The organism is Rhizobium sp. BK049 (genome assembly GCF_014193135.1).
Classification (GTDB): domain Bacteria; phylum Pseudomonadota; class Alphaproteobacteria; order Rhizobiales; family Rhizobiaceae; genus Rhizobium.
On sequence record NZ_JACHYV010000001.1, the window covers coordinates 1 to 428980 of the forward strand.

A 428980-nucleotide genomic window follows, 5' to 3' on the forward strand; every position below is an offset into this window, starting at 1 on the left:
GACACCGACCGAGGTATTTATGGCGCATTTGCGCGAAGATGGGTGATCCCCTATCCTGCAAAACAGGCATGATGCACTTGGGTTAGCTTCTCCATGAGTGGAGGTGTGATAGAGGCTTTGAAAACAAGGATCAGACGTGTGTCGCTGTCGAGGTTCCGGAGAATGCCATCTTCGTCGACGCGCCCCACGGACTGAAATGGAAGTGCGACCGCGGCTTCGAGCCGAGGGGCAATCAATGCCTGCAGCTCAAGCTTCCCCAAAACGCACATCTTAACTCGACGGGCAACGGATGGGACTGTAATCGTCCGTACCAGCTTCGCGGTGGTGCCTGCATGATCGAATGACAATCAGCTGAAGTCTACCTCGGTGCCTCCCTCGCCGTCTAAATAGCTGATGATTTTTCACTCTGCTCGTTTTTTCTATCGGAAAGCAAACGGCTGGGCGCCGAAGACGGAAACTCCAGAAGAGCGACGAGATTACTGTCAGCGCGTAAATGAAAACTTCCAATTCCGACACTATATCGTCATCATAACAGCGGGTATCACGATGAACCGTCTGCAGGAGTTTTCGATCAGACCAAATGGGGATCGATGGTGCGAAACGCGGACGCCGTAGAAAGGTTTCATAACCTGCCCCCGTTCGGCCCGAACGCGATGCTCTCGTCGCAGCCCTCCTCAAGCGCAGACGACAGATTCCAGCCAGCCACGAACTCTCCTCTGACCCTACATTGCAATTCGAGGGCCGCGCCCCATATTTCTTAGGACCGGAGCTGCGAAGGAGCAGCCGTCGTTCCGGGATTCCGGCACCCCGACAGCAGGAAGCCGGACAGGAGGAAGGTCTCCTGCATCTGTAGCACAGCGGCAACCTGACCAGCCCTGCCGCTCCTCAGCGAGCCCGGCGGAAGTTCAATGGCATACTTTGCGACAGTCCAGTTTGACTTGGCACGACCAACCCCTCCGGGAGAGAAATGCGTGACACTGACCTTTCCCAATAGAAGCCGCAGTTTCGACGAGAGCCGCAATGCCGTTCGCTTCTCCGGATATGACGGCATGTTCGAGGTGCGGTTTTTGATTGAAGCCAATGCCTTGCGGACCGCAAGCCAGGCCGCCCGCTCCGAAGACGAGTGCTTGAGAGCCTTTGATATGGCGCGCGAGGCCATTCTGGATGCGGCTACCCATGCCTACGGCCGCGGCTGCAAGGACCGACATACCCTGACGGCGCGGGATATCCGCCGATAGCCTATTACACCCGAAAAGGGCCGCGCAGGAGGCGAAACGATGTCAGTCGACAGAAAACATCTCAGCGTCGCGAGCCGCGTAGCAACCCGCCATCCCGACCAGGACGATCTTGAATCGGCGGTCGACACCGCGCTTGCCGATTCCAGCGATCTCGACTCCAGCTATATCTTCGTCACCGCACGCGGCAGCGATATCACGCTCGCCGGGTGGGTGCATGTGCAAGCGGAGGTGTTGTTGGCGGAGGAGATTACGCTGAGAACGAAGGGTGTGCACAAGGTTCATAATGAGCTGTCGCCGGATTTGTGAGGCGAACCCATGGCACTATTTCCATCGGCGCGCATCCGCGCCGTGTTCCCGCCCTGACTGGGAGCAAGCCCGGCACGCTGCCGGGTTTCCGATAACCGCAGATGGATCTCCCGATCACAGAGGCGGTTGGCGGACGAGGTCCTGCAAGGCGGCGACGCTCAAAGCCTCCATGCGTTCCCGCAAGGCTCGCTCATCGAGATTCTTGCCCGCCGAGCGTAAATCTACCATGATCTTGCCGCGGCGAACGCGATACCGCAGGAATTACAGTTGGCTGCTTCGAAAAGTGGGCTCGCTTCAGTTTCTCAAAGCGAGCCTTCCGAGTTGCTACTATCAGACGTCTATTTGCGTCCACCACCAGGACGGGATTTGGCACCTGTTCCGCCTGCGGTCTTGGCGTCGGGAGCTTGCCCGAAGTTTGTTCCCCCCAGGTGCCCGCCACCGCTCGTGTTTGCGACCTGGCGTTCGGTTCTGCGCCGGATCTCAGCTGCATTGGTTTTGCTCATTTTCAATTCCTTTTCGTCGCATGAGTGATCGCTGCCGGACGGCGCCCGGAAGACAGAAGTTCGATTTTGAGAGAAAAGGGTTGCTTGACGCCAATCGGCGCGAAACGAAGCTCTACTAGCAAACTCGATGTGGCAACCTGAGCCGCCATTGTGTTTAAACGAAGTTCTGGGACAGCGAGCCGGCCAACAAAAAAGGCCGGGGCGAAACCGCACCGACCTTCCTCACATCGCTACTCGTACCAATGCCAGTACATCCGTGGTCAAAAGCAGAAAGCGATTGCGGCAATTGCGAGCGACAGATGCTTTCCAGCGCTCATCAGCAATGCCGATGAGAGGCATATACGCACTCGCTGCATGAAACGCAACCGCAATTATCGGTTTTGTTAAAGATATCTTATAAAAATTCAAATTGCGTGATTCACATTGCATCCGGAGCTGCGCTCAGGCATGGTCACCTCGTCAGCAGCCAATGTTACGGGCGCTGCTGCATCAGGGCTTTCAGCCCTCGCCCCAAATTGAAGGAGGACCGGAAATGTCTTCCGAACACGTCCATATCTTAAATTCCAGTGACCTCACAATGCTGCGAGGCGTCTTGGATGCGGCTGGATACAATTCAGCCAGAAGCGTCGCCCATCCTGAGCGATACAGCGCGGCAGCGAAGTTGCTTATCCAACGTTTCCAATATGGGATGACCTCTGCCGACGACCTTTCCAGGGAGCTGGAAAGGTGTTTTGGCGAGCCAATATCGTCGAAGTCTCCGCCAAGCTTTGAGCGGACACGCGCCTCCATTCAGGGACGGCCTGCCCGATAAACCTCCGACAACCGTAGGACTTCCCGGCCCTCCCAATGTATAGGGCGATAGCATGGAACAATGCGTCAAGGCGGGGGTTGGGAGTGTGGATTGCACGGGTGAGGAACGTTTCTCCCTCATGCCGTACTCCGGCTAACTGTGAGATCCACTATTTCTCAAATGTGGAATCGGAGACTGTGTGTCGACGTCGGCGTGGCTGCTCTTAGTGGTTGAACGCAATCAGGTGCGGCATATTATTGCGTCCGCAGATGAAGCCCTTGACATGCTTTTTAAGAATTGGCCGGTGACGAGCGGTAGCGCTTTCTTTATGGCAATGGAGGCCTGTGCGGGCACGGTAGAGGGCATAGTAACCGAAGGGGAAGCCCAGTCCGCATTCCTTGCAGCAGCTTTTGACGCGCGAGTCGTGGTTCGGATCGCCTAGCTCTTGACTTAAAAGGACTGCCGATTTCCTCGTCTTCGGGTCAGAACCACCTGGAGGCGGCGTCCGAGGCAGGTCAGGAAGGCCGCAATGGTAAGCGCAAATCCCCGCCTCTGCGTGGCTTGGGCGGCCTCGAAAACAGATATTGTCAAACCGGTGCGGAGGTATCTCGCCACTTTCGCCAGGACGGTCCGCAAGTATCAAAATCAACGCATCGCGTTCTGGCCAATGGGCGCCGAACGCCTCGCGCGGCGTCGGTTGCTTAGCGGTAGCATACCGATCGATTTTTGGAGTGCTCATTCGCTCCGCCAGGATTTTGCCCTCTCCACCTGCTCTTTCTGCAAGCGGTGGTCTCTGAAGAGTGCATCGTCAATCTCGCCTCGGGTAAAGGCATCTGCTGTCGTTAGGGGTCTGCGTCTCGATGGAAGGAATTTCAAGACGAGCGGCGTTAGTTTTATAGGCCAGGAACGACACGTCCTCCAGTGCATCTTCCTTCTCGCCGAGCCGGTAAGTGCCCGGCGCGAGAGGAGACACGAGTGAGCCGATGTTGAATGCGTTATCAAATCACATGAACGTCTCAAGTTTCTGCTCATGTGACGCGCCAACAAAACTGCTCTCGTTCTTTTCGCTGTCGTTTAAGGTGGGCGGTCTTAATTATTCGATCGGTGTCGGCCCGGCGAGTGATCGCTTTCGATACCGCGCTTGTTCGCTGATCGTCATCCGGGTCCTTCGCAGCCCAATCCGATTTGAATACCGCGAGGCTGCGACTAGCCAGTTCTGTGGCCGCCTCTAACGGAACATCCGCCAGCTCCGCGGATCCAATGTTAGGGGCGGGATTGGACGCTGCCGGGAGCGGAATGCCTTGAATCGAGAACCGGTTGAACAAGGGGCGAGAGTAACGCGGAGCCGGCATCTGCGGGCGTCCGAAGGCCATTTCCAGGGTTTTTTTCAGTTCTTCAGGATTTCGCGTTCCCGCCCGAAAGAGGGTAATGAGAAGCCTTGCAGAGATGTTGTGGAGCCGCGGCGGTGGTGAGACATTTCCGGAATAGCCCGCTTCGTGCAAGACGTCTTGCAGCAGGCGCAAATCGGCTGATGTAAGATGGGAAGTTTCCTGTTCGGAAGACATCATGCCCTCCTTCTGTTGGGGCGAGGACTATTGAAAGCCCTCAATCGGCAGTGCCCGTTCAGTGGCTACCGAGAAAGAAACCTTGCTCCCTGTCAGGTCATATAGCAAATGGATTCGAGCATCTGGAGGCAACGCAGACACGCAACACCCGATCATCCTGCCGGGAGGCAATTGTCGCGTCGAATGTTCGATCGCTCAGATGAATGAGGAGCGCAATAATTCGCGAAAGTGCGCATGCAACAGTCCCAGCAAGCAGCCCGCCCAACGTTTGACCAGTGATGGTCGAAATCGGCGTTCTTGGGAATAGGTAACGAGCTAGTTCTTGCCGCCGCAGTGGCAGCCTTCCGCGCTGCTCACGTCTCTTCTTAGAGACACCAACATCCAAATCCGCTTCATAGATTTCGCGGAAAGTCGCACCCCAAACCGCGATGCCTTTCTCCGCAAGAGATGGAGCCCGCAAAGCGCGCTTGCCGATTCCAGCGATCTCGACTCCAGCTATATCTTCGTCACCGCACGCGGCAGCGATATCACGCTGGCCGGGTGGGCGCATGTGCAAGCGGAGGTGTTGTGGGCGGAGGAGATTACGCTGAGAACGAAGGGTGTGCACAAGGTTCATAATGAGCTGTCGCCGGATTTGTGAGGCGAACCCATGGCACTATTTCCATCGGCGCGCATCCGCGCCGTGTTCCCGCCCTGACTGGGAGCAAGCCCGGCACGCTGCCGGGTTTCCGTTAACCGCAGATGGATCTCCCGATCACAGAGGCGGTTGGCGGACGAGGTCCTGCATGGCGGCGACGCTCAAAGCCTTCATGCGTTCCCGTAAGGCTCTCTCATCGACATTCTTGCCGGCCGAGCGTAAATCTGCCAAGATCTTGGCAATCACGCCCTCATCGTCAGCGCCTGCCATCCTGACATCGAAGATCTCCCCGGCATAGGCTTCGGCATCGGCAGTGCCCGTCATGCCGCAGATCCAGACCGCCAGCAGGCGGTCGCGGCGCGATCGCACCTTGAAGGCAATTTCCGAATTCAGGAAATAGATCTGCTCCAAGGCTTTCTCACGGTCTTCGATGGCATTCATCGGGACAGCTCCTCAGTCGCATTCGTTGCTGCCAAGAGATCAGCGAGCGCCGTCGGCTCGATCCGGACGATCCTGCGCAAGCGGTTCTCCTGAGCAATCGACGGCAGATGGATGTAGGTTGCGACGCGGCGGTAGGCAAGCCAAGACAGACCTTCGATCGGCTCTTCATCCTGCGCGATCTTGTAATCGCCGGCCGGATGCATCTCGCCAGCCAGATCGGGCAGCGCGAAAGGGGCGGAGAAGTGCACGATGGTGTTCGTCGTGCGTGTAGATGATATGTCCATGGACATGGTGACAGGCTCCAGTTGAATACGGTCAGCCAAGCGCGTGATTACTTCCTACAGGGCATTGGCAGAGCGATCGGAATTCAGGCCGATGATGGCCCGCAAGTTTCTGGCACCTGCGAGAGCCACAGGGCCAAACGACATAGAGATTCCTACGCCCCAATTGCGTCGCAACTGGGATGAAATGCTAAACTGAAGGTTTTGTTCAAGCTCGATTGGCAAGATCTGGAATTATAATATTATTGGTTGATGGAACTAAATTGAACTAATCTTCAGTAAAGACCTATTTGCCTTTTTATTGTGTTATTTTCCTGAAATATAAGATGCTGCAATTCCAAGATCGGATTGCGAAAATATGCGTCACCTTAGCGAGCCCGCTCGACACGCAGGAGGCCCGCCGTAAAAGGGCGTCGCTGCGTGAACGGCAGGCTCGTGGCCTCACAATAAAACGGAGGGCATCTAAATGTCGAAACATAACAACGCCAAGCGCTTTGCTGCCCGTGATCGCGACGACGCCAACGGCAAGCGCCCGGATGGCAATCCCTCGGCCAAGGAATTGATCGCCCATGCCGTCGCCGCACGCACCGACCTCGCCATGCCGTCCGAGGAAGCTCGCGCAGTTGACGAACGCCGTGAAGCAAAGAAGCCGCGGCATCGGTTCACAAAGCGCCAAAGCACTGTGGTCGATGACAAGAGCTTGGGTGTCCGGGACCTTCCCACAATGAGAGAACTCGAGCAGGCCCGGACCGATCACAGCCGGAAGATCGCCAGCCAGGAAGCTGAGAGGCGTGCCGAGGAGCCTGACGAGAAGGCTGCGGAGTGAACAAGCGGGAAGCCCGTCAACCGCCCCGAGTGCGCAGGCTCAGCGTTCCAATCGGATCGACGCCTGAATCAGATCCTGATGGAAGCAATGCTTGCGTAGATCTTCTGTCAATTTGACCAGCCTTTCGTTGGCCAGTCCATCGGGCTCGCCTCGCGTCAGCATTCCGTCGATCAGGCTCTGCTGAGCGCAGATCATCTGCCGGTCGATAGTCACCTGCCGGCGCGCGAGTTCCAGGTCCTTCGGGGAATAGGTCATGAGAGACTATATCATACAGGCAGATGAAAGTAGGATTCAATTCGGAGCCGCCTCGGTACTATAGCGGCCGCCAGGTGAGTTGATATCGCTGAACGAGCCGAGGAGAGCCCGCGCCTCTCGCCCCGTGACCTAGTAGCTCCGCAACGAGAATTATATGGTTGCCTGGCACTGCGTTAGCCGCTTTCGCCTTGGATAAGGCGCAATAGAGGCGCATGTTGGCATATCGGCAGCCAATGAAACGGGCGCTGCCGATCAAGGGGTGGCTCCCTTCGCCCCAATCAAAGGAGGACAAGATGTCTTCCACCTTCAAGCACTCTTCCCATATCGCGGCATATGGCGACTTCTTATTCAGGGCTTCCATCCTGGCGAGCTTCGCCGTCATCATCAGTTTAATTTTGAGAGGCTGGTTATGGTAGTAATCATCACAACCGGAATTCCGACGAAACGCGACGAGAATTGGCGGCTCCGGTCCATCCTCAAGCGCGCGGACTACGCGACGACAGATCTCGTTGCTTCAGAACATGGCGACCATCACGAAGAGGTGATGGTGATAAGGCGCATCAAGGCGGCGACGATTCCCGCGCCCGCCTACCCCTCTTCGAGACGGCGGAAGCTGCATGCCGATCCTGAGGCTTTGGCATCATGGGAAAACGAAGGGGGCGCCACGCGAGATGTGGACGCGCCTGCGGACAAGAAGAATTGATGACCCGCGAGGCAATTGAGCAAGGAATGCCGGATTGGCGATCAGGCTCGGTGGTCGAAAGCCCAGCCCCTCTTAGTCTTTGGTGATGCTGAAATTCTGCCCAGTGGTATGTTGCAAAGACCTGCAGCGATCATGCCGTCGCAGGCGTGATGTCGCATTGCTCCAGCTCGGAAAGAGGTGATCGAGCGATTTCCGGTTCACCGACTTCATTCGGAGTTCGGACGGCATGTGCGTAGGTCCTTCTACGTCCTTCTGGCCCTGATGATTGAACCTGGAAAGAGATGATTGCGAAAAATCACCACATTGGGACGCACAGGTCTGACCGCTTTCTCCTCATCCCACAATATTCAGTTTGCCAGCCGTATCGATTAGGCGCATGGTAGGTCTTCAGTAGCTGTTTCTCAGGGCGCTACTGCGTGGAGGTCGGTTTCTGCCTTCGCCCCAAATTGAAGGAGGACAGCATGTCTTCCAATCTCAACATGTCTGTGCGGACCTCTGACCTGGCTGTATTGCAGGGCGTCCTTGACGACGCAGGATACGATCGCACAAGTAGCCTTGCAGACCCGAAATATTACAACGTTGCCGTCAGACTGCTGTTCAAGCTTTATCACGACGGAATGACCTCGCCCGCCGCCCTCTCTATCGAACTCAGCCGGCACTTCGGAAAAACACCACTGTCCTCGAAATCATCCGCGGAGTTCGAAAACAATCGCAAGCGCATTCAGGGTATCCGTTCAGCCGTTAAAGTTAGGTCGCCTACCGGCGCCTGAGCAGACCGTGTTGGGTAACTTCTCGCAAAGCTCATTCGACGAAGGCCTTACCAACGCGATGGAGGGTTGCATGCCGGCGCCGTTCGAACAGCTAGACGACCTTCTCATCGCCCCCGGCGCAAGCGTCGGAGGCGCAGGAAGTCATTGACTCTCCGTGCCATGAACTACCTGCAACGAAAGTGCACAGCGCCGGATTGCGCCGGCGGTCCAAGCCGTTCACTCAAGACCTTGCTGCTGCGCTTGCGAAACCATAATGCGCAACAGCCCGCCGGGAAGCGGCACAATAATGGGCACCGTCAGAGGAGGCTAGAATGCCAGAAGCACCAAACGAATTTGCGGCCAGTCCAAACGGAGACAAATGGTATCTCGAACATAACGAAACAGCGGACCAGCATACTGTCATCCATCGCGCCAACGATGCCTCCGGCGGCACTGTGACGAGATGGCCGATTTCGAGCTTTCTGGAGCACTTCGGCGATCATCCGCAAGGTCAGGCTCTTCGCGAGGCATTGCACGATGCTGGATCAGCTGAGCAGGAAGTACCGAGTGAACATACGCCCGTTGTGCAGAAACTGGTGACTTCTTTCCCTTGGTCCCGCAAAACGCAACACGTTGAGGATTGAGTACGCTCTCACTTACCTGAAAGGGTAGCCCCACGGGCGGTCTCAGGCTCGGCATATGCAAACGGTCAGCTGGGTCGTCGAAAAAATTCCTGGCGCGGTCCTTGACGGACCTCCGTCCACTCGTCTGTACCCCTTCAAGCAGACTGAAGATTGCCAGACCGACATCTTGCCGGACTTGTCGTCATGCTCCAAGTCGTAGCCGTTCTTCTGGCCTTTGACGATTTCGCGCACGCCAGCGCGTTCCACGGCAGAAATATGGACGAACGCGTCGGGGCCGCCGTTGTCAGGCTGAATGAAACCGAGCTCATTAGTGGAATTGAACAGATCCGGCGTCCGCCTCGCAAGCAAACGGAGCAACCGAAAAGTCGAATTTCGTGACCTAGTTGAGTATATGGATAATACCCGCGCCGGCAGGATCGAAGGCTTCCCCGTTGCCGGCGGGATGTATCAACCTTCATCCTCATTCGCGCGCCGCCACGGCGCGGTTGCGGCCAGCCATTGCCGCGTGCGGGCCTCGGGATCCGCGTTGCGGGTGATATCGGTGACCACGGCAGCACCATCGGCGCCTTTTTCCAGCACCAGCGGCGCGCGTTCGGCAGTGATCCCCCCAATGGCGACGAGCGGTATCGCGCCGACACGCCGGCGCCAGTCCGCAACACGTTCAATGCCTTGCGGCGCCCATTTCATCTGTTTGAGAATCGTCGGCCAGACCGGTCCGAGCGCAACGTAATCCGGCTCTGCCGCCAGCGCCGTCTCCAGCTCCGCTATGTCGTGGGTGGATAGGCCGAGCTTCAGGCCGGCGCGACGAATGGCATTCCTGTCGGCGGCCATAAGGTCCTCCTGGCCGAGATGAACGAAATCGCATCCTTCATCGATCGCAAGTTTCCAGTAGTCGTTGACGACCAATTGGCAAGCCGCTGCCGCGCAGGCAGCCTTCGATCGCCGGATCTGCTCGCGAAGCACGGAGTCGGGGCAAACCTTGATGCGCAGCTGGACGAGTTTGACGCCGAGCGGCACGAGACGCTCGATCCATTCGGCGCTATCGACGATCAGATAGAAGGGGTCGAGCTTCACGAGAACACTGCCTTTCCGATAACGGGAGTGGATGGGACGGCGATATCGCGTGGCTCCAGCGGTACGGCCCCATGCGCCAGGCGGCCGGCATCGATCGCAAGCGCGAAGGCCTCGGCAATGCTGGCGGGATCTCCGGCGCCGGCAACGGCGGTGTTGAGGAGAACGGCATCATAACCGTACTCCATGACGGTGGCGGCGTGAGACGGGCGGCCGATGCCGGCATCGATGATCAGCGGCACATCCGGAAAGTGAGCCCGGAACGATCGCAGCGCCATCGGGTTCAGCGGCCCTTGAGCGGAACCGATCGGCGCGCACCAGGGCATCAGGACGCGGCAGCCGGCATCCAGCAGCCTTTCGGCGACGACAAGGTCGTCGGTCGTATAGGGGAAGACCTGAAAGCCCTCGCCGGTCAGGATGCGGGCCGCTTCGACAAGGCCGAAGACGTCAGGCTGCAACGTATCGTGATGTCCGATGACTTCGAGCTTGATCCAGTCGGTGCGGAAGACGTCGCGCGCCATCTTCGCCGTCAATACGGCCTCCTGCACGCTGTGACATCCGGCCGTATTCGGCAGCACTTGCACGCCAAGCTCGCGGATCAGGTCGAAGAAGGCGCCGCCTGCTTTGCCGCCGGCGGCTTCGCGGCGAAGCGAAACGGTGACGATCTCGGTCTTCGAGCGCTTGACCGCCTCTGCAAGCACAGCTGGAGACGGATAGCGGGCGGTACCGAGCAGCAGTCGGGAGCGGAATTCAACATCATAAAGTTTCAGCATCTCAGCCTCCTTGCATGGGTGAGAGAATTTCGATGCGGTCGCCTTCGCCGAGCCTGAAATCGCCGCGGTCCTCACGGTGCACCAGCTCGCCGTTCACTGCGGTCGCCAGCCATTCGCCTTCGTAGTCGAGAGCGAGAAGAAGATCCGCGAGCGTCGCGGCTGCGACCTCCTGTTCCTCGCCATTGATGATGAAGGTCATGATGCCCTCCTTTCCGAGTGCTTGTCTTTTCCAAGAAGAAGCCGCGCCACCTCCCCTGCCATGGCCGGCGCCAGCAGAAAGCCGTGGCGGTAGAGGCCATTGACATGGAAGATGCGCCCCTCCTGCGTCACCCGCGGCAGATTGTCGGGATAGGCCGGCCGCACGCCCGCGCCGGTCTCGGTAACCCGTGCCTCGCCGAAGGCAGGATTGACGGCATAGGAGGCATTCAGCAACTCCATCAGCGAACGCGCGGTAATCGGGCCGATGTCGTTGCTTTCGATCATCGTCGCCCCGATCATGAAACGATTTCGCTGGCGTGGCACGATATAGATCGGGTGGCGCGGATGCAGCAGGCGAACGGGGCGAGAGAGAGTGACCTCGTTCGTTTCGACGCAGAGCATCTCTCCGCGAACACCGCGCAATCCGGGCAGGCGGCCGATCTGGGCAGCCCCGGTGCAGTCGATCACGCGATCGTAAGGGGCAAGGTCAGCATCGCCCGTGACGCCGAATGTGAGACGCATGCGGGCTTCTTCAAGTCCGGCGGCGAGCCCCGAGAGCGCCTGGCGCGGATCGAGATGCGCTTCCTGCCGGAAGAACAATGCCCTGCGGAAGCGGCCAGCGAGATCCGGTTCAAGCGTCGCGATCGCCGGCTCGTCCAGCCATTCCCATCCGCTTGTCCGGCGGCAAAAGCGGTCGAGTTCGCCGGCATCTCGCCCGGCCGCCACCACAAGCGTCCCCCGGCGATTGACATGGCCGGGCAGCGCTGCCTCCCACCAATCGGCGGCAAGACGGCCGAGCGCCAGGACCGGCTCGTCTGCGCTTTCCCTTTCGCACCATGGAGCCAGCATGCCGCCGGCAAAGCCGGAAGCACCGGCGCCGACCTGGTCGGCTTGCTCAGCCACGCTGACCCGGAAACCGTGCCGATGGAGCTGCCAGGCAACGGTGAGGCCGGCAACGCCGGCCCCCTTGACGAGAACATGCATCGTCATTCTCCGGCAAGCGTTTTCGCAGCGTCGGCGACCGGCATGTAGAGGTCGCCGCCATCGCGATATCTGGCGGCCATGGCTTCCAGTCCTTCTTTCTGCGCCTCGGCGCGAATATCGTGGGAAATGCGCATGGAACAGAATTTCGGGCCGCACATCGAACAGAAATGCGCCACCTTGTGGGCCTCCTTCGGCAGGGTCTCGTCATGGAAGGAACGCGCCGTATCCGGGTCGAGGGAGAGGTTGAACTGGTCTTCCCAGCGGAATTCGAACCGCGCCCGCGACAGCGCATCGTCACGGATGCGGGCGGCCGGATGGCCCTTGGCGAGGTCGGCGGCATGCGCGGCAATCTTGTAGGTGATGACACCGGTCTTGACGTCGCTGCGGTCGGGCAGGCCCAGATGCTCCTTCGGCGTGACGTAGCAGAGCATGGCCGTGCCGAACCAGCCGATCATCGCGGCTCCGATGCCGGAGGTGATGTGATCATAGCCCGGCGCAATGTCGGTGGTCAGCGGTCCGAGCGTATAGAAGGGAGCCTCGCCGCAGACCTTGAGCTGCTTGTCCATATTCTCCTTGATCTTGTGCATCGGCACGTGGCCAGGGCCTTCGATCATCACCTGGCAATCCCTGGCCCAGGCAATCTTGGTCAGTTCGCCGAGGGTTTCGAGCTCGGCAAATTGCGCAGCGTCATTGGCATCGGCGATCGAGCCGGGGCGAAGGCCGTCTCCAAGCGAGAAGGAGACGTCATAGGCACGGCAGATGTCGCAGATTTCCTCGAAATGCTCGTAGAGGAAGCTCTCCTTGTGGTGATGCAGACACCACTTGGCCATTATCGAGCCGCCGCGTGAGACGATCCCGGTGACACGATTGACGGTGAGCGGGATATAGGCAAGCCGCACGCCCGCATGGATGGTGAAATAATCGACGCCCTGCTCGGCCTGTTCGATCAGCGTATCGCGATAGACTTCCCAGGTGAGATCCTCTGCAATGCCGTTCACCTTTTCAAGCGCCTGGTAGAGAGGCACCGTTCCGATCGGAACCGGCGAATTGCGAATGATCCGTTCGCGGATGTTGTGAATGTTGCGGCCGGTGGAAAGGTCCATAACCGTGTCGGCGCCCCAGCGGATCGCCCAGACCATCTTTTCCACCTCTTCCGCCATCGACGAGGTGACCGCCGAGTTGCCGATATTGGCGTTGATCTTCACCAGGAAATTCCGGCCGATGATCATCGGTTCGGATTCCGGGTGGTTGATGTTGGCCGGAATGATTGCCCGGCCGGCTGCGATTTCCTGGCGGACGAATTCGGGCGTCACGAAATCGGGAATATCAGCGCCAAAGCTTTCGCCGTCGCGCGCGAGCGCCTCCTTCGCAGCCTGCCGGCCGAGGTTTTCGCGGATGGCGATGAACTCCATTTCCGGCGTGACGATGCCGGCACGCGCATAGGCGAGCTGGGTTACGGCGCGGCCCGCTTTTGCCTTCAGCGGCGTGTTGCGAAGCGGGAATTCCGGCGTCAGCCGCTCGCCGGTGACAAAACCATTGTCTTCAGGCTTCACCACCCGGCCTTCATAGGCCTCGACATCGCCACGCGCCCTGATCCAGCTCTCGCGCAAACGCGGCAGTCCGGCGTCGATCGAGACCGTATAGGCCGGATCAGTATAGGGACCGGAGGAATCATAGACCGTTACCGGCGGTTCACCGGAGGTCGGGTGAAGGCTGATTTCGCGCATCGGCACGCGCAGATCAGGATATAGCGTTCCGGGCTTGGCGATCTTGGTCGAGGCCGGAAGCGGGCCGGTGGTGACGACCGGAGTAAGCTTGGGTGCGACAATATTCATGGGTGAGGCTCCAAGGTTTGACGTTTGGAGACCCAGTTCCAGTGTTGGAATGATGGAAAGACGCCTCATACGACAAAGCGAAATCCGCCCGACAGCCGCAGCGTCTGCACCGTCCCTACGCCAGTATGAACTGGATCAGGTTCAACGGGTCACTGCGCCACAACCGGCAAGCCGTATTGTTCAGCAGAATCTCAGCCCCTTGCCGGGACACCCCTGGTGAATGCCCTGCATCAAAGACCGCTGCGGCCCTGATGTCAAGCCGACCCTCACGCGTTCCCATCCTTACCTTTTGAGTCGGCGGCCAGTCCGATAGAGCAGCATTGATTGTGGATGGGCCAGCTCCGCCGGCCCATTTCACTCGCCACGACGCTGCCGCCATGCTCTGAATATTCGTGGCATGGTCTCATGTTTTGCTGACGGACGATAACGTTCGTTTATTTGTCAGACGGCGCCTGCTGGATCACTCTATCGCAACACCATTCTTGCATTCATGGCCTATCGTTTCGTCCACACTGCCGATCTCCATTTCGACTCTCCCTTGCGCTCTCTCGCACTTCGCAACGCAGAGCTGGCCGACCTCGTGAGTGACGCCAGCCGACAGACGCTGGTCGCGATCGTCGATCTTTGCCTTGAGGAGCAGGTCGACGCGCTTGTCATCGCCGGCGATCTCTATGACGGGGAGCAGACGTCGATGAAGACGGCGCGCTTCCTGGCGAGTCAGCTGGAGCGGCTGCACCGGGCGGGCATTGTCGTCTTCAAGATCCGCGGCAATCACGATGCCATGTCGAAGATCGCTCGGGAACTGGTGATGCCTGATACGGTGAAGATCTTCGGCGGCCATGCCGAGACCGTCGAGACCACCAAGGGCAGCTTGTCGGTCGCAATCCACGGTCTGAGCTTCGCCAAGCCGCAAGCCCCGGACCCGCTGCTGCCGAAATTCAAGCCGCCGGTAGCGGATGCCGTCAATATCGGCATCATGCATACGAGCCTGGCCGGATCGGCCGGACATGATGTCTATGCGCCCTGCAACGTGCTCGACCTGCATGCCTCGGGTTTCGACTACTGGGCGCTCGGGCACCTCCACCAGCGCAGCCATTATCCCGGCACGGCGACGGTCATCATGCCCGGCATGCCGCAGGGCCGCGACATCAATGAAGCGGGCGTCAAGACCGTGTCGCTGGTGACCGTGGCCGACGACCGGACCGTGACGGTCGAGGAGCGGCGTACCAGCATCGCGCAGTTCGAGCGCGTCAATGTCGACCTCACGGGTGTCGATGATTGGCGTGAGGCAGCCATGATGGTCGAGACGGCCCTGATGGCGCAGCGCGACCGCACGGCTTCGCCGCATCTTGTCGCACGCCTCAGGCTTTCCGGCCGCACGCCGCTCTCCTGGCAGCTGCGGCGCGATGTCGACCTCATGCAGGCCGAAGCCGAGCGGCGCAGCGACGCGATCGGCCGCACCTGGATCGAGAAGCTGGAACTCGCCTTCGAAGCGCCCTCGATCCCCGCAGACGCGTCCGCCGCCGATCCCGTCATCGAACTCGGGGCGCTGATGCGGGACGAGGTCATCACCCGCAGCGGATTTCGCGACGAGGTCAGGGAGATGGTCCGGGACCTGCTTGCCGACCTGCCGCCCGAGAGCCGGGCATTTGCCGGCCAGAACGAGGCGGGTTTTGAACGCTTCATCGACAACCTTCTCGCCGATGGCGCCGAGGACATCGCCGCCCGGATGAAGGCGGTGGATCGGGGAGACAGCTGATGCGTCTGCGCCGCCTCGACCTCACCCGCTATGGCAAGTTCACCGATCACTCCATCGATTTCGGCGCGGCCCGTCAAGGTTCGCCGGACTTGCACATCGTTTATGGCCTTAACGAAGCGGGCAAATCGACCACCTTCGCCGCCTATCTTGATCTGCTCTACGGCATTGGTGAGCGCAGCACCTATAATTTCCTGCATCCCTACAATACGATGAAGGTCGGTGCGCGGCTGGAATTTGGTGGCTGGGAATACGAGCTGGCGCGGCTCAAGCTGCGGACCGGCAGCCTCGTCGATGATCGGGGACAAGCTGTGAACGAGGCGCTCCTGGCCGGCGCGCTTGGAGGCGTCGGTCGCGAGGCCTATCGCACCATGTTCTCGCTCGACGATCAGTCGCTCAAGGAAGGCGGCAACGCCATCATACAAAGCAAGGGCGAACTCGGCGAATTACTGTTCTCGGCCAGCTCAGGCCTGGCAGGCCTGAGCCGTTCGCTGGTGACCGCAGCCGACGAAGCCAACGCGATCTACAAGAAGCGGTCGTCGAGCACCAGGCTCGCGGAACTCAAGCGTTCGCTCGAAGCGCTCAAGGCCGAGCGCAATGCCATCGACACGCTTGCCTCCACCTATTCGGCCCTGAAATCGACTTATGAGCAGGCCGACGCTGCCTATGGCAAAACCACGCGGGAACTGGCCGAGGCCAAGACCCGGCATCAGGAGCTCACGCGCCTTCTCGGCGCCCTACCCGCGGCCCTAGAGCTCCGGCGGCTGGATGCAGATGCAGCCGCCATGAGCGATCTGCCGCGGCCGCCGTCCGAATGGTTCGCGCTCCTGCCCCAGCTTTCGCGCGACGAGACGCGGCTGCAGGCGCTTGTCGAGACCGCCGACCGCACGCTGCGCCAGCTTGCGGATGAGATCGAGGCGATCGCGATCGACGACAAGGCGCTGGCAGTCACCGCGCATATGGACCTGCTGGATCAGGGTCGGGCGCGCTATCTTGCGGCTGAGAGCGATCTGCCGAAGCGCCGGCTGGCGCTGGCCGAACAGGAGGGTGAGTTGGTCCGACTGCTGGCCGATCTCGAACAGCCGGGCCATGCGAAACCCGAGGCGCTGCTGCTGCCCGCTTCGCTGATCGGCATCATCCGCGATCTTATCGAACGGCGTTCCGGCGTCGAGGCGAAACTGGCAGCCGCTGATCGGGAACTGTTGCGAGCGCGGGAGAATCTCGAAAGGCTGAACAGGGAAGGCGGCTCGCGAGATGGATCTGGGCTCCTGGATCCTGCGCGTTTCGGCCGCATCGAGATCGCCCTGAGCCGGCTGGCGGGATCTGATCTCCCCGTGCGGCTTAGCATGGAAGAACGGACACTTGTCCAGGCGAAGCGAACGCAGGAGAACCAGTTTGAACAGCTCGCACCCTGGAGCGGCAACGCCGTCGCTCTGCAGCGGACGGCCGCGGCAGAGCCTCGACAGATCGAAGCCTGGCGTGGCCAAGCGACTGCTATCGACAAGCGGATTGGCGATCACGAGGGAAGGCTGCGCGATCTCGGCACCGAACAGGCGCTGACCAAAGCCCGGATCGCGGCCTTCGTCGCCGGCGGTTCGATCGACGATACCGAGGCCGCGCGGCTGCGCGATGAACGCGATGCCGCCTGGCAGGCGCATCTCACCAGTCTGAATGCCGCCACGGCTCGGATTTTCGAGGAGCGGATGCGGCAGGACGACGTGGTATCCGCCGGCCGGCTGTCGCGGGCGCAGGAACTGGCCGAGCTGCGCCAACTCCGCCAAGCGGAAGCGGCAACGGCAGCAATGATCGAGCGGCAAAGGGAACTGCTTGGCGAAGCGCGCGCCGAACATGATGCGCTTGCCGAGCGCATCGGTGATCTGCTGCCTGAAAACATCGAATATGACGCCGAAGCCGCGGCGCGCGTGGCCGCACTCGACACTTGGAGCACCAAGCGAGCCGCGGCGCTGGCCGCCTGGGACGATCTGCAACACGCAGAAGACACGGTGCACGCGCTTCGCATCGAACTGGATAGGCATGCCGCAACGCTTGCGGAGAGCCTTGCAGAAGCCGGTCTTGATGACGCAGACCAGCGACCGGTCGCCGAGCTGATGCAGGCTGCAAATGATATACTCGCCGCCGGCAGAGCCGAGCGGGCGGCGCGGCAGGCGCACGAAAAAGCGGTCGGTGACCTCAGCCACGATCTCAGGGAACGACAGCGCGACCGGCAGGAGGCGGAAGCCGCCATGGCGGCCTGGGAGCGGGAATGGGCGGGGGCGCTGTCGCGAACCTGGTTTGCCGACAAAGCCGGTTCGATGGCGGCCGTCCGAGCAATGCTGAATGCGCTCGCTGCACTGCCCTCCATCCTGAAGGAAAGAGATGACCTCGCAACTCGTGTTGCCGCGATGGAGCGCGACCAGCAGCAATTTCGCGAGCATATCGCCGGTCTTCTCAGAGACTGCGGTCTCAGCCAGTCGGCCGTGGATACGCTCGCCTCCGCAAACGCGCTTGTGGAACGTCATGAGGCGGCACGGCATGCGGCTCAGCTTCGGGCAGACCGGCAGGCGGATCTCGAAAGACAATTGGAAAAACGGCGTGCGCTGGAGGAGGAACTGGCCGTTCACAATGCCCGCAAGGACGAATTGACCGGCTATTTCGCCGCAGACTCGCTTGCTTCGGTGGAAGTATTGCTGAACCAGTCCCGAGAGCGGGACCGGCTGGAAGAGCGGGTCGCCACCTTACGCCGCCAGATTACCGAGGCATTGCGCGCTGCGAGTTTTTCCGAAGCCGAACGGCGCCTTGACGGTGTCGACGCCGCTGCGGTCGAGCGCGACGCCATCGAGCTTGGCGCCCGGATCGAGGATCTCACCGAGCGTGCGAAGCTTCTCTATTCCGACGTGTCGCTGGCGCGGCAGAAGCTCGAGGCCGTCGGCGGAGACGACGCCGTGGCCCGGATCGAGGCCAAGCGCCGAACCATTTTCCTTGAAATCGAGGAACTGGCCGTGCGGCATCTGGCGCTGCGCGCCGGCATGCTCGCGGCCGAACAGGCACTGCATATCTATCGCGAAAAACATCGCAGCTCGATGATGAACCGCGCATCGGAGGCCTTTCGCCTGATCACCGGCGGCAACTATTCCGGCCTGACGACCCAGCCCGATCGGGATAAGGAGATATTGATCGGCGTGTCGCGCGACGGTGGTTCGAAGCTTGCGGACGCGATGTCGACCGGCACTCAGTTCCAGCTCTACCTCGCGCTGCGGCTGGCGGGTTACGAGGAATTCGCAGCGTTTCGCCGGCCGGTACCCTTCGTCGCTGACGACATCATGGAGAGCTTCGACAATCCCCGCTCCGAAGAGGTTTTCCGCCTGCTCGGCGAAATGGCAAAGGTCGGACAGGTTATCTACCTTACCCACCATTGGCATCTCTGCGAAATCGCGCGAGACGTCGTTCCGAACGTGACCATACATCAACTGCCGTGACAGGGCGCAAAGAAACGGGCGCCACTTCTGCGTTTCGGCAGGGAGATCAATCTTGCCACGGATCCAGCACGATAATGCCCATGCCTTCGAAATCCCGGACATTGCGGGTAACGACGGTCAGGCCGTGAACCAGGGCGGTCGCGGCAACCAAGGCATCGGCTTCATTGCGCCGGTCTGGAACATGCAGATGCGCGCAGCGGGTCGCGACCGCATCGTCGATCGATAGAATACGGTCGGTGAATGCTGGTCGAACCAGATTTTCCAGCCACGCACGCAGACGAGCGCCTTGCGCCGCATCGCGGCGCTGTACGCCGAGTATTCCACGTTCCAGTTCCAGGATCGTCATGGCGGAGATGCATAGGCCTGTTGCATCTTGCGCTCCAGCCCATGCGGCCACATTGGCATCGGCCTTGCCGTCTCCGACCTTGCGAAGTTCGGAAACAACATTGGTGTCCAGCAGATATTTCAAGATAGATCGATTCCTCGGGGGGCGATCTCAACACGAGGCACTTCGAAATCGATATTCGAGAGGCCTGGCATGGAGAGAGCATCGACGAGACTGCGAGGCTTGCCGGTTAGCCGCTCGAATTCGTCATAGGTCATCAACACGTGGGATGGCTTCCCGCGATCCGTGATGATGACCGGACCATTTTGCGCCGCCTTCTTTGCCCTGCTCACGTCGTGATTTAGTTCGCGGCTGGAAAGACGTGTCACGCTCATAATCCACCTCTGATGTAGGCACTTACCTACATATAGCATTCGGACAATGAAAGGCAAAAGATCAGCCGATCGTTTCGCGGCAGGAGACGTCGGGTCACGATCGCGAATCGATGCGGGGTTACACGAGCGATGTCGGGATATTGGCTTCCCACATCATCTCTGATCTAGTCTCGCTTCTCAGCCGGGCAGCCCAGCCGCGAGCTGAGGGTATTCGAAACAAGCGAGAGCCGTATTATCATGACCACTCACCGCTTCATTCCGACGACTTTTCACAATGTCATCGGCTCTCTTCCGCCCGCCTTGCGTGTCGCTGACGGCGATACCGTGGTCACGGAGACGCTCGACGCCATCGGCTATGACAAGGAGGGCATCCGGCGGACATCCGGTCCCAACCCGATGAACGGCCCGATCTTCGTGGAAGGCGCGGAGCCCGGAGATGCGCTGAAGGTCGAGATCATCAGCATGATCCCGACAAGGGACACTGGTTTTACCCGCAGCATCGTCGCAGCCAATGTCATCGATCCCGAGACGGTTCGCGACCTGCCGCCGCGCGATATGGCGATCTGGGCGATCGACCGCGAAGCATTGACGGTCCGATTGGCCGAGCCGGTCTCCGGTCTCGATAATTTCGTTCTGCCTCTTGCGCCGATGATCGGCTGTTTCGGCGTTGCGCCCAGCCTCGGCCAGGCGATCTCGACGGCGACCAGCGGTGAATATGGCGGCAACATGGATTATCGCCTGTTCGGTCCGGGCACGACCGTTCGATTGCCCATATCGGCGCCGGGCGCCCTTTTCTTTTTGGGCGACTGCCATGCCGTGCAGGGAGATGGCGAGATCGTCGGCACCGGCGTCGAGACCACTTTCGAAGTCACGGTGCGGCTGACGGTGGAAAAGAAGGCCGGGCTGGTCTGGCCACGCGGAGAAACCGCTGAAGACATCTTCACCATCGGCAATGCCCGGCCCCTCGATCAGGCGCTTCAGCACGCGACGAGCGAAATGTTGAATTGGCTGGCCTCGGATTACGGCCTGGACCGGACAGCGGCCAGCCATCTGCTGGGTCAGGTGGTGCGTTACGATGTCGGCAACGTCTTCGATCCGGCCTATACGATGGCCTGCCGGGTCGCCAAGAAATGGCTGGTTCGCCAACCGTGACGGACCGGCATATGCGTCAGTCGTGCTGCGAGAGGAAACGGGAAACAGTCGCCAGGCAAAGCTGCTTTTCCTCGACATGCGGCATGTGGCTGGAATTCTCGAAGAGCACCCATTCGCAGCCGGGGACGCGTTCGAGATAAGGCCTCACGACAAGGGGCGTCGCCTCGTCATATTTGCCCGAGATCAGCAGCGTCGGTGCTTCGATGCGATCGAGCCTGTCTTCGATCGTCCAATCCTTCATCGTTCCGATGACGTGGAATTCGGTCGGGCCGTTCATGTTGCGATAGACGGTGTTGTCTTCGTCCATGATGGCGAAGGTCCGCGCCACTTCAGGCGGCCATGGCGCCACGCGGCAGACATGGCGGTCATAGAAGATGCGGGAGGCGGCGATATAGTCCGGATCGGCAAGGCTTCCCGCCCGTTCGTGCTTCAGCAGCGTGTCCTGCACCTCTTTCGGCAGTTCCTGCCGCAGCCGATTGGCTTCGGCAACCCAGGTGTGCATGTTGGCCGGCGAGTTGGCGATGACAAGGGCCTTCAGTCCCTGCGGCCGGCGCACCGCATGTTCGGCGCCGAGCATCCCGCCCCAGGACTGGCCCAGGAAAGCGTAACGATGTTGGATGCCGAGATGGGCAAGCAGCGCATCCAGCTCTTCGAGGAAGAGGCCGACTGTCCAGAAATCCGGCCCCTTGTCCGGAAGGCGGGTGGATTTGCCGTTGCCGAGCTGGTCGTAATGGATGACCGGGCGGCCGTCGAGGGCGCTGATTTCCTTGAAGGAATCGACGTAGTCATGCGTGCAGCCGGGCCCTCCGTGCGCAACGACGAGAGGCAGTTTGTCGCTTTCCAGCGAACCGGTGACGCGGTACCAGGTGCGATAATCGCGAAAGGGCAGATAGGCTTCACTTGTTGCGACTTCGGCCACCGACATCTCCATTCCTCGGAAGTTTGGAAACCATAACGCGGCGGCAGCGGCGAAGGCAGCTATCACAAGTTATAGGATGGCAATGATCGGCCATGCTCGTCGAGCAGGCGGTAATGGGTGGCGCGTACGACGGCCTGCGTACGATTGCGGGCGCCGAGTTTTTTGGCCGCGGCGTTGAGATGCATGACCACGGTCGGGACGGAACGGCCGATGATGCGCGAGATTTCCTTGGCGGAATAGCCTTCCGCCGAATGGCGCAGGCATTCGCGCTCCCGCTCGGTCAGGCGGATGCTGCCGACGCTTCGAGCCTTGGTGTCGAAAAGCGAATAGGCGGTCTCATGGAAGACGTGGGCAAGCAGGTTAAAGTCAGCGATAGCGCGCAACGCATGCCGTTCGAAATCGCGATCCCCGCTGAAGCGGATGCCGGTGACCGTCGCATAATCGCCGCCCGGCATATGGACCGGCACGGTGACACCGGTCGACATGTCGCGCTCGCGCAGATAGCGCGTCACCGGTGCAGTGTCGTCGCTCATGAAGCGGTTGATCGGCGTGTCGGCATTCGTGTCGTAATTCCAGAAGAACGGCGCGCTGCTGCGCAGCGCCACCTGCTGGACCGGGTCGATGCGGAAATAACCGCGATCGAACCAGTAGTCGTGCATGTCGTCGGCGATGTTCCGGAGCTTCAGCAGCGACGGGAACATGATCGCGCCATCGAGATCGTAAGGCACCGGCGTATAATCGTAGATCAGCGCCTCGAAGCCCAGCTGCTTCATCGCCTCGAAGGCCTGGTCGATCCGCCCGTCCAGCGTTTCATGCGCTGTAAACTGCCGTCTGATCGTTCCGATATCATCAAGCATGAGCAGTTCCCCGGTTCGGTGTGCGCCCCACCCTATCACTTCTTATAGCTGGCATAGAACGCGATTTCCGGTAAAAAATTAACCATGCCCAAATATTGAGCAAGGGAAATTTCTGCTGGAGCAATCAATGTGGCGTGAAATACAGCCGGACGCGCGATTTGAGATCGATGTCGGTGGCTATCGCGTGGTTGCCTACAGCTTCGGGACCGGCGACGAGACGGTGTTCTGTCTGAACGGCGGTCCGGGTCTGCCCTGTGATTACCTGCGCGAGGCCCACTCCTGCCTGATCGACAAGGGCTACCGCGTCGTCGCCTTCGACCAGCTCGGCACCGGCGCCTCCGACCGGCCGGACGATCTGTCGCTCTGGACGATCGGCCGCTATGTCGAGGAGACCGAAACGGTGCGCAAGGCGCTCGGGCTCGGAAAGGTCCACATGCTTGGCCATTCCTGGGGCGGGTGGCTGGCGATCGACTATGCGCTGACCTATCCCGAAAACCTCAAGACGCTGATCCTCGAGGATACCGTCGCCGACATGCCGCATCTAATCTCGGAATTGGAACGATTGCGCGCAGCGCTCGGACCCGAAACAGTGTCGATGATGCAGAAGCACGAGGCGCAGGGCACGTACGATCATCCGGAATATCTCGCCGCCATCACTATCCTCAACTACCGCCATGTCTGCCGCCTGACCGAATGGCCGGCGCCGATACGCCGATCGCTCGACGACTGGAACATGGCGCCTTATGCGACGATGCAGGGCCCGAACGAGTTTCTTTACATCGGCAACCTCAAGGATTGGAACCGCATCCCGGATCTGCCGCGGCTGACGCTGCCCGTGCTGATCACCACGGGAGAGCATGATGAGCTGACGCCGGCCTGCGCGCTGAGGATGAAGCTGGCGCTGCCAAATGCCGAGCTCCGGGTGTTCGCCAATGCCAGCCACATGCCCTTCTACGAGAACCCAGGGGACTATTATCCGGCGCTTCTCGATTTCCTCGACCGGCACAAGGCAGCCTGATGCAAATGAAAGCGGCTCAAACCGGACGAAGACAGAGGGGCGAGCGCCGCCATGCATCGCTATAAATTCGTTCTGACCCGACCGCTGCAGTTCCTGCCGGTCATTTTCGGCATCAGCGTCATCACCTTCATTCTGGTTCGGCTGATCCCTGGCGATCCCGCACGCAATATCCTCGGCACGCGGGCGACGCCTGAGGCACTTGCCAATATCCGTGCCCAATACGGCCTCGACCAGCCGATGTGGCTGCAATATGTCTATTTTCTCAAGAACCTTGCCAATGGCGAGATGGGCAAATCGATCCTCTACAAGATCGACGTGCTGAAACTGATCGCGACCCGCATCGAGCCGACGCTCGCGCTCGTGGCCGCCAGCGTCATCCTGTCGGTGCTGATCGCGGTACCGATGGCGGCAATCGCCGCGCGCAATGCCGGTCGTGCGCCGGACCATGTGGTGCGCATCGTCTCGACCTTCGGCATCGGCTTTCCACCCTTCTGGCTGGGGCTGATGCTGATCATCCTGTTCAGCGTCGAGCTCGGCCTGCTGCCGGTCTCGGGCTACGGCGTGGCCATCGGCGACAAACTTGCGCATCTTGTGCTGCCGAGCCTGACGGTCGCGCTGTCGCTCTCGACCGTGCTGACGCGCAGCCTGCGGGCGGCAATGATTGAGGCGCTGAAATCGGATGTCGCGACGGCGGCGCGCGCCCGCGGCATGCCCGAAGGCATCGTCTTCTGGCGGCACGTGCTGCCGAATTCGCTGGTGCCGACGATCAATCTGCTCGCCGTCAACATCGGCTGGCTGATCGGAGGCACGGTTGTGGTCGAGAGCGTCTTTGCGCTGCCCGGCATGGGCCAGCTGCTGGTCAGGGCGATCTTCTCGCGCGATTACATGGTGGTGCAGGGTGTCGCCATGGTCTTTGCCTGCGCCACCGTGCTCATCAACTTCGTCGCCGATATCGTCACCGTTGCCGTCGATCCGAGGGTGAAGCTATGAGCATCGAGGCGACATCACCCGCGTCCCTTGGCTCGCGCCGCCTTCGCGGCCGGCGGCCGATGCTTGCCGTCGGCGCCGGTGTGCTGCTGTTCTTCATCCTGCTGGCGCTTACGGCGCCTCTTATCGCGCCCTATGACCCGATCATGCAGAATGCCGAGGTGCGCCTGCAGGCGCCTTCGCTGCTTCACCCCTTCGGCACCGACAATTTCGGCCGTGACATCCTTTCCCGCGTCATCTGGGGTGCGCGCATCGATCTGCAGATGGCGCTGATCGGCGTCGTCTTCCCCTTCGTCATCGGCACGACGGTCGGCACGATCGCCGGCTTCTTCGGCGGGATCGTGGATGCGCTGTTCATGCGTCTGGTCGATATCATTCTTGCCTTTCCCTTTCTCGTGCTGATGCTCTCGATCATCGCCATCCTTGGCCCCGGGCTCGGCAGCTTCTACATCGCCATGGCGCTGGTTGGCTGGGTCTCCTATGCGAGACTGATCCGGGCGCAGATGCTGGTGCTGAAGGGCAGCGATTACGCCGTTGCCGCCGTCAGCCTCGGCTTCAGCCGCAGGCGCATCATGTTCCGGCACTTGCTGCCGAACGCGATTGCCGGCTCGATCGTCTTTTCGATGTCCGATGCGACGCTGGTGCTGCTGAGCGGCGCGGCCGTCAGCTATCTCGGCCTCGGCGTCCAGCCGCCGATCGCCGAATGGGGTGTCATGGTCGCGGAAGGGCAGAGCTTCATCACCACGGCTTGGTGGATCACCCTGTTTCCCGGCCTCTCCATCGTCTGCCTCGCCTTTGGCTTCAGCATGCTCGGCGATGCGCTCGGCGAATTGCTGGGAGTACACGAATGAGCGGCTCCGTACTGTCCGTCCGCGATCTCACAGTCAGGGCGCATCTCGATTCCGGTCCGCGAACGCTCATCGATGCGGTCTCGCTCGACCTCGGCCGCGGTGAGATTCTCGGCCTCGTCGGCGAGAGCGGCTCGGGCAAGAGCCTGTTCTGCCGCTCGCTGGTGCGCCTGCTGCCCTCCTCGCTGCTGAAGATTGAGAGCGGTTCCGTGCTGCTCGAGGGGCGCGACCTGACGCGGGTCGACGATGGCGAGATGCTGAAGGTGCGTGGCGGCGAGATCGGCATGATCTTCCAGAACCCGACCAGCCATCTCGATCCGGTCATGCGGATCGGCGACCAGATCGCCGAGGGCATCCGCTACCATCAGGGCCTCGGCGCCCGCGAGGCTCGCGCAGAAGCGGTGAAGATTCTCACGCAGGTCGGCTTTCCAGAACCCCGCCGTCAGTACGACAGCTATCCGCATGAATTTTCCGGCGGCATGCGCCAGCGGGCGATGATCGGTGTCGCCCTGTCCTGCAACCCGAAGATCCTGATCGCCGACGAGCCGACGACCGCGCTCGACGTCACCATCCAGGCACAGATCCTGCGGCTGCTGATCGACATTCGCGACCGGCGCGGCCTGTCGATCATTCTCATCACCCACGATCTCGGCATCGTCGCCCAGACCTGCGACCGCATCGCGGTGATGCGCGGCGGCAAGCTTGTCGAAGAGGGACCGAAGCGGACGATCCTTGCGCGGCCGCAGCATCCCTACACGATGAACTTGATCGACAGCCACCCCTCCATGTCAGGCGGGACGGCCGCTCCGCAGGCCGAGGCTCGCCAGCCGAGCAGAGCATTGCTCGAAATCGACGATCTCCAAGTCCGCTTCACAGCGGGGGGCAGTTTGCTCCCCGGCAGTGCCAAGACGATCAGCGCCGTTGCCGGCGTCAGCCTGAGGATCATGCCAGGCGAGACTATCGGCATCGTCGGTGAATCCGGCAGCGGCAAGAGTACGCTTGCTCGCGCCGTCCTCGGGCTGACGCCGCTTTCTGCCGGCCACGTCACTTTCGACGGTATCGACCTGGCGCAGCAGCGCAGCGCGGGCCTGGCAAAGCTCAGGCGCGAAACGGCGATGGTGTTCCAGGACCCCTACAATGCACTGAACCCGCGGCTGACAATCGGCCAGATGCTTGCCGAAGTACTGAAGGTTCAGGAGAAGGTCGCCGCCGCCGATATTGCGCCGCGGATCGGCGAGTTGCTCGATCTTGTCGGCCTCGAGCGCGAATTCGCCGAGCGTAAGCCGCGCAGCATGAGCGGCGGCCAGTGCCAGCGCGCCGGCATTGCCCGCGCGCTCGCCGTCGAGCCGAAGCTGATCATCGCCGACGAATGCGTGGCCGCCCTCGACGTCACCATCCAGTCGCAGATCATCGAGCTTTTCCGCCAACTCACCGCGACGATGAACCTCACGCTGATCTTCATCGCCCACGATCTCGCGATCGTGCGCAATCTCTGCGAACGCGTCGTGGTGATGTATCGCGGCGAGATCGTCGAGGAGGGCCGCACCGAGGAGGTCTTCGCGCGGCCGAAGCATGCCTACACTGCGGCGCTGATCGCCGCCATTCCCGACATCGATCCCGACAAGCCGCTGCTGCAAGGCACCGGCCGCTGGAACGAACCGCAATCCATGTCGATCAAACGAATGTCATAACAAAGAAGGGAACGAACTGATGACAAACAGGTGGAAATCAATCGGGCTTGCCGCCATGCTCGCAGGCCTGACGCTGAGTGCGAGCTATGCCGAGGCCGCCGGTGTGCTCACAATCGGACGCCGCGAGGATTCGACGACATTCGATCCGATCAAGACGGCCCAGAACATCGACAACTGGGTGTTCTCGAATGTCTACGATGTGCTGATCCGCGTCGACCAGACAGGCACCAAGCTGGAGCCGGGCCTTGCCGAAAGCTGGACCGCCTCGGATGACGGGCTGACCTATACGCTCAAGATCCGCGACACGAAATTTTCCGACGGTTCGCCTCTGACGGCGGAAGACGCGGCCTACAGCCTGCTGCGCATCCGTGACGACCCTGCCTCGCTCTGGAGCGATTCCTACAAGGTGATCGACACGGCGGTCGCAACCGACGCGCATACGCTGACGATCAAGCTCAAGAACCCGTCCGCGCCTTTCCTCTCGACGCTCGCGCTGCCCAATGCCTCGGTCATTTCCAAGAAGGGCATGGAATCGCTGGGACCCGATGCTTATGGCGAGAAGCCGATCGCATCCGGTGCCTTCGTGGTCGACGAATGGCGGCGCGGCGACCGCGTCATCCTCAAGAAAAACCCGAATTTCTGGGAAGCCGACCGCGTCAAGCTCGACGGCGTCGAGTGGATTTCGGTGCCCGATGACAACACCCGCATGCTGAACGTTCAGGCCGGCGAGCTCGACGCTGCGATTTTCGTGCCCTTCTCCCGCGTGGAAGAGCTGAAGAAGGATCCGAATCTGAATGTCGCCATCGACGCATCGACACGCGAGGACCATCTGCTGATCAATCACGCGCATGGCGCGCTCGGCAAGAAGGAAGTTCGCCAGGCCTTGGACCTTGCGATCGACAAGAAGGCGATCGTCGACACCGTCACCTTCGGCCAGGGCACCGTCGCCAATTCCTACATTCCGAAGGGTGCGCTTTATTACTACGCCGACAACCTGCAGCGGCCCTATGATCCCGCAAAGGCGAAGGAGCTGCTGGCGGCTGCCGGAGCCTCCGACCTGACGCTGAATTACGTGGTGCGTGCCGGCGACGAAGTCGATGAGCAGACGGCCGTCTTGGTCCAGCAGCAGCTACAGAAGGCCGGCATCACCGCCAATCTACAGAAGGTCGACCCGAGCCAGGAATGGGATATGCTCGTTGCCGGCGACTATGACATCTCGGTTAACTACTGGACCAACGATATTCTCGACCCGGACCAGAAGACCACCTTCGTCCTCGGCCACGATTCCAACAACAACTATTTGACCAATTACAAGAACGAGGCAGTGAAGGAACTGGTCGCCAAGGCGCGTCTCGAGCTCGATCCCGAGAAGCGCGAACAGATGTATGTAAATCTGCAGAAAATGGCCAAGGACGACGTCAACTGGGTTGACCTCTATTATAGCCCTTACATCAACGTCTCGCGCAGGAATATCGAGAACTTCCACCAGAACCCGCTCGGCCGCTTCTTTCTGGAAGACACGGTCAAGAACTGAGTTCGTGCAGCATGCAAAGGCTCCGCCGCCTTTAGGGCCGCGGAGCCTCGTTCATTGCCGCGACAAGTGAATGATCGGCTTGCTTATTCGGCTGCCGCGAGCTTGTCCTGCGTTCTGGTTTCGAAGTCGCTGGCGTCGTGACGCTCGTGCAACTGGCTCGACGGGTCGCCGGAGAGGCGGTTGACCATGCGGCCGCGCTGCACGGCGGGCCGGCTATAGATAGTGTCGGCCCAGCGCAACACGTTCTTATAGTCCTCGACCTGCAGGAATTCGGCCGCCCCGTAGCTCCAGCCCTTCACCAGGCCGCCGTACCATGGCCAGATGGCAATATCGGCGATCGTGTATTGGCTGCCTGCCACATATTCGCTTTCGGCAAGGCGGCGATCGAGCACGTCGAGCTGACGCTTCACTTCCATGGCGAAGCGATCGATCGCATATTCGATCTTGACAGGCGCATAGGCGTAGAAATGGCCGAAGCCGCCGCCGAGATAGGGCGCGCTTCCCATCTGCCAGAACAGCCATGACAGGCATTCGGCGCGCTCACCCGGCTCGGTCGGCAGGAAAGCGCCGAATTTCTCGGCGAGATAGGTGAGGATGGCGCCGGATTCGAAGACGCGGATCGGCTTCGGACCACTGCGGTCCATCAAAGCCGGAATCTTGGAGTTGGGATTGACGGCGACAAAGCCGCTGCCGAACTGGTCTCCCTCGCCGATCTTGATCAGCCAGGCGTCATACTCCGCGCCGCTATGGCCGAGCGCCAACAGCTCCTCGAGCATGATCGTGACCTTCTGGCCGTTCGGCGTGCCGAGCGAATAGAGCTGCAGCGGGTGGCGGCCGATCGGAAGCTCCTTCTCATGTGTCGGTCCCGCTATCGGGCGATTGATATTGGCGAATTGGCCGCCATTCGCCTTGTTCCAGGTCCAGACTTTCGGGGGGATATAGTCGGTACCGCTCATCTTTCAAACTCCTGGCATTGATCGGACAGAGCGCGACGCCTGTTGGGTCGCCGCATTTTTCCTGACATAGCAGAGGTGATGAGGGTTTGTCACAGCTATCGGAATGGTTTCACGCAAACGTCGGAGCTTGGCAAAGTTGCGGAAAACGACCGGTTCAGGCCGCCCCCTCGCCTTCATGGTTGACCGCCGTCCTGGTGCCGGAGGAAAACATGATCAGGGCAAAGAGCGGTTCGCTGCCGAGCGCGCGCGCCCAGTGCCTGACATTGCGGGGAATGCGGATCGCATCGCCGGCTTCGAGCCGATAAAGGGCGTCGCCAAGCTTGTGTTCGCAGCTGCCGGAGACGACGTAGAGAATCTCCTCGCAATCGGGATGCGAGTGCAGCTGGTTGCGCTCGCCGGGATTGATGCGGCAGGTGCCGAAGGTCATCTCGGCCCCGGCTGTGCCGTCGCCGGTGATCTTCCAGTTGAGTTCGCCCCAGGAGGTCGGCATGAATTCGCCGCCGGCTTTCCTGAAAATGATGTCGGTCTCGTTCAAGACTGCGCCTCCGGTCAAAGATAGGAAGTGACGCCGGCATCCGTGCGTCTGTAGAATTCGAAGAGCTTCATGATCTCGCGAGCGATTTCGAGCGTGCCCCTTGATATCTGCGCGCCGGCAAGGATCGCGTCGGTCAGGTGCAGGATTTCGGGCACATAGCCGAGATAGAAGAGGTTGTTATTATAGAGCTGGCCGAGCGAATGTTCGGGCTCATAGAACAGCGCCGCATTCTCGTCAGGCTGGATGAAGCTTGCGGCGCGGCCATAGGACGGCAGGTCCGCCTTGCGGAAATAAGTCAATCGGCTGCCGTTCTCGACAATGGCGTTGGCGCCTTCCCCGACGATCTCGACCCGTTCAAAAATGCTGCCGCCCGATTGGCCGGCGGCAAAATGCAGCGTGCCGATCGCGCCGGAGCGGAAGCGCAGGCTGGTGACGCTCGCGCCCGTCAGCGGCTCCCATTCATAGCCCGCGCGCTCGATCTCGCCGCCGAGGAAATTGAGGATCGCGCCCGGATGGTAGATATGGTCGAGGAAACTCTGCATCCTGACTAGATCGGCGCGGTCTTCCGGTCTCGGCAGGCTCTGGGGATAACGGACGTTGATCGAGGTCAGCCTGCCGAAACCGGGCGAGCCGATCAGGTCCTTGAGCTTCTCGATCGTGGGGAAAAAGGTCTTCTTGAGACCGGTCATCACCATGCGTCCGGCCGCCGCACTTGCCGCATGCAGCCTTTCGATATCCTCGAGACTCGCCGCTGTCGGCTTTTCCATCCAGACGTGGGCGCCCGAGGCAAGTGCGTCGAGCGCAAGGTCGGTCGCCTGCACCCGGCCGTCGGGATGATAGGCGGTGACGAGGAAGACCAGGTCCGGCTTTTCCCGCATGAGCATCTCGCGATGGTCGGTATAGGCTTTGCCGGCGCCGAAGAGTTTGGCGAATTTCTCGGCGCGGCCGATATCGAGATCGCAGATGCCGGCGAGGTCCACGGGCGCATAGCGCAGCGCCGGATAGACATTGCGGTAGGCATGGCCGCCGGCGCCGATGAAGCAGGCCTTGATGCGGTAATCGAATTCGAAATTGTAGCGGATTTCCCGCTGGACATGATGCGACATGGTCAGCCCTTGATTGCTCCCTGCGTCAGCCCCTCGGTGAAACGGCGCTGCATCAGGATGTAGAGAAGAATGATCGGCAGGAACGAAATGACCGTACCCGAAAAGACCAGGCGGTAGTCGGAAGCATAGGTGCTGGCGAAACGCACCAGCCCGAGCGGCAGCGTCTGCACTTCGGGGCTGATCAGCACGATCAGCGGGAGGAAGAAATCGTTCCAGGTGGAGAGAGCGCTGATTATGACGAGCGCTTGGACCGCCGGCGTCGAGATCGGCAGAAAGACCTTGGTGAGGATCTGAAAATGCGAGGCGCCATCGATCTTGGCGGCTTCGATCAGATCGTCCGGCACGCCAATGAAGAAGCTGCGCATCAGGAAAATGCCGAAGGGAATGCCGTTGCTGACCTGCACCAGTACGATACCAGCAAGCGTGTTGACGAGGTTCAGCCCGAAGAGCACCTGGTAGAGCGGGATGACGATCGCCTGGACCGGCACGGTCAGCCCGAGGATGAAGGCGTAGAACAGCCATTCCCGGCGGGGGAATCGGATCTTGGCAAGTGCATAGCCGGCCGGCGCGCAGGTGACGAGCGACAGAAGGACGACGCCGACGACGTTGATAAGGCTGTTGCCGACGAGCTCGCCGAAGCCGCCAATTTGCCAGGCGTCGAGATAATTCCGCCACATCAGGTCGGCGGGCCAGGCAAAGGGATCGGCCTGGCCGATCTCGGCCTCGGTCTTGAAGCTCGATATCAGCAGCCAGACGAAGGGGGCGAGGATCAGGATCAAGACCGGGGTGAGCGCCAGCGCCACCGGCCATTCGCGACTGCGCACACTCATTGGGAAAGCCTCGCGCGCCAGCGGTTGAAGACGAGGGTGATGGCAATCGCAAGCAGGCTGAGCAGGATGCAAAGCACCGCCGCAAGCCCGTGATCCTGGGACTGGAAGGCAAGCCGGTAGATATAGGTCGTGATCAGCTCGCTCTGATAGAATGGCCCGCCATTGGTCATGACGAAGACCGTGGCGAAGCCCTTCAGGCCGTTGATCATTGCCAGCGAGACGACGAAGGTCGTCACCTCGCGAAGCCCCGGCAGCGTCACATAGATCAGCTTCTGGAACGCGTTGGCGCCGTCCACTTCGGCCGCGTCGTAAAGCGAGTGGTCGATATTCTGCAGGCCGGCGATGAAGAGCAGCATGTAAAGGCCAAAACCCTGCCACGAGCTTGCGACATTGACGGAGAACAGCACGAGCGCGGGATCGGAAAGCCAGCCCTGCGTGAAGGCGCCGAGCCCGACCCGTGTCAGGGCTGTGTTCAGCAGGCCGAAAAACGGATCGTAGATATTGGCCCAGATGACGCCGACGACGGCGAGCGAGACCAGATGCGGCAGGAAGAAAGCGGTGCGGAAGAAGACCTGCGTGACCTTGAGCCTGCTGACCGCAAGCGCCAGCAGAAGGCCGAGCCCGCCTGCCATCACCACGTGGTAGGCCAGCCAGATGAAGGTATGGCCGAGGCTCTTCCAGACGATCGGATCCTGCGCCGCCTTGGCGTAGTTGTCGACACCGACGAAGCTCGCGGACGTGTTGAAGCCGGCGGAGCTGTTGAAGCTCAGCCAGAAGGTGGCAGCGATCGGCAGCAGCGTGAAGACGGCATAGAGAGCGAGCGCCGGCGCCATCAGCCAGAATGCGGTGCCGGTATCGCCATCGGGCCAAGCCGAGCCTGCCGTCCGGCGTATGGACATACGGGCGGGATTGCCGCCCGTATGCCCCGCCATGGCAGGTGCAGTGCTGAGAGGAGCCACGGCCTTGCTTCCCGGCGTTTCTGGAATGGCCACTATTTCGCCTCTGTCATCTTCGTCTGGATCTGCTTCATGCCGTCCTCACCGCCGATCTGGCCGGAGATGAGACCCTGGATGACCTGGAAGTAGGTGTCGAGTACGGGGCCGGGCAGATAGACGCTCGGATTGTAGCCGACACCACCGGCGGCAGCCGCGAAGATATCTTTGAGAACAGGGGTCGGTGGTTCTACGCCGGGGATTTCGCGCGGATAGATCATCGTGCTTGCCGGATCCTGCGCCCGTTTCTTCATCACCGCATCCGACAGCATGAAGTCGATCCACTTCATCGCAAGCTCCGGCTGTTTTGAGTTAACAGGCACCAGCCAGCTCCAGCCGACGCCGCCGGTCGGTATCGCCGCCCCCTTGATGTCGGAAGGCATGGGCGCATAACCGGCGTTGGCGAGGTCATAGCCGGCCTTACGGGCATTGGCGGTGAACCAGGGGCCGGCAACGAACATGGCGGCGCGCTTGTTGAACCAGAGGCGCGAGGCGCCGTCGAGGTCGAGACCCGCCATTTCCTTCTTGATGTAGCCCGCCTCGACCAGCTTCTGCAGCCGGACGGCGCCGGCGGCGACCGAAGGATCGTTGAAGGCGATCTCGCGGCGCAGCGCCTTGCCGATCACGTCCTTGCCGCTCGCCGATTGCAGCAGATTGCCGAAGAGATGGCCGGCGCTGCCCGGCGTGCGCGGACCGATGGCGATCGGCTCCAGGCCGCTTTGCTCGATCGACTTCATTAGCGTTTCGAACTCGGCCCAGGTCGCCGGGATCTTCCAGCCCGCCTGCTCGAAAAGATCCTTGTGGTACCAGATGCCGAGAGCGTCGAGCCCATCGGGAACTTCGTAGATTTCGCCGCCGAACTGGCCCTTCAGTTCGGTGTAGAGCCACGGATAGATCTCGTCCTTCCAGCCGCGCTTTTCATATTGTTCGGTGAGCGGCATGACCTGCTTGGCGTTCTTGACGACGCTGATGCGTCCGATGCCCGAATTGGTGAGGATTACATCGGGGCCGGCATCCGACTGGATCGCCGCCTGCACCGCGCCGTTGCTGATCGTGCCGGTCGGCGGCATGAATTCGACGGTTACACCGGGATTGGCCTTTTCGAAATCGGCCTTGATGCCGTTCCACAACTGGGCGACCAGTGGTTCGGTGATCTGTTCCGGACCCCACATCTTCAGGGTCTCGGAATGCGCCGGCGAACTTGCGGCGATCATCGCTGCCAGTGCCGTTCCGCGGGCAAGAAATTTCAGCATTGTTCCCTCCTCCGGGCCGCTCCTCGGCCACGTTTCTCGCTTGTTGAGAGGAGACCTCCCTCTCCTTCATTCATCCGTCAAATCGCCGTTTTTCCTTCTGAAAGCGTGCCATGACGGCCTGCTGGACGTCGCTGATATGCGCGTGCATCAGCGCCTTGGCGCGGGTTATGTCGCGCGACCGGAAAGCCTGCAGGATCTGATCGCGCTCCTCGGCTGCCCGCTCGGCGAGATCGCGGCTCTCATTGGCGATCGAGCGGCAGATCTGGATTTGCAGCGCGAGCCGTGCCAACGTTTCGACCAACGGGGCGCTTCCCGAAAGCTCGGCAATCGTCTCGTGGAATTCCTTGTCGCGGATGCCGTAGGTCGCCATGTCGCCGCGGCGCAGCGCCGCCACTGCCTCATCCAGAATACGTTCGAAACCGGCGATATGCCGGTCGCTCATCTGCGGAACGGCGAGCTCGACGGCGAAACACTCGAGCGTCTTGCGCAGCTCGTAGAGGTCGTCGATCTCCTTGGGCGTGAAGCTGCGTACGAAGAAGCCGCGATAAGGCTTGATCTCGATCAGCCCTTCCTTGGCAAGCGTGCCGATCGCTTCGCGGAATGGCGTGCGGCTGACCTGCAGGCGTTCCGTCAGTTCCTTTTCGTCGATCGAGACGCCGCTCGGCAGTTCGCCGGAAACGATCAGCCGAACGATTTCCTCGTAGATCCGCTCTCGAAGGGTCAGGTGGCGCGGTGCGTTCATGGTCTCCACTTCCGTCTGGCATTCGCGATTTAAGTATGCAATATACGGAAGAATATACAATATGGAAAATACACCACGGGGAATTTTGTTGGAAGATCAGCGGGAGCTGGACCAAAAGGGGAGGAAAACCAATGGGAAAGGTCTATATCGTCGGCACCTCAGACACCAAGGGCGCTGAACTGAACTACGCCAGGGAGGTGGTTCTTTCAGCCGGAACCGAGGCCGTTCTGATTGATGTCGGCACGCTTGGTGAGGGTGCGGGCGCCGATATTCCAGCGCGCGACGTCGCGGCATTTCATCCGGATGGTGCTGCGGCCGTGCTCGGGCAGACTGACCGGGGAACGGCGGTGTCGGCCATGGCCAAGGCGCTGACGGGTTTCCTGAAATCACGCAACGATATCGGCGCTGTGCTCGGCCTCGGCGGTACCGGCAATACTGCGCTGGTGACCGAGGCGATGCGGGCGCTTCCGATCGGCCTGCCGAAACTGATGGTCTCGACGGTGGCCTCAGGCAATGTGGCGCCCTATGTCGGCCCGAATGATCTGACCATGATGTATTCGGTCGTCGACATCGCCGGTCTGAATGCGATTTCACGCAGAGTGATCGGGAATGCGGCCAATGCCGCGGCCGGCATGGCCCACAACCCCGTTCCCGCCTCCACGGATGATCGACCGGGCATCGGCATGACCATGTTCGGCGTCACCACGCCTTGCGTGACCCAGGTCCGCGAGATGCTCGGCAAGACCCATGAAGTCTACGTCTTCCATGCGACCGGCGTCGGTGGCCAGTCAATGGAGAAGCTCGCCGAATCAGGTCTGCTGCAGGGCGTGATCGACGTGACGACGACCGAGGTTGCCGATCTCCTTGTCGGCGGCGTCTTTCCCGCGACCGAGGATCGCTTCGGCGCAATCATCCGCACCGGCCTGCCCTATGTCGGCTCGGTCGGCGCCGTCGACATGGTGAATTTCGGCGCGCGGGAAACGGTGCCGGCGGGTTTCCGCGACCGCAGGCTTCACGTCCATAATGCGCAGGTGACCCTGATGCGCACCACGCCGGAGGAAAACGGCAGGATCGGCGCTTTCATCGTCGAACGGCTCAACCGCATGCAGGGCCCGGTCCGCTTCCTGCTGCCGCTTCAGGGCGTTTCGGCAATCGACGCCGTCGGTCAGCCGTTCCACGATCCGGAAGCCAACGCCGCGCTGTTTTCCGCCATCCGGACCGGCTGGCGCGACGCGCCAAACAGACGCCTCGTCGAGATAGATGCCCATATCAACAGTCCGGAATTTGCCGCGGCACTCGTCGCCAGCTTCCACGACATCCCTGCCTGAGGAGAGAGTTTTGTCCCGTATCGATAGAAACGACATTCTGAACAAGCTTCGCCGCAAGATCGCCGAGGGCCGGCCGATCATCGGCGGCGGCGCCGGCACGGGCCTTTCGGCCAAGAGCGAGGAGGCCGGCGGCATCGACCTGATCGTGATCTATAATTCCGGCCGTTATCGCATGGCCGGGCGTGGCTCGCTGGCCGGCCTGTTGGCCTACGGCAATGCCAACCAAATCGTCAAAGAAATGGGCCGCGAGGTGCTGCCGGTCGTGCGCCACACGCCGGTGCTTGCCGGCGTCAATGGCACCGATCCGTTCATGCTGCCCGATCACTTCCTCGACGAATTGAAGGCTATGGGCTTTGCCGGCATCCAGAATTTTCCGACGGTCGGGCTGATCGACGGAACGTTCCGCGCCAATCTCGAAGAGAGCGGCATGGGCTTTGAGCTGGAAATCGACATCGTCGCCCGTGCGCACGCTAAGGATATGCTGACGACACCCTATGTCTTCAGCAGCGATGACGCCGCCGCCATGACCAAGGCCGGTGCCGATATCGTCGTCTGCCACCTCGGCCTGACCACGGGAGGCGCGATCGGCGCCGAAACGGCGCTGACGCTCGACGGATGCGTGGAGAAAATCAACGCATGGTCTGATGCCGCGAGGTCGGTACGCGACGACGTCATCGTGCTCTGCCATGGCGGCCCGATCGCCATGCCCGCGGATGCGGCCTACGTGCTGGCCCGTTGCAAGGGATGCAACGGTTTCTACGGCGCAAGTTCGATGGAGCGGCTGCCGACCGAGGTCGCCATCCGCGCGCAGGTCGAGGACTTCGCAAAGGTTTAGGCGGCTCGGTACGGGTTGCCGGCAGCGGCGATGAGCTATGGCATGACCATTGCGCCGGATGCTCGGTGGGAGCAAAGGATCTCGTCCAGCTGCGCGATGAGGGCGCGGCTGCCTTCCACATCCTCTGCCAGCCTGGAGAAGACATCCGCCATGGCTTGGAAGATGGCTGCTGCCGGATCGCCCGCACCGAGGAAATCGGCGATCTCCTGCATTTCGGCAACCCAACGATAGGCCTTCGGATACATGTCAGGAATGGATTTCGACAGCTTGCGGTCGAAGTCGGGCAGGCTTTCGGCGAGTTCGACCTTCAGGCTATCGGCAGCGCCCGAGCGGGAAGCGGCGAGAAGCATCGCGGCGCCGAGGCCGATAAATCCCTTGTTGATGCCGGCATAACACATCTTCAGTGCTGAAGCTGCACCAAGCGGTCCATCGAGACGGCGGACCTGCAAGCCGTAATCTTCGAGCAGTCTGCTGTGCTCTGCGCTGTCGCCGCTGACATAGATACTCGGACCTGATTTTCCGGCAACCGGCGGTCCTCCAATGATGGCGCCGTCCAGCACCGCCACGCCGCTGCCATCGAAACGGGCCGCAAGCACCTGCATCGTCTTCGGTGCAATGGCATTGAGGTCGATGAAGGGCGGCACCGGCGTCTTAGCTGATATGTCCGCGATCAGTTCGGCGACCTTGATTGCTTCGGCCGGCGGAACGATCGACAGGATCAGCTCGGCCTTGGCCAGCTCAAGGCGGCCTACCGGCACCATGCCGGCCGCCTTGGCTCGCGCGATCGTCTGCTCGCTCCGCCCTTCGAGACAGGTCAGCACCGTTGCGCCGTGGTCGATCAACCGTTTGGCGACAGCGCTTCCCATCGCGCCCGCTCCGATAATAGCAAAGTTCGGCATGTGGAACCTCGACGGTTTGACGGCGTCGCATGAGAGCTATCGCCGATCCGGTCGCCGTCAACTGCGACAATGCGGCAGAATTCGTGTCCTGAACCGCGATCATCCATTGCCCGCCCTCTTTCGATCGTCCGAGAGCGCGGCTTGACTTTAGTCAACGCAGGCGCTGTCGATAGCGCTATGATGACGGAAATGACTCGCCTCGAGGATATTGATCTCAATGTATCGCACCATCATCTGCGGCATCGGCATGGGCTCCAGACAGACGGCAAACCGCCTGCTGCGCCGGGCTGCGGCGCTGGTGGACGAAGGCGGAACCATTGTCGTCGTGCACGTCATTGAGAATATCCCGCACCGCCACCTGACCGACATTCCCGAAGAGTTCGAGACGGCTGCCATCGTCGATGCCGAGCGGAAACTTGCGTCACTGTGCAAGGATCTGGACATCCCGGCGATGATCGAGGTTCGCATCGGCCTTGCCGCCGCGCTGCTGGTATCGGCCGCTAGGGAGAGAGCTGCCGATCTCATCCTGCTGTCATCCCACGTGCCCGATATCACCGACTATGTCTTCTCCTCGATCGTCGAGAAGGTGGTGCGCCATGCCGGGTGCTCTGTTCTTATCGACCGGCGCCTGGACCATGCCGGTGAGGATGCTGCGGCTCAAGCAGAAAACGTCGCTTTGCTCTGATCCTGGCGAGCTTCCGCCGAACATGACACGGCCGGCTTTCGACGCTTGCGGGCATCCCCTCCCCGGCGGCGGCCTGGCAACCTATATCAATCCCAACCCAACCAGCAGTATTCACTGCCCGACCGGAGATGTACATGAGCCAGGATCCCTATGAGCTTCTGGGCGTGAAGCGGGATGCGACGCAGAAGGATATTCAGAGCGCGTTCCGCAAGCTCGCCAAGAAACTTCACCCCGACCTGAACCCCGGCGACAAACACGCCGAGGACAGGTTCAAGGAAATTTCGACCGCTTACGAGATTTTGAGCGATGAGGAAAAGCGCGGCCGCTTCGACCGCGGCGAGATCGATATGTCGGGCGCCGAGCGGGCCCAGCGCAGCTATTATCGCGACTATGCCTCCTCAAGCGGTCCCGACGATCCCTATCACAACAGTGCCGGCTTCGCCGATTTCGGCGATGCCGACGATATCTTTGCTAACTTCTTTTCGCGCCGCACCGGCGGTGGTCGGTCGCGGAGCCATGGTCAGGACCGGCGGTTCTCCATGGAGGTCGATTTCCTCCAAGCCGTCAACGGCGCCAGAACCGAAGTCAAGCTTCCCGATGGACCCGCACTTGAGGTGCAAATTCCACCGGGAACTCGCGACGGCCAGACCTTGCGGCTGCGCGGTAAGGGTGAGCCGGGCATCGGAGGCGGGCCGGCTGGCGATGCGCTGATCGAAATTCATGTGCGCCCGCATCGCTTCTTCACGCGCGACGGCGACGACATTCGCCTGGAACTGCCGATTTCGCTCAGTGAAGCGGTGCTCGGGGGCAAGGTTCGCGCACCGACGCCTTCCGGAGCTGTCAGCCTGACGCTGCCGCCGCACTCCAACACCGGTAAGGTCCTGCGTCTCAAGGGCAAGGGCGTTCCGAAACGCGGCGGTGGACACGGCGACGTCTATGTTTCGCTGAAGATCGTATTGCCCGATCGCCCTGACGATCGGCTCACGTCTCTTGTGCAGGAATGGGCGGCCGCACATCCATACGATCCGAGAAAGAACATGGAGGCCTGATCATGGATGATCTCGAATTCCGTCTTTACTTGAAAATCGACGTCGTCCAACTCGATTTCTGGATCGAACAGGGCTGGCTGATCCCGGAGACATCGAGCGGTCAGCGACAATTTCGCGACGCTGACGTCGCCCGCGCAAGGCTCATCCTGGACCTGATGGGAAATATGGGCGTCAACGAAGCTGGCGTTGATATCGTCATGGAGCTGGTGGACGAGCTGCATGGGCTGCGGGGAACGATGGCCAGGCTGATGACGGCCATTGGCAGACAGGAGCGGGATGTTCAGCGCCGGCTGTTCGAGATCTTGGAGGATCTCGATCGGTCTTGATTAGACGGCGCCTAGGTCGTGAACCAATAGCGGACGATATGAAAGAACAGCGGCGCTGAGAATGTGATGGAATCCAGGCGGTCGAGCACGCCGCCATGGCCCTCGATCACATAACCCCAGTCCTTGGCGTTGAGATCGCGCTTGATGGCCGAGAGCACGAAGCCGCCGAAGAAGCCAGCGACTACGATGACGGTGCTGACGGCTGCGGCCTGCAGAGGCGAGAACGGCGTCAGGCGATAGAGCAGCGTTCCCACCAGGATGGCCGATGCGCCGCCACCGAAGAGGCCTTCGAGCGTCTTCGATGGGCTGATGTTCGGCGAGAAGCGGTGTTTCCCCAAGAGCTTTCCCCAGACATACTGGAAGACGTCGCTGAGCTGCACCACGATGACGAGATAGACGAGCAGCAGGGCGGGCGGCGTGCCGGTCTCCAGCATCAGGAGCGCGGGGGCATGGCTGATCGAATAGACCGTCAGCATCAATCCCCATTGCACCCTGGCGGTGCGCGCCAGGAATTCGTTCACGTCGCCCGTCAGGGTCGCCACTGCCGGCAGGATTAGGAATGCATAGACCGGGATGAAGATCGAAAAGAGGCCGTACCATAGCGTCCCGAGCAGCACATATTGCACCGGCAGGACGACGAAGAAGGACAGGAACAGCGCCAGGTGATCGCCGCGCCGCGATGGCGTCAGCGTCCAGAATTCGCGCAGCGCCATGAAGGACAGGAATGCGAACAGGACGACCACAGCGGTGTCGCCGAGCAGGATCGCACCGCCGAATATCGCGACCATGATCCACCATGAGCGGATGCGGGCATTGAGGTTATGCACGGTGGCGACGGATCCGGGCTCGGTCGCGCGCCGCTGAAGGATGAAACCAATAGCGGAGGCGACGGCCAGCAGGCCGAGGATTGCGGCAAGCACGATGGAGAAAAAGCTGCTCATGCGATGTGCTTTCCGTCCGCTAACTCGATGACTGCTGCACGGGCGCGGGCCAGGAATGCGTCCTTTCCTTCGCCCGGTTCGACGCGCAGCGGCTTGCCGAACCGGGCCGTGCAGGTGATCGGCACGATCAGCCAGCTTCCCTTCGGCAGGATGCGCTGAAGATTGTCGAGATGGATCGGCACGAGATCGACATCGGGGAACCGGCAGGCAAGGCGATAGATGCCGCTGCGGAAAGGGGCGATCTCATCGTTGGCGCTTCTCGTGCCTTCGGGAAAGATCAGGACCGAGCACCCCTCCTCCAGCAGGCGCTCGACCGGCTCCAGCGGGTTGCTGTCGGGCAGAGGCTTGCGGTCTATCAGGACGGCGCGCAGGCCTTTCTCGGCAATGAAACGCCGAAAGGCGCTCGTTCCCCAGTAATCGCGCGCCGCGACCGGGTGGGTCAGCCGTCGCACCGGCCACGGCAGGGCAGCCATGACGGCAACAGTATCGACATGGCTGTTGTGATTGGCGAAATAGATGCGGCGGCGAAGGTCGGGCGTACAGCCCCGCCACTCGCTTCGGGCGCCGACCATGATCCGCACGAACAGCACGAGAAGGCGACGGACGAGGGCGATCGCCCAGGACGACGACCGGCTCGCGATCGGCCGCCGCGAGGCGTCTTCTTCTTCACCCATTTCAATTTCCCCAACCCAACGGTTCTATGCATAGCCTGCCGGAGTTGTCGCGCCAAGCCCTGCAGATCCGGCCCGAGAAGCGCGGCGGCACCGGGCATGCAGACCTAGGACGTCTCGTTCATTCAGCCAGGCTGCTGCGGCCGATTAGCCTGATTTTTGGGCCGGTTCACTGCTTGACACGTTTTTAGGCGCTACTATGATTTTTGAACCAGCTGGTAAAAAAAGGGGAACAATCAATGACCAAAGACATGTTGATTTCACGCCGGGCAGTGATCGCCTCGGGCATTGCGCTTGGCGTCAGCGGCTTCGCCCCGCTAGCAAGGGCGGCTGCGCCCCTGAAAGTTGCCGGCATCCATGCGTCGCCGGTTGAAAATGCCTGGAACTCATGCCTGCACAAGGCCCTCCAGGACGCGGCCAAGGACGGAGTCATCGAATATGTCTTCTCCGAAGGCGTCTCAGGCACCGATTATCCCCGCGCCATGCGCGAATATGCCGAACAGGGCAACAAGCTGATTATCGGCGAGGCCTATGCCGTGGAGAAGGAGGCCCGTCAGGTCGCGGCCGACTATCCCGATACCGCTTTCGTGCTTGGTTCGAGCGGCGAGCAAGCCGGCGACAATTTCGGTGTTTTCGGAACCTGGAATCACGACGGCGCCTATCTCGCTGGCATGCTTGCGGGCAAGATGACCAAGTCGAACATCGTCGGTTCGGTCGGCGCCATTCCGATTCCCGAGGTCAACATGCTTATCAACGCCTTCGCCGCCGGCGTCAAGGCGGTCAACCCTGATGCAAAACACCTCGTCGCATTCATCGGCACTTTCTTCGATCCGCCGAAGGCCCGTGAAGCTGGCCTTGCCCAGATCGACGCCGGCGCCGACATCCTGTTCGGCGAACGCATCGGCACGGCCGACGCCGCCAAGGAACGCGGCATCAGGTCGGTCGGCTCGCTGATCGATTATACGCCGCGTTATCCGGATACGGTCTTCGCCAACGCCATGTGGTACTTCCGTCCGATCCTGAATGCCGCGATCGCCGATGTCGCCGCCGGCAAACCGGTGGGCCGGAACTACACGTCCTACGGCCTGATGAAGGAAGGCGGCAGCGATATCGTCTTCGTCAAGGGCGTGGCGCCTGCCGAGGCGGAAGCCGCGATGGAAGCCAAGCGCGCGGAGATCAAGGCCGGCACCTTCGAAGTTCCGAAGATGATGGACGAGCCGAAGTAGTTCGGTCCATGCAGGGCGACGCAACGGAGCTGGCGGCAGCGATCAGGCGCGGCAGCCTGAGCGCTGCGGAAGCGATGCATGCCGCCATCGATATGGCTGCCCGGCAGGAACCGCTCGGCGCCATTGCCTATCTCGATCGTGCCATGGGTCTAGCCTCGGCGCATGCGTGCGACCGGGAGCGGCGGAGCGCGCCGGATCATTTCTCTGCCCGGCCCTTTGCCGGCGTGCCGACCTTGGCGAAAGATCTTGGCGGTCCCTTTCGAGGACTGCCGGTCACGGCGGGTTCCCGCCTGTTGGAAAGAAAGGGCGGCGAAACCGATTCCGATCTCGCTTCCCGCTTTCGCGATGCCGGCTTCTGCCTGTTCGGCCTGACGACGAGCCCGGAATTCGGTCTATCGCTCGCCAGCGAACCGGCAATTGGACCGGTCTGCCGCAATCCGCTCGATCCGGCGCGCACCGCCGGCGGTTCGTCCGGCGGCGCGGCGGCAGCGGTTGCGGCCGGCATCGTCGCGATCGCCCATGCCACCGACGCCGGCGGCTCGATCCGCGTGCCGGCCGCCTGTTGCGGCCTCGTCGGACTGAAGCCGACCCGCGGCGCCATTCCCGGCGGTCCATCCTTCGGCAACCACCTCGCCGGTATTGCCAGCGAACTGGCGGTCTGCCGCTCGGTGCGGGATACGGCGCTGATTTTCGACCGGTTGAGCGGCAATTCGCGCGGACCCGTTCCGGATCCCGCCCCCACCGATATCGACAACGGCCGTCTGCGGATCGGCCTGCTGACCGATACCGGGCCGACCTATCCGACCGAGGGTAGCCGGCTTGCCGCCGTCGAAGACGCGGCGCGCATGCTGGAGAGCGACGGACACGTCATCGTTCCTTTGGCGTGGGCCGATTTCGAATGGAGCGTCGCCGCCAGCGGCCGCGCCTTTGCCGATATCGTTTCCGTCAACCTTTCCGCACTGATCGAGGCAGCGGGTCTTGAGGAAAGCAGGGCCGAGCCTCTCACGCAGGCTTTCGCGGCCCGCGGCCGGGCGCTTTCGGCGTCCATGCTCTGGAACACGCTGAACGATGCCGTTCTGGTGAGCCACGCCCTTTGGGCACTGTTCGACAAGGTCGATTGCATCCTGATGCCGATGCTTGCATCCGCGCCTCTTGCGATAGGCTCCTTTCCGTCCGATCATGCCGACACGAATTTGCATCTCGAACGCATGGCGGCATTTGCGCCGCTTGCCTGTCTGGCCAATATCTCAGGTTTCCCTGCTTTGACGCTCCCTTTCGGACAGGATGAGCACGCCATGCCGCTGCCGGTGCAACTCATAGCGTCGATGGGCCAGGAGCCACGCCTCCTGTCGCTGGCGGCACGCCTGGAGGCCGAGGCGCGATGGCAGCACCGTTTTCCGGTCGCAGGATTAGTGACATGACCGGGCCTGTTCTGGAAATTATCGGTGTCAGCAAACGCTTCGGCGACAATCTCGCCAATGACGATATTTCCATGACGCTCGCGAGGGGCGAGATCGTGGCCCTGCTCGGCGAGAATGGTGCCGGCAAGACGACGCTGATGAGCATCCTTTTCGGCCATTACATGCCGGACGCCGGGCGAATTCTGATCGAGGGCGCGGAGGTGCCGCAGGGAAAGCCACGCGCGGCGATCCGCGCCGGTGTCGGCATGGTGCACCAGCATTTTTCGCTCGCCCCCAATCTGACGGTCCTCGAAAATGTCATGACCGGTACTGAAAAACTGTGGTCCTGGCGGTCGGCAACATCGGCGGCGCGCAAGAAGCTCCTGGCGATTTCCGAACGCTTCGGCCTCACCGTCGATCCGGAAGCCCGCCTTGGCGATCTGTCGGTCGGCGAGCAGCAGCGGGTGGAAATCCTCAAGGCGCTCTACAACGACGCCCGCATCCTGATCCTCGACGAGCCGACGGCGGTGCTGACCAACATCGAGGCCGAGCGACTGTTCACGACGCTCAAGGAGATGGCCCGCCAGGGCCTGTCCTTGATCTTCATTTCGCACAAGCTCGATGAGGTCATGGCGGCGGCCGACCGCATCGTCGTCTTGCGCGGAGGCAAGATGGTCGCCGAACGCAGGGCATCGGACACCAGCAAGGTGGAGCTTGCCGAATTGATGGTCGGACGCCGCGTGACACGGCCCGTTCGCGAACCATCGACACCCGGCGCCGTTGTCCTCGAAGCTGCCGGTGTAACGGTGCGCACGGGCGGGGTCGACCGGCTGAAATCGATCAGCTTGCGGCTGCATCAGGGAGAGGTCCTCGGCATTATCGGCGTTTCCGGCAATGGCCAAGCGGCGCTGGCGCATGTTCTGTCGGGAACGCTGGCGCGCAGCGCCGGCGAGCTCAAGCTGTTCGGGGAAACCATCGGCAATCTCGGCGTCGCCGATGTCGTCGAAGCCGGCATCGGCCGCATTCCCGAGGACCGCAACCACGAGGGTGTGATCGGCGAAATGGCGATCTGGGAAAACGCCGTGCTGGAGCGGATCGCCTCGCCGGCCTTTTCGCGCCGTGGTCTCGTCAACCGCAAGGCCGGCATGGCTTTCGCGAGGGAGATCATTGACGGATTCGACGTTCGCGGCGGCAGCCCGGCAATTCGCACCCGGCTGCTTTCCGGTGGCAATATGCAAAAGCTCATTCTCGGGCGCAGCCTGTATCGACGGCCGCGTATCCTGATTGCCGCGCAGCCTGCCCGCGGCCTCGACGAAGGTGCAGTCGCCGCCGTGCACGCACGCCTGCTCGAAGCCCGCCGGCATGGAACCGCCGTGCTGCTGATCTCGGAGGATCTCGACGAGGTGATCGCACTTGCAGACCGCATACAGGCGATCGTCGGCGGCCGGCTGTCGCCGCCCGTCGAGGCTGAAGACGCCGACGCCCGCAGGCTGGGGCTGATGATGGCCGGTGAATGGCAGGAAACTCCAGGGGCCGGCCATGCGATTTGAGCGCCGCGAGCACCGCCCGCTTTCCCTGCTGATATTCACGCCTGTCGTTGCGGTCATCGCAGCGCTGGCTCTGGCGGGCATCCTGATCGCGATTGCCGGCGCGCCCGTTCTCGATGCCTACCGGCGCATCCTGACCGGCGCCTTCGGCTCGCGGCTTTCGGCGACCGAAACACTGACGCGGGCAACGCCGCTGATGTTGACCGGGCTTGCGGCCGCCGTCGCCTTTCGGGCGCGGCTATGGAATATCGGCGCCGAGGGCCAGTTCTACCTCGGCGCCATCGCCGTCGCTGCGGCGAGTTCGAAGCTACTTGGCAATCTCCCCGCGCCCATCCTCATCCCGCTCCTGCTGCTGATCGGCGCCGTCGCCGGCATGGTGCTGATCCTGGTTCCGCTGTGGCTCAGGCTGCGCTTTTCCGTCGATGAGGTCGTCACCAGCCTGCTCCTGAACTTCATCGCCGTGCTTTTCGTCTCGATGTTGATCGACGGCGTTCTCAAGGATCCGCTCGCCTTCGGATGGCCGCAATCGCAATCCGTCAGCGATCACGCCATGCTGCCGAAACTGCTCGCCCGATCGCGCCTGCATATCGGCTTTGCGATCGCGATCGCTCTTGCCGTCGTCGTCCATTTCGTCCAGTCCCGCACCGTCTTCGGCATGCAGTCCCGCGCTGCGGGCCTCAATCCGGCCGGTGCGGTCTTCGCAGGCGTGCCCCTCGGCAAAACGCTGGTGAAGGTCGCCTGTCTCTCCGGCGGGCTTGCGGGGCTCGCCGGCGCAATCGAGGTGATGGGCGTCAAGGGTTACGTGACGACCGATCTGTCGCCCGGTTTCGGTTACGCCGGCATCGTCGTCGCCATGCTTGCCAACCTCAATCCGCTCGGCGTCGTCTTCGCCGCGATTTTTACGGCCACCATGTTCGTCGGCGCCGACGGCATGAGCCGTGGCCTCGGCATTCCGACCTATATCGCCGATGTGACGGTGGCGCTGTCGCTGTTGACGATGCTGATCGCGTTGTTCTTCACCCAGTACAGGATCCGGCGATGACGCAATTGTTCGACATTATCGCCTCCGCCGGCCTCTGGGCGGCGATCCTGCGGATCGCCACGCCGCTGATCTTCGGCACGCTCGGCGCCCTGCTGTGCGAACGGGCGGGCGTGCTCAATCTCGGCATCGAAGGCATCATGACCTTTGGGGCGATGATCGGCTGGCTTTCCGTCTATCATGGCGCCGATCTCTGGACCGGCCTGCTGATTGCCGCGATAGCCGGCGGCGTCTTCGGCCTGCTGCATGCGGGGCTGACAGTGACGCTCGGCCTCTCCCAGCATGTCTCCGGCCTCGGCGTCACGCTCTTTGCGTCAAGTTTCAGCTATTATGTCTTCCGGCTGATCGTGCCGCTTGCCAACACTCCGCCGACCATCGCGCCGTTCCAGCCGATCGCCATTCCCGGCCTCTCGACGCTACCGTTTATCGGCCCCGCCTTCTTCACGCAAACCGCGCCGACCTATCTTGCGATGCTGATCGCCCTCTTGATGGCCTACATCATCTTCCGCACGCCCGTCGGGCTTGCGATCCGCATGACCGGCGAGAACCCGCATGCGGCGGAAGCGCAGGGCGTCAACCCGATGAAGGTGCGTTACGGCGCAGTCATTATCGGCAGCGCGCTGATGGGAATGGGCGGTGCTTTCCTGACCTTGTCGGCGTTCAACAGTTTCTTCCCGACCATGGTGCAGGGACGCGGATGGATCTGCATCGCGCTCGTTGTCTTCGCCTCCTGGCGCCCGGGCCGCGCGCTTTTCGGCGCCCTGCTCTTTGCCTTCTTCGATGCCTTTCAGCTTCGGCTGCAGACCGTGCTGAGCGGGCTCGTGCCTTATCAGCTCTTCCTGATGACGCCCTATATCCTCTCCATTGCCGCGCTTGCCGTGATGGCCCGCCGCGCCCGCGTTCCGCAGGCGCTCATGCAGCCCTATCGCCGCGGCGAGCGCTGAGACCGTCCACATCCAACGAGGCTCCGATGTTCGATCTGATCGTCCGAAACGCAAATCTTCCCGATGGCCGCAGCGGCATCGACATCGGCATTGAGGGCGGCAGGATCGCTGCCGTCGAGGGTAATCTCCAAGCTCAAGCCGGCGAAGAAATCGACGCCACCGGCAGGCTGGTCAGCCCGCCTTTCGTCGATCCTCATTTTCATATGGACGCTACCCTGTCGCTCGGCCTGCCGCGCATGAACGTCTCCGGCACGCTGCTCGAAGGTATCGCGCTGTGGGGCGAGCTGCGCCCGATCGTGACGAGGGAAGAGCTGGTCGATCGTGCGCTGCGCTATTGCGATCTGGCGGTGACGCAAGGCCTGCTCTTCATCCGCAGCCATGTCGATACCAGCGATCCCAGGCTGGTGACCGTCGAGGCGATGATCGAGGTCCGCGAAAGGGTCGCGCCCTATATCGACCTGCAACTGGTCGCCTTTCCGCAGGACGGTTATTACCGTTCGCCGGGTGCAATCGACGCACTCAACCGCGCCCTCGACATGGGCGTCGACATCGTCGGCGGCATTCCGCACTTCGAACGGACGATGGGCGAAGGGACGGCCTCGGTCGAGGCGCTCTGCCGCATCGCTGCCGATCGCGGCCTGCCGGTCGACATGCATTGCGATGAAACCGACGATCCGCTGTCGCGCCATATCGAAACGCTGGCGGCTGAGACCATCCGCTTCGGCCTGCAGGGACGTGTCGCAGGCTCGCATCTGACCTCGATGCACTCGATGGACAATTATTATGTCTCTAAGCTCATCCCGCTGATGGCGGAGGCTGAAATCAACGTCATCCCCAATCCACTGATCAACATCATGCTACAGGGCCGGCACGATACTTACCCCAAGCGCCGCGGCATGACCCGCGTGAGGGAATTGATGGATGCGGGGCTGAATGTCTCCTTCGGGCACGATTGCGTCATGGATCCGTGGTATTCGATGGGATCGGGCGACATGCTGGAGGTCGGCCATATGGCGATCCATGTCGCGCAGATGGCCGGCATCGACGATAAGAAGAAGATCTTCGACGCGCTGACAGTCAACTCGGCGAAGACGATGGGACTTGCAGACTACGGCCTGGATAAGGGATGCAACGCCGACCTCGTCATCCTCCAGGCGCGCGACACGCTGGAGGCGCTGCGGCTGAAGCCGAACCGGCTGGCGGTGATCCGCCGCGGCAAGGTCATCGCCCGCTCGGCGCCGCGCATCGGCGAGCTTTTCCTGGATGGGCGTCCTTCCCGGATCGACGGCGGCCTCGACTACGCACCGCGCTATTGAGACGCAATACGCCTGCATACTATCCCGCCGCGCGGCGAGCTGTGATGATCCAGGCGCGGGAGTCGAAAAACACTCCCTCCGGCGTCCTATGCGCCTCGAGCAACTCGCGCAGACGCTGCAGCGGTTTGCCAGGCGGTTCATCGGTGTGTGCAAGCGCATCCTTCACCAGATAGAGGCCGGCGAGCGCATCAGACGCCGCATCGACGTCCGGTCCATAGAAGACAGGCTCTCGCAGGTCGGCAAAGTCGATCGACGTGAAACCTGCGGCGCTCAAAAGGTCCTTGGCTATGGGAGGATCGCCAAGCGAAAACGGGTCGGGACCACCTGCCGAAACCACAGTTCCCGGTGCCAGGGCCTGCCGGATGGCGCCAGACCACTCGTTACGCTCTTGGCTTTGCCACACCATCCACACAAGACGCGCGCCCGGACGCATTGCCCGGCCGATATTGGCAAAGGCCGCCGCCGGATCGGCAAAAAACATCACGCCGAACCGGCTGATGCAGAGATCGAAGCTGGCAGCCGGAAAGGCGTGAAATTGCGCGTCTGCCTGCTCGAACACCACATTTCGCAAACCCTCGTCAGCACTCCGTCGCCTTGCGATCTGGAGCATCTCTACGGAAATATCCACACCGACCGCTTCTCCTTGGGACGCGGCGCGGGCGGCTTCACGCGTCGTCTGCCCCGCACCGCAGCCGATATCGAGCACCCGGTCATCCGCGCCGACATCGGCAGCATCCCGAAGGTGCCGGTTATGGCGCGCCAATTCTGCATCGTAAAAATCGGCACGATCGAACGCCATGACACTGACTCTGCTTCGCGTGAGCTTCGATCATCGGTTTGATGAGAATGCCGGAGTTCCTCCCGGCATCCATGAGCGGTATCAGGCGATCTTCTGGCGGGTCGGCAGTTTCCAGCCGGGCCGGACGAAGTGGCAGGTATAGCCGTTCGGGATCCGCTCCAGATAATCCTGGTGCTCGGGTTCGGCCTCCCAGAAATCGCCGGCCGGCACGACTTCGGTGACGACCTTGCCGGGCCACAGGCCCGAAGCATCGACATCGGTGATCGTCTCTCTAGCGACGCGCTCCTGCTCCGGGCTAACATAGAAGATCGCCGAGCGATAGCTCGTGCCGACGTCGTTGCCCTGGCGGTTGCGTGTGGTCGGATCGTGGATCTGGAAGAAGAATTCGAGGATTTCGCGGTAGCTGATCCGGGCGGGGTCGAAGATGATCTCGATCGCCTCGGCATGGGTTCCATGGTTGCGGTAGGTGGCATTCGGCACATCGCCGCCAGTATAGCCGACGCGGGTCGAGATCACGCCCTTGTAGCGGCGGATGAGGTCCTGCATGCCCCAGAAGCAACCGCCGGCGAGCACTGCACGTTCTTCGGTCATTGGAGGTCTCCTTGTTTGCCATGAGATAGTGTCTCACGTCGCCGATTTCCATAAAATGGAAATCCGCCGGCCGCGGCGGCTTATGTCCTAATCTGGAAACCCTCCCTGAGCCAGGGATGCAGCGCCCTGCTGGCGGCTAGGATGTCTCCAGCGCCGTCGACTGTCGCGCCGGAAAAACGTGTGACTATCCCGCCGGCCTCTTCGACCATCAGCGCCGAGGCGCCGAAATCATGGATCGAGAGGCCGTCCTCGAAGAAGCCGTCCAGCCGGCCGCAGGCGACATAGGCGATCGACAGCGCTGCCGAGCCCAGGCGACGCACGCCTGCCGTATTCGCCATAAGGCGCTTGATGGCTTCGAAATAGCTGTCTTCCGCCACCGCCTTGACCTGGCCCGGGATGGGCAGGCCGGCGCCGATCAGCACGTTCTCGATGTCGCCGACATCGGCGCAACGGATGCGCTCGCCATTGAGATAGGCGCCGCCGCCGATCTCGGCGCTGAAGAGCTCGTCCTGCATGGCATCATAGACGACGCCGACCACCTGCCTATTGCCTTCGGCGATCGAGATCGTGATACCGAAATGCGGGAGGCCCCAGGCGTAATTGGTCGTGCCGTCGATCGGGTCGATGTAGATGATCGGCGTCTCCGGCCCGGCCGTGCGGTTGCCGACAGCCTCCTCGCCCTGGATGGCATAATCGGGAAAGGCCTTCGTCAACTCCTCGACGATGATACGCTCGACGGCGACATCGATCTCGGTCTGGTAATCGCGGGGCGCCTTGGCCAGCATTTCCCCGGATGCCCGCCGCCGTAGGGAGGCTCGGGCCGTCTCGCCCGCCTTCAACACCGTTTCGGCAAGCACGATGAGGCGGGGCGACGCGTTCGGGGAAAGGCGCGCTGATGTCGGGGAGGATGCCATGAAGAAAATCCGGTTGCTGCAGATATGAACGAAGTGAATCGTGCGGAGCCACTCCCTTCGCAGAGACCGGTGAGGGTTTTTTGAAGCTGTCCGCGCCTGACGGGTCTTATATCAGGCGCTCGGTCGATGCGTCAAAGAGATGGACTTGGGCCGGATCGACCGATAGTCCGATCATCTCTCCTGGTCTGACCTTGTCGCGCCGCGTCTCGACGATCGTCAGTTCCGGCTGCGTCGCTGCGACGATGAAGGTCGAGGAGCCTGTCGACTCGACAAAGGCGATCGGCACGTCGAAGCTGCCCTGCCCGGGCGCGACCACCTCGATATGCTCCGGCCGGATGCCGGCGACGAGCTTACGTCCGGGTTCGACCACGCGTGCTATCGCAAGCCTCTGCTTCACCGCTCCGAAATCCAATACAAGGCTCTTGCCGTCTTCGGCAGCGACGGCGGGAATGAAATTCATCGCCGGCGAGCCGATGAAGCCGGCGACGAAGCGGTTGGCCGGGCGGTCGTACAGGTCAAGCGGCGCGCCCTGCTGTTCGATGATGCCGTCACGCATGACAACCACATGATCGGCCATCGTCATCGCCTCGACCTGGTCGTGCGTGACGTAAACGAAGGTAGCGCCCAGCCGGTCGTGCAGGGCGCGGATTTCCTTGCGCATCGAGACACGTAGCGCAGCATCAAGGTTGGAAAGCGGCTCGTCGAATAGGAAGGCCTGGGGATTGCGGATAATGGCGCGGCCCATGGCGACGCGCTGCCGTTGGCCCCCGGAGAGCTGGCGCGGATAACGGTCGAGCAGCCGGGAAAGACCGGTGATAACAGCGACTTCCTCGGCTTTCTGTTTTGCTTCGGCCTTAGGGACGCCGTGCATTTTCAGTGAATAGGTCAGATTCTGTTCTACCGTCATATGCGGATAGAGGGCGTAACTCTGAAAAACCATGGCTATATCGCGTGCCCGCGGCGGCACGTCGTTCATCACCTTGCCGGCAATCTTCAGCGTACCGCCGGTGATTTTTTCCAGCCCGGCAAGCGAACGGAGCAACGTGGACTTACCGCATCCGGACGGGCCGACCAGCGCCACGAACGTGCCCTTGGGAATTGAAAGGTTGACGTTCTTAAGCGCGTGAAAAGCACCGTAGTGCTTCTCGACGCCCGAGAGTTCGATTTGGATGTCCTGGCTCATACCGAAAACCTTGCTGGCCCCCAAACGGGACCGATGAGATGGTCAAGGGTGAAAAACGTGGTCACTTGACCGCTCCGGCGGCGATGCCGCGTGTTAGGGTACGCTGGAAGATCAAGAAGAAGATCACGGTCGGTATTATACCCAGGAAAGCGGCCGAGGCCTGCAGCACCGGGTCCGACATGTTCTGTCCACGGGTAAGGCCCATGGCAACCGAGACCGTCTGGTTGTTGTTGGACACCAGCATGACGAGCGGGATCAAGAATTCGTTCCAGGTCCAGATGAAAAAGAAGGTTCCGAGGACCATGAGCGTAGGTCTCAGCACCGGGACGACTACGAACCAAAGCGTTTTCCAGTGGGTCGAGCCATCCATCTCCGCCGCTTCAAGGATTTCCTTGGGAAAGGTACTCAGCACGGTCGAGAGCAGGTAAGTCCCAAAAGCGCTTTGCAGGACCGCAAAAATGATGATCACGGAAAGCTGTGTATCGTAGAGGCCGCTCGCTTTCGCCATGTAGTAAAGCGGGTAAATGATAGACTCCTGCGGCACCATAATGCCGAGAAGAAAGACCACCAAAATCACGCGCGACCCCGGCACCTTGCCGACGCCAATCGCATAGGCGTTGAACAGGCTTATCAGTACCCCCAATACCGATACGGAGAGACTGATCACCACACTGTTGAGCAGCTTGCGGCTGAAATCAGACACCGTCCAGAATTTCTCGATCGCCGTGAGATCGATCGACCTGGGAATCGAAAGCGGTCCGCCGACTGCGTATTCGGCGCTCGCCTTGAAGGCGTTGAGCAGAGCAAGGAAAAAGGGAAAGAGCGTAAAGGCGAGGAGTAGAATAAGGATCGCCAGCACCACCCACCGCATGGGGTCGCGTCGCGCGCCATCGGCTGCCGCCGTCGCCTTTGCCTTGGTCTTACCATCGCTGAGAACTGAGTAAGCCATGATCTACCCCTTCGACTCCTGCCGGCTCTGGAAGCGTAGGAAAATCACAGCCAAAGCGATCGTCAGAGTCGTCTGCACGACCGCGATAGCTGCGGCATAGCCGACGCGTTGGGTTGTGAAGAAGTGGTAGTAGGTCAGATAGGATGGCACCAGGGTCGAGTTGTCGGGGCCGCCGGCGGTGATGACAAAGATTGGCGCAAAGACTTTCAGCGCTGCGATAAGCGTGGTCAGCACGACGACGAAAATCTCCGGCGCCAGGAGTGGGATCGTGAGTGTCACCAGCCGGCTCCACCAATTTGCCCCGTCGAGGTCGGCAGCCTCGTAGAGAGACGGGTCGATGCGCGAAAGACCGGCCATGAAAACCACCAAGCAATAACCGACCTGTATCCAGACAATAACGAGCGAGACGGCAGCAAGCGCGTATGTCGCATCGCCGATCCAGTTCTGGGCAAGATTATCAAGGCCGATGGCCTTTAGCGTGATGTTGATGACACCGACGGGGTTGAGAATCCAGCCCCAGAGCACGCCCGCGACCGTTACTGGCAGGATCTGCGGCAAGTAAAAACCGGCCCTGAAGAAGCTTGAGACCCATTCCCCGAATTGGTCCCTGACATAGTCGAACAGCAGAGCGGCCAGGACCAGGCCGATGCACACGGGTATCACGGTCATCGAGACGATGAACAGCAGCGTGTGATACATCGATCCCCAGAATTGATCGTCCGCAAGTAGGCGATGATAATTCTGCAGGCCGACCGGTCGCGGCGTGCCAACGCCTTTCCATGCCGTGAAGCTCAGCCCGATATTAGCAAGCTGCGGTATGAGCACGATCAGAATGAAGCCGATCACCCCCGGGATGAGGTAGAGGCTATAGCTTTGTGACCCGTCGCTCGATCGCTGGCTGGATATGGCCATGTCATTCTTCCTTCAGCCTACCACAATGGGCTGCGCCGGAGCGCAGCCCAGCGTTCAAGGTCGCGCTACTGGTTCTCCTGCGCGTCGTCGTAGACCTGCTTGATCTCTTCGACGAACTGCTCCGCAGTCAGACTGCCCTGGAAGAGGCCGGTGTCTTTCTGATTGAGCACGTCGTAGTAGCCGGGGACCGGCCAGTCAGGATAGAAGCCGAGGCCGTTTTTGTCAGAGATCTGCTTGAAAACCGCTGCGGCGTTCTTGCCGATGGGATTGGTGATGGCGGAAAGATCAGCGGCGATCGGGACGCCCCCCGCATTGCCGAGTTCAGCTTGGTACTTCGGCGACAAGGTCAGGCTGATCCACTCGGCGGCGAGGTCGGGATTCTTGCTGCTCTTGGGAACGACCCAGAGATTGCCTGTCGAGCCGACAGAATATTTCGGCGTCGGAATCACGAACTGACCCCACTTGAAGTCCTTGATCGTCGAGGCAAAGGTGCCGAGATTCCACGTGCCCGAGACGTACATCGGTGCCTTGCCGGAGGTAAACAGCAGAGCAGCGTCCGGGTCCTTCATGCCCGTGGAGTCCTTGCTGATGTAGCCCTTGCCAACCCAGTCGACCAATGTCTGCGCCGCATAGAGGTAAGGCGCGCCGTCGAGAGGGGCCTTTAAACCCTGATAATTCTGGATCCAGGCGTCATCGGCCTTGGTGTAGGCGAGAGAGGCAAGCAAGTGCTGGCCACTGGTGTCGATGGCGCCGAGCGCGAGAGGCGTGATACCTTTCTGCTTGAAGGCTTCCAAGTCAGCGACCCACTCTTCAAGCGTCGTCGGCGGCTTGAGGCCCGCCTTTTCGAACATGTCAATATTGTAGAAGCACGAAACATATTCGCCGAAAACAGAGACGCCCCAAACAGGGCCGGAGCCATAGATGCCCTTTTCGTCATAACGGCTTAGGACAAAATCGCCCTCGTTAAGGATCTTGTCCCAGCCCTCCTTCTTCACGTAGTCATCCAGATTGGTCAGCAATCCCTGGCTTGCAACCAAGCCAGCGGTCGCATTGCCCTTGTTGTACTCGAGCACGTCAGGAGCCTGGTCGGAATTGAGGATCATGCCGCCTGAGGCCTGCAACTGCTGAAAGGTCTTCTGCTCAAAGCTGACGGTAATATCAGGATGTTTCCCCTTGAACTCCTCGAGCGCCTTCTTCCAGACAATGCCCTGAGCCGTGGTCGGCTCCTCGAACCACCAGATCTTGAAGGTCTTCTGTTCGGCATGGCCGATCGATGTCATCAGCATCGCCGTGCCGAGTGCTAGCGCAAGTGTTGCAATTCTTTTCATGCCTTCCTCCCAAAAAAGCGGCTGCGCCGCGAAAAGACAAGTTAGTCAGTCATGGCGCCCCGCCCGGCCTCCCAGCCCGGCGGCGCTCCATTTTAGGCGGTTGATCAGGGATCAACAATGAAATCTCCGCCCCGGCATTTCTTTAGATAGTTGAGCCCGTGAACCTGGCCAGTCATCTCAAGTTCGTCGCGATAGACCGGGTCGTGCCAGCCCTCGATGTCGATCGAGCCGGACCAGCCGGCAAGGCGCAGCTCGGAAATGATGTCGGTCCAGTTGCTGTCGCCAAAGCCCGGCGTGCGCATGTAGACGAACTTCTCCTTGCCGAAGATGCCGTGTTCCTTGATGACCTCCCAGCGGATGGTCGCGTCCTTGCCGTGGACGTGGAAAAACTTGTGCGCCCATTTGCGGATCTGCGGCATGGGATCGATCAGATAGACCATCTGATGGCAGGGCTCCCATTCCAGCCCGATATGATCATCCGGCGTCTCGTTGAAGATCAATTCCCAGGCATCCGGGTTGTGAGCGATGTTCCAGTCGCCACTCGCCCAATTGCCATCCATGGCGCAATTCTCGAAGGCGATCTTGACGCCCTTGTCGGCGGCGCGTTTGGCGAGTTCGCTCCAGATCTCTTTGTAGCGCGGCAGACTGTCGGTCAGCGGCTTGCCGCGAATGCGTCCGGTGAAGCCGGCGACGCAGGTGGCGCCGAAATGATGAGCGTTGTCGATGCAGTCCTTCCAGCCCTGCAACGTCTCCAGGTCGATCGCGTCCTCTTCCAGTGGGTTGCCGAACATGCCGAGCGTCGAAATGGTGATGTCGCGGTCGCCGATCGCGTCGAGGCAGCGCTTGCCGAGCTCGGCAAGGTTCTGTCCCTTCGTCGTCTGCCAGAAGAACGGTTCGAAGCTCTCGAAGCCCAGCTCGGCAATCTGGCCGATGCGTGTGGCGGCGTCGCCCTTGTTGCCGCTGACCATGGTGCCGATGCGAATGGATTTTGCAGGATTGCTCACGTCAGTTGATCCTATGCTGAAATTTCAATGCGCCGGCCTATCCTGGCGCTTTCGATCGCGCCGAAGACCATCGCAAGGCTTCTGATATTGTCGGAATTGACGGTCTCGGGCTGATTGCCCGTGCGGATCGCCGCGATGAAATCGGCAATGACGCTGGCGTGGCCGTGGGTTTCCTCGTCATGTTCTGGACCGGGAACGTTTACGGAAACAAAGCCGCGCAACAGACCCGGCTCCTCGCCGGCGACGGCGGCCTTGAAATTCTCTTCGCCGTCCCAGGTCAACATTCCCTTCGAGCCGACGAGACGCCACTGACTTTCCCAACTGGTGCGCTCACCCTCGGCGCACCATGAGCCGCGATAGGTGAAGACGATATCGTCGGAAAATTCGAAGATGGCGTTTGCCGACGCGCCATGCCGGTACCAGGAACCCTTCGGATTGCGTTCGACGCAATAGACGGCGAGCGGCTTCTTGTCCGCGACGTAGCGGGCGGCATCGAAGGTGTGGATTGCCATGTCGAGAAGCAGCACATTGTCCATCTCCTCGCGGAAGCCGCCAAAATGCGGCGCGAGGAAGAAATCGCAATGAATGCCGGTGAGTTCGCCGATTGCACCGCTGTCGACGAAACGGCGCAGGCGCCTGATCCCCGAAATGAAGCGGCGGTTTTGGATGACCGCGTGGATGCGGCCGGTCTCGGCGGCGAGATCGATCAGGGCGGCCCCCTCGGCGAGCGAGGCGGCCATCGGCTTTTCGCTCAGCACATGGCAGCCGGCCTTCAGCGCCGTCGAAACGACATCGTAACGGGCCGCTGGAATGACGATATCGAAGACGAGATCCGCCTTCGTGGCAGCGATGACCTCGGACAGGTCAGAGCCGATGACGGCACCTTCCAGATCGAACTCGGCGGCGAGCTTTTCTGCCGTCTCCCGATTCAGGTCGACGAGGCCGACGATGGCGATGGACTCTGCGAGTTGAGGCTTGGAAGCGATCGCGCGCAACCAACCTTTGGACATAGCTCCGCACCCGCACAGAATGGCACTGAATTTCACGATTTCCTCCAAGAGAATGGCGCCAACTCTCCTCGTGACACGCATTCCGTAAACGTTTACGACTGTAGGCGAAAACATTTTACGCTGTCAATAGAGGCGAAATGCGAAAATGCGGAGCAGAGGAAAAGCGCCAGCAGCGAGAGGCATCCGCCAGCTTGCCGAACACCTAAATATCTCGATCGGCACGGTCTCCCGCGCGCTGAACAACAAACCTGACGTGAACGAGGAAACCCGCCGGCGCGTGCTGGCGGCGGCCGAAGACCTCGGCTACGTCGCCAATCAGTCGGGACGGAGCCTTCGACAGGGAGAAACGAAGGTTATCGGCTTGATGATTGAATCCAGCCAGGAAGTGGTCGAAAATGCCGACAACTTTTTCCTTGGGGTTACCAGCGGGCTGCAGCATTGCTTTGCCCGCCATAAGCTCGACCTCCTGATGCTCCCCTGCCCGGCCGATGAGGACCCGCGCGAATATCTCAAGCGGATGGTGGCGCGACGTGTCGTCGATGCGATGATCATCTCCAACACGCAGCGAATCGATCGGCGTATCGATCTTCTCTCGCGCGCGAAGATTCCCTTCGTTGCTGTCGGCCGCAGCCTTTCGCCCGGCAAGTTTCCCTGGGTCGATCTCGATTTCGAGGGCGTCGCCGAACGTGCTGTCGAACGGCTGGTTGCGCACGGCCATCGCCGGATCGCCATCACGGCGCCGTCGACCGAGGCCAATCTAGGCTACCTCTTTGTCGACAGCTATCGCCGTGCGCTCGAACGGCACGGCATCCGTTTCGATCCGTCGCTCGTCATTCGCGTCAAGTCGAGTGAACAAGGCGGCTACCACGCAGCACATGAACTGCTGCAGCTTGAAGACCGGCCGACCGCAGTCATCTTGATCTACGAGATTATGGCGATCGGCCTCTACCGGCGGCTGATAGAGTCGGGTGTCCTCCCCGGTCGCGACCTCGCGGTCATAGGTTTCCGCGATGCCCCGCGCGCACGCTTCCTGCAGCCCTCGCTCAGCTGCTTCCGCATGTCGCTCCATGATCTCGGCATCGCGATCGGCCAGACGCTTCTCGCCAGCATGCCGGCCTATCGCGGGCTCTATCCGGATGGCGGCCGCAACATCATCTGGCCGCTCGAACTGTCACCGGGAGAAAGCGACGCGTTTGAGGTCGCAGCCCCCGTCTGAGCGCCTCGAAACTCAGATAGCACAGACAAACGCCCCTCTGCAGACGCGATGATCGCTGCCACTGCGCTGGAACACGGGCTGAAACTGGTTACGCGCAATATCGCCGACTTCATCCCTTTAGGCGTCGAATGCATCGATTCCTGGCGTTTTGAAACGCCGGACTGAGCATCCCGCGGCCGTGCCTCATGCAGGTGCAGCGAAAAAGCGATTTTCCGGCCGCGGCAATCCGAGATGCTCGCGCAGCGTCGTGCCTTCGTATTCGCTGCGGAACAGGCCGCGGCGCTGGAGCTCCGGGATCAGTCTTTCGGTGACATCTATCAGGCCCTGCGGCAGATAGGGGAAAACGACGTTGAAGCCGTCCGAGCCTTCTTCTTCCAGCCAGCGTTCCATCTCGTCGGCAATGCTTGCTGGCGTGCCGACGAAGGCGAGGCCGGCATAACCGCCATAACGCTGCGCCAGCTGGCGAACGGTCAGCTTCTCCCCGGCGGCGAGCTTCAGCACCTGTGCCCGGCCAGTCTTGCTGGCATTGGTGTCGGGAATATCGGCCGGCAGCGGCGCGTCGGGATCGAAGCCGGAAACATCATGGCCGAGCGCGATCGACAGCGAGGCGATGGCGCTGTCGTAATGCACAAGGCTGTCGAGTGTGGCGCGTTTGGCGCGGGCCTCCTCGATGCTGTCACCGACGATGACGAAGGCGGCCGGCAGGATCTTGAGATGGTCGCGATCACGGCCGATTGCTTGCATGCGCCCCTTGATATCGGCATAGAGCGCCTTGCCCGCGGCCAGGTCGCGCGGCGAACAGAAAACCACTTCGGCGGTCTCGGCTGCGAGCTGACGGCCGGGATCGGACTGGCCGGCCTGCACGATGACAGGCCAGCCTTGCGGCGGGCGGGCAATGTTAAGCGGCCCGCGAACGCTCAGTTCCTCGCCCTTGTGGTTAAGCACGTGCATCTTTTCCGGATCGAAGAACAGGCCGCTTTCCCGGTCTCGGATGAAGGCATCATCGGCGAAGCTGTCCCAAAGACCGGTCACGACATCGTAGAACTCGCGCGCACGATGATAACGCTCGCCATGCTCCACGTGCTCGTCTAGGCCGAAATTGAGCGCGGCGTCTGGATTGGACGTGGTGACGATGTTCCAGCCGGCACGGCCACCGCTGATATGGTCGAGCGAGGCAAATCGCCGGGCGATGTGATAGGGCTCGTCGAATGTGGTGGAAGCGGTCGCGACGAGGCCGATGCGCTCCGTCACCGCCGCCAGCGCGGACAGCAGCGTGAACGGCTCGAAGGAGGTCACGGTGTGGCTGCGCCTCAGGGCCTCGACCGGCATATTCAGCACAGCGAGGTGATCAGCCATGAAAAAGGCGTCGAACTTCGCCCGCTCCAACGCCTGCGCGAAGGATTTCAGGTGTGCGAAATTGAAGTTGGCGTCGGGATAGGAGCCGGGATAGCGCCATGCGCCGGTGTGCAGACTGACGGGACGCATGAAGGCGCCGAGGCGCAACTGCCGTGGGGTCATGATGTTCCTCATGGATTGGGCACGGCGGACGCCTGCCCCGGATCTCGGATACGTAGGAATGCGATGAAATCAAATCGAGGCCGCAAGCGGCATTTTCAGCCGCAAACTTTGCCGGCGTTCCAAGTGGCACCGCAGCGCGACCCTTCCTTCCAAACCGTAATGGCGCGGGCGGGAGGCTGATAAGCAAACACTTTTTATTTTCGATCACATCTATAGAATTTGTACTCTTATCTCGGCGCCCGATTTCTTTCACCGATAGCATCGTCAGAATTGGAGGCTTCGATGAACAGCGTGCTGAGGCAAGCAGACCAGATTCGGCCAGTGGCCGCGCGTATCGGCAGCGACGAGGAGGCGATCGCCACCGCTCGGAAGCTGGCGGCGCTCTTTGCGGCGCGTGCCGCCGAACGTGACGCCGACCGGATCCTGCCTTTCGCCGAACTCGACCTCCTCGCCCAGTCCGGACTTCTCGCGATCACCGTGCCCGCGCAATTCGGCGGGCTCGACGTTTCCAACGCCGTGCTTGCCGAGATCACTGCGATCCTGTCGGAGGCCGACGGTTCGATCGGCCAGATCCCGCAAAATCATTTCTACATTCTCGAGTCGTTGCGAACCGATGGCAGCGAGGAGCAGCAGCGCTATTTCTTCGGCCGCGTACTGGCCGGCGACCGCTTCGGCAATGCGCTTTCCGAGCGCGGCACCAAGACCGTCGGCCACTACAATACGCGCATCACCCGCGACGGGCCCGGCTACCGGATCAATGGCCGCAAATTCTATTCGACCGGTGTCCTCTTCGCCGACTGGATCACCGTCTTCGCGCTTGATCCGGAAGACCGGCTGACCATGGCTTTCGTGCCGAAGGGCACCGAAGGCGTGGAAATCGTCGACGACTGGGACGGCTTCGGCCAGCGCACCACCGGCAGCGGCACGACGATCCTCGACAATGTCTATGTCAACGCCGATTCCGTGGTTTTCCATCACAGGGGCTTCGAGCGGCCGACGACAATCGGCTCGGTGGGGCAGATCATCCACGCGGGTGTGGATCTCGGCATCGCGCGCGCGGCCTTCGCCGCAACACTGGATTTCGTCAGGACGAAATCGCGCCCCTGGATGGATAGCGGCCTCGATCGCGCCTCAGACGATCCTCTTACGGTCGCCAAGGTGGGGCAGATCGCCATCCGGCTGGAAGCGGCGACGGCACTGGTGGAACGTGCCGGTCACAAGGTTGACGCCGCGCAGATCGAGACGACGGAGGAAAAGGTGGTCGAGGCGACACTTGCCGTTGCCGCCGCCAAGGTGCTGACAACCGAGGTGGCGCTCGAGGCTTCCAACACGCTCTTCGAACTTGCCGGCACCTCGTCGGTACAGATCGGCCTCAATCTAGACCGTCATTGGCGCAATGCCCGCACCCATACGCTGCACGATCCCGTGCGGTGGAAGTACCATGTCGTCGGCAACTATCACCTGAACGGCGTCAGGCCGCCAAAGAACGGCGCGCTCTGAATTCGAGCCCCCAACAAAAAACCCACCGCCGGCGCGCCGGCGGTGGGCTTGCTTTCTGGCGGGCGTGGTCGCCTCAGCTGTAGAGGCTGACCTCCGGTATCTTATCGTTGAGCACGAATTCGCCGACTTCCTTGGCCTTGTAGAAGACGGGATCGTGCAGCGTATGGGTGCGGACATTCCGCCAGAATCGGTCGAAGCGGTATTTGTCGGCCGTCGAGCGTGCACCGGTCAGCTCGAAAACGCGCGAGGTGATGTCGAGCGAGACATGGGTGGCGTGAACCTTGGCGGCATAGGCTTCGGCCGCCGCTTCGCCGCGCTCGCGTTCAGTCACCTTCAGGCCACGGGCAAGGCCAGCCTGCACCGCAGCGGCCGCGCTGTCGGCAAGCGCTGCCGAGGCCTTGAGCGCCGCGGTGAATTCGCCGACACGTTCGAGGATATAGGGATCGTCGGCCGCCCGCTCTACGCCCGAGGTGATCCACGGCCGGGTGGTGGTGCGCACATAATCCACCGCCGCCTGCAGCGCGCCTTCGGCGGTGCCGAGATAGAAGTTGACGAAAACAAGCTGGATGAAGGGCGTGTTGAAGGTTGAAAGCACCGGCGCGGCGGCATCAGGTGCGGCGGGGGCGCCAACGAAATCCTCCTCGTAGACGGGAAAGTCGCGGAATTCGACACTGCCGCTATCCGACAGGCGCTGGCCAATATTGTCCCAGTCGTCATTGGCGACATAGCCCGGCCGATTGGTCGGCACGGCAAAGCCGGCGATCTTGTCGTCGAGCGCCGCATTGGCGTTGATGTAGTCGGAGACACGCGCCGCCGTGGAGAAGGACTTGCGTCCGTTCAGCACATAGCCGTTGCCGCGGCGGGTAAGCACCAGACCGGGATCGCGCGGGTTGACGGCGGCGCCCCAGTAGAGGTTCCTGGCGACGGTTTCGCTGCCGAGTGCATGGGCACGCGCCGGATCGAGCGCCCAGTAAATGTACTGGCTGTTGACATAATGGTAGCCGAGCAGCTGGCCGATCGAGCTCTCGCCCCGGGCGAGGATGCGCACCAGCTTCAGACCGTCGACCCAGTCGAGGCCGCCGCCACCAATCTCGGTAGGATGCAACGCGTTCAGCAGCCCGGCATTCTTCAGCTTGACGATTTCAGCGAGCGGCGGACGACCGTCGCGATCGAGGTCTGCGGCGCGGCGGGAAAGGTCGGCCGAAATCTCCTCGGCACGGGCAAAGAGGTCTTCTCGCGTCGGGTTGCGGCTCACCGCGAAGACGACATTGGACTGGCTCATGGACGGGGCTCCTATTCTCCAAAAAGATGATCCGGCGGGAGCCGAGTGCTCCCGCCGGAAGGATCGCGCTGAAAAGCCTTAGAACAGCTTGTCCGGGATCCAGCTCGCGGTCGCCGCATCGCTCGTGCTGAAGGCCGGGATCTTGGCCGCCAGATCCTCGATCGTCCTGACGCCAGCGGCGCGCAGGCTTTCCTGCGTCAGAAGGGTCGGCTTGACGGTAATCTGATGGGGAACCGTCTGCCCGGCGATTTCCAGCGCCGCAGCGCGGATGGAGACGGCGCCGACGACGGCAGGATTGGTCGCCACCGTTGCGACCCAGGGGCTGCCCTCCTCGGTGATCTCCTGGATATCGGCTGTGGAAACGTCGGCCGAATAGATCTTGAGTTTCTCGGCGATGCCAAGGTCGTTTGCGGCAAGTTTTACGCCGCGGGCGAATTCGTCATAGGGCGCGAAGACGACAGATATATCCGGATTGGCGGCCAGCGCGGCCTTGGCCTGGTCGGCGGTCGAGGTCGCCGTCGTGTCGCTGACATTGCCGAAGCGGGCCTTTTCTACGACGCCCCTATTCTCCGACTTGAATTTGTCCCAAACCTCGTTGCGGCGGTCGAGGGGCGCAAAGCCGGCGACATAGACATAGCCCGCTTTGAATTCCTTGCCGTTGTCCTTTACCACCTGCTCGAGAGCGAGGGATGCGAGTTCATGGTCGCTCTGCTCGACCTGCGGAATCTTCGGGTTGTTGAGGTTGACGTCGAAGGCCACGACCTTGATGCCCTTGTCGAGCGCCTGCTGGACCACGTCGCCGAGCGATTCCGGCAGGCCGTGGTCGATGACAATGCCGGAGACGCCGAGATTGATCGCCTGCAGGATCTGTTCTCGCTGCTCGGCGGCATCCTGCCGGCCGGGGAAGACGCGCAGGTCGATATCCAGAGCCTTGGCCTGGGCCTCAGCACCGGCCTGATATGCCTGGAAGAAATCGCCCGCCGAGATATAGCTGATCAGCGCCACCTTGACGCCGCCCTTGTCGAAGGGTGCCGGAGCACCGGACAGGCCGTCGGCGTGTGCGCCTTGAATGAGAATAAACGGAATGACGGCGGCGGAGAGTGCGAGCCGTGCGAGGGATTTCATCGTCGCGTTCCTTCTAACAATCGGAGGCGTCGTCTGACAGGTTCCAGCCCTCGCGACGCGTCGATTTATTAGATATAATATCTATACTTTTAGTAGATTAAATGATCCGATTTTGCCGGCTGCGGGAGATTCTTTGTTTCCCGGGCATAGTTCACCAGGGAAATGCGTGCCTGGAATTCGCTCCCACGAACGGGGCACAATTCCGCTTCGAATGCAGTTCCGGATCTTGTCGATGCCGCTTCTTCACATTGGAAACATCACCCGCAGTTTCGGGTCGACGCGGGCGCTGGCTGGCGCGGATCTTTCTATAGAGCGCGGCGAGATCGTGGCGCTAATGGGTGCAAACGGCGCCGGCAAATCGACACTGGTAAAGATCCTTTCCGGGGTGCTCGCGGCTGATGGCGGCACGATCCATCTCGAGGGCCACCCTTTCGCGCCGCGCAGCCCGGCCGAAGCGGCGAAAGCAGGTGTCGTCACCGTGCACCAATCGACAGATATCGTCGGCGCGGCGGGACTGACCGTTGCCGATGCGCTGCTGCTTAATCGTTTCGCCGATTGCAGCACACCCTTCTTCGTGTCACGCGCCGGCATCCGCCGCGCCGCACAGGCGATGCTCGATGCCGCCGGCTTCAGCCTGCCGCTCGACCGTGATTTTGGGGAACTTACCAGCGCTGACCGGCAACTCGTGGCAATCGCCCGCGCACTTGCCAATCGCGCCGATCTCCTCATTCTCGACGAGCCGACGGCAAGCCTTTCCGGCGAGGAAAGCCGACGGCTGTTCGATATTTTGCTGAGGCTGCGCAAGCGGGGCCTAGCGATCCTCTATATCTCGCATCGTACAGCCGATCTCGAAGCGATCGCCGACCGTGCGCTCGTCATGCGCGGCGGCCGGGTCGTCGGAACCTTCTCGCGGCCGATCGATTTTTCGAGCGCCATCGAGACAATGATCGGCCGCAAGCTGGAAGCGGCGCGGCCTGATGCGCGGCCGGCGATCGGCCCGGCGATTTTCGAAATGCGCGATGTCAGCCTGCTGCCGGAAGGCGCGACCTTCGACCTGTCGCTGCATGAGGGCGAGGTGGTGGCGGTCACCGGCGTGCTCGGCGCCGGCAAGAGCAGGTTGCTCCGGGCGATCTTCGGCGTGACGGCGCTTCAGCGTGGCGCGATGTTTCTCGACGGCCGGCCGTACCGGCCGAAGAGTGCGGCCGAAGCAATCGCAGCGGGTGTCGCCATGGCGGCGGAAGACCGGCATCGCTCTTCGCTCATGCCGCCGGCATGGCCAGGTCATTCGCTGTCGGCAACCATCAGCCTGCCGCATCTCGGCAAATGGTACCCGCATGGTTTCCTTCTCGGCGGCCGTGAGCGACGCGAGGCCGAGCAAGCGATCGTCCGTCTCGGAATCAAGGCCGCAGGCCCGCTCGCATCGATCTGGTCGCTTTCCGGCGGCAACCAGCAGAAGGCGGTGATCGCCCGCTGGGAGGCCGAACCGAGCCGGCTGCTGCTGCTCGACGAACCTTTCCAGGGCGTCGATGTCGGCGCCCGCCGCGACATTATCCGGGCCATCCGCGCCCGCACCGACCGGGCGACGCTGATTGCGACCTCCGATCCGGAGGAGGCCTATGAGGTGGCCGACCGCATCCTCGTCATCGACCGCCACGTGTTGAGACCTGCGGCCGACGATGCCGCCCTTCGTCCTGAAATCCAGGGAATATCCGTATGACGACGATCGACGAAGAAACCGTGCCGCAGGCAGGCGCCGTGCCGCGGGCCGACCGCAATCCACTGGCCGCCCTCGGCGCGTTTCTGCGTGCGGGCGCGGTCTTCATCCTGCTTGCGCTCCTCGTCGTCGGCTTCACCATGGCCGAGCCCGCCTTCATCAATATCGCCAATCTGATGAGCATCCTGCAGGCGGTTTCCGTGGTCGCCATTCTTGGCGCCGGCGTCACCGTCACACTCGCCGTCGGCGGCTTCGATCTGTCGATCGGCGCAGTCGCCGCATCGAGCGTCATGGCGGCGAGTTACGCGATGATCGTGTGGGGCTTCGACGCTTATGCGACGGTGCCGCTGGTCCTCGCCTTCGGCGCCCTGGTCGGTCTCGTCAACGCCTTCCTCATCGTCCGCCTGAAGGTGCCGGACCTGCTGGCGACACTGGCGATGATGTTCCTGCTCTCCGGCCTGCAGCTGATCCCGACGGCAGGCCGGTCGATTTCTGCGGGTCTCACCTTGCCCGACGGCTCGAAGGCAACCGGGGCCTACGACCCGGCCTTCCTGCTGATCGGCCGCTACAGCATCCTCGGCACCCTGCCCGTTTCCGTGGTGCTGATGGCCGCAGTCGCTGTTCTCCTTTTCATCCTCACCGAGCGCACCCGCATAGGCCGGCTGCTGTTTGCGACCGGCGGCAATGAGGTCGCCACCCGGCTTGCGGGAGCCTCGACCGTCAAGCTGAAGACCCTTGCCTATGTCCTGTCGGGCACGCTGGCATCGCTCGGCGGCATCGTCATCGCCGCCCGTGTCGGGCGCGGGGACGTCTCTTCCGGCGGCTCGCTGCTGATGGATTCGGTCGCTGCCGCACTGATCGGTTTCGCCGTCCTCAATCTCAGGCGTCCGAACGTGCTCGGTACCATCGCCGGCGCCGTCTTCGTCGGCGTGCTCTTGAACGGTCTCACCATGCTGAACGCCCCCTACTACACCCAGGATTTCGTCAAGGGCGCCGTGCTCGTCGGAGCCTTGGCCCTGACCTACGGCCTCGGCCGTAGCAATCCGTAATTTCAAGGAAGAAAAGACATGACCCGCCAAATCAGGCTGAACGCCTTCGATATGAATTGCGTCGGACATCAGTCGCCGGGGCTCTGGCGCCATCCGCGCGACAAGTCCTGGACGTACAAGGATCTCGACTATTGGGTGCATCTGGCAAAGACGCTAGAGCGCGGCAAGTTCGACGGGCTGTTCATCGCCGACGTGCTCGGCGTCTACGATGTGCTGAACGGCAATGTCGATGCGGCACTGCGCCATTCCGCGCAGGTGCCGGTCAACGATCCGCTGCAGCTCATCCCGACGATGTCTCACGAGACCGAGCATCTCGGCTTCGGCCTGACCGCCTCACTGTCTTTCGAGCATCCCTACACTTTCGCCCGGCGCATCTCGACGCTTGACCACCTGACGAAGGGGCGTGTCGGCTGGAACATCGTCACCTCCTATCTCAACAGCGGCGCGCTGAATATCGGCCAGCCCGCGCAGACGAAGCATGACGATCGTTACGATCTCGCCGAGGAATATCTCGAGGTCTGCTACAAGCTGTGGGAGGGCAGCTGGGAGGACGGTGCCGTCGTTCGCGACCGGGAAAGCGGTATCTTCACCCATCCGGACAAGGTCCATCCGATCAACCATTCCGGCAAGCATTTCAACGTGCCCGGCATCCATTTGAGCGAACCCTCGCCGCAGCGCACGCCGGTGCTCTACCAGGCCGGCGCCTCCAGCCGCGGCAAGGATTTCGCCGGCGCCCACGCCGAATGCATCTTCGTCGCCTCGCCGTCAAAGGCCGTGTTGAAACGCTATGTCGCCAATGTCCGCGAGGCAGCCGAGCGCGTCGGCCGCAACCCACGCGAAATCCTTGCCTTCAACCTGCAGACTGTGGTGCTCGGCGAGACGGATGCCGAGGCGCAGCGCAAGTTCAACGAATACCGCAAATACGCCTCCTTCGAGGGCGCATTGACGTTGATCTCCGGCTGGACGGGCATCGATTTCGGTCAGTTCGCACCCGATGAGGTGCTGCGGCATCGTCATACCAATGCGGTGCAATCGGCCGTCGAGACCTTCACCACGATTGATCCCACAAAGGAATGGACGGTGCGCGAAATGGCCGATTGGGTCGGCGTCGGCGGCTTCGGTCCAGTTTTCGTCGGCTCGCCGCAGACAGTCGCTGATCTGATGCAGGAATGGATCGAGGATACCGATGTCGACGGATTCAACCTCGCCTATGCCGTGACGCCCGAGAGTTTCGAGGATGCCGTCGACCTGCTGGTGCCGGAATTGCAGAAGCGCGGCGTCTACAAGACCGAATATGCCAAGGGAACGCTGCGGGAAAAGCTTGGGGGAGCAGGCCCGCGGCTTGTCGCGCCGCATCCAGGGGCCGCCTACCGCAATCTCTCGGGTGAGCCAGCGCGCCTGGCCGCCAACGGTTGAGCAAATAATGGCTGGGTGACAAGAAATGTCTCGCGAACCCCGATCATTCGAAATTAATCTCGATGACAATCGGCATTTCGACGTGAATATGGCCGCTCGGAATTTGATCGATCAGGAGGGCGCATGACCATTCCAGAAATCTCACGGCGCACGCTGATGAAGGGCACCGCCCTGCTGCTTGCCTCGACGGCGCTTGCCAGGCAGGCCCTGGCGCAGGCCGAGCCAAGCGGCGGTCGGCTGGTCGTCGCGGCTGATTCCGAACCGAAGAACCTCAATCCCGCCATTGTCGCCTCGAACGGCGTCTTCTTCATCGCGAGCAAGGTTATTGAACCGCTCGCCGAAGCCTCGTTCGACGGCAAGGACCGTCTTGCGCCGCGCCTTGCCACCTCCTGGGAAGGCTCCCCCGACGGCCTCTCCGTTACCTTCAAGCTGCGTGATGGTGTGACCTGGCACGATGGCAAGCCCTTCACCTCGGTCGATGTTGCCTTCTCGGCGCTCAACATCTGGAAGCCGCTGCAGAATCTCGGCCGTCTGGTCTTCGCCAATCTGGAAGCTGTCGACACGCCCGACGATTACACCGCCATCTTCCGCTTCTCCAAGCCGACGCCGTTTCAGCTCATCCGCAACGCGCTGCCTGTCGTGACAAGCGTCGTCGCCAAGCACATTTTCGACGGCGCCGATATTGCCACCAATCCTGCCAACAACGCGCTTGTTGGCACCGGCCCGTTCAAATTTGCCGAACACAAGCCCGGGGAATACTACCGGCTGGCGCGCAACGAGAACTACTGGGACAAGGAGCAGCCGAAACTCGACGAAATCGTCTTCCGGGTGCTGCCCGATCGTGCGGCCGCCGGTGCGGCCCTCGAAGCGGACGAAATCCAGCTTGCCGCCTTTTCGGCGGTGCCTCTGGCCGATCTCGACCGTATATCCAAGGTCGACGGCATCAAGGTGATCTCGAAGGGCTACGAGGCTCTAACCTATCAGCTTGTCGTCGAGATCAATCATCGCCGCAAGGAACTGGCCGACCTCAGGGTGCGCCAGGCAATCGCACATGCGATCGACAAGAAATTCGTGGTCGATACCATCTTCCTCGGCTATGCCACCGCCTCTACCGGGCCTGTGCCAAAAAATGCGCCGGAGTTCTACACGTCCGATGTCGCGATCTATGATTTCAACCCCGCTGCAGCCAACGATATTCTAGACAAGGCCGGGTACAAACAAGGGCCGGACGGCAACCGTTTCAAGCTGAAGCTGCGCCCGGCGCCCTATTTCAACGAGACCCGGCAGTTTGGCGATTACCTTCGCCAGGCGCTCGCCGTGATCGGTATCGATGCCGAGATCGTCAATGCCGATGCGGCTGCGCACCAGAAGGCTGTTTATACCGATCATGATTTCGACCTCGCGGTCGGCCCGCCGGTCTTCCGAGGCGATCCGGCGATCTCCACCACCATTCTTGTTCAATCCGGCGCACCTGCTGGCGTGCCCTTCTCGAACCAGGGCGGTTATGTCAATCCGGAACTCGACAAGATCATCAAGCAGGCATCCGAGACAGTCGACACGGCGGCGCGTACCGACCTCTACCGCAAGTTCCAGGAACTCGTTGTCGCCGACTTGCCACTGATCAACGTGGCGGAATGGGGTTTCATCACCGTCGCGCGCGATACCGTGCTCAACGTCTCGAACAACCCACGCTGGGCCGTCTCGAACTGGGGCGATACCGCGCTGCAATCGTGATAGGATCGGCGGCAACTCTCTTCCAGAGGCCCTCTCCGGCGTGAAACGAGCGATCATCCTCCTGAGGCGCAGGGCAATCAGCAGCATTCCGGTGCTGCTGATCGTGGTGATTTTCACTTTTTTCCTGCTCGAGTCCGCCTCCGGAGATGCGGTGGATGCCTATCTTGGTTCGATCGGCGGCGGCGATGCTGCGCTGATCCAGTCGCTGCGCGAAAGCTATGGCCTCGACCGCTCCATGCTCGCACGCCTCTGGCTCTATCTTTCGTCACTGGCGCGCTTCGATCTCGGCTGGTCGGTCGCCTTCGACCGGCCGGTTGGTGAACTGATCGCCGAGCGCCTGCCCAACACGCTGCTCCTGATGGGCAGTGCGACAGCGCTTTCCTTCGGCCTCGGTTCAGCGCTCGGCATCTTTGCCGGCGCGCGGCCGGGCAGCATGCGGGACCGGCTGCTGTCGATTGGTTCTCTTGTTGTTTATGCCATTCCGAGCTTCTGGCTCGGCCTGGTGCTCAGCATTGCGTTTTCGGTGAAGCTGCGCTGGTTTCCGATCGCCGGCATCGAAACGATCGCGTCCGGCAAGACCGGCCTTGCGCGCGCGCTTGACATATCGGACCATCTGGTTCTTCCGGTCGGCGCGCTTGCCCTGATCTATCTCGGCCTGTTCCTGCGGGTCATGCGTGCTGGCATGGCGGATGCATGGAAGCTCGATTTCGTGCTCTTTGCCCGTGCCAAGGGCCTGTCGCGCAGCCGCATCGTGCTGCGCCATGTCGCGCGCAACGCGCTGCTGCCGCTCGTCACCATGCTCGGTCTGCAATCGGCGGCCATGCTTGGCGGCAGCGTTGTGATCGAGAGCGTTTTCGCCATTCCAGGTTTCGGGCGGCTGGCACAGGAGGCGGTCAACGGCCGCGACGCGCCGCTTTTGATGGGCATCGTCGTTACCAGCGCGGTTCTGGTCATCTCGATCAATTTCCTCATTGATCTCGTCTATGCCGTGCTCGACCCCCGCATCGGCGCTTCTGAGGGTGGTGCATGAGCGGTCTCCAGCGATTCCTGCGCCAGCCGGAAGGCATGACAGGGCTCGTGATCCTGATCACCCTGCTTTTAGCGAGCCTGTTCGCACCTATCGTCTCGCCGGGCGATCCGTTGAGGATCGCCGGCCGCGCGCTGATTGCGCCGTTCACCGATCCGGCTTTTCCGCTCGGCACCGATCGGCTCGGCCGCGATGTCCTCGCCGGTCTGCTTTACGGAGCACGCACTTCGTTTGCCGTCGGTCTTGCGGCGGCGCTTTCGGCGATGTGCCTTGGCGTCTGCGTCGGCATGGCGGCCGGTCTTGCCGGCGGGGTCGTCGACGAGGCGCTGATGCGTGTGGTCGATGCCTTCCAGATCGTGCCGGCTTTCCTGCTTGCGCTCGCCTTCGTCAGCACCATCGGCGTCTCGACGCCTGTCGTCGTCCTTGCCATCGCGCTCGGCGCCTGGGCCGATCCGGCGCGGCTGACGCGGGCGCAGGTGCTGGCGATCCGAGAACAGGATTACGTCGCCTCGGCAGGGGTAATCGGCATGCATCCGATTGAGATCGCCGTCCGCGAGATCCTGCCGAACGCATTGCCGCCGGTGCTGGCGCTTTCCGCCACCATCGTGGCCGGCGCGATCCTCACCGAGGCGGCACTTTCGTTTCTTGGGCTTGGCAATCCGAATATTGCCACCTGGGGGTCGATGATTGCCGAGGGACGCAGCGTGCTGCGTTCGGCGTCCTATCTCTCGGTTATTCCCGGCTGCGCCCTCGCGGTGACCGTACTCGGCGTCCATCTCTTCAGCGAGGGCCTCGGCAAGGCGTTGGCCGACAACGGCGTGAGGGCGGCATGAGCGACGCTTTTTGCAGCCTGCAAAAATTTTCGGTCGTCTATGGACGTGGGAGGAACGGCACAACCGCGCTCGACAGTGTTGATCTCGATCTCATCATCGGCGAGAGGCTGGCCATCATAGGCGAAAGCGGCTCCGGCAAGAGCACGCTCGCCCGCGCGCTCGCCGGTCTGCTGCCTGAAGAGGCGAAGGTCGAAGGCGAGATGCTTTGGCCGGGACTTCGCCACCCGCCCCGTCCGGGTCGTGACTTCGGCTTCGTCTTTCAGGATCCAGGCTCCAGCCTCAACCCCGTGCTGAGGATCGGCGAACAGATCGCGGAAGCCGCCAGGCGTCATCTCGGGCTGAGCTGGAAACAGGCTTATGCCAAAGCCGAGGAATTGCTCGAGCGAGTGCGAATGCCTCAGCCTGACAGGGCGATGCGGGCCTTTGCGCACCAGCTTTCAGGAGGTCAACGCCAGCGCGTGGCGATCGCAGCGGCAATTGCCGCAAAACCTGCGCTGTTGATCGCCGACGAGGCGACGAGCGCGCTCGACGTCGTCGTCCAGGCCGAGATCATTCGCCTGCTCGACGGTCTGGTACGCGAGGACGGCATGACGCTTGTCTTCATCACCCATGACATCGCCCTTGCCTCCGGCTTCGTCGACCGCCTCGCCGTCTTCCGCAATGCGAAACTGGTCGAGAAAGGTCTCGCGCGCTCGGTGCTTTCGGCTCCCAAAAGCGATTATACCGCCGACCTCATCGCCAGCCATCGCGACCTGTTGACGCCGCCGCTGATCGCAGGGGCGCCGTCATGAAGCCGACGCTGCTTTCCATAGCAAATATCTCGAAAGACTTTTCCTCTTCAGGCCATCGGCTCGCCGCTCTCGACAATGTCTCGCTGACGATCGCGGCCGGCGAAACGCTCGGCCTCGTCGGCGCTTCCGGCAGCGGAAAATCGACCCTGTCGCGCATTCTGCTGCGGCTTCTCCCTTGTGATGCCGGTTCGATCTGCTTCGAGGGAGAGGATTGGCTTGCCTTGAACGGCGCATCTCTACGCCGCAAACGGGCGCGCATGCAGATGGTATTCCAGGACCCGCTTGCCGCTTTCAATCCGCTGGCGAGTGTTGCTGCGGTTCTCGATGATCCGCTGCGCATTCATGGCATCGTGCCCAGGGATCAGCGGGCCGGCGAGATCGCGGTGCTTCTCGACCGCGTGGGCCTGCCTGCCAGCTATGCCGGCCGGCCGATCCGCACGCTCTCGGGCGGCCAGCGCCAGCGTGTGGCGATTGCCCGGTCTATTGCCACGCGTCCCTCTCTTTTGGTGCTCGATGAGGCAGTCTCAGCGCTCGATGTCACGGTGCGCGGCAAGGTCCTCGAACTTCTGGTGAGCCTGCAGAAAGAACAGGGCATTGCCTGTCTGTTCATTTCGCACGATCTTGCCGTCGTGCGAGCCGTTTCTCACCGCATCGCCGTCATGGATCGCGGGCGGATCGTCGAGACCGGCCACGCGGCGGCTATCGTGGCCGAACCGAAATCGGCTGCCGGCCGCGCGCTTGTGGAAGCTGTTCCCCGTCTCGTGACCAATCCATCTTAAGGAAACGTCCATGTTCGATCCCGGTTGGAATCCCCTGCACGGCGCCCCCTCCTATCCAGCGGAACGCTACGCTGCCCTGGCCGACAGGATCGGCGGCGTCTTGCAGAGCCGAAACGATATATTGCTTGTGCAGGCCGAGGCGGTGGTGGCGCTGGAGGCGGTAGCCGCCAGCCTGGCGCGTCCGGGCCTTTCAGTCGTCAATATCGTCACCAGCCCCTATGGCGGCTGGTTCGGGCAATGGCTGCGGCGGGGCGGTGCCACGCTCCACGATATTATTGCCGAGCCGGGTCTGCCGATCGACATCGAGGTGATCGCAAAGGCGCTCGATCTCGCCCCTCACATCGACGTCCTCGCCATGGTTCACGCGGAATCGGCGAGCGGCATCTTGAATCCGCTGCCCGAGATCTTGGCGCTTGCCCGTGGCCGCGGCATCGTCACCATCGTCGATGCGGTCGCCTCGATCGGCGGCCATCGGCTCGAGATCGATAGTCTCGGGATCGATGTTGCGGTAATCGGGCCACAGAAGGCGCTCGGCGGCCCGGCCGGCGTTTCAGCGCTCTCCGTCAGCAGACGCGCCTGGGATCTCATTCTCAGGAAAGGTGGGCCGCGCGACTCGATCCTGTCGCTGGCCGATCTGAAGAGCTGGGTCGATGATCGCAGGCAGGGTCTGCCGGGAACGCCGGCACCGCTGGAATTCTTTGCGCTTGAAGCTGCGCTCGACCGCATCGAGGCCGAGCGTCTGGAGAATGTCATTGCCCGCCATGTGCTGGCAGGCTCGGCGACGCGGGCTGGACTTGCCGCACTGGGCGTTGCAACCTGGGTACCGGCGGCAAAGGCTTCCAATCTGGTGACGGCGGTGCGGGTGCCGGAAGAGCTGGGACCAGCAGCGCTAATCGCGACCGCCAGACGCCTGGGCGTTGAACTCGCCGCAGGTGTCGGAGCCGCCGCCCATCTCGTGCGCCTCAACCACACGGGGCCGCGCGCCTCATTCCAGACGGTGCTCTCGAATGTCGTTGCCTACGGCGCTGCCCTCAGGCAGGCAGGTCATGCCGCCGATATCGCCGCCGCTTCAGAGGCCATAGCGGTAGCTTATGGTCGCTGAACGCGATGCGGGTCTTGATAATCGCGCGCTAGCAAGGCAGGAGAGTGTCGTCGCGGGGACTGGATGCAGATGATGACATTGGCGGATTCGCAGGGCCTGGAGATTTCGCACGAGGGGCATCACACCCGTCTGAAATGGCATCGGCTGCGAAAGCGGGTTACCGATCCGCTGTTTTCCGCCGAAGTGATGGCGGAAGGTTTTGCAGCGGGTGCCTCGATGGAACTCGATCTGCGCGTGCGCGGCGACGGGGGCTTCGTCGTGCTGCACGACGAGGAGCTCGAAGGTGAAACGACGGGCCGTGGACCGATCGCTGCGAAGACCGCAGCCGACCTACGCAATGTCAGGATGAGGGAAGGCGCCCGGCCGCTGATCCTTAGCGAGGATCTCGCCGACATGATGCAGGCGACACATCCGGCCGCATTGCTGCAATTCGACATGAAGGACGATTACGAAGCTGTCGGCCCCCGCGGCATCGAGCATCTTGCGGTGCATTTCGGTGACATCACCGCCTCGGTGATCGTCAGCGGTGGCAGTCTCGACCTCATCGTGGCAGTCAAGGAAAAGCTTCCGCATCTCATGCGCGGGATCGATCCGACCGACAAGCTTTACGATATCCGACAGGCCAGCGGCTGGAGGGCGGCCGAGATGACACTGCGCGCCGACCTTCGCGGTCCGACCGAACCTGACACCATCTATCTCCACTGGCAGCTGATCCTTGATGCCGCCGAGGATGGCCTAGACCTGATCGGTCTCTGCCGGGACGAAGGCAAACGCGTCGATGCATGGACCTTCACCTTGAAGGATCCGGAGGCTGGATTCAGCGATGCGGAATGGCGGAACTTTTCGGCGCTGATGGCCCTGAAGCCGGACCAGATCACCACCGACGAAGCGCCGGCGACCGAACGCGCATGGCGCCGTCGCATCTCCGGCTAACTGGCGAGCGTCAGTCCCGCGCTCTCAAGGATGAAGGCAAATTCACCTGCGAGCCCCGGCGCATGGGCGACGACAGGGCCGCCATCGGCAAGTAGACGGGCGACCGGCGGCATCACAACCGTGGCGCCGGCCTCTTCGGCGATCAGCGCACCGGCGAGCATATCCCAGGCATTGAGGTGACGTTCGTAACAGAGGTCAGCGGCGCCCTCGGCGACGCGCACAAGATCGATGGCGGCTGCGCCCATGCGCCGATAATCCATGCCGCGCTCATATAGTCGCTTGGAGAGCGCGAGATACTCGTGGAAGCTCGTTTTGCGCGAATGCCCGAGAATGATGAGCGCACTGGCGGGATCGGCAGTCGTCGCCGCATGGATCGGCAGCCCATCCTTGAAGGCGCCGCCGCCGCGAACAGCGTGACAGACTTTATCCTCAGCAGCGTCGTAAACGACGCCGATCTCGACCTTGTCGCCGATGACAAAGGCGATCGAAACGCCCCAATAACGGAACCCCCTGATATAGTTGGTCGTGCCGTCGATCGGATCGACGACCCAGGTGCCGGCTCCTTCCGATTGCCCGCCACTCTCTTCTCCCATGAAGGTATCGTCCGGGAAGCGCGAGATGAGCCCCTGGCGGATCGCCTGCTCCGCTCTCCCGTCGGCGATGGTGACGAAGTCCTGCAATCCCTTGCTTTGAACGGCGAGAGTGCCGGGATCCGACTCGCGCCGAAACCTGGCTGTCTCCCGTCCAACCTCGAGCGCAACAGCAATGGCGGCCTCAGCCCGTGCACGGATGGCAGCGGCGTCGAATGCGGCATTCATCAGGCGGTCCTTCTTCTTATCAATGTCACCGGCGTGGACTCGACACGCGCCGTCAGCTCCGGTTCGGCCATCCGGCTGATCAGCAGGTCGACGGTTTGTTCTGCCTGGATGTCGCATGGCTGGCGGATGGTCGTCAGGTCGTAGGCGGTCCACGCGGCCTGGGGGATGTCGTCATGGCCGATAATGCGGAGCGGCGGCGTCTCGTCGCGGCTCCTACCCTGCATGACGCGGTCGATCACCCCGCAGGCCATGTAGTCATTGGCGCAGAACAGCCCATCGATGCCGGTTGCGGCCAGGCCGGTCGCCGCGTCATAACCGCTCCGATAATCGTTTATTTTGACCTGCAGGAACTGCCCCTCAACGCCAAGCTGCTTGCAGCGGGCGATGAAGGCCTCGCTGCGACGTCGCGCCGTATAGGATCTGGCCGGGGCAGCCATCACGGCGGGCTTACGCACGCCGCTATCGATCAGATGGCTGGCCGCCAGATGACCCGCCATGCTGTCGTCGGAGATGATGCGGTCGACAAAAGGAATGTCGTTGCCCTTGTTGATCAGCACGATCGGCACGCCTTCGGCCGCGCATTGTTCGCAGATTTCGGTCGGCGGTGCGTCCGATGTGACGATGACGCCTGACACGGCGTAATGCAGCAACTGGCCAATGACCGTTGAAGTATCCGCCTCCTGTGAGGTTGGCAGCAGGATCGGGCGGAAGTTACGGGCGAGCAGCGCCCGGGACAGATGCTCGATCTGCAGCGTGCGGAACGGGTTGTCGAAACCCGCGGCGACGAGACCGACGAGATCGGAACGCTTGTTGGTGAGGCTTCGGGCAAGATAATTCACTCGATAGCCGAGGTCCTTGGCGGCCTGATAGACCTTCTCGCGCGTTTTCGGCGAAACGCTGGCATCCGGCGTGAAGGCGCGCGACACGGCGGCGCGCGAGACGCCGGCCACCCGCGCCACGTCGAAAGAGGTTACCTTGCGCGGTCCCTTGTCCTTATCAGCCAAGTGCTTTCTCCTTCGTCGTCGGCGGCCGCATCAGATCGGGCAGATCGGTGCAGATGCCGAGAACCGGGAGTTTCATGAGGTCATCGAGAATGGTCCGCCGCTCTTCGTGCCAGAGCACGATCTCGCGGCCCACCTCGAAGGCACGATGCAGCAGCGACTCGGTCACCAGATCCTGCGGACGCTCCCCTGCCCTTTCCCAGCAGAGATGGAGGATATCTGCGCCGGCCTCATCACCGAGAGCATGCGGATCGTGGCCGACACGGATCAGCACCGAGAGCGGAAGATCGCAGGCAGCGTCCCTGAGTTCGCGAACCTGAGCGGTATCGAAGGAGCCAAGGCAGGCAAAGCGCTGGTTCATTTCGACAAGGTGCTGCCAGCATCGGATGCCGGTCCCCGGCGCCTTGAGCTCGACATAGAGGCCGGTCCCCGTCTCTCGAGCGAGAGCGGCGACCTGCGAAAAGCTCGGCACGTCGACGCCGTCAAGGTCGGCAAGCTCCGCCGCCGTCATTTCCGAGATGCGCCGGTCGATGCCGTAGACCCGGTCCAGATGGTCGTCATGCGAGACGACCACCACGCCGTCGCCGGTCAGCTGCGTGTCGAGCTCCCACATCTCCGCGCCGAGTTCGGCTGCGCGGCGGAACGCGGCGATAGTGTTTTCGCGTTCATGGCCGCTGGCGCCGCGATGGCCGATGCAGAATGGAAGCCGGCCCTTGGCCGTCGGCCAGCCATAACGTTCGAAGAAGGTCGAAAAATCGCGGGTCATCAGAGCCTCGTTCCGTTCTCGTCGAAGACGAACACGCCACGGCTGTCGATCCCCCAGGCGACATCGTCGCCGACGTGAATATCGTTGCGCGCCGGCTGGATCGAGCGTAGCAGCGGACCGCCGGCAAGACGCACGTCGTAAAGATTTTCTCGCCCTTGCGTTTCGGCGAAGGTGATCTTGCCGGAGACGGTAATGTCGCCGGCCGGCGTAAAATGCTCCGGCCGGACGCCAAGCATCAGCTTGCTGCCTTCGGCGGCGCCGATCGCGTCGGGCAACGGCACCCGGATCTCACTTTCCGGAATTGCGAAAGCGCCGTTTTCCATGACGCCGCGCAGGAAGGTGATCGGCGGATTGCCGAGAAAGCCGGCGACGAAGGCGGTCCTCGGATCGTTGTACATCTCGGCCGGCGTGGCGATCTGGACGATCTCGCCCTCTTTCATGATGGCGATACGGTCGCACATGCTCATCGCCTCCACCTGGTCATGGGTGACGAGGATGGCGGTGATGCCGGTCTCGCGCTGCAGGCGTCGGATCTCCGAGCGCATTTCAAGGCGCAGCTTGGCGTCGAGATTGGCGAGGGGTTCGTCGAGCAGCAGCACGTCGGGCTTGCGGATCAGTGCCCGGGCCAGCGCCACACGCTGCTGCTGGCCGCCGGAAAGCTCGGCCGGCCGGCGGCTCATCAGATTGCCGATGTGAACCAGGGCTGCGATACGATCGACCTCTTTGCGGATCTCGGCGGCAGGCGCGCCCTTGACCTTCAGAGGAAATCCAATGTTCTCGGCAACCGTCATATGCGGGTAGAGCGCATAGGACTGGAAGACGACACCGACATTGCGGGCTTGGCTCGGCAGGTCCGTGACATCCCGATCGCCGAAAAGGATGCGTCCGCCGGTCGGCCGGTGGATGCCGCAGACTGCAAAAAGCGTCGTCGACTTGCCGCAGCCGGACGGGCCAAGCAGCGCCAGCATCTCGCCGCCGGCGACCTCGAGCTGCATGTTCTCGATGACCTTGGTGGAGCCGAAGCTCTTCGAGAAATTGTCGAGGAGGATGCGCATCAGCCTTTGCTCCCGCCGCCGTAGATGTTCATGAGGTATTTGTTGAAGAGCGCGTAAGCGATCAGCACCGGAATGAGGTAGAAGAGGCCGACCGCCTTGAACATGTTGAAATCGTAATTGTTGTCGTCGGCAAGGAAGCCAGCGAGATAGACCGACAGCACCTGCACCTGGTTGCCCGGCGCCAGCACCTGCGGCAGGATGAACTCGCCCCAGCCGGACAGGAAGGAGAACAGGCCCAGCGCCATGATGCCGGGCTTGACCTGCGGCAGTACCAGGCTGCGCCAAACCCTGAAACGCGATGCGCCGTCGACGACGCCGGCCATTTCGATTTCCCAGGGTACGGTGTCGTAGAAGCCTTTCATCAGCCAGATGCCGAGCGGCAGGTCGATCGCCGCCTTCACCAGGATGACGCCGATCAGCGAGTTATAGAGGCCTATCATCTGCAGCACGATGAAGATGGCGATGATCAGCGTCACGGACGGGAAGGCATGCAGCACCATGACGCCGGCAAGGAAGAAGCCACGCGCCGGCACGTTCAGGCGCGAGAGCACATAACCGGCCATCGACGAGACGATGAGCACGACGCTGGTGGTGCTGGCTGCAAAGAGCAGCGTATTCACGGTCACCTGCCAGATGTTGGCTTTGCCCGGCGTCGTCTGCCACAGGAAACGCCAGTGATCGAGCGTCAGGCCCGACGGCAGCAAGGCGTCCTGCTGCTTTATCGTCACGGTGTCGAGGAAGAGATAGACATACATCAACAGCAGCGGCAGGCTGACGATGGTAAGCGCCGCCATGACGGGCCAGCTGCTGTAATTTGCCGAGGGCTGGGATCGTTCGGCCATGATCAATCCTCGATCAGGGGCTTGGCGACAAGCGTGCGGTAGTTGAAGACTCGCAGATAGAGGAGCGACAGCATCACGCCAATGACGACGAGCACCAGCGCCATGGCGGCTCCCAGCCCGTATTCGAGATTGCCGGCATAATTCCTGAGCGCGGTGTGATAGGCGGAGAGCGCCCAGACCTCGGTCGCGTTGCCCGGCCCGCCATTGGTGGCGAGCAGGATTTCATTGAAGGAGGCGAGCAGCGACAGCGTCTGATAGCAGGTAACGAAGAGGATCGGCCAGCGCATCTGGGGCAGGATAATGTAGCGGATCTGCTGCCAGCGTGAGGCGCCGTCGACCTCGCTCGCATAGAACTGGCTCTTCGGGATGGCCTTCATCGCCGACGAGAACACCAGCATGCCCATCGAGGCGCCGATGAAGCCGTTGATCAGCACGACGAAAGACCAGGCATTATAGGCGGTATCGAGCAGATAGTTCTTCGGGGGGTAGCCGAATTTGCCCATCAGGATGGAGATGAAGCCGCTGTCCCAGGCGAGCCACTTCCACAACATGACGTAGATGACGACGGGCGTGATGCGCGGCAGGAGCCAGATGCCGCGAAAGATCGAGGCCGGCGTCGCAGGCATGTAATGCGTCCAGATGGCAAGCAGCAGAGCATAACCGACGTTGAAGAGCATCAATACTAGCGCGACATAGAGCACGGTATTGAAAAGCACACGCGCCATGTCGGGCGATCTGGTCATGCGTGAGAAATTGTCGGTCGTCCAGGTCCAGCCGGTATAGGTGGTCTTGGCGACGGTTTCCTTCTGCTCCGGCGTCAGCTTGAACCCCAGTCCGTCCAGCGACGAAAACAGCTGTTCCTTGCTGTCGAAGCGCGTATTGAGGACGGAGCGGTTGAACTGTTCGGAGATCTGTTTGACCTCGCGCGTCGAAGGTCGTTCGGCAAGATCCTTGATCATACGTTCGGCCTCGCGCCGCGTCGCAAAGACCTCGCCGGCGTGCTTGGCGCGCAACTCCGCCGCGATCGCAGGCGCAAGGCCCAGGCTCTCCACGGCCTTGAGGCCGGCTTCGTCGATCGTGTAGCGCGGCTCGGCCATCTCGGCCGCGATCTCCGGCATCACCGATTTCAGCGTGATCAACGAATTGGGTGCGATCTGATAGACGCCTCCTGAAATGCCGGTCGCCGTGGTCATGTTCGTCATAGAAAAGACTGCCGTCAGAACGACCGGCATCAGGAAGAAAAGCACGATCATAATCGCCGCAGGCGCGATCATCACCAGGCCGAGCGCTCTGGACGATTTCATGGAAGCCTCCTCGAAGGGATCGATCGGGCGGCGGGTCGCCGCCGCCCGGAGGGACGCTTCGATCTTAGCGGATGACGATCTTGTCGCCGAGCGTGCTTTTCAGCTCGCTTTCGGCGTCGCCGACTGCGGCGTCGACTGCCTTGGCGCCGGTCCAGGAAGCTTCGAGGTTCTTCCACATGATGTTCCAATAGGTGCCGAAATCGGAATTGTTCGGCATCGCGTTGGCATGCGGCAGCAGGCGTTCGGTGGCTTCGCGGGTCCAGCGGTCGGCGGAATAAAAATCGACCTGGGACTCCGCCTCGGAAATGCCGAGATGGGCTGATTTGACCGCATGCAACGCATTGGTGCGGGGCTCAGAGGCGATCTTGACCAGCTGGGCAGCGATCTCCGTATCATCCTGGCTGTGACCTGCGGTCAGGAGATAGACGAGCGGATGCGTCAGCGTATTGGCCTTGCCACCTTCGCCGGCCGGTATCAGCGTGAAGATCACGTTTCCGAAGAAATCCTTGAGGCCTTCCTGGTTGACGAGACGGGCATAGTGCCAGGTGCCGCCGTCCCAGATGCCGGCCTTGCCGGTGGCGACTTCCTTCCACCACTGGTCGCCCGGCATGCCGATGTGGTTCTTCTTGGTGACGCCTGCTTTAACGGCGTCGGCAAAGAACTGATAAGTGCGGGTCATCGCGGCCTTGTCGAAAACGAGCTTGCCACCTTCTTCCATCGTGCCGCCGAAGCTGGTGTAGAACTGCCAGTAATCCGGACCGTTGCTGGTGCGCGGATAAAAGCCGTAGCCGGGCTGGACGAGGCCTTTGTCCTGCATCTTCTTGGCGTCTTCGAGCAGGTTCTTCATCGTATACTTGCCGTCCTGCACGTTCTGAGGCAGGGCGTCGAGATCGGCGTCGCTGTAGCCGATCGCCTTCATGTAAGGCTTCCAGAAGAACATCGGTCGGGATTCGGCATCCTGCGGGATGCCGTAGACGGTGCCGTTGTAGGAGGCGATCTTCAGAAGATTTTCGTAGATGCCGTTGAGCGGCCAGGAATCGAGGTCGACATAATCCTCGATCGGAACGATCAGGCCGGATTGCGACCAAGGCGCGATGTCCTCATGGCCGCTGACGACGATGTTCGGGGCGGTCTTTGCTTCTGCGGCAAGGGTCAAGGCCTGTTTGAAGTCTTCCCAGGCGCTATAGGGCTTCTTCTCGACGGTGATTTTCAGATCTTCGCCCTTGAGGGCGGCTTCGCGCTGCAACTGCTGAGCCGCGATCTCGATGGCATCGAGACGATAGACGTCGTTCGGGCCGGTGCCGCCGGCCCAGACGCTGATGGTGACGTCCTTGGCAAGTGCGAATACGGAGGTCGAGGCCAGGATGGCAGCCGCGACAGTAAGGGATTTCAACGTCGGCAAAATGGTCATCTTCTTCATCTCCCCAGAAGAGCAGTGTGAGGCCTCTTTGACGGGTCATCACTGGTGTTGACGACCGCTTCGAAAGCCCGCGAAAACGTGACGAGTCCCGCTCTATGGGCTTGTTGTAACGGCCGAATGACAAAATTGAGCACGTGTGCAAAATTATTATGACGATGTCCGCGGCACTTGCAAGCGGCGGTGTTCGGCGAGCATCTTTTATGCTTCAAATTGCGCCTTTCCTGGTCTAGCATCCGATCCATGAGCCTTGAATCCGTCCGCGCCTTCTTCGGCACCCACGCACCCGACATCGAAATCATCGAAACCGCCGAGAGCTCCTCGACGGTGGCGCTTGCCGCCGAAGCCCATGGCGTTGAGCCCGCCCAGATCGCCAAGACGATCTGCCTGCGCGTCGGCGAGCAGATGATGCTGGTCGTTGCCGGCGGTACGGCACGGCTCGATAATCGCAAGTTCAAGGACACTTTCGGGGCCAAGGGGCGCATGCTCGATGCCGAAGAGGTCATGGCGGTCACCAGCCATCCCGTCGGCGGTGTCTGCCCGTTCGGCCTGCCCTCACCGCTGCCTATTTATTGCGATATTTCGCTGAAACGCTTCGATGAAGTGGTGCCGGCGGCCGGCTCGACCAATTCGGCCGTGCGCATCGCCACAGGAAGGCTGGCCGAGCTGACCGGCGCCAGCTGGGTCGACGTCTGTCAATAAAGCGGCCGAAAAACTTCAAACAGAAGAAAGACGACCTATATTCTATCCCGACATGCCGTGATTGTGCATGACAGGAGACCAGGAATGCCGAGTACCGTTTCGCGTTTTGCCAAGATGGCCGCCATTGCCGTACTGACGAGCGCTACCGTTTTTGCCACGATCAGCGATGCCGATGCGCGCCGCGCCGGCGGCTTCGGCGGGTTCGGAAGCCGTGGCACCCGTACTTTCAGCGCGCCTCCGGTTACCCGCACGGCGCCTGCCCCGGCTGCCCCCATTGAACGCTCGATGACGCCGCGCCCGCAAACGACCGCCCCCTATGGCACGCAGCAGCCCGGCTACGCCCAGCAGCGCCCGGGTTTCTTCAATGGCTTCGGCCGTTCGATGATCGGCGGCCTGATCGCCGGCGGCCTTCTCGGCATGCTGCTCGGCCACGGTTTCGGCGGCGGCTTCGGCTTCCTCGGCATGCTGCTGCAGATTGCCTTGATCGGCGGCGCCATCATGTTCGCCATGCGCTATTTCGCCAACCGCCGCCAGCCCTCTTACGGCATCGGCGGCCAGAGCCGGTCCGCCGGCCAGTCCTTCAACATGGCGCCCACGAACAATTCGTCGTTCCAGATTCCGGCGATCGGCTCGGGCGCCGGTTACGGCGGGCAGTCGCGCCGCGATCACCCGAGCGACGAGATCGGGCTGACCCAGTCGGATCTCGACCAGTTCGAGGAGTTGCTGACTAAGGTGCAGACCGCTTACGGCGCCGAAGACTACAGCACGTTGCGCCGGCTGACGACGCCCGAGGCCATGTCCTACCTGGCCGAGGAACTGGGAGAAAACGCCACCAACGGCGTGCGCAATCGTGTCTCCGACGTCAGGCTGCTGCAGGGCGATATTGCCGAGGCCTGGCGGGAGAACGGCCAGGAATATGCGACGCTTGCCATGCGTTATTCCTCCATCGATGCCATGGTCGAACGCGACAGCGGTCGTCTCGTTTCCGGCGACGACCGCCGTCCGAGTGAAAGCATCGAAATATGGACCTTCGTGCGCAAGCCGGGCGCGGATTGGAAGCTCGCTGCGATTCAGGGCACCGGCCAGCGCGCCGCCTAAAAAAACCAGCCACTATGGATGCCGCCAAGCTGACAACCAGCTTGGGCGGCATTTCTAATTCACTGCCACCGGCTTGGAGCGCATGCGGGAGACGGTCTCGCGTTCGGCCCGCTTGCAGCGCATCGGCGGCAGACCGCGATCCATCAGGTCCATGTCTTCCAGTACCATGTCGCCCATCTTCTTGAAGGCGCTGTCGAGCGCTCCGGCCCGGTGCGCCGAGCGGATGAAGCCTTTCAGGCTGCGTACCGGATGATCAGACGGCAGTGGCTCCTCGGGGTAGACGTCGCTCGCCGCAAGGATATGGCCGGACGCCACGGCCGCCATCAGCGCGTCGAAATCGACGACGTCGGCGCGGCTGAGCAGGATGAAGGCGGCGCTCCTGCGCATGCTGGCAAAGGCGTCAGCGCCAAGAAAACCCTTGTTTTCACTGGTGACGGCCGCGACGACGAAGACGAAATCGCTCTTCGTCAGCACATCTTCAAGGCTCGCAGGTTCGACACCGTTTTCCTCGAGGATCGAGCGCGGCAGCCAGGGATCGAACACCCTGATGCGCGCTCTGAAGCCGGAAAGGACCCGGCGCAGCGCCTTCCCGAGATCGCCGAAGCCGACGATGCCGATCTCGGAACCGGCGATCAGCCGCGCACCTGCATTGCCCTCCCCGCCCCAAAGCTCGCTGCCTTCGCGAAAGGCGACGTCCGCATCGATGATCCCGCGCGCCAGGGCGAGCGCAAAGCCGAGCCCGATTTCGGCGACCGGCTCGGCAAAGACCTGGCCTGTCGTCACGACATGGATACCGCGCTCGAAGAGCAGGTCATAGGGCATGTTGTTCAGAAGATTGCTTTCGACGTTGAGGATCGAGCGCAGAGCCGGCATTCTGGCGAGCGTTTCGGCCGAAACCGGCGGCTGACCGATGATGTAGCGGGCCCGGCCGAGGATTTGGTCGCCGAGACCGGCGATATTCTCCGGATCGGCTTCGACGATCTCGTATTTCGCATGCAGTTCGGTGCGCGCCTTGTCGCTGAAGATCAGGTCGAGCGTGCGCGGCTCGGGCGCGCTGATCGCCAGCGGTCGTTCGGCATTCGTCATGGACATCTCCTCCATCGCGGCGGTAGGCGCCGCCTCGGCTCTTCGATTGATAGCTTCTGTGCGAAACGCTTTCCAGTTCGTGATGCTTCGCTACATCGCGTGGAAGCGGCGACGCTGTCGAAAGCGGCATTTGCCTATCAGATAAGCAATTGAATCGCCTTGCTATTTCTTAGAGTTTTCGTTGACGACGTAAATTCCTTGAACTAGCCTGCGCGCACGTCTTTGCTGGCCGCCGCCACATACCGGAAAACTTAAGAGGGGATCGAGCAATGAAATCAGCATTCAAGAGCAGCTTGCTGGCTTTGGCCGCCATCGCGCTTCCTGCCGTCGCCGCCGCCCATCCCGCCATCGGCGAAGCGGCGGGTTTCAGCCATGGCTTTGCCCATCCGATATCCGGCCTCGATCATATCCTCGCCATGGTGATGGTCGGCGTTTTCGCCTTTCAGTTCGGCGGCCGCGCCGTATGGCTTGTGCCGACGACCTTCGTTCTGGTGATGGCTCTCGGCGGTCTCCTTGGCGTCTCCGCTATCAATGTTCCCTTTGTTGAAACCGGTATCGCGCTTTCAGTCGTCGTGCTTGGCGCCGTTGTGGCGTTCAATGTCAAGGCGCCGCTCGCCGCAACGGCCGGTATCATCGGTCTTTTCGCCATTTTCCACGGTCATGCGCACGGCGCTGAAATGCCGGAAAATGCTGCGGGCGGCGCCTATGCCGCCGGTTTCATGGTCGCCACGGCACTGTTGCACGCCGCCGGCCTCGCGCTTGGCTACGCCGTCGGGCACGCCGGCAAACGTCAAGGCGTGTTGGTGACGCGCACGGCCGGCAGCATTGCTGCCCTCGCCGGCGTCGGCCTCCTGTCCGGCTTGATCTGAGCCTGACGCCATCCCAGCCGGCCCCGCAGGGGCGGCCGCACCTGATATCGCAGTCACCAAACGCCCGGTAACACCTTGCCGGGCGTTTTTTCGTCGCCTCGCAAATTGCTGCAGACTTGATTTAAGTCAAATCCATCGGCGCCGGGGCAGGCTATATATGGTGCACGATCAACGAACCGACGGGCTTCCAAATTGACGCAGGGCCGTCTTGCAGATTGTCGGCCGGGTCCGAAAGTCTGTATAGTAGTTTCAGAAATTTCTGAAATCACAGACGCCACGGAAACGACCATGAATCTTCCGCCTCTTGTCCAGTCCTTTGTTCTCCATTTCGGCGAAATGGGCTCGCGCTGGGGGATCAACCGCACAGTCGGCCAGATCTACGCCCTGCTCTTCGTCTCCCCTGCACCGCTTTGCGCGGAAGAGATCGCCGATTCTCTCGGCATCTCGCGGTCCAACGTGTCGATGAGCCTGCGTGAATTGCAGGCCTGGAACCTCGTCCTGCTCAAGCATAAGCCGGATGACCGCCGCGATTTCTTCACCACGCCGGATGATGTCTGGCAGATATTGCGGACGCTCGCCGAGGAGCGAAAGAAGCGGGAAGTCGATCCGACGCTGTCGGTTCTGCGCGAGATCCTGATGCAGCGCCCTGCCAGCGAAGCCGAGCGCTATGCCCAGGAGCGCATGGGCGAGATGCACACGCTGATCGAACAACTGACCCACTGGTACGAAGATGTGAAACAACTTGAAACGGAAAGGCTCGCAACGTTACTCTCGCTTGGCGCGAAAGTGACAAAGCTTCTGGAGGCCAAGGACCGGGTCGTCTCGCTCGGCCGAGCCCGCCGGCCGAATCCTGCGAACAAGAGTTAGCGCCATGGGCACTGCTTTCTTCGACGCGACAAACGAAGTGGAAATCCGGCCGCGCAATTGCGAGCCGCTATCGCCGCACGCCGACGCGGGAAAAGGCCAGTTGCGCAATGCGGCGATGCTGCAGGCGCTGGCCGCCGCCTTCTGGATCCCGCAGGCGGGATTGCTGGCCGTCTCGGTCGATCGTCTTGCCGATGACGGCGGGCTGCACGACGTACTTTGGCTGGCCTTCGGCATCCTCGCCCTTGGATTGATAAAAAGCTGTCTGGAGGCGGCTGGCGGCCGTCTGGCCTTCCGCGCCGCACGCACGGAACTCACTCGCAAGCGCCAACTCGCTGTCGCTGCCCTTTCCCAATCGTCGCCGACCGACCGCGGCCGGCCGGCATCAGGCAAAGCCGCAAGCGTCATCGGCGAACAGGCCGAACTCATCGTGCCCTATCTCTCGCGCTTCCAGCCGGCACGCATCAAGGCGAGCCTTGTGCCGTTCGTCATCCTTGTCTTTATCCTGCCGGTCTCCTGGGTCGCCGCTCTGCTCCTGCTGCTTGCCGCGCCGCTGATCCCCATCTTCATGGCGCTGATCGGTTGGCGCGCCCAAGCGGCAAGCGAAAGACAGCTTGTCGCAACCGGCGGTCTCAACGGCTTCCTGCTCGATCGGCTGCGCGGACTGACGACGATCCGCGCGCTCGACGCAGTCGATGCAACGGCCGGGCGGCTGCGTCACGAGGCGGAATTGCTGCGCGCGCGCACCATGTCCGTGCTGAAAATCGCGTTTCTGTCCTCGGCGGTGCTCGAGCTTTTCGCAGCACTCGGCGTAGCGATGATAGCCGTCTATGTCGGCTTCAGCCTGCTCGGCGAAATCCGCTTCGGAACCTGGTCAGGCCGGCTCGATCTGGAAGAAGGCTTGTTCATCCTGCTGCTCGCGCCCGCCTTCTTCGAGCCGCTGCGTGAACTCTCGGCCGTCTGGCATGACCGGGCGGCCGGTGAATCGGCGCTGAAGGCCCTGGATGCGCTTGCCGCCGATGGCCTGCCGATCCACGGGGCGGCTGAGGCCGCGGCACCCGCTGGCGGCGAGGCTCCTGACATCTACCTCGAAAATCTTGCCTTCCGTTACGGCGCCGACGAGCCGCTTGTCCTCGACGGCTTCAACCTTAAAATCGCTGCCGGTGAACATCTGGCGCTGCTCGGCGCCAGCGGTTGCGGCAAGTCGACGCTTCTTTCGCTGATATCAGGGCTGGCGCCATGTGGCGGCAGCATCGTCATCGGCGGCATCGAGCTTCGGGATGAAACTGCCGCCAGCCTGAGGGGTGCGATGGCATGGATCGGCCAGAAGCCGCATATCTTTGCCGGCACCGTCGCGGCCAATATTGCGCTCGGAAGGGCCGGCATCTCACGCGGCAATGTGGCGGACGCGCTCGATGCCGCCAGCCTCGGAAAGGTGGCCGACGCCTATGGCAGCCGGCCGCTCGGAGAAGGCGGGATCGGGCTTTCCGGCGGCGAGGCGCTGCGGCTTGCGATCGCGCGCGCGGCCTGCAATCCGCATCTGAAGATCATTCTGGCCGATGAGCCGACCGCCCATCTCGACGCCGCCACCGCGGCTGATGTGGCAGAGAGCCTGCTTGCGCTCGCACGAGGCCGTACCCTCGTCGTTGCGACACACGATCCGCAGCTTGCCGCTCGCATGCATCGAACTGTCCGCGTCGACGCCGCTTTCGTCATGAGGGAGGCGGCCGAATGAGTTTCCTAGTTGCAGACATCAGACCGATCCTCATTCTGTTCTTTGCCGAGCGCCGGCGCGCGCTGCTGCTCGGTGCTGCGCTTTCGGCAGCGACGGTGACGGCGGGCATTGCACTGCTGGGCCTGTCCGGTTGGTTTATCACAGCCACCTCGCTTGCCGGCCTTTCGGCCGCGGCTGCCATGACCTTCGACGTCTTTGCGCCGGCTGCCGCCATTCGCCTGCTCGCCATCATCAGGACAGCGGCTCGCTACGGTGAAAGACTTGCCACCCATGAGGCGACGCTCGCTGTGCTCGCCGCGCTCCGCGAGAGGCTATTTCGCGGCTTTGCCGAACCGGGTGCCGCCCGGGCTCTCTTGCGCCGCCCCGCGCGGTTGCTCTTCCGGCTGACGGCCGATATCGATGCGCTCGATTCCCTTTATCTCCGCATTCTCGTGCCGGCCGCCGTCGCAATCGGCGCAGCACTGGCTGCGATCGTGGTGCTGGGGCTGATGCATCCCTTGTTCGGCCTATCCTTCGGCCTCTTTCTCGCCGGCGCCGGCCTCGGCCTGCCATGGATCGGCGGCCGCGCGGCGCGCAAGCATGCCCGCCGGCGCGCCCATGGCATCGAGGCACTGCGCTCGCGGACGATCGATCTCGTCGCCGGCCAGACCGACCTGCTGATGGCCGGCCGGCTTGAGGCCCAGAGGAGCGCGATTGCTGCTGCCGACAGCTATGCCGCTCATGCCGATGACGGGCTGAATCGCGTCGAAACCGGTCTGATCTTCGGCTTCGGCCTCGTCTCGGCCTTGCTGCTGACGGCTTCGTTGCTTGCCGTGGCGGCGCTTGGAGAGACGAAGGCGATCACCGCGCCTGTCGCGGCCCTCGGCCTGCTCGTCGCCTTGGCGGCCGTCGAACCCTTCGCGGCGCTGCGTCGCGGCGCCCTGGAACTCGGCCGGACGCTGCTGGCAGCGAGACGCATCTCGCCAAGGCTTGCCGCCGCGGCGGCAACCGAGCCATTGGCGCTACCGATGCCCGGATATGCCTTTGCACTCGCTGGCGCGTCCGCCTTCCATGAAAATTCCGCGGTGCCTGCTCTTGAGGGCATCAAGCTCGCGCTACGGCAGGGCGAACGGCTGGCAATCATCGGCGCGAGCGGCGCGGGCAAATCAAGCCTGCTGGCTCTGCTTTCCGGCGAATTGCCGGCGAGGTCGGGAAGCGTCGCCGCAGTGACGGCGACCCTGCTGACGCAACGGACGGAACTCTTCGAGGATAGTCTGCGCGGCAATCTGCTTCTTGCCGATCCGGATGCGAGCAATGCCCATCTGCACGATGCGCTCGCCGCCGCCGGCCTGCTGGCCGATGTCGATGCCATGCCGCAAGGGCTTGAGACGCGGCTCGGCGAAGGCGGCCTCGGCCTTTCCGGCGGCCAATCGCGCCGGCTGGCGCTTGCCCGACTTTTCCTGCGCGATACGCCGCTCTGGCTGCTAGACGAGCCGACCGAAAGCCTCGACGGCGCCACCGCCCGCGATGTGCTCCAGCGCCTGTCGGCGATGGCAGCGGGCCGCTCGCTTGTCATCGCGACCCATATCCGCCGCGAGGCCGCGATTGCAGACTGCGTCGCCGTCATCGAAGGCGGCCGCATTTCAGAGATTTCGCGCCGCGGAGAGGCGGCGTTCGAAAAGGCGCTCGACCGGCTTCGGCCGGATTGAGCCAGAGCCGCATGCCCTCAGGCGCCAGCCGGCGCTGAGGAATGCTCCGTACCCCGTGGGACCGTGGGAGAAAGACAATGGAACTAGATATCGTAGCACTTTCGCGCTTCCAATTCGCGCTGACGGCGCTTTACCACTTCCTGTTCGTGCCGCTGACGCTCGGCCTTTCCGTGCTGCTGGCAATCATGGAAACCGTCTATGTCATGACCGGCCGCCAGATCTGGCGGCAGATGACGAAATTCTGGGGCACGCTGTTCGGCATCAATTTCGTGCTCGGCGTGGCCACCGGTATCGTCATGGAATTCCAGTTCGGCATGAACTGGAGCTATTACAGTTACTATGTCGGCGACATCTTCGGCGCGCCGCTGGCGATCGAGGGCCTGATGGCCTTCTTCCTCGAGGCGACCTTCGTCGGACTGTTCTTCTTCGGCTGGGACAAGCTGTCGAAGGTCGGCCACCTCGTCGCCACATGGGCCGTGGCGCTCGGCTCGAACTTTTCCGCACTCTGGATCCTCATCGCCAATGGCTGGATGCAGAACCCGGTGGGATCGGCGCTCAATCCGCAGACGATGCGTATGGAGATAACAAGCTTCTTCGACGTGGTCTTCAATCCCGTCGCCCAGGCGAAATTCGTCCATACGGTGTCGGCGGGTTACGTCTGCGCTTCGATCTTCGTGCTCGGCGTCTCGGCCTGGTATGTGATCAAGGGCCGGCACATCGAACTGGCCAAGCGCTCGATGACGGTGGCGGCATCCTTCGGCCTCGCCTCGGCGATGTCGGTGGTCGTGCTTGGCGACGAGAGCGGGTATCTCGCGACCGAGAACCAGAAGATGAAGCTTGCCGCGATCGAAGGAATGTGGAAGACCGAGCCGGCTCCGGCCGCCTTCACCGCCTTCGGTTTCCCCGACCAGGATGCGCGTGAAACACATTTCGCCGTGCATATCCCGTGGGTCATGGGCCTGATCGGCACGCGGTCGCTGACAACAGAGATTCCCGGTATCGACAAGCTCGAACAGCAGGCCGAAACCCGCATCCGCGACGGCATCAAGGCTTACGATGCGCTGATGCAGATCCGCGCCGCACCCGCCCAGGATCAGGTGGCCCAGGAAGTGCGCAGCTCTTTCGAGGATCTCGGCCATGATCTCGGTTACGCGCTTCTTCTGAAGCGCTATGTCGACGATCCGCGTCAGGCGACCGACGCGCAAATCGCTCAGGCGGCGCGCGATACCATCCCGCACGTGCCGACGCTCTTCTGGTCCTTCCGCATCATGGTCGGCCTCGGCATCTTCTTCATCCTGCTGACATCAACCTTTTTCTGGCTGTCGGCGCGGCGCCACCTCGACAAGTATCCGCTGCTTCTGAGGATTGCCGTTCTAGCGATTCCCCTCCCCTGGGTCGCCATCGAGCTTGGCTGGGTGGTCGCCGAATTTGGCCGCCAGCCCTGGGTGATCGAAGGCGTGCTGCCGACGGCGGCGGCCGTCTCCAGCCTCGGCGCAGGCACCGTGCTTTTGACGATCATCGGTTTTGCCGCGCTTTACACGGTGCTGATCGTCATCGAGATGAGGCTGATGATCAAGGCGATCCGCCTGGGACCGGAGCCGGACGACGAGCCGGAAGCCGTCCTGATTTCCGAAACCCTCGTCCCGGCCGCGGAGTGACCTGCCATGATCCTTCACGAACTCATCGATTATGAAACCCTGCGCGTCATCTGGTGGCTGCTGCTCGGCGTGCTGCTGATCGCCTTTGCGACGACAGGTGGCTTCGACCTTGGCGTCGGCACGCTGCTGCCTTTCGTCGCCAGGACCGATACGGAACGGCGCGTGGCGATCAACACGATCGGCGCCACCTGGGAAGGCAACCAGGTCTGGCTGATCCTCGGCGGCGGCGCCATCTTCGCCGCCTGGCCGCCGCTTTATGCAGTCTCCTTCTCGGGCTTTTATCTCGCGATGTTTGCGATCCTCCTAGCGCTCATTCTTCGTCCGGTGGGTTTCAAATATCGGTCAAAGCGGGACAGTTCGCGCTGGCGCAACGGCTGGGACTGGGCGCTCTTCATCGGCGGCTTCGTGCCGGCGCTGATCTTCGGCGTCGCCGTCGGCAATGTGCTGCAGGGCGTGCCCTTCCGCTTCGCCGACGATATGCGGATTTTCTACGAAGGCTCGTTCTTTGCCTTGCTCAACCCCTATGCGTTGCTCTGCGGCCTGCTCTCCGTCGCCATGCTGACCATGCATGGCGCGGCCTGGCTGGTGCTGAAGGCGCGCGGGCCGGTTGCGGAACGGGCGAGGAGTTATGGCAGCATCGCCGCCCTTGCCGCCATCTTGCTGTTTGCCCTCGGGGGCCTCTTCCTGTGGTTCGGTGTCGGCGGCTACCGTATCACCAGCGATATAAGCCCGATCGGACCTTCCAATCCGCTGCTGAAAACGGTGGTGATCGAAAAGAGCGCCTGGCTTGCCAATTACACCGCCCATTCCTGGATGATCCTGGCACCCGTCCTCGGCTTTGCCGGTGCGGCATTGGCCTTCATCGCCATGCGGGCAAGGCGCGAGGTGATGACGCTGCTCTTCAGCAAAGTCGCGATCTTTGGCATCATCTCGACGGTCGGTCTCTCGATGTTTCCGTTCATCCTGCCCTCCTCACTCGATCCGCGATCGAGCCTGACGGTCTGGGATGCATCCTCCAGCCATATGACGCTGTTCATCATGCTCGTGGTGTCGGTAATTTTCCTGCCGATCATCTTTGCCTACACCGCCTGGGTCTACAAGGTTTTGTGGGGCAAGGTCGACGAGAAGTCCGTCACCGACAAGAACAGTCACGCTTACTGAGGGAGACGAAACGATGTGGTATTTCGCATGGATCCTTGGCCTGCCGCTGGCAGCCGCCTTCGCCGTCCTCAACGCCATGTGGTACGAGCTGATGGACGATGCCGCCAGAAGGAAGGCGTCAGAGGCGCAGAAGTAGACATGGAAAGGGCGCGGTCCGAAGCCGCGCCCCTCCCCTCGTTCATCAGCCTTCCAGCCACTTCACCTGATCGGGCGTCAGCTTGATGTCGAGCGCCGAGAGGCTGTCCTCCAATTCGGCAATCGTGCGCGGACCGATCAATGGAATGACGGGGAAAGGCTGGGCGATGACATAGGCGAGCGCGATATGGATCGGGCTGCGGCCGAGCTTGCCAGCAAGCTCGATGGCGCGGTCGCGGCGTCCAAAATTGCGCTCGGAATACCAGACGCGAACGATCTCCTCATCATCCTTCTTGTCTCGGCCGGCGCGGTCGGTAAAGAAGCCGCGGCCCTGGCTGGACCAGGCGAAGTTCGGGATCTGCTTCTCGTTCAGCCATGTCTTCCAATCGTCGTCGGAGGCGGCGACGCAGCCGGCCCAGATCGGATCCAGCATCTCGGCGAGCGAGAAGTTGTTGGAAAGCGCTGCCGGCGCCGCCTTGCCGGTCTTTTCGGCGTAGGCGATCGCCTCGTCGAAACGCGCCCGCGTCCAGTTCGAACCGCCGAAGATGCCGCGGATACGGCCGCGTTTGACCTCGGCATCCATGGCATCGACGAACTCGCCGACGGGTATATCGGTGTTGTCGCGATGCATGAAATAGATGTCGACATAGTCTGTTTTCAGCCGGGCGAGCGACTGATCGAGCTGCTTTGCGATCATGTCCGGGTAGCAGAGCGGCGAGTGCGCGCCCTTGCCGATCAGCACGATCTCCTCGCGCGGCACCTTGCGGCTGGTGTGCCAGTCGCCGAAGATTGCCTCCGTTTTGCCGGCACCATAGACAAAGGCCGTGTCGAAGGCGTTGCCGCCCGCCTCGTAGAAAGCATCGAGCGTCAGCGAGGCGGCGGCGAAGTTCGGGAAGAACTCGAAGCCGAGGGTCACGACCGAAGCGGGCTTCGAGATGCCTGGAATCTGTCGCTGCGGAATGCTGTTGCCGCGCGTGACCGCGCCGCCTGATATATTGGACGTGCGTTTGATGGCCTTCTCGACGCCATATTCGAGACCGACCGAGGCCCGCCACTGGTCGAGCACGCGCAGGTTTGCGATCGAATCCGCCCAGCTCATGCCGGGAGTGCTGAACTCGGTCCTGCCGGCCCGGATCGCATCGCCCGCGGCATCCGCCTCGAAGGAATAGAGCCAGCGCTCTTCCCGGACTTCGATCGTCTCTCGGCTGCCGCCCTTGAAGACTTCAATCTTGCCGACGCCGCCCTTGTGGCCGGAGGCGAACCAGAAGTCAGCGACCTCGATCCGGCCCTCGGAGCCGATGATGCGCAGCACATTGTCCTGCTGCGCCATGATCGAGCAGGAGACTTCGGCGATGATCTCGTTCGGGAACTTGAGCACGGCCGACGCCCATTCGTCGACGCCGCTCTCTCCAAGATGGGCGACGCCCGACACCTTTTCCGGTTCGAGGAAGGCCTTGCCCTCCGCGGCGCCGGCGATCAATCGTGCCATGGAAACAGGATAACCGCCGACGTCGAGAATGCCGCCGCCGGCAGTATCATTGGCGAAAAGCCGATGCTCCGGCTTATAGCTGCCCATGTTGAAGCCAAAACTCGAGCGGATGATGCGGATTGTGCCGATGACGCCGCTCTTGATAAGCTGAACCAGCTTTTCCGTCTGCGGATGCACCCGGTACATGAAAGCTTCGCCCGCAAAGACGCCGGCTTTCTTGGCTTCGTAGTAAACGGCTTCGGCATCATAGGCCGAAAGCGCGATCGGCTTTTCCACAAGGATGTGCTTGCCGGCGCGCGCCGCCTTGATCGCCCATTCGGCATGGCCGGTATGGGGCACGGAAATATAGACGGCATCGACCTCGGGGTCGCAAAGCAGCGCCTCGTAACCATCGACGATGCGGGCGCCTGGGAAGTTTTCGGCAAGTCCTGGCTTGGAAGGATTGCGGGTGGCAATCGCGACCAGTTTGCCGGTGCGCGAGTGGGCAACGCCATCGGCAAAGGTGCGAGCGATGGTGCCGGGGCCGATGATGCCCCAGCGGATCGGTTGATCGGAAGTCATGGAAATCCTCTTTCGTCTTTCTGCCTTGGGATTGGTTCAGCGGAGCCGTTTGCCGGCGCCGTCGAAAAGGAATGTGCGGTTGGCGGGAAGGCCGACGGTCAGCGTCTCTCGATTGCCTGATGTGCGCGATTCCGGCCGCTCAATGATAAGTTGTTCGTCGCCGACGGCGGCATAGATGTAGCTGGTATTGCCGAGGTGTTCGGCGACATCGATGGCAACGGTAAGATCGGTATCGCCAGCACCCCCATCGACGAAATGTTCGGGCCGGATGCCGAGGGTCACTTTCGCGCCGGTTTCGATGGGATCGGCGACGCACAGCGGCAGGCGCGTCTCCGGATTGCTCACCAGCGCGATAACCGCCCGGCCCGGCTGCGCCTCGACGACCGCGGCTTTCAGGAAATTCATCTTCGGCGAGCCGACGAAGCCAGCGACGAACTGGTTGGCCGGGTCGTCATAGAGGTCGAGCGGTGCGCCGATCTGCTCGATATTGCCAGCGCGCAGCACGACGATGCGGTCGGCAAGCGTCATCGCTTCGGTCTGGTCGTGAGTGACATAGATCATCGTCGTGCCGAGCTGTTTGTGCAGCCTTGAGATCTCGACGCGCATCTGCACGCGCAGCTCGGCATCGAGGTTCGATAGCGGTTCGTCGAACAGGAAGACTTCGGGCTCTCGAACGATGGCACGGCCGATGGCAACGCGCTGGCGTTGGCCGCCGGAAAGCTGCTTCGGCCGCCGTTTCATCAGTTCGGTGATCTGCAGGATATCGGCGACATGGCTCACGCGCCGCTCGGTATCGGCCTTCGGGTTGCCGTTCATGCGCAAGCCGAAACTCAAGTTCTCCTCGACCGTCAGATGCGGATAGAGCGCATAGGACTGGAAGACCATGGCGATGCCGCGATCTGCCGGCTCGACGTCGTTGACGACCTTGCCTCCGATCCGAAGCTCGCCCGATGTAATATCCTCAAGGCCGGCGATCATCCTCAGCAGCGTGGACTTGCCGCAGCCGGAAGGGCCGACAAAGACGACGAATTCGCCGTCCTTCACCTCCAGATTGGCGCCATGGATGATCTCAAAGCCGCCGAAGCGTTTGACGATGTTGGTAAGTGAAAGCTCTGCCATTCGGCTTCCCCGATTACTTGCCCGATTACTTGATTGCGCCGGCCGCGATGCCGGCGATGAAATGGCGCTGGAGCGCCACGAAGACGACGAGGATCGGCGCAGTCAGCAGCACCGCGCCGGCCATGATGCCACCCCAGGACACTTTGGTGAGGCCGATCAACGTTCCCAATGCCACCGGAGCCGTCATCATCCCCGGTCTGGAATTGATGAGCAGCGGCCAGAGGTAATTGTTCCACGAATGCAGGAAGAGAATGATCGCCAATGCCGCCATGGTCGGGCGCGCCAGCGGAAGGGCGATGCGCAGGAAGATCTGCCATTCCTTGACGCCCTCGACGCGGGCCGCATCGAAGAGCTCGCCCGGCATCATCGAGAAGGACTGTCGCATGAATAAGACGCCGAGCGAATTGAAAAGCGGCGGCACGATCAGTGCCACCCAGGTGTTTGCCAGCTTGAACTCGCGCGCCACCATGATGAATTGGGGTATGACCACCACGGAGAAGGGCAGCGTGATCGTGCCGAGGATGATGGCGATGACAACGGACCGGCCGACGAAACGATAACGCGCCAGCGCCCAGCCGGCCATCGAGGTCAGCATCACCGAGAGCACGGTATAGATAAGCGCCACGCCGATAGAAATTACCATTGCGCCGATGAAATCGGTATCTGCCTGCAGATTTTTGAAATTCTCGACGAAATTGGTCGACGGCCACAGCACGATCTCGGGATTGAAGATGCCGTTGTCGGGCATTGTCGAGAAGACGAACATCATCCACAGCGGAAACAGCCAGATCAGCGCCAGCGGCGCTAGTGCGGCGTGCAGCGCGATCTGACGGACGAGAAGGGATTGCGACTTGGATCTCATTTCGGGTCCCTCCCGATCCAGAGATTGAAAAAGGAGATCACCACGGCGAGAGCGGCCATCGTATAGGCGATCGCCGAGGCATAACCGAAGTTCAGCGAGGTGAAACCCTGGCGGTAGAGGAAGAGCCCGAGTGTCTCGGTGCCGCCGCCCGGACCACCACGATTGGTGATGAGGAAGGGTTCGGTAAATAGCTGCATCGTGCCGATCACCGAGAGCACGACGCAGAAGAGGATGATCGGCTTCAAGAGCGGCAGGGTGATGTGGAAGAATTGCTGTGTCTTGCTCACCCGGTCGAGCGTCGCGGCCTCGTAGACATCGTCGGGGATGGCCTGCAGGCCGGCCAGGATGATGATGGCGTTATAGCCGGCCCAGCGCCATGTGACGGCGAGGATGATCACCGCCATCGCGGCATTGGCGTTGTCGAACCAGGAGATCGGGCTGAAGCCGACCGCTGAAATCATCTTGTTGATGATGCCGAAATCAAGGCTGAACATCAGCCGGAACACGGCTGCGTAGGCGACCTCGCCGACGACGACGGGGGCAAAGAAGGCGAAACGGAAAAGCGGGCGCGCTTTCAGAAGCGGCGAATTGAGCAGCACGGCCATGACGGTCGCCAGCGCGATCATCACAGGCACCTGGATCACCAGGATGATCAGCGTGTTGTAGAGAGCGTTATAGAAGGCAGGGTCGTAGAAGAGCCGGCCCCAATTGGCCTGGAAACTGTATTTCCAGGGATTGATGCGCGTGTTCTGAAAGGAAATCAGGAACGAGTCGATGATCGGCCAGACCCAGAAGGTGGCGAAAACAAGCAGATAGGGGGCGAGGAACGCATAGGCGCTCCGGGTTCTGAACGGCATCGAGCCTCCTCCTCACGAACGAATGAATGACGGGCCGCGCTGCAGGCGGGTGAAATGCCGGGCGCGGAAGCGCCCGGCATCGTCATTCATTGCGCGATGGGAAGTCCGGTTGCGGAAGCGATCTGCTTGGCGGCATCGTCGAGAGCCGCCTTCGCATCGGGATAGCCGCCGGCGAAGAATTTCGCCTGCGTTGCCTTGAAGATGCCTTCGGCATCACTTTGGAAGGCAGTGCCGCGGCTCGGCACGATCTTCGGCAGGGTCGCGAGAATGTCGGCCCAGACCTTCTGGCCGCCCCAATAGGGCTGCGGCTCGTTGACGAAAGGATCCTTCTCGGCAGACAGCAGCGACGGGACCAGACCGAATTCCTTCAGCATGGTGACCTGGCCTTCATTCGTCCCGAGGGCGTAGTTGACGAACTTCCAGGCGGCTTCCTTGTTGGCGGAGGTCGCTGAAATGGCGAGCGACGAGCCGCCGAGATTGGCGGCATGCGGGCCGTCGGCCGTCAGGCTCGGCATTCTGTAGACGCCCCACTTGCCCTTGAGATCGGGTGAGGTCGAGCGCACCGTGCCTTCATACCAGCCGCCATAGAGCTGGCTTGCGGCCTTGCCGGCGGTGTTGGCCTGAATCTTCTCGTCCCAGTTGGCTGCGGTCAGCGTGCCTGCATCCTTCATCTCCTTCACCTTCTGCAGCGCGGCGACGCAGGCCGGCTGGTTGATGGTGATGTTCTGGCCGTCGGTCGAGAAATAACCGCAGCCCTGTTCATTGGCGATCATGCGGAACCATTCGCTGTCGCCGTTGAAATCGGCCTGTGCCATGACAACGCCGGGATTGGCGGCAGAAATCTTCTTGCCGGCGGCGATGAAATCGTCCCAGGTGCTGATCGTGCTCGGATCGACGCCGGCCTTTTCGTACATGTCGCGGCGATAGAAGACGGCGACGGGACCGGAATCCCACGGCATGGCATAGGCGACATCGCCGACCTCAAGTTCGGTGCGCTTGAAGTCAGGGAACTTCGCCTGGATATCGGCCGTGTAGCCGAGCTCCTTCAGATTGGCGAAGCAGTCCGGAAAACGGCTCCAGAAGATTTCAGCCTCGAAATTTTCGATGCTGACAATGTCGGGCAAGCCGTCGCCGCCGGCAGCGCAGGCTGCGAGCGTCTTGTCGAAAACCTGGCTGTTGCCAAGATCTTCGACGGTGACCTTGATATCGGGAAATTGTTTGTTGAAGCCGGGAAGCGTGGATTTCAACGCCGATGCGGCGACATTCCAGCTCCAGATTGTGAGATTGGCCGACTCAGCGAAGGCCGAGCCGGAAGCAAGCAGTGCGACAGCTGCGGTCGCAGCGAGAAGTTTGAAGCGCATTGAAAATCCTCCCTTTTCAATTGCCGATCTTTCACGAACGCGGTTAGACTATCCGCAAGGGAGCGGCTGTCTCCTAAAAAGGGAATATGGATTTGGCGGAAAGTAAGGTCGGCACGCGCGCAATCTATCAGCCCGGCGCAAGCAGCATCGAGGGTTCGCCGACGGCACTGCAGATGTTTCACGCGCACCCGCCTGTCATGGCCATGCCGCACTGGCACGCGCAGGTCGAGATCAACTATGTCATGCGCGGAAGTGTGCATTACCGCATGAACGATCACGCGTTTCGGCTGAACGCCGGTGATATGTGCCTGTTTTGGGGTGGGCAGCCGCATCAGATGGACGAATCGTCAGATGATTCGCTCTATGCCGGTGCTCACCTGCCGCTTGTCTATTTCTTCCGGCTGCGCCTGCCGATCAGCATTTCCAGTCGTCTTATGAAAGGTGAGACGTTGCTGACCTCGGCAACGGACGCTGCTGATAACGAAAACTTCGCTCGCTGGTTTCGCTATGCCAATTCCGGTGATTCCGCCAAGGCCCAGCATGCCGTGGACGAATTGCTGCTGCGCATCGAGCGTATCGCATTCGAACCCTATTCGATGACGACATCGAAGACGACCGCCAGCCTGGACGGCGATCAGTTGCATCCCAACTCCTCGCGAAGCGTCGCGCGCATGTGCGATTTCATCGCCGCCAATTTCCTCCAGGACATCGATTCGGTCGATATCGCTCGCGCCGCGGATCTGCATCCGAAATATGCCATGAATCTTTTCAAGCGATCGACAGGCATGACGCTCAGCAAATATGTGACGCTGCTCAGGCTGTCTCGCGCCCAGGCAATGCTGATGAGCGAAGGCGCCAATGTTCTGCAGGTGGCGATGGACAGCGGTTTCGGCTCGATCAGCGCCTTCAACAAATCCTTCCGCCACATCGCCGGCATGTCGCCATCCGATTTCCGTCGCGACATCCGCCTGGTGACGACGATGCCCGCCGGCGCCTTCCGCAACTAACGCATGTTTCGCCTCGGTGACCGTCATCGGCGGCTCCAAACGCTGAGCTACCTCTCGGCGAGCTCTATCTGGATGCCATCGGGATCACGAACGAAGGCGACTTTGTGCAGAACCTCGGTGTTGATTGCCAGACGCGGCCGCTCCTTGATCTCGACGCCGGCCTTTTCCAGACGAGCGAAGGTCACCTCGACATTTTCGAACAGGAAGGTCAGGTGGCGCAGGCCGGCCGCACCGTCCGGCACGTCGACCGCCCTCGCCGCGCCTTCTGCCGGCGCGAAAATTTCCAGCATGCCGCCGCCGGCATCGAGAAAGGCGATCTCGGCGCCATCGGCCATCCTCTTGCGAAGATGCAGGCGCAGGCCGAGCAGACTGCAGTAAAAATCGACGGAGCGGTCCATGTCACTAACCGTCATGCCGACGTGTTCGAAGGATTTCAGCATGGGTGCTTCTCTCGATTCGGATTGCAAAAGGTCTAAGGCTTTCAAGGAGGATCGAAGGGCGTTGACGGCAGTCGACGAGGCAGTCGGTTGTGCTCTGTGGACGTCACCTGTACGGTGGGAGTAAAAACGGGGTCAGAACCATATGCATATTCGAAGGGCGGTATCCGCCGACGCGGAGGAGCTGTGCAGTCTCCTGAACAAACTCATTCTGGCCGGCGGAACAACCGCACTCGAGACGCCGTTGACGGCAGCGGAATTCGCGGATTGGTTCATCGACGGCGAGTTCCCCCTTATCTGTCATGTTGCGGAGCATGATCGGTCGCTTGCCGGCTTCCAGTCGTTAAGTCTCTACGGCGATCCGCCGAGAGGTTATGCCGATATCGCGACATTTGCCCGCATGAACCCCAAAATTTCCGGCGTCGGCAGTGCCCTTTTTCCGGCGACGCTGGCAGCAGCCGACGAACTCGGGCTTGAATTCATCAATGCGACCATTCGTGCCGACAATCTCGCAGGTCTTGCCTATTACACAAAGATGGGCTTTGAGCCTTATGACCGGCTCATTCAGGTCCCGCTTTTGGACGGAACGCCGGTCGATCGGATCAAGAAGCGTTTCAGGGTGGATGCCAAGCGCCGCCCGGCATCCACCTCGTAATCGTTCAGAGGCCGTCGGACCTACGCTGTTCTTCCGGGAGCCAGGAGCGATAGAGCGGATGATCGGCGGCAATCGGCATCGGCGTCGGCCGGCCGGTGCGCTGGGAGAAATAAGCGGCCGTCACCAGCTCCAGCGAATTGCGGGCATCCTGCAACGTCACCGGCGGTTCCGTGTCCTCGACGATCGCCCTGTGGAAAAGCTCGAACTGGCGGGTATAACCATCCTCGCCCGGCACATAGGCGGCGAGGGCCGCATCCACCCGCGCCTGGTGCTCTTCGGTCCCGGCGGTAAAGACCCAGGGATCGCGGCCCATCGTATAGGGTTCGAGGATGCTCTCGGCGACGAGATCGCTGAAGCAGAAACGCAGCCGTGAGATTTCCTTGCGCGAGCCGAGCGTCATCGACAGCGTCGCCAGCGAGCCATTCTGCATTCTCACCGAGAGGGCGGCCGTATCCTCGACCTCGATCGGATTGACCAGCGTCGCCCCATAGGAAAATACTTCGGCGCAGGGACCGTGCACATAATTCAGCATGTCATGGGCATGGATCGCGTGGCCGAGAAGGCCGCCGCCGAGTTCGCTCGCCCATTTGCCGCGCCACGGCACGGCGTAATAATCCGGCCCGCGCCACCAATGGGTCTCGATCGTCGTCAGGAACGGCTTGCCGGCAAGGCCCTGCTCGATCAGCAGTTTCAGCTTCTGCAGGCCGGAGCCGTAGCGATACTGAAAGATCGGCATCAGCTTCCTGCCCGGGAAGCGGGCGAGGATGCGGCCCATCTCATCGACTTCGGCAATCGAGCCGAAGAGCGGCTTCTCGCAAATCACATGCTTGCCGGATTCGATTCCCTTGCGGCAGAGTTCGAAATGCGAGCTCGGTGGCGTCGAAATGTCGATGATGTCGAGATCGTTCCGGGCAAACAGCGAATCCGCATCCTGCGTATATTCCGCAATGGCGAATTCGTCGCACAGCGCCCGGCCGCGATCCTCGTCCAGCGAGCAAAGGACGGGAACCTCGAAGAGATCTTTGTTCCAGCCGAAGCCCGTTAGGTGCCGCGCGGCTATACCAGCGCCGATAACGCCGACGCGTAATTTCCTGGCCATGATATCCTCCTCAGCGAGCGCCGATACGCGCGGCTTTCGTCTGGGCTTCGAGCGAAAGCCGGCAGACTTCGAAAACGTGATCCTGCGTCATCGCCGTTTGCGTGCGGTTAGCGACATCGGCGGTGAACGCGTCGAAATAATCGAGCTTCTCACTGCTGCAATCGATATGGGTCATTTCCTTGCCATTGACGAGGAAGAGGTGATCCTTGCCCGGCCTACCGGCAATATCGATATATTTGCGCAGCTCGATATAACCCTCCGTACCGAGGATGGTGAGGCGGCCGTCGCCCCAGGTCGGCAGCGCCTCCGGGGTGAACCAGTCGACGCGGACATAACCGGCCGCCTTGTCGGAGCGCAGCAGCACCTCGCCGAAATCCTGGAAGGCGGGTTTATCGGGCATGCCGAAATTACCGATCGAGCTGGCGATGACTTCGCCCGAGGTCGAGCCGGTATAGAACAGGAACTGATCGACCTGGTGCGAGGCGATGTCGACGATGATGCCGCCGAAATATTCCGGATCGAAGAACCAATCGGGTCGGGTCGGCAACTGCAGCCGGTGCGGACCGACGCCGAGCGTCTGAATGACCTTGCCGATCGCACCTTCCTTAACCAGCTTGCCGGCCTTGACGGCGGAGCGCACGCAATGGCGCTCGGAAAAGCAGATGGAGAAGATCTTGCCGGTCTCGGCAACGGTGCGCTTAACCTCCTCGAGCTGGGCGAAGGTCGTCACACCCGGCTTGTCGGTCATCACGTCCTTGCCCGCTTTCATCGCGCGGATGGCGAGCCCGGCCCGGTCACGCGGAATGGCGGAAATGCAGATGACATCAATCGAGGGATCGTCGAACAGTTTCTCCCGGCCGATCTGCGGCGCATCGGGATAGGTCTTCTCGAAGGCTTCCCGCAATGCCGGCACGGTGGTCTGCGGGCAATAGCCAACGAACTCGCCGCCTGCGGCGAGCAGTCCCTTCACGTGATCGAACGTATGCCCATGGTCGATTCCGACGACGGCAAATCTCAACATCGCTGCAATATCCTCCCGGGATTTTCGTGCGGCCGGCTGGTGCCAGCATCCTCCATATCGGCCAAAACAGATAACGAAAGCTGGCTCCTGTCAAGGCAAGCTGGGGGGTGAAATCGCCAGTGTTCGTATTCAACCATCTGAAAAATAAAGCTTATTATGTATCTAAATAGTTATTTATAACCTTCATTCGAATTGATGCAGGCAGCAGATCCGCTTTTCAATCCGATCCGGCAAAAGTCTTTTTCCCCCGCCTATCTTGCTCCGCTCTGCCGAATGTGATCGATTTCGGCGGCCGCCGGGCTGGAGGGCGGCAACAATCTCGGAATTCTTTCAAGAGCGCTCGCCGCTGCCTGTAACGGAGGATCACCATGTCTCATCCCCTTCTCGATGCTGCCGCTTCCGGCGGAATTTTTGTCGGGCGCGTCTGGAATCCCGAAGTTGCCGGCCCGAGCATCGTGACGCTTCGTGACGGAATGCTCATCGACATCACCTCGCACGAGGCTCCGACGCTGAGCGCCCTGCTCGAGAGCCAGAATGCCGCGGGCTTCGTCCGAGCCGCAAGTGGCAAGGAGATCGGTCCTCTGGAGGAGATTGCCGCCAACAGCACCGGAAAACCGGATGCCGGACGGCCCTACCTCCTAGCGCCCGCCGACCTGCAGGCGGTCAAGGCCTGCGGCGTCACCTTTGCCCAGTCGATGATCGAACGCGTCATCGAGGAGAAGGCGGCCGGCAATCCCGATCGTGCCGCCTCGATCCGTGAGCGCGTCAGCGCGCTGATCGGCGGCAGTCTCACCAACCTCAAGGCCGGTTCGCCCGAGGCCGCCAAGGTCAAGCAAGCGCTGATCGACGAGGGAATGTGGTCGCAATATCTTGAGGTCGGCATCGGCCCCGATGCCGAGGTCTTCACCAAGGCGCCGGTGCTATCTTCGGTCGGCTGGGGTGCCGATGTCGGCCTGCATCCGATCTCGACATGGAACAATCCGGAGCCGGAAATCGTGCTCGCGGTCAACAGCCGCGGTGAAATCAAGGGAGCGACGCTCGGTAATGACGTCAACCTTCGCGATGTCGAAGGGCGCTCGGCGCTCCTGCTCGGCAAGGCCAAGGACAACAACGCCTCCTGCTCGATTGGTCCGTTCGTCCGGCTGTTCGATGCCGGTTATGGGCTGGATGAGGTGCGCAGGGCCGAACTCGATCTGAAGGTAACGGGGCAGGACGGCTTCGTGATGCATGGGAAAAGCTCGATGTCGCAGATCAGCCGCGACCCGACCGATCTCGTCAAACAGACGCTTGGCCCTCATCATCAATACCCCGATGGTTTCATGCTCTTTCTCGGAACGCTGTTTGCGCCAACGCAGGACCGTGATGCGCCGAAGCAAGGCTTCACGCACAAGATCGGCGATGTCGTCGAGATTTCCTCGGCCGGGCTCGGCACGCTCGTGAATACCGTGCGCCTCTCCACCGAATGCCCGCCGTGGACCTTCGGCATATCGGCACTGATGCGCAACCTTGCGACGCGCGGGTTGCTCTAAGCAAAGTGCGCAGCGGGTTGCCTCCGGCTGCGCAGATTTTATGAACTACTGGTTTCGCCGTTTGCCCTCTAGCAGGTCGAGAACGGAGTTTGCCGCTTCCAGAACGTTCGTGCCCGGGCCGAACACGGCCGCAACGCCGTGTTCATGGAGGAATTCATAGTCCTGTCGTGGGATGACGCCGCCGCAGACGACGATGACATCGTCGCCACCCTTTTCCCTGAGCCTCTCGACCAACTGCGGCAGCAGCGTCCTGTGGCCTGCGGCGAGCGACGAGACGCCGACGACATTGACCTTTCGATCAAGCGCCAACTCGACAGCCTCGTCAGGCGTCTGAAACAGCGGACCGGCGAGCACGTCGAAGCCGATGTCGCCGAAGGCCGAGGCGATCACTTTAGCGCCCCGGTCGTGCCCGTCCTGACCAAGCTTGGCGACCATGATTTTCGGCCGGTATCCCATCGCTTCCGTCACCCCTGCCATACGCTCCCTCAGGACGGCAAGTTCCGGCTCATTGTCATAGGCTTCGCCATAGACTCCCCTGATGACATCAGGTGTCGCGGCATGATCACCAAAGGCAGCGCGCATCGCATCCGATATCTCGCCGACAGTGGCGCGGGCCCGCGCCGCCTCGATGGCGGCCGCCAGCAGATTGCCCTTGCCGCTGCGTGCGGTTTCTGCCAGGGCGGCCAGCGTTTCGCGCACGGCGCTGCTATCGCGCCGCCGCTTCGTCTCCTCGATGCGGCGGATCTGCGCGTTGCGCACTGCGCTGTTGTCGATCTCCAAAATGTCGATCGGCTGTTCGTTGTCGAGCCTGTAGCGGTTAACCCCGACGATGACCTCCTCGCCCTTGTCGACGGCGGCCTGGCGGCGCGCCGCCGCTTCCTCGATCAGCCGCTTCGGCAAACCGTCGTTGACAGCCTTCGTCATGCCGCCAAGCGCTTCCACCTCCTCGATTAGAGCCCAGGCCTTGTCGGCGAGTTCCTTCGTCAGGCTCTCGACATAATAGGAGCCCGCCAGCGGATCGACCACCTTGGTCACTCCGGTTTCATGCTGGAGGATTAGCTGGGTGTTGCGGGCGATGCGGGCGGAGAATTCCGTCGGCAGCGCAATCGCCTCGTCGAAGGAGTTGGTGTGCAGCGACTGCGTGCCGCCGAGCACGGCCGACATCGCCTCGAAGGCAGTGCGGATGATGTTGTTGTAGGGATCCTGCTCCTGCAATGAAACGCCGGAGGTCTGGCAATGGGTGCGAAGCATCAGCGAGGATGCCTTCTTCGGCCGGAACTCCTCCATGATGCGGGTCCAGAGCAGCCGGGCGGCGCGCAGCTTCGCCGCCTCCATGAAGAAGTTCATGCCGATCGCAAAGAAGAAGGAGAGTCTTCCGGCGAAATCATCGACGTTGAGACCCTTGGCAATTGCCGCCCTGACATATTCGCGGCCGTCGGCCAGCGTGAAGGCAAGCTCCTGGACCAGCGTCGCGCCGGCCTCCTGCATGTGATAGCCGGAGATCGAGATCGAGTTGAATTTCGGCATCTCCCTTGCCGTATAGTCGATGATGTCGGCAACGATCCGCATCGAAGGTTCTGGCGGATAGATATAGGTGTTGCGGACCATGAACTCCTTGAGGATGTCGTTCTGAATGGTTCCCGATAGCTCGGCCCTCGGCACGCCCTGCTCTTCGCCGGCGACGATGAAGGAAGCGAGGATCGGAATGACGGCGCCGTTCATGGTCATTGAGACCGACATGTCACCAAGCGGAATGCCGTCGAACAGGATTTTCATGTCCTCTACGCTGTCGATCGCGACGCCCGCCTTGCCGACATCGCCCTCGACGCGAGGGTGGTCGCTGTCATAACCGCGATGGGTGGCAAGATCGAAGGCGACCGACAGGCCCTTCTGGCCGGCAGCGAGATTGCGGCGATAAAAGGCGTTCGATTCCTCTGCTGTGGAGAAGCCGGCATATTGGCGAATGGTCCATGGCCGGCCGGCATACATCGTCGCGCGCGGTCCGCGGGTAAAGGGCGCAAAACCGGGCAGCGAGCCGAGATGCGCGGCGCCTTCGAGGTCCTCAGCGGTATAGAGCGGCTTGACAGCGATGCCTTCCGGCGTGTGCCAGGTCAGGGTTTCGGGTGAGGCGCGCAGCTCCTTCTGCGCAAGCTCCGCCCAATCCGACAGCGTCTTCTTCGTCATGCGTTCCTCCGGCTGCTTCATCGCCACCTTATCACTTCACAGGTGGATCACGCGATACAGCCTTAGGACAATTAACACAGCACGCCATTCACCCGCCGCAAGCCTCCGACTATGACCTATCTGTGGTCGAGCTTGGCGATTAGTCGGTCGCCGAGCCACTGGATGCCGCAGACGAGGATGACGAGGACGGCGACCACTGCGATCATGACATTGGTTTCGAAGCGCTGATAGCCATAGCGAATGGCAAGGTCGCCGAGGCCGCCGGCGCCGATCGCGCCCGCCATGGCCGAGGCGCCGATCAGCGTCACCAGGGTGACGGTGAAGCCGGCGACGATGCCCGGCAGCGCTTCAGGCACCAGCACCTCGCGAATGATGGTCCAGCGATTGCCGCCCATGGCGCGCACGGCATCGATCAGCCCGCGGTCGACCTCTCGCAACGACACCTCTGCGATGCGCGCATAGTAGGGTGTCGCGGCGATGGCGAGCGGCACGATGGCGGCCCCGGTGCCGAGCGCGGTGCCGACGATCAGCCGCGTCAGCGGGATCAGCGCCACCAGCAGGATGATGAATGGCACCGAGCGGAAGCCGTTGATGACGGCACCGAGCATGCGGTTGATCCAGAGATTTTCGGCGATGCCGCCGCGCGCCGTGACGACGAGGGCAAGGCCGAGCGGCAGACCTGCGACGAGCGAAATCACCCCCGAGGCGACAGTCATCAGGACCGTCTCCCAAAGCGAGCGAAGAAGCAGTTCAAGCATGATCGGTGTCATAACCAAGCACCTCCACCCGGGCGGACCGGGCCGTCAGGAATTGTTCGACCTTTCCGGCAAGCGCTGGGTCGCGCGCGGGAACGGCGATGAAGAACCGCGCCACCGGCTGGTTCTGGATATGGTCGATGCCGCCATGGACGAGGCGGAAGGAATGCGGCAGAGCCGCGGAGAGTTCGGCAAACAGCGCCCCCTGCGCTTGCGGCCCGGCAAGATCGACACTGAGGATCACTTCACTGCCCGTCGTCGCCGACAGCCGGCCGAGAATGTGATCGGGAAGTTGCGGGCGGATGCCGCCAAGCAAGCTCCTGGTGATGTCAGTTTGCGGATTGGCGAAGACCGACCAGACCTGGCCCTCCTCGACGATCCGTCCGGCATCGATGACCGCAACGCGATCGGCAATGCCGCGCACCACTTCCATCTCATGCGTGATCAGGAGAATGGTCAGTCCGAGCTTACGATTGATATCCTTGAGCAGGGTCAGGATCGATCGTGTTGTCTCAGGGTCGAGGGCCGATGTCGCCTCGTCCGAGAGAAGTAGCGCCGGGCGCGCCGCCAGCGCCCGGGCGATGCCGACGCGTTGTTTCTGCCCACCGGAGAGCGAAGCGGGATAGGCTTGCGCCTTGTCGGCGAGTCCGACGAGCTCGAGAAGTTCATGGGCGCGCTTCAGGCGCTCGGCCTTGGCAATACCCTCGATCTTCAACGGCAGGGCAACATTGTCCTCCACCGTTTTGGCCGAAAGCAGGTTGAAGTGCTGAAAGATCATGCCGATGCGGCGGCGCAGCGGCTGCAGTTCCTGCTCTTGAAGCCCGGATATATCGCGGCCGTCGATGCGGATTTCGCCGCTGTCGGCGCGTTCCAGCCCGTTCAGGCAGCGGATCAGCGTCGACTTGCCGGCGCCGCTACGGCCGATAATGCCGAGGATCTCGCCCCTCATCACGCTCAGTGAAATACCGTCAAGTGCCGGCGTGGTCCCGAACCGACGCTTCACGTCGATAAGCCTCACCACCTCTTCGGCTGCCGCCTGCGGCCGCGGCTCGATCGTCGCCCTTGAAACAACGGAGTTCATGTACTTATCCCTGCAAATATTGAAGGCGGCCCCGGCAGGAACGCCCGGGCCGCCTTTCGGCCGGCCTTAACCGCGGCCCAGTTTCGGATCAATAGGCGCTGAGACCTGTCCCCTTGTATACCTTGTCGAACTCGGCTTTGACGGTGTCGTTCTGGTACGAAGACACCAGCGTTTTGACCCAGTCCGCATCCTTGTTCTCTTCCTTGACGGCGATGAAGTTGCGGTAGGGGTTGTCGGCGATCGGCTCCTGCGCGATACGCTCGGCCGGAGAAAGTCCGCTCTTCAGCGCCCAGTCGGTGTTGACGACGCCGGCGTCGAGATCGTCGATCGAACGGCCGACGATGCCGGCATCGAGTTCCTTGATCTCGATTTTCTTCGAATTGTCGGTGACGTCGGCGACAGTTGCGAGAATGCCGGTTCCGTCCTTCAGCTTGATCAGGCCTTCATTCTGGAGAACCCGCAGCGCCCGACCTTCGTTCGAGGGATCGTTCGGCACGCCGATGACGGCGCCTTCGGGGATCTCGGCGACGGCCTTGTGTTTCTTGCTATAAAGGCCGATCGGCCAGACGCCGGTATAGCCGACGGGGACGATGTGATAGCCGTGCTGCTGAACCTGGTTGTCCAGATAGGGCTTGTGCTGGAAGGCATTGGCGTCGATCTCGCCGCGCTCCAGCGCTTCGTTCGGCTGAGTGTAGTCGTTGAAGATGACGGTCTCGATCTTGAGGCCCTTTTTGGCGGCTTCGCTGGTCACCACCCGCCATACATCCTCATCCTCGCCGGCCATGATTCCGACCTTGATCGACTTGTCGTCGGCAAAGGAAGGTGCCGGTGCGGCAAAGACTAAAAGGGCAGCTGCGGAAACAGCGGCGGCCGCAAGAGCCGCGCGGCGCGAAAAATTGAGGCCGTGAAGTTTTTTGTTCTTGGTCATTTTATATCCCGTCTGACTGATGAGGCCGAGCGCCCCGAGCCGGCTGATCATGTCAAAAGGCTGGATCGCGGGCGAAGCAAGAATGTCTGATGTCCAGGAAGGGTCGGAAAAACTCTTGCCGTGCCATCAATACTGGCAGCATAAATTTTCCATCAAATTTATGGATTAATTGCGGCTTATGAGCAGATTCTAAAGAAGGAGAACGCGCCTCCGGTCGCCGTTTCCATCCACGGCGGCCAAAGGACGACACACTTCCGGAGCTCGATATGCCAATCGCGACTTCGGGGATGGCCTCAGGCCCGCGTCTGTTTCGGAATGCGCGGCAGGAAGACGGTCAGCAGGCCGAGCAGCGGCAGGTAGGAGCAGATGCGGTAGACGAAGGCGATGCCGTGAGTGTCGGCAAAATCGCCAAGCAGCGCAGCACCTAGCCCCCCTGCCCCGAATGCAAAGCCGAAGAAGACGCCGGCAATCAGCCCGACGCGGCCGGGCACCAGTTCCTGCGCGAAGACGACGATCGCCGAGAAGGCGGACGCGAAGACCAGGCCGATAACGATGCTGAGCACGCACGTCCAGAAAAGATTGGCATAGGGCAGCAGCAACGCGAAGGGAATGACGCCGAGGATCGAAAACCAGATGACGAAACGGGCACCGAAGCGATCGCCGATCGGTCCCCCGAGGAACGTGCCGACGGCGACCGAGCCGAGAAACAGGAAAAGCATCAGCTGCGCCTGCTGCACGCTGAGTTCGAACCTGTCGATGACATAAAAGGTGAAGTAGCTCGAGACGCTCGCCATGTAGACATTTTTCGTCGCCGTCAGCAGCACCAGGATCAGCAGCGCCCAGATGACGCGGTTCTGCGGCAGCGGCAGGGTTCGGCTGACGGCCGCTTTGCTGGCGTTTTGACGCCTGTGGCTCATATACCAGCTGCCAACCCAGCTCAGCACGACCATGCCGATCATGGCGATGGCGGCAAACCAGGAGACGCTGTGTTGCCCGAGCGGCAGCACGATGAAGGCGGCGAGCAGTGGGCCGATCGCCTGGCCGGCATTGCCGCCGACCTGGAAAAAGGACTGCGCGAAACCGTGGCGGCCGCCGGAGGCAAGACGGGCAACACGCGAGGATTCCGGATGGAAGACCGCCGAGCCAAAACCGATCAGGCTCGCCGCGACCAGCAGCAGCGCGAAATTGCCGGCATTGCCGAGCAGAATGAGGCCGCAAAAGGTACTGGCCATGCCGACCGGCAGCGAATAGGGCATCGGCCAGCGATCGGTGACGATGCCGACCGCGGGCTGCAGCAGAGACGCCGTGACCTGGAACGTCATGGTCAGGAGGCCGATCTGGACAAAATCGAGATCGTAATTCGCCTTGAACAATGGATAGAGCGAGGCGAGCAGCGACTGCATGATGTCGTTCAGCATGTGGCAGAAGCTGACAGCCATCAGAATGGACATCGTCGTCTTTTCGAAACGGGGCGCTCGCTCGGCAACGGTTGCCATCAATATCCCTCCTGCACAGGCACGATTAGTGTCGTGTCGTTCTCATGGATTTTGGGCGATCGGGGCTGGCAAGACTGTCGAGCGACGGTCGCTGAAAGACATTTACCGCAGGCCGGGCAACGATCACCAGCCCGGTTTGGCCAGGATCGGTACGGCTTTTGTTTGATTTGCCTATTGCCCGACCGGCGCTTGCGTCGCTGGCCGAGTGTTGGACGGGGGTTTTCATATCACAGTCAGCCGAGATCATCGCATGCATGCTATACTATATGAAAACAACCGTGGAAAACTGCTTACAGGGGTACTACAGCTGCGCCGATTGAAATCCGATCGAGGCTGAAAACACGCGATGAATGTCAAAACACCGAATGCCATAGACAGTTACGTCGGCGCGCGCATCAGAACACGCCGGCAGCTGCTTGGAATGAGCCAGGAGCGGCTTGCCGAGCAGATCGGCGTGACTTTTCAGCAGGTTCAGAAATACGAGAAGGGCATCAACCGCATTGGTGCGAGCCGTTTGCAGCGAATCGCCGAAGTGCTTCACACCTCTCCGAGCTTCTTCTTCGAGCAGAACGAGTCGCAGCCATTGAGCCTGCCGGACAATGCCGACCCCGTCGCAGAATTCCTGCGAACGAAAGAGGGGTTGGTGCTTAACCGCGCCTTTCTGAAGATTGCCAATCCCGATATTCGTGAAACGATCATCGCATTGGTGAAAGCGATGGCTCAGGCGGAAAGCGGTCCGGCTTTGCCTTCGATAGCGGATATCACCCGTCCGCCTCTGGAGTAGCTGGCCAAGTGGCAATTCTCCTGTGAGCTCGGGCTCGGGTGATCTGGCAAGGAACGGCGGATCTCGTCGAGATCGTTGATCTGCTGAAGCGGAAATTCGAACATTCCTTCATCAGCGTTACGGCTGGCGAAATGGCTCCCTGTGGTTCGACGACCCAAGCGGCGACATCCGTCACCTTGAGAGCGATCGACACGCTTGCGACGGGCGACATCTTCCACGGCGCTTTCGTGCTGGCAATCGCAGAAGGCATGCCGATCGAAGAGACGATGCGATTGTCATCCATCGCCGCGGCTCTCAAATGCCAGGTGTTCGGCGGACGCATCGGCGCACCCACGCGGGCCGAGGCGTGCGATGCTCTACGGGATTGGAACGTCCGCGTTTCGAAGCGAGCGATGTCGAGTTCATTAGGTGAGGCCGGACGTCGTGTCCTCGCCAACCGCGACATGCGCCTCCGCTGTACGAAGGCCCGGCCTTGTCAAATTTTGCCATGCTCGCTATCCTGGTCCCGTGAGCACTATGAATATCTCGCTGCCGGACAATTTGAAGCACTTCGTCGACCAGCAGGTCGCCGGTCGAGGATATGGCACGAGCAGCGAGTATGTGCGCGAACTCATCCGTCGCGACAGGGATCGGCAGCAGTTGCGCAATCTTCTGCTAGAGGGTGCGTCGTCCGAGACCACCGAGCCCATCGATGCCAGCTATTTCGATAGCTTGCGCGAGCGCGCAACGAAAAAAAGCTCCAAGTGACCGCAAAACCGGTCGTCCCCGCCAGTCGGCTCGCGGGGATGTCGAGAATGCCGTGGACTATTACGCTCGCATGACAGGAGCGCAGATAGCGGTAGGCTTCATCGATGCACTGGGGTTCACTGCGCTACTCATATGAACTCGGTCTGCCCAATCTGCGCTGTACGGCGCTGAAGGGTTTTCCTTATATGATCTTCTATCTTGAACGAGCCGACCACGTCGACGTGTGGCGGGTACGTCAAGCAGGATATTCCAGCGTGGCTGCAGGATTTAGGAGCATCGGATTAGCTCGGCGTATTTGATTGTTACATGCTGAGCGGGAGTAAAATGCTATTCCATTATAACGTTCGGCACGAAACGGGATAGATTGGCCGTTATGCGCGAGCGGTCTTCGCGAACGGCAAGACCGCAGGCGCGATCACCGGCAACCCAACTGCCGAGCACAGCAAAGCCGTTATCGCTTTCGAAAAGCGGGGTATAAGCCTGATTGACAAAACCTTCGTCGGCGTAATCGCCCGGTGCGGAAAACGCTTCCCGCCCATCTCGAAAAATCGTGACGTTCTCGCGCTCAGTCGGCGATTGCCCATAACCAGTCGGGCATCAATACCCGTCTCGGCAGCGCCGTCCAAAGTCTCGAACGCATCAAAAAGCGCCAGGAAATGACGGCCGGGCGCATTGAGGCCGGCGCGGAACTGGCCGCGCTGGAAAACGGCAGCGATCTCGATCGTCAGCTGCGCGAGGCCGGCATTGGCGGTTCAAGTGAATCGGCCGACGACATCCTTGCACAGCTGATGGCACCAAAGCACTCGGCCGAGCCCGTCTTGCTCCCCCGCCGCCCGGCCACAAGGACCGATAATATCCGGAGCCGCGGCCCTGTCGGCGGATTTATTCCTGAAGACGGAGGCCGCACGCGGAAAGTCACCACGCTGTCCCAGGAACGTCCGGATCTCTGATCCGGGCACTCCCTCTGCCCGATCGAGCTTGTTCACAGCGACCAGCTCGGCCTAGCTGGTCTCAGGCTGGGCCACCGGACTGTTCCTGCGACACTCGATCAGGCCATTCATGCGCCGGCATGTGGCGAAATCCCACTGCGTAAACTTAGCTGACTCCGAGGAACTGCTTTAACTCAGCAGTCTGCGGATTGGCGAAGACGTCCCCCGGCCGGCCTGCTTCATGGACTCGGCCCTGATGCATAAAGACGACGCGGCTGCAGACGTCGCGGGCGAACTTCATCTCGTGCGTGACCATCAGCAGCGTCATTCCCTCGGCGGCAAGTTCGCGCACGACGGCCAGAACTTCGGCGACCAGTTCCGGATCGAGCGCCGAGGTGATCTCATCGCAAAGAAGGGCGGTCGGCTGCATGGCGAGCGCGCGGGCGATGGCAACGCGCTGCTGTTGTCCGCCCGAGAGCTCGTCAGGATAGGCGTCGAACCTGTGACCCAGCCCCACACGCTCCAGCATCTTGCGGGCGGTGGCCTCGGCTTCGGCCTTGGGTGTCTTTTTGACCACAGCCTGCGACAGCACGACGTTGCCGCCGGCAGTCAGATGCGGGAAGAGATTGAATTGCTGAAAGATCATGCCGACCTTCAGGCGCAGCGCCTTTAAATGGACTTCGTCATCGATGAGCTGTGCGCCGGCCACTGAGATGGAACCGCTGGTAATGGTCTCAAGACCATTGATGCAGCGAAGCAGGGTCGATTTGCCCGAACCGCTCTTGCCGATAATGGCAATGACCTCGCCAGGTTCGACATTCAGGTTGATGCCTTTCAGCACCTCGTTGGATCCGTAGCTCTTGCGGACGTCAGTGATTTCGATGAGTGACATTGAGCTTCCTCTCCAGGATCTGGCTGCTTTTCGACAAGGGCCAGCAAAGGGCGAAATAGATGAGCGCGACGAGCCCATAGACGGTGAAGGGCTGGAAGGTGGCGTTGGTTACCACGGTGCCGGCCTTGGACAATTCGACGAAACCGATGATCGAGGTCAGCGCCGTGCCCTTGATGATCTGAACGGAGAAACCGACGGTCGGCGGTATGGCGATCCTCAGCGCCTGCGGAAGGATGACGTAGCGCATCTGCTGCAGACGCCCCATGCCGAGGCTGGCGGAGGCTTCCCATTGCCCCTTCGCAACCGCTTCGACGCAGCCTCGCCAGATCTCGGTGAGAAAGGCGGCGCTCCATAGGATCAGCGCCAGTCCCGCCGCCAGCCAGGCCGGGACGTCTATTCCGAAGAGCCCGAGACCGAAAAAGGCGATGAAGAGTTGCATCAGCAGCGGCGTACCCTGGAAGAGCTCGATATAATATTTCGCAAATGCCCGACCGGCCTTGCGCCTGCTGATGCGTAGGAATAGCAGGCCGAGGCCGACCACGCTGCCGCCGATGAACGAGACGAGCGATAGAAGAATGGTCCAGCGAGTGGCGAGCAGCAGGTTGCGCAGGATGTCCCAAAGCGTGAAGGTGATCATCGCACTGCTCTCCTCGGGAAGATGAACCAGCCAACCAGGCCCAGCACCTGCCGGAGCAGGATTGCCAGCGCGAGATAGATTGATGTCGAGACGATGTAAGCCTCGAAGGCTCGGAAGGTTCGCGATTGGATGAAATTCGCGGCGAAAGTCAGATCCTCGGCGGCGATCTGCGATACGACCGCTGAGCCGAGCATGACGATGACCACTTGCGACGACAGTGCCGGCCAGATGCGCTGCAGCGACGGCACGAGCACGACATGGCGGAAGGTCTCGAAGCGCGTCATGGCGAGGCTCTCGCCCGCCTCGAACTGGCCTTTCGGCGTTGCTTGGATGCCCGCGCGAATGATCTCGCAGCTATAGGCGCCGAGGTTGACGACCATTGCGAGATTAGCGGCCGTCAATTCGGAGAGCTGGAGCCCGAGCGATGGCAGACCGAAAAAGATGAAGAAAAGCTGGATCAGGAATGGGGTGTTGCGGATCAGTTCGACATAGGCCGCAACGACCGGCTTCAGCCAGACCGGGCCGAGCGCCCGCACCCAGGCGCAGACGATGCCGAGCGAAATGCCGAGCACACCGCCAATCGCGATAAGCTCCAGGGTGATCAGTATGCCCTTAATGATCTGGGGGTAATATTCAAGCAGCCAGCCGAATTCGAAATGGTAACTCAAGGAATGTCCCCTCTTGCGGTGACGGAGCGCATGCGCGAGACCCGGATTTCCTTAAAGATCGGACGGCAGATCGGCGCCGAGCCACTTCTGCGAGATGGCATTCAAGCTGCCATCGGCTTTGGCGGCAGCGACGATGCCGTTCACCTTCTCCAGAAGCGCGGACTGTTCCTTGTTGAGGCCGATGTAGCAGGGCGAGTTCTTGATGAGGAACTTCAGCTCGGGGCGCTTGGGAGGATTTTTGGCGAGGATGGCAGCCGCCACGACATTGCCGGTGGCAATGATGTCGACCTGGCCGGAGAGGAAGGCCGAGATGGTGCCGTTATTGTCCTCGTAACGCTTGATCGTTGCGTCGGCCGGCGCGATCTTCGTCAGCTCGAGATCCTCCACGGCGCCGCGCGTGACGCCGATGCTCTTGCCCGCGAGATCTTCTGCCTTGGCGACCGAAAGATCGGCCGGCCCGAAGACGCCGTTGAAGAAGGGCGCGTAGGCGACCGAGAAATCGATCACCTTTTCGCGCTCCGGATTCTTGCCGAGGCTCGATATCACAAGATCGACCTTGTTCGTCTGCAGATAGGGGACGCGGTTGGCGCTCGTAACCGGCACGAGCTCGGCTTTGACACCCAGCTTTTCGGCAATGAGGTTGGCCATGTCGATATCGTAGCCCATCGGCGCCATATCGGTGCCGACGCTGCCGAAAGGTGGGAAATCCTGCGGGACTGCGACGCGCAGCGTACCGCGCGCCGTAATGTCGGCGAGAGCATCGGCGTGAGACGGCGAGGTGAAGCTGAAGGTCGCGGTCAGGGCTGCGATTGCGAAGAAGATCCGTCTTGTCAGCATGTGTTCATTGCTCCTTTGAAGTTGTGGTTTTGGGGTCCGATTGCCGGGCGATGGAGGATGCGGCCTTTAGCGGAAGCGACAGGGAACTGCGCAGATCCGAAAGCGGATCCGGGCGCGCCGTCAGGTCGAGGCCCATTTCCACCTCATCAAGATGTTGGACGGAGAGCTCCGCAGCTCTGACGAAATCACCTGTCTGCATGGCCTCGAAAATGCGGCAGTGACCGCCGTGAGACTGCGCCGCATGAAATTCGGATTGATAGAGCATCGAAATGAGGATCGTCCTCGCGGTCAGGTCGCGCAGGATATCGACGATGATCGTGTTCCCGCTCAATTCCGCGATGCGGATATGGAAATCGCCCATCAGATAAGTCAGCCGCTGGCGGTCGCCCGCCGCCATGGCATTCCTCTCCTCATTCAGATGGGCGTCGAGAGCCTTGCGTCCCTCCTCCGTCAGCACGGCCATGCTGCGCAGCAATCCAGCCTCGACGACACGCCTCGCCTGATAGACGGCGATCGCATCCTCAGCGGAGGGCTCGACGACGAACCAGCCGCGCCGGGGGCTGACATGCACGATGCCGCGCGTCTCCAGACGCATCATCGCTTCACGGACGCGGGTTCGCGACACGCCGAAGAGCGCTGCCAGCTGATTTTCGCCAAGTCGAGTGCCCGGCCGGATCTTGGCAGAAAGGATCCCGGAGACGATCGTTGCCTCAATGGATTTCTGCGTGGTCTCGGATGTGTGGCTCTCTTGCATACAAGGCAGAAAGCAAAGCCCGTGCCAAAACCCCCCCGCTCTGGATCATCAACCTGTCTCGGACTTTTGTCGGGAAATCTGCCTGCCGGGGATGCAGACTGAACGTAATTTGGGCGAGCGCGCCCCCTCCCCCTGCCCTATCGCCGCGCCGTCGTCTAATTGAAGCTCGATGTTTTGAGAAATTCTGCCAATCGTTCGGTCTTCGGACGCAGGAACATTTCCTTCGGATCGCCCTCCTCGCAGATGACGCCCTGGTTCATGAAGATAACGCGGGATGAAACCTCATAGGCGAAACGCATCTCGTGGGTGACGAGCAGCATGGTCATGCCGTCGGCGGCCAGCCCCTTGATCACCTGCAGCACTTCGCCCACCAGTTCCGGGTCGAGGGCTGAGGTGACCTCGTCGAACAACATCAGCCGCGGCGACATGGCGATGGCGCGGGCAATTGCGACACGCTGCTGCTGGCCGCCGGAGAGCTGACCGGGATAATGGTTGGCGCGGGCGGCAAGGCCGACCCGGTCCAGCCATTTTTCAGCAATGATGCGGGCGTCCGGCTTCGTCATCTTCTTCACCTTGACGAGGCCGAGCATGACGTTTTCGGCCGCACTCATATGCGGGAAGAGATTGAACTGCTGAAAAGCCATGCCGGTCAGGGCGCGCTGGCGCGCAATCTCCTTCTCGCTCTTGCGCCGCCGCGACGCGCCGTCGACGTGATAGCCGATTTCCTCGCCGTCGAGTCTGATCGTGCCGCCCTGGAATTCCTCGAGCATGTTGACGCAGCGCAGCAAGGTGGTCTTGCCTGAGCCGGATGAGCCGATAATGGAGATGACTTCGCCTTCCTGCACGGCGCAATCGACCCCCTTGAGAACTTCGTGGATACCGTAAGTCTTACGCAGACCCTTGATGTCGAGAATGGTCTTGGCCATCGGTAGGCTCCTCAGGACGGCAGGGCGGTCTTGCGCTCGACATATTTGCCGAAGTGCTCGATGCCGTAGTTGACGATGAAATAGAGACCGCCGGCCAGAAAATAGAACTGCAGGCTCATGAAATTGCGGGAAATGATCTCCTGCGTGCGCAGGAGAAGCTCGGCGACGCCGATGACGGAGAGCAGAGTCGAGGCTTTCACCATCTCGGCCGCCGTATTCACCCAGGCCGGCAGACATTGGCGCATGGCCTGCGGCCACAGCACCGAGTTGAAGGTCTGGGTAAAGGTCAGACCGATCGCCTTAGCGGCTTCGGTCTGACCCTTCGGGATCGCCTGAAGCGCTCCGCGCACGATTTCGCCGACATGGGAAGAGCAGAAGACGGCAAGGGCGAGGACGCCGGCGGAGAACGGTCCGAGATCAAGACCGACCGCAGCGGAGACGTAATAGCTTGCCAGTACGAGCACGAGCACCGGCGTGCCGCGGATGATATCCGTATAGGCTCGCACGAGTAGACGTAAGACAATGCCGCCGTAAACCAGCGCCAGTCCGACAAAGACCCCGAGAACGGAGCCGGCGAGAATGGCCAGCAGCGAGATCGACACGGTCATGGCGATGCCGTTCATGATGACGTAACGGGCGATCCAGAGTTGTTCGAGAAAGGTGTGAGACATCGGAATTATCTCGGCAGGGCCAGACGGCGCTCGACAAGGCGCATCAAGGCGGCGATGAGGAAACAGGTCGCGACATAGAGGGCTGATGTAACCAGCCATGTTTCGATGACGCGGAAGCTCTCGACATTGATCTTGCGGGCGGCAAAGGTCAGCTCGGGCACGGCGATGGCGGCGGCGAGCGAGGTGTCCTTGAAGAGCGAGATGATGGTCGAGGAGAGCGATGGCAGCACGTTGCGCAACATCAGCGGTGCGATGATCGAGCTTCGGATCTGCATTGCCGTCAGGCCGATTGCGAGGCCGGCTTCCGTCAGTCCTCTTGGGATCGACAGCAGTCCGGCGCGGAACACCTCGGCCAGATAGGCGCCGGAATAGAGCGAGAGAACCAGCACGAAGCTTTTCATCTTGTCGAGGCGCAAGCCCATCTGCGGCAGCGCGAAAAAGGCGAAAAGCACCAGGACGAGAATCGGCAGGTTGCGAATGATAGTGACATAGATGCGCGCCGGCACGAGCGCGAAGCGGCTCCTCGACGTCAGCGCGAAAGCCACGACAAGACCGATTGCGGCCCCGATCAGGATCGAGATCACGGCAAGGCCGAGGCTGAGGGCAAGTCCGCTTAAGAGAAAGTCGAAATTGCGCCAGACGGCAGCGAAATTCAGCGTGTAACCCATGCGGGTCCTTTCAGACCGGAGCATGCCGCCGAACCTGCGAGCGGCCCGGACGGCGTCATACTCCACCACTCGATTCAGAAGCGGATTCGGATCTTGGCCCGACCTGGACCAAGATCTTTCTGTTCCAGCGGAGCGGGAGCGAACTCCCGTCCCGCATCGCGGTCACTTGAATTCGACGGGGAAGCCGATCTGCGGCGGCGTCAGATCCTTGCCGAACCAGGTCTTGTAGGATTTGGCGTAAAAGTCGAAGTCGACACCGGTCATCGCTTCGTGAAGAGCGGTATTGACGAAGTTCAGCCAGTCCTGGTCACCGCGCTTGACGGCGCAGGCATAGGTCTGTGGGTTCCAGCCGTAACCAGCATCCTTGTAGCGTCCGGGGTTCTGCGTCATGTACCAGGCGAGCGACGACTGGTCCGTGGCGGCGGCATCGGCGCGCCCGGACTCCAGCGCCTGATAGATCAGGTCGACGGATTCGTATTGGTCGACGGTCGCTTCCGGCAATGCCGCGTGCACCATAGCCTCGGCATAGACGTTCTGGAGAACCGAGATGGTGACCGACGAGCCGGCAGCCTTCAGGGCGGCATAATCGGCATATTTTCCGTCCGCCTTGAGCATCAGGCCGACCCCCTCACGATAATAGGGAATGGTGAAGGCAACCTGCTGGGCGCGTTCGCCCGTAACAGTCATGAACTGGCAGGTGATGTCGACCTTATCGGTGGTGATGTTCGGAATGCGGGCATCCGAAGACTGGTTGACATATTCGATCTTATCCGGATCGCCGAACAGGGCCTTGGCGACGATGTGGCCCATGTCGACATCAAAGCCCTGAAGCTTATCGTCCGCGCTCTTGAAGTGCCAGGGCGCATTGGTGCTGCCAGTGCCGAGCACGAGATGGCCGCGGGCCAGCACTTCGTCGAGCTTGCTGCCCTCGGCGAGCACAGGCGTCGACACCAGGTAGGCGACGGCCAGCGACATCAGGCCGGTGCGAAAGGAAATGATCATGGCGTTCCCCTTGTAGATGTTTCGATGATCCAATATACCGGACATCTGTCTATTTTATTGGATTTCGATATCAAGTGCTATCGGCGGTGAATTGTCAATGGGGCATGCCGAAAAAACGCGCAGCAGAGTGCTTGGCGATTTTTTCGGCAGCGCAGCATTTTGCGGTTGGTTTTCGGTAGCGCTCGCAGCGTCGCCTTCCAGGCACCGCGTCCGGTAAGCTTGCGTGGTTCCCCTCGCCCTAACCTTCTCCCGGCTTGCGGGGTGGACGCGGCCTACGGGGGGTCAATGGACGGAGAGACGCAGCATTCCCTTCACCCGTTTTACAGGATGAGATGACGGTAGGTGGAAAAGGCGCAAGCCGCAATCACTTGGTCTCTAGGGATTGTGCGAGATAAAGAACGAGGGTTGCTGTGCCGATCTACGCTTCAAGCCGCCCTGACGCCGGCGGCGAAGATCGTGATGCAGCGCCGAAGATGGGCAAGCATCCGGGTCCGGTCAGGCCAGGCTTGCACGCGACCTTCCGGTGGACCCATGCCACCGAAGATCATATCCATCAGCATGCGGGCACCGCTCTCCGGATCGTCCAGCGACAGCCTGCCTTCCGCCCGTCGATCGTTCAGCCAGTCGGCGAGATGCTGCCGGCTGGCGAGTATGCCTTCGCGCTGGAGAATGTCGATAAGCTCGGGAAACTGCGCGGCTTCGCGAAAGACAAGCTGCAGGAAGCCGGCGCGTTCCGCGTCCATATCCTCGTCCATGTCGATCATGAAGATACGCTCGAGACTTTCCGCAATCGGGATATCCTCGGCAGACCTCGGCAAGTTAAGCATCAGGCGCCGATGCGCGCCGACCACGGCGGCAAACAGCTCTTCCTTGCTCTGAAACAGCTTGTAGAGCGTCTGCTTGGAAACTCCTGCCTCCGCAGCGACCACTGCGGTCGTGCTTCCGGCATAGCCGTATTTTACGAAAACGCGGCGAGCGACTTCGACGATATGAGTGCGCTTGTACTCGTCGCTGGAAACTTTCGGACGGCCCCGTTTGCGCGGCTCATTTGAGATCTCGTCGGTAATATCCATGACGATCAGCCCACTATACCGAAACGCATGCCGACGATCCAGAAAAGCAGCCTGCAATCTCTGAGGTACGATTTTTTAGTCCCGGCATCAGTAACTTCGATTTAGAGATCTGTTCAGTTAACGCGTTACATCCCCACCCATCTAGCGATGGAGCGCTCATGACTGTTTCGGCCGATACGTCGGTCTCTTCTTATTCCTGAGCAATAGCTCGAGATCCGCATCCTAAGATTCTATCCTGTAGTACGGTCTCGGTAAAAATCAACCGCGAGCGGGCAGCTAGACGAAGACATGTCCAGCAGCCCGGATAAACTTTGTCGGAGTTGATACCGGTTTGGCGTTAAGCCGTTCTTCCGAGCAATCGGCTCCAGTTCGGAATTGCGTCTTACTGAATAAGGCTGAGGCAGAATGAGGGATGACTGCTCTATGGGGCACTCGCACGTCAAAGAGGTGGAGCGGCTTGGGTCATCGGCGGTGCCTCCATGAAAAGTTGGTACCCTCACCACTTCACATTGAAACTGATTTTGCCGCCGATCGAATAGCTGTCGCCAAAGTCCTGGAGGCTGGTGCGCGCGAATGCTTCGCCGTTGATGGAATAGCGCTCGTCCGACCAGTCGTAGGAGCCACCCAAGCCCACTCCGCCCCACAGCGCCCTGTTTTCGCTGACGAGCCGCGTCCCCGAGACGTCGACATCGGATCCGTCGAGGAAATCATAGTAGAGATTGGCGATTCCGTAGACACTTGCGCGGCTCGCCCGACCGCTAGCATCCTTCCATTCGTTCTCATAATCGGCGGAAAGTCCGAGGCGGCCGATCAGAGTGTCGCTGTCGCCAAGCGATACAGCGGCACCATAGGGATCGGTGAAGTCGTCGAATCGCACGGACGAGTAGGAAAGCTGGGCCTGCGGCGTCAGCGACCATCGGGTGCCAAGACTGATCTTCTGCCCGGCTTCGATGCTCACTGCATAGCCGAAGCCGTCGTTGCCCTTTGTCAGCGTTCTGCTCAGGTCGTCGGAATGAAGATCGCTGTCATACCAGGTCAGCTGCCCCTGAGCGTCGACGTAGAGGCCGCTATTGCCGTACCAGGTAAGCGTGCCGCCGAGGCCATAGCCGGTGGTGTCGATGTCGCCGGTACCGAACAGAGAGGATACATCTGCGGAAGTCGTACCATAGTGAACGCTGAACCCGCCAATCAGGGCGCCGGCCGCGCTTTCGGTCAACGCCCCGTCCGCGCCCGTCTCCAGCTTCCAGATGTTCGCGTCGTAGTCGGCGCCGGTCGTCGATGTTCCTGGCTCCAGATGGCTGTGCGCAGCCTCGATCCGTCCCCAGATGCCCAGCGGATTCTTATTCTCGTCAGCGTTGCCGGTGGAATCACCGCCCGCCCAGGAACGGCCGCCAGTGCGCTGCTGGAGAGTGCCCAGTTGGTTGAATGTCTGCAGGACGCCCGCATAGATCTCGTAAAGCGGCACGCCCGGTGCATAAAGCGGCAATGTATCACCGTCCGTCTCGCTGGTTAGATGCGATCGGAGATACCAGTCGCCGTCGCTGGGCGTGCTGACGCCGTTCTTATAGAGCCGATAGGCATAGGCGCCTGCGACCACCGCTTGGTCGCCCTGGAAGACGTAGTCGCCCAACAGCGAAAACGTGCCGTTGGAGGTCCCGCCGACGTCGACTATCTTGATGCCTTCGACGGTCTGTGCGCCGCCGCCGCCGACATTGACGACCTTGACGTTGGTGCTGCCCGACGTATTGCCGGTAACGACCAGCCGGTCGGTGGCCGAGGCATCGTCTCCCAGCACCGTCTCGATCTCCAGCGTACCGCCGTTGCCGGTATAGTTGCCGCTCACCGTCAGCGTGCCGATCGAATTGCCGGGGGCGATGATGCCGGCGTTGCCGACATCGCCGATGATGGTGCCGAAGCCCTGCAAACGGCCGCCGGCGAGCACGTCGAGTGACCCTGTGAGCGTAGCCGAGGCGTGCGCGGCGTCGCCAACGACGAACGTGCCGCCCGACACGGTGGCGCCGCCCGCGGCCGTACCGACGCCGTTAAGGATGAGACTGCCGCCGTTGACGGCAAGCGTGTTGGTGGCGAGGCTGCCGTCGATCTCGGCCGATCCCGAATTCATGGCGACGCTGCCCATGCCGCTGATTGCATAGGGCGAGTCGTAGGTGAAGCTGCCGATGCCGAGATCAAAGCTCAGCGCCGTATTGCCCCCGCCGCTGATGTTGCCGGCGATGGTGCCGCCCGTGATGGAAAGGGTATTGCCGGCGGCGCTGAGATTAACGTTTCCGTTCACAGTGCCGGCCGTGACGATCGTGGCCGCGCCCCCGGTCTGGCTGAGGGCGATGCCCGAGGCTCCGGCATTGACGACGGCGCTGGAGCCGATGGCAATCGTGCCGCCCGAGGCCGCGGCTGCATGGATGGCTGCCCCCGTGCCCGAACCGCCGATCACCGTGCCACCTGTTATATTGATGTCGTAAGTCCCGGTACCCTTGTTGTTGGCGAATATGCCATCGCCACTGCCGTTGTTCGTGACGGTGCCGGCGCTCATGGCGATGCTGGCCGTGCCTGTGCTGGCGGCGTTGTTGACCACGGCGGTCAGGGCGGGGTTGGCGCCGCTTTGAACCGTGACCGTGCCGGCCGTCATGGTGATGCCGGCACTGCCGCGCTCCGCCTGGCTTAAGACACCCATGCCCGACGCTGTCGTGACCGTTCCGCCGCTGATCGCGACGCTGGCGGCGCCGGAAGAGGCGGCATTACTAATCAGAGCGCGCATGCCGATGCCAGTGTTGGTGCTGATCGAGCCGCCCGTCATCATGATGCCGGCATTGCCAGTGCCCGCATTCAGAGCACTTACGCCATTGCCTCCTGCCCCCGTGTTGATAACCTGTCCGCCATTGAGAGTGAGCATGGAATTGCCGGTACCGGCGCTATTGGAGACGCTTGCAAGGAGTCCGTTGCCAAGGTTGTTTGTGTTTACCGTTACCGTGCCGGTATCCATTCGCACAATGGCGTTGCCAGCGGTTCCCTGATTTACGGCGGCAATCCCGTTCGTCAGAGCTACCGCCGACTGAGACGATTGGAACAGCAGCGCGTTGATGACAATGTCATTGACGTTGGCGACCGAACTGCTTACGAAGACGCCGCCCTGCCCACCACCAGTTCTCACCGCAACCAGATTGGGATTGTTGAGTGTCAGGGTGAGCCCGCTGGAGTTTGTGTAGCCGATGCCGTTCGGCGCTGGATAGCTGCTGCCGGTGCAGATGACCACACCGCCGACCGGCGCCCCACATTCGTTTGCTGCGTAAGCGCTGTGTGGCGCGGACACTAACATTCCGGCCAAGGCGATCAACGATGTGGACGAAATCGCGGCACGAGAAGTTTCGTTCCAGCTCTCGGCTCTTTTCCGGCGGACGACGGCCCTCATCGACAACATATATTTTCCCTCGATCCTAGTGTTCAATTGCATTCGGCACATGCCCGACGGGAAGACGGGCGCGACAGGACTGCGGCCGGTCATCCGCACGGAGCTCTTCTGGAGGTGCTCGTGGATGCGTGCACGTTGAGACGTAAGTATAGCGGCGATCGTCTTCCGAAGCCGCGCCTCGTCCACGACCGGTGAACAATGCCGTCGCGTTGAAGCCCGCTACCGGCTCGCGTTTCACGCGATGTCGCTTGCAGTTGCGATGCGCATCACTGTCCGCGCAAATCGCCACCCGCTCATGTTTAAGGATTTGATAACAAAGACTTTCATTAACACTCAAAAAGGAAGACGAATAACAGCGAGAGTGTAAATCACAGTTCTGCTGTCCGCACTAGACAGGGCGATGACTAAGTTCAAATTCAACGTATTGTTGCACAAAAGTCACTAGGGCAGCGCCACTGCGGCGTTCGTTCCAATCGTGAACAATTCTACGAGAATTTTAACTATATTTCAGTGTTCTCGCGAAATAATGACATACGTAGATCAGGCATCTCAAAGAAGAGAAGCCAAAAGTTATTTGGAGACAGTCTTGGCATTTACCATTGCGCGCAGCCTGGTGGCGTTTGGCATCGCCGTTTCAGCCGGTCTTTTCATGTCGATCGGATTGCAGCAATCGGCGCTTGAAAGGCTGAAAGTCAACGGGCCGGTTTACGAGCAGGTGGTTTACGGCAAGGATCTCATCGCCGACATATTGCCGCCGCCGCTCTTCGTGGTCGAATCCTACATGCTCTCCTTCGAGGCGAGCAAATTTCCCGAACTCACCGAGACCAATCTGGCGAAGATCGCCAATCTGAAGGCCGCTTACGACGTTCGCCGCGCCTATTGGAAGTCCACCCGGCTGCCGCAGGCTTTGAAGGACGAGCTCGAAAACGATGTGCTGACCAAGGGCGATGCATTCTGGGACGTGATGAACCGCGAGATCATTCCAGCGCTGAAAGCAAAGGACGAAGACAAGGCGCACGGCGCGATCGAGCAGTTGCGCGTCGCCTTCCATACGCACCAGGATGCTGTGGAGAAGCTCGTCGCGAGTTCCGACGCTTTCCTGAAGGGCGAGGAAAAGAACGCAGCTTCGGAAATCGTGACCTGGACGATCTATGCGGGAGCTGCAGGCTTCGGCTCCTTCGCTCTGCTGCTGGCGGGACTCTATCTTCTGCGCCGCCGGGCAATCGTGCCGCTCGATGGCATGAAGGCGTATATGGGCAATCTTGCCGAAGGCGATTTTTCGACCGAAGTTCCCTATGCGAACCGTTCCGACGAGATCGGCGCCATGTCCAAGGCGGTTGCGGTGTTCCGCCGTAATGCGCTGGAACGGCAGGACGCGCAGAAGCGGGAAACGGCGCTTCGCGATGCCGAATTCGAGCGCGAGCGCAGCCAGATGGCCGAAAAGGCGGCCGAGGAGCGGACACGCGAAACGGTTATCAATGAGTTGACATATGGCCTGGACCAGCTGTCGCACGGCAATCTTGATTGCCGTATCACGACAACCTTTGCCGCCGCCTATGAGAGCTTGCGCGCCAAGTTCAACGACAGCCTGGATGCTCTTTCCGCCTCAATGGCGGAGGTCGCCCAGACCTCCCGGCAGGTGGGCAGTTCCTCGACCGGCATCACCAATGCCGCCGACAGTCTCGCATCGCGCACGGAGCAGCAGGCGGCTATGCTAGAAGAGGCCACCGCCGCGCTCAAAGAGATGAACGCTAAAACCAATGACGCCTCCCACCATGCCGGCAAGGCGACCGGTATGATGGCCGAGACGCGCAGCAGCGCCGAACATTCGGCAGCCATCGTTCGCGATGCGATCGCCGCCATGCAGAAGATCGAGGGTTCGTCCGCCCAGATCGGCGATATCGTCAACGTCATCGATGAGATCGCGTTCCAGACCAACCTTCTGGCGCTCAACGCCGGTGTGGAAGCTGCCCGAGCAGGCGAAGCGGGCAAAGGCTTCGCCGTTGTAGCGCAGGAAGTACGTGAGCTCGCCCTCCGTTCGGCCAATGCCGCCAAGGAGATCAGATCTCTGATTTCCACGTCATCGTCTCAGGTTTCCACCGGCGTAGAGCTCGTCAACCGCACCGGCAAGGCGCTAATGGAAATCGAAGGCCAGGTCGAGCAGGTCGCCGGCCTGATCGCCCGCATCGTTTCGGTTTCCTCCGAGCAGGCGGTGGCGATCGGGGAAATCAATGCCTCCGTCAATGCGCTCGATGAGGTCACGCAGCGCAATGCCGCGATGGCCGCGGAAACGGTCTCAGCCTGCCGTGCGCTCGGCGGGCAGACGCAGACGCTGGAGGGCGTGGTCGGCCGTTTTCAGATCAATGCACCGGCCGGCGGGTCAAGATCGCAGAGAGCCGCCTGACGCGGCTCAGGCGTAAATCCTCACGCGGCCGGCGAACCTATTAAGACTTTCGGCGTTTCACGGCAATGGAACATCTCGATCGCGACGCCGCACCTTCGTTGGATCAGGATCGCGCTGCGATCCCAATGCCGCAAGGGTTTTGATGCCAGCCTCTGCCCACATGGAACGCCTCACGGCGCTCGAACGCGAAAGAATTCGACGCGCTGCCGCGATCGCTCGGCTCATGGATACCGCAGTCAGATTGCCTTTCGGCGTACGGATCGGCGCAGACTCGGTTCTCGGCCTCATCCCAGCCGTCGGCGACGTTGCCGGATCCCTCATCGGTCTCTTCATCATCGATGAAGCAAGGCGTCTCGGCCTTCCTGCCCATAAGCTCGCCCGCATGGCGGTCAATCTCGGCGTCGACGCCGCCTGCGGCACGGTTCCGCTGGTCGGCGATCTCTTCGACGTTTATTTCAAATCTCACCGCCGGAACGTCGGCATCATCCTCGAGCATTTCGGCATCAGCGAAGACGAGCTGAACCAGCGCATCTGACGATGCTCGGCCCCTCCGAGGAACCTGTCTAAAGCTCAGTCAGGGCGCCGGCCGTCTTGACTGCGTGATCAAGAACAAATTGCAGCTTGGCGGCATGGCCGAAACCCGGCTCATCCGGCTTCCCTTTTTCCACGGCGTTTGCAAATCGCTGGAAATTGGTGATGACCGGTTCGACCTCGATCTTGCGCCAGATCGCCTTGTCGGCATCGGCGCCTTCGCAGGCCCTGAGGGTCGAACCTTCAGGCGTATGCACCACCTCCAGCGCCCCCTTGTCTCCATGCAGGCGCAGGCGCAATTCGTTCAGATGGCCGGTTGCCCAGCGCGTTGCATGGATGACGCCGGCCGCGCCGTTTTCGAGCTCGGCCATCATCAGGAAACTGTCATTCGCATCGAGCTCGTATTCGCCGATCCGGTTCCCGGGGCTCTTGTCGAAAACCTTGAGATGCGATGCCGCCGCCTTGACGTCGCTGCCGGCGGCAAAAACCGCGAAGTCGAGAATGTGGATACCAACATCGCCCAGCACACCGTTGGAGCCGTGCTTTGTCGACAGCCGCCAAAGCCACTGCGACTCTTTGGTCCAGTCGCCCCAAGCCTTGGACACCAACCAACTTTGGAGATAGGACGCTTCGAAGTGGCGGATCGCGCCGAGACGGCCATCCAGCACCATCTTTCGCGCCGCCTGCAGCGGCGCCACATTACGATAGGTAAGGTTTACCATCGTGACCTTTCCGGACGCCGCCGCGGCGTCGGCCATCTCCTTGGCCTCGCGGTAGTTGACCGCCAGGGGCTTCTCGCAGAGCACATGCTTGCCGGCGCCGAGTATCTTCATCGTCGTGGAATAATGCGCTCGATCCGGCGTGACATTGGTCACGGCGTCGAACTCCCCCCAGGCAAGGGCGTCATCGAGCGATGTGAAAGTAAGCGGGATGCCATGCCTGAGCGCGAAGGCCCGCAGCCGGACCTCGTCTGTATCGACGGCAGCAACAATTTTGACGCCGGCGATTTCCGAAAAATTCATAGCATGGGTATTTGCCCATCCTCCGGTTCCGAGAATGATCAAGCGCATTTTTGTCCTCATGGTCCTCTATAGAATTCAGCGATAACCGGCTTCGCCGGCCTGGTGCAGTTTCGGGCCGCGTTCGACGATCGGCTCCAATGCCTTTTCCACCGGCACATTTGGAGCGTCGGTAATGCCAGTCAACGCGCCTTCAGGGTTGTAGGCCCACTTGACGCCGTTGATCAGCACCTTCTGGACGGTGGCGTCGTGATAGGTCGGATAGGTCTCATGGCCGGGGCGGAAATAGAAGATGTTGCCGGCGCCGCGGCGCCAGGTCAGGCCCGAGCGGAACACTTCGCCGCCCTGGAACCAGGAGATGAACACAGTTTCGAGCGGCTCCGGCACCGAGAACTGCTCGCCATACATTTCCTCGTTCTCGAGTTCGAAATGCTCGCCGATGCCGGCGGCGATCGGATGGCGCGGGTTGATCGTCCACAGCCGCTCGCGCTCACCCGCCTCGCGCCATTTCAGCGCGCAGGGTGTTCCCATCAGCCGCTTGAAGATTTTCGAGAAATGGCCGGAATGCAGCACGAGAAGGCCCATGCCTTCCCAGACGCGTTTGGCGACGCGCTCGACGACGACGTCTGACACGGCGCCGTGATCCTTGTGGCCCCACCAGGTCAAGACATCGGTTTCGGCAAGCCGGGCTTCGCTTAGGCCATGTTCCGGCTCCTGCAGCGTCGCCGTCGTCGCCGAGATGCCAGGATCGGTATTCAGCGCATTGGCGATGGTCGTATGCATGCCTTCCGGATAGATGCCCCGGACGATCGAGTTGGTATTCTCATGGATGTTTTCACCCCAGACAACGGTGCGTATGGTCACGTCGTTTTCTCCTTGTAGTTGAAGCGGATCGAGCTTCGGGAAAGACATCGATGCCTGGAAGATCAGGCTGCCCGCATGGATTCACGTTCGAGCGCCCGGCCCGACCGGTCGAAACGGTGGATGTGACCGGCAAGTGGCGCGAGGCCAAGCGTATGGCCCGGCTCGTGACGGCAGACGCCGGCCTCCCGCACGACAAGCGGCTCATCCTCCCCGATATCCAGATAGACAAAGCTGTCGGAACCGAGGATTTCGGAATGGATGACCGTGCCTCTCCAAACAGGAGACTCGGCCGAGATGCGAACATGCTCCGCGCGCACGCCGATCGTATGGCTGTCATAGGGCTGCGCCAGCCCACCCGACAGGAAGTTCATTTTCGGCGAACCGATGAAGCCGGCGACAAAGACCGAGTTCGGGCTTTCGTAAAGTTCCAGCGGCGTGCCGATTTGCTCGACGACGCCGTCCCTCAGCACGCAGATCCGATCAGCCAGAGTCATGGCCTCGACCTGATCATGCGTCACATAGATCATCGTCGTACCGTGCATGCTGCGATGAAGCTTGGCGATCTCAAGCCTCGTCGCGACGCGAAGCGCCGCGTCGAGATTGGACAGCGGCTCGTCGAAGAGAAAGACCTTGGGATCGCGCACGATCGCCCGGCCGATTGCGACGCGCTGACGCTGCCCGCCGGAAAGCTGTCGCGGCAAGCGGTCCAGATAGGATGAGAGCTGCAGCATGCCGGCCGCCTGCTCGACGCGCCGGCGGCATTCGTCTCTGTTGCTCCCGGAAAGCTTCATGCCGAACGCCATGTTGTCGAAGACCGTCATATGCGGGTAGAGCGCGTAGGACTGGAAGACCATGGCGATCCCTCTCTTCGACGGCGCGTGCCGGTTTACCGTCTCATTGTCGAAGGCGAGCGTTCCCGAGGTAATGTCCTCGAGCCCGGAGATAAGCCTGAGCAACGTAGACTTGCCGCATCCGGACGGCCCCACGAACACCATGAACTCGCCCCTGCGGATCTCCATCGTCACGCCCTTGATCACCTCGAAAGCGCCAAAGCTCTTGCGGATGTTCTCCAGTCGGATCTCTGCCATGTCCTACTCCCTCAACCCTTGACGCCGCCGGCAGTCAGCCCCGAAATGATCCGGCGCTGGAATATCAAAACAAGCACGACAACCGGCACGGTGACGATCACCGAAGCCGCCATGATGTTGCCCCAGGGAATTTCGAACGCGCTGTTGCCCGACAGCAGGGCGATGGCGACCGGCACCGTCCGCTGCGTATCGGACGATGTGAACGTCAGCGCGAAAAGAAACTCGTTCCAGGCGGCGATGAAAGCGAGCAGCCCTGTTGTCACCAGCGCCGGCCACATCAGCGGCATGAAGACCTGAGTGACGATGACCCATGGCGAGGCGCCGTCGACGATCGCCGCCTCCTCGATCTCGATCGGCAATTCCCGCATGAAGGTCGTCAGCACCCAGACAGTGAATGGCAGCGTGAAAATCACGTAGGAAAAGATCAGCGCGAAGGGCGTGTTGAAGATGCCGATCCAGCGGATCAGTTCGAAGAGGCCCGCAAGCACGGCAATCTGAGGAAACATCGACACCGACAGGATGGTCAGCATCAAGAGTGCCCGTCCGCGGAAGTGAACCCGGGCCAAAGCGAACGAAGCGGTGATCGAGAGCAGCAGCGATGCTGAAACGACGACGCAGGCGATCATCGCGGAATTCGCAAGGCTGCGAACGAAACTGCCCTGCCCCATGACGGAAGCATAGTTGCCGAAGGAGATCGAGGTCGGCCAATAATCGACTTGGAAAAGGGCCGTGCCGGTCTTCAGGCTGGTGAGGATCGCATAGTAGAACGGGAAAACTGCAATGATGACGATGGTCGTAACGAGCAGGTAGAAAAGCGTGTTCCTGGTGATCGAAAGCAGCATCAGCGTTCCTCCCCGCCGAGCTTAACGCGGCCGAACCAGATATAGAGGACCGTGACAGAGGCGATGATGAGGAAAAGCACCGTCGAGGCGGTGGCGCCATAGGCGAACTTGTCGAAGTCGAACAGGTTCTCGCGCGCCATGACCGACATGGTCTTCGTCTGCGCATTGTTGGGCGTCAGAACATAGATCAGATCGAAGATGCGCATCGCATCCAGCATCCGGAAGATCACGGCAACCATGATGGCCGGCCGGATCAACGGCAGCGTCAGACGCCAGAAAACCTTGACCGGATTGACGCCATCGATCTTCGCCGCTTCATAAATATCTCCCGGAACCATCTGCAAGCCGGCGAGGATCAGAAGCGCCATGAAGGGCGTCGTCTTCCAGACGTCGACGATCAGCACGGCGATCATCGCCGTTTCCGGATTTGCGGTCCAGGCGATCTTCTCGCTGATCAGGCCGAAACCGAGCAAAATATCATTGAGAATGCCGAACTGATCATTGAGCATCCAGGCCCACATCTTGGCCGAGACGATGGTCGGAATCGCCCACGGGATGAGGATTGCGGCCCGAACGATGCCACGCCCGACGAACTGCGCGTTCAGCACCAGTGCGACGATCAAGCCGAGCACAGTCTCGATCGCGACCGAAAGGAGGGTGAATTTGGCAGTGTTCCAGACGGCAGTCCACCAGATCGGATCGGCCAGCAGGCCGCGATAGATGGTCTTTCCGCTCTTCAGCGTCACCCACGACAAATAATTGGCAAAGCCGACAAACTCAGCATTGCCAAGGTCGTTGAGCGACGCATTCGTAAAGCTGAAATAGATGGTTCTGAACAGCGGCCAGCCCGCGACAACTGCCAGGATCAACAGCGTCGGCGCCAGAAAAATCCAGGCGGACCGGACGCGCTCGGATCGCAGCTCGGTAGAGGCTCTGAGCTTGGAAACCTTGGGTTCAATTGCTTGTGGAACTACGATTTCAGTCATGAAACGCCTTTCCGTTTAGCCCTCCGGAGATTGGACCGACGCCCTCTCGGCCGCCGGTCCCGCTACTCACCAGGCGTCGCCCTTAAGGGTCGTCAGGTCGGCTTCCAGGAGCTCGAGGTTCTCGGCGGCCGAGCCGCTGCCGGACAGCGTATTGTGCACTGCCGTCCAGAACTTCGAGGACACTTCGTTGTATTTCACCTTGGCTGTCGCCGAAGGACGCGGCACCGCATCTTGGAAGATGGGTTTCCAGTTGGGCATGAAGGGCTGCGCGGCGGCAATATCCTTGTCGTCATAAAGGTCGGTCAGTGTCGGCAGATTGGACAGCTCGATGGCGCGAGCCTTTTGCACGTCCTTCGACGTCAGGAATTTGACGAGCGCGATGGCTGCTTCCTGCTTTTCCGAATATTTCGACACCGCCAGGTTCCAGCCGCCGAGTGTCGAGGATGGCTTGTCGCCGGCGGCCGCAACCGGCAGCGTCATCACGTCGAACTTGCCCTTCACGGCGCTGTCGGCGCCGTTGCCGAGGGAATAGGCATATGGCCAGTTGCGCATGAAGACAGCATTACCGGTCTGCCAGACACCACGCGATTCCTCTTCCTGATAGGCGAGCACGCCGGGCGGCGAAATCGTGCCGATCCATCCCTTGGCGCGTTCGAGCGCTGCTGCCGCCTTCTCATTGTTGATCGAGATCGTGCCGTCCGGCTCGACGATCTGGCCGCCCCCCGACGACTTCACCCATTCCAGCGCGTTGCAGGTCAGCCCCTCATAGGAATTGCCCTGGAAGACGTAGCCCCAAAGGTCCTTCTGGCCGGCCTGACGCTCTTTATCCTGGACCTCCTTGGCGGTTGCGGCCATCTCCTCCCAGGTCTTCGGCGGCAGCTTGTCATATTTCTCGAGCAGGTCCTTTCGGTAGTACAGCGCCGGAGCATCGGTAAACAACGGCAGCGCCACCAGCCGGCCATTGACGGTCTGCGAAGCGATGATCGACGGGAAGAACTGGCCAGCCACATCTTTGGTGGCCTCCTTCAGATCAATGAACTGGTCGGCAAGCTGCGGCGCCCAGATGACATCGGTCTGATAGACGTCGATGTCCTTGTTCCCCGCGGCAAGCCACAAGCGATATTGCGAGAACTGTTCGCTGCTCGACGATGGCATGGTGACGAGCTTCACCTGATTGCCGGTCTCCTTCTCAAAAATCGCGAGCTGCTTGTTCAGGAATTCGACGTTTTTCCCGGTGGTGTTCGCGGCAAACGAAATTTCTGCGGCGTGGATAGGGCCGGCCGCGAGAGCAAGTCCAATCGCGGATAAGGCTAGAGCAAAGTTTTTCATAATCTCCTCCCAGAAATTGAAATCGATTTGGCCAACGGAACATCGCAGAAGGCTTTGATGGCGTCAAGACACCCAAACAAGCTTCTGCAGGTTGCATTTGTACGATAATAATAGCCATGCTGCGCGGATAAGGGCGTATATTCGGCATCCGAGCCGACGTTTCAACGTCACATCATTGAAACCGTTTTCAATTTGAACTGAATCACCACTTGCCCGTTGCGCATCATCAACGCATCGTCCATTGATTTCCCGGACAAAGAAGACATCGATGAAACTTCGTGAATTTGCAAAGCAGCTTGGGCTTTCTCCGACAACGGTCAGCCGCGCACTTAGCGGCTATCCGGAGGTGAGCGAAGCCACGCGCGCCCGGGTTGCGAGCGAAGCAATGCGGCTTGGCTATCGCCCCGATATCAATGCCGTGCGCCTGAAGACCGGAAGAGCCGGAGCGATCGGCGTCATGATGGGGCGTTCAGGAGAAATTCATTTTGCCGAATTCGTGTCGGGGATGGCGCAGCGCCTGGAAACGACCGATACGGATATTCTCATCACACCTATTACCGCGCATAATGACGAAGACGAGATACAGGCCTACCGGCGCCTGGTCGAAAGCCGCCGGGTAGACGCCGTGATCATTCATTCGCCACGCCCCAGGGACCCACGGATCGAGATGCTGAACAGCCTCGGCGTGCCTTTTCTGGTCCACGGCCGCTCGGAGACCGAGCACGTTCATGCCTGGCTCGATATCGACAATGAAAATGCCGTGCGCAGAGTGACCGAACACCTGCTCGATCTCGGGCACCGGCGCATCGGCATGATCAATGGCCTACGTGGCAAGACCTATTCAATCCATCGCGAACAGGGTTTTCGGATAGCCCATCAGGAGCGTGGGCTCACCGCAGATCCCAGCCTGATGGTCTGCGATAAATTTTCCGACGAGAGCGGCTTTCGCCACGCCCGCTCTTTTCTGGAGAGCGCCAATGCCCCGACCGCCATCGTTGCCGGTTCCACCATGACAGCTCTTGGTGTCTACCGTGCCGTCCGTTCGCTTGGGATGACGGTCGGACAGGATGTTTCCGTCATCGCCCATGACGACGTCTTCCCCTATCTGACGGCCGAGAATATGGTCCCGTCGCTTTCGACCACACGATCTTCCATGCGTGCCGCGGGCACACGCTGCGCAGAGCTGACACTACAGCTCATCGCTGGCCGCCCCGCAGACGAGATCCATGAATTGTGGCCGGTCGAATTGATCCTGCGGGAAAGTACCACGCCGCCGCGCTGACCGAGCAACCGCTCGATGGCCGACTGTGCTGCAGCCGAAGTCCATCAGCCGGCATCGCGCCGCACTCCACCATTTGCCCGCACCAGCGCCATCAGCATCGGACCGATCGCAAACTCGCCTCTCTCGGTCCTACGGGTGAGATCGCGGAGATAACCGCCGGGCGAATTGATGTGTCCGCCCCTTTCCAGAATGCAGGCGATCACCGTCGCGGCGTTCTCCGGCCCCATGCCGGCGCAGGCTTCCTCATAGGCCGAGGGGCTGACGCCGAGCATCGAGCGGACGACGACGGCAGCCGACATCAGGTCGCGCCAATTGCCGATCGTTCCGCCCGGCCCATAGTCGAGAATTTGCGGGCAGGCCTGAAGAACCAGACCAAGCGGGAAGGATTTCAGCGTATGTCCCGCCGCTGGTTCAGCCGCGCCGGATTTCCTGCCGCTTATTGCGCCGGCCGATGCCGGATGTTTCAATCTTCGCTCGTCCTGCGGTCCGGCGACCGGGTCGTTATCGGTCGCCGGCTTCGCGCCCTGCTTCGTGTCGAAGCTTGGTTCAAGTTCAGAAGTGGAGTTGGGGTTTGAATTCTGTTTGTGGCGCTCAGTTTGAGACTCATTGGCGTCTAATTTTTGTAATTTTATATGTCTTTCCAGCAGGTTGACGGCTTCGTCGCGCAGCAGCCCCATCTCGTCGAGCAGTAAAGCCAATTCCTCGGCCCGCGCGACGCGTGGAATCCTGCGTACGAGACCGCGAAACATCAGCGACATCTGCTCCCAGTCGCCAGGGACACCTTCCTCGATCGCTGCTGCGATAAGCTTCGAGATATCCCGCCGGCACACGGTGAGGCGCTCCCTGGTCGCCCGGATGAGTTCTCGATTGGCAACCACCACGGCGGCCAGGTTTTCGATTTCGACCGCGCGTGCCAGCAGTGGCGCGACGCTGAAGCCGAACGCCTCACCGATCTCCCCTTCCCTGTCGCGACGCGCATAGCGCTTTCCGTTCGGGCTGTCCTTGCGCAGGATGAGGCCAGCCTCGACCAGCACGGCAAGATGCCGCCGCAGCGTCGCCGGCGTCATACCCCGGGCGCGAAGCGAAAGCTGCGCATTCGAAGGAAAGACGATCAGGCCCTTCTCCTCGGAAATCTCGTCATCGGGATAGAAAGTCAGCAGCGCATCGAGCACCGTCAGCGCCCGATCGGTCACACCAAGCGCCGGCCGCGCCTCGCAGATCGCCCTGAACAGTTTCCACTTGCTACGTCTTATCCCGGGCTCGATGCTCTCGGCCAGTTGCTGGCTTGCCAGCATGCCAAGCGACATCGGCCGCCGCCCAAAGGGCGTCGTCACATATCCACTCTCCATTTGCCTTCACCTTCGTTCAGGCAAAAGAAAACAGTCCACCACTTTGGTGCCTAAGACGCTTGACTGTGATTCGTGGAAATGCGATTCTCGATGTGCTTAAGATCTGAGAAGGGCTTCCACGACGGCGTCGTTGGGGGCCTTTTTCTTTTGCGCGCTACGCTCCTCTGTGCTTTTTGAACTCCTGGAACAGGCCCTGCAGCCGCTCCTGGACGAATTGATCGAAACCGGGCGCGGTCTTGCCGTCGAAAACAAAGGTGGCGCCGGATGCTGTTTTTTTAACGGTCACCGGCACGCCGCTGACCTCGGATTTGACGACTGCCGGCTTCGACGCCGCGGCCTTTTTCTTTGCCAGAACGAATGCCCGGTGAAACCGCTCGTCGCTCGTCATCTTCCGCGCGTCGTCCGCGGACAACTCCGCGATGATCTTCTCGACATCGGCATTTTCGAGCTGCTCCCCGAGTTCCAGCCATCGCCGCCGGCCAATATCAGGCGCAGCACCTATGGCGTTGATGAGCGCCAACGGCACCTGCCGTATCACGATCAGCATCCTCGACAGCGCCGCCTTGTCGACGCTCAGCGCCGCCATGATGACGTCGCGGGCAAAGCCGCGTTCTTCCAGCCGCGACGCGAAGAGCGCGCGCTCGATATAGGAGAGATTGGTGCGGGCGCTGTTTTCCTGGCCTTGGCTGACGACCAGCTGGCCGTCGGTCAGGTCACGGACGACCGCGCGGACCCTGATGCCGATCTCTCTCGTGGCCGCCAGGCGGCGATGGCCATAGGCAACCTGATAGCGGCCTTTGGCTTCCGGATGCGGACGCACGAGGATCGGGACCTGCTGCCCATGCTCGCGGATCTGTTCGACCAGCTCGGCGAGTTCGCCAGCATCGATCGCCAGGCGATCGCTGACGAAAGACGCGTCGATCAGGCCGGGATCGAGCTCGACGATCATCTGGCCCGCGGCAAGCTGCCGCTCCAGCTCGCTGGCGCGCTCCATCTTCTCGGTGATGTTGCCGAGTGTCTTGGTAATGCCGCCGACCGGCCCCCCACTGCGCTCCTGCGGCACGAAGCCGGCAATCGGACGATTTTCGCGCGGCGCGACCGCTTCCGCCCTTGCCGGGCTCGGTGCGGAAAATTCGATCAGGTTCTTGCGCGCCATCCTATCTCCTTCCCCAGGTGGAGCGAATATGCGCTTCGATCTCACCGTTCACGAGGTTCAGCGACTCCAGCGCCCGATCATAGGTTCCGCGTGTGAACTGCGAGCGCTCGACTTCGTAGAGTGTCTGCTTGGTGACGCCGGCATCGGAAACGGCCGTCGATTTCACCATCGCGTTGTGGAGCATGCGATTGCCGAAGATCGCCCGCATGAAGCCGGTCATCTGGCTTTGCGGCCCGTCATTCGGTTCGAACCGCGTCACAAGATAGCGCATCCAGTCATAGCTGGTGCGCCCGCCGGCCTTCTCGACGACAGACATGAGTTCACTGGTCATCGTCAGGAACTGCGACATCGACATGACGTCGAGCATTTGCGGATGAACCGTGATCAGCACCGAGGTCGCGGCGCAGAGCGCCGACATTGTCAGGAAGCCGAGCTGCGGCGGGCAGTCGACGACGACGATGTCGTAAAGGCTCTCGATATCGGTCAGCACCTCGCCGATGCGGGCAAAGAACATCGTCTCGGCCCTACCCGACGTCATGGCCTTCGGTGTCTCGTGCTCGAATTCCATCAATTCGAGATTGCCGGGAATGAGATGCAGGTTCGGCGTATAGGTGGCGCGCACGATGTCGGCGATCGGGCGCGGATCGTCATAACGGATCGCACCGTAGATCGTTTCGCCCTCACCGACGTCGAATTCCGGCTGATGGCCGAACAAAGCAGACAGGGACGCCTGCGGGTCGAGGTCAACGGCAAGGACGCGGTAGCCCCGGAGCGCCATGAATTGCGCGAAGTGGGCCGCGGTCGTGGTCTTGCCCGAGCCGCCCTTGAAATTCATCACGGAGACGATCTGGAGCTTTTCGCCCGGCCTGCGGGCCGGCACATATTTCGGCGTTCCATTTCGCTCGTCGAGGACGCGGCGGATCCGGTCCATGTCGGTTGCGCTATAGAGCCGCCGACCGTTTGCCAGCGGATCCGGACCATGGCCATCAGCGGCCACCTGCCGGAGATAACCTTCGCCGATGCCGATGAAGGCCGCAGCCTCCGCCGGAGAAAATGTCCTGATCGTCTTTTGCGACAAAGGGGGAAAGATTTTCGCCTGATGCTGTTGAAGTTGATAGGACAACTCCTGCGCATCTGTTGCCAGAAGTGACGGGAGATGCTCTTGATCGTCTTGGAGAGCAAGCCTCGGCTGCATATTGGTTTTCCCAAATAACTGCGCAATTTTGAACGAAAGCGCCTCAGTTGCGCAGTTACTATATGCCGCGATTCGTGGCTGAATTACAAATGCTTAACCAAAACACGCATCAGAGCCAGCAAAACGGTCTCCAAAAACCGGAGGTTTGACGGATTGGACGGCGGTGATTGGCACCGCGCAAGATGCCGACGGGCAAGGCCTCCATTCTCATTAAACAGGTGAAATTCATTGCGTTTTTGCGGCACGGCCGGCGGCATAGACGGGCTCAGGGTAACCATTGCCCGTTCATCCTCCGGTGTTGTTGCCGTTGATCACCACGACCCCGTCAAAGCCTTGTTCGGTTCGAGAATGCTTGGGCTTCCGGCTTGCCGTCGTACGGCAACCTGCAATTTCACCGCGGCGATGCGCGATCGGTTTCGTCCGGATAGTGTTAGCCATTGCGACCTATCGGTGACATGCCGATGGTCATGGCACTATGTCCTTGATGGGCAGCCGACAGGCCGCCTGGCTGCTTCTTAGTCCCGGTTAGCAACCACCGGCAAGGTTCCTTCGTTTGGAAGACGGGATTCAGTCTGCCGTGCGGCGGAGACGAGGCGTCGCTTTGCGCGGATCGAATGCCATTGTTGGTCGATCAGGACGCCGATGAGGATCACGCCACCCATGACGGCGAAGTTCAGCGACGAGGGAATGCCGAGCAGGTTCACAAGGTTTTGCAACTCCTGCAGAAGGACTGTGCCCAGCACGACCCCGACGATCGATCCCTCACCGCCGCGGAGTGAAAAGCCGCCGAGCACGGCGGCGGCAATCGCGTAGAGCTCGTAGAACTGGCCATGACTGGCCGGCGAGATCGAGCGCGTGTACATGGCGAAATAGATCGCCGAAAGCGCCGTAAGCAGTCCGCAGATGACATAGGCCGTCATAACCAAACGGTCAGTCCGGATACCTGAATAGCGAGCAGCCTCTTCGTTCTTTCCAATCGCGTAAAGATAACGTCCGAAGACAGAGCGATGAAGCACCAGCCACATGGCCACGGCAATGACGACCATGGCAATGAAGGTGCTCGGAATGCCATAGAACCGCCCCGCGGTCAGAAACTCAAGCTCCGGGAAATTCTGGCCGAAAGCAAATCCCGCCGTTCCGTCGGCCGTATAGAAGCGCGCCGCCCCGCGATAGATCAGGAGGCCGCAAAGGGTGACGACGAAGGGCTGCAAGTTGAGCCGGGTGATGAGCCAACCGTGGACCGCGCCTACGACTGCGCCGAGCAGGAGAATGAGCGGCAGTGCCAGCGTCCAGGGCATATCTTGTACCGCAATGAAATCGACGAACAGTACGCCAAGAAGTGCTACGAGTGAGCCCACCGAAAGCTCGATACCGCCCGTAATGATGACAAAGGCCTGGCCCATCGACAGGATGCCGAACAGACCGATCAGGTTGGCGGTGTTTGCAAGGTTGATCGGCAGCAAGAATCGCGGGTTGATGATGGCGACGACGACGCCGACAACGACGATCAAAAGCAGAAGTCCAAGATCTTTCTTGATCATTCGAGACCCATCTCCGATACCCGTTCATTCATAATGGCCGCAGCCGCTATTTTACGCTTTTGCCGACAGCAAGCAAAAGGACGCTTTCCTGGCTGAATTCGTCCTCTTCGAGAATGCCGGCGATCTGGCCCTCGTGCATGACGGCGATGCGGTTAGAAACGCCAATCACCTCTTCCATGTCGCTGGAGATCATCAGGATCGCGACTCCGGCATCGGCAAGCGCTCGCATCAGGCCGTAGATTTCGTTCTTAGCGCCGATATCGATGCCGCGTGTCGGCTCATCGAAGATCATTACCCTCGGGCTCATCGACAACCATTTGGCCAGAACCACCTTCTGCTGGTTGCCGCCCGACAGAGTGCCGGTTCGCGTCGAAACGGAGGGCGCTTTGATACCGAGACGAACACGCTGCTTTTCAGCGGCCTCGATCTCCCTTTCAGCGGAGACCATGAAGCGGCTAGAAATCCTGGGAAGATCGGCAAGGGTGATGTTCTGGGCGATCGGAAGATCAAGAAGAATGCCATTGCGCTTGCGATCCTCCGGCACCAGAAAGATGCCGCGGGCAACAGCGTCCCGAGCAGAACCGATCGCAATTTGGCGTCCGTCCTGCAGAATGGCTCCGCCGTAACTCCGGTCGATGCCGAAGAGTACCCTTGCAAGCTCGGTGCGGCCAGATCCGACGAGGCCTGCAAGCCCCAAGATTTCTCCGTACCTGATTTCCAGGTCAACGGGACGGCTGGGATAGGCCTCGGTGCGCACACCATTTACCTTCAATGCGACCGGGCCTGGCGAACGCTGCGGTTTTGCCGTCCGGGCCGCGAGCAACCGGCCGATCATCAGCTTGACCATCTGATCATGGCCAATGTCCATCTTGGCGAGCGTACCGACGAGCGTGCCATCGCGCAATACGACTACCCGGTCCGCTACGCGCTCAACCTCGTGGAGACGGTGCGAGATGAAGATCACACTGATACCATCCGCTTTCAGCGATTTGATGATGTTCAGGAGCCGCTCGGTTTCGGCCAGGGGGAGGCTGGACGTGGGTTCGTCGAAGATGACAAGCCTGGCCTTGATCGACAGTGCCTTGGCGATTTCCACCATCTGCTGTTCGGCAAGGGAAAGCGCAGCAACGGGTGTATCGGCGGAAAAATGTGCCCCTACACGCTTCAAGAGCGGGGTCACCATCTCGCGAAGCCGAGCGCGATCGACAAACTTGAAAGGTCCCGCTTTCAACGGCTCACGGCCCAGGAAGATATTGGCGGCGACGTCGAGATTGTCAAAAAGGTTGAGTTCTTGATGCACAAAAGCGATGCCGGATGCGATGCTCGTCTCCACGGTGAGGTGGCGAAGCTCTGCGCCATCGAGCAGGATCGTGCCCCGATCCGGAGCGATCACGCCGCCAAGAATATTCATCAGCGTCGATTTTCCGGCCCCGTTCTCGCCGACCAAGCCGATGACCTCTCCCGGCACGATGTCGAGCGACAACCCGTCAAGCGCCACGACGCCTGGAAAAGTCTTGCCAACGCCGGAAAGCGAAAGGAACGGCGTTGCAGGCGCGTCCGGTGACGGGATGTCTGAGCTATGATTCATTGCCTGTCCATGACTGCGGGTGCTGCGGCATGAAACGTCTTTCGCGGCGGGGAGTACCCCCGCCGCGAGAGAGAATTACTTTCCAGCCATGGCCTTCAGGTTAGCGGCATATTTATCGACGTCATCCTTGCCGATGATCACTGTCGGAATGATGATCAAGCCGTTGCTGGGAATACCGGACTTGTCGCCCTTGAGGTAGGCGGCCATCAGCTTCATCCCCTGATAAGCCCATTCGAATGGCTGCTGCACGACGGTTGCCGCGACCGTGCCTTCTTTGACGCCGCCGAGCGTGATCGGATCGTCGTCAAAGCCGACGACAGTGATCTGACCAAGCTTTCCGGCGTCGCGCAGCGCCTCATAGATGCGTGGCGTGTTATAAGAGTAGAAGCCGACCATGCAGGTCACGTCCGGGCTGGCCACCAGCGCATCCTCGACATTCTTTTTTGCGCGTGTCTGGTCGATATCGTCGCCGCGCACATCCGTCAGCTCGATCTTCGTGCCCTTAAGTCCGTCCTTCATGCCCTGAATGCGTTCCTTGGCGTTATCGGCGCCGAGGAGCCCGACAAAACCGATGCACTTGCCGCCATCCGGCATTGCCTTCTTCGCGATTTCGGCCGCCTGCAAACCGGCGTCGATATTGGATGAGCCGATATAAGCGACGCGGTTGGTCTGCGGCGCGTCGCTGTCGGTCGTGAAGAGAGCTGTTTGTGAGCCGATCTTGTTCAAGCCCTCGGTCTGAGTCTTGGGATCGACTGCGGAAACCATGATCCCCTTGACGCCAGCACTGACCAGGTCTTCCATCAGGCGCTGCTGGATGGCTACCGATGCCTGCTCAGGGTACTTAAGCTCCAGTTGGTAATCTGGCAATTCGGCCTGAGCCTTCTTCACGCCCGCTTCCGCAGCTTTCCAGAAGTCAGACGCTCCGTTGACGACGAAAGCAAGAGTCGGTTTGTCGGCGGCATTGGATACTGCAATCGGCGCCGCACTCAGCATCAGCCCGGCAAGGAACAAGGCTGCATTCCGTTTCAGCTGTTTCATAATATACCTCCCGAGGGGCCGCAGTCGCATGGGCCCGTTTGCGATTTACGGCCGGCCGAATGCGCGCCCCCTCCTAGGGCCGCCGCAAAAGCGACGAGTGGCATAGGTTCCGATCGCCCTCTGACGGTATACAAGAATCTTAATTAGTAAATAGTATTATCAATGCGCATCAAAACATTTCATCGCGGGCTAGCGAGAATGAAGTTCCAAAGTGAGGATTGCCAATCGTTTGCGGGTACTCGCGCGATTGCCAGCACTTTCGGATAAGTGCTAATATTAATTACCTAAAACGTAACTTCTTCCAAGATCCGGAGATCTTTCCCCCGAATGCGAAAGCCTAAGACCCAAAAGAATCCTGAAATGGATAAGCCCGCCCGCGTGACCATGATGGACATTGCCGCGGCGGCCGGCTGCTCACAGGCTGCTGTTTCCTTCGTGCTCAACGACACGCCCGGCACCCGCATCTCACAGCAGACTCGCGACCGCGTATTGGAGGCAGCGCGCGCCCTCGGCTACATGGGGACAAGCTATACCATGAAAGCCTCTTATTCGGGCCTGGACAACGTGATCGGTTTCGCCGTGGATCAGCTCGCTACCAGCCCGGAAGCGATCGTCGCGATCGAGGGCGCCCGCCAAGCATCATGGAATACGGGCAACGTGCTGTTGGTTACCCAAACGCTCGGTGATCCCGTCATGGAGCCAAAAGCAATCAGGGCGCTGACGAACGGGGGCATATCCGCACTCATATACATGACAATCTATACCAGAGAGGTTCAACTCCCCTCTTATGTCTGTGAACTCAACATCCCGACGGTATTGTTGAACTGCTACACGGCGGATCATGCCTTTCCAGCCGTAGTGCCAAGTGAAATCGCCGGAGGCCAGAGCTCCACCCGGCATCTGATCGCGCACGGCCACCATCGCATAGGGACGATCACCGGTGAAATCTGGATGCAGGCTGCACAAGACCGGCTGACGGGATACCGCCGGGCACTAGCGACCGCCGACATACCCTTCGATCCAGAATTGGTCGTTGAAGGCGACTGGTCGGCCGGTGCCGGCTACGCCGCTACGATGCAATTGCTTGCTTTGCAGGAACCCCCGACCGCGATTTTCTGCCAGAACGACCGCACTGCAGTGGGATGCTATGAAGCGCTCAAAGATGCCGGGCTTCGCATTCCCCAGGACATGTCGGTGGTCGGGTACGACGACGAAGAAATTTCGAGACATCTGGTACCGGCGTTGACCACTTCGGTCCTTCCGCACCTCGCCATGGGTCAGTGGGCGATTGAACATCTCAACCTGCAGACCATGCCCGGCAAGCGCTATCCAATTACGAAGCTCGAATGCTCGCTGGTCAATCGTCATTCCGTCGCTGCGCCGAGGGCCAAGGCGCGGCATATCTTCGATGGGGCGCATGGGCCGCGATAGACTGGAGGTCGAGCCGGCGGGGCACTGCACGGATGGAGCATGATCCCGCGTCTCGGTCTGCATCATTCTCTAGTTATTCAATAGGCTTCATCCTTTGGTACGAAGACCAAACCGGCCGACAGTGTTGGAGCCGTCGCAAAAGCTTGAGCCGCCGCTGCAGGAGATTTGATGAAATCTGCCGTCACGCAGGTCTTCGCCTCACGAACTGGGCGCTATCAATTTCAACGAGGGGAAATAGCTGCGATAGCGGCCGACATCTCGCGTCAGGAGCGGCAGCTGCTGCACGGCGGCATGAGCGCCGATGAACAAATCGGCAAGTACGCCGGTGCGCGTACCGCCTGCTTTGCGATATTGCGTGAAAACCTTGCCGGCGAGAAACAAAGCGGATCTCGGCATCGGCGTCATCTCGAGGGCAGCCTGTTCAACAAAGGCCTCCAGCGCCTCGATCCTGTCGTATCGAACCGCAAGTTCGGCATAGACTACATCGTTAATGAGCAGGGGGCCCTCGATACCCGCGGCTTCCAGCTGCGCAATAGACCAGTCCGACCATTCCGGGTCGTCGGTTACGAGGTCCAGGAGCACATTAGTATCAACAAGGGTCACGTTTCGCCGCGCGTTAAAGCCATGATAGCGTCGGTATCGAGGCCCTTGCCGGCATGGCCGCGCAGCTTCTCGAAGCGGCTCGCCGGCCGTTTCTTGTCGGCACGCGTCAGGACCACACTGCCGTCGGCAGCACGATGAAAATCGACCTGGCTGCCAGGAACGATGCCGAGCATGTCCCGTACAGGCTTCGGAATGGTCACCTGCCCTTTCGCAGTAACGGTGGTGGTCATAGCGAACGCCTTCTGTAATACTCTCCAAGAAGAAGGTATTACTTCATTCGGCAGAATTCAAGATGGCCGCTAAGCCGCCATCGACCGGTAGAGCCACTCTTCCGCACGCCATTCGATGCCCAGGCCTGATCGCGGCCATCGCCGATGCCTTACACAAATCGAGAGATGGAGGGTGACATGAGGTTTGACCAGCCGTTCGTTCGTAGATCGGCGCCTTTGTCAGCGCAGCGTGAACGTGAAGAGGATCAGCCGCTCGTCATGATCGTGGACGACGACGCATCCATTCGCGAGGCGCTGTCGGAGCTGATCCTGTCGGCCGGTTTTCGGCCGGTCAGCTTTGCTTCGACGCGCGAACTGCTCGACGCGGATATATTGAACAGACCCGGCTGCCTGATCCTCGATGTGCGCATGCCGGGGGCAAGCGGTCTCCATCTGCAGAGCCATCTGGCCGAGAACGGCATTGCCAAGCCGATCATCTTTCTGACCGGCCATGGAGATATCCCGATGACCGTCCAGGCGATGAAAGCCGGCACCGTGGATTTCCTCACCAAGCCGGCGCGGGATCAGACGCTGCTTGATGCCGTAACCGCCGCCATTTCAATGGACGGCGAACGACGAGCGCAAGCGGCGATCGCCAATCGCAATATCGAACGGCTGGAGACGCTGACGCAGCGCGAGTGGGAGGTTCTGCACGAAGCGGCACGCGGGCGCCTCAACAAGCAGATCGCCTTCGACCTCGGCATCAGCGAAGTGACGGTCAAGCTGCATCGCAGCAACGTCATGCACAAGATGGAGGCCGCCTCTATCGGCGAACTGATCCGGGCCTGGGAAATATTGCCGGTGCAGATGCGTCAGGCGGGGGCGCATTAGCTTTTAATTAAGGCGCCAAGAACGCCGGCTGTCCATTTGATGCACGCCGTATCCGATTCACGCCAAAAAAGACGATTCGGCGCCATCAATGGGTTTCGGACCCGCACGCTTGCGTTATTTCTAAATTAAAGTTCGGGGATATGACACCGTACCCGGCTTTGGTTCCCAAAGGAGAACTCGCCTTGAACAATCAATCGTCAGTCGCGCCTTCCCCTAAAACCAATGCCTTCGACACCGAAGCAATCTTCCTGTCGGCCATCGGGAATTCCAAACGGCTTCACATTCTGCATCTGTTGAGCGAAGGAGAAATGTCCGTAACCGTCCTGGCTGACGAAGTGGGATTGAGCCAATCTTCGACGTCTCAGCATCTGGCAATTCTTCGAGACCAGGAACTCGTGCAAACACGAAGGGCTGCGCAGACGATCTACTATTCACTTCAATCTGACGGGGTCAGGGCAATGCTCGATACGCTCGCGGACATTTTCGGATCGCATCGCCGTACGGCGGCAGAACGTGCCCGAGCCGTCGGCACCTGACGCCAATGGCGGAACGCTGATCTTGCCGCTCATGATTGGTCTCCAACTCTGCTGACATGCCCTTCGACCGCATCGATCGCTGATGTACGTTTGCTGTACGCCTCCTAGACCACGGTGTGATTACGCCTCATTGCGAATGGAGATAATGAACCACATCGGGAACGGAATGAACTGCCCGGCGCGGAGGCAATCATGGACGTCGTTCATGAAGGACTTCTATGTCTTCATCGCAAGGGTTCGCTCAGTGCTGCCGAAAGACGCCTAGACAAGCGCAGAGAATGAACGAGCGGAGTTGACGTTAATCGAGCCGGCACAATCCCATTGTGTGAAACCCACCGACAGCCTGAGACAGGCGATCCGCAAACCCTTTCCACACGCGTGGGTAGCATTGGTGTATTGACCCCTTCGGCAAGGGCAGGTGGTCTTGTTCACGTCGAGCAAAACCGCTGCGGACTTTAGCCGGAATTGTTCTACAGCCGATTGGCGCGCAACAAGGTGGCTCGCGACAGATATCCCGCAAGCGTCCCATCGGCTGATCTGACATGGAGGCCCGGCATCTCGCCGGAGAGGATGAGCGCCAAGGCCTCGTGAACCGTGGCGTCAGCGGCGATCTCGGCATCGCCGTTGGACGGTTCCGGCGCGGTCATGATCGTCGATACAGCAATCAAACTCAGCCGCTTTATCGCTCGGTCAGGGCCGAGGAAGTTCTCGACGAATTCGTTGACGGGACGCGCAAGAATTTCCTGCGGGCTATCATACTGGAGAAGGCGGCCATCCCGCATGATCGCGATGCGATCGCCCATCTTGATGGCCTCGTCGAGATCATGCGTGACGATGACGACGGTCTTCTTCACCTTCCTCAGAATGTCGCGGAATTCGTCCTGAAGCCTAACGCGGGTGATCGGGTCGATCGCGCCGAACGGTTCGTCCATCAGCATGATTGCGGGGTCTGCTGCGAGCGCACGCGCGAAACCGACGCGCTGACGCTGCCCGCCCGACAATTCGTGCGGCAGGCGCTGCCGCATGACGGCCGGATCAAGGCCGACGAGATCCAGGAGCTCGTCGACGCGGCGATCGCTGCGCGCCTTGTCCCAACCGAGAAGCCGCGGGACGGTCGCGACATTGCGTGCGATCGACATATGCGGAAACAGACCGACCTGCTGGATGACATAGCCGATGCTGCGGCGGAGCTCCTTCTGATCGACCCGGGCTATATCTCTTCCGTCGACCAGCACGCGTCCCGTCGTCGGCGTCTCCAACTGATTGATCATCCGCATGGTCGTGGTCTTGCCGCAGCCGGAAGGACCAATCAGGGCAACCGTCGTGCCGGTCTCGATCAGCAGATCGAGATTGTCGACCGCATGCGGGCCGCTTCCGTCGTATTTCTTGGTAACATGATCGAGATGAATCATCCTGATATCCGCTTTCGGCCGCTCAGCGCCGTTGAGTGAAGAGGCGCTCCAGGGCGCCGAAGGCCAATTCCGCAAAGATTGCGAGCAGGGCTATCGGCACCGCTCCGACGAGAAGGCGCGGCATGTTCATGATCGCAATGCCGGCGTTGATGAAATCGCCAAGCCCGCCGCCGCCGATGAAAGAGGCTAGCGCCGCCCCACCGATGACCTGGATGGCGCTCGTCCTGACGCCCGACAGAATCGCGGGAACGGCCAGGGGAAGTTCGATCTCCCGCAGCATCTGTCCGGCGCTCATGCCCATTCCATCCGCCGCATCGATCACCGAGGCGTCGATCTCGCGGATGCCGATGATCGTGTTCAACAATAGCGGCGGCACGGCCAGGACGATGAGGGCGATCACCGACGGCAGCAATCCGATGCCGAGAAAGGGCATCGTCGCCGAAAGGATCGCAAGGCTTGGGATGGAGCGCAACGCGCCGGCAATATTGACCACCGCAAAGGCGGCGCGCGGCGCCCGTGCGACGACAAATCCGAGCGGCACTGCGATGACGAAGGCGATGCCGAGCGACAGGGCACACATCAGCAGATGGCGATTGAAAGCATTGAGGAAGGTACCGGAATTGTTGAAGATCCAGCTGAATGCATCGATAACGATCATGCTACCTTCCCTCCGCTGCGCCGGCGCAGCAGCTTTTCGAGCGAGGCAAAACAGTAGTCGGCAAAGAGCGCTAGAAATGACGTCAGCAGCCCGCCTGCGATGATCTTTTCAGGAAAGCGCTGGTCGATACCTTCGAAAATTATGACGCCGAGCCCGCCGGCATTGATGTAGGCGGCAACAGTCGCAATGCCGATGACCGTCACCATGGCGATGCGAAGCCCGCCGACGATATAGGGCACTGCCAGCGGCAGTTCGACTTCCCAGATCCGCCGCGCCGTGCCGTAGCCCATGCCATCGGCGGCCTCCAATATGTCACGCGGAATAGCCTGAAATCCCATGCCGATATTGCGGATCAGGATCATCAGCGAATAGGCGGCAAGACCGGTTATGGCGGGTGCCGCGCCGATGCCCATGATGGGAATGAGAAGCGCAAACAGCGCCAGGCTCGGCACCGCGAACAGGATACCAGTGAAGATGACGATCACGGCAAAGCTCCGCGGCCGCCTTGCAGCCCATATCCCGACGATCAGCGAGATCACCAGGGCAATGCCGACCGAGGAAAAAACGAGATAGAGGTGCTCCAACAGTGCTTCGAATAGCCGGTCGAGATGTTTAGGGACCCATTTCATCGTCGAGACCTCCGCATCGGCTCTTTCGCCTGTCTACCATGAGATCCCCAATCTGCGATCGGCGTCGTCGGCTCTCTGCGGCAGAATATCGTAGGCCGAGGGAACGACCGTTGAGAACCGCCTGAGGCCGAGCTGCACCAGAACCGCCGCTCCCTCAGCCGTTTCATGCAATTTCACGAGGCTTTGCTGCAACGCTGCGGCGATGTCCGACGGCAATGTCTGCGCGGCAACCAGCGGCGGCGCCGGAAGCGGATCGGTCGTCGCCAGAATACGCAGACCATCGATCGCATCGGGTTCGTGCATCCGCAACAATTGGAAGGCGTAAGCGTCGATCGCACCCGCATCGATCCTGCCGCCCTTGAGGGCGGCGACGATGCCCGACGGGTTGAGCAGCGGTCCGACCGTCATGCTCTGCTTCATTTTCCCGGCAAACCGGTCGGCAAGGAAAGAACGCGCCGCGTGGTAGCCCGATTGGGAATCGCGCACAGTCCAGCCCCAGCGTGCCGCTGCGAGATCCTCCACAGCGTTTACCGGCCCGGTGGAGGCGACGAGAATGTGGCTGGCATAGAGCGGCTGGTCCAAAGACCATGCCTCGCTCGAGACGGGTGCGGCAAGCACCGTCGGTCGCGCAGCCTCGGACATGTGCGAAAACGGATAGCCGCACATGAAGACCGCTCCCATGTCCGGCCTCGCCCACAGCTCCGACAACGGTGCCGGTGCTGCGTGAGCGATGATCTCGAGTTCGATGCCGGATTGCAGACTGACCTGCGCAAACAGCGCATCCCACAGGCCGCGAATGCGCGGACTGAGATTATACATTCTCGAACAGGCGATCGGCTTGGACATCACCATGGCAATTATGCGAACCGCAGCCGTTGGCCGATGTTCATCTCTCTTGCCTTGTCGACCATGGCGGCGCCGAGCGCCACATCGGTGGTGCTGAGGCCGCGGTGCCAGAACAGGATCGTCTCCTCATCGCTCTCGCGGCCGGGCTTCCTGCCGCAAATGATCTGGCCGATTTCGGCATGCAGGTTCTCGGCCGTCACCTTGCCCTCATCGACGTGGCGGCGAAGCGCCCCGAAAGGCTTGCCGGGGCCGCATTGTCCCCAATCGTCGACGACGACCTTGTCCATGATGTCGGTGAGATCGAACTCGAGTGCGCTCATCGTGCCATAGGGCACAACGAAGGCTCCCTTCTTGACCCATTCGGTCTTGAACAGCGGCGCCGGTTCCGGCAGGCGGCTGGCCTCGACCATGATGTCGGCGTCCTTGAGGCAATCCTCCCAATTGTCGGTAACGACGATCTTCTTGCCGAGATCGGTCTCAAGACGCTTGGCGAAGGCATTGCGGCTTTCCGGGCGGCGCGAATGCACGCGGATTTCCTCGAAGTCGAAGAGGTGGTCGAGAAGACGGACATTCCAGTAAGAGGTTCCGCGCGCACCGATATGGCCGAGCACCTTGCTATCCTTGCGAGCGAGATATTTCGCGCCAAGAGCGGTGACGGCGCCGGTGCGCATGTCGGTGATAGCAGTCGCGTCGATGATGGCCTTCGGCACGCCCGTATTCGGGTCGAACAGGTTGAGGACCGCAAGCTCCGAAGGCAGGTCCACCTTGTAGTTGTCGACGAAGTCGCCGACGACTTTGACGCCGGCATAATTCAGCGCTTTGACATAGCCGCGAAGCACATTGAAATGGCCTTTGTCGGAGCTCTCCGGCACAAGATGAACCCGCGGCTCGATGACGGTTTCACCCCTGCCCTGCGCATCCAGCGCCTTCGATACCGCATCGAGAATCTCGTCATTCGTCAGCGCCAGCGCCTTGGCATCGAGGGCGTTGAGATAATCGATCCAGATTTCCTGCATTTCCCGCTTCTCCACATTCCTGCCCGCTGCCGACCGGACGGATTTTCGAACAAAACCCTTGAAAGGATCGCCGCCCCAGACCGCGGCCGGATGGATATCCGGCCACGGGGGCATGACAATCATTTCGGCAGCAGGCCGTTTTCCTTCAAGAAGTCGACCGCCACGTCCTTGGCTTCCTCGTGATCGGTCTCGACCTTGGCATTGAGGACCCGCATTTTCTCATTGTCGAGATGGGAGCCAACCGCTTCCAGCAGTTCGGCAACCTTCGGGTTGGCCTTGAGCACGTCCTGGCGGACAACGGGCGCCACGTAGTAGGGCGGAAACAGACCTTTGTCGTCTGCCAGTGGCACAAGGTTCTTCGAGCCGATCTGCCAGTCGGTCGCTGCACCGTTGGCAACGTCGATGTCCTTTTGTTCCAGCGCGTCGTAACGAAGACCAAGCTTGGCGAACTGCTTGAACTCCTTGAACTCGGCGTTGTAGACGCGCTTCAGGCCGGGCAGGCCGTCGGCGCGATCCGGAAATTCAGCACCGCCGCCGAAGACCAGTGTCTTGGAGACCTTGGCGAGATCCGACAAACTCTTCAGATTGTTGGCCTGCGCCGTTTCCTGCCGGACGACGATGACATAGCCGTTGTTGATGCCACTAGGCTTCAGCCATGTGAGGTTGAATTGCTTGGCGTAGAAGTCCTTGACCTGGGTGTAGACCTTGTCGGCATCGGTCGACATCTCGCCCTTGACGACAGACGCGAGCGCCGTCCCGGTATATTCCGGGTAGAGATCGATCTCGCCGGCTACCAATGCCTGATGCGCAATCAGCGTGCCGCCGAGATTGATCTTGCGCTCGACCGTGAAGCCGGCGTTTTCCAGAACGGCTGAATACATTTCAGCGAGGATGAACTGCTCGGTGAAATTCTTGCTGCCGACCTTGATGGTCTCTGCGGATGCAGACTGGAACATGGCGGCTGCCATGATGCCGGCTGCAAATATGCCCTTTGTCAAATTTTTCATAATCATTCCCTCTTGTTGACTTTTCAATGAACGAACCGGCGGCATTCCCCAGAATAACCGTCGGCATGACCGGTCGGCGCCCTGCCCTTCTTGGTGGGGCAGTGGCGAACCGGGCTTATTGCGGGCCAAGCCCGATCAATGCGGCGATCGTCGCAAAATCCGGCCCCTGCGCGCGGTCCTCTTCAAGCGCCGGGACATGGCTGCGGACGAATGCATAGGCCTCAGCCGATCCCTTGCCCAATTCGCCTGAGACGCCGCGCAGCTCGAGGGCCTGTGCCGAGGCAATCAGTTCGATGGCTACGAGATAACGCAGGCGCTCGACGATCGCCTGCGTCTTTACCAAAACGCTCGGCGCCATCGACGCCTGATCTTCGACGCCATCGGCAACGGGAAAGGGCGAAAGCGAAACCGGCATGGCGAGATGACGGATTTCGGCTTCCATGGCCGACACGGTCTTTTGCACTGTCGCAAAACCGGTCCGGCTCTGGCCCATCGGGGTCAGGAAGCGTGGAAGGTCGGACATGCCAGGCGACATGATCTTCATGATCCGATAGGCGGTGCCTGCCGCACAATGAGCCATCGCCTGCCCCAGCCGTTCCCAGGCGAGGACAAAAGCGGTCATGTCGAAATTGCCGTGTGCAAGAATGACGCCCTCTGAGGCGATGACGACAGGATTGTCGCTGGAGCTGACGAGATCTATCTCCGTCGCCTGCCTTGCCTCATCGATCGCATGCCTCAACGCACCCCAGACCTGCGGCGTGCAGCGGTAGCTCAATGGATCCTGGAGACGTCTTGCGGCATCGGCGGCGAGCAAGGAGCTTCCCGAAAGCAAGTCCATCAACTGAGCGGCGACGCGGCGCTGCCCGAAGGCCGGTCTCGCAGCCAGAGCGCGGTCGTCGAAGACGCTGACATTGGCCCTGAACGCTTCGAAATTAACGGCAATCGCCTTCAGAGACCAATCGAAAAGCCGCTCGATATCCTCAAGCGCCAGGCAGGCGAGGCCGATGGAAAGGCTGTTGGCCACGACAAGCGCATGCCCGTCCTTCGGCGCCAATTCGAGAGGTTTCAGGCCGGCCCTTTCCAGGGCGATGCCGGCCGGCAGCACTTCGCCGCCAAGCTCGATCTCGCCGAAGCCGAGAAGCGCCCGGCTCATATGGGCAAGCGGAGCCAAATCCGCCGCACCGATCGAGCCCAATGACGGGACGACAGGATGGACACCTGCATTGATGGCGGCGATCAGACCACGGAACACGTTCAGCGAAACGCCGGAACCGCCCGCCGCCATGCCGACAGCCCTGACGGCCATCATCGCCCGCACGGATTCCTGGGCAAGCGGCTTTCCGACGCCGACCGCGCGGGCTTGCGGCACACGCATCTGAAACGCCACCAGATCTTCCGTTGCAAGTCGTGTATCAACCCCCGCTCCCAGTCCCGTCGTCAGGCCGTAAACCGGCAGATCCCTTTCCGTATAGCGATCGACGACGGCGCGCGCCGCCATAATCCGGGCCTCGACCTCGGCGGAGATTTCGATCCTGGCGTGACGACGGGCAATTGCCGCGATGTCCTCGATCGTCGGCGGCGACGCGCTGAAGGTGATCGATGGAGAATGGGTGGCGCTCACTGCTTCTCTCCGAGAATGGCGACGGGCTTCGAAGGACCCTTGGTGGACCGCGCTTCCAGCCGATATTGCGCGCCGGGATAGTATAACAGCGCGCAGGTCACGACGGCCTCGCCCGACCAGGTCCTTCGAAAGACGCGCAGGCAAGGGTGATCATTCTTCAGGCCAAGATATTTGCGGATCGTCGTGTCCGGTTTGACGGCCTGGACGATATGTTCGAACTCCGTTATCGGCGCCACCTTCGTCAGATATTCGTTCGGCGTCATGCTGCTGAAGTCAGTCGACAGATAGTCTGGCGCGACCAGCGGATTGACGTAGCGCTCCTCGACCTGAATGGGCTGGTCGTTTTCCAGGTGCACGATCAGCGAATGCATCACCTCAGCGCCGAGGGTCAGTTCGAGCGCGTCGGCAACGTTGGCATCCGCCTTCATCAAACCGGCCTGGACAACCGCCGCCTTATGCGTGTGACCCCGCTCCAGTATTTCGTCGGCTATGTTCCGAATTTGAAGCAGATCGACGTCAAGGTGCTTTGGCGACACGAAGGTTCCGATGCCGGCGGATCGCTTGAGGACACCCTCGAACATCAACTCCCGCAGCGCCCGGTTCGCCGTCATGCGGCTGACGCCGAATGCCGCCACCAGTTCGCTTTCGGAGGAAACCCGGTCTCCCGGCTGCAGCTTGCCCTCGGCGATCTCGGCCAGGATCTGCTCCTTGATCCTGATATATTGGCGCGCCTCGCTGGCAGCCGGCTTGACCGCTTTTGTCATGACAGCCTCGCAATGCCATTGTCGAGGATGGTCACGCCCCGGGAAGCAACGATCCCCCGGAAGCGAATTTCAGCGTCGTTGCGCCACATCTGCAGGGTGATCGTTTCTCCGGGAAAGATCGGTGCGCTGAACCGCGCCGCGATCGCGCTCAAACCGGTAGCCATCCCTGGATCGATCGCGGCGATGATGGCGTAGCCCGCATAACCGAAGCTGCATAGCCCATGCAGGATCGGCCGATCGAAGCCGCTGCTGCCCGCTGCCCGTGGATCGACATGCAGCGGATTGCGATCGCCGTTCAGGCGATAAAGCAGCGCGGCGTTACCGGGGATGTCGACATTGAATTCGACGTCCGGCTCTCTGTCCGGGACTTTGGACAGAGGTTCAGGCGCCGATCCCGCCGAACCGCAGCCACCGTCGCCGCGGCAGGCGTTCGTCTGCACGATCGTCGCGATCGGCTCGTCACCGTCCACGGTTGCGATCATGCGCTCGAAGCTGACGAACATGCCTTTCTCAACGCCGCGATCGACCACTGACAAGACGCGCGACCGGGAGATCAGCGGCACATCGAGAGGGACCGGCTGGTGGATCGCCAGGCGATGTTCGGAATGCACCAGACGCGCCCAGTCGACACCCGTCTGCTGCATCCACGGGCCCGGATGCGCCACGATATTGGCAAGCGTCGGCGCAGTGACCAGATCGCGTTCGTAGACGTAGTTCAACGCGTTTTCGTCGAGCGGGTTGGTTCCGTAGCCGACCGACAGGGCGTAGAGGATGGCATCCCTTGCGGTGACCACATGCGTCGCTTGCGGCACCGGGAAATCGAGAATGGATTGGGCCGACAGCGTCACGATGCGGCTCCGCTGGATGCGACGGGTTTGCGAATGCCACCGGACAGGCGGATGCCGCCGTCGACGGAAAGCAATTCGCCAGTGACGAAGTCTGCCCCCTGAACAAGCCAGACAATGGCGCCGGCAACGTCTTCCGGTGTTGCGACCCGGCCGAGTGGCGCCGTTTCCGAAAATCGCTTGGCAATGGCGCCATAGGCATCCGGCCCGAGCGTATCGCGCATCCAGCGCGTATCGATGATGCCGGGGCAAACCGCGTTCACCCGGATATCGGGACCGCAGGTGCGCGCTAGCGCCAGGGTCAGCGCATTGAGCGCGCCCTTGGAGGCCGTATAGGCAAGCGAACTGCCGCCGCCGGTAAAGGCAACGTTGGATGAGACATTGACGATCGCACCGCCGCCGCTGTCACGCATCGCAGGCACCGCCGCCCGGCACATCTGGTAGGCGCCGATGACATTGACGCCGAAAACACTCTGAAAATCCTCTGCCGACAATGTCTCGAGATCGAAAGGATCCGATTTGACCGTCGTTGCGGCATTGTTCACCAGGGCGTCGAGCCGCCCCCACCGTTTAACGGCCGTCGCAACCATCCGGCGGCAGGCCGCATCGTCGGCAACATCGGCCTGGACGATCTCGACCTGCGCGCCCAGGCTGCGGCAGATATCGGCCGTTTCATCGGCCTCTTTCTTGCTGCGGCTGTAATTGACCACCACCCGGGCACCGCCCTCGGCAAACTGCTTCACGCATGCGGCCCCGACGCCTGTTGCCGAGCCCGTGACGATGATGACGGCTCCATCGATTTTCATGGGGCAGAGTCCTTCATTGCGTGGGTGGAAAACAGGCGCGCATCCATCTGTTTCAGCTGGTCCGACACCGCGACGCCCTTCGGCAGGCGGTCGAGAACGTGGGCGGCGAGATCGATGCCGGGGGCAAACTCCGTCAGCGTCAGGCATCCGTCGATCACGCGAAAGACCGCCCGCTCGGTGACGACGAGCTGTGTCTGCCCTTCCGGCGCAAAGGCCGGGCTCGAACTGATCTGGTCGACCTGGTCGACGATCTTGCAAACTCTGCCGTCCCGGATGATGTCGAGCCTGCCGTCGGCAACCGCAATTTCCGCGCCGCCAGGCGAAAACGCGCCGAGATAGACAACACGCCTCGCCGTCTGCGAGATGTTGGTGAAGCCACCGACCCCAACGATGGAATTGTTGAAGCGGCTGACATTGACCGCACCGTACCTATCCACCTCGGCCATGCCGAGAAAGGCGATATCGAGGCCGCCGCCGTCGTAAAAGTCGAACTGCGAAGCCTGTGGGACGATCGCGGTCGGATTGACGGCAGCGCCGAAGGATAGTTCCTCGGCCGGCACGCCACCGATGACGCCGGATTCGATCGTCACCGTATAATCGTCAAATCCCTCTTCGCTGGCGATACGGCCGATCCCGGCGGCAATGCCAATGCCGAGGTTGATCGTCGGGCGATGGAGCGGCGCCAGCTCCAGGAAGGCGCGGCGCTGAATAATCTTATCGGCCGACAGCGGCGCCGGCTGCAGACGGCTCGCCGCCATCCGGACGCGCCCGGTATAGGCGATATTGTCCTTCTCGGCGAAATTGACGCCGTGCTGGGCCGGATTTTCGCAGATGACAACATAATCGACCAGCGCCGCCGGGATGCGAACATCGCCCGGCGGCAGCGAGCCACGCTCCGCAATCCGCTTGACCTGCACGATGACGATACCGCCGGAATTTCGGCCTGCTTGTGCCATGGCAAGCACGTCGAGGGGAAAGGCTTCGTCCTCGAGGGTGATGTTGCCGTCTTCGTCGGCCGTCGTACCGCGCAAAAGCACGCAGTCGAGCGGCATCGAGGGATAAAGCAGCCATTCCTTGCCTCGCAACGACACACGCTCGACAAGCGCGCGCGGCGTCGTCGCATTCATGCGGCCGCCGCCATGCAGCGGATCCATGAAAGAACCGAGCCCGATATGGGTGATCACCCCAGGCTGACCGGCGGCAATCGCTCGATAGAGCTGGGCGATAACGCCTTGCGGCCAGCAATGCGCTTCGATCTTTTCCTCGATCGCCAGCCTGCCAAGGCGCGGCGTTCCTCGCCAGCCCCCGGCGATCACGCAGGCGACGAGCCCTTCATAGCCAAAGTGCCCCATGCCGCGCGTCTGACGATCGCCCGTGCTGGCAGCAAACAAGAGCGTGAGATTGCGGGGTTTTCCAGAGGCGACGAAACGCTCCTCCACCGCAGCCGTGATGGCCTCGGGGTGGCAGAATCCTCCAAAACCCGAAGCAGCGACCGTCATCCCGTCTTCGAGGAGATCCGCAGCTTGCTGTGAAGAGATGACCCGCATGACGATCTTTGTTTCCAACCGACCTGTATATACAGGCTAGCCGCCGATCGTTTGGAAGGCAACCGGAATCTTTGCCGGTATTTTGGGCAGATCGCCTCGATCAGCCGATGTCAAGCAGCCCCATCAAGCAAAACCCAAGAGCCGCCAGAGCCAGCAGTGACAGCGCCGCCGCTGCAAGGACCCGGCCGCCGGCACGGGTGATGGATCTCACATCGACGGAGAGACCTAGCGCGGCCATGGCGGTGACGGTGAAGGCAGCGGAGACAGCCGACATCCCGGCCAGCAGCGGCGCCGGGATTGCGTCAAAGGAGCGAAGCGCCGCCATGGCTGCAAAACCGAGGATGAACCATGGCAGAAGATGGCGGAGATTGACTGCGGAGCCACCGGGACGGCGGCGATGAACTGCGCCGAGCACAAGAATGACGGGTCCGAGCATCATCACGCGGATCAGCTTGACGAGCGTGCCTACCTGGGTGCTGACGGCTCCGGCAGAGGCTGTGGCTGCCAACACCTGCGGCACGGCATAGGCTGTCAGCCCTGCGAAAACGCCATATTGTACGGTGCTGAGCCCCAGGACCAGATGCAGAAGCGGCAGCGCCAGCACCGCACCAACGCCGAGCAGCGCGGTAAAGGCTATCGAGGCAGCGATATCCTCCGGTTTCGCGCCGATGACAGGGGCTGCAGCGGCAATCGCTGAATTGCCGCAGATCGAGTTGCCGCAGGCAACCAAGGTCGCTAGGCCGGTCGACAGCCCCAATAGCCGCCCGAGCAGAAAGCTGCTGGCCAGGGACAGAGCAACCAGGATGGCAATTCCGCCGACAAGCGGCAATCCGGCCTGCCAGATGGCAGCCGTGCTGAGCGAGGCGCCCAGCAACACGACGGCAATCTCGAGCAGCGTCTTGGCGGCGAAGTTAATACCTGGAGTGAAAGTCTGCGGAAGACGGATCGAGGAGCGCACGGCAATGCCGATTAGAATGGCCAGCACGAGGCTCTCGATCCAGTGCGCGCCGAACATCATCAGCTGCAACCGCTCGACCAACTGCGCAATGATCGCGAGTGCCGCGCAAAAGAAAAGTCCCGGCAGGACAGCAGGAAGCGACGGGAAACGTGAGACGGAAACGAGCATGGGCAAGACCTTGCGGAATGCTTCACTGTCCCATACTCGATTGTCGCCTTCCATTGAATAGTCTAAGATAGTTCATTCGTTAAAATCGAACGATTGCGTCATGACCTTCGAACAGCTCTCCATTTTCGTCGCGGTTGCGGAACGCGAGCACCTGACCAACGGCGCCTCGGCGATCGGCCTCACGCCATCAGCCGTCAGTTCGGCCATCCGCAATCTCGAGGCCTCCTATGGAGTCCAGCTTTTTCACCGTGTCGGACGGCGCATAGAGCTGACATATGAAGGGCGGGTGTTTTTGGGGGAGGCAAGAGCCACACTCGCGCGCGCAAGAGCCGCAGCGCTCGTCTTGTCCGATCTCGGCGGCCTGCAAAAGGGTGAGCTCGTTGTTTTTGCCAGTCAGACGATCGCAAGTTATTGGCTGCCAGCGATGCTGATGCGTTTCAAGACCCGCTATCCGGGCATCGACCTGAAGCTGGTGATCGGCAATACGACCACGGCGGCAAAAGCGGTTCTCGATGGATTGGCGGAAGTCGGTTTCGTCGAAGGCAGTGTTGATGAGCCGGCACTGAATGTTCAGCCGCTTGCCAAGGACGAACTCCTTGTCGTTGTCGGTCCGCGCCATCCCTGGGCGCGTGGCAAACCAATCGCCCCGGCGGAGCTGGTTTCGGGCACAAAATGGGTCATGCGGGAAAAGGGGTCCGGAACCCGGTCGGCTTTCGAGGCGGCGATTTCCAATCTTGGCATTGGCTCCGGAGATCTGACTGTCGCGCTTGAGCTGCCATCGAACGAAGCCGTCATATCGGCAGCAAGAGAAGGCCTCTGCGCAACGGTTGTTTCCGGAGCAGTGGCCGCGCCGCTCTTGATGCAAGGTCTGTTGGTAAAGGCGCGTTTTCCCTTGCCGTCCCGCCAGTTCGCAATCCTGCGGCACAAACAAAGACACTCCAGCCGCGCCTCGTTGGCGCTGGAAACGATTTGCCGCGAGGACAGAGCTGCCGAAGTCCAAAATCGCGATGACTGGGTCCTCTAACATGCGAGATGTTGGAGAATGCCATCATCAGGCCTAAGGTCGGTCTCGCCTGATAACCAAGGAAAAGGCTGCTGCCATGCGGCAGCAGCCTGTCCCGGTTCTTTCGAGCGGCGTCTCTAAGCGAAGGCGTAAGAGCCATCCGGCCGCTTCGGCACACGCCGCTGCCAGTGGATATAGCCTTCCTCCTCCATTGCCTTCTCGTCCATCTCGACGCCCCAGCCGGGCCGGTCGGGGCGCAGCTCGAGATAGCCGTTCTTCGGCAGATAGGGATCGACCACATAGCGGGTTTCCCCCTGCCGCTTCTCGATATCGACGCCGCCGTAGACATAGGCTTGGCCCTTTGGCAGCCGGTATTCGAGGATGCGGAAGTTCTGGGCCGCGGCCGAAAAATGCACATTGACCGCCGTCGCCAGCGGTCCCATCGGGTTGTGCGGAGCGACACCGACGAAATAGGCTTCGGCAAGCGTGGCGATGCGGCGCATTTCGCTGATGCCGCCGACCACGCAGATGTCAGGCTGGATCAGGTCGGCGCCCTTGACCTGCAGCAGCCGCAGGAATTCGTTCCTGTTATAAAGCGACTCGCCGGTGGCCAGCACGCAGTTGAGCCCCTGTTTCAGATCGCCCCAGGCATCGATATTCTCCGGACGCAGCGGCTCTTCGTAGAACAGCGGATCATAGGGCGCCAGTGCATTGCCGAGCTGCCTTGCGGCGATCGGTTCGAAAATCTTTGCATGAGCATCGAAGGCGATCTCGTATTCGTCATTGACCGTCTCGCGAAGTGAGCGGAAATAATCGGCCGAGGCTTTCACGACATTCCCCCAACGATGGGCATGCATGTCGATACGCCAGGGGCTGAGTTTGAAGGCCGTGAACCCCCATTCCTCTTTCAGGCGATCGAACTCGTCGCGAGCAGCAGGCGCGTCGGGGGCGGTATAGACCCCGGCATAGACCTTGATGCGGTCGCGCACCTCGCCACCCAGCAGTTTGTATACGGGAACATTCGCGGCCTTGGCCGCCAGATCCCACAGGCAATGGTCGAGCGCGGAAATCGCGGCAAGGCCGAGTGCGCCCGGCGGGAAACGGCTTTGCTGGATCAGCAGGTTGACGAGATAATCGACGCGTGTCGGATCCTGGCCGGATAGAAAGCCATAGAGATAGTCGAGCAGCGGCGGCAGCGCCTTATCAGGACCGTGGTTGTAGCATTCGCCCCAGCCCGTCAACCCGTCGTCCGTGTCGAGTGCGACGATTACGCGGGGACGGTCCTTGTCGCGGGTCATGAACACCCGCATCCGGTCGATCTTCATCAGTCTGTCCTTCTAGCGATTGAAATAGCAGTGGCGCGCCACGCGTGTCTGCACGTAGACCTGCTCGTTATAGGTTTCTGGATTGTCGGAACCCGAGGTCTCCGGCACCGGCACGGAGACATTGCCGCCGCTCGGCTGACCGACATGCATGAGAAAAGCTCTGATGCCGGTGATCTTCATCGCTGCGAGCTCCCGTTCCTCAGACTGTCTGGAGCGACATAGCGGAAGCGCCGCGAATGATCGCGGTCCCGTGGATCGGGGCGCGGAATGGCTGATATGAGCGCTTGCGTGTAGGCGTGCTCGGGCGTGCGGCAAACCTTCTCCGCTTCGCCGACTTCGACGAGCTGGCCCTTGTACATGACGCCGACGCGGTCGCACATGTAGCGGATGACGCCGATGTCATGACTAATGAAGATATAGGCAAGCCCGAGCTGATCCTGCAGACGCATCAGCAGATCGAGCACCTGCGAGCGCACGGAGACGTCGAGCGCCGAGGTCGCCTCGTCGGCGACGATGACGCGGGGGTTGAGCGTAATAGCGCGGGCAATGCCGATGCGCTGGCGCTGGCCGCCGGAGAAGGCGTGCGGATACCGCTCGCGCGCCCTCGGATCAAGGCCGACCTGCTCCATCAGGTGGCAGACCCGCTCGTCCAGCGCCCGTCCCTTGGCGATGCCGTTGACCAGCAGCGGTTCGCCGATGATCTGGGAGACGGTCATACGTGGATTGAGGGATCCGAAGGGATCCTGGAACACCATGCGCAACTCGCGGCGCGCGGCGGCAAGCATCTCGCCTTTTGCCGTTGCAAGGTCGATGATGCCGCCATCAGCCCGGCGATAGAGGATTTCCCCGGCGGTTGGATCGAGCAGCCGCATAATCGAGCGACCCATGGTCGTCTTACCGGATCCGCTCTCCCCGACAATGCCAAGGGTTTCGCCCGGCAGCAGCGAAATGGAGACGTCGTCGAGTGCTTTTACCTCGCCGAAATCCATCGAAAGATTACGCAATTGCAGGATCGGCGCCGCCGTCCCATCGAGCGGCGCCCGCGCCAGGCGAATCTCGGCCTTCTGCTCAAGCTTCAGCACGGAGCCGATCAACATGCGGGTATAGTCGTCTTTCGGGGCGTGAAAGATTTGCTCGACCGGTGCATATTCCTTGGCAACGCCATTGTGCATCACAAGCACATCGTCGGCGATCTGCGCCACGACGCCCATATCATGCGTGATGAAGAGAACGGCCATTCCGTTGGCCTTCTGCAGCCGGGCGATCAGGTCGAGAATTTCGGCCTGCGTCGTCACGTCGAGGGCCGTGGTCGGCTCGTCGGCGATCAGCAGCTGCGGCTTGCAAGCGAGCGCCATGGCTATCATCGCACGCTGGCGCATGCCGCCGGAATATTGGAAGGCATATCGATCCAGCGCTTTCTCAGGGGCAGGAATTTCAACCTGTTTGAGCAGCGATATGGCTTCCGCTCGCGCTTCGGCCTTGCTCATCCTGGTGTGAAGGCGAAGCGCCTCGATAATCTGGTTGCCGACAGTATGGATGGGCGACAGCGACGACATCGGCTCCTGGAAGATCATGGCGATATCGCGGCCGCGGATTGCGCGGATTTGGCGCCCGCGCGGATTGAGGCTGGTTAGATTGATCGAGCCGCCCTTCGGATGGTTCAGTGTGATCGAGCCGCCGGCGATGCGACCGGGCGCATCGACGATCTGCAGGATCGAGCGCGCCGTCACCGACTTTCCGGATCCGCTCTCACCGACCACGCAGAGCGTCTTGCCCGGCTCTATTGTAAAGGACAGGTCGTTGACGGCGCGAAAGACGCCGGTGCGCAGCGGGAACTCGACGGTGAGGTTCTTCACTTCGAGCAGCGGCCTGCCGGCAATGGGAACGATGTCGATCATGCCGGCCTCATTTGTTGTAGGGGTCGGCCGCGTCGCGCAGACCGTCGCCGAGGAGATTGAGCGCCATGACGGCGACCACGACGGCGCAGCCCGGCAGGAACAGCCAGGGCGCCGTGGCGATCGAACGAATGTTCTGGGCCTCGCGCAGCAGCACGCCCCAGGAAATGGTCGGCGGCTGCAGCCCGAGCCCCAGGAAGGAAAGAGAGGTTTCGGCCAGAATCATCGCCGGCACTGCGAGGGTGATCGACGCGATAATGTGGCTGGCAAAGCTCGGCAGCATGTGGCGAAAGATGATGCGGCCTTCGCGAACGCCATCCAGTCTGGCGGCAGCGACGAATTCCTCGGTGCGCAACGACAGGAAACGACCACGAACGACGCGGGCAAGCTGGGCCCAGCCGGTCAGCGACAGGATGATCGTGATCATCATATATTGCAGCGTCGCCGGCCAATCCTGCGGCAGGGCCGCAGCCATGGCGAGCCAGATCGGTATCGTCGGCAGCGACAGCACGAAATCGATCACACGCTGCATGAAGAAATCGATGCGGCCACCGTAATATCCGGAGATGCCGCCGATCACGATGCCGAGCATCAACGACAGGAAGACGCCGACGAGGCCGATCGACAGCGACACCTGCGAACCCTGCACCGTCCGGCTGAAGACATCGCGCCCAAGCCGGTCAGCACCGAAGAGAAGCAGCGGCGTCGTCTTGTCGGGCGAGGCGATCAGATGGATGTTGGTGTTGAACAGGCCAAATACGGAATAATCATAGCCACGCCCGAAGAACTGGACATCGATCCGCTTCGTCGTGTCTTCCTTGAAGATGGCGGCGAGCGTTTCCGGATCGCGGGTCAGCTTCATCGGATAGTAATGCAGGCCGAACGAGAACCCGTTCTCGGTATCGATCAGATGCACTTTCTGCGGCGGGTGAAAAGTGGCCCGCGCATTTTGCAGGTTGGGATCGTTGATGGCGAAGAAGCCGGGAACCAGGGCAACGATATACATCAGCACGGTGACGACGAGCGCCACCATGGCGAGCCGATGCCGGCGGAAAGCCCACCAGATCAACTGCCACTGCGATGCGACGGCGGCGCGGTTCGGCTGAATATTTGTAACGGTGATATCGGCCACGTGAGCCTCCTATTCCAGCCGGATGCGGGGATCGACCAGCGCAAGCAGGATGTCGCTGATCAGAGAGCCTATCAGCGTCAGCGCGCAGATCAGCAGAACGAAGGCACCGGCGAGATACATGTCCTGGGCCATCAGCGCCTGTAGCAGCAAGGGGGCGGCCGTCGGCAGATTAAGCACGATGGCAACGACGACAGAGCCGGAGATGAGGTTGGGCAGCAACCAGGCGATCGTCGAGATGAACGGATTGAGCGCGATCATCAACGGATATTTCATCAGCAGCCGAAACTCCGAGAGCCCCTTTGCCCGCGCCGTCGTCACGTAGGGCTTCGGCAGTTCGTCGAGCATGTTGGCGCGCATCACGCGGATGAGGCTTGCCGTCGAGGACACGGCAAGAATGATGACGGGAAGCCAAAGATGCGAGAACAGATCTACCATCTTCTCTAAGCTCCAGGGCGCATTCTCGTATTGCGACGAAAACAGCCCGCCGACATCCTGACCGAATTCGACCGCGGCGACATACATCAGCACCAGGGCCAACAGGAAGGACGGAATAGCCAGGCCGAAGAAGGTGAAGGCGGTGAAGAAGTAGTCGCCGATCGAATATTTGCGGACGGCGGAAAAGACGCCGATCGGCAGGGCGATTGCCCAGGTGGCGATCAATGTCGAAAGAGCGAGAACCAGGGTCAGCGCCATACGCTCCCAGATCAGGTCGGACACCGGCTGCTGCCATTCGAAGGAAATGCCGAAATCGCCGCGCGAGAGGATTCCCCAGATCCATTTGAAATATTGGATGAGCATCGGGTCATCGAGTCCGAAGCGTTCGCGCAATTGTGCCGCGGTGTTCTGATCGACGATTTCGTTGGAAGCCGCCAACGTCGCGATATAGGTCGTGACGTAGTCGCCCGGCGGCAGCTGGATCAGCACGAATGCGAGGAAGCTGACGGCAAAGAGCGATGGAATCATCCACAACAAACGTTTGGCGATAAAGACCAGCATGGGCGCCTCTTGCATTGAGTACCGCCCTCCGGGCCTTACCAGCTCTCATCGCCGGCAAGGCATCTCGGAAGGCGAACCGAAGAAAGCGCCGGACCGTCGGTACGGCGCTCGATCAAAATCAGCTCGTGAAGGTGAACTGCTGCGGCATCGCAGGTCCCGGATTGGGCCAGGACCAGCTATCCGGCTGCTTCTCGGGAACATTGCGCAGATTATTGCGGATGATGCCGAAGCCACCGACGGCGAGGCAAAGTCCGACAGTCTCGAATTCCTCCGCGGCGATGTCGAAGATCTGCTTCATGATCGCGCCGCGCTTGTCGAGATCGGCCGTCGAACGCGCTTCGTCGAACAGCTTCATGCGCATCTTTTGGCTTTCCGGCGGCTCCTCGCCACGCGCACCGTTGGATGTGTACCAGAGCGTCCACGGAATGGCGTAACGCGAACCCTGCGGATGGAAGGCGAAGAAATCACGCGGGTCGAGCATCGGATCGAGACCACCCGGCCCCGGCCACACCTGCGCATCATGGGCATTGTCGTCGCCGCGGGTATAATAGAGCGCCCGCTCGATCGTATTGACCTTCATGTCGATGCCAATCTGCGACCAATGCGTCTTGACCAGCTCCAGGGCATCGACGAGATCGGGATAAAGTGTCGGAATGACGTCGACCGAGAAGAACACCTTTTGACCGTCCGGCCGAAGGCGGAAGCCGTCGGGCCCCTTTTTGTAGCCAGCCTGATCTAGCATCGCGCCGGCTTTATCGACGTCGTATTCGGTGAATTGCCGAGCGTATTTCTCGTGATACCAGGGATGGGTGGGACGCGGCCCCGCCTGATAGGGCTCGCTTTGGCCGAAATAGACGATGTCGATCAGTTCCTGGCGATTGATGCCGATCGAGAGCGCCTGCCGGAAAGATTTGTCGGCAAACATCTTGCGCAGGGCAGGATCTTTATGGGTGATGTTGAAATAGATCTGGCACTGCTGCGAGGCGGAAGGAACGAGCGTCAGCAGTCGATAATCGCCCTTCTGCATGTTCTGGGACAGCGTCGGCTTGTTCGCCAGCACGCTGATGTGACGTTCCTGGATATCGATCTTTCCGGAGATGACGTTCAGCATCAGCGATTCGACATCCTGCGAGATGCCGAAGTTGATCTCATCGATGTAGGGAAGCTGGTTGCCTGCTGTATCGACCTGCCAGAAATAGGGGTTCCGAGCCATGACGACGCGCGTGGCGCCGCCGACATAGGGCTCCTTGACGACCCAGGGATCGAGCGTCGGCTTGTCGACATTGCCCCAGCGCGTCGGGATCTCGATATCGCCGCAGCGGCTGCGGAAGAGCTCCGTCCAGCTGGTAACGCCAGCCTTCTTCGCATCGGCCTCGATGTTGGGATTGTACTTCGGCAAGAACTGGCTGCAGTAATGCTTCGGGAAGAGTGTCGGATGCTGGCCGAGCGGCGTGGCGAGATTTTCGAGATAAAGCGCGTTCGGCGCCGCGAAGGTGAACTTCACCGTATAATCGTCGATCTTCTCGACAGTAACCGGCTTGCCGGCAACGGAGAGCTGCGACGGTGTCGCGCTGTAAAGTTCGGTGTTCTTGACGCAGTCTTCGATCGCAAAAACGATGTCGTCGGCCGTGAACGGTTGGCCGTCGGACCAGCGCACACCTTCGATCAGATGGAAGGTGAATTGCGTCGCGTCGTCGCTGACCTCCCAGCGCTCGGCAAGGTTCGGCTGCACGGCGGTGAACTCCAGATTCCAGCGCACGAGGCTCTGGTTGCCGACCATGCGCAGGATGCCGTTGTGGTCGGATGAGCCGCGCAGGCCGCGGCGCAGCGTGCCGCCATAGGTGCCGACCTTCTCGAACGGCGTGACGACCATCGGCTTCTTCGGCAGGCGCTCGGTAAGAGGCGGCAGTTTGCCGTCTTTGACCAGCTGAGCCAGCGCAGGCGCTTCGCCGCCAGCCGCGAAGGCGCGACCGGCGATGGACAATGCTGCAGCACCAGCCATGCCGCCGAGAACGGCGCGGCGGGTGACACCGCGAGACAGAAATTCATTGGGCATCGATTCCTCCCCTTTATGCCGGTACAGGCTATTCCCGGCTGGTGCGGCGGGCTCCCGACCGCCATTTTGCGCCCTCCTCGGCGCTAGGACGAAACCATAGACACGTTCTCAAATGATTACAAGAGTTGACAGATAATTACAGATTCTATAGCGATGTAATATCGAACCAGGCGCCAAGCCATTGGAACTTCTACCGTGACTGGCAGATGAAGCTCAAGCTGTCAGATGCTGTAAACGGGTTTTATCACGGCCGGCGACGGGGCGACGCCATGCCGTCGCATGGTCTGGAAGGCATATCCGGCTTCTATTCGCCGGAAGAGCCGATGGGGGTGAATTTGCCACTTGGCGGGAGAGAAAAGAGCGATAATGTCGTTTGCAGTCGATGCCGTTTCTAACCGGGGTGCAACACGCTTCAGCGATATCATCTACGAGAAGATCGTGGAAATGATCGCGGACGGCCATTTTCCGGTTAACGAGCGGCTGCCGTCGGAAACAAGGCTAGCCGCCGATTTCGGCGCATCAAGACCCGTCGTGCGTGAAGCGCTCGAACGCCTGAGGGCCGATGGTCTCGTCGTTTCACGCAAGGGCTCCGGTTCCTATGTCCGGCAACGGCCGGATTCGTCGATGCTGAAAATGGTCCCGGTCGGCTCGCTCGCCGATGTCCAGCGGTTCTTCGAATTCCGCGCCGGCCTCGAGGCAGAAGCTGCAGAGCTTGCCGCGCGAAACTGGCAGCCGGCCGACAAGGAGCGGATCACCGAGGCGCTTCTTGCCATCGAGCAATGTCTGAAGAACGGCGAACTCGGCGCCGACGAAGACCAGGCCCTGCACGATGCGATTGCGATGGCGACGGGCAATCAGTTTCACATCACCGTGCGCGAATGGTTCAAGCCGCATTTCGCCATCGGCCATTCCGTAACGCGAAGCCTGAGCCTGAAACGGACCCCGGAGCAGATCCGCAGCGTCCAGGACGAGCATGCGGTGATCGTCGAGGCGATCTTCGCACGGCGGGAAACCGAAGCGCACGACGCGATGAAGAGACACATACTGAATGCGCGCGCCCGCATGTTCCAGGGGGTTTGAGCGACAATGGGAGGAAGGACGATGAGACGGATCGCGATGACGGGCGCCGCCGGACGTGTCGGGACGCTGCTGCGCCCGTTTCTCCGGCAGCATTTCGAGCATCTCAGACTCATCGACATTCATGAGCCCGAGGAACTGGCCGAGAATGAGAGCTTCGTCCGTGCCGACCTGTCGAAGCTCGACGAGGCCACGGCCGCTTTGCGCGGTGTCGACGGGGCCGTTCATCTTGCCGGCATCGCCAGCGGTGTCGACATGAATGCCATTTTGCAGGCCAATGTGCTCGGGACGTACAATCTCTACGAAGCGGCTCGGATCAACAAGGTCGAGAGGATGGTATACGCCTCGAGCAACCATGCCACGGGTTTTTACCCGCGCGGCCAAGTCATCTCGCCGCTCGATCCCATGCGGCCGGACAGCCCCTACGGACTTTCCAAATGCTGGGGCGAACTGGTGGCGGGTCTCTATTACGACACATCGGGCATCCGCTCCCTTTCCATCCGCATCGGCAACGCCGGCACCTACCCGAACAGCGAGCGCTCGATCGCGATCTGGATCAGCGCCCGCGATCTGGCGCAACTGGTGCTGATCGGCCTCACCCACCCGCAGATCGCCGCAACGGTTGTTTACGGCGTTTCCGATACCGACACGAAATGGTGGGACAATGATCTGGCGACGCGGCTTGGTTACCAGCCGCAGGATCGGCCGCGTGATCACGCCCGTATCGAGGACCGAGCGGAGGGGCGGGTCGCCCTTGCATTCCAGGGCGGCGGTTTCTGCGAATTCAATCACGACGGCAACATCCGCATGCGCGATGCCGAGGGCCTCGTCAAAGACCTGGAGAAAATCTCGTGACGGCGCCCCGGCTCATCGAGCCGAAGGCTCGTTCGGTCCTGCAGCAACCGCTAACGGTCGGTGAATCGCCCGTGTGGGACGAGGAGACCGGGGCGCTCTGGCTCGTCGATATCCTCGCGCCGGCGGTGATCCGGTGCTCGGCAGACGGCAAGGTGGAGCGCTTCGACATGCCTTCCGCGGTCGGTAGTCTTGGACTTTGCCGCGACGGCCGGATCGTTGTCGGCCTCCGGACCGGCGTCCATCTCTTCGATCCCGTGTCCCGTGATCTCCAATTTTTGTGCGATCCGGTCGGACGCGAGATGATCGGCCGCCTCAACGACGGCAAGGTCGGGCCGGACGGCCACTTCTGGGTCGGCTCGATCAGCGAGGCCAAGCCGCAGGTGAATGACGCGGCGCTCTTCCGTGTCGGGCCCGATGGCAGCACGCGGACTGCGGCAACGGGGCTGACGAGTTCCAACGGCCTTGCCTGGTCGCCGGACGGCCGGCGGATGTATCACTCCGACAGCCGGCAGTGCTTCCTCCAAGTCTTCGATTTCGATCCCGAGACGGGCGAACTCGGCGAGGCTCGGCAGCTGCGCAGTTTCACCGAAGAGCAAGGCCGTCCCGACGGGGCGACCACCGATCGCGACGGGTTCTATTGGAGTGCCGGCGTCTCTTCCGGCCGTCTCAACCGGACATCGCCCGAAGGCGAAATCGTCGAAATCTACATTCTGCCGGTCGCAGCGCCGACAATGCCGTGTTTCGGAGGGCCTGATTTCAGGACCCTCTACGTCACGAGCCTGTCGACAGACCGAACCGGACGTTTCGAGGCTGGCACGGTCATCGCCTTCGACGTGGATGCGGAGGGCCTGCCGCCTTTCCGCTTCGCCAAACAATCATCCTGATGGAAAGCGACGGGGGAGAAAAATGAGCATCGCGATCATGCGCAAGGCGCTTAGGGGCGTGTCGGGCGTTCCCGTCACGGCTTATGACGCCGGGGGCGAAGTCGAGGCCCGGATTACCGCGAAGGTTTATGAACGGGTAGCCGCGGCCGGCATTCACAACATCGTCGCAGCCGGCAATACCGGGGAATTCTATGCCCTGACGCCGCAGGAGATCCGGATCGTCCACGAGGCGGCGGTTTCGGGCGTCGACGGCCGCGCGCCGGTGACGGCGGCCATCGGACGGTCGCTGCGCGAGGCGATCGGCATGGCCAGGGATGCAGCCGCGATCGGCGCCTCCGCCGTCATGTCGCATCAGCCCGTCGATCCTTTCGCGGCACCATCGGCCCAGATCGATTATTTCTGCAATCTCGCCGATGCATCCGCCCTGCCGCTCGTCGCTTACGTCAGGGCCGAGGGTTTCACCGTCGCCGAGATCGTCCGCCTCGCCAACCACGGCAATATTGCCGGCATCAAGTTCGCCACGACTGATCTGATGCTGCTGTCGCGGGCGATCCCCGCCGCCGATCCGGATGGCGCGCTATTCGTCTGCGGCCTGGCGGAGAGCTGGGCGCCGACATTCACCGCAGCCGGCGCGCGCGGCTTCACCTCAGGCCTCGTCAACGTCGCCCCGAAGCTTTCGCTCGCCGTCCACGAAGCGCTTGAAAAAGGCGATTTCGCCGCGGCGAGAGCGATCGTCAACAAGCTTGAACCCTTCGAGCGGATGCGCACCAAATTCCGCAACGGCGCGAACGTCACCGTCGTCAAAGAGGCCGTCACCTATTCCGGCCTCGATGCTGGCCCGGTGCGCGTGCCGGGATTGACGCGGCTCGACGCGCAGGATCGCGACGAACTGCATCGGCTGCTTCGAGGCTGGGAGGCCGAAGGCGATATCTAAACAGACTGGCGGGACGTCAAGGCAGCGGGCTGAATTCGAACATCATTCCCACACCCCTATACGCATGGGCTGCCGGCTTCCCTGCCGAAGATCGAGTATCCGCCGACCCGGCTGCCGATCCTGAAGCGCGATCCCGATTTCGCAGTGGAGCCGCGTCGCCATCATGGAAACGGGTGAGATCGTCGAACAGGTCTATATTGAAGCCTTGTGAAAGGCGCGGTCGAACATCCCTATTCGCTACGCTTGCTGCGGGCGAGCCCTATGTATGGTCGGGTCTAGCTCTCCTCCTCTTCCAGAGAAAAGCTGGCAGTCCGCTTCAGCCTCAGTGCACAGTCCCCAATGGTGACCGCCCGCGTAGCTCCATAGTGCCCTCAGTTTTTTGTGAAGAGGTGCCGGCCTCGAGAGACAACCAGAGTGACACTTGACCCGCGCACAATGTATCAATGCGATCATTACCGCGAAGCTGTCACCCGCTTCGATTAAAATTCTTATCGGGCGCATTCTCAGCCTCAATATTCGAAAGACGTCATTCTCGTGCCTGCCCTCGTTCTTCCCAGCCGCCCTTTATCGCTTGCACCTGGTGTGATCTCCACGCCGCGGGCTTACTTCTGGGCCACTCCCGTCATCGCGGCACTGGCGGTGTTTATAGTCACCTGGCAAGCGCCCGGCGTCATCAGGGATTTTCAGATCAGCCAAAATCCGTTTGCCCTTGAGAACGGTGACGTCCAAAGCGGGAGATGCACGACACGCAAGCTCTTCTTTACCGACTGTGAGGCGCGCCTCGTCTACAATTACGACGGCCGCAAATACGACACGGAAGTCGAAGTGATGTTCGTCGATTTTCATACCGGCGACTATGAAGCCGGCGTGGTGATCTCGGCCGATCATCCGGAATTGGCGACAATGAGCCTCGGTCTGGACAAGCTCTGGAACCGGATCATAACCCTCACCGTATTTGCCCTGTTTCTTGGCAGCATGAGCCTTGGAACACTATTCCAGGCCCTGCGGATATGGAGGGTCAAACGGCATCTGCGCCAGCCGGCGTTCTTGGATACCATACCGGTGGAAATTGCTGCGTTTCATCGCAAGCGCAACATTCTTTCCGTCACCTACAATGACAAGATCGCCAACGGTCGGACTGGTCGATCAGCCTACACCCAGATGAAGGGAGGTCAGGAGCCTTTGATTGTGGGGGAGGCAAACGGCAAAGCCGTGGGCTTGGCGGTCCGGCATGGCAGGACAGCGCTGCCAGTGCTTCTGGATGATCGTCTGCAGCGTATTGGGCTGACGGATGACGAGCGAAAGGTTGCGCTTGCGCAATTCTCCCAGCACGGCGGTGGCCAGACTGTGCCGGTCTTGATCGGCAAGCGCGGAAAAACGATGTCAGTCGCGGGCCGGCTGCGGCTATTTTTCGGCACCCTCTTTTTGATCCTGGCCGGCTTCATCGGTTTCTGGCTTTGGTATGTGACGAGTGCCAGCACACCTTTCCAGTCGCCGGGGATGGATATCAACAATCTCATGCCGACACCATTGAACAAATGGGGATGCATTCAATTGCGGAAGCGGTTCGGCCAGGATCGAGCTCCGTTCGGATGCGTTGCTGACGATTACACAAGCTGGAAATACTGAAGACAGGCCGGGCCTCCCGCTCGCGCTCAACCTGACGGACACTGGCGCAGTTTGGCCAGCATAGAGCGCCGTGCGTCCTTCGGACGCACGATGGACGCTCTAATACTATAGTAACGCATCGTGTTTTCCGAAAACCGATTCCGCCTTTCGAACCTATGCGCTAATGCAGCGCAGGATGGTTGACATCGGCAGCGTTAGGGTCGAATCCGCACCTGGCCGCGCACGCGCGGCCGTTTTTGCGAGGATGCGAGAGATGAAGACGAAGGCGGCTGTCGCCAATGCCGGAAACCTGATCATGACGGGCGTCGCGCTGATGCTGCTCGGGGATCTGCTGTTTGCGCTGAACGATGCGATGGGCAAATGGCTGGTGGCGAGCTTTGCCGTCGGCCAGGTGCTGGTGATCCGCTCGGTCGGGGCCTTCATCGTGCTCGGGCCGATGATCCTGGGGCAGGGACCGATGGCGCTCATCCGCGTCGAGCAGAAAGGCTTGCAGTTCATGCGGGTGGTCTTGGCGACTGCCGATGTCGCGATGTTCTACGCGGCCGTCGCCTATCTGCCGCTCGCCGACGTCATGACCTTCTACATGGCCGGGCCGATCTACATCGCGGCGCTCTCTCATTTCTTTCTCGGGGAAAAGATCGGCTGGCGCCGTTGGCTCGCTGTTCTGGTTGGCTTCGCCGGCGTCGTTATCGCACTGCGCCCTTCGACTGCGATGCTGTCGCTTCCCTCGCTCTTCGGCCTCGCCGGCAGCTTTTCCTTCGCGCTGTCCCTGGTGATGAGCCGCTACCTTCGCTCGACCAGCGACACGACGCTGGTGACATGGCAGACGGTCGCCGCCCTTGCCACCGGCATCGTGCTCAGCATCGGCAACTGGCAGCCGGCAACATCAATCGATTGGGCCGGCATGCTGCTGCTCGGCATCGTCGCCACCTGTGCGCATCTGCTCATCACCCGCTCGCTCAAGCTCGCGCCGGCGTCGCTGCTGGCGCCGCTGCAATATACGCTGCTGCTCTGGGCGATCGTACTGGGCTACATCTTCTTCAATGATATTCCCGATATGCAGATCATCATCGGCGCCGCAATCATCGTCTTTGCCGGCCTGTTCATCTTCCACCGAAGGAACCTGAAGGAGACAGTGCCGGCTGAAGCCGTCCCCCCGGACGGGCATTGACGAACCGGATCGGCGTCTTGCCGGGAAGGATCATCTCTTGCTGACGCCGCTCCGACGGGCAAGGACCTATTGCCCCGGATATATTCGACTGTCGTCAGCACGTAACACCCTTTTGTTTTGTCCGATACGGACTGGACAAGCGTCCTCGGTTCAAGACAGATTGTTCTGCCCGTCACGACAGCCGCGTCTCCGGATAAATACGCCTTCTCGGCCCTCGTCACATGCCCGGGACATCGAATTCATCGATTGACCTTCAACCAAGGCTAGGAAGGCGTCATGAGTTTCAACAACAGCCAAAGTGCATCAAGATCTGCAGGCCGCGGACGGCGGCAAGCGCCCCTGCTCGTTCGCATAATGTTCTGGGCTGCAAAGGCTGTCTTCTGGTTAGCGTTTCTGCTGGCGACCATATGGGCCTCTCTCGCGCTATTTTATCGTCTGCCTGTTTCCCTGCCGATCCGACAGGTCGCAGCAGGAGTCCTCGCATCGGTCGGTGTAGCCGCGGCAGTTTCCATAATCTGGAAGCCACGCTCCTTGGTTATCCTTCCTTTCGTCCTTTGCTTTGCAGGCATCGCCGTGTGGTGGAACTCAATCAAGCCGCCGGTGGCGGCCGACTGGGCGGGAGACGTCGCCAGGCAGGTGACAGGCACGGTCAACGGCAACATCCTCACGCTGACCAATGTCAGAAATTTCACCTGGAAAACGGATGGCGGTTTTGTGGAGAAATGGGAGTCGCGCACCTACGACCTGAACACGCTCAGGAGCCTCGATTTGTTCATGTCATATTGGGCAGGGCCTGAGATGGCACACATGATCCTGAGTTTCGGGTTCGACGACGACCAATACCTGGCATGGTCGATCGAAGTGCGGAGGACGGCGGGGGGTAAATTCTCTCCGATCGGCGACCTCTTCAAAAGCAATCCCCTCGTCATCATCGCGGCCACCGAAAGCGACGTCATTCTTGTTCGATCCAACATACGCGGCGAGGACGTTCAGCTTTTTCGCATGGGCGTTCCGCCGGCCAATGCCACTCGCCTTCTCCTGCAATATGTGAGCGATGCGAACACGCTCGCCGAACACCCGCGCTTCTACAACTCGCTCACTACCAACTGCACCACGACTGCCGCCAAAATGATGCGGGCAGTCGGCGCTGCATTTCCGTTCGATTGGCGGCTGATCGTGAACGGTTACCTTCCGGAATTCGCCTATGACCGGAAAGCACTCGACATGAAGCTACCTTTTGAGGAGTTGAAAGCGGCGGCGCATATCGCCGCACGGGCAAAAGGTGCCGGCGCCTCCGACGATTTTTCGAAAGTGATCCGTGAGGGTGTGCCTTCACCGGGCGATTGAACAGCGCATCGGCCTGAAAATCCGAATCGATGGCATGATGCCGCCCGAAATCGCTGAGACATTGCCGCCATCGCCTAATCCTCACCCCCGGGAGGCTCCCAGCCGAAGACGCTGCGGCCGCCGAAATCGGCGGATTGGCGGAATTCGCCGGCGATGATCTCTTTGAGATCGGGACCCGTGACATAGCGTTCCATCTGCCGCGATTGCTCGTCCAGGCGCTTCAGCGCCTGCAGCTCCTCTTCACGCCCGAGCCTGCCCTTCAGCACCGCCGATTTCATCACGCCGATCGTTTCGTCATAGACCTTGAGCGGTACCGGGAAGGGATGGCGATCCTTGCCGCCATGGGCGATCGAGAAGCGCGCCGGGTCGGAAAAACGGCAGGGCGCGCCGTGTACCACTTCCGCCACCATCGCCAGCGCCTTTACCGTGCGGGCGCCGACGCCTGGTACGAGGAGCAACTCCTGAAAATCCACCGGCCCGCGGTCGGCCGCTGCCGCCAGATTTCCATGCAGGCGGCGCATGTGGACATCGCTCTCGCGCACGTCGTGATGAGCGGGCATGATGAGATGCGGCAGCATCGGCTGTGCAGCGGGTTGGGGCGCCGGCTCCTCCACACGCATCAGCGCGGCCGCCTCGCGGATGATTCTGTCGGGGCCGAGGGTCGCGAGCAGATCCAGCTGGCCGCGCCGCGAGCGCTCTGCGCGTTTGTCGGCGAGATTGATGATTTCGCCCTGGCTTCTGCCTTCAATTGCCGCATGCGGCGAGTCGACGAAACTTTCGAGCCCTTCGGAGAGCCAGTGATAACGCCGGGCCTGACGCCGGTCACCGTTCATGCCCTGCTGCACCACCACCCAGTGGCCGTCATCGGCGACGATGAAGCCGTGAAGATAAAGGTCGAAGCCGTCCTGAAGCGCGGCGCTGTCGACCTTGGCGATGAGGCGGCTCGTCGTCGCAAGCCCCTCGCCGTCGAGACCGACGCGCCCGCCGATCGAGACGAGCTCCTGCGGGGTTCTGCGCGAATGCGCCCCGCGTCCGCCGCAGACATGCAGGCCGAGCTCGCCGGCGCGCGGCTTCAGCCCGCGCTTCAATGCACCGAGAACGCTTGTCGTAATGCCGGAGGAATGCCAATCCATGCCCATGACCGCGCCGAAGGACTGGAACCAGAAAGGGTGGGCTAGCCGGCGCAGGAATTCATCGCGGCCATAATGATGAACGATCGCTTCTGTGATCAGCGTTCCCAGCCGCGTCATTCGGTCGCCAAGCCAATGCGGCACGCGTCCCCCGTGAAGGGGAAGGTCGGCACTGCCTGCTCGTCGTGACATTTCTTTTCCTACATCTTCTATGCCGGTCCGCCCCGGCAGCAGCGTCCTGATCGGAACCGCGCGAAATTTCAGGCGTTTGCATTCAGTCAAATCGCAGAGGCAAACATGACCGCACTTCAAACCATGTCCGATCAACCGTACCTAACCCGAACAAAAGCGCAACATCCGAGCGGCGAAAAAGAGGGATCTACGGCATTGCGGCTCCAGGGACGTGCGGACAAAGCCGCCTTTCTGATCAATGGCAACACATATTTCACCGAAGTCTCGCAGGCGCTGCGGCAGGCCCGCCGCAATGTGTGGATCATTGGGTGGGATTTCCATCCAAACATTCGGATGGAGCCCGAAAAGTCCGACGAAACCTTGGCCGACCTGCTGCATGCGCTGGCAGCGGAAAATCCCGAGCTCGAAATTCGCATACTTATCTGGACGCTTGGGCCGATCTATTCGGACAAATCGATCGATCTGCTTCGAAAGAAGAATTTCCCCAAAAATGCCAGAATCGATTTGCGTTTTGCTCTTCAAGGGGCGCTGCGCGGCTGTCATCACCAAAAGCTCGTCTGCATCGACGACGCGGTCGCCTTCATCGGCGGGATAGACCTGACGGCGCGGCGATGGGATACGAGGCGTCATCGCGCCAAGGACAGGCTGAGGCGGGACCCCGAGGGTACCCCTTACGATCCGCTGCACGACGTGCAGGCGATGGTCACGGGCTCCGCCGCCCGGTTGATCGGCGATATTGCCAGGCGGCGCTGGGAGGAAGCCACCGGCGAAAAGCACCTGGCGCTCGCCGACAACATGCCGTTCGCCTGGCCGGATACCCTTTCCGTTTCGCTGCGGGACGTCCCTGTGGGTTTCGCCCTGACAGAGCCGGCGACCACCTGGCGTAGCGGCATCAGCGACGGCATCGCCTCGACCTTGGAGATCATCGCCCGAGCCCGGCGCCAGCTCTACATCGAGGCGCAATATCTCGCCTCCTTCCGGGTTGCCGACGCCATCGCCGCTCGATTACAGGAAAGGGACGGGCCGGAGGTGGTCGTCATCTGCACGCGCAGCTCTCACGGACTGATCGAAAAGCTCGTCATGGGCGGCAATCGCGACCGTGTCATCCGCCGCCTCAAACGCGCCGATCGCGCCAACCGCCTGCGGGTCTACTACCCCGTCGTGCCCGGGCCGAAAGTGCCGGGGCCTGAAGCCCCCCGGCAGTCAGCGCAGGCGGACAGCGAAGTTGAGGTGCTCATCCATTCGAAACTGATGATCGCCGACGACGAGCTGGTCCGCATCGGCTCTTCCAATCTCAACAATCGTTCGGAAGGGCTTGATTCGGAATGCGATCTGCTATTCGAGGCTGTAAACGCAGACCATCGTCGCGCCATTTCGGAGCTGCGCGATCGGCTGCTGGCGGAATATCTCGGGACGGCCCCCGAGACTTTTGCCGTCGCCTTCGGGCGAAGCGGCTCGATGATCGGGGCGATTGACGCGCTGAACGGTGGCGCTCGCGGCCTCAGGGAATTTGCCGTCGAATTGTCAGGCAGCATCTCGCCGATCACCGGCACCGCGATCTTCGACCCGGCCCGGCCCTTCCTCCTCTTACACCGACTGGGCCTCGGCGCTCTCGTCCGCCTCTTCACCCGCACCGCTTGAGCGCCGGAAGATGAGTTCGATGCTCAGGAGAAGCGTCGTGCCGAGCGCCAGCGGGATGAAAAAATAGGCGCAGCGGAAGGCGATCAGCGCACCGATCGACGCCTCCTGCGGCACGACATGGGAGACGGTCGCTTCCAGCACGCCGAGACCGCCGGGGACGTGCGTCGCAAGGATCGCCGAATTTGCCAGCACGTAAGCCGTAACCGACCGGAAAAAGGCAACGTCGCCGAAGGTCGAAAGCATCTGGTGCAGGCAAGCGGCCACCAGCATGAAGTTGACTGTCCCGACGCCCACCTGCGCCACGGCGATCGAAAAGCGTGGCAGTTGAAACGACCAGCGCCAAAGCCGCAGCTTGCCGCGGACGAAAAACGCCAGGCCCGCATAGACCACAGGCACGATCAGGGCCAGCACCCCGAAGATGCGGACGCTTCCCGCATCGGCGCGCATGAGGCGTGCCGCGTCGGACGGATTAATGATCAGCGCAAGACCGCCGAGCGTGACGAGCCCAAGTCCGACGGTGACGCCGCAAAACAGGATAATCTTCGCCACGTCCTCCGTCGTCAGCCCCCAGCGCGAATAGTACCGATAACGGAAGGCGCCGCTGCTCAGGCCAGCAAAGCCGATATTATGGCCGAGCGAAAGGCTGATGAAGGATGCGAGCACGATTTTGCGATAGGGCAAGGATTTGCCGAGCGAACGGATCGCCAGGAGATCAAAACAGCTGAGGCAGAGATAGGATGCCGCCGCGAAGACGAGCGCCGTGAGGAAGGTCGAAAGAGGAATGCTTCGAACCGATTGAACGATCTCATCGAGGCTATATTGCTGGAAGATCCGGTAGAGAAGAAAGACCGCAAGACAAAGGGCAGCCACGAGCAGTCCGTTCATGATAATGCTTTTCAAGCTCATCGATCATCCATTTCAAAAGTGCGGGCGACAGGCCCTATCATCCGGAACGATCAAACGAGTTCCGTGTTCCCCCGGGGGAAGAAAACCTCCCGCGCGATTAAGCTTCCAACGGGCCCATGCCGGATAAATCAATCAAATTGCTCACTTATAACGTGCACAGCTGCATCGGCAGCGACCGGAAACTCGATCCCGGCCGCATCGCTTCCGTTATCGCCGAGACGGAGGCAGATATTATCGCGCTTCAGGAAGTCGACGTCGGTAGGCGCAGGACCGGCGGCATCGACCAGGCGCATGTGATCGCTTCGCTCTTGAAGATGCAGGCGCATTTCCATCCGGCGCTGTCGATTGCCGAAGAACAGTACGGCGATGCGATCATCAGCGCCCTTCCGACAGGCGCGATCAAGGCAGGCCCCCTGCCCTCCGTCGGCGAAGCCCGGGGCGCGCTTTCCGTCGAAGTCACGGCGGGCGACAGGAAGCTGCTCGTCGTCAACACCCATCTCGGCCTTCGCGGCCGCGAACGGATCCGGCAGATGACGACGCTGTTGAATTCCGGGTGGCTGCATGGGACGGCGGAAACTCCGTTGCCGACCATCCTCTGCGGCGATTTCAACGCCATCCCCTCGTCCGCAACATATCGGCTCGTCGCGCGCTCCCTTAAGGATGCGCAGATTGCCGCCGGGGGCGCGCCGAAGGCGACCTTCCCCGCCCGCTATCCGCTGATGCGCCTCGACCACATCTTCGTCACTGAAGACCTCGTCGTCCAACGGGCAACAGTTCTCCAAACCCGCCTGACGCGGGTCGCCTCCGACCACCTCCCTCTCCTTGCAGAAATCAGTTTCGCCTGATCGCTCGCCAGTAGCCGAGCGGCCGGACACGGAATCCCCGGAGGACACTCAACGTCACCCAAAGCGACATTGAAGCGAATATTTCATGAACTATGCGTTATGAAATATTCATTCCGCTGATTGGGTGTCGGATGGGGACGGATAGAGTCGATTCGAGCGGATCCTTCACTCGAGATCGCAGCGACGAAGGAACTTGCCGATGAGACCAGAACGCTCCTGCAGCTGATCGACCATTTCCAGCTGGATGAAATAGACGCCCGCCGCGTTGCCGCTGCCTAGAACATGTCGCGCAAAAGACTACAACACGCGGGTGCGTCAGTGGTGGCTGTAGAGCGGCGGCGCCACCTCTTCGTCGGCGAGTTCCGGGTAGAGATGCCTGCGCGTGCGAGCAAGTGTCTCCGCCTCCCTGCGGTTTCGCTCCAAGAGCGCGGCGGTAACATCCTTGTAGGGGCCGCCATCCGATTGGGCGACGCGGACGGTTCCGCCCTGCGAGAGGAAGTCGCAGAACGATCGTACCGAGCGAAGACGCGTCGTAATCTCGACATAGCGAGCGTCGTGTCCAGCCATGTTTGCCTCCGTCAAAATGGTAGATGTCACGAACACTTCGGCGAGATGATGGCGCCCCCTTCATAGTGAAGAATCGATGCGCGATCTCACGCAGAACCACCGGCAGCCATTACCGCCGCGCGAGCTTTCGATTCATCGTAGCGATGGCCAGGGGCAGTGCCGTTGTCGCCACGGTTCCCCAAGGCAGCCGTCTCAACCCCCTGGTGATGAGAAATGCAACGGCCATCGCGCCGGCGAGCTTTAACCAAGGCTGATCACCGAGCTGGGCATGGGCGCTGGAATCAGCCCACCTGACGTTTTCGGTTACGACGGTCGCGGCCTGGCGTCTGATTCCATGAAGGCGAGCCCGCAGAATTTCCAGTTCCCACTTCAATTCCTGCAGTCGGCTTTCCAGGATGTGCTCCCCGGAAGTCGGCACCGGTTCTGCCACGTGATTTTCGGGCGGTGCGGACGCATCTCCGCCCAATGTGGCAAAGTAGGCGCGGTATTCGGCCTCGCTCGCGAACCCCTCACGCCGAACGAGATCCGGATTGATGGTCGATTCTTCTCCATTCGGCATTGAAGCGGCGGCATCGCCGCGATCATTTTCGGCGCCGAAGGCGGCGGCCTCATCCTTGATCATGATGCGTCTCCCGTTGGTTCCTTTCGGCAGAACGTTCGATGGCTCAAATTGATCCGTCCGACGTCAGGCTGGCGACCATCCGCATCGTGGCTGTCACCGGGACGCCGCGCTGAAGCGCTCAGGGCGGAAGTCGGAAAGCAGCGGATGGCGGCGGCCCATGGCGATCTCGTCCGCCAGCAGTTCGCCGGCGATCAGGCCAAGGGTGGCGCCGCTATGGCTGAAGGCGACGAAATAACCCGGAATCGATGACAGCTCGCCGAAAACCGGCTCGCCATCACCCGGAATCGGTTTCGGACCGACCCCATAATCTTCGATCTCAAGGACCGGATTGCCTTCGAGGACTCTCGACGCTTCTCGCAGCAGTCCCTGCAGCGTGGATTGCCTGACATTGTAGCTGCCGTCGGGGTTGGCGCTCACCTCTTCCTCCGACCAGGCGGAATCGAGTGCGAAGCCGCCATTGGGCATCGGTCGAATGGCGATGCGCGGGGTGTTGAGCACGGCCTTCAGCGGGTGGCTGATCGGCTTTGTCCTGACAAGAAGGGCGATGGGTGTCGCATCCTCGATCTGCTGGCCAGCCTCAGCAACAATTGCCGGAACCTTGCTGCCTGCAGCAAGTAGCACGGCGTCGGCGTCGTAACGCGCGCCGTCCGCCGTGATTACGCCGTGGGCGCGCCCGTTGCTGACATCGACCGCCGCGCGTCCGGCATCCGTGATGATCTCGCCGCCAAGCGCACGGAATTCTTCCGCAAGCCTGCCGATCAGAGATGGAAGATCGACCCACCCCTCCCCCGGGTTGAAGATTGCGCCTTGCGGCGTCACAGCGCTCGGGTCGACGCCGGGCGTCACCGCAGCGATCTTCTCCGGGGTGAGCCATTGAGCGTGATAGCCGAGGTCACGTTCATGGTCGAAGATTTCGGCGATCTCATTGCTGGCGTCGTCCGCATCCCAGGTCAGCCCGCCGTCAAAGCGCAGCCATGAGGCATCGGGGTATCGAGCAGCCAGCGTGCGATAGCGGTCAATGCCTGCCAGACGCAGCCGGTGATAGGCATCGGAGCGTTTTCGCGCCGAGTTCAGCCAAGCGAGAGATCGGCCGGAGGCACCATTGGCAAGCGCGCCGTCATTGACAAGCAGTGTATCAACCCCCAGTCGAGCCAAATGGAGCGCAGTCGAGACGCCGAAAATCCCGCCGCCGATGACAACGACCTTCGAAGGTTTGGTGTAAGCATTCATGTCGGGTACCCTATTCCTGCTCTTGTTTGATCGAACCGAATTGCGCGCGTTGCCGGCCTGGCGCCTCAGAGAACTTCCGCAAGGAAGCGCTTCAGCCGCTCGCTTTGCGGATTGTCGAAAATCTGCTGCGGCGAGCCGGCTTCGATGATACGGCCCTCGTCCATGAAGAACACCTGGTCGGCCACGCGGCGGGCAAATCCCATCTCATGCGTCACCACGGCCATGGTCATGCCCTGACGGCCGAGCGTCGCCATCAGGTCGAGCACGCCCTTCACCAATTCGGGATCTAGCGCGCTCGTCACCTCGTCGAACAGGATGACCTCCGGATCCATGGCCAGCGCCCGAGCGATCGCGACGCGCTGCTGCTGCCCGCCGGAAAGGCCCGCCGGCCGGTGATCCCCACGCGCGGCCAGACCGACATCGGCCAGGCGCGCCTCGGCGACGCGTCGCGCCTGCTGCCTCGGCATCTTTTTGATCTTCGTCAGCGCAAGCATGACGTTTTCGAGAGCGGTGTGATCGGGAAACAGGTTGAAGTGCTGGAACACCATGCCGACCCGGCGACGAAGCTTTTCCGGCCTTATGGTCAGGATGCTTTCGCCGTCGAGCCGTATGTCGCCACCCTTCGGCTCGACAAGCCTGTTCATGCAACGCAGCAGCGTTGATTTTCCTGAGCCGGAAGGGCCGATGATGCAAGTGACGGTTCCGGCGGGGATATCAAGATCGACACCCTTGAGTACCTCGAGCTCGCCGTAGGACATGCTCAAATCCCGGATTTGCAGGGTCCCGCCCCTGAAATGCCGGTGACCGCAGCTCGAGGCGTCGACGATGGAGTGGGGACCGGCTGCCGCCGCAAGCTCGCTCACCTCGACCAATCCGCTCGCAGGACTGGGACCGCGCCCCTGCTTACCCAATCGCAGCCTCGCATCGATATAATTGACGAAATGGGTGAGCGGCACGGTGATCACGAGGTAGAAAACGCCTGCCAGCAGCAGCGGCGACAGATTGCCGGTCACCACCGCCTGGTCTTGCCCAACGCGGAAAATCTCCCGCTCGGAGGCGAGCAATCCGAGGAAATAAACGAGGCTCGAATCCTTGACGTTGCCGATGAACTGGTTGACCAGCGCCGGCAGTACGCGCCTGATGCCCTGCGGTATGACGATCAGGCGCATGCCTTGCCCGTAGCTCATGCTGAGCGCCCGGCAGGCCTCCATCTGCCCACGCTCGACGCTTTGGATGCCCGAGCGAAAGATTTCGCCGATATAAGCGCCGGCGATCAGGCTGAGCGCAAGAATTCCCAGCGGGAACGGCGACGGACCGAAGATATCGCGTCCAATCCGGGCAAAGCCCTGGCCGATGATCAGGATCGTGACGATGGCCGGCAGTCCGCGGAAGATATCGGTGTAGATGCGCGCCGGCAGCCGCAGCCACCGAGACTGCGAGATGCCCATGACGGCAAGAACCATGCCGATGATGACGCCGAGCACGGTCGAAGACGCGGCCAGGATCAAAGTATTCTTCAGGCCGACATTGATCATGCTCGGCAGCACGTCCGCCATCGCCTCCCAGTCGAGGAAGCTGCGGCGCAGATTCTCAAGCCAATTCATAAAAATCCCCATCGAAGCCCTTGCCGGGCGTGCCGCCATCGAGGTCAGCCGTCCGTTTTTGACGGACGGCTCGCGGCCTCACTTCTTGGGGAGATATTGGTCCGGCATCGGCGAGCCGGGGAACCACTTCTCATAGAGCGTCTTCCAGGTGCCGTCCTGCATTGCCTCGTGAAGGGCGCCGTTCAGTGCCGTGCGGAAGGCATCGTTTCCCTTCCTGATCACAAAGCCCGCCGGCGCATCGAAGGACGGGATGTTGACGGCGACTTTCAGCGCAGGATAGCGCTCGCCATATTGTTTGGCCGCCTCGTAGTCGAGGAAATGCGCATCGATCGTGCCGTTGTTGAGAGCGGCGACGGCGGAATTGTTGTCGGGAAATTTCACGAGATCGGTTTCGCCAAAATTCTTGGCGGCGTAGACTTCCTGTAAGGTTCCCTGCACGACGCCGAGCCGCTTGCCCTTCAGCCCGGTCGCGTCCTTGATGGCGGAGTCCGACGTCAGCACGGAGAGATAACCGGCGAGATAGCCGTCGGAGAAGTCCACGGTCTTCTTGCGGGCTTCGGTGGTTCCGATCGCGGCGACGGCAACGTCGAACCGCTCGTTTGCCACCGATGGCAGGAGCGCCGAAAATTCCTGGCCGGTGAACGTGACCTTGTCTTTCGCAAAGCCGAGCCGGGACACGACGTTGAGAAACAGTTCGATGTCGAAACCGGTGAACTGGCCATCCGCGGTCGCAAATGTATAGGGCTTGGCATCGCCCATCGTGCCGACGCTGATGACGCCGGGCTCGATCAGATTATAGGGATTGTCGGCCGCCGTTGCCAACCCGACTCCCATCGCCAGAAAGCAAGCCGCGAGGCCGGCTTGCAGAGGCGCAATGACTGCCGGAAGTGATTCAAAAAGCTTCATGTTCGTTCTCCGCTCCAGAAGGAATGCTCTTGTCGGCATTATTTGTTCAGCCGCCTTGCCGCCCTTCTGCGGCAACACGATCTGCACGGATACCGGTCTCCAATAAAAAGAGACCGGTCTCACAACGGATTTGATAACTGTCAATTGACCGGCCGTCAACAACTCTTGTAGTGCTGCGGCATGGAAGATTCCGCTGCTCCAAAACGTTCAGTCACGGTCGCCGACGTCGCGAAGGCGGCAAGGGTGTCGAAAGCGACGGCCGCCCGCGTGCTCGGCGGCTACGGCGTCGTCAGCGGCAAGATCAAGGATCAGGTCATGGCGGCAGCCGCCGCTCTCGAATACCGGCCGAACGAACTTGCGCGCAGCATGAGCACCGGTCGGTCCGGGATCATCGGGATCGTCGTCGGCGATATCGAAAACGCCTTCTTCAGTCTGGCGGTGCGTGGCATCAGCGATGCGGCTCGGCTCGCCGGCTTCGATGTGATCATCTCCAATTCGGGCGAGAAGCTCGAATCGGAGAAATCAGCCGTCGACCTCCTGATCGGCAAGCGTGTCGACGGCCTGATCGTGACGCCCGCGCGCTGTGACAGCTTCGACCATCTCCGACACGTCGGCCGCGCCGGTATGCCGCTGGTCCTCTTCGACCGGAGCATCGCGGAGCTCGATGTCGACGCCGTGACCGGCAATGATCGCGAGGCCGCCATCGCCGCTGCCCGGTTTATGGTCGACGCAGGACATCGACGTCTCGCTTACGTCTCGGCCATGGACGCCGAGGGCGGCGGAGTGACCGATATCAGCCGGATATCGAATTCTGCCGTGCGTGAACGCGTGGAAGGCTTCATGAGCGTGCTGACGGAAGCGGGCTTGTCCGACCCCCTTCACTATGTGCGGCTTGGCGCGACCGATCAACCGCAGACGGACGCCGTGATCAAACGCCTGCTGGCGGACCCATTGCCGCCAACCGCGGTCCTCGCATCGGACAGCCTGGTGGGGCTGCGCGTCTTTAAGTCGCTGCAATCACTCGGTCTCTCAATTCCCGGCGATATCTCGATGATTTCCTTCCTGGATGCCGATTGGACAAGCGTGACCGTGCCGCCGATTACCGTCGTCGACCAGCGCGTCTACGAGATGGGCAAACTCGCCGGCGAGCGGCTCGTCGCCCGCATCGAACAGATTCCCCTTGCCGTTGAACGGCTGCGGGTCAGTACGAGCCTCGTCATCCGCAGTTCGGTCGCAAGGATTGGCGGGTGAGCTTGTTCCAAAGCAGGAATGAAGCGGCGTCTAATCGAAAAGCTCACCGTGGCCGATCTGCTCCCGTTTGCCCGGCACGTCGCTAATCACGGGATCGTCGGCAGGATCTGGATCTTTTTTATTTGCTTCGGTCAAAAATCGCGCCGCCTCGAGGAATGCGACCGAGATTTCCTCGGTTCCCCAACCGGCTTCATTGGCGGCTGCAATCAGCCTCTCCAAAGCGTCGCGCGCAGCAGCACTTGCTTCTTCGAAGCGCTGAGCGGGAGCCTCGGTTTTCGGCGGTGGAAAGGTCATCGGCGTTCCCTCCATAGTCTGACTATCAGAATGAACGCATCTCTTCCGAAATAGATGCACGACGAAGACGATTTAGCGGCGGATGTGCCGGCTTTCTCGGTCAGATGACGGTCCGCAAAAGAAACGGGGAACGCTCCAGTGGACGCTGAGCGAGGATCCTAAGCATCGCCGGACCCTGTATGCCGGTTGTCGTGCGCGAGCGGCCGTCGTGATAGATGACCGTCATGACCTGGTTGAGAAAATCATAGCGTATCTCAGTGATCGTCCGGGTGTGAACCGGAAATACGAATTCGTCGGGCACATATATTTGTCCGGAGGTTTTCAAAGTCATCGCGATGCCCCAACGAAAACAGCGCTCTGTCCCTCGCCCCCTGTTTCAGTGCATCCGGCCGGAAATCATAAGCGCTAAGCGGCCCAATCAAGCATATATTTCGCCCATGGTCGCGTGACATCAGCGTGACATGCAGTTTCGTCTGAGAAAATGCTTAGAAACCAGCAACTTCTGAAAGCGGCAAGAGCCCGAAAAAGTCCCGCAATCAGTGCAATGTCGTCTGTAATGCGTGGACCCGAGCCACCTCCGGCCAGCGTTCGCTCCCGCGCGCGAGCGACCGGACGGCCTCGTCCACCGCAAGAACCGCGTCCCTCAGCCGTTCGATCTCATAACCGAGTTCATATCGCTCGACCTCATCAAGATCATGCCTGTCAAGCAACCCTCTCGCCGCTTCGATCAAGCGCTCCGCGCGCCGGACAATATCGAGAGCGCTTCGTATAAGGACGTCGAGCATGCATTTCCCTCCTTGCCCGACAGAGAGTCGGGCAGAATCGGGATGCTGGCAATCCTAAAATCTTGTCAGATCCGCTCGCGCATCCTTTCGTACAAATCCTTGAGTTCGCGCAAGGCCGACGGCCCACTGGCGCGGTGGGGAGAGCTGACGCGAGGCAAGCGCCAACAAACCCGCGACAGCAGCCATGAGGGCAAAGGATGATAGCGGATAATGTTTCACCAGAGCTCCGGTCTGGCGGGCAGCCTCTTCGGCGCCGGCCTTGGCCGACCGCCCGGCGCTGATCACTTGCTGCTGAAGCCTATCGACCTGTTGCCGCAGAGCGCTCAAATCTGTGCGCAAATCGTCCTCGGCCTGGCGGGGGACCCCGACGGAGGCGGTGTTGATATCGATGATCGCTCTCGGAACCGGCTCGCCGATTTTGGCTCCTTCGGTATCAAGCGTCGTCCCCACAGTGTTCTTGCGGCGCGGCATGATCAGGTCTCCTTCCTAGTCGTCATCGAGCGAAAAAACCGGTCGGTAATGGCGCTGGGAAATCACCAAGCTTCGGTCGGGCTGGATAATATAAATCTCCTCGACTTGCCGCCCCCATTGATCCGTGAAGGTGTGCGGAAAGGATGAACCGACCGGGGATTTCGTCAGCTTTGTGCGCGGTTGCCCCTGATAGGTGATGCTGCCCGGAATGGGCTCAAGTCCCGCCGATGAGTAGCTGCCTGCACTGGTCGTGCAACCAGTCAACCCGATGGCCATAATCAGCCCAAGCCCCATGCTCCGCCTCATCGAATCCTCCGGCTGCTTCGGCATTCGCCTGTCGCACAAATAACAAGTCGCGGCGGACATTGTTCCGGAACCCGGTGGCAGCAGGCAGGAGCTCCTCTTCGAACAGGAACACCCGGGAGGCGGTTATTTCGAAGCGAAGCGCGGCGCTGCGTCGATGCGTATCGCCGACGCGGAAGCGCCGAACTGGCGCGCCAACGTTTCATCCAGGCCGCCCATTGCGGCCGGTGTCCTGGCGTAAAGGCAAGAGAGGCTCCGAAGCGCTCGAATAGCGGCTCCGTGCGCTAACGCACCAAGGAAACAGGCCGCTTGGTATCAAACGGGGCGGCTACTATCTTGATTAGGTGAAGAGCGATGACGTTAACCGGCAATCGTGGCGGACTTTCATGTCGATTTTCTACCGGCCGATACTCCCGCAGGATTTCAGATGCCTGTCAAAGGCTGTCATGAGCTGGTATCGCCATTTCGGCGTCTCGGTAAGCGAACACGACAGCCAGATCCTGTGCAGCGCCGCCATCCAGCTCTTCAATGAAGGCAAGACCGATGTCGACGAACTCGCCGCAGGATTGATCGAGATGTTTCCCGCCCCGGATCTGCTCAAGATCAATGCTGCCACCTCTCACTCGATCCACTAACATCTGCTAACCTTTGCTTCGGCGAGCCGAAGTTGCCGCAAACAAGAGGCGAAGCTCCTCCTTCGCGCGATGCCACCCACTCTCGGAACAGGGTGCGCTTTGCCGCGTTCTCACGGTCTGAAGGAGGTGCGTTATGGCCAAGACAAAGATTCCGAAGAAGATTGCAGGTTACAAGGTGCCGAAAGCCATCCGAAAGAATTCCATACTGAAAACCTTACTGGCGAGCCCCACCGGTCGTGACACGCTGGGAAAGGCGTTGATTGCGGGAGCCGGCGCTGCTGCGGCCGTGCTGGTGGAGGACCGCGAGGACATTGCCGGCGCCGCAAAATCGGGTACGCGCAAGAGCGCGAAGACTCTTGGGCTGGTCGGGCAGGCCTTCCACAGCGCCGCCGATGCGGCCGTCGATGTTGTGCGTGAGGCCGCCAGTTCGGCGCTTCCGAAGAATATCCGGAAGCAGGCGGAAGAAAACCCTCGGAAGGGCGTCGCCGTGCATTAGATGCGACGCCGCCCCGAAAGCATCCGAAGCGAAAGCTGGAATCTCTCTTGCGCAAACGCGCCGATAAAGGCGTCTTGTCTCAGGCCAAAGCGGCCGCGACGGCCAAGGCGCTCGGAAAGCTCGTGCGCAAGCACCCTCTCATCGCGGCCGAGATTGCCCTGGCGGGAACGGCCAGAGGAATCGCGGTCGCGGCCGAGGAAGTAAAGCATCGCATTCTACCTGATCATGATGTCGAGGAAATCGGAGACAAGGATTCCGGGGAAATCGACTGAAAGACCAGGATCTGAAGGAGCCTGGCGAGCCCATTCTGAAGGAAAAGCGGGCCAATATTACACCGAAGCAGCCGATCAAGGCTGTGATGAAATCACATCCGCAGGCCACCAAGAAAGAGATCGTTCGTGCGGCCTTCTACGCTCTTATTGCACATGCCGGCAACGACCCCGAAATGGCCGGCATCCTTCAGGAGTTCGCGATCACCCAGCGTGCCGACGAAATCGAGTGGCGGCCGAAGATATCGGCTTCCCAAGCGTGGATGAAATCCTGGCCCGCCGTCGACCGGACAACTAAAGCTCGTCGCTGCGGCGCTTTACCGCGTGTTTTACAGCCAGCAAATGTCGGCGCCGTTCGATCATGTAGTCAGCATAGCCGACGCAGATGTAAAGCAATGTCGGGCCGGCGTAGATGACGATGAGAGCCAGTGCAACAAGGATGAATGCGGTCGTCATGGTCTGTTTTCCGTCATGTTGATCATGTGAAGCGGTGGACCTCGTGCTTTGGGCTCATAGGGTTCCACCGCCAGGTCTGTCCCTCACTTCTCTCTTGCGTCGTGGGTGTGGTGGCGATCATGCTCGCCGCCGCCGCCCGAAACCTTGCTTCGCGTACGTCTATCCGGCTCGGCTGGCGGCTTCGGTATCTCGAGCGGCGCCTTGGCGTTTTCATGGGATGCGCCTGGGCCGCCCTGGCGGATAGTCGATGGGCTCTTCTTCGACGTAGACATCGATGCCTCCTACCTGTCCTGCTGGTAACCCTGATGGGTGGTGTTGACTTTGGTGTTTCCTAGTTGACCCTTCTTACCAGGGTTTTCGTTGCCGCTTGCCACCGCAGTATCCTCTGACTCGGTCTGCCGGGGCTTGCCGGCTCCCTTGTTACTGACGTTGTCGGCGGGAATGGGAGGTAATCTGCCGCTCATCACCTTGTCCTCATTTAGGATTCCGATTGGAGCTGTGATCCGAGTATTGCTCGGTCTGAATCGTCTTGCCGTCGAGACCGCGCTCTTTGGAGTGCCGGGTCTTGTCACGGTTCGAAAGAACCGTGTTTGCGGGAAGCTTTTCCTCGTCGAGATTGGTCATCGCGCCGCTTCCGTCGCCCTTCCCCTTCGCGCCCGCGCCAATATGTTTCCGGTCGGCATGTGCCATGGTTTTCTCCTTCCATTTGTGGAGTCAAACACGCCAAGCTCATGGAGGTTCCGGGATGCGAAACTCAAATCGCCTGACGCTCGAGCGGACAAGCTGAGACGTCCTAAGGCTTGTCCAGGTGCCGCTGCAGTTCGCCCTTGGGAATGAAATTGTCGGTGCTGCCCGGCTCATGATCGGGATGCGATACCTTCACGTCGAGATCGTCAGGAAGCGACAATGCCTGCTTGGCGTTCATGATGCCCAGCGGCACCCGTCCTTCCTCGGTTTCTACGGCAACTTCGACAAGTGGTCTTCTGGCTTTCATCTCGGCGATCCTTATCCCTGTCTATTCGAAATCCGCCTGCTTCCTGATCGTTCCGTTGCCGCGTGAATCCGTGGCCTTTCTTCCCGCATCGCCGCCGTAATGCGATGCAGCAGAGGGTTCGACGCCAGCTCCGCCAACGACAGCGACAACTTCAGCTTCCAATTGGGGTAACTGTCGCTCGTGCCAGGGATATTGGTGGGCCTTTTCTCGTCGGTCATGTCGGCAAGCCGAACCGCCACGAGAAGCGACGGAGTACGGGCCACGAAGCGGTAGGCGCTGACCGTCAGTTCCCTCAAGGTCTTCCGGCTTGCCCTTGCGCTGAGACGGGCGGGCACATCGATGTCGGCAGCGCGGAGCGCCGCCTTCAGATTTCGTCGCTCGCGCCGGCGGTGCTGGAGATGTTTTGCCGTGAGATCGGGCGGCACGATGCCGTGGTCGCGGCGATCCTGGATGTCGGCGCTGCGCCACCAGCCGGCGAGCGTCTGATGGTCGTGCGTTGAAATGCAGGTCAGGCCAAAGACGGGATAGGCATCCGGCGGCTTGAAGCCTTTTTCGTCCTGTTCATAGGAGAGAATGCGATACGAAAGGATCTGCGCCGCCGCCAGCTCGTCAGGCAAATCCGGCGGGATCATTCCCAACGCTTCACCGATGACGAGGCATCGATGCTCGGCGGAGGTCTCGGCCAGGATTTGCAGAAGCCGACGCTCGGGGTAGCGGACATAGGCGCCGCCATCCGGCCTGCTGCCGAGCGGCACCAGAAACAGGCGCCGGAGCGCCGGGGCGTGATCGATCCGGATCGCACCGGCATAGCGCATGGCGGCGCTCACCATGCGCCGGTAAGGCGAGCTGTCTCCCGAAGCGATCGCGGAAGGCAGATATCCGGCTAGATGCCAGTCCTGTCCCTCCACCGCGAATGGATCGGGAGGGCTGCCGATGGTCGCCTTCGAGATATAGACATCCGGCTCGCTCCATGTGGCCGATCCGTCGACCGCCTCGCCCACGGCGAGATCGAGATAAAGTCCGATCCGCAGGCCGGCTTCCCGCGCCCGGTCCGCTGCCTGAAGCAGTTGCTGATGAGCGAGCCACTGCAGCCACATGTGGAAGCGGACCTCGTCCGCATGCTCGCGCGCGAATTCGGCGACGGCGGCGCTGTCAGAGCGCCGGAAATCTGCCGGCCATCCCTGCCAGCCGGCGCCTGCACCACGCTCCACCATGGAAAGCGAAAGACATTCAAAGAGCGCATGTCGCTGCAAGCTGTTGCCGCCTCGCGTGACGAAGGCATCGAAATCAACGGGATCGTAAGTTTTATCGGCGACGCCTGCTTGGGGCCAGCCGCGCCAGAGATCCCGCAGAGCTCCAAGCTTGACCCTCGCAACTCCGACATAATCGACGAGGTCGCTTCGGCGAAGTCCCTCCAGTTGCCGTTCGAATTCGGCACTACTGACAAAACCTGGCAGTCGGTCGACCGCGATGTAGAGCGGGTTGAGATGCTGACGGCTCGAGGGCTCATAGGGGCTGCAGCGGTCGGGATCGGCGAGAAACGGTGCGTGCAGCGGATTGAGGCCGACGAAGTCAGCGCCGATCTTCCCCGCCAGGTCGGCCACGTCAGACAGATCCTCAAAATCTCCGATGCCCCAGTTTCGCGCCGACCGCAGTTCGTAAAGCTGCAGGCTGATCCCCCAGACCCGCGTCTTGAGCAGGAAGTCCGGCAGAAATGACTTGGGAATTGCGTCATTCGCCGGCGCCGGCTCCTGCTCCCGCCGCGGTGCAACCGTCTGCCGATGGGTGGTTCCTGACAGATCGACTTCCAAAGCCGAGAGTATCTTGCGTTTGGTGTCGGCGGAAATCGCCACCTCGCGATCCTCGGGACTGGGCCTGGTCGGGCTGATCCCGTATCGCCGGGCGAGCTTTTCGAGCTCGACGGATTTCATCGTCCGATCGCCTTCATGCCAGGCCCTCACGCGAGATGCTCCAGATCACCGTCCAGGGCGCCAATTGTCCTCCATCGCTGCCGCCGAGGCGGAAGATCGTTTCGCCTTCTTGGCGCCGCCGCAGAAGCGGCGCCGCCTCGCCGCCGAGATTGGCATCCAGATGAAGGCGCCGGTCGCCGGCCAGGACCCAATCCACCGCGAGCGTTGCACCTGCGGAGCGGTAGACCCCGTTTCCGCCTCTGGCTCCTTTCAGCAGGGGTACGATCCGTCGACGTCGGAGGTCGAGAAGCATCTTGTAGAATTCAAGCATTTCAGACGCGCGTTTCGACCAGTCGAGCTTGGCAGCCGCAAAGGTCGACGGCGCCGTCGGATCGAGATGCTCGTCAACATCGAACCCCGGCAGGCGCGAAAGCTCCTCACGCCTGCCCTTTCTGACCTTTTCGTTCAGATCCTCGTCGAAGTCGCAGAAAAACGGAAAAGGCTCTCGCGCGCCCCATTCCTCACCCATGAACAGCATCGGTATCTCAGGTGCCAGCAAGTAGATCGATGTGACGGCCTTGACAGCGTCGGTCGAGCTCGAAGCCATAATCCGGTCCCCGAGCGCCCGGTTACCGATCTGGTCATGGTTCTGGATAAAGGACACGAAGGCGGTGGACGGCAGATGGCCACTCGGCTTACCCCGGCTTCCGCCGCGATACGGCATGTGCTCGCCCTGGAACACGAAGCCTTCCGCCAGCGCCCGGCCGAGCTTGCCGGCGTCGCCGACATAATCGGCATAGTAGCCGAAGGTTTCACCCGTGGCAGTAATATGCAGCACATGGTGGACATCGTCGTTCCATTGGGCCGTGAACAGCCTCGCCCCGCCATCTGCGTCACGTTTCAGAAGGTCGCTGTCGTTCTCCTCGTTTTCCACGATCAGATGAACATGCCGGTCACCGGCTTCAGCCCTGACGCGGCCGGCCAGTGCGTGAAGAAGGTGCTCAGAGCTGTCGTCCTTGATGGCATGGACGGCGTCGAAGCGAAAACCGTCGAGCCTGAACTCGCTAATCCAATAGATGGCATTCTCGATGATGAATTCGCGGATCATCTCAGAGCCGTCACCGTCATAATTGATGCCGTGGCCCCAGGGTGTCTTATGATGATCGGTAAAGAGCGGTGCGTAGGAGGGAATATAGTTCCCGTCTGGCCCAAAGTGGTTGTAGACCGCGTCGAGAAAGACCGAAATGCCACGTTCGTGCGCCGCATCCACCAGCGCCATGAGATCTTCCGGCCGGCCGTAACTGCTGTCGGGCGCATAGGGAAGCACGCCGTCATAGCCCCAGTTGTAGCGGCCGGGGAAGTCGCTGAGCGGCATGATCTGCAGCGCCGCGACGCCCAGTTCCCGCAGATGGTCGAGACGTTCGATCGCGGCCCTGAAGGTCCCCTGCGGTGTAAAGCAGCCGATATGCAGTTCGTAGATGACCATCTCTTCCCATGGCCGGCCCGTCCAGTCGCCCGTTTTCCAGCGATAGGCGGAAAGGTCGACCACTTCGCTCGGACCATGCACATCCTGCGGCTGGAAGCGCGAAGCAGGATCGGGAATTTGAAGACCGTCCGGCAGGATGAAGCGATACTGCGTACCAGGGCCGGCATCCGCGACCGCGCACTTATGCCAGCCATCTTCAGCCGCTTGCATCGGGCGCGGATCAGAGCCTTCGATTTTCAACGAAACGCTTTCATGCAGTGGAGCCCAAAGGCGAAACAGAACGCCATCTTCGGTGAATGCGGGGCCGAACATCGTTTTGGTCAAGGGGAAGCCTTCGGTGAGTGAGGATGGGTTTGAGTAACTTTTAGCAGAGCGAAAAGTTTCGCCGGGGTAGAGTACGCGCGACGAGATCTCATCAGCGGGCGCGCAAATCCGAATTGGTCGCGGCGTGTTCATGCTGGTTCACGCGGACGAAGAGCAGTTTTCCATGTTAACCGCGCGCCTCATGGGCGGCATCCGCGGGCACGGCAGCCGATTCCTCCGCCACTCAGGCTGGTGACTTAGGGGGGAATGAATAAACGTCGATTATGCGGCATCCCCCAACGGCTGCCGCTTCGATCATCACGCCGCTGCGACCTTGTCTCTCAGCGCCTCGTCCATGGCCGCCTGGAGCTGCTCCTGCGTGAACGGTTTCGCCATCCTGAGCATCCGGCCGAGCCCCTGATCCTCCGCAAGCTCGACATAGCCGGAAGCGAGGATAACGGGCAGGTTGGGGAAGGCTGAACGAAGATGGCGTGCGAGCTCGGCGCCCGTCATGCCCGGCATGGCATGATCAGTGATGACGAGATCACACTCCTGTCCGCCGGCGAGGAATTCCAAAGCTTGGGTAGCGGAAGCCGCTTCCCGCGGCAGGTGCCCGAGGTCCTCCAGCATTGCCACGGTTCCGGTCCTGACGAGTGCATCGTCGTCGACGACGAGGATGGCAAGCGATCGCGAGACTGGTTTCAAGGGTTCGGCGGCCGCAGGCACGCCCGCGGGCTCTGCCTTCGGAACGCTCTGCGCGACGGGCAGCCAGAGGGAGACGGTCGTGCCCTTGCCTCTTGTGCTCGAAATCTGGATGGAACCACCCGACTGCGCTGCCAGGCCGTGCACCATCGACAGGCCGAGCCCGGTGCCCTTGCCGATCCCCTTCGTGGTGAAGAATGGCTCGGCAGCGCGCAGAACCGTCGCTTCGTCCATTCCCTCGCCATCGTCCGACACCGATATCCTGATGTAATTTCCACCTGCAAGACCGGCCGGCCGGGTCTCCTCCGCCGCAGCCGCGACGGTCACCGCACCGCCGCTTTCGAGCGCATCCCGTGCATTGACGAAAAGGTTGAGCAGCGCCAGCTCCAGCTGGTTGCTGTCCACCAGCAGCGGCTCCAGATCCGCAGGGATGTGCTTTCGGATCTCGATTCGCGGTCCGACCGCCTTGGCGAGCAGATCCTCGACGTTTTCGAACAGGCGGAGGAAATCGACCGCCTGCGGCTTCAGCTCCTGTCGGCGAGCGAAGGCAAGCAGGCGCTGGGTGAGCGCCGTACCGCGTTCGGCCGCCTGGATGGCGTTCGTCACCAGACGTTCGCTGCGCTCATCCGCCGGAAGCCGCTTTTTCAGCAGGCTGAGGCTGCCGAGCACCGCCATCAGGAGATTGTTGAAGTCGTGCGCCACGCCGCCTGTCAGATGGCCGATCGTATCGAGCTTCTGTGCTTCGAAGAGCTGGGCCAGCGCCTCCTCGCGCTCGCGCGTCCTTTGGTCGATGCGATGCTCGAGCTCCTCGTTCAGCTGACGCAACTGCGCTGCCGAGGCTTCGAGTTCGGCGGTGCGCTGGTGCACCCTGGCCTCCAGCTCGGCGTTCAGACGTTCGAGTTCCCGCGTCTTCCTGTAGAGATCCGCAAAGACCCTGACCTTGGCCCGCAGCACCTCGGGCACGATCGGGACGGAGACGTAATCGACGGCGCCCACCGCATAGCCGCGCAACCTGTCTGGTTCCGCCAGCATCACGGCGGAGACGAAGATGATCGGTGTGTTCTGATAGCGCGGGTGCTGCCGGATCATGCTGACCAGTTCGAATCCGTCCTGCTCGGGCATGCAGACGTCGACGAGGATCACGGCAATTTCCGTGCGCAGCAGGTGCTCGAAGGCTTCGCGCGCGGATTGCGCCTTGATCAGATTTTCCTCGAGCTCTTCGAGAATGACCTCGTAGCTCAGGAGTTTGGCGGGCTGGTCGTCGACGAGGAGGATGTTGACGGGGTTCATGGCCGGATCCTCAGCGGTGCAGCCACATACGCAGAGCCGACAGGAGTTGCTCGGTGTTGACGGGCTTTGCCAGGTAGTCCGACGCGCCCGCTTCCAGGCATTTCTCCCGGTCACCCTTCATCGCCTTAGCCGTCAGCGCCAGGATCGGCAGCCGTCGGAAGCGGGGCTCCGAGCGGATCACCTGCATCGTCTCGTAACCGTCCATCCCGGGCATCATGATATCCATCAGCACGATCGCCACCGAGGGCTCGGTGTTGATGACCTCGATTGCCTCGCTACCCGTCGTCGCGGTCAGCACCTTCATGCCGCGACGTTCGAGAACGCTGCTCAGCGCAAAGATGTTGCGGGCATCATCGTCGACGAGCAACACGGTCTCGCCGACGAGATCCTCGTCCGAGCTGTGCAGTTCCTGCAGCGTCGCCTGCTTTGCCGCCGGCAGGTCGGCGACCACCCGGTGCAGGAACAAGGCCGTTTCGTCGAGCAGCCGCTCGGGCGACTCCACGCCCTTCACCACGACGCTGCGCGCCATGCTGTGCAGCGTGGCGTCTTCCTCGGGCGAAAGCTCCCGGCCGGTGAACACGACGACCGGGACTTCGGCGATCTCGGCGTCGTCGCGGATCTGCTCGAGCACTTCGAAGCCGGACATGTCAGGCAGCGTGAGGTCGAGCACGACGCAGTCGGCCGAGCCCTGCCGGAGAACCGTGAGCGCCTCCGACCCGGAGCCGACGCTTGTTATGTCGATGTCATCGTGCCCAAGAAGGGCGGTGACGCTCATGCGCTCGGCTTCGTTGTCTTCCACCAGCAGCAGCTGTTTGCGGCGCGGCTCGGCATAAGCCTTCAGCCGCGACAGCGCCTTGCCGAGACCTTCCGGCGTTGTCGGCTTGCTCATGAAGGCGAAGGCGCCGCGAGTCAGCCCGTGCTGGCGGTCCTCGTCGAGGCTGATGATCTGCACCGGAATGTGTCGCGTCTGCGAATTCTGCTTGAGCTGGCTCAGCACCGTCCAGCCGAGCATGTCGGGCAGGAAGATGTCGAGCGAAATCGCCGACGGCCTGTATTCCTGTGCAAGAACAAGCGCATCGCTGCCGCGCATCGCGACCAACACCTTGAAGCCGTTGTCGCGGGCGAGATCGACGAGGACGCGGGCATAATGCGCATCGTCTTCGACGACGAGCAGCACGGAGTCGCCGGGCTCGATCCGGTGGCGGTCGTCCGCGACATGTTCGGCGGGTTTCTCAGCCCGGCGGGCAGCCGCCTCGGCGAATTCAACGACATTCGCCGCTGCCGGAGCCGACTTCGGCGCGACCGCGCCGGCGCCGACATAGGTGAGCGGCAGGTAAAGCACGAAGGTGCTGCCGACACCCGGCGTGCTGCGCAGCTGGATCTCGCCGCCGAGCAGGTTTGCCAGTTCGCGGCTGATGGCGAGCCCCAGGCCGGTGCCGCCATATTTGCGGCTGGTCGAGGCGTCCGCCTGCTGGAACGCCTCGAAGATGATGCGCTGCTTCTCAGGCGGAATGCCGATACCGGTATCGATCACTTCAAAGGCGATGACCGATGGCGCATGCCGGAGCGAAGGATGCTCCGGCGACCAGCCGCTCGCCGCCGAGGCGACGCGAAGTGTGATGCCGCCCTGCGCGGTGAATTTGAAGGCGTTCGACAGCAGGTTCTTGAGGATCTGCTGAAGCCGCTTCGAATCCGTAATGATGCTCTTCGTCACATCGGCGCCGACCTCGATCGCGAAGGACAGGTTGCGGTTTTCCGCCTCGTGCCGGAATGGCCGCGCCATCACTTCGAGCAGATTGCTGACAAAGATCTCCTCGGCATCGACCGAGACCGTACCGGACTCGATCTTCGACAGATCAAGAATATCGCTGATGAGGTTAAGCAGATCGGTGCCGGCGCCGTGGATGGTCTTTGCGAATTCGACCTGCTTTGCCGAGAGGTTGCCGTCGGGGTTCTCGCCAAGCTGCTGGCCGAGGATAAGGATCGAATTCAACGGCGTGCGCAATTCATGCGACATGTTGGCGAGGAATTCGGATTTGTACTTCGAGGTGAGAGCAAGCTCCGTCGCCTTTTCCTCGAGCGCGCGGCGGGCCTGCTCGATTTCCTGGTTCTTCGCCTCGACTTCGACGTTGCGTTCCTCGAGCTGCTGCGCCTTCTGGCCGAGCTGCTCGTTGGTCTGTTGCAACTCGCGCTGCTGCGTCTGCAGTTCGGCCGCGAGCTGCTGCGACTGCTTGAGCAGGCCTTCGGTCTGCATGGTCGCTTCGATCGAGTTGAGAACGATGCCGATCGACGTCGTCAGCTGGTCGAGGAAGGAAAGCTGCAACTCGGTGAATTCACCTGCAGAGGCAAGCTCGATCACCGCCTTCACCTGCCCCTCGAAATGCACCGGCAGGACGATCGCGCTTCGCGGCAGCGTCGTGAACACGCCCGAGCTGATCGGCACGACATTGTCGGGAAGATCGGTGACGAGGATGCGGCGGGCGTCGCTGGCGCATTGGCCGACGAGGCCTTGGCCGAAGTCGAGCCGCAGCGGATGCGCCGCTTCGACGCCCTGCGCATAAACGGAGAGCAGGGACAGGAACGGCTGCTCTTCGTCGGCGTCCACTTGGTAGATGACGCCCTGATGCGCGCCGACCAGCGGCGCCAGCTCCGAAAGCAGCATCTTGCCGACCAGCGTCAGGTCGCGCTGCCCCTGCAGCATGTTGGTGAAGCGCGCCAGATTTGTCTTCAGCCAGTCCTGCTCGGTATTACGCTCCGTCGTCAGGCGCAGGTTGTCGATCATCGTGTTGATGTTGTCCTTGAGCTCGGCCACTTCGCCGCGCGCATCGACCTTGATCGACCGCGTCAGGTCGCCCTTGGTGACGGCGGTGGCGACCTCGGCGATGGCGCGCACCTGCGTCGTCAGATTGGCGGCAAGCAGGTTGACGTTGCCGGTCAGATCCTTCCACGTTCCCGCGGTACCGGGAACATTCGCCTGACCGCCGAGGCGGCCTTCGACGCCGACTTCGCGCGCCACCGTGGTCACCTGATCGGCGAAGGTCGCAAGCGTGTTGGTCATGTTGTTGATCGTCTCGGCAAGGGCTGCCACCTCGCCCTTCGAGGCGACGGTGAGGTTCTGCTTCAGGTCGCCGTTTGCGACCGCCGTCACCACCTTGACGATGCCGCGCACCTGTTCGGTGAGGTTGGCGGCCATGACGTTGACGGTGTCGGTCAGATCTTTCCAGGTGCCGGCCACACCGGGCACCTGCGCCTGACCGCCGAGCTTGCCTTCGGTGCCGACTTCGCGGGCGACACGTGTGACTTCGCCGGCGAAGGCGTTCAGCTGGTCCACCATCGTATTGATCGTGTTCTTCAGTTCGAGGATTTCCCCCTTCACGTCGACGGTGATCTTGCGCGAGAGGTCGCCGCGCGCCACGGCGGTCGTCACTTCGGCGATGTTGCGAACCTGCGTCGTCAGATTGGCGGCGAGCAGGTTGACGTTGTCGGTCAGGTCCTTCCAGGTGCCGGCGACGCCGGGAACGACGGCCTGGCCGCCCAGCCGGCCATCGGTGCCGACTTCGCGGGCGACACGCGTCACTTCGCCGGCGAAGGAGCGAAGCTGGTCGACCATAGTATTCAGCGTGTCCTTCAAGAGCAGGATCTCGCCGCGCACATCGACGGTGATCTTGCGCGACAGGTCGCCATTGGCGATCGCAGTCGCCACCTCGGCGATGTTTCGCACCTGCGCCGTCAGGTTGCCCGCCATGGAGTTGACACTGTCGGTCAGATCCTTCCAGGTGCCGGCAACGCCTGGTACCTGCGCCTGGCCGCCGAGCTTGCCTTCGGTGCCGACTTCGCGGGCAACACGCGTGACTTCGCCGGCGAAAGCGTTCAGCTGGTCCACCATGGTATTGATGGTGTTCTTCAGCTCAAGGATTTCCCCCTTCACGTCGACAGTGATCTTGCGTGAGAGGTCGCCGCGCGCCACGGCGGTCGTGACTTCGGCGATGTTGCGCACCTGACCGGTGAGGTTCGAGGCCATGGAGTTGACGTTTTCGGTCAGATCCTTCCAGGTCCCGGCCACACCAGGCACCTGCGCCTGACCGCCGAGCTTGCCTTCGGTGCCGACCTCTCGGGCCACACGCGTCACCTCGGAGGCGAAGCGGTTCAGCTGATCCACCATGGTGTTCAGCGTTTCCTTGAGCTCGAGGATTTCGCCCGAGACCGACACCGTGATCTTCTTCGACAGGTCGCCATTGGCGATCGCCGTGGAGACTTCGGCGATGTTGCGCACCTGCGCCGTCAGGTTGCCGGCCATGGAATTGACGCTGTCGGTCAGGTCCTTCCAGGTGCCGGCCACGCCAAGCACGTTGGCCTGGCCGCCGAGCCGGCCTTCGGTGCCGACTTCACGTGCGACGCGCGTGACCTCGCCGGCAAAGCCGTTCAACTGGTCGACCATCGTATTGATGGTTTCCTTCAGTTCGAGGATTTCGCCCGACACCGGAACGGTGATCTTCTTCGAAAGGTCGCCCTGGGCGACGGCGGTCGCGACTTCTGCGATATTGCGCACCTGGCCGGTCAGGTTGGAGGCCATGGAATTGACGCTGTCGGTCAGGTCCTTCCAGGTGCCGGCCACGCCGCGCACGTTGGCCTGGCCGCCAAGCCGGCCTTCCGTGCCGACTTCGCGCGCCACGCGCGTCACTTCCGAAGCGAAGGCGTTCAGCTGGTCGACCATCGTGTTGATGGTTTCCTTCAGTTCGAGAATTTCGCCCTTCACGTCGACGGTGATCTTCTTCGACAGGTCGCCATTGGCGATGGCTGTGGAGACTTCCGCGATATTACGCACCTGCGCCGTCAGGTTGCCGCCCATCGAGTTGACGTTTTCGGTCAGGTCCTTCCAGGTGCCGGCGACGCCACGTACGTTCGCCTGACCGCCGAGCCGGCCTTCCGTTCCCACTTCGCGGGCGACACGCGTCACCTCCGAGGCAAAGGCGTTCAGCTGATCGACCATCGTATTAATGGTTTCCTTCAGCTCGAGGATTTCGCCCGAAACCGTCACCGTGATCTTCTTCGACAGGTCGCCATTGGCGATCGCGGTGGAAACTTCGGCGATGTTGCGCACCTGCGCCGTCAGATTCGAGGCCATCGAATTGACGTTGTCCGTCAGGTCCTTCCAGGTGCCGGCCACGCCAGGCACCTGCGCCTGGCCGCCAAGGCGGCCTTCGGTGCCGACTTCACGCGCCACACGCGTCACCTCGCCGGCAAAGCCGTTCAACTGATCCACCATCGTGTTGATGGTTTCCTTGAGCTCCAGAATTTCACCCGAAACGTCGACGGTGATCTTGCGCGAGAGGTCGCCGCGCGCAACCGCCGTCGTCACCTGCGCGATGTTGCGCACCTGGGCGGTGAGGTTGCCGCACATCGCGTTGACCGAGTCGGTCAGGTCCTTCCAGGTGCCGGCGACGCCCGGCACCAGCGCTTGGCCGCCAAGCTTGCCTTCGGTTCCGACCTCACGGGCGACGCGCGTCACTTCGGAAGCGAAGGAGCGCAGCTGATCGACCATGGTGTTGATCGCTTCCTTCAGCTGCAGGATCTCGCCGCGCACGTCGACGGTAATCTTCTTGGAGAGGTCGCCGTTAGCGACCGCGATCGTCACCTCCGCGATGTTGCGCACCTGCGCCGTCAGGTTCGACGCCATCGAGTTGACGCTTTCAGTCAAGTCCTTCCAGACGCCCGTCACCTCGGGCACCTGCGCCTGGCCACCGAGCTTGCCGTCAGTGCCGACTTCGCGGGCAACGCGCGTCACCTCCGAGGTGAAGACGCTGAGCTGCTTGATCATCGTGTTGACGATATCGGCCGAGCGCAGGAATTCGCCCTTCAACGCCCGCCCGTCGACATCGAGCGGCACGGTCTGCAAGAGATCGCCTTTGGCTACCGCGGTGATCGTGCGGGTGACCGCCGTGGTCGGCCACAGGAGATCGTCGATCAGGCCATTGATCGAGCCTTCCATTTCCGACCATGAACCATCCGACAGGCCGAAGCGCACCCTGGTACTTGTCCGCCCGTCGCGGCCGACGACCTGGCCGACATGTTCGAGCTGCCGGGCCATGCGCTGATTGGCGGCGATGATGTCGTTCAGCGCATCGGCGACTTTGCCGGTCACGCCGGTCAGGTCAGAGCGCATCCGCACGGAAAAGTCGCCGCGCCTGACCGCGACCAGCACTTCTAAAAGGGCGCTGGCATCGTCGTACGCCATGCTTTTGTGGTCGTACCCGTTGATGCTCTCAGCAGCAGCGTCGTCGCGCGAAAATTCACCGGTTTGCGTGCTCACGAAATCCCCCCTGTTCGACAGAGGGTAATTAGTGCTCGACTGGAAAAAGGCTATGGGTGTGCCGCAGGGTTGCAGAGGTAGGCCTAACCCAGTGTCGAGGGCCAAACTTTGCCGGCGTGGGAACAGTTTCCCGCTGGCCGTCGTTTCCGTCCTGACAAGGAGAACGACATGTCGAACGTCTCAAGGACAGGGAAAGACGAGATCAACAATGCGACCAGCCCGACGACCTTCGGAAAGTCGGTCGAGAGCCAAGCGCAGATGCAGGATGCCGCGGCGGAGGCATCGTCCGAAACCGGCGGCGAGGTGCTGAACATCTACCGGCTTGAGCCGATCGCCAAACCCGACGATCCCAGATGGGGCAATGCGCCCAATCACGGCGCCATCGTCGTCGCCGCCCGGACGCCGGGCGATGCCAGAATCGTTGCCGCGGCACGCGAGCTCGATTTCATGGAAGTCGATGCGGCGCCTGCCGAAGATGTCACCACGGCCAATGCCAGCGCCTTTCGTGACGACAAACTCTACACCGTGATCGAGATCGATCGGGACAGACGTGATATAAAGCGGGGTATTCTAGACGGCACGGTCTCGGTCGACACAATCCGGCCGGTCGAACAGGACTAGAAATCCTTTCTTCACCCGGGAGTTCTCATGAATCCCGCCAATCTGCAGCTCAAGGGCCTGATCATGGCAATGGCCTCGATATGCGACGCGATCGTCGAAAAGGAATTGCTTACGCGCGCGGAAATCGATGCCGCGCTCTCGAAAGCCAAAAGGGCTATCGAGGAGGACGACGACCATGAGCTCTCCGGCGCCAACCTGGCGGCAATCCTATTTCCAATCCGTGTGCTGCAGCTTGCCGGCGAGGCCGGCAGCAAAGGCGAAGGGGCGACATTTTCGGATTATGCCAAGCTCGTGGGCAAGCTCAGCTGACCATGTTCCAAGGCTTTTCTCTCGATTCCGTCGACGTCGGACCGGGTTCGCTTCGCGTCCGACACGGCGGATCAGGACCAGCCGTTCTTCTCCTCCACGGCCATCCCAGGACGCATATGACCTGGGGGAAGGTGGCGGAGCTGCTGGCGCCCGACTACACGGTCGTCTGCCCCGACCTTCCCGGCTTCGGCCGCTCCTACCAGCCGGCCGATGCTCCCGACAGCAGCAACTCTTCGAAGCGCGCCAAGGCTGAAGCGCTGGTCGCGCTGATGCGGCGACTGGGGCACGAAAACTTCGCGGTGGTCGGCCACGACCGCGGAAGCCTGACTGCCTTCCGCATGGCGATGGACCATCCCGATCGCGTGCAGAAACTCGTCATCGCCGACGGCATCCCCGTTATCGAGCATCTCGAACGCGCCGACTGGAAATTTGCCCGGGACTGGTACCACTGGTTCTTCTTCGCTCAGCCGGAAAAGCCGGAGCGGGCGATCATGGCCGATCCCTTGGCATGGTACGACAAACTCTCGCCTGAACTGATGGGAAGGCCGGCCTATGACGACCTTATCGACATTATCCACGATCCAGCCGTGATCCACGGGATGATCGAGGATTACCGCGCCGGCCTCAGTATCGACCACCGCCACGACCGCGAGGACCGCGATACCGGCCGGAAAGTGATCTGCCCCATGCTGTGCCTCTGGTCGTTGCGCGACGATATGGAACAGATCTACGGCGATCCCGTCGCTATCTGGCGAAACTGGGCCGAGGACGTGCGCGGCTTCGGCATCGACAGCGGCCATCACGTGGCCGAGGAGAACCCACAAGCTCTCTCCCAGGCGATCCGGAAGTTTCTCGAAAACGATAGTGATAGTATCTGGACTTAGGACATGGTCTGGCAGGCGAGCTAACTGGGCGCAGTGTCCAGCACCGTCGATTTTTGCGATAAGTTGATCCATTTGGTCTTGTTTTCCTGCGCCTCCTGTGGCTATACCCCCGCCCATAAACTCACGCACCGGGATTTCTACAGTGATCAGCTTTAAATCACTTCTGGCCGCCTGCGGCCTCTCCGCTCTGATCGGCCTTGCCGCGGCTCCGTCATTCGCCGGCTCGACCACCTACCCGCTGACGCTCGAAAACTGCGGCGCTGAGGTGACCTTCAAGAAGGCGCCCGAGCGGGCGATCGGGCTTGGCCAGAACAGCGCGGAAATCCTTCTGTTGCTCGGCCTTCAAGACAAGATGGTCGGCACCGCCTTCTGGCCGAGCAGGGTTCTGCCGCAGCTCGCCGAGGCAAATGCCAAGGTCAAGCTTCTCACCGTCGAAATGCCGACCTTCGAGTCGATGCTCGCGGAAAATCCCGATTTCGTGGCGGTGGCCTTGCCAAGCCTGGTCGGCCCCAACAGCAAGATCGCCAAGCGCGAGGATTTCGACAAGGTCGGCGTCTCAACCTACCTCTCGCCGAGCACCTGCCTCAGCACCAAGGACGTCAAGGACCAGTACGGCAGCCGCCGCGAGTTGTGGAACATGGATCTTCTCTACAAGGAGATCGACGAACTCTCTCAGATTTTCGATGTCGCCGATCGGGGCCAGGCGCTGATCGCCGATTTCAAGGCGCGTGAAGCCAAGCTTCGCGGGAGCGTTGCCGAGGACGGCCAGAACCTGTCCTACGTCTTCTGGTTTTCCAGCCCCAGCCCGTCGGCCGACGCCTATGTTGGTGGTAAAAACAGCGCCTCCGGCTTCATCGCCGATCTGCTCGGCGGACATAATGCGATCACCGCCGACGCAGAATGGCCGACCGTCGGCTGGGAAGGCATCATCGCCTCCAACCCCGACGTCATCGTCGTCGCCAGCCTCGACCGCAACCGCTGGGAGCTCGACAAGCCCGAAGCCAAGATCAACTTCCTGAACTCCGATCCGGCCGTCAGCCAGATTCCTGCCGTCAAGAATAAGGCGCTCGTCGTGATGGACGGCCAGGCGATGAACCCAACCATCCGCACGATCTACGGGGCCGAACAGGTGGCCGCACAGCTGAAGGCCCTCGGTCTCCTGAAGTGACCGACGCAGGCCGTCTCTTCCGGCAGCTGGGAGCAGTCATCGCACTGCTCCTGGCTTCCCTTTGCCTCATCGCTGTCGCCATCGGCGTCAGCGTCGGGATCGGCGACCTGCCGATCCCGCTCGCGACCACCTTCTCGGCCGTTACCAACCGGCTCGGCTGGACCGCTGTCGAGCTGAACCGCATCCATGAGACTGTCATCTGGGATTATCGCCTGAGCCGCGCGCTCGTCGCCGCCTTCTGCGGCGCGGGACTGGCGCTGTCTGGCGCCATCATGCAGTCGCTGCTGCGCAATCCGCTCGCCGAACCCTATGTGCTCGGCATTTCGGCCGGCGCCTCCACCGGTGCCGTTGCGATCGTCATTTTAGGCGTCGGCGCGGGCGCCGTATCGCTTTCGGCAGGCGCCTTCGCCGGCGCCTTCGCGGCCTTCTTCTTTGTGGCGCTGCTGTCGAACGGCACGCGCGGCGGCGCGGACCGAACCATCCTTGCCGGTGTCGCCGCCTCGCAGCTCTTCAACGCTTCGACCTCCTATATCGTCACCACGTCGGCCAATGCGCAGCAGGCCCGCGACGTGATGTTCTGGCTGCTCGGCAGCTTCAGCGGCGTGCGCTGGCCGGAATTTGCGCTGGTCTCGATCGTCGTCGGCTTCGGCCTCGCCGCCTGCCTGCTCTACGCCCGCGTGCTCGACGCCTTCGCTTTCGGCGATGAGGCGGCATCCTCGCTCGGCGTCAATGTCAGCCGCGCCAGAATGGCGCTCTTCGCACTGACGGCGATGATGACGGCCACGATCGTCAGCATGGTGGGTTCGATCGGCTTCGTCGGCCTCGTCGTGCCGCATGTCGCCCGTTTCGTGGTCGGGCCGCTTCATATCCGTCTTCTGCCGGCCTGCGCCATATCAGGCGCAATCTTCATGGTGCTCGCCGACATCGCCGCGCGTGCCCTCATTCCCAACCAGATCCTGCCGATCGGAGTCGTAACGGCGCTGGTCGGCGTGCCCTTCTTCTCGATCATCCTCTACCGGTTCCAGCGCGCGTCATGAGCATCAAGGCCGACAACCTCACCTGGAAAATTGGCAGCAAGACCATTCTGGACGGCGTCTCCATGGAGGCGCAGCCCGGCCGGATGCTCGGCTTGCTCGGACCGAACGGCTCGGGCAAGACCTCGCTGCTGCGGCTTCTCGCGGGCCTGAAGCGGCCGCATTCCGGCCGCGTCACACTCGACCGGAGCGATATCGGCACGATCAGCCGCCGCTCGATCGCCCGGCGTATCGCCTTCGTCGAGCAGCACGCAACGACGAACGCCAATCTCAAGGTCGTCGACGTCGTCAAGCTCGGCCGTTTCCCGCACCGGTCGATGTTCTCCGGCTGGACGAAGGCCGACGAAGAGGCGGTCGAGGCAGCGCTCGCCCGCGCCGGCATGGCCGAAAAGCGCAACGATCGCTGGCAGAGCCTATCGGGCGGCGAAAAGCAGCGCACCCACATCGCCAGGGCGCTTGCCCAGTCGCCGCAGGAACTCATCCTCGACGAACCGACAAACCATCTCGACATTCAGCACCAGATCGGCCTGATGCGGCTCGTTTCCGGCCTGCCGATCACCAGCATCGTCGCCCTGCACGATCTCAACCATGCCGCCATGTTCTGCGACGAGCTTGCTATCATGCAGCAGGGCCGGATCGTCGCGTCAGGCGCGCCAGAGGATGTGCTTAGCGAGGCGCTGCTGCGCGAGGTCTTTTCGGTCGAAGCCCGCATCGAAGCCTCCCCCCATCATTCGCGCCCGCATATCCACTATCTCAGGTGAGAACGGCCGCTCTCACGTCACGATCTGCAGCGGCAAAGCGGTCGTCTTTTTAATCGTCTTGAGGACGATGCTCGATTTGACCGACGCCAGATTGTCGGTGAGCCGGATCATTCTTTCGAGAAACTGGCTGAGATGGTCGAGGTCACGCGTCATGACCTTCATCAGAAAGTCGGCGTCGCCTGTCTGCGAGTAACATTCCAGGATCTCCGGCGCAGTCTCGATGAAGCGATGGAGCCGCTCGTTTCCGCCTTCGGTATGGGCTCGAAGGCTGACGAGCGTATGTGCGACGACGGTGAAACCCAGTTTCACCGGATTGAGGATAGCGACGACGCTCTGGATATATTGCTCTTTGCGAAGTCTTTCCAAACGGCGCGCGCATTGAGTGGCGGACAGGTTGACCTTCTGGGACAACTCGCCCTGCGTCATCTCGCTGTTTTGCTGGAGGGCGGTGAGCAATTTGATATCGAACGGATCAAGCATGACCATCACTCCAGACGGTGATTTTCTGCACATTATAGGCCGCTTCCGCCGATTGTCTGCACGATCGCGGACTCCAGGGGTGAAAATCGCAGAAATTCGCCGTGACAGTTCAGTTAATCTCCAGCCACAATGCAAAAGCGAGGTGGAACTGTGTTTGACCAACTGAACAGCCGGCCGGCCGATAGCCTGCTCGCCCTCATCAAGGCCTTCCAGGCCGACGATCGTGCCGGAAAGATCGACCTCGGCGTCGGCGTCTATCGCGATGGCATGGGACGCACGCCCGTCATGCGGGCCGTCAAGGCGGCGGAGCAGTTTCTCCTGGAGACCCAGGGCAGCAAGAAATACCTCGGCCCCGAAGGCGATCTGCAATTCGTGCGCCTGCTTGAGCCGATCATCTTCGGCAACGCGCCGAAATTCGCCCAACGGCTCGCCGGTATTCAAACGCCCGGCGGCAGCGGCGCGCTCCGTCTCGGCGCGGAGCTCATTCAAACGGCAAACCCATCAGCAAAGGTTTTTTTGGGAACGCCGAGCTGGCCCAACCATGCACCGATTTTCGCTTCGGCACGCTTGGGCGTGAAGGAATACGCCTTCGTGGACCTGACTTCACAGCAGGTGACATTCGACAGCTTCGTCTCCGCCTTGTCTTCCGCCGGGGAAGGCGACGTCGTGCTGCTTCACGGTTGCTGCCATAACCCAACTGGCATCGATTTCACCATCGAGCAGTGGCGAAAGATTACCGACCTCCTCGTTGCGCACAGGCTGGTGCCCTTCATCGATCTTGCCTATCAGGGGCTCGGCGACGGCCTCGAACAGGATGCCGCCCCGACACGCATGATCCTCGATGCGGTCGACGAGGCGCTGATCGCCTATTCCTGCGACAAGAACTTCGGCCTCTATCGCGAACGCGTCGGCGCACTTTATGTCGCGGCTCGCAATGCCGATGACGTCAGAAAGGCGGAAAGCAACATGGCGGCGCTTGCCCGCGTCAACTGGTCCATGCCGCCGGATCATGGGGCTGCCGTCGTCAGGGCCATTCTCGAAAGCGCAGAAATGACGGCAATGTGGCGCGCCGAACTCGAAGAAATGTGCGAGCGCATCAACGGCAATCGCACGGCGCTGGCTGCTGCCTCGACCGAACTGGCCTTCATCAGCCGGCAGCGCGGCCTGTTTTCCAATCTCTCCATGCGCAAGGAAACGGCGATCGCGCTCAGGGCAAACCATGGCATCTACATGGCGGATTCCGGCCGCATGAATCTTGCCGGCATGCAGCCCGCCGATGCCGGCGCCATCGTCGCCGCGCTCAGGGCCGAAGGCTGCCTGAAGTCATAAATCAACACTCCGTTGGAGCCTCCGAATGAGCAGGAAAGAAACGACCGGCCAGGCGATCACCCGATCGCTTGTCGCCCATGGGATCGACACGGTCTTCGGCATCCCCGGCGCTCATATGTATGATTTCAACGATGCGCTTTATGACGCCGGCGACAAGATCCGGTTCATCCACACCAGGCATGAACAGGGCGCGGCCTATATGGCCTACGGCTATGCCAAATCCACCGGCCGGATCGGCGCCTATACCGTCGTGCCCGGCCCGGGTGTTCTCAATTCGGGCGCGGCCCTCTGCACCGCTTACGGCGCCAACGCGCCGGTGCTCTGCGTCACCGGCAACATCATGTCGCACCTCATCGGCCGAGGCAGAGGACAGCTGCACGAACTGCCGGATCAACTCGTGACAATGCGTGGGATTACCAAGACGGCGGAACGCATCAATCACCAGTCCGAAGCCGGTGTCATCATGGCGGGGGTCGTCGCCAAGATGCTATCCGGCCGCCAGGGCCCGGGAGCGGTTGAAGCCCCTTGGGACGTGTTCGGACAATCCGGCCCTGAAATCGACATTCCCATTGGCGCGAGAGCGCCTCATCCGGCAATCAATCCCGATCAGATCGCCGCCGCGGCGGCGCTGATATCAAGCGCCAGTAATCCGATGATCATGGTTGGCGGTGGCGCGGCGGATGCCGGCGCGGATATCGCCGCGCTTGCGGACCTGCTGCAGGCACCGGTGACATCGCATCGCTCCGGCAAGGGCATCGTCCCCGACGACCATCCGAACTATCTGAATTTCGTCGCCGCCTATGAATATTGGAAGAAGGTCGACGTGCTGATCGGGGTCGGCAGCCGGCTCGAATTGCAGTTCATGCGCTGGAAGTGGCTTCCCAAGGGGCTCAAGATCATCCGCATCGATATCGATCCGACCGAAATGGTCCGCCTCAAGCCGGATGTCGGTATCGTCGCGGACGCCAGGGATGGAACGAAGGCGCTGATCGATGCGCTGGCCGGTTCCGGCCGCGAGGATCGCACACGTGAATTTGCCGAACTCAATGAAGAGGCAAGGTCTCGTTTTTCGGCGGTGCAGCCGCAGCTTGGCTATCTCGAAGCCATTCGCGAGGCCCTGCCGAGAGACGGCTTCTTCGTCGAGGAAGTCAGCCAGATGGGCTTTACCGCCCGCTTTGCCTTCCCGACCTACGGTCCTCGTCAATATGTGACATGCGGCTATCAGGACAATCTCGGTTTCGGCTTCAACACCGCCTTGGGCGTGAAAGTCGCCCATCCCGACAAAGTCGTGATCTCCGTTTCGGGTGATGGCGGCTTCATGTTCGGCGTTCAGGAGCTTGCCACCGCCCTCCAGCACAGGATCGCCGTCGTCGCCATCGTGTTCAACAATTCCGCCTATGGCAATGTGCTGCGCGACCAGAAGCAGACCTATAAGGGCCGCATTCTCGGTTCGGATCTGACCAATCCCGATTTCGTCGCACTCGGCGAAAGCTTCGGCATCCGATCCTTCAAGGCGACGAGCCCCGGCGAATTAAGGGACGTGCTGGAGAAAGCCCTTGCACTCGACGAGCCCGTCCTCATCGAAGTTCCAGTTGAAAAGGGATCGGAGGCAAGCCCCTGGCCCTTCATCCATCCGGCTCCGCACGAATGACCGGAAGGAGGCGAAACCCTATCAAGGCGACTTAAGAAAGATCGTCGCAAGCGGCGGCAGCGTCAGCGAGAGCGAATGCGGCCTCCCGTGGGCAGATACTGGTTCGCTCGACACTGCGCCATTGACGAGGCCCGAGCCGCCATATTCGCCCGCATCCGTCGTGATCTTCTCGATCCAAACGCCATCCTGCGGGACGCCGATCCTATAGCCATAGCGCGGCACCGGCGTGAAATTCGAGACGACGAGCACCGACGAGGAGCGGTCAGGGGCATAACGCAGCATGCCGAGGACGGAATTCACGGCGTCATCAGCCGCCGCCCATTCGAAGCCTTGGTGATGGAAATCGCCAAACTGCAAGGCCGGCTCGTCTTTGTAAAAGCCGTTCAGATCCTTGACCAGCCGCTGGATTCCTGCATGCGCGGGCCGATCCAGCACATCCCAGCTCACCGAAGCGTCATGGTTCCACTCGCCGGGTTGAGCGATCTCGCTTCCCATGAATAACAGCTTCTTGCCGGGATGGCCCCACATGAAGGCGAGGTAACTGCGCAGGTTGGCGAACTTCTGCCACTCGTCGCCGGGCATCTTGCCGAGCAGCGAGCCCTTTCCGTAGACCACCTCGTCGTGCGAAATCGGCAGAATGAAGCGTTCGGAATAGGCATAGATCATGCCGAAGGTCATCGTGCCGTGGTGGTAACTCCGGTAAACCGGATCCTTCTCGATATAGCTCAGGCTGTCATGCATCCAGCCCATGTTCCACTTCATGTCGAAGCCGAGCCCACCCTCTTCCGGCGGTTTGGTGACGCCGGGCCAGGCGGTCGACTCCTCTGCGATTGTCATCGCATGCGGGCAGCGCTCATGGACGATGCTGTTCAGGTGCTTGAAGAATTCCACCGCTTCCAGATTTTCGCGGCCGCCATACCGGTTGGGAATCCATTCCCCCTCGTTGCGGCTGTAGTCGCGGTAGAGCATCGAGGCGACGGCATCGACGCGCAATCCGTCGATATGGTAGCGTTCGAGCCATTCGAGCGCGCTGGCGATCAGGAAGCCTTTCACCTCATTGCGACCGAGATTGTAGATCAGCGTGTTCCAGTCGCGATGAAAGCCCTCACGCGGATCCTCGTGTTCGTAGAGCGCGGTGCCGTCGAAGCGGGCGAGCCCCCAGACGTCGGTGGGAAAATGCGCCGGCACCCAATCGAGGATGACGCCGATCCCGGCGCCATGGCAGCGGTCGATAAAATAGGCGAGATCCTCAGGCGTGCCATAACGGCCGGTCGGGGCGAAGAGGCCTAGCGGCTGATATCCCCAGGAGCCGCCGAAGGGGTGCTCCATGATCGGCAGCAGCTCGATATGGGTGAATCCCATCTCGCGAACATAGGGAACGAGCCGCTGGCTGAGCTCGACCCAGTCGAGCGACCGCCCGCCATTCTCCCGCAGCCAGGACCCGGCATGCACCTCGTAGACGGAGATCGGCCCTTCCAGTCTTTGCTGCCGCGACCGGCCCTTCATCCAATTGTCATCAGTCCATCGAAATCGCGTCGAGGATGCGACGATCGAAGCGGTGGACGGGGCGGCTTCGCTCGCTCTCGCCACCGGATCGGCTTTCTGCGGCAAGCAGTTTCCATGCGGATCGATGATCTCGAACTTGTATCTCTCGCCAGGCGCCAGCCGTGGCACGAACAGCTCCCAGACGCCCGCCGGCTGCCTTAGCCGCATTGGGTTTCGTCGCCCGTCCCAGGCGTTGAAATCGCCGACAACTGAAACGCGGCGGGCATTCGGCGCCCAGACGGCGAAGCGGACGCCCGCGACGTCGTCGACCGACATTTCGACCGCGCCGAGCGTCCGGCTTAGGCTGTAATGGGTGCCCTCGGAGATCAGGTGGAGATCGAGTTCTCCGAGCAGAAGCCCGAAGCTATAGGGGTCCTCGGTTATCTGCTCGCCATCCGGCCACGTGATCCGCAACCGGTAGGGCATCCTCGAACCCATCGCCGCCGCAAACAGGCCGGAGGGGTGAGCGATGCTGAAGGGTGTCACCACCCTGCCGCTAGCCGCTTCGATGAGATCGACGCCTTCGGCACCCGGCAGATAGACGCGCACGATCGTCATGCCGCCGCTTTCATGCGGACCGAGGATCGAGAAGGGATCGCCGTGGCGTCCCTCGATCAGGGCCCAGAGCGCATCATGCCCGATGCCGGCGAGAAGTTCGGAGCGTTCAACATTCATGCCTCGACCCTCGCCAAGCGCGATACGATTTCGGCAAGGCCGGCAAGCGGGATCGGCAGCCACTTCGGCCTGATGCGGGCCTCATAGGCGATTTCATAGGCTGCCTTTTCGAGAAGAAAGGCATCGAGAATCCTCCGTCTTTGTTCGGTCGGCATGGCGAGCGCCCTCGATACGGAGACCGCCTGCCAATAGGCATCGAGAAAAGCCTCTTCGGCATTGCGCCCGAAACGCGCGATCGCGTCCCGGCGCACCTCGTTTTCGTGTTCGGTGACCGCGTCATTGTCGAGCTGGGCAGTGGCGACGAGATAGCTCAGCGATCTCAAAAGCCCGGCGACGTCGCGGAGCGGAACTGTCTTGGCGCGGCGTTCGGCGAGATTTTTGGCGGGCTCGCCTTCGAAGTCAATAATGACGGCGTCACCCTCGCTGACCAGGATTTGGCCAAGATGGAAGTCGCCATGGGTGCGCGTCATCAGCGCGCCGCGGGCGCTCTCCGCCAGACGCGCGCCAAGCTCGATGAGTTCGGAACGGCGCTCCAGAAGCGGGCGGGCGAGTTGATCGATCGCGGGCTCGGCATTTTCCTCGCGTTCTGCCAGTTTCGACATGGCATAAGCGACTTCGCCCGCCACCGCCTTCTTGATCGCCTCGACCTCATCGTTGCCGGCGACGACAGGGCTGAAAGCCTCGTCCGCATTTTCACCGGACAGCACGACGTGCAATTCGCCAAGCCTCATGCCGACCATGGCAACGAAGTTGATCAGCGGCTGAAAGACATCGTCGCCGGGCTCGACCGCCGGATCGTTCAACACGAGCTCGTCGGCCGCGCGGCGCAGATTGTTCAGCATCCAGTTCCAGGCGTCGCCCTGGTTGCGGATCGCACCCTGGACGATGATCAAGGTCGAGCGGCGGCCGCTGGAATCGGTGTGGGCTACTTCGCCAAGCAACGGCGCGGTATGGTCGTAACCCGCGCAGGTCAGAAACCGCGTCATTTCGACCTCCGGATGGACGCCGGGGAAGATGTGCCGGATTAGCTTGATCATGGCGACGTCGCCGACGATCAGCGAACTGTTGGATTGCTCGGCCGAGAGCCAATGAACCGGCATGTCGTCGGTAACCTGCAGGCGGTCGAGTCGCTCGGTGCCGAGAAATTCGAGGGTGCCGGTACGCCCGGTAATGCGCGAGCGGTCGGCCAGCCCGCGCAAGATGCCGCGCGCCATCGGCTCGATCGCGAACCCATCCGTCAGGAAGCCGACCCGCCTGCCCTGACGAACCCGCCCGAGGGCGAGCTGCTGCGTCAGAGCGGAGGGTTGCGCATCATCCCAGGCGACCGCCAGCGGCAACTGATAGGACTCGCTATGATCCGGCAGATCCACCTCCAATTCGCCGAGAACGATCCCCTCGGCATAGGGGATCGGCGTTGCCGAGATCAGCCGAGCCGCCTGAAGCGGCTGGTCCTTCGCCCCGAACCAGCGCCGCTTGGCGAGATAGGCGGGTAGAATTTCGTTGCTGAGGACGCGTCCCAACCGCGGCTCATCGACCAGGTCGAGCAGACCGCGGCGGATCACCATCGTCACGAGATCGGGAAGCTGTTCGGGTGGAGCAGTGCGCCATGCCGGCGGATCGGCATCGGCCTCCAGCTGAAACCAGAAGAAGCCATAGGGCGGCAGTGTCAAGAGATAGGTCAGTTGCCCGATCGGTGGAAAGGGCGACATGCCCGTTAGTTCGATCGGCACGCGGCCCTCAAAAGCCGAGAGGTCGAGCTCGACCGCCTGGGGCAGTCGCGAGAGGTTTGCGACGCACATCAGCGTCTCGCCGTTATATTCCCTGAGATAGGCCAGGATCTTGCGGTTCTCAGGCGACAGGAAACGCAGCGATCCCCGTCCGAAGGCCGGATGCCGGCCACGCAACGCCAGCATCTTTCGCGTCCAGTTGAGCAGCGAATGCGCGTCGGTGCTCTGGGCTTCGACATTGACGGCCTCGAAACCGTAGAGCGGATCGGCGATCAGCGGAAGGACGAGGCGCGCCGGATCCGTCCGGGAGAAGCCGCCGTTGCGGTCGGGCGACCATTGCATCGGCGTCCGCACCCCGTCGCGGTCGCCGAGATAGATGTTGTCGCCCATACCGATCTCATCGCCATAATAGATCACGGGCGTTCCCGGCATTGACAGAAGCAGCGCGTTCATCAGCTCTATGCGCCGGCGGTCCCGCTCCATCAGCGGCGCCAGGCGCCGCCTGATGCCGAGATTGATGCGGGCGCGCTTGTCGGATGCATAGGTCTCCCACAGATAGTCCCGCTCCGCGTCGGTGACCATCTCAAGCGTCAGCTCGTCATGATTGCGCAGGAAGATCGCCCACTGGCAATTCTCCGGGATTTCAGGCGTCTGACGCAGGATGTCGGTGATCGGGAAGCGGTCTTCCTTGGCGATCGCCATATACATGCGCGGCATCAGCGGGAAGTGGAACGCCATGTGGCATTCATCGCCTTCGCCGAAATATTCCCGCGTGTCCTCGGGCCACTGATTGGCCTCCGCAAGCAGCATCACGCCGGGATGAGTGGCGTCGAGAGCGGCACGGATGCGCTTGAGGATCGCATGGGTCTCGGGAAGATTTTCGTTGATCGTCCCCTCGCGCTCGACGAGGTAGGGAATTGCGTCGAGGCGGAAACCGTCGATGCCGGTCTCCAGCCAGAACCGCATCACCTTCAGCAGTTCCTCCATAACCAGCGGGCTGTCGAAATTGAGATCGGGCTGGTGAGAATAGAAGCGGTGCCAATAATAGGCGCCGGCGACCGAATCCCACGTCCAGTTCGATTTCTCCGTATCGAGGAAGATGATGCGCGTTTCCGGGAACTTCTGGTCGCTATCTGACCAGACATAGAAATCCCGCTCCGGCGATCCCGCAGGTGCATGGCGTGCGCGCTGGAACCAGGGATGCTGGTCGGAGGTATGGTTGATGACGAGCTCGATAATGACGCGGATATTTCGCTGATGGGCGGCGTCAACAAAGGCGCGAAAATCCTCCATGGTCCCGTAATCCGGGCTGACATTGCCGTAGTCGGCAATGTCGTATCCGTCGTCGCGGCGCGGTGAGGGAAAGAAAGGCAAAAGCCAGATGGCGTTGACGCCGAGCGCTGCGATGTGATCGAGCTTCTGGTGCAGTCCGGCAAAATCGCCGACACCATCGCCATTGGCGTCGTAGAACGACTTGATGTGCAACTGATAGATGATCGCATCCTTGTACCAGAGCAGCGGGTCGACGCTACCGGGATTCATCGTGTCCATTCATGCCTCCGCTGCGCGAACGCGCCAGATCGCAAAGGGCAGGGTCTGAGGATTGAAACTCACTCTCTGCCATTTGCTGTTCCACCTGAACCGGTGCCCCGTGACCAAATCCTCGGCGTCGAGCGCGCCGCCGTCCCCAAGCCCCCATTTCCACAGAGGCAGCTCGACATTGCTCTCCTGAAAATTGTGGGGATCGAGGCTGATCGCGATCAGCAGGACATTGTCGCGGGCGCGGCTCGCCTTCTCGAAGAACAGGATATTGTCATTCCACGCGTTCAGCAGCGTCAGCCCGAGATGCGAATGCAGCGCGGTGTTTTCGTTCCGGATGCGGTTCAACATCCGGATTTCGGCGATGATGTTGCCCGGCCTGTCGTAATCCCAGGCGCGAATCTCGTATTTCTCACTGTCGGCATATTCCTTGCGCTTGGCATCGGGACGCCCCTCGCAGAGTTCGAAGCCGTTATAGACGCCCCACAGTCCGGAAAGCGTCGCGGCTAATGCCGCGCGGATCAGAAAGGCCGGGCGCGGCGCGTTCTGCAGAAAATCCGGATTGATGTCATGGGTATTGACGAAGAAATGCGGGCGGAAGAATTCCTTCGGCGCCGTCTCGGTGAGCTCCCGCATATATTGCTCGAGCTCCCACTTGGTATTGCGCCAGGTGAAATAGGTATAGGACTGGGAGAAGCCGATCTTCGCCAACCGGTACATGACCTTCGGCTTGGTGAAGGCTTCCGACAGGAAGACGACCTCGGGATGGCGCGCCCTGATATCGCCGATCAGCCATTCCCAGAACGGGAAGGGCTTGGTGTGCGGATTGTCGACCCGAAACAGCTTGACGCCCTGGTCGACCCAAAGCTGGACAATATCCCTAAGTTCCACCCACAGAGAGGGCAGCGCGTCTTTCGTATAGAAATCGACATTGACGATGTCCTCGTATTTTTTCGGCGGGTTCTCCGCATATTTGATCGTGCCATCGGGCCTCCAGTCGAACCAGCCGGGATGTTCCGTCAGCCAGGGATGATCCGGCGAAGCCTGGATTGCAAGATCGAGTGCGATCTCCAGCCCATGCCGGCCCGCCTCCTCGACCAGCCGGCCGAAATCCTCGAAATCGCCAAGCTCTGGATGAATTGCGTCATGGCCGCCCTCCTTGGAGCCGATGGCATAAGGACTTCCCGGATCGCCGGGTGCTGCCTTCAGGCTGTTGTTGCGCCCCTTCCGGTTGGTCGTTCCAATCGGATGAATCGGCGGGAAATAGAGCACGTCGAAGCCCATGCCGCGGATATCCGGCAGTCTCGGGATGACGTCGTCAAAGGTCCCGTGCCGGTTCGGATCGCCGCTTTGCGAACGCGGGAAGATCTGGTACCAGCTGGCGAAGGCCGCCGACTTGCGTTCGGCATCGACGGCGCTTGCCGTGGAGCGAAGCCGGAAAGGCCGCTTATCGGCCCGTTTCATCAACTCGGCTGTCTCGGGGTCGAGCAAGATCGCCGTGCGCTCGGCATCGGAAGCGTTTTCAAGACTGTCGATGAGCGCCTGCAACTCTGCGCCGAGTGCCGCCTGCGCTTCGGCTTTTGCGGCGCGGACGAGGTCCAATCCTTCCTGCAGCTCCAGTTTCAGGTCCAGCCTGGCATCGTTCTTCTTGGTCAGCTCGTAGCGGAAGATCGCGAACGGGTTCTTCCACGCTTCGACCGCGAATTCATAGCGCCCGACGCGTTCCAGCAGGAATTCGGCACGCCAGCGGTCGTTCTCGACCAACTGCATCTCCGTCTCGTTCCACTCCGCCATGGCATCGTGCGGCCGCCAGAGCAGCACGGCGGCGATCGGGTCGTGGCCGTCGGCGAATATATCGGCCTCGACTGTGACGGTTTCGCCGACGACACGCTTTACGGGAAATCGTCCGTCATCGACCCGAGGCATGATGTTTTCGATGGCAAGCCGCGGCGAAGCGATTGCCTGCTCAACGTCGATAGCTGGCCGGGATGCGATCGGCTCGGGCGCTTTGGCTTCGATGATCCGCATTTCCCCTGCCCGCAAGCGCAGGACCGCATCGGCGGCGACGGGAAGATAACCGGAGGCAGCTTCGCGAAGGGCCGTCATTGGTGCGGAAGCGCTTCTCCTGAGGTCCTTGTTAATCAGGACGAACCGCACATTCGATGCGCTGCGAAGATCCTGCTCCTCGGATTGCACAAGCGCCGAAACCGGCCCATTGGCGTTGCGGATCAGGCGAAGCGATGGAGCGCGCGCGTGGCCGGACCTGCCGATCTCGGCATTGGCGACGCGTATTTCGGAGGAGATGTCGAAGGCGAGATCATGGCGCAGCCTCCGCAGCCCGGAACCATCGCCATGGGTCGGATCGAGCGGTGTCGCCGCACCATATTCGAAACCGATCGGAACCATGAGACCACCGCCGAGCGAGGCGGCAAGCCGCAGCGCTCTGACGGCACGCCGCTCGAGGATTTCACGGCTCTCGGACCCATGCGCGATCCGCCTGGCAAAGGGCGGTTCGGGAAAGGCAACCTGCCAGCCGAGCGCCTCCTGGACGCGGTGCTCCTCGACGAACCATCTCTCGTCGAGATCCCACCAGGCCATCGATGAAAAACAGCCTGAAAAGCCTACATCTGCGATCGCTCTTCTTACCGCAAAATCGGTGCCGGGCGTCCAGGCGAGAAATTGAGCGTCAGCCTTCTCGCGCACCGCAGCGATCAGCGATTTGAAAAGCGACGGTGCGGCGCGATCAATCCCGAGCACTCGGTAGCCGGAGAGGCCGAGTCCGGACAGCCGCCATAGCCGTTCGGTCCACACTCCCAACAAACGCAATTGCCGCTCGGACCCGATCGTGTTCATCGGCTCCGCCGGATCGAGCGGCGAGCGTCGAGGATCGACCGGACGAAAGCCGGCTTGCGCATCGCCGACTTTCCCGTCGAGCATCAGGTCCATCATCAGGCCGACGCCGCTCTTCTCCGCGGCCTCCACCAAGCGCGATAGCCCATCATCGACCGCGCTCCCGAGCTGCAGGTCAGGATCGAGGCGATCGAAGTCCCGGGAGGTAAAGACGCTGCAGTCCCCGCCCCGCTCGAAGAGCGGCGCGGTCAGAACATAATCAAAGCCGGTATCCGCCGCATGGCCGAAAACCTCACGCCATGCATCGATACCTTGGAGAAGTAGCGGGTTGACATAATAGATCCGGGGTGGGGTGCTGAAAGCACCCTGCTTCGCAGAGAGTAACATCGGCCGCCGCCTCGAGTTGCTTTTCAGGCAAACTTCCTTTGGCGGAGGTTGTTCCACTCAAACCGTCAATTCACGGCTGCATGGGGCATGCGGGACGGGAGACGACATCATCAGCCAGGTCGTCGCGCTCAACGAGAGAAGGAAGTCCTGGGATTTGCCGGTAGAGATATTGCCGCCATGCGCTAAAAGATCCTCCGACTGTTTCCAATCCGGAAATCATCGAACGATTGAGAGCCCACCCATCAATGCTTCGATCAATAGTCGTCATTACCGCCCTCACGGCTTGCATACCCTTCCTCGCCTCCTGGAGCATCGAGACCGACCGCTCGACACCTGATAAGCACGGCCTGTTCGAAATCCGCGAGGAGGCCAGGCGTTTCATCACGCAGGAGACCGCCAGGGGGCACCAGCGCTGGAACGTGCTGGAACCGAACGCGAAGGTGCTGGTTCCCCGATGCGCCGTCCCGCTCCAGGCGCAATGGACGCCGAAGGACCTCGGCCGCTCGAAGCCCAGCGTAATGGTGATCTGTGCGGTCACTGTGCCGAACGCCGTGATGGAACGGTGGGATGTGCCAGTGCCGGTGGAGCGGACATCTGGGAGCCCTTAGGGGGCGAGCATCCAATCGAGATTTGATGTAGTAGATGACATCACTGCGATTGCAATATGGCGGGCAGACGTGAACCAAGCGGTAGAATTGTGCTCCTATCCCGGACTTGACGAGCGCATCATTATCCTCCGGGCGGGAGACGAGGTCGATGCCGTGTTTGTGCGGACCGAGAGGTTCAATGTCCTGATCGATACGCTCGGCACGCCCGAGCTGTGCCGGATGGCGCTGGATCTGCTTGGCGACAGAGGCGAGGATCGCCCGCTGATCGTCGTCAATTCGCATATGGATTGGGACCATTTCTGGGGAAACTCTGCGGTTTCAGGGCGTGCTCCGATCATTGCGCATGCCGCAGCTCTCGACCGTCTGCGTGATGCTTCCACGCAGCAGATCCTGAAGGACAAGGCGAGCCAGGAAACGCGGTTTGCAAATGTCGAGCTCATCGACCCGGATATCACCTTCTCCGGCTCGATGGTCCTGCACGGCGGCGATCTGACGCTGGAACTCATTCATACGCCGGGACACACGCCTGACCATATCGCCGTCTGGATTCCGGAACTCCGCATCTGCCTGGCCGTCGACGCGGTGGAATATCCCATTCCCGAAGTCTGGAGCAGGAGTGCCGATGATCTTCGCCAGATCCGTTCCTCGCTCAGACGGATCCGTGACCTTGATGCGAAACTGGTCATTCCCGCGCACGGCAGGTCATCTTCACCTTCGGTAGTGGATGAGAACCTTGCTTATTTCGAAGCCCTGGCTGTTCGCATCGGCGGCCTGAGTGAAAGCCAGCTGGCTGACCCTGAACTCGGCAGTACAAGTGGTTTCCGTCTTGACGACTTCGTCGCCATTCCCGACGGGATGCCTTTGGACACGGCGGCGTTCTACCGGAACTGCCATGAGACGAATCTTGCCGCTACAGTTCAGGCCCACATCGAAAAACTGAAATCTGGAAGCCATGCGTGAAATTACTGGAGGGCGGGCGAACCGGACAGATCTGGCGCGACGGCGATACCGTCATCAGACCATCCGGCGCATGGACGCCGACCACGCACCGGTTCTTGCGCCATCTCGGAAGCAAAGGCTTTTCGGCGGCTCCGCAGCCCATTCAAATTACCGGCGACGATCAGGAGGTCGTCAGCTACGTCGCAGGGCGCGTCTGTGAAGACCTCAGTGATCCCCTTGTCGGATCGGAGCGCATGCTGATGTCAGCAGCGAGACTTCTGCGCAATTTTCATACTGCATCTCAAGGCTTTCTGGAATCGGATGACGATGCTCAGATATGGATGCTGCCGCCGCAGGAGCCACGTGAGATCGTCTGTCACGGAGACTATGCGCCCTATAATGTGGCGACCGTCAATGAGGAGGCTGTCGGGATCATCGATTTCGACACTGCCCATCCCGCCCCGCGCCTTTGGGATCTCGCCTATGCGGTCTATCGCTGGGCGCCCCTCTCCGATCCTGCCAACCCCTCGGTGGCATTCGGTCTGGACGACCAGCTGCGGCGGGCGAAAATCTTCTGCAACGCCTATGGCGCGACGACGGAAGAACGGCATGGGCTTCCCGAGATGATCTGCAGGCGGCTTCAAGCCCTCGTCGAGTTCATGCTGGCAAGTGCCGCCGCCGGAGACGAGACCTTTGCGGAAGACGTCGATGCAGGAGACGCCAGGCGTTATCTGAACGACATCGGCTATATCGGCATGCACCGAAATCGGCTGTTGAAAGCGCTGTCCTGACTAAAGCCATTTTCGCCGGCGGAAGAAGCCAAAAAGGCTGAGGCACAGGACAGCGATGACGCCCAATACGACGAAATAGCCATACTGGAATTTCAATTCCGGCATATCGCTGAAATTCATGCCGTAGATGCCGGCGATCGCGGTGGGAACGGCGAGGATCGCCGCCCAGGCCGCGAGCTTGCGGGCGATCGCCGTCTGTTCCGTCTGGCCGATCATGACGCTGGCTTCGAAGGCGAAGGCGAGCACCTCGCGCAATGCATCGATATCTTCCTGAACCCGGCGCACGTGATCGGTGACATCGCGAAACAGCGATTGCAGCGTCGGATCCATGCCGGGAAGATCGATATGCTCGTATCGTCGGCAGACGTCGACGAGCGGCACCACGGCGTTGCGCAGCCGCAGAAGCTTGCGCCGCAGCATGTAAAGCCGCTCGATGTCGGATTTTCCCAGCTGTTCGCGCAGCACGAGATCCTCAAGCATCTCGACCTCTTCCTGCACCACCTCGATGACAGGCATGTAGTTGTCGACGATGAAATCGAGGATGGAATAGAGGATGTAGTTCTCGCCGTGGGCAAGGGCGGCGGGCGTCGCCTCGCACCGCTGCCTGACCGCAAGATAAGACGAGGATTCGCCGTGACGAACGGACACGACGTAACCGCGGCCGACGAAGAGATGCGTTTCGCCGAAGACGATTTCGCCATCCTTCATATGGGCGGTGCGGGCGACGATGAACATCGCCTCGCCGTAAATTTCCAGCTTCGGGCGCTGGTGGGGCTGCGCCGCGTCCTCGATCGCTAGCGGATGCAGATTGAACTCGGCCTGGATCTGGTGCAGCAGCACTTCATCCGGCTCGTGCAGGCCGATCCAGACGATGGCATTCTCCCGGTTTCGCCATTCGCCGGCCTCCTCTATCCTGATGTCGCGAATGCGCTGCCCATGCTCGTAGACTGCGGCCGCCACGACGCCGCGCCGCTCATAGGGAGGCGATGCCGAGCCGCTGCCAACTCGCGCGGAAATACTGTCCAGATCCTTCAGCCGTTCCAATCCTGCCGTCCTCCCCGTCCGACGCATCACGCATCGCCACCAACGCCAGTCAGGCGTTGCGCCGATCATAATGCCATTTCGAAAAACATGCATCCGCTTCGGCATCGGCATAAAAGAGCCAGTGCCAAACAGGCTCTCAACGCATAGGCGCATCATGGGAGGCTGGACTGCCTTCGCGCTTTCGTCAATTCTCCGCCGGCTGGCAAGCCGGAGCGCCGGCATTTCGGCAGAAGTCGTCTCCCATGCGGAGGAAGCGATGGAACGCATCGAGGTCTCGTCGCAGCAGATTTCCAACATTATCAGCGTCATCGACGAGATCGCATTCCAGACCAACCTTCTTTCCCTGAATGCCGGCGTCGAAGCGGCGAGAGCGGGCGAAGCCGGCAAGGGTTTTGCCGTCGTCGCCCAGGAAGTGCGCGAACTCGCACAGCGCTCTGCAGGCGCTGCCAAGGAAATCAGGAGCCTTATCGGGAACTCCTCGAAAGAGGTGGAAAACGGCGTCAGACTAGTGCGCGATACCGGCCAGGCCTTGAAGACCATCGGCAGCTTCATCACCCAGATCAATCACCACATGGATTCGATCGCCACCTCTGCGAAAGAACAGTCGGTCGGATTGAGCGAAGTGAACGTCGCAGTCAATCAGATGGACCAAACCACACAACAGAACGCAGCCATGGTGGAAGAATCGACTGCGGCATCCGATTCACTTGCGCAGGAGGCCCAGAAGCTTCGCGAACTTGTCGCACAGTTCAGGCTCGACGATGTCTCCAGCTATTCGGCAGCGCTCCGCTCGACGGCGAAAACGATGTCCCAACCCGCAGCCCGTGCGGCGATCCATGCAGTGGCGGCACGCCATTAGGCCGAGCGAATGGCAGCTGCCTCCGGCCGGCAGTTTTTCAAAGAGAATCCGAAAGCGCCCGGCGGATGGCCGGGCGCTTTTCATTTGTCATGAGGCGAAGGCCGGATTGCGCCGCGCGCCCATTCTCAGCACGAAATAGATCGCCCCGCCGATAGCGACGCCGAAGAACCAGCCGTAGGTGCCCCACCAATCCGGCAGGATGGAGGTGAAGGTCGGCAGGATCGACGAGAACAGCGCCCCCACCGCAAATGCGATGAAGGCATTGCCGTGCCAGCCGTTCTGGAACCGGAATTCGCCATTCTCCCGGTAGAGCGCCTCGACGTTCAACTGGCTCTTCCGGATGAGATAATAGTCGACCATCATGATGCCGAAGATCGGCCCCATCGTCGAACCGATGAAGTTGACGAAATGCGCAGCACCCGTCTCCCAGGGAGCAAACGGATAGAGCACGAGGGCGATCAAAGCGGCGATATATCCGCCGCGCTTGAAGTTGATCTGGCGCGGGAAGACATTGGCGAAATCGAAGGCCGGCGAGACGAAGTTCGCCACCACGTTGATGCCGAGCGTGGCAACCGCGAATGTCAGCGCCGCAAGCAGCGCCAGGAACCAGCTGTCGAATTTCGCCGAGATCATTTCCGGATGCAGCAGGACTTCACCGTATACGGTGAAGGCGGCCGTGGTCGTGACACCTGCGACGAGGCAGAATGCCAGGAGGTTGATCGGCAGACCCCAGAGATTGCCCTTCCGCAGCGCCTTTTCGCTCGTCGCGTAACGCGAGAAATCGCAGAAGTTCAGATAGAGCGCGGCGAAATAGGTGATCCAGGTCGCAGCCACCGCGGCAAGTGCCGCAATCGAGCCTGGCTCGGCCGGCACGCCGGCGTCCTTGGTCTTTTCGATCAGCACGTCACGCGGGATTTCTGAACCGAAAGAGAAGGTGCCTGACTTGACGATCAGATAGACGGCGAGGATCAGCATCATGATCCAGACGGCAGGGCCCGCCCAATCCTGGAACTTGCGGACGGTTTCCATGCCGCGCTGAATGATCAGCAGCTGCAGCGCCCAGACGATGATGTAGCAGATAAGCTCAAGGGTCGAATGGCCGAGCATGTGGCTGTTCTGATGGAAGGCGAGCAGGCTGTCGTTGCGGATCAACAAGGCAACGATCGCGCCGGATGCGGCGGCGGTCTGCGCCCCGTACCAGAAGCAGGCGACCACCGCCCGGACGAGCGCTGGAACATTGGCGCCGAAGGTGCCGAAGGAGGCGCGCGCCAGAACCGGAAAGGGGACACCGGTGCGCACGCCGGCATTTCCGACCAGGCTCATCAGGAAGAAGATGACGAGAGAGCCGATGCCGATGGCGATGACGAAGTTCACAAAGCTGCCGCAGAGCAAGAACAAGCTTGCCGCCAGATAATAGCCCCAAAGACTATGGACGTCCGACGTCCAGACGTTGAAGATGCTGAATGCGCCCCACTTACGCTCCTCCGCGGGCGCAAGGTCCTCGTTGTACAACGAGGGAGACGGATTTTGAATGCTCATAATGCCCTCCCATGTCCCCAGTGGCCGACTCGGCCACGATGGAAGTCTGCGCTTCATTTAGGCATCTGACAATTTAATAGTCACATTGTACACAATCCTGATCGGCCAGATGAGCAGGCTATCGCTCTATTGCGAGCGAACGACACGTCCTGCCAGGCGAAACGGGCTTGCGACTGCAGCGCCTGCGGCATCGAAGACGAAGGCGCCGACATCGCCGGCGGTCGACCGCCTGCCGCTCTCAAAGGAAGCAAGCTGGGCGCCGAACTTCGCGAGCGATGCGTAGCGGTCGTGGCCCAACCCGTCGGAGGTCTTGATCGCGGTAATGTCGATGACCCGGAGCCTCGCCTGCAAGGCCGCCTCCTGGATAACGGGATCGTCGATATCGAGGCGGCCGACGCGCGCCCGTTCGCCGGCGATGAAGCTTGAGGCCACAAGCGCCCGGTCGTCCTTGGAAACCAGAAGGGAGATCGGGTTCGGCATCGGACCGATGTCCTTCAGCTGCGATCGGAAGACATCGACGTCGATGTCTGGAGCGGCGAGCACCACCGCCAGCTTGCCGATCACGGTGTTGCGATGCTGCAGCTTGAGCTCTCGCACCGTTTCCATCACCAGGAACCCGCCCATGCTGTGCCCGAACAGGATGATGCGCTTCACCTTGCCCGACGCCGAGAGAGATGTAACGAGAGAATCGAGTTCGCTGCGCGAGGAAAGCGCAGCGTCGCGGTCGGCGACATATCCGGCGACGGATGCCGCCGAAGGCCAGGAAAACAGGATCAGAGCGCCCGGCATCTTCGCGTCGGCGGCAATCTGCGCGGTGCGGTAAAGTGCCTCCTGATAACTGTAATTGTAGCCGTGGACGAAGATGCCGACGGTGCCGTCGGGCTGCACGGAGGCGAGCGCCTGCTGCACGAAAGCATCGCTCGGCAGCTGCCTGCGCTTGACGACGGCAAATTGCCGCTCCGGATCCGGCTTCGACTTGGGATAGATGATCACGGTATCCTTCCTGACGGGAGGAACCGAGAACGCGTATTGCTCATAGGTCAGCTTCTCGGCCCATGTGCTGTCGAACCCGCCCCGCACGCGATCCGGGGTCCTGTTGGTCGCGACGAGCACGCTCACCCTGTCCGGCGCCGTTTCCAAACGGGCCGGCACGCTCAGATGAACAGGCGTCAAGACCTCAGCCGATGGCCGCGTGGCGCAGCCGGCGAGCGTCGCCAGGCCGATGGTGACGATGATCGCGAGCATTGGCTTTGGCAAGCCTCGGAAATGTCGCTGCATTATCGATCCGTTTCCCTCAGATCCAGACGCTCTCCGGCGTGTGGTTCTGACCACGTCATCATTCGCCATGCCATCCCCGCTCCGGGGTGGGACGGCATCGCCTGCGCCATCCCACCTATTTCGTCGCGGCCCGTGTTGCAGCGGCCGCCGCGGCGGCCGTAGGCGATGGCCGTCGAAGCCCGGTTTCATGCCTCTGCCAAGGCTTCCGCCCGAACATTTTCATCCCTGGGGATCCTGAACCACGCGACATAGAGTGCCGGCAGGAACAGCAGTGTGAGCGCGGTGCCGATGACGATGCCGCCCATCATGGCGTAGGCCATCGGCCCCCAGAAGATCTCGCGCGAGATCGGGATCAGCGCCAGGGTTGCCGCCGCCGCCGTCAGCATGATCGGCCGCATGCGGTGTTCGGTCGCCTCGATGACAGCCTGCCATGGCGCCAATCCCTCGGCACGCAGTTGCTCGATCTGCACCACCAGGATGACGGAGTTGCGGATCAGGATGCCGATCAGCGCCAGAATCCCCAGGATGGCGACGAAGCCCATGGGGGCGTTGCTCAGCAGGAGGGCTGCGACCACGCCGATCAGCGCCGTCGGCGCGACCGCAAAGACCAGGAAGAGGCGGCTGAAGCTCTGCAGCTGGATCATCAGGATCGTCGCCATCGTAAACAGCATCAGCGGAGCCACCGCCGCAATCGGCCCTTGCGCCTCGGCGCTGGATTCGACGGCGCCGCCGATTTCCACCTTGTATCCGACGGGAAGGTTCTTCTGGAATTCCTCCACCTTCGGCTTCAGCTGATCGACAATCGTAGCCGGCTGTGTCGAACCGATGACGGCCGCCTTGAGCGTGATGGTGGGCTGCCTGTCGCGACGCCAGATCGTTGGCTGCTCAAGTTCGAAGCGGAAATTCGCCACAGCCGAGAGCGGCACGACCTTGCCGTTGGAGGTCGAGAGCTGCAGATTCTCAAGCGTCTGGACGGAATCGCGCTCGGACGCCCTGGCCCGGCCGATGACATTGACCAGGTAGATGTCGTCGCGGATCTGCGTCGCCGTCGAACCTTCGACAATGCCGTTGAGGGCGGTCGCGATGTCCTCGGAAGAGACGCCGAGCTGGCGCGCCTTGTCCTGCAGCACATCGACCTTCACCACCCGCGAAGGCTCGTTCCAGTCCAGCACCATGTTCGACAGCAGCGGATGGGTACCGACAACGCCTGCAAACTGCTGGGAGATATCACGTACCTTTTGGATATCCGGGCCGCTGATCCGGTACTGGACCGGTTTGCCCACCGGCGGGCCGATATCGAGAAGCTTCACGAAGGCGTCTGTGCCGGGGAAGGTCTTCGTCAGATAATCCTGCAGTTCCGCCCGCACCTTGTCGCGCACGTCGAGGCCTTTGGTGACGATGATGGTCTGCCCGAAGGTGACATCGGGCGTCTGCACGTCAAAGGACAGGATGAAGCGCGGCGCGCCCTGGCCGACATAGGTCGTCCAGTGATCGATATCCTTGTTGTCGGCCAGCATCTCCTTTTCGAACTTGGCCATCTGCCTGTTGGTCTCGGCGATCGAGCTGTTGTGCGGCAGGTTCCAGTCGATCACGAGCTCGGTTCTGTCCGAGTTCGGGAAGAACTGCTGCTGCACCAGCCCCATGCCGCCGACCGAAAGCGCAAAGACGCCGACCGTCAGCACGATGGTGATCCAGCGCCAGCGCATAGCGAGCGTCAGCAGCCAGGAGAAGACGGCGGCGAAACGCCCCTTCTTCTCGTGATGCGACTTCATCGTCTTCGGCAGGATAGTGACCCCGAGAAGCGGCGTGAACAGCACGGCGACGATCCAGGAGACCACAAGCGAAACCGCGATGACGACGAAAAGCGTGAAGGTGAATTCGCCCGCCGCACTGCTGTTGAGACCGACCGGGATGAAGCCAGCGACGGTCACCAACGTTCCCGTCAGCATCGGAAAGGCCGTCGATGTGTAGACGTGGGTCGCAGCCTTCCTCAGGTCGTCGCCCGCCTCCAGGCGGGCCACCATCATCTCGACCGCGATCATGGCGTCGTCGACGAGCAGCCCGAGCGCGATGATGAGCGCGCCGAGCGAGATGCGCTGAAGCGAAATGCCGGAATATTCCATTACCACGAAGGTGATGGCGAGCACGAGAGGAATGGAGATCGCTACCACCATGCCGGCGCGCAGGCCGAGGCTGATGAAGCTGATGACGAGCACGATGACGATCGCTTCGAAGAGCGCGCGGGTAAAGCCCGAGACGGCTTCGTCGACGACTTGGGGCTGGTCTGAAACGCGGTGGACATCCACCCCGATCGGAAGATCGGCTATGACCTGTTTCATCCGCGCGTCGAGCGCCTCGCCGAATTCGAGCAGGTTGGCGCCCTGCTTCATGCCGATGGCTAGCCCGATCGCGGGCTCGCCGTTGAAGCGGAACAAAGCCGAGGGTGGATCGACATAACCACGCTTGATCGTGGCGACATCGGTCAGCGGGAAGAAGCGGTCGTTGATGCGAAGATTGATCGACCTGAGACTCTCCTCGGAGGTGAACTGTCCGCTCACCCTCAATGCGATGCGCTCCGGACCGGCGTCGACGAAGCCGGATTGCGTGACGGCATTCTGGGCCTGCAGCGTCTGGATGACCGACTGCTGGTCGATGCCGAGTGCCGCTATCTGGCGTGTGGAGAATTCGAGATAGATTGCCTCGTCCTGGGCGCCGATCACATCGACCTTGCCGACATTCGGGACCGTCAGAACTTCTGAGCGGGCATTTTCCACGAGATCGCGAAGCTGGCGCTGGGTGAGCCCATCGCTGGTGAAGGCGTAGATGTTTCCGAACACGTCGCCGAAGCGGTCGTTGAAGAAGGGACCGACGACCCCGCTCGGGAAATCCCCCTTGATGTCGGCGATCATGTTGCGGATGCGCAGCCAGGTCGGCGCGACGTCCCTAGCCTTGGTCGTCGGCAGCAGCTCGACGAAAACGGTCGTCTGGCCGGCGACGGTCTGGCTCTTGGTGTAGTCGAGCGATTCCAGTTCCTGGAGTTTCTTCTCGATCCTGTCGGTCACCTGCCGCGTCACTTCCTCGGCGGAAGCACCGGGCCACTGGGCGGTGATCACCATTGTCTTGATGGTGAAGTTCGGGTCTTCCTCGCGGCCGAGGTTCAAATAGGAGAAGGCGCCTGCGAGAATGAAGACGATCATGAAGTACCAGACGAGCGAACGGTGCTCGAGCGCCCAGTCGGAAAGATTGAAGGACTTCACTGGCTGATCTCCTGGTCGATCCTGATGGCCTGGCCATCCTCAAGTTTATGCACGCCCGCCACAACCACCCGCTCTCCGGGAGCGAGCCCTTCGGTGACGCGGACGGTGCCGCCGTCGACGACGTCGCCGTCGATCTTGACATGGCGGCGAGAGACCTTCTTGGCCGCTACGTCGACGATCCAGACGCTGGCGCCGTTGGGGCCGGCAAGGATCGCCGAGGAAGGCAGCACGATCTCGGGGTCGGCGGCGATGGTTGCGGAGGCTGTGATGACCGCGCCGAGCCTGAAGGCTTCAGGCGGATCGGCAAGTGCGATCTTGGTCCTGCTCGTGCGGGTGGCGGTTTCCGCCTCCGGCGCGATTTCGCGCACGACGCCCGTCGTGCGGATCGAAGGCTCGAGCTGCAGCGTCACGTCGAAGGGCGCGCCGATCTTCAGTTTCTGGGCAGCGGCCTGAGGCACGTCGACTACCGCATCACGCTTGTCCGGCCGGGCGATGGTGACGACGGTCTGGCCGGCCGACACGACCTGGCCGACCTCGGCCGATGTCGCCGTGACGACCCCATCAAACTCCGCCTGAAGCTGCGCATAGCCGAGCTGCTCCTTGGCCTTGTCGAGATTGGCCTGCGCCTTGGCGACGGCGGCCGCGGCCGTCCGTCTCGCCTGCTCGGCTTCTTCGAGCGAGGCCTCCGTGCCCGAGCGCGATTCCACCAGCGCGCGCTGGCGCTGTTCCGTCGTTACAGCGTTTCGAAGCTGGGCGTCGCTATTCTCGACATCGGACTGGGCGCTGCGCACGGCAAGCTCCAGCGCCAGCGGATCGATGGCAGCAACCACGTCACCCTTCTTGACGACATCGCCGACATTGACATTGCGGGCGATCATCCGCCCGAGGATCCGGAAGCCGAGTTCGGTCTCGATCGTCGGCTCAATCGTGCCGGTCAGGCTGAGGCTTGTGGCGGGCGTCTGCCTGACCGTCATCGACAGCACGGGACGGGGCGCCTCCTGCGTGCTTTCCTCCGGCTTCGTGCAGGAGGAGATCAGGGCCGTACCCATCATCAGGGCCATTATCTTGGGACGAACACTCACTTGGATACTTCCTTCACATAAGACACGGTTTGACCGGGCCTGAGGAATTTGGTCCCGTCGGTCACCACGACATCTCCCGCCGACACACCCGATTTGACGACGAAGCTGCCGGTCTCGTAGCTGGCGACATCGATCGCTCTCATCGAAACCGCTGAGGATGCAGGATCGACGATCCAGACGGCTGGCTTGCCGTCCTTGGAGGTCATTGCCGACCAGGGCAGCTGAATGACGTCCTGAGGGACATAACTGAATTTCCCGACGACGGGAGCGCCGAGCGGAATGGGAGCATCGCTCGTAATGGCGACTTTGACCCTGATGGTGCCCGTGGAAGAATCGATCGTCGGCGAAATCTCGCGGACCTTCGCCGTGATCTTCTGCAAGGGGTTCGACAGCAGGTTCACAGTGCCGTCGCCTTCGATCGGACGCAGGAACGCACTCTCGACGACTTCGAAGACGGCGTCCCGGTCGCCGTCATGGGCAAGGGTGAAGACAACCTGCGCGGCCTGCGCCACCTGGCCAACCTCGGCATTGCGGGCGGTGATCACGCCATCGGCATCGGCTTTCAGCTCCGTATAGGACAGAGTGTCCTGCGCGGTCTCGAAGAGCGCCTGCGCCGACTTCGTCGAGGCCTGCGCCGTCAAGAGCGCCTCCTGCGCCTGGTCGAGTGCGGCCCGCGTCGTCACCTGCGTTCGAAACAGGCTCTGCTGACGGTCGAAGGCGAGCTGTGCCTGGGTCTGCTGGGCTTCAGCCGACTGAAGATTGGCCGCCGCCACATCGAGATCGGCCTTCTGCTCTTCCGGATCGATGCGCGCCAGTACCTGCCCCGCCTTCACTGACTGACCGACGTCCACCAGCCGTTCGATGATCTTGCCGCTGACCCGGAAGGACAGATCGGTCTGGACCCGGGCGCGCACCTCTCCCGTCAGCGCACCGCCATCACTCAGCGGCTCAGACCTCGCAACGACGACGCCGACCTGGCGCGCGGCAGGTTCGCTCGGCCCGCCAGGCTCGCTGCAGGAGACGAGACCGGTCGTGCATACGATCGCTGTAGCGATCAGAATGGTTCTCATAGTTGACCTCTTGCTCTCAACGGCAGCTGCTATATAATTGACTGACGGATTAGTCAATGAAACTTTTGCCACCGGAACGGCAGCACAAAACAAGGGAGCCGAGGCACGAATGGCAGCTCAGAAGAAACTCACACGCGCGGAACAGAAGGCGCTGCGACCCATTCAGATCCTGGATGCCGCATTCGAGGAATTCGTCAGGAACGGGTTCACCGGCGCCCGCGTCGACGACATCGCGGACAGGGTCGGCGTCACAAAGGGCACGGTCTACGTCTACTTCGAGACGAAGGAAAAGCTGTTCGAAGCCATGATCAGTCACTTCTCCGTCCCCTTTCAGGAACTGCTTGAAATCACCGCTGGCCTCAGCGGCACCGCCACCGATAGGCTGACGTCCATTCTCGGTCTACTTTACGACCAAATCGCGGAGGATCGTACAACCCGCGAATTGACGCGGCTGGTCATTTCGGAAGGACAGCGCTTCCCCGACCTGATCGATCGCCACCACGATCAATTCATAGCGCCGATTATCGCCAGGATCGACGCTCTCATCCTGGAAGGTGTGGCGTTGGGGGAATTTCGCGAAATTCCTGTCGAATTCTCAGACCTCGTGGTCGCGCCGATTCTGACGACGACGGTTCTGCGGCTGATATTCGATGATCGCCGCGTGCCGACGCCCGACAAGGACGCCTTTATGCGAGCCTATTTCGACCTGCTGTTCAACGGGCTGCTTGCCGAACGCCGCTGATTGCGAATGACGAAAATATCGACGCAAGCACATAGCTTTTCTAAAGTCTTTATGTGAAAACATCGAGTTAGCTTATGCTTCGAAGGTACGATCTGAATTCCTGGCGGAAAAAGTGGAACGTAAAGTCAATCTCAAGGATGTCGCGCGCGATGCCGACGTGTCGCTGAGCACGGCCTCGCACGCCCTGAACGGAACTGCGCCGCTCACGATCGAGGTGCGGGAAAGAGTGCTGGATTCGGCAAAACGTCTCGGCTATCTCGACCGCCGGAGAAAGAAGGCGACGATCGCCGCCTTGCACGTTCTGCTTCTCGCCATTCCTGACGATGCCGCGCCGGAGAGCGATCTCAACCTGGTGAGCTGGACCATTCTCAACGGTCTTCGCAGGGAATGCGAGCGTCGCGGCATCCGCATCGTACCCTATGTCAGCAGCGGCCGGCGCATCGACGGCGCCGAGGTCAGGAAGATCGCGACAGCAGAACGTGCTGACGGCATCGTGGTGCTGAACGATGATCAGCCCGAACTCATCCGCAGCCTAGCCTCGGCTAACATGCCCGTCGTCATCGTTAACGGCGAGGATCCCGCCATGCTGGTCGATACTGTGACGCCTGAAAACCGCTTCGGCGCACGGCTCGGCATCGAGCACCTCATGGCGCTCGGCCACCGCCGGATCCTGCATCTGACCTGGAAGGGCCGCACGACCATTCAGCGCCGGTACGACGGTTTTTCCGATGCCTATTTGGCCGCACAGCTTCCGGTGCCGGAGGACATGATCATCGAGGCCGAGGGATATGAGCCCCGGCATGGCGAAGCGGCCATCAACGCGCTGCTCCATCGCGACCCCACGCTGAAAGGCGCCACCGCCGTCTTCTGCGCGGCCGACAATCTGGCGCTCGGCTGCCTGAAGGCATTGGCCGATCGCGAGATACGCGTGCCCGACGCGATATCTGTGCTCGGCTTCGACGACATCGTTCCGGGCGAGTTCAGCCGCCCGCCGCTGTCCACCGTGAGCGTGCCTACCGACCGACTCGGGGCGGCAGCGCTCGCGCTCATCGAACAGCGGCTGATCGCCAATGATCCGCAACGGCCGGCTCATCGCCTCGAACTCGGCTGCCATCTCGTCCTGCGGGGCAGCATCGCACCGCCGCGCTGAAGGGCCGGAAGAGCCAGCCTTTCGAAGGTCCGAAGCTCACATCAGCGCAAACGCTCAGCCCGCAACCGCGTATCCCTCGGGCTTTCACCGAAAGTGCTGCGGTAGATGATGGAGAACCTGCCGGCGTGCGCAAAACCCCATATCGCGCAGATTTCGCGGACGGATTGCTGGTTTGTCGGATCCCGAAGCTGCTCGCGGGCCGCCTGCAGCCGGATCATGCGGAGGTAGCTGGCGGGTGAGGTTCCCCTGAACGCCTTGAAGCCCGTTTGCAGCGCCCGAAGCGAAACGCCGACGCCATCGGCAACCATCGTCATGGTGATAGGTTCCGCGATATTGGCATGCATGTAGTCGATAGCGCGTCGGACATGCCAAGGTGCGATCAACGATTCTTTCTTTTTTTCGAGATGATCGGAAAACTGATGCCGGCCAAATCGGATCACGAGGTGAGCAAGGGTTTCGCTCATCGCGGCTGCGGCAAGAGGCGAAGCTAGCAACGGACCGGCGCCGCGCATGCCCTGCACGATCGTCTGGAGCAGATTGCCGATGAGTTGGCCTGACTGCGTCGCGCGATCCAGGATCGGGTCGAGATCGAACGACTCCGACAGGGGCTTTTCCATCAGCGAGGCGAGGACCCTTTTCACAACCTTCCAGTCCAGAAAAAGGACGTCCGAGCGGTGCGGTCCTCCCTGGACCACACGATCGCCGACTTCGTGATTGTTGGCCATGAGAAAGTAATCGGCGCCGCTTTCGACCGTTCTCTTTCCTATCGATAGTCGAAAAGAGCCTGTGTGCGGCATGAAAAACGCGAGATGCTGCGGAGACTCATCAAGCGTCCGGATCGTCCAGGAACTCTGATAGACCGAATGAAGCACCGTGAGCGCCTCGGTCCTTCTCAGATCCGCGGCCCAGGCGAATTTTCGGTCATCCTTCAACGGCTGTGCGCCGAAAACGCCGTAACCAGCCGTAAAGGCCTGAACCATTGATTCGAAGCTGGTGCCTCCATGCGTGGGCTCGAATCCGTAACCCCGATGTTCGGCAATTGCCATTTTCTCCCGTCTTAACGCATCCATGCCGCTCGGTTCTTTTCTTCTGCCGCCTGACATCATCGCGACTGGTCTGGCCAATCTTGATGGGTTAAGCAGGACCGGCAAAACCACGGATGATTTCGTTGCCCCGCAGAAGCAAAGCGTCCCCTCTACCTGCTTCACACTTACAGTGTAAATCAATATGTTTGGAAAATGAAGTACGCTCCGCTGGACCACGTTGCCCCACATTTCCTGCGAGACACAGAGCCCGCGAGAGTAGCGTCCCGTAACGAACGGGACCTTTTGCGGTTGATCTGGAAGTCGCCCGGCATCGAGCGCTCCAGCCTGACCGATCCACTCGAACTCACCCAGCAATCGCTGCACAGGATAGTCGGCCGGCTTCATGATCGGGGAATGGTCGTCTTTTCCCAATCGGAAAACCGGCGCGCCGGTCCACCAAGTCCGGAGCTGACACTGCGAAGGGAGTGGTGCCTGACACTCGGCATCTCCATCAACGTCGGAACGATTGGCCTTTGCCTCATGGGTTTCGGCGAACCATTGGACAATATGGAAATTCCTCAGGCCGGCTCGTCGCTACCCCTGGAAATGGAGCGGATCGAAGCAGCCGTCGAACAGATCCTCGCCCGGCGCGGCGCCAAGCGGCGCGACATCCTCGGCGTCGGCCTCGCAGTCTCCGGCCATCGCATGCTGGATACGGCTTTCAATTGTCCCCTGCCGCTCGCCCATTGGTCGCTGATCGACCTGGCGCCATTGCTTGGGGAGCGGCTTGGCCTGCCGGTCTGGGCGGACAATGTCGCCAGGACTGCGGCCTTGGCGGAAGCAATTTTCGGCGTCGGGCGTGACGTTGCCGATTTTGCCTATATCGCCCACCTTCATGGCTATGGCGGCGGCCTTGTCTCCGGCGGCATGCCGTTTCGCGGCAGTTTCGGAAATGCCGGCGAAATCTCCGTTCTTTTCGGGCGTCACGACTACGATGATCGCCCCGCTCTCAACCAGCTGCTCGAGCATCTTCGCAGCAAGGGGCGCAGCGGTCTGACCCTGAGGGATCTCAAGGACGAAAATTTGGTGGAGTGGGATGGTGTCGAGGAATGGATCGACCGCGTCACTCCGGCCCACAATCGAGCCATCAACGCGATCTGCGCGATCTTCGACCCGGCATTGATCGTGCTTGGCGGCGAGCTTCCACATTCACTTGCGAGAATGCTGATCGAGCGGACCGAGTTCAACAATCTGCCTCGGCATGGTGCCTTGCGCGACATCCCGCAGCTCGCAGTGGCCCAGATCATCGATGCCCCCGGCGCGATCGGCGCAGCATTGATCCCGCTATTCGAGACCGTTTTGTGATGGCCTCTGCCAGTCAATCCGCCACGGCTCCCATCTGAATAGGACCGAAGCGCACACCGCAGGACCAGTTGCGGTGCGCTTCAGCTGGCGCGACGAAATTGGAAAGGCAGTCTTAAATTCTTGGAGGTTTCCTCGCCTCGACTCCAATCGATGCTGTGCGCCAGGATTCGTTCACTTCATTCCCGTACCCGCGATGCCCGTGGTGATGTATTTCTGCAGGAACAGGAACACGATCGTGACGGGCAGTAGGCTGAGGAAGGTCATCGCCAGGATATAGTGCCACTGCACCGAGAACTCACCTTGGAAGGCATTGAGTCCGACCTGCAGGGTGAAATTCTCGCGGCTGTTGAGGACGATGAGCGGCCAGAGGAAATCGTTCCAGCGCCAGAGCACGGAAAAGATCGCCAGCACGGCAAGCGCCGGCGCCGTCAGCGGCAGGATGATCCGCCAGAAGATGCAGAATTCGCTCGCCGCATCGACGCGTGCCGCCTCGATCAATTCGTCCGGTATGGTCAGCATATATTGCCGCAGCAGGAACACGGCCGTCGGCGAGGCGACGGTCGGCAGGATCACACCCCAGAGATTATCAGCGAGTCCGACCCCGACGATGACGAGATAGGCAGGGACCATGACGACGGCGAGCGGGATCATCAGCGTCGAGATGATGATGACGAACACAGTCGTATCGCCCCGAAACTTGTATTTCGACAGCGCAAAGGCAGCCATGGCGTTGACGATAAGCGTCAGCAGCGTGGCAACCACAGTGACGAAGACCGAGTTCTTCAGGAAGGTCAGGAAGTTGAAGCGCGTCAGCGGATCGGTGAAGTTCTCGGTGGCAACGGTCAGATGCTGCACCGGTGTGATGCCCTTCACGTCAACGCTGACCGGTTGTCCCGGATCTGCAGGATCGACCATCTGCGCCTTGAGACCGATGCGCCTGATCATGGCCATTTCACGCTGCTGGCCGTCAATCGTGACGTTCCAAAGGCTGAGCGGCTTGTCGAATCCGGGCACGGTCTGCTCCACGGCGGCCCGCGGAAGAAGCGACGGCGGAAAGCGGGTGATCTCGGCCGCCGGCTTCAGCGAGGAGAGGCCTGCCCAGACGACGGGAATGAGCACGGCGAGCGTTCCGCCGATCAGCCATATCCATGACAAAATATCCGTGATGTCGATGCGTCCGGCCCGGCGTGTGCGTGAGAGAAAACTGATCGGGTTCATCTCAGGACTCCATTCGTTTGCCCAAGCGCAGCTGTATGAGGGTGAGAACCAGAAGCACCAGCCCCATGAGAACCGATGCGGCCGACGCAAGCCCGAAGAGACGGAGATCGCTGCCGAAAGCCATCTGGTAGATATATTGGACGATGAAGCTGTTGGCCGTGCCCGGACCGCCGCCATTGGTCAGAACCCAGGCTTCGTCAAAGATCTGCACCGACTTGATCATCAGAAGGATGAATACGACAAGCAGGTTCGGAGCAAGAAGCGGAAGCGTGATCCTGAACAGTGTGCGGCGCGGCGAAGCGGCATCTATGGACGCGGCCTCGTAAAGATCTTTTGGGATCGCCTGGAGGCCGGCGAGCAGGATCAGGGTGTAAAAGCCCATATGGAACCAGACCGACACGACCACGACGAAAAAGCGCGACCAGCCAACGTCAAGCAGGAATATCTCAGGCGGCACGCCAAGCATCTGAAAGAAGGCGTTCAGCAGGCCGTTGCGATCGAGGAACCACTTCCAGATCAGGCCGATGACGACGGGAGACAGCAGAACGGGATAGAAGAACATCGCCCGGAAGAAGCCACGCGCGAAGATCGCCCTGTTAAGGATCAGCGCCGTGATCAGCGCCACCAGCAGCGTGGCGACGACATTGCAGGCCACGAACCAAACTGTGTTCCACACCGCCGTCCAGAACAGCGATTCCTGACAGGTTCCCGGCTGCAGATAATTGCCGCAGGAAAGCAGGGTGCGGAAGTTGTCAAGACCGACGAACGGCCGCTCCGAAACGAACAAATTGGTGCCGCCGGTGAAGGCGTAGCCGACCGCGATCGCGATGGGAAGGAAGGTGAAGATGGCGAACAGAATGAGGTTCGGCGCCAGGAACAGCCATGGCATCCGCTTGCGGCCGAACAGACGCTCGATCGCATTCATCGGCGCCTCGACCACCCTTATCGCCGTTTCGCCTGTCTGAGACAGCAATGTACCGGCTGTGAGTTCTGCCATTTTAGCGCCTCCCCTGCCCGGACCGCCTGCCAAAGGCCAGGCCGCTTTCGGGATCGAACAGATGAACGCGGGCCGGATCGGCGTCGATCATGATCCGGTCGCCCGAAACCGGCGCGAAATGGCCGGCTTCATGGATGATGATCTGATCGTCTTGCCCGGCGAGGTTGCCATAGACATAGGTCTCGGTCCCGAGCCCCTCATGATACTGCACGACGAATGGCAGGCCCCGCTCGCTGGAGCGGGAGAAATGCGCGGGCCGGATACCGGCAACAACCGACTGACCGACCGCAATGCCGGCGGGATCGACATTGCTGACGATCGTGCCGCCGTTGCCGACATCGACGACGACGCCGCTTTCGCCGACGCCCGAGACCTTGCCCTTGATGATGTTCATGCGCGGCGAACCGAGGAATCCGGCGACGAAGAGATTGCGGGGGTGGTCGAAGAGCTCCAGCGGCGCACCGACCTGCTCGACCCGCCCGGCGCGCAGGACGACGATCTTGTCGGCCATGGTCATCGCCTCGACCTGGTCGTGGGTGACGTAGATCATCGTCGTCTTGATGTCGCGATGGAGCTTGGTGATCTCGGCGCGGGTCTGGACGCGCAGGGCCGCATCGAGGTTCGACAGCGGCTCGTCGAAGAGGAAGATGTCGGGCTCGCGTACGATCGCCCGGCCGATTGCCACGCGCTGGCGCTGGCCGCCGGAAAGCTGCTTCGGACGCCGGTCGAGATAGGGTTCGATTGCCAGCATCCTGGCCGCCTCGGCAATGCGTGCCTCGATTTCAGCACGCTTGAACTTCAGATTTTCCAGCCCGAAAGCAAGATTCTTGCGTACGCTCATATGCGGATAGAGCGCATAGGACTGGAAGACCATCGCGATTTTGCGCTCGGCCGGCGACAACGCGCTGACGTCGCGTCCACCGATCGCGATTGCGCCCGAAGTCACCTCCTCAAGGCCCGCAATGATGCGCAAGAGCGTCGACTTGCCGCACCCCGACGGACCGACGAAGACGACGAACTCGCCGTTCTTGATGTCGAGTTCGACGTCATGCAGGACTTTCACGGAGCCATACGACTTGTTGACGGTCGAAAGTTTCAGTTCTGCCATGCCCCACTCCCATCAGGTGTCGCCGTTTCGAAGACGACGTCGTTTTCGTTCCAGCCTTGCGGCAATGGTGTCGGCCTCGTGATCCGCACCTCTTTCATCAATATCCCGGCGACATCGGCCACATAGAGGGCCGGCATTCCGCCCGGATAGTCCTGCAGGCCGATCACTCGCCCGTCGGAGCCGCGGGTCCAGGCATTGGCGCGACCGCCGCCACCCGCCTTCGGCGCGAGGTCGGCATTCGTCGGGCGCAGGTCGTAGGTCCGCCCCGAGCCGAGCTCTCCGGGCTGCTGATCTACGGCGATGCGGGCCAGCGACACGTTCCGGATGCCTGTCGGCGCGGCCGCAATGATGGTGATCGCCCCTTCCATCCGGCCGGTCACATCTTCGACGATTAGATTTTCGATGGCGCCCGCGGGGCGTTCAGCGATACGGTCGACGACATTGACGGTCAGCGCCTCGCCGGAGCCCCAGAAACCATCCGGCGTTTCCCGGCACTCCACGGAAATTCCGGAAAACCGCACATTCGAAATCCGGCCGCCGTCGCGGGAGAATATGCCGAGCGCCCGGTTGGACGACGAGATGCTGCAATCCTCGAACAGCACATTGGTGACGTCGCCATGCGTTTCCGTGCCGATCTTCAGCGCGCAGCTCAAGCTCTGAACGGAGCAGCGGCGCACGAGAATGTTCTCGCACCGGCCGATGGCTACACCTTCAGGGCCGATGCTGGTCTTCAGGCATATGCCGTCGTCAGCGGTCGATATCCGGCAATCCTCGATGACGGCGCCGCGGCAGGCGTCGAGCACGATGCCATCCGTGTTGGGTAGGCGGCGGTCGTTTTCGATGGTAACGTTTCGGACCGCGACATCGGTGCAATCGACGAAATGCAGCGTCCACATCGGCGAGCGGCTGATGGTGACGGAACTGACCTCGACCTCGTCGCAGCCTTCGAAGACGACGACGCGGGGACGGAATTCGGCAGGAATGAAAGTTCCCACCGTCTCGTCGTCGCCAATGATGAAGTTCTCGCAACCGGCTTCGATGCGTCCTTTTCCCGTCAGGCTGATCCGCCGCGCATCGCTCGCCACGATCATGCCGCGATCCGACTTTTCCGCGATCACCGAAACCGTCGTATGCGCATAAGCGGCATAATCGGGAATGGGACGCAGGATCGCACCGGCGGCCAGGTGCAGATCGACGCCGGATCGCAGCCGGAGCCCCCTGCAGAGGTGGATGCCCGCCAGGAGTTCCAGGCGCCCGCCGCCGGAAGCCGACAGACGGTCGATCGCCGCCTGCAGACGGTCGGTATTGTCGCTGTCGAGCGCCTCAATCGCGACGAGGGAAGGAGCACTCATTGGCGGCGGCCACTCTCGATAAAGACTTCGGTCAGAAGCAGCATGGCCAGCGCCTGGCCGTAAGGCGTCGGCAGGTTCGGGATGCGCCGGTAGAAATCGAGATCGTGGCCCATGGGCGTCCCGTCCGAAACGCCGTGGACGACACCTTCGTCATCGATCTGTGCCAGCACGGCCGTGAGCGCACGCTCTGCATAGACCTTGTCGCTCTTGTCGAGAATGCCGGCATCGATGGCGCGCAATATGCCATAGGCAATACCCGCCGTTGCCGAGGTTTCGAGCGGCGAGGACGGATCGTCCAGAAGCGTCGTGAACATGCCATCAGGCCGCTGATAGGCCTTCAGGGACCGCACCTGGCTGACGAGGACGTTCGAGAGGAAACGCCGATCCTTCTCGCCGAGCGTTGGCACGAGGTCGAAGAGCTCGGGGATCGCAACGGTGATCCAGGCATTGCCCCGCGCCCAGAAGGCGTTGGCGAAATTATGCCGGCCGTTGAAGGTCCAGCCGTGATACCAGAGGCCGCTCACCGGATCGGAGAGATAGCGGGTGTGGATGATGAACTGATAGACGGCCTCGTCGATCCAGTCGTTGCGCTCGCAGAGGACGCCGGCCTGGGCAAGGAAGAGGCAGGCCATGAACAGTGTGTCGTCCCACAATTCGCCGTCGTTGAGACGCTCCTTGACGACGTGCTGGAAGCCGCCATCCTCGGTCTTCGGCAATTCCTTGATCAGCCATGCGGCCCAGTCTTCGACGAGGGCGCGGAAATCCGGACGGTCGACGTGCTGGACGAGGATTGCGAGCGGCAGCATCGGCGCCGTGCTGTTGATCTGGCGTGGCGGAATTCCGCGTTCGATCTGGGCGCTGTACCAAGTGACGAGCTCCTGCAGCGCCTTCTGGTCGTTGGCGGAAATCGCGCGCCGCAGGAATCCATAAAGGCCGACGCCGACTTCCCAGTCCCATTCGTCGAACTGGATGCCGGAGGCGGCATTGTCCGTCACGAGACCTTCCTTGATGCCCTTGAGCCGGCTGAAAGCCGTCGCCACGCGATCGATCGTCGTCTGGAGGGCGGCGATGTCGGCAGATGCTGTGTTCATGCTGGAAACCTATGTTTCAGGAGTAGAAGGGCCCGTCAGTGCCGGCTTGGGACACGGCGCTATCGTGGGTGAGGATCGGATCTGGCTGATCATGCGTGAACGGCCGGGGCTTACCGGCGATCGAAAGACCGTCGGCATAGGAAAGAGCGATCGCCGGTCCGCCCGGCGGCGTCAGGGAAAGACATCGAAGCGTGGAATCGAATGAAACCGTCGTCTGGCACAGACGCTCGATGAAAGCCTTGAAGGCTTCGTCATTGCCGGATGATATGATGGCTGCCCAGCCGCAGAGCGGTCCGTACGAGCGCACCTCACGATCGGCGGTCGGGCCATCGGTGATCAGTTCCAGGCCGTTCGAGGCCCAGAGGGCGGCAAATCCCCTGCCCGATCGGGCGACCAGCCACTTGCCTTCAATGATGAGATCGTCGAGACCGTCGCGGCCGATATAGGCGTGCGTCCAGGCATGCCGCGCGTCACCCGTATCTTCGATCAAAAGGGCGAGGTCGCGATGCTGGGCGACGCGCGGCAGGATGCCATTGCCGGCCCAATAGGACGGTCTTTGATTGCCCCAGGGATCGTCTTCACCGGGATGGTTGACCCAGAGCCTTGCCATCGGGTGGCCGGCCAGCCTGATGTCGAGAACATGCTGCTGATGCCCCTTGCGGCCGGTCTTGTGGTCGACCACCGTCGAAAGCTGCGCGGCCTCGTTCTTGAACAGCACGAGCTTTCCGCTCTCGAGCCCCTGGCTATAGCGCGCCTCGACGCTTCGTCCTCGCGCAAGTGCGGCAAGCTCGGCAAGATCGGCCGGCGGCTCATAATCGCCGGCGCAGAACATGGTCAAAGCAGCCACACCGTTGTTCAGCCAGCCCGTTCCGAAGGCGACCTGGACGAAGGGCGCCAACTCCGTCAGCGGGCCGGCGCGCAGTTCCTTGTCGTAGGCACGGCCCTGCGATCCCGCGGGAACGCCGGCGAGCGTGTGAAGGGCGATCATGCGGAAGATGAGGTCGATCTGGCCGCGGGCGCGGTCGGCAATCCCGCCCTCGGCCCAGCGCTCGAGCGCCAGCAGGCCGATGAAATCGATCGGGTAATAGGCGGCCGAGTTCCACTCCGCGAGACCATGGGCTTCGACGCTGTCGAACCAGCGCCCGAGGCGCTCGACGGCGAGCGCCGCCTGCTGCCGCCCGGTTCGGCCCGAAGCGGAAAAGACCTCGTCGGGCAGAAGGAGCCCGGCCAGAAGCTGGCTGGTGTGGAAGCAGAGCACATGGTTCTCGCTCCAGAACCACATCGCGTCATTGCCCGGCTCGTCGACCCAGTAGCGATAGGTGAGAACGGAATGGCGGATGCGGTCGACCGTCGCCCTGGGCATCCGGTCGCCATAAGCGCCGAGCAGCCAGAGCAGCGGTACCATGATGAAATCCGAACAGTCCTCACGCGCATCGATGGAGGCAAGCGTGGCATCGACGATGCGCTCGAAGCTCTCCAGGACTTCGTAGCCGGTTTCCATCATCGCGATGAGACGACCGGCGCGGTTGGCGCCGAAGCGGGCGCTGTATTCCAGCGCCTGGCGTTTGCGGGCGGAAAGCGATGCCTCGGCCGGCAATGGAGAAATGGCGCTCATGAAGGCAGCGTCGATGACGCGGGTGACCGAGCCCGGTCCGGAGCCGATCGTCATGTGAATGCCGTGATAACCGTCCGCAATGGCGCAGACATCCTCGGCGATCAACCGGTTCTCCTGCGCATGCAGGGTCAAATGCACATGGGCGAGGAGCGGCCGTTCGTGACCATGGCCGACGACCTTGATCTCCACCGGCAGGTCGCGCTCGGGCGCGGTGTCGAAGATGATTTCCAGAGGCTGATTGACGAAGACGTCATGGGCCGGGCGAGCGCCGCGCACAAGGCCCTCCAGCTCGCGAACCTCATCCTGGTCGAGCGCCACCGGCAGCAGCACCGTGAGTGGTTCCTCATCCAGCATTTCAAGTTCGAAGAACCAGGTCGTGTCGCGCTCGGCAAGATCTTCGGTGTGGACGAGAACCTCGTTGTCGCCGGCTTCCAGCTGCAAGCTGATCTCAGTCGCGCTCTCGACATTGCGCTTGAAGGGCTCGAAGCGCACCGCCTCCTGCCCGTTCACCCATATGCGCACCCCGCCGCAGGTCTTCAGCGCCAGATTGAGCGTGCGCGGTGCCTCTGTCCTGAACGTGCCCTTCAGCCATTTCCTGACATGCGTCGGCACATGCCAGAAGCTGGTGAACTCGACGCGGCGGTTTGAGCCGGGGAGATAAAGGCTTGTCGTCGGCCAGGACGTGTCGGGCAGAAGCGGCCGCCCCACCATGGTCGACCAGAAGGCTTTCCGGCAAGGCAGGTCGCCGACATCGACGAAACCGTTGATGAAGCGATAGTTCACGCGATCTTCGGCAGGAGCCGGCTCGCCGGGAAAATAGTCGGCGATGAGGCCAGACACGGCCCATGCCGTTATCGTCTCACCTTTGGCAACGCCATAGGCTGGCGCCATGTCGTCGGGTTGCTTGACGCTTTCCGCCTGCACAGATCGCCTCCTCCGCAATCTTATGAAAATATTTTCATTACTTCATTTGCGTGCGGCGTCTTCAAGAAATGCTCAAAACATCGCAGTAGCGCAAGAAAATAGCTTGACGGGATGAATGTCAAGTATATGAAATTCACTTATCGATGGCTGAGGCCGCGATTGATGAAAATGTTTTCATGGGAGGATGAAAATGAAAACCTATCTGTCAGGGGCTTTCGCACTGGCGCTGGCCACCGTTTCTTTCGCCTGGTCCAGCGTCGCCATGGCGGAAACCCAGACGATCACCTTTCTCTTCACCGACGACGACCAGGCTTACGTCGAGCGGATGGAAGCACTGAGCAAGGAATTCGAGGCGGCGCATCCCGACATCAAGGTGAATTTCGTTTCGTCGGGGTATGATGCCGTCGCCAAGCAGCTGCCGGTGCAGCTGGCCATCGGCGAAGGGCCCGACGTTGCCAAGATCACCGATTGGCAGCTGGCGCCCTATTACCTCGACATGCGCCCGCTGATGAAGGATCCGGACGGCTTCGCCAAGCTGCACGGCGACAGCCTGAACACGCTTCGCTTCCCCGGCGTCAACGACCCGAACTCGATCAATGGCTACGTCGCGTCGCAGACCTTCAACCTGCCTTTCGTCAACAAGACGCTCTTCGAACAGGCGAATGAACCGCTTCCGAAGCCGACCGCAACGCTGAAGGAAATCGTCGAAGCCTCTGCGCGCGTCGCCAAGGCGACCGGCGCCCAGATCCCCTTCACGATGGACCGCTCCGGCCACCGCTTCTCGGGTGCTGCCTTCTCCTACGGCTCGAACTACGTCAAGGACGGCAAGTTCTCATTCCCCGACGATGCCGCCAAGCGCTATATCACCGATCTCTACAACTGGACGAAGGACGGCTCCTTCCCCAAGGAAATGTGGGGTGCGGCCGGCGGAACCCAGTACAAGAACATGGGTGACGAATTCGTCAATGGCAATGTCGTGACCTATCTGGCCGGCAACTGGATGGTCAATCCGTTCCAGAAGAAGATCGGCGACGGCTTCGAGTGGACGGCGATCAGCGCGCCTTGCGGCGATGCCGGCTGCTATGCAATGCCCGGCGGCACGGCAATCGTCGGCTTCAAGCGCACCAAGTATCCGCAGGCCGTCGCCTCGTTCATCGAGTTCCTCGGCTCTGAAAAGGTGCAGCGTGAAATCGCCGAAAATTACGTCATCCTGACCGGCGCCGACATCAAGGATCCGCAGTACAAGCTCGACAGCAAGAACGCCAAGGAAGCCATGGCCGTCTTCCTCGCGGCCCGCGACAGCGCGCCGCAGGCCGCCCGCGATCTGGAACGCCTCAAGGGATCGGGCGCCATCTATCAGCTGATCGTCCAGCGGATGAGCCAGCTGATCGTCGGCGAGCTTTCTCTCGAAGACACTTTCAAGGCGATGAGCGCAGACGTCGACAAGATCAACGTGACGCTCGCCGCCAACAAGTAACCGGCCGCGCCTGTCTCCCACAGATTGCGCGCCGCATCAGCCACGACCTCGCAACGGGCCGTGGCTGATCGTTTTTTGGCCATGCTTCGGCTGATCCTTCCGGCCGATCCGTTGATTGCGAAAGAGATCGGATTGTCGCCGGCATCGCGCCGGACCGCCGTTACCGTACAGTGGAGCAACTTCCAGAGTATTGCCGCCCGATCAAGTATATTCAGGCAGTCTTACACATTCGGCGGAGAACTCGTCGTGACACGTGCCGTGAGAGAGGCTATAGGCCTGGTAGTCAGTTCAAATCGCCGGCAATCCCGGTCACGTCAGCCGTCGATCCGTCTACCATCTAGAGGTGCATTCCCATGCCGATCGGTTCCGAGCATCCGCTGCGCAGGGAGTTGCATGACGAACTGCATGCGCGGCCGTCGCTATACTTCGATGGCGACACCGATGTCTGGCATGTCGCCATCGTCGGCGACAACGGCTCGCCTCCGCTGCCGGTTTCCCTGCCGGGATTGGAGGACGTCTCGACCACTCTCGGAGGCAACCACGGCATCGGCCGCTTCGGCGACGGCCGGCTAAAATGGGAGGCGCATACCGAGTTCCTCACCCTCACCTTCGTCACACCTGCGTGCTCTGCGCCCGGCAGTCATCCGCCCGAGGCTTTCAGGGCCAGCTGCGACAGGATCAATGGAAAGGTGATCGCCGCCGTCCGGGTGCTGGTGCGCGACGAGAAGGACGGACTGGCTCTCGAAAAGCCCATGCTCGACTATGTCGCCTCCAAGGTCGGCGGCGGCGATGCCGAAGTACATTCGAATTTCCGCCTCAGCGACAGCGGTTTCGTCGAATTCCTGTTCTTCAACCGCAATCTCAACGCCTATCGCACCGGCCGCATGGTCCGGCGCGTCCTCGAAATCGAGACATACAGGATGATGGCGATGCTGGCGATGCCGATGGCGCGCGAGACGATCTCCCAGCTCTCGGCCTTCGACCGGCGCCTCGATCTCCTGATCACGCACATGCAAAGCGCCGTCAAAGTTGACAAGGCGCTGCTTTCCGAAGTGACAAGGCTCTCTTCCGACGTCCTCAACTTCTCTGCGCTGGCGCGCCACCGCTTCGGAGCGACGAAAGCCTATGCCGAGATCGTCGCCAGCCGGGTCTCGGAGCTGCGCGAGGAGCGCGTCGAGCAGCGCCAGCGGATCGGCACCTTCATCGGACGGCGCTTTCAGCCGGCTGTTCGCTCCGTGCATGCCGCAGAGCGCCGCCTCGATGAACTCGCCGAACGGGTCAGTCTCGCCGGCGATCTGCTCAGAACCACCGTGCAGGTTCAGCTCGAGGATCAGAATGCTTCTCTGCTCACCTCCATGGAAGAGAGGGCGCGCATCCAGGTGCATATCCAGCAGGCGGTCGAAGGCTTCTCGGTCATTGCCATCACGTATTATACGGTTGGCCTTGCCAAGATCTGTCTCGAAGGCATTTCCGAACTAGGCGTCGATCCGCATATGGCCAAGCTCGCGGTGCTCGCAGCCATCCCTTTGGTACTATTTGCCGTCTGGACCGCCGTTCGCCACGTTCGCCGGAGCATCGCGGGCGCACCGCATAGCGCGGTACCCGGAAGCCACTGACGCCGCGTCGGGCACACAGCCTGCCGCAGACCGACCTTAGGCCTCTTCACCAACCTCTTCGCTTCCTTCCAACTTGTGAAGAAGCGTTTTAATGATGCGGTGCGTCGTCTCGATCTCCAAAACCTCGAGGCCGTCAGCGAGACCACTCGCCCATGGAGCTTGGAGGCGCATAGCCGCCTTCTGCGTGTCTCGTCCCTTTTCCGTCAGCACGACGAGCTGCGCCCGCCGGTGATGGGGGTTGGCTGCAAAGGCGACGAGCCCCTCCTTCTCCAGATCGTTGACGATGCGCTGCACGTTCTGGCGGTTGGCTCCCATGTCGCGCGCAAGCCAGGCGACTGGCTGCGAACGTTCCGAGGCTGCGATGGTGCCGAGAACATGCCAGCGCGCACTCGTCAGCCCGAGACTGGCGACGAGCTTGTCTCCTGATGCCAGCATCCGGTTGTTCAGTCTGAACAAGTCAAGGACGAGAGCGGTCAACGCAGATCCGGCGGCGGTTCTTTCGGCTTCAGCCATTTGGCATCATGCAGTTTAATTGACACCATAGTGTCAATAAATTGTGTTTCCATCATGTCGAATTGACATCATAAAACCATATAGAATGGAACAAGTCATGTCACACATTCGTCCGATGGACTCCGCCTTCCCGATCAACCGGCAAATCGGGCTTGAAGCCTCCCCGGTCGTGCTCATCAATCTTTTCACCCTCGACAAGGCGGACGAGCCCGGATTCCTCGAGGTCTGGCAGGCCGACGCCGCCTTCATGAAACGCCAGCCCGGCTTCATCTCCACGCAGCTGCATCGCGCACTTGGCGAAAACCCGACCTACTTCAATTACGCCGTCTGGGAATCGAACGCGCATTTCCGGGCCGCCTTTATCCATCCCGAGTTCAGAGCCAAGAGCTCAGCCTATCCATCGTCGGCAATCGCGTCACCGCACCTCTTCCAGAAGGTCGCGGTCGCAGACATCTGCGTCGCCTAGCCCGGCGTTCCGGCGGGTGAAACCGTCTTCGCGATCATGACCTTAAGTCAGCTTGAGTTTTCGCGTTTCCATGAACTCACCCTTCCCGCCGGTTCGCTCCGGCCGGAAAGGTCAAGCGTTCGTGCAGACGGACGGTCAGGACGCCATTGCGTAGTGCCGATGCTCTGTCGCCCGGCCGCCGCGCGTCCTGAACCGCCGCAGCAATTCGGCAAGGCTCTCGGTTTCCTGCGTCAGGCTCTGGGCGGCGGCCGTGGTCTCTTCGACCATCGCGGCGTTCTGCTGCGTGACCTTGTCCATCTGGTCGCCGGCGGCCGAAACCTCGCGCAGGCTGGTGGCCTGCTCGCGGGCGGCCACCGCGATCTCAGCGACGGTCGCATTCATCGCGGTCACCTGCTCGACGATCTGTTCGAGCGAGACGCCGGATTCGCCGACGAGATCCACGCCTGTCTTGACCTGCATCGACGAGGTGGAGATCAGTTCCTTGATCTCCCTTGCCGCATTGGCCGAACGCTGCGCGAGCTCGCGCACTTCCTGAGCGACGACGGCAAAGCCTTTGCCCGCTTCACCGGCTCGCGCAGCCTCGACGCCGGCATTCAGCGCCAGCAGGTTGGTCTGGAAGGCGATGTCATCGATGACGCTGATGATGTTGCCGATCTTCGAAGACGAATTCTGGATTTCCGTCATCGCAGCGATGGCGCGGGAGACGATCTCGCCGCCCTTTTCAGCGTTGGTGCGGGCGGTTGCCACCACCGCCTGGGCGCGGCTGGCGCCCTCGGCCGTCCCGTTGACGCCGCGGGTAACGTCGCCGAGGGCTGCAACGGTTTCCTCCAGCGAAGCCGCCTGCTGCTCTGTGCGGCGGGCAAGATCGTTGGAAGCGGTGGAGATTTCGGCAAGGCCGGAGCGGATGGTGGTGACCGCGCGGATGACCGAGTCGACCGCATCTTCAAGGCTCGCGACCGAGCTGTTGAAGTGATCACGGATTCGGACATAGCGATGGTCGACTTCACCGACGCGGACCGAGAGATCACCCTTCGAGAGCGCATCAAGCCCAATCGAAATCTGGTGGAAGGCATGTTCCATCACCTGCGCATCGCTGAGACGCTCGGCTTCCTGGCGCAGCCGCTCTTCTTCGGCCGCCAGACGCGCTCGTTCGGCATTGGCTTCGGCGATCAGCTTGGCGCGGCCGGTCTCCTGGAACACCTTCAGCGAACGCGCCATGGCGCCGAGTTCGTGCCGGTGCTCGACGCCCGTGATCACGATGGCATCGTCGCCGCGGGCAAGCTGTTCCATGGACTGTGCCATGCCGCGCACCGCTGAGGAAATCAGGCGACCGACGAAATAGGAAAGCACGAGGCCGATGACGATCAACAGGCCGCTGATGACAAGCGTCGTGCTGGTGGCCGAGGCAACCGTTGCTTCGACCGAGCCGTCGAGGTTTTTCTGCGCGCCTGTCACGGTCGCCTGCAGGTCCTTGAACTCGCCTGCGATCTTCGGCGCCAAAACGTTCAACTGCGTCTGGCGGATATTGCCGGAGGTCTGCAGCACCTCCTTCATGTCGCCGAGGCGCGCGGTGTAATTCTGCATGAGCTGGCCGGCGCCCATCAAACGCTTCTTCTGCAGCTCGTTCTTGGCAGCCTTGGCGGCGGCGTCATTCAGCGCCACCGCCTGGACAAGCGCTGCCTGCGCCGTGTCATAGGCGGCAAAATCGTCCGAATGCACGAAGCGCTCGGAGAAATAGAGGCTGCGGTTCAGGGCTTCCAGCGTTTCTGCCGTCATGTGCAGCAGGGCGACATCGTTCTGGCGCCAGGCGCTGCGCATGACGTCGCTGAGCGCGATGCTGGTCCAAGGGCCGAATTCGGTGACCTTGGAGATCAGCAGGTCGCGCCGGGCCTGAAGGGTGACGATCTTTTCGAAGGCCTTTCCGTAGGCAGCGATATCCTGGCGGATCATCGCAAGGCCGGACTGCAGCTCCTTATTGCCGACAAAACGCGGATCGTCCGCCTCGAAAGCCTTCACTCCAGCGCGGAAACCATCGACGACGGCCTGCGTCGGCGTCGAGCGGAAGGCTTCGGCCGACATCTGGATCTCGTGCAGCTGGTCGCTGTAGTCCGAGATGGCGAGGCTCTGGCCTGCCGTGGCGCGATAGGAGGCGAAAATGGCGGCCAGCCCGTTCATGCCGGAGATCGCGCTGACCGTGAGCAGGCTCATCAGAAGGATCAACGGCACGAAGCCGGAAGTGATCTGCGCTCGAATGCCGAATTTATTCCAGAAATGCAACATTATAGGCCTCTTATACTCACTGGCTCTTCGGCAGGTATGTGGAGATGTTCTCAGGTGTGACGAGTTCGAAGGGAACGTTGTTTTCGCGCGGCACCTTCTCCTTGTTGACGAGCTTCACGGCGGCGTCGACCGCCGCGGCACCCTGTCCGACAGCGCTCTGGAGAATGGTCACGTCGAGATCGCCGGCCACCATCGCGGCAAGCGCATCGTCGGTCGCGTCGACGCCGGCGACAACGACATCCTTCATCGGCATGCCGGCCTTCTTCATGGCGCGGATCGCGCCGAGCGCCATCTCGTCATTGTTGGCGATCACGGCGTCGAACTTGACGCCCGCCGAAAGCCATTCCTGCATCTGCTGGTCGGCGTAATCGCGCGACCAATAGGCCGCCTGCCGCTCGACGATCTCAAGACCCTTGCACTCAGGCGTGGCGATGACATCCGAGATATCCTGCGTGCGGGCGCGGGCGGCCGCGTGGAAGGGCTCGCCCATCAGCACGACGACGCGGCCCTTGCCCTTGAGCAGCGCGCAGACCTGCTTCGTCTCCAGCGTGCCGGATTCCTTCTCATTGGAGGCGACCACCACCTGATTTTCGGGGAGATCGAGCAGGTTGGAGGGGACGTTGTTGATGTAGATAAGCGGGATACCGGCATCCGCCGCCATCTTGCTCATCTGCGGCCCGAGGTCGCCGTCGGAAACGGCCAGGATGATCGCATCGACCTTGTCGGCAATGAGCTTCTGGACCTGCTTCTTCTGCAGCTCGTTATCGCCCTTGGCGTTTTCGGTGACGAGCTTGAGGCCGGAGATCGTCTCGCCGTGATTGACGACGCCGTTGAGAAGCGCCGTCCTGAATTTGTCGAGATCGGACATCGAAACGCCGATCGTCTGCGCATTCGCAACAGTGACCGACATCGCCAAGGCGATGGATGCAAGCGTAGCCGTTTTCATGAATTCCCCTGCGCAATCCGGATTTGGAATGCGTTATTTCAAATCTTGGTTAAATTTTACTTTTCGCCCCGAAGCGAGAAATTGACGCACGATCTTAAGTCGCCAAGCGGCTGGACTTGGGCGGATCAAGCCGAACTTGATGCGACGGCATCAAGTCAAGCCGAACTTGATGCGACGGCATCAAGTCATTGTTTTCACTTCAGCGACCGCCGAAGCCGGAGCCGACGGTGATGCCCCTGTAGATCACCCTCTGCAGCACGATCGCGAGAACGACGCCCGGAACCATGGATATCGTCGCGCCGGCCATGATGTAGTTCCAGGAGGTGCCCTGCTGCGTCTGGAACAGGGTGAGCCCGAGCGGCAGCGTTGCCTTGTCGAGGCCGCTGGTGGCGATCAGCGGCCAAAGGAAGCTCTTCCACTGCGCGATGAAGGTGAAGAGCGAGAGCAGGCCGATCGCCGGCATGGCGAGCGGCACGATGACCGTGATCAGGATGCGCAGGCGCGACGCCCCGTCCATCATCGCCGCCTCGTCGAGATCCTTGGGAATGCCGAGGATGAACTGCCGCAGCAGGAAGGTGCCGAAAGACGAGAAGGCGACCGGCAGAATCATGCCGTGATAGGTGTTGATCCAGCCGAGCTTGCTGACGACGAGAAAGAGCGGGATGACCAGCATCACCTGCGGGATCATCAGAGTGCTGAGATAGGTGAGCAGCAGCCCTTCCCGTCCGGGGAACCGCAAGCGTGCAAACGCATAGGCGGAAAGGCAGGAAACCACGAGTACGATCGCGGTCACGCCGCAGGCGACGATGAAGGAATTCATCAGGAACGTGCCGAAGGGCAGCGAAACCAGCGCCTCGACGAAATTGCCCCACTGATATTCCTCCGGCAGGATGCGGACCGGCACGGCCAGCACCTCGGTATTGGAGCGCACCGCGTTCGACACCATCCAGAAGAAGGGGAAGAGGAAGAGCAGCGCGATCAGCGAGAGGCCTGCATAGCTGATGAAGGTGCCGATCCGCCGCAGGACGCGATGCTGGTTCTGGGACTGGGAATGCGGATGTCGTGAGGTCGCTTCAGTCGTCATAATGCACCCATTTGCGCTGCATGTGGAACTGCAGGATGGTGAGGCCCATGATCATGATGAACATCACCCAGGCAAGCGCCGAGGCATAACCCATCTGGAAATTGGTGAAGCCCTTCTGGTAGATGGCGAAGCCGAGGGTCGCCGTCGCCGAGCCCGGGCCGCCGCGCGTCATGGCGAAAATCTCGTCGAAGACCTGGAGCGATGTAATGGCCGTCATGACGGTGGCGAAGAACACCGTCGGCGAGATGAGCGGCAGGCGGATGCGCCAGAAGCGCCGCCACGGACCCGCCCCGTCGATCATCGCCGCTTCGAGATAGTGTTTCGGCACCAGGTCGAGCGCAGCGTTGAACATCACCACGTTGTAGCCGACATTGGCCCAGAGCGTGACGAGCACGACCGCCTGCATCGCCCAGCTGGAACTCAGCAGGAAATTCGGCAGGCCGAGGCCGAGCCACCGGATGACGCTATCGGCGAGCCCGTCCGGCGTAAAGATCAGCAGCCACACCACGGAGGCTGCGATCGTCGGGGTAAAGGTCGGCAAGAAGAAGATCACCCGGAAGATCGCCTTGCCGCGCTTGAGGCTCGATATCCAGACCGCCAGCGTCAGCGACACGATGATATTCACGGCCAGATATTCGACGGCGAAGAACAGCGTATTGCCCAATATCGTGTAGAAGGCGGGATCGACGGTGAAGAGCTTGATATAGTTCTGAAAGCCGACGAAGGACGGCGTCGTCAGCAGCCGCCAGTTGGTGAAGGACAGCGCCAGCGACGCCAGGATCGGCAGCGCCATGAAGATCATGAAGCCAAGGAAACTCGGCAGCAGGAACAGCATGGCCGTCTGCGTCTCGGGCTTCAGGAAGCGCCTGGGCTGAGCGGGCCGCAGGCTGATTTCGGCAACGGCGCTTTCCGACATCTTTTCCTCCATGCGCGGCAGCTCCCGCCGCCGAGCTCTAGCGCAACACGCTCTATTGCTGCGCGAGGCTCTGGATGGTTTCCATCGTCTGCGTGGCGTCGGCGCTGCCGCCAAAGGCGGGCGGAAAATACTGGTTGAACAGGTTTTCCACCGCCGCCCAATTGTTGGTAATCGCATAGGGCACCGAATGCGCCAGCGAATAATCGAGCGCCTCGCCGCCATTGGTGATGTCCTTGGCCGCCACCTTATACCAGGAGGATTGCGACGCCGTGCGGGCCGGGAGCGCGCGGCCCTGTTCGGCGAGATATTGCAGCGCCTCTGGACTGGTCAGCACCTGGATCGCCTTCCAAGCCGCATCCTTGTTCTTGCTCGTCGTGGCAATGCCGAAACCGGAGCCGGCCGTGACGGCGGCAAGGTCCTTGTCATTCTCGCGCGGCAGGGTGGTGAGGCCGATCTTGAACTTGGCTTTGTCCTTCATGCCGATGATCGACCAGGGACCATCGATATACATGGCGACATTGCCCGAATTGAACCGGCCCTGGATGACCGTGCCGGCATCGGCGCTCGATGGCACCAGCGGCGCGATCTTGTCCTTTGCGGCAAAGCCGATCACCCTGTCGGCAGCGGCGATGGCGCTCTGATTGGTAAGGTCGAGCTCTCCTGAATCATTGACATACTTATCGCCCCAGGCCGAGGCGAGGACCGAATAGTTCTGGGGCGTGATGCCGAAACCGTATTTGCCGTCCTTGGTGAGTTTCTTGGCGGCGTCGGTGAATTCGGCGAGCGTCCAGCCCGGCTTCGGCAGCGGAATGCCGGCGGTGTCCAGCGCATCCTGGTTATAGTAGATGACCCATGGGCCGACGTCATAGGGCAGGCCGTAGAGCTGCTTGTCGACGGACATGCCGCCGATGATCGAGGGCGTGAATGCGCCGACATCGAACTTGTCGGCCGCGATCCGGTCGTTCAAAGGTTCGAGCAGCGAATAGAAATTCGGCATGCGCAGCGACTGCATGGAAACGATGTCGGCGAGCTGACCGGATGCAGCCAGCACCGGCAGCCTGGTCCAGTAGTCGACCCAGCCGGTCGTCGTCAGCGTTACCTTGATATCGGGATATTTGGCGGTCACCATTTCGGCCAGGTGCTGCCAGCCCTTAGTGTCGGCATCGGAACCGCTCCACATCTGCCAGGTCAGGTTGATCTGCTCGGCCGATGCTGCTGTAGCAAAGAGGCTGCCGCCGATTGCGGCAAGCAAAAGCGTTTTCTTCAGAACCTTCATGAGTTTCTCCTCCCTCCATGACGCAATGAACACGCGAATGCGACCGGGTTCACGCCTTGAGGATGATCTCGATCACCGGGACGGTAACGTCAGGTCGCCGGACCGGCAGTTCGAGTGTGATCATGCCCTCCGGCACCATCACGCCGATATTGGAATCCACTTCCTTCGTCTGGCTGAGCCAGCGCACCTCGCTGGCATCGTGCAGGAATTGCGCATAGGCGATCCTGTCGGCGAGGCCTTCGATATGGATGTGGCGATAAGGCCAGTTATAGACATGCAGGTAGAGGCGGTTGCCGCGCTGAGTGTAGCGGCAGCCTGCCGGCACTGGAAATGTGGACGGACCGGCGCCGTAGATCGAACGTGCGTTGACCTCCATCCAGTTCTGGTAAACCTCGAGCGCGGCGATGGCGCGGGCATCGAAGGTGCCGCGGCCGGTCGGGCCGACATTCATCAGCAGGTTGCCACCGAGCGCAACGGAATCGATCAGCAACTGGATGATCTGTTCCGGGCTCTTCCAGCTGTCCTCGTCGCGATGATAGCCCCAGGAACCGCTGAAGGTGTGGCAGGCTTCCCATAGCACTCCCTGGCTGGCGATGGCAGGCGCAACGCGCGGCGTATATTGTTCCGGCGTTGTGATGTCGGGCAGCTTGCCAGGTGGCAGATCAAGACGGTTGTTGACGATGATTTCCGGCTGCAGCTCGCGCACCAGCTCCAGCAACTTCTCGCTCTCCCAGTCGGCGCGCCCCTTGCCGGGCAAGCCGCGATACCCGCGGCCGGGATAGCTGAAATCGAACCAGATGATGTCGACGCGGCCGAAGTCGGTCAGAAGCTCGCGCACCTGCTCGCGCATATAGGCAGCGTAATTGGCGATGTTGCGGCCGGCATTCAGCGCCTCGGCTTGCGGATGGTTGCGCAAGGGGTGGTGGACGTCGATCGGAAAATCCGGATGGTGCCAGTCGAGCAGCGAATAGTAGAAGCCGATCTTCAATCCTTCTGCGCGGAAGGCCTCGACGAGCGGCGTCAGCAGATCCCTGCCGCAGGGCGTGTTCGGCGCCTTGTAGTCGGTGACCTTGCTGTCCCACAGGCAGAAACCCTCGTGATGCTTGGTCGTCACCACGACATATTTCATCCCAGCGAGACGCGCGCGGCGCGCCCACTCCTTTGGATCGTAAAGATCGGGATCGAAATTGTCGAAATAGCGTTGGTAGTGATCGTCGGTGAGCTCTTCGCGGTTTTTCAACCACTCATGCCGCGCTCCAAGAGCATAAAGCCCCCAATGGATGAACATGCCGAGGCGGTCATGACTGAACCAGGCATGTTTACCCGCTCCCGGCATCGAATTTTCCGGCTGGCGCTCCGAACTCGTCACAGGATTCTCCTCCCTGTTTTTCCGGCTCAACTTCATGTCGAACCGGTTCGGTGAGTGAACATCCTCCTTGATCCAGCCTCTGTCAAGCCAGAATCCGCAACTCGTAAATCCCTAAGCAATTAGCCACTCAGAACGTGCATTTCGCCGTCATCTGTTGCATAGACGAATAAAATCTGACAAAAGAAAGCTGTAGAACCGGTTCGACACACATGACGACCATACGAGATGTCGCGCGCCTGGCGGGGGTTTCGATCTCGACCGTCTCGCTCGCGCTCAACAGCCCGAGGCGGGTCGGAGCCGAGACGCTCGACCGCATACAGCAGGCGATAACCTCGACTGGCTACCGCATCGACCCCGTTGCCCAGACGCTGGCGCGGGGGCGCAGCTCGCTCATTGGTTTCGTCTCGGCCAATCTCAGCAACATGTTCTTCGGCGACATCCGCCGCGAGATCGAACATCAGGCGCTCGACCACGGCTATTTCGTGCTGATCGCCGACTCCTCCGGCCGGGCCGATCTCGAACGGGCGCTTCTGGAGCGGCTGCAGGCGCAGAAGATCGCAGGCATCGCCTTGGCGGCAAACGGACGCGGCGAGGAATACGCAACCTTCCTGCGCGACTTCAAGACGCCGATCGTGATGTTCGACCAGAAGGTGGAGGGCGCCGAGCGCGACTTCGTCGGCTCCGACAATCCGCTGACGACGACGATCCTGACCGAGCACCTGCTGCAACTCGGCCATCGGCGCATCGCCTTCATCTCCGGCCCGAGCGGCCTGCACACCGCCGACGAGCGCCTGAAGGGCTTCGTGGACACGATGGCCGGCGCCGGCGTCGACGTCGATCCGTCGCTCGTGGTCGAGGGCGGCTATACCAGGAGCGGCGGCCATACGCAGGCGATGCGCCTGCTCACCCTCCGCGACCGGCCGACCGCCATTATCGGCGCCAACAACATGACGGGCCTGGCAACCCTGCAGGTGATGCAGGAAATGGGCTTTCGCTGCCCCGACGACGTCTCGCTGGCAATGGTCGACGACGTGCCTTGGAGCAACGTCATCACGCCCCGCATCACCATGGTCGTGCAGGATGCTCAGAAGCTCGGCCAATTGGCGGCACAGCGCCTGCTGGCCAGGATCGCAAGCCCCGAATCCGCCGCCGAGCCGCCGCAGGATTTCATCCTGACGCCGAGATTCGTGCGCGGGGAGTCGACAAGGCGGCTGTAAGGGCTTCTACCGATCCTCACGCGTATGCCAAAGCCGCAATACATAGATCGTCGACTTCTGGATTTCATAGCGTAGCTCATAATGGCCAACGAGAATGCGGCGGACCTCACGAGGATCGAACTCCTCAAGCCGTTCGCCGAGACCCGGCTGTTCGAGCAGCCGTGCGGGGGCTGCCGTCAGTGCCTGTACAGTTCGGGCCGCGGCGCGTCGGTATCGAGGCTATCGGCCCAGGCTTGAACAGACTGGTGATCGACAACGTTGCCGCTATCCACGTCGGCCAAAGCCTCAAGCGTCAAACGCCGGCGCTCCTCTTCCTGGTCAATCCATGAAGTCAGGGCCTGCTTGACGATCCAGCCCCGCGAACGTTCGAGCCGAGATGCGAGCTGATCGACCTTCTGCGCAAGCGGCAATGGAACATTGGCCGTCAGAACTTTGGTCTCCATCGAAGACTCCTCATCATCAATCATCTATAATCATTGCGATTAGTTTTGATTGCATCCAGCACTATAGAGAATGACCTCCGACTGAGGAATTCACGACGCAGGAAGAAATCCGCGAGTCGCGTGATGAAGGCCGACGTTACTGATGACCTTTGTCCTAACGCCTCGATCGCCGCAGCGTGGTTTCTCCCTGATGAGCAGCACGATGCGGCCGAGCGGCTTATGTCCGATTCAACACCGTCTGCCTATCCGGCAACGACACGCAACTGGTCTGGCAGCTCCGCGCCGATCGGAATCCGAAGTGTAAATGTCGTGCCGTTCCCGCGACTGCTTGTCACCTCTATCGATCCGCCGTGAAGTTCGATGATCTGCTTGACGAGATTAAGGCCGATACCAGTGCCGGCAATGCCGGTGGAACTTCTGGCGCGGAAATAACGCTGGAACATTTTCGGGAGGTCATCGGCGTCGATGCCGATGCCTTCGTCGCGGACAGTGATGCAAACGCTGTCCCCTTCCTGCCATCCGGTGACGTGGACGTTTGGAGAGTCCGGCGCATATTTCACGGCGTTCGAGAAGAGATTGCTGAAGACCTGGTCGAGCGCAGGATGATCCCCATAAATGGTCGGAGGAAGCCGATCGAGGTCGAGCAGAAAACGGTGGGTGCGCCGGATGCTCTCCTGGCGGGCGCCGCAGATTTCGATGATTTCCACGATCGAGCACGGCTTGTGCACGATATTGATCCTTCCGTGGTCCAATCGCCCGGCAGCAAGGATACTTTCCATCAGTTCGAGCATGCGCGAAACCGAACCGCGGATCTGATCGGCTTTTTCGCAAAGAAACTCCGGCGTCGCTGCCTCCTTGCGCCGAATGAGCCGTTGCGCCGCGCCGTCGATCACCGCAAGCGGGGTGCGGAATTCATGCGACGCCATCGAGACGAATTGCCGCTGCAATTCGTTGATCTGCTTTTCCTGTTCGAGCATGCGTTCGAGCTCTTCTGTCTGCCGCGCCAGTTCGACCGTGCGGGAGCGCACCATCTCTTCAAGCGTGTCGCGGTGCTGCAGCAATGCCTTTTCGGCGCGCTTGGCCTCGGTGACGTCGACGACAGCCATCAGCGATGCCGCCTGGCCCTTGTAGTTCAGGCAGGTGGAATAGACGGTAACCTCGATGGCCGTGCCATCTCCCTTGAGATGGCGGGAAGAGTGGGACGAGGCAGGATCCTCGACATCGAAAACGACGGCCTGCGGCGGGTTGGATTCCTGCGCCTCGATATCGGATAGCCGCATCGTCAGGAATTGCTCCAGACGATAACCGTAGTGATCGATGGCAGCCTGGTTTACGTGGAGAAATCTCAACGTTTCATGATCGTAAACCCACATCGGCATCGGGTTGCCTTCGAACAGCAGCCTGAACGACGCCTCCTGCAATTTAAGGTCGGTAATATCGACACGTATGCCGACACTGCCGCCTTCTGAGATCTGGCGTTCTTCGATCCGTATCCAGCGGTTTCCGGGTAGGCGCTGCTCGTGTTTGCTGGTGGGCTTTGCATGATGGGCCAGCCTCTCCGCCAGCCATTCCTCCTCGCGCCCGACCGCTTCCGGATATTGGCCGCGTTCGAGGCCAGCACGCAGGCGGTCTTCGAAGCGCAGGCCTTTCACGAGCATATCGCCGCTTTCGGCGTAAAGCTGCTCATATCTCTGGTTCCACAGGACGAAGCGGTCTTCCTCGTCGAACAAGACGAGGCCCTCGGGGACGACTTCGAAAGCCGCCAGAAGACGTGCATGCGCCGCCCGCGCCTCCTGCTCAGCGCGTTCTGCCTGGACATGCGCCTTCGCAAGAGCTTTTTCAGCCTGCCAAGCCTGCGTGATGTCCTCATGGGTCGATACCCAGCCGCCGTCCGACGTGCGCTGATGATAGCCGCGGATGATCTGGCCCGACTTGAGTTCCTTGATCCAGTCTCGGGGCGTATCGCCCCTGTTGGTCGCTTCGGCCCAGGCGAGATATTCCGAGGTCGAGGTGGCGGGAACGGCGCCGACCCCCTGTCTCAGCTCGAGGATGTCTTCGAGTGACTGTCCCGGATGGATGACAGAGGGTTCAAGTCCGTAGACTTCGGCATAACGGTTGTTTGAAAGCAGCAGCCGGCCGGCATCGTCGAACAGGCAGACGCCTTGTCCCATGCTGGCAAGCGCCGTATCGAGTTGCTCGTTGCGCCGCCGCAGGTCCGCCTGGACTGCGCCGAGCTCGATATGTCGGTTAATCCGGGCGACGAGCTCCGCGGTGGAGACAAGGATGGAAACGCAATCGACAGCACCGGCGGCAAGCGCTCCGATCCGGCCCTCCTCATCTTCCGGCGAGACCACGATGATGACCGGAATATCACACGTTATGGGGTTTGATTTGAGACGCCGGCAGTCTTCGAGACCCCGTCTCTCTGGCGACAGGGCGTCCAGCAAAATGAGCGCCGGCAGCGGTCTTTTGGCGGCCAAATCGTGAAACTCAGCTCGGTCGAGGTGAAGGCGCAGCACGATACCACGCCGCTCAAGGGCGTGACCGGCACCATGCAGGCCTGCCAACGTGCTATCCATTGCCAAGATTGTGTGCAATTCGCCGGACACGACCGTTCCCCCTTCGTCCACATGGACGCGACTATAAGTCGTACGGGTTAACACGCCCCTCACCCCAGGTCGGCGCCAGGGTGCTCCACGTTCTATGGTTGAAGAACGGTTGCGGGCGATGCGGAAAATATCAGGTGGAGCAAAGGACGCGCGGCAGGACATTCCTTGAGATTCGGCGTCGCCCAGACCTAGCGTTCGTTCCGGATGTCGTGCAGGAGATCCAGACCGCGCTGGTATTTTTCGGTTTTCTTGCCGGCTTGTTCGGCCTGTCGGAGATTGTCTTCAAGGTCGGCCTGTTTGACTGGCAGGGCCAGCGGATTCGATGCGGCGCGTCTGACGAATTCGTCATCGCTCTCCTCGGGCCGCCGCGTCAAGGCATCCACCGCGGAGATGATTGCCGGCGGGAAGCCTTCCTCCCTCAACCTGTCGAGCGTCCAGCCGCTGCCTTTCTCCGCGACGTCGTGAAGATAGGCGACCGTTCGCGCCTCGTCGCCCGACACGAGAAGCGCGACCCGCTGGCAATGCTCGAAGAATGGCCGGCCGGTCTTGTCGACCTGCCCTTCATGCGCCTCTAAGGCGATTTGCATGGCATGGTCGAGATGCTGCATCGCCGTTACGGTCCTTCGGTCCTTCTGATTTTCCGCCGGGAAGGCTTCTCTCCCGTTGTTATCTCGATATCGGGTGTCGTCGCCCCGGCAACTTGAGCAAGGCCGGCTTGCGGCGGGTCGAGGTCACCGCTTTCCCCGGCTCCTTGAAGCAAGGCCGCATCATCTCTGTCGTCTTGATCAAGCAGGTCTTGCAGCGTCTCATGCTCGTCTTCGCCAGCCAGCTCGTCGCAGGCCTGCATCCAATGACGCAGGTCCGAACCTTCAGGGCGGCCTTCGGCCTCCCAGATTTCATAGGCGCGCCGCCGTATCTGCTCGTGTTTGTCTATGGCCATGATCTTCTCCAGTTTCGACCTGACCTTGCAGCGTATGTCTGGCTCCGGCGCTCCCGACGGCTCTCAGCGCAGCTTCGTCTTTCAAGGCGTGTTGATGGTGGGAAGAAAATCTTCCACTTGCTTGCGCTCATCCTTTGGGAGGGTCTCCACCCGCTCTTTCCAGAAGCGTTCGGCCGCGGGGGGATCCTCCTCCCATTGGCGAACAGTGGTGATGTTGTCATCAATTTTGGACCGGCGGCGCCCGCCGAGGCTGAGATACTCCTTCGCGAGTTTCAGGCTTGGTGTCTCAGTACCGCTATCGCGATCAACCGTCGAACGAGTGTTGCGTCGAGCGGCTTCCAATGCCGCCTGGCGATCGGCCTCGGCTTGCTGCGTGTCGAAGGAGCGCGCATCGTCGGTTCCGTTGTCGGGAGACATGTTGGTTGGGGAAGTGGTCATGAATCACCTTTCGATGCTGTGATCCAATAACCTCCGCCAGCCGCGAGAGTTCCGCATGCTGGCGATTGATTCGGGCGGGCGGTCGAGCCGAACCGCGCTGCCGGCAATCAGTGAACGGCCATGCTCACCATGCGATAAGGGTGCACGGCCTCGAACTGCGAGATCATGGCCGTTGCCTGAAGCAACACGCGCTCGGCATTCTCGGGATCGTCGCGAGCGAGTTCGTCGGCATTGACGCGGATTGCTTCGGCCATGTTGTTGGAGAGTACGGCAAAGTGCGTATTGCCTTCGACAAGCGCCTCGCGCGCCGTATCCTCCAGCGTGCGAGCGATATCGACGAAGATCTCCTCGCGTTCCTCGATAGTGAGGTCTTTGATTATATTGGTCTTCTCTTCCATGTCACTCACTCCTAAAGACGTGGGACGGTGATCGAGCTCTTCGAGCCTCGATCGCCTGAGAGCTAGGAACGCCGACATCCGGATTCAAGCCATGTACAGTTTGAACTCGCCTTCGAGCCGAGGGGACGAGATCGTCATTATGCCGAACGCAGGAGTGGGCCTTCTGTTCCCGGGGAGAGCTGCTAGCAGTCGCCGGTAGAGAGTGCTAATTTTTCTCCTGCTCCTCTTGAAATCGAAAAACGCTCGAACCAGATCATTCGCGCAAGGCGCGACTTTGCACCCGAACCTCGTCAATCCGGTTCGGCCAGAGCCGACAACGTCGTCATTGTTTGTCTATGGAGGAAGACATGTCGTTCCGACCGCTTCATGACCGCATTCTCGTCCGCCGCCTCGATTCCGAAGAAAAGACCAAGGGCGGCATCATCATTCCCGACACCGCCAAGGAAAAGCCGCAGGAAGGCGAGGTCATCGCCGTCGGCCCCGGTGCGCGCAACGATGCCGGCCAAATCCAGGCGCTCGACGTCAAGGTCGGCGATCGCATCCTGTTCGGCAAATGGTCCGGCACGGAGATCAAGATCAATGGCGAGGACCTGCTGATCATGAAGGAAAGCGACGTGATGGGTATCATCGAAGCTCAGAGCGAGCGGAAAGAGGCCGCCTGAGTCCGTCAAGTCGAAAATCAATGCTAAAGCCCAGTGCGATCTCTGAGATTCGCTCCTCGCGCTTTAGATCTTAATTTCTACGCATGTCGTCCTCGCAAAACCGCTGTACACTTGGCGACATGCGCAAGCTGCCGATGAAGGAGTGAGGACATGGCTGCTAAAGAAGTCAAATTCAGCGTCGAAGCCCGCGAAAAAATGTTGCGCGGTGTCGACATCCTGGCCAACGCCGTAAAGGTGACGCTGGGTCCGAAAGGCCGCAACGTCGTGATCGACAAGTCCTTCGGTGCGCCGCGCATCACCAAGGACGGCGTCTCGGTCGCCAAGGAAGTCGAGCTCGAAGACAAGTTCGAGAACATGGGCGCCCAGATGGTCCGCGAAGTCGCTTCGAAGACCAGCGACATCGCCGGCGACGGCACCACGACTGCGACGGTGCTCGCCCAGGCGATCGTCAAGGAGGGCGCCAAGGCCGTGACGTCGGGCATGAACCCGATGGACCTGAAGCGCGGCATCGATCTCGCCGTCAGTGCGATCGTCGAAGAACTGAAGGCCAACGCCCGCAAGATATCCAACAATGCCGAAATTGCCCAGGTCGGCACGATCTCCGCCAATGGTGATGCCGAAATCGGCCGCTTCCTGGCGGAGGCCGTGCAAAAGGTCGGCAATGACGGCGTCATCACCGTTGAAGAAGCCAAGACTGCCGAAACCGAACTCGAAGTCGTCGAAGGCATGCAGTTCGACCGCGGTTATCTCAGCCCCTACTTCGTCACCAATGCCGACAAGATGCGGGTCGAGTTCGAGGACCCCTATATTCTCATTCATGAGAAGAAGCTGTCGAACCTGCAGTCGATGCTGCCGATCCTCGAAGCTGTCGTTCAGTCGGGCAAGCCGCTCCTCATCATCGCTGAAGACGTCGAAGGCGAAGCCCTTGCGACCCTCGTCGTCAACAAGCTGCGCGGCGGCCTGAAGATCGCTGCCGTCAAGGCGCCCGGCTTCGGCGACCGCCGCAAGGCCATGCTGGAGGACATCGCCATCCTGACCGCGGGCACCGTCATCTCCGAAGATCTCGGCATCAAGCTTGAGAATGTGACGCTCAACATGCTCGGCCGGGCAAAAAAGATCACGGTCGAGAAGGAAAACACGACGATCATCGACGGCGTCGGTTCGAAGGAGGAAATTTCAGGCCGCATTGCCCAGCTGAAGGCCCAGATCGAAGAAACCACCTCCGACTATGACCGCGAGAAACTGCAGGAACGCCTCGCCAAGCTCGCCGGCGGTGTTGCCGTCATCCGCGTCGGCGGCTCGACAGAGGTCGAGGTGAAGGAGAAGAAGGATCGCGTCGACGATGCGCTGCATGCCACCCGCGCAGCGGTCGAGGAGGGCATCCTGCCGGGCGGCGGCGTGGCGCTGCTGCGCGCGGTCAAGGCGCTCGGCAATATCAAGACTGCCAATGACGACCAGCGCGTGGGTGTCGACATCGTCCGTCGTGCGCTCGAGGCCCCGGCTCGACAGATTGCCGAAAACGCCGGCGCCGAAGGCTCTATCATCGTCGGCAAGCTGCGCGAGAAGAGCGACTTCTCCTATGGCTGGAATGCTCAGACCGGCGAATTCGGCGATCTCTACGCGCAGGGCGTCATCGATCCGGCAAAGGTCGTTCGCACCGCGCTGCAGGATGCATCCTCCATCGCCGGCCTGCTGGTGACGACGGAAGCGATGATCGCCGAGAAGCCGAAGAAGGATGCTCCTCCGGCAATGCCGCCCGGCGCCGGTATGGACTTTTAAGTCAGGGTCTCAGGCTCGCCCGGACACGCCGGGCGGGCCTTTTCCGAGAGAATGAAGATGGTTCAAACGATCCTAAGCCGATCGCAGGTGCCGTTGGACTCCCGCGATCTCGAAACCTGCCAACGCGTCTTCGACAAGCTCAGCGCCGATTACGCAGTGGCAAGAGACAGCGACGAAGCCGAACGAATGGCGAGCATCATCATCGAGCTCTACCGACAGGGCGTGCGCGATCCCAATCATCTGCAGTCGATGGTTCAGGCGGCCCGCGGCCTGTTTGAGACAAACGGACGCCCGACCACGCCGGTGACTGCGCCGGCACGCAATCGATGACGAGCGCATCCCGCATCCGCTTCAGCTCATAGCCGAGATCATATCGGAAGGGCTGACGCCGAAGGCATGTCGCCTTCGGCGGCCGTGACGGGCCGGCAGCAATCCGAGCCGCTCCGCACGTTTCACGCCACAGCCGCGATCGTATCGCCGTCGTTCGGCAGCAGCCGTGCAACGGCGCTCAAAAGGTCGGTCTGCGATATCAGGCCGAGGATCCGGTGGTCGTCGTCGACGACGATGACGGCATGGGTGCGCCCGTCCGTCAGAACCGGCAGCAGCGACAGGGCGAGATCCGAAGCTCTCGCCACCGCCGGCTTGGAGATCGCGTGGGCAATCGTGTCGCCGCCCCCAAACAATTCGCGCAATCCGACAGTGCCGATCAGACGGCCTTCCCGATCGTTCACCGGCAGGGTGCGGATATTATGCTTCAAAAGAAGATGTCGCGCGGCATCCGGCTCGGACGTTTCGCCGATGGCGATCACGTCCCGTGACATGATATCGGCGCAGCTGATCTTGTCGTTCGATCGGATGGCCGCCTGCAGCTCGACCTGCTGCAGCAATCTGCCGAGGTCCGCACGATCGATATCGAATGTTTCGTCGAGCGCTTCGAGGGCGGCGTCGACATCCTCCTCGCGAAAGCCCACCCGCGCGGCGGATGGCGGATCGATCGTCTGGTGGGTGTTCTCCGCCGGCTTCGGCACGACATGCGGATAGTTCCGCCTTGAAAGCTTGTGGAACAGCAGCCCGAGCCCGACGAGAATGCAGGAGTTCAAAGCGACGGGCACGAAGGGAAAGAGGAATCCCCACCCGGCAACGACGGGGCCGCCGAGCACGGCGGTCAGTGCCGCAGCCCCTCCCGGCGGATGCAGGCATCGCGTGAACGACATTGCGCCGATGGCCAGCGAAACGCCGACGCCCGTCGCGATGATCGGATCACGAATGAAATACGCCGCAATAATCCCCATCAGGGCGGAAATTGTATTGCCGCCGATGATCGCCCATGGCTGCGCCAACGGGCTTGCCGGCACCGCGAAAAGCAGCACCGCCGACGCCCCCATCGGTGCGACGATCAGCGGAAGATGCGGCCCCTGACCGAACAGATAACCGCTGATGACGCCAGTGAGACCGATGCCCAGCAAGGCTCCGAAACAGGCGATCAATCGTTCTCTTAGCGTCGCGCCGGCCAGAATGGGCGAAAACAATCGAAAGCGGCGAAAACGGTTCGGCCTTACCTTCGGTGAAACGGGAAATTGCATGCGAAGACCAATTGAGTGAGGATTTTCTGGAGGTCGAGGACGAGACGCCGGAGCTAGTTTGCCGCCAGCCTGACATCTCTGCCTTTGGTTGCGCCAAGCACTTCATGAAAGGCATTGAAGGCGCTAGGGCAATCGTCCTTGCGGTAAACCAGCAGGGTCTCGACCGACCCGAGCTGATGGGTTTGAACGGCAGTCGGCCAGTGCATGAGATCGAGAACGGACCTTGGCATCACACCCGCGGTATTTCCGGTCGCAACACTCGCCAGGATCGCATGATAGGAACCGTGCTCGATCGTCGGCAGGTCGCTCGATTTGCGCGCCCAATCTTCGGCAATCCGGCGATAGGTGCAGCCGGGTTCCAAAGCCGCGAGCGACCCGACACGCAGGTCGGCCGCGGATTTGATCGCGGGATGCCCGGATGGCAGCACGATCAACAGATCTTCGATGAAGACCGTCTCCATCTCCAGCGCCTCGAGTTCGGCGTCGAAATCCAGATCCTCCTCCCGCATCGCCTTCGGTGGGCGGGCAATAAGCGCGCAATCCAGCGCATCGGCCAGAACATCGCGGGCGAGATCGCGAGACGCGCCCATCGTCAGATGCAGCGACACGTCGGGCCACATCTGGTTGAATTGCGTCAACGCCGCCGGCAGCCGGCTTGCCGCCGTGCTCTCCATCGTGCCAACCCGCAATGTTCCCGATGGGGCAAGAGGCCGCACGGCCTGGCGCGCTTCGAGCGCCAGCGCCATCAGGCGATTCGCATAGGCGAGAAAGGTTTCGCCCTCCCGCGTCAGCGTCATCTTCTTCCCGTCACGGCTGAACAGGCAAACGCCAAGGTCCTCCTCCAATTGCTGGATGCGCGTCGTCACATTCGACGGCACCCGCCCGACGGCCTTTGCAGCCTTCGTAACGCTGCGATCGCTGGCAACGGCGAGGAATATCTCGATTGACGAAAGGTCCAATAAAAATCTCTTTTCCGGAATTAAAGCGAGTCATCGTTCTCTATATAAAAATCATCACCCGAGCTCAAGCGGGTTTAGACACAGGCGCAAAAACCGGAATCGGGGCAGCGTGAGGGCTCCCGGGCGCGACCTTCTCATGATGTCCGCGCCATCGGCAGGCCGGACAGCCAAGTGATTGCCGAAAAAAAGATCGAGACGCCACCGAAATAGCCACGCAAAGTCCGGGATCGTCCCCGCTACCGGGCGTTTTGCGGCTGGCATGGAGATTGCGTCTCGATGCTGATCTGTAGAACGACCGGCGCCGACCATATGCTGCACCTTGTTTTGACCTGCCTTCTTCTAAGCGTCGCTTCAGGCCTGAGCATGCGGCGTTTTCTTCTGCCGTATTTTCCCGGCGGCGACCTCGCTGAGAAATCCGCTCCCGTCACGGTCGTCGCAAGCGCGGTCTTTCTGGCGGCAGTCGCCTTTACCATCTCCGACCAAAATCTCTGGGGCAAATCCGTCGTGCTGATGCTCTGCCTTTTGCTGGCGGCAATGTTCGACGACGCCCGCCCCAGTCTGACCATCGCACTTTCCGCCATTAGCCTGGCGGCCTACCTCGGGCTGCGCCCGATCGGCTGAGCATCTGCTTGACATCCTGTCCTGCCGATCGATGACACGGTGTTCTGGCTCGAGACCGTATACCGGCGCGAAACGGCGCAAGGCCTGTGGCAATATCGTTCCTTCCGACCCGAAGCCGAACGTATCTAGGCTTCGGCCGCCATGCCCATTATCCCGGCGCTTAATTTCCGTCGGCCGCGCCTGGCTGACCAGCGCATAGGTTTTCGGCCGATGCCCCACATGACCTCCCGAAATTGGAAGCCAAGGGTCGCCCAGCGACATGGTTGTCACGAAGTCAAAGACAGCAAGGCCACAGCGGGAGAGAAAATCGGCAAATAATCCGGCTTTCTCGCGCGTATCGAGGCGCAGGAATGACCCCGCATGCTCGAGCGCATGCGGATGAACGACGGCAATTGCGTCTGCGTCACTGACCGCCACCACCGGGCCGACGACATGGCTGCGCCCGAACCTTCGGCAAAGCGCGAAGGCCTCGACCCGGCCGGAGCGAACCAATACGACGCCCTTGGAATGTGCCATGAGTCGTGTCAGAAGCAGCGTGCGGTCCGTGCCGAAGGCAACGCGATCCAGTTCCGCGATCGCCTCCAGATCTTCAGCTTCTACGGGCCGTAGCAAGCTTGAGCTTTCCCGCGCGACGGAAATTGCAATCGATGCCCTCCTCGGTGACGATCGCCTCGATCGTATCGATGGACTCATCGAACGCCCGATAGAGCGCCATAGCCCTCTCCGCGCCGAGCGCGGACAGGAAGCTGTGAGCCAATCCGTTGTTGAGGTGGCCGCCATTGCGCCCCGATGCCCCCCAGCCCACCCGTTCGCCCTCCAGTACGACGACCTTGACGCCGGCTTTCGCAAGCTGGCGCGCCGCTGCAAGCCCGGTAAAGCCCGCGCCGATCACGGCGACATCATAATGTCCTTCGACAGGACCTTGAGCCGCATCGGCAAAAGCACGCGCTGTGTCGTGCCAGTAGGACTGGAACTGCATCCTCTTATCTCCGTCAGAGGCCGACAACGCCATGCAAGCCGGAGATGTCGGGAATCTCGACATAGCCGTAATAGGGATTTGCCGGCTCGTGACCGCGATTGACCCAGACCTTGTTTTTGATGCCGAGATCGTGGGCCGACATCAGATCATAGCGGAAGGATGACGAGCAATGCAGCACGTCCTCTGGCCCGCAGCCGAGCATGTCGAACATGTATTCGAAAGCCTGGAAGCGCGGCTTATAAGCATTGGCCTGCTGAGCGGTATAAACCGCGTGGAAGGGCGCGCCGAGCTTTTCGACATTCGACATGATCTGGGAGTTCATGGCGTTGGACAGGATGACCAAAGGAATTTCCTTGGCAACTCTGGCAAGGGCCTCGGGTACGTCCCGATGCGCCCCCCAGGTGGGAACACGCTCGTAAACCATTTGCGCTGCTTCGTCGCGAAACGTGACGCCGTTGCGCTTGCATGTCCGCTCGAGCGAGTTGTGCACCACCTCGGCGTAGGGCTTCCAGGCGCCCATGATCTCGTCGAGACGATAGGCGGCGAAATTCCTGACGAACTCCGCCATGCGCGGCTCCTCGAGTTGATCGCCGTAGAGGTCGCGCGCCGCTTCCGCCATCTGGAAGTTGGTCAGCGTGCCGTAGCAATCGAAGGTGATGTATTTCGGGCGGAACGTCGTCATCTGCGTATCCTTGAATGACTGGAACCGGGATGTTTCACAATCATAGGCACCGCTTTATCCGTGGCTTACCCGAATTGGCGGCATCCGAAGCAGAATCTATCGTATCGAAAGCGGCGTTTGGCAGAAGGTTGCGCGCGCTCGGGTTCAGTCGTGATCGTGGTCATGATGCGACGGAAGATCGAGGCCGAAGGTATTGACGAGATCGGCGACCTGGGCCGGGCTGAGGAAACGGGGATTGAGGTTGCGCAACAGCAGATAGAGCTTCGCCGTTTCCTCCAGTTCCTCGGTCGCGAAGACCGCCGCCTCCAGGCTGTCACCGGCGACAACAGGTCCATGATTGGCGAGAAGCACCGACGAATATTTGCCTGCCAGTCCGCGGATTGCGTCAGCCACCGCCGGATCCCCAGGACGATAATACGGCACCAAAGCGGTCTCGCCGGCGCGCATGAGATAATATGGCGTCATCGGCGGCAAGGCGGCCCGCGGATCAATCTCCGGCAGCATGGTCAGCGCCACCGCATGGGTGGAGTGAAGATGGACGATGGCGCGGGCGCTGCCGCGTGTCTCGTAGAGGGCGGTGTGAAGCGGGATTTCCTTGGTCGGCTTGTCGCCGGACAGCAAACGGCCTTGCGCATCGAGCCTGGAGATCCGGGCCGGGTCGAGAAAACCGAGCGAGGCGTTGGTCGGCGTCACCAGCCAGCCGCCGTCCTCCAGCCGCAACGATATGTTGCCGGACGAACCGGGCGTCAGCCCGCGCTCGAACAGCGAGCGAGCGTATAGGCAGATTTCCTCACGCAGGCGCGCGTCGGACATGGTGGTTCCTCCAGGTTACGCAGTTGCCCCTTCGATCAGTTCAAAACCGAGATCGATGGCCTGCGGCGGCGCGTTGGCGACGACCAGCTCAGCGGCGATCTGCCCCGTCGCCACACGCGGCGTGCGGATGGTCGATAAGGGTTGCGGTATTGCCCGGCCGATATCGAGGCCGTTATAGCCGAATATAGCGAGCTGCGAGGGGATGGCGATCCCTTGAGCGAGACAATGAAAATAACCACCGAGCGCCATGTCATCGTTGGAAAAGTAGACCGCATCGAGGCCGGTCGCTCGTGCGAGCAGTCGCTCCAGTCCCTGCTTGCCGTTTTCGACCGAGGAAGCGTCCGCGAGGATTTCCTGGGCGATGAGGGGGGTGCCGTTGGCTTCAAGAGTTTCACAAAAGCTCAAGAAGCGTTTGCCGGCGCGGGTGTCGCGGTCCAGGTCGTGACCGACATAACCGATCCGCCGGTAGCCCCGCCTGAGCAGGAAGGCAGCGCTCTCCCGCCCGGCCGCGCGATTCGAGAAGCCGACCGCAATATCGAGGGCGTCGCCATCCAGATCGAGCAGTTCCACGACCCGGCATCCGCTGGCGCGCAACATCTTCGCCGTACCCTCGGTGTGCTCGTAGCCCGCCAGCATCACTGCCGCCGGGCGCCAGGCAAGCATCGCGGTGGCGAGCGCCTCCTCCTTGCCCGGATCATAGTCCGTCACCGAAAAGACTGCCTGATAGCGGTTTTCTTCGAGAACGGCACCCGCTCCACGCAGCACGTCGGAAAATACGATGTTAGACAGCGAGGGAATGACGAAGGCGACAAGGCGCGAACCGGTGGAGGCAAGCGTTCCCGCGATCCGGTTCGGGACATAGCCCAGCCGCTCGACGGCAGCCATTACCCGCTCCCGCGTTCTGCCGGAAAACGATCCGTGGTTGCGCAGCACGCGCGACACCGTGCTCTCGCCGACGCCGGCCGCTTGCGCGACCTCTGCAAGGGTCACCGTCGCCTGATGTTTGAATTCCATGGTCAATCTTGAACCCGGCATCTGAAGCGCGAAGCTATCCTCGGGACACCTCGCTGCGATAGCCATTTTTCATCTCTTCCGACCAGAAGCAAGATATTTTTGGCAGCGCTGCCAATCTGCAGTTGGCAGCGCTGCCAAAAGGGAGTAGGAAAATGGCAGCGCTGCCAAAAGTCGCTTATCGCCGCCCAGGCATGGCTCTTGCAAGACTGGAGAAACTCCCATGACACCGCTTGCCGAACATTCAGGCCCCACCGTCATCGCGGCCGTGATCGGACTTGGCTCCATGGGCCTGGGAATGGCTCGCTCGATGAAGCGCGCCGGTCTCGACGTCATCGGATACGACATAACGCCGGCGGCAGTGGACCGCTTCGTCGCCGAAGGCGGACGTGGCGCGGCGACTCCTGCCGACGCCGCCAGGGAGGCTGACATCGTCGTCTGCGTGGTGGTCAACGGCGCGCAGACCGAGGCCGTGCTGTTCGGGGCAGAGGGTGTCGCGGCTGCAATGAAGGCGGGCGCCGTATTCATCTCCTCGGCAACCATGGATCCGGCCGTCGCACGCGATCTGGCGGGGCGGGCCGAGGCCCTCGGTCTGCACTATCTCGATGCGCCGATATCGGGCGGCGCGGCGAAGGCCGCGCTTGGCGAGCTGACGATCATGGCTTCCGGCTCCATGCAGGCTTTCGATGCGGCGCGGCCGGGCCTTGAGGCCATGGCCGGCAAAGTCTACGAGCTCGGCGAGGCGGCCGGAATCGGCGCCGCTTTCAAGATGATCAACCAGCTTCTCGCCGGGGTGCATATCGCGGCCGCATGCGAGGCCATTAGCTTTGCCGCCAAGCAGGGTCTCGACCTCGACAAGGTCTATGAAGTCATCACCGCCTCGGCTGGCAATTCGTGGATGTTCGAAAACCGCGTGCCGCATGTATTGGCCGGAGACTATACGCCGCTCAGCAGCATCGAGATCTTCGTCAAGGATCTCGGTATCGTTCAGGATATGGCCCGCTCCGAACGATATCCTGCACCGCTCGCGGCAGCCGCTCTGCAAATGTATCTGGCGGCGGCCGGGGCCGGCATGGGCCGCGACGACGATTCCTCACTCGCGCGCCTCTACGCCAAGCTTTCCGGCGCGGAGTTGCCCAGTTCCGTCAAGGAACCGCAGAGCCTGTAAAGGAAGTCAACATGCCTGCTTTCGCCGCCAACCTGACGATGATGTTCAACGAATGGGCCTTCCTCGACCGCTTCGACGCCGCAGCCGATGCAGGCTTTTCCGCCGTCGAATATCTCTTTCCCTATGAAGTCACGCCGGAGGCCATCGCCGAACGGCTCGCCCGCAACAATCTGCAGCAGGCCCTGTTCAACCTGCCGCCGGGCGACTGGGGCGCCGGCGAACGCGGCATCGCTGCCCTTCCCGGACGGTTCGACGAGCTGAAGGCCAATGTCGAGCGGGCGCTGGATTATGCGGCGGCGACGGGCGTCAAACGGTTGCACCTGATGGCAGGCATCGCCGATCCTCATGATCAGGGCGCCTCTTCCTCATACCGGCGCTCCGTGGCCTACACCGCCGGCCGGCTTGGGGAAAAGGGCATCGACCTTCTGCTTGAACCGATCAACGGGCGCAACATGCCGGGATATTTCCTAAACGATTTCGGCAGCGCCGAGCGGCTGATCGCGGAATGCGGCCTGCCGAACCTGAAGCTTCAATTCGACATCTATCACCGTCAGATCATCCATGGCGACGTTGCCATGGCATTGCGGCGCCTGCTGCCGATCACTGGCCACATCCAGATCGCCAGCGTGCCGTCACGCAACGAGCCGGATGGGGAAGAGCTGAACTATCCCTATCTGTTCAGCCAAATCGACGGGCTGGGTTATGATGGCTTCATCGGCTGCGAATACATTCCGCGAGGCCGCACGCTGGACGGTCTAGGCTGGTTCGCCCCTTTTGCACGGAGCTAGACGATGGCTATTTCACTCGGATCGATCGCTGACGACTACACGGGCGCATCGGACCTCGCCAACACGCTGACAAAGAACGGCTTGCGCACGGTCCAGACGGTCGGCATCCCCGATCCCTCGCTCGCACTGCCCGACGTGGATGCCGTTGTCGTCTCACTGAAAATCCGCTCCGTCCCGGCCGCGGAGGCGGTAACGGCAGCCACGGAAGCTGACCGATGGCTGCGCCAGCGGGGCGCCGGGCATGTGCTTTACAAAATCTGCTCGACCTTCGACTCCACTGATGCCGGCAATATCGGTCCCGTCACCGAGGCCTTGCGCGATGCTGCGGGCGGCGGCAGCGTACTGGTTACACCAGCCTTTCCGGAAACAGGGCGTACGGTCTATCTCGGCCATCTCTTCGTCGGCGGCCAACCATTGAACGAAAGCCCGCTCAAGGATCACCCCCTCAACCCGATGCACGACGCCAATCTCGTGCGGGTTCTTACTCGGCAATCGCGAGGCGCCATCGGCTTGATCGATCTGGCAGCCATCGCGGCCGGCCCTGCCGCCGCGAGGGCGAGGCTCGATGCGTTGCGCACGACAGGCGTGACCATGGCTGTCGCCGACGCGATTTTCGAAACGGATCTTGAAACGCTCGGCGAGATTGCGCTCGAAACGCCGGTATCGACCGGTGCCTCCGGCCTTGGCCTCGGCCTTGCCCGGGCGCTCGTCCGTTCCGGCCGCATATCCGGCCGCGCAACAGCTGAAGACGTCATTCGCCCTGTCGGCGGGTTTTCGGCGATCGTTGCCGGCAGCTGTTCGAAGGCAACACTAAGCCAGCTCGAGGTCGCCGAACGGTCGATGCCTGTGCTGCGGCTTGATCCGGAGCGGCTGATGTCAGGCCCCGATGAGCTCGCCGCCGCTATTTCCTGGGCCGGAGACCGCATCTCCGCCGGTCCGGTCATAGTCGCCGCGAGCGGGACGCCGGAAACGGTATCCCGCCTGCAATCGCAATATGGGCGGGAGGCCTCCGGCCACGCGATCGAGACCGCGACCTCGATCATAGCAGCCGAACTGGTTGAGAGAGGCGTGCGGCGCCTGGTGGTCGCCGGCGGTGAAACCTCGGGGGCCGCCGTCGACAGGCTCGCCATCCCGGCATTTCTGATCGGCCCCGAGATTGCTCCCGGCGTGCCGGTGCTGCGCACGGTCGGCAATCGGCAGGGCGACATGCTTCTGGCATTGAAATCCGGAAATTTCGGTGGCGACGACTTCTTTGCGGCAGCGCTGGCAATGATGCACTGACCTGCCCGGAAGAGCCGAGCCATTTTGGCCCCGAGCCGGTTTGGATAGCGTGGATATCGTTCGGCTCTAGCATAAGATGCGGCAGCCCCTCGGCCAATGCTATAAGATACTGCCTGAACCGCGGCCTTCAGACGATCTGCCCGCCGGGGCTCCGGCAGACTTGCGGGCACGACATGAAGGACGGCCCGATGCAAACACGTCAGATCGAAATCGCTGCATTTAGCCCAGATCATCTGGAGGCAGCCGTTGCGCTCTCCAGGCGGGCGGGCTGGCCGCATCGGCCGCAGGACTGGCAGATGGCGCTGACCTTGAGCGAAGGCGTTGTTGCAATCGAAAACGACAGGGTCGTCGGCACCGTCCTCATCACTCGATACAAGCGGGATTGTGCGACCATCAACATGGTGATCGTCGACGAGACCATGCGCGGCCGGAGCCTCGGCCGCAGGCTGATGGAGGTCGCCTTGCAGATCGCAGGCTACCGGCTTTTGCCGGGCGACCCAGAGGAGGCGCGGGCGCTCGCGGGCAGGCTGCGCGCCGGCAGCGTTCGCCTTAACAGTGCCGCCTGGGACAGCGCCGCGCCTTTTGGCGGCTACAAGCAATCCGGCAACGGCCGGGAATATGGCAAGTTCGGACTGCACGAGTTTACCGAGGTCAAGGGCATCGTTGGCTTCTTGAACGACTGAATCTCAAATCTGCGATATCCGGTTTGGGATGCCTGACGTATGACAAGGCCGTGCAGGGTCCAAGCATACTCGCGATGAGGTGCCTCGCCATAGAAGCGGCTGCTCGGCCACACAAACGTAGATCTGGCGCACAGCCTCTGTCGTGCGCCAACACCAACGAACCTGACTTCATGACGAAACCGTCACCTGCGCGAAGGGTCTTAGATCCCCGGTGCCCGCCATTGAAGGCCTTCGCCGCCCTCTCTAGTGCGGAAACAATGTGGTCAGCGGCATGTGGGCTTTGACGATTGGCGATTTCAGGACGACGAAACTGAAATATTTGTCGATGCCGACGTCCATGTCGGTGAGCCTTTCCATGATCGTCTGGTATTCATCGATCCCGGCGGTTACGAATTTCAGCAGATAATCATAGCCGCCCGAAACCAGATGGCATTCGATCACCTGGTCGACCTTCTCGATCGCTGCGAGGAAACGGGCGAAATCGATCTGCCGATGGTTTTTCAGGGTAATCTCGGTAAACACGGTCAGCGTCTGACCGAGTTTGCTGACGTTGATCTGCGCAGAATAGCCTTCGATGTAACCCTCGGACTGCAGCTTCTTCACTCGCATCAGGCAGGGGCTCGGCGACAGATTGACCAGCTCGGCGAGCTCCACATTGGTGACGCGGCCATTCTTCTGCAGTTCGTAGAGGATTTTTATGTCGATCCGGTCAAGTTTCATCATCACACGCGCCTTCGCTTGCTCGAGATCGCCCAACGGCGCAGCAGATTATGCTGCAGCCTTTTCAACGTCGAGCTTAACACATGACAAAGGGGTGTCGATCGGATTGCGGGACATGCCGAAGCACAAATGGCTGCCGGCTGGCCCGCAAGACGGAATCTTCTGCTGTCGCTGGATGAACTCCGGCAAAGGTGCCGCGTCGGATCCGCTAGACTGGCCTGAAACGGAGACCATACCATGCCCGCACCGCTCACGCGCGTCGACACCACACCGCAGCTGCCTGCTGCCGCAGATGCGGTGGTAATCGGCGGCGGCATCGTCGGCGTTTTCACGGCCTATTATCTGGCCAGACGCGGATTGAAGGTCGCCCTCGTCGAGAAAGGGCTTGTCGGGGCGGAACAATCGAGCCGCAACTGGGGCTGGTGCCGCCAGCAGAACCGCGACGCCCGTGAATTGCCGATGTCGACGAAGAGCCTCGATCTGTGGGAGCGCTTCGCCGCCGAGACCGGCGAGGACACCGGCTTCCGCCGCTGCGGCCTCTTCTATCTCAGCAACAGCGATGAGGAACTCTCCGGCTGGGCGCGTTGGCGCGATTTCGCCCGATCCGTCGGCGTCACGACGCATATGCTGAGCGGTGCGGAGGCAACCGAACGCGGGCGGGCCACCGGCACGGCGTGGAAAGGTGGGGTCTTTTCGCCGACCGACGGGACCGCCGATCCTGCAAGTGCCGCGCCTGCAGTCGCGCGTGCGATCCTGAAGCTCGGCGGCACGGTGCATCAGTCCTGTGCGGCCCGCGGCGTCGACATCGAAGGCGGCAGAGTTTCAGGCGTCCTCACGGAGCATGGCACGATCCGGACGAAGGTCGCGATCCTGGCCGGCGGCGCCTGGGCCTCCTCCTTCTGCCGTCAGCTCGGCATTCGATTTCCGCAGGCCTCGATCCGCTCGTCGATCCTGTCGGTTTCGCCGGGTGCACCCGGCCTGCCGGATGCGCTGCATACGTCAGCTGTTTCCGTGACACGTCGCCGCGACGGCGGCTACACGCTTGCGATCAGCGGCCGCGGCCGCGTCGATCCCACCGCGCAGCAGTTTCGTTTCGCGCCGCAGTTCCTGCCCATGTTCGCCCGCCGCTGGCGGAGTCTGGCACCCGGCGGATTGGAGGGGATTCGTTCGGGCCACGAATCTCTGGCGCGCTGGCGGCTCGACAGGCCGACGCCGATGGAGCGCATGCGCATCCTCGATCCGGCAGTCGACCAGGCCACCATTACCCTCACGCATTCACGGGCGCTCGAGCTGCTGCCCGCCTTGAAGAACACCGAAATCAACGCGGCCTGGGCGGGCTATATCGACAGCACGCCGGACGGCGTGCCGGCAATCGGCGAGATCGCCACCCTTCCAGGTTTCATCCTCGCCGCCGGCTTCAGCGGCCACGGCTTCGGCATCGGACCCGGCGCCGGTCATCTGATTGCCGATATCGTCACGGGCAATGAGCCGATCGTCGACCCGCGGCCCTATCACCCCAACCGTTTCGCGGCGTCCTCCTGGGGCAAAGTCGCCGATTTCTAGAGCGCGTCGCAAAGAGACGGCGGAGTCCCTCAGGAGGCCAAGGCCATCCGTGGGCTTACGGCAGGCGGAGCCTTGCGGGCGTCGGCGGTCTGGAAGCGGGAAATCCGCTCGTTCAGCAGTTCCACCTGCTGCCGAAGCCTGTGAATTTCGGCGGTGTTTTCCTCCACCATTGCGGCATTGTGCTGCGTGATATGCTCGATGTCGCGAACGGCGCTGTTGACCTCGTCGATGCCTTTGTACTGCGTGCTGGTGGCAGTCGAGATGACCTGCACCAGCCCGTTGATAGAGGTAAAATGCTCCATGATCGCCGAAAGCGCCTGGCCGGTCTCCTCGACGAGCCTGACGCCCGTGCCCACCTGCGATGCGCTGTTGGAGATGAGATCCTTGATTTCGCGGGCAGCCTTGGCGCAGCGCTGTGCAAGCTCGCGCACTTCCTGTGCGACGACGGCAAAACCCCTGCCGGCCTCCCCTGCCCGCGCCGCCTCCACGCCGGCATTGAGGGCGAGAAGATTTGTCTGAAAGGCAATCTCGTCGATCACACCGATAATGCTGGAGACCTTGTCCGACGAACGGTTGATGGCGTCCATGGCGTCGACGGCCTTGGCGACGACAGCCGCGGAATGCTCCGCCTGCCGATGCGCCTCGGCGACGGAAACCGATGTCTGGCGCGCATTTTCCGCTGTCGTGCGCACGCTGGCGGTGAGTTCGCCAAGCACACGTGAACTGTCTTCGAGGGCGGCCGCCTGCTGTTCCGTGCGCCGCGCCAGATCGTCGGCCGCGCCTGAAAGATTGGTGCTGCCCTCGGCGATCTCGTAGGTGGTGTTGCGAACCTCGGCGAGTGTGCGGCGAAGCGCATCAATCGCCTGGTTATAGGTCCTGGCCATCGCGACATAATCGGCGGCCAGCTCCTCGCTCATCACGGCTGCGAGGTTGCCGTCGGCAAGCTTGCCGAGCATGTCTGAGAGTACGTCCAGGGCCTCGCTCTGCTCGGCTTCGATGCGCGCCTGCTCGGCCGCGCGGCGGGCTTGCTCCTGTTCGTCCCGCGCCCTGTTCGTTTCAGCGACTTCTTCGAGCCTGGTCTTCTCGAGCGCCTGGTCGCGGAAGACGGTCACGGACCGGATCATATCGCCGATTTCGTCGCCACGCTTGCCATCGCCGATCGGCACGTTGAGATCGCCGGCGGCAAGTCTTGTCATCGTCTGGGTGATCCGCTTCAGCGGTGCGCGCAGCGTTTCGATCAGCATGAGGCCGCCAATGATCGCAAGCACCGTGCCGGCAATCATCGCCGCGAGCGACATGGTGGCCGAACGCTGGCTGATGTCCTTGCCGCTCTCCTGCGCGGTGCTGACGAATTGCTCCAGAGTATGGCTTGCGGCGGCCACGAGCTCGGTCGCCGTCCCCCGCTCTGCCCGCCACCGGTCTGCGACCGATATCAGCAGCGACGTATCCTTTTCGATCGTGGCGAGGGAGGGCTCGATCTTCTTCGCAAGTTCCTGCAAGGCGGCGTTTTTCCCGCTCAATGGTACAAGCTGAGCAGCGCTTTCGCGCAGCGCCTTGAGATCGGCGAGAACGGCGTCCCGCGACTCGGCATCGACCCGCCTGTTCAGTTCACTCAGATGCAGGCGCAGATCGTCGATCGATTTGAAAGCGGTACCGACGATCGCCACCATCGAGCGAAGCGTGCCAATGTTCGCATCCATGCCGACAAAACGCTCGATAGCGGTATCCGCATTCCCTGAGGCGAGCTTTACGAACTTCTCCTCAAAGCCCTGCAGATCCTGGTCGACGGGGGCATAGCCGGCGAGCGTAAGGTTAGCGCTGTCCTCGGCCATCGCCGCGAGCTTGTCCAATGCCGGCTTCAGCTCGGCAATTTTGCTTTGGGCCTTGTCGGAGGCGACTGCGGCGCTCCCGCCGACCTCCTTGACGAGCGGCGGCAGCAGGCTGCCGAGAGCGCCGGCGATATCCGTGGGTACCGTCGCCTGAGCGGTCGCCTTGCGCAATTTCGCAATGCGCTGGGCGATGTTCTTGTAAGCGGAGGCATCGAGAAGAAGCGCCCGGACGAAGGCTTCCTTTCCGTTCGCCTGATCCTGAAGGACGTCGAGCTGCTTGCGGGCAGTCTGGCTTTCCTTGAAAAGCTGCGCCACAGCCGTATCGATAGCCTGTTCGGTATTCGTGCGCTCTTGTGCCACGGCCCAAAGCGCGTCGGCGCTACCCTGCATCTTGCCGCCGAGGTCGCGCACCGCCGAGATCTGCTGCTTCTGGGACGGATCGATCAACATGGCATCGAGCGTCGCAGCGCCCTTCTCCTGATCGGAGATGCTGGCGATCAGCCGATCGCGCGTGACCGCAGTCGGAAGGTCGGTAAAGGCCGTCAGCGAGGATCTGAGCTGCTGGAAACTGGAAAGCGTGTCGATCGTCTGCCGCGTCAGAGTCATCTGGCCTTTGAGCGTACCGGCGGTGAAATAGCCGAAAAGCCCTATGCCCGCTATGAGGATGATCAGAGGCACCACGAAAAAGAGAACCTTCGTCACAATCCGCATACGCTGCAACAGTCGATCAATCAACGCCATAAAAGCCCCGCCCCAGGAATGCTCACGCCTGACGGCGCGACGATAGCCGCAACTGCTAAAAAAATGGTCAATGGTGTCGAGTTTGTTCGGAGCATCGGAGGCGTGGCCGAGGCGCCCATTTTCTGACTCATCAGACTGGCTGACAAAGCTCGCTCTTTACCCGGCGTCATCCTTGGCCTTGTGCTGCCTTGTGCCGAGGATCTGTTGCCTTTTCGACCGGTCGCAGATGCTCGGAACAGGCCCGAGCATGACGAAAGGGGAGTTGGAACCTGGGCAGCCGGCCTGGAGGGCGCATTTCTGCCCCCTCGGCCTATCGATCAGCCGATGGCCATCAGGCTCGCATTGCCACCCGCAGCGGCGGTGTTGATCGAGGTCGACACCTCCTCCAGCAGCCAGTTGAGGCAATAGGCTTCCGGATCGCTTGCCAGTTCCTCGCTCGTCGCAGCCTGGACCAAGAGAAGCGGGCCAGGCAGCGCGGCGATCTTCCGGTTGACGGCAAGAACCCTGTCGCGGTCCCCTTCGACGAGCGCGCCGGAGAAAGGCCCGTCCTTTTCCCAATCCGATGTCCAGGAAAGGCGGCTGGCGACAGCCGCCGGAAGATCCGCCAGCACCGACTTCGATATGGAAGCCGCATCGACTACGACGTGGTTGCCTGTGGAAAGGGCCGCAGCGATCTGGCGATGCAGTCCGGTTTCGGTCTGCGGCACGAGCAGGATGCGCCCGCGCGGATGGAGCGCATAGAGATTGCGCTCGCCGACAGGGCCGGTGAGTTCACGTTCGAGCCCGAGCGCCGAGCGGCTCGCATAGCCGCGCGCCGCTTCGCCTTCGCCCGTCAGGCCCTTCTTGTCGAGCCAGCCGATGTAATCGCGAAGGGCAACGTCGGTGTGGACGGAATCCTGCTGCGGCGGCACGGGCGCGCGCTGCACCAGCCGGCCGATATAGAGCGGACCGCCGGCCTTCGGCCCCGTTCCAGACAGGCCGCGGCCGCCGAAAGGCTGGACACCGACAACAGCGCCGATGATGTTGCGATTAACGTAGAGATTGCCGGCCTTGATACGGCTCGTCACATGCGCGATCGTTTCGTCAAGCCGCGTGTGAAGCCCGAAGGTGAGGCCGTAACCCGAGGCGTTGATGTCGTCAATCAGGCGATCGAGGCCGTTTCTCTTGAAGCGGACGACATGCAGGACCGGCCCGAAGACCTCCTTCGTCAGGTCCGAGAGGGATTTGATCTCGATGATCGTCGGCGGAACGAAGGTGCCTTTTGCTGCGCTTTCCGGCAGCGGCAGCTGTTCCACCTTGCGGCCGGCGGCGCGCATCGTTTCGATATGCTGGTCGATCTCCGTCTTCGCGCCGTCGTTGATGACAGGCCCTACGTCGATGCTTAAGCGATCGGTGCGGCCGATGGTCAATTCACGGAAGGCGCCCTTCAGCATGGCGAGCGTCCTGTCGGCAATGTCGTCCTGCAGGCAGAGAACACGCAACGCCGAGCAGCGCTGGCCGGCGCTGTCGAAAGCCGATGTCACGACGTCGGCCACGACCTGCTCAGCCAGGGCGGAAGAATCGACGATCATGCCGTTCTGGCCGCCGGTTTCGGCAATCAGCGGGATCGGCTTGCCGGTTGCCGACAGGCGTTCAGCGAGCTGCGCCTGGATCATACGGGCCACCTCGGTCGAGCCGGTAAACATGACGCCCGCCGTTTGCTGCGCCCCGACCATCCCGGCGCCGAGGCGGCCGCTGCCGGGCACGAATTGCAGGGCGCCGACAGGCACGCCGGCCTCGTGGAGAATTTTGACACTCTCCGAAGCGATGATCGGCGTGACACCGGCAGGTTTCGCCAGCACGGGATTGCCGGCCACGAGGGCAGCGGCAACCTGGCCGGTGAAAATCGCCAGCGGGAAATTCCACGGGCTGATGCAGACGATCGGCCCGAGCGGCAGATGCGACGGACCGAGGGTTTTGCGCGCCTGATCGGCATAATACCGCAGGAAGTCGACCGCCTCGCGCACTTCGCCGACTGCGTTGGCGGCGGACTTGCCGGCTTCGCGCATGACGATGCCCATCAGCACCTTGATGCGGGCTTGCATGATGTCGGCGGCCCGATCGAGGCAGGCGGCGCGCTCGGCCGGCGGTACGGCCGCCCATTGCGGCGCGTATTCCGCCGCCATCGCGACGACACGGGCAGCCTCTTCTACCTTCACTTCGGTTACGGTGCCGACGACATCCCGGTGATCGGCGGGATTGAGGACATCACGCGTTACGCCGTCGGTGGAGCCGTCGGCGAGAATGGGAAACGCATGCCAGGGCGTCGCAGCCGTGGAGGCAAGCGTCTGCGCCAGGTCCGAAAGCGTGGCTTCGTTCGAAAGATCGAGACCGCTCGAATTGGCTCGGGCGCTGCCGTAAAGCGCCTTGGGCGCGGCAATCTGCACATGCGGGGCGCCGATGACAGGCATGGCCGCGACGGTCTCGGCCGGATCGGCAATCAGGGCCTCGACCGAAACGTTCGGATCGGAGATGCGGTGCACGAAGGAGGAGTTGGCACCGTTTTCGAGCAGGCGGCGGACGAGATAGGCAAGCAGCGTCTCATGCGTTCCGACGGGTGCATAGATGCGGCAGGGCCGGTCGAGCTTTTCCTTGCCGACGACCTCGTCATAGAGCGGTTCGCCCATGCCATGCAGGCACTGGAACTCATATTTGCCGACTGCGAAATCAGGCCCTGCCAAATGATAGATCGTGGCGAGCGTCTGGGCATTGTGGGTGGCGAACTGCGGGAAGACGGCATCGGCAGCGGCAAGCAGCTTTCGTGCGCAGGCGATATAGGCGACGTCGGTGTAGATCTTACGGGTATAGACCGGATAATCGTCGAGACCATCCAGCTGGGCGCGCTTGATCTCCGCATCCCAATAAGCGCCCTTGACGAGACGGACCATGATCCGACGCCCGGAGCGGCGGGCGAGATCGATGATGTAATCCAGCACGAAGGGGCAGCGCTTGCCGTAGGCCTGGACGACAAAGCCGAGTCCGTTCCATCCGCCAAGCTCCGGGGCAAAGCACAGCTCTTCGAGAAGATCGAGCGAAAGCTCCAGCCGGTCTGCCTCCTCGGCATCGATGTTGAGGCCGATATCATAGGACTTGGCGAGCACGGCGAGCGCCTTGACCTTCGGCAGCAACTCGCCCATCACCCGGCCGGCCTGCGCTCTCACATAGCGAGGATGCAGGGCCGAGAGCTTGATCGAAATACCGGGGCCGTCATAAATGCCGCGCCCATGCGCCGCCTTGCCGATGGCGTGGATCGCCTTCTCGTAATCCTTGAAATAGCGCTCGGCGTCTGCTGCGGTCGTCGCCGCCTCACCCAGCATGTCGTAGGAATAGCGGAACCCCCGGGCTTCCAGCGGACGGGCACGCTTCAGCGCCTCCTCAATCGTTTCACCGGTGACGAACTGCTCGCCCATCATGCGCATCGCCATATCGACGCCGCGTCGGATAACCGGCTCGCCGGCGCGCGCGATCAGCCGCGTCAGCGCAGCCGACAGGCTGCGGTCGTTGACCGTCGAGGTAAGCTTGCCGGTTACGACGAGACCCCAAGTGGCGGCGTTGACGAACATGGATTTGCCGCCGCCGATATGGGAGGTCCAGTTGCCCTCGGCGATCTTGTCGCGGATCAGCGCGTCGCGGGTGTCCGTGTCGGGAATGCGTAGCAGCGCCTCGGCAAGGCACATGAGCGCCACGCCTTCCTGGCTGGAAAGCGAATATTCCTGCACCAGCCCTTCGACGCCGGTACCCTTGTGCTTGGCGCGCAGCGCCTCGATCAGGGTGCGGGCAGTGCTGCGGATGTCATAACGCTTGGCCTCGGAAACACGTGCGGCCGCGACAAGCGGCGGCAGGCATTCGGTCTCCGGACGGCGATAAGCGGCGGTGATTGCCTGGCGAAGCTCGGATTGCGGCCGGATCGGCGGCGCGAAGGCCGAGAACGGCGCGGGATCATTGGATGGCGTGGTGTCGATCGCTGCGTTGAGCATGGAGGTCCCTATCAATCGATATCTGGTTTAACGGATGAATGAGACGCCGGGTTCATCGTCCCAGTCAGCATCATCCGTGACGACAGGGCCGGAATATTCAGTCTCGAAGAGCGGGCGCGCAGGCTTGTCGCGTTTGAACGTGAGCGCTGCCGCCACGGCCCTTATCGCCACCGGCCGGTAGTGGGCGATGAGGTCCGGCTTCTCGTCGTCGTCCTGCTTTTCCCTGCCCATGCATGACCCCATTTTGCGTGTGGCGCCGATGCGATCCTGACGATGCGTCAAGCGCCTGCGCCTTCCATCCCATTGTCCACGCATAACGTATCACAGATCGCCAATCACGATCTCACTTGATTTTCGCCATTTTCAGCCTGTATGAACTTATTAAATCGCATTTGAGAGCTCAAATGGCTAACGAACCCGACATCTTTAGTGAATTGGACCAATTCGACAGAAAGATCCTCGCAGCACTCGCCGAGGATGGCAGATTGTCGATCACCGATCTCGCCGCGCGCGTCGGGCTATCGAAGACGCCCTGCCAGCTCCGCTTCAAGCGACTGATCAACGAAGGCTATATCGAAGGCTTCAAGGCCGTCCTCAATCCTGCGAAAATGCAGCTCGACCACATCGCTTTCGTCGAGGTGAAGCTCTCCGATACCCGCGAGGCTGCCCTGAAAAGCTTCAACGAGGCCATCAAGAAAATCAGGGAGGTCGAGGAGTGCCACATGATCGCCGGCCGGTTCGACTATCTCCTGAAGATCCGCACCCGCGATATCGGCCGCTACCGCCGCGTCCTCGGTGAACGCATTTCGACACTGCCGCATGTGGCCAACACCTCGACCAACGTTGCGATGGAGACGATCAAGGAAGGTTGGGACAAGTTCGGTTCGAGTCTCTCGTGACTATTGATCCTACCGCTACATTGCCGCATTGAGCTTTCGGCTCGGCAGCATTATCAACGGTTCACGCCGGATGGCGGGGGACCCATGCAAAGTCGTTTGGACATGATCGGGAAATGGCTGGTGCGCATTCTGTGCGCCGTCGCACTCGTGTCAGTCGGATTTGCCCACCAGTCCCCGACGATCGCGGCCGACCCCGTCAACCTTGCCGAATATGTGCTTCCGGACGGGACGCTGCCCACGCTTTGCGTCACGGTTGCCGACGACGAAGGCGAGACGGGCGCTGATCACAAAGCCCACACCCATGGCTGCGAAGCCTGCCGGATCAGTGCTTCCGTCCTCCTGCCGCCGCCTGCAGACATCGCCGGGAAAGCCGTGGCATTTTCCGTTCGGGTGGATCTTCCCATTCGCATGGAAGCCTTCCATCGGCAAATTTACCCACCCAACACTGGTCCCAGAGCCCCTCCTTCCGATCCGATCCTGACCTGAACCAGCGCGTCAGCCACGCTGAGGCGCGCCCTTTGTTCTCGGCCGCGCCTTTGCCAGCGGCCACGGATTCGGAATTTCATCATGTCGACCATCACTTCCACCGCTCCGGCGGAAAGCGCCGTACCCGGTGTCTCGCTATATCGCGCTATCTGGCGCTGGCACTTTTTCGCCGGACTTTTTGTCCTCCCCTTCATGCTGAACCTCGCGATCACCGGCTCGCTCTATCTCTTCAAGAACGAGATCAACGAAAGCGTCTTCGCCTACCGCTATGACGTCGTCGCTTCAGGCCAACCACTGGCGCCGGAAAAGCTGGCGGAGATCGCGACGGCCGCCGTGCCCCGCTCCGCGGTCACCGCCTACAAGGACCCGGCAACGCCTGAGCACTCGGCCATCGTAACGGTGTCAAGCGATGCCGGCTCCACGCTCGTCTTCATCGATCCCTATAACGGCAGGATTCTTGATACGGTCGGCGCAACCGAAGAGTTCAACTACGTCGTCAAGCGCATCCATAGTCTTGCTCTGTTTGGGAGCCTTCCAAACAAGCTGATCGAGATTGCCGGCGGATTCGCCATGGTGCTTGTCGTGACCGGCATCTATCTCTGGTGGCCGCGCCGCCAGTCGGGCGGCGTCGTCACGGTCCGTGGCACTCCGGCCCGACGCGTCTTCTGGCGCGACCTGCATGCCGTAACCGGTGCTTTCGCGGGCATACTGATCTTCTTCCTGGCGATCACCGGCATGCCGTGGTCGGGCTACTGGGGTTCGAACGTGCAGGCCTGGCTCGGAAGCCATGGCCTGGGCTATCCCACGCAACTCTGGGACGATGTGCCGAAATCGCGGAAGGTTACCCATGACATCCTGCCTGTGGTCGGCTGGACAGTCGAACAGGCTCCGGTCCCGCTCTCCGACATTGCCGTCGCCCGGTCGAAGAAGCCGATCGGCCTGAACAAGGCCGTCGACGTCGCAGAGGCTGCCGGTCTGACGCCGGGTTTCGACATTGCCATGCCTTCCGGTGAAGCCGGCGTCTATTCGGCGGCGATCTATCCCGATGATCTCGCCAAGGAGCGGACGATCCACATCGACCAGTATTCGGGCAAACCGCTCGTCGACATCTCCTACCGCCAGTACCCAATTTTCGGAAAGGCCATCGAGTGGGGCATCAATGTTCACCAGGGGCGCGAATTTGGCCGCGCCAATCAATTCCTGATGCTCGCCACCTGCCTGGCGATCATTCTTTCCTGCGTGACCGGCATCGTCATGTGGTGGAAGCGACGCCCGTCCGGACGTGTGGGGGTTCCACCGCTGCCGCCGCGGCGATCGGTTTATGTCTGCCTATGGACCATCACGGCCGTCTTCGCCCTGGCGTTTCCGCTGACCGGTCTCGCCATCCTGCTGATGGTCGCGACCGACCAAGCCATCATTCGCACGATCCCACCGCTTCGGCGTGCGTTCGATTGAGGAGGCGACATGAAGACAATCCGCATTCAGCCCTTCGGCGACGCTTTGACAAACGACCGCGTCAACTGGCAACTTCGAAGGAAACAGATGAGATGACTATGTCAAAACTCCCCCTGATCGCTTCCATCGCACTGATCTTGACGGCCGCGGCCGCCAGCCAGGCCCTGGCTCACGCCCACCTGAAAACGTCGAGCCCGGCGGAGAAGACGTCCGTCGTCTCTCCCAGCGAACTCGACCTGACTTTTACGGAAGAACTCGATCTCAAGTTCAGCGGCGTGAAGGTCACCGACTCCAGCAAGGAGGAAATCAAGCTTGGCGAAGCCGGACTGAAGGACGATCGCAAGGTTCTGACGGTTCCCGTTTCTGCAACATTGGCGCCAGGCGACTACACAGTCAGCTGGCATGTGCTTTCGGCCGACGGTCATAAGACCAACGGCAGCTATACCTTCACCGTCAAGCCGTGATCACGCCCGAGACGGCCTATATCGCTTGCCGCTTTTTCCTAGACGTCGCTGCCCTGTATCTGTGGGGCAGCTCCGCATATCTGTGGCTGCTCGTTCCGGCCTCCCTTTCCGGGAATATCTGGACACGGCAATCTTGGCCGCGAGCCCTTGCGGTCGGCTGCACAGTCGCTGCAACGGTCCTTGCCCTCCCATTCAGGTCCGCGATCCTCGGTGAGGATTGGGCGCAGGCATTTGATTTCAGCGCAATGCTAGATATTCTTTCCGGCACCACGATCGGCACGGCGTGGATGTGGCAGGCGGCAGGAGCCGCCGCGCTTTTGATCGCATACATCGCGACGCCCACGCGATTGCGGGCCGCCGCCATGACGTTCGCGGCGGGATTCCTGCTGGCCGGTCTTGCCGCGAGCGGCCATGCCGCCATGAACACCGGCTGGTTTCGCGCACTGCATCGGGGAGTCGATATCGTCCATGTCCTGGCGGGAGGCACCTGGTTCGGGGCGCTGATCCCGGTCGCGATCATTTTGCCGCTGTTGTCCGATCACCGGGCCGGCCGCGACGCGACCACGGCGCTCGTCCGTTTCTCCACGGCAGGCCACATCGCCGTCGGCATGGTTTTAATCTCCGGCGCCGGCAACATGTTCATGATCATCGGGGGTTTTCCGCTCGACTGGTCCGTTGTCTATCAGCTTCTGCTTTCCCTGAAGATACTGCTCGTCCTGTCGATGATCGGACTGGCGATCCTCCACAGGTATGTGCTCGTGCCAAAACTCTCCTGGTCTCATGGAGCCGTGACGGCACTCAGGATCGGCACCGTTGTCGAAATTGTCTTGGCATTCGCGGTCGTCGGCCTAGTGGCATGGTTCGGCACGCTGGAGCCGGCAGCCATGTAAGTCACGCTGAGGCATCGCGCAACGACCGCTTCGAGGCAACCGGCCAGCGACCGGTCCATCCTCTGCATCTTGCTAGCGAACCGCTTACGGGGTCCGATACCGCCAGGAGATGGATGGCTTGACATAGACGAGTCTTCGGCGACCGACCTGAGAATGAGGAGCAGGATGAATCACGTCAACAGCCCTAAGGCATCGGCGAGCGAGGAGAGGGATCCCAGGGAAGATATTGCAGCCGGCGCGCTTAGCGCATTGCGTCGGACCTCGATCATCCCGCTCACCTCGCCCGCAAGGCAGCGCTCCGGCGATCATGCGCCGCCGAACTAGCCGAGACCTCCTATATCGCCGAGAATGCCGCGATCTTCACCGAAAGCCTGACGATCCTGATCTGCCCATACACCGCCAAGGCGTCGTCAGCCTCGGCATCATAACCCGCGACGGTGTATGGATCGGCGCCAATTGCGTGATCCTCGATGGCGTCACGATCGGAAACGGCGCCCTCATAGCTGCCGGGGCGGTCGCCACCAGGGACATTCCCGCGATGGCGATTGCGCTGAGGGATGATCCGAAGGCGCTCTACACCGTCCTTTCGGTCGGCTATGCGCTTGAACTGCTCGGCTCGAATCCGCGGCACCCTGTCCGCGCGGTCGAGCTCGACGCCGCAGGGCTCGACGCGTGGCTGAGCGCTCTGCCCTGGCAAAGCAGGGCGTGGCATGCCGGCAGCGTGGTCGATGCCATCGGCACCGCCATCTATTTCAACGCCAGCTATTTCGGCATCCGGCAATCACGCCAGGCGCTGTTCGAATGGTTGAACCGCAATGCCAACAGCGTCTCCGGCCTATGGGGCGAGCCAACAGCTGCCGAGGGAATGGCTCCAGCCGGTGAATGGCTTTTATCGCCTGACGCGCGGCACCTATGCCTCAACTACCGCAATCACAAGGGCTTCGTCGGCGCGAAGTATAATGCCTGCAACCTGCTCGATACGATCCATCCGCTGCTGTTGATTACCCGGCAGACCGATTACCGGCGGACAGACGGAGAGGCGATTTCCCGACATCTCATAACAAGAGCCCTGGACAGATGGCGGGACGGCGAAGGATTCCCGTTCGCCGACGGCGCCGAGCCAAGCCTGCGGGGAACAGAGATGTGGCTTTCGGTCATTCACCTTTCAGCCGATTTCCTCGGCCTTGCGGATCACTTCGCCTTCGTCCCCAAGGGCGTGCATCGGACGGCAACGCCGGGGCTCGGTCTGTGATCACCCGTGCAGCGATGCCGTCAGCCAGGCGGCGGCGAGATTGCGGGCATTGCTGCGCTTGGCTTTGACCGGCACGATCACATTGTAGCGATCTTCGGCGGCAAGTTCGCTTGCCTCGGCGCTCACCAGGGTTCCGTCCTCGAGGAACGTGCCGACTAGCATGCGCCATCCGAGCGCGATCCCCTGCCCCGCGCGCGCGGCGGCAATGGTTTCGGTGTAGTGGTTGAAGCGAAGCGATGGCTTGACCTCGATATTGGCGCGGGTGAGCGATACCCATTGCGACCAGCTGTACCAGGAACGGTCGAGAACGTCGGTTTCGATGAATTCGTCGGTCGAGCCCAGCGGGCCATTTCCGCGACGCCTGAGATAATCTGGTGAGCAGACAGGGGTAATGACGTCGCCGCGCGACGCGATAACCGTTCCGTCGCTGAAGGGCGGCATGCCGTAGCGGATGGCCACGTCGATCTCTCCGTCGTCGAGCGCGATCGGGTTGTCCTGGGAGATTACCCGCACGAGAATTCCGGGATTCGCCCGGCGGAACTCGGCCAGCCTCGGCAGCAGCCAGAAGGACGAGAATGCCACTGTCGCCCCGATCGTCACCACATCCTGGCTGCGCGACTGGATCGCCTCTACGTTCTCGGCGATATCGGCGAAACTCTTGGCGAGCGTCGCGCCGAGACTGACGCAGGCCGCCGTCGGTTCGATCGCTCGGTGCTTGCGCACGAACAGCGGCTGCCCCAGTTCCTCCTCCAGCAAGGCGATCTGCCGACTGACCGCCGCCTGGGTGACACCGAGCTCGGTCGCGGCCGTGGTGAAGCTCTTTCTGCGCAGAACCGCTTCCAGCGTCACCAGTGCTGTCAGCGAGGGGAGCCGCCGTCGAAACTGCATCTCGAACACCTTTTCACATGAGAAAATATTATGCGATCGTAATTTTTTATGCCGTTGAAACCCTGTAACTGCAAGGGCAATCTAGGGAACTCTCACATAAGAGGTTCTCATGCTAAACAAGCTTCCGTCTTCGATTTCGGCCCTTCTCGACGCCCGTGCCGACGGTTATTCTCTGCCGGCCGGCCTTTACATCAGGGAAGATGTGTTCGAAGCGGACGTCGATGTCTTCTTCCACAAGCACTGGATCTGCGTCGGCCTCGACTGTGACGTTCCCGAGCCCGGCGACGCCACGGTGATCGATATCGGCAAGACGAGCTTGATCCTCCTGCGTGACGACGATGGCGAAATTCGCGTCCTGCACAATGTCTGCCGCCATCGCGGCTCCCGCCTTCTCAATCCGGGCAAGACAATCGTTTCGAAGCTCGTCTGTCCCTACCACACTTGGACCTATGAACTGACGGGCGAACTCAGCTACGCCCCTCATATGGGCAAGGATTTCGACAAGGACTGTCACGGCCTGAAGCCGGTTACTTTCAAATCGATCGGCGGCCTGGTCTACGTCTGTCTATCCGACAATCCGCCCGAGGACATTGCCGGCCTCGAGCAGGCGATGGCCGAGCGTCTCGCTCCCTATGAAATCCGCAATGCCAAGATCGCCCACCAGACCGACGTCACCGAGGAAGGCAACTGGAAGCTGACGATGGAGAACAATCGCGAGTGCTACCATTGCTCCGCCAACCATCCGGAACTCTGCGTCTCCTTCGTCGATCTCGACTTCGGCTTCGATCCGGAGACGCTGAGCCCCGAGGATCGTGAGTTGGCGGAAGAGCATTTCCGGCTTTACGAGGAGCGCACGCAGGCATGGGAGACAGACGGTTTCCCCTCGGCTGCTATCGAGCAGCTCACCGACTGCGCCACAAACTTCCGCACCCAGCGGCTGATCATAGCAGGCGCCGGCGAATCCCAGACCCCCGACGCCACCGCCGCATCCTCCAAGCTGCTCGGTCAAATGACCCGCAAGGATCTCGGCGACACGCATCTCTGGGGTCATAACAGCTGGAACCACTTCATGGGCGACCATGCGGTGGTTGCGATCGTCATCCCGCTTTCGGCGGGCAAGACGCTGGTGCGTACCAAGTGGTTGGTCCACAAGGATGCCGTCGAGGGGGTCGATTACGATCTCGACAAGCTGACGGACGTCTGGATCGCGACGACGGACCAGGATGCCGATCTCGTCGCCCGCTCGCATGCCGGCACGCTCGATCCCGCCTATCAGCCAGGCCCCTATTCCCGCTTCTCCGAGACGAACCTCGACAAGTTCGCCACCTGGTACATCGATCGGATGCGCGCTCATGGGTATTGATCTCACATCCATGCGTCTAGGTCAGAGCGCGCAGCAGGTCTGGGATCCGGAGACTGACGAGACCCTCGTCTGTCTCGACGTCCATCAGGAGACGCATGACGTGAAAAGCTTCACGTTCGCGTCGCCCGAAGGTAAGCATTTCCACTTCGATGCCGGCCAGTACTTTCTGTTCGACTTCCCGACGGGTTCGGATGGTGAGGCGCGGTGCTACAGCATCTCGTCGTCGCCCCATCGAAGCAATACCTTTACGGTGACGGTCAAGCGCATGCCCGGCGGCAGGATATCGAACTGGCTCCACGACCATATGGCACCAGGCATGACCGTCAAGGGTCAGGGACCGCTTGGTTATTTCATCCGTCCCAAGGGCGAGAAGATCAAGCTTCTGCTCCTCTCCGGAGGTTCGGGCATCACGCCTGTCATGTCGATCACACGTGATCTGGCAGACCGATACGAAGCGTCGGACATCGTCTTTCTGCACGCGGCGAGAACGCCTGCCGATCTGATCTTTCGCCACGACCTTTCGGGGCTCGCAGCGAGGATGAAGGGACTGCGTCTCCAATTTCTTCCCGAAACGGTCGCCGGCGAATTGTCATGGCCAGGGCTGACCGGCCGGATCTCGCCGGAGTTCCTCAAGCTTGCCGTGCCCGACATCGCCGAACGCGTCGTTATGTGCTGCGGTCCCGCGCCGTTCATGGCAGTGGCGCGTTCGATCACGGCTGCTCTCGGCGTCCCGCCAGAAAACTATATCGAAGAGAGCTTCGACGCCGCGGTCATTGACGAGCCAGGCCTCGACGTCGACGCACAGCCGACAACGAGGACTTTCCAGGTCGAATTCTCGAAACAGAAGAAGATGTTGGAGGTCCCGTCAGACCAGACCGTGCTTGCGGCGGCAAAGAAAGGCAACGTCCGCCTGCCCTCCTCGTGCTCGAATGGGGTCTGCGGCACCTGCAAGTCGAAGCTTGTCTCCGGTTCGGTGGAGATGAACCATAATGGTGGCATCCGGCAACGCGAAATCGACGCCGGCTTCTTCCTGCCCTGCTGCTCCAAGCCGCTCGGCGATCTCGTCATCGAGCGCTGAGTAACGCCGCATTACTCACCGACAACAGGGGATCACTCGGATGCAGCGAGACAAAAGCCGTTCCGCCGAGCCGGCCCGTCTTCAAGGACGAGAGAAAACAGGCCTATCTCAATCCCGAGGGGGCTGACCGGCTTTTGACCACGACGAAGGGCGCGGAGCGGCTGGACAGCTTTCCCTGGGAAAATGTGTGAAAGGTCGCATCGTTCAATGCGATCTTAAAGCTGCCGCGCGATGCTGCGACGGCGTCTGCCCGAATGTGCGCTTGAACGTTCTCGTGAATTGCGACGCGTTTTCAAAGCCGACATCGAGCGCAATCTCGATCAGCGGCGCCTTCGATTGGGCCAGGATCGATTTTGCCCGCTCCATGCGGACGCGGTTGTAGGCTTTGGCGGGAGACATTCCCGTCTTCTCGATGAAGATTCTCTCCAACTGCCGCCGGGAGAGCCCGACCATGGCGGCGAGTTTCTCGATCGGCATGCTGCCATCGACGAACTGCTCCATCGTGATCATCGCCGCCTTGACACGGGCATCGTCATAATCGTCGTAAAGCGGACGCCGGGGCTGAATGTCGGCCGGAGCGCGGGCCTTCTCGATCTGCAGCACTTCAAGCGCGTTTCGTTCGGCATCGCGGCTGATATATTTCCTGACCAGCAGCGCCGCCATATCGGCACTGCTGCTGCCGCCGGCGCAGGATCCGCGCTGGCGATCGAGATTGAAGAGCCGGTCGGAGCGAACGCTGAGTTCGGGGAAACGCTCGCGAAACTCCTTATAATGCAGCCAGCTGACGCAGGATTCATGCCGCTTCATCAGGCCCGCAGCGGCAAGGATGAACGTACCGGTGCACACGCCGATCAGCGGCACCTTCTTGGCATCCGCCTGCTTGAGGAAGGTGATGGTCTGCTGATCGACGGGGTTCTCCACGCTCAGAAGGCCGCCGACGACGGCGATGTAGTCGAAGCGCGTGGGATCGACGAAGTCAGACGTCGGAGCGACCTGGACGCCGCAACTCGAAGTGATCAGATGCCGCGTGCTGCCGATCACCTGCCAGTCGGCAAGCACTCTTCCGGAACGGTCCTGCTCGTCGCTGGCCAGCCGCAGCGTATCCACGAACAGCGCAAAGGCGGACAGCGTGAACGACCGCGACAGAACGAATCCGACCTTGAGCCGGGCGGTGGGCTTTGCGGCGCCGTCTGCCTGCCGATGCTGCCCGGGTCGCATATTCATCTCATCACCGTTCCTGAATGCGCTCATCTGATCTGAAAACCGTGCGCCAGCGGATCGCGGTCGTCAACAAAAATGGTGTTGTGGCCGATGACCCGCGCCCAGCCCCCGATGCTCGGGAGGATGCCGCGATAAGGTCCGATGTTTGCCTCGCCTTCCACCCGGCCCTCGAAGACGGTTCCGATCAGGCTTTCATGACGGTAGCTCGACCCGACGGTAAGCCGTCCCTTTCCATGGAGCTGCGCCATGCGCGCCGATGTGCCGGTGCCGCCCGGCGAGCGATCTATCGCCTTCTCGCCGTAGAAGACCGCGCAGCGCCCGTCCGACACGTCGTTCACCGGGCCGTCACACCAGATCGCGTGATGCACGCCCGATATCCTGGCATCGTCGGGATGAACGGGATTGCAGATATCGGCAAGCGCTGTCCTGAGCTTCTGGCTGCAGCCGACGATGTCGGATGCGCTCATGCCGTCGAGTCCGCTCCAGTTCTCCTGCGGCTCGACGACTGCATAATAGTTGCCGCCATAGGAAATATCGACGCGCAGGCGACCCATTCCGGGCACATCCACCGCGACATCGGCCTCATGAAGATAGCTCGCGACATTGTGGAGACGGACGGAATCGACATATCCATTCTTCTCCTCATAGGTGACGTCGACCCTGCCTGCCGGCGTTTCGATCGCGACTCTTCCCGGCTCACGCGGCTTGACCAGCCCTTCCTCGATCGCAGCGGTCACGGTGCCGATGGTGCCGGCGCCGCACATCGGCAGGCAGCCGCTCACCTCGATGAACAGCACGGCGAAATCGCAATCGGGCCGATAGGCGGGATAGATGATCGAACCCGACATGATGTCATGCCCCCTCGGCTCGAACATCAGCGCCTTGCGCACCCAGTCATGGTCGCGGACGAAAATCTCCCGTCGTTCGCCCATGGGCACGTGCGGAAGCAGGGGGCCGCCTCCGGCAACGAGACGAACCGGGTTGCCGCAGGTGTGCGCATCGATGCAGAAAAAGCTGTTTCTCATCTTTTCACATCCCGCTCATCGCGCCTTGGGCAGACCGCCGCGGTCGAGCAGGCCGCGCGACAGCCGGTCGAGCAGAAGAGCGACTGCAACGATTGCCAGACCTGCTCTCAGGCCGAGCCCCATCTCCATGCGCGTCAGGCCGCGCGTCACTTCGGCGCCGAGACCGCCCGCGCCGACGAGGCCGGCGAGCACCGCCATTGCGAGCGACAAAAGAATGCATTGATTGAGACCGACGAGCAGTGTCTGCTTGGCGAGCGGAATTTCGATCTTCCAGAGGATCGAGCGGGGCGGTGCGCCGATGGCGCTGCCGAGCTCGATGAACACCTTCGGCACCTGGTTGAAAGCCAGCGTCGTCAGTCGCAGCATCGGCGGAATGCCATAGACGATGGTGGCGATAATGGCCGGCACGCGTCCAAGGCTGAAGATCATCACCGCCGGGATGAGATAGACCCATGGCGGCACCGTCTGCATCACGTCGAGGATCGGGCGAACCACCGCCTCCAATGTCTTGTAGCGCGAACAAAGCACGCCGATCGGGAAGGCAATGAGGACGGAAATCACAACGGCGACGGTCACAAGAGCAAGCGTCTGCATCGACGCCGTCCACAGCCCGACAAGCAGGCAGAAGCCGAGGCAAAGGCCGGCGAGGATCGCGGCGCGCAGGCTGACTGCGAAGAATGCCAGCAGGACGACGATGACGATCAGCGCATAAGGCGGCACGAAGAGCAGTGCCGTCTCGATTGCCGACAGGACCGTTTCGACCACGGTGCTGATGGCCGCAAACAGCGGATGAAGATTGGTGTTGAGCCAATCGACGGCTGGGGCCAGGAGGGCGCCCGGCGAAAACTGCAGGATCGCAGGATTCATGACTTCCTCCCTGTTCCCAGGCGGGCAGCACTCTGGGTTATCCGGTCAATCACCATGGTCAGTACCACGATTGCGATCGCGGCATTGATCGAGGTCGCGATATCGAGCGTCCTGATCGCGCCATAGATCGTCTCTCCGAGCCCGCCGGAGCCGACGATGCCGGCGATGACGACCATACCAAAAGCCATCATCAGGCTCTGGTTGATACCCGCCATGATGCTCGGCAGCGCAAAGGGAAGACGGATCTTGAAGAACATTTTCGCCGGCGTCATCCCGAGTGCCTCTCCGAGTTCGATGAATTCCTTGGGCGTCATGCGGATGCCGAGAGAGGTCAGGCGGATGGCCGGCGGCACGGCGACGATCACGGTGGCGATCAGCGCCGTCGCCGGCCCGTAGCCGAGCAAGGCGATCGCCGGCAGCAGGTAGATGTAGGGTGGCATGGTCTGGATGAGATCGAGGCCCGGCTCCATGAAGTGATCGAGAGCCGTGAAAAAGCCGGCGGCAATGCCGACCGGAATGCCGATCGCCAGGGCGATCGTGGTGGCGGTCAGGACCAGAGCCAGCGTGCTCATCGTCTCCGGCCACAGCCCCATCGAAAAACAAAGCGCCAGCGCGACGCCGCTGAGCACCGCGAACCAGGCATTGACCAGCCGCCAGCCGATCAGCGCCACAATGACGGCGACCACGTAAAACGGCGGAAGCTCCAGCAGCCAGAGGATCCCGTCATAGAGACCCTCGAGAAGCTGTCTGATGTAGTCAAACAGGAATTCCCCGTTGTCGCTCACCCATTCGAGCGCGGAGTCCGTCCATTCGTCGAAAAGATCGGTGAAGGCTGAACTGTCCATGTCAATCAGCTCCCTGGGTCACGCCGCCGTCAGATCGGGGGCGGAGGTTCCCTTGACACCCATCAAGAGGCTGCGCGGTGTAACGACGCCCACGACTCGATCGTTATCGACGACGGCAATGGCGTCGCGGTCCGATTGCATCGTCAGGGAGATAAGCTCGTCGATATCGGCATTCGGCGTCGTGCGCGCCAGCGACGCGATATCCGAATTCGCAGCGCTCTGCTGGAATTCGGCAACGCTGCGCATGACCGAATGCGCCTTGATCAAATGAAGGCGGGATATGCCGGCGACGAATTCGGCCACATAGGCATCGGCCGGGTTGAGGATGATTTCCTCGGCCGTGCCGGTCTGGATGATGACGCCGTCCTTCATGATGGCGATACGGTCGCCGATGCGGATCGCCTCGTCGAGATCATGGGTGATGAAGACGGCAGATTTGCCGAGGGCTTTGGTCAGCTGGCGGAATTCGTCCTGAAGCTGGCGCCGGATCAGGGGATCGAGCGCGCTGAACGGCTCGTCCATGAGAATGATCTCCGGGTCGGAGGCAAGGGCGCGGGCAAGCCCGACGCGCTGCTGCATGCCGCCGGAAAGCTCATTGGGATAGCGGCTCAACCAGTCGGCGAGGCCGACTTTCTCGAGGGCGGCGGCGGCGGTCTTGTTTCGCTCCGCCTTCGCGATTCCCTGGACCTCGAGGCCGAAGGCCGCATTTTCCAGGACGGTGCGGTGCGGCAGCAGGGCAACGCTCTGAAACACCATGCCGATGTTCTTGGCGCGCATCTGCCTGAGATCGACCGGCGACAAGGAGGCGAGGTCGCGTCCCTTGACGAGCACCTTGCCGGCGCTCGGCGTGATCAGCTTGTTCAAAAGGCGGATCAGCGTCGATTTTCCGCTGCCCGACAGGCCCATGATGCAGAAGATTTCCCCGCGCCGGACCTGGAGGCTCACTTCGGACACGCCGACGACGCAGTTGAATTTCTGCAGGACCTCCTTCTTGTCGAGACCGCGCTCCTTTATCGACTGCATCGCCGCAGCGGATTTGTCACCAAAGACCTTCCAGAGGGATTGGCAGTCGATCAGGACATCCTTGGCATCGATATTGACGGTTTTCATAGCGATACCCTTTTGAGCCAATCGGCGCTGGCTTCTTCTAGGTGAGAGGGTGGCCGCCCATAGGATCGGACGGCCACGACGCACTTATTTCTTCTTGATGTTTTCCCAGCGCTTGATCAGGTCGGCATGGGCGCCGATCCAGTCCTGAACGGCCTGGTCCATGGTCTTGCCGTCCTTGACTTCGCCGTTGATGGCCGTGATGTCGGCGATCGGCACATAGACGCTGGCCATGACTTCGCGGGCATGCGGGTTCTCTTCGGAAAAGCCCTTATGGCCGATCCAGTAGTAGCTCTGCGGCGGCGGGAAGACGCCCTTCGGATCCTTGAGGTACTTGACCTCGTACTTCTGGACCATCCAGGACGGCTCCCAGATCGTCACGGCGATCCACTCCTTACGGTCGTAGGCGGATTTCAGCGCCGCCGTCATCGCGGCCGTGCTGCCTTCGACAAGCTGGAGCTTGAGCCCGTAATCCTTGACCGCATTCGATGTGTCGCGCATCAGGCCGGCGCCCGGCTCGATGCCGATGATCTTGCCGCCGAACTTGTCGGGGTTTTCATTGAGCTGTTCCAGCGAGTCGATCGGCACATATTTGGGAACGGCGACGCCCTGATAGAGGCCGTGCGAAACCGGCGAGATCTTTTCGAGGCGGTTCTTGTTCTTGTCCCAGTAGTCCTGCGCGACATAGTCCGTCTGCGAGGTGAGCACTTGGATGTCGCCCTTGGCGAGGGCGGCATAGGCAATGCCCCACTCGGAGAATTCGGTGACCTTGACGGTATAGCCGGCGTCTTCGAGAACCTTCTTGGTGATGCCGGTGATCGGCGTGAGATCCTCCCACGACATCGTGCCCATGGTGATCGTCTTTTCTTCCGCGCGGGCCGGCAGAACACTGATCCCGATCATCGCAGCGGCGCAGAGCGCCTTCCACAAAATTTTCATTGTTGTTACTCCTGTTTTACGTTCCCATTGAAGTCTGCGAGCGGGCAGCTTCGTATTGCGTGACCCGAGGGATCATCCCTCGCGGCCTGCACGCAATTCCTGTAGGCGGATGACCGAGTTGACGCCGAGCCAGGCGATGGGCTCGGGAGGCAATCTCGTCGGTTCCGGCTGGTTTTTGTACGTGTCGAGCTCCGAACTCGCGGCGCCTGTCGCGAGGTCAGCCGCCATCATGCCGGCAAGTGTGCTCTTGACGGTGCCGAGACCATTCTCGCAACAGGCGGAAAACAGCCCCTCTTCGACCTCGCCGAAAGCCGGCACATGGTTCCGGCTGAGGCAGAGCGCGCCCGCCCAGCTATATTCCATCGGCAGGCTTTTCAGCTCGGGGAACCGAGCGTCGAACGAGCGCCGCTGCTCGGCGGCAATGCCGGCCACACGCTTTTCCGATACTTTGAGGCTGGGATCGTAGGTGAACCTCGTCCTGACGACGATCCTCGACAGGCCGTCCTTGGAGATCTTGCGCACAGTGGCGCCCATCGGGTCGGCCGGCAGCAGCGCCCAGCGATCGACGCCGGTGACATCGCCGCCAAATTCGTTCTGGGAAAAGGCCGATGTCATCGACGCATACGTGAAGATATGCATCAGCCGACCGCGGAAATGGCCGAAGCTTTCGATGTGGCCGTTCACGCCCAGTATGACCTTCGGCGATGAGACCGAGCCGCGCGGCGTCTTCGCCTTCCAGCTGCCCCCCTCCCGGGAAAGTTCCAGCACCGGCGAATTCTCGTGGATGACGACCTTCGAGGAAAGCCCGTGCGCCAAGCCGCGAATGTAACCGGCCGGCTGAATCATCACCGCGCCGGGCGTGTAGAGCCCTCCGAGGTAATAGCGCGAGCCGGTCATTTCCCGCATGTGATCGGCGTCGAAAACGCTATGCTCCTCACCGATCTTCTCGAGCGACTTCCGATAGTTGTCGTTAAGCGCGAGCCCGCGCGCGGAGGCGGCCGCATTCACCTTGCCCGCGGGGTCGAAGACCTCCTTGGACAGGCCGTATTCGGCCGCCACTTCGGATGCGAAGGAAATCGCCAGACGGTTCTGGCGGATCTCGTCCTTGGTTGCCGCCTCGCCCGCCACCGAATACTCGCCGGAGGAGAGGTTGTGCGGCACGTCGATCATGAAGCCGGAATTTCTCCCAGCCGGCCCCTTGGCAAGCTCGCCGGCATCCAGGACGACGATCTTGTCGCCAGGCCGCGCCTGCGAGAGACGGCGGGCCGCCGAGAGTCCGGCAAAGCCGGCGCCCACGATCAGCCAGTCCGCCAGTATGTCACGCTCAAGCGCCGTTGCGGGGAAGGCGCGTCCGCTGATCGCCTCCCATCCCGAAACGCCGGTATCGATCGGCAGGCGCTTGATGACGTGGCGGATCATCGGACCGTCTCGTCGACCGATCGTTCGGATACGTCGATCCAGATGGTCTTCAGCTCGCAGTAATTGTCGTGGGCGAAGACCGACTTGTCGCGGCCGCCGAAGCCGGACTCCTTGTAACCGCCAAACGGGGTGGTGGCGTCCCCTTCTCCAAAGCAGTTGACCGTGACGACACCGGCGCGGATCTCGCGCGAGAGCTTGATCGCATTCCGCAGGCTGCCGGTATAGACGGAGGCCGTCAGGCCGTAATTCGTATCATTGGCAAGGGCGATCGCCTCAGCGAGCGACTTGAAAGTGGTCACGGAGAGCACCGGCCCGAAGATTTCCTCCTGGAAGAGGCGGCTTGCAGGTGTCACACCCTCGACCACCGTCGGCTCGATGAAGATGCCGTTATAGGTTTCGCCGCCATGGGCAACGGAGAGCTTCTCCGTCTTGGCGTCGTCGAGGAAGGACTTCACCTTCTCGAAATGTGTCTTGCTGACGAGCGCGCCGATGCGGTTTTCGGGATCGAGCGGATCGCCCGTCTTCCATTCGCGCATATAGGCGCCGATGCGCTTCATCAATTCGTCCTTGATTCCGGACTGGACGATGAGACGCGAAGTGGCCGAGCAGTTCTCGCCCATGTTCCAGAAGGCGCCGTTGACAACCTGCTCGGCAACGAGGTCCAGGTCTTCGGCATCGTCGAGAACGACCGCGGGATTCTTGCCGCCGCATTCGAGCACGACTTTCTTGAGGTTCGAGTCCGCGGCATAACGCAGGAAGCGGCGGCCGGTGGGCGTCGAGCCGGTGAAGGCCACCATATCGACATCCTTGTGCAGGCCGATCGGTTCGCCGACGTCCTTGCCGTCGCCGGTCACAACGTTGAAGACACCCGCAGGAATACCCGCTTCATGGGCAAGCTCGGCGACACGCAGCGTCGTGAGCGTCGTTTCCTGTGCCGGTTTGACGATGACCGAGCAGCCGGCCGCAAGCGCCGGGCCGATCTTCCAGGCGAGCATCAGCAGCGGGAAATTCCACGGCAACACGCAGCCGACAACGCCGATCGGCTCACGCACAATCATCGTCAACGCGTTGGCGCCGACAGGGGCGGTGTTGTCATAGAGCTTGTCGATCAGTTCGGCATGCCAACGCAGCGTATGAATTGTATCGGGTACGTCGACCGTCTGGCATTCGCGGATCGGCTTGCCGCTGTCGAGACTCTCCATGACGGCGAGCTCGTGCCGGTTGCGCTCCAGGAGCTTGGCGAGCTTCAGCAGCACGTCCTTGCGCTCGCCCGGAGAGCGAAGCCGCCAGCGTCCGTCGTCAAATGCCTGCTTCGCCTTTTCGACGGCGAAATCGACGTCGCTTGAATCACAGGCGGCGATTTCGGCAAGGACCTCGCCCGTCGCAGGGTTTGTGGAGGTGAAGGTATTGCCGGAATTGGCCGGACGGAATGTGCCGTCAATGAAAGCATTCGTCGGAAGTTGAAGACCGGCGGCGATCGCCTTGTATTCGGCTGCGGTCAATGGCTCATGCATGATTGGCTCCCGACGTGATCTGGCCGACCGTGCGCTTCAACGTGGAAACGACGGTCTGAAGGGTTCTTTTCTCTTCGGAGTTCAGTCCGCGCAGCGGCGACCGCACGGGGCCGGCTTTCAGGCCGATGATCTCGCAGCCGTGTTTGATCGACTGGACGAACTTGCCGCATTCGAGGAAATCCATCAGGGGCAGCATCGCGCTCATGATCGCCCGGCCCTTGTCGAAGTTCTTCTCGACGACGCAGGCCTCATAGAGGGCGACATGCTCGCGCGGCAGGAAATTGGAGCCGGCGCAGACCCAGCTTTTCGCGCCCCATGCGAAGAATTCGAGCGCCTGGTCGTCCCAGCCGCACGAGAGCGAGATGTGCGGGAATTTCCGGGCCAGCAGGTGAAGATTGCTCATGTCGCCGGAGCTTTCCTTGATGGCGACGACGTTCTTCGACTTGCCGACGCGGGAAAAATACTCATCGCCCATCACCACACCCATGCGGGCAGGGTAGTTGTAGAGCATGATCGGCAGGTTGGCGGCGCGATCGACGGTCAGCGCATGGACTGCGTTCTCGCGTTCGGTCGGCAATGCGTATGGCGGCGACGACACGAGGATCGCGTCCGCACCAATTTCCTTCGCAGCCTTGGCATATTCGACCGAATCTTCGGTCCGCGTGGCGCCTGTGCCAATGATGAGCGGCAGCCGCGTCCCGATGACTTCCTTCGCATAGGCCGCGAGCTCGTAACGTTCCTGGCTGCTCTGGGCGTAGTATTCGCCCGTCGAACCGCCGACAATAATGCCGTGGACGCCGGCCTCAATCAGCGACTCGAGCACGGCAGCGAATGCCGGCCGGTCGATCTGCCCATCCTGATCGAGCGGCGTCACGGCCGGTGTATAGATCCCCTCAAATTTCACGATGACTTCTCCAAGAATTGCGTGGCCGGACCGCCGAGATGGGCATCCGCCTTAAGGCCTGGCGGGGCGATGAACATCTCCATGTTCTCGCGAGACAGTTCCCAGTGTTCGAAGACGAGGTCGACCACGGCGCTCTCGTCGTGAGCACCGAGAGCCTCGATGAAGCCGTCATGATGGTCGACGGCAATTTGCAGCCGCCGCCGCATGTCATCGTTTCTCGGGCGGAAGAAGGTGTGGCCGATGCGTGCGTGGTCGATGAGCAGCCGGCCGAGGCTCGGCTGCAGATAGTCATTGCCCGACATCTCACCGAAAATTTCATGAAAGCGATTGTTCTCCAGAACCATCGCCAGCGGGTCCCTAGTCTCGCTGGCGGCCCGGAACCGTTCCTGGGTCTGCCTCAGATCGACAAGCTGCGCGGGCTTGAAGTTCTGCACGGCGAGACGGCCGATCGCCGCATAGATCATCGGCGCGACAAGGAAGAAATTGCGCAGCGTGGAGTGGTTCATCGGAATGACCCGCGCACCCCTGTTCTCGCGGATGTCGATATAGCCCTCGCCGGCAAGGCGACGGAATATGTCCCGCACCGGGGTGCGCGACAGCCCGTACTTCTCGCTCAGACTGACCTCGTCGAGATCAGCGTCCGGATCCAGCTCCATCGTCAGAATCTGGCGTTTCAGGTCTTCGTAGAGATTGCTCTTGGGTGTCTTCGCCATCGTCGATCTCCGGTCGCTTGTTGCTCTACGCCGGGGAAGATGACACGCCGCCCGAACAAAGTCAATAATTGTGTACTCTATGTACACAGTAATAATTCCTCGATTACACAATTTGCAAAGAGCGTGTTCTGAGCGCGGGCGATGATCGGTGTCCCACGGCAAAGGAGACTGTTGCCGCCGATAGCGGGAGGCTTGATGCCGCTGCTTATTTTCGGAAGTGACGGGCATGGCAAAAGCTCCGCGGCGGCAGCCTTCGCGGAGTTCTTCTCATGGGTTGTCGTGGCAGGTGGGCTGGACTGGCTCAAGCCGAGGTCGATTACAGGACCTCAAGACGCCGGTCATCGCCGGAGGTTACGACATGCGGATGGCGGCTGCATTCGGGGAGCGCCTGTTCGGCGCCCCCCGAAGAATTAGGCGGCCAGGACGCCGCTCTTTTTGGCGGTCCAGGTGGCGATATAGTCCATCAGGCCAGGCGAAAGGCAATCATAAGGCTCGAGCCCCGACGCCTTCAGCTGCGCCCTGACCGCGTCCATCTTCGAAGGATCGAAGCCGCTTTCGATGATCGACGACACGAAGGCTGCGAAAGTCGGCTTTGCCCAGCCGCCCTCCTGGAAGCGCTCCGGGTGGACGAAGGACAACCCCTGGAAGGGATGTTCGCGCTCGACCGGTCCGTACATATGCACCCCGCACTCCCTGCAGGCGTGCCGCTGAATCAGGGCGGTGGAATCGACAACTGCGAGCTTGTCGCCGTTTTCCAGCACCTCGACGCTTTCGGTCGGCGCCACCGCCACGACCGAGAAGACGGCGCCTTTCGGCTTCCAGCACTTGGTGCAGCCGCAGACGTGGTTGTGGGCGATGTCACCCTTGACCCTCACCTTGACGGGATTGCTCGCGCAATTGCACACAAGCGTTCCGCCTGCGAAAGCAGCGTCAGTCGCTCGAAAGCCTGAATCCACTGCCGGATGTATGGCTATGCTGGTCATTGCTTCTCTCCTTCCCTCCCTGGCCGTTTGCGTTATGCCCGGCCGAGCTATGCAATTATTTTCCCAGCCTCTGCGCGTGCCAGCGCAGATGGTCCTCCATGAATGTCGAAATGAAGAAGTAGGAATGGCCGTAGCCTTCCTGCATGCGAAGCTTGAGGTTGATATCAGCCGCCTCGCAGGCTTGTCTCAGCTCGTCGGGGCGCAATCCATCCTCCAGGAAGCTATCCGCCGTTCCCTGGTCGACGAACAGTTCGGGGAAACGATGACCGTCCTCGATCAGCGAGCAGGCGTCATAGGCCCGCCAGGTCGCCTCGTCGGCCCCGAGATATTTCCGGAAGGCCGGCTTCGACCAGCCGGAAACCGAGGGATGGCTGATCGGTGCGAAGGCCGAACAGCTGCGGAAGCGATCCGGGTTCTTGAGCGCGATCGTGATCGCGCCATGTCCACCCATCGAGTGACCGAATATCCCCTGGCGATCCATGTCGACCGGAAACTCCGCAGCAAGGAGCCGCGGCAGCTCGTCGACGATATAGCTGTACATGCGGTAATTGGCCGAATAGGGCGGCTCGGTGGCGTCGACATAAAAGCCCGCACCCTTGCCGAACTGCCAGTTGTCGGCCTCATCGGGAACGTGGTCCCCGCGGGGGCTGGTATCCGGGCAGACGATGACCAGACCGAGTTCGGCGGCAAGCCGCCGATACTCGCCCTTGTCCATGACGTTGGCATGCGTGCATGTCAGGCCGGACAGATACCATAGAACCGGCAGCTTGCCGGCGGCAGCCTGCGGCGGCACGAACACCGCGAAGGTCATGTCGCAATCGCAGGTCTCGGAGCGTTCCACGTAGACGCCCTGAGTGCCGCCGTAAGACTTATCAGTCGCGATCGTTTTCATTCTTAGTAGACCACCACGCCGCGGATGCTTTCACCCCTGTGCATCAGGTCGAAGCCCTTGTTGATGTCTTCGAGCGGCATGGTGTGGGTGATCATCGGATCGATCTGGATCTTTCCCTGCATGTACCAGTCGACGATCTTCGGCACGTCGGTGCGGCCGCGCGCGCCGCCGAAGGCAGTGCCCATCCAGTTGCGGCCGGTCACCAGCTGGAACGGCCGTGTCGAGATTTCCTGGCCGGCGCCGGCCACGCCGATGATGACCGATTTGCCCCAGCCGCGATGCGAAGCTTCCAGCGCCTGGCGCATGACCTTGGTGTTGCCGGTGCAGTCGAAGGTGTAGTCGGCGCCGCCGATCAGGTCGCCGCCCCGCTTGGTCATGTTGACCAGATAGGGCACGATGTCGTCGCCGACCTCCTTCGGATTGACGAAATGCGTCATGCCGAACTTCTCGCCCCAGGCCTTGCGATCCGGGTTGATATCGACGCCGATGATCATGTCGGCGCCGGCAAGCCGCAGGCCCTGAATGACGTTCAGGCCAATGCCGCCGAGCCCGAAGACGATCGCCGTCGATCCGACCTCGACCTTGGCCGTGTTGATGACGGCGCCGATGCCTGTGGTGACGCCGCAGCCGATGTAGCAGACCTTGTCGAAGGGCGCGTCGGGGTTGATCTTGGCGAGCGCGATCTCCGGCAGCACCGTGTAATTGGCGAAGGTCGAGCAGCCCATATAGTGATGGATCTTGTCCTTGCCGATCGAGAAGCGCGAGGTGCCGTCAGGCATCACGCCCTGGCCCTGGGTGGCGCGGATGGCGGTGCAGAGATTGGTTTTGCGCGATGTGCAGGAATAACACTCGCGGCATTCCGGCGTGTAAAGCGGAATGACATGGTCGCCCTTCTTGACCGAGGTCACGCCCGGGCCGACATCGACGACGATGCCGGCGCCCTCATGGCCGAGGATGGCGGGGAACAGGCCTTCCGGATCGGCGCCCGACAGGGTGAAATCGTCGGTGTGGCAGATGCCCGTCGCCTTGACCTCCACCAGAACTTCGCCGGCCTTCGGCCCCTCCAGCTGCACGGTCATCACTTCAAGCGGTTTTCCAGCCTGAACGGCTACGGCGGCGCGAACGTCCATTTGATAATCCTTTCTATTAAATCAATTTCGATAGCGAGATATGCAGAGCTACGACCTAGACGTCGAAACGATCTGCTTCCGCCTCATCTTCGTTATCCCGGCTCGACCTGACACCAGACCGCGAGAAGCGGCTGGGCCGTACATCTTATCGCAAAAGATTGCCCCGCATCATTCGCGAAAACTGTTCCGGTCGCGGCGGAAAACCATTGGGAATCGTCGAGGCAGATTTCGCCCGGCGAAAGCAGAATGAAAGCACGCGGTTGCGTCTGAACATGATCGGGAAAGCGCGTGTAGCGATCCATATAGATCACGCCCACCCGGAGATCGGCCCGCTCCTCCAGGCCGCCCGGACCGATCAGGACGGCGTGGGAGTGGGTGTTGCCGAAGTTCAGGCTGGCAAAGGGGCCGGTCCGGCCACGTCTCCACAGCAGTTTGTCGGCGAGACTTTTGAACTGGCCGGCGATCGCCTCATATTTTCGTCCGGATTTTGCCAGATGGCCGATGGCGTCGTCCAGCCCTCCTGGCACGCCGGGAAGAGGGTCGCCCTCCGGCCGCACCTTGCCTGTCTTGAGCAGCCTCTGCAGCACCTTGCCGGCAACGAAACTGGCAACGGCGGGAGCCTCAGCCGACAGCATCAGTCCGCCGATATCGTTGAGGAATTCCTGCAGCGGCCGAGGACGCCTTTCCCTGCCGATGTCGTGCAGCCTGATATAGGCCGGCTTTTCCTCATCGTTCAGGAGAAGGTCGGCACCAGGTCTGATTGGACGTCCCACCGCGCGCGCCACGTTCGGTCTCCTCGCTCAGAGCGCCTTTTCCAATTCCGGCAGGGCGTCGAACAGATCGGCGACGAGGCCGTAGTCGGCAACCTGGAAGATCGGCGCCTCCTCGTCCTTGTTGATGGCGACGATCACCTTCGAATCCTTCATGCCGGCCAGATGCTGGATGGCGCCGGAGATGCCGCAGGCGATATAGAGATCGGGCGCCACCACCTTGCCGGTCTGGCCGACCTGCCAGTCGTTCGGGGCATAACCGGCATCGACGGCAGCACGGCTGGCGCCGACGGCAGCACCGAGCTTGTCGGCAACCGGCAGGATGACTTGCCTGAACTTCTCGGACGAGCCGAGCGCGCGGCCGCCCGAGATGATGACCTTGGCCGAGGTCAGTTCCGGACGTTCCGACGCCGACAGGGCATCGGAGACGAAACGCGACAGGCCCGGATCGGAGACGGCCGGGATCGCCTCGACCGTTGCCGAGCCGCCTTCCGCTGCCGAGGCAAAGGAAGCGGTGCGCACGGTGATCACCTTCTTGGCGTCGCTTGATTGCACCGTCTGAATGGCGTTGCCGGCATAGATCGGCCGCTTGAAGGTGTCGGCGGAGACGACTTCGATGATCTCCGAGACCTGGGCGACATCGAGCAGGGCTGCCACCCGCGGCAGCACCGTCTTGCCGACCGAGGTGGCGGCCGAGACGATCGTGTCATAGGAGCCGGCGAGCGAAACGATCAGCTCGGCCAGCGGTTCGGCGAGATTGTTGGCAAGCGCGTCGCTTTCGGCGAGCAGCACCTTGGAGACGCCGGAGAGTTTTGCCGCCTGATCGGCCGCAGCCCTGGCAGCCTTGCCGGCAGCCAGCACATGCACGTCGGAGCCGATCTGGCTTGCCGCCGTCAGCGCCTTGGCGGTCTGGTCGGAAAGGTGATTGCCGTCATGGTCGGCCAGAAGAAGAATGGTCATGATAGTTGCTCCTGTTCCAGCCCGATTACAGCACGCCGGCTTCGTTCTTCAGCTTGTCGACGAGTTCGGCGACCGACTTGACCTTGACGCCGGCCTTGCGGCCGGACGGCTCCTCGGTCTTCAGCACCTTCAGCCGCGGCGTCGTGTCGACGCCGAAGTCGGCAGGGCTCTTCTTGTCGAGCGGCTTCTTCTTCGCCTTCATGATGTTCGGCAGCGAGGCGTAACGCGGCTCGTTCAGTCTGAGGTCGGTGGTGATGACCGCCGGCAGCTTGATCTCGATCGTCTGCAGGCCGCCATCGACCTCGCGGGTGACCTGAGCCTTACCGTCACCGATCTCGATCTTCGAGGCAAAGGTCGCCTGGGCCGAGCCCAGCAATGCCGCCAGCATCTGGCCGGTCTGGTTCGAATCGTCGTCGATCGCCTGTTTGCCGACGATGATAAGGCTAGGCTGCTCGGCATTGGCGACCCCCTTAAGGATCTTGGCGACGGCGAGCGGCTCGACGGCGTCGTCGGTCTCGACTAGGATCGCCCGGTCGGCGCCCATGGCGAGCGCCGTGCGCAGCGTTTCCTCGGCCTTGGCCGGGCCGATCGACACCACCACCACTTCTTCCGCCTTGCCGGCTTCCTTCAATCTCAGCGCCTCTTCCACCGAGATCTCGTCGAACGGGTTCATCGACATCTTCACATTGGCAAGCTCGACACCCGTGCCATCCGGCTTCACCCGGATCTTCACGTTGTAGTCGACAACCCGCTTGACGGGCACGAGAATCTTCATGGCAAACCCCTATATCCAAAGCGCGTCGCTATCTTTCAGATTCGCTTTCTCTGCGCTTTAACTCTTTGTTTTTACGTAAGCCGTTGTCACAATTGCCGCACAGCTTTGCGCGACATGCTGTAGACAGCCGGCCGTCAATGCGACCGCTCGGCAAGCAACGCCCAGAAGGCGAAGAGCGGCGTCTCCACCGACCTCATGGCGTGTTTGATCCCGGGAATATTATAGAACGATCCGCCGATACCAGGCGAAAACCAGTTCCCCTCCCCCTGCTGGAACTCTCCCTTGGACAGCACGAGATAGACCTCCTCCGGCGCATGGTCGTGATCGGGATAGCGCACGTGAGGCGCCATCAATGTCACACCGAACCACAGGTCACTTCGCTCCTCCAATCCACCCGGCCCGACGATCATGGCATTGGCATGCCCATCAACGAAATTGTCGCTGGCCGTGGTGTGGTCATACTTTGTGCGGCGATGCCATTCAAGCATTGGCTCGATGCCTTTGAACCCCTCGATCAATCGCGCCAGCGAAGCATAGGACGTATCGACTGCGAGCGCCATATCGAGATGAGCGCAGACCGGCAACCGGCTTCCCTCTCCCGCGCGGGCAGTCCCCGGGCGCTCCAGCGCCGCGAAGAACTGCCCGATCGAGCGGCGGGCTTCTGGAGCCTCGGCGAACTGGTCGAAAGCGACCGAAGCGGCTTCCAGAAAATGCTGGAGGCTTTCGTTGCGCAAACTCATATCATCCCCTCCGGATCGGCCGGCAGGCGGCCGCTCTGACAATCATATATCCTTCGCGATGCGCAGACCGTCATAGACAGCGGCATGCGTGTTACGGGCAGCGACAGCGTCGCCGATCCGGAACAGCTGGAACTTGCCCTCGGGATTACGGATGACCGATTGCGGTTGCCCCTGGAGAAGCTGATCGTGCGAGACCTCGCCCAGATTTTTCGACTTGGGCTTCAGCTCGAAATAGAGTTCGTCGAGCGGGATGGTCCCGTGATTTACGACGATCTGGTCGTAGCTGTGCTGCCGGGCAATTCCGCCGTAGTCGCTACCGATATGGGCGACGAGCTGATTACCGCTCTTCTCGACGGCCTCCAGCCGATAGGTAACGGTGAAGGTCACGTCGTACTTTTGGAGCGAACGCATATAGGGCACCAGGTTCATGGCCATGACCTCCGGCGCGAAGGACCGGTCCGGCGTCATGATCTCGACCTTGGCACCTGATTTGGCGAGGAACTCCGCCGCCTGGAGACCGGCATGGTCGCCAGCGTCGTCGAAAACAAGCACGTTCGAACCGGGTTTCACATCGCCGGAGATGATGTCCCAAGACGAGACCACCAGTTCGTTGCCGCTGGTGAGCACCTCTGTATGGGGCAGGCCGCCAGTGGCGATGATGACGATATCAGGATTTTCGGCCTCGATCGTGTCGGCTTCCGCCCAGGTGTTGAAGTGGAAGGTGACGCCGTATTTCTCACACTGGCTCATGCGCCAGTCGATAATGCTGATCATTTCCCGGCGGCGTTCGCTTTGGGCGGTGAGGCGGATCTGACCGCCTGGATTGTTCCCCGCTTCGAAAACGGTCACTTGGTGGCCGCGCTCTCCCGCGACGCGCGCCGCCTCGAGCCCGGCCGGGCCGGCGCCGACGATGACGACCTTTTTTCTGACCTCGGCCTTTGCCGCGATATGCGGCATCGTCAGTTCGCGGCCCGTGGCGGCATTGTGGATGCAGTAGGCCGCCCCGCCCTGATAGATGCGATCGAGACAATAATTGGCGCCGACGCAGGGGCGGATATCCTCTTCCCGCTTCTCGATGATCTTGCGGACGATATGCGGGTCGGTCATGTGGGCGCGGGTCATGCCGACCATGTCGACTTTGCCGGCTGCAATCGCATGACGCGCCGTGGCGACGTCGGGAATCTTCGCCGCATGGAAGGTCGGGAAGTTGGTCGCGGCGCGGATTTCACCGGCAAAATCCAGGTGCGGCGAGTTCGCCATGCCCTGGATCGGGATGACGTCGGTCAAACCCGGATCGGTGTCGATGTGGCCGCGAATGACGTTCAGATAGTCGATAAGCCCGCTGTCGCGCAGCCGCTTGGAAATCTCTATGCCTTCGGCCTGCCCGTTGCCGCCGGGCAGACATTCGTCCGCCGTATAGCGCACGCCGAGGATGAATTCGTTCCCGACCCTCTCGCGGATCGCCCTGAACACGTCGAAACAGAAGCGCATGCGGTTCTCGAGCGCACCCCCATAGGGGCCGTCAAGTTCGTTGGTGAGCGGAGACGCGAACTGGTCAATCAGGTGGCCGTAGGCCTCCAGCTCGATTCCATCCATACCCCCGGCTTTCATCCGTTCGGCCGCATCGGCGAAATCCTTGATGATGCGCTCGATGTCCCAATCTTCCAGCTTCTTCGGAAAGGCGCGATGCGAAGCCTCGCGATGATGCGACGGGGCGACGACCGGCAGCCAGTCTCCCTTGTCCCAGCGCGTGCGCCGGCCGAGATGGGTGAGCTGGATCATGATCGCCGCCCCCTCTTCGTGCACGGCGTCAGTCATTTCCCTGATCCAGGGGACGATCTCGTCCTTATAGGCGAGCAAGTTGTTGAAGACGGGCGGACTGTCCCTTGAAACCGCGGCGGAGCCTGCCGTCATCGTCAAGGCCACCCCGCCCTTTGCCCGCTCTACCGTATAGGCCCGATACCTTTCCTTCGGCATGCCGTCCTCGGGATAGGCCGGCTCGTGCGAGGTTACGATGATGCGGTTGCGCAGCGTCAGATGCTTGAGCCGATAGGGTTGAAGTAGGGGATCGTTCGACATGGACCGTGGTTCCGGATTAAAACATCGAAGCAAACGCTAAGGGTAATGTACATATGTGTCAACATTGAAAACATGAAGGTCATTAATTTCGACACTAATGTACATTTTTCTTGTGCCAAGCCCCGGAAGTTGATAGGAGGTAATGCATGGACCAGGCTTTGAACGACACCGGCTGGCGCGGATCGCAGGAGGGATGGCTGGAGGCAGCTTACCAGTCATTGCTGGAATCCGGCGTGGATTCGGTGAAAATTCTCCCGCTCGCAAAGAAACTCAATCTCTCGCGAACGAGCTTCTACTGGTTCTTCAAGGATCGGGAGGAACTCTTGAGCGCGCTCGTGGCGCGGTGGCGCGAGAAAAACACCGGCAATATCGTCAAGCAGTCCGAAGCCTATGCGGAGTCGCTCGCAGAAGCGATGCTCAACGTTTTCGATTGCTGGCTGAACACCGACCTCTTCGACGCCAAATTCGAGTTTGCCGTGCGCAGTTGGGCCTTGCAGTCGGACGAACTTCTGGCCGAGGTCCAGCAGGCGGATCAGATCCGGCTGGAGGCGCTCAAACGCATGTTTATACGGTTCGGGTTACCAGAAACGACATCGGATGTCAGAGCGCGGACAACTTACCTCGTTCAGATCGGGTACATTTCCATGCAGTCGAAGGAGGAACTCGCCGTCCGCATGAAACGGATTCCCGAATATATTGCGATCTACACGGGCGAAGTGCCGCTGCAGAGGGAGCTCGACCGCTTCTTCGCGCGGCATGGCTATAGGCCCGGCTGAGGAAACCGAGATGAGCGTTTCCTTGAGGATTGGTATTGTTGGCGGTGGCGGCTGGCTGGGTGGAGCCATCGCCAGCGCGATCGTCGATTCCGGCCTGGTCGATCCTCGAAATCTCTGCCTCTCCTATCGCAGCCGGCAGCCCGACCGTTTCCCGGATTCTTTCTGGACCACCGACAGTCAGGAACTTGCCGACCGCTCGGATGTGATCCTTCTCTCCATCCGCCCGGACGACTGGCATCCGCTCGCCCTCGATGCTTCCGACAAGCTGGTGATTTCGGTCATGGCCGGCATTCGCCTGGACGCCCTTGCGGAGCGCCACAAGACAGGCCGCGTCGTCCGCGCCCTGCCGAATGCCGCTGCCGAAGTGGGGAAATCCTATACCCCCTGGATCGGCGCGAACGACATCACGAGAGATGATCGGGACGTCGTCCGCGCAATCTTCGAAACCTGCGGATCTGAGGACGAGGTCGCAAGGGAAAGCGACATCGATTATCTCACGGGCCTTTCCGGCTCCGGGCCGGCATTCCCGGCACTGCTCGCCGCCGCCATGATGCGCGACGCCGTCATCCGCGGCCTGCCTGCCGAGGTTGCGCGCCGCGCCGTCAATGCGGTGATATCAGGCGCCGGCCGGCTGCTGGAGCGCCGCAACGAATGTCCCGACGACATCGTCCAAACCTTTCTCGACTATCGCGGCACCACCGCGGCAGCCATAGAAGGCATGCGCGCCGCCGGGTTCGACGCTGCGGTGGGGGAAGGCCTATCGGCAGCATTCAAGAAATCGGTGGGTATGGGAGCTGTTTCCTGACGACCGTTGAGGGCGGGTACTGCGGCACCCCGCCTGGCCAGATCAGCCGCTAAATAGAGGGAACGAGAATGAAGAAACTACTTGCATCGACATGCTTGACGTTCGGCCTGATCGGCGGCGCGTCCTTCGCCGGCGCCGCCGAATGCGGCAGCGTCACCATCGCCAGCATGAACTGGCAGAGCGCCGAAGTTCTCTCCAACCTGGACAAGTTCATCCTGAACGAAGGTTACGGCTGCAGCGCCGACATCACCGTTGGCGACACCGTCCCGACGATCACCTCCATGGCCGAAAAGGGACAGCCCGATATTGCGCCCGAAGCATGGATCGACCTGCTTCCTGACGTCGTCAAGAAGGGCACGGAAGAAGGCCGCATCGTTCAGGTCGGCTCGCCGCTGCCGGACGGCGGCGTACAGGGCTGGTGGATTCCGAAATATCTCGCCGACGCCCATCCCGATATCAAAACGATCGGCGATGCGCTGAAGCATCCGGAACTCTTCCCAGATCCCGAAGATCCGAAGAAGGGCGCCATCGTCAACGGCCCGCAGGGCTGGGGCGGCACGGTCGTCACCTCGCAGCTCTACAAGGCGTTTGATGCCGAAAAGGCGGGCTTCACCCTTGTCGACACCGGCTCTGCCGCCGGTCTCGACGGTTCGATCGCCAAGGCTTACGAGCGCAAGGAAGGCTGGGTCGGCTATTACTGGGCGCCGACCGCGCTGCTCGGCAAGTATCAGATGGTCAAGCTCGAAGCCGGTGTGCCGGAGAATGCTGCCGAGTGGAAGCGCTGCATCACGGTTGCCGACTGCCCCGATCCGAAGCCGGCGGCATGGCCGGTCGATCACGTCGTGACTCTCGTTGCCAAGCCTTTCTCTGAAAAGGTCGGCCCCGAGGTCATGGACTACCTGAAGAAGCGTTCATGGAGCAACGATACGGTCAACAAGCTGATGGCCTGGATGACCGACAACCAGGCAACCGGCGAAGACGGCGCCAAACACTTCCTGGAAGAAAACAAGGACATCTGGACCAAGTGGGTCTCGCCCGAGGCAGCCAAGAAGATCGAAGCTGCTCTCTAAGCAAAAAAAATTGCGGTGCGCGAAAGCGCACCGCTTCTCACGCGCCGACAAAATCAAAAAGACTGCCGCGGCACTTTGACGAAAGGGGAACGAGATGGAATGGTTTTATAAATTCCCACACATGAACGATGACGCGCTTCGCAATCTGAAGAAAGCGATCGATGACGGCTTTCGCGGATTTACCCGCAGCTACGGCGACGGCATCGAAAGCCTCTTCGTCCCGCTGCAGCATTTCCTCATCGCTGCCGAGCGCTTCATGACGCAAACGCCGTGGCCGATCATTACCCTGATCATCCTCGTCATTGCCTGGTTTGCGAGCCGCAGCTTGAAGATCGTCCTCGGCTGTCTGGTGACGCTGATGCTGATCGGCTACTTCGACATGTGGGACGACACGATGCGGACGGTCTCGATGATCTTCGTCTGCACGGTTCTTTCCATCGCCATCGGTATCCCGATCGGCATCCTGATGGCCCGTTCCGACCGGCTGCAGCGCGTCGTCAATCCGATCCTCGACGTCATGCAGACCATGCCGAGCTTCGTCTACCTCATCCCCGTCGTCATGCTCTTGGGTATCGGCAAGGTGCCGGGCCTGATCGCCGTTGTCATCTACGCCATCCCGCCGATGATCCGCCTGACCGATCTCGGCATCCGGCTCGTTGACAAGGACGTGCTCGAGGCCGCAGATGCCTTCGGCACCTCCAGGTCGCAGAAGCTCTTCAAGGTGCAGCTGCCGCTGGCGCTTCCCACCATCATGGCCGGCATCAACCAGACGATCATGATGGCGCTCGCCATGGTGGTCATCGCTTCCATGATCGGCGTTCAGGGCCTCGGCCAGCCGGTGCTGAAGGCGATCGCCAACCAATACTTCACGCTGGGCATTTTCAACGGCCTTGCCATCGTCGGCATCGCAATCATCTTCGACCGGGTCAGCCAGGCATATGGCAAAAGGCTCCAGAAGCATCGGGAGACCGTCCATGGCTGAGCATCGTTTCGGCGGCATCAAAATCCGCAATCTCTACAAGATCTTCGGCCCCAATCCCACGGCTTATGTCGAAGCGGTGCAGAAGGGCCTGACGAAAGCCGAGCTAAACGCAAAACATGGGCACGTGCTGGGGCTCAGGGATATCAATGTCGAGATTCCCTCCGGCCGAATCCAGGTCATCATGGGCCTTTCCGGATCGGGCAAATCGACGCTCATCCGGCACATCAACCGGCTGATCGATCCGACATCGGGCGAAGTGCTGGTCGACGGCATCGATGTCGTGAAGATGAACGAGACCGAATTGCGGACGTTCCGGCGGCAGCAGACCGCCATGGTGTTCCAGAAGTTTGCGCTTCTGCCGCACCGCAACGTCCTCGACAACACCATTTTCGGTCTCGAAGTGCAGGGTATGGAGCGCGCGAAAGCCGTTGATGTCGCTATGCGCTGGATCGAGCGCGTCGGCCTGAAGGGCTTCGAACAAAAATACCCCAACCAGCTTTCCGGCGGCATGCAGCAGCGCGTCGGCCTGGCGCGGGCGCTCTCCAACGATGCCCCGGTTCTCTTGATGGACGAGGCCTATTCGGCTCTCGACCCCTTGATCCGCACGGATATGCAGACGGTCCTTCTCGATATTCAGAAAGAGATCAAGAAGACCATCGTCTTCATCACCCACGATCTCGACGAGGCTTTGCGCCTGGGCGACCAGATCGCGATCCTGCGCGACGGCGAGGTTATCCAGCAGGGCACCAGCCAAGATATCGTGCTGCGCCCTGCGGACGACTACATCGCCAACTTCGTCAAGGAGGTCAACCGAGGCCGGGTCATCCATGTCGAGGCCGTTATGACACCTCTGCACACCGTGGTGGCGCCGGGCGGTTTGACGATCGCATCGGGCACGACGGTGGAAGAGGCCCTCCGAATGCTGGCTTCGACACCGGACGATGATGCCAGGGTGGTTTCGCCTTCGGGGGAAACACTGGGCCTTGTCACCTTCCGCCAGCTCGCTGGCGCAATGGTGAATTCGCAGGAGGTGGCCTCCCGACACGATAACACCCTTTCGGTCGCGCTCTGAACCTCCGCAGGCGGCCTCTCCCGGCTGGCCGGCGAGATTAGCGCTCGGCGGTCGCCCGGCGAGGCCACAGGGTCATCCTAGCGTGAAGCATCGAACCGGCTTGGCGGCAATTTCCTGCTTGCCGGGATGCAGCCTCGCCAGGGGCAGATCCTCGACCTCATCGGCTAGTACGAGCGGCAACTGACAAAGCTCGGAGTCGACGTCAGGTTCAACTCCTATCGAATATCGAGACCGTCGGCGCCGATGCGCGATCCTGGCGACAGGCTCATATTCTCCCGAAACCGGCCTCCAAAGAAAGGCCTGCCATCCGTTGAGACGCTACCCGGCATCGAAAAGGGCAATCACGAGGCCGGTCATGGCGCGACAGGCAAGGCCGGCCGGCAAGTCCTCCTGCTGGACGAAGACGGCGGCTGGTGCGGCTGCGGAACCGCCTGGAAACCTGCCGAAGACGGGCATTCGGCGACAATACTCTCAGCGCACGACCGCCGACGTACCGCTGCGCCAGACCCTGAAGAGGCTGGGCTTCAAATGGCTCAGCATGGAGTGGCACCAAATGGCGTCAGTTTCTGGATCTCAATACCGGCGAACGCACCTTTGAGGAGGGCGACAGCTGGTGCTCGCCACGACCAACGCGGCGGCCAGCGCGCGGGGCGAGGAATTGCGCTCGTTAGGTATCGACGCCGTCGAGATCGGCGGCTGCGCTGCGCTTCGCCAAGGGCCGGCGAGTCGGACCTGGAGATCTGATTCCCGGCCCCGAAAAGCGGCGCGGAAAGCGTCAACCTGTACATATTGCGCAGGACCAGTCCAGACTGCGTCACGAAAAGCCGATTGACCGACAATATCGGCGCGCGCCAATTGCTCCATCGCCAGGGAACACTAAACTAAGCCCGACCGGGGCCATGATGGTCTACGGTCTGAAAGCCACCGCTCCATCGATCACCCCATATGATGGACGGGGATTACATCCATACGCACTCCATCCCGTGCGTATGCCAACTGCCTGTCAGCCTGCCGAAGGCTATCTCGAGCGGTCCACTTCAGAACCTTCGGCAGGCGACTCTTGGATGGCGCCTTGAATGTGCCCTATGCGCACGCTGGCTAATCGTTTCATCACGGGATCACCATCAAAGCAGCAGTTCCAAGGCCTTGCCAAGTGCAGCCGGTTCTGTCAGTTCCTGCCGACTGGCCAGGAAAATCCGACAGATGGGAATTATCGATAAAACATTTAAAAGGTCTGCGTTGCCGACGCCCGCCACGCGCGAGCTCTGCCTGGATCGGCTTGCCCCGGCCAGCAATACCGACACCTGGATCACGTTGAAACTTGCCCGCCTGGCTGCCGCTTACTGCGCTCTGGCTTCTTATCCGCTAATATACAGCCAAACCTCGTCCGTCATGCCCTGGCAAGGGTGAGGAGAAAGATGACGCTCGGCGACGTGCGAACAAAAAGAGGGACGTACTTCATTCTGATCCAAGTGGCCGAGGTGTCGCGTTATGCGCGACGTCAGATGAAATAAGGAGGAGAGCATGACGGAAAACAGCGCCCAGCCATTCTCCTTCCGATTCCACGGTTCGTCTTTCGACAATATGGTGGAAACCCTCGGCGGCGCTTTCGGCGCGTTTGATGCCGAGCCTGTCGGCCGCGCCAAGGACTTTCATTGGGGATTGGATTTTTCAGTGGCCGAGAGCGCCGTCCTGCTGACGGGCTATCATGAGGCGGAGTTCCAATTCAACATCGAGCCGACTGTCAGCACGGCGGAGTATCTGTCGCTCGTCGTGCCGCGCCGTGGCGGCATGGGAGTCACCTATGGGACGCGCAAGGCCGAGGCCGGGCAAGGCAAGCTGCTTCTCTACAATAATTTTGAACCCGACAGCGTTCTCATGCACGGGCAAGGCAATGTCATCGACGAACTGCTGATCAACTGGCCCGTCATCCTCCAGACGATCGGCCAGACGTTCGAAATACCGTTCAGCGGCTCGCTCGACCTTCTGCCCGAACTGGATCTGTCGACGCCGGCCGGACGGACGATCGGCAACCTCACCGAAACGATCATTTCAGGGATGCGCGACGACGGTCCCCTGCTGCAGTCGCCGATCGCTATGGCTCACATGACCCAGGCGCTCGCCGATCTCGTCGTGCGCATGGTGCCACACCGGCTGTCGCATTTCCTTGACAAAGGCGCCGCCCTTATCGCTCCGAGGCATGTGCGCAGAGCGATCGAGTTCATGCAGGCCAATATCGATCAGCCGATCACCATGCCAAAGGTGGCGGAAGCGGCCGGCGTCTCCTGCAGAGCCCTCGAAACCGGTTTTCGCGCATTCAAGGGAACATCCCCCGCCGCTTATCTGCTGACGCTTCGTCTGCGCGCCGCACGGCAGGATCTAATCGATCCCGAGTGCACGGAGACGATGAAGGCCACCTGCCTCAAATGGGGATTCTTTCATTTCGGCCGCTTTTCTGCGGTCTACAAGGCGACCTATGGCGAATACCCGTCCGAAACGAGAAAGCGCATGAGCCGCCGGTAACTTGCAGCTGAAGCGCACCGCAATCTTTCAGCTTCGCTCTTTGCGCTTTCGGTTTTTAGGGCTTAGCCAATCGGTAGTGCACTCGCATTGTCCTCGGATCCCGATTGACGACTTGAAGCATATCATCACGCTCCGCCAGCGCGCTGAGGTCCCGCAACACAAGGGCATGCGCGATCCCCAGCATGCGCGCAAAGGAGCGGCTGTCGGACGCGATCCCGAGCTCGGCAGCGACGAGCAGACCGGCCTGCAAGGAGGTCAGTCGGAGGTCCCTATCCTGCGCCGCAGCGACAAGGGCAAGAAAACGGTCGGCGCCGATAGCCTCGTTGCTCACGCGGCGTCTCGCTTGCGCAAGGAAACCATGATCGATTTCGAGGTCGGCGTATCGCTTTCCTCGCCGGCGCTGCCAAGCGGCACGAGCACGTTCAGTTCAGGGTAATAGCCGGCAATGCTGCCCCGCGGAATATCATAGGGCACGAAGCGGAAATCCCGCGCGATACGCTCGATACCGTCATCGTGCTCGCCGATCACGTCGACACGGTCACCGGCCTCGGCATTCATCGCCTTCAGATCCGCCGGATGAATGAAGATGACCTGCCGCTCTCCGTAGACACCGCGATATCGGTCATCGAGACCGTAGACAGTCGTATTGTATTGGTCGTGCGACCGGAACGTCTGCAGAGCGAAACGCCCCTCGCCTCTTCGCGCACGCTGATGCACGGTCTCCTCTGGAAGCGCCGGGCAAGAAAATGATGCCCTGCCTGCCGGCGTCTGCCACTCCCGATGGGCGGCCGAGTTGCGCAGATGGAAACCGCGCGGCTTGCGCAGGCGGGCATTGTAGTTTTCAAAGCCGGGAATGGTCGCCGCGATATGGTCGCGGATGCGGTCGTAGTCGTTGGCGAGTTCCGCCCAGTCGACCACGGAGGAGCCGACCGTCGCCTGCGCAATACCGGCAATGATGGCGACTTCCGAGAGGAGATGCGGCGAGGCCGGCCGGTTGATGCCGGCGGATCCATGCACCATGCTCATCGAATCTTCGACACTGACGAGCTGGCCACTGCCGGCAGCGTTCAGGTCCATCTCGGTGCGGCCGAGGCAGGGCAGAATGAAGGACGCCTCGCCGGGCATCAGATGCGAATGGTTCGGCTTGGTGGCGATGTGCACCGTCAGTTTCAGCCGCCGCAGCGCCTTTTCGACCAGCGCGCTGTCGGGCGTGGCGCGGGCGAAATTGCCGCCAAGGCCGATGAAAGCTTCGGCCGAGCCATCAAGCATCGCCCCGATTGCGGCAAGGACATTGTGGCCATGGTTGCGGGGGACGGCAAAGCCGAAATGTTTCTCCAGCGCATCGAGGAAATCGTCCGACGGCTTTTCGTTGATGCCGACGGTGCGGTCGCCCTGCACATTGGAATGGCCGCGAACCGGGCAGAGGCCGGCGCCCGGCTTGCCGATATTGCCGCGCAGGAACATGAAGTTGGCGATCTCGCGGATCGTCGCCACCGAATGCAGATGCTGGGTCACACCCATCGCCCAGGTGCAGATGACCCGCTCAGCCCTGATATAGACCTCGGCCGCCCGTTCGATCTCCTCGCGGCTCAGTCCTGACTGGTCCTCGATATCTGCCCAGGCCGTCGCCTCGACCGCGGCCCGGTATTGCGCAAAACCGGCGCAATGGTCGGCCAGGAACGCATGATCGAGAACCGGCGGCAGACCGGCGGCAATCGCAGCGTCTTCCGCGGCCAGCACCGCCTTTGCCATTCCACGCACCGCGGCCATATCGCCACCGAGCTGCGGCTGCAGATAAAGGCTGGCAATGTCGGTCGAGCCGCCGCGCAGCATCTCGATCTTGTCCTGCGGATCGGAGAAACGCTCCAGCCCGCGCTCGCGGACCGGATTGAAGACGACGATCCGCGCGCCGCGCATCGCCGCCCGGCGCAGGTCGCCGAGCATTCGGGGGTGGTTGGTGCCGGGGTTCTGGCCGATCACGAAGATCGCATCCGCCTCCTCGAAGTCCTCCAGAAGCACGGTGCCCTTGCCGACGCCGACCGCCTGGTTCAAGGCGATTCCGCTTGCCTCGTGACACATGTTGGAGCAATCGGGAAAATTGTTGGTGCCGTAGATGCGCACGAACAACTGATAGAGGAAGGCAGCCTCGTTGCTGGCGCGGCCGGACGTATAGAACTCCGCCCTATTAGGATTATCGAGGCCCTTCAGAATGCTGCCGACCTCGGCAAAAGCATCCTCCCACGCCACCGGCAGGTAACGGTCGCTCGCAGCATCGTAACGCATCGGATGCGTGAGGCGGCCGTTGAGTTCCAGTTCGTAATCCGACAGCCGGCGAAGCTCAGAGACCGTGCTCGCCGCGAAGAAGGCGGGTGTCGCCCGCTTTTCCGTGGCCTCCCATGCGACAGCCTTAACGCCGTTCTCACAGAATTCGAACGACGATCCGTGTTCCGGATCGCCCCAGGCGCAGCCCGGGCAATCGAAGCCGTCCGGCTGGTTCGCCTTCAGCATCGTCCGCGCCCCCGAGACCGGCATGCCGCTTTGCAGCAATTGTTTGCCGCAGCTTTTCAGAGCGCCCCAGCCGCCGGCTGCCGCCGATTTCTTCCCAATGAATTTTGTGTCCATGCGCCCTGTATTGATGAAGGGCGCTAAACATCAAGGGCGTACGAATGATGACTCGATAGAAGAAACCTATCGAGAGAGCTGAAGCGCGTGCTTCTAACCGGTTTCCTTCAGTGCATGCCCGTTCTCGCGGGAATGCGCCAGAATACGGTTGCGACCTTGCGTCTTGGCCTCATAGAGCGCGGCGTCGGCCTCTGCCAAAAGCCGGTTCGGGCTGGTCCGCAGGGTCGCGCCTGTGGCGCAGGATATGCCGATGCTGGCGGTGACCCGCCCGAATTCGCTGCCGGAATGAATGATATTCTCCTGGGCTAGGCGACGCGCGAATTGTTCGGCGACGATCATCGCTCCCTTGGCGCTGGTGTCGGGAAGAAACACGGCGAATTCCTCTCCGCCATAGCGCGCGACGATGTCCGCCGGCCGACTGACGGACTGGCGCAGACACTTGCTGACGACGCGCAGGCATTGGTCGCCGGCGGGATGGCCATAGGTATCGTTATAGGCTTTGAAGCGGTCGATATCGACCATCAGCAGGCTGAATGGCGTATTTTTCCTGGCGCTGCCCGCCGTCTCACGTGCGAAGGCCTCGTCGAAAGCGCGGCGATTGACAATACCGGTGAGCCCGTCGGTCTCGGCAAGATTCTTCAATTGCTCCGCCGACAGCCTCAGCGCGATCTCCGCCTGTTTCGTCGCCGTGATGTCCGAGACGACGGCCATCGCCGTGCCATCTCCGGCAATCCTTGTGCGGATGCTGCGCCAATCACCGTTGTGAAGCTGAATTTCCTCATCCTTATTGCTGTGCAGGGAAGCGGCTGCGGTCTTGATCCACTCTTCCGCATTACCCTCTGCGATAGCGGGCCGCTCGCCGGTTTCGACGACGCGGCGCAGGATGTCGCTGATATGCGCGCCAACGACACGGGCAGCCCCGGAGAGCGGAAAGGCGTCACGGTATTGATCGTTGCAAAAGAGGAGAAAGCCTTTGCTGTCATACATGGCGATGCCGTCCGACATGTTCGCCATCGCATGCGACAGCAGCTTCTTGCTTTCGCGCAGCTCCCGCTCCAGCGCTGTGCGCTCCGTTACGTCACGCGTTACGCCCGCAAGACCGATGATCCGTCCCTGCTTGTCCCGCACCGGCACCTTGGAAGCAAGCAGGAAGCGGCCTTCGATCCGCTCGTTGGAGTCGATCAGCGGCGTCCCTGTCTCCATCACCTGCTGCTCGAGATGATACAATTCCTCAGCGAGCGGCTGCGACATCAGATTGAAATCCGACAATCCGGTCATCTCCGCAGTCGTTCTGAAACGGAAGAGGCGCGTCATGTTTTCATTGACGGTAATGAACCGGCTGTTTCGGTCCTTCACGTAGAGATAGTCCGGCGATTGCGAAAATGCCGTGACCAGGATGCTTCGTTCGAGTTCCCATTGCTGCGTCTTCAGGAGCACAAAGCCACCGATCACGGTCGCCAGACAATTCAGGGCCGTCAGGGGAAAGCCCACTCCGGCCAGAACATGGGCGGTCACGAGAGTGGGAAGCAGGGCCATCGCTGCAACCAGTATCGCGCCAAGGGCAAGGCCCAGCAGAACAACATCCGTGAAGCCAGGAGATCTCTTGCGGGTCCAGAAATGGCCGGCCACGCCGATGCCGGTTGCGAATGCAATTGTGATAATCCCGTCGACCATCGCCGTGCCGCCGACAGCAAAGCGAAAGACGATCGCCAGCGACGCAGCAAAAGCCGCCGCAATCGGCCCCCCGAACATACCGGCCAATGCAAGCGGCGAAAAACGCAGGTCGATATAGATGCCAGGATGGAATTCGATCGCAAGCAGTATGGATCCGATGGAGGCGCCGCCAGCTATTATCCCGAAGGCGATCTTCTCCTGCCTGAAGGAACGGCGCTGAAACTGGATCGAAAAGAGCGCCCAGAGCGACATCGCCAGAGACACGAAGGATAGGTTGCCACCAAATTGCGTCCAGATGCCATTCACCGCGTTGGGTCCACCTTCCAAACCATGTAACAACCCTGTCATACGACAATAGTGGTTTGGGCTTCGTTAAATCGGGCAGCTGGATGCCCTATTCACCGGCTGATGCACCAGATATCACGCTCCTCTACGGATCCTTGCTGGGTTGGCGCCCTTGCCCCGGGCCATCGCAGGCCAAGGTTCCTCGTTTTAGCTCCGATTCCACCCGGAAGCGTTATTGGTTAGACTGCAGTGTCGAGCACGAGCGGCAAACGAATATGGGATGCGGATAGCTGACATGAAGACGCGACATTGGGACCGCAGGGGAGACGGCGGGCTTACCTTTACCGAACTCGGGTTCGGCACCGCACCACTCGGCAATCTTTATCGGGCGATAACAGATGAGGAGGCGGCAGCGGTTTTAGATGCGGCCTGGCAACACGGCATCCGCTACTTCGACACCGCGCCGCTCTACGGGCTTGGCCTCGCCGAGAGGCGGGTTGGCCGCTTCCTGGCAACGAAGCAGCGTAAAGACTACGTCGTGTCGACAAAAGTCGGCAGGCTCCTCAAGGTCTGCCAACCCGAACAGCGGACCGGCATCGGCAAATTCTTCGATACGCCCAGTCGCCGAGAGGTTTTTGACTACAGCTACGATGGCGTCATGCGATCTTTCGAAGCGTCCTTCGAGCGCACCGGGCTCAACAGCTTCGATATTCTGTTCGTGCACGACCTGGATGTCTTCAATCACGGCACCAAGGCGGCCTGCGACCATTATCTCGAGCAATTCATGAGCGGTGGCTATCAGGCCATGACCTCACTCCGCGACCAAGGAGTGGTGAAGGCCATCGGCGGCGGAATAAACGAGTGGGAGATGTGTCAGGCGCTTGCCGAGCGTGGCGACTTCGACCTGTTTTTGCTTGCCGGACGCTACACTCTGCTCGAGCAGGAGGCGTTGGAAACCTTTCTTCCCATGTGCGTCGCCCGCAATATCGGCATCGTGCTCGGCGGGCCATATAATTCCGGCATATTGGCGACAGGCCCGGTCGCCGGCGCGCAATATAATTACTCTGACGCCCCGTCACACATCCTCGACAAAGTCCGGCGCATCGAGCACGTCTGCCTGAAATACAATGTCGCTCTCTCAGACGCGGCTCTCAACTTTCCGTTCTTTCATCCGGCTGTCGTTTCCGTCATCCCGGGTGGCCAGTCGATTGACCAGGTGGCGTCAAACGACCGCGCGCGGAACAGACCTATCCCTCGCGAACTGTGGGAGGACTTGAAATCGCTTGGCTTGATGCGAGGTGATGCGCCCATAGATGAAAAATCGAGTAGTAGGGCGTGCTGACATACCTAATGGGAAAGAGCCCGATCACGTCCTCGGCCAAACCCAGTCATGGCGCGCTGCGGTTGCGCATTCGGATCTGTCGGCGACGCGGCCATGCCGAACGTCGATCTTTGCGACTGTACACAACGTTAGGGCCGAGACGGAACCAATCGCTGCGCCTGCGTATTCGATCGGAGTGAGCTTTGAAGCTTAACGGATTGGCCAATGACCTTGCACATCAAACGAATCTACGAGCCGAAAGAAGACCGGGACGGTACGCGTATTCTGGTCGACAGGCTGTGGCCGCGCGGCTTGAAGAAGCAGGAAGCGGCCGTTGACGTCTGGCTGAAGGACATCGCGCCGAGCCCGGCGCTGCGCCGATGGTTCGGCCATGACCCCGCCAAATGGAACGAATTTCAACGCCGCTACCGGGACGAGCTCAAAAAGAACTCATCAGCCGTAGAGGAGCTCGAACGCCGGATCGGGCAATCGGATGCCACGCTTCTCTATGCGGCGAAAGACCAAGCCTACAATCATGCGATCGTGCTTCAGCGTTTCATCGGCGAAGACTGAAGCGGCCGGCAATCACTTCCTGCTTCGAAATTTCTCGGGAACCTTTTCGAGCGATCTGCATCCAATGCTCGCTTCCATCCGACATAAGGAGACAGATCATGTTGAAACGAATTCTCGGCGCAACCTTCATCGCGGCGTCGCTCGGCACCGCCTCGATCGCCGCCGACGCCAAGCCGACCGATCCTCAGATCGCCCACATCGCCTATACGGCGGGGCAGATCGATGTCACCGCCGCCGAGCAAGCGTTGAAGAAGAGCAAGAACGCCGAGGTCATCGAATTCGCCAAAACCATGGAGCGCGACCACAAGGCCGTCAACAACCAGGCGCTCGCCCTCGTCAAGAAGCTGAAAGTGACGCCTGAGGACAACAAGATCAGCCAGTCGCTCTCGGCCCAGGCGAGCAAGGAACTGAAGACGCTTGACGCCCTCGACGGCGCTGCCTTCGACAAGGCCTATGTCGAAAACGAAGTCGCTTATCACAAGTCGGTCAACGATGCCCTTGCCAAGGTGCTGATCCCGTCGGCTCAGAACAAGGAGCTGAAATCGCTGCTGGAAACGGGCCTGACCCTGTTCAAGCAACACCAGACGCATGCCGAGCATCTCGCTTCGATGATCAAGTAGGGTCGCGATGGGATCGCTGATGAAATTGCTGCCGCTGTTGTTGGTGCTGCTCTGGGCAGGCAGCGGGGTCGCTTCAGCGGCGGAATATCAGGTCACCATCGCAGGCATGAAATTCGGCGCGCCGCCTGCCGAGCTGCATGTCGGCGATGTGATCGTCTGGCGAAACAATGATATATTCCGGCATACGGCGACGGCTCGCGACAAGAGCTTCGATGTCGACCTGCCGCCGAAATCGGAGGCGCGGATGACGGTCGGCCGGACGGGAGCGGTCGATTTCTATTGCCGCTTTCATCCCGCCATGACGGGCAAACTGGACGTCCGGCCGTAAGGCCGGGCTCCGAATGCGGAGATTTGCATGACAGCCATTGCGGTTCCGGTCGCGCGACGCCGGCAGAATATATCAGCACTCGCCGATTCCGAGCTCGTGTCCCTTGCAAAGCAGGGTGACGAGCCCGCCATCCGCGCCATTGTCCAACGTCACAACCAGCGCCTGTTCCGCACCGCGCGCGCCATCATCCGCAGCGATTGGGAAGCCGAAGACGTCGTGCAGGCCGCCTATGTCAAGGCCTTCACCAATCTGGCGACATTCCGCGGCGAGGCCGCGCTTTCGACATGGCTGACCCGGATAACGCTAAACGAGGCGCTGGGCCGCGTGCGCGCACGAAAGAACACCACCGGGCTTGAGGAAATCGACATGCAGACGACATCGGGGGGCGGCGAAGTCCTCCCGTTTCCTTCCTCGCTCTCCGCAACCGATCCGGAAAGTGAGCTGTCGCGAAGCCAGGCGCGGCATCTTCTCGAACAGGCCGTCGACGACCTTCCGGACGAATTTCGCGCCATCTTCGTGCTTCGCGAGGTCGAGGGCATGAGCACGGAGGAGGCCGCATCCTTTCTCGGCATCAAACCCGAAACCGCCAAGACCCGGCTGCATCGGGCGCGCAAGCTGATGCGCCAATCGATCGAGAAACAGCTCTCCGGCGCATTCTCGGCGCTGTTCCCCTTCGACGGCGCCCGCTGTGCCTCCATGGGCGACCGCGTCATCGCAACCCTTCGTCAGACAGCGTGATATCGGGCAATAGCACGCGCGTGCTTCGACGCGGCAGGTGAGAGACGGGCTCGCTCACCCGCGAGGCCACATCTCGCTCGCGCTGGAGCCGCCGACCGGAGAGCGCAGTCTGAGAGCGATGATATCCGCTTTCGGCACTGCCTTGCTGTAAAGGAACCCTTGCGCCGAGCCGCATCCGTTTGCGGCGAGAAAGGCAGCCTGCTCGGCGGTCTCGACCCCTTCCGCCACGACATTCTGGCCGAGACAGCGCGCGATCGAGAGGATCGCCTTCACCAGTTCCTCATTGCGCCTGTCGGCGCTGTTGATGAAGGACCGGTCGATCTTCAGTGTGTCGATCGGAAAGCGCGCCAGATAGTTCAGCGCCGAATAGCCGGTGCCGAAATCGTCGATGGCGATCGAAAATCCCATGCTGCGAAGTTCAGAGAGCGTTTGCAGTCTCGTCCTTCTGATCGAGGAGAAGGCTTTCGGTGATTTCGATTTCGATCCATTCGGCGCGGCAACCGGTCTCTCCGAGAATCTCGGCGATCGACTTTACCAATCCGGCGAATTGGAATTGTTTGCCCGACAAGTTGACCGCCACCTTGTGCGGCGCCTGGCTGCCGGCATTCAATTCGACCGCGGTCTGGCAGGCTTCGCCCAGCACCCATCGCCCAAGCTCGACGATCAGGCCTGTATCCTCTGCGACCGGAATGAAACGGTCGGGAGGGATCATCCCCATCTCGGCGTGACGCCATCTTAGCAAGGCTTCGGATCCGACCATCGCGCCGCTGTCCAGAAGCACCTTCGGCTGGTAGTGCAGTTCCAGCTCTTCGCGCTCGATCGCTCGCCGCAATTCCGATTCCAGCCGCATGCGTTCCTCGGCATTCGCCGTCAGGTCCTTGGAATAGAAGCGAAAATTATTTCGCCCCGAACGCTTGGCGAGATACATCGCCGAATCGGCGTATTTCACCAGGTCATTGGCGTCGGCGCTGTCAGCAGGATAGAGCGCGATGCCGACACTGCAGGAAATGAAAACCTCCTTGCCATCCAGCAGGAAGCCATCCTTGAACTTCTCGAGAATGTTGCTGGCGATGCGGCCGAGATCGTCGCCTTGCCTGAGATCGGGCAGCAAGATGGCAAACTCGTCGCCGCCCAGACGGGCGACAGTGTCGTAATCGCGCACGCTCGCATTGAGGCGCGCGGCGGCCTGACAGAGCAGATCGTCGCCGACGGGATGGCCCATCGTGTCGTTGATCACCTTGAAATGATCGATGTCGATCAGTATCACGCCTGCCCGCTGGCCCCGCGATCCGGCCGAGGTGATCATCTGCCGCAGCCGATCGTTGAACAGCGACCGGTTCGGCAGCGAGGTCAGGGGGTCATAGAAGGCCATCTGGTGGATCTTCTGGCGCGAGGCATTCAGCTCCGTCACATCCCGCGCCACCCCAAGAACCCCGACGACCTCTCCCGCCGCATCCATGACCGGCACCTTGCGTGTTTCAAGAAGAATGGATTGGCCATTCTCCTGCGAAACCACCCACTCCTCATCGCTGAAGATGCACTCGCCAGCCTTGATCGCCGCCTTGTCCGATTCCAGAAAAAATCGAGCCCTTTCGATACCGAACAGATCGAAATCCGTCTTTCCGACAACCTCGGCTTCCGTCAATCCGGTCAGCCGCTCGAAGGTGTGGTTGCACAGGATATAGAATCCATCCATGTCCTTGACCCAGATCATGTCGGGCATGGTTTGAAGCACGCTGAGCAGCTGCGTCCGCACGGAATTGATGGCGTCTTCAGCCCGTCTTCGCTCAGTGATATCTCGCGAGAATGCCAGGAGCGTGGTGGCAGTGGTCGGATCGGCGCTCGGTCGTCTCGCCACGGAAAGCTCGAACCACCGCGTTTCGCCGCTCGGCAGGGCGATGCAGATGCATCGGCCGTAGGCAACTCCCTCCTGGCCGGCCGTGCGAAGAGCCTCCATCGCGATAGCTGCCTGCTCCGGCGCAAGAATCTCGTTGACTGTCTTGCCGAGCAGCATCTCCTTCTGCTGGGCCAGCAGTTCCGGGTTTCTTGTCCAGACCTGGAGATAGCGGCCGTCCTCATCCACCTCGAACAGAACATCCGGGATGGCGGTGAGGATACCTTCCGCGAATTCGAGCGCCTTCCTGAGCTCCTGCTCCGCCTGCTTGTGCTCGGTAATATCGACAAGGGCGCCGATCAGGCCGGCCGGAGCACCGTTTTCCCCTGGCAACACGGCCTTGTTGAAAACGACGTCCCGTACCGCACCGTTCGCGGTGAGCATCTTTCGTTCGGAGTGCTGGGCTACGCCTCTCTCGCGGGGCGCCGCGTTATCGACGAAATGGAGTTCAGGCAGATGGTTCGAAGTTAGATCGAAATCGGTTTTCCCGATGATCTCTTCACGTCGGTAGCCGGAAAAATCTTCGAATGCCTTGTTGCAGCCGAGATAGTGGCCTTGCGGGTTCTTGTAAAAAAGCGGAAGCGGAAATGGCCCCAGCAAAGCGTCGAGAAGCGCTTTCCGGTCGATTGCGACGTCCTGATGTTGCATTCCTTTTCCCTCGCCCTCTCCATCTTGCATAAGAAGAGTGGGCTGCCGAGGCGACTGGAACGAGGACTTCGTCATGCGTTTACTCACCATGAGTAACAACCGGATATCTCATCCACCGGCTGAGTTTTCTTCCAAGAAAGCCGCCCAAGTCATTTGAGGGGCGAGGATCCGCTACATCAAGCACGTCGCTCGACCCGGAACACTGCGGTCAGAAAATTAAGAGATCGCTCCGTCTGTGGCGGCGCTGCAATTTTCGGCGCGCGATACGGATCGTCCGCGCGCAAAGTGGATAGTCTCGTCTGCAAAATCCCGTCCGCTCGGTCTTTCATTTTTGTTGCGGGAAGACTTACAGGGTTTCAGCGGGACAGCTTGGGACGCGTAGCCGGCGGGCGACTGGGCAAGGGCGAGCTTGCGGCGCGCGGCTACAGCGTCGGCGAGGATTTCGATTGCAGCCTCGTTCCCGGCAAGTCGATCATCGGGATGGCACTGTCGAAACACAGGAAGCCTCCGCCCGCATGGTGCTCGACCGCGACAATCAGGTCTCGTTCAGCCGGTTCAAGGGATCGCTGCCGTTTCGCACCGACGTCGGCGGGCTCGATCATTGCGGCAAGCTCGGATTGGAGATGATCGAGGCCAAGAACGGTGAAGTCAGCGCCCAGTCGCAGGCCATGCCGACCCAGATGTCGGATGGCTGGATTGCTGTGGTAGGAGGCTTTTTCAACAACAGGACCATGTTTTCGCAAGAGGTTCAAAGACGCCTGCAAGACTGCTGATGCAGCGCTGAGAGAGGCTCCTCCGCATTCGCCGGCAACGTAGCGAATATCCATAATTCGCAACCATGTCCAATAAGCGCAGCAAACGGTGTGCCGACGGTGCATCTTCTACCGGAAATTGGGAAATTAACAAACGCTCAAGTTTTCCAGATACATCTTTCTTTTGCTATTTTTTGTCTTGCGTCATGGTGTGTTTTGAAGTTGGCTCTTTCATACTCGCTTGCTCGAATTACGAGCGCCCTCCGCAGTCTCAAAAGTGACAGAGGCGGCAACGTCGCGATCGTCGTCGCCCTTAGCCTCGTACCGATGCTCGTCGCCGTCGGCGCGAGCTTCGACTATATTCGCAGCTATAATGTTCGACAGAGGATGCAGAGCGATCTCGACGCGGCCCTGATCGCAGCGGTCAAGCAGATCAACAACACCGAGGACACCGACGCTCTCAAGGAGAAGGTTTCCGACTGGTTCCATGCACAGGTGGACAACAGCTACACGCTCAGCGATATCGACATCGATACCGTGAACCACAACATTACGGCCACGGCGAACGGCACCGTTCCGACGACATTCATGAAGATCGCCAACATCGAGACCGTCCCCGTCAGCGTGGCAAGCGCCGTCAAAGGCCCCGCCACGTCCTATCTCAATGTCTATATCGTCATTGACACCTCGCCGTCGATGCTGCTGGCGGCAACGACGTCAGGTCAGTCGACCATGTATACCGGCATCAAATGCCAGTTCGCCTGCCACACGGGTGATTCGCACACCATCGGCAAGACGACATACGCGACCAATTATGACTACAGCAAGGAAAAGAAGATAAAGCTGCGCGCCGATGTCGCCGGCGACGCCGTGCGCGAAGTGCTCGACATGATCGACGAATCCGACGAGAATCATGAACGCATCAAGGTCGGGCTATACAGCCTCGGGGATACGCTTTCAGAAGTTCTCGCCCCAACGCTGAGCACGGATACGGCGCGCGCCCGCCTCGCCGACAGCAGCTACGGCCTCACCAGCGCGACCTCGAAGGCCGCCACTTATTTCGACGTTTCTCTTGCGACGCTCAAAAAGAAAGTCGGCGCCGGAGGGGACGGAACCTCCTCGGGCTCGCCGCTCAAGCTGGTTCTCCTGCTGACGGACGGCGTCCAATCACAGCGCGAATGGGTGACGAATGGCTCAAAATACTGGCCCAAGGTAGCGCCCCTCAATCCCGCTTGGTGCGACTATCTGAAGAACCAGTCGAACACGATGGCCGTGCTCTACACCGAATATCTGCCGATCACCACGGACTGGGGCTATAACGCAACCGTCGGCTCGACCATGGCGAGCGCCAACTGGAAGAGCACCTGGGGCGGCACCATGGACAGCGGCGTGTCGACCAGCATTACGAGACGCGATTATATTCCCTACGCACTTGCCGACTGCGCATCGTCGAAGAGCCTGTTCATATCGGCATCGTCGTCGACGGAAATCACAGCGGGCCTGTCGACGCTCTTCACTCAATATCTCTCTTCCGTCCGGCTGACCCAATGACCGCAAGAAACCGCTTTGCACTGCTTCGCCGCCTGCTCGGCGATCGCACGGGGGTGGCTGCGATCGAATTTGCGATCCTGGCCCTGCCGCTCTTCATCATGATCTTCGGCATCATTGAAGTGTCACTGATGTTCTTCGTCAACTCCTCGCTGGACGCTTCCGTTCATAAGATCTCCCGGATGATCCGCACCGGCGAGGTGGCATCATCGAAGATCACACTGGCCACTTTCAAGAGCAAAATTTGCGACGACATGCTTCTGTCTTTCGGCTGCTCGAGCGGCCTCGTCGTCAAGGTCAGCGTGCTTTCCGACCTGTCGTCCGCTACCAGCGCCGATCCGATCGACGACAGCGGCAATCTAGCCGTCACCGAGACTTATGATATCGGCAAGGGCAGCGATTACATTCTGGTACAGGCGTTTCTGCCATGGGAAGCCTCGGTCAATTTCTTCAGCCTGTCGAGCGCCAAGCTTTCGGACGGCCGCTATCTCCTTGGGTCCTCCGCTCTGTTTCGCAATGAGCCCTTCTGAGATGATCATGAAACGGAACCTCCCCCTTCTCAGCCGCGCCCGATCCTGCATCGGTCGCCTCGCCTGCGACCGCACGGCCGCTTCGGGCGTGGAATTCGCATTGGTGCTGCCGATCCTGGTCGTGCTGCTGTTCGGCACCGTCGATCTTGGCCATGCCCTCACCGTCAGCCGCAAGATAGACGAGATCGCTTCCAGTACAGGCGATATGATCGCGCAGCAGAGCACCTGGGCGAAGACCGACGTCACCAAGCTTCTTTCAGGCGCGAGCTTCATCCTCCAGCCCTATGAGACCACCGGGCTGACGATTACGGTCACGGTCAATGATGTCGACAATAGCGGCAAGGCGACCGTCAATTGGTCCGCCGCGTTCAACACCTCGTCGCTTGCCTCTGGGACGACAAGCGCGATCGACATACCGGCGAAGATCCAGGAGACGGGCGTCCAGGTCGTGCTGACGCGGGTGCAATACACATTGACGACACCGGTGTCGGCGTTTTTCTCGAACTTCACCGGACAGAACGGCTACAGCTTCGACCACCATTTCTTCAATCGCCCGCGCGTGAGCGACACGATCAGTTACAACTAGACTGAATGTTCGTGGTCGGTGGATTATCAGGTCCCCGGCCGCTTGCCGTCACGCCGACGATGATGCATTGCGCACCGCCTCGGCCGGCCTCCTTCGACCGAGAAGAATGCGGGATCAGCGCGCCACTATGGAGAGCTTGCCAAGACATTCGAACAGCAGAACGAGTGAATGACATGCATATGAGCGCGTCGCTGCAACGGCGATCCAGCGCTTCACCCTGTCGCAGGCCGATTACCCCGAGCCGGTTCACCCCGCGAGCTTGACGATGCCGTAGGGATTGAACTTGAACTCATCCACGTCATAGCTGGAATCGAAGGAGAGGCTTGCGCCCCGCGCTTTGAGCGTCGGATCGAGACCCTGCTTGCCGATCTCGTCGGCAACTGCATCCATAATGGCAATGACCTGGCTTTCGCTGCCTGATGTCTCCGGCACATGGACCTCCGGCAGCCCCACCAGATGGAAGCCGACGCTTTCCAGATAACCACGCGCCGAGAGCGGCCGCTTCGCGAAAGCCAGCCGCCCGATGCGCTGCTGGGCGAGCGGATCGCCGGCATTCTGCGCTTCGGCGCCTTGGCCGATCAGCGCTCTCCATCGATCGAGCCCATGTGCGATGCCGGCGCTTTCGCCCTTGACGGCACCCGCTCCCGCCTCGATCAGCCGCTCGACGAGACGCAGCGCCGTCATCGACACCTTGACGGTGTCTGCATGCGTCATGCTCGGCCCGAGGACGTAGAGGACGGATTGATGATCGGCGACGGCTTTCTCGTCCGCCTCGTTCCAGGCATCGGGCTCGACCCGATCCCAGCAGACGTCGAATGACCGGTTCATGCGGTCATCCGGCTCTGCCTGCGAATAATCCTCATCGACGCTGAAGCCGGTGGCGAAATCACCGACCGCTTTGGCCGCCGCTTGGGACAAGCGGCTGAGGTCGCGATCTCTCCCGAGAAAACAGAGAACATGGCGGGGTGTCACCGACGACGCCTCCTCCCGGGTGATTGCTTCCGGGCGGGTGTCGATAGCAAAAGAAGGTTTCCAGCCGATCAGGCCCCATAGAGACCCCAACAGCGCGCGACGCACGATATGCAAGATCAATGCCTCCGTTCGGTCGATTCTTTACACCTTCCGCTTGTAAACATATGGCGTACCAAACGAAAGCGGGATCATCGCCCAGGCGATGCGTCGCGCCCTTAGATTAGCTCAGGCCCAGCTGTCCCCGGCGTAGATGCGGATGCGGCATTGTCGATGACGGCATGAATGCGCCCCGTCGCTGCGAGCGGATCGCGCCACAACTCAAAGGCGCCGTCAGACTGGAAAGATCCGGCCTAACCGGTCAATCCGTTCGGCCGATCTTACGGAGCAGGGCTTCCGCTCCTCACCTGTCGCCGCCATAATGGATGTCGCGCTGGACCGCTTAGAGCTAAGGAGTGATCAGGTGAACATCAAAAGCATCGGATTTGTCGGAACCGGCGTTATCACCGAGGCGATGGTTCGCGGGCTTCTCGCTGATCCGGCCTATGCCTTGGAGATTCACGTCTCTCCACGAAGCGCCCACATCGCGGAAACGCTGGCGGACGCATTCTCAGCCGTGAACATTGCCAAGGACAATCAGGACGTCGTCGATCGCAGCGACATGGTGTTCCTGGCGATACGGCCGCAGGTCGCCGAGGAGGTCGTCCGGGAATTGTCGTTCAGGGCGGGACAGACGGTCGTCAGCGTCGTGGCGGCGACGGAGCGCCATGCCCTCCTCGACTGGATCGGCGCCGACGTGCATCTCGTGCAGGCGATCCCCCTGCCTTTCGTCGCAACGCGCCAGGGCGTCACCGCCATCTATCCGCCCGATGATACGGTCGCAGCGCTGTTCGACACGCTTGGGACAGCCGTCCAATGTCAGTCAAGGAAGGAATACGACCTTCTCGCAGCCGCAAGCGCAACGATGTCCGCCTATTTCGGAATCATGGAAACGGTCGGCGTCTGGCTGGAAACGAGCGGCCTCGAAAGAGCGAAAGCAAATGCTTACATCGCCCCTCTCTTCGCGAGCCTGGCGCAAAGGGCAAGCGGCCCCGGCGCCGAGCCGTTCAGCACGCTGAGCCGCGAATTCGCAACCAGGGGCGGGCTGAACGAGCAGGTTCTGACCGACTTCGAGAAAAAGGGCGGCATCGCGGCGCTGACCGAAGCGCTCGACGGCGTTCTCGCCCGCATCGAGGGCAGGAACTAAAAAGTAGGCGGCGTGCAGGCGCTGATAACCTCGCAGGCCACCGGCCCGATGCAGCGGAACCGGTGCGGGCGCCGGCTTTCGAAATAATAAGCGTCACCTGACCCCAACACGCGTCGTTCGTCGTCGACCGTGACCTCGAGCCTTCCCGAGAGCACGATCCCGCCCTCCTCTCCCTCGTGGACAAGAGGAATTTTTCCAGTGTCGGCACCCGGCTGGTAGCACTCCTTAAGCATCTGCAGGCTGCGCCCGAACAGGGTTTCGCCAATCTGCTTGTAGGAAATGGCACCCTTGCCGATCTCCACCAGTTCCTCAGCCGCGTAGAAAGCCTTTTTCGGGCGTTCGGGTTCGAAGGCGAAGAATTCCGCCAGCCCGATGGGGATGCCGTCGAGAATTCGCTTCAGGGCTCCAACCGACGGATTGGAGGCGTTCGATTCGATCAGCGAGATCGTCGAGTTCGGCACACCGGTGCGTTTGGCGAGCTCGCGCTGGGAAAGCTTGTGGGCGATGCGAAGATGGCGAAGGCGACTGCCGATATCGACTGACATGATGGATCCGTTTGCGTTGTTCAGAATATCTAAAATGTGTCGCATGGGCCAATATATTTCAACAACTTGCGCCGGTAAAGAAAAGGACTTGTTTGCAAAGGAGAAATCATCATTCTCGACCCATCCCAAGGAGGCCAGAATGGATCAGATGAACAAAACGAACGCGCCCGTACTCGAAAATTTCTGGATGCCATTCACGGCCAACCGGCAGTTCAAGGCCACGCCGCGCCTTTTGGCCGCCGCGGAAGGCATGTACTACACCGACGTTGACGGAAACCGGGTTCTTGACGGCACGGCCGGGCTCTGGTGCTGCAACGCCGGCCACGGCCGCAAGAAGATCTCCCAGGCGGTCGAGCGCCAGCTTGCCACCCTCGATTATGCCCCGACCTTCCAGATGGGCCATCCGATCGCCTTCGATTTCGCCGCGAAGCTCGCCGAAACCGCGCCGGGCGGGGCTGACGCCAAGCTCGACCGTGTATTCTTCACCGGCTCCGGTTCGGAATCGGTCGATACAGCTCTGAAGATCGCTATCGCCTATCAGCGCGCGATCGGCCAGGGCACACGCACGCGCATCATCGGCCGCGAGAAGGGATATCACGGAGTCGGCTTCGGCGGCATTTCCGTCGGCGGCCTCGTCAACAACCGCCGCGTCTTCCCGCAAATCCCGGCCGACCATATGCGCCACACGCTCGACATCGAGCGTAATGCCTTTTCCAAGGGTCTTCCAGCCCATGGGGTGGAACTGGCCGACGATCTCGAACGCCTGGTGCAGTTGCACGGCGCCGAAACCATCGCCGCCGTCATCGTCGAGCCGATGTCGGGATCGGCGGGCGTGGTGCTTCCGCCGAAAGGCTATTTGGAGAAGCTGCGCGCCACTGCCGACAAGCACGGCATCCTGCTGATCTTCGACGAGGTCATCACCGGCTTCGGCCGTCTCGGCACAGCTTTCGCGGTGGATTATTTCGGCGTCGTGCCTGACCTCGTCACCACGGCAAAGGGCCTGACCAACGGCGCCATCCCGATGGGCGCAGTCTTTGCCAGCCGTAAGGTCCATGACGGACTCATGGTCGGACCTGACAATGCGATCGAACTCTTCCACGGCTATACCTATTCCGGCCATCCGGTCGCATGCGCCGCCGGCCTTGCCACCCTCGAAATCTACGAGGAGGAAGGCCTGCTGACGCGCGCAGCCGAGCTTGCCGACCACTGGCAGGAAGCCCTTCACTCGTTAAAAGGCCTGCCTCACGTCGTCGACATCCGCAATCTCGGACTGGTCGGCGCAATCGAACTCGCTCCCCGTGACGGGGCACCTGGAACCCGTGCCTACGACGTCTTCGTCGATTGCTTCAAGAGGGGCCTACTGATCCGTGTGACCGGCGACATCATCGCGCTTTCCCCGCCGCTGATCGTCGAGAAGGACCAGATCGACACGATTGTCTCGACGATCGGCGATGCGCTGAAGCGCGCGGCATAATCCCACCCGGCTCTGGGAGCTCTCGCAATGATCGCCGACGGGCTCTTCGAACGGTTCCCCTTCGACGAGATCTGCGGAATCCAACAGATTTTCACATCGGGATCGTATGCCGGCGGCTCCGGCCAAGCTGAAATCCTTGAGCGAGGTTAGCGCTTCACGGTCTGTGACGGCAACAGGCCGAAACGCTTCCGGTAGTCGGCTGCAAATCGCCCGAGATGGGTGAACCCCCATCTCAGCGCGATTTCGGCGATGGCCTGGGTTCCGTCTGAGTCTAGCAGATCGCGATGGGCGGCAGCCATCCTGATTTCATGCAGATAGGCGATGGGAGTGGTGTTCCTGAACTGACGGAAGCCCTGCTGCAAAGTTCGAACGCTTACCTTGGCCGCCATGGCGATTTCGCTGAGCGAGATCGGTTCCGCGATATGTTCCTGCATGAAATCCATGGCCCATTTCACATGACGCGGGGCCGGGAGAGGCGCGGAGCGCGCCAGTTCCTCCGAATAGTGATGGGGACATGTCTCCAGAAGCAGGTACACCGCTGCATCGCAGAGCGATTTGACTGCAAGAGGTGAGCGTTGCAGCAAGCCGTTGCCACTGAGGCCGCTGTGGAGGTTGGAGACGAGTTGCTGCAGGAGAAACCCCGGACCGGCCGTCAGATCGATGTCGGTGCGGAAGCCGACATCGCCGCTGATCGTCCGCTCGCACATATGGGTAAGCTGCGCAGCGATCTTGGCGCGGTCGATGAAAAGGCAGAAATGACGGCGGGGGCCGACGATCCTCGTTCCCCTGACGGCGCCCTGTTCCAGGATTACGCCGCGACCCGGAAGCGAATATATCGGCTCCCGCTTGCCGCCGAACAACATCATCCCCTGTGTCGGCAGGAATATAGAAAGTTTATCGGCGACCCCGTCTCGCCTGCTGGAAATCGAACCTTCGTAAGAGCAATCGGCGACGCTTACATCTTCCATCGAGATGAAATTGCAGCGATATCCAATGGGCGTCGTGCCTTCCGCCGAAACGCTTATCTTGGATGTCGGCGTTGACAATGCTTCTGCGAGCTGATCCGCGTCCGTTCCGTTCTGCACGGTTGCCCGAAAAGACACATTCGCTACTCCCGACGGTTGGACCAGGTTGCCAGGGGCATGCCAATCGGAGCTAGCGGACATTCGTGACCTCGCAAAAGATGACCGCAAGTGACAAGCGTATCATCTCATTCATTCCTCCTGCCGTCTATGCGCGTCAGCTGTATCGGCTAACGGCAAGATCCCTCGCATCGATATCAGGCGTGGCGCCGCCGACGAGGTCGCTGATCAGCCGCGCCGAACCCGTGCTCATGGTCCAGCCGAGCGTGCCGTGACCTGTATTGAGGAACAGGCCTGCGATCTTGGTCGGGCCGATGACCGGCGTGCCGTCCGGCGTCATCGGGCGCAGGCCGGACCAGAAGGAAGCCCTGGAAACGTCGCCCCCGGGGAAAAGATCGGTGACGGAATGTTCGAGCGTGCTGCGGCGGGCGAGACCGAGATCGTTGGTATAGCCTGATATTTCGGCCATGCCGCCGACGCGGATGCGGTCGCCGAGCCGGGTGATCGCGATCTTGTAGGTTTCGTCCATGACGGTCGATTCCGGCGCGCGCGCGGCATCGGTAATCGGGATGGTCAGCGAATAGCCCTTGACCGGATAGACCGGCAGGCGAATGCCGAGCGGCTTCAGCAGCAGCGGCGAATAGCTGCCGAGCGCGACCACGACGGCATCCGCGCTCAACCGCTCGCGCCCGCGATCAAGATCGCGATCGGTGACGATCCCGCGTACGCGGCCGGCCTCGACGTCGAGAGCCTTGATCGTCGTCCCATAGGCGAAACGGACGCCGAGCGCCTCGGCTCTGTCGGCGAGCGCATTGGTGAACTTGAAGCAATCGCCGGTTTCGTCCTTCGGCGTCAGCAGCCCGCCGACGATCTTGTCGCGCACGTGCTTCAGCGCCGGTTCGACGCGAATGCAGCCATCCCGATCCAACACCTCGTAGGGAATTCCGTCGGCGGCGAGCGCCTTGACGTCCTTCGCCGAGGCATCGAGCTGCTGCTGCGTGCGAAACAGCTGCAGAGTTCCCTGCATGCGTTCGTCATAGGTGATACCGGTTTCGGCGCGAAGCTCGGCGAGCGCGATACGGCTGTAATCGGCAAGACGCAGCATGCGGCTCTTGTTGATCGCGTAGCGCTCGGAGGTGCAGTTCGACAGCATGCTCACCATCCAGGAGAGCATGGCCATGTCCAATTTCGGGCGCAGGATGAGCGGCGCATGCTTCATGAACAGCCATTTCATGGCCTTCATTGGGATGCCGGGCGCCGCCCATGGGGAGCAATAGCCGAATGAGACTTCGCCGGCATTGGCAAAGCTCGTCTCCAGCGCTGGCCCCGATTGCCGATCGACGACGGTAACCTCGTGGCCTGCCTTGGCCAATTGATAGGCGGATGTGACACCGACGATGCCGGCGCCCAGAACGATGACTTTCATGATGTCCCCAAGGATGGAGCCAGCCGGCTCTCAGCGATATTGCCTGTGATACCGATCGCCGAGACCGGTCAGGATTTCATAAGATATGGTGTCGGCATCCCGCGCAATATCCTCGAGCGTCTGATGCGGACCGAGCACCTCGACAAGGCTGCCGAGCGTCAGCGCGCCTTCGGGCAGCGCCGACATATCGACCGTGATGCTGTCCATCGAAACGCGGCCGACGATCGGCAGCCGGGTGCCCTTGTAATAGACGGCTCCGCGGTCGCTCAGGCAGCGCGGCAGGCCGTCGGCATAGCCGGCGGCAATGGTGGCGAGACGCATTTCCCGTTGCGCGACATGCGCGCCACCATAACCAACCTTGGTGCCCGGTGATACGGTCCGCGTCTGCACGACGGCAACATCGAGACTGACGACCGGCTCCATCGGGTTCGCCGGGCCGGCGCTCGGAGCGCCGCCGTAAAGCGCGATGCCCGGCCGGGCGAGCACGCCATGATAGGCTTTGCCAAGGAAAACCCCGCCGGAATTGGCGAAGGAGATGTCGAAGCCTGGAAATTCGTCGGCGATGCAGGACATTTCTGCCAGCTGGTCGCTGTTCTGCTGACCCTCGGTCTCATCTGCCGAGGCCAGGTGGCTCATGATGAACAGGACTTCGATGTTGGTGCCGTTGCGAAGGGCTGTCGCCAGTTCCGCCCTTTCCTCCGGGGGAAAGCCCAGCCGGGACATGCCGGTGTCGAATTGCAGGACGGCAGGCAGGCAGCGCTTCAGTGCGCGCGCCGCCGCCGACCATTGCTGCCACTGGGCGAGCGAATTGAGGACCGGTACAATGTCCAGTTCGGCGCAGGCAATTTCATTGCCCGGCTGCAGGCCGTTCAGCACGAAAATCTGGGCGTCCTGCGCGAGCGCCGGCCGCAGCCGCGCTGCCTCGACGAATTGAGCAACGAAAAAGTGCCGGCAACCTTGGGCGTAGAGGGTTTTCGCCACCCTCTCCGCGCCGAGGCCATAGGCATCGGCCTTGACAACGGCGCCTGCGCGCACCGGGACCAGCATCGACACGAGCTTCCGATAATTGCGGCCCAGTGCCGCAAGATCGATCGTCAGAAAGCCCGTGGCTCCCTGCGTGATCGTGGCAGTACGTGCATGGGAGACCAGAATAGCGCTGTCCATGTTCACCCTCTTGTTTCCATGGAGTATATGAAAGAATAAGCGATATTGCCGGTGATTTCGTCTTATAATATTGCACAGCTTGCATTTTGTGCGCATAATCTACGACAATTTGGAACAATCGAGCATGCCTGCCCTCGACACGACAGATCGCAACATCCTGAGGCTGCTGCGCCTTGACGCCAGGATGAGCAATGCCAAGCTTGCTGCCGAAATCGGCCTTTCGCCATCGGCCTGCCTCAGACGTATCAAGATCATGGAAAAGACGGGCGTGATCCGCGGCTACACGGCGCTTCTCGATACGAGCAATGCGGACGCGATGATTGCCGTTATCATCAACATCACCCTCGAACGGCAGACGGAGGATTATCTCGACCGTTTCGAGGCGGCCGTCCGCCGTCATCCGGAAATCCGCGAATGTTTCCTGATGACGGGTGGATCCGACTATCTGCTGCGCGTGGAAGTCGCCAATGCCGGCGAATTCGAACGGATCCACAAGGAAATATTATCGGCCTTGCCAGGCGTCCTCAGGATTCACTCCAGCTTCTCGATCCGCAACGTCCTGGCGACGCGCACCAAAAGTAAGCGGTGAGCAGGCATCGGCCTGAATCGCTCTCCAGTCTTGCAGCCCGCGTCTCCAGACGCGTAGACGACACTGATCCTCGAATTGCTTCCCTGAAGCAGTTGCGGTGTCGGGCCGATCACTCCAACGGAGTCACTGATCACTTCGAGGCTCTGTCAGGCTAACCGGATAGAGTTGGCTTGCCCGAACTCCAATGCTTCCTGCGCCAATCGCCCTGCCAGTTCGGCAAACGACTGCGGCCGTCCAAAAGCATAACCCTGGAGAGTGTGGACGCCAAGATCAGCGAGCACTTTCGCATGCTCGAAGGTTTCCACGCCTTCCGCAATCACCTCCATGTCAAGCGCGCGCGCTATGTCGACCAGCGAACTGACAAGCCGGCGGCTGGGAACGGATTGCAGGATCGGCATCACAAGCTGGCGATCGATCTTGACGCGGTCCGGTCTGAGCTCGAGCAGGCCCAGCAAGGAGGCATGCCCCGATCCGAGATCGTCGATCTCGATGTCGATACCGAAGGACTTGATGGCCTGGATGTTCTGGCGCACCCGATCGCTCAGGCTGTCCAGGAATATCGTCTCTATCAGCTCGAAGCTCAATCGGCCGGGCGGGATGTCATAGCCGCCGAGTTTCGTTGTCAATTCGGGATCATCGAGGCGCTCGGCGGAGAGGTTGATCGACAGCCGAATGCGCTCGAGCAGCGAGGCCGAGGATTTCATATCCAACAGGACGGCCCTCAGGATGACATCGTCAAGCTCTGCGACCAATCCGTTCGAAGAGGCGAGAGGCAGGAAATGCGCCGGAGCGAGAATTCCTCTCGTCGGATGGTGCCATCTCGCCAGAGCTTCGACGCCGTTTACCCGGAAAGACCTGGCGTCGACCTGCACCTGGTAAAATGGACGGATCTGGCCGAGCGCCAATCCGGATCGCAGATCCTGGACGAGCTGCCTTTCGTTCGCCAGCCTCGAAGCCATCTCGTCGGTGAAAATCTCGGCGCGATTCCGGCCATTCCGTTTGGCGTGGTACAAAGCCAGGTCCGACTGCGAGAGCAGCTTGGCAAAATCTGCGCTCATGGCGCTGGCAACGCCAATGGAACACTGCACGCTGACTGCCCGGTCGACACCAGGAAGCGGGCTTTCCAGGCGTCGCTGAATATGATCGAGCACCGCCCTCGTCCTGTCGGGTTCGTCCTCAGTGACGATGACTGCGAACTCATCGCCGCCGAGGCGCGCTGCGACGTCATTCGCCGAAATGGCCTCCAGAAGAATCTCGCTGACATGACACAGAACGAGGTCGCCGACCGCATGCCCGAAGCGATCATTGATCTCCTTGAAATGGTCCACGTCTATATGGAGAAGCGCAACCTTGACGCCCTCCTGCCTGGCAAGCTCGGACAGGGCGAAATCGAAACTACGCCGGTTCAAGAGACCGGTGAGGTGATCGTGATCGGCCGCGAACCGAGCTTCCGCCCGGCTCCTCTCCAGTTCCTTGTTGAGCAGAACGTCGTCGGTCACATCCCATTCAGCGCCGACAAAGCAGGGGTCGCCGGCCGCATCGACGAAATAGCGAGCGCGCGAACGCAGATAGCGGATCGCTCCGTCTGGTCGAACAATGCGAAATTCCGATGCGTAATCCGATCTGGTTTCGATCGCCCGCAGAAATATTTCATTGGTCGCCGCCAGATCATCGGGGTGGACGCTGTCCAGCCAGATAACATCAAGCGGCGCTTTCGGAACGCCATAGATCAGCTTGAGCTGCTCGTCCCAGCGCGTCTGATTTTTTGAGATATTGTGCTGCCAGATGCCAATCCTGGATGCCTCAAGAGCCAAGCCAAGCTGGCGAAGCAGATTTTCAAGTTCGACATTCGTTCTGGATCGTTTGCTGCTCAAGGCAATCTCGCTGTTACGTTCGCCCGAGTGTCGCATTGAATATCTTAAAGAGTGCTAATCGAACGAAGGCCAAAGACCCTGCTGGCAATCAGTCAGCCCATAAACGGCCATTGCGATGCACAAATATAACGCTCTTGCGAATGCCACCGCCCAGGTAACAGCACAAATACTAATCACATATTCAGACTGCCCATGAAATAAGCATGCTGGAACCGACTTATTTTTCCTTTCAGCTCATGAAGTTACTGCCGTCCCTTTGGACTTGGCACACCGATTGCAGGCCTTCAATGTGCATCGGTCAACGGCGACCGCTGCAGATGGGCGCGACATAAGCGCTTACGTCAGACATCGACGTCGCAAGGATTGCCATCCGGGATGCACTCATCCCGTGGACGCATTCCGGCGGCGTTTTTTTGCGTCCGAATTCACCAAGCAGAGGGGAACCTGCAGATGAAGAAGATTTCGACGACTGCGATATCGGCAACCGGCATCACCCGCCGGAGCATGCTCAAGACGACTGCAGCGGCCGCCCTCATCGGCGCCGTCAAGACCGCCTTTCCCTCCGGCGCCTTTGCGGCCGGGGCAGGCCCTGAAGTGAACGGCATCAAGCTCGGCTTCATCGCGCTCACGGATTCCGCGCCGCTGATTATCGCCAAGGAAAAAGGCCTGTTCGAAAAATATGGACTTCCGGAAACGGATGTCGCCAAACAGGCGTCCTGGGGTGCGACGAGAGACAATCTTGTGTTGGGCGGCGCAGCCAACGGTATCGACGGCGCTCACATCCTCTCGCCGCTCCCCTATCTCATGCACACCGGCAAGGTGACGCAGAACAACAAGCCGGTGCCGATGGCAGTCCTTGCCCGGCTCAATCTCGACAGCCAGGGCATCTCCGTCGCCAAGGAATATGCCGAAACCGGCGTCCAGCTCGATGCCTCGAAGCTGAAGGTGGCCTTCGAAAAGAAGAAGACCGAAGGCAAGGAGATCAAGGCCGCCATGACCTTCCCGGGCGGCACCCACGACCTCTGGATCCGCTACTGGCTTGCCGCCGGCGGCATCGACCCGAACAAGGACGTTTCGACCATCGTCGTGCCGCCGCCGCAGATGGTGGCCAACATGAAGGTCGGCAACATGGACGTTTTCTGTGTGGGCGAGCCTTGGAACGAGCAGCTCGTCAACCAGGGCATCGGCTTCACGGCAGCCACCACCGGCGAGCTCTGGAAGGGCCATCCCGAAAAGGCGCTGGGGCTCCGCGCCGAATGGATCGAAAAGAACCCGAATGCCGCCAAGGCCCTGCTGATGGCCGTCATGGAAGCGCAGCAATGGTGCGACAGCATGGACAACAAGGCGGAGATGGCGGAGATTCTCGGCAAGCGTCAATGGTTCAACGTTCCGACCAAGGATGTGCTCGGCCGCCTGAAGGGCGATATCAATTATGGCAATGGCCGCGAGGTCAAGGCGACCGATCTCTACATGAAGTTTTGGAAGGACGGCGCCTCCTACCCGTTCAAGAGCCACGATGCCTGGTTCATGACGGAAAACATCCGTTGGGGGAACCTGCCGGCGACGACCGATGTGAAGGCGCTGGTCAACCAGGTGAACCGCGAGGATATCTGGCGCGAGGCTGCCAAGGATCTCGGCATCGCTGCTGCCGACATTCCCGCATCGTCGTCCCGCGGCAAGGAAACCTTCTTCGACGGCAAGGTCTTCGATCCTGAAAATCCCTCCGCCTACCTGGAGAGCCTTTCGATCAAGGCCGTCTCCTGATCCCGCCTCCGGCGCGCGAACGGCGCGCCGGCCTTCCATTCCCGTGAGGAGCGCGCTGATGTCCGCCCTGGCAAATAAAGAAAATCCCTCGATTGTCGCCTCTGCAAAGCCGGCGGCGAAGGTTCTGTCATTCTCCGGCAAGCAAGCATCGCGGATCGATTTTCGCCGCGCGGCGCTGACCGCACTTCACAATGTCGTTCCGCCGGCCGTCGTGCTGGCTCTCGTCCTCCTCCTCTGGCAGGCGCTCTGTTCATCGGCGGACGCCTCTCTGCCTTCGCCGCACCAGGTCTGGCAGGATAGCTACGACCTCATCGCCTATCCGTTCTTCAACTACGGCTCCCAGGATATCGGGCTCGGCTGGCGGGTGCTGGTCTCGCTGCAGCGCGTGGCTTATGGCTTCGGCCTTGCCGCAGTCACCGGCGTCATCATCGGGGCGATCATCGGTCAATCGGTCTGGGCCATGCGCGGCCTCGATCCGATCTTCCAGGTGCTGCGCACGGTGCCGCCGCTCGCTTGGCTGCCGCTGTCGCTCGCCGCATTCCAGGATTCCAGCCCTTCGGCGATCTTCGTCATCTTCATCACCTCGATCTGGCCTGTCATCATCAACACCGCCGTCGGCGTCCGCAATATTCCGCAGGATTATCGCAACGTCGCCGAGGTGCTGCGGCTCAACCAGCTCGAATTCTTCTGGAAGATCATGCTGCCGTCGGCGGCCCCTTACATCTTCACCGGCCTCAGGATCGGCGTCGGCCTTTCCTGGCTCGCCATCGTCGCGGCCGAAATGCTGACCGGCGGCGTCGGCATCGGCTTCTTCATCTGGGATGCGTGGAACTCCTCGCGCCTTCCCGACATCATCGTCGCGCTCGCCTATATCGGCATCGTCGGTTTTGCTCTCGACAAGCTGGTGGCCGCGCTCGGCAAACTCGTCACCCGCGGCGCCATGGCCAACTGAGGACCATACCGATGAACGCCTATCTCAAGCTCGATCATATCGACAAGCATTTCGATCGCGGCGGCGTGCGCGCCGAAGTCCTGAAGGACATCAACCTGACGATTTCTCAGGGCGAATTCGTCTCGATCATCGGCCATTCCGGTTGCGGCAAGTCCACCCTGCTCAATCTCATTGCCGGCTTGACTCCGGTTTCGGCAGGCGCCGTGCTTCTGGAAAATCAAGAGGTCAACGAGCCGGGCCCGGAACGCGCCGTCGTTTTTCAGAACCATTCGCTCCTACCCTGGCTGACGGTCTATGAGAACGTGAATCTCGCCGTCTCCAAGGTCTTCAGCCGAACGAAGACCAAGGCCGAGCGACATGACTGGGTGATGGCCAATCTCGACCTCGTGCAGATGGCCCATGCCAGGGACAAGCGGCCCGCGGAGATATCCGGCGGCATGAAGCAGCGCGTCGGCATTGCCCGCGCGCTTTCAATGGAGCCGAAGATCCTGCTGCTCGACGAGCCGTTCGGGGCACTCGACGCATTGACCCGCGCCCATCTTCAGGATGCGGTGATGGAGATCCATAGCCGGCTCGGCAACACGATGGTGATGATCACCCATGATGTCGATGAAGCGGTGCTGCTCTCCGACCGCATCGTGATGATGACCAACGGCCCGGCGGCTCGCATCGGCGAAGTGCTCGACGTCACCATGCCACGCCCCCGTAACCGCATCGAGCTCGCCTCCGACCGGACATATCTCAAATGCCGCGAGGCCGTGCTCAAATTCCTTTACGAACGCCACCGCTTCATCGAAGCCGCGGAGTAAATCCCGCGGAGATTGCCAATCGGGCCGCGTTACGCATACTGGCCTGATGCAGCAATCAGAAAATCAACCGGCCGCCATCGATGTCGTGCTCTGGAAATATCCGAAGAACGACAGCGGCGAGAAGCGCTGGATGCAGTGGCTTTCACCGAATGAGCGGGAGCGCGCCGCGACCTATCGCTTCGAGCGCGACCGGACCTCGTTCATCGCCGGCCGCTGTCTGCTGCGGCAAGTGCTGAGCGCGCATACCGAGACGCAGCCTGACAAGCTGCTGTTGCAGGCGGATGCGTACGGCAGGCTGAGGGCCGAGGGTCGCGACGGGCTGCAGTTCAGCCTTTCCAATGCCGACGGGCTGGTGGCCGTCGCCGTCACTTCAGAATGCGAGCGCGTCGGGATCGACTGCGAACGCGCCGACGCCGAAATCGAAGCGGCGGCGTTGGAGAGCTATTGCAGCCTGGACGAACGGCAGTGGCTCGATCAACTGCCTCCGGGCGAACGATCGCGTGTAGCCGTTGCCCTTTGGGCGCTCAAGGAGAGCCATCTCAAGGCACTCGGGGTAGGCTTGCGTGAAGATCCCCGCAGCGTCGCCTTTTCCTGGCAGGACGGCATCCCTGTCATGGTTCAGAGCGGCGCACCGGACCGGCAATGGCATCACCGCCTGATCGAGAGCGGCAGCCAGCACGTCGCCGCGCTGGCCGTCCACTCACAATTTCGCGCCCCCAGCATTCATGTCCTGACGTTTCAGGATGACAGCATGCCGTCCGAATGGCCGGCCCGGAGCTGATGCGACATGGCAGAAGCTGCCTCCGTCGCCCAGACCAGCTGAGCATTGTCAGGCTCGGCATCGAAATGCTGCCGGCCGAGAAGCGTGTTGACGATCTTGGCGCTACGCCACGCCATGAGGCTGAGCTGCGAGTCGGCTATGCCGTGCGAGTATCGGCCGGCGTTCTGCGCAAACAGGCGGTTGGTCCTCGGGCCTGTCCACTGCATCGTGTAGTCGTCGTTCAGGATGGGATAGCCGTTTCTGTCGAGGCTGATCCTTTCGCTTAGCGATCCGAGCGCATCCGGCAAACGGAACCTGTAGCCGGTTGCCAGCACCACCGCATCGGCATGCAGCACCTCGATCCCGCCATCGAAATGGTTGCGGACGATGAGCCGATAGGCATTGCCGTTCCGCTCCATCTGGATCACGTCGCGGTTCGGCGACAAAGATGCATTCAGCGTGCTCTGCTCAAGGTAACGCAGCGCATAGAGGCGGCGGTAGATCGAGTGGATCGTCGAAATCGACAGGCCGTCACTCGTCAGGATCGAGTTCTTCAGGGCCGCCTGCTTCTGCTCGCTGCTGAGCTTCAGATAGGCCTGCACATATTCCGGCGAGAAGACCTGGTTCGAAAACGGCGTGTCGTTGATCGGCTCGAAATTATGGCGCCGGCTGATCCAGGTCAGTTCCGTCATCGAGCCAGGGTCCCCAAGCAGCGCTTCCACCACCTCGCCGCCGCTCTGGCCGCCGCCGACCACGACAATGCGGGAAGCGCCGAGATCGATGAGGCGCGATTTGGCCTCGCTATTGTGGAAGCAATCCGCACCCAAGAAGGGTTTTGCCCAGTCAGGCACGAAGGGCGAAGACCCGGTGCCGATCACCAGGTTGCGCGCTTCTTCCTGGCCGTTGTCGAAGCGCAGGACGAAGCGGTCGTCGCGGTGCTCGACGTCGCGGATCTCGGCGGAGAACCGCAGACCTTCCACGCCCTTGGCGACCCAGGCGAGATAACGCGCGAATTCCTGCCGGGGGACGGCCTCATAATTGGCGTTCAGGAAGGCGTAGAGCCGCTTATGGGCGACCAGATAGGAGATGAAGGACCAGCGGCTGGTCGGCAGGACCGGGATGACGAGGTCCTTGAGGAAGGACGATTGCAGCTCGACGCCGGGCATCATCATGCCGGGATGCCAGTCGAAGGCGCCGCGTCGCTCGAAGAAGCGGCTGCGGACGTCGGGCACGGATTCCAGCAGGCAGGCAAGGCTCAGGTTGGAGGGACCGATGCCGATGCCGGCAAGATCGAGCGACTCGTTCAGGGCATCCCTGCGGGTAAAAGCGACGGTCATGCGTTATCCTTCTCTGTTTCCTTGAGACGCAGGGCAAGCCTTGAGTGGAAGGCGGGTGACCCGATCATGTGCAGGTGGTTGGTGCCGGTGATGATCTCGGCCGCGTGCGCCCGCGGCGACAGGCGGCGCCAATCGATCAGGTTCAGGCCGCGATTGAGGCTGTCGTCGGCTGCCCAGGGATAGATCGGCACGTCATGGGGAATGAGCCGATGCTTGCGGAAGATCAGAGCATTGTCGATCAGCACCCAGAACGTATGTTCGCGGCTACTGATATCAGGCCCATCGGTTGGCAGCGGGTCCTTCTCGTCGCCGACGAAGCGCAGGAACTGCTCGTAGGTATCGACGTCCATGGTCGAAAGCAGCCGGCCCCATTCCGGGCGCATCGCGGTCTTTTGCAGCCATGCCTGCACGTCCCGGTGAAGCGCGTCGCGCTCGTCCGGCCGGAAGCGCGGCTTGGCGCCGATCGCGAATTCCGATCCAAGATCGCAGACATCGACCATCGCCATCATCCGGACGTCGACCTCGTTGGCGAGAGTGCGGGCAGCCTCATAGGCCAGAAGCCCGCCCCAGGACCAGCCGAGAAAGTAGCAGGGCGCACCTTTACTATGCGTTCTGATGTAATCGACATAGCTCTCGATGATCTCTTCAACGGGCGCGCCGACTTCCTTCTTCTCGGACAGCGAGTGGCAAATGAAGCCAGTCGCCGGCTGGTCGGCGCCGAGATAATCGACGAGTTTCACATATTCGCGGGTGCTGACGAGAAGCCCCGGGAAGCAATAGAGCCGCGGCTTCGTGCCGGAGGCGCGTAGTACGATCACCTCGGAGAGATCGCGCTCCTCGCCCTGCTCCATGACGCCGGCAAAGGCGCGGATGGTTGGGTTGTTGAAGATATCTGCAACGGTGAGCGGGATTTTCGGCCGTCGCTGCCGCAGCTGCGTGAGGATGCGGATCGCGCCCAGCGAATTGCCGCCGATCGCGAAGAAATTATCCTCGACACTGATCGCTTCCAGCTTGAGAACCTGGCGCCATACATCCAGCACCTCTTCCTCAAGCGTGGTCGCCGGCTCGATGATGGCGCGCTTGACCGGCTGGGGCGCGGGCAGCGCGAAGCGGTCGAGCTTGCTGTTCGGATTGGTCGGCATCTTTTCGAGTTCAACCACGGCCGCCGGCACCATGTAGGACGGCAGGCTGCGTTCGAGGCCGGCGCGGACCGTCCCGACGTCAAGCCTCTCGTCCTTCTTCGGCACGACATAGGCAACCAGTGCTTTTTCGCCGGCATCGTCATCGCGCAGCACGACCAGGGCTTCGCCGACGCCGGGCTGCTGGAGGAGTGCTGCTTCGATCTCGCCGAGTTCGATGCGATAACCGCGCAGCTTCACCTGATGATCGACACGGCCGACGAACTCGACGGTTCCGTCCTCGCGCCAGCGCGTCAGGTCGCCGGAGCGATAGAGCCGGCCGCCTTCCTTGGAGAAGGGGTCGGGAATGAAGCGGTCGGCCGTCGTATCCGGCTTGCCGAGATAGCCGCGGGCGATGCCCTCGCCGCCGATATAGAGCTCGCCGGTCACGCCGATCGGGCACAGGTTGAGGTCGGGATCGAGCACATAGACGCGCCTCAGACCTACAGCGCGGCCGAGCGGCGCATAGACGCCCTGGAACTTGGTCCCGGCCCTCACCTTCCAGACCATCGGAGTCATGATGGTTTCCGTCGGTCCGTATCCGTTGATCAGCCATTCCGATGTCAGCGCCCGCGACAAGAGGTCGAAGGTCGATTGCGCCAGCCCCTCGCCGCCGAAGGAATAGAGCCGCATCGGCGGCGCGCCGTCGGTAATGTCGGCCCATTCCGCCAGCTGCTGCAGATAGGTTGTCGGAATGCTGGCATTGTTGGCGCCATGCTTGCGCATCGCCGTCAGGGTCTCTTCCGGCGTCCAGAGCGGCTGATCCGGCAGAATGATGCTGCCGCCCTCCATCAGCGGGTTCATCCACCGCTCATGGCCGCCATCCGAACTGAAGGGCAGGAAGGGCAGCTCGCGGGACTCCGAGCTCATGCCATAGACGCGCGAGGTATTCTGCAGATGGTGCGTTAGTGGACCGTGCTCGACCGCCACACCCTTCGGCAATCCCGTCGAACCCGAGGTATACATGACATAGGCGAGCTGATCCTTGTGCGTGGGAACATGGAGCGGCGTATCCGGCTCGCCGTCGAGGTCGAGCTTGTCGAGTTCGAGGATAATCGCATCGAGCTCCTCCGGCAGGCGATGGCGCAGCCAGCTATGGGTGAGGACGATCTTCACGCCGCCGTCTCGCAGGATGTGATGGTTGCGCACCGGCGGATGGTCGGGCTCGACCGGGATATAAGCGCCGCCCGCCTTCAGCGTGGCAAGAATGCCAACGATCGCCTCCGGCGAACGCTTGATGAAGATCGCGACCGTCACCTCGGCGCGAACGCCGAGCTGCCGCAGCCGATGCCCGAGGCGGTTGGTGCTCGCCTCCAACCAGCCATGGCTCCACTCCTCGTCGCCATAGACGATCGCGGTCTTCTCTGGCGTCCGGCGCGAATGGGCCGATATCAGCTCGTGGACCGGCCGGTCATCATTGACGACATCATCCTCGTAGGGCGCCGACAACCATTCGAGCTCGTCGCTGCCGACGAGTTCGATATCCCTAATCCGGAGATTCGGCTGCGCGACGATCTGTTCGAGCACCAGGCGGAAATGCTTGGCGACACGGGCGATCAGCGCGCCGTCGTAGAGATCCTGGGCGTAATCGATCAGCCCAAATGCGCCGCCTTCCAGACGCGCCTCGATCACGAGGGAAAGTTCGCTGTCGGCACGTGCGCCTGACGGTTCCAGATTCGCAGCATCTCTCGGCACCGGATAGGGTTCCCGGAATTCGAACAGCGCCTTGACCACGGCTTCCTGTGCGGCCGCTTCGTCGACCACCAATTCCTGCGTGATGCGCTCCAGCGGCACGAGGCGGGCAAGCCCCTCCTGCGTCACCGACGAGAGTGCCTCAACGACATCATCGAGAGAGTGCCGGGAGGTCAGGGAAAGCACGAGGGGAAGAACCTGTTCGGCGCGGCCGCGGCTGGCGAAATGCTCGGTGCGGGGGCGGGCGATCAGCAGCCCGGTCAGCAAAGCATAGTTGCCGCTGTAGCGCGCCAGCAGCGCGCAGAAGGCGGCGTGAAGTACGCGCTCGATCTGGTAGCTCTTGCTCTGTGCATGCCGTTCGAGCTTGGCCCAGAGGTTGGGCTCGATCGCAAACCGATGCTCAGCACGCGCCACGCCGGCAAGCCCGCCGCTGTTGAAGCGGCTGGGAAAGGTCGAGGCCGCGTAGTCGAGACCGATCGTGTCGCGCCAATAGGCAAGCGCTTCGCGCGCTTCATCCGTCTCCAGCCATTCCTCCTCCCGCGTCCCGGCCGAGATTTCCGCCGGCTGCACGTCGCCGGCCGGCGCGCCGTCGAGAATGCGCGCCAGCGAGGCGGCAAGAACGGATTTTTCCCGGTCGTCCGAGATGATCGGATGCAGCACGATCGTCAGCAGCGACTGCGCATCGGCAAGCTGGATGATCTGGATGCGCGCGCCCGGCCCGTCCAGCAGATCGAAGCGTCTGTCGCGAAAGGCTTTCCGCGCGGCCAATGCCTCAGCCTCGGAAAGAGCCGCTCCTTCCTTGCCGAGGATTTCGATCGGCACGGCGTTCGATGCGCCGCGATATTGCTCGATGCGCCCGCCCGCCAGCCGGCGGAAACGAGTGGCAAGCGACGGGTTCTCAGCCAGGAGCGCGCGGCAGGCGCCGGCGATCGTCTCGACGCCGGTCGTGGCGCCCAAGCGCAGCCCGATGACCTGATCGGGAAAGACCGTGTAATTGCCGATCTGCTCCAGCGACCAGATGCGCTTCTGCGCGATCGTCAGCGGAAAACTCTCGAAGACGGCATCCACAGCGTCGGTCGGGCGGGCATCGGCGAAATTGGTAATCTGCTTGTTCATCTTGCCATCCGGACGTTTTCAGAGACGCGCATCGGCTGCCATGGCCGAGCGCAGGGAAAGCGGACGCGGGTCGGCCCAGATGTCGCGGATATGGGCGAGGCATTCCTGGCGCGAACCTGCAAAACCCGCCGGCTGCCAGGTCACTGGAATCCGCTTGTCCTGCGGCCAGACCGAGTAGTGATGCTCGGTGTCGTGGACGACGATCCAGAGATCGTCGCGGGGCTCAAGATTGTCCATTCGAAGCTCCTGCAGAGATTGACGTCATGCGCAAATGACGGATCCCCACTGCCGGAGTTTAGAAAAATTGCTGAGAATTTTTTTCTTCGTTTACCCCTAAATCCGCACAAGGATGGATCGTCATTCTATCAAATCGCCGCAGGAGCGGGCTTCATGCTCGCCGCATCAAAAGCCCTGCCGATCAAGGAGAACATCATGGATTTCGACGCCGCCAAGCAAAGGCGGGCTCTACAGGCGCGCAGCTATGTCAGGCTCGCCCCCAATATCGTCCATCTCCACACCGTGCACGGGAATCACGAAGTCGCCCTCGAAGTCGAAGCCGGCATCGCCTCGCTGACCTTCTACGAGGGAAATCCCGTGCAATCGGCCGAGCTTCTCATGGCAGCCGCCGAAGCGGTGACGGCGCAAGCTCGGTCGATCAAATCGGTCGCTTTCGAAGGCCATCAGGCCAGCCTTCCCCGGCACATCTCAGGCACCGATGGACGGCTCGATTCCGCGATCCTCTGGCAATGGCCCTCGCTGTGGCTGCCGCAGATGTCCTATCCGCTGCCGCCGGTGCAGCAGATGACCGCGGGGCGCTATCATCCGCGCCGGCCGGCAAAGCCGAAAGGCACGGTCTACCAGCGCTTCATCCCGTGGCTGGAGCGGGACATCAGCTTCAGGGTGGCCGATCCCGAGACCGATCTTGCGGCCTTTAACCGTTGGATGAACGACGAGCAGGTCAACACGATCTGGGAGGATGCGGGCTCGATCGACAAGCACCGGGAGATCCTGGAGGAGAGGATCGCCGATCCGCATGTCCTGCCACTGATCGGCAGTTTCGCCGACATTCCCTTCGGCTATTTCGAGGTCTACTGGGCCAAGGAAAACCGGCTCGGTCCCTACTACGATGCCGACGATTACGATCGCGGATGGCATGTCGCGATCGGCGAGCCCGATTATCGCGGCAAGAAATGGATCAGCGCGTGGCTTCCCTCGCTGATGCATTTCATCTTCCTCGACGATCCCCGCACGAGATGCATCGTCGGCGAACCGCGCGCCAGCCACGAGCAGCAGATCCGCAATCTCGACCGCTCGGGCTTTGCCAAGATCAAGCATTTCGATTTTCCGCACAAGCGCGCGCTTCTCGTCATGCTGACTCGCGAGCGCTTCTTCGGCGATCATCTCTGGGTGCCCGCATCATGAACGACATGAGCGAGATGAGCGGCAGCATGCGGAAACGACGGCTTGCGCCGGAAGATCTTGCCAGCCCGCACCTGTTCAGGCTGCTGCTGCGGCTCGGGCTGCCCGCCATGTTTGGCCTGTCGATCAATGCCGCCCATCACACGATCAACATGGTCTTCGTCGGCACGATCGGGGAGGATCAGATCGCCGCGATCATGATCGTGCTGCCGATCCTGATGCTCGTCGCAGCCTTCGGCGAAGGCATCGGCGTCGGCGTGGCAACCGAGGTCGGGCGGGCACTCGGCGCCGGCAACCGGTCGAGCGCGAGCACGCTGGCCTCGGTCAGCCTGGCCGCCGGCGTCGCCTTCGGCGCGGCCAGTGCGGCCGCAATCGTCGCATTTCCATCTTTCCTGCTGTTCGGCGCCACGCCAGCCATCGAGCCGCTTGCGCAGCATTACCTCCTCATCATCGTGGTCTCGATCCCGCTGACGATGGCGCAGATCATTCTCGATTTCCTGGCGATCGCCGAGGGCAATGCCCGCTTCAGCATGTGGACGCTGGTCGCCTGCTTTGCGCTGAACATCATTCTCGACCCGATCATGATCTTCGGCTTCGGCCTCGGGCTGCAGGGCGTGGCGATCGCGACAATCCTCTCCCAGCTCGTGGCGCTCTCGATCTACGGCGCCTATCATGCGAGACGGCTCGGCACGATCCGGCTGACGTTCTGCTGGCGGCTCGGCGATGTCAGGCATCTGAGGCCGGTCCTTGCCGTGGGCGCGCCGACGACACTGACGAGCCTCGCAACCGCTGGCGCAATCGCCGCGATGCTGTCTGTCGCCGGCACCTATCATGGAGAGGACGGCATTGCCGGAGTCGGCATCGCCCTGCGGCTGCTTGCGGTCGGCGCACTCCCCGTCATCGGCATTTCGCTGGGCGCGCAGTCCATCCTGAGCTTCGCCTGGGGCCGCGGGGATATATCACGGGTGCTCTCGGCAACCCGCATGCTAACCGCCGTCACGAGCGCGGTCGGCGGCGCCTACGGGTTGACGGCGATCATCTTCTCCGGGCACCTTGCCTCGTTCTTCACCGACAATGCATCCGTGATATCGATCGCAGGCCAGGCGATCGTCGCAACCCATCTCCCCTTCCTGCTGTTCGGCCTCCGGCAGACCGTGCTGATCCTCTTCCAAGCACAGGGCAGGCCGAAAGCCGCCCTTGCCGTAGGCTTGGCGCAATATGGATATCTTCTCTTTCCGTTGCTTGCTTTCCTGCCGCCCTTCTTCGGTTTTTCAGGCCTGCTCGCAGCCATGTTTCTGGCCTCGTCGCTCACCGGCCTGCTGTCATGCTTCTGCCTGGCGAGATCACTCAGCGCGCTCCGGCAGAGCTCGGCCGGTGATCTGACCGCACTCCGTCCCTATCCCAGCTTTTGCCCCTGAGAGGATCATCATGAACCTGTCCTTCAGCCCACGCGACCTTGGCGACCAAGCGGCCGACGATCTCTTCACGCCCGTCGATCCCTCGGCCTTCAACGCCGTGTCGCCGCCGATCTTCCAGACCTCGCTCTTCACCTATGACAGTTACGAGGCGATGGAGGATGTCTTCGCCGGCCGGGCGCGCAACTTCATCTATTCGCGCGGCGACAATCCGACTGTCCGTGAATTCGAGCTCTTGGTCGCCCGCCTCGAAGGCGCGGAGGATGGGCGCGCCTTTTCGAGCGGAACGGCCGCCATCACCGCGACCATTCTCAGTCTCGTGGAAGCGGGCGACCGGGTCGTCGCCGTCCGCCACCTCTATAACGATGTCTACCGTCTGCTGGTGAAGCTGCTCGGCAGGCTCGGCGTCACGGTGGATTTCATCGATCCTTCCGACCATGACGAGGTGCGCAAGGCGCTGCCGGGCGCAAGGCTGCTCTATCTCGAAAACCCCTCCTCCTTCGTCTTCGAGCTTCAGGACATCGTGGCGCTGTCGGCCATGGCACAGGAGGCGGGTGTCACAACCGTCATCGACAATTCCTGGGCGACGCCGCTCTTCCAGAAGCCGATCCTGCACGGCGTCGATATCGTCATTCACGCCGCCTCGAAATATCTCGGCGGCCACAGCGATACGGTCGCCGGCGTCGTCGTCGGCACGAAAGAGGCGATCGCCAGGATCAACTCGACCTCCTACCCCTATATCGGCGCCAAGCTCTCGCCCTTCGAGGCCTGGCTCCTGCTGCGCGGCATGCGCACGCTGCGCGTCCGGCTGAAGGAGCATGAGCGCAGCGGACTTCTGCTCGCCGACCGGCTGAAACAGCATCCCGACATCGCCCGCGTTCGCCACCCGGCCTTTCAAGACCATCCCGGCCGGGCGACGCTGTCGGGTTATGCCGGGCTCTTCGCTTTCGACCTCACGCCCGACATAGATGTCGCGCGTTTCGTCAATGCGCTGCACGAGATCCGCCTCGGCGTCAGCTGGGGAGGGCCGGAAACGCTTGTGGTCCCCGCCAAGGTGGCGCTGCAGATTCCCGACCGGATGACCACCTTCATCCGGTTCGGCGTGAGCGAGCAGACGGTTCGCTTCGCCGTTGGACTGGAAGAACCGGAACTGCTTTGGAGCGACCTGCAGCAGGCGCTGCACGCCGCGCGGCGCTAGGATCCTGCCGATGTTCGTGATCGGCACGAGGGGAGTCGGTGATCGCCGAATGGCAATGCTGCTCCGCCGCCTTGATCATGAAATTAACAAGGGTCCTGGAGACGCCGAGTTCGGCCGCGATGTCCTTCTGCGGCACGCCGTTCAGGCGGTGGCGGATGAAGGCGTCGTTGGTGCGCTTCGGCAGCGTCTCGAGCGAAGCCAGCACGTCACGCAGGGTCTCTGCGGCAACGAGCTGGTCAAGCACCGTTGGGACGGGAGCCGTGATCTCCCGGATTTGATCTATCGACCTGTGGTTGTTCGTCTGATGGCGCTGGCGGCGGCTCTCATCCAGTGCAAGATTATAGACCATCCGGAAGGCATAGCCGATGGGGCAGCGAATACCGTCGACATTGACCCCATAAGCTTTGATGACTCCGTCCTGAAATATGTCCTCGGAGTATGACCTTGATTTGATGACGCTTTCGATCGTCTTCAGGAGCTTATCCTTGTTTTCGATCATTGCGTTGACAACCGCATTCCCGTTCACATCACGATGCGATGCTCGCATTGTCCTGTACCTTTTTACGAATGGAAAATCAGGCTCTGTCTTGCTGGTCGGTTCGGCCTTGGCGCTCCTTTTTCAAAGCGGATGTGCACGATGTGATTGCAGTGTCTATTTTAAGGTGATAACAAGAGTCAAGTTTAAATCCACCGGGCTGAAGGCGAGAAAACAATGGGACGAACAGTTGAGATCCTGACCGGCAAGGCGGAACTCTGCCGATCGATCATGAGTGCCTTGCCCGACTGGTTTTCGGAGTCCGAGGTCATCGAAGCGAGCGCCCAGGCGATCGAGAAGTTGCCGGTGTTCGGCTATATCGAAGCGGATGTCGTCACCGCGCTGATGGCCTTGAAGCCGCACCTGCCTGATGCCGTCGAAATTGCGCTGATCGCGACGCGGCCGGAATATCACGGCCAGGGCGCAGGGCGACATCTCCTCGACGCTGCCGAAGGCTTCGCCCAGAAATCGGGCGCCCGGCTGCTGACTGTCAAGACGCTTGCGCCGCGCGGCCGCGACGAGCCGCAATTCGAGGCGACACGCCGCTTCTACGACCGGAACGGCTTCGTCAGGGCGGAGGTGTTTGCCAAACTCTGGCACGAGGACCATCCGTGCCTGTTCATGATCAAGCCGCTCGCCGGAAAACAGCCGAGCGAGGCCGCGCTTTGAGACGACGGGACTTTCTTCTGAGCGCGCTGGCCATGACGAGCGCACCCGTCATGGCCCGCGCCGGTGATAACGGCGTCGTGTCGCTCGATTACGGATTGGCATCGACGATGCTGGCGCTCGGCAGCGTGCCGCGAGCGATCGCCTCGCTCAGGAACTGGTCGGAATGGGTTGTCGAGCCAACCATGCCGCAAGGCGTCGTCGACATCGGCACCACATCCGAGATCAATCTCGAAGTCCTCACCAGCCTCCGGCCATCGCTCATCCTGAGCACGCCTTTCCTGGCGGCGCTTGATGAAAAACTCTCCCCCATCGCGCCGGTCGCGACCTTCAGTGTTTATGCCGAAAACGGCGATGCGCTTGACCGCTCCTACGCCGAAACGCGGCGTCTCGGCGCCATGATCGGGCGACAGAGGCAAGCGGAGGCGTTTCTCGCCCGCGCCGATGCCACGTTCGAGCGGCTGCGCGAGAGGGTGAGGAGCCTGTCCGCGCCTCCTGTCGCCGTTATCAACTTCGTCGATCAGAGGCATGCGCGCATCTACGGCGGCCCGGGGCTTTACGGCGGCACCATGCGGCGCATCGGCCTTGAGAATGGCTGGAAGGGCGAGGCCAGCTACTGGGGATTTCAGACGATCGGACTGGAACAGCTCGCCGAACTCGATGAAGAGGCGCACCTCGTCGTCGTGTCGCCTTTGCTTCCGCCCGATGTCCTGACCCGGCTTTCAGAAAGCCCGCTTTGGGCCAGCCTCCCCTTCGTCCGGCGCCAGCGCATCTCGGTCGTTCCCGGCGTCCTGATGTTTGGAATGGTCCAGGAGGCGCTGCGCTTTTCGACCCTGATGGTCGATGTTCTGGAGACTGCCGCCTGATGAAAGCGCGAACTTCCGGCTTTGGCGCGCCAGCGCTGGCGGCGCTGCTGCTGTTTTCGGGCCTGGGCCTGGCTCTCCTCGACCTGCTCCCGTCGTTGCCCCATCTGGAGACATCAGTCGGATACGATGCGCAGCACCTTCTCCTCCTCTATTCCACTCTGCCGCGCATAGCGACGGCCCTGATCACCGGCGCCGCGCTTGCGCTGTCGGGCACGATCCTGCAACAGGTGCTGCGCAATCCGCTCGCTTCACCAACGACGCTCGGCGTCTCGGCCGGGGCCAATCTGGCGCTGGTCTCCGTCATGCTCGCCTTCCCGTCGCTGGCGGGATGGGGTCGCGACGCGGTCGCACTTGCCGGAAGCGCTGCTGCCGCCTTCGCCATCTTCTCGATCAGCGCCCGGCACGGCTTCTCGCCCTTTTCCCTCATCCTGTCGGGCATGATCATCGGCCTCTGGTGCGGCGCGGCGGCGGCCATTCTCGTTCTGATGAACGATCAATATCTCTCCGGGATCTTCATCTGGGGCGCCGGGTCTCTGTCGCAGCAAAGCTGGGCGATCCCGCTGTCGCTGCTGCCCAAGGTCGCCCTCGTCGCCGGCCTCGCCTTCCTCGCCGCGAGACCGCTGACGCTGAGCCAGCTCGGAGATGCCGGCGCAGCGAGCCTGGGTCTGCCGATCAAATGGGCGCGCGGCTTTATCATAGCGATTGCGATTGCGCTGAGCGCCCTCGTCACCAGTGCCGTCGGCGTCATCGGCTTCATCGGGCTGGTCGCCCCGCAGATCGTCCGGCTGGCCGGCGCACGCCGGGTCGTCAGCCAGTTGATCTGGTCGCCCATAGCAGGCGCCGGCCTTCTTCTTCTGACCGATGAGGCGATCAAGCTCCTCGCTCCTGGCGATTTCGTGCCGACCGGGGCCGTCACCGCATTGCTCGGCGGACCGATCCTGATTGCTCTGCTTCCACGCCTTGCAACAGCCTCACGCACGCTCCCCGGCATGACCTCACCACGGCTCGCGATCGGCAGCAAAGGGTCCTCCCTGGTCCTGCTGTTCGCCTCGGTCGTCGCATTGGCGATCGCCGCGATCTTCTTCGGCCGGGCATCAGATGGCGCGTGGACATGGCTGCCCGCCGCCTCATGGAATGAAATCCTCCCCCTCCGCCTGCCCCGGGTCGCCGCCGCCTTCGGCGCCGGAACCGTGCTCGGCGTGACGGGGCTGATCCTGCAGCGGCTGACCGGAAACGAAATGGCGAGCCCCGAGGTGCTCGGCGTTTCGGCCGGGGCGACGCTTGGCGTCGCGACCGCCATGTTCGCCTTCGCCGCACCGAAGCTCACCGTCCAGCTTGCCTTTGCCGGCGGCGGCGCGCTTGGCGTGCTGCTGCTGATCTTCCTCCTGAGCGCCCGTTCAGGCTTCGGCCCGAACCGCGTGCTGCTCGCCGGCATCGCCTTCGGCGCGATCCTGGATGCCGTGATCGGCGTGCTGGCGGCAAGCGGCGATCCGCGCGGCCTGGCGCTGATCCGCTGGATGTCGGGCTCGACCTATTTCGTCGACAACCGCGTTGCGGCAGGCGCCATGCTGATCGCGCTTGCCTGTCTCATCGCGGCCTTTCTCGCAAGCCGCTGGCTTGCGCTGCTGCAGCTCGGCTCGGAGACGGCGAGCGAACTCGGCCTCAGGATCGCTCCGGCGCGCGGTGCCCTCTTCGGGCTCTCGGCGATCATGACGGCGGCCGCCACGCTTGTCGTCGGCCCCTTGAGCTTCGTCGGGCTGATGGCGCCGCACCTTGCCCATGGCCTTGGCCTCCGCCGTCCCTCGACCCAGCTGCTCGCCGCAGCGCTGATCGGGGCGGCCCTGCTCATCATCGCCGACTGGGCCGGCCGCATGATCGCCTTCCCCTATCAGGTTCCTGCCGGATTGATTTCGGCCCTGGTCGGAGCCCCGATGCTGCTTTTCGTTCTGCGCCGGCGGCCTTGAGACACCGCCTTCATCCCGCCAATGCTTCCGCGTCGGCCCCTGCAGGGATGCGCAATGGAGAGGAAGGATCGGTCGCAGCACGCCATACCGCCTCGACGACGTCGACGGGCTGTGTCAGGGCAGTTCCCGACTGCTGCTCCCAAGACGCGAACACTTCTGCGACGACCGACGAATAGGCTTCCGGGAAGCCGCCCTGTCGTTCAATCCGTGCGCTCGCCGTATCGCCGAACCGCGTTTCCGGCGCGCGCCCCGGAAGCACGATCCTCACACGCACATTGAACGGCTCGAGCTCGAGCGCGACAGATTCGGTGAACGCGTTCACCGCGGCTTTGCTCGCCGTATAGACAGAGAGGAGCGGGAGCGGCTTGAGCGTTACGCTTGACGTAACGTTGACAATAACGCCTTCCTGCCGCTCCCGCATCTGCGGCAGAAGCGCTTGCGTCATCGCGATCGTTCCGAGCGTATTCGTCTCAAAAATTTCGCGCGCGATCTCCATCGGCGTTCCCTCAACCGCGTTGAGCCAGCCGATGCCGGCGTTGTTTACCAGCACGTCCACAGGACCTGCGGCGTCAACCGCAGCGCGGATGCTTTCAGGTCTCGTGACATCCAGAGCAACGATCTTGAGTTGGTCTGAAGGCGGCAGCAGGTCTTGGCTCGGCGTTCGCATGGTGGCGATCACCTTCCAGCCCTGCGCGAGAAAGAATCTGGCAATTTCCAGCCCGAACCCCGACGAGCATCCTGTAACGAGAACGGTCTTCATGTCTGTCTCCTATCCATTCTGACAGCTACAGATGTAGACGGGGATATCGAAACTGAATATCATGCGCGGTCCTTGTTTCATTATCAGGAGTATCGATGAGCGATCCTTTGGCTGATATGGTCACGCTACTGCAGCCAGCGGCGCGCCATTCAAAGCTCGTCAGCGGCGCAGGGATGTGGCGCGTTGAGCGCCAGGAGACCGGACAGCCCTTCTACTGCGTCGTGCTGGAAGGTTCTTCGCGGTTGAGCGCGGAGGACGAGCAAATCACATTGCGCGAAGGCGACTTCGTCCTGATCCCGGCCGTCCATGCCTTCACGATGTCGAGCCTGGGCGACGGATTATCGCCCGGCATCGATCCCCTCACCGTCACGATGCTTCCTGAAGAGACCCGTCATGGCGATCCCGAAGGGACTCCGAATGCACGCCTGCTTGTCGGCCACTTCGCTTTCGGATCGCCTGATGCGGCGTTGTTGGTTTCCCTGCTGCCGCGGATCATTCATATCCGCGGCGACAGCAGACTGGCGGCGATCGTACAGCTCGTCACGGACGAAGCCCGCACCGAGCGGCCGGGAAAGAATATGATCCTGGCGCGGCTATTGGAAGTCTTGCTTGTCGAGGCGCTGCGCTCGAATGCCGGGGAGAAAGCGCCGCTCGGAATCCTGCGGGGTCTGAGCGATACACGTCTTGACCTGGCCATCCGTCGGCTGCACGAAAATCCGGCCAGGGAATGGACGGTGGAGCAGCTTGCCCGAGAGGCGGCCCTGTCGCGGTCGGCGTTTTTCAACCGCTTCCGCCGCACTGTGGGTCTGGCGCCAATGGAGTATCTGATATCATGGCGCATGGCGCTCGCCAAAAATCTGCTGAGGCAACGCGATATCGGAATTCAGGAGATCGCCGAGCGCGTCGGCTATGGCTCCGCAAGCGCGTTCAGCACGGCATTCACGCGCTTTGTCGGATTGCCGCCGTCACGATATGCCGAGCAGGCAAAGACCATGTCAAACGCCGCCGCATAATTCTAATCGGCCTCAATGCCGTCCGTCCGGCAGCGGGCAGGCTTCGCCGCAGCCGCCGACGCCAGGCAGGTTATAACGCAGGCAGCAGACCTTGCGGCGGGCGAATTCCAACCCGCATTGCTGGCGCGCCATGCGGATCATGCCGAACATCGGATTGCGCCCGCCGCCCGGCCACTCAGCATCATTCAGCAGCGCCAGACCGCCTTCGACGAGGGCGGGCTCGTGGCGGTGAGCGATCTCTTTCAGGATCCAGGAGAGGTAGGCCGCCGCATTGTTCCAGAGAAGCTTCGGCGCCACGCCGGAATTGGCGGCAATCGCCGAAATGACGGGGTCGGCATGGCCGAGCATCAGCCGGTGAAGCTCGGCAGCCGGATCGACGGCAATCGCGGGACTGCCGGACATTACGAATGCTTCCGGCTCGCCCGTCTGCTCATTGCAGACCAGCGACAGACCGTGGATTTCCATCGGCAGGGCGATGCGGTTCACGAACATATGGACGCTCGGCGCGATCGTCAGCATGCTGAAATAATAGAGCGTCCACATGGAGACGATCGCGCGGCGATCGCTGCCCGGAAACTTCTGGGCATATCGGGCGATGATCCCGTCAAAGACGTCGCGATCGCCGAGATCCCGGCAGGGAACGACCAAGCCCGCCTGCGAGGGAGTACCGAGCAGTTTGCCGCGGCAATAGGCGAACGGGCCGTCGCCCACCAGGCCGTCAAGATCGACGGCCTGGTGGGCGACGGAATGATCAGCGATCGAAGGACGCTCTGAGGGCCCGTTCATCTCCACAGCCATGCCTACCACCGATACTTCAGGGTGCCGGTCATGTTGCGGCCCTGGCCGAGATAGCAGAAGCCCTCTTCGCAAACCGTTTCGCGCTCGTCGGCGATGTTGCGGATGGCGAAGGCAGCCGTCAGGCCCTCGTATTTCTTGTCGACTGCGCCAAAATCATAGGAGGCGGATGCATCGACGTAGAAAGTTGCTGGATTCTTCGAGGTATTGGCGACATCCGTCCAGGTCTCACTTATGTAGCGCACGCCGGCGCCAACCGACAGACCGTTGAACGGATTGCTTTCCTGGAAAGTGTAGTTCGCCCACAGGCTCGCAACATGGGTCGGGGTGATGGCCGGAGTGTTTCCGACGTTGTTGCCCCCGGTCACTTCGGAGTCGTTGTAGGTGTAGGCAGCAATGATATCGAGACCGTCGGCGATCGCCGCGCGGGCTTCAAGCTCGATACCCTTTCCGGTCACCTCGCCCTGAGAGTCATAGGCGAAGGTCAGCGGGTCGGCGAGCCTCGGCTTATTCTGCTCGACGATGTGATAGGCGACGGCCGAGAGCAGGATATCGGAGCCGGGAGGCTGGTACTTAACGCCGACCTCGTATTGCTCGCCCTTCGTCGGCGGAAGAATCGTGTTGGTTGCCGATCGGTTGGTGACCGGATCGAAGGAGGTCGCGTAGGAAACGAACGGCGCGATGCCGTTGTCGAAGAGGTAAAGCGCGCCTGCCTGTACCGAGAAGGCGTTCTTGTCGACATCCTCCGAACTGACCGAGGGCAAGGTCGAATCTCGCGTCTGGTTCACCCAGGTCTGTCGGCCGCCGAGGTTAAAGCGCCAGTTTCCGACCTCGATCTGGTCCATGACGTATATGCCAAGCTGCCGCATGTCGGCATCGGAAGCCAAGAAATTATAGTCCGGCGTGGTGCCCGAGACTCCATAAGTCGGATTGGCGATATCGAAGTCGAATGCCGGATCGGCGGCTCCGAAGCCATAGCCAAAGCTCGACTTGAGATTGGTGTAGTCGAGCCCAAACAGCATTGTATGCGCAAGCGAACCTGTATCGAACTTCGCCTCGAGCTGATTGTCGACCTGAAAGACGTTCATTTCGTCGCGGATCGCATTCGTGCCGCGATGCGCGACGGTCCCCGTCCAGCTGGTAACGCCGAGGTAACGGGCCTCCAGATCGAGATGCGAATAGCGCAGGTTCTGCCGGAAGGTCAGGCCGTTGTCGAATTCATGCTCGAACTGGTAGCCGACCTGCTGCTGCTTGATTTTCTGGTGGTCATAGTCGGGATCGCTCGCCCTCAGATCCAGAATCCTGCCGTCCACAGTGGTGATCGCGCCGACATTGGCGTCGGTTTCGTCAGACTGCGCCAGGCCGTAGAGCGTGAAGGTCGTGCCCTCGTCAGGCTTCCAGGTAAACGACGGCGCCAGGAAATAGCGGTCGTCGGCAATATCGAAATTGGTGTCGCCGCGGCGGGCGAGGCCGACGATACGATAGAGGAAATCGTCCCTGTCTTCGCTGATCGGCCCGCCGAAATCGAACATCCCCTGCACCCGGTCTTTGGTGCCGTAGGTAATGCCGACTTCACGGATCGGCTCTTCGGTCGGAAGCTTCGAGATCTTGTTGACGAGGCCGCCCGGCGATCCCGAGCCGTAGAGAACGGATACCGGCCCCTTGATCACCTCGACGCGCTGCAGCTGATAGGGATCGGTGCGGAACATGCCGTAATTGATATAGGGCTGGCGCAATCCGTCACGATAATCGCCGACTGTCGTGGCATTGTAGCCGCGAATGTAGATCTGGTCGAAACGCGGATCGAAGCCGTTCGGCCCGGTGGTCACGCCGGCCGTATAACGCACCGCCTCGATGACCGACTGGGCGCCGCGCTGCTCGATTTCCTTCTCCGTCGTCACCGAGATCGAACGCGGCGTCTCGACAAGCGGCGTGTTGATCTTGGTCGCGCCCGCGCTGTTCTTGGCGGTGACCGACGTCCGGTCGGTCTTGCTATCAGAGGCTGCACCTTGAATGACGATCGGCTCCAGTGTCGTCGCGGTGTCACCTGCGGAGGCGCTCTGGGCAGCAGCCGGCGATGCTGCAATGCCGATCAGGACTATCGCGGTCGTCGCACAAAGGCTGTCTCTGTAAATTCGCGATACATTATTAGAAACATTCAAAAAAACACGCGCCATTGCTTGATCCCTACGTCACGGATGCGGGCGGAACCTATGGAGCGAAGTGGAGCTTGTCAACATAAGATGATTATTTTAGTCACCTTTTATTCGATGATCTGCCTATCACGGCCATTCGCGAAGAGGTTGCACGCAGCATCGACACTGGAACGCTGGCACGGAACACCTGCGATGCAGGCTCCGGCCGCGCCTCCTGTCCTTTGCGGACCCGTACGCAGTCGGCATAACATTCTCCCGCCCGGAGTAACGACCGGAGCAATACAGCATCAGGCGACCCTAGATTCTCTATCGATCTTGATAGGGAGAGGAGTTTTCTATTGAGGCAAATAAAAAATCTGGTTTACTGCCACTTCGCTTGTTGGCTTTCAGGGGGGATTTAGCTGATGGTGTGGACGCGCAGGAGTATTATGCTCGGTGGATTGGCGTTGCTTGGGACCGGCGCCGTCAGCAAACCGGCAGCCGCAGCGGCAGCTTCTTATTTCGACGGCACAGCCGTCGACAACGGCGTGACATTCCGCAGCACCAATTTCGCCAAAATCGACAAGCGCTGGCATCGCCAGGTGGTCAAATATTTCAGCAGTGAGCCTATCGGCACCGTTGTCGTCGATACAAGGCACCATTTTCTCTACCTGATCATGGAGAACAAGACCGCCATCCGCTATGGCGTCGGGGTCGGTCGCGAAGGTTTCAAATGGTTTGGCCGCGCCACCATCGACGCCAAATCGCTCTGGCCGCGCTGGACGCCGCCGCCGGAGATGCGCAAGCGCCATCCCGAACTGCCGGAATTCGTCTCGGGTGGCTCACCGAAGAACCCGCTTGGCCCTCGCGCCATGTATCTGCATCGCGACGGCGTCGACACCGGCTATCGGTTCCACGGCACGCTGGAGCCATGGAGCATCGGCAAGGACGCCTCCAGCGGCTGTATCCGCATGTTCAACGAAGACGCCATCGATCTGTACCAGCGCTGCCCCATTGGCACGGCCGTACAGGTTCTGCCGCATATTGCCGACCAGGCTGAGGGCGCCACTCAGGTTAGCGAAACAACTCCGGTCGAATGAGGAATATCACCCCTATGTCTGCTATGATCGGATACACCAAGCGCCTTGCCGGCGCAGCCATGCTCTTGGCGCTCGCCGCCTGCTCCACCACCGAAGTCGCCTCCCTGGAAGAACCGGCCGCGGTGCCGATGACCGGCCAGACCAACGACCCCGCCCCCGGTTTCGAGAACGTTGCGGCTGGTAGCGAGGAGGATTTCATTCTCAATGTCGGCCGACGGATCTACTTCAAGCAGGACTCCGCCGCGCTCGATACCGTCGCCATGGCAACCTTGGACAACCAGGCCGCCTGGCTCAACAGGAACCCAACGTGGCTGCTCAAGCTGCAGGGATTTGCCGACGATTCCGGCTCCGCCTCCAATATGCAGACGCTGTCGCAGAAGCGCGCCGATGCGGCGATGGCCTATCTCGCCTCGAAGGGCGTAGACCCCAAGCGCATGTGGGCCAAGGGCTACGGCAACGACCGCGAAGTCCGCGACTGCACGGAGCGCTCCTGCAAGGTGCAGAACCGGCGCGTCGTCACCAATCTGCGCACCCAGCCGGATGCGGTTTGATCGCAGATGAACTTTCCGGGACGCGCCGAACAAAGGTTGCTTAGTACATGTATTGCACGCCCCCGTCGGGATGGTGGATGAGGCCGCGATGGACGGGCCGTCGATCATGAAGCGTCTAGTTCGAGGCATCGAGGACGAAATCTGCATGGGCGGTCCAGCTTGCCGCCTGCCGCCAGACCTTGCCACGCCATAGACCTGGAAGTTCTCATTGAACACCGGCGTATTTCGATCTTCATCCGCGCCGGAACGACTGTAATTTGACGGTCGTGCGATTAGACTAAGACCGTCAGCGCTTTAAGCTAGCCGTGGAGTAGATTAAAATTAGCCGGGCTTAGACTTTAAATTTGCCGAGAACTGGCGTCTTGGTCAGACCGGCGCTTTTCCTTCTCCCACTACCGGACGAGAGACCAAGATGAAGTCGATGTCATCGTCGAGGATCGGCGCGACCGGGTTGTTGGGATTGAAGTAAAGGCGTCGGCAACGGTGAAGTCTGACGATTTTCGCGGGCTGCGCCAGTTACAAGAGGCGGTCGGCGATCGTTTCGTGCGAGGGCTCGTCTTACACGACCACGACCGAGTGACCCCGTTCGGAGAAAAGCTACAAGCCGCCCCGCTATCACTTCTATGGACAATGTGAACTGCGATCGAAAAGCGCCGGGCGGGTTAGGGGCGGGGCCATTCGTGCCAGTTTGAAGAATGTCGCTCGTCCCAGTTCGATCCGTGATCGCCAGGAGCACCAACACGTCAAGCCCTCACATCGCTAGCGCAACGGCGGCAAAGATGACCTGAAAAGTCATGACATGACCAATCGAAAGCGATGAGGTCGTCACAAATCACTGCAGAGACGGACCTTAGGGAGCGGGCGCGAAACGCAACGATCTCGTCGCGGGTGAGAATTCGAGGAAGAGCAAACTCGGTCCGCATCATTCGTGCACAAGGGCCGGCCACATGGCGCCGGCCCCAGTCGACGCGGAACCCTGTTCAGGATCGCGCTTCAGAAACGGCGTGCGCATTGCGAAGCTTGCCTAACGACTTCAAAAACAGAGGCTTTGCCGCATCTTTCGCGCTGCTTCCGCGACGTTTCCTGATCTCCACGATAAACGGCTTAATTCGGGACTTCATGGAGAGGCTCTCCTTAAGCCACCTGACGCTCGGCTTCGATCTGAAGAGGCGCCTGCTGAAAGGAGCCGTCTCCGATGGCGATCTTGCGCGGCTTCATGGCTTCGGGCACTTCACGCTTCAGCGCAATCGAGAGAATACCGTTCGTCAGCGAGGCGTTCTCGACCCTGACGTGATCGGCGAGCTCGAAGCGGCGTTCAAATGCGCGCCCGGCGATGCCGCGATGCAGATATTCGCCTTCTTTCCCATCGGGCTTTTGCCCCTTCACCAGAAGGACGTTCCGCTCCTGGGTGATGTCGAGGTCACCTTCGGCGAAGCCGGCCACCGCCATCTGAATGCGATAGTCGTCTTCGCCCGTCTTGACGATGTCATAGGGCGGCCAGGTCTCGATCGCCTGCAGGCGCTGCGCATTGTTCAGGAGATTGAAGACACGGTCGAATCCGATGCTGGACCGGTAAAGGGGGGCGAAATCAAGTTCGTTTCTCATAGCCATATCCTCCGTAAAGCAACATGGGTTGGAGACGCGTCGGAAACCTGCGTCTCCCCTCTGATCATCGGCCCGCTTTTGCGCTGCCGACGACGATGATCTGGTTCCGCATGATTTTCCATTCAAGAGGAGAATCTAAAAAATTTCAGGCTGCTTGATCCGGCAGTCCGGATCGCCTCTTGCGCACTGTTTTCATTCAGCTCAACCAATGGCGCCTGGCCGTTCGACATCGGAATCATGAGGTCGGCGGCAGCACGTAGCTGGCCGGTGACGGCAGGTGGAGCACGAATCTTGTATCGGCGGCATTCGCCGCCAGGACCAGGTGATAACCACCCGGTTCGGCCCGGAAGGCGCCGGCCTCGATATCAAAATAGGCCAGATCGCGCGGCAGAACCTTCATAACGGCTGTGCCTGTTTCGCCGGGTTGCAGCGAGAGCTTTGCGAAGGCGCGCAGTTCCTTGTCCGGCCGTTCCACTTTGGCTAACGGCGAGCGTACATAGAGCTGGACCAGTTCCGAGCCTGGCCGGTCGCCTGTGTTGGTGACGTCAATGCTGACGGTTATGCCTTCAGGATCCATTTCTCCTGCGGAGAGTCGCGGTTCGCCCCAACGGAAGCGGCTATAGCTAAGGCCGAAGCCGAAGGGGAAGAGAGGTTCGACGGCGCTGATATCGTGATGGCGATAGCCGACGAAGACGCCTTCGGCATAGTGCACATGCCCATTCTTGCCGGGATAAACGGCAGGATCGCCTGTGATGGCGGAATTGTCGGCAAGCGCCTTCGGGAAGGTCTGCGGCAGGCGGCCGCCCGGCTCGGCTTCGCCGAACAACACGTCGGCAACGGCATTGCCGAGTTCCTGTCCGGGATACCACATCTGCAGCACGGCACGGACCTTGCCGAGCCAGGGCATCTCGATCGGACCGCCGGTCTGCAGCACAACGACGGTGTTGGCGTTGGCGGCGGCGACCTTCTCGATCAGTTCCTCCTGCCGCCCCGGTAGCCGCATGTCGGGCAGATCCAGCCCTTCCGTGTCCCACTCGCCGTCGCGACCGACGAAGAGCAGCGCGACATCGGCATTGCGGGCCGTTTCGACGGCGACTTCGATGTCGGCCGCGCCGAGCGGCTTTTCGACGCCCAAGCGGACGGCGATGAGGTTGATGCCCTCCTCGTTCGCCGTGGATGGCTCATATTCGACGGCAACTTCGTAAGGCCTGCCCGCTTCGAGCGTCACCGCGCCGCGCTGTTCGTCGTTGGCGGTGCCGAAATAATTCTCGCCGCGCACCCAGCCATCATGGCCGTCGACGATCAACCGGCCGTCGACGAAGAGCCGCGCCAGTCCGGCATTGGTCATGCCGAAGACATGTTGGCCGCTCTCCTCAGGCGCATATTGCATCACCATCCGGGCGGAGAAATCGGCGGGGTCGAGTTCGCCCGACGGCAGTTCGAACCAGAAGAATTCGCCCTTGTCGACGGTCTCGACGTGAAGCGGAGTGCCCTTGCAGCCGCGCCCCTTGAAATATTCGACGGTGATCTTTCCCTTGAACACGTCGATCAGGCGGTTATGGCGGGAGCCGACGGCGTGGCTGATGCTGTTGGCATTGGAAAGAGCGGCGCGAATGCCTTCGAGCGGGCTCACCGTATAATGCGCGGCGATCTGCGCGCTGCCCCCACCCATGACGCGGGCGCTCGCCGCATTCGGTCCGATGACGGCGATCCGATCGAGCGAGGTCTTGGCAAGCGGCAGGATGCCGTCATTCTTGAGGAGCACCGCGCCTTCGGCACCGAGGCGCCGGATCAGCGCCCGGTCTTCCGGCAGGTCGACCGCCCGTTCGGTGAGATCGGGCTTGTTCTCGAATGCGCCGACGCGCTCGAGCAGCAGCAGCATGCGCCGCGCCGCCGCCCGCACGGTGGCGGCTTCCACCTTGCCTTCGCGCACGGCCGCGACCAGTTTCTCGCCGCGGTCGCGCGCCGGGCCCGGCATTTCGAGATCGAGGCCGGCATTGATCGTCTCGGCCGTGGAATGCGAGCCGAACCAGTCGGACATGACGATGCCGTCGAAGCCCCATTCCTCGCGCAGCACCTTGGTCAGCAACCATTGATGCTCGCTCGTATAGGTGCCGTTGAGGCGGTTATAGGAGGACATGACCGCCATGACGCCGGCGCGGCGCACCGCCTGCTCGAAGGGCGGGAGATAAATTTCGCGCAGCGTCCGCTCGTCGATATCGGACGACATGGTCTGCCGCTCGATCTCGGATTCATTGCCGGCGAAGTGTTTTATGGTCGCCGCGATCCCCTCGCTCTGCACGCCCTCTATATAGGCGACCGCGAGTTCTGATGTCAGCATCGGATCTTCGGAGTAACATTCGAAATTGCGGCCGTTGAGGCCGGAGCGATGAATATTCACTGTCGGCGCGAGCAGCACGGCCGCTCCCTTGCTCTTTGCCTGGCGCGCAAGGGCAACACCCATCTGCCTGACGAGATCGGGATTCCAGCTGGCGCCGAGCGCAATGGCGACAGGAAAGCAGGTCGCCTTGACGCCGGCGACCAGCGAGCCCGCGCCGCGAGCGCCGTTCGGTCCGTCCGTCACCTTGATCTTCGGCACGCCAAGCCGCTCGACGGGCACGGTCGTCCAGAAATCGGCGCCCGACAGCAAGGAGACCTGTTCTTCGAGCGTCATCTCGTCGAGAATGGAATCGATCATGCAAACCTCCCGTTCAAAGACTGCGAGCACCGTCTGTTAAACCTACCGATTACTCGGTATTTTTAATATGTCAAGCTGACGGAGCTGATGTAAGAAGAAGAGGATATATCGGCCGGAGCATTGCGGATCGGCGCATCGCCGTTAAAAGAGGCCGACGGGAGAAATAATGGCAGAACGGAAGACGGGACAGGACGAGAAAAGACGGCGTCGATCCCCCAAAGGAGAGGAGCGCCGCGCGGAAATCCTGGCCGCGGCGATGCGGCGCTTTGCCGAAGACGGCTATCAGAATGCCGCGATCGGAGATATCGCCCGGGACGTCGGCCTGTCGCTGCCCGGCCTGCTGCACCATTTCCCCACCAAGGTCGATCTGCTGCTCGCGATCCTCGCCAAGCGCGATCTCGATAGCGCCGATTTCATCGGGCACTATCGCTCCGATATCAGCGGCCTGCTCAAGGGCATGGTCGAGATCTTCCGCCGCAATGCCGAAATGATCGAGGTCGTCAGAGCCTTCGCGATTCTGAATGCCGAAAGCCTGATGAAGGATCACCCCGCCAAGGCGTGGTTTCTCGCTCGCACTGCGGAGATGCAGAAGGACATCGCCGCGACTTTCGAGCGGGCGATCGCCGATGGCTCGATCGACAAGAGGATCGACAGCAAGGTGATCGCGGCCGAACTGATCGCCGTGATGGATGGCCTGCAAATGCTCTGGCTGCGCGACCCCGAGCGCTTCGATATGGTCGGCGGTCTGGAAGCCTATGTCGACCGCCTGCTGGCGAGCCTCGCGCCGGAGGGATGAACTCTCTTTTCATCGAAGCGCGTGAGCCAAATCATGATGCGGCTGACGGCTTCGTGGTACCTTTGGCCGACCAGCAAACCCGTATGCGTCATGCCCCGGAGACCGAGATACTCGCCGCCGATGTGCCGTGCCATCGCCTGCCCTCGCCGGTCGGCGGCTGCGTCGTTGACAGCTGAGATGACCAGGCTGGGGCAGGTGATCTTGCTGCCGTCGATGGAAATCCCCTCGGCTCCGAAATGGAAGGAAAAGACACCGAAGGCTCTGGCGGATTCCATCGACAGGTACTTCCGCTGGAAGGCGATATCGTCGGGCGTCTCGTCAGGGCTGGACTGCTCGTCACGCGCCGGCGCGGGAATAACGACGCCAGGTATCTCAGGCGCAAGATCCTGGTAGGGCACCTCGTCATGCACCTGCCTGGAGATGCTGGAATCGATCAATACCAGCCCGGCAATGCCAACGCTTTCCGCCAGCTTCTGGCTGAGGATTCCGCCCATGCTGAAACCGATCACAACAGGAGGAACAGCACATTCCCCAGCGATTGCGGAAATCGCCTCACGAATATCTTCAAGATAGTTCTCGAATTCCACCTTCGTGAAATCCACCGACCTGCTTTTGTAGTGACCTCGCAGATTGATGCAGTGAGAATCCCACCCCGCCGCCATGAAGTGGGGAATGTACTTGCTCCACATCCAGCTGCCGGTGAAGGCGCCATGGACAAAGAGCAGAGGCGGTCGATCGGCCTCATCCGAGCGATCGTTCCCGCGAAAGATTTCCAGGAAAAGGTCGTTCTCGCCAATATATATGCCCGTGTGCTCCGGCAACTCTCTCGCGTAGTCACGCATGCCATCCACTCCCTTTATCTTGGCAGGCCTATCCGTTCCCGCTGACGAACAAAGGATATTTGTTACGCAATATTGATCAACTGCCACGGGCGGCCTTACATAAAGGACAAAATGTCTCTAATCGGATCTTGCCGTGGATAGTCTCGCGAACCTCTTCGCCTTCGTTCATGCAGCCGAACAGCAGAGTTATGTCGCAGCCGCGCGCGTTGCCGGCGTTTCGCCGTCGGCGATCGGCAAGGCCGTGGCGCGTCTTGAAAGCCGGCTCGGTGTGCGGCTCTTCAACCGGACGACGCGCAGCATCAGCCTGACCGACGCAGGGGCGGTCCTTTACGAGCGCTACAAGCGCATCATCGACGACATGCAGGATGCAGAGGCAAGCGTCCTGCATAGCCGGGAACGCCCAAGAGGCCGCCTGCGCGTCAGCGTTCCGCACATCGTCGGACACCATCTGCTGATGCCGATGCTGCCGGCCTTTGCCGAGTGCTTCCCGGAAATCGAACTGGATGTGGATTTCGAAGACAGGGTCATAGACCTGGTTCAAGAGGGTCTGGATGTCGTGGTGCGGAGCGGCGAGCTTGCCGATACGCGGCTGATCGCCCGCCACCTTGGCGATCAGCATTTCGTCGTGTGCGGCAGCCCCGACTATTTCGAGCGCCATGGACAACCGGAGACACCTGCCGATCTCTGCGGGCATGCCTGTATTCATTTCAAATACCCATCCAGCGGCCGTATCGCGTCATGGGCCTTCAAGACGCCGTACGAGCGGCTGCTTCTGCCCAGAAGCCTGACGTTCAACAATACGGACGCGGGGCTGCGGGCAGCGCAGGATGGTCTTGGCCTTGCCCACCTGCCCGTCTATGTCGCGGCATCGCATATGCGAGCGGGAAGCCTGATCCCCGTCCTCACCTCCTTCATGGTGCCCTTCGGCTCGCTCTCGCTGGTCTGGCCGTCCAATCGCCAGCTTTCGCCCAAAGTCCGCGCTTTCGTGGATTTCGTCGTCGAGAATTGCGCCGCCCGAGCCGACGCTTTTCGACCGGCAGCCAGCCTGTCGCGCTGATCCGCTGTCGCGCCATATCCGAGGCGGGTACACTTTCCCTACTCACAACGCTGGGGGCTTTGACGCTCAGCCGCAGTTCCGGCTCGGTTTTGAATCGGAGCCGGCACTTGCTCCGCCATTGAGTGCCATCGGCTGATCTGAACGCGCCATTGCGATCGATGCGGATGATGTCCGCGGGATGCGCGGATCCGTCGTGGCCAGCCAGCGGTCTGCCGAAAAATACGCCCTGGTTCTTGCCTGCGAACCTGGAGCTGCCTTGAGGCCTAGAGCAAAACTAAATCTGTTTTCGCTGCCGGCTTCCCGCGTGAAGCTGAGATAAGAGCCAAATCGTTCGGCCTCGACATCGCGAAGTCTTCGGATCGACGCAAGCGCATCTTCAAAATCTCGCCAGCATGCCTGCTTCACAATGATCTCGAAAATGCGCAGCACTTCAGGGGCGAGAAGTCCCTCAGCATCAATCTTCGGTCCGACGATCTTGGCGCGGATCTCAACAATATTACCCGTCTCATCTCCACGAATCCTGAGGAAGGTTGAGCTCAGCGGCCTCACTTCGTCCCGTTCGTAGATGCGCTGAAAATAACATTCATAATCGCGATTGCGCATCGATGCGGCTTTCCATTCGCTCACCTCTATGCCGGCCTCTCGAAGAGAGCTGCAAATATTGGCGCCCGAGACCAGCCACATCCGCAGAAACTGGCTTGCCAGGTCGAGCTTTGGGACCTCCATCAGATGCCGCGATATGGATATCGTCGGACGAAGAAAAGAAGCAGCCGGATCAGAGTGGACGGTTGGGCGTGGCGAAGGGGCAGCCTTGTTGAGCGCTCCCTTTTCCAAGTCCTCGGTCGGAGATTCGGATTGGCGGATGTCAAGGTAAGAAACCGCAATCGTTGCGACAAGCAGGGCGAGTAGCAACACCGCTGGCCGACGTAACGGGCGGCGGTTGCTCAGCAACGGGAACTTCCAGCGCTTGGATGGGCTGTCGCGAGAAGAACCGGCTGCTGAGAACAATTTATTCACTGCGTTGCCTCGCAAGCTTGCGACCAGCGGTGTCGGTCGGCGGCTGGTCAATCCCCGTGGCCAAACCTTTTGAGGCGAGCGACGATGTGAAAGCGGTACAGCCGGCTCACCTTCGAAACCGCGATTTTGATGTCGAGTGTATCGAGCGTCAAGCGGCAGCCTTGAAACGGCTGCGCCCAAAAGAAAAGCTCGCCTATGTCGCCGATCCTTCGGGAGATTACTTTCCATCAAGCCATTCCTGCAGCTCCGCCTCAGCGCGTTCGAGAGCGCTGTAATTCAGAAGTTTACGCAGGAAAGCAATCGTGACGGCGCGGGCGCGGAGATTGAAGCGGCCGTCCTCGTGGTCGTCGCCAGCCGTCTGATAGACGTCGAGCTTGTCGTAGAGCTGCTGCAGGCGGTTTTGCACGCTGCGCAGCGACAGGCTCCGGCGTTTGGCGATGGCCCGGTCAGTCAGACCGAGGGCTATGTCAACGAGGATCTCGTATTCGGAATCGGTGAAGCCGTTGGTCTGGCCGAGGCTCTTCTGCTGCAGACCACGCACCTCGCGGTCGATGACACACTGGCTCTCGATGAAGATCGAGCGCAACGCAAGCTTCAATCGCTCGTCAGAGGCGGATTTCAGCACATAGCCATAGGCGGCGCCATCCGGCACGATGCGCGAGACGCCGCGCACATAAGCCTCATCCGAATAATTCGACCAGAACAGGATGCGGGTTTCCGGCCGCTCCTTCCAGATCGTGCGCGCCGCCTCGATGCCGTTGCGGCTCGCCATCTGCAGGTCCATGACGATATGCGCCGACTTGTGGTCGCGGGCGAGCTTCTCACCGATGGTTCCGTTCTCCGCCTCGATCACCGTGTCGCATTCCGGCAGGGCGGCGTTAACAGCCTCATGCAGGTAGGACCGGTGCAGCGGGTCGTCCTCGACGATCAGAACCTTCATCTTTTCTTTCTCCTCAGTCCGGCTCGCCCGCCGGGCCGCTCGGCGCCAGCGGCAGCACGACGCGCACCGCGGTCCCGCGATTATTATGGCCGGGGCCGGTCGTGAAGCGCGCCGAGATCAGCCGCGCGCGGGTCTTCATATTGTCGATGCCGCCGCCGATCCGTCCCCGCGTCTTGGCAAGCCCGGTTCCGTCGTCGGAGATTTCGATCGCCAGCTGTTCGTCGTCGGCTTCGAGCCGCACCATGATCGCCAGCGGGGCGGCATGGCGCACGGCATTGTTGATCGCCTCCTGCGCTATGCGAAACAAGGCGACGCTGACGGTCGGCTCCAGCCTTTCGAGCGCCCCATTCGTCTCGTCGACGAGTCCCCATTCGATGCCCGACCCGGTGTCGCGGGTCGATCGGTCGAGATGATGCTCGATCGCCTGAGCGAGGCCGAAGAGCTGGAGCACGGAGGGTTTTGCCTGCTCGATGATCTGCCGCAGATCCTGCATGCAATGCTGCAGCGATCGCGAAACGGGTTCGAGCGCCTCGGGCGTCACCTCGCCGTTGCGCGACAGCCGGTCGATTCGCCGGGCAAGCCGCGTCAGGTCGGCAAGCGTCTGGTCGTGAAGGTCCATGCCGATTCGCTGGCGTTCCTGCTCCAGGGCTTCGGTCAGCTTCAGCGCGCCCTGACGCAGCCCCTCCTCGCGGGCGCGTGCCTCCGCCTCCACGATCGCCGAGCGTTGCGCCTGCTCGGCCGCCTGCAGCGCAAAGAAATAGGGCGTCAGCAGATCGGCGATGATGCGGGCGCGTTCGACGTCCTCCATCGTATAGACGCCCGCCCTGTGAGACGAACAGGAAAGGGCCGCGATGATCGTGCCCTGCACCTTCATCGGCACATGCAACCGGCTCCTCAGCGATTGTTCGACGATCGGCCGCTTGAACGCGCCCTCGAAATGGAAACGCGGGTCTGTCATGGCATCGTCCGTGAGCAGAAAATCGACCTCACCTCGCAGCAGCGAACGGATGGGGCTGTTGACGACAGGCGCGCCGGCGATCTCGCCCCAGGCAGTCTCGATGCCCGTCTCATAGGCCGTGTGATAGTTGCCGCCTTCGAGCACGCAGACGTCGAGATGGTCGTGGGGGATGATGTGGGCGACCTCGGCAGCAACCGACCGGATCGCTGAGCGGAAGTCGAGCTGACCCGCGAGCAGCCGGGAAATGCCGAGATAGTGGTCGAACAGGGCTGCCGGTGCGAGATGCAGCATTGTCAGTTCCTCCCCCGTCACGACGGGCTCCTCAACCCGGCGTGATCGTTTCCCAGTAAGCGCCCGCAAATGGGCCGCCGTCTTGCGTAAACCCGCAGCTTGTTGCGCAAAACCCGCAAACGAGTTGCCGCCTTGCCCCTGTACAGGCAGGCCGATCTCCCGCATCCTGCCCTTACTGAGAGGAGGAAGCTCAGTGCAAGAACAATTTTCACTCGGGTCTGGTTTGGCCGGCAGGAGTGAAGCGATCCGCCGACCGGCGCGATCATCAGGGAGGAAGACATGACAATCCGTAAGATGCTTCTGGCATCGGCCGCTATTGCTTGCGCCGCCATGCCCGTATCCGCCTTTGCCGACACGTCGGCCAAGAAGATCGCTCTTTCCAACAATTATGCCGGGAACTCCTGGCGCCAGGCGATGCTGACGAGCTGGAGCAAGGTGGCGGGCGAAGCCGTAAAATCAGGCGTCGTTGCCGCGGCCGATCCTTTCACCACTGCCGAGAACCAGGCGACGGAACAGGCGGCGCAGATCCAAAACATGATCCTGCAGGGCTATGACGCGATCGTGCTGAACGCCGCCTCGCCGACGGCGCTGAACGGCGCGGTCAAGGAAGCCTGCGACGCAGGCATCACCGTCGTTTCCTTCGACGGCATCGTGACCGAACCTTGCGCCTGGCGCATCGCTGTCAATTTCAAGGAAATGGGCCGCAGCGAGGTGGAATATCTGTCGAAGAAACTCCCACAGGGCGGCAATCTGCTCGAGATCCGCGGCCTTGCCGGCGTCTTCGTCGATGACGAGATCTCGGCGGGCATCCACGAAGGCGTCAATCAGTTCCCGCAGTTCAAGATTGTCGGCTCCGTTCACGGAGACTGGGCCCAGGACGTGGCGCAGAAGGCCGTCGCCGGCATCCTGCCGAGCCTGCCTGACATCGTCGGCGTTGTGACGCAGGGCGGCGACGGTTATGGGGCCGCACAAGCGATCGCCGCGACCGACCGGAAGATGCCGATCATCATCATGGGCAACCGCGAAGACGAGCTGAAGTGGTGGAAGGAACAGAAGGACGCCAAGGGCTACGAGACGATGTCGGTGTCCATCGCGCCCGGCGTCTCCACCCTCGCCTTCTGGGTCGCCCAGCAGATCCTCGACGGCAAGCAGGTCAAGAAGGATCTCGTCGTGCCGTTCCTGCGCATCGACCAGGACAATCTCGAAACGAACCTCGCCAATACCCAGGCCGGCGGCGTCGCCAATGTGGAATACACGCAGGCAGACGCGATCAAGGTCATCGAGTCGGCAAAGTAACTCTCCCGGCGATTGCCGCGCGCGCCGAAAATGGCCGCGCGGCAGTCCTTCCGAGCAGATGTGGCGGGCAGCATGGATGAGGTTTTGAAGGCGGTGATCGCCGTCGATGGCGCCAAGGTGAGTTTCGGCGCGGTCAGGGCGCTTGACGGCGTCACGCTCCGCGTCATGTCAGGCGAGTGCGTCGGGCTGGTCGGGCACAATGGAGCCGGCAAGTCCACCATCGTCAGCGTCATCAATGGCGGCCTCACCCCCCATGAGGGAAGTGTGTCGAGTGATGGCGAGCGGCTGGAGCGTTACGGCATCAACGCGGCACGAGCCCGCGGCGTGCGCTGCGTTTTCCAGGAGCTTTCGCTCTGCCCCAACCTCTCCATCGTCGAGAACACGCGCATCATGCACCGCGATCTAGGCGGCTTCGGCTGGCGCAGGCGCGCCGCAGAAATCATCGAAAAGAGCCTCGATGCGGTCTTCCCCGGCCACGGCATCGACAGCGGTCGGGCAGTGGGAGACCTTTCGATCGCCGAGCGACAGATGGTCGAGATCGCGATGGCCTTTTCCGACGCCGGCACCCCGCCGCGGCTGGTGATCCTCGATGAACCGACCTCCTCGCTCGACGCGAGCCTCGCCCGCCAGATGCTCGACCATGTCCGCCGCTTCGTCGCGGCCGGTGGCTCCGTCATTTTTATCTCGCATATCCTCCACGAGGTCCTCGAAACCTCCGACCGCATCGTTGTCATGAAGGACGGCCGCGTCGTTGCCGAACGCCCCGCCCACGGCTTCGACCATCATGGTCTGGTAGAGGCCATGGGCAGCGTTGCGAAGGAGGAGACGGGGCAGCGCCCGGCGCGCCAGCAATCCGCCGCTCCGCTCGTTCTCTCCCATCAGACGGCGGGCCGTCCCTTTTCGGCCCGCAAGGGCGAGATCATCGGATTGGCAGGTCTTGCCGGCCACGGTCAGACCGAGCTTCTGCTTGCCCTGCACGCCGCCAAGTCCGGCAACTGGCTGCCCGAGCGCGATCCGCTTGTCACCTTCGTCGCCGGCGACCGACGCCTCAACGGCATCTTCGAACTCTGGAGCATCCTGCGCAACTTTTCCGTCGCCTCGCTCAGTGACCTGTCGCGGCGTGGCCTCATTGCCGCTGATAAAGAGGAGGCCAAGGGCGCCGACTGGAGGCGGCGGATCGAAATCCGTACGCCCGACATGGCCAACCGCATTTTGTCGCTTTCCGGCGGCAATCAGCAGAAGGTGCTCTTTGCCCGCGCCCTTGCTACGCGCGCGCCGGTCGTCCTCATGGATGATCCGATGCGTGGCGTCGATGTCGGAACCAAGCAGGAGGTCTACGCCATCATCCGCGACGAAGCTTCGCGCGGCCGCACCTTCATCTGGTATTCGACTGAAATGGACGAAGTGCGTCTCTGCGACCGCGTCTACGTCTTTCGCGAAGGCCGCATCACTGCCGAACTTGCCGGCGACGCCGTCAACGAGACGAACATCATCGCCGCATCCTTCGAGGGGGTCGCCGCATGATGGTCCGGCTGTCATCCGACGCCTTGCGTCTTGCCATTCCCGCCCTTTCGCTGACACTGCTGCTCGCCGCCGTATTCTGGCTGCAGCCGCGCGCCATGAGCTATGTCGGCCTCAACCTGCTGTTCAATCTCGCTGTGCCGATCGCGCTTGCGACGATCGCCCAGATGCTTGTGATGACGGTGAACGATCTCGATCTGTCGATGGGCACCTTCGTCAGCTTCGTCGCCTGTGTGAGCGCGACCTTTCTGCGCGACGACCCGGCGACCGGCATCCTGATCCTTGCGGGAGCGATCGCGGCCTATGCGGCCCTCGGCGTCATCATCTACCTGCGCGACCTGCCGTCCATTGTCGTCACGCTCGGCATGAGCTTCGTCTGGGGTGGACTTGCCGTATTGCTGCTGCCGGCGCCCGGCGGGCAGGCGCCGGATTGGGTGCGCTCTCTGATGACCGTCAAGCCGCCGCTGGCGCCGATGGCGATCGTCGCCAGCATCATCATAGCCGCCGTCGCCCATCTTCTGGTCATGCGGTCTTCGCTCGGCGTGCTGATCCGCGGCATCGGCGGCAACCAGCGCTCGGTCGAGCGGGCCGGTTGGTCGATTGTCGGGGCGCGGGCCATCGCCTATGGGCTTGCCGGCTTCTTCGCGGTGCTGGCCGGCATCGCCCTCGTCGGCCTCACCACCTCGGCCGATGCCAATATCGCGCTGCGTTATACGCTGCTGTCGATCGCCGGCGTGATCCTCGGCGGCGGCGAGTTCATCGGCGGCCGCGTCTCCCCTGTCGGCGCCGTTATCGGCGCGCTGACGCTGACGCTCGCCGGCTCGTTCCTCTCCTTCCTGCGCATCTCGCCCGATTGGCAGATCGGAGCCCAGGGCGCGATCCTGATCATCGTGCTCGCACTTCGCCTCATGCTGAACCGGCTGGAAAAACGGGAGAAACGCCGCCGATGACGCCCTTCCTCAGCCTTTTCGGCAAACCCTGGATCTGGTCATGGCTTGCCGCCTTCATCGTCTGGTTCCTGACAATCATGGTGACCCTTGGCGCCAGTACGCTAGGCCTGTCGCAGGCGGCACTCACCTTCGCCGCCTTCTCGGCGATCGTCGGCATCGGCCAGATGTTCGTCATCACGCTCGGTCCCGGCAATATCGATCTGTCGGTTCCCGCCACCATGACACTTGCCGGTACGGTGGCGCTGAAACTGATGAATGTCGAAAACGGCTTGATCCTGCCTGGGCTTCTTGTCGCCATCCTCATCGGCCTCGTCGTCGGCCTCGGCAACTATGCGCTCATCAAGGCGCTGCGCATTCCGCCGATCATCGCCACGCTTTCCATGAGCTTCATCGTGCAGTCCGCGGCGATCTGGACGAACCGTGGCTTGCGCATCAAGCCGCCCAGCGTGCTTGCCGAATTCACCACCACGAACACGCTTGGCGTACCGAACGTGGCGATCGTCGCGTTCCTCATCTCGCTACTCGCTTGGTTCCTGCTCGAGAAGACGATCTACGGGCGCTGGATCTCGGCGATCGGCCAGAGCATGCCCGCCTCACGCATGGCCGGCATTCCGGTCGACGGCACGCGCTTCGTCACCTACCTCTTCTGCGCCGTGCTCGCATCCGTCGCGGGCTATCTGCTCGCCTGCTTCTCCGGCGGCGCAGCACTCAATATGGGCTCGGAATATCTGCTGACCTCGATCGCCGTCGTTGTGATCGGCGGCACAGCGGTTGCCGGCGGCGATTCCAACGTGCCGGGCATCTGGGGCGCGTCGCTCTTCATGTTCCTGGTCGTCTCCATGCTCAACACCTATGGGCTCGGCGCGGGCATCCGCCTCATCATGACCGGCCTCATCATCATCAGCGTGATCATGCTCGCCGGCGGTCGCCGGGCCGGCATGCGATAATCAGGAAGACCACCATGGCCGAGGCCAGCATCTACGAAATCCACGACCCGCGCTTCCGGCAGTTGATCGTCACCAGCGCCGGTCTCGACGAACTCTATTCAGGCTGCCGCTGGGCAGAGGGTCCTGTCTGGTTCAACGATGCGAACCAGCTTCTGTGGAGCGACATTCCAAACCAGCGCATGCTGCGATGGACGCCCGAGGGCGGCGTCTCCATCTACCGGCAGCCATCCAACTTCACCAACGGCCACACGCGCGACCGCCAGGGCCGGCTCGTCTCCTGCGAACATGGTGGGCGCCGCGTGACGCGCACCGAGATCGACGGCTCGATCACCGTGCTCGCCGACCGTTTCGAGGGCGCGCGGCTCAATTCGCCGAACGACGTTGTGGTGAAATCGGACGGCACGATCTGGTTCACCGATCCGACCTACGGCATCATGTCGAATTATGAAGGCTATCAGGCTGAGCCCGAGCAGGCGACGCGCAACGTCTACCGGCTCGACCCGGCGACCGGCCAGCTAACCGCCGTCATCACGGATTTCATCCAGCCGAACGGCCTTGCTTTCTCCCCTGACGAGACGATCCTCTACGTCGCGGATTCGTCAGCAAGCCACGACGAAAGCCTGCCACGCCACATCCGCGCGTTCGATGTAGTCGACGGCAGCAGCCTTGCGAACGGCCGCGTCTTCTGCCTCATCGACAACGGCATCCCGGACGGAATCCGGACTGACGTGCAGGGGAACCTTTGGTCCAGTGCCGGTGATGGCGTGCACTGCTTCGATCCGGCAGGCAAGCTGATCGGCAAGATCCGCGTCCCTCAGACCGTCGCCAACCTGACCTTCGGCGGCCCCGGACGCAACCGTCTGTTCATAGCCGCAACGCGCTCACTCTATTCCCTCTATGTTGCCACGACCGGCGCCCAAAGACCGTAAGCCGGTGAATGCCAGGTTCGGGGGCGGCGGGTTCATTAACGCCCAATGCGAACTAATTGAGATCCTCGTAGCCGTATTCCGCGGCGGCGCGACGCGTGAAGTCGCCGGCGACCGCTGCCGTGATGATCACATCGACGTTCCTCTGCATTTCAATGACCTTCGCGCGGCGGCGTCGTTCTGCTTGAAGCTTAGACCGCGCGGGCTATCCGGCCGATTTCGTCACGCCGGTTGGCGAATGGGATGTCGGCATCGAGATTGCCTTCTGCTAGACCGCTCATGCTTGCGGTGATCTCGCCGATCGGTTTTGCGATCACGCGGGCGGCAAAAACAGCGGCGCCGATCAACGTGATAATGGTCAACGGACCGACACCGATTGACGTATAGGACGAGGGCAGCGGAGGCATCGGCCTCTTCCTCAGCCTTGGTCGCCATCGCCTTGGCCGAGTCCGCACCTTCGATTGGGATAGCGAGCGCAGGATGTGGATATGACAGCTGACTCGCTCTGTGTCGCATCCGCCGACTGCGGAACGTCTTCTCGACGACCGGGATTATTCCCTTGATATGACGGTGACCTGCAGCGCATCGAGGATGAGGCCGAGCGCCGACAGGCGGGGCAAATCCACTACGGGGCTATCCGCCTCGAGGCCGGCGGTGGCGCGGTCATAAACGACATGTAGAGAATGCCGTCGAAATCGGTGCGATCGTAGATGACTTGGCTGAGCCGGCGTCCGCTCGCCTGCGCCCGTGCCCGAACGGCATCCGTCGAGACACCGAGCAGGTTTGCGCCTTCGTAGCGCAGGTCGAGTAGAAAAAGCGGGCCTGGGTTTCGGACGGCGGCGATCGAATAGCGGTCGAACTCCTCCTGGAATATCACTCGCTCGGCCCTATCTTGAAAGCGGTCGCGAACAATCGTTTCCGCGACCGCGGTCATGGGGTCCTGAGCGAGGTAGAGCAGCCGGAACTTGTCCTTGGGGCTCGAAACCGCGACTTGCCGAACCCATGCCGAGCGGCGTTCCGGCATGGGCGCGCGATGATCCTGACATAGTCGGTGACATCAGCCCGGACGGCGAGGCGCTGACGGATAGTTTTGTCGAGTCTCATTGCACGGCGAAATAGGTCTGAGCCGCGTCGATGACCTCGTCAGCGCGATCCTGTTTCAGGAGGTCGATGGGCCTGCGCCCGCCCAACATGGGATTCGGCTGGCAAAGCCACAGCTATACCACCCGCTGATTGGACACGAGAGCGGCGACCGTTGCTATGCCCCTTGCGGGACGCCCGTCGATGAATTGTTCGATCGGATAGACGTGCTTTCTCGTTCCCTTCAACAGTGCGATCACCTCGCCGGCATGCTGCCAGCGATTGAGCGTGGAGCGCGCAATTCCAAAATCGCGCTGGAGTTCGCTGGCGCCGGCAACCGGCCCGGCCCAATCCTCAAGCCTGCGGGCGACCGCAAGCTCGCCAATTTGTCTAGTTTGTCCCGCACATACCGCGGGTCGCGGATGGTTGATCAGCCCTTTCGCAGCCTCCAGGTCCGAATCTCGAAGGGCATGATGTCGGCGGGGCCTTTACGCTCCATAGGCTCTTCGAGAATGTTGAGCGGCTGCGACGCCGCCCATCCGGAAGGCAGGGCGAGGGAAAGTCGGCCACGCCGGCCGGCCGGTTCATAAAGGCGCAGGATCAGGCCTTCGCCCTCCTCCGCCGGCTTCAGGCCCGAAAATGCGACCGGAGTGCCCTCGACGCCAAGCGGCGCGAAATTGCCGGCGGAAAGGCCTTTTGCCTCGGCCGTCACCAGCGGCTGGTTGAGATCGAGCGCCTCGTCGAGGACGCCGCCTTCATGCCAGGCGCCCTCATGCGGCATGAGCGCGTAGGTGAAGCTCTGCTCGCCTTCGTCGGCGAGCGGATCGGGATAAATCGGCCCGCGCACCAGGCTCATGCCGATCACATTGGCGCGGGCGCTGTGGCCGTATTTGGCATTGTTGAGGAGTGCCACGCCGAAGCCGAGCTCGCTGAGATCGACGAAGCGATGGGCGGCGGCCTCGAACATCGCCTGCTCCCAGGAGGTATTCGTGTGTGTCGCCCGCTCGACCACGCCGAAGGCGCATTCGAAGGTCGCCTTGCGAGCCTGCACGTCGACCGGGTTCAGCGTGCGCAGCAGGGTGCGGCGGTCGTGCCAGTCGATGGTCGTTTCGATGTCGAGCCGTTTAGCGTTGGCGGTCAGCACATAAGTCTGCGTGACGCTCGAATTGCGGTAGCGGTGGACGACGCGGATCGCCGCGCGGTGCGGGCCGCTTTCGACGAGGCCGATGCTTTCGGGCGCTTCGAGCCGGACGCCCTTTTCGGCATAATCGGCGTCGACATCCCAGGCATCCCAGTTGCGCGGCTTATCGGCCGGATAGACCCAGAGCTGGTTGGCGGAGCCATCGACCGCTTCGCGGCCGCTCGCCTTGTGGATGAGGCTGGCAACGGCTCCATCGTTGCCGATGACCACCGAGAGATGATCGTTTTCCAGGCGATCGGAGCCGGCCTTCAGCCCACCCGCCGGCTTCAGCGCCTGCCTGTCGAAGACTGCGACCGATAAGGGAGCGACGATATCGGCGGCCGAAAGTACCGTGCCGTCGGCAAGCGTGGCGCTCACCGGCCGCGGCGCAAGCGAGGGATTGACGACAATGAGGGCATCAGCGACCCCGCCCTTCGGCAAATTGGCCGAAAGGGTCTGCAAAGCCTTGGCCTGCTCGACCTTGGCGTGGTCGATGACGCCGCCGAGTTCCTGCTCCGCATCCTGATAGACTTCGCGGATGCTCGAACCCGGCAGGATGTCGTGGAACTCGTTCTTCAACACCACGCGCCAATCCGCCTCGAGGCTTTTCGGCTTTTCTGCCCCGAGCATATGGGCGAGCGAAGCGAGGGTCTCGGCGGTGATCAGCGCGCGTTCGGCCTGGCGGTGCTTGCGCTTGACGCCGCTTTGTGTCGTCAGCGTCGCGCGATGCAGTTCGAGATAGATTTCGCCGTCCCAGACGGGGAGCTTCTTCTCCGATGCGCTGCGATGCGCCTGCTCGTAGAAGCCCTTGACCGTGCCCCAGCGCGCTTGCGGAATGGCGGGAAAATCGCGCAGCTGCACTTCGCGCTCCACCATTTCAGGCGTCACCCCGCCGCCGCCGTCGCCATAGCCGACGGCGAGAAGCGAGGCGTGATGCTGCGCCTTGCCGCGGAAATTCTTCCACGTCGGCAGGTAGCAATCGGGTTGCACGAAGCCGTTGTAGCCCTGCATCGGATTGTCGAAGGTGTGGGTCAGCACCTGGCTGCCGTCGAGGCCCTTCCACCAGAAGAGATCGGAGGGGATGTGGTTGGTCTCGCTCCAATTGACCTTGATGGTGAAGAAGCTGTCGATGCCGCCCTGCCTCAAGATCTGCGGCAGCGCGCCGGAGAAGCCGAAGCAATCCGGCAGCCAGCAGACCGTGTGGCGCGCGCCGAAGGTTTTTTCGAAATAACGCTGACCGTAGAGCACCTGGCGCACGAGGCTTTCGCCGGTCGGCATGTTGGTATCGGGCTCGACCCACATGCCGCCGACGGTTTCCCACTTTCCTTCCGCGACCTTCTTCTTGATGCGCTCGAGAAGCTCGGGATCTTCCTCTTCCATCTGCGCGTAATAATGGGCGGTCGACTGGTTGAAGCGGAAATCCTCGGAGCGTTCCATCAGCGAAAGCGCCGTATTGAAGGTGCGCCGCATCTTCCGCCGCGTCTCGCGATAGGGCCAGAGCCAGGCGAGATCGATATGCGCGTGGCCCGTCAGCACCAGTTCTCCATTCGGGGGGAAGCGCTTCTGCAGCTCCTTCAGCCGCGCCGTCAGCGCCTCGAAGGCGGCTGCCGCCGAAGCGCTCTGCTCTTCGGAGAGACCCGCCGGATCGGATACAAGCTCCGGCAGTTCCCAAATCTTCTGTTGCATGACGGCATCAGCGGTGCGGGAGATGTAAGCCGCCGTATCCGACGGCCAGTCGAGACTGCGCAGCGTCCGCTCGGCGGCGTCCACCAGATGCGGCACGACCTCATGATCGCCGAGCGCGCCGACCGCCTCGGCGATCTGCTTCAGGAGAAGATGCAGGCGGTGGACGGGACCGTCGAGCCAGATCAGCCGGGCCTTGTTGAGCCTCGGCGCCCGGTTCGGCTCGCCGAAAGGAAAGCGGGCGACGCTTTCCGCCGCGATCGAAAAGCGCCGGCCCTTCACCGGGAATTCCTGGTGATAGGGATCGAGGCCGAATGTTTCGCTCTGGCCATCGGGATAGCTGAGCGTGATCAGGCTCTCGCCGCCGAGATCCAGCTGCAGGCGAATATCTTCGAGCGGCCAGTTCGCCGGCGCTTCAGCACTCGCAGCAAAATACACCACGCCCTGCCGATGCGGCCAGTCCTGGTGATGGGCGATCGGCTCGCCCTCGAAGGTCCAGCCATCGATCGGGCTGCTATGCCGGTCCCGCCAGTGCGCGAGCTCGGCGATACGGACCTTCAGACTGTCGAGGCGTTGGGCGATGGTGAGCGGCATGGCTTGTCCTGTTCAAAAATCGGCGGCGCGCGATCGGGAATCATGGCTTTGGGAGATGAAGATGATGCGATAGGGATCGCGAATGCAGGCCCCTCCTCCCAGCGGGGCCCTGCAGATGCTTAGATTAAGTAACTTTGATTTGCCGTCAAGCCGCAAAAGATCTTCTGTCCGAGATCGTGCTTGTCCTGATTCAGTTTACCGCGACCCCTGGAGCGGCGGCGGTCGGCGGTATCTGGTTGTTTGCCCACGCCTCGCCCTGCAGGATCGCAATTACCTCGTCGGGGGATCGCGCCAGCCGAAGTTCCTCTCGGAAGAGAGGCACCCGCACGAGACGAAACAGTTGCGACAGCGCCGGCAGAAACGTGTGGACCTCCGAGCGCGGCCAAAGGACTGTGAAGACAAGATCGACGGGGTCGAGGTCGGGACTTTTGAAATTTATCGGAGGAGCCAATCGCGTAAACCAAGTCACAGGCGACGAGATCGGTTGCACGAACGCGTGTGGGACAGCGATTCCGCGGCCAATCGTGGTTGAGCCGAGCCTCTCTCGCTGCCAGATGCCGCGAAGAACCATCCGCGGGTCAAGTGCGGTTCGCCGCGCAATTTTTGCAGCGATCTTGGAGAGCGCGGAATGCTTGCCCTTGGTCACAAGGTCAAGACTGACATTTTCTGCCGGAAGGTTTCTGAACATCGTCATGGTCGCCTCTTAGCCGAGCGTGCGAGCACCATCGCAGTGCATTCACTGCATTCGCGTCTCGCATTTTGATTGAAACTGGCTACCCGGACGCGACGCCAGCGGAGCTCGCGGCCGGGTCAGAGGCCTGCTTTGAGGCGCTGGGGCTCTCGCCGTGTCACGACAATATTCATGATAAGTTGTACGTGGGGATTGAATCGTGGAAATCAAGCTCGGCCCCGGAGCGCCTTGGCCCCGCCATAGCATTCTGACAGATCACTCAGCGGATCCGGCGGGCTGCGTCTCTTTGCCGCCTATCGCATCGAAGTTCGACGGCGACTTCTAAGGCGCACCCCTCGTCCGCCTCTGCATCATCGTGTCGGCTGCTTCTCGACGAACCTTGGTATCCATAGAGACAAATGGCCGCTGCCAGCAGCATAAGTATCATTCCCAACATCCCCGCCGCAGACAAGGCCTCGCCAGCGATCATAACGCCGACGGCTACAGCAACGATGGGCGACACGAACGCAAAGCTGCCCGCCCGGGCGGGCCCGATGTCACGAATAAGCTGAAGATAGATGCTGTAACCGATCAGCGATCCGAAGAGGACGAGGAACAGCCAACTCGCGACTGCCTGCCAGTTCCACAGTGTCTGCAGACTTGCGGCTGCTTCGGGCTCGAAGACCAGTGAACTCAAAAACAGGCCTCCACCTCCCAGGAGTGTCGTGCAGCCGGATACGAAGCTGCTGCCGTAACGGGTGATAAGCGGCCTGGCCAAGACAGATCCCCAGGCCGACGATACTGCACTCCAGCTGATCGCAAGAAGTCCAACAATACCGCCGGTGCCGGAGAGGCTGGTAAATTCGAGTGTGGGTGAAAACAGGAATGACAGGCCGATCATGCCGATGATCATCGCAAAAGCTCGGGCGCCACTCCATCGTTCCTCCCCCAGCAATATTCCGAACCCGAGCAGAGCCAGGGGCGTAAGCGACATTTCGATCACGGCAGCTGTCCCGGATGCAACGAACTGCATACCCCAAAACAGCGGACCGTAGCAGAGTGTGATCATCAACAGGCTTGCAATGACAAGCCTGACCAAATCTTCACCGGCCGCAAACGATATGCGACAGGACCGCAGCGACCAGCCTGAGAGCAGAAGGCCGGCGCAAAGAAACCTTGTCGCCGCGAACATCATCGGCGGCACGGTTTCGATACCGGTCTTGACGGCGATCCACGTCAGACCCCAGACGAGGCAAAGAATGAGGAACTTGATCATGTTCTTGCGAGGAGACATAGAGAGGCCCTTGCTCTGTAACGAATAAACATTATTTATATCGTTACAATCTGGCGACCTGCTTTTTGTTCCGCACCATGGCCTCATCAATATTCGACATGCGTCTGAGCGGCGGCCATCCTGCCCTTGAACTGGTAAACACCCTCGACAGCCGCCGCGGCCGTTGGGGGCCCGATTTCCTGCGGTCGTTCGATGACGTGCTGGCGTTCGTTGAAAGGCTTCAGCTCATCGATGCAAGGGGATTGGCAAGTTTGAGGGAACGCGCGGCGGTCGATCCCGGCAAGGCAGAAGACGCCCTGGCGAATTTGATAAGGCTTAGAGAAACTATCTACACCCTATTCATTGCTGAGGATAACGATGCTCCTTATCCCGAGCCAGCATTGAGCACAGTGGTAGAAATGGCGAGAGCAGGCCGCGCAAGACAGACCCTCCTAAAGTCAAATCAGAACTTCGTCTGGGCACTCCCCTTTGACGATCTGTCCGATATTGTTCACCTATTCGCTATCGCTGCTACTGATCTGTTGACCAACCGGAGCGGCCGCCGTCGCGTGCGTGAGTGCAAGGGCGATAATTGCGGCTGGCTCTTCCTTGATCGTTCAAAGGGTGGCCGGCGGCGATGGTGCTCGGAGGCAAGTTGCGGGGTACACAGCCGAGTGAAGCGTTTTCGCGCGCACGGCGACGACCGTTGATGATGGCGGTGAGTTCATCAGTATAGGAAGCCTTGAGCGCCCCGGAGATCGGCAGATTGACGGAGGCGCGAGTGATAAGAATTGAGCTAGCACCAGGAATATGCTGCGGCGACTTCTCCCAACGCGTTCGAGCATATTGCGCGCCATCTGAAGCGCGTTGAGCTCCCGTTCGGGCCGACGGCGGTATCCTTGGTTCCATGGCGGTAGGCAGGCAAACGCCTTCTCACCGCCACTCTCCGGTTCCACGGCGTCGGGCCGGCGACCGCGAAGAAGATGTCAAAACTCGGGATCGAGACGGTGCTGCTCTCAACGCAGGCGCGATCTGATACTTCCGGCATAGTTGGTCTGGTTTAGGAAATCGTGCGAAAAGGCTAAACAAGTATACTTTGGCATAATGGCGAGGGTGCTCCAGGCAGAGTTACTGTTGCAACGGCCCTAAAAGAAACGCCCTCCCATCACGGGCCGACTTGCCGCGCCGGCGTTTTGCTTGACCGCGAGACCTTCACCCCTGCCGGCGCGGCGCCTCTTAAAGCATGAAACCGCATTGCCGTAGCTTTGCTCATCGCGGAATTGCCTTAGCGACATGCACTCGAACCTCACTCGGAGGAAGATCAGCAGAGATGCGACCGCCTCAATAATCCGAAGCATAGGTTCGTTGACATGAGAGGAAAGTCGGTGAAGCTTGATTGGATCTGCGATGCCTGCACCTCCGATGGTATGCGGGCAGCATCGAAGCGAGCGGTGTGCCATGGACGACACGGTCAAAGATGCGCAGAATACCAGGAAGAACATGTTCGGACGGAAGCGCGCTCTCGCTTCCATCGGCCAGCAGACTTCGACTGACCTTCGGTACCACCAGCCACAATCCTCCTGGAGTGACGGCGATCGCATCTTTACACGAGAGCTGATCCGGAGCGGCAACGGCGCATCAAAAGCCGTTCTGAAGGTGCAGCTTGCAGCCGAACATCCCAATCGAACCAGCCTCGACAGACTGGCCCACGAGTATCGCCTGAAAGACGAACTCGACCGGGAGTGGGCAGCCAAACCGCTGGATTTCACCACGGAAAATGGTCGTGGCGTGCTCGTCCTCGAAGATTGCGGCGGCGTGCCCCTCCCGCAGTTGATGGGACGGCACAGCCATGGCATGGCAGGCGAACTCACTGTCTTTCTGCGCCTTGCCAGGGGCATTGCGGCGGCAGTCGGCAAGGCTCACGGATGCGGCCTCATTCACAGGGACATCAAGCCGGCGAATATACTGGCGGACGAGGCGGATGGACGGGTTCGTCTCACGGGCTTCGGAGTGGCATCGCATCTTTCTCGTGAGCGCCAGGCCGCCGAGCCCCCTGAGGTCATTGCTGGCAGCCTCGCATATATGTCGCCCGAACAGACCGGCCGCATGAACCGATCGGTTGACTCGCGTAGTGACCTCTACGCCGTCGGCATCACTCTCTACGAAATGATCACCGGCCAGTTGCCGTTCACTGCTTCGGAGCCGATGGAATGGGTGCACTGCCACGTTGCCAGGCGGCCGGTGCCGCCGTCCGAGCGTGCAAGAGAGCTACCAGGCGTTATCTCGGCAATCGTGATGAAGCTGCTCGCCAAGAACGCAGAGGAACGCTACCAGACGGCCGCCGGGCTAGAGGCGGATCTGCGACGTGCCCTCGTCGAGAGCGAGAAGTATGGGCGGATCTCAGAATTTCCGCTCGGGACGCGCGATGTGCCGGACAGACTGGTGATCCCCGAGCGGCCCTACGGTCGCGAACGCGAGATCGCCGCCCTGACCTCCGCATTCGACCGCGCCGTGGCGGGCGCTGGTCCGACGCTGGTGCTGGTTTCGGGTCATGCCGGCGTGGGCAAATCCATGGTCGTGAATGAGCTCCACCGCGCGCTCGTGCCGTCACGTGGGCTGTTTGCTTCCGGCAAATTCGACCAGAACCAGCGTCACATTCCTTATGCGAGCCTAGCGCAGGCGCTGCAAGGCCTCGTCCGAGTGCTGCTGGGCAAGAGTGAAGCGGAACTCGCGCCATGGCGCGCTGCTTTAAGCGAAGAGCTGGGCGCGGGCGGTCGGCTGCTGGTAACGCTCATTCCGGAACTTGAATCTCTCATCGGCCGGCTTCCGGCGGTTGCGGATCTACCGCCTCAGGATGCCAAACGCCGCTTCCATTTGAACATCAGGCGCCTGCTGCGCGTGTTTGCCACAGCAGAACATCCGCTTACGCTGTTTCTGGACGATCTCCAATGGTTGGACGCAGCAACGCTCGATCTGCTTGAAGATTTGTGCACCCAGCAGGATATGCGTCACCTGCTGCTCATTGGCGCCTATCGCGACAACGAAGTATCGTCCACCCATCCGCTGATCCGCCGGCTGACAGCGATCCGGGAGGCCGGTGGCCAAGTGCATGAAATCTTACTGACACCGCTCAGGCTGGAAGATCTGACCCGGATGCTGGCCGACGCTCTTCATTGCGCAAGCAAGCGTGTCCAGCCGCTTGCGCGGCTAGTGCACAAGAAGAGCGGAGGCAATCCCTTCTTCGCGCTCCAGTTCCTGAGCACGCTGCCGGACGAAGGCCTGCTCGAATTCAATCACGAACAGGCGCACTGGGATTGGGATCTCGATCGCATAAGAGCGAAAGGCTATACCGATAACGTCGTGGATCTTATGCTAAGCAAGCTGCGGCGCCTGCCCGATACCACACAGGCTGCCCTGAACATGCTGGCGTGTCTCGGCAGTCACGCGGCGGTTGATACCCTGGCTCTGATCAGGAGCGAAAATCACGACGCGGTTCATGCAGCCTTTTGGGCCGCGGCGCGGGCCGGACTCGTGCTGCTTGAAGAGGGGTCATCTTACCGCTTCCTGCATGATCGTGTTCAGGAGGCCGCGTATGGGCTGATCCCTGAATATGAGCGGGCGGCAGCACATCTTTCCATTGGCCGCCTCCTGCTGAAGCATAGACCGCCGCAGGCACTCGAGGAGAATATTTTCGAGATTGTCGGCCAACTCAACTGCGGCGGCGCGCTCATCGCGCCCGGTGAAGAGCGCGAGCGTCTCGCGGACTTGAACCTTCTTGCCACTCGCCGCGCCAAGGCGTCGGCTGCATACGAATCGGCGCTGGCTTATGCCGGCACGGGTGCGGCTTACCTGCCACACGATGCCTGGGAGCGCCGATACGAACTCGCTTTCGCCCTCGAACTCCACAGGGCCGAATGCGAATTCTTGACCGGGGCACCGGCGGAGGCGCAGGCCCGCCTCGCGGAATTGGCAAGCCGAGCCACCAGCCTCGCCGATCTGGCCCGCGTCACGCGCCTGCGCGTCGACCTTTTCATGAGCCTGGGTCGGAGCGATCAGGCCATCATATTCGGCCTCGACTACCTGCGCCGGGTCGGCATTGCGTGGTCGTCCCACCCGACCAGGAGCCAGGTGCGCCAGGAATACGCGCGGCTTTGGCGACAACTCGGGGGCCGCCCTATCGAAACGCTGCTTAACTCGCCCCCTATGGCGGACCCGGTCGCGCTCGCGACCATGGACGTTCTGACTTCACTTGTTACTCCGGCCCTGTTTACCAACGAGAATCTGCGCTGCCTCGTTATCGGGCGAATGGGCAACATCAGCCTCAAGCACGGCAACAGCGACACATCGCCTTATGCCTTCACTGCTGTGGGCACGGTGCTCGGGCCCTATTTTGGCAACTATGAAGCCGGTTTTCGGTTCGGCCTGCTCGGACTGGACCTGACGGAACAGCCTGGAATGGAACGCCTGAAGGCACGAGTCTACCTCGCCTTCGGTAACCTTGCGAAATCATCGTCGCGTCATGTCCGCACCGGCCGTGCGCTTGCGCAGCGCGTATTCGAAACGGCACAGCAGGTCGGCGATCTCACCTACGCCGTCTTAAGCCGGAATAACCTTGTGACCTATCTTCTGGCCGCTGGCGAGCCCCTCTCGCAGGTCCAGCGCGATGCGGAAGCCGGTTTGGACTTCGCGCGTCAGGCCGGCTTCGGCGTCGCCGTCGGTTTCATCCGCGGGCAGCTCCAACTCATCCGAACGCTTCGCGGGCTGACGCCGATCTTCGGATGCTTCAACGATGAAGGGTTCGACGAGCAGCAATTCGAACTTAAGACCGACGGCAAGCCGGGCAGTTGCCTGTACTGGATCCGCAAGCTACAGGCATGTGTATTTGCCGGGGATACCCTCACAGCACTTTCGGCAGCGGCGAAAGCAGAAAGCCTCCTCTGGATGACTCCCGCTATTTTCGAGCGGGCGGAATATCACTTTTACACCGGCCTTTCATTGGCCTCTGCTTTGCAAGGATCGACGACTGAAACAGTTCTTTATCGCAAGGCCCTACGCGCTCATCGCCGGCAGCTCGACACTTGGGCCGCGCACAGCCCGGAGAATTTCGCAAGCCGCGCAACATTGCTTGGCGCAGAGATCGCGCGCTTGGGAAGCCGTGAGTTGCAAGCCGAGCGCCTCTATGAACAGGCGATCCAGTTGGCGCGTGCGCACGCGCTCCCACACGATGAAGCGATCGCGTATGAGCGCGCTTCCGCCTTTTACCGGGCGCGCGGCTTCGATCAGATTGCTCGCCTGTATCTTGAAAGCGCCCGTCGCTGTTATCTCAGTTGGGGAGCCGACGGCAAGGTGCGGCAGCTCGAAGAAGCCTATCCCCAACTGCGGGATGGACAATCGGCACCGGCTGCAACAAGCACGATCGAAGCGCCGATCGAGCATCTCGACCTCGCCACCGTCATCAAGGTGTCGCAAGCAGTCTCCAGCGAAATCGTTGTCGAGAAGCTGATCGATACGGTGCTGCGAATGGCCGTCGAGCAGGCGGGAGCCGAACGTGGCCTTCTGATCCTGTCGCGCGGCGGCGAACCGCGGATTGCCGCTGAGGCGACGATCCGCGGCGAAGCGGTCCTCATCGAGTTGCGTAATGAGGCCGTCGCCGGCGTGATGCCGGAATCGGTTCTCAATTACGTCCTGCGTATGCGGGAAATCGTCAGCCTCGACGATGCGTCGGCTGAAAACGCCTTTGCGGCCGATCCCTATATCCGCCATCGTGCGGCCAGATCCATTCTCTGTTTGCCGCTGATCAATCACGCGAAGCTGATCGGTGCGCTGTATCTGGAAAATACTCTGGCGGGCCGTGTCTTCGCGCCGGGGCGCATTCCGTTGTTGAAGCTCATCGCCTCGCAAGCCGCCAGCACGCTCGAAATCACCGGACTTTACCACGACCTGGCAGAGCGTGAAGCGCGAATAGGCCGGCTTGTCGAAGCGAACATCATCGGAATTTTTATCCGGGACATCGAAGGTCGGATAATCGAGGCCAACGAGGCGTTCCTGCAAATGGTGGGCTACAGCCGTGACGAACTCTTGGCGGGTCAGCTCCTCGATAAAGAGCTGACACCGCCGGAATGGCGCGAACGTGACGCCGAGGCCGAGGCCGAGCTCAGAGTGACCGGCAGCGTCCGCCCCTTTGAAAAGGTGTACCAGCGAAAGGACGGCGGTCACGTACCCGTGATGATCGGTGAGGCAAGTTTCGAAGGGGCCGGGAGCCAGGCCGTGGCCTTCGTGCTCGACCTGTCCGAGAGCAAGCGAGCAGAGGAGAGGCTGCGAGCAAGCGAAACTCGTTTTCGGACCTTCGTCGACCATGCCACCGATGCCTTTTTCCTCCATACCGACGATCTGACCGTCATAGACGTCAACCGCCAAGCCTGTGAAAGCCTCGGTTACAGCCGGGAGGAATTGATTGGCATGCACCCCCGCGACTTTGACGGAGCTATCGACGAAAAGGCGCTTGCGACATTAGTGGATCGCGTCGACGCAGGACATCCAATGACTTTCGAAACACTCCACCGGCGGAAGGACGGAACAACATTTCCGGTGGAGGTTCGCGTCGGTAAATTCCGACAGGAAGAGCAATGGTTTCGTCTTTCGCTGGCGCGTGACATCACCGACCGCAGGCAGGCCGAGGATGCCATTCAGCTTGCGCGAGCAGAACTTGCCCATGTAAGCAGGTTGACCACTATGGGGGAACTTGTAGCCTCCATAGCCCACGAGGTCAGACAGCCGCTCACCGGGCTGGTCAGCAGCGGCAATGCCTGCCTTCGCTATCTCGACGCGGATCCCCGTGACATCGTCTCCGCCCGTCGCGCCATCGAGCGCATGATCAGCGACGCTTTTCGTGCATCCGAGGTCATCGACCGGATTCGGGCAATGGCGAAGAAATCACCCGAACGCAGGGATCGGCTGAACATCAACGATATCGTGTCCGAGACGATAGCCCTGGTGTCCACGGACCTCGAACGCAGTGCGGTGTCGCTTCGTACAAACCTCTCCGACGGCTTGCCCCCGATCGTAGGGGACCAGGTGCAAATCCAGCAGGTGATCCTGAACCTTATCATGAACGCCAACGACGCGATGGCGGCGATGCCAAAAGGAGCGCGCGAACTCATCGTAAGCACTGAAAAGGCAGCACCCAATGCCGTTTTGGTGGCAGTCCGCGATAGCGGCCCTATCCTCGACCCGGCGAAGATCGGCGATATATTCGAGGCGTTCTTCAGTACCAAACCCAAGGGTATGGGCATGGGCCTGACGATCAGCCGTTCGATCATAGAGGCTCACAAAGGCCAACTCTGGGCCACGCCAAACGCGCCCCACGGTGCCATTTTTCAGTTTACATTACCAACCGAGGAGAAATAATGGATCCATGTCCGGGGCGCCGCCTGACCGGCGCAAAACTTGGGGACATGGATGAAGGAGATTGTCTACATCATTGATGATGACGCATCCGTCCGCGAAGGCCTCGGCGATCTGCTGCGTTCGGTTGGACTTGACGTACTGACATTCGCTTCCAGCCAGGAGTTTTTGGATAGTAAGCGCCCCGACGTTCCGGGCTGCATCATTCTCGATGTAAGGCTGCCGGGGCGGAGCGGCCTGGAATTTCAGAGCATGCTCACTTCCCTTGGAATTGAGCTTCCGGTCATTTTTATCAGCGCCCACAGCGACATTCCGATCTCTGTGCGGGCGATGAAAGCCGGCGCTATCGAATTCCTGACGAAGCCGCTGCGCGAGCAGGAATTGCTCGATGCCGCCTATGCCGGGATCGAGCGCGATTGCGCTCGCAGGCAGGAAGTCGCGCTCATTGCCGAGCTTCGGTCCCGCTATGATTCCTTGACGCCGCGCGAGCGCGAGATCATGAACCTGGTGGTCGCGGGTAGCGTCAACAAGCAAATCGCTGCTCAAGTGGGCCTGAGTGAGGTGACCGTCAAGGTTCATCGCGGCCACGTCATGCAGAAGATGCAGGCGAGATCTCTCGTTGACCTGGTCCGGATGGCGGACAGCCTCGGATCGACGACGAAGCCGGCGTGGGTCAAGTAAACTCACCATCTAGACCAAAGTATCGGTCGTCTGCCACCGGTGGATAGTCGGGGCGCCAATTCGGCTGGTCGCTTATCTCATTCGGCAATACGTTCCGAAGCCCGTCGGCTCTATCCTCTTACCAGCTGAAAAAACATACAGCGACAGGACGGACGTTATCGCGTCTCGTTGCAAGAATCTGCGTCGGGTCCGCGCCTCCCTACCATTGGACGAACGTGATCGATGTTGATGCAACGCGAGTAACCGAAAGATCGAGGAAAGGTATCATCCATGCAAAACCAGAGATACGCCCTGCAGAAGAACCTCAACATCTACTGGACGGTAATCGATACGGTTTCAGACCGGAAAGCTCTCGTCCACGGCTTCGTTATGGACATGCTTACCGCCGATGAGGGCGAAGAACTGGTCAACATGCTGAACCGTGCAGAATCCCACGCTATCCTCGCGCCTGCCCACGGGGAGCACCGCGATCGAAGACGACAATAACTGTTCGATCGCCATCTAGCCTACCGCTCGTCCTATAGACTGTGACGAGAAGACGATAGAAGGCGCTGACACTCTAGAGGGCATCAGCGGTGGTCGGAATAAAACCCCAAAAGCATGTGCAGCTATGCTCGACGATCATTGGCCTGAGGGAGAAGGTTCGCGCCGATAAAGCAGTTGGTTGCCGATTGAGCAGCATAGAATCGCCGAATTCATGCGCACGATAGCGGCATCCCGCGAGATCTGCGGAGGCGCTGGCGAGCAGGCCGTCGTCAGCAAAGGCGCGCAACAGCTCGAAATGGAGCCGAAGGCAATCGCCATGAAGCGGACTGGAGCGGAAGCTGACAGCCAGCCGGCTAAGCGGATCTCGATCGCCCTTCCGCATTGGAGATGCGTGCCGTGTAGGCTGGCAGGCAAGGTCGCGGCGTCGTTGGCGACAACCAGATCGCCAGGATCGAATAACGTCCCTAGGTGAGCCCGCGGCAGGTCGCGCATCGTGCCGTCCGCCCCAACGGCGAACAGCCTGGCCGATTGCCGATCGAGGCGATCAGCGGCGATCACGCCTGGGCTCCAGCGGTAAGCGCAGCGTGAGCCGACAACGCTCGATCATCGTTTCGAGGATCTCGGCAGCGGCCAGTTCCGGGTCTTTCAAGCTCGAAGGATCGCCGGCCGGGAGCGCCAACGCGTGCAGCCGGGTGTCCATATCGACCTGTGCGCCTCGCTGACGGCCTCGAGGGTGACACTGCGGGGCATTTTGGTTCTGAGATATCGGGAGAGGGAATTGCCCGCAAGGCTGCGGGGCTTTTTCGTTAACTAATTAGCAACCAGATTGCATCTTGCGGTTGGTATGATCGTTTGCTCAGGGGTATATATTAATCTCCTAAATTGCATCACAGATGGACCGGTGTTCAATGATGGACAAAATCTCTGTCTATACGACAACTCCGTGCACGGTTCATAGCTGGTTAATCCACACTCCGAACAAGACCTTCGATTCTCTCAGGCAAGCTATAGAATATGCGAGCGAGCACGCTGACCAGCTCGACGCCCTAGAGGTCTTTGTTCACGGCAACAACAAATCTTATGACATTATTTCTGGTGATGAGCTTGCATTGCTGATCGCGCGGGTTTGCAGCCGCGCTTGAGGATTCATTTCGACTGAACGGCAATGCGATATGCTATAATCTTCGACCGTGAGAGATGGCTTTATCAAATATCAAACAGGGGCGAAGATGGGTTTGGGTGATCGAGAAAAACCGGCTACCGCCGAGCCTGCATCGCCTGCTTATGATGCGGCGGCCTTTCTTGCGGCCATTATCGAATCGTCAGACGATGCCATTGTCAGCAAGAGCTTGTCCGGCATTGTCACGACATGGAACAAAGGCGCCGAGAGAATTTTCGGATATACCGCAGACGAGGCAATAGGAAAGCCCATCACCCTTGTTATCCCGGATAATCGCCTCGATGAAGAGCCCGCCATACTTAGCAGAATCCAATCCGGTGAACGCGTCGATCACTTTGAAACCGTAAGACGCCGCAAAGACGGCGAACTCATCGACATCTCTTTGACGATCTCCCCGATCAGAGACGGCAATGGCAAAATTATCGGAGCATCCAAGATTGCCCGCGACGTCTCGGAGCGGAGACGGGCAGCCGAACACCGAGAACTGCTCCTCCGGGAAATGCATCACCGCGTAAAAAACCTGTTCGCGATCATCAGCAGCATTATCACTCTCGGTGCCCGGACCGCAGCAACGCCCGGCGATCTCGCCGCCAGCACCCAAGAGAGGCTCATGGCTCTGGCCCGAGCGCACGAGATAACGCTGCCAAGTCTAACCGAACAGGCCGTCGAAGTTCAGTCAGCCACGCTGTTTCAGCTTCTCTCGAATGTCCTTGCACCTTATGGTAACCGGCAATGGACGCTGAGCGGCGGGGACGTCGAGGTAGGTCCAGCGAAGATCAGCTCTCTGGCGCTGTTGTTTCACGAGTTCGCGACGAACGCGGCTAAGTACGGCGCGCTCTCTGTCAGCGAGGGTACCGTCCAGATCGCCACTGCAATTTCGCCCGACACCATCGAATTGGTTTGGCTTGAAGCGAACGGACCGTCGATTACGGACCCCACTCAAGCTCCGTCTGGCTTTGGAAGCGTCCTGGAGCAAAGGATAGCACGGAGCCTTAAAATTGATATCCAGCGATCATGGACGCCAGGGGGAGTAGCCATTCGGCTTTTGCTTCCGCGCCTCGCGATCATGTAATGTCTGGACCGATGCTGGGCAATGACCAATAATTAACGCCCGTCCCGTCTCTTAAATTATGTATTTGTCAATAGCGTAGTTTATTGCCAAAAAGATAATAATAGGCAAGCTATTTGCGCGACGCACAAGTGGCGCATCAAAACACCCCCTACCTTTCTGCCCCGCTTTTGCGCGGGGCTTTCTCTCCCATGACCATGCGCTGATCGTGTTGCGTTACTGCGTTTACAGCTATCTGGATCCGATCTTTCCGTACGCACGCCTTGGCCCCCGCTTCGACGGGGCCCTCTATTGTCTGGCATCGTACGGGAACAGTAGAGAAAGAATTAGGTTGGCTCACTGGACCGCGCGAGGAAGGTTCTCGCGACGGGCCCGTCCTCTTAGAGATCCAAACCAGAGTTGGGCCGTGCGGAGGTAATTCCCAGTTCTCTCGGAGGTGCTTCGCACGGCCGAATGCCGCATGATGGCCGATGGCGGCATTATCCAGTTTCTCACTTCAAACGAAGCGACCTCAAGTTTGTTGAAGGATACCGGCCTCCTTTGCCGCAGCCTCAAACGCAGATCGCGCTTCCGTATCGGGAACAACGCCATGCGCCGCGTCCAGGCATACCTTCCACGCTGTCGCATAGCTCGCGTTTTTCTTGTCGGGCCAGTATTTCTTCAAGAATGCGACCGCCTCTCTAGCGTTCCTGATGACGTGAACACGATCATCTATCTTCAATTGGACGTTCGCGTCCCAGATGCTGATCATGGCGTCCTCCGTGGGCAGGCTTCCTACAACGTATATTAGGAACGTCTGTTCCAAACGGACGATCCTACCGAAAATTTTAAGGGCGTCATGATCCCTTCTTTCCCACATCACAACTGGCCTCGTCTCGGCGGGGCCCCCTTTTTTTTGGTCAGCCGTCGCTATTTTCGGGTCGCCCACGCCATTGCCACCGTGCCGAACTTTGTAAGGATGAAGGTGTGCGCCGACGCCCCTATTTCGAGAATACCTGACCCTCCAAGACCCATCAGCTTCCACCTATCCCCCTTCTTTTGTCCGCCAGCGTACGGGAACTGCAGGCAGAGAACTAGATTAGCTCACCGGATCGCGGGAGGAGGGTCACTGCGCAGCGACCAGGCCGAGAGTCTGTTTACCCGTTTCGGGCCTTCCTCGATCGAACTCGATTTGCTGATGGCAGCCAAGCGCCGCGCGCCTGTTCTGCCGGACAGAATTGCCGAATAACGCCTTTCACGAACGGAATCGATAGATGAGCGACAGACGCCATGAGTGGATCAGCAAACGGGCCTATGCGATCTGGGAAGAACAGGGCCGCCCTGACGGCCGGGACAGCGAACATTGGCGCCAGGCAGTCGCCGAGCGGGACGCGCTGGAACGCACGCAGGCCTCCGTCGACGGACGTGAAGTGCTGGTGAAGTTCCGCCCGAAGCCGCAACGGCCGGGCCTGCCACGCGACGGCTGGCTCACCCCGCCCGCCAAGGCCGGCTGATCCAACGGCCAGCGGCTTGCCTCTGGTCTCAGATACATTGATCAGCCGCTTTGTTGGCAGCGGAATGCCTTCCTCTTTGCAATCCGCCCACCTAAGAGTCGGGTCGTGCAGCAATTGCCAGTGAAGTGCTCTCCAAGCATGTCTCCGTGCGGCCCGACACTTTCGATGTTTCTCAGGCGTTGTTTTTCGCCAGTGACGCAATGATGGCATCGAGCCTTCGGGTGGTCTCCTTCGAAGTCTCACGGTGCTTTTCGCGAAGATCCTTGATACTGGATTCCAGGCGATGGACACCGCCGTCGAGATCGGAGTGGCGGACGTACTCGTCGCGGATCCTGTTCAGTCGTCCCGCCCCTCGCCTCCAGAGTCATCGGCGCCAGCAGGAGGCGCCAAACAGTCAGCGGGTCGGCGCGACAGTTACCCTCGGCACGGAAGCAACTGCGGCCGACATCGTAACGGCGGTCAGCAGCGTCTTGCCTTCAACAACCAAGCTTTCAAACTCCGGCATCGCACACCAAAGCAATCACTGGCGTCGTAAGCTATCACATCGGAGCGGCAGCAATCGGAGCCCTCCGGCGTTGAAATCGTCGCGCGAGTTGCACCACGTTCAAGGCGTACTGGCCTGAGCTGGACGTTACGACAAGGCGCCGAACTCAGTCGCTGGTGTATGGCAGCGGCGATCGATTCTTCGACCGTCGCCGCGTTTTTCTGCGTCGAACGATCGTACTCAGCGTCGGGGCTCGATGGTCACTTCGCCGAACATGACGCCGCGCGTCAGTGGCTTGGCGAGGAAATCATGCGGGAAGCCGAGAACGATGGCGCTGGCTTCGGCGAGGCGAGTGCGATGCTCATCAGACAATACGACATCGAGCGCACCGAGATTGTCTTCAAGCTGGGCTATTGTCTTCACACCCATGATCGGCGAAGTCACGGCAGGGTTGGTAAGCGTCCAGGCGATCGCTACCTGCGCCGGCGACTTGCCGATTTCGGCCGCAACCTGCTTTACGACATCGGCGATGACGAGGCTGCGCTCGGTCAGCGAGCCGTTGCCGGCAGCCACATTCTTGCGGGTGCCGACCGCACTTGCGGTACCGGCACCGATGTCGAGATCGGCGCGGGTATATTTGCCGGTCAGAATGCCCATGCCGAGCGGTGACCAGGGGATGACGCCGAGGCCGAGCTCACGCGCCATCGGGATCAGCTCACGCTCAACCGTACGCTCGATAAGGCTGTATTCGATCTGCAGTGCTACCAGCGGCGCCCAGCCGCGCAGGTCGGCCAGTGTCTGCATACGAGCCACCTGCCAGGCCGGCGTATCGGAAATGCCAGCATAGACGATCTTGCCGGCACGGACGAGATCGTCCATCCCCCTCATGACCTCCTCGACGGAGGTCGTGAAATCCCAGGCGTGCAGGTAGAAGAGATCGATGTAGTCGGTGTTCAGCCGCTTCAGGCTGTCTTCCACAGAGCGGATCATGCTGCGGCGGTGATTGCCGCCGGAGTTCGGATCCTTCGGGCGCGAGGTGATAGTATATTTGGTGGCGATGACAAGCTCGTCCCGGCGGCCTTCGGCAAAGCGACCGACGAGTTTTTCCGAGGTGCCGCCTGTATACTGGTTGGCAGTATCGATGAAATTACCGCCGCGATCGACATAGGCGTCGAACATGCGACGCGATTCCTGCTCATCGGCGCCCCAGCCCCAATCGGTTCCAAAGGTCATGGCGCCGAGTGAGAGCGGCGAGACGCGCAGGCCGGAACGGCCGAGGAGACGATAGCGGTCAAGGGACAATGTGTTGGTTGTTTCATCTGACATCGGATAAATCTCCTGTGTTGCAGACAGAAGATGCGCCTTGCCGATACTGATAACAATGCTACATTATCGACATGCCTTCTTTAGCAAAGAGAACATAATGCGCGGCAGCGATTATGCGGAACTCAGGGCTTTCGTGGCAGTTGCCGAACATGGCAACTTTGCCCGCGCGGCTGCCCGGCTCGGCATGTCGGCCTCCGCACTCAGCCAGACGATCCGCACACTCGAAGAACGAATGGGAATCCGTCTGCTCAACCGCACGACACGCAGCGTGGCGCCGAGCGAGGCTGGCCAGCGATTGCTTGCCGGACTAGTGCCCGCGCTTGCCGATCTCGACCGGGCGGTGGCGGATGTTGCGGCGCTGCGCGATAAGCCAGCCGGTCTCCTGCGCATCACCGCACCGCGGGTCGCGATCGTCCACACGCTGGCGCCGTTGATTGCTCCCTTCAATGCAGCCTATCCCGATATCATCATGGACATTATTGTGGATGACAAACTTACCGATATCGTCGCCGGTCGTTTCGATGCCGGCATCCGACTAGGCGAGATGGTGGAAAAGGATATGGTAAGCGTAAAGCTCGGCGGTGAGATGCGGCTCGTCGTCATCGCCTCGCCGGGCTACGTCGCGCGCCACGGCATGCCACAAACGCCGCGCGACCTGCGCGACCACTCTTGCATCGCTTCCCGGTGGCCGACGGATGGCAGCCTCTATCTCTGGGAATTCGAACGCGGCGACGAGAAGCTCGAAGTGGCCGTCTCGGGGCCGCTCAGCACTACCGACAACGACCTGATGCTGCGGGCCGTGCTGGATGGTGTCGGGATAGCTTATCTCTTCGATCATCACGTGGCGGAACATCTCGCCGCGGGCCGGCTGGTCAGCATGCTTGACGATTGGACACCCCCCTTCCCCGGCTTCCACCTTTATTATCCCAGCCGGCGTCAGATGCCGCCGCCGCTGCGTGCCTTCGTGGATTTTGCCCGCGGCAACTCTCTCAGACTGCCTTCAGAGGCACAAGTCAGTCAGGAATAGCTGGCTGGGGCACCTATTTCCTTTTTCGATCAGTGTTACCGGATGAGGCGAGACCAGACCACAAATTGCCACTTCGCTTGCGCTCGTGCGCCGCAATCCGCTCTGTATTTTCTGTACCAGAACGGCCCTGGTCCTCTCTGAACTGTATGGATTGGTTACAAACGCAACTACAAAAGTCCAAGCACCCTCCCCGGTAGGAGTTCCTCAATCCGGCTTGATTGTGACAGTAGACGATCGCGCCATGCTGGTCAGATCGGATTATCTCGGGCGAAGGTCGCCGCTCGATTGTTGTCATGACGCCGGAGGTATCAACGCGGGATCTAGGCGTAGATTTTGTCACCAAATGGTGCTATTTAAAACATCAGTACAAGGATAATAGACGATGCGATCGACTATCAATCTCGACGATACTCTTATGGAAAGAGCCAAGTCCCTGACCGGCACAAAAGAAACCGCCGCTCTCGTCCGCCAGGCGTTGGAGACGCTTATCCGAGTAGAGTCCGGAAAACGCCTGATCGCGCTCGGTGGAACTATGCCCGATGCGGAGGCAGCTCCACGTCGCCGGAGCGCGGCGGCCAAGTGATACTGGCAGACACTTCTATATGGATCGATCATTTTCGCCAAGTTGATGCGGAGCTTCGGACGATCATTGAGCACGATCTTCTACTCTGCCATCCGGCTGTGGTCGGCGAACTGGGACTTGGCAGCCTTCGAGATCGCGAGCGTGTGATTACATTTCTGGCAGCCCAGCGCCAAGCGTTCGTCGCAACGCACGACGAAGTGATGACAATGATCGACCGTCACGGCATCTTCAGTATGGGCATCGGCTATACCGATGCCCACTTGCTCGCCTCGATACTGCTTGATCGGCGAGCGGCATTATGGACCAAGGACAAGCGTCTGCAGGCGGCGGCCGAAAAGGCAGGCGCTTCATTGCATAAGCCCGCCCATCCCCGCAACTAAACACCAAAATAGTCCGACTTTTCGGATTATCCGGTCTCTGTCGCCTTGATGAGAGCAGAACCAAACCCGTCATTCAGCATCTGCTTGCAGTTGATGGCAATCGAATCACCGCGGTGCAGTGGCTATCATTAGTCAGCAGCAAATCTACTGAAAATTCCTGCCCTTGTTCTCTGGCTATGGATATCAAAGGTCCGGCATAAACATATCTCTCAGCCGAAGCCCGGCGCCGACCGTTCGCGAGAATCCGGGCTGCCCAGAGAGCCGTGCGCGAACTCGTCGCCGCCGCGGCCGGTCGGCGGCCGGAACTCTCTGTCGCGCCCGGCAGGCAAGGCAGATCGGCCGAGAGATCGAGGAGCTGCTGAGCGACGAGATGTTCCAGGTCGGCTTCCTGCTAGATCCTGCCATTGATCATGATGGCGCCGAGCACCACCCTGCTCGAGCCGATGTTCGAACCGACCTGACGCCACGCTTCAGCGCCGGCGAGCCAGCCAAGGCACGGCGATGCAAACTGTCCTATCGATCGAATAACTCTCAAGAAGGTATCAGCGGTGGCCGGAATAAAACTCCAACAGCATCTGCAGCTTAAGATCGATGATCATGTGCCCCGGGAAGGTTCGCGCGATAGAGCCGCTGTTGACGATTGAGGAGCATCGAATCGCCGAATTCATGCGCACGGTAGCGGCATGTGGTGAGAGCTGCGGAGGCGCTGGCGAGCAGGCCATCGTCGGCAAAGGCGCGCAACAACTCGAAATGGCTTTCGCCGGGCTGGTGGACACCAGTGAGAACCGCATCGACGACGCGGAGCGGAGTGCTCCGTGCGATGCGCCCTGTCGCAATACCATCTCCGGCACGCAGGCTGCCATCGGGCTCGGCGGCTGCTTCAAGTGCGCGCACGACGCTGGTGCCAATCGCGATGATGCGGCTGCCTCTGAGCTGCGCCCGCGCTACCTGCCCCACGGTGCATTCAGGGATGTGGTAAGGCTCGTCAAAGGGAAGGCGCGAGTCGAGTGCGGGATCGCCGGTGGAAGAAATGCCCGCGGCATGCGTGAGTGTTGCAAAACCGATCTCGCGACGACGCCAAGCTTGCAGTGTGCGCCAGTCGAGCGCGAAGGAAGCCGATGGCGCCTCGAACGCGACCGGCCGGGCGGCAATTCTCGTCCAAACATCCCATAGTGCCAACGGCTCGGGAACATGCGCGTATTGGATCGGCCTGCCATGCTGCGCCAGTCCTGCAAACATGGCTGCTCGGGTGCCCTGGAAGCTGAGCTCGACAAGACGAGGATGGTCGAGAACGCGCTCGACATTGGCTTCAAGTGAGCCGAGCTGGAGACGATCGCCTGATGACAGCGCAGGCGGCGGCAGCCGATCTTCCGTGCGGGTGCGATGATCGCCAGAGCCGAAGGCAATCGCCACGAAGCGGACTGGAGCGGAAGCTGACAGCCAGCCCGCTAAGCGGATCTCGATCGCCTTTCCGCATTGGAGATGCGTGCCGTGTAGGCTGGCAGGCAAGGTCGCGGCGTCGTTGGCGACAACCAGATCGCCAGGATCGAATAACGTCCCGAGGTGAGCCCGCGGCACGTCGCGCATCGAGCCGTCCGCCCCAACGACGAACAGCCTGGCCGATTGCCGATCGAGGCGATCAGCGGCGATCACGCCCGGGCTCCAGCGGTAAGCGCAGCGTGAGCCGACAACGCCTCGATCATCGTTTCGAGAATCTCGGCAGCGGCCAGCTCCGGGTCTTTCAAGCTCGAAGGATCGGCGTCCGGGAGCGCCAACGCGTGCAGCGGGGTGTCCATATCGCCAGGGTCGAGCGCAAGGAATCTTATTCCATCTGGCTTCGACTCTTCGTCCCAAATTGCCGTCAGATGGGCAAGCGCTGCCTTGCCCGCGCCGTATGCGCCCCAGCCGGGATAGGCGTTGACCGCCACGTCGCTGGAGATGTTGATCACCAGCGCGCCGCGGCCCTCGCGCGCGGACGCGGCAAGCGCACCGAACAGGGCTTTCGTCAGCCGGAAGACGCCAAGAAGGTTGACAGCGAGCGCCGCCTCCAGCTCCTCGCACTCCGTGTCGGCAAGAAGCGCCAGAGGCACAGGACCGAGGTTCGATGCATTGTTGATCAGGACGTCGACCCCGCCAAGATTGGCACTGATCTGCATCGCGATCGGATAGATATCTTCCTTCTTGCCGATGTCGGCGACAATGCCAAACGCGCCCGTCTCGGCTGCGACGCGCTCCACATTCGCGGCGGTGCGGGCGACGAAGGCAATGCTCGCACCCTTCTCTGCAAGCTGCCGCACAAGCGCCAGCCCGAGGCCGGAAGTGCCGCCGGTGATCCCTACGCGAAGTCCTTGAAGATCGATATTCGCCTGCATTGCGGTGCTCCTTCAATGGGTACGCGTAACTGCTACAAGTTCAAGTGAACTTGAAGTCAAGAGAGCTTCGTGCTTTTATTTATGCATGGATCCGATGCTGACCATCACCGAGGTGTCGCGACGCAGCGGCGTTGCCTCATCAGCTCTGCGCTTCTATGAGGAGCGTGGGTTGATCGCATCGGAGCGCGCCGGCTCGGGACACCGACGCTACCACCGGTCCGCATTGCGGCGGATCGCCTTCATCGTCTTTGCACAGCGGATCGGGCTGACGCTTGAGGAGATCGGCGCAGAGCTCGCTAAGCTGCCGGCCGATCGCGTACCGTCACGTCGGGATTGGTCGCGGCTGTCGAGCGCGTGGGCAAAGCGTATCGACCAGCGCATAGCCGAGTTACAGCGCCTACGGTCCGGTCTTGGCGAATGCATCGGTTGCGGCTGCCTGTCGATCGACCGATGTCGCTTGGCGAACCCTGCCGACGTGGCAGGGCGCAAAGGGCCGGGAGCGAGGTATTGGCTGGGTTGAATGAGCCTCCAATGGTATGCCGAACGATCTTACGATCTTGCCGGTTATTCAATGTGTCATGTCCCGACTTCACCTCCACACTGAAGATTGGCTTACGATTCGGCGACTCGGCTCCGGGCCAATGCCGCCGAAGGAGGTGAGAACGACGGAAAGCAAATTCCTGACCCCGGACTTCAGCAAATCTCTGCTTTTTCATTTGTCCGTCCTTCAAGAGGCCGGACTCTAATCCAATCTCAAGGAAATTACCCGTGGCAGGTCGGACGCCGATCGAATTGGCGACTCGACTCCTCCGGAACTGGCGTGAAATGAGGTGACCAGCTCTACGGATGAGCTGCAAGATCAGCTTTAATCCCGTATGGAGCGGTAAGGACACGCCGCTTGCCAAAGACGCTTTTCGACAATTTCAATCGCATCGAGGCAGGATGAGCGACATTTGGCGAAAGTCATGTCGCGCGAGAAGGCCGACGCCCTCCCATACCTCTAAGGCGTAAACCTTGCTTGTTGCTCCTTTCGATTAGCTATTCGACGGAGCGGGCCATCGGTCTTGGCAGCTCTCCGGAGATAGCTGGATATTGGGATCGCGCCCGACCGTCAGAATGCAGCTTTGGAGAACAATTCGACGATCCAGTCGAGGAAGACGCGCACCCGCGGCGAAAGCTGGCGGTTCTGCGGATAGAGCGCGGTAAGCGGTGTCGGCGGAGGAAGATAGTCGGCAAGGACCTCGACCAGCGTCCCTTCGTCCAGATCCCGCTGGAGGCGGTAACGCGGCGCCTGAATGAGGCCGAAGCCGAGGCGGGCGAGATCGGTCATGGTGTCAGAGTTGTTGACCGTCAGCCGGCACGGCAAGGATACGAAACGGACAGTGTTGCCGACCGTGAACTCGAGAGGCATGATCTGCCCGGTACGGGAGGATATGAAACCAACGGCGCGATGCCCCTCCATCGCGTCTGGGGAGCGTGGCATTCCGTGCCTTGATATATAGGCTGGGCTGGCACAGGTGATTTCAGCGATCATCCCGAGGCGACGCATGATGAGGCCGCTTTCTGAAATCTCTCCGGCGCGGATGACGCAGTCGATACCCTCCCTGACGAGATCTACCAGCCGGTCGCCCTGCCCGATCTGCAGGTCCAGCAGAGGATACCGATCGAGGAACTCATTGAGTCGCGGCAACAGGAATGTGCGTGTCAGCAAAGGATGCGCGTCGACGCGCAGCAGGCCGCGCGGTTGCATGTCTCGGAAGACGTTTTCCGCCTCGTCCACCTCCGCGAGGATCGCAACACATCGCCTGTAGAAGGCTGCGCCGTCCAATGTCGGCGCGACATGCCGGGTCGTTCGCTCAAGAAGGCGAACGCCGAGATCGCCTTCTAGCTTTTTAATTGCCTCGGTGGCCGTGGAACGGGCAAGCCCAAGGTCGGACGCCGCCGCGGCGAAGCTACGCCGCTCAACGACCCGGATAAAGAGCTGCATGCGGTCAAGCCGATCCATATCTTTATTCACCACAGACGAATTCTTATGTCAAATGTTGGAGGATTGTTCTCCCGGGACACCATCGATATCTCCTGTTCCGTCATAAAGGAGAAGGTTACAATGAGCATCAAAGGGCAGCGCGTCGCTATCGTCACCGGCGCATCGAAAGGGATCGGCCGAGCCATTGCGCTTCGGCTGGCGCAAGACGGCATCGCCGTCGTGGTGAATTACGCAAAGAGCCGTCGGGCGGCTGATGCGGTCGTCGCAGACATTGAATCGGGCGGGGGGAAGGCTCTCGCAGTGCAGGCTGACATTAGCGCTCCGGCCGCAGCTGCCGATCTGTTCAGCGCGGCCGACGAGCGCTTCGGCGGGACCGACATACTGGTCAACAATGCCGGCATCATAAAGCTGGCTCCGATTGCCGATATGGACGACGCGAGTTTCGAGCAGCAGATCTCCACAAACTTCACAGGGACATTCCGCGCCGTTCGCGAAGCAGCCCGTCGGCTCCGCGATGGTGGGCGCATCATCAATTTTTCTTCAAGCGTCGTCGGCGCTTACGGGCCGACTTACGGCGTCTATGCGGCAAGCAAAGCCGCCGTCGAGGCGATCACGCACGTCGCCGCGAAGGAACTCGGCCGGCGCGGCATTACCGTCAATGCGGTGGCGCCCGGTCCCGTCGAAACCGAACTCTTCATGTCCGGCAAGCCCGACGAACTGGTCCAGAGAATCGTCGGCACCATCCCGCTCGGGCGCCTGGGCCAACCGGATGACATTGCCTCAGTCGTTTCCTTCCTGGCCGGCCCGGAAGGCGGTTGGGTGAACGGTCAGGTGTTACGCGCCAATGGCGGCATGATCTGAAGCAGAACCCACAAGAAAGGAGAGTCCAATGCCATTCGTTAACATAAAGACACCTGAGGGCGCGCTTAGCCGCTCCCAGAAGGAGGAAATCGTGCACCGCGCCACCGACATGCTGGTGGAGTACTTCTCCGAGGCGGCACGGCCACACACAATGGTACTGATCGAGGAAGTGAAGGACGGCGGATACGGACGTGCCGACGAGATTTTCATCCTTCCGGATGCCTATCGCGTCAAAGAAGACGGTTGATCCCGGAGTGCTCGGAGCTGGTGCGGAGGTTCTGCACCAGTTCTCCTAACCAGGGCAGATGGTGCGGTCTGAAGACGCGAGGAGCGTGACCTGCCACCGCAATTCCTGCAACGGGGCAGTCGTCGGCATTTATGAGGGGGATGTTCGCACCAGGGACACGGTGGCAGCAATCTAGTTGGCGGGCGGATTGGTTACTCTTGCAGGTTGCTCAGCAGCTTTCGACTGCCTCATGTTCTTATTGGTATGGTCCGCGACGAAGGAACAAACACAAGGCCCGGGGAGTTAATGCGGTAGTCGGGCGTAAGCGTAATCGGAGCGTGGCGCTCTCCTCATCCTCGGGTGTCCGAGGTTGCTTCCAGCTTTCGAGCTGTGACGCGGGGTTCGAATCCCTGCCCCGACAGCCATATCCGCTCAATCGAACAAAGCCTGCGATTTCTCGTCAGGATACCTTACCTGTAGCACTCCTTCTCTGAGGGATGCCTGATCACCTCGCGATCGAACTGCGCCACTAACCTGCGGGTACAAGCTAGCTAAGCCGACGATCACTCGAAACAAAGATAGCTGAAATCATGCAGCCTCTCCACCAGTGATGGATGCTTCCCTCCGGCCACAGTGCTTTCACCCTCGCACCCTCTCCTCGTGAGTGTTTCTGTCATCAATGCATAGTTCGGCACGACCCGGTTCGAAAACTTTTCATTTAGACCGAAGAAGGCCTCTATGTGCAAATGGTCGTCGTCCGCCAATCGGCACGGCGACAGAATGCGTCTTTCGAGTATCGAAGGAGAGCTTCTTTCGATGGCGCTGGGATCGTTTTCCTCACAAGACGCCAGGATGCTGCCTGTCTCGAGGTCCAAACGACTCGTTTGCGCGGCGCAACTTAGCCCAGCGGTCGTATCAGCCGCCTTGCGGGCGGACACGACGCCTCATGAAATTCGATGCGTTGAAGAGTTTGAAGGACTTCACGGCGTCAAACCCATCTCGTTGATCCTCATCAGCCAAGGAACCGTCGCGGCCCCCGATTCATCGTTTCAAGCCAACTCGGCTAATGGAAAAGGATTACGGAACGCGGCGCATCAGTTCAAGTTCTACATCTGATGATCGCGCCGCATCCAAGAGGATGCGAGCTAGTACTAAACGTCAAATCTTTGCTCATTGGAGGAGGCTTTCCGATGAAGATCGCCCAGATCGCACCCCTTGCTGAAAGCGTCCCACCGAAGCTTTACGGCGGAACGGAGCGCATCGTCTCTTATCTGACAGACGAGCTGGTCCGTCAGGGCCACCAGGTCGCGCTTTTCGCCAGCGGCGACTCTGTTACTGACGCCAAACTGGTAGCGTGCTCGCGCATCGCCCTGCGTCTCAATCCTGCAGTCAGGGACCACGTGCCGCACCATATTGTCATGCTGGAGGAGGTTCGCCGCCGGGCACACGAATTCGATGTCCTACACTTCCACATTGATCTGCTGCATTTCCCATTGATTATGGACTTCGCAGACCGAACCGTGACGACGCTGCACGGACGGTTGGATCTACCGGACCTTCGAACATTCTACCAAGCCTTCCCGGACATACCGCTGGTGTCAATCTCAAACAATCAGCGACAGCCCATGCCGCCGGTCAACTGGGCCGGCACCGTTTACCATGGGATCTCGGACGAGATTCTACCCTTCACCGCGAAGCCGAAAGGAAACTATCTTGCTTTCCTCGGGCGCATCTCGCCGGAGAAGCGACCCGATCGAGCCATCCAGATCGCTGCTAAAGCAGGGATCCCCCTGAAGATCGCGGCGAAGATCGACAATGTCGACAAGCATTACTGGGAAACCGTGATCGAGCCTATGGTGAAGAGCCATCAAAACGTGGAGTTCGTCGGAGAGATCAACGAACATCAAAAGGCGGAGTTTCTCGGCAATGCCGGTGCATTGCTGTTCCCGATCGACTGGCCAGAACCCTTCGGAGTGGTGATGATCGAGTCTATGGCATGCGGCACCCCAGTCATTGCGTTCGGCTGCGGTTCCGTACCGGAAGTGATTGACGCCGGTGTCTCCGGCATAATCGTCGATACAGTCACCGAAGCCGTGGAAAACATCGACCGAGCGCTGCGCCTGGACCGCCGCAGAGTTCGCGCAACGTTCGAAAAGCGCTTTTCTGCAGAGCGCATGGCGCGCGATTATCTCGATATCTACCGAACTCTGCCAGGTGTACGTACCCATGGTGCACGCATGCGCCGTGCCACCAGGGCTGCTCTCGGGGTGCAGACCGCTGCGTGATGGCGAAGAGAGGTAGGTGTCATTCGAATACGCGGGCAATGCCCCGGTCGTCTTCTTTAATCCGGAGGAGGTCGTTGCTGTGGTAGCTCGCCAGCTGGCGCGACCTTTCTCGTATATATCTTGGGGCGAAGGGGTGCTCGTCGTCAGACGATCAAAGACCGGTAAGATTGAAGGGGGCGTGGGGTCGGTGGTCCGGTTCTACGATCGAACATCGATAAGTAGGCTCAACAAACTGTCCTCATCCTTCACGCCGTGCTGATAGGACTGAATGATCCGAGAGGCTAGGTCCTGGCGCTGCGGGTCCGAGGTGATCTTCTTCACCGATACGACGTGATCGAAGACCCGCTGGCAAAGGGCCACTTCGGCTTCATTCAATGCGCTCTGGGTTTGGAATACTTGGGACAGGATCATAACGCCTCACTCTCCTATGCTGAAGGCAGGGCGGGAACGCGATGGATCTGGCAGGTGTCTTGAGGCGTCGAGCCGTGCGGAGCGTCGCTTGGGAGCTGACCGGTAAATTGACTCCGCACGACCCAACAGTGGACCGTAAGAGGAAGGCATTACGCGAACTGGAACCAACTGGCTTTCTCCCGCGATCCGGTGAGTCAACCTCATTGTCCCAATGTGGTTCCGGTATGATGCCGGACACAAAAAAGCCCCGCCGAAACGGGGCAAGTCTTGACAACACGGATCGCACAGGAGGAACACCCGTGCTTTCCCGTTACTTCAACGAAGAGGGACTGGCTAGGTTCCGCTACGGCGTTGGAGATAATTGACCTCAGCTTGGCAACGAAGGTGTTATTTGCTTCGCCAGGGAGGTTCTGACTGGATACACAGCAACATTGCAAAAACCTCCCTGGCGTCCTCTCGACAAGGATGAAGAAAATCTAGTTTGAATCTTACCGAGAAAAAGACGGACTAAAGTCTGGCTATAGAGAGCGGCGGTTTGTATTTGGTTTAAGTAGATGCCAGACAAAAAAGCCCCGCATTCTCGCGGGGTGAGCACATGGGGTTATTTTGTAGGCATTGCGCACTTAGGCGCCGCGCAACAATATTTCTCGAAATTCTCTATAATGACAATAAGTAATACTTTATCATTTAGAGCTACAGAACACTCTGTAAAAAAATGTGATTGTGTCGCGCTAATCTGAAACAAGAATCAACTGGGAGCCAAACGAATATCTCCTATTATACATGCGGCCGCCCAGCGATTAATGCTTACCCCAAGCAAACGCATCTCCTGTGCGCTGGGCGGCACCTCCTGTAAAGGGAACGCGGGTGACTGACATTTGAGCCATATCAACGTTCATCGGAGGTTCATTCGGCGGGTGTAACCGTTTGCAGTATATGGCCAACGTACCAAGGAGCGTGTCAGGGGTTTTCGTTGCATCGACCAAGTCATATCGCATCTCTCACAAACTTCTTCTTTCCGCTGCCGGCTCTCTTGTGGCTGCTTTCATGATGTCGTCGCCGGCACATGCGCTGACGATGAAGGAATGCAGTACAAAATATCAGGCGGCCAAAGCCCCGGCTCTGCCAAAGACATGAAATGGAACGATTTCCGCGCGAAATTCTGTGGCGCGGACGCTGCCGCCGCTGACAAAGAAGACGAATCGGATGTCGCAAAAACAACCGAGAAAGAGCCGGAAAAGCCTACGACTGCTGCCCCAAAAAGCGTGAAGTTCCCGAAGGCAGTCGACAAGAAATACTCGAGCGAAACGCCTGCCAAGGGACGGTTGCACACCTGCGTTGATGCTTATCACGCCGCCAAGGAAGCGGGCACGCTCGGCGATCTGAAATGGATCCAGAAAGGTGGCGGCTATTGGAGCCTCTGCAACACAAGTATTAAAAGCGCGGGCTGAACGGAGCCAAGCGCTTCCAAAATGGGGGCCGCTATGTAAGCGGCCTCTTTGTCTCCGCTCGCTACGATTTCGATTTTCGCCAGCCGGCAGCCCACGCTTCGAATTCCGAGCAGAACCACCGTTCGCCATACTGGGGACTGATCTTCGTCTGTGCGTAGTATTTCTGCCCCGGCACGTGGAAGATGCGCTCGCCCGTGTCAATGGAGATGTTGCCCTTGATCCTGCAGGAAAGTCCGGAGCCGCCAGAAGCGCTCCATGAGGCCAGCATGTCGCTCGCGGTCCAGCCGCCGGCCGCACCAAACGCGACGGTGCCGATGACCAACCCTGGCGCCCTTAGCAGCAAGGATTTCTTCTGCGGAACGTGATAACCCTGACGCATGCCCCATCTCCGCGTTTTCGCGCGATGATTGTAACAGCGCTAGGCTACGCCGAATATTTATCCAAAAGGCTTATCTGAGACGGCCCCGGAGGACGCTCGCGGACGCCGACCGCAGAGGCGGAATCAGCGTGGGCGCGGAAACGCCGCTGGCCGTTGGATCAGCCGGCCTTGGCGGTTGGAGTGAGCCAGCTGTCGCGCGGCAGTTGCGGCCGTTGCGGCTTCGGACGGAACTTCACCAGCACTTCACGTCCGTCGACGGAGGCCTGCGTGCGTTCCAGCGCATCGCGCTCGGCGACTGCCTGGCGCCAATGTTCGCTGTCCCGGCCGTTAGGGCGGCCCTGTTCTTCCCAGATCGCATAGGCCCGTTTGCTGATCCACTCATGGCGTCTGTCGCTCATCTATCGATTCCGTTCGTGAAAGGCGTTATTCGGCAATTCTGTCCGGCAGAACAGGCGCGCGGCGCTTGGCTGCCATCAGCAAATCGAGTTCGATCGAGGAAGGCCCGAAACGGGTGAACAGGCTCTCGGCCTGGTCGCTGCGCAGTGACCCTCCTCCCGCGATTCGGTGAGGTAACCCGGTTCTGTCGCGGCAGTTCCTGTACGGTGCCGGACCAAGAAGAGCTCCGCAGCCTAGCGAAAAAAAAGCCCCGCATTATAGCGGGGCGTGTAGGGAGCGGACGTGCCAAATGACGCATGGCGCGTCCGCGCGCAAAGAAGGGAAAGTTCCAGTCATCGAACAATGTGAGACATCGAAAGTTCCCGGCTTCGTTAGCTTCGCACCTAAAAAAAAGCCCGCGCGAGCGGGGGCCAAAGAAGCAGGGTCTATCACTGGGGGGACAAACAACCCCATTAGCATGACATGGGTTTCGAGAGGGTCAATTAGCCTTAACTCGCTAATCTTGTTGGGTACCCAATTGCCTTACTCGCACCAGTCGTTCCGCTGTTTCGGGTGCCATGTCCGGGCGAAGCCTTCCCTGAGCAGCTTCTTCCCGATCTCTTCCCCAGTCGTTCGATAGATGTTTGACGAGCGGCCGGTGCGATGGCGTATGGTCCACCGCGCCGCTGAACACGACGCGCAATCCCTTTTCGGCCAAAAGCTCTTTCAGCCTTCCCTTGGCGATCAGCGCCAGCTTCCGTTCCTTGAGGCACTTCGCGTGCCTCCCGATTTCCGGCGTGTCGATGCCGCTGACGAACGGAACACTTTCGCCCAGCAAGCCGATCGACGGCCGTCAACGAGGCGCAGATGATCAAACCAGCGATCATGCCATCTCGCCCGATGGGTCTTTGCGCCGTTCCATGCGGCGAAACAATCCTTGCAATTCAGACTCATTCACCAGAGCGGCAGCTTCCGCAGGCCGAGCCAGGTGAGGGTGCGTTCTTTGTATTCCGGAAATCGCTTCTTGGCGCCGCGTGCCTCGAGCAGATGCACTTCCACGAATGCAGGGATCTTCCGCCCGTCGTCGAGCGCCTTGACTTAAATGAAGTGCCCAAAGGCCCGCTTCTAGCTCGTCCTTTGATCCCTGCTTCTTCCCACCCTTCTCTTTCCGCCAACTCATGCGGAGCGAGGCCTTTGATCGGCTATCCTTTAGGAATCGTCCAACGGCCAGTGTCGCGGGTTGTGACAAGGAGAATCGCAACGGCGCTATCTGGAGTCTTTTGAAAAAGTTCCCTTCGATACATTAAGCGATTTTACTGGGCCAAACGTGAACGCCATAGCAACAAGCCGCACACTACTGCCCTCGAAAGCTCCCGCTGTGGCAGAACCGCTGACCCGCCATTTCAGTGTCTGGGGCATACAAGGCATATATGGAACCGCCTTTGACGATTGGAATTGAGCGTTCTTTGAGAGCCGCGCAGCGTGACGGCACCGATTATTCCATCGATGCGGCCCGCAACGTCAATGTCATGCGACTGCCGTAAGCATCTGGAAGCCAGCACTTCTGCCGCAACGCCATTGACCCGACAATTGGCTATGAGTGTGCGGCTGATTTCGCAAGGAGGTTCTGGCCTCGGGGAAGACGGACCGCGAAGTCCTCGCGGAACGACCGGACCTTTCCTAGGACCTGACACACACTATCATGCGGGCATGATCCTGCGTTCTGCTGCCTTTTACGTGTGGCAGCAGGAACCGCTTGCGATTTTTTCATGCGAGTGCGGCAGACGATTGTCGACGCTCTCCTCGTTTCCATCAGGCGGCAGGTCCATGGCAATGTTAGATGCGAAGAAGCCGTTCGGTTTCAGCGTGAAGCCCGCATATTCCACGGGCATGATCGGAAAATCCTCAGGCTTGCAGACATGGGTATGGCCGAAGGAATGCCAGAGCACGACATCGGCATTCTCGATTTCGCGGTTGTGCTCGACATAGCCCGGCAGGCCGTCGCCGCCGGCATGAACGTTCGGATAATCGCCGCTCGCATATTTTTCCCTGGCATCGAAGGCCGTGACCCAGATGTGTTTCTTGGCGAAGCCGCCGCGCTGGGCAACGGTCGAATCCGGTTGGGCAAGCATGACAGGTGACGGCATGACGACGATCTTGTAGCCTGGCGTTTTGCCGACACTGTTCTGCATATTGGGGTTGGAGACTTTCCAGTAGCGGCCGGTCTCGCCATTGGCGAGCGCAGGCGAATCGAGTTCGCGCTTCAGCACGCGAGTCCTAGTATCGAAGACATTGCCATAGGGATTGTCTTCACCCCAGGGACGTGGCACGAACTCATGCTCGGTCACGGTGTTGCCACCGCCATCGACATCCATATGCAGGCGCGCATTGAAGAAATGCTGGTGGGTCGGGCCGCCGAGATTGTCATCGACCATACCGCCCCATGGATAGGTTTCGCCGGTCGCGACTGCCGCCGTCTGGATGATGCCGGTGAGCTTGGCTTCGAGCTGGATCGTGCCGTCCTGGTAGAGATACCAGTAGAAGCCGTAATCATAGTTGCCGACAGTTGCGAAGAAGGAGATGACAAGGCGGCGGGAGCGGCGCACTTCGAAAATACCGTTGCGGAATTCGTAATGCTTCCAGAGGATGCCGTAATCTTCCTCATGCATACAGATGGCGTTCTTCATGATGAAAGGCTGGCCGAAATCATCGGCCGCCGGCACGTCGAAATAGTGAATGTGGCCGAGGCAGTCGCAGCCAAGTTCGAGGCTGTTGGCCAGGCGCCCGAGGCCGTATTCGCCGGCATCGAAGGCGCTCTTCCAATAATGGTTCGCGGTCGGATCGGCATACGGCACGACCATTTCGGTAACGCTGGCGCGAAAGACGACGGGCCGCAGCCTGCCCTGATCCTTGATTCCGAGTTCATGCAGAACGAGGCCCTCGCGCGGGGTGAAACCGACACGGAAACTCCAGTTCTGCCATTCGACCTTCCAGCCGTCGACAGTAAAGCTCGGCCCCTGCGGCTGAACAATATGCAGCGGCTTGAGATCGGGCCGCGGTTCCGGGAAGGTTTCGCGACCATAATTGCGCTTTTTCCTCGGGACCGGGATGATCTTTTCATCGTCCACGAGATCGACCACTCGATTGGTGATCAGATCGACCACCGCCATGACGCCCTCGATCGGATGTGCGTAACCGTTGTCACGGATATCTTCGCGCCAGTAGGACACGGCGCGGACTATGCGCTTTCCCTTCTCGAATTCACGGCCAAAATAGCCGGAGGAAAAAGGATCGATCTGGATGAGCGGAATGTCCTGGTCGGTAATGCCGCGCTTCTTCACGGCAGCGATCCAGCGCGGATCGGATTTGACGGTGCCTTCCACGGTTTCGAATTCGCACAGCATGACCGGCGGCTGGCCATAAGGCAGCTTGTCAAGGGGCAGTCTCTTATAGGAGGAGACATTGCCGGCGGTCAGATCGACGATGCCCTCGAAGGTCTCGCCGTTGCTGATATCCATTGCCAGGATGAAGGCGAGGCGCGGCAGACTGTTGCCCAGGCGATGGGCGGCAAGATCCGCCTTGGTCGGCTCCTCCAGCCGGGTTATCGGAAAGCGGAACGTGGCTGCGAGTTTCTGCCTATCCTTGAGTATGGCAACGGCAGAGGCGATCTCGGCAAGGCTCAGAGGATCGAGCGGATGGGTGACTGCGACAACGGCGTCCATGAACATACCTCTTTGATTTAGGCCTCTTTGATTGTGGGCCTCTTGGCTTCCGGAAGGACGACGCGCCTTCGCCCGTCGCAAGCTGCGGTGATCAGGATCGACCGGAGCAGAGCTGCATCTCGGTCACCATCGCTTCTGCGTGAATGCAGAACACGGAGCAGAAAACATGCGCCTCAATGGCAACCAGCAAAGTTGCGCCGGCAAGGATTGCGATCGCGAGAACCAGAAGGCGATCGACGGGTGCGAGTTCAGCGATGACACTCATTCGAAAACCTTTCCGAGCGAGGCGTAGAGAGCGGGCTTGGATCTCTTGACGTGGATTGCAAACAGCGCTCCGAGAATGCCCACTAGCAGCATGACATAGGGGAAAGCCTTGACGATCAGGCTTTCGCTGCCGGAAAGCAGGGAAAGATTGGAACTGACCAGCACCAGCGAACCGATGAGACCGAGCAGCGCCAGCGTCGGGGCGATCATCGTGGTCCAGGCGCTGTAGCCGTTCGGCGTTTTGCGGAAGAACATGACGATCGCGACGGAGACCAGCACCTGCACCTGCAGAATACCGATCCCTGCAAGTGCCGCCATCCACGAAAACACCACGGTGTAGGGATCGGCGCCGAAGATCACGAACAGGGCAAGGACGACGGCCGCGATCAGACTTTGCAGCAGACCCGCGGCGTAGGGTGAGCCATGCTTGGCGTGAACCTCGCCAAGCACCTTGGCGGCCAGGCCTTCCCGGCCGAGGGCGAAGAAATAGCGGTTGAGCGTATTGTGGAAGGACAGGATGCAGGCAAACAGGCTGGTGATCAGCAGCACGTTCATCACCTGGCTCGCCCATGCGCCGAGGACGGAATTGGCGGCAGCGAAGTAGAAGCTGTCGAGCCCGGCAGCAGCAGAGGCCTGCACATTGCCCGTACCGTAGAATTGCACGATGGCCCAAGTGGAGAAGGCATAGAAGAGGGTGATGAGCAGCACCGCAACATAGGTGGCGCGGGGAATGGTCTTTTCGGGATCTTCGGCTTCCTCGCCGAAAATGGCCGTGGCTTCGAAGCCGATGAAGGAACCGATGACGAAAACCAGTGCTACACCAAGACCAGGCGTAAAGACCTGCGATGGCGCGAAGGAGGAAAAGGTGATGCCTTCCGGTCCGCCGCCTGAAAAGACGATGGCAAGATCGAGAACCAGCAATATGGCGATCTCGGCAATCATGCAGACGCCAAGGATCGCGCCTGAGAAGGCGATGTTGCGCTGACCGCAGACCAGCACGACGATGAGTGCCGCGAAGGCCCAGACCCACCACGGCAGCACCAGCCCAAGCGGCGCTATGGCGTTGGCCATGAAGAAGCCGAACAGGCCATAGATGGCGATCTGAACCGCGCTATAGGTGACCAGCGCCATGAAGGCGCCACCCACGCCGACTGCCTTGCCGATGCCGTGGGTGATATAGGTGTAGAAGGCCCCCGCCCCGCCCACATGTCGGCTCATGGCGGTGAAGCCGACCGAGAACAGCAGGTAAAGCAGGCCGGCGAGCACGAAAGCGCCGGGAACGCCTGCGCCATTGCCGAAAGCGAAAGCGGCTGGCGAAGCGCCGACGACGGCCGTGAGCGGCGCGGCCGCGGCAACGACAAAGAACACGATATGGGCAAGCCCTACCGAGTCCTTGGCCAGACGACGCTCCGGCGATGATGGTGCGGGCATGCTTGCGTCCAGTGTCATGGAGAACCCCCTTTGCTTGTTAGTTGCCAAGAGGGTAAGCGCGGCGACCTGGCCCCGAAATTGCAGTTCGTGCCAATGAATCGATAATTCGCGCCACGACGGTCACCGGAGACGCTGAAAATGGCAGTTGCATCGCATTTGATCAGCCGGATGCCCGCAGTTGCTTCAATTCGAGCCTCTGTCCTGATCCCGCTGGTGCAACAAATCGACAAAAGATCCGGGAAAACCGACCTTCTTCTGGCTTCGCACGGCATTCTGCGCTCGCAACTGGAAGATCCCTACACAGTCCTGCCTATGGTGCGTTACGTCGCGCTGTTCGAGGATGCCGCGACGATAACGGGCGAACCAGCACTCGGAGCCCGTATGGGCACAGGGTTCAAGCCCGCTGATCTCGGCCCCATCGGCATGCTCTTCGCGCTCTCGCCGAACATTCGCAGCGCCTTCGAACGGCTGTCGAAATATGTGAACGCGGTGCAGGGCGCGACCAGTTCCGGCGTATTCGAGGAGAATGGCGACTTTGTCTGGAGCTACCGGATCGTCGATCCCGGCATGTGGCCGCGCCGGCAGGACAGCGAATTCACGATAGCCGCCTCCTGCCAGCTTGTCCGTTCCTGCTTCAGTCGCGGCTGGCGCCCGATCGAAATACAGCTCGAGCATCACGCCCCGCGCGATGCTGGCGTGCTGGAACGGATCTATGGCGCGCCCGTCCTGTTCGGCCAATCCGGCAACCGGATCGTCATGAACAAAACGGATGCCGATCGTATCTACCGCTCTGAAGACAAAAGCCTGATCGAAATCCTGGAGCGGCATATCGGCGATCTGGTCAACGAGCCGGCGGCCGGCGATTCCGTCACTGAAAAGGTCCAGGCCCTGATCGGCATCTATCTCGGGCGCAAGCCGATCACGGTCGCGATCCTTGCTGCGGAACTGAAGATGTCGCCGCGAAGCCTGCAGCGTCGGCTGTCGGAGGAAGGCGTGTCGCTTCGCGATCTCGTTCGCCAACACCGCCAGACGCTCGCAGCCCATTATCTCGGCGACCGGCATGCTGCTCCGATGTCCGAGGTGGCGCGTGTGCTGGGTTATGCAGACAATACCGTGCTCTGGCGTGCGCTGCGGTCCTGGAAGAAAATGAAACCATCTGCCTTCGGATAAATCGAAGAACATGCGATGTGTCCACAAACCGCCGGACAACATCGGTGGCATTTCTCGGAACGGGCCAAGGGTCATCAAGGCCCCATCGGCAACCTGTCGGTGACGTGATGTGTTGAGGCCGGTCGAGTTTTCTCGCTAGGACACACCAGGACATCTCAGTGTTTTCTTGTCAGCTCTTAATGAGAGCAGAATCTGAGAAATCATCGAGCGTCTAGCGCAGTTGAAGGGACCCGAACCCACGACCCCGATATTACGATTTTCCTTGTGCAACATCGCGGATCAAAGAAGCCGATAGCAAAGCGTGAGCTGTTGCACTTAATTTGAGATTCCCCTAGCCAGGGGTCTTAAATTATCTGCCAAAGGATTTCTCAAAAGGGTTTTCCTAGCAGTGACTCGGTCAGTTCGAGGTGAACTGACCGGGTTTCCGGAAGTGGCACGCACATGGTCGACGACAGAAATATATCCGAATGCGCAAATGGCTTGCCCGGTGCGGGTATTGACGCACAGCGTCGGCGGCCCTGAAGTAGATCAGGCTCTATGTGAGATGCTACTTGGCAACGCCATTCTTCGTGTCGCCAGGTTGGATCAGTCTGTTCGCAGCACGGCGGCTGCGACAGTCACACTCGATGGCATTTAGCTTGATTGCAAAGATTGCAGGCGGCTAGCTCTCAAATACGGGGACCGTCTCGAAGTTCGCGAGTAACGACATCCCACTGTCATATCTGAGGTCGGCACTCCCGGCGGACGACGTGTAGAGTGTGGTGGCGAAGGAGCTTACCAAGGTCGACGATCCGATGGCCAGCATAGCAAGGAAATAACGCGCTGAACGCAAACGACGGGTTGCTCGCCTGCAGTATGCGCTGTCAGGCGAGCAATAGGAGCGATGATCACCCCTGCTTTCTGAGGGCCGCAAGCAACTCCTGCGCCAGAGGTCCAGCGGAAGCCGGATTTTGGCCAGTGATGAGGCGACCATCGACGACGACATGAGGCTCCCAGTTCGCCGCAGACGAATAGATCGCACCCTCGCCCGTCAGGGCATCTTCAAGCTCGAACGGCACATCCTCGCGGGCGTAGTCGTATTCCTCCTTTTTCGAGAAGCCCGTCACCTTTTTACCGCGTACGAACGGTGTTCCGTCGCCAAGATCAACGCCAAGCAACGAGCACGGTCCATGGCAGACCGCGCTGACGATCTTGCTCGTCGTCCAGGCGCGCACGATCGCACTCTGGACCTCACGATTGCGTTGGATGTCGACCATCGGCCCCAGGCCTCCGGGAATGAGGATCGCGTCATAATCCGCGGCGTTCACTTCGCACAGCCGCCGACTGCGGTTCAGTCGGCGGAAAGCCTTGCTCCCACGAAACTCTTTCTGCGCGGCGTCTTTCTCGTCATAGGCGTCAAACGGTGTCCATCCGCCAGCAGGTGACGCGAACTCGACGGCGACGCCCGCCTTGTCGAGGACGTCAAACGGATGAGCAACCTCCGCGAAGAAGAAACCGGTGGGACGATTGTGCGGACCGATCACTGCTGCATTTGTGACGATGAATAGAACGTGCTTTGTCATTTGCTTCTCCGTTTGTTTATACTTGGGATACAGGAATCTTGATCGTTGGCAGACGCCACCCGCGTACTTAAAGTGTAACGGCCGGCTCGGTGGAGCAGGGTCTAGAGTTTGGCCAATTCACGATCCAGGAAGCCGCGAATTAGCGGAACCATTTCATCCAACTTGTCTTCGAGCGCGAAGTGTCCGGAATCGAGCAAGTGGATTTCGGCCTGTGGCAGATCCCGAAGGTAGGCACGCGCTCCTTCCTCAGGGAAAACCCTATCGTTCTTTCCCCAGACGATTAGCGTTGGCGGCTGATGGTCGCGGAAGTATTTCTGAAATGCTGGATAGAGCGGCACGTTGGTACGGTGGTCATAGAAGAGATCCATTTGGATATCTTTGTTACCGGGCCGATCCAGGAGCGCTTGGTCCTGGACCCAGTTGTCAGGACTTATGCGGCTGACGTCCGACACTCCGTCGGTATATAGGAACTTGGTCGCCTCGAGGGTCACCAGGCCAGACAGCGCGTCCCGGTGTATGCTCGATCCGTCCGTCCAATAAGCCTTTATCGGATCCCAGAGTTCTCGCAGACCCTCATCGTAGGCGTTTCCATTTTGAATAATCAACGCGGTGACACGATCGGGGTGCTTCAGCGCAAGCCTGTAACCGACAGGTGCGCCGTAATCCATCACGTACATCGCGTAGCTCTGGACACCGATATCGGACACCAGCTCGTCGACGATGTCTGCATACGCCCCAAAGCCGTATTTGAAATTCTTGTGATCCGGAGCGTCGGATTGCCCAAAACCGGGAAAATCGGGGGCGATAACGTGGTATCGATCCGCCAGTTGGGGAATGAGATTTCGGAACATGTGTGAAGAGGTTGGGAACCCGTGAAGCAAGAGCACGACGGGAGCGTCCGCCGGTCCAGCCTCCCGATAGAAGACGTTCAAGCCCTGGATCTTGGCTGACCGGTAGTGCACAGTGACGACCGGAGCGCGCATCTCTGGGGCGGTCTGCGCACCGGCATTCGCAGTCCGCGCAATAGGTGCCGCGGAGACGATAGCTAGCAGCAAGGTTAAGACAAAACGGCGCATGCGCGTTCTCCCTTCTTACGATCGGACAGTGTTCATTTCGTTGCTGGATATTGCCTGACCGCAGAACCCCGAACGAGTTAATCGTCGTAAATCCCAGGGAAACGAGCATCGCGGTTGACCCAGGGCGTAACATCGCTGGCGCTGGATGGGGGCGTTGGTCCGGCGAAGACGCCCAGAAGGCACGGCAACTGGACTGCGACAGTCAAACCGCAGTTACAGCGACGTTGAGCTAGCCAAATAACAGGGCGGGCCAAAAACGGGTATTGAACACCGTCAAATCGCGAGAAAGTTGCTATCCCCACTCGCGCGCAGCCGCCGCGTTTCACGCATGTTTACATCATTTCACCTGCGTTGCGGCCACTTCTGTCGTATTGCTCGATTAAGTCGAAAGCCCGCGATGGCGGAACGTGCCGCCAACCGACGGCCGGGAGACGCGAATGCCATCCGTTCTGACCGATTTGTGGATACAGTTCGCTATACTGTTCGGAGCCAGAGCAGCCGCCCATATAGTGTCTCCTGCTCCTGGAACCCGTCGATTGATCATCGACTGCGTGTTTTTCTTGGCACTGACTGCCTTACTGCTTTGGAACGGCATACCGCCCTACTCTGTGGAAGACCTGGGGTCTTCGGTAACGTTGCGCTTCGTGCACGGAAGCCTCAAGACCATATGGTGGCTGGCGGGTGCAATGGTTTTAGCGAATTGCGCGCGCGTCTTTCTAATTCTTGAACACAAGCCGCGCGAAGGCAGACTTCTTCAAGATCTCGTCGTAGCAATTATCTACGTAAGCGCAGCGTTATGGTACATTCTATTTCCAAGTGCGACATGCCAATGATTTCAATGGCTTCACTTTGGAGATTTTGGCATGTCCCGATGCTATACGCAGCTTGCCCTC

382 protein-coding genes, 21 pseudogenes and 1 riboswitch are annotated in these 428980 nt (G+C 61.1%); of the genes and pseudogenes, 172 read left to right on the forward strand and 231 right to left on the reverse strand.

The window, feature by feature from the left end:
- The first annotated feature begins 971 nt into the window (after positions 1–971).
- From FHT70_RS00005 to FHT70_RS00015, 3 genes are all read left to right on the forward strand, one after another.
- On the forward strand, positions 972–1238 hold the full coding sequence (locus FHT70_RS00005; RefSeq protein WP_097599671.1) for a DUF1488 domain-containing protein: 267 nt from the start codon (positions 972–974) through the stop codon (positions 1236–1238).
- 39 nt (positions 1239–1277) lie between these two features.
- A complete protein-coding gene (locus tag FHT70_RS00010; protein ID WP_183698229.1) occupies positions 1278–1544 on the forward strand; it encodes a BON domain-containing protein in 267 nt (88 codons plus the stop codon).
- 1519 nt (positions 1545–3063) lie between these two features.
- Positions 3064–3279: a DUF982 domain-containing protein gene (locus FHT70_RS00015; RefSeq protein WP_282615142.1), complete on the forward strand. Its 216-nt coding sequence runs from the start codon at positions 3064–3066 to the stop codon at positions 3277–3279.
- Positions 3280–3865: 586 nt separating this feature from the next.
- On the opposite strand, the gene FHT70_RS00020 is transcribed toward FHT70_RS00015, so the two are convergent.
- Positions 3866–4402, reverse strand: a complete 537-nt coding sequence (locus FHT70_RS00020; RefSeq protein WP_183698231.1) for a hypothetical protein — start codon at positions 4400–4402, stop codon at positions 3866–3868.
- 322 nt (positions 4403–4724) lie between these two features.
- On the opposite strand from FHT70_RS00020, the gene FHT70_RS00025 reads away from it, so the two are divergent.
- Complete coding sequence (locus tag FHT70_RS00025; RefSeq protein ID WP_246721661.1) at positions 4725–5042, forward strand: BON domain-containing protein; 318 nt, start codon at positions 4725–4727, stop codon at positions 5040–5042.
- A 114-nt stretch (positions 5043–5156) separates the two neighbouring features.
- Here FHT70_RS00025 and FHT70_RS00030 read toward each other — a convergent pair whose 3' ends face one another.
- The gene (locus FHT70_RS00030) at positions 5157–5480 is read right to left on the reverse strand and encodes an ATPase inhibitor subunit zeta (protein ID WP_183698232.1); all 324 of its coding nucleotides are present in this window, start codon (positions 5478–5480) and stop codon (positions 5157–5159) included.
- Positions 5477–5770 carry a hypothetical protein gene (locus FHT70_RS00035; RefSeq protein WP_183698513.1) on the reverse strand — a complete coding sequence of 98 codons (294 nt, stop codon included), beginning with the start codon at positions 5768–5770 and terminating at the stop codon, positions 5477–5479. Before FHT70_RS00035 ends, FHT70_RS00030 begins: the two co-directional genes overlap by 4 nt.
- A gap of 457 nt (positions 5771–6227) precedes the next feature.
- On the opposite strand from FHT70_RS00035, the gene FHT70_RS00040 reads away from it, so the two are divergent.
- A complete protein-coding gene (locus FHT70_RS00040; protein ID WP_183698233.1) occupies positions 6228–6587 on the forward strand; it encodes a hypothetical protein in 360 nt (119 codons plus the stop codon).
- Positions 6588–6626: 39 nt separating this feature from the next.
- On the opposite strand, the gene FHT70_RS00045 is transcribed toward FHT70_RS00040, so the two are convergent.
- The gene (locus tag FHT70_RS00045; protein WP_183698234.1) at positions 6627–6842 is read right to left on the reverse strand and encodes a hypothetical protein; all 216 of its coding nucleotides are present in this window, start codon (positions 6840–6842) and stop codon (positions 6627–6629) included.
- Positions 6843–7101: 259 nt separating this feature from the next.
- Here FHT70_RS00045 and FHT70_RS00050 point away from each other — a divergent pair, with 259 nt between their 5' ends.
- The 3 genes from FHT70_RS00050 (at position 7102) to FHT70_RS00060 (ending at position 8938) form a co-directional block, all read left to right on the forward strand.
- Entirely contained in the window at positions 7102–7545 is a 444-nt protein-coding gene (locus FHT70_RS00050) for a hypothetical protein (protein ID WP_246721663.1), read from the forward strand.
- Positions 7546–8006: 461 nt separating this feature from the next.
- The gene (locus FHT70_RS00055) at positions 8007–8315 is read left to right on the forward strand and encodes a hypothetical protein (protein ID WP_183698235.1); all 309 of its coding nucleotides are present in this window, start codon (positions 8007–8009) and stop codon (positions 8313–8315) included.
- Between the two features lie 311 nt (positions 8316–8626).
- A complete protein-coding gene (locus FHT70_RS00060; RefSeq protein WP_183698236.1) occupies positions 8627–8938 on the forward strand; it encodes a hypothetical protein in 312 nt (103 codons plus the stop codon).
- A 159-nt stretch (positions 8939–9097) separates the two neighbouring features.
- On the opposite strand, the pseudogene FHT70_RS30150 reads toward FHT70_RS00060, so the two are convergent.
- The 6 genes and pseudogenes from FHT70_RS30150 to thiC form a co-directional block, all read right to left on the reverse strand.
- Positions 9098–9262 (reverse strand): annotated as a pseudogene (locus tag FHT70_RS30150) (cold shock domain-containing protein); the annotation flags it as partial.
- Between the two features lie 123 nt (positions 9263–9385).
- The gene (locus tag FHT70_RS00070) at positions 9386–10012 is read right to left on the reverse strand and encodes a thiamine phosphate synthase (protein ID WP_183698237.1); all 627 of its coding nucleotides are present in this window, start codon (positions 10010–10012) and stop codon (positions 9386–9388) included.
- Positions 10009–10782, reverse strand: a complete 774-nt coding sequence (locus tag FHT70_RS00075; RefSeq protein ID WP_183698238.1) for a thiazole synthase — start codon at positions 10780–10782, stop codon at positions 10009–10011. The genes FHT70_RS00070 and FHT70_RS00075 overlap by 4 nt, the downstream gene beginning before the upstream one ends.
- A 1-nt stretch (position 10783) precedes the next feature.
- A complete protein-coding gene (gene thiS, locus FHT70_RS00080) occupies positions 10784–10981 on the reverse strand; it encodes a sulfur carrier protein ThiS (RefSeq protein WP_097599663.1) in 198 nt (65 codons plus the stop codon).
- The gene (gene thiO / locus FHT70_RS00085; protein WP_183698239.1) at positions 10978–11964 is read right to left on the reverse strand and encodes a glycine oxidase ThiO; all 987 of its coding nucleotides are present in this window, start codon (positions 11962–11964) and stop codon (positions 10978–10980) included. Before thiO ends, thiS begins: the two co-directional genes overlap by 4 nt.
- 2 nt (positions 11965–11966) lie before the next feature.
- Complete coding sequence (gene thiC / locus FHT70_RS00090) at positions 11967–13799, reverse strand: phosphomethylpyrimidine synthase ThiC (RefSeq protein WP_183698240.1); 1833 nt, start codon at positions 13797–13799, stop codon at positions 11967–11969.
- Positions 13800–13893: 94 nt separating this feature from the next.
- Positions 13894–14024, reverse strand: a riboswitch (TPP riboswitch).
- A gap of 265 nt (positions 14025–14289) precedes the next feature.
- On the opposite strand from thiC, the gene FHT70_RS00095 reads away from it, so the two are divergent.
- Entirely contained in the window at positions 14290–15558 is a 1269-nt protein-coding gene (locus tag FHT70_RS00095) for a DNA repair exonuclease (RefSeq protein ID WP_183698241.1), read from the forward strand.
- The gene (locus FHT70_RS00100; RefSeq protein WP_183698242.1) at positions 15558–19031 is read left to right on the forward strand and encodes an AAA family ATPase; all 3474 of its coding nucleotides are present in this window, start codon (positions 15558–15560) and stop codon (positions 19029–19031) included. Before FHT70_RS00095 ends, FHT70_RS00100 begins: the two co-directional genes overlap by 1 nt.
- 46 nt (positions 19032–19077) lie before the next feature.
- On the opposite strand, the gene FHT70_RS00105 is transcribed toward FHT70_RS00100, so the two are convergent.
- Both FHT70_RS00105 and FHT70_RS00110 read right to left on the reverse strand, forming a co-directional pair.
- Complete coding sequence (locus FHT70_RS00105; RefSeq protein WP_183698243.1) at positions 19078–19500, reverse strand: type II toxin-antitoxin system VapC family toxin; 423 nt, start codon at positions 19498–19500, stop codon at positions 19078–19080.
- Entirely contained in the window at positions 19497–19751 is a 255-nt protein-coding gene (locus FHT70_RS00110) for a type II toxin-antitoxin system Phd/YefM family antitoxin (protein WP_097599657.1), read from the reverse strand. Before FHT70_RS00110 ends, FHT70_RS00105 begins: the two co-directional genes overlap by 4 nt.
- Before the next feature lie 237 nt (positions 19752–19988).
- On the opposite strand from FHT70_RS00110, the gene FHT70_RS00115 reads away from it, so the two are divergent.
- A complete protein-coding gene (locus FHT70_RS00115; protein WP_097599656.1) occupies positions 19989–20903 on the forward strand; it encodes an acetamidase/formamidase family protein in 915 nt (304 codons plus the stop codon).
- A 16-nt stretch (positions 20904–20919) separates the two neighbouring features.
- Here the strand turns inward: FHT70_RS00115 and FHT70_RS00120 are convergent, their stop codons facing one another.
- Positions 20920–21822, reverse strand: a complete 903-nt coding sequence (locus FHT70_RS00120; RefSeq protein ID WP_183698519.1) for a proline iminopeptidase-family hydrolase — start codon at positions 21820–21822, stop codon at positions 20920–20922.
- Between the two features lie 62 nt (positions 21823–21884).
- Positions 21885–22679 (reverse strand): LuxR family transcriptional regulator, encoded by a 795-nt coding sequence (locus FHT70_RS00125; RefSeq protein ID WP_183698244.1) that lies wholly within the window; start codon positions 22677–22679, stop codon positions 21885–21887.
- Between the two features lie 127 nt (positions 22680–22806).
- On the opposite strand from FHT70_RS00125, the gene FHT70_RS00130 reads away from it, so the two are divergent.
- From FHT70_RS00130 to FHT70_RS00150, 5 genes are read left to right on the forward strand one after another with little or no spacing between them, the layout of a single operon-like run.
- On the forward strand, positions 22807–23697 hold the full coding sequence (locus tag FHT70_RS00130; RefSeq protein WP_183698245.1) for a proline iminopeptidase-family hydrolase: 891 nt from the start codon (positions 22807–22809) through the stop codon (positions 23695–23697).
- 51 nt (positions 23698–23748) lie between these two features.
- Positions 23749–24687, forward strand: a complete 939-nt coding sequence (locus tag FHT70_RS00135) for an ABC transporter permease (RefSeq protein ID WP_183698246.1) — start codon at positions 23749–23751, stop codon at positions 24685–24687.
- Complete coding sequence (locus FHT70_RS00140; protein WP_183698247.1) at positions 24684–25535, forward strand: ABC transporter permease; 852 nt, start codon at positions 24684–24686, stop codon at positions 25533–25535. The genes FHT70_RS00135 and FHT70_RS00140 overlap by 4 nt, the downstream gene beginning before the upstream one ends.
- Positions 25532–27223, forward strand: coding sequence for an ABC transporter ATP-binding protein (locus FHT70_RS00145; protein WP_183698248.1), 1692 nt, complete (start codon positions 25532–25534; stop codon positions 27221–27223). Before FHT70_RS00140 ends, FHT70_RS00145 begins: the two co-directional genes overlap by 4 nt.
- Positions 27224–27242: 19 nt before the next feature.
- A complete protein-coding gene (locus FHT70_RS00150; RefSeq protein WP_183698249.1) occupies positions 27243–28757 on the forward strand; it encodes an ABC transporter substrate-binding protein in 1515 nt (504 codons plus the stop codon).
- An 83-nt stretch (positions 28758–28840) separates the two neighbouring features.
- Here the strand turns inward: FHT70_RS00150 and yghU are convergent, their stop codons facing one another.
- The 7 genes from yghU to FHT70_RS00185 form a co-directional block, all read right to left on the reverse strand.
- A complete protein-coding gene (gene yghU, locus FHT70_RS00155; RefSeq protein WP_183698250.1) occupies positions 28841–29713 on the reverse strand; it encodes a glutathione-dependent disulfide-bond oxidoreductase in 873 nt (290 codons plus the stop codon).
- 154 nt (positions 29714–29867) lie between these two features.
- On the reverse strand, positions 29868–30248 hold the full coding sequence (locus FHT70_RS00160) for a cupin domain-containing protein (protein WP_183698251.1): 381 nt from the start codon (positions 30246–30248) through the stop codon (positions 29868–29870).
- Between the two features lie 14 nt (positions 30249–30262).
- On the reverse strand, positions 30263–31354 hold the full coding sequence (locus FHT70_RS00165; protein WP_183698252.1) for a Gfo/Idh/MocA family oxidoreductase: 1092 nt from the start codon (positions 31352–31354) through the stop codon (positions 30263–30265).
- 2 nt (positions 31355–31356) lie between these two features.
- Complete coding sequence (locus tag FHT70_RS00170) at positions 31357–32184, reverse strand: carbohydrate ABC transporter permease (protein WP_183698253.1); 828 nt, start codon at positions 32182–32184, stop codon at positions 31357–31359.
- Positions 32181–33116 carry a sugar ABC transporter permease gene (locus tag FHT70_RS00175; protein WP_183698521.1) on the reverse strand — a complete coding sequence of 312 codons (936 nt, stop codon included), beginning with the start codon at positions 33114–33116 and terminating at the stop codon, positions 32181–32183. The genes FHT70_RS00170 and FHT70_RS00175 overlap by 4 nt, the downstream gene beginning before the upstream one ends.
- A gap of 59 nt (positions 33117–33175) precedes the next feature.
- Positions 33176–34429 carry an extracellular solute-binding protein gene (locus tag FHT70_RS00180; protein WP_183698254.1) on the reverse strand — a complete coding sequence of 418 codons (1254 nt, stop codon included), beginning with the start codon at positions 34427–34429 and terminating at the stop codon, positions 33176–33178.
- 70 nt (positions 34430–34499) lie between these two features.
- On the reverse strand, positions 34500–35171 hold the full coding sequence (locus FHT70_RS00185; RefSeq protein ID WP_183698255.1) for a GntR family transcriptional regulator: 672 nt from the start codon (positions 35169–35171) through the stop codon (positions 34500–34502).
- Between the two features lie 131 nt (positions 35172–35302).
- On the opposite strand from FHT70_RS00185, the gene FHT70_RS00190 reads away from it, so the two are divergent.
- Together FHT70_RS00190 and FHT70_RS00195 are read left to right on the forward strand one after the other, a co-directional pair.
- Entirely contained in the window at positions 35303–36499 is a 1197-nt protein-coding gene (locus FHT70_RS00190; protein WP_183698256.1) for a Tm-1-like ATP-binding domain-containing protein, read from the forward strand.
- Between the two features lie 10 nt (positions 36500–36509).
- Positions 36510–37334: a phosphoenolpyruvate hydrolase family protein gene (locus tag FHT70_RS00195; protein WP_183698257.1), complete on the forward strand. Its 825-nt coding sequence runs from the start codon at positions 36510–36512 to the stop codon at positions 37332–37334.
- A 35-nt stretch (positions 37335–37369) separates the two neighbouring features.
- On the opposite strand, the gene FHT70_RS00200 is transcribed toward FHT70_RS00195, so the two are convergent.
- On the reverse strand, positions 37370–38233 hold the full coding sequence (locus tag FHT70_RS00200; protein ID WP_097599639.1) for an NAD(P)-dependent oxidoreductase: 864 nt from the start codon (positions 38231–38233) through the stop codon (positions 37370–37372).
- 217 nt (positions 38234–38450) lie between these two features.
- Here FHT70_RS00200 and FHT70_RS00205 point away from each other — a divergent pair, with 217 nt between their 5' ends.
- From FHT70_RS00205 to FHT70_RS00215, 3 genes are all read left to right on the forward strand, one after another.
- The gene (locus FHT70_RS00205) at positions 38451–38918 is read left to right on the forward strand and encodes a universal stress protein (protein ID WP_097599638.1); all 468 of its coding nucleotides are present in this window, start codon (positions 38451–38453) and stop codon (positions 38916–38918) included.
- Between the two features lie 134 nt (positions 38919–39052).
- Positions 39053–39967, forward strand: a complete 915-nt coding sequence (locus tag FHT70_RS00210) for a J domain-containing protein (RefSeq protein WP_097599637.1) — start codon at positions 39053–39055, stop codon at positions 39965–39967.
- Between the two features lie 2 nt (positions 39968–39969).
- On the forward strand, positions 39970–40293 hold the full coding sequence (locus tag FHT70_RS00215) for a chaperone modulator CbpM (RefSeq protein ID WP_097599636.1): 324 nt from the start codon (positions 39970–39972) through the stop codon (positions 40291–40293).
- An 11-nt stretch (positions 40294–40304) separates the two neighbouring features.
- Here FHT70_RS00215 and FHT70_RS00220 read toward each other — a convergent pair whose 3' ends face one another.
- Together FHT70_RS00220 and FHT70_RS00225 are read right to left on the reverse strand one after the other, a co-directional pair.
- On the reverse strand, positions 40305–41234 hold the full coding sequence (locus FHT70_RS00220; protein ID WP_097599635.1) for a phosphatidate cytidylyltransferase: 930 nt from the start codon (positions 41232–41234) through the stop codon (positions 40305–40307).
- A complete protein-coding gene (locus FHT70_RS00225; RefSeq protein WP_246721665.1) occupies positions 41231–41908 on the reverse strand; it encodes a lysophospholipid acyltransferase family protein in 678 nt (225 codons plus the stop codon). The genes FHT70_RS00220 and FHT70_RS00225 overlap by 4 nt, the downstream gene beginning before the upstream one ends.
- Positions 41909–42144: 236 nt before the next feature.
- Between FHT70_RS00225 and FHT70_RS00230 the strand changes: the two genes are divergently transcribed.
- The 6 genes from FHT70_RS00230 to FHT70_RS00255 are packed head-to-tail and all read left to right on the forward strand — an operon-like array spanning position 42145 to position 49377.
- Positions 42145–43131: a BMP family protein gene (locus tag FHT70_RS00230; RefSeq protein WP_097599634.1), complete on the forward strand. Its 987-nt coding sequence runs from the start codon at positions 42145–42147 to the stop codon at positions 43129–43131.
- 8 nt (positions 43132–43139) lie between these two features.
- Positions 43140–44552 (forward strand): amidase, encoded by a 1413-nt coding sequence (locus FHT70_RS00235; protein ID WP_183698258.1) that lies wholly within the window; start codon positions 43140–43142, stop codon positions 44550–44552.
- Positions 44549–46081, forward strand: a complete 1533-nt coding sequence (locus tag FHT70_RS00240) for an ABC transporter ATP-binding protein (RefSeq protein WP_183698259.1) — start codon at positions 44549–44551, stop codon at positions 46079–46081. The genes FHT70_RS00235 and FHT70_RS00240 overlap by 4 nt, the downstream gene beginning before the upstream one ends.
- Positions 46071–47120, forward strand: coding sequence for an ABC transporter permease (locus FHT70_RS00245; protein ID WP_085781535.1), 1050 nt, complete (start codon positions 46071–46073; stop codon positions 47118–47120). Before FHT70_RS00240 ends, FHT70_RS00245 begins: the two co-directional genes overlap by 11 nt.
- Positions 47117–48061: an ABC transporter permease gene (locus FHT70_RS00250; RefSeq protein WP_085781536.1), complete on the forward strand. Its 945-nt coding sequence runs from the start codon at positions 47117–47119 to the stop codon at positions 48059–48061. The genes FHT70_RS00245 and FHT70_RS00250 overlap by 4 nt, the downstream gene beginning before the upstream one ends.
- A gap of 26 nt (positions 48062–48087) precedes the next feature.
- On the forward strand, positions 48088–49377 hold the full coding sequence (locus tag FHT70_RS00255) for an amidohydrolase family protein (protein WP_183698260.1): 1290 nt from the start codon (positions 48088–48090) through the stop codon (positions 49375–49377).
- Between the two features lie 19 nt (positions 49378–49396).
- On the opposite strand, the gene FHT70_RS00260 is transcribed toward FHT70_RS00255, so the two are convergent.
- From FHT70_RS00260 to FHT70_RS00300, 9 genes are all read right to left on the reverse strand, one after another.
- The gene (locus FHT70_RS00260; RefSeq protein ID WP_183698261.1) at positions 49397–50176 is read right to left on the reverse strand and encodes a class I SAM-dependent methyltransferase; all 780 of its coding nucleotides are present in this window, start codon (positions 50174–50176) and stop codon (positions 49397–49399) included.
- Between the two features lie 81 nt (positions 50177–50257).
- Positions 50258–50767, reverse strand: a complete 510-nt coding sequence (gene msrA, locus FHT70_RS00265) for a peptide-methionine (S)-S-oxide reductase MsrA (protein WP_183698262.1) — start codon at positions 50765–50767, stop codon at positions 50258–50260.
- A gap of 80 nt (positions 50768–50847) precedes the next feature.
- Positions 50848–51681 (reverse strand): inositol monophosphatase family protein, encoded by an 834-nt coding sequence (locus FHT70_RS00270; RefSeq protein WP_183698263.1) that lies wholly within the window; start codon positions 51679–51681, stop codon positions 50848–50850.
- Positions 51682–51787: 106 nt separating this feature from the next.
- Positions 51788–52864, reverse strand: coding sequence for an ABC transporter ATP-binding protein (locus FHT70_RS00275; RefSeq protein WP_183698264.1), 1077 nt, complete (start codon positions 52862–52864; stop codon positions 51788–51790).
- A 61-nt stretch (positions 52865–52925) separates the two neighbouring features.
- Positions 52926–53813 (reverse strand): carbohydrate ABC transporter permease, encoded by an 888-nt coding sequence (locus tag FHT70_RS00280; protein WP_183698265.1) that lies wholly within the window; start codon positions 53811–53813, stop codon positions 52926–52928.
- Positions 53814–53816: 3 nt separating this feature from the next.
- The gene (locus FHT70_RS00285) at positions 53817–54725 is read right to left on the reverse strand and encodes a sugar ABC transporter permease (RefSeq protein WP_085781543.1); all 909 of its coding nucleotides are present in this window, start codon (positions 54723–54725) and stop codon (positions 53817–53819) included.
- 65 nt (positions 54726–54790) lie between these two features.
- Positions 54791–56053, reverse strand: a complete 1263-nt coding sequence (locus FHT70_RS00290) for an extracellular solute-binding protein (protein ID WP_183698266.1) — start codon at positions 56051–56053, stop codon at positions 54791–54793.
- 104 nt (positions 56054–56157) lie between these two features.
- A complete protein-coding gene (locus FHT70_RS00295; RefSeq protein WP_183698267.1) occupies positions 56158–57057 on the reverse strand; it encodes a sugar phosphate isomerase/epimerase in 900 nt (299 codons plus the stop codon).
- An 11-nt stretch (positions 57058–57068) separates the two neighbouring features.
- Complete coding sequence (locus FHT70_RS00300; RefSeq protein WP_183698268.1) at positions 57069–58103, reverse strand: Gfo/Idh/MocA family oxidoreductase; 1035 nt, start codon at positions 58101–58103, stop codon at positions 57069–57071.
- A 109-nt stretch (positions 58104–58212) separates the two neighbouring features.
- Here FHT70_RS00300 and FHT70_RS00305 point away from each other — a divergent pair, with 109 nt between their 5' ends.
- Together FHT70_RS00305 and FHT70_RS30655 are read left to right on the forward strand one after the other, a co-directional pair.
- Positions 58213–59283 carry a substrate-binding domain-containing protein gene (locus FHT70_RS00305; RefSeq protein WP_183698269.1) on the forward strand — a complete coding sequence of 357 codons (1071 nt, stop codon included), beginning with the start codon at positions 58213–58215 and terminating at the stop codon, positions 59281–59283.
- A gap of 38 nt (positions 59284–59321) precedes the next feature.
- Positions 59322–59448 (forward strand): annotated as a pseudogene (locus FHT70_RS30655) (type II toxin-antitoxin system VapC family toxin); the annotation flags it as partial.
- Between the two features lie 18 nt (positions 59449–59466).
- Here the strand turns inward: FHT70_RS30655 and FHT70_RS00315 are convergent.
- Positions 59467–60801 (reverse strand): LLM class flavin-dependent oxidoreductase, encoded by a 1335-nt coding sequence (locus tag FHT70_RS00315; protein ID WP_183698270.1) that lies wholly within the window; start codon positions 60799–60801, stop codon positions 59467–59469.
- A gap of 282 nt (positions 60802–61083) precedes the next feature.
- Here FHT70_RS00315 and FHT70_RS00320 point away from each other — a divergent pair, with 282 nt between their 5' ends.
- A complete protein-coding gene (locus tag FHT70_RS00320) occupies positions 61084–62301 on the forward strand; it encodes an SfnB family sulfur acquisition oxidoreductase (RefSeq protein ID WP_183698271.1) in 1218 nt (405 codons plus the stop codon).
- 73 nt (positions 62302–62374) lie between these two features.
- On the opposite strand, the gene FHT70_RS00325 is transcribed toward FHT70_RS00320, so the two are convergent.
- Both FHT70_RS00325 and FHT70_RS00330 read right to left on the reverse strand, forming a co-directional pair.
- The gene (locus FHT70_RS00325) at positions 62375–63583 is read right to left on the reverse strand and encodes an acyl-CoA dehydrogenase family protein (RefSeq protein WP_097599620.1); all 1209 of its coding nucleotides are present in this window, start codon (positions 63581–63583) and stop codon (positions 62375–62377) included.
- A gap of 78 nt (positions 63584–63661) precedes the next feature.
- The gene (locus FHT70_RS00330; protein WP_183698272.1) at positions 63662–64708 is read right to left on the reverse strand and encodes a substrate-binding domain-containing protein; all 1047 of its coding nucleotides are present in this window, start codon (positions 64706–64708) and stop codon (positions 63662–63664) included.
- Between the two features lie 232 nt (positions 64709–64940).
- Here FHT70_RS00330 and FHT70_RS00335 point away from each other — a divergent pair, with 232 nt between their 5' ends.
- From FHT70_RS00335 to FHT70_RS00380, 10 genes are all read left to right on the forward strand, one after another.
- Positions 64941–66425, forward strand: a complete 1485-nt coding sequence (locus FHT70_RS00335) for a sugar ABC transporter ATP-binding protein (protein WP_183698273.1) — start codon at positions 64941–64943, stop codon at positions 66423–66425.
- Complete coding sequence (locus FHT70_RS00340; protein ID WP_183698274.1) at positions 66422–67471, forward strand: ABC transporter permease; 1050 nt, start codon at positions 66422–66424, stop codon at positions 67469–67471. Before FHT70_RS00335 ends, FHT70_RS00340 begins: the two co-directional genes overlap by 4 nt.
- 18 nt (positions 67472–67489) lie before the next feature.
- Positions 67490–68887 (forward strand): LLM class flavin-dependent oxidoreductase, encoded by a 1398-nt coding sequence (locus FHT70_RS00345; RefSeq protein WP_183698275.1) that lies wholly within the window; start codon positions 67490–67492, stop codon positions 68885–68887.
- Positions 68888–69010: 123 nt separating this feature from the next.
- The gene (locus tag FHT70_RS00350; RefSeq protein WP_097599616.1) at positions 69011–70621 is read left to right on the forward strand and encodes an ABC transporter substrate-binding protein; all 1611 of its coding nucleotides are present in this window, start codon (positions 69011–69013) and stop codon (positions 70619–70621) included.
- A gap of 40 nt (positions 70622–70661) precedes the next feature.
- A complete protein-coding gene (locus tag FHT70_RS00355; protein ID WP_097599615.1) occupies positions 70662–71651 on the forward strand; it encodes an ABC transporter permease in 990 nt (329 codons plus the stop codon).
- On the forward strand, positions 71648–72481 hold the full coding sequence (locus FHT70_RS00360) for an ABC transporter permease (protein WP_183698276.1): 834 nt from the start codon (positions 71648–71650) through the stop codon (positions 72479–72481). The genes FHT70_RS00355 and FHT70_RS00360 overlap by 4 nt, the downstream gene beginning before the upstream one ends.
- Positions 72478–73272, forward strand: coding sequence for an ABC transporter ATP-binding protein (locus tag FHT70_RS00365; RefSeq protein ID WP_183698277.1), 795 nt, complete (start codon positions 72478–72480; stop codon positions 73270–73272). Before FHT70_RS00360 ends, FHT70_RS00365 begins: the two co-directional genes overlap by 4 nt.
- A complete protein-coding gene (locus FHT70_RS00370; RefSeq protein ID WP_183698278.1) occupies positions 73269–74051 on the forward strand; it encodes an ATP-binding cassette domain-containing protein in 783 nt (260 codons plus the stop codon). Before FHT70_RS00365 ends, FHT70_RS00370 begins: the two co-directional genes overlap by 4 nt.
- A 10-nt stretch (positions 74052–74061) precedes the next feature.
- Positions 74062–75153: an aminotransferase class V-fold PLP-dependent enzyme gene (locus FHT70_RS00375; RefSeq protein ID WP_183698279.1), complete on the forward strand. Its 1092-nt coding sequence runs from the start codon at positions 74062–74064 to the stop codon at positions 75151–75153.
- Between the two features lie 63 nt (positions 75154–75216).
- Positions 75217–76086: a glycerophosphodiester phosphodiesterase family protein gene (locus tag FHT70_RS00380; protein WP_183698280.1), complete on the forward strand. Its 870-nt coding sequence runs from the start codon at positions 75217–75219 to the stop codon at positions 76084–76086.
- On the opposite strand, the gene FHT70_RS00385 is transcribed toward FHT70_RS00380, so the two are convergent.
- From FHT70_RS00385 to FHT70_RS00415, 7 genes are all read right to left on the reverse strand, one after another.
- A complete protein-coding gene (locus FHT70_RS00385; RefSeq protein ID WP_183698281.1) occupies positions 76083–76904 on the reverse strand; it encodes an inositol monophosphatase family protein in 822 nt (273 codons plus the stop codon). The genes FHT70_RS00380 and FHT70_RS00385 overlap by 4 nt on opposite strands.
- Positions 76904–77908 carry a LacI family DNA-binding transcriptional regulator gene (locus tag FHT70_RS00390; protein WP_183698282.1) on the reverse strand — a complete coding sequence of 335 codons (1005 nt, stop codon included), beginning with the start codon at positions 77906–77908 and terminating at the stop codon, positions 76904–76906. The genes FHT70_RS00385 and FHT70_RS00390 overlap by 1 nt, the downstream gene beginning before the upstream one ends.
- Positions 77901–78671 carry a glycerophosphodiester phosphodiesterase gene (locus FHT70_RS00395; protein WP_183698283.1) on the reverse strand — a complete coding sequence of 257 codons (771 nt, stop codon included), beginning with the start codon at positions 78669–78671 and terminating at the stop codon, positions 77901–77903. The genes FHT70_RS00390 and FHT70_RS00395 overlap by 8 nt, the downstream gene beginning before the upstream one ends.
- Positions 78671–79726, reverse strand: coding sequence for an ABC transporter ATP-binding protein (locus tag FHT70_RS00400; RefSeq protein WP_183698284.1), 1056 nt, complete (start codon positions 79724–79726; stop codon positions 78671–78673). The genes FHT70_RS00395 and FHT70_RS00400 overlap by 1 nt, the downstream gene beginning before the upstream one ends.
- A complete protein-coding gene (locus tag FHT70_RS00405) occupies positions 79726–80568 on the reverse strand; it encodes a carbohydrate ABC transporter permease (RefSeq protein ID WP_085781561.1) in 843 nt (280 codons plus the stop codon). The genes FHT70_RS00400 and FHT70_RS00405 overlap by 1 nt, the downstream gene beginning before the upstream one ends.
- A 2-nt stretch (positions 80569–80570) precedes the next feature.
- A complete protein-coding gene (locus tag FHT70_RS00410) occupies positions 80571–81872 on the reverse strand; it encodes a sugar ABC transporter permease (protein ID WP_183698285.1) in 1302 nt (433 codons plus the stop codon).
- A 64-nt stretch (positions 81873–81936) separates the two neighbouring features.
- Positions 81937–83283 (reverse strand): extracellular solute-binding protein, encoded by a 1347-nt coding sequence (locus FHT70_RS00415; RefSeq protein WP_097599668.1) that lies wholly within the window; start codon positions 83281–83283, stop codon positions 81937–81939.
- A 249-nt stretch (positions 83284–83532) separates the two neighbouring features.
- Here FHT70_RS00415 and FHT70_RS00420 point away from each other — a divergent pair, with 249 nt between their 5' ends.
- Both FHT70_RS00420 and FHT70_RS00425 read left to right on the forward strand, forming a co-directional pair.
- Positions 83533–83991, forward strand: coding sequence for a YbaK/EbsC family protein (locus FHT70_RS00420; protein WP_085781564.1), 459 nt, complete (start codon positions 83533–83535; stop codon positions 83989–83991).
- 84 nt (positions 83992–84075) lie between these two features.
- A complete protein-coding gene (locus tag FHT70_RS00425) occupies positions 84076–85089 on the forward strand; it encodes a Tim44 domain-containing protein (RefSeq protein ID WP_183698286.1) in 1014 nt (337 codons plus the stop codon).
- A 54-nt stretch (positions 85090–85143) separates the two neighbouring features.
- Here FHT70_RS00425 and FHT70_RS00430 read toward each other — a convergent pair whose 3' ends face one another.
- Entirely contained in the window at positions 85144–86175 is a 1032-nt protein-coding gene (locus FHT70_RS00430; RefSeq protein ID WP_183698287.1) for a hydroxyacid dehydrogenase, read from the reverse strand.
- A gap of 269 nt (positions 86176–86444) precedes the next feature.
- Between FHT70_RS00430 and FHT70_RS00435 the strand changes: the two genes are divergently transcribed.
- The 7 genes from FHT70_RS00435 (at position 86445) to cydX (ending at position 94286) form a co-directional block, all read left to right on the forward strand.
- Complete coding sequence (locus FHT70_RS00435) at positions 86445–87044, forward strand: HupE/UreJ family protein (RefSeq protein WP_183698288.1); 600 nt, start codon at positions 86445–86447, stop codon at positions 87042–87044.
- A 288-nt stretch (positions 87045–87332) separates the two neighbouring features.
- Positions 87333–87911: a GbsR/MarR family transcriptional regulator gene (locus tag FHT70_RS00440; RefSeq protein WP_085781568.1), complete on the forward strand. Its 579-nt coding sequence runs from the start codon at positions 87333–87335 to the stop codon at positions 87909–87911.
- A gap of 4 nt (positions 87912–87915) precedes the next feature.
- Positions 87916–89643 (forward strand): thiol reductant ABC exporter subunit CydD, encoded by a 1728-nt coding sequence (cydD, locus tag FHT70_RS00445; protein WP_183698289.1) that lies wholly within the window; start codon positions 87916–87918, stop codon positions 89641–89643.
- A complete protein-coding gene (locus FHT70_RS00450) occupies positions 89640–91331 on the forward strand; it encodes an ATP-binding cassette domain-containing protein (protein ID WP_183698290.1) in 1692 nt (563 codons plus the stop codon). The genes cydD and FHT70_RS00450 overlap by 4 nt, the downstream gene beginning before the upstream one ends.
- Positions 91332–91408: 77 nt before the next feature.
- Positions 91409–92989: a cytochrome ubiquinol oxidase subunit I gene (locus FHT70_RS00455; protein ID WP_183698291.1), complete on the forward strand. Its 1581-nt coding sequence runs from the start codon at positions 91409–91411 to the stop codon at positions 92987–92989.
- Between the two features lie 6 nt (positions 92990–92995).
- Complete coding sequence (gene cydB, locus FHT70_RS00460) at positions 92996–94150, forward strand: cytochrome d ubiquinol oxidase subunit II (protein WP_085781572.1); 1155 nt, start codon at positions 92996–92998, stop codon at positions 94148–94150.
- Positions 94151–94163: 13 nt separating this feature from the next.
- Entirely contained in the window at positions 94164–94286 is a 123-nt protein-coding gene (gene cydX, locus FHT70_RS00465) for a cytochrome bd-I oxidase subunit CydX (RefSeq protein ID WP_183698292.1), read from the forward strand.
- 45 nt (positions 94287–94331) lie between these two features.
- On the opposite strand, the gene FHT70_RS00470 is transcribed toward cydX, so the two are convergent.
- The 5 genes from FHT70_RS00470 to FHT70_RS00490 form a co-directional block, all read right to left on the reverse strand.
- Complete coding sequence (locus FHT70_RS00470) at positions 94332–96335, reverse strand: aldo/keto reductase (protein WP_183698293.1); 2004 nt, start codon at positions 96333–96335, stop codon at positions 94332–94334.
- Positions 96336–96371: 36 nt separating this feature from the next.
- Positions 96372–97454: a sn-glycerol-3-phosphate ABC transporter ATP-binding protein UgpC gene (gene ugpC, locus FHT70_RS00475; RefSeq protein ID WP_183698294.1), complete on the reverse strand. Its 1083-nt coding sequence runs from the start codon at positions 97452–97454 to the stop codon at positions 96372–96374.
- A gap of 25 nt (positions 97455–97479) precedes the next feature.
- Positions 97480–98316, reverse strand: coding sequence for a carbohydrate ABC transporter permease (locus tag FHT70_RS00480; RefSeq protein ID WP_085781576.1), 837 nt, complete (start codon positions 98314–98316; stop codon positions 97480–97482).
- On the reverse strand, positions 98313–99173 hold the full coding sequence (locus FHT70_RS00485) for a sugar ABC transporter permease (RefSeq protein ID WP_085781577.1): 861 nt from the start codon (positions 99171–99173) through the stop codon (positions 98313–98315). The genes FHT70_RS00480 and FHT70_RS00485 overlap by 4 nt, the downstream gene beginning before the upstream one ends.
- Positions 99174–99259: 86 nt before the next feature.
- A complete protein-coding gene (locus FHT70_RS00490) occupies positions 99260–100534 on the reverse strand; it encodes an extracellular solute-binding protein (RefSeq protein WP_097599593.1) in 1275 nt (424 codons plus the stop codon).
- A gap of 86 nt (positions 100535–100620) precedes the next feature.
- Between FHT70_RS00490 and FHT70_RS00495 the strand changes: the two genes are divergently transcribed.
- Positions 100621–101541, forward strand: coding sequence for a helix-turn-helix domain-containing protein (locus tag FHT70_RS00495; protein ID WP_183698295.1), 921 nt, complete (start codon positions 100621–100623; stop codon positions 101539–101541).
- A 47-nt stretch (positions 101542–101588) separates the two neighbouring features.
- Here the strand turns inward: FHT70_RS00495 and FHT70_RS00500 are convergent, their stop codons facing one another.
- Positions 101589–101981, reverse strand: coding sequence for a VOC family protein (locus tag FHT70_RS00500; RefSeq protein WP_183698296.1), 393 nt, complete (start codon positions 101979–101981; stop codon positions 101589–101591).
- 142 nt (positions 101982–102123) lie between these two features.
- On the opposite strand from FHT70_RS00500, the gene FHT70_RS00505 reads away from it, so the two are divergent.
- Positions 102124–102633, forward strand: coding sequence for a GNAT family N-acetyltransferase (locus FHT70_RS00505; RefSeq protein WP_183698297.1), 510 nt, complete (start codon positions 102124–102126; stop codon positions 102631–102633).
- A 4-nt stretch (positions 102634–102637) separates the two neighbouring features.
- Here FHT70_RS00505 and FHT70_RS00510 read toward each other — a convergent pair whose 3' ends face one another.
- A complete protein-coding gene (locus FHT70_RS00510) occupies positions 102638–103732 on the reverse strand; it encodes a Gfo/Idh/MocA family oxidoreductase (protein ID WP_085781582.1) in 1095 nt (364 codons plus the stop codon).
- Between the two features lie 10 nt (positions 103733–103742).
- On the reverse strand, positions 103743–104753 hold the full coding sequence (locus FHT70_RS00515; protein ID WP_183698298.1) for a Gfo/Idh/MocA family oxidoreductase: 1011 nt from the start codon (positions 104751–104753) through the stop codon (positions 103743–103745).
- Positions 104754–105121: 368 nt separating this feature from the next.
- On the opposite strand from FHT70_RS00515, the gene FHT70_RS00520 reads away from it, so the two are divergent.
- Positions 105122–106282, forward strand: a complete 1161-nt coding sequence (locus tag FHT70_RS00520) for a fumarylacetoacetate hydrolase family protein (protein ID WP_183698299.1) — start codon at positions 105122–105124, stop codon at positions 106280–106282.
- Positions 106283–106327: 45 nt separating this feature from the next.
- Here the strand turns inward: FHT70_RS00520 and scpA are convergent, their stop codons facing one another.
- From scpA to FHT70_RS00545, 5 genes are all read right to left on the reverse strand, one after another.
- Entirely contained in the window at positions 106328–108466 is a 2139-nt protein-coding gene (scpA, locus tag FHT70_RS00525) for a methylmalonyl-CoA mutase (RefSeq protein ID WP_183698300.1), read from the reverse strand.
- A gap of 116 nt (positions 108467–108582) precedes the next feature.
- Positions 108583–109236: a methionine ABC transporter permease gene (locus tag FHT70_RS00530; protein WP_183698301.1), complete on the reverse strand. Its 654-nt coding sequence runs from the start codon at positions 109234–109236 to the stop codon at positions 108583–108585.
- Entirely contained in the window at positions 109217–110302 is a 1086-nt protein-coding gene (locus FHT70_RS00535; protein WP_183698302.1) for a methionine ABC transporter ATP-binding protein, read from the reverse strand. Before FHT70_RS00535 ends, FHT70_RS00530 begins: the two co-directional genes overlap by 20 nt.
- Before the next feature lie 88 nt (positions 110303–110390).
- Positions 110391–111230 (reverse strand): MetQ/NlpA family lipoprotein, encoded by an 840-nt coding sequence (locus FHT70_RS00540; protein ID WP_183698303.1) that lies wholly within the window; start codon positions 111228–111230, stop codon positions 110391–110393.
- Positions 111231–111523: 293 nt separating this feature from the next.
- Positions 111524–112726, reverse strand: coding sequence for an MFS transporter (locus FHT70_RS00545; RefSeq protein WP_183698304.1), 1203 nt, complete (start codon positions 112724–112726; stop codon positions 111524–111526).
- A 346-nt stretch (positions 112727–113072) separates the two neighbouring features.
- Between FHT70_RS00545 and FHT70_RS00550 the strand changes: the two genes are divergently transcribed.
- The 4 genes and pseudogenes from FHT70_RS00550 to FHT70_RS30155 all read left to right on the forward strand — a co-directional run bounded on the left by FHT70_RS00550 (position 113073) and on the right by FHT70_RS30155 (position 114542).
- Positions 113073–113510 (forward strand): helix-turn-helix domain-containing protein, encoded by a 438-nt coding sequence (locus tag FHT70_RS00550; RefSeq protein WP_183698305.1) that lies wholly within the window; start codon positions 113073–113075, stop codon positions 113508–113510.
- A gap of 50 nt (positions 113511–113560) precedes the next feature.
- Positions 113561–113893 (forward strand): annotated as a pseudogene (locus tag FHT70_RS00555) (PfkB family carbohydrate kinase); the annotation flags it as partial.
- A gap of 133 nt (positions 113894–114026) precedes the next feature.
- The gene (locus FHT70_RS00560) at positions 114027–114257 is read left to right on the forward strand and encodes a type II toxin-antitoxin system ParD family antitoxin (RefSeq protein ID WP_183698306.1); all 231 of its coding nucleotides are present in this window, start codon (positions 114027–114029) and stop codon (positions 114255–114257) included.
- Positions 114202–114542 (forward strand): annotated as a pseudogene (locus FHT70_RS30155) (type II toxin-antitoxin system RelE/ParE family toxin). Before FHT70_RS00560 ends, FHT70_RS30155 begins: the two are co-directional and overlap by 56 nt.
- A gap of 42 nt (positions 114543–114584) precedes the next feature.
- Here FHT70_RS30155 and FHT70_RS00565 read toward each other — a convergent pair.
- A pseudogene (locus FHT70_RS00565) lies at positions 114585–114824 on the reverse strand (glutathionylspermidine synthase family protein); the annotation flags it as partial.
- Here FHT70_RS00565 and FHT70_RS00570 point away from each other — a divergent pair.
- Positions 114818–115084 (forward strand): annotated as a pseudogene (locus tag FHT70_RS00570) (PspA/IM30 family protein); the annotation flags it as partial. The pseudogenes FHT70_RS00565 and FHT70_RS00570 sit on opposite strands and share 7 nt — an antisense overlap.
- A gap of 268 nt (positions 115085–115352) precedes the next feature.
- Here the strand turns inward: FHT70_RS00570 and FHT70_RS00575 are convergent.
- The 11 genes from FHT70_RS00575 to FHT70_RS00625 all read right to left on the reverse strand — a co-directional run bounded on the left by FHT70_RS00575 (position 115353) and on the right by FHT70_RS00625 (position 126639).
- Entirely contained in the window at positions 115353–116078 is a 726-nt protein-coding gene (locus FHT70_RS00575; protein WP_183698307.1) for an amino acid ABC transporter ATP-binding protein, read from the reverse strand.
- Positions 116056–116715, reverse strand: coding sequence for an amino acid ABC transporter permease (locus FHT70_RS00580; protein WP_183698308.1), 660 nt, complete (start codon positions 116713–116715; stop codon positions 116056–116058). The genes FHT70_RS00575 and FHT70_RS00580 overlap by 23 nt, the downstream gene beginning before the upstream one ends.
- Positions 116712–117383 carry an amino acid ABC transporter permease gene (locus tag FHT70_RS00585; RefSeq protein ID WP_085781600.1) on the reverse strand — a complete coding sequence of 224 codons (672 nt, stop codon included), beginning with the start codon at positions 117381–117383 and terminating at the stop codon, positions 116712–116714. The genes FHT70_RS00580 and FHT70_RS00585 overlap by 4 nt, the downstream gene beginning before the upstream one ends.
- 51 nt (positions 117384–117434) lie before the next feature.
- Positions 117435–118220 carry a transporter substrate-binding domain-containing protein gene (locus FHT70_RS00590; RefSeq protein WP_085781601.1) on the reverse strand — a complete coding sequence of 262 codons (786 nt, stop codon included), beginning with the start codon at positions 118218–118220 and terminating at the stop codon, positions 117435–117437.
- A 4-nt stretch (positions 118221–118224) separates the two neighbouring features.
- A complete protein-coding gene (locus FHT70_RS00595) occupies positions 118225–118974 on the reverse strand; it encodes a GntR family transcriptional regulator (protein ID WP_183698309.1) in 750 nt (249 codons plus the stop codon).
- Positions 118975–119129: 155 nt separating this feature from the next.
- Positions 119130–119900, reverse strand: a complete 771-nt coding sequence (locus tag FHT70_RS00600; RefSeq protein WP_085781603.1) for an amino acid ABC transporter ATP-binding protein — start codon at positions 119898–119900, stop codon at positions 119130–119132.
- A gap of 11 nt (positions 119901–119911) precedes the next feature.
- On the reverse strand, positions 119912–120571 hold the full coding sequence (locus tag FHT70_RS00605; protein ID WP_183698310.1) for an amino acid ABC transporter permease: 660 nt from the start codon (positions 120569–120571) through the stop codon (positions 119912–119914).
- Between the two features lie 5 nt (positions 120572–120576).
- Positions 120577–121239 carry an amino acid ABC transporter permease gene (locus FHT70_RS00610; RefSeq protein ID WP_085781605.1) on the reverse strand — a complete coding sequence of 221 codons (663 nt, stop codon included), beginning with the start codon at positions 121237–121239 and terminating at the stop codon, positions 120577–120579.
- A gap of 162 nt (positions 121240–121401) precedes the next feature.
- Entirely contained in the window at positions 121402–122241 is an 840-nt protein-coding gene (locus FHT70_RS00615) for a transporter substrate-binding domain-containing protein (RefSeq protein WP_183698311.1), read from the reverse strand.
- Between the two features lie 425 nt (positions 122242–122666).
- Positions 122667–123314, reverse strand: a complete 648-nt coding sequence (locus FHT70_RS00620; protein ID WP_183698312.1) for a TetR/AcrR family transcriptional regulator — start codon at positions 123312–123314, stop codon at positions 122667–122669.
- 496 nt (positions 123315–123810) lie between these two features.
- The gene (locus FHT70_RS00625) at positions 123811–126639 is read right to left on the reverse strand and encodes an autotransporter outer membrane beta-barrel domain-containing protein (RefSeq protein ID WP_348649506.1); all 2829 of its coding nucleotides are present in this window, start codon (positions 126637–126639) and stop codon (positions 123811–123813) included.
- A gap of 685 nt (positions 126640–127324) precedes the next feature.
- On the opposite strand from FHT70_RS00625, the gene FHT70_RS00630 reads away from it, so the two are divergent.
- Both FHT70_RS00630 and FHT70_RS00635 read left to right on the forward strand, forming a co-directional pair.
- Positions 127325–129142 carry a HAMP domain-containing methyl-accepting chemotaxis protein gene (locus FHT70_RS00630; protein ID WP_183698313.1) on the forward strand — a complete coding sequence of 606 codons (1818 nt, stop codon included), beginning with the start codon at positions 127325–127327 and terminating at the stop codon, positions 129140–129142.
- A 142-nt stretch (positions 129143–129284) separates the two neighbouring features.
- On the forward strand, positions 129285–129677 hold the full coding sequence (locus tag FHT70_RS00635; protein ID WP_183698314.1) for a DUF4112 domain-containing protein: 393 nt from the start codon (positions 129285–129287) through the stop codon (positions 129675–129677).
- Positions 129678–129705: 28 nt separating this feature from the next.
- On the opposite strand, the gene FHT70_RS00640 is transcribed toward FHT70_RS00635, so the two are convergent.
- The 6 genes from FHT70_RS00640 to FHT70_RS00665 form a co-directional block, all read right to left on the reverse strand.
- Positions 129706–130743 carry a Gfo/Idh/MocA family oxidoreductase gene (locus FHT70_RS00640; RefSeq protein ID WP_085781620.1) on the reverse strand — a complete coding sequence of 346 codons (1038 nt, stop codon included), beginning with the start codon at positions 130741–130743 and terminating at the stop codon, positions 129706–129708.
- 27 nt (positions 130744–130770) lie between these two features.
- Positions 130771–131556: a ThuA domain-containing protein gene (locus FHT70_RS00645; protein WP_183698315.1), complete on the reverse strand. Its 786-nt coding sequence runs from the start codon at positions 131554–131556 to the stop codon at positions 130771–130773.
- Positions 131557–131618: 62 nt separating this feature from the next.
- Positions 131619–132644 (reverse strand): ATP-binding cassette domain-containing protein, encoded by a 1026-nt coding sequence (locus FHT70_RS00650; protein WP_183698316.1) that lies wholly within the window; start codon positions 132642–132644, stop codon positions 131619–131621.
- Positions 132645–132655: 11 nt separating this feature from the next.
- Positions 132656–133486: a carbohydrate ABC transporter permease gene (locus FHT70_RS00655; protein WP_097600613.1), complete on the reverse strand. Its 831-nt coding sequence runs from the start codon at positions 133484–133486 to the stop codon at positions 132656–132658.
- Entirely contained in the window at positions 133486–134472 is a 987-nt protein-coding gene (locus FHT70_RS00660; RefSeq protein ID WP_183698317.1) for a sugar ABC transporter permease, read from the reverse strand. Before FHT70_RS00660 ends, FHT70_RS00655 begins: the two co-directional genes overlap by 1 nt.
- A gap of 66 nt (positions 134473–134538) precedes the next feature.
- Positions 134539–135801, reverse strand: a complete 1263-nt coding sequence (locus FHT70_RS00665) for an ABC transporter substrate-binding protein (RefSeq protein ID WP_183698318.1) — start codon at positions 135799–135801, stop codon at positions 134539–134541.
- Between the two features lie 268 nt (positions 135802–136069).
- Between FHT70_RS00665 and FHT70_RS00670 the strand changes: the two genes are divergently transcribed.
- Entirely contained in the window at positions 136070–137083 is a 1014-nt protein-coding gene (locus FHT70_RS00670) for a substrate-binding domain-containing protein (RefSeq protein WP_183698319.1), read from the forward strand.
- A gap of 44 nt (positions 137084–137127) precedes the next feature.
- Here FHT70_RS00670 and repC read toward each other — a convergent pair whose 3' ends face one another.
- The 6 genes from repC to FHT70_RS00700 all read right to left on the reverse strand — a co-directional run bounded on the left by repC (position 137128) and on the right by FHT70_RS00700 (position 144950).
- Positions 137128–138432 (reverse strand): plasmid replication protein RepC, encoded by a 1305-nt coding sequence (repC, locus tag FHT70_RS00675; RefSeq protein ID WP_183698320.1) that lies wholly within the window; start codon positions 138430–138432, stop codon positions 137128–137130.
- Positions 138433–138586: 154 nt separating this feature from the next.
- On the reverse strand, positions 138587–139588 hold the full coding sequence (gene repB, locus FHT70_RS00680) for a plasmid partitioning protein RepB (protein WP_183698321.1): 1002 nt from the start codon (positions 139586–139588) through the stop codon (positions 138587–138589).
- Between the two features lies 1 nt (position 139589).
- The gene (gene repA, locus FHT70_RS00685; RefSeq protein ID WP_097600607.1) at positions 139590–140783 is read right to left on the reverse strand and encodes a plasmid partitioning protein RepA; all 1194 of its coding nucleotides are present in this window, start codon (positions 140781–140783) and stop codon (positions 139590–139592) included.
- A 515-nt stretch (positions 140784–141298) separates the two neighbouring features.
- Positions 141299–142324, reverse strand: coding sequence for an ABC transporter permease (locus FHT70_RS00690; protein WP_183698322.1), 1026 nt, complete (start codon positions 142322–142324; stop codon positions 141299–141301).
- Positions 142325–142370: 46 nt separating this feature from the next.
- Complete coding sequence (locus FHT70_RS00695; protein WP_183698323.1) at positions 142371–143912, reverse strand: sugar ABC transporter ATP-binding protein; 1542 nt, start codon at positions 143910–143912, stop codon at positions 142371–142373.
- Positions 143913–143987: 75 nt separating this feature from the next.
- Entirely contained in the window at positions 143988–144950 is a 963-nt protein-coding gene (locus FHT70_RS00700) for a sugar-binding protein (protein ID WP_097600605.1), read from the reverse strand.
- A gap of 327 nt (positions 144951–145277) precedes the next feature.
- On the opposite strand from FHT70_RS00700, the gene FHT70_RS00705 reads away from it, so the two are divergent.
- Positions 145278–146381 (forward strand): LacI family DNA-binding transcriptional regulator, encoded by a 1104-nt coding sequence (locus FHT70_RS00705; RefSeq protein ID WP_183698324.1) that lies wholly within the window; start codon positions 145278–145280, stop codon positions 146379–146381.
- Positions 146382–146579: 198 nt separating this feature from the next.
- Here the strand turns inward: FHT70_RS00705 and FHT70_RS00710 are convergent, their stop codons facing one another.
- Together FHT70_RS00710 and FHT70_RS00715 are read right to left on the reverse strand one after the other, a co-directional pair.
- Positions 146580–146984, reverse strand: a complete 405-nt coding sequence (locus FHT70_RS00710) for a type II toxin-antitoxin system VapC family toxin (RefSeq protein ID WP_183698325.1) — start codon at positions 146982–146984, stop codon at positions 146580–146582.
- The gene (locus FHT70_RS00715; RefSeq protein ID WP_064693019.1) at positions 146981–147214 is read right to left on the reverse strand and encodes an AbrB/MazE/SpoVT family DNA-binding domain-containing protein; all 234 of its coding nucleotides are present in this window, start codon (positions 147212–147214) and stop codon (positions 146981–146983) included. The genes FHT70_RS00710 and FHT70_RS00715 overlap by 4 nt, the downstream gene beginning before the upstream one ends.
- Before the next feature lie 177 nt (positions 147215–147391).
- Between FHT70_RS00715 and FHT70_RS00720 the strand changes: the two genes are divergently transcribed.
- Together FHT70_RS00720 and FHT70_RS00725 are read left to right on the forward strand one after the other, a co-directional pair.
- Positions 147392–148084, forward strand: a complete 693-nt coding sequence (locus FHT70_RS00720) for a response regulator transcription factor (RefSeq protein WP_183698326.1) — start codon at positions 147392–147394, stop codon at positions 148082–148084.
- Between the two features lie 182 nt (positions 148085–148266).
- Positions 148267–148620 (forward strand): metalloregulator ArsR/SmtB family transcription factor, encoded by a 354-nt coding sequence (locus FHT70_RS00725; RefSeq protein WP_097600595.1) that lies wholly within the window; start codon positions 148267–148269, stop codon positions 148618–148620.
- Positions 148621–149090: 470 nt separating this feature from the next.
- Here FHT70_RS00725 and FHT70_RS00730 read toward each other — a convergent pair whose 3' ends face one another.
- From FHT70_RS00730 to FHT70_RS00785, 12 genes are all read right to left on the reverse strand, one after another.
- On the reverse strand, positions 149091–150032 hold the full coding sequence (locus tag FHT70_RS00730) for an ABC transporter ATP-binding protein (RefSeq protein ID WP_183698327.1): 942 nt from the start codon (positions 150030–150032) through the stop codon (positions 149091–149093).
- A 22-nt stretch (positions 150033–150054) separates the two neighbouring features.
- Entirely contained in the window at positions 150055–150690 is a 636-nt protein-coding gene (locus FHT70_RS00735) for an ABC transporter permease (protein ID WP_183698328.1), read from the reverse strand.
- On the reverse strand, positions 150687–151319 hold the full coding sequence (locus tag FHT70_RS00740) for an ABC transporter permease (RefSeq protein WP_085781643.1): 633 nt from the start codon (positions 151317–151319) through the stop codon (positions 150687–150689). The genes FHT70_RS00735 and FHT70_RS00740 overlap by 4 nt, the downstream gene beginning before the upstream one ends.
- A gap of 33 nt (positions 151320–151352) precedes the next feature.
- Complete coding sequence (locus tag FHT70_RS00745; protein ID WP_183698329.1) at positions 151353–152171, reverse strand: PhnD/SsuA/transferrin family substrate-binding protein; 819 nt, start codon at positions 152169–152171, stop codon at positions 151353–151355.
- 5 nt (positions 152172–152176) lie between these two features.
- A complete protein-coding gene (locus FHT70_RS00750; RefSeq protein ID WP_183698330.1) occupies positions 152177–153181 on the reverse strand; it encodes an ornithine cyclodeaminase family protein in 1005 nt (334 codons plus the stop codon).
- Positions 153182–153300: 119 nt separating this feature from the next.
- Positions 153301–154233: a glycine betaine ABC transporter substrate-binding protein gene (locus FHT70_RS00755; protein WP_183698331.1), complete on the reverse strand. Its 933-nt coding sequence runs from the start codon at positions 154231–154233 to the stop codon at positions 153301–153303.
- A 70-nt stretch (positions 154234–154303) separates the two neighbouring features.
- On the reverse strand, positions 154304–155809 hold the full coding sequence (gene hutH / locus FHT70_RS00760; RefSeq protein WP_183698332.1) for a histidine ammonia-lyase: 1506 nt from the start codon (positions 155807–155809) through the stop codon (positions 154304–154306).
- Entirely contained in the window at positions 155806–156573 is a 768-nt protein-coding gene (gene hutC, locus FHT70_RS00765; protein WP_183698333.1) for a histidine utilization repressor, read from the reverse strand. The genes hutH and hutC overlap by 4 nt, the downstream gene beginning before the upstream one ends.
- Positions 156570–157421, reverse strand: a complete 852-nt coding sequence (locus FHT70_RS00770; protein WP_183698334.1) for a MaoC family dehydratase — start codon at positions 157419–157421, stop codon at positions 156570–156572. The genes hutC and FHT70_RS00770 overlap by 4 nt, the downstream gene beginning before the upstream one ends.
- Positions 157418–158224 carry an SDR family oxidoreductase gene (locus tag FHT70_RS00775; protein ID WP_183698335.1) on the reverse strand — a complete coding sequence of 269 codons (807 nt, stop codon included), beginning with the start codon at positions 158222–158224 and terminating at the stop codon, positions 157418–157420. The genes FHT70_RS00770 and FHT70_RS00775 overlap by 4 nt, the downstream gene beginning before the upstream one ends.
- Complete coding sequence (locus tag FHT70_RS00780) at positions 158221–159771, reverse strand: CoA-transferase (RefSeq protein ID WP_183698336.1); 1551 nt, start codon at positions 159769–159771, stop codon at positions 158221–158223. Before FHT70_RS00780 ends, FHT70_RS00775 begins: the two co-directional genes overlap by 4 nt.
- 100 nt (positions 159772–159871) lie before the next feature.
- The gene (locus FHT70_RS00785; RefSeq protein WP_183698337.1) at positions 159872–160897 is read right to left on the reverse strand and encodes a putative sulfate exporter family transporter; all 1026 of its coding nucleotides are present in this window, start codon (positions 160895–160897) and stop codon (positions 159872–159874) included.
- Between the two features lie 100 nt (positions 160898–160997).
- Here FHT70_RS00785 and FHT70_RS00790 point away from each other — a divergent pair, with 100 nt between their 5' ends.
- Positions 160998–161921 carry a LysR substrate-binding domain-containing protein gene (locus tag FHT70_RS00790; protein ID WP_183698338.1) on the forward strand — a complete coding sequence of 308 codons (924 nt, stop codon included), beginning with the start codon at positions 160998–161000 and terminating at the stop codon, positions 161919–161921.
- Positions 161922–162037: 116 nt separating this feature from the next.
- Here the strand turns inward: FHT70_RS00790 and FHT70_RS00795 are convergent, their stop codons facing one another.
- The 6 genes and pseudogenes from FHT70_RS00795 to FHT70_RS00820 all read right to left on the reverse strand — a co-directional run bounded on the left by FHT70_RS00795 (position 162038) and on the right by FHT70_RS00820 (position 169304).
- Entirely contained in the window at positions 162038–163225 is a 1188-nt protein-coding gene (locus FHT70_RS00795; protein WP_183698339.1) for a galactarate dehydratase, read from the reverse strand.
- Positions 163226–163237: 12 nt separating this feature from the next.
- Positions 163238–163360 (reverse strand): annotated as a pseudogene (locus FHT70_RS00800) (mandelate racemase/muconate lactonizing enzyme family protein); the annotation flags it as partial.
- Positions 163361–163401: 41 nt separating this feature from the next.
- Entirely contained in the window at positions 163402–165123 is a 1722-nt protein-coding gene (locus tag FHT70_RS00805; protein ID WP_183698340.1) for an ABC transporter ATP-binding protein, read from the reverse strand.
- 7 nt (positions 165124–165130) lie between these two features.
- Positions 165131–166252 (reverse strand): ABC transporter permease, encoded by a 1122-nt coding sequence (locus tag FHT70_RS00810; protein WP_183698341.1) that lies wholly within the window; start codon positions 166250–166252, stop codon positions 165131–165133.
- 9 nt (positions 166253–166261) lie between these two features.
- A complete protein-coding gene (locus FHT70_RS00815; RefSeq protein ID WP_183698342.1) occupies positions 166262–167248 on the reverse strand; it encodes an ABC transporter permease in 987 nt (328 codons plus the stop codon).
- 118 nt (positions 167249–167366) lie between these two features.
- Entirely contained in the window at positions 167367–169304 is a 1938-nt protein-coding gene (locus FHT70_RS00820; RefSeq protein WP_097600582.1) for an ABC transporter substrate-binding protein, read from the reverse strand.
- 366 nt (positions 169305–169670) lie between these two features.
- Between FHT70_RS00820 and FHT70_RS00825 the strand changes: the two genes are divergently transcribed.
- The 8 genes and pseudogenes from FHT70_RS00825 to FHT70_RS00855 all read left to right on the forward strand — a co-directional run bounded on the left by FHT70_RS00825 (position 169671) and on the right by FHT70_RS00855 (position 177201).
- On the forward strand, positions 169671–170384 hold the full coding sequence (locus FHT70_RS00825) for a FadR/GntR family transcriptional regulator (protein WP_183698343.1): 714 nt from the start codon (positions 169671–169673) through the stop codon (positions 170382–170384).
- Between the two features lie 21 nt (positions 170385–170405).
- Complete coding sequence (locus tag FHT70_RS00830) at positions 170406–171236, forward strand: NAD(P)-dependent oxidoreductase (RefSeq protein ID WP_183698344.1); 831 nt, start codon at positions 170406–170408, stop codon at positions 171234–171236.
- Positions 171233–172120 (forward strand): SMP-30/gluconolactonase/LRE family protein, encoded by an 888-nt coding sequence (locus FHT70_RS00835; protein WP_183698345.1) that lies wholly within the window; start codon positions 171233–171235, stop codon positions 172118–172120. Before FHT70_RS00830 ends, FHT70_RS00835 begins: the two co-directional genes overlap by 4 nt.
- Before the next feature lie 22 nt (positions 172121–172142).
- Positions 172143–173054 carry a dihydrodipicolinate synthase family protein gene (locus tag FHT70_RS00840; RefSeq protein WP_183698346.1) on the forward strand — a complete coding sequence of 304 codons (912 nt, stop codon included), beginning with the start codon at positions 172143–172145 and terminating at the stop codon, positions 173052–173054.
- A gap of 148 nt (positions 173055–173202) precedes the next feature.
- A pseudogene (locus FHT70_RS30160) lies at positions 173203–173333 on the forward strand (ABC transporter ATP-binding protein); the annotation flags it as partial.
- Positions 173334–173588: 255 nt separating this feature from the next.
- Positions 173589–174683, forward strand: a complete 1095-nt coding sequence (locus FHT70_RS00845) for a hypothetical protein (RefSeq protein ID WP_183698347.1) — start codon at positions 173589–173591, stop codon at positions 174681–174683.
- 253 nt (positions 174684–174936) lie between these two features.
- Entirely contained in the window at positions 174937–175854 is a 918-nt protein-coding gene (locus FHT70_RS00850) for a DMT family transporter (protein ID WP_183698348.1), read from the forward strand.
- A gap of 354 nt (positions 175855–176208) precedes the next feature.
- A complete protein-coding gene (locus FHT70_RS00855; protein WP_246721695.1) occupies positions 176209–177201 on the forward strand; it encodes a DUF4105 domain-containing protein in 993 nt (330 codons plus the stop codon).
- A gap of 74 nt (positions 177202–177275) precedes the next feature.
- Here the strand turns inward: FHT70_RS00855 and FHT70_RS00860 are convergent, their stop codons facing one another.
- Complete coding sequence (locus tag FHT70_RS00860) at positions 177276–178523, reverse strand: DUF763 domain-containing protein (RefSeq protein ID WP_183698350.1); 1248 nt, start codon at positions 178521–178523, stop codon at positions 177276–177278.
- A 105-nt stretch (positions 178524–178628) separates the two neighbouring features.
- Here FHT70_RS00860 and FHT70_RS00865 point away from each other — a divergent pair, with 105 nt between their 5' ends.
- On the forward strand, positions 178629–180164 hold the full coding sequence (locus tag FHT70_RS00865; protein ID WP_183698351.1) for a phospholipase D-like domain-containing protein: 1536 nt from the start codon (positions 178629–178631) through the stop codon (positions 180162–180164).
- Here the strand turns inward: FHT70_RS00865 and FHT70_RS00870 are convergent.
- The gene (locus tag FHT70_RS00870) at positions 180111–181070 is read right to left on the reverse strand and encodes a lysylphosphatidylglycerol synthase domain-containing protein (protein WP_183698352.1); all 960 of its coding nucleotides are present in this window, start codon (positions 181068–181070) and stop codon (positions 180111–180113) included. The two genes, FHT70_RS00865 and FHT70_RS00870, sit on opposite strands and share 54 nt — an antisense overlap.
- 116 nt (positions 181071–181186) lie before the next feature.
- Here FHT70_RS00870 and FHT70_RS00875 point away from each other — a divergent pair, with 116 nt between their 5' ends.
- Positions 181187–181915: an endonuclease/exonuclease/phosphatase family protein gene (locus FHT70_RS00875; protein ID WP_183698353.1), complete on the forward strand. Its 729-nt coding sequence runs from the start codon at positions 181187–181189 to the stop codon at positions 181913–181915.
- Positions 181916–182230: 315 nt separating this feature from the next.
- On the opposite strand, the gene FHT70_RS00880 is transcribed toward FHT70_RS00875, so the two are convergent.
- The 5 genes from FHT70_RS00880 to FHT70_RS00900 form a co-directional block, all read right to left on the reverse strand.
- Positions 182231–182482, reverse strand: coding sequence for a hypothetical protein (locus FHT70_RS00880; RefSeq protein ID WP_097600572.1), 252 nt, complete (start codon positions 182480–182482; stop codon positions 182231–182233).
- A 109-nt stretch (positions 182483–182591) separates the two neighbouring features.
- Complete coding sequence (locus FHT70_RS00885; protein WP_183698354.1) at positions 182592–183104, reverse strand: hypothetical protein; 513 nt, start codon at positions 183102–183104, stop codon at positions 182592–182594.
- A 93-nt stretch (positions 183105–183197) separates the two neighbouring features.
- Positions 183198–184334, reverse strand: a complete 1137-nt coding sequence (locus tag FHT70_RS00890) for an FAD-binding oxidoreductase (protein ID WP_183698355.1) — start codon at positions 184332–184334, stop codon at positions 183198–183200.
- Positions 184335–184399: 65 nt separating this feature from the next.
- Positions 184400–185938, reverse strand: a complete 1539-nt coding sequence (locus FHT70_RS30560) for an amino acid ABC transporter permease/ATP-binding protein (protein WP_183698356.1) — start codon at positions 185936–185938, stop codon at positions 184400–184402.
- A 78-nt stretch (positions 185939–186016) separates the two neighbouring features.
- Positions 186017–186844 (reverse strand): ABC transporter substrate-binding protein, encoded by an 828-nt coding sequence (locus FHT70_RS00900; RefSeq protein WP_097600569.1) that lies wholly within the window; start codon positions 186842–186844, stop codon positions 186017–186019.
- A gap of 180 nt (positions 186845–187024) precedes the next feature.
- Between FHT70_RS00900 and FHT70_RS00905 the strand changes: the two genes are divergently transcribed.
- On the forward strand, positions 187025–188095 hold the full coding sequence (locus tag FHT70_RS00905) for a LacI family DNA-binding transcriptional regulator (RefSeq protein WP_183698357.1): 1071 nt from the start codon (positions 187025–187027) through the stop codon (positions 188093–188095).
- Positions 188096–188125: 30 nt separating this feature from the next.
- On the opposite strand, the gene FHT70_RS00910 is transcribed toward FHT70_RS00905, so the two are convergent.
- The 5 genes and pseudogenes from FHT70_RS00910 to FHT70_RS00930 form a co-directional block, all read right to left on the reverse strand.
- On the reverse strand, positions 188126–188389 hold the full coding sequence (locus tag FHT70_RS00910) for a hypothetical protein (protein ID WP_085782058.1): 264 nt from the start codon (positions 188387–188389) through the stop codon (positions 188126–188128).
- Between the two features lie 100 nt (positions 188390–188489).
- Positions 188490–188720 carry a hypothetical protein gene (locus FHT70_RS00915; RefSeq protein WP_183698358.1) on the reverse strand — a complete coding sequence of 77 codons (231 nt, stop codon included), beginning with the start codon at positions 188718–188720 and terminating at the stop codon, positions 188490–188492.
- 205 nt (positions 188721–188925) lie between these two features.
- Positions 188926–189174: a hypothetical protein gene (locus tag FHT70_RS00920; RefSeq protein WP_183698359.1), complete on the reverse strand. Its 249-nt coding sequence runs from the start codon at positions 189172–189174 to the stop codon at positions 188926–188928.
- Between the two features lie 65 nt (positions 189175–189239).
- Positions 189240–189645 (reverse strand): annotated as a pseudogene (locus FHT70_RS00925) (hypothetical protein).
- 15 nt (positions 189646–189660) lie between these two features.
- A complete protein-coding gene (locus tag FHT70_RS00930) occupies positions 189661–189951 on the reverse strand; it encodes a hypothetical protein (protein ID WP_183698527.1) in 291 nt (96 codons plus the stop codon).
- A gap of 383 nt (positions 189952–190334) precedes the next feature.
- Between FHT70_RS00930 and FHT70_RS00935 the strand changes: the two genes are divergently transcribed.
- The 3 genes from FHT70_RS00935 to FHT70_RS00945 all read left to right on the forward strand — a co-directional run bounded on the left by FHT70_RS00935 (position 190335) and on the right by FHT70_RS00945 (position 191351).
- Entirely contained in the window at positions 190335–190583 is a 249-nt protein-coding gene (locus tag FHT70_RS00935; protein ID WP_176536349.1) for a hypothetical protein, read from the forward strand.
- A 133-nt stretch (positions 190584–190716) separates the two neighbouring features.
- Positions 190717–191079, forward strand: a complete 363-nt coding sequence (locus FHT70_RS00940; protein WP_183698360.1) for a hypothetical protein — start codon at positions 190717–190719, stop codon at positions 191077–191079.
- A 47-nt stretch (positions 191080–191126) separates the two neighbouring features.
- Positions 191127–191351 (forward strand): hypothetical protein, encoded by a 225-nt coding sequence (locus tag FHT70_RS00945; RefSeq protein ID WP_097600562.1) that lies wholly within the window; start codon positions 191127–191129, stop codon positions 191349–191351.
- 92 nt (positions 191352–191443) lie between these two features.
- Here FHT70_RS00945 and FHT70_RS00950 read toward each other — a convergent pair whose 3' ends face one another.
- The 10 genes from FHT70_RS00950 to FHT70_RS00990 all read right to left on the reverse strand — a co-directional run bounded on the left by FHT70_RS00950 (position 191444) and on the right by FHT70_RS00990 (position 204799).
- Complete coding sequence (locus tag FHT70_RS00950; protein WP_183698361.1) at positions 191444–191605, reverse strand: hypothetical protein; 162 nt, start codon at positions 191603–191605, stop codon at positions 191444–191446.
- A gap of 37 nt (positions 191606–191642) precedes the next feature.
- Entirely contained in the window at positions 191643–191804 is a 162-nt protein-coding gene (locus FHT70_RS00955; RefSeq protein WP_164517833.1) for a hypothetical protein, read from the reverse strand.
- Between the two features lie 83 nt (positions 191805–191887).
- Positions 191888–192076, reverse strand: a complete 189-nt coding sequence (locus tag FHT70_RS00960; protein ID WP_088685813.1) for a hypothetical protein — start codon at positions 192074–192076, stop codon at positions 191888–191890.
- Between the two features lie 9 nt (positions 192077–192085).
- Positions 192086–192268, reverse strand: coding sequence for a hypothetical protein (locus FHT70_RS30175; protein WP_246721670.1), 183 nt, complete (start codon positions 192266–192268; stop codon positions 192086–192088).
- Positions 192269–192278: 10 nt separating this feature from the next.
- Positions 192279–192494 carry a hypothetical protein gene (locus FHT70_RS00965; RefSeq protein ID WP_097600560.1) on the reverse strand — a complete coding sequence of 72 codons (216 nt, stop codon included), beginning with the start codon at positions 192492–192494 and terminating at the stop codon, positions 192279–192281.
- A gap of 103 nt (positions 192495–192597) precedes the next feature.
- On the reverse strand, positions 192598–192798 hold the full coding sequence (locus tag FHT70_RS00970; protein WP_183698362.1) for a hypothetical protein: 201 nt from the start codon (positions 192796–192798) through the stop codon (positions 192598–192600).
- Between the two features lie 11 nt (positions 192799–192809).
- The gene (gene malQ, locus FHT70_RS00975; RefSeq protein ID WP_183698363.1) at positions 192810–194729 is read right to left on the reverse strand and encodes a 4-alpha-glucanotransferase; all 1920 of its coding nucleotides are present in this window, start codon (positions 194727–194729) and stop codon (positions 192810–192812) included.
- A 13-nt stretch (positions 194730–194742) separates the two neighbouring features.
- Positions 194743–196518, reverse strand: coding sequence for a malto-oligosyltrehalose trehalohydrolase (treZ, locus tag FHT70_RS00980; protein WP_183698364.1), 1776 nt, complete (start codon positions 196516–196518; stop codon positions 194743–194745).
- A 297-nt stretch (positions 196519–196815) separates the two neighbouring features.
- The gene (locus FHT70_RS00985) at positions 196816–198489 is read right to left on the reverse strand and encodes a response regulator (protein ID WP_183698365.1); all 1674 of its coding nucleotides are present in this window, start codon (positions 198487–198489) and stop codon (positions 196816–196818) included.
- 10 nt (positions 198490–198499) lie between these two features.
- A complete protein-coding gene (locus FHT70_RS00990) occupies positions 198500–204799 on the reverse strand; it encodes a HAMP domain-containing protein (RefSeq protein WP_097600555.1) in 6300 nt (2099 codons plus the stop codon).
- Positions 204800–204967: 168 nt separating this feature from the next.
- Between FHT70_RS00990 and FHT70_RS00995 the strand changes: the two genes are divergently transcribed.
- The 6 genes from FHT70_RS00995 (at position 204968) to FHT70_RS01020 (ending at position 209576) form a co-directional block, all read left to right on the forward strand.
- Positions 204968–205420 carry a hypothetical protein gene (locus FHT70_RS00995; protein ID WP_183698366.1) on the forward strand — a complete coding sequence of 151 codons (453 nt, stop codon included), beginning with the start codon at positions 204968–204970 and terminating at the stop codon, positions 205418–205420.
- A gap of 27 nt (positions 205421–205447) precedes the next feature.
- The gene (locus tag FHT70_RS01000) at positions 205448–205729 is read left to right on the forward strand and encodes a hypothetical protein (protein ID WP_183698367.1); all 282 of its coding nucleotides are present in this window, start codon (positions 205448–205450) and stop codon (positions 205727–205729) included.
- A 2-nt stretch (positions 205730–205731) separates the two neighbouring features.
- Entirely contained in the window at positions 205732–206613 is an 882-nt protein-coding gene (locus tag FHT70_RS01005) for an alpha/beta hydrolase (RefSeq protein WP_183698368.1), read from the forward strand.
- Between the two features lie 142 nt (positions 206614–206755).
- On the forward strand, positions 206756–207781 hold the full coding sequence (locus tag FHT70_RS01010) for an ABC transporter substrate-binding protein (protein ID WP_183698369.1): 1026 nt from the start codon (positions 206756–206758) through the stop codon (positions 207779–207781).
- On the forward strand, positions 207778–208818 hold the full coding sequence (locus FHT70_RS01015; protein WP_183698370.1) for an iron chelate uptake ABC transporter family permease subunit: 1041 nt from the start codon (positions 207778–207780) through the stop codon (positions 208816–208818). Before FHT70_RS01010 ends, FHT70_RS01015 begins: the two co-directional genes overlap by 4 nt.
- Entirely contained in the window at positions 208815–209576 is a 762-nt protein-coding gene (locus tag FHT70_RS01020; protein ID WP_183698371.1) for an ABC transporter ATP-binding protein, read from the forward strand. The genes FHT70_RS01015 and FHT70_RS01020 overlap by 4 nt, the downstream gene beginning before the upstream one ends.
- Positions 209577–209588: 12 nt before the next feature.
- On the opposite strand, the gene FHT70_RS01025 is transcribed toward FHT70_RS01020, so the two are convergent.
- Positions 209589–210056, reverse strand: coding sequence for an Lrp/AsnC family transcriptional regulator (locus FHT70_RS01025; RefSeq protein WP_183698372.1), 468 nt, complete (start codon positions 210054–210056; stop codon positions 209589–209591).
- A gap of 150 nt (positions 210057–210206) precedes the next feature.
- Here FHT70_RS01025 and FHT70_RS01030 point away from each other — a divergent pair, with 150 nt between their 5' ends.
- Together FHT70_RS01030 and FHT70_RS01035 are read left to right on the forward strand one after the other, a co-directional pair.
- A complete protein-coding gene (locus FHT70_RS01030; protein WP_183698373.1) occupies positions 210207–211385 on the forward strand; it encodes an amino acid aminotransferase in 1179 nt (392 codons plus the stop codon).
- A gap of 25 nt (positions 211386–211410) precedes the next feature.
- Positions 211411–213036: a thiamine pyrophosphate-dependent enzyme gene (locus tag FHT70_RS01035; RefSeq protein ID WP_183698374.1), complete on the forward strand. Its 1626-nt coding sequence runs from the start codon at positions 211411–211413 to the stop codon at positions 213034–213036.
- Between the two features lie 21 nt (positions 213037–213057).
- On the opposite strand, the gene glgB is transcribed toward FHT70_RS01035, so the two are convergent.
- From glgB to FHT70_RS01050, 3 genes are read right to left on the reverse strand one after another with little or no spacing between them, the layout of a single operon-like run.
- Positions 213058–215256 carry a 1,4-alpha-glucan branching protein GlgB gene (glgB, locus tag FHT70_RS01040; RefSeq protein WP_183698375.1) on the reverse strand — a complete coding sequence of 733 codons (2199 nt, stop codon included), beginning with the start codon at positions 215254–215256 and terminating at the stop codon, positions 213058–213060.
- Entirely contained in the window at positions 215253–218534 is a 3282-nt protein-coding gene (treS, locus tag FHT70_RS01045; RefSeq protein ID WP_183698376.1) for a maltose alpha-D-glucosyltransferase, read from the reverse strand. Before treS ends, glgB begins: the two co-directional genes overlap by 4 nt.
- Positions 218535–221759, reverse strand: a complete 3225-nt coding sequence (locus FHT70_RS01050) for an alpha-1,4-glucan--maltose-1-phosphate maltosyltransferase (RefSeq protein WP_183698377.1) — start codon at positions 221757–221759, stop codon at positions 218535–218537.
- Between the two features lie 245 nt (positions 221760–222004).
- Here FHT70_RS01050 and FHT70_RS01055 point away from each other — a divergent pair, with 245 nt between their 5' ends.
- From FHT70_RS01055 to FHT70_RS01065, 3 genes are all read left to right on the forward strand, one after another.
- Complete coding sequence (locus FHT70_RS01055; RefSeq protein ID WP_183698378.1) at positions 222005–222367, forward strand: hypothetical protein; 363 nt, start codon at positions 222005–222007, stop codon at positions 222365–222367.
- Between the two features lie 69 nt (positions 222368–222436).
- Positions 222437–223327, forward strand: a complete 891-nt coding sequence (locus FHT70_RS01060) for an MBL fold metallo-hydrolase (RefSeq protein WP_183698379.1) — start codon at positions 222437–222439, stop codon at positions 223325–223327.
- The gene (locus FHT70_RS01065) at positions 223324–224097 is read left to right on the forward strand and encodes a phosphotransferase (RefSeq protein WP_183698380.1); all 774 of its coding nucleotides are present in this window, start codon (positions 223324–223326) and stop codon (positions 224095–224097) included. Before FHT70_RS01060 ends, FHT70_RS01065 begins: the two co-directional genes overlap by 4 nt.
- Here FHT70_RS01065 and FHT70_RS01070 read toward each other — a convergent pair whose 3' ends face one another.
- Positions 224098–225141: a magnesium and cobalt transport protein CorA gene (locus FHT70_RS01070; protein WP_183698381.1), complete on the reverse strand. Its 1044-nt coding sequence runs from the start codon at positions 225139–225141 to the stop codon at positions 224098–224100. It lies immediately after the preceding gene.
- A gap of 202 nt (positions 225142–225343) precedes the next feature.
- Between FHT70_RS01070 and FHT70_RS01075 the strand changes: the two are divergent.
- Positions 225344–226000: pseudogene (locus tag FHT70_RS01075) on the forward strand (methyl-accepting chemotaxis protein); the annotation flags it as partial.
- An 87-nt stretch (positions 226001–226087) separates the two neighbouring features.
- Here the strand turns inward: FHT70_RS01075 and FHT70_RS01080 are convergent.
- From FHT70_RS01080 to FHT70_RS01100, 5 genes are all read right to left on the reverse strand, one after another.
- Positions 226088–227539 carry an NCS1 family nucleobase:cation symporter-1 gene (locus FHT70_RS01080; RefSeq protein ID WP_183698382.1) on the reverse strand — a complete coding sequence of 484 codons (1452 nt, stop codon included), beginning with the start codon at positions 227537–227539 and terminating at the stop codon, positions 226088–226090.
- A 126-nt stretch (positions 227540–227665) separates the two neighbouring features.
- Positions 227666–228784, reverse strand: a complete 1119-nt coding sequence (locus tag FHT70_RS01085; protein WP_246721672.1) for an alpha/beta fold hydrolase — start codon at positions 228782–228784, stop codon at positions 227666–227668.
- Positions 228785–229002: 218 nt separating this feature from the next.
- Positions 229003–232074, reverse strand: coding sequence for an efflux RND transporter permease subunit (locus FHT70_RS01090; RefSeq protein WP_183698384.1), 3072 nt, complete (start codon positions 232072–232074; stop codon positions 229003–229005).
- The gene (locus FHT70_RS01095) at positions 232071–233156 is read right to left on the reverse strand and encodes an efflux RND transporter periplasmic adaptor subunit (protein WP_183698385.1); all 1086 of its coding nucleotides are present in this window, start codon (positions 233154–233156) and stop codon (positions 232071–232073) included. Before FHT70_RS01095 ends, FHT70_RS01090 begins: the two co-directional genes overlap by 4 nt.
- Positions 233153–234226: an efflux RND transporter periplasmic adaptor subunit gene (locus FHT70_RS01100; RefSeq protein ID WP_183698386.1), complete on the reverse strand. Its 1074-nt coding sequence runs from the start codon at positions 234224–234226 to the stop codon at positions 233153–233155. The genes FHT70_RS01095 and FHT70_RS01100 overlap by 4 nt, the downstream gene beginning before the upstream one ends.
- 109 nt (positions 234227–234335) lie before the next feature.
- Between FHT70_RS01100 and FHT70_RS01105 the strand changes: the two genes are divergently transcribed.
- Complete coding sequence (locus tag FHT70_RS01105; RefSeq protein WP_183698387.1) at positions 234336–234968, forward strand: TetR/AcrR family transcriptional regulator; 633 nt, start codon at positions 234336–234338, stop codon at positions 234966–234968.
- 112 nt (positions 234969–235080) lie between these two features.
- A complete protein-coding gene (locus tag FHT70_RS01110) occupies positions 235081–236118 on the forward strand; it encodes a LacI family DNA-binding transcriptional regulator (protein ID WP_097600535.1) in 1038 nt (345 codons plus the stop codon).
- 41 nt (positions 236119–236159) lie between these two features.
- Here the strand turns inward: FHT70_RS01110 and FHT70_RS01115 are convergent, their stop codons facing one another.
- Positions 236160–237188: an AraC family transcriptional regulator gene (locus FHT70_RS01115; RefSeq protein WP_183698529.1), complete on the reverse strand. Its 1029-nt coding sequence runs from the start codon at positions 237186–237188 to the stop codon at positions 236160–236162.
- Positions 237189–237356: 168 nt separating this feature from the next.
- On the opposite strand from FHT70_RS01115, the gene FHT70_RS01120 reads away from it, so the two are divergent.
- The gene (locus FHT70_RS01120; RefSeq protein ID WP_183698388.1) at positions 237357–238508 is read left to right on the forward strand and encodes an ROK family transcriptional regulator; all 1152 of its coding nucleotides are present in this window, start codon (positions 237357–237359) and stop codon (positions 238506–238508) included.
- Positions 238509–238679: 171 nt separating this feature from the next.
- Here FHT70_RS01120 and FHT70_RS01125 read toward each other — a convergent pair whose 3' ends face one another.
- Genes FHT70_RS01125 through FHT70_RS01150 form a run of 6 tightly spaced genes read right to left on the reverse strand, consistent with a single transcriptional unit; the run spans position 238680 to position 246813 of the window.
- Positions 238680–239726 (reverse strand): carbohydrate ABC transporter permease, encoded by a 1047-nt coding sequence (locus tag FHT70_RS01125; protein ID WP_183698389.1) that lies wholly within the window; start codon positions 239724–239726, stop codon positions 238680–238682.
- Position 239727: 1 nt separating this feature from the next.
- On the reverse strand, positions 239728–240723 hold the full coding sequence (locus FHT70_RS01130; RefSeq protein ID WP_183698390.1) for a sugar ABC transporter permease: 996 nt from the start codon (positions 240721–240723) through the stop codon (positions 239728–239730).
- Position 240724: 1 nt separating this feature from the next.
- Positions 240725–241831: a sn-glycerol-3-phosphate ABC transporter ATP-binding protein UgpC gene (gene ugpC, locus FHT70_RS01135; protein ID WP_183698391.1), complete on the reverse strand. Its 1107-nt coding sequence runs from the start codon at positions 241829–241831 to the stop codon at positions 240725–240727.
- Positions 241819–243183: a glycoside hydrolase family 28 protein gene (locus tag FHT70_RS01140; protein ID WP_183698392.1), complete on the reverse strand. Its 1365-nt coding sequence runs from the start codon at positions 243181–243183 to the stop codon at positions 241819–241821. Before FHT70_RS01140 ends, ugpC (FHT70_RS01135) begins: the two co-directional genes overlap by 13 nt.
- Positions 243180–244274, reverse strand: a complete 1095-nt coding sequence (locus FHT70_RS01145) for a glycoside hydrolase family 88 protein (protein ID WP_183698393.1) — start codon at positions 244272–244274, stop codon at positions 243180–243182. The genes FHT70_RS01140 and FHT70_RS01145 overlap by 4 nt, the downstream gene beginning before the upstream one ends.
- A 16-nt stretch (positions 244275–244290) precedes the next feature.
- Positions 244291–246813, reverse strand: a complete 2523-nt coding sequence (locus FHT70_RS01150) for a hypothetical protein (protein ID WP_183698394.1) — start codon at positions 246811–246813, stop codon at positions 244291–244293.
- 190 nt (positions 246814–247003) lie between these two features.
- Between FHT70_RS01150 and FHT70_RS01155 the strand changes: the two genes are divergently transcribed.
- Together FHT70_RS01155 and FHT70_RS01160 are read left to right on the forward strand one after the other, a co-directional pair.
- On the forward strand, positions 247004–248290 hold the full coding sequence (locus FHT70_RS01155; protein ID WP_085781714.1) for an ABC transporter substrate-binding protein: 1287 nt from the start codon (positions 247004–247006) through the stop codon (positions 248288–248290).
- Positions 248291–248643: 353 nt separating this feature from the next.
- Positions 248644–249906, forward strand: coding sequence for a DUF3422 domain-containing protein (locus FHT70_RS01160; protein WP_183698395.1), 1263 nt, complete (start codon positions 248644–248646; stop codon positions 249904–249906).
- 36 nt (positions 249907–249942) lie between these two features.
- On the opposite strand, the gene FHT70_RS01165 is transcribed toward FHT70_RS01160, so the two are convergent.
- A complete protein-coding gene (locus tag FHT70_RS01165) occupies positions 249943–250419 on the reverse strand; it encodes a MarR family winged helix-turn-helix transcriptional regulator (RefSeq protein WP_183698396.1) in 477 nt (158 codons plus the stop codon).
- A 97-nt stretch (positions 250420–250516) separates the two neighbouring features.
- On the opposite strand from FHT70_RS01165, the gene FHT70_RS01170 reads away from it, so the two are divergent.
- A complete protein-coding gene (locus tag FHT70_RS01170) occupies positions 250517–250885 on the forward strand; it encodes an antibiotic biosynthesis monooxygenase family protein (RefSeq protein ID WP_183698397.1) in 369 nt (122 codons plus the stop codon).
- Between the two features lie 135 nt (positions 250886–251020).
- On the opposite strand, the gene FHT70_RS01175 is transcribed toward FHT70_RS01170, so the two are convergent.
- From FHT70_RS01175 to FHT70_RS01200, 6 genes are all read right to left on the reverse strand, one after another.
- Entirely contained in the window at positions 251021–253165 is a 2145-nt protein-coding gene (locus tag FHT70_RS01175; protein WP_183698398.1) for a methyl-accepting chemotaxis protein, read from the reverse strand.
- Between the two features lie 16 nt (positions 253166–253181).
- Positions 253182–254111, reverse strand: a complete 930-nt coding sequence (locus tag FHT70_RS01180; RefSeq protein ID WP_183698399.1) for a substrate-binding domain-containing protein — start codon at positions 254109–254111, stop codon at positions 253182–253184.
- A gap of 199 nt (positions 254112–254310) precedes the next feature.
- On the reverse strand, positions 254311–255195 hold the full coding sequence (locus FHT70_RS01185; RefSeq protein WP_183698400.1) for a carbohydrate ABC transporter permease: 885 nt from the start codon (positions 255193–255195) through the stop codon (positions 254311–254313).
- Positions 255185–256111 carry a sugar ABC transporter permease gene (locus FHT70_RS01190; protein ID WP_183698401.1) on the reverse strand — a complete coding sequence of 309 codons (927 nt, stop codon included), beginning with the start codon at positions 256109–256111 and terminating at the stop codon, positions 255185–255187. The genes FHT70_RS01185 and FHT70_RS01190 overlap by 11 nt, the downstream gene beginning before the upstream one ends.
- A gap of 52 nt (positions 256112–256163) precedes the next feature.
- Positions 256164–257387: a sugar ABC transporter substrate-binding protein gene (locus FHT70_RS01195; protein WP_183698402.1), complete on the reverse strand. Its 1224-nt coding sequence runs from the start codon at positions 257385–257387 to the stop codon at positions 256164–256166.
- Positions 257388–257436: 49 nt separating this feature from the next.
- The gene (locus tag FHT70_RS01200) at positions 257437–258756 is read right to left on the reverse strand and encodes an alpha-L-fucosidase (RefSeq protein WP_183698403.1); all 1320 of its coding nucleotides are present in this window, start codon (positions 258754–258756) and stop codon (positions 257437–257439) included.
- A 209-nt stretch (positions 258757–258965) separates the two neighbouring features.
- Between FHT70_RS01200 and FHT70_RS01205 the strand changes: the two genes are divergently transcribed.
- Positions 258966–259973, forward strand: coding sequence for a LacI family DNA-binding transcriptional regulator (locus tag FHT70_RS01205; protein ID WP_183698404.1), 1008 nt, complete (start codon positions 258966–258968; stop codon positions 259971–259973).
- A gap of 6 nt (positions 259974–259979) precedes the next feature.
- Here FHT70_RS01205 and FHT70_RS01210 read toward each other — a convergent pair.
- From FHT70_RS01210 to FHT70_RS01240, 7 genes and pseudogenes are all read right to left on the reverse strand, one after another.
- Positions 259980–260183 (reverse strand): annotated as a pseudogene (locus tag FHT70_RS01210) (type II toxin-antitoxin system RelE/ParE family toxin); the annotation flags it as partial.
- Entirely contained in the window at positions 260150–260416 is a 267-nt protein-coding gene (locus tag FHT70_RS01215) for a ribbon-helix-helix domain-containing protein (RefSeq protein ID WP_183698531.1), read from the reverse strand. The pseudogene FHT70_RS01210 and the gene FHT70_RS01215, both read right to left, overlap by 34 nt.
- 242 nt (positions 260417–260658) lie before the next feature.
- The gene (locus tag FHT70_RS01220; protein WP_183698405.1) at positions 260659–262995 is read right to left on the reverse strand and encodes a PAS-domain containing protein; all 2337 of its coding nucleotides are present in this window, start codon (positions 262993–262995) and stop codon (positions 260659–260661) included.
- Positions 262996–263213: 218 nt separating this feature from the next.
- Complete coding sequence (locus tag FHT70_RS01225; RefSeq protein WP_183698406.1) at positions 263214–263633, reverse strand: HD domain-containing protein; 420 nt, start codon at positions 263631–263633, stop codon at positions 263214–263216.
- Positions 263634–263638: 5 nt separating this feature from the next.
- Positions 263639–263965, reverse strand: coding sequence for a DUF2934 domain-containing protein (locus tag FHT70_RS01230; protein WP_085781733.1), 327 nt, complete (start codon positions 263963–263965; stop codon positions 263639–263641).
- Positions 263966–264046: 81 nt separating this feature from the next.
- The gene (locus FHT70_RS01235) at positions 264047–264403 is read right to left on the reverse strand and encodes a hypothetical protein (protein ID WP_183698407.1); all 357 of its coding nucleotides are present in this window, start codon (positions 264401–264403) and stop codon (positions 264047–264049) included.
- Between the two features lie 107 nt (positions 264404–264510).
- Positions 264511–264801: a hypothetical protein gene (locus FHT70_RS01240; protein WP_097600515.1), complete on the reverse strand. Its 291-nt coding sequence runs from the start codon at positions 264799–264801 to the stop codon at positions 264511–264513.
- Positions 264802–265148: 347 nt separating this feature from the next.
- Here FHT70_RS01240 and groES point away from each other — a divergent pair, with 347 nt between their 5' ends.
- The 3 genes from groES to FHT70_RS01255 all read left to right on the forward strand — a co-directional run bounded on the left by groES (position 265149) and on the right by FHT70_RS01255 (position 267572).
- Positions 265149–265463, forward strand: a complete 315-nt coding sequence (groES, locus tag FHT70_RS01245; RefSeq protein ID WP_183698408.1) for a co-chaperone GroES — start codon at positions 265149–265151, stop codon at positions 265461–265463.
- 150 nt (positions 265464–265613) lie between these two features.
- Positions 265614–267242: a chaperonin GroEL gene (gene groL, locus FHT70_RS01250; protein ID WP_085781737.1), complete on the forward strand. Its 1629-nt coding sequence runs from the start codon at positions 265614–265616 to the stop codon at positions 267240–267242.
- A 57-nt stretch (positions 267243–267299) separates the two neighbouring features.
- Entirely contained in the window at positions 267300–267572 is a 273-nt protein-coding gene (locus FHT70_RS01255; RefSeq protein ID WP_085782065.1) for a hypothetical protein, read from the forward strand.
- A gap of 122 nt (positions 267573–267694) precedes the next feature.
- Here FHT70_RS01255 and FHT70_RS01260 read toward each other — a convergent pair whose 3' ends face one another.
- On the reverse strand, positions 267695–268825 hold the full coding sequence (locus FHT70_RS01260) for an HPP family protein (RefSeq protein ID WP_183698409.1): 1131 nt from the start codon (positions 268823–268825) through the stop codon (positions 267695–267697).
- 53 nt (positions 268826–268878) lie between these two features.
- Positions 268879–269784, reverse strand: a complete 906-nt coding sequence (locus FHT70_RS01265) for a LysR substrate-binding domain-containing protein (RefSeq protein WP_183698410.1) — start codon at positions 269782–269784, stop codon at positions 268879–268881.
- 309 nt (positions 269785–270093) lie between these two features.
- Here FHT70_RS01265 and FHT70_RS01270 point away from each other — a divergent pair, with 309 nt between their 5' ends.
- Positions 270094–270405 carry a hypothetical protein gene (locus FHT70_RS01270; protein ID WP_183698533.1) on the forward strand — a complete coding sequence of 104 codons (312 nt, stop codon included), beginning with the start codon at positions 270094–270096 and terminating at the stop codon, positions 270403–270405.
- 309 nt (positions 270406–270714) lie between these two features.
- Here the strand turns inward: FHT70_RS01270 and FHT70_RS30660 are convergent.
- From FHT70_RS30660 to FHT70_RS01295, 5 genes and pseudogenes are all read right to left on the reverse strand, one after another.
- A pseudogene (locus tag FHT70_RS30660) lies at positions 270715–270921 on the reverse strand (GNAT family N-acetyltransferase); the annotation flags it as partial.
- Between the two features lie 54 nt (positions 270922–270975).
- Positions 270976–271384 (reverse strand): annotated as a pseudogene (locus tag FHT70_RS01280) (FAD-dependent oxidoreductase); the annotation flags it as partial.
- A gap of 13 nt (positions 271385–271397) precedes the next feature.
- Positions 271398–272066 carry a haloacid dehalogenase type II gene (locus FHT70_RS01285; RefSeq protein WP_183698411.1) on the reverse strand — a complete coding sequence of 223 codons (669 nt, stop codon included), beginning with the start codon at positions 272064–272066 and terminating at the stop codon, positions 271398–271400.
- A 144-nt stretch (positions 272067–272210) separates the two neighbouring features.
- Positions 272211–272879 (reverse strand): aldolase, encoded by a 669-nt coding sequence (locus FHT70_RS01290; protein WP_097600511.1) that lies wholly within the window; start codon positions 272877–272879, stop codon positions 272211–272213.
- Between the two features lie 15 nt (positions 272880–272894).
- Positions 272895–273893 carry a LacI family DNA-binding transcriptional regulator gene (locus FHT70_RS01295; RefSeq protein WP_097600510.1) on the reverse strand — a complete coding sequence of 333 codons (999 nt, stop codon included), beginning with the start codon at positions 273891–273893 and terminating at the stop codon, positions 272895–272897.
- 220 nt (positions 273894–274113) lie between these two features.
- Between FHT70_RS01295 and ltnD the strand changes: the two genes are divergently transcribed.
- From ltnD to FHT70_RS01320, 5 genes and pseudogenes are all read left to right on the forward strand, one after another.
- Complete coding sequence (ltnD, locus tag FHT70_RS01300; protein ID WP_183698412.1) at positions 274114–275058, forward strand: L-threonate dehydrogenase; 945 nt, start codon at positions 274114–274116, stop codon at positions 275056–275058.
- 11 nt (positions 275059–275069) lie between these two features.
- Positions 275070–275846, forward strand: a complete 777-nt coding sequence (otnI, locus tag FHT70_RS01305; RefSeq protein WP_097600508.1) for a 2-oxo-tetronate isomerase — start codon at positions 275070–275072, stop codon at positions 275844–275846.
- Positions 275847–275849: 3 nt separating this feature from the next.
- A complete protein-coding gene (otnK, locus tag FHT70_RS01310; RefSeq protein ID WP_183698413.1) occupies positions 275850–277127 on the forward strand; it encodes a 3-oxo-tetronate kinase in 1278 nt (425 codons plus the stop codon).
- A 188-nt stretch (positions 277128–277315) separates the two neighbouring features.
- Positions 277316–277597: pseudogene (locus tag FHT70_RS01315) on the forward strand (GNAT family N-acetyltransferase); the annotation flags it as partial.
- 21 nt (positions 277598–277618) lie between these two features.
- Positions 277619–277810 (forward strand): annotated as a pseudogene (locus tag FHT70_RS01320) (aldehyde dehydrogenase family protein); the annotation flags it as partial.
- Positions 277811–278053: 243 nt separating this feature from the next.
- Here FHT70_RS01320 and FHT70_RS01325 read toward each other — a convergent pair.
- On the reverse strand, positions 278054–278530 hold the full coding sequence (locus FHT70_RS01325; RefSeq protein WP_064693246.1) for an Lrp/AsnC family transcriptional regulator: 477 nt from the start codon (positions 278528–278530) through the stop codon (positions 278054–278056).
- A gap of 237 nt (positions 278531–278767) precedes the next feature.
- Here FHT70_RS01325 and FHT70_RS01330 point away from each other — a divergent pair, with 237 nt between their 5' ends.
- Positions 278768–280093 carry an FAD-binding oxidoreductase gene (locus FHT70_RS01330; RefSeq protein ID WP_183698414.1) on the forward strand — a complete coding sequence of 442 codons (1326 nt, stop codon included), beginning with the start codon at positions 278768–278770 and terminating at the stop codon, positions 280091–280093.
- Positions 280094–280122: 29 nt separating this feature from the next.
- Here the strand turns inward: FHT70_RS01330 and FHT70_RS01335 are convergent, their stop codons facing one another.
- The 3 genes from FHT70_RS01335 to FHT70_RS01345 form a co-directional block, all read right to left on the reverse strand.
- The gene (locus tag FHT70_RS01335; RefSeq protein ID WP_183698415.1) at positions 280123–282663 is read right to left on the reverse strand and encodes a HAMP domain-containing methyl-accepting chemotaxis protein; all 2541 of its coding nucleotides are present in this window, start codon (positions 282661–282663) and stop codon (positions 280123–280125) included.
- Between the two features lie 317 nt (positions 282664–282980).
- Complete coding sequence (gene putA, locus FHT70_RS01340) at positions 282981–286679, reverse strand: trifunctional transcriptional regulator/proline dehydrogenase/L-glutamate gamma-semialdehyde dehydrogenase (RefSeq protein WP_183698416.1); 3699 nt, start codon at positions 286677–286679, stop codon at positions 282981–282983.
- Positions 286680–286706: 27 nt separating this feature from the next.
- Positions 286707–286910, reverse strand: coding sequence for a hypothetical protein (locus FHT70_RS01345; RefSeq protein WP_183698417.1), 204 nt, complete (start codon positions 286908–286910; stop codon positions 286707–286709).
- A 173-nt stretch (positions 286911–287083) separates the two neighbouring features.
- Here FHT70_RS01345 and FHT70_RS01350 point away from each other — a divergent pair, with 173 nt between their 5' ends.
- From FHT70_RS01350 to FHT70_RS01375, 6 genes and pseudogenes are all read left to right on the forward strand, one after another.
- Positions 287084–287578, forward strand: coding sequence for an Lrp/AsnC ligand binding domain-containing protein (locus FHT70_RS01350; RefSeq protein ID WP_183698418.1), 495 nt, complete (start codon positions 287084–287086; stop codon positions 287576–287578).
- Positions 287579–287662: 84 nt separating this feature from the next.
- Positions 287663–288064, forward strand: a complete 402-nt coding sequence (locus tag FHT70_RS01355) for a DUF2946 family protein (RefSeq protein ID WP_085781764.1) — start codon at positions 287663–287665, stop codon at positions 288062–288064.
- Between the two features lie 81 nt (positions 288065–288145).
- The gene (locus FHT70_RS01360) at positions 288146–289519 is read left to right on the forward strand and encodes a PepSY domain-containing protein (RefSeq protein WP_183698419.1); all 1374 of its coding nucleotides are present in this window, start codon (positions 288146–288148) and stop codon (positions 289517–289519) included.
- Between the two features lie 98 nt (positions 289520–289617).
- Positions 289618–289983 carry a copper homeostasis periplasmic binding protein CopC gene (gene copC, locus FHT70_RS01365; RefSeq protein WP_183698420.1) on the forward strand — a complete coding sequence of 122 codons (366 nt, stop codon included), beginning with the start codon at positions 289618–289620 and terminating at the stop codon, positions 289981–289983.
- Positions 289980–290873, forward strand: a complete 894-nt coding sequence (gene copD / locus FHT70_RS01370) for a copper homeostasis membrane protein CopD (protein ID WP_183698421.1) — start codon at positions 289980–289982, stop codon at positions 290871–290873. The genes copC and copD overlap by 4 nt, the downstream gene beginning before the upstream one ends.
- Positions 290874–291038: 165 nt before the next feature.
- Positions 291039–292125, forward strand: a pseudogene (locus FHT70_RS01375) (acyltransferase).
- Here the strand turns inward: FHT70_RS01375 and FHT70_RS01380 are convergent.
- On the reverse strand, positions 292126–293013 hold the full coding sequence (locus tag FHT70_RS01380; RefSeq protein WP_183698422.1) for a LysR substrate-binding domain-containing protein: 888 nt from the start codon (positions 293011–293013) through the stop codon (positions 292126–292128). It abuts the pseudogene before it with no gap.
- Between the two features lie 109 nt (positions 293014–293122).
- On the opposite strand from FHT70_RS01380, the gene FHT70_RS01385 reads away from it, so the two are divergent.
- Together FHT70_RS01385 and FHT70_RS01390 are read left to right on the forward strand one after the other, a co-directional pair.
- Complete coding sequence (locus FHT70_RS01385) at positions 293123–294376, forward strand: aromatic ring-hydroxylating dioxygenase subunit alpha (RefSeq protein ID WP_183698423.1); 1254 nt, start codon at positions 293123–293125, stop codon at positions 294374–294376.
- A gap of 10 nt (positions 294377–294386) precedes the next feature.
- Positions 294387–295454: a hybrid-cluster NAD(P)-dependent oxidoreductase gene (locus FHT70_RS01390; RefSeq protein WP_183698535.1), complete on the forward strand. Its 1068-nt coding sequence runs from the start codon at positions 294387–294389 to the stop codon at positions 295452–295454.
- A 204-nt stretch (positions 295455–295658) separates the two neighbouring features.
- Here the strand turns inward: FHT70_RS01390 and FHT70_RS01395 are convergent, their stop codons facing one another.
- From FHT70_RS01395 to FHT70_RS01480, 18 genes are all read right to left on the reverse strand, one after another.
- The gene (locus tag FHT70_RS01395) at positions 295659–296672 is read right to left on the reverse strand and encodes a GlxA family transcriptional regulator (protein WP_085782070.1); all 1014 of its coding nucleotides are present in this window, start codon (positions 296670–296672) and stop codon (positions 295659–295661) included.
- 29 nt (positions 296673–296701) lie between these two features.
- Entirely contained in the window at positions 296702–297700 is a 999-nt protein-coding gene (locus tag FHT70_RS01400; RefSeq protein WP_085781771.1) for a 4-hydroxyproline epimerase, read from the reverse strand.
- A gap of 15 nt (positions 297701–297715) precedes the next feature.
- Positions 297716–298567 (reverse strand): ABC transporter permease subunit, encoded by an 852-nt coding sequence (locus FHT70_RS01405; RefSeq protein WP_085781772.1) that lies wholly within the window; start codon positions 298565–298567, stop codon positions 297716–297718.
- Entirely contained in the window at positions 298564–299412 is an 849-nt protein-coding gene (locus tag FHT70_RS01410) for an ABC transporter permease subunit (RefSeq protein ID WP_085781773.1), read from the reverse strand. Before FHT70_RS01410 ends, FHT70_RS01405 begins: the two co-directional genes overlap by 4 nt.
- A gap of 18 nt (positions 299413–299430) precedes the next feature.
- Positions 299431–300522: a glycine betaine/L-proline ABC transporter ATP-binding protein gene (locus FHT70_RS01415; protein ID WP_183698424.1), complete on the reverse strand. Its 1092-nt coding sequence runs from the start codon at positions 300520–300522 to the stop codon at positions 299431–299433.
- An 84-nt stretch (positions 300523–300606) separates the two neighbouring features.
- On the reverse strand, positions 300607–301458 hold the full coding sequence (locus tag FHT70_RS01420; protein WP_085781775.1) for a glycine betaine ABC transporter substrate-binding protein: 852 nt from the start codon (positions 301456–301458) through the stop codon (positions 300607–300609).
- 72 nt (positions 301459–301530) lie between these two features.
- Positions 301531–302877 (reverse strand): FAD-binding oxidoreductase, encoded by a 1347-nt coding sequence (locus tag FHT70_RS01425; protein WP_183698425.1) that lies wholly within the window; start codon positions 302875–302877, stop codon positions 301531–301533.
- Positions 302874–304391 carry an aldehyde dehydrogenase gene (locus FHT70_RS01430; protein ID WP_183698426.1) on the reverse strand — a complete coding sequence of 506 codons (1518 nt, stop codon included), beginning with the start codon at positions 304389–304391 and terminating at the stop codon, positions 302874–302876. Before FHT70_RS01430 ends, FHT70_RS01425 begins: the two co-directional genes overlap by 4 nt.
- A complete protein-coding gene (locus FHT70_RS01435) occupies positions 304384–305295 on the reverse strand; it encodes a dihydrodipicolinate synthase family protein (protein WP_085781778.1) in 912 nt (303 codons plus the stop codon). Before FHT70_RS01435 ends, FHT70_RS01430 begins: the two co-directional genes overlap by 8 nt.
- Positions 305292–306008 carry a GntR family transcriptional regulator gene (locus tag FHT70_RS01440; RefSeq protein WP_183698427.1) on the reverse strand — a complete coding sequence of 239 codons (717 nt, stop codon included), beginning with the start codon at positions 306006–306008 and terminating at the stop codon, positions 305292–305294. The genes FHT70_RS01435 and FHT70_RS01440 overlap by 4 nt, the downstream gene beginning before the upstream one ends.
- A 410-nt stretch (positions 306009–306418) precedes the next feature.
- Positions 306419–306991 (reverse strand): S-(hydroxymethyl)glutathione synthase, encoded by a 573-nt coding sequence (gfa, locus tag FHT70_RS01445; RefSeq protein ID WP_183698428.1) that lies wholly within the window; start codon positions 306989–306991, stop codon positions 306419–306421.
- A 55-nt stretch (positions 306992–307046) separates the two neighbouring features.
- Positions 307047–307883, reverse strand: coding sequence for an S-formylglutathione hydrolase (gene fghA, locus FHT70_RS01450; RefSeq protein ID WP_183698429.1), 837 nt, complete (start codon positions 307881–307883; stop codon positions 307047–307049).
- 2 nt (positions 307884–307885) lie between these two features.
- Positions 307886–309013: an S-(hydroxymethyl)glutathione dehydrogenase/class III alcohol dehydrogenase gene (locus FHT70_RS01455; protein WP_085778259.1), complete on the reverse strand. Its 1128-nt coding sequence runs from the start codon at positions 309011–309013 to the stop codon at positions 307886–307888.
- A gap of 92 nt (positions 309014–309105) precedes the next feature.
- Entirely contained in the window at positions 309106–309798 is a 693-nt protein-coding gene (locus FHT70_RS01460) for a dimethylsulfonioproprionate lyase family protein (protein WP_085781782.1), read from the reverse strand.
- 15 nt (positions 309799–309813) lie between these two features.
- Positions 309814–310743: an electron transfer flavoprotein subunit alpha/FixB family protein gene (locus FHT70_RS01465; protein WP_183698430.1), complete on the reverse strand. Its 930-nt coding sequence runs from the start codon at positions 310741–310743 to the stop codon at positions 309814–309816.
- Between the two features lie 25 nt (positions 310744–310768).
- Positions 310769–311518, reverse strand: a complete 750-nt coding sequence (locus FHT70_RS01470; RefSeq protein ID WP_183698431.1) for an electron transfer flavoprotein subunit beta/FixA family protein — start codon at positions 311516–311518, stop codon at positions 310769–310771.
- 134 nt (positions 311519–311652) lie between these two features.
- A complete protein-coding gene (locus FHT70_RS01475) occupies positions 311653–312258 on the reverse strand; it encodes a dimethylsulfoniopropionate lyase (protein WP_085781784.1) in 606 nt (201 codons plus the stop codon).
- 42 nt (positions 312259–312300) lie between these two features.
- Complete coding sequence (locus FHT70_RS01480) at positions 312301–314337, reverse strand: NADH:flavin oxidoreductase (protein WP_183698432.1); 2037 nt, start codon at positions 314335–314337, stop codon at positions 312301–312303.
- A 146-nt stretch (positions 314338–314483) separates the two neighbouring features.
- Here FHT70_RS01480 and FHT70_RS01485 point away from each other — a divergent pair, with 146 nt between their 5' ends.
- From FHT70_RS01485 to FHT70_RS01515, 7 genes are all read left to right on the forward strand, one after another.
- Positions 314484–315113, forward strand: coding sequence for a TetR/AcrR family transcriptional regulator (locus FHT70_RS01485; protein ID WP_085781786.1), 630 nt, complete (start codon positions 314484–314486; stop codon positions 315111–315113).
- A gap of 10 nt (positions 315114–315123) precedes the next feature.
- On the forward strand, positions 315124–315918 hold the full coding sequence (locus FHT70_RS01490; protein WP_183698433.1) for a pyrroline-5-carboxylate reductase dimerization domain-containing protein: 795 nt from the start codon (positions 315124–315126) through the stop codon (positions 315916–315918).
- A 68-nt stretch (positions 315919–315986) separates the two neighbouring features.
- Positions 315987–316988, forward strand: coding sequence for an ABC transporter substrate-binding protein (locus tag FHT70_RS01495; RefSeq protein ID WP_085781788.1), 1002 nt, complete (start codon positions 315987–315989; stop codon positions 316986–316988).
- A gap of 94 nt (positions 316989–317082) precedes the next feature.
- Complete coding sequence (locus tag FHT70_RS01500; RefSeq protein WP_097601207.1) at positions 317083–317970, forward strand: proline/glycine betaine ABC transporter permease; 888 nt, start codon at positions 317083–317085, stop codon at positions 317968–317970.
- Positions 317963–319042, forward strand: coding sequence for a glycine betaine/L-proline ABC transporter ATP-binding protein (locus tag FHT70_RS01505; protein ID WP_085781790.1), 1080 nt, complete (start codon positions 317963–317965; stop codon positions 319040–319042). Before FHT70_RS01500 ends, FHT70_RS01505 begins: the two co-directional genes overlap by 8 nt.
- A gap of 1203 nt (positions 319043–320245) precedes the next feature.
- Positions 320246–320452, forward strand: coding sequence for a hypothetical protein (locus FHT70_RS01510; RefSeq protein WP_183698434.1), 207 nt, complete (start codon positions 320246–320248; stop codon positions 320450–320452).
- A 114-nt stretch (positions 320453–320566) separates the two neighbouring features.
- Entirely contained in the window at positions 320567–321565 is a 999-nt protein-coding gene (locus FHT70_RS01515) for an AraC family transcriptional regulator (RefSeq protein WP_183698435.1), read from the forward strand.
- A 55-nt stretch (positions 321566–321620) separates the two neighbouring features.
- Here FHT70_RS01515 and FHT70_RS01520 read toward each other — a convergent pair whose 3' ends face one another.
- From FHT70_RS01520 to FHT70_RS01530, 3 genes are all read right to left on the reverse strand, one after another.
- Entirely contained in the window at positions 321621–321896 is a 276-nt protein-coding gene (locus FHT70_RS01520; RefSeq protein ID WP_097601205.1) for a hypothetical protein, read from the reverse strand.
- A complete protein-coding gene (locus tag FHT70_RS01525; protein WP_183698436.1) occupies positions 321893–324187 on the reverse strand; it encodes an FdhF/YdeP family oxidoreductase in 2295 nt (764 codons plus the stop codon). Before FHT70_RS01525 ends, FHT70_RS01520 begins: the two co-directional genes overlap by 4 nt.
- A gap of 93 nt (positions 324188–324280) precedes the next feature.
- Positions 324281–326209: a diguanylate cyclase gene (locus tag FHT70_RS01530; RefSeq protein ID WP_183698437.1), complete on the reverse strand. Its 1929-nt coding sequence runs from the start codon at positions 326207–326209 to the stop codon at positions 324281–324283.
- A 232-nt stretch (positions 326210–326441) separates the two neighbouring features.
- On the opposite strand from FHT70_RS01530, the gene FHT70_RS01535 reads away from it, so the two are divergent.
- The 5 genes from FHT70_RS01535 (at position 326442) to FHT70_RS01555 (ending at position 329726) form a co-directional block, all read left to right on the forward strand.
- A complete protein-coding gene (locus FHT70_RS01535; protein ID WP_183698438.1) occupies positions 326442–327488 on the forward strand; it encodes an aldo/keto reductase in 1047 nt (348 codons plus the stop codon).
- Between the two features lie 204 nt (positions 327489–327692).
- Positions 327693–328040: a DUF488 domain-containing protein gene (locus tag FHT70_RS01540; protein ID WP_183698439.1), complete on the forward strand. Its 348-nt coding sequence runs from the start codon at positions 327693–327695 to the stop codon at positions 328038–328040.
- 98 nt (positions 328041–328138) lie between these two features.
- Positions 328139–328660, forward strand: coding sequence for a DUF4142 domain-containing protein (locus FHT70_RS01545; RefSeq protein ID WP_183698440.1), 522 nt, complete (start codon positions 328139–328141; stop codon positions 328658–328660).
- Positions 328661–328667: 7 nt separating this feature from the next.
- Complete coding sequence (locus tag FHT70_RS01550) at positions 328668–328988, forward strand: cupredoxin family copper-binding protein (RefSeq protein WP_183698441.1); 321 nt, start codon at positions 328668–328670, stop codon at positions 328986–328988.
- 27 nt (positions 328989–329015) lie between these two features.
- A complete protein-coding gene (locus FHT70_RS01555) occupies positions 329016–329726 on the forward strand; it encodes an RNA polymerase sigma factor (RefSeq protein ID WP_183698442.1) in 711 nt (236 codons plus the stop codon).
- Between the two features lie 54 nt (positions 329727–329780).
- On the opposite strand, the pseudogene FHT70_RS01560 reads toward FHT70_RS01555, so the two are convergent.
- Positions 329781–332298, reverse strand: a pseudogene (locus FHT70_RS01560) (EAL domain-containing protein).
- A gap of 369 nt (positions 332299–332667) precedes the next feature.
- Here FHT70_RS01560 and FHT70_RS30180 point away from each other — a divergent pair.
- The 4 genes and pseudogenes from FHT70_RS30180 to FHT70_RS01580 form a co-directional block, all read left to right on the forward strand.
- A pseudogene (locus tag FHT70_RS30180) lies at positions 332668–333041 on the forward strand (carbohydrate ABC transporter substrate-binding protein); the annotation flags it as partial.
- Between the two features lie 195 nt (positions 333042–333236).
- The gene (locus tag FHT70_RS01570) at positions 333237–334571 is read left to right on the forward strand and encodes a TadE/TadG family type IV pilus assembly protein (RefSeq protein WP_183698443.1); all 1335 of its coding nucleotides are present in this window, start codon (positions 333237–333239) and stop codon (positions 334569–334571) included.
- Positions 334568–335098 (forward strand): TadE/TadG family type IV pilus assembly protein, encoded by a 531-nt coding sequence (locus FHT70_RS01575; protein ID WP_183698444.1) that lies wholly within the window; start codon positions 334568–334570, stop codon positions 335096–335098. The genes FHT70_RS01570 and FHT70_RS01575 overlap by 4 nt, the downstream gene beginning before the upstream one ends.
- Before the next feature lies 1 nt (position 335099).
- The gene (locus FHT70_RS01580) at positions 335100–335684 is read left to right on the forward strand and encodes a TadE/TadG family type IV pilus assembly protein (protein WP_183698445.1); all 585 of its coding nucleotides are present in this window, start codon (positions 335100–335102) and stop codon (positions 335682–335684) included.
- A gap of 246 nt (positions 335685–335930) precedes the next feature.
- Here the strand turns inward: FHT70_RS01580 and FHT70_RS01585 are convergent, their stop codons facing one another.
- On the reverse strand, positions 335931–336770 hold the full coding sequence (locus FHT70_RS01585) for a hypothetical protein (RefSeq protein WP_183698446.1): 840 nt from the start codon (positions 336768–336770) through the stop codon (positions 335931–335933).
- 346 nt (positions 336771–337116) lie between these two features.
- On the opposite strand from FHT70_RS01585, the gene FHT70_RS01590 reads away from it, so the two are divergent.
- Positions 337117–337899, forward strand: a complete 783-nt coding sequence (locus tag FHT70_RS01590) for a pyrroline-5-carboxylate reductase (RefSeq protein ID WP_183698447.1) — start codon at positions 337117–337119, stop codon at positions 337897–337899.
- On the opposite strand, the gene FHT70_RS01595 is transcribed toward FHT70_RS01590, so the two are convergent.
- Positions 337896–338444, reverse strand: a complete 549-nt coding sequence (locus tag FHT70_RS01595) for a cupin domain-containing protein (RefSeq protein WP_183698537.1) — start codon at positions 338442–338444, stop codon at positions 337896–337898. The two genes, FHT70_RS01590 and FHT70_RS01595, sit on opposite strands and share 4 nt — an antisense overlap.
- A 139-nt stretch (positions 338445–338583) precedes the next feature.
- Here FHT70_RS01595 and FHT70_RS01600 point away from each other — a divergent pair, with 139 nt between their 5' ends.
- Positions 338584–339918: an aspartate aminotransferase family protein gene (locus FHT70_RS01600; protein ID WP_183698448.1), complete on the forward strand. Its 1335-nt coding sequence runs from the start codon at positions 338584–338586 to the stop codon at positions 339916–339918.
- A gap of 146 nt (positions 339919–340064) precedes the next feature.
- On the opposite strand, the gene FHT70_RS01605 is transcribed toward FHT70_RS01600, so the two are convergent.
- The 3 genes from FHT70_RS01605 to alr all read right to left on the reverse strand — a co-directional run bounded on the left by FHT70_RS01605 (position 340065) and on the right by alr (position 343590).
- Positions 340065–341084: an AraC family transcriptional regulator gene (locus FHT70_RS01605; RefSeq protein ID WP_183698449.1), complete on the reverse strand. Its 1020-nt coding sequence runs from the start codon at positions 341082–341084 to the stop codon at positions 340065–340067.
- A 73-nt stretch (positions 341085–341157) separates the two neighbouring features.
- Positions 341158–342426 (reverse strand): D-amino acid dehydrogenase, encoded by a 1269-nt coding sequence (locus FHT70_RS01610; protein ID WP_183698450.1) that lies wholly within the window; start codon positions 342424–342426, stop codon positions 341158–341160.
- Between the two features lie 30 nt (positions 342427–342456).
- On the reverse strand, positions 342457–343590 hold the full coding sequence (gene alr / locus FHT70_RS01615; RefSeq protein ID WP_183698451.1) for an alanine racemase: 1134 nt from the start codon (positions 343588–343590) through the stop codon (positions 342457–342459).
- A 124-nt stretch (positions 343591–343714) separates the two neighbouring features.
- Here alr and FHT70_RS01620 point away from each other — a divergent pair, with 124 nt between their 5' ends.
- Complete coding sequence (locus FHT70_RS01620) at positions 343715–344179, forward strand: Lrp/AsnC family transcriptional regulator (protein ID WP_085782073.1); 465 nt, start codon at positions 343715–343717, stop codon at positions 344177–344179.
- Positions 344180–344325: 146 nt separating this feature from the next.
- Here the strand turns inward: FHT70_RS01620 and FHT70_RS01625 are convergent, their stop codons facing one another.
- Positions 344326–346053 carry an EAL domain-containing protein gene (locus FHT70_RS01625; protein ID WP_246721674.1) on the reverse strand — a complete coding sequence of 576 codons (1728 nt, stop codon included), beginning with the start codon at positions 346051–346053 and terminating at the stop codon, positions 344326–344328.
- A gap of 450 nt (positions 346054–346503) precedes the next feature.
- Between FHT70_RS01625 and FHT70_RS01630 the strand changes: the two genes are divergently transcribed.
- The 4 genes from FHT70_RS01630 to FHT70_RS01645 are packed head-to-tail and all read left to right on the forward strand — an operon-like array spanning position 346504 to position 350359.
- Positions 346504–347817, forward strand: a complete 1314-nt coding sequence (locus tag FHT70_RS01630) for a CmpA/NrtA family ABC transporter substrate-binding protein (RefSeq protein WP_183698453.1) — start codon at positions 346504–346506, stop codon at positions 347815–347817.
- A 58-nt stretch (positions 347818–347875) separates the two neighbouring features.
- Positions 347876–348769, forward strand: coding sequence for a nitrate ABC transporter permease (gene ntrB, locus FHT70_RS01635; protein ID WP_183698454.1), 894 nt, complete (start codon positions 347876–347878; stop codon positions 348767–348769).
- An 11-nt stretch (positions 348770–348780) separates the two neighbouring features.
- Entirely contained in the window at positions 348781–349578 is a 798-nt protein-coding gene (locus tag FHT70_RS01640) for an ABC transporter ATP-binding protein (RefSeq protein ID WP_085781813.1), read from the forward strand.
- Positions 349579–349624: 46 nt separating this feature from the next.
- The gene (locus FHT70_RS01645; RefSeq protein WP_183698455.1) at positions 349625–350359 is read left to right on the forward strand and encodes a 4'-phosphopantetheinyl transferase superfamily protein; all 735 of its coding nucleotides are present in this window, start codon (positions 349625–349627) and stop codon (positions 350357–350359) included.
- Here the strand turns inward: FHT70_RS01645 and FHT70_RS01650 are convergent.
- From FHT70_RS01650 to FHT70_RS01660, 3 genes are read right to left on the reverse strand one after another with little or no spacing between them, the layout of a single operon-like run.
- Complete coding sequence (locus FHT70_RS01650) at positions 350317–351675, reverse strand: SidA/IucD/PvdA family monooxygenase (protein WP_183698456.1); 1359 nt, start codon at positions 351673–351675, stop codon at positions 350317–350319. The two genes, FHT70_RS01645 and FHT70_RS01650, sit on opposite strands and share 43 nt — an antisense overlap.
- A complete protein-coding gene (locus FHT70_RS01655) occupies positions 351672–355661 on the reverse strand; it encodes a non-ribosomal peptide synthetase (RefSeq protein WP_183698457.1) in 3990 nt (1329 codons plus the stop codon). The genes FHT70_RS01650 and FHT70_RS01655 overlap by 4 nt, the downstream gene beginning before the upstream one ends.
- A gap of 18 nt (positions 355662–355679) precedes the next feature.
- Positions 355680–355898: an MbtH family NRPS accessory protein gene (locus FHT70_RS01660; protein WP_085781817.1), complete on the reverse strand. Its 219-nt coding sequence runs from the start codon at positions 355896–355898 to the stop codon at positions 355680–355682.
- Between the two features lie 195 nt (positions 355899–356093).
- Between FHT70_RS01660 and FHT70_RS01665 the strand changes: the two genes are divergently transcribed.
- From FHT70_RS01665 to FHT70_RS01675, 3 genes are read left to right on the forward strand one after another with little or no spacing between them, the layout of a single operon-like run.
- The gene (locus FHT70_RS01665) at positions 356094–357083 is read left to right on the forward strand and encodes a GNAT family N-acetyltransferase (protein ID WP_183698539.1); all 990 of its coding nucleotides are present in this window, start codon (positions 356094–356096) and stop codon (positions 357081–357083) included.
- Positions 357080–358498: an MATE family efflux transporter gene (locus FHT70_RS01670; protein WP_183698458.1), complete on the forward strand. Its 1419-nt coding sequence runs from the start codon at positions 357080–357082 to the stop codon at positions 358496–358498. Before FHT70_RS01665 ends, FHT70_RS01670 begins: the two co-directional genes overlap by 4 nt.
- 10 nt (positions 358499–358508) lie before the next feature.
- On the forward strand, positions 358509–359693 hold the full coding sequence (locus FHT70_RS01675) for a PLP-dependent transferase (RefSeq protein WP_183698459.1): 1185 nt from the start codon (positions 358509–358511) through the stop codon (positions 359691–359693).
- Here FHT70_RS01675 and FHT70_RS01680 read toward each other — a convergent pair.
- A complete protein-coding gene (locus FHT70_RS01680) occupies positions 359584–360240 on the reverse strand; it encodes a sigma-70 family RNA polymerase sigma factor (RefSeq protein WP_183698460.1) in 657 nt (218 codons plus the stop codon). The two genes, FHT70_RS01675 and FHT70_RS01680, sit on opposite strands and share 110 nt — an antisense overlap.
- A gap of 165 nt (positions 360241–360405) precedes the next feature.
- Between FHT70_RS01680 and FHT70_RS01685 the strand changes: the two genes are divergently transcribed.
- The 3 genes from FHT70_RS01685 to fhuB are packed head-to-tail and all read left to right on the forward strand — an operon-like array spanning position 360406 to position 363724.
- Positions 360406–360897, forward strand: coding sequence for a GNAT family N-acetyltransferase (locus FHT70_RS01685; protein ID WP_097601181.1), 492 nt, complete (start codon positions 360406–360408; stop codon positions 360895–360897).
- Between the two features lie 32 nt (positions 360898–360929).
- Positions 360930–361760 carry an iron-siderophore ABC transporter substrate-binding protein gene (locus FHT70_RS01690; RefSeq protein WP_183698461.1) on the forward strand — a complete coding sequence of 277 codons (831 nt, stop codon included), beginning with the start codon at positions 360930–360932 and terminating at the stop codon, positions 361758–361760.
- Positions 361760–363724 carry a Fe(3+)-hydroxamate ABC transporter permease FhuB gene (gene fhuB / locus FHT70_RS01695; protein ID WP_183698462.1) on the forward strand — a complete coding sequence of 655 codons (1965 nt, stop codon included), beginning with the start codon at positions 361760–361762 and terminating at the stop codon, positions 363722–363724. The genes FHT70_RS01690 and fhuB overlap by 1 nt, the downstream gene beginning before the upstream one ends.
- A 10-nt stretch (positions 363725–363734) precedes the next feature.
- Here the strand turns inward: fhuB and FHT70_RS01700 are convergent, their stop codons facing one another.
- Positions 363735–364484, reverse strand: coding sequence for an SDR family oxidoreductase (locus tag FHT70_RS01700; protein ID WP_183698463.1), 750 nt, complete (start codon positions 364482–364484; stop codon positions 363735–363737).
- 95 nt (positions 364485–364579) lie between these two features.
- Here FHT70_RS01700 and FHT70_RS01705 point away from each other — a divergent pair, with 95 nt between their 5' ends.
- Entirely contained in the window at positions 364580–365497 is a 918-nt protein-coding gene (locus FHT70_RS01705; RefSeq protein WP_183698464.1) for an AraC family transcriptional regulator, read from the forward strand.
- A gap of 12 nt (positions 365498–365509) precedes the next feature.
- Here FHT70_RS01705 and fhuF read toward each other — a convergent pair whose 3' ends face one another.
- The gene (gene fhuF / locus FHT70_RS01710; protein WP_183698465.1) at positions 365510–366295 is read right to left on the reverse strand and encodes a siderophore-iron reductase FhuF; all 786 of its coding nucleotides are present in this window, start codon (positions 366293–366295) and stop codon (positions 365510–365512) included.
- A gap of 2 nt (positions 366296–366297) precedes the next feature.
- A complete protein-coding gene (locus FHT70_RS01715; protein WP_183698466.1) occupies positions 366298–368469 on the reverse strand; it encodes a TonB-dependent siderophore receptor in 2172 nt (723 codons plus the stop codon).
- A gap of 383 nt (positions 368470–368852) precedes the next feature.
- Between FHT70_RS01715 and FHT70_RS01720 the strand changes: the two genes are divergently transcribed.
- The gene (locus FHT70_RS01720; protein ID WP_183698467.1) at positions 368853–369527 is read left to right on the forward strand and encodes a L,D-transpeptidase; all 675 of its coding nucleotides are present in this window, start codon (positions 368853–368855) and stop codon (positions 369525–369527) included.
- Between the two features lie 14 nt (positions 369528–369541).
- On the forward strand, positions 369542–370078 hold the full coding sequence (locus FHT70_RS01725; RefSeq protein WP_085781828.1) for an OmpA family protein: 537 nt from the start codon (positions 369542–369544) through the stop codon (positions 370076–370078).
- A 46-nt stretch (positions 370079–370124) separates the two neighbouring features.
- Here the strand turns inward: FHT70_RS01725 and FHT70_RS01730 are convergent.
- Positions 370125–370253 (reverse strand): annotated as a pseudogene (locus FHT70_RS01730) (IS3 family transposase); the annotation flags it as partial.
- A 179-nt stretch (positions 370254–370432) separates the two neighbouring features.
- Here FHT70_RS01730 and FHT70_RS01735 point away from each other — a divergent pair.
- The gene (locus tag FHT70_RS01735) at positions 370433–370714 is read left to right on the forward strand and encodes a DUF4143 domain-containing protein (RefSeq protein WP_246721702.1); all 282 of its coding nucleotides are present in this window, start codon (positions 370433–370435) and stop codon (positions 370712–370714) included.
- Between the two features lie 498 nt (positions 370715–371212).
- Here FHT70_RS01735 and FHT70_RS01740 read toward each other — a convergent pair whose 3' ends face one another.
- Positions 371213–371683: an Hsp20 family protein gene (locus tag FHT70_RS01740; protein ID WP_085781829.1), complete on the reverse strand. Its 471-nt coding sequence runs from the start codon at positions 371681–371683 to the stop codon at positions 371213–371215.
- Between the two features lie 235 nt (positions 371684–371918).
- Positions 371919–374381, reverse strand: a complete 2463-nt coding sequence (locus FHT70_RS01745; protein ID WP_183698468.1) for a glycoside hydrolase family 3 C-terminal domain-containing protein — start codon at positions 374379–374381, stop codon at positions 371919–371921.
- A gap of 166 nt (positions 374382–374547) precedes the next feature.
- On the opposite strand from FHT70_RS01745, the gene FHT70_RS01750 reads away from it, so the two are divergent.
- Positions 374548–375177 carry a TetR/AcrR family transcriptional regulator gene (locus FHT70_RS01750; RefSeq protein ID WP_183698469.1) on the forward strand — a complete coding sequence of 210 codons (630 nt, stop codon included), beginning with the start codon at positions 374548–374550 and terminating at the stop codon, positions 375175–375177.
- Here the strand turns inward: FHT70_RS01750 and FHT70_RS01755 are convergent.
- Positions 375135–376019: an alpha/beta fold hydrolase gene (locus FHT70_RS01755; protein ID WP_183698541.1), complete on the reverse strand. Its 885-nt coding sequence runs from the start codon at positions 376017–376019 to the stop codon at positions 375135–375137. The genes FHT70_RS01750 and FHT70_RS01755 overlap by 43 nt on opposite strands.
- Positions 376020–376152: 133 nt before the next feature.
- On the opposite strand from FHT70_RS01755, the gene FHT70_RS01760 reads away from it, so the two are divergent.
- Positions 376153–377076: a LysR family transcriptional regulator gene (locus FHT70_RS01760; protein ID WP_183698470.1), complete on the forward strand. Its 924-nt coding sequence runs from the start codon at positions 376153–376155 to the stop codon at positions 377074–377076.
- A 66-nt stretch (positions 377077–377142) separates the two neighbouring features.
- Here the strand turns inward: FHT70_RS01760 and FHT70_RS01765 are convergent, their stop codons facing one another.
- The 3 genes from FHT70_RS01765 to FHT70_RS01775 all read right to left on the reverse strand — a co-directional run bounded on the left by FHT70_RS01765 (position 377143) and on the right by FHT70_RS01775 (position 380282).
- A complete protein-coding gene (locus FHT70_RS01765) occupies positions 377143–378027 on the reverse strand; it encodes a DUF6030 family protein (RefSeq protein WP_183698543.1) in 885 nt (294 codons plus the stop codon).
- A gap of 283 nt (positions 378028–378310) precedes the next feature.
- The gene (locus FHT70_RS01770; RefSeq protein ID WP_183698471.1) at positions 378311–379033 is read right to left on the reverse strand and encodes a response regulator transcription factor; all 723 of its coding nucleotides are present in this window, start codon (positions 379031–379033) and stop codon (positions 378311–378313) included.
- A 13-nt stretch (positions 379034–379046) separates the two neighbouring features.
- On the reverse strand, positions 379047–380282 hold the full coding sequence (locus FHT70_RS01775; RefSeq protein ID WP_183698545.1) for a sensor histidine kinase: 1236 nt from the start codon (positions 380280–380282) through the stop codon (positions 379047–379049).
- A 279-nt stretch (positions 380283–380561) separates the two neighbouring features.
- Here FHT70_RS01775 and FHT70_RS01780 point away from each other — a divergent pair, with 279 nt between their 5' ends.
- The 5 genes from FHT70_RS01780 (at position 380562) to FHT70_RS01800 (ending at position 385925) form a co-directional block, all read left to right on the forward strand.
- Positions 380562–381578 (forward strand): ABC transporter substrate-binding protein, encoded by a 1017-nt coding sequence (locus FHT70_RS01780; RefSeq protein WP_183698472.1) that lies wholly within the window; start codon positions 380562–380564, stop codon positions 381576–381578.
- A 72-nt stretch (positions 381579–381650) separates the two neighbouring features.
- Entirely contained in the window at positions 381651–383102 is a 1452-nt protein-coding gene (locus FHT70_RS01785; protein ID WP_183698473.1) for a sugar ABC transporter ATP-binding protein, read from the forward strand.
- Positions 383099–384049, forward strand: a complete 951-nt coding sequence (locus FHT70_RS01790) for an ABC transporter permease (protein ID WP_183698474.1) — start codon at positions 383099–383101, stop codon at positions 384047–384049. The genes FHT70_RS01785 and FHT70_RS01790 overlap by 4 nt, the downstream gene beginning before the upstream one ends.
- Positions 384046–384996: an ABC transporter permease gene (locus FHT70_RS01795; RefSeq protein WP_183698475.1), complete on the forward strand. Its 951-nt coding sequence runs from the start codon at positions 384046–384048 to the stop codon at positions 384994–384996. The genes FHT70_RS01790 and FHT70_RS01795 overlap by 4 nt, the downstream gene beginning before the upstream one ends.
- Before the next feature lie 14 nt (positions 384997–385010).
- Positions 385011–385925, forward strand: a complete 915-nt coding sequence (locus FHT70_RS01800) for an SMP-30/gluconolactonase/LRE family protein (RefSeq protein WP_183698476.1) — start codon at positions 385011–385013, stop codon at positions 385923–385925.
- Between the two features lie 188 nt (positions 385926–386113).
- Here FHT70_RS01800 and FHT70_RS01805 read toward each other — a convergent pair whose 3' ends face one another.
- The 6 genes from FHT70_RS01805 to FHT70_RS01830 all read right to left on the reverse strand — a co-directional run bounded on the left by FHT70_RS01805 (position 386114) and on the right by FHT70_RS01830 (position 392405).
- The gene (locus FHT70_RS01805) at positions 386114–386329 is read right to left on the reverse strand and encodes a HAMP domain-containing protein (protein ID WP_183698477.1); all 216 of its coding nucleotides are present in this window, start codon (positions 386327–386329) and stop codon (positions 386114–386116) included.
- Between the two features lie 218 nt (positions 386330–386547).
- The gene (locus FHT70_RS01810) at positions 386548–386946 is read right to left on the reverse strand and encodes an RES family NAD+ phosphorylase (protein WP_246721676.1); all 399 of its coding nucleotides are present in this window, start codon (positions 386944–386946) and stop codon (positions 386548–386550) included.
- Positions 386947–387022: 76 nt separating this feature from the next.
- Positions 387023–387139, reverse strand: a complete 117-nt coding sequence (locus tag FHT70_RS30185) for an antitoxin Xre/MbcA/ParS toxin-binding domain-containing protein (protein WP_281411750.1) — start codon at positions 387137–387139, stop codon at positions 387023–387025.
- 293 nt (positions 387140–387432) lie between these two features.
- Positions 387433–390459: a glycoside hydrolase family 38 C-terminal domain-containing protein gene (locus tag FHT70_RS01820; RefSeq protein WP_183698478.1), complete on the reverse strand. Its 3027-nt coding sequence runs from the start codon at positions 390457–390459 to the stop codon at positions 387433–387435.
- A 190-nt stretch (positions 390460–390649) separates the two neighbouring features.
- A complete protein-coding gene (locus FHT70_RS01825; RefSeq protein WP_183698479.1) occupies positions 390650–391153 on the reverse strand; it encodes a PTS sugar transporter subunit IIA in 504 nt (167 codons plus the stop codon).
- A gap of 256 nt (positions 391154–391409) precedes the next feature.
- Entirely contained in the window at positions 391410–392405 is a 996-nt protein-coding gene (locus FHT70_RS01830; RefSeq protein WP_246721680.1) for an EamA family transporter, read from the reverse strand.
- A gap of 83 nt (positions 392406–392488) precedes the next feature.
- Between FHT70_RS01830 and FHT70_RS01835 the strand changes: the two genes are divergently transcribed.
- From FHT70_RS01835 to FHT70_RS01850, 4 genes are all read left to right on the forward strand, one after another.
- Complete coding sequence (locus tag FHT70_RS01835) at positions 392489–393112, forward strand: CGNR zinc finger domain-containing protein (protein ID WP_246721682.1); 624 nt, start codon at positions 392489–392491, stop codon at positions 393110–393112.
- A 748-nt stretch (positions 393113–393860) separates the two neighbouring features.
- Entirely contained in the window at positions 393861–399809 is a 5949-nt protein-coding gene (locus FHT70_RS01840; RefSeq protein ID WP_183698481.1) for an AAA family ATPase, read from the forward strand.
- A gap of 51 nt (positions 399810–399860) precedes the next feature.
- On the forward strand, positions 399861–400487 hold the full coding sequence (locus FHT70_RS01845; protein WP_183698482.1) for a response regulator transcription factor: 627 nt from the start codon (positions 399861–399863) through the stop codon (positions 400485–400487).
- A gap of 270 nt (positions 400488–400757) precedes the next feature.
- Entirely contained in the window at positions 400758–400973 is a 216-nt protein-coding gene (locus FHT70_RS01850; RefSeq protein WP_097601157.1) for a hypothetical protein, read from the forward strand.
- Positions 400974–401108: 135 nt separating this feature from the next.
- On the opposite strand, the gene FHT70_RS30190 is transcribed toward FHT70_RS01850, so the two are convergent.
- Together FHT70_RS30190 and FHT70_RS01860 are read right to left on the reverse strand one after the other, a co-directional pair.
- Entirely contained in the window at positions 401109–401465 is a 357-nt protein-coding gene (locus FHT70_RS30190) for a hypothetical protein (RefSeq protein ID WP_246721684.1), read from the reverse strand.
- A 52-nt stretch (positions 401466–401517) separates the two neighbouring features.
- Positions 401518–401673, reverse strand: a complete 156-nt coding sequence (locus FHT70_RS01860) for a hypothetical protein (protein ID WP_183698483.1) — start codon at positions 401671–401673, stop codon at positions 401518–401520.
- Positions 401674–401881: 208 nt separating this feature from the next.
- Between FHT70_RS01860 and FHT70_RS01865 the strand changes: the two genes are divergently transcribed.
- On the forward strand, positions 401882–402115 hold the full coding sequence (locus FHT70_RS01865) for a hypothetical protein (RefSeq protein WP_246721686.1): 234 nt from the start codon (positions 401882–401884) through the stop codon (positions 402113–402115).
- Positions 402116–402202: 87 nt separating this feature from the next.
- Positions 402203–403225, forward strand: coding sequence for a PAS domain S-box protein (locus FHT70_RS01870; protein ID WP_183698484.1), 1023 nt, complete (start codon positions 402203–402205; stop codon positions 403223–403225).
- Between the two features lie 508 nt (positions 403226–403733).
- On the opposite strand, the gene FHT70_RS01875 is transcribed toward FHT70_RS01870, so the two are convergent.
- Positions 403734–403973 (reverse strand): DUF982 domain-containing protein, encoded by a 240-nt coding sequence (locus FHT70_RS01875; RefSeq protein ID WP_097601403.1) that lies wholly within the window; start codon positions 403971–403973, stop codon positions 403734–403736.
- A gap of 502 nt (positions 403974–404475) precedes the next feature.
- Here FHT70_RS01875 and FHT70_RS01880 point away from each other — a divergent pair.
- Positions 404476–404715, forward strand: coding sequence for a DUF2934 domain-containing protein (locus tag FHT70_RS01880; protein WP_097601405.1), 240 nt, complete (start codon positions 404476–404478; stop codon positions 404713–404715).
- Positions 404716–405439: 724 nt separating this feature from the next.
- Here FHT70_RS01880 and FHT70_RS01885 read toward each other — a convergent pair.
- On the reverse strand, positions 405440–406525 hold the full coding sequence (locus tag FHT70_RS01885; protein WP_183698485.1) for an aldo/keto reductase: 1086 nt from the start codon (positions 406523–406525) through the stop codon (positions 405440–405442).
- A gap of 97 nt (positions 406526–406622) precedes the next feature.
- Between FHT70_RS01885 and FHT70_RS01890 the strand changes: the two genes are divergently transcribed.
- The 3 genes from FHT70_RS01890 to FHT70_RS01900 all read left to right on the forward strand — a co-directional run bounded on the left by FHT70_RS01890 (position 406623) and on the right by FHT70_RS01900 (position 408515).
- A complete protein-coding gene (locus FHT70_RS01890) occupies positions 406623–407552 on the forward strand; it encodes a LysR family transcriptional regulator (protein WP_183698486.1) in 930 nt (309 codons plus the stop codon).
- A gap of 382 nt (positions 407553–407934) precedes the next feature.
- On the forward strand, positions 407935–408135 hold the full coding sequence (locus FHT70_RS01895) for a type II toxin-antitoxin system VapB family antitoxin (protein WP_085781850.1): 201 nt from the start codon (positions 407935–407937) through the stop codon (positions 408133–408135).
- Entirely contained in the window at positions 408132–408515 is a 384-nt protein-coding gene (locus FHT70_RS01900; RefSeq protein WP_183698487.1) for a type II toxin-antitoxin system VapC family toxin, read from the forward strand. The genes FHT70_RS01895 and FHT70_RS01900 overlap by 4 nt, the downstream gene beginning before the upstream one ends.
- Before the next feature lie 183 nt (positions 408516–408698).
- Here the strand turns inward: FHT70_RS01900 and FHT70_RS30195 are convergent.
- The 3 genes and pseudogenes from FHT70_RS30195 to FHT70_RS01910 form a co-directional block, all read right to left on the reverse strand.
- Positions 408699–408945 (reverse strand): annotated as a pseudogene (locus FHT70_RS30195) (hypothetical protein); the annotation flags it as partial.
- Positions 408946–409097: 152 nt separating this feature from the next.
- Positions 409098–410168: an S-adenosylmethionine:tRNA ribosyltransferase-isomerase gene (locus FHT70_RS01905; protein ID WP_183698488.1), complete on the reverse strand. Its 1071-nt coding sequence runs from the start codon at positions 410166–410168 to the stop codon at positions 409098–409100.
- Positions 410165–410887, reverse strand: a complete 723-nt coding sequence (locus FHT70_RS01910) for an SDR family NAD(P)-dependent oxidoreductase (protein WP_183698489.1) — start codon at positions 410885–410887, stop codon at positions 410165–410167. Before FHT70_RS01910 ends, FHT70_RS01905 begins: the two co-directional genes overlap by 4 nt.
- 85 nt (positions 410888–410972) lie before the next feature.
- Here FHT70_RS01910 and soxR point away from each other — a divergent pair, with 85 nt between their 5' ends.
- Positions 410973–411407, forward strand: coding sequence for a redox-sensitive transcriptional activator SoxR (soxR, locus tag FHT70_RS01915; protein WP_183698490.1), 435 nt, complete (start codon positions 410973–410975; stop codon positions 411405–411407).
- A gap of 591 nt (positions 411408–411998) precedes the next feature.
- On the opposite strand, the gene FHT70_RS01920 is transcribed toward soxR, so the two are convergent.
- Complete coding sequence (locus FHT70_RS01920; RefSeq protein WP_183698491.1) at positions 411999–412892, reverse strand: LysR family transcriptional regulator; 894 nt, start codon at positions 412890–412892, stop codon at positions 411999–412001.
- Between the two features lie 102 nt (positions 412893–412994).
- On the opposite strand from FHT70_RS01920, the gene FHT70_RS01925 reads away from it, so the two are divergent.
- The 4 genes from FHT70_RS01925 to FHT70_RS01940 all read left to right on the forward strand — a co-directional run bounded on the left by FHT70_RS01925 (position 412995) and on the right by FHT70_RS01940 (position 416246).
- The gene (locus FHT70_RS01925) at positions 412995–413735 is read left to right on the forward strand and encodes an SDR family oxidoreductase (RefSeq protein WP_183698492.1); all 741 of its coding nucleotides are present in this window, start codon (positions 412995–412997) and stop codon (positions 413733–413735) included.
- A 28-nt stretch (positions 413736–413763) separates the two neighbouring features.
- On the forward strand, positions 413764–413982 hold the full coding sequence (locus FHT70_RS01930; protein ID WP_085781858.1) for a 4-oxalocrotonate tautomerase family protein: 219 nt from the start codon (positions 413764–413766) through the stop codon (positions 413980–413982).
- 759 nt (positions 413983–414741) lie between these two features.
- Positions 414742–415077 carry a hypothetical protein gene (locus FHT70_RS01935; RefSeq protein WP_183698493.1) on the forward strand — a complete coding sequence of 112 codons (336 nt, stop codon included), beginning with the start codon at positions 414742–414744 and terminating at the stop codon, positions 415075–415077.
- A 74-nt stretch (positions 415078–415151) separates the two neighbouring features.
- Positions 415152–416246 (forward strand): glycosyltransferase family 4 protein, encoded by a 1095-nt coding sequence (locus tag FHT70_RS01940; protein WP_183698494.1) that lies wholly within the window; start codon positions 415152–415154, stop codon positions 416244–416246.
- A 198-nt stretch (positions 416247–416444) separates the two neighbouring features.
- Here FHT70_RS01940 and FHT70_RS01945 read toward each other — a convergent pair whose 3' ends face one another.
- The gene (locus tag FHT70_RS01945) at positions 416445–416657 is read right to left on the reverse strand and encodes a hypothetical protein (protein ID WP_097601415.1); all 213 of its coding nucleotides are present in this window, start codon (positions 416655–416657) and stop codon (positions 416445–416447) included.
- Positions 416658–417653: 996 nt separating this feature from the next.
- On the opposite strand from FHT70_RS01945, the pseudogene FHT70_RS01950 reads away from it, so the two are divergent.
- A pseudogene (locus tag FHT70_RS01950) lies at positions 417654–418108 on the forward strand (hypothetical protein).
- Positions 418109–418169: 61 nt separating this feature from the next.
- Here the strand turns inward: FHT70_RS01950 and FHT70_RS01955 are convergent.
- The 6 genes from FHT70_RS01955 to FHT70_RS01980 all read right to left on the reverse strand — a co-directional run bounded on the left by FHT70_RS01955 (position 418170) and on the right by FHT70_RS01980 (position 424297).
- The gene (locus FHT70_RS01955; protein WP_183698496.1) at positions 418170–418487 is read right to left on the reverse strand and encodes a succinoglycan biosynthesis protein exoi; all 318 of its coding nucleotides are present in this window, start codon (positions 418485–418487) and stop codon (positions 418170–418172) included.
- 158 nt (positions 418488–418645) lie between these two features.
- Complete coding sequence (locus FHT70_RS01960) at positions 418646–418885, reverse strand: DUF2934 domain-containing protein (RefSeq protein ID WP_183698498.1); 240 nt, start codon at positions 418883–418885, stop codon at positions 418646–418648.
- Between the two features lie 494 nt (positions 418886–419379).
- A complete protein-coding gene (locus FHT70_RS01965; protein ID WP_348649508.1) occupies positions 419380–419700 on the reverse strand; it encodes a hypothetical protein in 321 nt (106 codons plus the stop codon).
- 895 nt (positions 419701–420595) lie between these two features.
- Positions 420596–422584, reverse strand: a complete 1989-nt coding sequence (locus FHT70_RS01970) for a primary-amine oxidase (RefSeq protein ID WP_183698501.1) — start codon at positions 422582–422584, stop codon at positions 420596–420598.
- Between the two features lie 91 nt (positions 422585–422675).
- Complete coding sequence (locus FHT70_RS01975; protein ID WP_183698503.1) at positions 422676–422849, reverse strand: hypothetical protein; 174 nt, start codon at positions 422847–422849, stop codon at positions 422676–422678.
- Positions 422846–424297 carry an APC family permease gene (locus FHT70_RS01980; protein ID WP_183698505.1) on the reverse strand — a complete coding sequence of 484 codons (1452 nt, stop codon included), beginning with the start codon at positions 424295–424297 and terminating at the stop codon, positions 422846–422848. The genes FHT70_RS01975 and FHT70_RS01980 overlap by 4 nt, the downstream gene beginning before the upstream one ends.
- A 120-nt stretch (positions 424298–424417) precedes the next feature.
- Here FHT70_RS01980 and FHT70_RS01985 point away from each other — a divergent pair, with 120 nt between their 5' ends.
- On the forward strand, positions 424418–425449 hold the full coding sequence (locus tag FHT70_RS01985) for an AraC family transcriptional regulator (RefSeq protein ID WP_183698507.1): 1032 nt from the start codon (positions 424418–424420) through the stop codon (positions 425447–425449).
- Positions 425450–426336: 887 nt separating this feature from the next.
- Here FHT70_RS01985 and FHT70_RS01990 read toward each other — a convergent pair.
- Together FHT70_RS01990 and FHT70_RS01995 are read right to left on the reverse strand one after the other, a co-directional pair.
- Positions 426337–427011, reverse strand: coding sequence for a type 1 glutamine amidotransferase domain-containing protein (locus tag FHT70_RS01990; protein WP_022715097.1), 675 nt, complete (start codon positions 427009–427011; stop codon positions 426337–426339).
- 101 nt (positions 427012–427112) lie between these two features.
- A complete protein-coding gene (locus tag FHT70_RS01995) occupies positions 427113–428087 on the reverse strand; it encodes an alpha/beta hydrolase (RefSeq protein ID WP_183698509.1) in 975 nt (324 codons plus the stop codon).
- Between the last annotated feature and the right edge of the window lie 893 nt (positions 428088–428980).

What these genes read in the sequence shown, in the direction of transcription:
- FHT70_RS01660 (WP_085781817.1), bottom strand. Translation starts at nt 355,898, where the DNA reads ATGGACAATCTTGAGCCCCGCGACGATCTCTGGATCGTCGTCCACGAC.
- FHT70_RS00205 (WP_097599638.1), top strand. Translation starts at nt 38,451, where the DNA reads ATGTATCGCACCATCATCTGCGGCATCGGCATGGGCTCCAGACAGACG.
- FHT70_RS01945 (WP_097601415.1), bottom strand. Translation starts at nt 416,657, where the DNA reads ATGATCCTGTCCCAAGTATTCCAAACCCAGAGCGCATTGAATGAAGCC.
- FHT70_RS01485 (WP_085781786.1), top strand. Translation starts at nt 314,484, where the DNA reads ATGGACCAGGCTTTGAACGACACCGGCTGGCGCGGATCGCAGGAGGGA.
- FHT70_RS01405 (WP_085781772.1), bottom strand. Translation starts at nt 298,567, where the DNA reads ATGAATCCTGCGATCCTGCAGTTTTCGCCGGGCGCCCTCCTGGCCCCA.
- FHT70_RS00175 (WP_183698521.1), bottom strand. Translation starts at nt 33,116, where the DNA reads ATGGCGGGGCATACGGGCGGCAATCCCGCCCGTATGTCCATACGCCGG.
- FHT70_RS01820 (WP_183698478.1), bottom strand. Translation starts at nt 390,459, where the DNA reads ATGCCGCTCACCATCGCCCAACGCCTCGACAGTCTGAAGGTCCGTATC.
- FHT70_RS00035 (WP_183698513.1), bottom strand. Translation starts at nt 5,770, where the DNA reads ATGTCCATGGACATATCATCTACACGCACGACGAACACCATCGTGCAC.
- FHT70_RS01910 (WP_183698489.1), bottom strand. Translation starts at nt 410,887, where the DNA reads ATGCAGGCGAATATCGATCTTCAAGGACTTCGCGTAGGGATCACCGGC.
- FHT70_RS00820 (WP_097600582.1), bottom strand. Translation starts at nt 169,304, where the DNA reads ATGCCCAATGAATTTCTGTCTCGCGGTGTCACCCGCCGCGCCGTTCTC.
- FHT70_RS00915 (WP_183698358.1), bottom strand. Translation starts at nt 188,720, where the DNA reads ATGACTTTGAAAACCTCCGGACAAATATATGTGCCCGACGAATTCGTA.
- thiS (WP_097599663.1), bottom strand. Translation starts at nt 10,981, where the DNA reads ATGACCTTCATCATCAATGGCGAGGAACAGGAGGTCGCAGCCGCGACG.
- FHT70_RS00605 (WP_183698310.1), bottom strand. Translation starts at nt 120,571, where the DNA reads ATGTCTCACACCTTTCTCGAACAACTCTGGATCGCCCGTTACGTCATC.
- FHT70_RS00510 (WP_085781582.1), bottom strand. Translation starts at nt 103,732, where the DNA reads ATGGCCAGGAAATTACGCGTCGGCGTTATCGGCGCTGGTATAGCCGCG.
- FHT70_RS00650 (WP_183698316.1), bottom strand. Translation starts at nt 132,644, where the DNA reads ATGGCAGAGATCCGACTGGAGAACATCCGCAAGAGCTTTGGCGCTTTC.
- FHT70_RS00110 (WP_097599657.1), bottom strand. Translation starts at nt 19,751, where the DNA reads ATGAGCGTGACACGTCTTTCCAGCCGCGAACTAAATCACGACGTGAGC.
- FHT70_RS01685 (WP_097601181.1), top strand. Translation starts at nt 360,406, where the DNA reads ATGGGACGAACAGTTGAGATCCTGACCGGCAAGGCGGAACTCTGCCGA.
- FHT70_RS00715 (WP_064693019.1), bottom strand. Translation starts at nt 147,214, where the DNA reads ATGACCACCACCGTTACTGCGAAAGGGCAGGTGACCATTCCGAAGCCT.
- FHT70_RS00695 (WP_183698323.1), bottom strand. Translation starts at nt 143,912, where the DNA reads ATGAATCATAGCTCAGACATCCCGTCACCGGACGCGCCTGCAACGCCG.
- FHT70_RS00775 (WP_183698335.1), bottom strand. Translation starts at nt 158,224, where the DNA reads ATGAAAATCGATGGAGCCGTCATCATCGTCACGGGCTCGGCAACAGGC.
- FHT70_RS00230 (WP_097599634.1), top strand. Translation starts at nt 42,145, where the DNA reads ATGACCAAAGACATGTTGATTTCACGCCGGGCAGTGATCGCCTCGGGC.
- FHT70_RS01190 (WP_183698401.1), bottom strand. Translation starts at nt 256,111, where the DNA reads ATGTCGGAAAGCGCCGTTGCCGAAATCAGCCTGCGGCCCGCTCAGCCC.
- FHT70_RS00380 (WP_183698280.1), top strand. Translation starts at nt 75,217, where the DNA reads ATGCAGATGATGACATTGGCGGATTCGCAGGGCCTGGAGATTTCGCAC.
- FHT70_RS00590 (WP_085781601.1), bottom strand. Translation starts at nt 118,220, where the DNA reads ATGCTGACAAGACGGATCTTCTTCGCAATCGCAGCCCTGACCGCGACC.
- FHT70_RS00670 (WP_183698319.1), top strand. Translation starts at nt 136,070, where the DNA reads ATGAAACTTCGTGAATTTGCAAAGCAGCTTGGGCTTTCTCCGACAACG.
- FHT70_RS01350 (WP_183698418.1), top strand. Translation starts at nt 287,084, where the DNA reads ATGGCTAACGAACCCGACATCTTTAGTGAATTGGACCAATTCGACAGA.
- FHT70_RS01770 (WP_183698471.1), bottom strand. Translation starts at nt 379,033, where the DNA reads ATGAAGGTTCTGATCGTCGAGGACGACCCGCTGCACCGGTCCTACCTG.
- FHT70_RS01390 (WP_183698535.1), top strand. Translation starts at nt 294,387, where the DNA reads ATGCGTCTAGGTCAGAGCGCGCAGCAGGTCTGGGATCCGGAGACTGAC.
- FHT70_RS01640 (WP_085781813.1), top strand. Translation starts at nt 348,781, where the DNA reads ATGAACGCCTATCTCAAGCTCGATCATATCGACAAGCATTTCGATCGC.
- FHT70_RS00270 (WP_183698263.1), bottom strand. Translation starts at nt 51,681, where the DNA reads ATGGCATCCTCCCCGACATCAGCGCGCCTTTCCCCGAACGCGTCGCCC.
- FHT70_RS01385 (WP_183698423.1), top strand. Translation starts at nt 293,123, where the DNA reads ATGCTAAACAAGCTTCCGTCTTCGATTTCGGCCCTTCTCGACGCCCGT.
- FHT70_RS00665 (WP_183698318.1), bottom strand. Translation starts at nt 135,801, where the DNA reads ATGAAAAACTTTGCTCTAGCCTTATCCGCGATTGGACTTGCTCTCGCG.
- FHT70_RS00545 (WP_183698304.1), bottom strand. Translation starts at nt 112,726, where the DNA reads ATGGCAACCGTTGCCGAGCGAGCGCCCCGTTTCGAAAAGACGACGATG.
- FHT70_RS00640 (WP_085781620.1), bottom strand. Translation starts at nt 130,743, where the DNA reads ATGCGCTTGATCATTCTCGGAACCGGAGGATGGGCAAATACCCATGCT.
- FHT70_RS00890 (WP_183698355.1), bottom strand. Translation starts at nt 184,334, where the DNA reads ATGAATGCTTACACCAAACCTTCGAAGGTCGTTGTCATCGGCGGCGGG.
- repC (WP_183698320.1), bottom strand. Translation starts at nt 138,432, where the DNA reads ATGGAGAGTGGATATGTGACGACGCCCTTTGGGCGGCGGCCGATGTCG.
- FHT70_RS00430 (WP_183698287.1), bottom strand. Translation starts at nt 86,175, where the DNA reads ATGACGAATGCCGAACGACCGCTGGCGATCAGCGCGCCCGAGCCGCGC.
- FHT70_RS00055 (WP_183698235.1), top strand. Translation starts at nt 8,007, where the DNA reads ATGTCTTCCAATCTCAACATGTCTGTGCGGACCTCTGACCTGGCTGTA.
- FHT70_RS00580 (WP_183698308.1), bottom strand. Translation starts at nt 116,715, where the DNA reads ATGATCACCTTCACGCTTTGGGACATCCTGCGCAACCTGCTGCTCGCC.
- FHT70_RS01050 (WP_183698377.1), bottom strand. Translation starts at nt 221,759, where the DNA reads ATGTTACTCTCTGCGAAGCAGGGTGCTTTCAGCACCCCACCCCGGATC.
- FHT70_RS01170 (WP_183698397.1), top strand. Translation starts at nt 250,517, where the DNA reads ATGTCACACATTCGTCCGATGGACTCCGCCTTCCCGATCAACCGGCAA.
- putA (WP_183698416.1), bottom strand. Translation starts at nt 286,679, where the DNA reads ATGCTCAACGCAGCGATCGACACCACGCCATCCAATGATCCCGCGCCG.
- FHT70_RS01285 (WP_183698411.1), bottom strand. Translation starts at nt 272,066, where the DNA reads ATGACGACGTTCCGCCCGAAATACATCACCTTCGATTGCTACGGCACG.
- FHT70_RS00190 (WP_183698256.1), top strand. Translation starts at nt 35,303, where the DNA reads ATGGGAAAGGTCTATATCGTCGGCACCTCAGACACCAAGGGCGCTGAA.
- FHT70_RS01505 (WP_085781790.1), top strand. Translation starts at nt 317,963, where the DNA reads ATGGCTGAGCATCGTTTCGGCGGCATCAAAATCCGCAATCTCTACAAG.
- FHT70_RS01330 (WP_183698414.1), top strand. Translation starts at nt 278,768, where the DNA reads ATGCCCGCACCGCTCACGCGCGTCGACACCACACCGCAGCTGCCTGCT.
- FHT70_RS00315 (WP_183698270.1), bottom strand. Translation starts at nt 60,801, where the DNA reads ATGACCCCACGGCAGTTGCGCCTCGGCGCCTTCATGCGTCCCGTCAGT.
- FHT70_RS01890 (WP_183698486.1), top strand. Translation starts at nt 406,623, where the DNA reads ATGCGCGGCAGCGATTATGCGGAACTCAGGGCTTTCGTGGCAGTTGCC.
- FHT70_RS01700 (WP_183698463.1), bottom strand. Translation starts at nt 364,484, where the DNA reads ATGAAGACCGTTCTCGTTACAGGATGCTCGTCGGGGTTCGGGCTGGAA.
- FHT70_RS01920 (WP_183698491.1), bottom strand. Translation starts at nt 412,892, where the DNA reads ATGGATCGGCTTGACCGCATGCAGCTCTTTATCCGGGTCGTTGAGCGG.
- FHT70_RS00635 (WP_183698314.1), top strand. Translation starts at nt 129,285, where the DNA reads ATGCCAGCCTCTGCCCACATGGAACGCCTCACGGCGCTCGAACGCGAA.
- FHT70_RS00620 (WP_183698312.1), bottom strand. Translation starts at nt 123,314, where the DNA reads ATGGATATTACCGACGAGATCTCAAATGAGCCGCGCAAACGGGGCCGT.
- FHT70_RS00885 (WP_183698354.1), bottom strand. Translation starts at nt 183,104, where the DNA reads ATGATCAAGGATGAGGCCGCCGCCTTCGGCGCCGAAAATGATCGCGGC.
- FHT70_RS00880 (WP_097600572.1), bottom strand. Translation starts at nt 182,482, where the DNA reads ATGGCTGGACACGACGCTCGCTATGTCGAGATTACGACGCGTCTTCGC.
- FHT70_RS00910 (WP_085782058.1), bottom strand. Translation starts at nt 188,389, where the DNA reads ATGACCTTTCCACCGCCGAAAACCGAGGCTCCCGCTCAGCGCTTCGAA.
- FHT70_RS01020 (WP_183698371.1), top strand. Translation starts at nt 208,815, where the DNA reads ATGAGCATCAAGGCCGACAACCTCACCTGGAAAATTGGCAGCAAGACC.
- gfa (WP_183698428.1), bottom strand. Translation starts at nt 306,991, where the DNA reads ATGACCAGCATAGCCATACATCCGGCAGTGGATTCAGGCTTTCGAGCG.
- FHT70_RS01205 (WP_183698404.1), top strand. Translation starts at nt 258,966, where the DNA reads ATGACGACCATACGAGATGTCGCGCGCCTGGCGGGGGTTTCGATCTCG.
- FHT70_RS00995 (WP_183698366.1), top strand. Translation starts at nt 204,968, where the DNA reads ATGTCGAACGTCTCAAGGACAGGGAAAGACGAGATCAACAATGCGACC.
- FHT70_RS00180 (WP_183698254.1), bottom strand. Translation starts at nt 34,429, where the DNA reads ATGCTGAAATTTCTTGCCCGCGGAACGGCACTGGCAGCGATGATCGCC.
- FHT70_RS00425 (WP_183698286.1), top strand. Translation starts at nt 84,076, where the DNA reads ATGCCGAGTACCGTTTCGCGTTTTGCCAAGATGGCCGCCATTGCCGTA.
- FHT70_RS01195 (WP_183698402.1), bottom strand. Translation starts at nt 257,387, where the DNA reads ATGAAGGTTCTGAAGAAAACGCTTTTGCTTGCCGCAATCGGCGGCAGC.
- FHT70_RS01525 (WP_183698436.1), bottom strand. Translation starts at nt 324,187, where the DNA reads ATGGACACAAAATTCATTGGGAAGAAATCGGCGGCAGCCGGCGGCTGG.
- otnK (WP_183698413.1), top strand. Translation starts at nt 275,850, where the DNA reads ATGGCTATTTCACTCGGATCGATCGCTGACGACTACACGGGCGCATCG.
- FHT70_RS01985 (WP_183698507.1), top strand. Translation starts at nt 424,418, where the DNA reads ATGGCAGTTGCATCGCATTTGATCAGCCGGATGCCCGCAGTTGCTTCA.
- FHT70_RS01925 (WP_183698492.1), top strand. Translation starts at nt 412,995, where the DNA reads ATGAGCATCAAAGGGCAGCGCGTCGCTATCGTCACCGGCGCATCGAAA.
- FHT70_RS01235 (WP_183698407.1), bottom strand. Translation starts at nt 264,403, where the DNA reads ATGACCACTTCCCCAACCAACATGTCTCCCGACAACGGAACCGACGAT.
- ntrB (WP_183698454.1), top strand. Translation starts at nt 347,876, where the DNA reads ATGTCCGCCCTGGCAAATAAAGAAAATCCCTCGATTGTCGCCTCTGCA.
- FHT70_RS00165 (WP_183698252.1), bottom strand. Translation starts at nt 31,354, where the DNA reads ATGTCGCATCATGTCCAGCGGGAAATCCGCTACAATTTCGAATTCGAT.
- FHT70_RS01100 (WP_183698386.1), bottom strand. Translation starts at nt 234,226, where the DNA reads ATGAGAACCATTCTGATCGCTACAGCGATCGTATGCACGACCGGTCTC.
- FHT70_RS01670 (WP_183698458.1), top strand. Translation starts at nt 357,080, where the DNA reads ATGAACGACATGAGCGAGATGAGCGGCAGCATGCGGAAACGACGGCTT.
- FHT70_RS01715 (WP_183698466.1), bottom strand. Translation starts at nt 368,469, where the DNA reads ATGGCGCGTGTTTTTTTGAATGTTTCTAATAATGTATCGCGAATTTAC.
- FHT70_RS00360 (WP_183698276.1), top strand. Translation starts at nt 71,648, where the DNA reads ATGAGCGGTCTCCAGCGATTCCTGCGCCAGCCGGAAGGCATGACAGGG.
- FHT70_RS00530 (WP_183698301.1), bottom strand. Translation starts at nt 109,236, where the DNA reads ATGACACCGATCATGCTTGAACTGCTTCTTCGCTCGCTTTGGGAGACG.
- FHT70_RS01490 (WP_183698433.1), top strand. Translation starts at nt 315,124, where the DNA reads ATGAGCGTTTCCTTGAGGATTGGTATTGTTGGCGGTGGCGGCTGGCTG.
- ugpC (WP_183698391.1), bottom strand. Translation starts at nt 241,831, where the DNA reads ATGGCAGAACTGAAACTTTCGACCGTCAACAAGTCGTATGGCTCCGTG.
- FHT70_RS00825 (WP_183698343.1), top strand. Translation starts at nt 169,671, where the DNA reads ATGTCGTTTGCAGTCGATGCCGTTTCTAACCGGGGTGCAACACGCTTC.
- FHT70_RS00655 (WP_097600613.1), bottom strand. Translation starts at nt 133,486, where the DNA reads ATGCTGCTTTCGATCACCAGGAACACGCTTTTCTACCTGCTCGTTACG.
- FHT70_RS01960 (WP_183698498.1), bottom strand. Translation starts at nt 418,885, where the DNA reads ATGAGCGACAGACGCCATGAGTGGATCAGCAAACGGGCCTATGCGATC.
- FHT70_RS01995 (WP_183698509.1), bottom strand. Translation starts at nt 428,087, where the DNA reads ATGCGCCGTTTTGTCTTAACCTTGCTGCTAGCTATCGTCTCCGCGGCA.
- otnI (WP_097600508.1), top strand. Translation starts at nt 275,070, where the DNA reads ATGCCTGCTTTCGCCGCCAACCTGACGATGATGTTCAACGAATGGGCC.
- FHT70_RS01665 (WP_183698539.1), top strand. Translation starts at nt 356,094, where the DNA reads ATGGATTTCGACGCCGCCAAGCAAAGGCGGGCTCTACAGGCGCGCAGC.
- FHT70_RS01545 (WP_183698440.1), top strand. Translation starts at nt 328,139, where the DNA reads ATGTTGAAACGAATTCTCGGCGCAACCTTCATCGCGGCGTCGCTCGGC.
- FHT70_RS01975 (WP_183698503.1), bottom strand. Translation starts at nt 422,849, where the DNA reads ATGAGTGTCATCGCTGAACTCGCACCCGTCGATCGCCTTCTGGTTCTC.
- FHT70_RS01005 (WP_183698368.1), top strand. Translation starts at nt 205,732, where the DNA reads ATGTTCCAAGGCTTTTCTCTCGATTCCGTCGACGTCGGACCGGGTTCG.
- FHT70_RS01595 (WP_183698537.1), bottom strand. Translation starts at nt 338,444, where the DNA reads ATGTCAGTCGATATCGGCAGTCGCCTTCGCCATCTTCGCATCGCCCAC.
- msrA (WP_183698262.1), bottom strand. Translation starts at nt 50,767, where the DNA reads ATGACCGAAGAACGTGCAGTGCTCGCCGGCGGTTGCTTCTGGGGCATG.
- FHT70_RS01000 (WP_183698367.1), top strand. Translation starts at nt 205,448, where the DNA reads ATGAATCCCGCCAATCTGCAGCTCAAGGGCCTGATCATGGCAATGGCC.
- FHT70_RS00345 (WP_183698275.1), top strand. Translation starts at nt 67,490, where the DNA reads ATGACCCGCCAAATCAGGCTGAACGCCTTCGATATGAATTGCGTCGGA.
- FHT70_RS01775 (WP_183698545.1), bottom strand. Translation starts at nt 380,282, where the DNA reads ATGCTGCATCTCGCACCGGCAGCCCTGTTCGACCACTATCTCGGCATT.
- FHT70_RS01230 (WP_085781733.1), bottom strand. Translation starts at nt 263,965, where the DNA reads ATGGCCATAGACAAACACGAGCAGATACGGCGGCGCGCCTATGAAATC.
- FHT70_RS00455 (WP_183698291.1), top strand. Translation starts at nt 91,409, where the DNA reads ATGGAACTAGATATCGTAGCACTTTCGCGCTTCCAATTCGCGCTGACG.
- FHT70_RS01705 (WP_183698464.1), top strand. Translation starts at nt 364,580, where the DNA reads ATGAGCGATCCTTTGGCTGATATGGTCACGCTACTGCAGCCAGCGGCG.
- FHT70_RS00075 (WP_183698238.1), bottom strand. Translation starts at nt 10,782, where the DNA reads ATGCTGAAACTTTATGATGTTGAATTCCGCTCCCGACTGCTGCTCGGT.
- FHT70_RS01605 (WP_183698449.1), bottom strand. Translation starts at nt 341,084, where the DNA reads ATGTCCGCTAGCTCCGATTGGCATGCCCCTGGCAACCTGGTCCAACCG.
- FHT70_RS01755 (WP_183698541.1), bottom strand. Translation starts at nt 376,019, where the DNA reads ATGCGTGACTACGCGAGAGAGTTGCCGGAGCACACGGGCATATATATT.
- FHT70_RS00970 (WP_183698362.1), bottom strand. Translation starts at nt 192,798, where the DNA reads ATGAAAGCCAGAAGACCACTTGTCGAAGTTGCCGTAGAAACCGAGGAA.
- FHT70_RS00740 (WP_085781643.1), bottom strand. Translation starts at nt 151,319, where the DNA reads ATGAAATGGGTCCCTAAACATCTCGACCGGCTATTCGAAGCACTGTTG.
- FHT70_RS01550 (WP_183698441.1), top strand. Translation starts at nt 328,668, where the DNA reads ATGGGATCGCTGATGAAATTGCTGCCGCTGTTGTTGGTGCTGCTCTGG.
- FHT70_RS00420 (WP_085781564.1), top strand. Translation starts at nt 83,533, where the DNA reads ATGAGCCTTGAATCCGTCCGCGCCTTCTTCGGCACCCACGCACCCGAC.
- FHT70_RS00040 (WP_183698233.1), top strand. Translation starts at nt 6,228, where the DNA reads ATGTCGAAACATAACAACGCCAAGCGCTTTGCTGCCCGTGATCGCGAC.
- FHT70_RS00370 (WP_183698278.1), top strand. Translation starts at nt 73,269, where the DNA reads ATGAAGCCGACGCTGCTTTCCATAGCAAATATCTCGAAAGACTTTTCC.
- FHT70_RS01140 (WP_183698392.1), bottom strand. Translation starts at nt 243,183, where the DNA reads ATGAGTGCTCCTTCCCTCGTCGCGATTGAGGCGCTCGACAGCGACAAT.
- FHT70_RS01725 (WP_085781828.1), top strand. Translation starts at nt 369,542, where the DNA reads ATGTCTGCTATGATCGGATACACCAAGCGCCTTGCCGGCGCAGCCATG.
- FHT70_RS01440 (WP_183698427.1), bottom strand. Translation starts at nt 306,008, where the DNA reads ATGGCGAAGACACCCAAGAGCAATCTCTACGAAGACCTGAAACGCCAG.
- FHT70_RS00220 (WP_097599635.1), bottom strand. Translation starts at nt 41,234, where the DNA reads ATGAGCAGCTTTTTCTCCATCGTGCTTGCCGCAATCCTCGGCCTGCTG.
- FHT70_RS00735 (WP_183698328.1), bottom strand. Translation starts at nt 150,690, where the DNA reads ATGATCGTTATCGATGCATTCAGCTGGATCTTCAACAATTCCGGTACC.
- FHT70_RS00495 (WP_183698295.1), top strand. Translation starts at nt 100,621, where the DNA reads ATGGATTTGGCGGAAAGTAAGGTCGGCACGCGCGCAATCTATCAGCCC.
- FHT70_RS01415 (WP_183698424.1), bottom strand. Translation starts at nt 300,522, where the DNA reads ATGAAAACCGTCAATATCGATGCCAAGGATGTCCTGATCGACTGCCAA.
- FHT70_RS01600 (WP_183698448.1), top strand. Translation starts at nt 338,584, where the DNA reads ATGGATCAGATGAACAAAACGAACGCGCCCGTACTCGAAAATTTCTGG.
- FHT70_RS01970 (WP_183698501.1), bottom strand. Translation starts at nt 422,584, where the DNA reads ATGGACGCCGTTGTCGCAGTCACCCATCCGCTCGATCCTCTGAGCCTT.
- FHT70_RS01240 (WP_097600515.1), bottom strand. Translation starts at nt 264,801, where the DNA reads ATGGAAGAGAAGACCAATATAATCAAAGACCTCACTATCGAGGAACGC.
- FHT70_RS00690 (WP_183698322.1), bottom strand. Translation starts at nt 142,324, where the DNA reads ATGATCAAGAAAGATCTTGGACTTCTGCTTTTGATCGTCGTTGTCGGC.
- FHT70_RS01675 (WP_183698459.1), top strand. Translation starts at nt 358,509, where the DNA reads ATGAACCTGTCCTTCAGCCCACGCGACCTTGGCGACCAAGCGGCCGAC.
- FHT70_RS00400 (WP_183698284.1), bottom strand. Translation starts at nt 79,726, where the DNA reads ATGCGCATCCTCCTCGACAATTTCTCGAAGAGCTTCGGCTCCACCAAG.
- FHT70_RS01845 (WP_183698482.1), top strand. Translation starts at nt 399,861, where the DNA reads ATGAAGGAGATTGTCTACATCATTGATGATGACGCATCCGTCCGCGAA.
- thiO (WP_183698239.1), bottom strand. Translation starts at nt 11,964, where the DNA reads ATGCATGTTCTCGTCAAGGGGGCCGGCGTTGCCGGCCTCACCGTTGCC.
- FHT70_RS00480 (WP_085781576.1), bottom strand. Translation starts at nt 98,316, where the DNA reads ATGAGATCCAAGTCGCAATCCCTTCTCGTCCGTCAGATCGCGCTGCAC.
- thiC (WP_183698240.1), bottom strand. Translation starts at nt 13,799, where the DNA reads ATGAATATTGTCGCACCCAAGCTTACTCCGGTCGTCACCACCGGCCCG.
- FHT70_RS01325 (WP_064693246.1), bottom strand. Translation starts at nt 278,530, where the DNA reads ATGAAACTTGACCGGATCGACATAAAAATCCTCTACGAACTGCAGAAG.
- FHT70_RS00450 (WP_183698290.1), top strand. Translation starts at nt 89,640, where the DNA reads ATGAGTTTCCTAGTTGCAGACATCAGACCGATCCTCATTCTGTTCTTT.
- FHT70_RS01175 (WP_183698398.1), bottom strand. Translation starts at nt 253,165, where the DNA reads ATGTTGCATTTCTGGAATAAATTCGGCATTCGAGCGCAGATCACTTCC.
- FHT70_RS01940 (WP_183698494.1), top strand. Translation starts at nt 415,152, where the DNA reads ATGAAGATCGCCCAGATCGCACCCCTTGCTGAAAGCGTCCCACCGAAG.
- FHT70_RS00045 (WP_183698234.1), bottom strand. Translation starts at nt 6,842, where the DNA reads ATGACCTATTCCCCGAAGGACCTGGAACTCGCGCGCCGGCAGGTGACT.
- FHT70_RS01540 (WP_183698439.1), top strand. Translation starts at nt 327,693, where the DNA reads ATGACCTTGCACATCAAACGAATCTACGAGCCGAAAGAAGACCGGGAC.
- FHT70_RS00615 (WP_183698311.1), bottom strand. Translation starts at nt 122,241, where the DNA reads ATGATCATTTCCTTTCGCACCGGCCTGATGTCGCTGGCCGTCGCCTAC.
- FHT70_RS00275 (WP_183698264.1), bottom strand. Translation starts at nt 52,864, where the DNA reads ATGAGCCAGGACATCCAAATCGAACTCTCGGGCGTCGAGAAGCACTAC.
- FHT70_RS30190 (WP_246721684.1), bottom strand. Translation starts at nt 401,465, where the DNA reads ATGCGCGACCTGCCGCGGGCTCACCTAGGGACGTTATTCGATCCTGGC.
- FHT70_RS00365 (WP_183698277.1), top strand. Translation starts at nt 72,478, where the DNA reads ATGAGCGACGCTTTTTGCAGCCTGCAAAAATTTTCGGTCGTCTATGGA.
- FHT70_RS00350 (WP_097599616.1), top strand. Translation starts at nt 69,011, where the DNA reads ATGACCATTCCAGAAATCTCACGGCGCACGCTGATGAAGGGCACCGCC.
- FHT70_RS00440 (WP_085781568.1), top strand. Translation starts at nt 87,333, where the DNA reads ATGAATCTTCCGCCTCTTGTCCAGTCCTTTGTTCTCCATTTCGGCGAA.
- FHT70_RS00125 (WP_183698244.1), bottom strand. Translation starts at nt 22,679, where the DNA reads ATGCTTGATGATATCGGAACGATCAGACGGCAGTTTACAGCGCATGAA.
- FHT70_RS01850 (WP_097601157.1), top strand. Translation starts at nt 400,758, where the DNA reads ATGCAAAACCAGAGATACGCCCTGCAGAAGAACCTCAACATCTACTGG.
- FHT70_RS01860 (WP_183698483.1), bottom strand. Translation starts at nt 401,673, where the DNA reads ATGGACACCCGGCTGCACGCGTTGGCGCTCCCGGCCGGCGATCCTTCG.
- FHT70_RS01630 (WP_183698453.1), top strand. Translation starts at nt 346,504, where the DNA reads ATGAAGAAGATTTCGACGACTGCGATATCGGCAACCGGCATCACCCGC.
- FHT70_RS01875 (WP_097601403.1), bottom strand. Translation starts at nt 403,973, where the DNA reads ATGATCAGCATCTGGGACGCGAACGTCCAATTGAAGATAGATGATCGT.
- FHT70_RS01880 (WP_097601405.1), top strand. Translation starts at nt 404,476, where the DNA reads ATGAGCGACAGACGCCATGAGTGGATCAGCAAACGGGCCTATGCGATC.
- FHT70_RS00955 (WP_164517833.1), bottom strand. Translation starts at nt 191,804, where the DNA reads ATGACGACCGCATTCATCCTTGTTGCACTGGCTCTCATCGTCATCTAC.
- FHT70_RS00965 (WP_097600560.1), bottom strand. Translation starts at nt 192,494, where the DNA reads ATGGCACATGCCGACCGGAAACATATTGGCGCGGGCGCGAAGGGGAAG.
- FHT70_RS00240 (WP_183698259.1), top strand. Translation starts at nt 44,549, where the DNA reads ATGACCGGGCCTGTTCTGGAAATTATCGGTGTCAGCAAACGCTTCGGC.
- FHT70_RS00250 (WP_085781536.1), top strand. Translation starts at nt 47,117, where the DNA reads ATGACGCAATTGTTCGACATTATCGCCTCCGCCGGCCTCTGGGCGGCG.
- FHT70_RS00490 (WP_097599593.1), bottom strand. Translation starts at nt 100,534, where the DNA reads ATGCGCTTCAAACTTCTCGCTGCGACCGCAGCTGTCGCACTGCTTGCT.
- FHT70_RS00260 (WP_183698261.1), bottom strand. Translation starts at nt 50,176, where the DNA reads ATGGCGTTCGATCGTGCCGATTTTTACGATGCAGAATTGGCGCGCCAT.
- FHT70_RS00595 (WP_183698309.1), bottom strand. Translation starts at nt 118,974, where the DNA reads ATGCAAGAGAGCCACACATCCGAGACCACGCAGAAATCCATTGAGGCA.
- FHT70_RS00415 (WP_097599668.1), bottom strand. Translation starts at nt 83,283, where the DNA reads ATGACCATTTTGCCGACGTTGAAATCCCTTACTGTCGCGGCTGCCATC.
- FHT70_RS01295 (WP_097600510.1), bottom strand. Translation starts at nt 273,893, where the DNA reads ATGGAATTCAAACATCAGGCGACGGTGACCCTTGCAGAGGTCGCGCAA.
- FHT70_RS00410 (WP_183698285.1), bottom strand. Translation starts at nt 81,872, where the DNA reads ATGAAATCGTCCAGAGCGCTCGGCCTGGTGATGATCGCGCCTGCGGCG.
- FHT70_RS00560 (WP_183698306.1), top strand. Translation starts at nt 114,027, where the DNA reads ATGAATATCTCGCTGCCGGACAATTTGAAGCACTTCGTCGACCAGCAG.
- FHT70_RS01885 (WP_183698485.1), bottom strand. Translation starts at nt 406,525, where the DNA reads ATGTCAGATGAAACAACCAACACATTGTCCCTTGACCGCTATCGTCTC.
- FHT70_RS01420 (WP_085781775.1), bottom strand. Translation starts at nt 301,458, where the DNA reads ATGAAAATTTTGTGGAAGGCGCTCTGCGCCGCTGCGATGATCGGGATC.
- FHT70_RS00515 (WP_183698298.1), bottom strand. Translation starts at nt 104,753, where the DNA reads ATGTTGAGATTTGCCGTCGTCGGAATCGACCATGGGCATACGTTCGAT.
- FHT70_RS01025 (WP_183698372.1), bottom strand. Translation starts at nt 210,056, where the DNA reads ATGCTTGATCCGTTCGATATCAAATTGCTCACCGCCCTCCAGCAAAAC.
- FHT70_RS00185 (WP_183698255.1), bottom strand. Translation starts at nt 35,171, where the DNA reads ATGAACGCACCGCGCCACCTGACCCTTCGAGAGCGGATCTACGAGGAA.
- FHT70_RS00235 (WP_183698258.1), top strand. Translation starts at nt 43,140, where the DNA reads ATGCAGGGCGACGCAACGGAGCTGGCGGCAGCGATCAGGCGCGGCAGC.
- alr (WP_183698451.1), bottom strand. Translation starts at nt 343,590, where the DNA reads ATGGACAGCGCTATTCTGGTCTCCCATGCACGTACTGCCACGATCACG.
- FHT70_RS00375 (WP_183698279.1), top strand. Translation starts at nt 74,062, where the DNA reads ATGTTCGATCCCGGTTGGAATCCCCTGCACGGCGCCCCCTCCTATCCA.
- FHT70_RS00860 (WP_183698350.1), bottom strand. Translation starts at nt 178,523, where the DNA reads ATGTCACGACGAGCAGGCAGTGCCGACCTTCCCCTTCACGGGGGACGC.
- FHT70_RS01575 (WP_183698444.1), top strand. Translation starts at nt 334,568, where the DNA reads ATGACCGCAAGAAACCGCTTTGCACTGCTTCGCCGCCTGCTCGGCGAT.
- FHT70_RS01500 (WP_097601207.1), top strand. Translation starts at nt 317,083, where the DNA reads ATGGAATGGTTTTATAAATTCCCACACATGAACGATGACGCGCTTCGC.
- FHT70_RS01895 (WP_085781850.1), top strand. Translation starts at nt 407,935, where the DNA reads ATGCGATCGACTATCAATCTCGACGATACTCTTATGGAAAGAGCCAAG.
- FHT70_RS00900 (WP_097600569.1), bottom strand. Translation starts at nt 186,844, where the DNA reads ATGAAGCTTTTTGAATCACTTCCGGCAGTCATTGCGCCTCTGCAAGCC.
- FHT70_RS00935 (WP_176536349.1), top strand. Translation starts at nt 190,335, where the DNA reads ATGTCGATTTTCTACCGGCCGATACTCCCGCAGGATTTCAGATGCCTG.
- FHT70_RS00575 (WP_183698307.1), bottom strand. Translation starts at nt 116,078, where the DNA reads ATGTCACTCATCGAAATCACTGACGTCCGCAAGAGCTACGGATCCAAC.
- FHT70_RS00325 (WP_097599620.1), bottom strand. Translation starts at nt 63,583, where the DNA reads ATGAGCCAGTCCAATGTCGTCTTCGCGGTGAGCCGCAACCCGACGCGA.
- FHT70_RS01380 (WP_183698422.1), bottom strand. Translation starts at nt 293,013, where the DNA reads ATGCAGTTTCGACGGCGGCTCCCCTCGCTGACAGCACTGGTGACGCTG.
- FHT70_RS00875 (WP_183698353.1), top strand. Translation starts at nt 181,187, where the DNA reads ATGCCGGATAAATCAATCAAATTGCTCACTTATAACGTGCACAGCTGC.
- FHT70_RS01580 (WP_183698445.1), top strand. Translation starts at nt 335,100, where the DNA reads ATGATCATGAAACGGAACCTCCCCCTTCTCAGCCGCGCCCGATCCTGC.
- glgB (WP_183698375.1), bottom strand. Translation starts at nt 215,256, where the DNA reads ATGAATGTTGAACGCTCCGAACTTCTCGCCGGCATCGGGCATGATGCG.
- FHT70_RS01495 (WP_085781788.1), top strand. Translation starts at nt 315,987, where the DNA reads ATGAAGAAACTACTTGCATCGACATGCTTGACGTTCGGCCTGATCGGC.
- FHT70_RS00210 (WP_097599637.1), top strand. Translation starts at nt 39,053, where the DNA reads ATGAGCCAGGATCCCTATGAGCTTCTGGGCGTGAAGCGGGATGCGACG.
- FHT70_RS00610 (WP_085781605.1), bottom strand. Translation starts at nt 121,239, where the DNA reads ATGGGTTACACGCTGAATTTCGCTGCCGTCTGGCGCAATTTCGACTTT.
- FHT70_RS00840 (WP_183698346.1), top strand. Translation starts at nt 172,143, where the DNA reads ATGAGCATCGCGATCATGCGCAAGGCGCTTAGGGGCGTGTCGGGCGTT.
- FHT70_RS00930 (WP_183698527.1), bottom strand. Translation starts at nt 189,951, where the DNA reads ATGAGGCGGAGCATGGGGCTTGGGCTGATTATGGCCATCGGGTTGACT.
- FHT70_RS00020 (WP_183698231.1), bottom strand. Translation starts at nt 4,402, where the DNA reads ATGTCTTCCGAACAGGAAACTTCCCATCTTACATCAGCCGATTTGCGC.
- FHT70_RS00030 (WP_183698232.1), bottom strand. Translation starts at nt 5,480, where the DNA reads ATGAATGCCATCGAAGACCGTGAGAAAGCCTTGGAGCAGATCTATTTC.
- FHT70_RS01610 (WP_183698450.1), bottom strand. Translation starts at nt 342,426, where the DNA reads ATGAAAGTCATCGTTCTGGGCGCCGGCATCGTCGGTGTCACATCCGCC.
- FHT70_RS01345 (WP_183698417.1), bottom strand. Translation starts at nt 286,910, where the DNA reads ATGGGCAGGGAAAAGCAGGACGACGACGAGAAGCCGGACCTCATCGCC.
- FHT70_RS00805 (WP_183698340.1), bottom strand. Translation starts at nt 165,123, where the DNA reads ATGATCGACATCGTTCCCATTGCCGGCAGGCCGCTGCTCGAAGTGAAG.
- FHT70_RS01260 (WP_183698409.1), bottom strand. Translation starts at nt 268,825, where the DNA reads ATGCAATTTCCCGTTTCACCGAAGGTAAGGCCGAACCGTTTTCGCCGC.
- FHT70_RS01255 (WP_085782065.1), top strand. Translation starts at nt 267,300, where the DNA reads ATGGTTCAAACGATCCTAAGCCGATCGCAGGTGCCGTTGGACTCCCGC.
- FHT70_RS00130 (WP_183698245.1), top strand. Translation starts at nt 22,807, where the DNA reads ATGTGGCGTGAAATACAGCCGGACGCGCGATTTGAGATCGATGTCGGT.
- FHT70_RS00505 (WP_183698297.1), top strand. Translation starts at nt 102,124, where the DNA reads ATGCATATTCGAAGGGCGGTATCCGCCGACGCGGAGGAGCTGTGCAGT.
- FHT70_RS00830 (WP_183698344.1), top strand. Translation starts at nt 170,406, where the DNA reads ATGAGACGGATCGCGATGACGGGCGCCGCCGGACGTGTCGGGACGCTG.
- FHT70_RS01795 (WP_183698475.1), top strand. Translation starts at nt 384,046, where the DNA reads ATGACGCCCTTCCTCAGCCTTTTCGGCAAACCCTGGATCTGGTCATGG.
- FHT70_RS00100 (WP_183698242.1), top strand. Translation starts at nt 15,558, where the DNA reads ATGCGTCTGCGCCGCCTCGACCTCACCCGCTATGGCAAGTTCACCGAT.
- FHT70_RS01400 (WP_085781771.1), bottom strand. Translation starts at nt 297,700, where the DNA reads ATGAGAAACAGCTTTTTCTGCATCGATGCGCACACCTGCGGCAACCCG.
- FHT70_RS01480 (WP_183698432.1), bottom strand. Translation starts at nt 314,337, where the DNA reads ATGTCGAACGATCCCCTACTTCAACCCTATCGGCTCAAGCATCTGACG.
- FHT70_RS00700 (WP_097600605.1), bottom strand. Translation starts at nt 144,950, where the DNA reads ATGAAACAGCTGAAACGGAATGCAGCCTTGTTCCTTGCCGGGCTGATG.
- cydD (WP_183698289.1), top strand. Translation starts at nt 87,916, where the DNA reads ATGGGCACTGCTTTCTTCGACGCGACAAACGAAGTGGAAATCCGGCCG.
- fghA (WP_183698429.1), bottom strand. Translation starts at nt 307,883, where the DNA reads ATGAAAACGATCGCGACTGATAAGTCTTACGGCGGCACTCAGGGCGTC.
- FHT70_RS00135 (WP_183698246.1), top strand. Translation starts at nt 23,749, where the DNA reads ATGCATCGCTATAAATTCGTTCTGACCCGACCGCTGCAGTTCCTGCCG.
- FHT70_RS00060 (WP_183698236.1), top strand. Translation starts at nt 8,627, where the DNA reads ATGCCAGAAGCACCAAACGAATTTGCGGCCAGTCCAAACGGAGACAAA.
- FHT70_RS01125 (WP_183698389.1), bottom strand. Translation starts at nt 239,726, where the DNA reads ATGAACCCGATCAGTTTTCTCTCACGCACACGCCGGGCCGGACGCATC.
- FHT70_RS01680 (WP_183698460.1), bottom strand. Translation starts at nt 360,240, where the DNA reads ATGCGAGCATCGCATCGTGATGTGAACGGGAATGCGGTTGTCAACGCA.
- FHT70_RS00720 (WP_183698326.1), top strand. Translation starts at nt 147,392, where the DNA reads ATGAGGTTTGACCAGCCGTTCGTTCGTAGATCGGCGCCTTTGTCAGCG.
- FHT70_RS01115 (WP_183698529.1), bottom strand. Translation starts at nt 237,188, where the DNA reads ATGGATGCGTTAAGACGGGAGAAAATGGCAATTGCCGAACATCGGGGT.
- FHT70_RS00485 (WP_085781577.1), bottom strand. Translation starts at nt 99,173, where the DNA reads ATGCCGTTCAGAACCCGGAGCGCCTATGCGTTCCTCGCCCCCTATCTG.
- FHT70_RS00540 (WP_183698303.1), bottom strand. Translation starts at nt 111,230, where the DNA reads ATGACCAAGAACAAAAAACTTCACGGCCTCAATTTTTCGCGCCGCGCG.
- FHT70_RS00280 (WP_183698265.1), bottom strand. Translation starts at nt 53,813, where the DNA reads ATGGCTTACTCAGTTCTCAGCGATGGTAAGACCAAGGCAAAGGCGACG.
- FHT70_RS01270 (WP_183698533.1), top strand. Translation starts at nt 270,094, where the DNA reads ATGCTGCACCTTGTTTTGACCTGCCTTCTTCTAAGCGTCGCTTCAGGC.
- FHT70_RS01410 (WP_085781773.1), bottom strand. Translation starts at nt 299,412, where the DNA reads ATGGACAGTTCAGCCTTCACCGATCTTTTCGACGAATGGACGGACTCC.
- FHT70_RS01870 (WP_183698484.1), top strand. Translation starts at nt 402,203, where the DNA reads ATGGGTTTGGGTGATCGAGAAAAACCGGCTACCGCCGAGCCTGCATCG.
- FHT70_RS01470 (WP_183698431.1), bottom strand. Translation starts at nt 311,518, where the DNA reads ATGAAGATTCTCGTGCCCGTCAAGCGGGTTGTCGACTACAACGTGAAG.
- FHT70_RS00140 (WP_183698247.1), top strand. Translation starts at nt 24,684, where the DNA reads ATGAGCATCGAGGCGACATCACCCGCGTCCCTTGGCTCGCGCCGCCTT.
- scpA (WP_183698300.1), bottom strand. Translation starts at nt 108,466, where the DNA reads ATGACGAAGAAGACGCTGTCGGATTGGGCGGAGCTTGCGCAGAAGGAG.
- FHT70_RS00940 (WP_183698360.1), top strand. Translation starts at nt 190,717, where the DNA reads ATGGCCAAGACAAAGATTCCGAAGAAGATTGCAGGTTACAAGGTGCCG.
- FHT70_RS00395 (WP_183698283.1), bottom strand. Translation starts at nt 78,671, where the DNA reads ATGACCCGCGATTTTTCGACCTTCTTCGAACGTTATGGCTGGCCGACG.
- FHT70_RS00245 (WP_085781535.1), top strand. Translation starts at nt 46,071, where the DNA reads ATGCGATTTGAGCGCCGCGAGCACCGCCCGCTTTCCCTGCTGATATTC.
- FHT70_RS01035 (WP_183698374.1), top strand. Translation starts at nt 211,411, where the DNA reads ATGAGCAGGAAAGAAACGACCGGCCAGGCGATCACCCGATCGCTTGTC.
- FHT70_RS00010 (WP_183698229.1), top strand. Translation starts at nt 1,278, where the DNA reads ATGTCAGTCGACAGAAAACATCTCAGCGTCGCGAGCCGCGTAGCAACC.
- FHT70_RS00920 (WP_183698359.1), bottom strand. Translation starts at nt 189,174, where the DNA reads ATGCTCGACGTCCTTATACGAAGCGCTCTCGATATTGTCCGGCGCGCG.
- FHT70_RS00660 (WP_183698317.1), bottom strand. Translation starts at nt 134,472, where the DNA reads ATGACTGAAATCGTAGTTCCACAAGCAATTGAACCCAAGGTTTCCAAG.
- FHT70_RS00785 (WP_183698337.1), bottom strand. Translation starts at nt 160,897, where the DNA reads ATGCTCGTTTCCGTCTCACGTTTCCCGTCGCTTCCTGCTGTCCTGCCG.
- FHT70_RS01930 (WP_085781858.1), top strand. Translation starts at nt 413,764, where the DNA reads ATGCCATTCGTTAACATAAAGACACCTGAGGGCGCGCTTAGCCGCTCC.
- FHT70_RS00905 (WP_183698357.1), top strand. Translation starts at nt 187,025, where the DNA reads ATGGAAGATTCCGCTGCTCCAAAACGTTCAGTCACGGTCGCCGACGTC.
- FHT70_RS01105 (WP_183698387.1), top strand. Translation starts at nt 234,336, where the DNA reads ATGGCAGCTCAGAAGAAACTCACACGCGCGGAACAGAAGGCGCTGCGA.
- FHT70_RS01475 (WP_085781784.1), bottom strand. Translation starts at nt 312,258, where the DNA reads ATGAGTTTGCGCAACGAAAGCCTCCAGCATTTTCTGGAAGCCGCTTCG.
- FHT70_RS01790 (WP_183698474.1), top strand. Translation starts at nt 383,099, where the DNA reads ATGATGGTCCGGCTGTCATCCGACGCCTTGCGTCTTGCCATTCCCGCC.
- FHT70_RS01745 (WP_183698468.1), bottom strand. Translation starts at nt 374,381, where the DNA reads ATGATCGATTCCATTCTCGACGAGATGACGCTCGAAGAACAGGTCTCC.
- FHT70_RS00985 (WP_183698365.1), bottom strand. Translation starts at nt 198,489, where the DNA reads ATGAACCCCGTCAACATCCTCCTCGTCGACGACCAGCCCGCCAAACTC.
- FHT70_RS01160 (WP_183698395.1), top strand. Translation starts at nt 248,644, where the DNA reads ATGCCGATCGGTTCCGAGCATCCGCTGCGCAGGGAGTTGCATGACGAA.
- FHT70_RS01335 (WP_183698415.1), bottom strand. Translation starts at nt 282,663, where the DNA reads ATGGCGTTGATTGATCGACTGTTGCAGCGTATGCGGATTGTGACGAAG.
- FHT70_RS01430 (WP_183698426.1), bottom strand. Translation starts at nt 304,391, where the DNA reads ATGCATGAGCCATTGACCGCAGCCGAATACAAGGCGATCGCCGCCGGT.
- treS (WP_183698376.1), bottom strand. Translation starts at nt 218,534, where the DNA reads ATGGACACGATGAATCCCGGTAGCGTCGACCCGCTGCTCTGGTACAAG.
- FHT70_RS01215 (WP_183698531.1), bottom strand. Translation starts at nt 260,416, where the DNA reads ATGGAGACCAAAGTTCTGACGGCCAATGTTCCATTGCCGCTTGCGCAG.
- FHT70_RS01840 (WP_183698481.1), top strand. Translation starts at nt 393,861, where the DNA reads ATGGACGACACGGTCAAAGATGCGCAGAATACCAGGAAGAACATGTTC.
- FHT70_RS01690 (WP_183698461.1), top strand. Translation starts at nt 360,930, where the DNA reads ATGACGAGCGCACCCGTCATGGCCCGCGCCGGTGATAACGGCGTCGTG.
- FHT70_RS00305 (WP_183698269.1), top strand. Translation starts at nt 58,213, where the DNA reads ATGCGGAGCAGAGGAAAAGCGCCAGCAGCGAGAGGCATCCGCCAGCTT.
- FHT70_RS01620 (WP_085782073.1), top strand. Translation starts at nt 343,715, where the DNA reads ATGCCTGCCCTCGACACGACAGATCGCAACATCCTGAGGCTGCTGCGC.
- FHT70_RS00500 (WP_183698296.1), bottom strand. Translation starts at nt 101,981, where the DNA reads ATGCTGAAATCCTTCGAACACGTCGGCATGACGGTTAGTGACATGGAC.
- FHT70_RS00730 (WP_183698327.1), bottom strand. Translation starts at nt 150,032, where the DNA reads ATGATTCATCTCGATCATGTTACCAAGAAATACGACGGAAGCGGCCCG.
- FHT70_RS00865 (WP_183698351.1), top strand. Translation starts at nt 178,629, where the DNA reads ATGACCGCACTTCAAACCATGTCCGATCAACCGTACCTAACCCGAACA.
- repB (WP_183698321.1), bottom strand. Translation starts at nt 139,588, where the DNA reads ATGGCGCGCAAGAACCTGATCGAATTTTCCGCACCGAGCCCGGCAAGG.
- FHT70_RS01085 (WP_246721672.1), bottom strand. Translation starts at nt 228,784, where the DNA reads ATGCTCGCGATCATCGTCACCATCGGCCTGGCGACGCTCGCCGGCTGC.
- FHT70_RS30560 (WP_183698356.1), bottom strand. Translation starts at nt 185,938, where the DNA reads ATGAATTGGCTTGAGAATCTGCGCCGCAGCTTCCTCGACTGGGAGGCG.
- FHT70_RS01360 (WP_183698419.1), top strand. Translation starts at nt 288,146, where the DNA reads ATGTCGACCATCACTTCCACCGCTCCGGCGGAAAGCGCCGTACCCGGT.
- FHT70_RS01180 (WP_183698399.1), bottom strand. Translation starts at nt 254,111, where the DNA reads ATGAAAACGGCTACGCTTGCATCCATCGCCTTGGCGATGTCGGTCACT.
- FHT70_RS01865 (WP_246721686.1), top strand. Translation starts at nt 401,882, where the DNA reads ATGATGGACAAAATCTCTGTCTATACGACAACTCCGTGCACGGTTCAT.
- FHT70_RS01120 (WP_183698388.1), top strand. Translation starts at nt 237,357, where the DNA reads ATGAAGTACGCTCCGCTGGACCACGTTGCCCCACATTTCCTGCGAGAC.
- FHT70_RS01555 (WP_183698442.1), top strand. Translation starts at nt 329,016, where the DNA reads ATGACAGCCATTGCGGTTCCGGTCGCGCGACGCCGGCAGAATATATCA.
- FHT70_RS00470 (WP_183698293.1), bottom strand. Translation starts at nt 96,335, where the DNA reads ATGACTTCCGATCAACCGATCCGCTGGGGCATCATCGGCCCCGGCACC.
- FHT70_RS30175 (WP_246721670.1), bottom strand. Translation starts at nt 192,268, where the DNA reads ATGAGCGGCAGATTACCTCCCATTCCCGCCGACAACGTCAGTAACAAG.
- FHT70_RS00705 (WP_183698324.1), top strand. Translation starts at nt 145,278, where the DNA reads ATGCGAAAGCCTAAGACCCAAAAGAATCCTGAAATGGATAAGCCCGCC.
- FHT70_RS00795 (WP_183698339.1), bottom strand. Translation starts at nt 163,225, where the DNA reads ATGAAGATCGACCGGATGCGGGTGTTCATGACCCGCGACAAGGACCGT.
- FHT70_RS00115 (WP_097599656.1), top strand. Translation starts at nt 19,989, where the DNA reads ATGACCACTCACCGCTTCATTCCGACGACTTTTCACAATGTCATCGGC.
- FHT70_RS01980 (WP_183698505.1), bottom strand. Translation starts at nt 424,297, where the DNA reads ATGACACTGGACGCAAGCATGCCCGCACCATCATCGCCGGAGCGTCGT.
- FHT70_RS01830 (WP_246721680.1), bottom strand. Translation starts at nt 392,405, where the DNA reads ATGATCAAGTTCCTCATTCTTTGCCTCGTCTGGGGTCTGACGTGGATC.
- FHT70_RS01455 (WP_085778259.1), bottom strand. Translation starts at nt 309,013, where the DNA reads ATGGACGTTCGCGCCGCCGTAGCCGTTCAGGCTGGAAAACCGCTTGAA.
- FHT70_RS00850 (WP_183698348.1), top strand. Translation starts at nt 174,937, where the DNA reads ATGAAGACGAAGGCGGCTGTCGCCAATGCCGGAAACCTGATCATGACG.
- FHT70_RS01530 (WP_183698437.1), bottom strand. Translation starts at nt 326,209, where the DNA reads ATGACAGGGTTGTTACATGGTTTGGAAGGTGGACCCAACGCGGTGAAT.
- FHT70_RS00520 (WP_183698299.1), top strand. Translation starts at nt 105,122, where the DNA reads ATGTCTCATCCCCTTCTCGATGCTGCCGCTTCCGGCGGAATTTTTGTC.
- FHT70_RS01655 (WP_183698457.1), bottom strand. Translation starts at nt 355,661, where the DNA reads ATGAACAAGCAGATTACCAATTTCGCCGATGCCCGCCCGACCGACGCT.
- fhuB (WP_183698462.1), top strand. Translation starts at nt 361,760, where the DNA reads ATGAAAGCGCGAACTTCCGGCTTTGGCGCGCCAGCGCTGGCGGCGCTG.
- FHT70_RS00215 (WP_097599636.1), top strand. Translation starts at nt 39,970, where the DNA reads ATGGATGATCTCGAATTCCGTCTTTACTTGAAAATCGACGTCGTCCAA.
- copC (WP_183698420.1), top strand. Translation starts at nt 289,618, where the DNA reads ATGTCAAAACTCCCCCTGATCGCTTCCATCGCACTGATCTTGACGGCC.
- FHT70_RS01515 (WP_183698435.1), top strand. Translation starts at nt 320,567, where the DNA reads ATGACGGAAAACAGCGCCCAGCCATTCTCCTTCCGATTCCACGGTTCG.
- FHT70_RS00600 (WP_085781603.1), bottom strand. Translation starts at nt 119,900, where the DNA reads ATGGCCAAGACCATTCTCGACATCAAGGGTCTGCGTAAGACTTACGGT.
- FHT70_RS01740 (WP_085781829.1), bottom strand. Translation starts at nt 371,683, where the DNA reads ATGAGAAACGAACTTGATTTCGCCCCCCTTTACCGGTCCAGCATCGGA.
- hutC (WP_183698333.1), bottom strand. Translation starts at nt 156,573, where the DNA reads ATGACAAAAGCGGTCAAGCCGGCTGCCAGCGAGGCGCGCCAATATATC.
- FHT70_RS00200 (WP_097599639.1), bottom strand. Translation starts at nt 38,233, where the DNA reads ATGCCGAACTTTGCTATTATCGGAGCGGGCGCGATGGGAAGCGCTGTC.
- FHT70_RS01220 (WP_183698405.1), bottom strand. Translation starts at nt 262,995, where the DNA reads ATGGATAGCACGTTGGCAGGCCTGCATGGTGCCGGTCACGCCCTTGAG.
- FHT70_RS00960 (WP_088685813.1), bottom strand. Translation starts at nt 192,076, where the DNA reads ATGTCTACGTCGAAGAAGAGCCCATCGACTATCCGCCAGGGCGGCCCA.
- FHT70_RS00320 (WP_183698271.1), top strand. Translation starts at nt 61,084, where the DNA reads ATGAACAGCGTGCTGAGGCAAGCAGACCAGATTCGGCCAGTGGCCGCG.
- ugpC (WP_183698294.1), bottom strand. Translation starts at nt 97,454, where the DNA reads ATGGCAGAGCTTTCACTTACCAACATCGTCAAACGCTTCGGCGGCTTT.
- ltnD (WP_183698412.1), top strand. Translation starts at nt 274,114, where the DNA reads ATGACACCGCTTGCCGAACATTCAGGCCCCACCGTCATCGCGGCCGTG.
- FHT70_RS00335 (WP_183698273.1), top strand. Translation starts at nt 64,941, where the DNA reads ATGCCGCTTCTTCACATTGGAAACATCACCCGCAGTTTCGGGTCGACG.
- FHT70_RS00745 (WP_183698329.1), bottom strand. Translation starts at nt 152,171, where the DNA reads ATGGTGATGTCCAAGCCGATCGCCTGTTCGAGAATGTATAATCTCAGT.
- FHT70_RS00855 (WP_246721695.1), top strand. Translation starts at nt 176,209, where the DNA reads ATGTTCTGGGCTGCAAAGGCTGTCTTCTGGTTAGCGTTTCTGCTGGCG.
- soxR (WP_183698490.1), top strand. Translation starts at nt 410,973, where the DNA reads ATGGATCCGATGCTGACCATCACCGAGGTGTCGCGACGCAGCGGCGTT.
- yghU (WP_183698250.1), bottom strand. Translation starts at nt 29,713, where the DNA reads ATGAGCGGTACCGACTATATCCCCCCGAAAGTCTGGACCTGGAACAAG.
- groL (WP_085781737.1), top strand. Translation starts at nt 265,614, where the DNA reads ATGGCTGCTAAAGAAGTCAAATTCAGCGTCGAAGCCCGCGAAAAAATG.
- repA (WP_097600607.1), bottom strand. Translation starts at nt 140,783, where the DNA reads ATGCAGCCGAGGCTTGCTCTCCAAGACGATCAAGAGCATCTCCCGTCA.
- FHT70_RS01355 (WP_085781764.1), top strand. Translation starts at nt 287,663, where the DNA reads ATGCAAAGTCGTTTGGACATGATCGGGAAATGGCTGGTGCGCATTCTG.
- FHT70_RS00255 (WP_183698260.1), top strand. Translation starts at nt 48,088, where the DNA reads ATGTTCGATCTGATCGTCCGAAACGCAAATCTTCCCGATGGCCGCAGC.
- FHT70_RS01955 (WP_183698496.1), bottom strand. Translation starts at nt 418,487, where the DNA reads ATGCGTCAGGGTTATCACGTTCCGCAGAAGAAATCCTTGCTGCTAAGG.
- FHT70_RS00225 (WP_246721665.1), bottom strand. Translation starts at nt 41,908, where the DNA reads ATGGGTGAAGAAGAAGACGCCTCGCGGCGGCCGATCGCGAGCCGGTCG.
- FHT70_RS01535 (WP_183698438.1), top strand. Translation starts at nt 326,442, where the DNA reads ATGAAGACGCGACATTGGGACCGCAGGGGAGACGGCGGGCTTACCTTT.
- FHT70_RS00750 (WP_183698330.1), bottom strand. Translation starts at nt 153,181, where the DNA reads ATGCAGGAAATCTGGATCGATTATCTCAACGCCCTCGATGCCAAGGCG.
- malQ (WP_183698363.1), bottom strand. Translation starts at nt 194,729, where the DNA reads ATGAAATCCGTCGAGCTCGAAAAGCTCGCCCGGCGATACGGGATCAGC.
- FHT70_RS00145 (WP_183698248.1), top strand. Translation starts at nt 25,532, where the DNA reads ATGAGCGGCTCCGTACTGTCCGTCCGCGATCTCACAGTCAGGGCGCAT.
- FHT70_RS01395 (WP_085782070.1), bottom strand. Translation starts at nt 296,672, where the DNA reads ATGCGACCCGGGCAGCATCGGCAGGCAGACGGCGCCGCAAAGCCCACC.
- FHT70_RS01165 (WP_183698396.1), bottom strand. Translation starts at nt 250,419, where the DNA reads ATGGCTGAAGCCGAAAGAACCGCCGCCGGATCTGCGTTGACCGCTCTC.
- FHT70_RS00435 (WP_183698288.1), top strand. Translation starts at nt 86,445, where the DNA reads ATGAAATCAGCATTCAAGAGCAGCTTGCTGGCTTTGGCCGCCATCGCG.
- FHT70_RS01225 (WP_183698406.1), bottom strand. Translation starts at nt 263,633, where the DNA reads ATGCAGCATCTCGACCATGCCATGCAAATCGCCTTAGAGGCGCATGAA.
- FHT70_RS00870 (WP_183698352.1), bottom strand. Translation starts at nt 181,070, where the DNA reads ATGAGCTTGAAAAGCATTATCATGAACGGACTGCTCGTGGCTGCCCTT.
- FHT70_RS01750 (WP_183698469.1), top strand. Translation starts at nt 374,548, where the DNA reads ATGGCAGAACGGAAGACGGGACAGGACGAGAAAAGACGGCGTCGATCC.
- FHT70_RS01080 (WP_183698382.1), bottom strand. Translation starts at nt 227,539, where the DNA reads ATGAGCATTCAAAATCCGTCTCCCTCGTTGTACAACGAGGACCTTGCG.
- FHT70_RS01810 (WP_246721676.1), bottom strand. Translation starts at nt 386,946, where the DNA reads ATGCCGGAACGCCGCTCGGCATGGGTTCGGCAAGTCGCGGTTTCGAGC.
- FHT70_RS01290 (WP_097600511.1), bottom strand. Translation starts at nt 272,879, where the DNA reads ATGTCCGACGCGCGCCTGCGTGAGGAAATCTGCCTATACGCTCGCTCG.
- FHT70_RS00385 (WP_183698281.1), bottom strand. Translation starts at nt 76,904, where the DNA reads ATGAATGCCGCATTCGACGCCGCTGCCATCCGTGCACGGGCTGAGGCC.
- cydB (WP_085781572.1), top strand. Translation starts at nt 92,996, where the DNA reads ATGATCCTTCACGAACTCATCGATTATGAAACCCTGCGCGTCATCTGG.
- FHT70_RS01935 (WP_183698493.1), top strand. Translation starts at nt 414,742, where the DNA reads ATGCGTCTTTCGAGTATCGAAGGAGAGCTTCTTTCGATGGCGCTGGGA.
- groES (WP_183698408.1), top strand. Translation starts at nt 265,149, where the DNA reads ATGTCGTTCCGACCGCTTCATGACCGCATTCTCGTCCGCCGCCTCGAT.
- cydX (WP_183698292.1), top strand. Translation starts at nt 94,164, where the DNA reads ATGTGGTATTTCGCATGGATCCTTGGCCTGCCGCTGGCAGCCGCCTTC.
- FHT70_RS00150 (WP_183698249.1), top strand. Translation starts at nt 27,243, where the DNA reads ATGACAAACAGGTGGAAATCAATCGGGCTTGCCGCCATGCTCGCAGGC.
- FHT70_RS00340 (WP_183698274.1), top strand. Translation starts at nt 66,422, where the DNA reads ATGACGACGATCGACGAAGAAACCGTGCCGCAGGCAGGCGCCGTGCCG.
- FHT70_RS00755 (WP_183698331.1), bottom strand. Translation starts at nt 154,233, where the DNA reads ATGCCGCCGGTTCGTTCATTGAAAAGTCAACAAGAGGGAATGATTATG.
- FHT70_RS00330 (WP_183698272.1), bottom strand. Translation starts at nt 64,708, where the DNA reads ATGAAATCCCTCGCACGGCTCGCACTCTCCGCCGCCGTCATTCCGTTT.
- FHT70_RS01130 (WP_183698390.1), bottom strand. Translation starts at nt 240,723, where the DNA reads ATGGCAGAACTCACAGCCGGTACATTGCTGTCTCAGACAGGCGAAACG.
- FHT70_RS01510 (WP_183698434.1), top strand. Translation starts at nt 320,246, where the DNA reads ATGGGAATTATCGATAAAACATTTAAAAGGTCTGCGTTGCCGACGCCC.
- FHT70_RS01990 (WP_022715097.1), bottom strand. Translation starts at nt 427,011, where the DNA reads ATGACAAAGCACGTTCTATTCATCGTCACAAATGCAGCAGTGATCGGT.
- fhuF (WP_183698465.1), bottom strand. Translation starts at nt 366,295, where the DNA reads ATGGCTGTGGAGATGAACGGGCCCTCAGAGCGTCCTTCGATCGCTGAT.
- FHT70_RS00790 (WP_183698338.1), top strand. Translation starts at nt 160,998, where the DNA reads ATGACCTTCGAACAGCTCTCCATTTTCGTCGCGGTTGCGGAACGCGAG.
- FHT70_RS01465 (WP_183698430.1), bottom strand. Translation starts at nt 310,743, where the DNA reads ATGACCATTCTTCTTCTGGCCGACCATGACGGCAATCACCTTTCCGAC.
- FHT70_RS00780 (WP_183698336.1), bottom strand. Translation starts at nt 159,771, where the DNA reads ATGCGGGTCATCTCTTCACAGCAAGCTGCGGATCTCCTCGAAGACGGG.
- FHT70_RS00550 (WP_183698305.1), top strand. Translation starts at nt 113,073, where the DNA reads ATGAATGTCAAAACACCGAATGCCATAGACAGTTACGTCGGCGCGCGC.
- FHT70_RS01800 (WP_183698476.1), top strand. Translation starts at nt 385,011, where the DNA reads ATGGCCGAGGCCAGCATCTACGAAATCCACGACCCGCGCTTCCGGCAG.
- FHT70_RS01425 (WP_183698425.1), bottom strand. Translation starts at nt 302,877, where the DNA reads ATGATCCGCCACGTCATCAAGCGCCTGCCGATCGATACCGGCGTTTCG.
- FHT70_RS01185 (WP_183698400.1), bottom strand. Translation starts at nt 255,195, where the DNA reads ATGACGACTGAAGCGACCTCACGACATCCGCATTCCCAGTCCCAGAAC.
- FHT70_RS01825 (WP_183698479.1), bottom strand. Translation starts at nt 391,153, where the DNA reads ATGACGATGTTCAGAAACCTTCCGGCAGAAAATGTCAGTCTTGACCTT.
- FHT70_RS01650 (WP_183698456.1), bottom strand. Translation starts at nt 351,675, where the DNA reads ATGACCGTCGCTTTTACCCGCAGGGATGCCCTGAACGAGTCGCTCGAT.
- FHT70_RS00290 (WP_183698266.1), bottom strand. Translation starts at nt 56,053, where the DNA reads ATGAAAAGAATTGCAACACTTGCGCTAGCACTCGGCACGGCGATGCTG.
- FHT70_RS01720 (WP_183698467.1), top strand. Translation starts at nt 368,853, where the DNA reads ATGGTGTGGACGCGCAGGAGTATTATGCTCGGTGGATTGGCGTTGCTT.
- FHT70_RS00285 (WP_085781543.1), bottom strand. Translation starts at nt 54,725, where the DNA reads ATGGCCATATCCAGCCAGCGATCGAGCGACGGGTCACAAAGCTATAGC.
- FHT70_RS01805 (WP_183698477.1), bottom strand. Translation starts at nt 386,329, where the DNA reads ATGCCTCCGCTGCCCTCGTCCTATACGTCAATCGGTGTCGGTCCGTTG.
- FHT70_RS01055 (WP_183698378.1), top strand. Translation starts at nt 222,005, where the DNA reads ATGCTTCGATCAATAGTCGTCATTACCGCCCTCACGGCTTGCATACCC.
- FHT70_RS01780 (WP_183698472.1), top strand. Translation starts at nt 380,562, where the DNA reads ATGACAATCCGTAAGATGCTTCTGGCATCGGCCGCTATTGCTTGCGCC.
- FHT70_RS00815 (WP_183698342.1), bottom strand. Translation starts at nt 167,248, where the DNA reads ATGCTGGTCTTTATCGCCAAACGTTTGTTGTGGATGATTCCATCGCTC.
- FHT70_RS00405 (WP_085781561.1), bottom strand. Translation starts at nt 80,568, where the DNA reads ATGGCCGAACGATCCCAGCCCTCGGCAAATTACAGCAGCTGGCCCGTC.
- FHT70_RS01155 (WP_085781714.1), top strand. Translation starts at nt 247,004, where the DNA reads ATGAAAACCTATCTGTCAGGGGCTTTCGCACTGGCGCTGGCCACCGTT.
- FHT70_RS01645 (WP_183698455.1), top strand. Translation starts at nt 349,625, where the DNA reads ATGCAGCAATCAGAAAATCAACCGGCCGCCATCGATGTCGTGCTCTGG.
- FHT70_RS01785 (WP_183698473.1), top strand. Translation starts at nt 381,651, where the DNA reads ATGGATGAGGTTTTGAAGGCGGTGATCGCCGTCGATGGCGCCAAGGTG.
- FHT70_RS00095 (WP_183698241.1), top strand. Translation starts at nt 14,290, where the DNA reads ATGGCCTATCGTTTCGTCCACACTGCCGATCTCCATTTCGACTCTCCC.
- FHT70_RS00535 (WP_183698302.1), bottom strand. Translation starts at nt 110,302, where the DNA reads ATGAACTCCGTTGTTTCAAGGGCGACGATCGAGCCGCGGCCGCAGGCG.
- FHT70_RS00170 (WP_183698253.1), bottom strand. Translation starts at nt 32,184, where the DNA reads ATGAGTGTGCGCAGTCGCGAATGGCCGGTGGCGCTGGCGCTCACCCCG.
- FHT70_RS01145 (WP_183698393.1), bottom strand. Translation starts at nt 244,274, where the DNA reads ATGAACACAGCATCTGCCGACATCGCCGCCCTCCAGACGACGATCGAT.